At 71.6% G+C, this 440972-nt stretch carries 428 protein-coding genes, 10 tRNA genes, 5 pseudogenes and 2 riboswitches (2 of these 445 only partly in view); of the genes and pseudogenes, 222 read left to right on the plus strand and 221 right to left on the minus strand.

Annotated features, from left to right (window positions below; translation table 11 throughout):
• Both AUC44_RS02930 and AUC44_RS16400 read right to left on the minus strand, forming a co-directional pair.
• Positions 1-908: the 5' portion of a phosphotransferase family protein gene (locus AUC44_RS02930; RefSeq protein WP_062157321.1), read on the minus strand. It extends 28 nt beyond the left edge of the window; only the first 908 of its 936 coding nucleotides appear in the window; its start codon is at positions 906-908; its stop codon lies beyond the left edge, outside the window.
• Positions 892-1317: a hypothetical protein gene (locus AUC44_RS16400; RefSeq protein WP_157445146.1), complete on the minus strand. Its 426-nt coding sequence runs from the start codon at positions 1315-1317 to the stop codon at positions 892-894. The genes AUC44_RS02930 and AUC44_RS16400 overlap by 17 nt, the downstream gene beginning before the upstream one ends.
• Before the next feature lie 131 nt (positions 1318-1448).
• Here AUC44_RS16400 and xpt point away from each other — a divergent pair, with 131 nt between their 5' ends.
• On the plus strand, positions 1449-2030 hold the full coding sequence (xpt, locus tag AUC44_RS02935) for a xanthine phosphoribosyltransferase (protein ID WP_062157322.1): 582 nt from the start codon (positions 1449-1451) through the stop codon (positions 2028-2030).
• Between the two features lie 48 nt (positions 2031-2078).
• Complete coding sequence (locus AUC44_RS02940; RefSeq protein ID WP_082688925.1) at positions 2079-2645, plus strand: peptidylprolyl isomerase; 567 nt, start codon at positions 2079-2081, stop codon at positions 2643-2645.
• Between the two features lie 75 nt (positions 2646-2720).
• Here the strand turns inward: AUC44_RS02940 and AUC44_RS02945 are convergent, their stop codons facing one another.
• From AUC44_RS02945 to gnd, 3 genes are all read right to left on the minus strand, one after another.
• Entirely contained in the window at positions 2721-3974 is a 1254-nt protein-coding gene (locus AUC44_RS02945; RefSeq protein WP_062157324.1) for a cation:proton antiporter, read from the minus strand.
• Positions 3975-4046: 72 nt separating this feature from the next.
• Positions 4047-4346 (minus strand): DNA-directed RNA polymerase subunit omega, encoded by a 300-nt coding sequence (gene rpoZ, locus AUC44_RS02950; RefSeq protein ID WP_062157325.1) that lies wholly within the window; start codon positions 4344-4346, stop codon positions 4047-4049.
• 139 nt (positions 4347-4485) lie between these two features.
• Entirely contained in the window at positions 4486-5952 is a 1467-nt protein-coding gene (gene gnd, locus AUC44_RS02955; RefSeq protein ID WP_197408571.1) for a decarboxylating NADP(+)-dependent phosphogluconate dehydrogenase, read from the minus strand.
• 130 nt (positions 5953-6082) lie between these two features.
• Here gnd and AUC44_RS02960 point away from each other — a divergent pair, with 130 nt between their 5' ends.
• The 8 genes from AUC44_RS02960 (at position 6083) to AUC44_RS02995 (ending at position 13176) form a co-directional block, all read left to right on the plus strand.
• Positions 6083-7672, plus strand: coding sequence for a family 10 glycosylhydrolase (locus tag AUC44_RS02960; protein ID WP_082688926.1), 1590 nt, complete (start codon positions 6083-6085; stop codon positions 7670-7672).
• A 102-nt stretch (positions 7673-7774) separates the two neighbouring features.
• A complete protein-coding gene (locus tag AUC44_RS02965; RefSeq protein WP_062157326.1) occupies positions 7775-8251 on the plus strand; it encodes a flavin reductase family protein in 477 nt (158 codons plus the stop codon).
• 65 nt (positions 8252-8316) lie between these two features.
• The gene (locus tag AUC44_RS02970) at positions 8317-8589 is read left to right on the plus strand and encodes a hypothetical protein (protein ID WP_062157327.1); all 273 of its coding nucleotides are present in this window, start codon (positions 8317-8319) and stop codon (positions 8587-8589) included.
• A gap of 71 nt (positions 8590-8660) precedes the next feature.
• Entirely contained in the window at positions 8661-9395 is a 735-nt protein-coding gene (locus AUC44_RS02975; RefSeq protein WP_062157328.1) for a metallophosphoesterase family protein, read from the plus strand.
• 4 nt (positions 9396-9399) lie between these two features.
• Entirely contained in the window at positions 9400-10347 is a 948-nt protein-coding gene (locus AUC44_RS02980) for a DUF5984 family protein (RefSeq protein WP_062157329.1), read from the plus strand.
• Positions 10348-10414: 67 nt separating this feature from the next.
• Positions 10415-11800 carry a D-alanyl-D-alanine carboxypeptidase/D-alanyl-D-alanine-endopeptidase gene (locus AUC44_RS02985; RefSeq protein ID WP_062157330.1) on the plus strand — a complete coding sequence of 462 codons (1386 nt, stop codon included), beginning with the start codon at positions 10415-10417 and terminating at the stop codon, positions 11798-11800.
• A 101-nt stretch (positions 11801-11901) separates the two neighbouring features.
• A complete protein-coding gene (gene rdgB, locus AUC44_RS02990; RefSeq protein ID WP_062159648.1) occupies positions 11902-12501 on the plus strand; it encodes an RdgB/HAM1 family non-canonical purine NTP pyrophosphatase in 600 nt (199 codons plus the stop codon).
• Positions 12502-12636: 135 nt separating this feature from the next.
• Positions 12637-13176 (plus strand): hypothetical protein, encoded by a 540-nt coding sequence (locus tag AUC44_RS02995; RefSeq protein ID WP_062157331.1) that lies wholly within the window; start codon positions 12637-12639, stop codon positions 13174-13176.
• Positions 13177-13241: 65 nt separating this feature from the next.
• On the opposite strand, the gene AUC44_RS03000 is transcribed toward AUC44_RS02995, so the two are convergent.
• Entirely contained in the window at positions 13242-13688 is a 447-nt protein-coding gene (locus AUC44_RS03000; protein ID WP_046844160.1) for a SufE family protein, read from the minus strand.
• Between the two features lie 138 nt (positions 13689-13826).
• Here AUC44_RS03000 and AUC44_RS03005 point away from each other — a divergent pair, with 138 nt between their 5' ends.
• The 6 genes from AUC44_RS03005 to AUC44_RS03030 all read left to right on the plus strand — a co-directional run bounded on the left by AUC44_RS03005 (position 13827) and on the right by AUC44_RS03030 (position 19496).
• The gene (locus tag AUC44_RS03005; protein WP_062157332.1) at positions 13827-14690 is read left to right on the plus strand and encodes a sulfurtransferase; all 864 of its coding nucleotides are present in this window, start codon (positions 13827-13829) and stop codon (positions 14688-14690) included.
• A gap of 362 nt (positions 14691-15052) precedes the next feature.
• Positions 15053-16342: an alpha/beta hydrolase family protein gene (locus tag AUC44_RS03010; RefSeq protein WP_062157333.1), complete on the plus strand. Its 1290-nt coding sequence runs from the start codon at positions 15053-15055 to the stop codon at positions 16340-16342.
• 1 nt (position 16343) lies between these two features.
• Complete coding sequence (locus AUC44_RS03015; protein ID WP_157445147.1) at positions 16344-16601, plus strand: hypothetical protein; 258 nt, start codon at positions 16344-16346, stop codon at positions 16599-16601.
• Positions 16602-16814: 213 nt separating this feature from the next.
• Positions 16815-17102 carry a hypothetical protein gene (locus tag AUC44_RS03020; RefSeq protein ID WP_231724509.1) on the plus strand — a complete coding sequence of 96 codons (288 nt, stop codon included), beginning with the start codon at positions 16815-16817 and terminating at the stop codon, positions 17100-17102.
• 68 nt (positions 17103-17170) lie between these two features.
• Entirely contained in the window at positions 17171-18562 is a 1392-nt protein-coding gene (locus AUC44_RS03025; RefSeq protein WP_062157336.1) for an Ada metal-binding domain-containing protein, read from the plus strand.
• Positions 18563-18635: 73 nt separating this feature from the next.
• Positions 18636-19496 carry an isocitrate lyase/PEP mutase family protein gene (locus AUC44_RS03030; RefSeq protein WP_062157337.1) on the plus strand — a complete coding sequence of 287 codons (861 nt, stop codon included), beginning with the start codon at positions 18636-18638 and terminating at the stop codon, positions 19494-19496.
• On the opposite strand, the gene lepB is transcribed toward AUC44_RS03030, so the two are convergent.
• The 3 genes from lepB to AUC44_RS03045 are packed head-to-tail and all read right to left on the minus strand — an operon-like array spanning position 19450 to position 20818.
• Positions 19450-20163 (minus strand): signal peptidase I, encoded by a 714-nt coding sequence (lepB, locus tag AUC44_RS03035; protein WP_082688928.1) that lies wholly within the window; start codon positions 20161-20163, stop codon positions 19450-19452. The two genes, AUC44_RS03030 and lepB, sit on opposite strands and share 47 nt — an antisense overlap.
• Positions 20160-20504, minus strand: a complete 345-nt coding sequence (locus tag AUC44_RS03040) for a hypothetical protein (RefSeq protein ID WP_062157338.1) — start codon at positions 20502-20504, stop codon at positions 20160-20162. Before AUC44_RS03040 ends, lepB begins: the two co-directional genes overlap by 4 nt.
• Positions 20501-20818 carry a PadR family transcriptional regulator gene (locus AUC44_RS03045; protein WP_058977945.1) on the minus strand — a complete coding sequence of 106 codons (318 nt, stop codon included), beginning with the start codon at positions 20816-20818 and terminating at the stop codon, positions 20501-20503. The genes AUC44_RS03040 and AUC44_RS03045 overlap by 4 nt, the downstream gene beginning before the upstream one ends.
• A 132-nt stretch (positions 20819-20950) precedes the next feature.
• On the opposite strand from AUC44_RS03045, the gene AUC44_RS03050 reads away from it, so the two are divergent.
• From AUC44_RS03050 to AUC44_RS03080, 7 genes are all read left to right on the plus strand, one after another.
• Entirely contained in the window at positions 20951-22303 is a 1353-nt protein-coding gene (locus AUC44_RS03050; protein WP_062157339.1) for an FAD-binding domain-containing protein, read from the plus strand.
• A gap of 229 nt (positions 22304-22532) precedes the next feature.
• The gene (locus AUC44_RS03055; RefSeq protein ID WP_062157340.1) at positions 22533-23063 is read left to right on the plus strand and encodes a DinB family protein; all 531 of its coding nucleotides are present in this window, start codon (positions 22533-22535) and stop codon (positions 23061-23063) included.
• A complete protein-coding gene (locus tag AUC44_RS03060) occupies positions 23060-23908 on the plus strand; it encodes a hypothetical protein (protein ID WP_062157341.1) in 849 nt (282 codons plus the stop codon). The genes AUC44_RS03055 and AUC44_RS03060 overlap by 4 nt, the downstream gene beginning before the upstream one ends.
• 22 nt (positions 23909-23930) lie before the next feature.
• Positions 23931-24515: an NUDIX domain-containing protein gene (locus AUC44_RS03065; RefSeq protein WP_062157342.1), complete on the plus strand. Its 585-nt coding sequence runs from the start codon at positions 23931-23933 to the stop codon at positions 24513-24515.
• A 2-nt stretch (positions 24516-24517) separates the two neighbouring features.
• Positions 24518-25132, plus strand: a complete 615-nt coding sequence (locus tag AUC44_RS03070; protein WP_062157343.1) for an IMPACT family protein — start codon at positions 24518-24520, stop codon at positions 25130-25132.
• Complete coding sequence (locus AUC44_RS03075) at positions 25125-26612, plus strand: ATP-binding protein (protein WP_062157344.1); 1488 nt, start codon at positions 25125-25127, stop codon at positions 26610-26612. The genes AUC44_RS03070 and AUC44_RS03075 overlap by 8 nt, the downstream gene beginning before the upstream one ends.
• A 254-nt stretch (positions 26613-26866) precedes the next feature.
• Positions 26867-28003, plus strand: coding sequence for a hypothetical protein (locus tag AUC44_RS03080; RefSeq protein ID WP_062157345.1), 1137 nt, complete (start codon positions 26867-26869; stop codon positions 28001-28003).
• Between the two features lie 9 nt (positions 28004-28012).
• Here AUC44_RS03080 and AUC44_RS03085 read toward each other — a convergent pair whose 3' ends face one another.
• From AUC44_RS03085 to AUC44_RS03095, 3 genes are read right to left on the minus strand one after another with little or no spacing between them, the layout of a single operon-like run.
• Positions 28013-28453 carry a hypothetical protein gene (locus AUC44_RS03085; protein ID WP_062157346.1) on the minus strand — a complete coding sequence of 147 codons (441 nt, stop codon included), beginning with the start codon at positions 28451-28453 and terminating at the stop codon, positions 28013-28015.
• A gap of 34 nt (positions 28454-28487) precedes the next feature.
• Positions 28488-28958 carry a hypothetical protein gene (locus AUC44_RS03090; RefSeq protein WP_062157347.1) on the minus strand — a complete coding sequence of 157 codons (471 nt, stop codon included), beginning with the start codon at positions 28956-28958 and terminating at the stop codon, positions 28488-28490.
• An 11-nt stretch (positions 28959-28969) separates the two neighbouring features.
• Entirely contained in the window at positions 28970-29737 is a 768-nt protein-coding gene (locus AUC44_RS03095; protein WP_062157348.1) for a GGDEF domain-containing protein, read from the minus strand.
• Positions 29738-29834: 97 nt separating this feature from the next.
• On the opposite strand from AUC44_RS03095, the gene ispF reads away from it, so the two are divergent.
• The 4 genes from ispF (at position 29835) to AUC44_RS03115 (ending at position 33268) form a co-directional block, all read left to right on the plus strand.
• The gene (gene ispF, locus AUC44_RS03100) at positions 29835-30332 is read left to right on the plus strand and encodes a 2-C-methyl-D-erythritol 2,4-cyclodiphosphate synthase (protein WP_062157349.1); all 498 of its coding nucleotides are present in this window, start codon (positions 29835-29837) and stop codon (positions 30330-30332) included.
• Positions 30325-30792: a tRNA (cytidine(34)-2'-O)-methyltransferase gene (locus AUC44_RS03105; protein WP_157445148.1), complete on the plus strand. Its 468-nt coding sequence runs from the start codon at positions 30325-30327 to the stop codon at positions 30790-30792. Before ispF ends, AUC44_RS03105 begins: the two co-directional genes overlap by 8 nt.
• A 99-nt stretch (positions 30793-30891) precedes the next feature.
• A complete protein-coding gene (locus tag AUC44_RS03110) occupies positions 30892-31920 on the plus strand; it encodes a GGDEF domain-containing protein (protein WP_062157350.1) in 1029 nt (342 codons plus the stop codon).
• Between the two features lie 100 nt (positions 31921-32020).
• Positions 32021-33268 (plus strand): aminopeptidase, encoded by a 1248-nt coding sequence (locus AUC44_RS03115; protein ID WP_062157351.1) that lies wholly within the window; start codon positions 32021-32023, stop codon positions 33266-33268.
• 77 nt (positions 33269-33345) lie between these two features.
• On the opposite strand, the gene AUC44_RS03120 is transcribed toward AUC44_RS03115, so the two are convergent.
• From AUC44_RS03120 to AUC44_RS03130, 3 genes are all read right to left on the minus strand, one after another.
• Positions 33346-34263: a ferritin-like domain-containing protein gene (locus AUC44_RS03120; protein ID WP_062157352.1), complete on the minus strand. Its 918-nt coding sequence runs from the start codon at positions 34261-34263 to the stop codon at positions 33346-33348.
• Positions 34264-34495: 232 nt separating this feature from the next.
• The gene (locus AUC44_RS03125; RefSeq protein WP_062157353.1) at positions 34496-35488 is read right to left on the minus strand and encodes a malate dehydrogenase; all 993 of its coding nucleotides are present in this window, start codon (positions 35486-35488) and stop codon (positions 34496-34498) included.
• Between the two features lie 458 nt (positions 35489-35946).
• A complete protein-coding gene (locus AUC44_RS03130) occupies positions 35947-36768 on the minus strand; it encodes an enoyl-CoA hydratase/isomerase family protein (RefSeq protein WP_062157354.1) in 822 nt (273 codons plus the stop codon).
• Positions 36769-36875: 107 nt separating this feature from the next.
• Between AUC44_RS03130 and AUC44_RS03135 the strand changes: the two genes are divergently transcribed.
• Positions 36876-37508 carry a CAP domain-containing protein gene (locus AUC44_RS03135; RefSeq protein WP_157445149.1) on the plus strand — a complete coding sequence of 211 codons (633 nt, stop codon included), beginning with the start codon at positions 36876-36878 and terminating at the stop codon, positions 37506-37508.
• A gap of 78 nt (positions 37509-37586) precedes the next feature.
• On the opposite strand, the gene wrbA is transcribed toward AUC44_RS03135, so the two are convergent.
• Positions 37587-38195 carry an NAD(P)H:quinone oxidoreductase gene (gene wrbA, locus AUC44_RS03140; RefSeq protein ID WP_062157356.1) on the minus strand — a complete coding sequence of 203 codons (609 nt, stop codon included), beginning with the start codon at positions 38193-38195 and terminating at the stop codon, positions 37587-37589.
• A 130-nt stretch (positions 38196-38325) separates the two neighbouring features.
• Positions 38326-39339 (minus strand): class II fructose-bisphosphatase, encoded by a 1014-nt coding sequence (glpX, locus tag AUC44_RS03145; protein ID WP_062157357.1) that lies wholly within the window; start codon positions 39337-39339, stop codon positions 38326-38328.
• Positions 39340-39680: 341 nt separating this feature from the next.
• On the opposite strand from glpX, the gene pgm reads away from it, so the two are divergent.
• The 10 genes from pgm to AUC44_RS03195 all read left to right on the plus strand — a co-directional run bounded on the left by pgm (position 39681) and on the right by AUC44_RS03195 (position 51109).
• A complete protein-coding gene (gene pgm, locus AUC44_RS03150; RefSeq protein WP_062157358.1) occupies positions 39681-41330 on the plus strand; it encodes a phosphoglucomutase (alpha-D-glucose-1,6-bisphosphate-dependent) in 1650 nt (549 codons plus the stop codon).
• A gap of 300 nt (positions 41331-41630) precedes the next feature.
• Positions 41631-42440: an MHYT domain-containing protein gene (locus AUC44_RS03155; protein ID WP_062157359.1), complete on the plus strand. Its 810-nt coding sequence runs from the start codon at positions 41631-41633 to the stop codon at positions 42438-42440.
• A gap of 134 nt (positions 42441-42574) precedes the next feature.
• The gene (locus AUC44_RS03160) at positions 42575-42937 is read left to right on the plus strand and encodes a response regulator (RefSeq protein ID WP_062157360.1); all 363 of its coding nucleotides are present in this window, start codon (positions 42575-42577) and stop codon (positions 42935-42937) included.
• Positions 42937-43320 carry a chemotaxis protein CheW gene (locus AUC44_RS03165; RefSeq protein ID WP_062157361.1) on the plus strand — a complete coding sequence of 128 codons (384 nt, stop codon included), beginning with the start codon at positions 42937-42939 and terminating at the stop codon, positions 43318-43320. The genes AUC44_RS03160 and AUC44_RS03165 overlap by 1 nt, the downstream gene beginning before the upstream one ends.
• A gap of 120 nt (positions 43321-43440) precedes the next feature.
• Complete coding sequence (locus AUC44_RS03170; RefSeq protein ID WP_062157362.1) at positions 43441-45654, plus strand: methyl-accepting chemotaxis protein; 2214 nt, start codon at positions 43441-43443, stop codon at positions 45652-45654.
• Between the two features lie 25 nt (positions 45655-45679).
• Positions 45680-48403, plus strand: coding sequence for a hybrid sensor histidine kinase/response regulator (locus AUC44_RS03175; RefSeq protein ID WP_062157363.1), 2724 nt, complete (start codon positions 45680-45682; stop codon positions 48401-48403).
• Positions 48400-49158, plus strand: coding sequence for a DUF4388 domain-containing protein (locus AUC44_RS03180; protein ID WP_062157364.1), 759 nt, complete (start codon positions 48400-48402; stop codon positions 49156-49158). Before AUC44_RS03175 ends, AUC44_RS03180 begins: the two co-directional genes overlap by 4 nt.
• Positions 49155-49958: a response regulator gene (locus tag AUC44_RS03185; protein WP_082688930.1), complete on the plus strand. Its 804-nt coding sequence runs from the start codon at positions 49155-49157 to the stop codon at positions 49956-49958. The genes AUC44_RS03180 and AUC44_RS03185 overlap by 4 nt, the downstream gene beginning before the upstream one ends.
• A gap of 168 nt (positions 49959-50126) precedes the next feature.
• Positions 50127-50318, plus strand: a complete 192-nt coding sequence (locus tag AUC44_RS03190; RefSeq protein WP_062157366.1) for a hypothetical protein — start codon at positions 50127-50129, stop codon at positions 50316-50318.
• Positions 50315-51109, plus strand: coding sequence for a DUF421 domain-containing protein (locus AUC44_RS03195; protein WP_062157367.1), 795 nt, complete (start codon positions 50315-50317; stop codon positions 51107-51109). Before AUC44_RS03190 ends, AUC44_RS03195 begins: the two co-directional genes overlap by 4 nt.
• A 44-nt stretch (positions 51110-51153) precedes the next feature.
• On the opposite strand, the gene AUC44_RS03200 is transcribed toward AUC44_RS03195, so the two are convergent.
• The 10 genes from AUC44_RS03200 to AUC44_RS03245 all read right to left on the minus strand — a co-directional run bounded on the left by AUC44_RS03200 (position 51154) and on the right by AUC44_RS03245 (position 61369).
• On the minus strand, positions 51154-51543 hold the full coding sequence (locus AUC44_RS03200) for a 2Fe-2S iron-sulfur cluster-binding protein (RefSeq protein WP_229781259.1): 390 nt from the start codon (positions 51541-51543) through the stop codon (positions 51154-51156).
• A gap of 29 nt (positions 51544-51572) precedes the next feature.
• On the minus strand, positions 51573-53231 hold the full coding sequence (locus AUC44_RS03205; RefSeq protein ID WP_062157368.1) for a sensor domain-containing diguanylate cyclase: 1659 nt from the start codon (positions 53229-53231) through the stop codon (positions 51573-51575).
• Between the two features lie 44 nt (positions 53232-53275).
• On the minus strand, positions 53276-54958 hold the full coding sequence (locus AUC44_RS03210; RefSeq protein WP_062157369.1) for an adenine deaminase: 1683 nt from the start codon (positions 54956-54958) through the stop codon (positions 53276-53278).
• Positions 54959-55020: 62 nt separating this feature from the next.
• Positions 55021-55935 carry a DUF1266 domain-containing protein gene (locus tag AUC44_RS03215; RefSeq protein WP_062157370.1) on the minus strand — a complete coding sequence of 305 codons (915 nt, stop codon included), beginning with the start codon at positions 55933-55935 and terminating at the stop codon, positions 55021-55023.
• 72 nt (positions 55936-56007) lie between these two features.
• Positions 56008-56823 carry a hypothetical protein gene (locus tag AUC44_RS03220; protein ID WP_062157371.1) on the minus strand — a complete coding sequence of 272 codons (816 nt, stop codon included), beginning with the start codon at positions 56821-56823 and terminating at the stop codon, positions 56008-56010.
• 186 nt (positions 56824-57009) lie between these two features.
• Positions 57010-57762, minus strand: coding sequence for a PulJ/GspJ family protein (locus AUC44_RS03225; RefSeq protein ID WP_062157372.1), 753 nt, complete (start codon positions 57760-57762; stop codon positions 57010-57012).
• Entirely contained in the window at positions 57759-58169 is a 411-nt protein-coding gene (locus AUC44_RS16405; protein WP_062157373.1) for a type II secretion system protein, read from the minus strand. Before AUC44_RS16405 ends, AUC44_RS03225 begins: the two co-directional genes overlap by 4 nt.
• The gene (locus AUC44_RS16410; protein WP_197408572.1) at positions 58166-58645 is read right to left on the minus strand and encodes a pilus assembly FimT family protein; all 480 of its coding nucleotides are present in this window, start codon (positions 58643-58645) and stop codon (positions 58166-58168) included. The genes AUC44_RS16405 and AUC44_RS16410 overlap by 4 nt, the downstream gene beginning before the upstream one ends.
• Positions 58642-60252 carry a pilus assembly PilX N-terminal domain-containing protein gene (locus tag AUC44_RS03240; RefSeq protein WP_062157375.1) on the minus strand — a complete coding sequence of 537 codons (1611 nt, stop codon included), beginning with the start codon at positions 60250-60252 and terminating at the stop codon, positions 58642-58644. Before AUC44_RS03240 ends, AUC44_RS16410 begins: the two co-directional genes overlap by 4 nt.
• Positions 60253-60373: 121 nt before the next feature.
• Entirely contained in the window at positions 60374-61369 is a 996-nt protein-coding gene (locus AUC44_RS03245) for a peptidase C39 family protein (protein WP_062159652.1), read from the minus strand.
• A 154-nt stretch (positions 61370-61523) separates the two neighbouring features.
• On the opposite strand from AUC44_RS03245, the gene AUC44_RS03250 reads away from it, so the two are divergent.
• From AUC44_RS03250 to AUC44_RS03260, 3 genes are read left to right on the plus strand one after another with little or no spacing between them, the layout of a single operon-like run.
• A complete protein-coding gene (locus AUC44_RS03250) occupies positions 61524-62444 on the plus strand; it encodes a P1 family peptidase (protein ID WP_062157376.1) in 921 nt (306 codons plus the stop codon).
• Between the two features lie 9 nt (positions 62445-62453).
• Complete coding sequence (locus AUC44_RS03255; RefSeq protein WP_062157377.1) at positions 62454-62903, plus strand: NUDIX domain-containing protein; 450 nt, start codon at positions 62454-62456, stop codon at positions 62901-62903.
• Positions 62900-63355 carry an NUDIX hydrolase gene (locus AUC44_RS03260; protein WP_197408573.1) on the plus strand — a complete coding sequence of 152 codons (456 nt, stop codon included), beginning with the start codon at positions 62900-62902 and terminating at the stop codon, positions 63353-63355. Before AUC44_RS03255 ends, AUC44_RS03260 begins: the two co-directional genes overlap by 4 nt.
• Here the strand turns inward: AUC44_RS03260 and AUC44_RS03265 are convergent.
• Positions 63352-64092: a hypothetical protein gene (locus AUC44_RS03265; protein ID WP_062157379.1), complete on the minus strand. Its 741-nt coding sequence runs from the start codon at positions 64090-64092 to the stop codon at positions 63352-63354. The two genes, AUC44_RS03260 and AUC44_RS03265, sit on opposite strands and share 4 nt — an antisense overlap.
• 108 nt (positions 64093-64200) lie before the next feature.
• Here AUC44_RS03265 and AUC44_RS03270 point away from each other — a divergent pair, with 108 nt between their 5' ends.
• The 4 genes from AUC44_RS03270 to hemA all read left to right on the plus strand — a co-directional run bounded on the left by AUC44_RS03270 (position 64201) and on the right by hemA (position 67842).
• Entirely contained in the window at positions 64201-64482 is a 282-nt protein-coding gene (locus AUC44_RS03270; protein WP_062157380.1) for a hypothetical protein, read from the plus strand.
• A gap of 73 nt (positions 64483-64555) precedes the next feature.
• Entirely contained in the window at positions 64556-66106 is a 1551-nt protein-coding gene (gene cobA, locus AUC44_RS03275; protein WP_062157381.1) for a uroporphyrinogen-III C-methyltransferase, read from the plus strand.
• 90 nt (positions 66107-66196) lie between these two features.
• Positions 66197-66754, plus strand: a complete 558-nt coding sequence (locus tag AUC44_RS03280; protein ID WP_231724510.1) for a precorrin-2 dehydrogenase/sirohydrochlorin ferrochelatase family protein — start codon at positions 66197-66199, stop codon at positions 66752-66754.
• The gene (gene hemA / locus AUC44_RS03285) at positions 66751-67842 is read left to right on the plus strand and encodes a glutamyl-tRNA reductase (protein WP_062157383.1); all 1092 of its coding nucleotides are present in this window, start codon (positions 66751-66753) and stop codon (positions 67840-67842) included. Before AUC44_RS03280 ends, hemA begins: the two co-directional genes overlap by 4 nt.
• 147 nt (positions 67843-67989) lie before the next feature.
• Here hemA and AUC44_RS03290 read toward each other — a convergent pair whose 3' ends face one another.
• From AUC44_RS03290 to AUC44_RS03305, 4 genes are all read right to left on the minus strand, one after another.
• Complete coding sequence (locus tag AUC44_RS03290) at positions 67990-68901, minus strand: hypothetical protein (protein WP_062157384.1); 912 nt, start codon at positions 68899-68901, stop codon at positions 67990-67992.
• A gap of 344 nt (positions 68902-69245) precedes the next feature.
• Positions 69246-70310 (minus strand): aminopeptidase, encoded by a 1065-nt coding sequence (locus AUC44_RS03295; protein ID WP_062157385.1) that lies wholly within the window; start codon positions 70308-70310, stop codon positions 69246-69248.
• A gap of 10 nt (positions 70311-70320) precedes the next feature.
• The gene (locus AUC44_RS03300) at positions 70321-70926 is read right to left on the minus strand and encodes a TMEM175 family protein (protein WP_197408574.1); all 606 of its coding nucleotides are present in this window, start codon (positions 70924-70926) and stop codon (positions 70321-70323) included.
• Positions 70927-70987: 61 nt separating this feature from the next.
• Positions 70988-71911 carry an aldo/keto reductase gene (locus tag AUC44_RS03305; protein ID WP_062157386.1) on the minus strand — a complete coding sequence of 308 codons (924 nt, stop codon included), beginning with the start codon at positions 71909-71911 and terminating at the stop codon, positions 70988-70990.
• A gap of 62 nt (positions 71912-71973) precedes the next feature.
• On the opposite strand from AUC44_RS03305, the gene AUC44_RS03310 reads away from it, so the two are divergent.
• A complete protein-coding gene (locus AUC44_RS03310; protein WP_062159654.1) occupies positions 71974-72435 on the plus strand; it encodes a cupin domain-containing protein in 462 nt (153 codons plus the stop codon).
• Between the two features lie 79 nt (positions 72436-72514).
• Positions 72515-72931 (plus strand): pyridoxamine 5'-phosphate oxidase family protein, encoded by a 417-nt coding sequence (locus AUC44_RS03315; protein ID WP_062157387.1) that lies wholly within the window; start codon positions 72515-72517, stop codon positions 72929-72931.
• On the opposite strand, the gene AUC44_RS03320 is transcribed toward AUC44_RS03315, so the two are convergent.
• The 6 genes from AUC44_RS03320 to sufC form a co-directional block, all read right to left on the minus strand.
• On the minus strand, positions 72932-73705 hold the full coding sequence (locus AUC44_RS03320; RefSeq protein ID WP_062157388.1) for an ATP-grasp domain-containing protein: 774 nt from the start codon (positions 73703-73705) through the stop codon (positions 72932-72934).
• 66 nt (positions 73706-73771) lie between these two features.
• Complete coding sequence (gene sufD / locus AUC44_RS03325) at positions 73772-75124, minus strand: Fe-S cluster assembly protein SufD (protein ID WP_062157389.1); 1353 nt, start codon at positions 75122-75124, stop codon at positions 73772-73774.
• 30 nt (positions 75125-75154) lie between these two features.
• Complete coding sequence (locus AUC44_RS03330; protein ID WP_046843264.1) at positions 75155-75511, minus strand: VOC family protein; 357 nt, start codon at positions 75509-75511, stop codon at positions 75155-75157.
• Positions 75512-75575: 64 nt separating this feature from the next.
• On the minus strand, positions 75576-76982 hold the full coding sequence (gene sufB, locus AUC44_RS03335; RefSeq protein WP_062157390.1) for a Fe-S cluster assembly protein SufB: 1407 nt from the start codon (positions 76980-76982) through the stop codon (positions 75576-75578).
• Positions 76983-76994: 12 nt separating this feature from the next.
• The gene (locus AUC44_RS16415; RefSeq protein WP_157445151.1) at positions 76995-77597 is read right to left on the minus strand and encodes a hypothetical protein; all 603 of its coding nucleotides are present in this window, start codon (positions 77595-77597) and stop codon (positions 76995-76997) included.
• Between the two features lie 15 nt (positions 77598-77612).
• Complete coding sequence (sufC, locus tag AUC44_RS03340; protein WP_062157391.1) at positions 77613-78368, minus strand: Fe-S cluster assembly ATPase SufC; 756 nt, start codon at positions 78366-78368, stop codon at positions 77613-77615.
• 311 nt (positions 78369-78679) lie between these two features.
• On the opposite strand from sufC, the gene AUC44_RS03345 reads away from it, so the two are divergent.
• The 4 genes from AUC44_RS03345 (at position 78680) to AUC44_RS03360 (ending at position 82511) form a co-directional block, all read left to right on the plus strand.
• Positions 78680-79366 (plus strand): MotA/TolQ/ExbB proton channel family protein, encoded by a 687-nt coding sequence (locus AUC44_RS03345; RefSeq protein WP_062157392.1) that lies wholly within the window; start codon positions 78680-78682, stop codon positions 79364-79366.
• Between the two features lie 133 nt (positions 79367-79499).
• A complete protein-coding gene (locus AUC44_RS03350) occupies positions 79500-79943 on the plus strand; it encodes an ExbD/TolR family protein (RefSeq protein WP_062157393.1) in 444 nt (147 codons plus the stop codon).
• Positions 79940-81799 (plus strand): hypothetical protein, encoded by a 1860-nt coding sequence (locus AUC44_RS16420; protein WP_157445152.1) that lies wholly within the window; start codon positions 79940-79942, stop codon positions 81797-81799. Before AUC44_RS03350 ends, AUC44_RS16420 begins: the two co-directional genes overlap by 4 nt.
• Before the next feature lie 16 nt (positions 81800-81815).
• Positions 81816-82511 (plus strand): hypothetical protein, encoded by a 696-nt coding sequence (locus AUC44_RS03360; protein ID WP_062157395.1) that lies wholly within the window; start codon positions 81816-81818, stop codon positions 82509-82511.
• A 68-nt stretch (positions 82512-82579) separates the two neighbouring features.
• Here AUC44_RS03360 and AUC44_RS03365 read toward each other — a convergent pair whose 3' ends face one another.
• A complete protein-coding gene (locus tag AUC44_RS03365) occupies positions 82580-84496 on the minus strand; it encodes an acetate--CoA ligase (protein WP_062157396.1) in 1917 nt (638 codons plus the stop codon).
• Between the two features lie 207 nt (positions 84497-84703).
• Here AUC44_RS03365 and AUC44_RS03370 point away from each other — a divergent pair, with 207 nt between their 5' ends.
• Both AUC44_RS03370 and AUC44_RS03375 read left to right on the plus strand, forming a co-directional pair.
• A complete protein-coding gene (locus tag AUC44_RS03370) occupies positions 84704-85660 on the plus strand; it encodes an ABC transporter substrate-binding protein (protein WP_231724511.1) in 957 nt (318 codons plus the stop codon).
• 51 nt (positions 85661-85711) lie between these two features.
• The gene (locus AUC44_RS03375) at positions 85712-86488 is read left to right on the plus strand and encodes a type III pantothenate kinase (RefSeq protein WP_062157397.1); all 777 of its coding nucleotides are present in this window, start codon (positions 85712-85714) and stop codon (positions 86486-86488) included.
• A 59-nt stretch (positions 86489-86547) separates the two neighbouring features.
• On the opposite strand, the gene AUC44_RS03380 is transcribed toward AUC44_RS03375, so the two are convergent.
• The 3 genes from AUC44_RS03380 to AUC44_RS03390 all read right to left on the minus strand — a co-directional run bounded on the left by AUC44_RS03380 (position 86548) and on the right by AUC44_RS03390 (position 89784).
• Positions 86548-87726: a zinc-dependent alcohol dehydrogenase gene (locus AUC44_RS03380; protein ID WP_062157398.1), complete on the minus strand. Its 1179-nt coding sequence runs from the start codon at positions 87724-87726 to the stop codon at positions 86548-86550.
• Complete coding sequence (locus tag AUC44_RS03385) at positions 87723-88469, minus strand: SRPBCC family protein (RefSeq protein WP_082688933.1); 747 nt, start codon at positions 88467-88469, stop codon at positions 87723-87725. The genes AUC44_RS03380 and AUC44_RS03385 overlap by 4 nt, the downstream gene beginning before the upstream one ends.
• A gap of 292 nt (positions 88470-88761) precedes the next feature.
• Complete coding sequence (locus tag AUC44_RS03390) at positions 88762-89784, minus strand: SDR family NAD(P)-dependent oxidoreductase (protein ID WP_062157399.1); 1023 nt, start codon at positions 89782-89784, stop codon at positions 88762-88764.
• A gap of 425 nt (positions 89785-90209) precedes the next feature.
• On the opposite strand from AUC44_RS03390, the gene AUC44_RS03395 reads away from it, so the two are divergent.
• Positions 90210-91085 (plus strand): TroA family protein, encoded by an 876-nt coding sequence (locus AUC44_RS03395; RefSeq protein ID WP_062157400.1) that lies wholly within the window; start codon positions 90210-90212, stop codon positions 91083-91085.
• 21 nt (positions 91086-91106) lie between these two features.
• Here the strand turns inward: AUC44_RS03395 and AUC44_RS03400 are convergent, their stop codons facing one another.
• Both AUC44_RS03400 and AUC44_RS03405 read right to left on the minus strand, forming a co-directional pair.
• On the minus strand, positions 91107-91634 hold the full coding sequence (locus AUC44_RS03400) for a DinB family protein (RefSeq protein ID WP_062157401.1): 528 nt from the start codon (positions 91632-91634) through the stop codon (positions 91107-91109).
• Positions 91635-91835: 201 nt separating this feature from the next.
• Entirely contained in the window at positions 91836-93044 is a 1209-nt protein-coding gene (locus AUC44_RS03405) for a vWA domain-containing protein (RefSeq protein ID WP_062157402.1), read from the minus strand.
• 170 nt (positions 93045-93214) lie between these two features.
• Between AUC44_RS03405 and AUC44_RS03410 the strand changes: the two genes are divergently transcribed.
• Positions 93215-94915, plus strand: coding sequence for an HRDC domain-containing protein (locus AUC44_RS03410; protein WP_062157403.1), 1701 nt, complete (start codon positions 93215-93217; stop codon positions 94913-94915).
• Positions 94916-95163: 248 nt separating this feature from the next.
• Complete coding sequence (locus AUC44_RS03415) at positions 95164-96264, plus strand: catalase family protein (RefSeq protein ID WP_062157404.1); 1101 nt, start codon at positions 95164-95166, stop codon at positions 96262-96264.
• A 373-nt stretch (positions 96265-96637) separates the two neighbouring features.
• Here the strand turns inward: AUC44_RS03415 and AUC44_RS03420 are convergent, their stop codons facing one another.
• The 5 genes from AUC44_RS03420 to AUC44_RS03440 form a co-directional block, all read right to left on the minus strand.
• A complete protein-coding gene (locus tag AUC44_RS03420) occupies positions 96638-97000 on the minus strand; it encodes a (2Fe-2S) ferredoxin domain-containing protein (protein WP_062157405.1) in 363 nt (120 codons plus the stop codon).
• Between the two features lie 22 nt (positions 97001-97022).
• A complete protein-coding gene (locus AUC44_RS03425) occupies positions 97023-97853 on the minus strand; it encodes an ABC transporter ATP-binding protein (protein WP_062157406.1) in 831 nt (276 codons plus the stop codon).
• The gene (locus AUC44_RS03430; protein WP_062157407.1) at positions 97846-98850 is read right to left on the minus strand and encodes a FecCD family ABC transporter permease; all 1005 of its coding nucleotides are present in this window, start codon (positions 98848-98850) and stop codon (positions 97846-97848) included. The genes AUC44_RS03425 and AUC44_RS03430 overlap by 8 nt, the downstream gene beginning before the upstream one ends.
• Entirely contained in the window at positions 98851-99732 is an 882-nt protein-coding gene (locus AUC44_RS03435) for an ABC transporter substrate-binding protein (RefSeq protein WP_062159657.1), read from the minus strand.
• Between the two features lie 270 nt (positions 99733-100002).
• The gene (locus tag AUC44_RS03440) at positions 100003-100650 is read right to left on the minus strand and encodes a lysophospholipid acyltransferase family protein (RefSeq protein WP_062157408.1); all 648 of its coding nucleotides are present in this window, start codon (positions 100648-100650) and stop codon (positions 100003-100005) included.
• 110 nt (positions 100651-100760) lie between these two features.
• On the opposite strand from AUC44_RS03440, the gene AUC44_RS03445 reads away from it, so the two are divergent.
• Entirely contained in the window at positions 100761-101414 is a 654-nt protein-coding gene (locus AUC44_RS03445; RefSeq protein WP_197408576.1) for an NAD(P)H-binding protein, read from the plus strand.
• A gap of 44 nt (positions 101415-101458) precedes the next feature.
• Here the strand turns inward: AUC44_RS03445 and xseB are convergent, their stop codons facing one another.
• Entirely contained in the window at positions 101459-101701 is a 243-nt protein-coding gene (gene xseB / locus AUC44_RS03450; protein ID WP_062157410.1) for an exodeoxyribonuclease VII small subunit, read from the minus strand.
• 29 nt (positions 101702-101730) lie between these two features.
• On the opposite strand from xseB, the gene AUC44_RS03455 reads away from it, so the two are divergent.
• A complete protein-coding gene (locus AUC44_RS03455) occupies positions 101731-102399 on the plus strand; it encodes a flavin reductase family protein (RefSeq protein ID WP_062157411.1) in 669 nt (222 codons plus the stop codon).
• Positions 102400-102470: 71 nt separating this feature from the next.
• On the opposite strand, the gene AUC44_RS03460 is transcribed toward AUC44_RS03455, so the two are convergent.
• The 7 genes from AUC44_RS03460 to AUC44_RS03490 all read right to left on the minus strand — a co-directional run bounded on the left by AUC44_RS03460 (position 102471) and on the right by AUC44_RS03490 (position 109942).
• Positions 102471-103100, minus strand: coding sequence for a DNA-3-methyladenine glycosylase family protein (locus tag AUC44_RS03460; RefSeq protein WP_062157412.1), 630 nt, complete (start codon positions 103098-103100; stop codon positions 102471-102473).
• A gap of 83 nt (positions 103101-103183) precedes the next feature.
• The gene (locus AUC44_RS03465) at positions 103184-104035 is read right to left on the minus strand and encodes a serine protease (protein WP_062157413.1); all 852 of its coding nucleotides are present in this window, start codon (positions 104033-104035) and stop codon (positions 103184-103186) included.
• An 87-nt stretch (positions 104036-104122) separates the two neighbouring features.
• A complete protein-coding gene (locus tag AUC44_RS03470) occupies positions 104123-105661 on the minus strand; it encodes a S8 family peptidase (RefSeq protein WP_062157414.1) in 1539 nt (512 codons plus the stop codon).
• Positions 105662-106271: 610 nt separating this feature from the next.
• Positions 106272-107084 (minus strand): bifunctional dihydropteridine reductase/dihydrofolate reductase TmpR, encoded by an 813-nt coding sequence (tmpR, locus tag AUC44_RS03475; protein WP_335338678.1) that lies wholly within the window; start codon positions 107082-107084, stop codon positions 106272-106274.
• Positions 107081-107491 (minus strand): NUDIX domain-containing protein, encoded by a 411-nt coding sequence (locus AUC44_RS03480; protein WP_062157415.1) that lies wholly within the window; start codon positions 107489-107491, stop codon positions 107081-107083. The genes tmpR and AUC44_RS03480 overlap by 4 nt, the downstream gene beginning before the upstream one ends.
• A 46-nt stretch (positions 107492-107537) precedes the next feature.
• Positions 107538-109010, minus strand: coding sequence for an ABC transporter permease subunit (locus AUC44_RS03485; protein WP_062159659.1), 1473 nt, complete (start codon positions 109008-109010; stop codon positions 107538-107540).
• A gap of 2 nt (positions 109011-109012) precedes the next feature.
• Positions 109013-109942: a DMT family transporter gene (locus AUC44_RS03490; RefSeq protein ID WP_062157416.1), complete on the minus strand. Its 930-nt coding sequence runs from the start codon at positions 109940-109942 to the stop codon at positions 109013-109015.
• Positions 109943-110086: 144 nt separating this feature from the next.
• On the opposite strand from AUC44_RS03490, the gene AUC44_RS03495 reads away from it, so the two are divergent.
• Together AUC44_RS03495 and AUC44_RS03500 are read left to right on the plus strand one after the other, a co-directional pair.
• Positions 110087-110278 carry a hypothetical protein gene (locus AUC44_RS03495; RefSeq protein ID WP_062157417.1) on the plus strand — a complete coding sequence of 64 codons (192 nt, stop codon included), beginning with the start codon at positions 110087-110089 and terminating at the stop codon, positions 110276-110278.
• Positions 110279-110397: 119 nt separating this feature from the next.
• On the plus strand, positions 110398-111045 hold the full coding sequence (locus tag AUC44_RS03500; RefSeq protein ID WP_062157418.1) for an SRPBCC family protein: 648 nt from the start codon (positions 110398-110400) through the stop codon (positions 111043-111045).
• A 57-nt stretch (positions 111046-111102) separates the two neighbouring features.
• On the opposite strand, the gene AUC44_RS03505 is transcribed toward AUC44_RS03500, so the two are convergent.
• Genes AUC44_RS03505 through AUC44_RS03515 form a run of 3 tightly spaced genes read right to left on the minus strand, consistent with a single transcriptional unit; the run spans position 111103 to position 112528 of the window.
• Positions 111103-111570, minus strand: coding sequence for a hypothetical protein (locus tag AUC44_RS03505; protein ID WP_046844204.1), 468 nt, complete (start codon positions 111568-111570; stop codon positions 111103-111105).
• A gap of 56 nt (positions 111571-111626) precedes the next feature.
• Entirely contained in the window at positions 111627-111950 is a 324-nt protein-coding gene (locus tag AUC44_RS03510) for a hypothetical protein (RefSeq protein WP_062157419.1), read from the minus strand.
• Positions 111947-112528 carry a TetR/AcrR family transcriptional regulator gene (locus tag AUC44_RS03515; protein ID WP_062157420.1) on the minus strand — a complete coding sequence of 194 codons (582 nt, stop codon included), beginning with the start codon at positions 112526-112528 and terminating at the stop codon, positions 111947-111949. The genes AUC44_RS03510 and AUC44_RS03515 overlap by 4 nt, the downstream gene beginning before the upstream one ends.
• Positions 112529-112687: 159 nt before the next feature.
• Here AUC44_RS03515 and AUC44_RS03520 point away from each other — a divergent pair, with 159 nt between their 5' ends.
• On the plus strand, positions 112688-113764 hold the full coding sequence (locus tag AUC44_RS03520) for a pyridoxal phosphate-dependent aminotransferase (RefSeq protein ID WP_062157421.1): 1077 nt from the start codon (positions 112688-112690) through the stop codon (positions 113762-113764).
• The gene (locus tag AUC44_RS03525) at positions 113761-114105 is read left to right on the plus strand and encodes a YkgJ family cysteine cluster protein (RefSeq protein ID WP_062157422.1); all 345 of its coding nucleotides are present in this window, start codon (positions 113761-113763) and stop codon (positions 114103-114105) included. The genes AUC44_RS03520 and AUC44_RS03525 overlap by 4 nt, the downstream gene beginning before the upstream one ends.
• Positions 114106-114212: 107 nt before the next feature.
• Here the strand turns inward: AUC44_RS03525 and AUC44_RS03530 are convergent, their stop codons facing one another.
• Both AUC44_RS03530 and AUC44_RS03535 read right to left on the minus strand, forming a co-directional pair.
• Complete coding sequence (locus AUC44_RS03530) at positions 114213-115445, minus strand: aminoglycoside phosphotransferase family protein (protein ID WP_062157423.1); 1233 nt, start codon at positions 115443-115445, stop codon at positions 114213-114215.
• A complete protein-coding gene (locus AUC44_RS03535; RefSeq protein ID WP_062157424.1) occupies positions 115435-115968 on the minus strand; it encodes a flavin reductase family protein in 534 nt (177 codons plus the stop codon). The genes AUC44_RS03530 and AUC44_RS03535 overlap by 11 nt, the downstream gene beginning before the upstream one ends.
• A gap of 43 nt (positions 115969-116011) precedes the next feature.
• On the opposite strand from AUC44_RS03535, the gene AUC44_RS03540 reads away from it, so the two are divergent.
• On the plus strand, positions 116012-116701 hold the full coding sequence (locus AUC44_RS03540) for a hypothetical protein (protein WP_062157425.1): 690 nt from the start codon (positions 116012-116014) through the stop codon (positions 116699-116701).
• 170 nt (positions 116702-116871) lie between these two features.
• The gene (locus tag AUC44_RS16980; protein ID WP_082688934.1) at positions 116872-117723 is read left to right on the plus strand and encodes a CAP domain-containing protein; all 852 of its coding nucleotides are present in this window, start codon (positions 116872-116874) and stop codon (positions 117721-117723) included.
• A 57-nt stretch (positions 117724-117780) separates the two neighbouring features.
• Here the strand turns inward: AUC44_RS16980 and msrB are convergent, their stop codons facing one another.
• From msrB to AUC44_RS03565, 4 genes are all read right to left on the minus strand, one after another.
• Positions 117781-118233: a peptide-methionine (R)-S-oxide reductase MsrB gene (msrB, locus tag AUC44_RS03550; RefSeq protein ID WP_062157426.1), complete on the minus strand. Its 453-nt coding sequence runs from the start codon at positions 118231-118233 to the stop codon at positions 117781-117783.
• A 114-nt stretch (positions 118234-118347) separates the two neighbouring features.
• Complete coding sequence (locus AUC44_RS03555; RefSeq protein ID WP_062157427.1) at positions 118348-119910, minus strand: acyl-CoA carboxylase subunit beta; 1563 nt, start codon at positions 119908-119910, stop codon at positions 118348-118350.
• A gap of 91 nt (positions 119911-120001) precedes the next feature.
• Positions 120002-121009: a cell division protein ZapE gene (gene zapE / locus AUC44_RS03560; RefSeq protein ID WP_062159661.1), complete on the minus strand. Its 1008-nt coding sequence runs from the start codon at positions 121007-121009 to the stop codon at positions 120002-120004.
• A 133-nt stretch (positions 121010-121142) separates the two neighbouring features.
• Complete coding sequence (locus tag AUC44_RS03565; protein WP_062157428.1) at positions 121143-121841, minus strand: S4 domain-containing protein; 699 nt, start codon at positions 121839-121841, stop codon at positions 121143-121145.
• Positions 121842-122019: 178 nt separating this feature from the next.
• Between AUC44_RS03565 and AUC44_RS03570 the strand changes: the two genes are divergently transcribed.
• The 3 genes from AUC44_RS03570 (at position 122020) to argB (ending at position 126591) form a co-directional block, all read left to right on the plus strand.
• Complete coding sequence (locus AUC44_RS03570) at positions 122020-124644, plus strand: sensor domain-containing protein (protein ID WP_231724512.1); 2625 nt, start codon at positions 122020-122022, stop codon at positions 124642-124644.
• 158 nt (positions 124645-124802) lie between these two features.
• Positions 124803-125789 carry an MBL fold metallo-hydrolase gene (locus tag AUC44_RS03575; RefSeq protein ID WP_231724513.1) on the plus strand — a complete coding sequence of 329 codons (987 nt, stop codon included), beginning with the start codon at positions 124803-124805 and terminating at the stop codon, positions 125787-125789.
• A 52-nt stretch (positions 125790-125841) separates the two neighbouring features.
• The gene (gene argB, locus AUC44_RS03580; protein WP_062157429.1) at positions 125842-126591 is read left to right on the plus strand and encodes an acetylglutamate kinase; all 750 of its coding nucleotides are present in this window, start codon (positions 125842-125844) and stop codon (positions 126589-126591) included.
• A 30-nt stretch (positions 126592-126621) separates the two neighbouring features.
• On the opposite strand, the gene AUC44_RS03585 is transcribed toward argB, so the two are convergent.
• From AUC44_RS03585 to AUC44_RS03595, 3 genes are all read right to left on the minus strand, one after another.
• Positions 126622-127194, minus strand: a complete 573-nt coding sequence (locus AUC44_RS03585) for a GNAT family N-acetyltransferase (RefSeq protein WP_062157430.1) — start codon at positions 127192-127194, stop codon at positions 126622-126624.
• A gap of 64 nt (positions 127195-127258) precedes the next feature.
• Complete coding sequence (locus AUC44_RS03590) at positions 127259-129331, minus strand: cation:proton antiporter (RefSeq protein ID WP_062157431.1); 2073 nt, start codon at positions 129329-129331, stop codon at positions 127259-127261.
• A gap of 38 nt (positions 129332-129369) precedes the next feature.
• Positions 129370-130602 (minus strand): sensor histidine kinase, encoded by a 1233-nt coding sequence (locus tag AUC44_RS03595; RefSeq protein ID WP_197408577.1) that lies wholly within the window; start codon positions 130600-130602, stop codon positions 129370-129372.
• A 280-nt stretch (positions 130603-130882) separates the two neighbouring features.
• On the opposite strand from AUC44_RS03595, the gene AUC44_RS03600 reads away from it, so the two are divergent.
• From AUC44_RS03600 to AUC44_RS03615, 4 genes are all read left to right on the plus strand, one after another.
• Positions 130883-131842, plus strand: coding sequence for a carbohydrate kinase family protein (locus tag AUC44_RS03600; RefSeq protein ID WP_062157433.1), 960 nt, complete (start codon positions 130883-130885; stop codon positions 131840-131842).
• Positions 131839-132858, plus strand: a complete 1020-nt coding sequence (gene mltG / locus AUC44_RS03605; protein WP_417926362.1) for an endolytic transglycosylase MltG — start codon at positions 131839-131841, stop codon at positions 132856-132858. Before AUC44_RS03600 ends, mltG begins: the two co-directional genes overlap by 4 nt.
• A gap of 154 nt (positions 132859-133012) precedes the next feature.
• Positions 133013-133351 carry a hypothetical protein gene (locus tag AUC44_RS03610; protein WP_157445155.1) on the plus strand — a complete coding sequence of 113 codons (339 nt, stop codon included), beginning with the start codon at positions 133013-133015 and terminating at the stop codon, positions 133349-133351.
• Positions 133352-133510: 159 nt separating this feature from the next.
• Entirely contained in the window at positions 133511-134134 is a 624-nt protein-coding gene (locus tag AUC44_RS03615; RefSeq protein WP_231724514.1) for a hypothetical protein, read from the plus strand.
• Here AUC44_RS03615 and mutL read toward each other — a convergent pair.
• From mutL to mutS, 3 genes are all read right to left on the minus strand, one after another.
• Positions 134121-135791 carry a DNA mismatch repair endonuclease MutL gene (gene mutL / locus AUC44_RS03620; protein ID WP_062157435.1) on the minus strand — a complete coding sequence of 557 codons (1671 nt, stop codon included), beginning with the start codon at positions 135789-135791 and terminating at the stop codon, positions 134121-134123. The genes AUC44_RS03615 and mutL overlap by 14 nt on opposite strands.
• 50 nt (positions 135792-135841) lie before the next feature.
• On the minus strand, positions 135842-137230 hold the full coding sequence (locus AUC44_RS03625; protein WP_062157436.1) for an FAD-binding oxidoreductase: 1389 nt from the start codon (positions 137228-137230) through the stop codon (positions 135842-135844).
• Positions 137231-137661: 431 nt separating this feature from the next.
• Positions 137662-140205, minus strand: coding sequence for a DNA mismatch repair protein MutS (gene mutS, locus AUC44_RS03635; RefSeq protein WP_062157437.1), 2544 nt, complete (start codon positions 140203-140205; stop codon positions 137662-137664).
• Between the two features lie 91 nt (positions 140206-140296).
• Here mutS and AUC44_RS03640 point away from each other — a divergent pair, with 91 nt between their 5' ends.
• The 7 genes from AUC44_RS03640 to AUC44_RS03670 all read left to right on the plus strand — a co-directional run bounded on the left by AUC44_RS03640 (position 140297) and on the right by AUC44_RS03670 (position 147443).
• A complete protein-coding gene (locus AUC44_RS03640; RefSeq protein WP_062157438.1) occupies positions 140297-141025 on the plus strand; it encodes an SDR family oxidoreductase in 729 nt (242 codons plus the stop codon).
• A 230-nt stretch (positions 141026-141255) separates the two neighbouring features.
• Positions 141256-141486 (plus strand): twin-arginine translocase TatA/TatE family subunit, encoded by a 231-nt coding sequence (locus AUC44_RS03645; RefSeq protein ID WP_058977819.1) that lies wholly within the window; start codon positions 141256-141258, stop codon positions 141484-141486.
• Positions 141487-141506: 20 nt separating this feature from the next.
• Positions 141507-142292, plus strand: coding sequence for a twin-arginine translocase subunit TatC (gene tatC / locus AUC44_RS03650; RefSeq protein WP_062157439.1), 786 nt, complete (start codon positions 141507-141509; stop codon positions 142290-142292).
• A gap of 83 nt (positions 142293-142375) precedes the next feature.
• Positions 142376-143296, plus strand: coding sequence for a prolipoprotein diacylglyceryl transferase (gene lgt, locus AUC44_RS03655; RefSeq protein WP_062157440.1), 921 nt, complete (start codon positions 142376-142378; stop codon positions 143294-143296).
• 122 nt (positions 143297-143418) lie between these two features.
• The gene (glmU, locus tag AUC44_RS03660) at positions 143419-144864 is read left to right on the plus strand and encodes a bifunctional UDP-N-acetylglucosamine diphosphorylase/glucosamine-1-phosphate N-acetyltransferase GlmU (RefSeq protein WP_062157441.1); all 1446 of its coding nucleotides are present in this window, start codon (positions 143419-143421) and stop codon (positions 144862-144864) included.
• 102 nt (positions 144865-144966) lie between these two features.
• Positions 144967-145755 carry an ABC transporter ATP-binding protein gene (locus tag AUC44_RS03665; protein WP_062157442.1) on the plus strand — a complete coding sequence of 263 codons (789 nt, stop codon included), beginning with the start codon at positions 144967-144969 and terminating at the stop codon, positions 145753-145755.
• Positions 145752-147443, plus strand: coding sequence for a putative ABC transporter permease subunit (locus AUC44_RS03670; protein WP_062157443.1), 1692 nt, complete (start codon positions 145752-145754; stop codon positions 147441-147443). Before AUC44_RS03665 ends, AUC44_RS03670 begins: the two co-directional genes overlap by 4 nt.
• Before the next feature lie 4 nt (positions 147444-147447).
• Here the strand turns inward: AUC44_RS03670 and AUC44_RS03675 are convergent, their stop codons facing one another.
• On the minus strand, positions 147448-147744 hold the full coding sequence (locus AUC44_RS03675; RefSeq protein WP_062157444.1) for a YciI-like protein: 297 nt from the start codon (positions 147742-147744) through the stop codon (positions 147448-147450).
• 75 nt (positions 147745-147819) lie between these two features.
• Positions 147820-149037 (minus strand): saccharopine dehydrogenase family protein, encoded by a 1218-nt coding sequence (locus tag AUC44_RS03680; RefSeq protein ID WP_062157445.1) that lies wholly within the window; start codon positions 149035-149037, stop codon positions 147820-147822.
• A 164-nt stretch (positions 149038-149201) separates the two neighbouring features.
• On the opposite strand from AUC44_RS03680, the gene AUC44_RS03685 reads away from it, so the two are divergent.
• The 3 genes from AUC44_RS03685 (at position 149202) to AUC44_RS03695 (ending at position 152067) form a co-directional block, all read left to right on the plus strand.
• Complete coding sequence (locus tag AUC44_RS03685; protein WP_157445156.1) at positions 149202-149510, plus strand: hypothetical protein; 309 nt, start codon at positions 149202-149204, stop codon at positions 149508-149510.
• Between the two features lie 125 nt (positions 149511-149635).
• Positions 149636-151255: a catalase gene (locus tag AUC44_RS03690; RefSeq protein ID WP_197408578.1), complete on the plus strand. Its 1620-nt coding sequence runs from the start codon at positions 149636-149638 to the stop codon at positions 151253-151255.
• 101 nt (positions 151256-151356) lie between these two features.
• Positions 151357-152067 carry an HAD family hydrolase gene (locus tag AUC44_RS03695; RefSeq protein WP_062157447.1) on the plus strand — a complete coding sequence of 237 codons (711 nt, stop codon included), beginning with the start codon at positions 151357-151359 and terminating at the stop codon, positions 152065-152067.
• 12 nt (positions 152068-152079) lie between these two features.
• On the opposite strand, the gene AUC44_RS03700 is transcribed toward AUC44_RS03695, so the two are convergent.
• Positions 152080-152505, minus strand: a complete 426-nt coding sequence (locus AUC44_RS03700; RefSeq protein ID WP_082688935.1) for a hypothetical protein — start codon at positions 152503-152505, stop codon at positions 152080-152082.
• Between the two features lie 131 nt (positions 152506-152636).
• On the opposite strand from AUC44_RS03700, the gene AUC44_RS03705 reads away from it, so the two are divergent.
• The 10 genes from AUC44_RS03705 to AUC44_RS03745 all read left to right on the plus strand — a co-directional run bounded on the left by AUC44_RS03705 (position 152637) and on the right by AUC44_RS03745 (position 164182).
• Positions 152637-153620: an NAD-dependent epimerase/dehydratase family protein gene (locus tag AUC44_RS03705; protein ID WP_062157448.1), complete on the plus strand. Its 984-nt coding sequence runs from the start codon at positions 152637-152639 to the stop codon at positions 153618-153620.
• Positions 153617-154435 carry an MBL fold metallo-hydrolase gene (locus AUC44_RS03710; RefSeq protein WP_062157449.1) on the plus strand — a complete coding sequence of 273 codons (819 nt, stop codon included), beginning with the start codon at positions 153617-153619 and terminating at the stop codon, positions 154433-154435. The genes AUC44_RS03705 and AUC44_RS03710 overlap by 4 nt, the downstream gene beginning before the upstream one ends.
• Positions 154432-155754: a F390 synthetase-related protein gene (locus AUC44_RS03715; protein WP_082688936.1), complete on the plus strand. Its 1323-nt coding sequence runs from the start codon at positions 154432-154434 to the stop codon at positions 155752-155754. The genes AUC44_RS03710 and AUC44_RS03715 overlap by 4 nt, the downstream gene beginning before the upstream one ends.
• The gene (locus tag AUC44_RS03720; RefSeq protein ID WP_062157450.1) at positions 155751-156749 is read left to right on the plus strand and encodes a 3-oxoacyl-ACP synthase III family protein; all 999 of its coding nucleotides are present in this window, start codon (positions 155751-155753) and stop codon (positions 156747-156749) included. Before AUC44_RS03715 ends, AUC44_RS03720 begins: the two co-directional genes overlap by 4 nt.
• A gap of 387 nt (positions 156750-157136) precedes the next feature.
• Entirely contained in the window at positions 157137-158462 is a 1326-nt protein-coding gene (aroA, locus tag AUC44_RS03725; protein ID WP_062157451.1) for a 3-phosphoshikimate 1-carboxyvinyltransferase, read from the plus strand.
• A 111-nt stretch (positions 158463-158573) separates the two neighbouring features.
• Positions 158574-158852: a YiaA/YiaB family inner membrane protein gene (locus AUC44_RS03730; RefSeq protein WP_062157452.1), complete on the plus strand. Its 279-nt coding sequence runs from the start codon at positions 158574-158576 to the stop codon at positions 158850-158852.
• Positions 158853-158958: 106 nt separating this feature from the next.
• Positions 158959-160077 carry a PQQ-dependent sugar dehydrogenase gene (locus AUC44_RS03735; RefSeq protein ID WP_062157453.1) on the plus strand — a complete coding sequence of 373 codons (1119 nt, stop codon included), beginning with the start codon at positions 158959-158961 and terminating at the stop codon, positions 160075-160077.
• 182 nt (positions 160078-160259) lie between these two features.
• Positions 160260-160778, plus strand: a complete 519-nt coding sequence (locus tag AUC44_RS16990) for an SWIM zinc finger family protein (protein ID WP_231724515.1) — start codon at positions 160260-160262, stop codon at positions 160776-160778.
• Positions 160682-163621 carry an SNF2-related protein gene (locus AUC44_RS03740; protein ID WP_231724516.1) on the plus strand — a complete coding sequence of 980 codons (2940 nt, stop codon included), beginning with the start codon at positions 160682-160684 and terminating at the stop codon, positions 163619-163621. Before AUC44_RS16990 ends, AUC44_RS03740 begins: the two co-directional genes overlap by 97 nt.
• Positions 163622-163945: 324 nt before the next feature.
• Positions 163946-164182 carry a hypothetical protein gene (locus AUC44_RS03745; RefSeq protein WP_062157454.1) on the plus strand — a complete coding sequence of 79 codons (237 nt, stop codon included), beginning with the start codon at positions 163946-163948 and terminating at the stop codon, positions 164180-164182.
• A gap of 63 nt (positions 164183-164245) precedes the next feature.
• On the opposite strand, the gene AUC44_RS03750 is transcribed toward AUC44_RS03745, so the two are convergent.
• Both AUC44_RS03750 and rpoB read right to left on the minus strand, forming a co-directional pair.
• Positions 164246-168865, minus strand: coding sequence for a DNA-directed RNA polymerase subunit beta' (locus tag AUC44_RS03750; RefSeq protein WP_062157455.1), 4620 nt, complete (start codon positions 168863-168865; stop codon positions 164246-164248).
• 106 nt (positions 168866-168971) lie between these two features.
• Complete coding sequence (gene rpoB / locus AUC44_RS03755; protein ID WP_062157456.1) at positions 168972-172427, minus strand: DNA-directed RNA polymerase subunit beta; 3456 nt, start codon at positions 172425-172427, stop codon at positions 168972-168974.
• 348 nt (positions 172428-172775) lie between these two features.
• Between rpoB and AUC44_RS03760 the strand changes: the two genes are divergently transcribed.
• The 7 genes from AUC44_RS03760 to AUC44_RS03785 all read left to right on the plus strand — a co-directional run bounded on the left by AUC44_RS03760 (position 172776) and on the right by AUC44_RS03785 (position 176484).
• Positions 172776-173567, plus strand: coding sequence for a hypothetical protein (locus AUC44_RS03760; RefSeq protein ID WP_062157457.1), 792 nt, complete (start codon positions 172776-172778; stop codon positions 173565-173567).
• Entirely contained in the window at positions 173564-174073 is a 510-nt protein-coding gene (locus tag AUC44_RS03765) for a hypothetical protein (protein WP_062157458.1), read from the plus strand. The genes AUC44_RS03760 and AUC44_RS03765 overlap by 4 nt, the downstream gene beginning before the upstream one ends.
• Positions 174074-174157: 84 nt before the next feature.
• Entirely contained in the window at positions 174158-174514 is a 357-nt protein-coding gene (locus AUC44_RS16425; protein ID WP_157445157.1) for a hypothetical protein, read from the plus strand.
• Between the two features lie 60 nt (positions 174515-174574).
• Positions 174575-175126: a DUF2239 family protein gene (locus AUC44_RS03770; RefSeq protein WP_062157459.1), complete on the plus strand. Its 552-nt coding sequence runs from the start codon at positions 174575-174577 to the stop codon at positions 175124-175126.
• Positions 175123-175428, plus strand: coding sequence for a GIY-YIG nuclease family protein (locus AUC44_RS03775; RefSeq protein ID WP_062157460.1), 306 nt, complete (start codon positions 175123-175125; stop codon positions 175426-175428). The genes AUC44_RS03770 and AUC44_RS03775 overlap by 4 nt, the downstream gene beginning before the upstream one ends.
• Positions 175386-176006 (plus strand): hypothetical protein, encoded by a 621-nt coding sequence (locus tag AUC44_RS03780; protein ID WP_157445158.1) that lies wholly within the window; start codon positions 175386-175388, stop codon positions 176004-176006. The genes AUC44_RS03775 and AUC44_RS03780 overlap by 43 nt, the downstream gene beginning before the upstream one ends.
• Positions 176007-176091: 85 nt before the next feature.
• Positions 176092-176484: a rhodanese-like domain-containing protein gene (locus AUC44_RS03785; protein WP_062157462.1), complete on the plus strand. Its 393-nt coding sequence runs from the start codon at positions 176092-176094 to the stop codon at positions 176482-176484.
• Between the two features lie 61 nt (positions 176485-176545).
• Here AUC44_RS03785 and rplL read toward each other — a convergent pair whose 3' ends face one another.
• From rplL to AUC44_RS03845, 12 genes and pseudogenes are all read right to left on the minus strand, one after another.
• On the minus strand, positions 176546-176908 hold the full coding sequence (gene rplL / locus AUC44_RS03790; protein ID WP_062157463.1) for a 50S ribosomal protein L7/L12: 363 nt from the start codon (positions 176906-176908) through the stop codon (positions 176546-176548).
• 66 nt (positions 176909-176974) lie between these two features.
• Complete coding sequence (rplJ, locus tag AUC44_RS03795; protein ID WP_062157464.1) at positions 176975-177469, minus strand: 50S ribosomal protein L10; 495 nt, start codon at positions 177467-177469, stop codon at positions 176975-176977.
• A gap of 228 nt (positions 177470-177697) precedes the next feature.
• Positions 177698-178399, minus strand: a complete 702-nt coding sequence (gene rplA, locus AUC44_RS03800; RefSeq protein WP_062157465.1) for a 50S ribosomal protein L1 — start codon at positions 178397-178399, stop codon at positions 177698-177700.
• Positions 178392-178825 (minus strand): annotated as a pseudogene (rplK, locus tag AUC44_RS03805) (50S ribosomal protein L11). Before rplK ends, rplA begins: the two are co-directional and overlap by 8 nt.
• A gap of 176 nt (positions 178826-179001) precedes the next feature.
• Positions 179002-179574, minus strand: a complete 573-nt coding sequence (nusG, locus tag AUC44_RS03810) for a transcription termination/antitermination protein NusG (protein ID WP_062157467.1) — start codon at positions 179572-179574, stop codon at positions 179002-179004.
• Positions 179571-179750, minus strand: coding sequence for a preprotein translocase subunit SecE (secE, locus tag AUC44_RS03815; RefSeq protein WP_062157468.1), 180 nt, complete (start codon positions 179748-179750; stop codon positions 179571-179573). The genes nusG and secE overlap by 4 nt, the downstream gene beginning before the upstream one ends.
• Before the next feature lie 78 nt (positions 179751-179828).
• On the minus strand, positions 179829-179996 hold the full coding sequence (gene rpmG, locus AUC44_RS03820) for a 50S ribosomal protein L33 (protein WP_022800165.1): 168 nt from the start codon (positions 179994-179996) through the stop codon (positions 179829-179831).
• A gap of 348 nt (positions 179997-180344) precedes the next feature.
• On the minus strand, positions 180345-181562 hold the full coding sequence (gene tuf, locus AUC44_RS03825; protein WP_046844266.1) for an elongation factor Tu: 1218 nt from the start codon (positions 181560-181562) through the stop codon (positions 180345-180347).
• 160 nt (positions 181563-181722) lie between these two features.
• A tRNA-Thr gene (locus AUC44_RS03830) sits at positions 181723-181797 on the minus strand.
• Positions 181798-181812: 15 nt separating this feature from the next.
• Positions 181813-181885 (minus strand) — tRNA-Gly (locus tag AUC44_RS03835).
• A 7-nt stretch (positions 181886-181892) separates the two neighbouring features.
• Positions 181893-181978: transfer RNA gene (locus AUC44_RS03840), tRNA-Tyr, on the minus strand.
• Positions 181979-182048: 70 nt separating this feature from the next.
• Positions 182049-182121: transfer RNA gene (locus AUC44_RS03845), tRNA-Thr, on the minus strand.
• Between the two features lie 339 nt (positions 182122-182460).
• Here AUC44_RS03845 and AUC44_RS03850 point away from each other — a divergent pair.
• Together AUC44_RS03850 and AUC44_RS03855 are read left to right on the plus strand one after the other, a co-directional pair.
• A complete protein-coding gene (locus AUC44_RS03850; protein ID WP_062157469.1) occupies positions 182461-184371 on the plus strand; it encodes an ABC transporter ATP-binding protein in 1911 nt (636 codons plus the stop codon).
• Positions 184368-186227, plus strand: a complete 1860-nt coding sequence (locus AUC44_RS03855) for an ABC transporter ATP-binding protein (protein ID WP_062157470.1) — start codon at positions 184368-184370, stop codon at positions 186225-186227. Before AUC44_RS03850 ends, AUC44_RS03855 begins: the two co-directional genes overlap by 4 nt.
• Before the next feature lie 222 nt (positions 186228-186449).
• On the opposite strand, the gene AUC44_RS16100 is transcribed toward AUC44_RS03855, so the two are convergent.
• Both AUC44_RS16100 and tsaB read right to left on the minus strand, forming a co-directional pair.
• A complete protein-coding gene (locus AUC44_RS16100; protein ID WP_231724517.1) occupies positions 186450-188144 on the minus strand; it encodes an extracellular catalytic domain type 1 short-chain-length polyhydroxyalkanoate depolymerase in 1695 nt (564 codons plus the stop codon).
• Between the two features lie 326 nt (positions 188145-188470).
• Complete coding sequence (gene tsaB, locus AUC44_RS03865; RefSeq protein WP_062157471.1) at positions 188471-189046, minus strand: tRNA (adenosine(37)-N6)-threonylcarbamoyltransferase complex dimerization subunit type 1 TsaB; 576 nt, start codon at positions 189044-189046, stop codon at positions 188471-188473.
• A gap of 152 nt (positions 189047-189198) precedes the next feature.
• Between tsaB and AUC44_RS03870 the strand changes: the two genes are divergently transcribed.
• The gene (locus AUC44_RS03870; protein WP_062157472.1) at positions 189199-190341 is read left to right on the plus strand and encodes a citrate/2-methylcitrate synthase; all 1143 of its coding nucleotides are present in this window, start codon (positions 189199-189201) and stop codon (positions 190339-190341) included.
• 146 nt (positions 190342-190487) lie between these two features.
• Here the strand turns inward: AUC44_RS03870 and zapE (AUC44_RS03875) are convergent, their stop codons facing one another.
• Positions 190488-191489: a cell division protein ZapE gene (zapE, locus tag AUC44_RS03875; protein ID WP_062157473.1), complete on the minus strand. Its 1002-nt coding sequence runs from the start codon at positions 191487-191489 to the stop codon at positions 190488-190490.
• Between the two features lie 88 nt (positions 191490-191577).
• On the minus strand, positions 191578-192018 hold the full coding sequence (locus tag AUC44_RS03880; protein WP_157445159.1) for a hypothetical protein: 441 nt from the start codon (positions 192016-192018) through the stop codon (positions 191578-191580).
• Between the two features lie 169 nt (positions 192019-192187).
• Between AUC44_RS03880 and AUC44_RS17175 the strand changes: the two genes are divergently transcribed.
• Positions 192188-192319, plus strand: a complete 132-nt coding sequence (locus AUC44_RS17175) for a hypothetical protein (RefSeq protein WP_257721368.1) — start codon at positions 192188-192190, stop codon at positions 192317-192319.
• A gap of 39 nt (positions 192320-192358) precedes the next feature.
• Here the strand turns inward: AUC44_RS17175 and AUC44_RS03885 are convergent, their stop codons facing one another.
• The 4 genes from AUC44_RS03885 to AUC44_RS03900 all read right to left on the minus strand — a co-directional run bounded on the left by AUC44_RS03885 (position 192359) and on the right by AUC44_RS03900 (position 195516).
• On the minus strand, positions 192359-192820 hold the full coding sequence (locus tag AUC44_RS03885; RefSeq protein ID WP_062157475.1) for a hypothetical protein: 462 nt from the start codon (positions 192818-192820) through the stop codon (positions 192359-192361).
• A 135-nt stretch (positions 192821-192955) separates the two neighbouring features.
• A complete protein-coding gene (locus AUC44_RS03890; RefSeq protein WP_062157476.1) occupies positions 192956-193948 on the minus strand; it encodes an MBL fold metallo-hydrolase in 993 nt (330 codons plus the stop codon).
• 100 nt (positions 193949-194048) lie between these two features.
• Complete coding sequence (locus tag AUC44_RS03895) at positions 194049-194984, minus strand: PEGA domain-containing protein (RefSeq protein ID WP_062157477.1); 936 nt, start codon at positions 194982-194984, stop codon at positions 194049-194051.
• Between the two features lie 43 nt (positions 194985-195027).
• Complete coding sequence (locus tag AUC44_RS03900) at positions 195028-195516, minus strand: peroxiredoxin (protein ID WP_062157478.1); 489 nt, start codon at positions 195514-195516, stop codon at positions 195028-195030.
• Positions 195517-195554: 38 nt separating this feature from the next.
• Here AUC44_RS03900 and tilS point away from each other — a divergent pair, with 38 nt between their 5' ends.
• Entirely contained in the window at positions 195555-197153 is a 1599-nt protein-coding gene (gene tilS, locus AUC44_RS03905) for a tRNA lysidine(34) synthetase TilS (protein ID WP_062157479.1), read from the plus strand.
• A gap of 61 nt (positions 197154-197214) precedes the next feature.
• Here the strand turns inward: tilS and AUC44_RS03910 are convergent, their stop codons facing one another.
• Positions 197215-198042 carry a glycine-rich domain-containing protein gene (locus AUC44_RS03910; RefSeq protein WP_062157480.1) on the minus strand — a complete coding sequence of 276 codons (828 nt, stop codon included), beginning with the start codon at positions 198040-198042 and terminating at the stop codon, positions 197215-197217.
• A 90-nt stretch (positions 198043-198132) separates the two neighbouring features.
• On the minus strand, positions 198133-199242 hold the full coding sequence (locus tag AUC44_RS03915) for a GTP pyrophosphokinase (RefSeq protein ID WP_062157481.1): 1110 nt from the start codon (positions 199240-199242) through the stop codon (positions 198133-198135).
• A gap of 84 nt (positions 199243-199326) precedes the next feature.
• Here AUC44_RS03915 and AUC44_RS17225 point away from each other — a divergent pair, with 84 nt between their 5' ends.
• Positions 199327-201156, plus strand: a complete 1830-nt coding sequence (locus AUC44_RS17225; RefSeq protein ID WP_062157482.1) for an N-acetylmuramoyl-L-alanine amidase family protein — start codon at positions 199327-199329, stop codon at positions 201154-201156.
• Between the two features lie 569 nt (positions 201157-201725).
• On the opposite strand, the gene AUC44_RS03925 is transcribed toward AUC44_RS17225, so the two are convergent.
• Together AUC44_RS03925 and AUC44_RS03930 are read right to left on the minus strand one after the other, a co-directional pair.
• The gene (locus tag AUC44_RS03925; protein WP_062157483.1) at positions 201726-202922 is read right to left on the minus strand and encodes an amino acid aminotransferase; all 1197 of its coding nucleotides are present in this window, start codon (positions 202920-202922) and stop codon (positions 201726-201728) included.
• On the minus strand, positions 202912-203823 hold the full coding sequence (locus tag AUC44_RS03930) for a DMT family transporter (protein WP_197408579.1): 912 nt from the start codon (positions 203821-203823) through the stop codon (positions 202912-202914). The genes AUC44_RS03925 and AUC44_RS03930 overlap by 11 nt, the downstream gene beginning before the upstream one ends.
• A 154-nt stretch (positions 203824-203977) precedes the next feature.
• Between AUC44_RS03930 and AUC44_RS03935 the strand changes: the two genes are divergently transcribed.
• The 4 genes from AUC44_RS03935 (at position 203978) to AUC44_RS03950 (ending at position 206886) form a co-directional block, all read left to right on the plus strand.
• Positions 203978-204436, plus strand: coding sequence for an Lrp/AsnC family transcriptional regulator (locus AUC44_RS03935; RefSeq protein WP_062157484.1), 459 nt, complete (start codon positions 203978-203980; stop codon positions 204434-204436).
• A gap of 68 nt (positions 204437-204504) precedes the next feature.
• Positions 204505-205191: an SDR family oxidoreductase gene (locus AUC44_RS03940; protein ID WP_062157485.1), complete on the plus strand. Its 687-nt coding sequence runs from the start codon at positions 204505-204507 to the stop codon at positions 205189-205191.
• A 23-nt stretch (positions 205192-205214) separates the two neighbouring features.
• Complete coding sequence (locus AUC44_RS03945; protein ID WP_231724518.1) at positions 205215-206216, plus strand: NAD(P)/FAD-dependent oxidoreductase; 1002 nt, start codon at positions 205215-205217, stop codon at positions 206214-206216.
• The gene (locus AUC44_RS03950) at positions 206206-206886 is read left to right on the plus strand and encodes an HAD family hydrolase (RefSeq protein ID WP_062157486.1); all 681 of its coding nucleotides are present in this window, start codon (positions 206206-206208) and stop codon (positions 206884-206886) included. The genes AUC44_RS03945 and AUC44_RS03950 overlap by 11 nt, the downstream gene beginning before the upstream one ends.
• Here AUC44_RS03950 and AUC44_RS03955 read toward each other — a convergent pair.
• Positions 206870-207166 (minus strand): hypothetical protein, encoded by a 297-nt coding sequence (locus tag AUC44_RS03955; protein WP_231724519.1) that lies wholly within the window; start codon positions 207164-207166, stop codon positions 206870-206872. The two genes, AUC44_RS03950 and AUC44_RS03955, sit on opposite strands and share 17 nt — an antisense overlap.
• A 92-nt stretch (positions 207167-207258) precedes the next feature.
• Between AUC44_RS03955 and AUC44_RS03960 the strand changes: the two genes are divergently transcribed.
• A complete protein-coding gene (locus AUC44_RS03960) occupies positions 207259-208056 on the plus strand; it encodes a serine/threonine-protein kinase (protein ID WP_062157488.1) in 798 nt (265 codons plus the stop codon).
• Positions 208057-208060: 4 nt separating this feature from the next.
• Here the strand turns inward: AUC44_RS03960 and topA are convergent, their stop codons facing one another.
• Positions 208061-210973 carry a type I DNA topoisomerase gene (topA, locus tag AUC44_RS03965; protein WP_062157489.1) on the minus strand — a complete coding sequence of 971 codons (2913 nt, stop codon included), beginning with the start codon at positions 210971-210973 and terminating at the stop codon, positions 208061-208063.
• A gap of 187 nt (positions 210974-211160) precedes the next feature.
• Here topA and AUC44_RS03970 point away from each other — a divergent pair, with 187 nt between their 5' ends.
• The gene (locus tag AUC44_RS03970; RefSeq protein WP_062157490.1) at positions 211161-211733 is read left to right on the plus strand and encodes a YdcF family protein; all 573 of its coding nucleotides are present in this window, start codon (positions 211161-211163) and stop codon (positions 211731-211733) included.
• A 66-nt stretch (positions 211734-211799) separates the two neighbouring features.
• Here the strand turns inward: AUC44_RS03970 and murJ are convergent, their stop codons facing one another.
• The 4 genes from murJ to AUC44_RS16775 form a co-directional block, all read right to left on the minus strand.
• The gene (gene murJ, locus AUC44_RS03975) at positions 211800-213284 is read right to left on the minus strand and encodes a murein biosynthesis integral membrane protein MurJ (protein ID WP_062159670.1); all 1485 of its coding nucleotides are present in this window, start codon (positions 213282-213284) and stop codon (positions 211800-211802) included.
• A 177-nt stretch (positions 213285-213461) separates the two neighbouring features.
• Positions 213462-213866: a hypothetical protein gene (locus tag AUC44_RS03980; protein WP_231724520.1), complete on the minus strand. Its 405-nt coding sequence runs from the start codon at positions 213864-213866 to the stop codon at positions 213462-213464.
• A gap of 37 nt (positions 213867-213903) precedes the next feature.
• Positions 213904-214326: a hypothetical protein gene (locus AUC44_RS03985; protein ID WP_062157492.1), complete on the minus strand. Its 423-nt coding sequence runs from the start codon at positions 214324-214326 to the stop codon at positions 213904-213906.
• A 58-nt stretch (positions 214327-214384) separates the two neighbouring features.
• A complete protein-coding gene (locus AUC44_RS16775; protein WP_169796854.1) occupies positions 214385-214522 on the minus strand; it encodes a hypothetical protein in 138 nt (45 codons plus the stop codon).
• Positions 214523-214723: 201 nt separating this feature from the next.
• On the opposite strand from AUC44_RS16775, the gene tdh reads away from it, so the two are divergent.
• From tdh to AUC44_RS04005, 4 genes are all read left to right on the plus strand, one after another.
• The gene (gene tdh / locus AUC44_RS03990; protein ID WP_062159671.1) at positions 214724-215749 is read left to right on the plus strand and encodes an L-threonine 3-dehydrogenase; all 1026 of its coding nucleotides are present in this window, start codon (positions 214724-214726) and stop codon (positions 215747-215749) included.
• Positions 215750-216044: 295 nt separating this feature from the next.
• Positions 216045-217262 carry a tryptophan--tRNA ligase gene (gene trpS, locus AUC44_RS03995; protein ID WP_335338679.1) on the plus strand — a complete coding sequence of 406 codons (1218 nt, stop codon included), beginning with the start codon at positions 216045-216047 and terminating at the stop codon, positions 217260-217262.
• Complete coding sequence (dnaJ, locus tag AUC44_RS04000; RefSeq protein WP_062157493.1) at positions 217181-218305, plus strand: molecular chaperone DnaJ; 1125 nt, start codon at positions 217181-217183, stop codon at positions 218303-218305. The genes trpS and dnaJ overlap by 82 nt, the downstream gene beginning before the upstream one ends.
• Positions 218305-218631 (plus strand): hypothetical protein, encoded by a 327-nt coding sequence (locus AUC44_RS04005; RefSeq protein ID WP_062157494.1) that lies wholly within the window; start codon positions 218305-218307, stop codon positions 218629-218631. The genes dnaJ and AUC44_RS04005 overlap by 1 nt, the downstream gene beginning before the upstream one ends.
• Positions 218632-218686: 55 nt before the next feature.
• Here AUC44_RS04005 and AUC44_RS04010 read toward each other — a convergent pair whose 3' ends face one another.
• Positions 218687-220117, minus strand: coding sequence for a phytoene desaturase family protein (locus AUC44_RS04010; protein WP_062157495.1), 1431 nt, complete (start codon positions 220115-220117; stop codon positions 218687-218689).
• A gap of 193 nt (positions 220118-220310) precedes the next feature.
• Here AUC44_RS04010 and AUC44_RS04015 point away from each other — a divergent pair, with 193 nt between their 5' ends.
• Positions 220311-221306, plus strand: a complete 996-nt coding sequence (locus AUC44_RS04015; RefSeq protein WP_058977524.1) for a ribose-phosphate diphosphokinase — start codon at positions 220311-220313, stop codon at positions 221304-221306.
• A gap of 75 nt (positions 221307-221381) precedes the next feature.
• Here the strand turns inward: AUC44_RS04015 and AUC44_RS04020 are convergent, their stop codons facing one another.
• Positions 221382-221801, minus strand: coding sequence for a hypothetical protein (locus AUC44_RS04020; RefSeq protein ID WP_062157496.1), 420 nt, complete (start codon positions 221799-221801; stop codon positions 221382-221384).
• A gap of 58 nt (positions 221802-221859) precedes the next feature.
• Positions 221860-223335, minus strand: coding sequence for a hypothetical protein (locus AUC44_RS04025; protein WP_062157497.1), 1476 nt, complete (start codon positions 223333-223335; stop codon positions 221860-221862).
• Between the two features lie 254 nt (positions 223336-223589).
• Between AUC44_RS04025 and AUC44_RS04030 the strand changes: the two genes are divergently transcribed.
• From AUC44_RS04030 to AUC44_RS04045, 4 genes are read left to right on the plus strand one after another with little or no spacing between them, the layout of a single operon-like run.
• On the plus strand, positions 223590-224480 hold the full coding sequence (locus tag AUC44_RS04030) for a fructosamine kinase family protein (protein ID WP_062157498.1): 891 nt from the start codon (positions 223590-223592) through the stop codon (positions 224478-224480).
• Between the two features lie 53 nt (positions 224481-224533).
• Positions 224534-225394 (plus strand): VOC family protein, encoded by an 861-nt coding sequence (locus AUC44_RS04035; RefSeq protein WP_062157499.1) that lies wholly within the window; start codon positions 224534-224536, stop codon positions 225392-225394.
• A 16-nt stretch (positions 225395-225410) separates the two neighbouring features.
• On the plus strand, positions 225411-226265 hold the full coding sequence (locus AUC44_RS04040; RefSeq protein WP_062157500.1) for a hypothetical protein: 855 nt from the start codon (positions 225411-225413) through the stop codon (positions 226263-226265).
• Positions 226266-226298: 33 nt separating this feature from the next.
• Positions 226299-226619 carry a non-heme iron oxygenase ferredoxin subunit gene (locus tag AUC44_RS04045; protein WP_062157501.1) on the plus strand — a complete coding sequence of 107 codons (321 nt, stop codon included), beginning with the start codon at positions 226299-226301 and terminating at the stop codon, positions 226617-226619.
• A 140-nt stretch (positions 226620-226759) separates the two neighbouring features.
• Here AUC44_RS04045 and AUC44_RS04050 read toward each other — a convergent pair whose 3' ends face one another.
• The 3 genes from AUC44_RS04050 to AUC44_RS04060 all read right to left on the minus strand — a co-directional run bounded on the left by AUC44_RS04050 (position 226760) and on the right by AUC44_RS04060 (position 229302).
• Positions 226760-227188 (minus strand): hypothetical protein, encoded by a 429-nt coding sequence (locus AUC44_RS04050; protein ID WP_062157502.1) that lies wholly within the window; start codon positions 227186-227188, stop codon positions 226760-226762.
• Between the two features lie 64 nt (positions 227189-227252).
• Positions 227253-227945, minus strand: a complete 693-nt coding sequence (locus AUC44_RS04055; RefSeq protein ID WP_231724521.1) for an ankyrin repeat domain-containing protein — start codon at positions 227943-227945, stop codon at positions 227253-227255.
• Positions 227946-228129: 184 nt separating this feature from the next.
• Positions 228130-229302 (minus strand): acetyl-CoA C-acetyltransferase, encoded by a 1173-nt coding sequence (locus AUC44_RS04060; protein WP_062157503.1) that lies wholly within the window; start codon positions 229300-229302, stop codon positions 228130-228132.
• A gap of 142 nt (positions 229303-229444) precedes the next feature.
• On the opposite strand from AUC44_RS04060, the gene AUC44_RS04065 reads away from it, so the two are divergent.
• The 4 genes from AUC44_RS04065 to AUC44_RS04080 are packed head-to-tail and all read left to right on the plus strand — an operon-like array spanning position 229445 to position 231255.
• Complete coding sequence (locus tag AUC44_RS04065; protein WP_062157504.1) at positions 229445-230101, plus strand: hypothetical protein; 657 nt, start codon at positions 229445-229447, stop codon at positions 230099-230101.
• Positions 230098-230598 carry a hypothetical protein gene (locus tag AUC44_RS04070; RefSeq protein ID WP_062157505.1) on the plus strand — a complete coding sequence of 167 codons (501 nt, stop codon included), beginning with the start codon at positions 230098-230100 and terminating at the stop codon, positions 230596-230598. Before AUC44_RS04065 ends, AUC44_RS04070 begins: the two co-directional genes overlap by 4 nt.
• A complete protein-coding gene (locus AUC44_RS04075; protein ID WP_062157506.1) occupies positions 230595-231026 on the plus strand; it encodes a hypothetical protein in 432 nt (143 codons plus the stop codon). Before AUC44_RS04070 ends, AUC44_RS04075 begins: the two co-directional genes overlap by 4 nt.
• 1 nt (position 231027) lies before the next feature.
• Positions 231028-231255, plus strand: coding sequence for a helix-turn-helix domain-containing protein (locus AUC44_RS04080; protein ID WP_062157507.1), 228 nt, complete (start codon positions 231028-231030; stop codon positions 231253-231255).
• A 14-nt stretch (positions 231256-231269) separates the two neighbouring features.
• Here AUC44_RS04080 and AUC44_RS04085 read toward each other — a convergent pair whose 3' ends face one another.
• Complete coding sequence (locus AUC44_RS04085; protein ID WP_058977500.1) at positions 231270-231860, minus strand: RNA polymerase sigma factor; 591 nt, start codon at positions 231858-231860, stop codon at positions 231270-231272.
• A gap of 86 nt (positions 231861-231946) precedes the next feature.
• On the opposite strand from AUC44_RS04085, the gene AUC44_RS04090 reads away from it, so the two are divergent.
• Complete coding sequence (locus AUC44_RS04090; RefSeq protein ID WP_417926363.1) at positions 231947-232315, plus strand: FUN14 domain-containing protein; 369 nt, start codon at positions 231947-231949, stop codon at positions 232313-232315.
• A 59-nt stretch (positions 232316-232374) separates the two neighbouring features.
• Here the strand turns inward: AUC44_RS04090 and AUC44_RS04095 are convergent, their stop codons facing one another.
• Positions 232375-234270, minus strand: a complete 1896-nt coding sequence (locus AUC44_RS04095) for a peptidylprolyl isomerase (protein ID WP_062157509.1) — start codon at positions 234268-234270, stop codon at positions 232375-232377.
• 40 nt (positions 234271-234310) lie between these two features.
• On the opposite strand from AUC44_RS04095, the gene AUC44_RS04100 reads away from it, so the two are divergent.
• Positions 234311-234387: transfer RNA gene (locus tag AUC44_RS04100), tRNA-Arg, on the plus strand.
• Between the two features lie 228 nt (positions 234388-234615).
• A complete protein-coding gene (locus tag AUC44_RS04105; protein WP_062157510.1) occupies positions 234616-235611 on the plus strand; it encodes an SIS domain-containing protein in 996 nt (331 codons plus the stop codon).
• A gap of 111 nt (positions 235612-235722) precedes the next feature.
• On the opposite strand, the gene AUC44_RS04110 is transcribed toward AUC44_RS04105, so the two are convergent.
• A complete protein-coding gene (locus tag AUC44_RS04110) occupies positions 235723-236685 on the minus strand; it encodes a homoserine dehydrogenase (protein WP_062157511.1) in 963 nt (320 codons plus the stop codon).
• Between the two features lie 237 nt (positions 236686-236922).
• Between AUC44_RS04110 and prfA the strand changes: the two genes are divergently transcribed.
• On the plus strand, positions 236923-238062 hold the full coding sequence (gene prfA, locus AUC44_RS04115; RefSeq protein WP_231724522.1) for a peptide chain release factor 1: 1140 nt from the start codon (positions 236923-236925) through the stop codon (positions 238060-238062).
• Complete coding sequence (locus tag AUC44_RS04120; RefSeq protein WP_062157512.1) at positions 238049-238543, plus strand: NUDIX hydrolase; 495 nt, start codon at positions 238049-238051, stop codon at positions 238541-238543. The genes prfA and AUC44_RS04120 overlap by 14 nt, the downstream gene beginning before the upstream one ends.
• A gap of 59 nt (positions 238544-238602) precedes the next feature.
• Here AUC44_RS04120 and AUC44_RS04125 read toward each other — a convergent pair whose 3' ends face one another.
• The 3 genes from AUC44_RS04125 to AUC44_RS04135 form a co-directional block, all read right to left on the minus strand.
• Entirely contained in the window at positions 238603-241563 is a 2961-nt protein-coding gene (locus AUC44_RS04125) for a hypothetical protein (protein WP_062157513.1), read from the minus strand.
• Between the two features lie 75 nt (positions 241564-241638).
• Positions 241639-242955, minus strand: a complete 1317-nt coding sequence (locus AUC44_RS04130) for a sensor histidine kinase (protein WP_062157514.1) — start codon at positions 242953-242955, stop codon at positions 241639-241641.
• On the minus strand, positions 242952-243635 hold the full coding sequence (locus tag AUC44_RS04135) for a response regulator transcription factor (protein ID WP_062157515.1): 684 nt from the start codon (positions 243633-243635) through the stop codon (positions 242952-242954). The genes AUC44_RS04130 and AUC44_RS04135 overlap by 4 nt, the downstream gene beginning before the upstream one ends.
• Before the next feature lie 165 nt (positions 243636-243800).
• Between AUC44_RS04135 and AUC44_RS04140 the strand changes: the two genes are divergently transcribed.
• Genes AUC44_RS04140 through AUC44_RS04165 form a run of 6 tightly spaced genes read left to right on the plus strand, consistent with a single transcriptional unit; the run spans position 243801 to position 250269 of the window.
• Entirely contained in the window at positions 243801-245156 is a 1356-nt protein-coding gene (locus tag AUC44_RS04140) for a TolC family protein (RefSeq protein WP_062157516.1), read from the plus strand.
• Entirely contained in the window at positions 245153-246196 is a 1044-nt protein-coding gene (locus AUC44_RS04145) for a TolC family protein (protein WP_062157517.1), read from the plus strand. Before AUC44_RS04140 ends, AUC44_RS04145 begins: the two co-directional genes overlap by 4 nt.
• Complete coding sequence (locus AUC44_RS04150; protein ID WP_062157518.1) at positions 246193-247569, plus strand: efflux RND transporter periplasmic adaptor subunit; 1377 nt, start codon at positions 246193-246195, stop codon at positions 247567-247569. Before AUC44_RS04145 ends, AUC44_RS04150 begins: the two co-directional genes overlap by 4 nt.
• On the plus strand, positions 247566-248324 hold the full coding sequence (locus AUC44_RS04155) for an ABC transporter ATP-binding protein (RefSeq protein WP_062157519.1): 759 nt from the start codon (positions 247566-247568) through the stop codon (positions 248322-248324). The genes AUC44_RS04150 and AUC44_RS04155 overlap by 4 nt, the downstream gene beginning before the upstream one ends.
• Positions 248321-249649, plus strand: a complete 1329-nt coding sequence (locus AUC44_RS04160) for an ABC transporter permease (RefSeq protein WP_082688941.1) — start codon at positions 248321-248323, stop codon at positions 249647-249649. Before AUC44_RS04155 ends, AUC44_RS04160 begins: the two co-directional genes overlap by 4 nt.
• A 14-nt stretch (positions 249650-249663) precedes the next feature.
• Positions 249664-250269 carry a hypothetical protein gene (locus tag AUC44_RS04165; protein WP_062157520.1) on the plus strand — a complete coding sequence of 202 codons (606 nt, stop codon included), beginning with the start codon at positions 249664-249666 and terminating at the stop codon, positions 250267-250269.
• 26 nt (positions 250270-250295) lie between these two features.
• On the opposite strand, the gene AUC44_RS04170 is transcribed toward AUC44_RS04165, so the two are convergent.
• The 3 genes from AUC44_RS04170 to AUC44_RS04180 all read right to left on the minus strand — a co-directional run bounded on the left by AUC44_RS04170 (position 250296) and on the right by AUC44_RS04180 (position 255538).
• The gene (locus AUC44_RS04170) at positions 250296-251903 is read right to left on the minus strand and encodes an HD domain-containing phosphohydrolase (RefSeq protein ID WP_157445160.1); all 1608 of its coding nucleotides are present in this window, start codon (positions 251901-251903) and stop codon (positions 250296-250298) included.
• A gap of 178 nt (positions 251904-252081) precedes the next feature.
• Positions 252082-253599 carry a glutamine-hydrolyzing GMP synthase gene (gene guaA, locus AUC44_RS04175; RefSeq protein ID WP_062157522.1) on the minus strand — a complete coding sequence of 506 codons (1518 nt, stop codon included), beginning with the start codon at positions 253597-253599 and terminating at the stop codon, positions 252082-252084.
• A gap of 85 nt (positions 253600-253684) precedes the next feature.
• Entirely contained in the window at positions 253685-255538 is a 1854-nt protein-coding gene (locus AUC44_RS04180) for a hypothetical protein (RefSeq protein ID WP_157445161.1), read from the minus strand.
• Positions 255539-255648: 110 nt separating this feature from the next.
• Between AUC44_RS04180 and AUC44_RS04185 the strand changes: the two genes are divergently transcribed.
• The 3 genes from AUC44_RS04185 to AUC44_RS04195 are packed head-to-tail and all read left to right on the plus strand — an operon-like array spanning position 255649 to position 258002.
• The gene (locus tag AUC44_RS04185) at positions 255649-256698 is read left to right on the plus strand and encodes an Mrp/NBP35 family ATP-binding protein (protein WP_062157524.1); all 1050 of its coding nucleotides are present in this window, start codon (positions 255649-255651) and stop codon (positions 256696-256698) included.
• Positions 256699-256750: 52 nt separating this feature from the next.
• Positions 256751-257395, plus strand: coding sequence for a helix-turn-helix transcriptional regulator (locus AUC44_RS04190; RefSeq protein ID WP_062157525.1), 645 nt, complete (start codon positions 256751-256753; stop codon positions 257393-257395).
• Positions 257396-257399: 4 nt separating this feature from the next.
• Positions 257400-258002, plus strand: coding sequence for a 2'-5' RNA ligase family protein (locus AUC44_RS04195; protein ID WP_082688942.1), 603 nt, complete (start codon positions 257400-257402; stop codon positions 258000-258002).
• Between the two features lie 127 nt (positions 258003-258129).
• On the opposite strand, the gene AUC44_RS04200 is transcribed toward AUC44_RS04195, so the two are convergent.
• The 9 genes from AUC44_RS04200 to AUC44_RS04240 all read right to left on the minus strand — a co-directional run bounded on the left by AUC44_RS04200 (position 258130) and on the right by AUC44_RS04240 (position 267095).
• Positions 258130-259221, minus strand: coding sequence for a bifunctional 3-deoxy-7-phosphoheptulonate synthase/chorismate mutase (locus AUC44_RS04200; RefSeq protein ID WP_062157526.1), 1092 nt, complete (start codon positions 259219-259221; stop codon positions 258130-258132).
• A 100-nt stretch (positions 259222-259321) separates the two neighbouring features.
• Positions 259322-259732 carry a globin domain-containing protein gene (locus AUC44_RS04205; RefSeq protein ID WP_062157527.1) on the minus strand — a complete coding sequence of 137 codons (411 nt, stop codon included), beginning with the start codon at positions 259730-259732 and terminating at the stop codon, positions 259322-259324.
• 75 nt (positions 259733-259807) lie between these two features.
• Positions 259808-260365, minus strand: a complete 558-nt coding sequence (locus tag AUC44_RS04210; protein ID WP_062157528.1) for a hypothetical protein — start codon at positions 260363-260365, stop codon at positions 259808-259810.
• Positions 260366-260496: 131 nt separating this feature from the next.
• Complete coding sequence (locus AUC44_RS04215; RefSeq protein ID WP_062157529.1) at positions 260497-261288, minus strand: ABC transporter permease; 792 nt, start codon at positions 261286-261288, stop codon at positions 260497-260499.
• Positions 261289-261319: 31 nt separating this feature from the next.
• Complete coding sequence (locus AUC44_RS04220) at positions 261320-262258, minus strand: ABC transporter ATP-binding protein (protein ID WP_062157530.1); 939 nt, start codon at positions 262256-262258, stop codon at positions 261320-261322.
• A gap of 109 nt (positions 262259-262367) precedes the next feature.
• Entirely contained in the window at positions 262368-263810 is a 1443-nt protein-coding gene (locus AUC44_RS04225) for a superoxide dismutase family protein (protein WP_062157531.1), read from the minus strand.
• Between the two features lies 1 nt (position 263811).
• On the minus strand, positions 263812-265050 hold the full coding sequence (locus AUC44_RS04230) for a PQQ-dependent sugar dehydrogenase (RefSeq protein ID WP_062157532.1): 1239 nt from the start codon (positions 265048-265050) through the stop codon (positions 263812-263814).
• 73 nt (positions 265051-265123) lie between these two features.
• Positions 265124-266002 (minus strand): alpha/beta fold hydrolase, encoded by an 879-nt coding sequence (locus tag AUC44_RS04235; RefSeq protein WP_062157533.1) that lies wholly within the window; start codon positions 266000-266002, stop codon positions 265124-265126.
• A gap of 208 nt (positions 266003-266210) precedes the next feature.
• Positions 266211-267095 carry a 1,4-dihydroxy-6-naphthoate synthase gene (locus AUC44_RS04240; RefSeq protein ID WP_062159675.1) on the minus strand — a complete coding sequence of 295 codons (885 nt, stop codon included), beginning with the start codon at positions 267093-267095 and terminating at the stop codon, positions 266211-266213.
• A 238-nt stretch (positions 267096-267333) separates the two neighbouring features.
• On the opposite strand from AUC44_RS04240, the gene AUC44_RS04245 reads away from it, so the two are divergent.
• Complete coding sequence (locus AUC44_RS04245) at positions 267334-267891, plus strand: DUF6174 domain-containing protein (RefSeq protein ID WP_062157534.1); 558 nt, start codon at positions 267334-267336, stop codon at positions 267889-267891.
• Positions 267892-267933: 42 nt separating this feature from the next.
• Here AUC44_RS04245 and ribF read toward each other — a convergent pair whose 3' ends face one another.
• Positions 267934-268830: a riboflavin biosynthesis protein RibF gene (ribF, locus tag AUC44_RS04250; RefSeq protein WP_062157535.1), complete on the minus strand. Its 897-nt coding sequence runs from the start codon at positions 268828-268830 to the stop codon at positions 267934-267936.
• The gene (locus AUC44_RS04255) at positions 268827-269354 is read right to left on the minus strand and encodes an NUDIX domain-containing protein (protein ID WP_062157536.1); all 528 of its coding nucleotides are present in this window, start codon (positions 269352-269354) and stop codon (positions 268827-268829) included. The genes ribF and AUC44_RS04255 overlap by 4 nt, the downstream gene beginning before the upstream one ends.
• A 57-nt stretch (positions 269355-269411) precedes the next feature.
• Between AUC44_RS04255 and dgt the strand changes: the two genes are divergently transcribed.
• Both dgt and AUC44_RS04265 read left to right on the plus strand, forming a co-directional pair.
• Positions 269412-270542, plus strand: a complete 1131-nt coding sequence (gene dgt / locus AUC44_RS04260; RefSeq protein WP_062157537.1) for a dGTP triphosphohydrolase — start codon at positions 269412-269414, stop codon at positions 270540-270542.
• A 94-nt stretch (positions 270543-270636) separates the two neighbouring features.
• Positions 270637-270713: transfer RNA gene (locus AUC44_RS04265), tRNA-Ile, on the plus strand.
• Between the two features lie 52 nt (positions 270714-270765).
• Here the strand turns inward: AUC44_RS04265 and AUC44_RS04270 are convergent.
• From AUC44_RS04270 to lipB, 4 genes are read right to left on the minus strand one after another with little or no spacing between them, the layout of a single operon-like run.
• Complete coding sequence (locus AUC44_RS04270; protein WP_062157538.1) at positions 270766-271632, minus strand: CBS domain-containing protein; 867 nt, start codon at positions 271630-271632, stop codon at positions 270766-270768.
• Between the two features lie 47 nt (positions 271633-271679).
• The gene (locus tag AUC44_RS04275; RefSeq protein WP_062157539.1) at positions 271680-272369 is read right to left on the minus strand and encodes a hypothetical protein; all 690 of its coding nucleotides are present in this window, start codon (positions 272367-272369) and stop codon (positions 271680-271682) included.
• Between the two features lie 58 nt (positions 272370-272427).
• A complete protein-coding gene (gene lipA, locus AUC44_RS04280) occupies positions 272428-273417 on the minus strand; it encodes a lipoyl synthase (RefSeq protein WP_062157540.1) in 990 nt (329 codons plus the stop codon).
• Positions 273418-273421: 4 nt separating this feature from the next.
• Entirely contained in the window at positions 273422-274141 is a 720-nt protein-coding gene (gene lipB, locus AUC44_RS04285) for a lipoyl(octanoyl) transferase LipB (RefSeq protein WP_062157541.1), read from the minus strand.
• A gap of 190 nt (positions 274142-274331) precedes the next feature.
• Here lipB and AUC44_RS04290 point away from each other — a divergent pair, with 190 nt between their 5' ends.
• Complete coding sequence (locus AUC44_RS04290; protein ID WP_062157542.1) at positions 274332-274859, plus strand: GNAT family N-acetyltransferase; 528 nt, start codon at positions 274332-274334, stop codon at positions 274857-274859.
• A gap of 58 nt (positions 274860-274917) precedes the next feature.
• Here the strand turns inward: AUC44_RS04290 and AUC44_RS04295 are convergent, their stop codons facing one another.
• The gene (locus AUC44_RS04295) at positions 274918-275700 is read right to left on the minus strand and encodes a hypothetical protein (RefSeq protein ID WP_062157543.1); all 783 of its coding nucleotides are present in this window, start codon (positions 275698-275700) and stop codon (positions 274918-274920) included.
• 188 nt (positions 275701-275888) lie between these two features.
• On the opposite strand from AUC44_RS04295, the gene rplS reads away from it, so the two are divergent.
• The 3 genes from rplS (at position 275889) to AUC44_RS04310 (ending at position 277987) form a co-directional block, all read left to right on the plus strand.
• The gene (gene rplS / locus AUC44_RS04300) at positions 275889-276314 is read left to right on the plus strand and encodes a 50S ribosomal protein L19 (RefSeq protein ID WP_062157544.1); all 426 of its coding nucleotides are present in this window, start codon (positions 275889-275891) and stop codon (positions 276312-276314) included.
• 90 nt (positions 276315-276404) lie between these two features.
• Positions 276405-277157, plus strand: a complete 753-nt coding sequence (locus AUC44_RS04305; protein WP_062157545.1) for an HAD family hydrolase — start codon at positions 276405-276407, stop codon at positions 277155-277157.
• Positions 277154-277987, plus strand: coding sequence for an HAD family hydrolase (locus AUC44_RS04310; protein WP_335338680.1), 834 nt, complete (start codon positions 277154-277156; stop codon positions 277985-277987). The genes AUC44_RS04305 and AUC44_RS04310 overlap by 4 nt, the downstream gene beginning before the upstream one ends.
• An 11-nt stretch (positions 277988-277998) precedes the next feature.
• Here the strand turns inward: AUC44_RS04310 and AUC44_RS04315 are convergent, their stop codons facing one another.
• Positions 277999-279060, minus strand: coding sequence for a LacI family DNA-binding transcriptional regulator (locus tag AUC44_RS04315; RefSeq protein WP_231724523.1), 1062 nt, complete (start codon positions 279058-279060; stop codon positions 277999-278001).
• A gap of 199 nt (positions 279061-279259) precedes the next feature.
• Between AUC44_RS04315 and AUC44_RS04320 the strand changes: the two genes are divergently transcribed.
• The 7 genes from AUC44_RS04320 to AUC44_RS04350 all read left to right on the plus strand — a co-directional run bounded on the left by AUC44_RS04320 (position 279260) and on the right by AUC44_RS04350 (position 287372).
• A complete protein-coding gene (locus AUC44_RS04320; protein WP_062157547.1) occupies positions 279260-280585 on the plus strand; it encodes an ABC transporter substrate-binding protein in 1326 nt (441 codons plus the stop codon).
• A 141-nt stretch (positions 280586-280726) separates the two neighbouring features.
• Entirely contained in the window at positions 280727-281641 is a 915-nt protein-coding gene (locus AUC44_RS04325; protein ID WP_062159677.1) for a carbohydrate ABC transporter permease, read from the plus strand.
• Between the two features lies 1 nt (position 281642).
• Positions 281643-282461 carry a carbohydrate ABC transporter permease gene (locus AUC44_RS04330; RefSeq protein WP_062157548.1) on the plus strand — a complete coding sequence of 273 codons (819 nt, stop codon included), beginning with the start codon at positions 281643-281645 and terminating at the stop codon, positions 282459-282461.
• The gene (locus AUC44_RS04335; RefSeq protein ID WP_062157549.1) at positions 282458-283963 is read left to right on the plus strand and encodes a mannitol dehydrogenase family protein; all 1506 of its coding nucleotides are present in this window, start codon (positions 282458-282460) and stop codon (positions 283961-283963) included. Before AUC44_RS04330 ends, AUC44_RS04335 begins: the two co-directional genes overlap by 4 nt.
• Positions 283960-284706, plus strand: coding sequence for an SDR family NAD(P)-dependent oxidoreductase (locus AUC44_RS04340; RefSeq protein WP_062157550.1), 747 nt, complete (start codon positions 283960-283962; stop codon positions 284704-284706). The genes AUC44_RS04335 and AUC44_RS04340 overlap by 4 nt, the downstream gene beginning before the upstream one ends.
• 91 nt (positions 284707-284797) lie before the next feature.
• Positions 284798-285868, plus strand: a complete 1071-nt coding sequence (locus tag AUC44_RS04345) for an NAD(P)-dependent alcohol dehydrogenase (RefSeq protein WP_062157551.1) — start codon at positions 284798-284800, stop codon at positions 285866-285868.
• Positions 285858-287372: an FGGY-family carbohydrate kinase gene (locus AUC44_RS04350; RefSeq protein ID WP_062157552.1), complete on the plus strand. Its 1515-nt coding sequence runs from the start codon at positions 285858-285860 to the stop codon at positions 287370-287372. Before AUC44_RS04345 ends, AUC44_RS04350 begins: the two co-directional genes overlap by 11 nt.
• A 184-nt stretch (positions 287373-287556) precedes the next feature.
• On the opposite strand, the gene AUC44_RS04355 is transcribed toward AUC44_RS04350, so the two are convergent.
• The 3 genes from AUC44_RS04355 to AUC44_RS17005 are packed head-to-tail and all read right to left on the minus strand — an operon-like array spanning position 287557 to position 289597.
• On the minus strand, positions 287557-288144 hold the full coding sequence (locus AUC44_RS04355) for a DcrB/PsbP domain-containing protein (protein ID WP_062157553.1): 588 nt from the start codon (positions 288142-288144) through the stop codon (positions 287557-287559).
• Between the two features lie 5 nt (positions 288145-288149).
• On the minus strand, positions 288150-288782 hold the full coding sequence (locus tag AUC44_RS17000) for an ATP-binding cassette domain-containing protein (RefSeq protein ID WP_231724524.1): 633 nt from the start codon (positions 288780-288782) through the stop codon (positions 288150-288152).
• Entirely contained in the window at positions 288755-289597 is an 843-nt protein-coding gene (locus AUC44_RS17005; RefSeq protein WP_231724525.1) for an ATP-binding cassette domain-containing protein, read from the minus strand. The genes AUC44_RS17000 and AUC44_RS17005 overlap by 28 nt, the downstream gene beginning before the upstream one ends.
• A 97-nt stretch (positions 289598-289694) precedes the next feature.
• Between AUC44_RS17005 and AUC44_RS04365 the strand changes: the two genes are divergently transcribed.
• Genes AUC44_RS04365 through AUC44_RS04375 form a run of 3 tightly spaced genes read left to right on the plus strand, consistent with a single transcriptional unit; the run spans position 289695 to position 291665 of the window.
• The gene (locus AUC44_RS04365) at positions 289695-290258 is read left to right on the plus strand and encodes a histidine phosphatase family protein (RefSeq protein WP_062157554.1); all 564 of its coding nucleotides are present in this window, start codon (positions 289695-289697) and stop codon (positions 290256-290258) included.
• Between the two features lie 14 nt (positions 290259-290272).
• A complete protein-coding gene (locus AUC44_RS04370; RefSeq protein WP_062157555.1) occupies positions 290273-291190 on the plus strand; it encodes an SPFH domain-containing protein in 918 nt (305 codons plus the stop codon).
• Positions 291191-291194: 4 nt separating this feature from the next.
• Entirely contained in the window at positions 291195-291665 is a 471-nt protein-coding gene (locus tag AUC44_RS04375) for an NfeD family protein (protein ID WP_062157556.1), read from the plus strand.
• A 57-nt stretch (positions 291666-291722) separates the two neighbouring features.
• Here the strand turns inward: AUC44_RS04375 and AUC44_RS04380 are convergent, their stop codons facing one another.
• A complete protein-coding gene (locus AUC44_RS04380; protein ID WP_062157557.1) occupies positions 291723-292304 on the minus strand; it encodes an antibiotic biosynthesis monooxygenase in 582 nt (193 codons plus the stop codon).
• A 103-nt stretch (positions 292305-292407) separates the two neighbouring features.
• Here AUC44_RS04380 and AUC44_RS04385 point away from each other — a divergent pair, with 103 nt between their 5' ends.
• Complete coding sequence (locus tag AUC44_RS04385) at positions 292408-293790, plus strand: hypothetical protein (RefSeq protein ID WP_062157558.1); 1383 nt, start codon at positions 292408-292410, stop codon at positions 293788-293790.
• A gap of 4 nt (positions 293791-293794) precedes the next feature.
• Here AUC44_RS04385 and AUC44_RS04390 read toward each other — a convergent pair whose 3' ends face one another.
• The 3 genes and pseudogenes from AUC44_RS04390 to AUC44_RS04400 form a co-directional block, all read right to left on the minus strand.
• Entirely contained in the window at positions 293795-294241 is a 447-nt protein-coding gene (locus tag AUC44_RS04390) for a DinB family protein (RefSeq protein ID WP_062157559.1), read from the minus strand.
• 9 nt (positions 294242-294250) lie between these two features.
• A complete protein-coding gene (locus AUC44_RS04395; protein WP_157445164.1) occupies positions 294251-294898 on the minus strand; it encodes a hypothetical protein in 648 nt (215 codons plus the stop codon).
• 1 nt (position 294899) lies between these two features.
• Positions 294900-295355: pseudogene (locus AUC44_RS04400) on the minus strand (Lrp/AsnC family transcriptional regulator); the annotation flags it as partial.
• A gap of 175 nt (positions 295356-295530) precedes the next feature.
• On the opposite strand from AUC44_RS04400, the gene kamA reads away from it, so the two are divergent.
• The 3 genes and pseudogenes from kamA (at position 295531) to AUC44_RS04415 (ending at position 298768) form a co-directional block, all read left to right on the plus strand.
• Positions 295531-296940, plus strand: a complete 1410-nt coding sequence (gene kamA / locus AUC44_RS04405) for a lysine 2,3-aminomutase (protein WP_062157561.1) — start codon at positions 295531-295533, stop codon at positions 296938-296940.
• A gap of 92 nt (positions 296941-297032) precedes the next feature.
• A pseudogene (locus AUC44_RS16785) lies at positions 297033-297348 on the plus strand (four helix bundle protein).
• A 58-nt stretch (positions 297349-297406) separates the two neighbouring features.
• A complete protein-coding gene (locus AUC44_RS04415; RefSeq protein WP_062159678.1) occupies positions 297407-298768 on the plus strand; it encodes an acetyl ornithine aminotransferase family protein in 1362 nt (453 codons plus the stop codon).
• A gap of 156 nt (positions 298769-298924) precedes the next feature.
• Here AUC44_RS04415 and AUC44_RS04420 read toward each other — a convergent pair whose 3' ends face one another.
• Positions 298925-299446, minus strand: a complete 522-nt coding sequence (locus AUC44_RS04420) for a hypothetical protein (RefSeq protein WP_229781204.1) — start codon at positions 299444-299446, stop codon at positions 298925-298927.
• Between the two features lie 122 nt (positions 299447-299568).
• Here AUC44_RS04420 and AUC44_RS04425 point away from each other — a divergent pair, with 122 nt between their 5' ends.
• Entirely contained in the window at positions 299569-301212 is a 1644-nt protein-coding gene (locus AUC44_RS04425; RefSeq protein ID WP_082688944.1) for an outer membrane protein assembly factor BamB, read from the plus strand.
• A gap of 131 nt (positions 301213-301343) precedes the next feature.
• Here AUC44_RS04425 and AUC44_RS04430 read toward each other — a convergent pair.
• A tRNA-Ala gene (locus AUC44_RS04430) sits at positions 301344-301419 on the minus strand.
• A gap of 125 nt (positions 301420-301544) precedes the next feature.
• Here AUC44_RS04430 and guaB point away from each other — a divergent pair.
• The 3 genes from guaB to trhA are packed head-to-tail and all read left to right on the plus strand — an operon-like array spanning position 301545 to position 304322.
• Positions 301545-303044, plus strand: coding sequence for an IMP dehydrogenase (gene guaB, locus AUC44_RS04435; RefSeq protein WP_046843009.1), 1500 nt, complete (start codon positions 301545-301547; stop codon positions 303042-303044).
• 16 nt (positions 303045-303060) lie between these two features.
• A complete protein-coding gene (locus AUC44_RS16110; protein ID WP_082688945.1) occupies positions 303061-303624 on the plus strand; it encodes an SUKH-4 family immunity protein in 564 nt (187 codons plus the stop codon).
• Between the two features lie 53 nt (positions 303625-303677).
• Positions 303678-304322: a PAQR family membrane homeostasis protein TrhA gene (trhA, locus tag AUC44_RS04440; RefSeq protein ID WP_062157565.1), complete on the plus strand. Its 645-nt coding sequence runs from the start codon at positions 303678-303680 to the stop codon at positions 304320-304322.
• Between the two features lie 5 nt (positions 304323-304327).
• On the opposite strand, the gene AUC44_RS04445 is transcribed toward trhA, so the two are convergent.
• The 4 genes from AUC44_RS04445 to AUC44_RS04460 all read right to left on the minus strand — a co-directional run bounded on the left by AUC44_RS04445 (position 304328) and on the right by AUC44_RS04460 (position 307999).
• Entirely contained in the window at positions 304328-304729 is a 402-nt protein-coding gene (locus AUC44_RS04445) for a hypothetical protein (RefSeq protein ID WP_157445166.1), read from the minus strand.
• 248 nt (positions 304730-304977) lie between these two features.
• Complete coding sequence (locus AUC44_RS04450) at positions 304978-305583, minus strand: site-2 protease family protein (protein WP_062157567.1); 606 nt, start codon at positions 305581-305583, stop codon at positions 304978-304980.
• Positions 305584-305594: 11 nt separating this feature from the next.
• Entirely contained in the window at positions 305595-306719 is a 1125-nt protein-coding gene (locus AUC44_RS04455) for a tRNA nucleotidyltransferase/poly(A) polymerase family protein (RefSeq protein ID WP_062157568.1), read from the minus strand.
• Positions 306716-307999, minus strand: a complete 1284-nt coding sequence (locus AUC44_RS04460) for a S1C family serine protease (protein ID WP_062157569.1) — start codon at positions 307997-307999, stop codon at positions 306716-306718. Before AUC44_RS04460 ends, AUC44_RS04455 begins: the two co-directional genes overlap by 4 nt.
• Positions 308000-308061: 62 nt before the next feature.
• On the opposite strand from AUC44_RS04460, the gene AUC44_RS04465 reads away from it, so the two are divergent.
• Positions 308062-309072, plus strand: coding sequence for a nucleotidyltransferase domain-containing protein (locus AUC44_RS04465; protein ID WP_062157570.1), 1011 nt, complete (start codon positions 308062-308064; stop codon positions 309070-309072).
• Between the two features lie 40 nt (positions 309073-309112).
• Here the strand turns inward: AUC44_RS04465 and AUC44_RS04470 are convergent, their stop codons facing one another.
• From AUC44_RS04470 to AUC44_RS16430, 3 genes are all read right to left on the minus strand, one after another.
• Positions 309113-312547, minus strand: a complete 3435-nt coding sequence (locus AUC44_RS04470) for an ExeM/NucH family extracellular endonuclease (RefSeq protein WP_231724526.1) — start codon at positions 312545-312547, stop codon at positions 309113-309115.
• A gap of 74 nt (positions 312548-312621) precedes the next feature.
• Positions 312622-313869, minus strand: a complete 1248-nt coding sequence (locus AUC44_RS04475) for a lamin tail domain-containing protein (protein ID WP_062157571.1) — start codon at positions 313867-313869, stop codon at positions 312622-312624.
• Positions 313859-314014 carry a hypothetical protein gene (locus tag AUC44_RS16430; protein ID WP_155298105.1) on the minus strand — a complete coding sequence of 52 codons (156 nt, stop codon included), beginning with the start codon at positions 314012-314014 and terminating at the stop codon, positions 313859-313861. Before AUC44_RS16430 ends, AUC44_RS04475 begins: the two co-directional genes overlap by 11 nt.
• Positions 314015-314178: 164 nt before the next feature.
• Here AUC44_RS16430 and AUC44_RS04480 point away from each other — a divergent pair, with 164 nt between their 5' ends.
• Together AUC44_RS04480 and AUC44_RS04485 are read left to right on the plus strand one after the other, a co-directional pair.
• Positions 314179-314433, plus strand: coding sequence for a PqqD family protein (locus AUC44_RS04480; RefSeq protein ID WP_062157572.1), 255 nt, complete (start codon positions 314179-314181; stop codon positions 314431-314433).
• On the plus strand, positions 314423-315301 hold the full coding sequence (locus tag AUC44_RS04485) for a hypothetical protein (RefSeq protein WP_062157573.1): 879 nt from the start codon (positions 314423-314425) through the stop codon (positions 315299-315301). The genes AUC44_RS04480 and AUC44_RS04485 overlap by 11 nt, the downstream gene beginning before the upstream one ends.
• An 85-nt stretch (positions 315302-315386) precedes the next feature.
• Here the strand turns inward: AUC44_RS04485 and AUC44_RS04490 are convergent, their stop codons facing one another.
• Positions 315387-316748: a lasso peptide biosynthesis B2 protein gene (locus tag AUC44_RS04490; RefSeq protein WP_062157574.1), complete on the minus strand. Its 1362-nt coding sequence runs from the start codon at positions 316746-316748 to the stop codon at positions 315387-315389.
• Positions 316749-316763: 15 nt separating this feature from the next.
• Complete coding sequence (gene hslO, locus AUC44_RS04495) at positions 316764-317672, minus strand: Hsp33 family molecular chaperone HslO (RefSeq protein ID WP_062157575.1); 909 nt, start codon at positions 317670-317672, stop codon at positions 316764-316766.
• A 382-nt stretch (positions 317673-318054) separates the two neighbouring features.
• Here hslO and AUC44_RS04500 point away from each other — a divergent pair, with 382 nt between their 5' ends.
• The 3 genes and pseudogenes from AUC44_RS04500 (at position 318055) to AUC44_RS04510 (ending at position 323458) form a co-directional block, all read left to right on the plus strand.
• Positions 318055-319794, plus strand: a complete 1740-nt coding sequence (locus AUC44_RS04500) for an ABC transporter substrate-binding protein (RefSeq protein WP_062157576.1) — start codon at positions 318055-318057, stop codon at positions 319792-319794.
• Positions 319795-319869: 75 nt separating this feature from the next.
• Positions 319870-320555 (plus strand): annotated as a pseudogene (locus AUC44_RS04505) (response regulator).
• Positions 320556-320560: 5 nt separating this feature from the next.
• Positions 320561-323458 carry a GAF domain-containing sensor histidine kinase gene (locus AUC44_RS04510; protein WP_231724527.1) on the plus strand — a complete coding sequence of 966 codons (2898 nt, stop codon included), beginning with the start codon at positions 320561-320563 and terminating at the stop codon, positions 323456-323458.
• 13 nt (positions 323459-323471) lie between these two features.
• On the opposite strand, the gene AUC44_RS04515 is transcribed toward AUC44_RS04510, so the two are convergent.
• Both AUC44_RS04515 and AUC44_RS04520 read right to left on the minus strand, forming a co-directional pair.
• Positions 323472-324017, minus strand: a complete 546-nt coding sequence (locus AUC44_RS04515; protein WP_062157578.1) for a VOC family protein — start codon at positions 324015-324017, stop codon at positions 323472-323474.
• Positions 324018-324033: 16 nt separating this feature from the next.
• Positions 324034-325044, minus strand: a complete 1011-nt coding sequence (locus AUC44_RS04520) for a YkoP family protein (RefSeq protein WP_062157579.1) — start codon at positions 325042-325044, stop codon at positions 324034-324036.
• Positions 325045-325237: 193 nt separating this feature from the next.
• Between AUC44_RS04520 and AUC44_RS04525 the strand changes: the two genes are divergently transcribed.
• Positions 325238-326419, plus strand: coding sequence for a glycosyltransferase (locus AUC44_RS04525; RefSeq protein WP_062157580.1), 1182 nt, complete (start codon positions 325238-325240; stop codon positions 326417-326419).
• Here AUC44_RS04525 and AUC44_RS04530 read toward each other — a convergent pair.
• Positions 326379-327053 carry a glycosyltransferase family 2 protein gene (locus tag AUC44_RS04530; RefSeq protein WP_062157581.1) on the minus strand — a complete coding sequence of 225 codons (675 nt, stop codon included), beginning with the start codon at positions 327051-327053 and terminating at the stop codon, positions 326379-326381. The genes AUC44_RS04525 and AUC44_RS04530 overlap by 41 nt on opposite strands.
• A 53-nt stretch (positions 327054-327106) precedes the next feature.
• Between AUC44_RS04530 and AUC44_RS04535 the strand changes: the two genes are divergently transcribed.
• Together AUC44_RS04535 and AUC44_RS04540 are read left to right on the plus strand one after the other, a co-directional pair.
• Positions 327107-328309, plus strand: a complete 1203-nt coding sequence (locus AUC44_RS04535) for an MFS transporter (RefSeq protein ID WP_231724528.1) — start codon at positions 327107-327109, stop codon at positions 328307-328309.
• Complete coding sequence (locus AUC44_RS04540) at positions 328293-329009, plus strand: polysaccharide deacetylase family protein (protein ID WP_062157582.1); 717 nt, start codon at positions 328293-328295, stop codon at positions 329007-329009. Before AUC44_RS04535 ends, AUC44_RS04540 begins: the two co-directional genes overlap by 17 nt.
• Positions 329010-329013: 4 nt before the next feature.
• Here AUC44_RS04540 and recR read toward each other — a convergent pair whose 3' ends face one another.
• The 6 genes from recR to AUC44_RS04570 form a co-directional block, all read right to left on the minus strand.
• Positions 329014-329619, minus strand: a complete 606-nt coding sequence (gene recR / locus AUC44_RS04545) for a recombination mediator RecR (protein WP_062157583.1) — start codon at positions 329617-329619, stop codon at positions 329014-329016.
• 123 nt (positions 329620-329742) lie between these two features.
• On the minus strand, positions 329743-330033 hold the full coding sequence (locus AUC44_RS04550; protein ID WP_062157584.1) for a YbaB/EbfC family nucleoid-associated protein: 291 nt from the start codon (positions 330031-330033) through the stop codon (positions 329743-329745).
• A 130-nt stretch (positions 330034-330163) separates the two neighbouring features.
• A complete protein-coding gene (locus tag AUC44_RS04555) occupies positions 330164-330649 on the minus strand; it encodes a peroxiredoxin (RefSeq protein WP_062157585.1) in 486 nt (161 codons plus the stop codon).
• Between the two features lie 73 nt (positions 330650-330722).
• On the minus strand, positions 330723-330938 hold the full coding sequence (locus AUC44_RS04560) for a hypothetical protein (protein WP_062157586.1): 216 nt from the start codon (positions 330936-330938) through the stop codon (positions 330723-330725).
• A gap of 122 nt (positions 330939-331060) precedes the next feature.
• Positions 331061-331738 (minus strand): NUDIX hydrolase, encoded by a 678-nt coding sequence (locus AUC44_RS04565; RefSeq protein ID WP_062157587.1) that lies wholly within the window; start codon positions 331736-331738, stop codon positions 331061-331063.
• A gap of 125 nt (positions 331739-331863) precedes the next feature.
• Positions 331864-333867, minus strand: coding sequence for an amylo-alpha-1,6-glucosidase (locus tag AUC44_RS04570; RefSeq protein ID WP_062157588.1), 2004 nt, complete (start codon positions 333865-333867; stop codon positions 331864-331866).
• A gap of 121 nt (positions 333868-333988) precedes the next feature.
• On the opposite strand from AUC44_RS04570, the gene infC reads away from it, so the two are divergent.
• Together infC and AUC44_RS04580 are read left to right on the plus strand one after the other, a co-directional pair.
• Positions 333989-334621 (plus strand): translation initiation factor IF-3, encoded by a 633-nt coding sequence (gene infC / locus AUC44_RS04575; RefSeq protein ID WP_062159681.1) that lies wholly within the window; start codon positions 333989-333991, stop codon positions 334619-334621.
• Positions 334622-334765: 144 nt separating this feature from the next.
• Positions 334766-335011 carry a glutaredoxin domain-containing protein gene (locus tag AUC44_RS04580; RefSeq protein WP_062157589.1) on the plus strand — a complete coding sequence of 82 codons (246 nt, stop codon included), beginning with the start codon at positions 334766-334768 and terminating at the stop codon, positions 335009-335011.
• Positions 335012-335115: 104 nt separating this feature from the next.
• Here AUC44_RS04580 and AUC44_RS04585 read toward each other — a convergent pair whose 3' ends face one another.
• A complete protein-coding gene (locus AUC44_RS04585) occupies positions 335116-336117 on the minus strand; it encodes a metallophosphoesterase (protein ID WP_231724529.1) in 1002 nt (333 codons plus the stop codon).
• Between the two features lie 52 nt (positions 336118-336169).
• Here AUC44_RS04585 and AUC44_RS04590 point away from each other — a divergent pair, with 52 nt between their 5' ends.
• The 5 genes from AUC44_RS04590 to thrS all read left to right on the plus strand — a co-directional run bounded on the left by AUC44_RS04590 (position 336170) and on the right by thrS (position 340475).
• A complete protein-coding gene (locus AUC44_RS04590) occupies positions 336170-336616 on the plus strand; it encodes a DUF805 domain-containing protein (protein WP_062157590.1) in 447 nt (148 codons plus the stop codon).
• Positions 336617-336691: 75 nt separating this feature from the next.
• The gene (locus AUC44_RS04595; RefSeq protein ID WP_062157591.1) at positions 336692-337096 is read left to right on the plus strand and encodes a DUF805 domain-containing protein; all 405 of its coding nucleotides are present in this window, start codon (positions 336692-336694) and stop codon (positions 337094-337096) included.
• A 162-nt stretch (positions 337097-337258) separates the two neighbouring features.
• Positions 337259-337696, plus strand: coding sequence for a GNAT family N-acetyltransferase (locus AUC44_RS04600; RefSeq protein ID WP_231724530.1), 438 nt, complete (start codon positions 337259-337261; stop codon positions 337694-337696).
• Complete coding sequence (locus AUC44_RS04605) at positions 337693-338244, plus strand: GNAT family N-acetyltransferase (protein WP_062157592.1); 552 nt, start codon at positions 337693-337695, stop codon at positions 338242-338244. Before AUC44_RS04600 ends, AUC44_RS04605 begins: the two co-directional genes overlap by 4 nt.
• A 281-nt stretch (positions 338245-338525) precedes the next feature.
• A complete protein-coding gene (gene thrS / locus AUC44_RS04610; RefSeq protein ID WP_062157593.1) occupies positions 338526-340475 on the plus strand; it encodes a threonine--tRNA ligase in 1950 nt (649 codons plus the stop codon).
• Between the two features lie 178 nt (positions 340476-340653).
• Here the strand turns inward: thrS and AUC44_RS04615 are convergent, their stop codons facing one another.
• The 3 genes from AUC44_RS04615 to AUC44_RS04625 are packed head-to-tail and all read right to left on the minus strand — an operon-like array spanning position 340654 to position 343295.
• Positions 340654-341874 carry a permease prefix domain 1-containing protein gene (locus tag AUC44_RS04615; RefSeq protein ID WP_062157594.1) on the minus strand — a complete coding sequence of 407 codons (1221 nt, stop codon included), beginning with the start codon at positions 341872-341874 and terminating at the stop codon, positions 340654-340656.
• Entirely contained in the window at positions 341871-342212 is a 342-nt protein-coding gene (locus tag AUC44_RS04620) for a PadR family transcriptional regulator (RefSeq protein ID WP_062157595.1), read from the minus strand. Before AUC44_RS04620 ends, AUC44_RS04615 begins: the two co-directional genes overlap by 4 nt.
• A 60-nt stretch (positions 342213-342272) precedes the next feature.
• Positions 342273-343295: a DsbA family protein gene (locus AUC44_RS04625; protein WP_231724531.1), complete on the minus strand. Its 1023-nt coding sequence runs from the start codon at positions 343293-343295 to the stop codon at positions 342273-342275.
• A gap of 141 nt (positions 343296-343436) precedes the next feature.
• On the opposite strand from AUC44_RS04625, the gene AUC44_RS04630 reads away from it, so the two are divergent.
• From AUC44_RS04630 to AUC44_RS04645, 4 genes are all read left to right on the plus strand, one after another.
• Positions 343437-343510, plus strand: a tRNA-Cys gene (locus AUC44_RS04630).
• Positions 343511-343529: 19 nt separating this feature from the next.
• Positions 343530-343604: transfer RNA gene (locus tag AUC44_RS04635), tRNA-Val, on the plus strand.
• Positions 343605-343746: 142 nt separating this feature from the next.
• The gene (locus tag AUC44_RS04640; RefSeq protein ID WP_062157596.1) at positions 343747-344052 is read left to right on the plus strand and encodes a hypothetical protein; all 306 of its coding nucleotides are present in this window, start codon (positions 343747-343749) and stop codon (positions 344050-344052) included.
• A 115-nt stretch (positions 344053-344167) separates the two neighbouring features.
• The gene (locus AUC44_RS04645) at positions 344168-345196 is read left to right on the plus strand and encodes a PIN/TRAM domain-containing protein (RefSeq protein ID WP_062157597.1); all 1029 of its coding nucleotides are present in this window, start codon (positions 344168-344170) and stop codon (positions 345194-345196) included.
• A gap of 69 nt (positions 345197-345265) precedes the next feature.
• Here AUC44_RS04645 and AUC44_RS04650 read toward each other — a convergent pair whose 3' ends face one another.
• Together AUC44_RS04650 and AUC44_RS04655 are read right to left on the minus strand one after the other, a co-directional pair.
• Complete coding sequence (locus AUC44_RS04650) at positions 345266-348001, minus strand: AAA family ATPase (RefSeq protein WP_062157598.1); 2736 nt, start codon at positions 347999-348001, stop codon at positions 345266-345268.
• A gap of 64 nt (positions 348002-348065) precedes the next feature.
• Complete coding sequence (locus tag AUC44_RS04655; RefSeq protein WP_062157599.1) at positions 348066-349244, minus strand: metallophosphoesterase family protein; 1179 nt, start codon at positions 349242-349244, stop codon at positions 348066-348068.
• Positions 349245-349691: 447 nt separating this feature from the next.
• On the opposite strand from AUC44_RS04655, the gene AUC44_RS04660 reads away from it, so the two are divergent.
• The 3 genes from AUC44_RS04660 to AUC44_RS04665 all read left to right on the plus strand — a co-directional run bounded on the left by AUC44_RS04660 (position 349692) and on the right by AUC44_RS04665 (position 352611).
• The gene (locus tag AUC44_RS04660) at positions 349692-351068 is read left to right on the plus strand and encodes an esterase/lipase family protein (RefSeq protein WP_062157600.1); all 1377 of its coding nucleotides are present in this window, start codon (positions 349692-349694) and stop codon (positions 351066-351068) included.
• A 121-nt stretch (positions 351069-351189) separates the two neighbouring features.
• Positions 351190-351312: a hypothetical protein gene (locus AUC44_RS17180; RefSeq protein WP_257721369.1), complete on the plus strand. Its 123-nt coding sequence runs from the start codon at positions 351190-351192 to the stop codon at positions 351310-351312.
• A gap of 72 nt (positions 351313-351384) precedes the next feature.
• Complete coding sequence (locus AUC44_RS04665; protein WP_062157601.1) at positions 351385-352611, plus strand: MFS transporter; 1227 nt, start codon at positions 351385-351387, stop codon at positions 352609-352611.
• An 11-nt stretch (positions 352612-352622) separates the two neighbouring features.
• On the opposite strand, the gene AUC44_RS04670 is transcribed toward AUC44_RS04665, so the two are convergent.
• Positions 352623-353261, minus strand: coding sequence for a helix-turn-helix domain-containing protein (locus AUC44_RS04670; RefSeq protein ID WP_062157602.1), 639 nt, complete (start codon positions 353259-353261; stop codon positions 352623-352625).
• On the minus strand, positions 353258-353881 hold the full coding sequence (locus AUC44_RS04675; RefSeq protein WP_062157603.1) for a helix-turn-helix domain-containing protein: 624 nt from the start codon (positions 353879-353881) through the stop codon (positions 353258-353260). Before AUC44_RS04675 ends, AUC44_RS04670 begins: the two co-directional genes overlap by 4 nt.
• A gap of 98 nt (positions 353882-353979) precedes the next feature.
• On the opposite strand from AUC44_RS04675, the gene recD2 reads away from it, so the two are divergent.
• The 6 genes from recD2 (at position 353980) to AUC44_RS04705 (ending at position 361580) form a co-directional block, all read left to right on the plus strand.
• Positions 353980-356112 (plus strand): SF1B family DNA helicase RecD2, encoded by a 2133-nt coding sequence (gene recD2, locus AUC44_RS04680; RefSeq protein ID WP_062157604.1) that lies wholly within the window; start codon positions 353980-353982, stop codon positions 356110-356112.
• A 62-nt stretch (positions 356113-356174) separates the two neighbouring features.
• Complete coding sequence (locus AUC44_RS04685) at positions 356175-358175, plus strand: DUF4900 domain-containing protein (protein WP_062157605.1); 2001 nt, start codon at positions 356175-356177, stop codon at positions 358173-358175.
• Positions 358172-358615, plus strand: a complete 444-nt coding sequence (locus AUC44_RS16435) for a GspH/FimT family pseudopilin (protein ID WP_062157606.1) — start codon at positions 358172-358174, stop codon at positions 358613-358615. Before AUC44_RS04685 ends, AUC44_RS16435 begins: the two co-directional genes overlap by 4 nt.
• Positions 358605-359030, plus strand: coding sequence for a type IV pilus modification PilV family protein (locus tag AUC44_RS04695; RefSeq protein WP_062157607.1), 426 nt, complete (start codon positions 358605-358607; stop codon positions 359028-359030). The genes AUC44_RS16435 and AUC44_RS04695 overlap by 11 nt, the downstream gene beginning before the upstream one ends.
• Positions 359027-359830 carry a prepilin-type N-terminal cleavage/methylation domain-containing protein gene (locus tag AUC44_RS04700; protein WP_062157608.1) on the plus strand — a complete coding sequence of 268 codons (804 nt, stop codon included), beginning with the start codon at positions 359027-359029 and terminating at the stop codon, positions 359828-359830. Before AUC44_RS04695 ends, AUC44_RS04700 begins: the two co-directional genes overlap by 4 nt.
• A 109-nt stretch (positions 359831-359939) precedes the next feature.
• On the plus strand, positions 359940-361580 hold the full coding sequence (locus tag AUC44_RS04705) for a CTP synthase (RefSeq protein WP_062157609.1): 1641 nt from the start codon (positions 359940-359942) through the stop codon (positions 361578-361580).
• A gap of 100 nt (positions 361581-361680) precedes the next feature.
• Here the strand turns inward: AUC44_RS04705 and AUC44_RS04710 are convergent, their stop codons facing one another.
• From AUC44_RS04710 to purH, 3 genes are all read right to left on the minus strand, one after another.
• On the minus strand, positions 361681-362904 hold the full coding sequence (locus AUC44_RS04710) for a cytochrome P450 (RefSeq protein WP_062157610.1): 1224 nt from the start codon (positions 362902-362904) through the stop codon (positions 361681-361683).
• Entirely contained in the window at positions 362901-363362 is a 462-nt protein-coding gene (locus AUC44_RS04715) for a MarR family winged helix-turn-helix transcriptional regulator (RefSeq protein WP_062157611.1), read from the minus strand. Before AUC44_RS04715 ends, AUC44_RS04710 begins: the two co-directional genes overlap by 4 nt.
• A gap of 160 nt (positions 363363-363522) precedes the next feature.
• Positions 363523-365046 (minus strand): bifunctional phosphoribosylaminoimidazolecarboxamide formyltransferase/IMP cyclohydrolase, encoded by a 1524-nt coding sequence (gene purH / locus AUC44_RS04720; RefSeq protein WP_231724532.1) that lies wholly within the window; start codon positions 365044-365046, stop codon positions 363523-363525.
• Between the two features lie 91 nt (positions 365047-365137).
• Positions 365138-365228: riboswitch (ZMP/ZTP riboswitch) on the minus strand.
• 278 nt (positions 365229-365506) lie between these two features.
• Here purH and AUC44_RS04725 point away from each other — a divergent pair.
• Positions 365507-366619 (plus strand): hypothetical protein, encoded by a 1113-nt coding sequence (locus tag AUC44_RS04725; RefSeq protein ID WP_231724533.1) that lies wholly within the window; start codon positions 365507-365509, stop codon positions 366617-366619.
• Positions 366620-366702: 83 nt separating this feature from the next.
• Here AUC44_RS04725 and AUC44_RS04730 read toward each other — a convergent pair whose 3' ends face one another.
• Genes AUC44_RS04730 through AUC44_RS04745 form a run of 4 tightly spaced genes read right to left on the minus strand, consistent with a single transcriptional unit; the run spans position 366703 to position 368574 of the window.
• Complete coding sequence (locus AUC44_RS04730) at positions 366703-367266, minus strand: hypothetical protein (protein WP_062157613.1); 564 nt, start codon at positions 367264-367266, stop codon at positions 366703-366705.
• 42 nt (positions 367267-367308) lie between these two features.
• Complete coding sequence (locus tag AUC44_RS04735; protein ID WP_062157614.1) at positions 367309-367536, minus strand: hypothetical protein; 228 nt, start codon at positions 367534-367536, stop codon at positions 367309-367311.
• A 58-nt stretch (positions 367537-367594) separates the two neighbouring features.
• Positions 367595-368167, minus strand: a complete 573-nt coding sequence (locus tag AUC44_RS04740) for a GrpB family protein (RefSeq protein WP_062157615.1) — start codon at positions 368165-368167, stop codon at positions 367595-367597.
• A gap of 35 nt (positions 368168-368202) precedes the next feature.
• A complete protein-coding gene (locus AUC44_RS04745; RefSeq protein WP_062157616.1) occupies positions 368203-368574 on the minus strand; it encodes a winged helix-turn-helix transcriptional regulator in 372 nt (123 codons plus the stop codon).
• Between the two features lie 87 nt (positions 368575-368661).
• On the opposite strand from AUC44_RS04745, the gene AUC44_RS04750 reads away from it, so the two are divergent.
• Both AUC44_RS04750 and AUC44_RS04755 read left to right on the plus strand, forming a co-directional pair.
• Positions 368662-369282, plus strand: a complete 621-nt coding sequence (locus AUC44_RS04750) for a nitroreductase family protein (RefSeq protein ID WP_062157617.1) — start codon at positions 368662-368664, stop codon at positions 369280-369282.
• A gap of 177 nt (positions 369283-369459) precedes the next feature.
• The gene (locus AUC44_RS04755) at positions 369460-371148 is read left to right on the plus strand and encodes a bifunctional metallophosphatase/5'-nucleotidase (protein ID WP_062157618.1); all 1689 of its coding nucleotides are present in this window, start codon (positions 369460-369462) and stop codon (positions 371146-371148) included.
• Positions 371149-371202: 54 nt separating this feature from the next.
• Here the strand turns inward: AUC44_RS04755 and AUC44_RS04760 are convergent, their stop codons facing one another.
• The 8 genes from AUC44_RS04760 to AUC44_RS04795 all read right to left on the minus strand — a co-directional run bounded on the left by AUC44_RS04760 (position 371203) and on the right by AUC44_RS04795 (position 378409).
• Complete coding sequence (locus AUC44_RS04760) at positions 371203-372816, minus strand: ABC-F family ATP-binding cassette domain-containing protein (protein ID WP_062157619.1); 1614 nt, start codon at positions 372814-372816, stop codon at positions 371203-371205.
• Positions 372817-373045: 229 nt separating this feature from the next.
• The gene (locus AUC44_RS04765) at positions 373046-373858 is read right to left on the minus strand and encodes an SDR family NAD(P)-dependent oxidoreductase (protein ID WP_062157620.1); all 813 of its coding nucleotides are present in this window, start codon (positions 373856-373858) and stop codon (positions 373046-373048) included.
• 106 nt (positions 373859-373964) lie between these two features.
• The gene (locus AUC44_RS04770; protein ID WP_062157621.1) at positions 373965-374966 is read right to left on the minus strand and encodes an isocitrate/isopropylmalate dehydrogenase family protein; all 1002 of its coding nucleotides are present in this window, start codon (positions 374964-374966) and stop codon (positions 373965-373967) included.
• Between the two features lie 201 nt (positions 374967-375167).
• On the minus strand, positions 375168-376010 hold the full coding sequence (locus AUC44_RS04775; protein ID WP_062157622.1) for a CopD family protein: 843 nt from the start codon (positions 376008-376010) through the stop codon (positions 375168-375170).
• A gap of 10 nt (positions 376011-376020) precedes the next feature.
• Entirely contained in the window at positions 376021-376419 is a 399-nt protein-coding gene (locus AUC44_RS04780) for a copper resistance CopC family protein (RefSeq protein WP_062157623.1), read from the minus strand.
• A gap of 63 nt (positions 376420-376482) precedes the next feature.
• On the minus strand, positions 376483-376935 hold the full coding sequence (locus tag AUC44_RS04785) for a DUF1775 domain-containing protein (RefSeq protein WP_062157624.1): 453 nt from the start codon (positions 376933-376935) through the stop codon (positions 376483-376485).
• A 381-nt stretch (positions 376936-377316) separates the two neighbouring features.
• Positions 377317-377619 carry a hypothetical protein gene (locus tag AUC44_RS04790; RefSeq protein WP_157445168.1) on the minus strand — a complete coding sequence of 101 codons (303 nt, stop codon included), beginning with the start codon at positions 377617-377619 and terminating at the stop codon, positions 377317-377319.
• 148 nt (positions 377620-377767) lie between these two features.
• Positions 377768-378409, minus strand: coding sequence for a rhomboid family protein (locus AUC44_RS04795; RefSeq protein WP_062157626.1), 642 nt, complete (start codon positions 378407-378409; stop codon positions 377768-377770).
• 79 nt (positions 378410-378488) lie between these two features.
• Here AUC44_RS04795 and AUC44_RS04800 point away from each other — a divergent pair, with 79 nt between their 5' ends.
• From AUC44_RS04800 to AUC44_RS04815, 4 genes are all read left to right on the plus strand, one after another.
• Entirely contained in the window at positions 378489-379424 is a 936-nt protein-coding gene (locus AUC44_RS04800; RefSeq protein WP_062157627.1) for an aldo/keto reductase, read from the plus strand.
• 36 nt (positions 379425-379460) lie between these two features.
• Positions 379461-381953, plus strand: a complete 2493-nt coding sequence (hrpB, locus tag AUC44_RS04805) for an ATP-dependent helicase HrpB (RefSeq protein ID WP_062157628.1) — start codon at positions 379461-379463, stop codon at positions 381951-381953.
• 70 nt (positions 381954-382023) lie between these two features.
• Complete coding sequence (locus AUC44_RS04810; RefSeq protein WP_062157629.1) at positions 382024-382668, plus strand: class I SAM-dependent methyltransferase; 645 nt, start codon at positions 382024-382026, stop codon at positions 382666-382668.
• Between the two features lie 73 nt (positions 382669-382741).
• Complete coding sequence (locus AUC44_RS04815) at positions 382742-383230, plus strand: hypothetical protein (RefSeq protein ID WP_062157630.1); 489 nt, start codon at positions 382742-382744, stop codon at positions 383228-383230.
• 3 nt (positions 383231-383233) lie between these two features.
• On the opposite strand, the gene AUC44_RS04820 is transcribed toward AUC44_RS04815, so the two are convergent.
• Positions 383234-384007 carry a methyltransferase domain-containing protein gene (locus AUC44_RS04820; protein ID WP_062157631.1) on the minus strand — a complete coding sequence of 258 codons (774 nt, stop codon included), beginning with the start codon at positions 384005-384007 and terminating at the stop codon, positions 383234-383236.
• 383 nt (positions 384008-384390) lie between these two features.
• A pseudogene (locus tag AUC44_RS04825) lies at positions 384391-385022 on the minus strand (Rad52/Rad22 family DNA repair protein).
• 205 nt (positions 385023-385227) lie between these two features.
• Between AUC44_RS04825 and hisB the strand changes: the two are divergent.
• Complete coding sequence (hisB, locus tag AUC44_RS04830) at positions 385228-385815, plus strand: imidazoleglycerol-phosphate dehydratase HisB (protein ID WP_062157632.1); 588 nt, start codon at positions 385228-385230, stop codon at positions 385813-385815.
• On the plus strand, positions 385812-386456 hold the full coding sequence (gene hisH, locus AUC44_RS04835) for an imidazole glycerol phosphate synthase subunit HisH (RefSeq protein WP_062157633.1): 645 nt from the start codon (positions 385812-385814) through the stop codon (positions 386454-386456). Before hisB ends, hisH begins: the two co-directional genes overlap by 4 nt.
• 354 nt (positions 386457-386810) lie before the next feature.
• On the opposite strand, the gene AUC44_RS04840 is transcribed toward hisH, so the two are convergent.
• Both AUC44_RS04840 and mnmC2 read right to left on the minus strand, forming a co-directional pair.
• Positions 386811-387779: an NAD(P)/FAD-dependent oxidoreductase gene (locus AUC44_RS04840; RefSeq protein ID WP_062157634.1), complete on the minus strand. Its 969-nt coding sequence runs from the start codon at positions 387777-387779 to the stop codon at positions 386811-386813.
• Entirely contained in the window at positions 387779-388474 is a 696-nt protein-coding gene (gene mnmC2, locus AUC44_RS04845; protein ID WP_062157635.1) for a tRNA (5-methylaminomethyl-2-thiouridine)(34)-methyltransferase MnmC2, read from the minus strand. The genes AUC44_RS04840 and mnmC2 overlap by 1 nt, the downstream gene beginning before the upstream one ends.
• 155 nt (positions 388475-388629) lie before the next feature.
• Here mnmC2 and AUC44_RS04850 point away from each other — a divergent pair, with 155 nt between their 5' ends.
• Positions 388630-390642 (plus strand): elongation factor G, encoded by a 2013-nt coding sequence (locus AUC44_RS04850; RefSeq protein WP_062157636.1) that lies wholly within the window; start codon positions 388630-388632, stop codon positions 390640-390642.
• 1 nt (position 390643) lies between these two features.
• Here AUC44_RS04850 and AUC44_RS04855 read toward each other — a convergent pair whose 3' ends face one another.
• The gene (locus AUC44_RS04855) at positions 390644-391312 is read right to left on the minus strand and encodes a hypothetical protein (RefSeq protein WP_062157637.1); all 669 of its coding nucleotides are present in this window, start codon (positions 391310-391312) and stop codon (positions 390644-390646) included.
• 71 nt (positions 391313-391383) lie between these two features.
• Between AUC44_RS04855 and AUC44_RS04860 the strand changes: the two genes are divergently transcribed.
• The 4 genes from AUC44_RS04860 to AUC44_RS04875 all read left to right on the plus strand — a co-directional run bounded on the left by AUC44_RS04860 (position 391384) and on the right by AUC44_RS04875 (position 394589).
• On the plus strand, positions 391384-392403 hold the full coding sequence (locus AUC44_RS04860) for a threonine aldolase family protein (RefSeq protein ID WP_062157638.1): 1020 nt from the start codon (positions 391384-391386) through the stop codon (positions 392401-392403).
• Positions 392404-392481: 78 nt separating this feature from the next.
• Positions 392482-393444 carry a CPBP family intramembrane glutamic endopeptidase gene (locus AUC44_RS04865; protein WP_062157639.1) on the plus strand — a complete coding sequence of 321 codons (963 nt, stop codon included), beginning with the start codon at positions 392482-392484 and terminating at the stop codon, positions 393442-393444.
• Positions 393445-393464: 20 nt separating this feature from the next.
• Positions 393465-393845, plus strand: coding sequence for a YkvA family protein (locus AUC44_RS04870; RefSeq protein ID WP_062159685.1), 381 nt, complete (start codon positions 393465-393467; stop codon positions 393843-393845).
• Positions 393846-393866: 21 nt separating this feature from the next.
• Positions 393867-394589 carry a hypothetical protein gene (locus tag AUC44_RS04875; protein WP_062157640.1) on the plus strand — a complete coding sequence of 241 codons (723 nt, stop codon included), beginning with the start codon at positions 393867-393869 and terminating at the stop codon, positions 394587-394589.
• 55 nt (positions 394590-394644) lie between these two features.
• On the opposite strand, the gene AUC44_RS04880 is transcribed toward AUC44_RS04875, so the two are convergent.
• Complete coding sequence (locus tag AUC44_RS04880; protein WP_062157641.1) at positions 394645-395148, minus strand: DUF456 domain-containing protein; 504 nt, start codon at positions 395146-395148, stop codon at positions 394645-394647.
• Between the two features lie 86 nt (positions 395149-395234).
• A tRNA-Met gene (locus AUC44_RS04885) sits at positions 395235-395311 on the minus strand.
• 228 nt (positions 395312-395539) lie between these two features.
• Between AUC44_RS04885 and fni the strand changes: the two genes are divergently transcribed.
• Positions 395540-396550 carry a type 2 isopentenyl-diphosphate Delta-isomerase gene (gene fni / locus AUC44_RS04890; RefSeq protein WP_062157642.1) on the plus strand — a complete coding sequence of 337 codons (1011 nt, stop codon included), beginning with the start codon at positions 395540-395542 and terminating at the stop codon, positions 396548-396550.
• 154 nt (positions 396551-396704) lie between these two features.
• Here the strand turns inward: fni and ychF are convergent, their stop codons facing one another.
• The 4 genes from ychF to greA form a co-directional block, all read right to left on the minus strand.
• Positions 396705-397802: a redox-regulated ATPase YchF gene (gene ychF / locus AUC44_RS04895; RefSeq protein WP_062159686.1), complete on the minus strand. Its 1098-nt coding sequence runs from the start codon at positions 397800-397802 to the stop codon at positions 396705-396707.
• Between the two features lie 117 nt (positions 397803-397919).
• Entirely contained in the window at positions 397920-399410 is a 1491-nt protein-coding gene (locus AUC44_RS04900) for a GGDEF domain-containing protein (RefSeq protein WP_062157643.1), read from the minus strand.
• A gap of 335 nt (positions 399411-399745) precedes the next feature.
• Entirely contained in the window at positions 399746-400114 is a 369-nt protein-coding gene (locus AUC44_RS04905) for an SH3 domain-containing protein (RefSeq protein ID WP_062157644.1), read from the minus strand.
• A gap of 76 nt (positions 400115-400190) precedes the next feature.
• Complete coding sequence (gene greA, locus AUC44_RS04910) at positions 400191-400661, minus strand: transcription elongation factor GreA (RefSeq protein ID WP_062157645.1); 471 nt, start codon at positions 400659-400661, stop codon at positions 400191-400193.
• A gap of 143 nt (positions 400662-400804) precedes the next feature.
• On the opposite strand from greA, the gene AUC44_RS04915 reads away from it, so the two are divergent.
• Complete coding sequence (locus AUC44_RS04915) at positions 400805-401131, plus strand: hypothetical protein (protein ID WP_062157646.1); 327 nt, start codon at positions 400805-400807, stop codon at positions 401129-401131.
• A 70-nt stretch (positions 401132-401201) separates the two neighbouring features.
• On the opposite strand, the gene AUC44_RS04920 is transcribed toward AUC44_RS04915, so the two are convergent.
• The 3 genes from AUC44_RS04920 to AUC44_RS04930 all read right to left on the minus strand — a co-directional run bounded on the left by AUC44_RS04920 (position 401202) and on the right by AUC44_RS04930 (position 403866).
• Positions 401202-402251, minus strand: coding sequence for a hypothetical protein (locus tag AUC44_RS04920; RefSeq protein WP_062157647.1), 1050 nt, complete (start codon positions 402249-402251; stop codon positions 401202-401204).
• Positions 402252-402258: 7 nt separating this feature from the next.
• Positions 402259-403056, minus strand: a complete 798-nt coding sequence (locus AUC44_RS04925; RefSeq protein WP_062157648.1) for an enoyl-CoA hydratase-related protein — start codon at positions 403054-403056, stop codon at positions 402259-402261.
• A 90-nt stretch (positions 403057-403146) separates the two neighbouring features.
• Entirely contained in the window at positions 403147-403866 is a 720-nt protein-coding gene (locus tag AUC44_RS04930) for a phosphorylase family protein (protein ID WP_062157649.1), read from the minus strand.
• 349 nt (positions 403867-404215) lie between these two features.
• Here AUC44_RS04930 and AUC44_RS04935 point away from each other — a divergent pair, with 349 nt between their 5' ends.
• From AUC44_RS04935 to recJ, 3 genes are all read left to right on the plus strand, one after another.
• The gene (locus AUC44_RS04935; RefSeq protein ID WP_062159687.1) at positions 404216-405385 is read left to right on the plus strand and encodes an S-layer homology domain-containing protein; all 1170 of its coding nucleotides are present in this window, start codon (positions 404216-404218) and stop codon (positions 405383-405385) included.
• 123 nt (positions 405386-405508) lie between these two features.
• Complete coding sequence (locus AUC44_RS04940) at positions 405509-405841, plus strand: lipopolysaccharide assembly protein LapA domain-containing protein (RefSeq protein WP_062157650.1); 333 nt, start codon at positions 405509-405511, stop codon at positions 405839-405841.
• Between the two features lie 53 nt (positions 405842-405894).
• A complete protein-coding gene (gene recJ, locus AUC44_RS04945) occupies positions 405895-407940 on the plus strand; it encodes a single-stranded-DNA-specific exonuclease RecJ (protein WP_082689140.1) in 2046 nt (681 codons plus the stop codon).
• A gap of 70 nt (positions 407941-408010) precedes the next feature.
• Here recJ and AUC44_RS04950 read toward each other — a convergent pair whose 3' ends face one another.
• Genes AUC44_RS04950 through hemL form a run of 3 tightly spaced genes read right to left on the minus strand, consistent with a single transcriptional unit; the run spans position 408011 to position 410805 of the window.
• Positions 408011-409027, minus strand: coding sequence for an NAD(P)/FAD-dependent oxidoreductase (locus AUC44_RS04950; RefSeq protein WP_062157652.1), 1017 nt, complete (start codon positions 409025-409027; stop codon positions 408011-408013).
• Positions 409028-409030: 3 nt separating this feature from the next.
• Positions 409031-409459, minus strand: coding sequence for a CoA-binding protein (locus tag AUC44_RS04955; protein ID WP_058976045.1), 429 nt, complete (start codon positions 409457-409459; stop codon positions 409031-409033).
• Positions 409456-410805: a glutamate-1-semialdehyde 2,1-aminomutase gene (hemL, locus tag AUC44_RS04960; RefSeq protein WP_062157653.1), complete on the minus strand. Its 1350-nt coding sequence runs from the start codon at positions 410803-410805 to the stop codon at positions 409456-409458. The genes AUC44_RS04955 and hemL overlap by 4 nt, the downstream gene beginning before the upstream one ends.
• A gap of 124 nt (positions 410806-410929) precedes the next feature.
• On the opposite strand from hemL, the gene AUC44_RS04965 reads away from it, so the two are divergent.
• A complete protein-coding gene (locus AUC44_RS04965) occupies positions 410930-412219 on the plus strand; it encodes a glutamate-5-semialdehyde dehydrogenase (protein WP_062157654.1) in 1290 nt (429 codons plus the stop codon).
• 64 nt (positions 412220-412283) lie between these two features.
• On the opposite strand, the gene dxs is transcribed toward AUC44_RS04965, so the two are convergent.
• The 5 genes from dxs to AUC44_RS04990 form a co-directional block, all read right to left on the minus strand.
• A complete protein-coding gene (dxs, locus tag AUC44_RS04970) occupies positions 412284-414173 on the minus strand; it encodes a 1-deoxy-D-xylulose-5-phosphate synthase (protein WP_062157655.1) in 1890 nt (629 codons plus the stop codon).
• On the minus strand, positions 414170-414865 hold the full coding sequence (locus AUC44_RS04975) for a hypothetical protein (RefSeq protein ID WP_062157656.1): 696 nt from the start codon (positions 414863-414865) through the stop codon (positions 414170-414172). The genes dxs and AUC44_RS04975 overlap by 4 nt, the downstream gene beginning before the upstream one ends.
• Positions 414866-415004: 139 nt before the next feature.
• Positions 415005-416591, minus strand: coding sequence for a carboxylesterase/lipase family protein (locus tag AUC44_RS04980; protein WP_062157657.1), 1587 nt, complete (start codon positions 416589-416591; stop codon positions 415005-415007).
• Between the two features lie 87 nt (positions 416592-416678).
• Positions 416679-417365, minus strand: a complete 687-nt coding sequence (locus AUC44_RS04985) for a PspA/IM30 family protein (RefSeq protein WP_062157658.1) — start codon at positions 417363-417365, stop codon at positions 416679-416681.
• Between the two features lie 182 nt (positions 417366-417547).
• Entirely contained in the window at positions 417548-418312 is a 765-nt protein-coding gene (locus AUC44_RS04990) for a hypothetical protein (RefSeq protein WP_082688951.1), read from the minus strand.
• A 155-nt stretch (positions 418313-418467) separates the two neighbouring features.
• On the opposite strand from AUC44_RS04990, the gene mnmE reads away from it, so the two are divergent.
• Positions 418468-419784, plus strand: coding sequence for a tRNA uridine-5-carboxymethylaminomethyl(34) synthesis GTPase MnmE (gene mnmE, locus AUC44_RS04995; RefSeq protein WP_417926364.1), 1317 nt, complete (start codon positions 418468-418470; stop codon positions 419782-419784).
• A 58-nt stretch (positions 419785-419842) separates the two neighbouring features.
• Here mnmE and AUC44_RS05000 read toward each other — a convergent pair whose 3' ends face one another.
• Positions 419843-420265 carry a VOC family protein gene (locus tag AUC44_RS05000; RefSeq protein ID WP_197408582.1) on the minus strand — a complete coding sequence of 141 codons (423 nt, stop codon included), beginning with the start codon at positions 420263-420265 and terminating at the stop codon, positions 419843-419845.
• Between the two features lie 52 nt (positions 420266-420317).
• Between AUC44_RS05000 and AUC44_RS05005 the strand changes: the two genes are divergently transcribed.
• Positions 420318-420893 (plus strand): TetR/AcrR family transcriptional regulator, encoded by a 576-nt coding sequence (locus AUC44_RS05005; protein WP_062157662.1) that lies wholly within the window; start codon positions 420318-420320, stop codon positions 420891-420893.
• Between the two features lie 87 nt (positions 420894-420980).
• On the opposite strand, the gene ruvA is transcribed toward AUC44_RS05005, so the two are convergent.
• Positions 420981-421580, minus strand: coding sequence for a Holliday junction branch migration protein RuvA (gene ruvA, locus AUC44_RS05010; RefSeq protein ID WP_062157663.1), 600 nt, complete (start codon positions 421578-421580; stop codon positions 420981-420983).
• A 102-nt stretch (positions 421581-421682) separates the two neighbouring features.
• On the opposite strand from ruvA, the gene AUC44_RS05015 reads away from it, so the two are divergent.
• Positions 421683-422294 (plus strand): GNAT family N-acetyltransferase, encoded by a 612-nt coding sequence (locus AUC44_RS05015; protein ID WP_062157664.1) that lies wholly within the window; start codon positions 421683-421685, stop codon positions 422292-422294.
• A 60-nt stretch (positions 422295-422354) separates the two neighbouring features.
• On the opposite strand, the gene AUC44_RS05020 is transcribed toward AUC44_RS05015, so the two are convergent.
• Positions 422355-423290: a leishmanolysin-related zinc metalloendopeptidase gene (locus AUC44_RS05020; RefSeq protein WP_062157665.1), complete on the minus strand. Its 936-nt coding sequence runs from the start codon at positions 423288-423290 to the stop codon at positions 422355-422357.
• Between the two features lie 410 nt (positions 423291-423700).
• On the opposite strand from AUC44_RS05020, the gene metG reads away from it, so the two are divergent.
• The 3 genes from metG to AUC44_RS05035 all read left to right on the plus strand — a co-directional run bounded on the left by metG (position 423701) and on the right by AUC44_RS05035 (position 428037).
• The gene (gene metG / locus AUC44_RS05025; RefSeq protein ID WP_062157666.1) at positions 423701-425728 is read left to right on the plus strand and encodes a methionine--tRNA ligase; all 2028 of its coding nucleotides are present in this window, start codon (positions 423701-423703) and stop codon (positions 425726-425728) included.
• 97 nt (positions 425729-425825) lie between these two features.
• Positions 425826-426668, plus strand: coding sequence for an RNase adapter RapZ (gene rapZ, locus AUC44_RS05030; RefSeq protein WP_062157667.1), 843 nt, complete (start codon positions 425826-425828; stop codon positions 426666-426668).
• Complete coding sequence (locus AUC44_RS05035) at positions 426661-428037, plus strand: gluconeogenesis factor YvcK family protein (RefSeq protein WP_062157668.1); 1377 nt, start codon at positions 426661-426663, stop codon at positions 428035-428037. Before rapZ ends, AUC44_RS05035 begins: the two co-directional genes overlap by 8 nt.
• A 51-nt stretch (positions 428038-428088) precedes the next feature.
• Here the strand turns inward: AUC44_RS05035 and AUC44_RS05040 are convergent, their stop codons facing one another.
• Complete coding sequence (locus AUC44_RS05040) at positions 428089-428673, minus strand: hypothetical protein (RefSeq protein WP_231724534.1); 585 nt, start codon at positions 428671-428673, stop codon at positions 428089-428091.
• Between the two features lie 164 nt (positions 428674-428837).
• Between AUC44_RS05040 and AUC44_RS05045 the strand changes: the two genes are divergently transcribed.
• On the plus strand, positions 428838-430211 hold the full coding sequence (locus AUC44_RS05045; RefSeq protein ID WP_062157670.1) for an alpha/beta hydrolase: 1374 nt from the start codon (positions 428838-428840) through the stop codon (positions 430209-430211).
• Positions 430212-430259: 48 nt separating this feature from the next.
• Here the strand turns inward: AUC44_RS05045 and AUC44_RS05050 are convergent, their stop codons facing one another.
• The 5 genes from AUC44_RS05050 to AUC44_RS05070 all read right to left on the minus strand — a co-directional run bounded on the left by AUC44_RS05050 (position 430260) and on the right by AUC44_RS05070 (position 435910).
• Complete coding sequence (locus AUC44_RS05050; RefSeq protein WP_231724535.1) at positions 430260-430922, minus strand: thiamine diphosphokinase; 663 nt, start codon at positions 430920-430922, stop codon at positions 430260-430262.
• An 18-nt stretch (positions 430923-430940) separates the two neighbouring features.
• Positions 430941-431999: a hypothetical protein gene (locus AUC44_RS05055; protein ID WP_062157671.1), complete on the minus strand. Its 1059-nt coding sequence runs from the start codon at positions 431997-431999 to the stop codon at positions 430941-430943.
• Between the two features lie 35 nt (positions 432000-432034).
• Positions 432035-433024: an ABC transporter ATP-binding protein gene (locus AUC44_RS05060; RefSeq protein WP_062157672.1), complete on the minus strand. Its 990-nt coding sequence runs from the start codon at positions 433022-433024 to the stop codon at positions 432035-432037.
• A 1-nt stretch (position 433025) separates the two neighbouring features.
• Positions 433026-434573 carry an ABC transporter permease gene (locus tag AUC44_RS05065; RefSeq protein WP_062157673.1) on the minus strand — a complete coding sequence of 516 codons (1548 nt, stop codon included), beginning with the start codon at positions 434571-434573 and terminating at the stop codon, positions 433026-433028.
• A 302-nt stretch (positions 434574-434875) separates the two neighbouring features.
• Positions 434876-435910: a thiamine ABC transporter substrate-binding protein gene (locus AUC44_RS05070; RefSeq protein ID WP_062157674.1), complete on the minus strand. Its 1035-nt coding sequence runs from the start codon at positions 435908-435910 to the stop codon at positions 434876-434878.
• A 51-nt stretch (positions 435911-435961) separates the two neighbouring features.
• Positions 435962-436059: riboswitch (TPP riboswitch) on the minus strand.
• An 86-nt stretch (positions 436060-436145) separates the two neighbouring features.
• Between AUC44_RS05070 and AUC44_RS05075 the strand changes: the two genes are divergently transcribed.
• From AUC44_RS05075 to AUC44_RS05090, 4 genes are all read left to right on the plus strand, one after another.
• Positions 436146-436592, plus strand: coding sequence for an NUDIX domain-containing protein (locus AUC44_RS05075; RefSeq protein ID WP_062157675.1), 447 nt, complete (start codon positions 436146-436148; stop codon positions 436590-436592).
• A complete protein-coding gene (locus AUC44_RS05080; RefSeq protein ID WP_062157676.1) occupies positions 436589-437050 on the plus strand; it encodes an NUDIX domain-containing protein in 462 nt (153 codons plus the stop codon). Before AUC44_RS05075 ends, AUC44_RS05080 begins: the two co-directional genes overlap by 4 nt.
• 107 nt (positions 437051-437157) lie before the next feature.
• Positions 437158-437643, plus strand: coding sequence for a MarR family winged helix-turn-helix transcriptional regulator (locus tag AUC44_RS05085; protein ID WP_062157677.1), 486 nt, complete (start codon positions 437158-437160; stop codon positions 437641-437643).
• Positions 437640-439259: an MDR family MFS transporter gene (locus tag AUC44_RS05090; RefSeq protein WP_062157678.1), complete on the plus strand. Its 1620-nt coding sequence runs from the start codon at positions 437640-437642 to the stop codon at positions 439257-439259. Before AUC44_RS05085 ends, AUC44_RS05090 begins: the two co-directional genes overlap by 4 nt.
• A gap of 57 nt (positions 439260-439316) precedes the next feature.
• On the opposite strand, the gene AUC44_RS05095 is transcribed toward AUC44_RS05090, so the two are convergent.
• A protein-coding gene (locus tag AUC44_RS05095; protein WP_082688953.1) for a DNA internalization-related competence protein ComEC/Rec2 crosses the window boundary here: on the minus strand, positions 439317-440972 show its 3' portion. It continues 483 nt past the right edge of the window; the window shows 1656 of its 2139 coding nt (coding positions 484-2139); its start codon lies beyond the right edge, outside the window; the stop codon is at positions 439317-439319.

Genomic DNA, 440972 nt, shown 5'->3' on the forward strand with positions numbered 1-440972 from the left:
GGGACGCGCGGGCTGACCCGCAGCAGCTGCATGAGGGCGGTGGCGGGGCGGGTGTACCACAGGTCGCCGTTCTCGTGCGCCTCCGGCTGCCGGGTGAGGTAGCGGGCAGCGTTGTCCAGCGTGTACGCCAGGACCCGCAGGGTCAGCGCGTCGTCGGGACGCCCGGTGGCCTCGTGGTACCCGGCGAGCAGGTCCGGCACGGCGAGCGGCCCGGAGTAGCTGAGGTCCAGGGCCGGGTCGCCCCACCCGGCGTCGCCCCAGTCGATCAGGGCGGTGACCGCGCCGTCATCGGTGACCATCAGGTTCCCGGCGTGCAGGTCGTTGTGCAGGAACGCGGGGCGTGCGGGCAGCGGGTTCTCGCTCAGGAGGCGGGCGGTCAGGCCGGTCGCCCAGTCGGCCTCGGCGGTGCCCAGCCGCTCTCCGGTCAGGACGCGCGTGCGGGTGCGGGCCGGGTCGGGCGGCGTGATTGATTCCAGATATCCGTGCGGGTCGGGCGCGCCTTCCACACCCGCGTGCAGGGCGGCCAGCGCGCGGCCCGCCTCCCGCCACGCGCGGGACAGGCGCGGGTCGCCGTGCGCCCAGCCCAGGCCGTCCAGGCTGCGGCCCGGCGCGAAGGCGTACACGCTGACCGGCGCGTCCAGCACTGCGCGCGAATCGTCGAAGACCAGCAACTCCGGCGTCGGAATGCCCGCCCGCACGGCTGCGGGCACGGCGACACTCTCGGTCAGGGCGTCCGCGTCGTCGCCGGGCAGGGGCGCGCGCAGCACCACGTCCCGCCCAGCGCGGCGGGCGCGGTACACGCGGTTCACGATGCCCACGCTGGGCAGGCGCGTCAGCGACCCCTCCAGCGCAAACTGCCGCGCGAAGGCCGACAGCTCGGCGGGGGTCAGGTCAGGGAGAGGGGGCACGCCCGCAGTCTGCCGCACCAGCTGCGTCGCCCGGAGGAACCGAGCTGTGACCCAGCGTGCCCGCCTGTGGCAGACAGGCAGATGTCCGGCGTTCCAGGTCAGACAAGCTGCTGGTGAAGTAGGTCACCCGGTACCCCGTGGTGTCGGGATTTCTGGCATCCACCCAGTAACTGCATTCCGCCCAGCCCTGTCTGGTGTGGTTCGCCTGACTGAACACGGAGTACCGGAAATTCGGGAAGCGCGACAGGGCCAGCCAGTTCCTTGAACCGGAGCGTTCCAGGCGGTACTGGCCAGACGCGATGATCCTGGGATACTGCTTGCCGATGGCCTGATCACAGGCCTGAATAGCGGCGGCCATCGTCGGAGGCGGAGGTCTCAGCAGGTTGCTGATGCCCAACAGGATCGCCACGCAGCACAGACTCCAGGCGAAACGCCGTCCGAAGTGGAGTCTATCGATCATGTCGGTACCTGTGGCGGCATGATCTGCAGGCTAGCGTGCCTGGGGCGCGTTGCTGCACTCCAGTGGGTACACTCCGGGGCATGCAGGCACTCGTGGACGCCATTCGGCAGCAGGGGGAGATTCTCCCCGGCGGCATTCTCAAGGTGGATGGACTCGTCAACCACCAGCTCCTCCCGCACCTGACGCGCGAGATGGGGGAGACCTTCGCGCGGCATTTCGCGCCGCTGAACCCCAACAAGATCGTGACCATCGAGGTCAGCGGCATCGCGCCCGCCATCGCTACCGCCATGGTGCTGGGCGTGCCCATGGTGTACGCCCGCAAGAAGAAACCCGTGACCATGAAGGAACCCGCGTTCACCGCGCAGTCCGTCAGCCGCACCAAGGGCGGCGTGGTGGACCTGTACGTCAGCAGCGAGTTCCTCGGCGCAGACGACCGCGTGGTCGTGATCGACGACTTCCTCGCGTCGGGCGGCACGCTGCGCGCCCTGGCGGGCATGATCGGCGTCAGCGGCGCGCAGCTGCTCGGGATCGGCTGCGTGGTGGAAAAGCAGTTCGAATCGGGCCGCGAGAAACTCGCCGACCTGAACGTCCCCATCCACACCCTGGCGAACATCGTCCGCATGAGCGAGGCCGCCGGGATCGAGGTCGAAGCCGGACGGTGAAGGTGGCCGCAGGGGACGCCGTGGGGGGCGGGCGGTACAATGCCCCCCATGAGTGACCACTACCAGCAGGATGGCTTCACCGTCACCCCCGAACTGAGCGCCGAGCGCCAGACCCGCTTCAACGCGGCCCCCGAACTCGGGGACGGCATCGAACCCGGCAAGAACTACCGCGCCGTGCTGGAAACCAGCAAGGGCCGCATCGTCGTCGAACTGTTCGCGGACGACGCGCCCGTCACCGTGAACAGCTTCGCGTACCTGCTGCGCCACCACTACTACGACGGCATCAAGTTCCACCGCGTCATCGACGGCTTCATGGCGCAGGCCGGTGACCCCACCGGCACCGGCGCGGGCGGCCCCGGCTACGACTTCGAGGACGAGCCCAACGACCACCGCCACCGCGGCAAGGGCATCCTGAGCATGGCCAACCGCGGCCCGAACACCAACGGCAGCCAGTTCTTCATCACCTTCGTGGACACCCCCCACCTCGACGGCCGCCACACCGTGTTCGGCAAGGTCGTCGAGGGGCTGGACGTGCTCGACCGCCTCACCCGCATCGAGCCCGGCCGCCTGGGCACCGCCGACGTGATCGAAACCGCGTACCTCGTCGAGAAGTAAACAAGTAGAAGGTCAACAGTTGATGGTTGATGGATCGGGGCCATCCCCAGTCCATCAACCATCAACTGTTGACCCTCAACCCTCTTCGGGTGTGGCCTCCACCGCGCGGCGCACGATGGGCATGATCGTCAGGCCCTGCACGGCGATGGTGAACAGCACGACGGCGTACGTGACGGTCACGAGGTGCGTGCGGTACGGGCTGTCCGGCAGGCCCAGCGCGAGGCTGATGGCGATCCCGCCCCGCAGGCCGCCCCAGGTCAGCAGGCGCACCGTGTACGCCCCGTAGCCCTCGCGGGCGCGCACGAGCGCGAACGGCACGGCCACGCTGATCCAGCGGGCGGCAAGTGCCACGCCGATCAGCAGGACGCTCGCCATGATCTGCGCGCCGGTCGTCTCGGTCAGGAGCACGTCCAGGCCGATGAACGCGAACAGCACGATGTTCAGCACCTGATCGGTAGTCTCCCAGAAGCCCTCCACGAGCTCCTGGGTGTCCGGCGTGAACAGCTCGTGCTTCCAGGCCGAGATGATCAGCCCGGCCACGACCATCGCCAGCGGGCCGCTGATGCCCAGCGCTGCCGCCGCCGCGTACCCGCCCACCACCAGCGCCAGGGTCAGCAGGATCTCCACGGCGTGCTCCGTGGCGCCTTTGAGCAGCGCGTACCCCAGGCCGCCCAGCAGCGCCCCGAACGCCAGCCCGCCCAGCGCTTCCCGCGCGAACAGGCCCGCCACGCCCGCCGCGCTGACCTCCCCGCCGTGCCCGCCCAGGCCCGCCGCGCCCGCCAGCGCCAGGAAGATCACCACGCCCACCCCGTCGTTGAACAGGCTCTCCCCGGCGATCAGCGTCTCGATCTTCAGCGGCACCCGCGCGCGCTTCAGGAGGTCCAGCACCGCCACCGGGTCCGTCGGGCTGATCAGCGCGCCGAACAGCAGCGCCCACATCAGCGGCACGTCCAGCCCCACCAGCGCGAACACCCCGTACGCCGCGAAGCCGATCAGCGCGGTGCTGATCAGCGTGCTCAGGAACGCCAGCAGCAGGATGCTGCGCCGCTGCCGCAGCATCTGCCGGGCGTTCAGGCTCAGCGCGCCCGCGAACAGCAGCACGCTGAGAATCCCGTTGAGCACGAACTCGGTGAAATCCAGCGTCTCCAGCACCCCCGCCGCCCACCCCCGCAGGCCCGGCAGGCCCAGCGCGTCCAGCCCGATCAGCAGGATGCTCGCCAGCGCCCCCGCCAGCGTGACTCCCACCGTCGTGGGGAAGTGCAGGAACCGCTCGTTCAGGTACGCCAGCAGCGCGGTCACGCACAGCAGCACAGCAAAAGCACTCAGCATCCCCACACCATACCGCCCGCCCCAGGACACGAAAAAACGCCCCACGGGGGGGCGTGTGCAGGCGGACAGGACTCAGTCCCGTTCGCGTTCGCGCTCGGCGTTGAGCTGAGCCTGAATCTGGGCCTGACGCTGGCGCACGTAATCCTGATGGAAGCGCTGCTCGTCGATCATGTTCGTGCCGACCGTGAGTTTCCCGGTCGCCAGTTCCCGCATCGCCTGCGTGACCAGGTTCCGCGTGCGCACGCGCTGCTCGACCGGCAGCACGCTCGGCGCGCCGCTGCGCAGCTGCAGCGCCCGCTTGGCGGTCACGACGCTCAGTCGGTACTTGCTGTCGGTCAGTGACAGCAGCTTGTCAATATCTCGTTCTGCCATGATGCACAACCTCCCTGGAATCCACCGGGCCCTACTCCGGTATCAGCCCCCCACTCTAGCCCACGCGGCGCCCCCCGGCCAAGCCCCGGCTACACAGTGAGGCGCCCGGCGGGGTGGCGCGGGGGTGGGGCCGGGGGCGTCAGGCGTTGTAGGTCGTGCTGGCCGTGTCCCCGCCGCGCCCGGTCCAGTTCGTGTGGAAGAACTCCCCGCGTGGACGGTCCGTGCGTTCGTAGGTGTGCGCCCCGAAGTAGTCCCGCTGCGCCTGAAGGAGGTTGGCGGGCAGCACCGCCGAGCGGTACCCGTCGAAGTACGCCAGGGCGCTGCTGAAGGCCGGGACCGGTACGCCCCCGCGCACGGCGGCCGCCACGGTCTCCCGCCACGCGGCCTGCGCGCCCCGCACCGCCTCGCAGAAGTACGGGGCGACCAGCAGGTTCGCCAGACCGGGCTGCGCGTCGTACGCCTCCTTGATGCGGTCGAGGAACGCCGCGCGGATGATGCACCCGCCGCGCCACATCTGCGCGATCCGCCCGTAGTCCAGCGTCCACCCGGCGTCCTGCGCGCTCAGGTGCAGCAGCTGGAAGCCCTGCGCGTACGCGGCGATCTTGCTGGCGTACAGCGCCTGCCGGACGCCCTCCACAAAAGCGTCCCGGTCGGCGGGGACCGGGAAGGCCGGGCCGTCCAGCACGGCGCTGGCCGCCACGCGCTCGGCCTTCAGGGCGCTCATGGCGCGGGCGTACACCGCCTCGGTGATCGTCGCGGCGGGACTCCCGGCGTCCAGCGCCGCCACCGACGTCCACTTCCCGGTGCCCTTCTGCCCGGCGGCGTCCAGGATCACGTCCACGAGCGGCTGCCCGGTCACGTCGTCGGTCTTGCGCAGGATGTCGGCCGTGATCTCGATCAGGTAACTGTTCAGTTCGCCCTCGTTCCAGCGGGCGAAGACCTCCCCGGTCTCGGGGGCGCTGAGGCCCGCGGCGCGCAGGAGCTGGTAGCTCTCGGCGATCATCTGCATGTCGGCGTACTCGATGCCGTTGTGCACCATCTTCACGAAGTGCCCCGCGCCGCCTTCGCCGACCCAGTCGCAGCAGGGCGTGCCGTCCGCCACGCGCGCCGCGATCCCCTGGAAGATGGGCCTCACGGCCTCCCAGGCCTGCTCGTTCCCGCCGGGCATGATGCTCGGGCCGGTCAGGGCGCCCTCCTCGCCGCCGGAGACGCCGGTACCGATGAACAGCAGGCCTTTCTCCGCCAGTTCGCGCGTGCGGCGCGTGGAATCCGCCGGGTGGCTGTTCCCCCCGTCGATGATGATGTCGCCCTGGGACAGCAGCGGCGCGAGGTGCGCGATGAACTCGTCCACGGCGGCGCCCGCCTTGACCATCAGCATCACGCGGCGCGGCGGCTTGAGCAGCCCCACGAAGCCCTCCAGGCTGTCGGCCCCGAGGATGCGTTGCCCCTTCGCGCGGCCCTGCGTGAAGGCCGTCACCTTGCTCACCGTGCGGTTGAAGGCCGCGACCGTGAAGCCCCGGCTGGCCATGTTGAGGATCAGGTTCTCGCCCATCACGGCCAGCCCGATCACGCCGATATCTGCCGTTCCCTGCACGTCCGAGGTCATGCCGGAAGTGTACGGCGGACACCAAGGGGTTCATGAGGCCGCTGTCCGCACAGCCCCGCCCCTCCAGGCCCCCGCACCCGGCGCCCGGCTCACCCTTCGCGGAGCGGGGTGCGCTAGCCTCCCGGCACCCATGTCCCGCCCCCCGCTGCGCGCCCTGCTCCTGCCCCTCCTGCTGGGCGTTCCCGTCCCCGCTGCGGCCCAGAGTGCCGGCCAGAACCCCGCCCCTGCCGCCGCCCCAGCCCCTCTGGCCGCCCCGGCCCCCGCACCCGGCGAGGCGGCGCCCCAGCCCGGCGCGGCGCTGCGGGGCCTGTGGATCGACGCCTTCGGCCCCGGCCTGAAGACCCCGGCGCAGGTCAGGCAGACCGTGCAGGACGCCGCGCGCCTCGGCGTGAACACCCTGTTCGTGCAGGCCATCCGCCGCGCCGACTGCCTGTGCCTGAAGGCCAGCGTGCCCGCCATCAGCGACGCCGACCTGGCCCCCGGCTTCGACCCGCTGGAGGCCATCACGGCCCAGGCGCACGCGCGCGGCATGCGGGTCATCGCGTGGCTCAGCGTGACCGGCGTGGCGAACACCACCGTCCCCAACACCAGCCCGGAGCACCTCATGCGCGCCCACGGACCCGACGCGGGCCGCGCGTCCTGGCTGGCCCGCCGCCCCGACGGCAGCTGGCTGGAAGGCCGGGACGCCTGGCTGGACGCCGCCATTCCCGACGCCGCCGAGTACATGACCCAGGCCGCCGTGAGCCTCGTGCGGAACTACCCCGTGGACGGCATCCAGCTCGACCGCATCCGCTACCCGGACGGCGGCGCGTGGGGCTACGACCCCAAGGTGCTCGCCCGCTACCGCGCCGAGAGCGGCCGTCCCGGCACGCCCGCGCCCACGGACCCCGCCTGGCAGGACTGGAAACGCGAGCAGATCACCAACCTCGTGCGGCGCATCGCGCTGGAGGTCAAGGCGGTGCGCCCGGACGCCTGGATCAGCGCCGCCACCATCACCTACAACGACGCGCCCGCCGACCTGAGCGGCTTTCGCAAGACCCGCACGTACACCGACGTGATGCAGGACTGGCCCACCTGGATGCAGACCGGCCTGCTCGACCTGAACGTCCTGATGAACTACAAGCGCGACGCCGCCCCGCCTCAGGGCGCGTGGTTCGACCGCTGGAACGCGTTCGCGCAGCTCGTGCAGACCCGTACCGACGGGCAGCGCGTGGCGCTCGCCTCGGGCACCGCCATGTACCTCAACGCCCCGAAGGTCACCGCCGCGCAGGCCGCCCGCAGCGTCAGAGCGGGCCTGGGCTGGGTCGGGTACTCGTACCGCACCCCCACCGCCGACGTGTACGGCCAGCGGCAGGACACGCCCGCCGGACTGAGCGCCGTGCAGGCCGTCCTGACCGCCCCCGGCGCGGTCCTGAACACCCCGCGCCCCTGGACGGAGACGCCCGTCACCACGCGCGGCCTGCTGGGCCGCGTGACCGGCGCGGAGGTCCCGGGCGGCCGCACCGTGCAGGTCATCCGCGACGACCGCGTGATCGCGCAGGCGCAGACCGACGCGCTGGGCTACTACGGCTTCGCCACCCTGACCCCCGGCCCGGTCGAGGTGCGCGTCAGCGGGCAGCGCTGGCTCGACCGCGTGCCCGAACGCGGCGTGGTGCGCCTGCCGGACCTGCTCGTGCGCTCAGTGCAGATCATCCCCAGCCTGCCGCCCGCCAAACCCTGACGCCCACCAAACCCTGACGCCAGTGCGCCGCAGCCCACTGTCAGGTCCCGATGTCCGGGGCAGACGAACGGCCCGGCCCCCCGCGCCGGGTACACTCCCGGCATGACCGACACCGGCCTCTCCCCGCAGGAATTCCGTCAGACGCTGGGCCGCTTCGCGAGCGGCGTGACCATCATCACCGCCAGGGGTGACCAGAGGCGCGGCATGACCGCCAGCGCCTTCGTGTCCGTCAGCCTCCAGCCGCCCCTGATCCTCGTCAGCGTGGACACGCGCGCCCACATGCACGCCCTGCTGCTCCAGGACGACGTCACGCACTTCGGCGTGAACGTCCTGTCCGCCACGCAGCGCCACCTCAGCGACCACTTCGCGGGCCGCCCCGGCCCCGAGGATCAGGTGCCGTGGTTCGAGCACGAGGGCCTGCCGCTGATCGGCGGCAGCGTCGCGCAGCTCGTGTGCCGCAAGGACCGCGTCATCGAGGCCGGCGACCACACGCTGTTCCTGGGTTTCGTCGAGTACAGCCGCTACACCGACGACGACCCGCTGGTGTACTTCCGCGGCCAGTACCACGAACTGGGGTAACACGAACCGGGGTCAGCGGCCAGGGTGCACACCGACGGCCCGGGCCCGCCGCCCATAATGGCCCCGTGCCCCCCTACGCGCTGCAACTGCTGATCGCGCTCGTGCTCGTCGGCGTCACCCGCCTCGCCGCGTACCCGCTGACCGTGGGGGGCGGCATGGTGGACGCCCTGGACGCCGTGCTGATGATGCTGGCCCTCGTGAACCTGCGCCTCGCCTGGACGGGCGCGAACGCCTCGGGCGGCGGGCGCGCCCCGGCATGGTTCGTGGTCGCGGGCCTCGTCACGGCGGGCCTGATCACCCTGGCGATGGTCGCGGCCCTCACGCCCCGCCCGGCCTGACCCGGAATCCGTCTGAGACGCCTGCCGGATTTGCGCGGGGCCAGCGCCGGGGCTGGGCTAGACTCCGGGGCATGATTCGCCTCGCCATTCTCGCGGACCTGCACGCCAACCTGGCGGCCACCCTCGCGGTCCACGCAGACATTCAGCGGCGCGGCCTGACGGACATCTGGGTGCTGGGCGACCTGGTCGGCAAGGGACCACGCCCGCGTGAAGTGCTGGACTGGACGCAGGCGCACGCCACCCGCGTCATCCAGGGCAACTGGGACGCCCGCGTCGCCGGCGCCACGCACCGCCCGCAGGACCTCTGGCCGCGCAGCAAACTCAGCCCCGAAGGGCTCGCGTACCTCGGCGCCCTCCCGTACGGCATCGAGGAGCAGTTCGGCGGCGCGTGGTGGCGTTTCGTGCACGCCAGCAGCCGCGGGCTCTTTCACCGCCTGTATCCGCACAGCAGCCTGCACGATCAGCTCGAGGCCTTCGCGCCCAACCCGCAGTTCGGCCTGAAAGCCCACGCGGACGCGCTGGTCTACGCCGACATGCACGAGGCGCTGATGCTGGACGTCGAGGGCCGACCCCTGATCAACTGCGGCAGCGTCGGCAACCCGCTGGACTCCACCCTGCCGTGCTACCTGGTGCTGGAATTCGACCCGCACGGCCCGTCGCACAGCGCCACGTACGTCCGCCTGACGTACGACCGCGACGAGGAGATCAGCGCCGCCGAGGCGAGCGGCATGCCCTTTACCCGTGAGTACGTCGCGGAACTCCTGACCGGCGCGTACCAGAAACGCCGCGCCCGCACCGGCGAGTAGTGGCGTGCGGCCCCTGTTCGAGTTCCAGCTTCAGGACCTCGGGGTCGTGCGGGACGGCTGGGAGCAGTCGATCTGGTATCCGGAGTCGCGCGTCGAGACGCTGCTGCATGAGGTGGGTTGGGGAACCTACCACCTGAACACGCCGGGCGGCGTATTCCCCGAAGTGGATGCCGCGTACCGTGCCGCCTTCGTGCAGGGCCAGTGGGAAGCGCGAGGTCGGGCCGCCGCGCTGTCGGCACTTGGAGGACAGCCTCACGACGATCCAGCCGACGATCCGGCGGTGCTGGAAGTCCGCTGGAAACAGTATTTCGAACGCCTCATGTCGCAGCACAGCGTGCGGGACTTCGCCGAGGAGTTGGGCGGCGCGGCGGGCCTGATCCTGAGGCACCTGCCCGCCCCGCTGGAGGACTGGATCGCCTCGGGCTGCTGGGCGCGCTGGATGGCGAACCTGCGGCGGCAGGTCGAGGCGACTGGAGAGGTTCGCCCGGCAGAGCGGCAGGCCAGGAAGCAGCTGATCGAGGAGCTGGACTGGCGGGTCGAACCGGCCCGAGTCGAGATCGGATACGCGCGTGACAACGTGTGCACGACTTTCTACGTGCGCTTCCGGCCCGTGGGGACCGACGTGCTGGTCTCGTGGCATCCCCCGGATGAACCGGACGACGATTCGTGGCGGTACTGGCGGCCACACACCGGACAGCTGATCCTGCCTGCCGACGAGTTCCACGCGCAGGTGCGGGCCTTTCGGGACGCGGTGCGGCTGGAGATGGGGGCGCGCCTGCTGACCCTGGCCGGGCAGGGGGCCGCGACGTTCAGCGAGGCGGCCCTCGGGAAGCACCTGCTGAACCGCGACCTCGGGCCGGTCAAGGTGGCCGCGCCACTGGAACCGGCCGCCGTGCTGGCCCGCGTCCGCTGGATGGAAGCCGCCTTCGGGGTGCGCGTCGAGGACTGCTGACGGGACAGAGGGAGGGTCGCCCTGAGCGGTCGTCATGCCCTCACGTTCAGCCTTTATCCTGGGCCGCATGCGCCGCGCTTTCCTGACTGCCGCCCTGCTGGGTCTGACCGGGGCGGCGCAGGTGGCCGCGCCCGCCGCGGGGAGCGCAGGGACGCTGCACCTGTCGCGCGAGCCGGGCCTGAGCGCGGGGGTGCGCGCGGCCCTGCGGGGACTGCCGGGGGACGTGGAGACGGTGGTGCTCGTGCAGGATCTGCGGACGCGGGCGGTGCTGGAGGCGCGGCAGCCGGACCGGGCGCTCATTCCGGCGAGCACCACGAAACTGGTGACGGCCGCCAGCGTGCTGGATGAGCGGGGCGGCGCGGGCGGCTGGTGGAGTGCCGAGCTGACCGTCCCGGCCGCGCAGGCGGGCCGCGCCTCGGTGAAGGCGGTGACGCTGCGCGGTAGTGGCGATCCCACCCTGAGTGTCGTGGAGGGCGGGTATAGCCTGCGGGCGCTGGCGCGCCAGGCGTACGCGCGGGGCCTGCGTGAAGTGGGCGAGGTGCGCGTGGACGACCTGGGCTTCGACTCGGCGGCGTGGGAGGTGCCGCTGGGCGCACCCATGACGGCGCTGCGGCTCGCGGAGTGGCACGACGATCCGCCCGCGTCGGCGCAGGCGGCGCGGGAGCGGCTGGGCGCGGCGCTGACGGCGCAGCTGCGCGCGGCGGGCGTGCGGGTCACGCGGGACTCGCCAGCGCGCGCGGCCCCCTGGCAGGCGTGGGTGCCGCCCGCCCGGACGGACGAGCGGGGCCGGGCGCTGCCGCCCGAGCCGGTTACGCCCGTGGCGGCCCGCCCGGAGCAGGGGATCGCCAGTGTGCGCAGCGCCTCGCCGTTCCGGGTGCTGGCGGCCACGCTGCGGCCCAGCGACAACCTGCGCGCCGAGGAGCTGCTGGGCACCCTGGCGCACGGCGCGAACGGCACGCTGCGCGGGGCGCTGGCGCGCGAAAGGGCTTACCTGCGCCGCATCGGCGCGGACCTGAGCGAGGTGGAACTGCACGACGGCAGCGGCCTGAGCCGCGACAACCGCCTGAGTCCGCGCGTCCTCGTGGCCGTGCTGCGCGAGCAATTCGACCTGCCCGCACCCCTGCCGGGGAAGGCGGGTCTGCCGGAGGCGCTGTACCGGGCGCGCGGCAACGCGTTCGCCGAGGCCCTCCCACAGGCCGGCACGGGCGAGAACGTCCCGGAGCACGACGGGCGCGGCGGGACGATGGCGCTGCGGCTGCGCGGCGCGGGCCTGGACGTGCGCGCCAAGACCGGCACGCTGCCCGGCGTGAGTGCCCTGGCCGGGTACGTCACGGGCCGCAGCGGGCACGTGCTGGCCTTCGCGGTGATCATGAACGGCCCGGAATCCAGCCCGATCCTGACCCTGCGCGCCGTGCAGGACGACGTGGTGCGCGCGGTCGCGGCGGCGCACTGACCCCGGGCCCCCCACTGGCGGGGTGCGGCGCGGTCGGGCGAGGTTCATGCAGGGGTCGAGCGGCATCCCATACACTGCGGGGCGTGACGACTGAAGCGGGCATGAATGTGGTGGTGGCGACCAGCAACGCCGGGAAGATCCGGGAGATCGAGGAGGCCATGCAGGGCCTGGGCTGGACGCTCAGCCCGCTGGGCAGCCTGCCCCTGCCGGAGGAGACCGGCACCACCTACGAGGAGAACGCGGCCCTGAAGGCCTGCGCGGCCGCCGTCATGCTGGGCCGCCCCGCACTGGCGGACGACAGCGGCATCGAGGTCGAGGCGCTGGGTGGCGAGCCCGGCGTGTACTCCGCCCGCTACGGCAACCGCGACAGCGACGTGGAACGCAACGTGTACCTGCTGGAGAAACTGCGCGGTCAGACCAACCGCCGCGCGAAATTCGTGTCCGTCGTGATCCTGGCGTACCCGGACGGGCACCTGGAAACCTACCGGGGCGAGCTGCCCGGTACGCTGCTGGAAGGGCCACGCGGCGCGAACGGCTTCGGGTACGACCCGCTGTTCGTCCCGGACGGCGAGACCCGCACCCTGGCGGAGATGACGGTGCCGGAAAAGCGTGCGGTCAGCCACCGGGGCCGGGCCCTGGCGGCGCTGCGTGACGCGCACCGGGGCGGCCCGCCCGCGCGGGAGACCACCCCGGGCGTCTGACCGGCGCGGGGACGCGGGGCCACCTCTGACCGGGCTGGCCCCGCGTTCATGCTTCCCTGACAGCCTGTGCAGCCTTCCTTCACCCTGGGCGCTGCGTTCCAGTCGTGCCCCGGCCGCGCTCCGTACCGTGGGGGCATGAGTGCATACCGGAGTGTGGTGGCGGGACTGATCGGGGGCGCCGTGGGCACCCTGGCGATGGGGCAGTACTGGACGCGGGTGGCGCCGCTGCTGCAGGGGGACAGCGGTAGCGGTGGGGGCAGTGAGCAGCCGAAGAAGGACGAGCATTCCATCTCGGTCATCGGGCAGCAGCACCAGCCCGGCGAGAGCAGCACCGCCGCGATCGGCCGGGTCGCGTACGAGAAGGCCGAGGGGCACGCCCCGGGCAAGCAGACCCGCGCGGCGCTCAGCGAGGCGGTGCACTGGGGCATGGGCGTGGGCAGCGGCGCGCTGTACGGCGCCCTGGCGGGCCGGGGTAACCCCGTCAAGGGCGCGGCGTTCGGCGTGGGTCTATGGGCGTTGGTGGACGAGGGGATCGTGCCGCTGCTGGGTCTTCAGGACGGCCCGGCCGGCACGCCCGCCAGGGGCCACGCGAACCGTCTGGGCGCGCACCTGACGTACGGGCTGGCGCTGGGCGTGACGGCGCTGCTGCTGGGCGCGCTGCTGCCCGAGGACTGAGCCGGGAAGAACGGAAGCGGGCCGCCCCCCGGACAGGGGAGAGCGGCCCGTTTCGCTGCGGGTGCTTACGCCCTGGCGTGGTCGCGCACGTCGTTCTTCAGGCGCATCAGGATGGCGCCCATGCCGCGCAGGCGCATGGGGGTGATGAGTTCGGTCAGGCCCATGTCCATGTAGAACTGGTCGGGGATGCTCAGGATCTCCTCGGGCTGCGCGCCGTCGAGCGCCTCGTGCAGGATGCCGGCGTAGCCGCGCACGGTGGGGGCTTCCTCGGGCACCTTGAAGTACAGGTGCATGCCGCCCTGCTCGTCCTGCTCGGTGACCAGGAAGAAGGGGCTGGTGCATTCGGGCACCGGCTGGAGGAACTCGGGGTGCTCGAGGTACTTCTCGGGCAGGCCGGGGAGTTTCTTGCTGTATTCCAGCAGGGCCTGGAGGCGCAGGGGTTTGGGGGCGCTGCGGAACATCGTGACGATGGTCTGGAGTTTGTCCGGCAGGGCGGGCGCGGCGTCGGTCATGCGCGGAGTGTAGCGCCGCCCCCGGGGCGGGATTGGGTGGGCCTGTCCAGTTGACCACTTTTGTCAATAAGTCTGGGATCAGGGTACAATCCTGGGGCACTCGGCAGTTCCCCCACCACTCACAGGAGGCACCACACCATGGACTACGCGAAAGACGTACTCGTCAGCACCGACTGGGTCGAACAGAACCTGAACACGCCCGGCATCCGCCTGATCGAAGTGGACGAGGACATCCTCCTCTACGACACCGGCCACGCCCCCGGCGCCGTGAAACTCGACTGGCAGGTCGACCTGTGGCACCCCGTCGAGCGCGACTTCATCACCCCCGACAAGGTCAGCGACCTGCTGGGCCGCCTGGGGATCAATGAGGGCGACACCATCGTCCTGTACGGTGACAAGAGCAACTGGTGGGCCGCGTACGCCTACTGGTTCCTGTCCTACAGCGGCGTCAAGAACCCCCTGAAACTCATGAACGGCGGCCGCCAGAAGTGGGTCGCGGAAGGCCGCCCCACCACCACCGACGCCCCCAGCGTCGAGGCGACCAGCTACCCCGCCCTGACCCGCGACGACAGCCTGCGCGCCTACCGCGACGAGGTCAAGGCCCACCTGGAAAGCGTCAAGGGCGGCACCGGCGCGCTGGTGGACGTCCGCAGCCCTGACGAATTTTCAGGCAAGGTCACGCACATGCCCAACTACCCGCAGGAAGGCGTGCTGCGCGGCGGGCACATCCCCGGCGCGCGCAGCATCCCCTGGGCCAAGGCCACCAACGAGGACGGCACCTTCAAGTCGGCCGACGAACTCAAGGCCCTGTACGAGGGTGAGGGCGTCACCGCCGACAAGGACGTCATCGCGTACTGCCGCATCGCCGAACGCAGCAGCCACAGCTGGTTCGTGCTGCGCGAACTGCTCGGGTACCCCAAGGTGCGCAACTACGACGGCAGCTGGACCGAATGGGGCAACGCCGTGGGCCTGCCCATCGAGAAGAGCTACAGCGAGGCGTAAGCCCGCCCCACCCCGCACCCCCGGCCCCCGCAGGTCGGGGGTGTTGCCGTGCCGTCGCCGCGCAGGTCAGGAGTGGCCTGAGGCGACGTGGCAGGTCCAGGCTGGCTCTCGCCGCCGGGTATAAGGGCGCGACTTCGCTTGTGAAGAGATCGGCTGTTTTCCGGGGTCATCCTGAAGGCTGTCCCGGATCGGTGCGCACCGGCCCCCCTGTCGGGGGTATGCTGCGCTTCGTTTCACCAACTGATTCAGGTTCCACAGTAGCCGACCCGTCTGCCTGCCCCGCCCGCGCGGAGGCGTGCAGACCGCCACCCCCGGAGGAACACCCGATGCGCCGCCTTGCCCTGTGCCTTAGCTTGACCCTGATGATCGCCGCCACTGCCCCGGACGCCGCCGCCCAGACCGCCCCCACCGCGCCGAACACTGCGGCGCCCCAGACCGCCGCGCCGTTCCTGCCCGGCGACGCCCGCCCCGACGCCCCGGAACTCGCCGCGCGCGGCAGCTTCGCGGTGGGCGTGCGCACCGTCACGCTGGTCAACCCGGGCCAGCCCGACCTCGCCCGTGCGCCACAGGGTGGGCCCGTACCGCGCGCCGACCGCCGCCTGACCGTGGAGGTCTGGTACCCCACCGCGAGCGGCGCGAAGGAAGCCGTCACGTACGCCGACACCCTCACGAGCGGGAAGGCCTTCACCTTCGACGGCCGCGCCGCCCGGGACGCCAAGCCCCTGAGCGGGCAGGCGTTCCCACTGGTGATCGTGTCGCACGGGTACACCGGCAGCCGCTACCTCCTGACGTACCTCACCGAGAATCTCGCCAGCAAGGGGTACGTCGTGGCGGCCATCGACCACACCGACAGCACCCACGACAACCGCGGGCCGTTCAACAGCACCCTGGTGAACCGCGCGCCCGACATCAACTTCACCCTCGACCAGCTCGCGAAACTCGGCGCGCCCGGCAGCGGCTCCCCGCTGAGCGGCGTCGTGAATGCCAGCCGCACCGCCGTCCTCGGGTACTCTATGGGCGGCTACGGCGCGCTGAACGCCGCCGGGGCCGGGTACGCCCCGAAGGTCGCGGCGCTGCTGCCCGGCGGCACCCTGACCCCCCGCCAGACCGGCGCGTTCACGCCCGACCCTCGCATCCGCGCCGCCGTCGCCTTCGCGCCCTGGGGCGGCCTCAGCGCCGCGCGTGGCCTGGGCGTGCCCACCGGCGAGTACGGCTTCTGGGACACCAAGGGCCTGGAGGGCCTGAAGGTGCCCACCCTGTTCGTCGTGGGCGACCATGACGACGTGTCCGGCTTCGAGGAGGGCGTCAAACCGCTGTTCGAGCACGCCGTGAACGCCGACCGCTACCTGCTGGTGTACCAGAACGCCCGGCACAACATCGCCCCGAACCCCGCGCCCAGCCTGCCGGGCCTGAGCTTCGCCGACCACGAGCACTACGCCGATCCGGTGTGGGACAGCGCCCGCCTGAACAACCTCAACCAGCACTTCGTCACCGCCTTCCTGAACCTCACCCTCAAGGGCGACGCGGGCGCCGCCGCGTACCTGAACGTCCCTACGCCCATCGCCGCGAACGCCACCGGCGCCGCCGCCTGGAAGGGCTTCGCGCCCCGCACCATGCTGGGCCTGGAGCTGTACCACCTGCGCCCCCGCTGACGTGACCGACATCCGCCGTACCCTCCACCACGTGCAGGCGGACGGGCAGCACCTGCGCGTGCACCTGCTCGTCAGCGGCGCCGTCCGCCTGGACCTGGACGGCGTCACACACGACGAACCCACCCTGGAGGGCGCCCTGGACGCCGCGGCCCTGTGGCCCGCCGTGCCCGGCGCCCTCTACAGCGCGCTGGCCTGGGAACTGGACCTCTGCGCCACGCGTGGTGGACCCTGGTCACCGCCGGGCGGCCCGGCCGCCTGAACCACGCCCCGGCGTGAAGGACCCCACAGGGGCGCCCAGAGCGGGGGATATCCACCCCCACCCCGGGCGCGTTACCCTAGGTGGGATGCTGGGTTTCCTGATCGTCATTGTGCTGCTGGCCGCCGCCGCGTTCGCCTGGCGGGCCACGCGCCGCGCCGCGCCCCCCAGTCCACCCGGCCCCCCGAACCGGCCGCGCCGCTGCCCGCCGGGGACGTGCGCCCCACCGCGCCCACCCTGGTCATGCCCGGCGAGGGCGGCGAACTGCTGCACGACGCGCAGAGCGAGATGCTCGCCGACGTGAGCCCCGAGGAACTCCAGCGTCTGATGGCCGCCGTGCCCAGGGACGTCATGGGCCGCGCCATCGGGCAGGAGGAACTGACCAGCCACGCTCCCGTCACCGCCGAGCAGCGGCAGGAACTCCAGGGGCTGGGCAGCGCCCTGGACGACCTGGACTTCTGGAACGTCGAGGAGAGCGACCCGAAGAACCCGCCGAAAGCCTGACGGGCCCAGGCGATTCCCCCGGAGCTTTCCGGTAGAGCCCGCCCCGGTCGGCCCCGCACAATGCGGGCATGACCCTCCCGTACGCCCGCGACTTCATGCTGGGCCGCATGTTCGCGGCGGACGCGGCGTTCGACGGGCTGTTCTACACCGGCGTGACGAGCACCGGCATCTACTGCCTGCCGTCCTGCCGGGCCCGCAAACCCCGCGCGGAGCACGTGCGGTTCCACGCGACGCCCCATGAGGCGCGCGCGGCGGGTCTGCGCGCCTGCCGCCGCTGCCACCCGGACGCCTACCGGGGCGTGCCCGGTCCCGAGGCGGCGCTGCTGACCGCGCTGGGCGGCGTGCGCGTGCCCGACGTGCCGGGCGTGCGGGCGCTGGCCGACGCGCTGCACGTGGGGGAGAGTGCCCTGCACGCCAAGTGGCGCGAGCTGTTCCAGGTGACGCCCGGCGAGTGGCTGGCCCGCGAGCGCGTCCGGCTGGCCGCGCGGACCCTGCGCGGCACCGGGGCCAGCGTGGCGGAGGTCGCGTTCGCAGTGGGCTTCGGGAGCCTGTCGGCGTTCGGCGCGCAGTTCCGGCGCGGGATGCACCTGACCCCGCAGGCGTGGCGGCACGCCGGGCGCGGCGCCGGGCTGACCCTGACCCTCCCGGCGGCCTTCCCGCTGGAGGTCGTGTGGCGCGACCTGGGCCGCGACCCGGACTCCGTGACGCAGCGGGTGGATGCGCGCGGTGGCCGAGTGGCCTTCGCCTGGACCTTCCCCGGCGGGCCGCAGCGGGTCACGCTGCACGTCACCGCCGGGCAGGTCGAGGTGCACCCGGACGACCCCGGGGCGCTGACCCCCACCGACTGGGAAGCGCTGCACACCCTGACCGTCCGCGCGCTGGGGCTGCACACGCCCCTGTCCGGCGGCGACTGGCCGGTCCCGCTGGTCCCGCAGGCCCTCGACGGGCTGATCTGGGCGGTGGCGGGGCAGCAGGTCACGTTCACGCAGGCCTGCCGCATCCGCCGCACACTGACCGGGCGATATGGCACGCCCGTCGCGGGGGGGCTGACCGCGCCGCCCACCGCCGCGCAACTGGCCGCCCTGGGCGACGCCGACCTGCGCGCCTGCGGCCTGACCGACGCGCGCGCGGCCCTGCTGCGCCGCCTCGCGGGGCGGGTCGCGCGGGGCGAACTGAACCTGGACGCGCTGGCGCGCGGCACGGTCGGCGCGGCCCGCCGCACGCTGCTGGCCGTGCCCGGCATCGGGCCCTGGACGGCGGACTACGTGCGGCTGCGTGTCCTGGGCTTCCCCGACGTCGTGCCTGAGGGGGACGCCGCGCTGGCCGCCAGCCTGCGCCGCACACACGCCCTGCCCGCGCGGCCCACGCCCGCGCAGGTGCAGGCGCTGCTGCTGCCGCACGCGCCGCGCCGCAGTCAGGCCGTGCTGCGTGCGTGGCACGCGGCCCTCGACCCCGTGTAAGCCCTGCCCCTCACCCCCGGTCCGGCGCGTAGGGGTGCCGGACGACCTTCCCCATGCCGCCAGGAGCCCGACCATGATCCGACCCGACCACGCCCGCACCCTCCACGCCCTGCACGCCCCCGCTGGTGGCGGCCTGATCCTCCCGAACGCCTGGGACGCCGCGAGCGCCCGCACGCTGGAGCACGCGGGCGCGCCCGCCATCGGCACGACCAGCGCCGGGATCGCCTTCGCGCTGGGCTACCCCGACGGGCAGGCCGCGCCCGTGGAGGACCTGCTGGACGCCCTGGCGCGCCTCGTCCGGGCCACCTCCCGGCCCGTCACCGCTGACCTGGAAGGCGGGTACGCCCCTGACCCAGAGGGCGTCGCGGCGACTGTGACCCGCGCGCTGCGGCTGGGCGTGGCGGGCCTGAATCTGGAGGACGCTGCCGGCACGGGCGCACTGCGGTGCGTCGAGGACCAGACGCTGCGGCTGCGCGCCGCCCGGCAGGCCGCCGACGGCCTGGGCGTCCCCGCGTACCTGAATGCCCGGACCGACACGTACCTCGCCGGGGTCGGGACCACCCCCGCTGAACGCTTCGCGGAGACCGTCCGGCGCGGCCGGGCGTACCTGCACGCCGGGGCGGACAGCGTGTTCGTGCCCGGCCTGACCGACCCCACGACCATCCGCGAGCTGCGCGCCGCGCTGGGCGGCCCGGTCAGCGTGATGCTCCTGCCCGGCGGGCCCGGCGCCCCCACCCTGCTGCGCGCCGGGGCCAGCCGCGTCAGCAGCGGCCCTGGCCTGATGCTCGCCTCGCTGGGCCACACCCTGACCCTCACCCGCGACCTGCTGGGCCCCGGCACCCTGCCCGCCACGCCCGGCCCCGACTACGCGCAGGTGCAGGGGTGGTTCAGTCGCCCGGCAGCAGGCGCGGATTCCAGTGCGCCGGGCCGCTGAGCTGCACGCGCCGTTCGGGGTGCGCCTGTCCGTCGCAGGGAGGCTGCGCGTGCCCGGGGACGGTCAGGGGCCACACGCTGGCGACCGCCCGCCCGGCGATGTCGGCGGTGTCCACCGGACCGAAGACGCGGCTGTCGAGGCTGCCCCCCTCGCTGCGGTTGTCGCCCATCACGAAGTACGCCCCGGCGGGCACGGTGACGGCGGGCGTGTTCGCCAGCGGACTGGCGGTGTCGTGGCAGCTGGCGTCCCAGTACGCCTGCGTGCGCGGCTCGGGGAGCGGCTGGCCGTTCACGAGGACGGTGCCGCCGCGCACCTGAACTGTGTCGCCGGGCAGGCCCACGACGCGCTTGACGAGGTACGGGCGGTACGCCCAGGGGAGGGTCACGCCCCGGTACTCGCGCGTCCACTCGGCGGCGGCGCTGCGGGGCGGTTTGAACACGACCACGTCGCCGCGCGCGTACGTGCCCAGCCCGGCGCGGTGCGCCCAGCCCTCGACCTTCGGGACGACCAGCCCCTCGCCGTGGCGCAGGCCGGGCAGCATGCTCGCGCCGTCCACGCGCACGGCGGTCGCGCCGAACTGCGTCACGAGCAGCGCGACCAGGACGGGCGACCCCCACTCCTGCCAGAGGCTGCGCCAGCGGCCCGGGCGGCCCTGCGGCGGGGTCACCGGCTCACCTGCGCGGCGGGTGCGGGGGCGGGCGGGGTGTGGGTGCCCAGCGCGTACGCCGCGCCGCCCAGCAGGCCCGCCGCGAGCAGCCAGCGCAGCGCCAGCCCCAGCGTGTACGTCCGCGCGAAGCGCAACGCGGTCAGGGGGGCGGGGCCCGCGTCCCGCAGCGCCTGCGCCCAGGCCTGCGCCTCGTCCAGGCCGCGCAGGCGGGCGTTCAGCATATCCAGGTGCAGGTGCCCCAGCAGTTCGGCCCGCACGACCCGCGCGGCGCGCGGGGGGATCAGGCAGGTCACGCGGCGCAGGTAGGCGCGCACCTCGCGCGGGGGGTCGGGCGGGGTCACCAGAGGCCCCGCAGCGCCCGGTCGAACGCGTGGTAGCGCTCGCGGCGCCGGGCGAGCTCCTCGCGGCCCGCGTCCGTCAGGGTGTACGTCCGCACCGGGGGGCCGCCGCGCGCGGGGCTGGTCTCCTGGGCCCGCAGGAACCCGGCGCGTTCCAGGCGGTGCAGCGCGGGGTACAGACTTCCCGCGTTCAGGCGGATGTGCCCGTCCGTGCCGCTCTGGACGCGCGCGGCGATGTCCTGCCCGTAGCCGCCCTCGCGTTCGAGGACGCTCAGGAGGATCAGGTCGAGGTTGCCCTTGAAGAGGTTCGGATCCACGGTTATCAGAGTCCGATATCAGGATGTGATGACGGTGAGCCGTCGGCCCCCACGGCTGCCCCGCCCCCACAGCCCCGGCCTCTGCACGCGACCGTACGGTCTGACCGGGCGGCCCCCTGCCATCCTGACCGCATGACCGCCCCGACCGCCGACCTGTCCCTGGACCTCCCGGACGCGCAGCTGCCCGGCGTGCTCGGCGCGGCCCTGACCGGCCTGTACACCGGCGAGCCGCGCCTGCCCGCCCGGCCCGGCGGGCGTGAGGCGGGACTGGCGGCGCTGCACGCCTGGACCGGAGCCGGGTACCGCGAGCGCAACCACCTGTCAGGGAACGTGTCGCGCCTGAGCATGTACCTGCGGCACGGCATGATCGGCATCCGCGAGGTCGCCGCCCACGCCCGCCACGTCCTGCGGGGCCGCGAGCGCGACGAGTTCCTGCGGCAGCTCACCTGGGGGGAGTTCTTCCGGCTGGTGCTGCGCCAGGAGGGCGCGCGCGTGCTGGACAACCTGGAGGAGCCCAAGTACCCCGCGCGCTGGACGGACGCGCTGCCGGACGACGTCCGCGCGGCCCGCACGGGCCTGCCCTGCGTGGACGCCTGGGTCACGCACCTGATCCGGGACGGGTGGCTGCACAACCACGAGCGGCTGTGGTTCGCGGCGTACCTGATCCACTGGCGCGGCGTGCACTGGCGGGCCGGGTACGCCTTCTTCCGCGAGCACCTGCTGGATGGGGACATCGCCAGCAACGCCCTGTCGTGGCAGTGGGTGGCGAGCACCTTCAGTGGCAAGCCGTACGTCATGAATCAGGAGAACGTCGAGCGCTTCAGCGGGGGCCGCTGGTGCCAGGATTGCACCGCGCGGTGCCCGTTCCGGGGCAGCTACGAGGACCTGGAGGCGCGCCTGTTCAGTGGCCGACTGCCCGAGGAGGCCCCGACGTCCGGTACCGGAGACTCTCGCCGCGCCGCGCCAGCGGATGAGGTGGTGGCCGCGCCGATCCAGCCGACCGGGCCGACCTCCCCACGCGTGGTGTGGGTGCACGGGGACGGGCTGTCCGTGACGGACCCGGCCCTGAGCGCCTGCCCGGACGCCCCGGCGCTGTTCGTCTTCGACCGGCCGTTCCTGTCGGGGACGCCCATCGCGTTTCCCCGGCTGGCGTTCATGTACCAGGGCGTGCGGGACATCGCTGCTGGGCGCCGGGCGCCCACGCACGCGCGGGTGGGCGCGGTCGCCGGGGAACTCGCGGCGTTCGCCCGCGTGTACGGGGCGGGGGAACTGCACGTCACCCGCAACTTCACGCCGGAATTCACGCGCATCCTCGCGGGCGTGCGCGCCGCGCACCCGGACCTGCGGGTGGTCGTGCACGACCCCGAACGCCTGACGTCCTTCGACGGGCCGGTGCGGCGCTTCTTCGGCTTCTGGAAGAAGGTGGAACGCGAGGTGTTGCAGGGCGCTCCCAGCCCCGACGCCCCCCGGCGCGGTCACCGCTGATACGGACTCGGGTTGAAAGGTTTGCAAAGCCGTTCAACCCGAGCAGCCTCGGAGAGCTGCGCAGCAGAGCGAGCAGGAGCGAAACGCCCCTCCGGGCGTGGAGTTGGCAACCCGGTGCCCTTCCGGGTTGTTAACGCAACAGACGGAATCCGTGTGACCCACCCCAGACCAGGGCCGGGTGTCCATCTGGCGGATGCGCCCGCCCGCCGGGGTGGGGGAGACTGCCCGCATGACTGCACCGAATGCCGACCTGCGCGCCGCGTACGCCTGGGCCCGCGTGGGCCGCGAGCGCCTGCTGACGTGGCTGGAATCCCTGCCCGGGGGCGTGTACACCCTGGAACGCCCGGACTTCGCGTTCGGCAGCCTGCGGAACGTGCAGGTGCACGTCGCGGACTGCTACCGCATGTGGATCGCGGCGCGCGGCCTGGGCGAGACCGTCGTGCGGCTCGACCCGAGCGCGCTGCCGGACGTGGCGGCCCTGCGCGCCGCCTTCGCGGACGTGGACGCCCTGGTCGAGCGGGCGCTGGCTGCCTTCACGCAGCCGGACGAGCCGCGCCGCGTGACCTCCGGGGACCGGGAACTGGAGGTCACGGGCCGCTGGCTGGTCATGCATCCCCTGACGCACGAGTTCCACCACAAGGGCCAGCTCCTGACGATGGGCCGCGTGCTGGGCTTCCCGTACCCGGCAGGGCCTGACACAGACCTGGGGCCGCCGCTTCCTCCGGCAGCCCTGGGGCTGCTGACGGAGCCCGGCGCTTGAACGTCCTGAACATCCCGGTGGACACCGCGCTGCTGGCGGCGTGGCGCGGCTGGCTGGCCCCGGCGCGGCAGCCGTTCTACCTGACCGGGGCCGAGGCGGACGCGCTGGGTCTGGAGGCGCTGGGCCTGGAGACCGTGCCGCGCGACGGGCTGACGCTGACCCCCGAGGCGCGCGACACGATCCTGGCATGGAACATTGCCCCGGGGGCCGACCGGGTGGCGAGGCTGACCCTGGCGGACGTGGACGCCCTGGCGCCCGCGTCCCGCCGGGCGTTGCTGCGCGCGCAGGTGCGCCACGGGCGCGGGAACGTCCCGCTGGGGCGCGCCTTCCCGGACCTGGGGCTGCCGCCGGGCCGGTTCCTGTGGCGCCCCGAACAGCTGACCGCCGGGGTGCTGGCGCGGGTCGTCGCGGCGTCCGGCGCGCCCTGCCAGCGCTCGGAGGTCCCGCCGGAGGTGTGGCGCGCGGCGCAGGAGGTGCTGCCGGGCGCGCGGGCGCTGGCGGGCACGTTCCCGCAGGGCAGCGCCGGGAACTGCTTCGGGACCGTGATGGGCGCGGCGGGGGTGCCCGGTGCGGCGGGCGAATGGATGCAGCGCGAGCCGTTCGAGGCCTTCCTGCATGAGCGCACCCGGCCCGGCGGGCGGGACGATCAGGCGGGCACGGTGCTCCTGTGGCGTTCGGCCAGTGGGCTGGCGCAGCACGCCGCCGTGACGCTGGGCGGCGGCTGGGCGCTGCACAAGGCCGCGCAGACGTGGTGGACGCCGCGCGTGGTGCTGCCCACCGCCACCCTGATCCGCGCGTCCCGCTCGGCGGGCTGGCGGCTCTCGCGCCGTCACCTGCTGGCCTGAGCGGCTCTGGTAGCCTGCGGACATGACTCACCCGAACTGGGCGGCGCTGACCGAGGACGACACGCAGCCGTGGGAGACCCTGGATTCACGTCAGCTCGTGTCGGGGTTCCGCACCGTGTTCGAGGATCGCGTGCGGCTCCCGAACGGCGCGGAGACGACCTACCAGTACCGCCCGCGCGGGCCGCGCGCTGTGTTCGTGCTGCCCGTCACGGCGCAGGGTGAGGCGGTCCTGATCCGCCAGTACCGCTACCCGCTGCGCGCGACCGTCACCGAGGTCGTCGCGGGCGGCGTGGAACGCGGCGAGGATCTGCTCGCGGCGGCCCAGCGGGAACTCCTGGAGGAGGTGGGCGGCGCGGCCAGCGAGTGGGTGCCGCTGCCCGGCTTCTACCCGCAGCCGAGCATCAGCGGCGTGATCTTCTACCCGTTCCTGGCGCTGGGCGTCACGCTGGGCGACATGCATCACGAGTACACCGAGACCATCGAGCGGCTGGTGGTGCCCCTGGCCGAGGCGTACCGCCGCCTGGACGCCGGTGAGGTGCTGGACGGGTCGAGCAGCCTGACGATGTGGCACGCGCGGGCCGTGCTGGCCGGGCGGGGCCTCCTCTGAGCATGGCGCCGACCGACCTGCCCGCGCCGTTCACGACCCTGGCCGGGCCGCACCGCACGGACGCGGTGATCGAGAACAGCGAGTTCCTGACCTTCGCCGACCGCGCCGACACGCCAGGGGACGCGCTGGCGCAGCTGTCGGCCCTGCGGGCGCGCTACCCGGACGCCACGCACCACTGCTGGGCGTACCGCATCGGCGGCGCGTACCGCTTCGGCGACGACGGCGAGCCGGGCGGCACGGCGGGCGCGCCGATCCTGCGGGCCATCGAGGGTCAGGGCGTGGACCGCGTGATGGTCGTCGTGGTGCGCTTCTACGGCGGCGTGAAACTGGGCGCCGGCGGGCTGGCGCGCGCCTACGGGGGCGGCGCGGCCGAGTGCCTGCGCACCGCCGCGCGGCTGGAGGTCCGCCCGCGCCGCACCGTGCGGGTCGCGGTGCCCTTCGACGCGCTCAGCGGGCTGTACCACCTGCTGGGCACCTGGGACGTCACGCGCGGCGAGGAGACGTACACGGCCATTGGTGTGGAACTCGACGTGCACCTCTATCCCGAGGACACCGGGGCCTTCGCAGCGGCCCTGCGGGACGCGACGCGCGGCGCGGCGGTGACCGACCTTGAGTGACCTGGCCCCCACCCCGACGCTGTCCCCACCCGCGCCGACTCCATCCGCGCCGACCCCGCCGGACCTGATCACGCTGGGCGACCTGCACCTGGGCCGCTTCCGCAAGGTCAAATCCCTGCTGCTGCTCGTGTACGTGTCGCTCGAAGGCCCCACGCCACGCCGCCGGCTGGCGACCCTGCTGTGGCCCGGCGCCGCCCGCCCGGAAGGCAGCCTGCGCGTGGCCCTGCACGCCCTGCGCGAGGTGTACCCCGACGCGCTGGGCGGCGAGGAGCGCCTGAGCACCCCCCTGACCGGCGACGCCGCCCGCCTGCTGACCCGGCGCGGCGAGGCCGCCTGGGACGCTTACGCCGGGCCGTTCCTGCACGGCGTGCCGCTCAGCGGCGTCTCGACCGAGTTCGAGGAGTGGGTGGAGGCGCAGCGCGAACGCCTCGCGCGGCACGTGCAGGAGGAGGCCCTGCGCGCCGCCGAGACCGCCGAACCGGGCCGCGCCGCCGACTGGGCCGCGCGGGCCTACCGCACCCCGGGCGCCCCACCGCCCGAGGCGGACCTGCTGCGCCGCGCGCTGCCGCTGACGCTGCCCGGCTCGCCGCTGGAGGCGGAGATCCGCGCGGAACTGGGCGAACTGGACGAGGGGACGCCCACCCCGGCCTCCGCACCCCGCGTGGCCGCGCGCATGCTGGGCCGCGAGGCGGAACTCGACACGCTGCTCGCCTGGACCCTCGCCCCGCAGGGGGACCCCCCGGCAGGCGGCGCGGCCCTGATCACCGGCCCCGGCGGGATCGGCAAGAGCACCCTGACCCGCGAACTCCTGCGGGAACTGACCCGCCTGGACCGCCCCGCGACCCTCGTGGACGCCGAGGGCGCCAGCAGCGCCGCCGAACTGAGCGCCCGCCTCGGCGGCGCCCTCACGCCCGGCCAGGCCGCGCCCCCCACCCTGGCCGCCCTGAGCGACCACCTGCCCCCGCACGCCACGGTCCTGCTGGACGGCGCGGACGCCCTGAACGACCTCCCGGACCTGCTGCGCGCCCTGCGCCGCGACCTGCCCGGCGTGCGCTGGGTGATCAGCAGCCGCCGCAGCCCCCCCGGCCTGCTGGGGGAAGGGGACCTGCTGCTGCCCCTCGCGGGCCTCCCCCAGGCTCCGCCGGAAGCGGACCTCGCGCAGATCGCCGCGAGCAGCGCCACTCAACTCTTCCTGCGCGAAGCCGCCCGCACCCGCCGCGACCTCACCCTGACCCCCGCCAACGCCGCCCTGATCGCCGGAATCACCCGCCGCCTCCACGGCCACCCCCTGGCGCTGGCCCTCGCCGCGTCCTGGCTGCGCGTCGAGCACCTCGACGCCGTGTACGCCCGCGTCCTCACCGAGGCCGCCCAGCTCACCCCGGAAGGCGGCGGCAGTGACGGCCGGCGCGGCCTGACCGCCGTCGCCCGCCGCTCCTGGGACCTCCTGACCCCGAGCAGCAACGCGCGGCGCTGCGCCTGAGCGTCACCACCGACCTCGACCCCGCCGACGCGCCCCACCTGGGCGTCCCCGCACCCCTCATCGACGAGCTCCTCACGCACAACTTCCTCGAAGCGCACCAGCCCGGCACCGAACGCCTGCGCCTGTACCCCGCGCTGCGCGGCCTCCTGACCGAACAAGCCACGGCGCACCCGGACCTGATCACGCAGGCCCGCGCCGACCACGCCCGCCACTACCTCACGTGGTTTACCGCCCAGCCCCCCGAAGCGCCCCCGGTGGACGCCGAACGCGACAACATCACGGCCGCCCTGCACGCGGCGCTGCACAGCGGGGACGCCACCGCCGCCCAGATCGACCACTTCCTGGCGCACCACGACCGGCGCGGCCTGCACGCCAGCGGCACCGACACCTTCGCCGCCCTGGCCGACGCCGCCGAGGACCACCGCGCCCCGGACAGCGTGCAGGCCGCCGCGCAGATCGCCAGCATGTGGCTCGCGTACCGCGCCGGACGCCTGCTGGACGCCCAGACGCTCGCCGGACACTTCCTGGCCGGACCACTGGCCGCCGACCCCACCAGCCGCATGAAAGTCCTGAACACCCTGGCGTCCGTGAGAGCCACGCAGGGCCAGCTCCGTAGTGCCACGGACCTGTTCCAGCAGGCGCTGGCGCTGGCGCTGGAACTGGGTGATCAGGTCCGCGCGGTGTTCTACCGGGTGAACATCCTGTCCAGTCTGGGGTTCATCGGGAACCCAGCGCAGGTGCAGGAGGTCACGACTGAACTGCGCGCTGAATTAACGAATCTGCCCGAGGGACTGGCCTGGATGGTCCGCGAACGCCTCCTGCAGGCCGAGCTGTACGTGCCAGGGGCCGATACGAACCGGCTCCTGACCGAAGTGCAGCAGCTCACGGAGTACGCGGAACGAGCGGGCAACATCCACACGTTCCATCAGGCGATGCTGATGCAGGTCCGCCTGCTCCTGCGGCAGCATAAGGTGCGTCAGGCCGAACAGAAACTGAACGACTGGCGGAAGCACCTGACCGACGACGGTCAGCCCGCTGACCGCATGGAATGGCATCTGCTCAGCGCCGAAGTGGCGTATGCCCGTGGACGGGCGGACCAGGGCCGCATGCATGCGCGTCACGTTCTGCACCTCCTGAACCAGTTCCCGCAACCGTGGGAACTGGTGGAACTGTGCCTCGTGCTGGTTGACGACCTCGAAACGCGCGCTCCGCAGCAGACGGCGCGGCTGCTGCGGAGCATTCGGGATACCGCCTCATTGCACCAGTGGCAGCGCTGGCGGGCCGGCCAGTCTCTGATATCGCGCCTCCCAGTGGACAGCAGCAGTGAGGTCGCCGAATTTCACCTCTCTCAAGTCATGGCGTGGGTGCAAGAACAGCTCGGCACGTCCTGAGTGGGAGGCTCAGGGTCCGAGGAAGCTGGTCGGCCCACCCTCGTCGCCTCCACTCTCCAGTTCGGCGGAGGTCGAGTTCGTCAGCTGGGCAATGGTGGCCGGTTGGAACAGGGCGGGCTGTTCCGTCTTGGCGCCCTGTGGAACGCCATCGACGTAGTACAGCGGGTAACCGTTGCAGGTCTGCTGGCTGTAGTTGAACCACTGGTCACCCGTCCGCACCTGGTGGCTGAATGTGAGTCCCTGGATGGTGGGTGGGTCGGTGACCGTCTGTAGGGGGACGTATTGTTTCACGAATGATAGGAGGTACGCCGACCAGTCGTACCCGGCAGCGACGCTCTGGCCTCCCTTCACGAGGGGGAAGACGAACAGGGCCAGATCCTTGCCCTGTCGTCTGGCGTACAGCTGGCCGTTCTTCTCGTAGATGCTGTCTTTCTGTGGACCTTCAGTCATGGAACCTCCGTTGAAGTGTGGTGCGTGTTTCAGTTTAGGGCCCGTGGGGGCGGTGGTGCGGGCCGGGCAGCTGGGCCTGGTCCAGGCGAACCCGGCTGAACAGGTGGGGAACCTCGCCGCCGGGGACCTGGCCGGGGTGGTCGTGGGCGTACAGGTACAGGGGCCAGCCCTGGTAGGTGGTGTGGTCCCAGGTGCGTAGCCCGTGCGGGTCGCGCGCCTGGGCGTGAACGAGTCCGGGCGGGGGGTGTGGGGCGGGCGGCAGGACGGGCAGGGGCACGTACTGGTACAGGAACGCCTTGAGGTGTTCGGGCCACTGCGCGGCGGTGAGAATGGTGTCGCCGGTCAGGAGGGCCATCTGCAGCGGCGTGAAGCGGTACAGCGCCAGCGGGCCGCGTGGCGTGTGGACGCTCAGGTGGGGGCCGTCGGTGCCCAGGTGCAGCAGATCGGCGGGCGGCAGGGGCTGGCCCAGGCGGCGGGAACCGGTGGCGTGGGGTGGGCGCGTCATGGGGCGTGGCCTCACAGCGCCAGGCTCGCGTGGCGGGTGGGGGCCGGGCGCAGCAGGCGGCGCAGCAGGCCGAGCGGACCGCGCGGCTGGCTGGGTGTGCCCGCGCGGTCCTGGGCGGCGGCGAGCAGGTCGGCCAGGGTGCGGCCGTCGTGTGGGGCGTCGGCGAGGCCGGTGCAGACGTCCGGCTGGCGGCCCAGGACGCTCAGGTGCTGGGCGGCGCGGCGCAGCAGGGGGGCCAGTCCGGCGGGGGTCAGCGGGTGGGGGCTGAGCAGCACGAACTCGTGGGGTCCCACGTGGTACGCGCTGGCGCTCCAGCGCTGCGCCGCCTGTTCGAGGTCACGGGCGATGTGGCGCAGGGCCCGGTCAACGGGGGGGTCGCCGAGGTGCTGGCGGTGGTCGCGCAGGGTGGGGAGGCGCAGGGCAGCGAGGGTGGTCACGCCGTGGGTCTGGGCGGCGTCGCCGAGCAGGGCGTCGCGGGTGGGCAGCTGCGTGACGGGATCGAGGTGATAGGTGTGCACGTCCTCGATCAGGAGGAGGCGGTCGGTGTTGGGCAGGGTGCTCAGGTGCAGGCGGCACACGCGGCGGTCGCCGCTGGGGGTGAGGAGGCGGGTGTGGTGGGTGCCGTCGGCCCAGGTGGTGACGGGGGCGGGCAGGCCGGCGGGATGGAACGCCCGGGTGTAGGCGTGGTTGGGGCAGGCGTGGGTGGGGGCGTGCGCGGGCCAGCGCAGGGCGGGCACGGGCAGCAGGTGGAACAGGTCGTCTTCGAGCGGGTGGGTCATGGTCGCGGGCGTCTCCCTGGGGGTGGGGGCGGCGGGGGTGGTGCCACGCAGTGTGCGGGGCGGGGCGTTAAGGGGGCGTTACCGCTACACTCCGGGCATGAGTTCGTGGCCGTTCAGGGTTGGATTCGGGGAGGACGCGCACCGTCTGGAGGCGGGGCGGCGGCTGGTGCTGGGCGGCGTGGAGATCGGGCACGCGGAGCTGGGAGCGGTGGCGCACAGTGACGGGGACGCCGTGCTGCACGTGGTGGCCGACGCGCTGCTGTCGGGGCTGGCGCTGGGGGATATCGGGGGGTACTTCCCGGACACGGCCGAGCAGTGGCGCGGGATGGACTCGCGCGTGATCGTGGAGCGGGCGCTGGCGCTGGTGCAGGAACGCGGCTGGGTGCCGGTGAACGTGGCGGTGGTGGTGACGCTGGACCGCCCGAAGCTGGGGCCGCTGCGCGCGGAGATCGCGCGGTCGGTGGCGGCGCTGCTCGCGCTGCCGGAAGGGGACGTGGGCGTGAGTTTCAAGACCTCCGAGGGACTGGCGCCGCTGCACGTGCAGACTCGGGCGACGGTGCTGCTGGCGCGCGTGGCGGAGGCCGGGGGTGAGTGAGGGGACGCCGCTGCTGCGCGTGGTGCTGTTCGAGCCGGAGAAGGCCGGGAACGTGGGCAACGTGGCGCGTACCTGCGCCGTGCTGGGCGCGGACCTGCACCTGATCCGCCCGTTCGGCTTCCACCTGCACGACCGCGAGTTCCGCCGCGCGGTGATGGACTACCTGGAGGGAGTGACGCTGCGCGAGCACGCCAGCTGGACGGCCTTCCAGGGCACGCTGGAGCCGGGCGCGCGGGTGTGGGCGTTCAGCACGCACGCGACCGAACTGCACACCCGGGCGGGCTTCCGGCGGGGGGATTACCTGCTGTTCGGGCCGGAATCGCGCGGGCTGCCCGCGTGGCTGCGCGACGCTCTGCCGAAACTGAAGCTGCCGCAGCCGGGCGGGGGCCGCAGCCTGAACCTGAGTGTCGCGGCGGGCGTGGCGGCGTTCGAGGCCGGGCGGCAGATCGAGGGCTGGTGAGGCCGGGCGCCCCGGTCATGGGGGCGCCCCTCACAGGTCAAGATTTCCCTTGACGTTGATGTATCTGCCGGGTGACCCGGCTGCATAGATTGACGGGTAATGTCCCGTCCGCCCGCCCCCTTCACCGATTCACCCGGCAGCCCGCCGAAGCGGCTGTCCTCCGCCTACTTTCAGGTGGCCGTGATGTCCTGCGCCTCGCACGGGGCGCTGCTGCTGTTCGACTGGGTGCACGGCGGCCAGCACCTGGGCGTCCTGTTCAGCGCCCTGCTCGTCAGCGTGATCCTGGCCGCGCTGCTGGCCTGGGGGTGGCTGCCGCTCCACCTGCTCAGGGGCGCGCTGGCCTGGTCACTGCCGGTCTGGGTGCTGGCCCTGGTGGCGGTCGCGGCCATCCAGACCGGGCAGGTCCCCGCGCCGTATTTCCTGACACTGGCGATCGTGACGGCGGTGCTGCGCGCCACGCTGCCCGCCCGGCCCGCCGCGCGCGCCACGCTGGCCCTGATGACCGCTGCCGGCGGCGTGGTCCTGGGGTGGGCGCCGGATCAGACGCCGCTGCTGATCAACGCGGCGTTCCTGGCCGGATTGATCGGGTTCCTGGCCGAGCATGGCGTGACCCTGCACGCCGAGCGGCAGTACAGCGAGGCGCTGCGGGTCCTGGCCGCCACCGACGCCCTGACCGGTACCCTGAACCGGCGCGGGGGCGAGGTGGCCCTGAAGGCCCTGATGCAGGAGGCGCGGCTGGGGCAGGTGGCGGCGCTGCTCCTCGACATCGACCGCTTCAAGGGCATCAACGACCGGTTCGGGCACGCGGCCGGTGACGAGGTCCTCGCGCAGGTGGCGCGCGCGGCCGGCCGGGCGGCGGGCCCGGACGTGACCGTGATCCGCTGGGGCGGGGAGGAATTCCTGCTCGCCTGGTCCGCCGTGCAGCCCGCGCAGGCGCACGAGGTGGCGGCCCGGGTCGTGCGGGCCGTGCGCGCCGTGCGGGTGCCGGGGCAGGGCCAGGGGCCGGCGGTGACCGTCAGCGCGGGGCTGGCCTTTGCCGACGAGGTGCACGGACTCGAGGCGCTGGTGCAGCTGGCCGATCAGCGGATGTACGCCGCCAAACAGGCCGGTGGGGACCGCTGGCAGTGACCCTGCGGCGGCGGAATTGAAACGCGACCGCGGCGTGTGCTGACGGCCCGAACGGGACGCTGGGACCCCCCTCATCCGGGCGCCCGGTAGAGTGACCACCATGACCTCAACTGATTTCCAGGCGCGACTGGCGCGCTACGCTGAACTGCTCGTCCGGACCGGCGTGAACCTCCCGCAGGGTGGCAAGGTCCGCGTGAGTGCGCCGGTCGAGGCGACCGAACTGGCGCGGCTGGTCGCGCGCGCCGCGTACCGGGCCGGGGCGGCCGACGTGCGCGTCACGTACCACGATCCTCACCTGGGGCTGGCGCTGTTCGAGGACGGTTCGGACGACGCCGTGAACCACCTGCCCGCGTGGCACGCGCAGGAGGCCGAGGCGATGGTGGATGGGGGCTACGCGTCCATCGGGATCATCGGCGAGGACCCCTCGCTGCTGGCGGGCGTGGACCCCGCGCGCATCGCGGCGCGCAGCAAGCTGGTTGCGCAGGCCATGCGCCGGGTCAGCGAGGCGACCGGCAGTTTCCGCGTGAACTGGACGGTCGCCGCGATGGCCACGCCCGCCTGGGCGGCCCGCGTGTACCCGGAACTGCCGCGGGAGGAGGCCGTGGCGCGCTTGTGGGACGACATCTTCACGGTCACCCGCGCCGATCAGCCCGACCCGGTGGCCGCGTGGGACGCGCACCTGACCCGCCTGGAACGCCTGACCACCCACCTGAACGGCCGGCAGTACGCCGCCGTGCACCTGAAGAGCGACCTGGGGACCGACCTGACCGTGGGCCTCGCGGAGAACCACGTGTGGCAGGGCGGCGCGGAGACCGCGCAGAACGGCGTGCGCGGCGTGCCGAACCTTCCCACCGACGAGGTGTTCACTGCCCCGCACCGGGAGCGCGTGGACGGCGTGGCGGTCGCCAGCAAACCCCTGAGTGCGCGTGGGCAGCTCATCGAGGGCATCCGCATGCGCTTCGAGGCGGGCCGCGCCGTCGAGGTCAGCGCCACGCGCGGCGAGGAGACCCTGAAAGCCCTGATCGCCACCGACGAGGGCGCCGCCCGCCTGGGCGAGGTGGCCCTGGTGCCCGCCAGCGCGCCCGTCGCGCAGACCGGGACGCTGTTCCTGAACACCCTGTTCGACGAGAATGCCGCGTCGCACATCGCGCTGGGCCGCTGCTACCCCACGAACGTGCAGGGCGGCACCGACCCCGCCACGCTGAATGCCGCGGGCGGGAACCACGACAGCCTGATCCACGTGGACTGGATGATCGGCACGCCCGCCACCGACGTGGACGGCATCACGAAGGACGGCGCCCGCGAGCCGCTGATGCGCGCGGGCGAGTGGGTCATCGAAGGGCTGTAACCGGCAGGCACAGCGCCGGGACAGCACAGGGGGAGGGTGGCCGCAGTTGGCTCCCCTCCCCCTGAACTGCGCGGGATTTACAGCGCCAGGATCGCGCTGAAGTCGCCGCTGAGGCCGTCGGGGTAGAAGCCGCCCTTCGTGGCGCCGGGGGCCAGGAACACGATGTTCCCCACCTGACGCGGCGTGCGGCTGTACGCGATGCCGTTGCCGTCCGCCAGGACGATGTTCGCCGCGCCGCCTTCCACGATCCCCTGGTCCACGTCGCTGGCGCCGTCCACGCTGTCACGCAGGTTGCTGATCGCCTGCACGACGTCCGCGACCTTCAGGGCGGGCGTGACGTCCGTGTTGCGCTGCTGGTACAGCAGGGTGCGGATCATGCCCGCGTGGTACGCCTCGACCGCCAGGATGCCCGCCGCGTTCTCCAGGTTGCCGCCCGCGCTCGCGTCACTCAGGAAACGTGCCGCGCCCTTGTACGCACTCACGCCCACGTCCTCGAAGATGAACGCGCCGTGCAGGAAGAACAGGTCGTTGGCGAACGGGTTGAAGCCCGTGATCGCCCCGCCCGACGCGGCGCTGCCCGCCGCCGCGAAGGCCGGGCCCAGGTCCAGGGTGGGCTGCGACACGGCCGCCGCGCCCAGCACCTTGCGGATGATCTTCACGTGGTTCAGTTCGTCGGTGGCGACCTCGTTCGCGTAGGCGCGCACGTCGGCCGAGTCGAACTTCACGCCGTCGCCGTTGCGGCCGGTGAAGCCCGCAGGCAGGATGACCTTGCTGCTGTTCCCGCCCGCCGCGTCCAGTTCCTGCAGGCGGCCCACGGCGGCCAGGTAGAACGCCGCTTCCAGGTATTCCAGGTTCAGCGCGAAGTTGAAGATCGTGGCGTCCAGGTTGGCCTTGGGGGTCATGCTCATGGCAGGCGCGCACCCGGCAAGCAGACCCGTGGCAGTGGCGGCCCCGGCGGCCCCCAGGAACTTCCGGCGATTCATGGCGTTGGACATGCGTACTTCCTCCAGACAGTGATGGGCGATGCAGGCAAGAGGACACCCCGGCCCGCGCAGGCGGATTCCTGCCCGGCCCCTCGTGCTGATCGCTCTGCACAGCCCTATGCGTCCGGCCGGCCGGCGGATCACCCTCCCGGCCGATCATGAAGTTTGCGTGAACGCCTGGCCGGTCCCAAGGCGAGGGAGCGGGCGACCCGCAGGCCACCCGCCCCCTCCCGTGGAGCGGTCCTTACTTGACCAGACCCAGCTTGCGCACCTCGTCGCGCTCCTCGGTCAGTTCCTGCGCCGTGGCGTCCATCTTGCCGCGGCTGAAGTTACTCACCGGGAGACCCTGCACGATCTCGTACTGGCCGTCCTTGCAGGTCACGGGGAAGCCGTAGATCAGGCCCTCGGGAATGCCGTAGCTGCCGTCGCTGGGAATGCCCATGCTGACCCACTCGCCTTCCGGGGTACCCAGCGCCCAGTCGCGCATGTGGTCGATCGCGGCGCTCGCGGCGGAGGCGGCGCTGCTCAGGCCGCGCGCCTCGATGATCGCCGCGCCACGCTTCGCCACGGTCGAGATGTACTGCTGCTCGTACCAGTCGCGGTCCACCTGATCCAGCGCGGGCTGGCCGTCCACCGTCGCCTGGCTCAGGTCGGGGTACTGGGTCGAGGAGTGGTTGCCCCAGATCGTCAGGTTCTTGATGCTGCTCACGGGCTTCCCGGTCTTCTCCGCCAGCTGGCTGATCGCGCGGTTGTGATCCAGGCGCACCATCGCCGTGAACTGCTTCGGATCCAGATCCGGCGCGTTCTGCTGCGCGATCAGCGCGTTCGTGTTCGCGGGGTTGCCCACCACGAGCACCTTCACGTCCCGGCTCGCCACGGCGTTCAGCGCTTCACCCTGCGGCTTGAAGATCCCGCCGTTCGCGCCCAGCAGGTCCCCGCGCTCCATCCCGGCCTTGCGGGGCATGGCGCCCACCAGCAGCGCGTAATCCGCGTCCTTGAACGCCACCATCGGATCGTCGCTCGTCACGATGTCCGCCAGCAGCGGGAACGCGCAGTCACGCAGCTCCATCACGACGCCGTTGAGCGCCTTCAGCGCGGGCGTGATCTCCAGCAGCTGCAGAATGACCGGCTGATCCTTGCCGAGCATGTCGCCCGACGCGATGCGGAAAAGAAGGCTGTAGCCGATCTGGCCAGCGGCGCCGGTAACGGCAACGCGGACGGGTTGTTTGGTCGTCATGGGTATCCCTCCTGAGGATGGTTTTACGGCTCACGATAACGCGCGGCGGGACGCTTGAGGGGAAAGTTCCCCGGACGGGGACAGGCTCGGTGCGTGGTGGGCGCTTCCCGGCGGGCGGCCCCACCCCCCAGCCCCCATCCCCAGGGGGGACGGGGGAGCCGTCGTTGGCACTGGGCAAGAGATGTGACTGTCGCGGCGGATTTGCTGTGGGCGGTGACGTGTCTGGTCTCGACGCCACCTTTCGCCACCCGCAAGGCCCGCGCGCTGCGCGCACGACGGCCGGTGGTGATCTGCGGCGGCGTGTTGTGTGGGACGCTTCGCGCTGCTGTTCGACTGTTCCCGCTTCGGCCGAAGCTGCTGTCCAAGGCTCCCTCCGAGGGGAGCTGTCAGCGCAGCTGACTGAGGGGTTCCGCTGCGCAGCAGCTTCCGTTCCTACTTCCCACACCCCACTTCCCTCATTACAGTGGCGCGTCGTCGGCGAAGTTCGGTTCGCGTTTCTCGCGGAGGCTGCTGAGGCCCTCGCGGACGTCGGGGCCGGTGAAGCCGAGGAATTCGAGGGCCAGGGACGCGTCGAAGGTGGGGCCGGCCTGCCTGAGCCAGTTGTTCAGGGCGTACTTGGTCCAGCGGATGGCGGTGGGGCTGCCGCTGGCGAGTTGCCGGGCGACGGTCCAGGCGCGGTCCAGCAGTTCGTCGTCGGGGACGGTGAGGCTGACGAGGCCGATGCGTTCGGCTTCGATGCCGCTCACCGGTTCGCCGGTCATGAGGTGGTATTTGGCCTTGTTCAGGCCGCACAGTAGGGGCCAGATGATCGCGGCGTGGTCCCCGGCGGCGACGCCCAGGCGGACGTGCCCGTCGAGGAGGCGGGCGGTGTGCGCGGTGATGCTCACGTCGGCCAGCAGGGCGACGGCGAGCCCGGCGCCGACGCAGGGGCCGTGAATGGCGCTCACGATGGGTTTGGAGCAGTTGATGACGTTGTACACGAGGTCGCGGGCTTCCTTCCAGACGCGGGTGAGGGCGGTGAAGTCGCTGCTCATCTCCTCGATCAGGGTGAAGTCCCCGCCGGAGGAGAAGCCGCGCCCCTCGCCGCGCACGAGGACGCTGCGGACGCCGGGGGTGTCGTCGATGTCGCGCCACACGCGGGTCAGGGCGCGGTGCGCGTCGGCGTTCACGCTGTTCAGCGTCCGGTCGTTGCGGATGACGACCTCGAGGATGCCGCCGCTGTGCAGCTGGAGGTGCAGGCCGGGGTACGCGCCGGGGGCTGTGAGCTGGGTTGTGTTCACGGGCGCAGGGTAGCGGTTGGGCGGGCCGGGGTGTCCAGCAGGGTGCGCCGGGGGCGGGGTGGTCAGGTGAGGCAGCGGGCGGAGAGCCGTGAACCTACGCTGGGGGCATGAGGCGTGTGAAGCTGGGTGCGGCCGTGTTGCTGGGGGCTCTGGGACTGACAGGATGTGGTGGGGGCGGCGCGCCTTCGGCTGAGCCGGTGACGGTCACGGTGCAGGACCCGCAGTACGGCCTGTCGTTCGAGTACGTGACGACGGCCGCGTTCACGCCGCAGCGGTCGGCGCTCCCGGACTTCCCGCAGTCGGGCCAGGAGCGGGCGATGCTGGAGGCGATCAACGCGGAACGCGCGCGGGGCGGGGTGTGCCCGTCCGGGTCGTTTCCCCCGGCGCGCCCGCTGCAGTTCGAGGCGCACCTGCACCGCGCGGCGACGCTGTACGGGCGGGAACTGGCGGCGAGCGGCAGGATGGACCTGCCGCACCGCAGCCGGGCGGATAACCGGGTGCCGTCGCAGCGGATGGTGGACGCCGGGTACAAGCCGGTGCCGCCCAGCCGGGTGCAGTGGGTGTTCGGGGAGAGTCTCGCGGCGGGCGACCAGATGAGCCCGGCAGAGGTCGTCGCGGCGTGGAGGGGCAGCCCGGCTCACTGCGCGGCGCTGTTCGAGCACATCGCCGACGGCGCCGTGGCGCGCGTGGACGGCCCGGCCGGGACGTACTGGGTGCTGAACATCGCGGGCTGGGAGTAAGCCCCGGCCTGGTCCGGATAGACCACGGCAGCAGGCCCGCACCGGGAACATGTGCGGGCCTGCTGCCTGCGACCAGGGTCAGCCGTTGAGTTTCGCGGTGACCTCAACGAGGCGCTTGGCCTGGTGGGCGATGGTGGCGCGGTCCTCGCCCGAGAGGGGCTGGCCGTTCGCGGTGACGCTGGCGCCGTAGGGGTTGCCGCCGGAGGCGAAGATCGCCTGATCGGTGTAGCCGGGCGCGACGATGATCGAGCCCCAGTGCATGGCGGTGATGTACATGGTCTGGAGGGTGGTTTCCTGGCCGCCGTTGGGGTTCTGGGCGCTGGTCATGGCGCTGAAGGTCTTGTTGGCGAGTTTGCCCGTGCCCCACAGGCCCCCGAGGGTATCGATGAAGGCGCGCATCTGGCTGGCGGCGCCGCCGAAGCGGGTGGGGGTGCTGAACAGGTAGGCGTCGGCCCATTCGAGGTCGGCGGGGGTGGCGGTGGGCACGTCGGCGGTGCGTTCCTGCTGGGCCTTCCAGGCATCCTGGGTATCGATGACGGCCTGGGGCGCAGTTTCGGGCACCTTCAGGACGCGCACCTCGGCCCCGGCGGCGCGGGCGGCCTCGGCGGCGACCTGGGCCATGGCGTGGTTGGTGCCGTAGGTGGAGTAGTAGACGATGGCCAGTTTGACGGGGGAGGGCGTGGTCATGCTTCTCAGCATGCACCTGACCGGCCATTCACTCCATATTGAAACATTTGGAGTGTATTGGGAAGATTCTCATGCAAACAGGAAGGGCACCCGGCGCCGCGTCCCGGCCGGGTGCCCTTCCCCTGGCCGATCAGACGCGGATGGTCACGCGCGCGCCGTCGTCCTCCAGATGCACCGTGTCGATGAAACGCACCACGCGAGTCGCGTAGCCCATCACCAGCGTGTGGGTTCGGGCGCCGCCGCCGAAACGCCGCACGCCGCTGAGCAGTTCGCCGTACGTGATGCCGGTCGCGCTGAACACCATCTGCTTGCCCGGCGCGAGATCGTTCGTCCTGTAGACCTTCTGTTCGTCCACGCCCATCGCCCGGAACCGCTCGCGCATGGCGTCGTCCTCCGCGATGAAGCGGCCCTGGATCTCCGCGCCCAGGCACTTCATGGCGGCCGCCGACAGCACCCCCTCGGGCGCGCCGCCCGAACCCATCAGCGCGTGCACGCCCGTGCCCCGCACGCCCACCTGGAGGCTGGCGACCACGTCGCCGTCCCCGATCAGTTTCACGCGCGCCCCGGCGGCCCGCACCCGGCGGATCAGGTCCGCGTGCCGCTCGCGGTCCAGGATGGTGATCATCAGGTCGTCCACGTCGCGCTCCAGGCTCTGCGCCAGGACGTTCAGGTTCGCCTCGACCGGCCAGTCCAGGTTCACCTTCCCGGCGGCGGGGGGCGGCACGACCAGCTTGTCCATGTAGCAGTCCGGCGCGTGCATCAGCCCGCCGCGCTCGGACAGGGCGATCACGGCCAGCCCGTTCGGCAGGCCCTTGGCGGTCACGCTGGTACCCTCGACCGGGTCCACGGCGATGTCCACCTCGTACTGCCCCTGCCCGACCTTCTCGCCGATGTACAGCATGGGGGCCTCGTCCATCTCGCCCTCGCCGATCACGACCGTGCCGCGGATATCCAGGCTGTTGAGCAGTTCGCGCATGGCCTCGGTGCCCGCGCCGTCCACGGCGTTCTTGTCGCCCATGCCCATCCAGCGGCTGGCGGCCAGGGCGGCGCCCTCGGTCACCCGGGCGGTCTCCAGGACCAGGGCGTGCTCGAAGTGGTTGGTATCCACGCGGCTCTCCGCGCCTTGCTTCCGCTTGACCGTCATGCCGTTAACGTAACACGGAGGCATGAAAAACCATTTCCGGGAGCGGTTCCACGCGGTGATTGGTGTGTCACTCCCCGGGGGAATTCAAGGTGCCCCAGGATGCAGGGCGGCGCAGGCTGTGGGTGGGATCAGCGCAGCACGCCCGCCCACACCAGCAGCAGCCACAGCACCACCGGAATGGCCAGCGAGCCCAGGGTCAGCTTCAGCAGCCGCCACCAGTCGTTCAGGAACTCCTTCATGCCCTCCAGGGTAGCAGCCGACCGCCCAGGCGACCGGGTGCGCCTTCACGCTGTCTTGCCTCACGCGCGCCGCCGGGGGGCTCAGTCCGTACACTGGCGGGTATGACCCTCAGCCCCCTGGCCGGTAAACGCGCGCCGCAGAGCCTGCTGACGAACATCCCCCGACTGGTCGCCCACTACTACGAGACCCGCCCCGACCCGCGCGATCCCCTCCAGCGCGTGGCCTTCGGCACGAGCGGGCACCGCGGCACCAGCCTGGGCGGCACCTTCAACGAGGCGCACATCCTGGCGGTCACGCAGGCCGTCGCCGAGCACCGCGCCGCCGCCGGCATCCAGGGGCCGCTGTTCATGGGCCTGGACACCCACGCGCTGTCCGAACCCGCCTGGATGACCGCCCTGCAGGTGCTCGTCGCCAACGGCGTGCAGGTGCGCGCGCAGGCCGGATCGTTCACGCCCACGCCGCTGATCAGCCACGCGATCCTCGAACACAACCGCCCCGGCCGCGAAGGCAAACCAGACCACGACTGGGCCGACGGGATCGTCATCACGCCCAGCCACAACCCCCCGCAGGACGGCGGCTTCAAGTACAACCCCCCCTCCGGCGGCCCGGCCGACACCGACGTGACCGGCGCCGTGCAGGCCCGCGCGAACGCCATCCTGGAGAACGAACTGCGCGACGTGAAGCGCGTCTCGCTGGAGGACGCCCTGGCGGGCCTGACCGACTTCGACTTCATCACGCCCTACGTGTCGCAGTTGGGCACGGTCGTGAATCTGGACGCCATCCGCCAGAGCGGCGTGCGCATCGGCGTGGACCCGCTGGGCGGCAGCAGCCTCCCGGTGTGGCAGGCCATTCAGGCGCAGCACGGCCTGAACCTGACCATCGTGAACGAGGACCTCGACCCCCGCTTCGCGTTCATGAGCGTGGACCGCGACGGGAAGATCCGCATGGACTGCTCCAGCCCATACGCCATGGCGGGCCTGCTGGCCCTGAAGGACGATTTCGACGTGGCGATCGGCAACGACCCGGACGCCGACCGGCACGGCGTCGTGACCCGCGCGGGCCTGATGAACCCCAACCACTACCTCGCCGTGATGATCGAGTACCTGTTCAGCCACCGCCCCGGCTGGCGCGCGGACGCCGCCATCGGCAAGACGCTCGTGAGCAGCGCCCTGATCGACCGGGTGGGCGCCGGGATCGGGCGGCGCGTCGTGGAAGTCCCGGTGGGCTTCAAATACTTCGTGGAGGGCCTGCTGGACGGTTCGTTCGGCTTCGGGGGAGAGGAGAGCGCCGGGGCGAGCTTCCTGAGACTGGACGGTACGCCCTGGAGCACCGACAAGGACGGCCTGATCCCGGGCCTGCTGGCCGCCGAGATGACCGCCGTGACCGGCAAGACGCCCAGCGAGCGCTTCGCGGACCTCACCGCCCGCTACGGCGAGACCGCCTACGACCGTCAGGACGCTCCCGCCGACGCCGCGCAGAAGAAGATCCTGTCGAACCTCAGCCCCGAGCAGGTCACCGCCACCACGCTGGGCGGCGACCCCATCACCGCGAAGCTGACCCGCGCGCCCGGCAACGGTGCGGGCATCGGCGGGCTGAAGGTCACCACCGACCAGGCCTGGTTCGCCGCGCGCCCCAGCGGCACCGAGGACGTGTACAAGATCTACGCCGAGAGCTTCCGCGGCGCCGAGCACCTCCAGCAGGTCATGGCCGAAGCGCGCGACGTGGTCAGCGCGGCCCTGAACGGCCAGTAAGCCACGCCCGACCCCTGCCGCCCTGGCTCCGGAACTGGAGCCAGGGTGGTTGATTCATCTGCTCCCCACAAAACTCACCACATCCCTCATTGAGCGGAGCGTGCCCACGTTTTGGGATGCCATCGGTTCAGGCCGTCCCACTGCGGGGTGGCCCCTGCGGCCATCCGGAAGATGAGAGCGAAAGCGAAAAATTTCGCACGCCGACACGAGAATCAGTAAGTTTTATGTGAGTTCATATTCCATATGTTTGGACATCGAAGCTCCGGGCACAGCCCCTGCATCCCCACGGGAGGAACACAGATGGAACATGAGATGCTGCACCACACCTGGGTGAATTCCTACGTCATCCTGTCTTTCGCTATTGCGGCCGTCGCGTCGTACATGTCCCTCGAACTGGCCGGCCGCGCCGGCCGCGTCTTCAGCAACGCCGCCAACCGCTTCTGGCTGGTCGCGCAGGCCCTGGTGCTCGGCTACGGCATCTGGGCCATGCACTTCGTGGGCATGATGGCCTTCCAGGTCAACGCCGCCACCAGCCTGAACTACCCCGTCACGATCCTCTCGGGCCTGATCGCCGTGGCCTTCGTGTACCCCGCCCTGCTCCTGCTGCACAGCGGCCCCATGAACCTGCGCCGCCTGGGCGTGGCCGGCGTCATCGCCGGAACGGGCATCGTGGCCATGCACTACAGCGGCATGGCGGCCTACCACATGCCCGGCACCGAGATCCAGCTCAACGTCCTGGCGCTCATCGCCTCCATCCTGATCGCCGTGGGGGCCAGCATGGCCGCCCTGTACCTGTTCCACCTGCTCACCAGCGACTGGGCCCGCCGTCAGACCCGCCTGCAGCTCGTGGGCGTCAAGGCCGGCGCGGCGGCCGTCATGGGCGTCGCCATCACCGGCATGCACTACACCGGCATGGCCGCCCTGAAGTACAAGGTCGTCGATGAGATGCAGCTGGGCGTGGCCGCCGACGGCATCGATACCACCCTGCTGGCCCTGGTGATCGGCGTGGTGTCCTTCCTGCTGATGGGCCTGGCGCTCACCAGCGTGCTCATGGACGCCGGCCGCAGCGGCGACGTGGAAGAACTCGACTTCGGCAGCGCCGCCGACTGAGCCGCGCGCCCGGGCCCGCAGACCGGGCCCGCACCTCGCCCGGCGACCCGGCACCCCCCTCACGTCTTTTCTTCTACCCCCCACACCTGCGCCGCCCCACCCCGGGGCACGCCGCCCGGAAAGGAACACCCCGCATGGCACGAATCCTGATTGTTGATGACTCCCCCGCCGACCTGAAGTTCATGGAAGCCGCCCTGAAGGGCACGTCGCACAGCGTCACCGCCCTGAACGACCCCGCCCAGGTGGAGGCCGTGGCCGACCAGATGCGCCCGGACCTGCTCCTCGTGGACGTCGTGATGCCCGGCCGCAACGGCTACGAGGTCGTGCGCGGTCTGCGCCGCCAGCCCGGCATGGAGGCCCTGAAGGTCGTGTTCGTGTCCAGCAAGGGCAACGAGACCGACGTGAAGTGGGGCCTGCGTCAGGGCGCCGACGACTACATCGTCAAGCCATACACCCCCGAGCAGGTGCTCGGCGTCGTGAACCGGCTGATCGGCTGATGCCCGACGCGCTGCTCGTCCGCGTGCAGGACACCCGACTGGCGCTGCCGCTCTCGGGCGAGCAGACCATCGCGCAGGTCGGGCCCGTCGCGCCGCTGCCGCACGGTGAGCCGCTGCTGCGCGGCCTGACCACCATCCAGGGCCGCGCCGTGCCCCTGCTGCACCTGGCGCCCCTGCTGGGCCACCCCGACGCCCCCACCCCGCCCCTGATGGTGCTGACCAGCCTGGAAGGCGAACGCGTCGCGCTGCTGGTCGACGAGGTGTACGGCGTGAGCAGCGTGCCGGCCCCGCCCCCCGGCTCGGGCCTGCTGCTCGACGTGCCCGGCGGACCGCTGCTCAACCCGGCCGCCCTGATCCGCGACCTGCGCGACCACCTCGGCTAGTTCAGCCTCAGCTAGTCCAGCTTCAGACAGCCCAGTCCCAGCCAGTCCAGCCGCCCGGCTGCCTTTTCCCACCTGTCCGTTCATTCCACGCCTGCCATTTCCCGCCCCGGAGGCCCACCCATGCAACTCCAGTTCCAGACCGCCCGCCTGAACCGCGCCAACCGCAACACCAACGCCCAGCGTGTCGGCTGGCTGGGGCAGCTGCGCGTGGGACAGAAACTGTCCCTGGCAGCGTTCGCGTTCGCCATCCCGCTGACCGTGCTGGTCAGCTCCCTGCTCGTGCAGCAGCAGAGCAGCATCAGCGTCGCGCAGCGCGAACTGAACGGGGTGCAGCAGTTCACCCCGCTGCGTGACATCAACACCAACCTCGCCACGTTCGTCGCCACCGCGCTGCGCAGCGACGAGGGCGGCGCGCAGAAGGCCGCCGACGGCGTCAACAAGGCCATCAGTCAGCTCGAAGCGCAGGTGGCCCCCGAGTACCGCGAGCGCGTGCAGGCGCTGCGGCGCGACTGGGCCGTGCTGCCCGACTCGATCGGCACGCAGCCGGACCTGGCCATCCTGCAGACCTACGCGCAGCTGCTCAACACCTACCAGCGCGAACTCAGCGAGGATCTGCTGACCCAGTCGGGCCTGATGCTCGACCCGGTCGCCGGGTCCTTCCACACCATGGAATCCACGCTGCGCGTCCTGCCGCGCATCTCGACCGGCCTGAACCTCGCGGCCCTGACCACCGAGGCCGGCCGGCGCGAGCCCGGCGACGACAGCGCCTACCTCAGCGTGCTGCGCGACCTGAACGTTACCCTGCAGGAGGCGCTGTCCTCGTACAACTCCAGCGTGGACCGCGTCATGCGCGCCGATCCGGTCGCGGGGGCGGTCATGGGTGACGCCGCGCAGAAGCTCAGCGACGCCGTCACGCCCGCCCTGGCCGACCTGGGCGCCGCCATCGACGCCGGCAACCTCAACGGCGTGGACGTGCAGGGCATCCAGAACAGCGCGCTGCTGCAGGTGGGCGCCGCGTACAACACCGGGGTCAAGACCCTCACCGGGCAGCTGCAGGACCGCGTGGACCGCACCGAGCGCCAGCGGCTGCTGTCCCTGCTGGCGATCATCACGGCGCTCGTCATCGCGTTCACGCTGCTCATCCGCCTGTCTCGCGCCATCGTCAAGCCGCTGACCGAGCTCACCCGCGCCAGCCGCGCGGTGTCCAGCGGCGACCTGAACGTGCAGGTGCCGGTGCAGACCCGCGACGAGCTGGGCTACATGGCCTACACCTTCAACAACGCCACCACCCAGCTGCGCGTCAACGAGGAGAAGAACGTCGCCGAGCGCGAGGAAGCCGCCAAACTCCAGAACAACATCGGGTCGTTCCTGGACGTCACCATGGACATCGCCGGCGGCGACCTGACCCGGCGCGGCGTCGTGAGCGAGGACGTGCTGGGGAACGTCGTGGACTCGATCAACCTGATGGTCGACGAGCTGGGGCAGGTGCTGGGCGAGGTGCAGAAGGCCTCGGTGTCCGTGACGGACGCCAGCCGCGACATGCTGCGCACCACCGACCAGATCGTGCAGGGGGCCGGCACCACCACCCAGGAGACCCGCCGCGTGGCCGAGCAGGTGCGCGCCGTGACCGACGGCTTCCGCGAGATGGCCGAGGCCGCCCAGCAGAGCGCCGAGTCCGCCCGGCAGGCGCTGGAAGCCTCCCAGCAGGGCCGCGAGGCGGTGCTCGGGACGCTCGACGGCATGCAGAACATCCGCCGCGAGGTGCAGGGCGTGGCCCGGCGCATCAAGACCCTCGGGGAACGCTCGCTGGAAATTCAGGAAATCGTCGACACCATCTCGCGCCTGTCCAGCCAGACCAACCTGCTGGCGCTGAACGCCTCGATCGAGGCGGCCGGTGCCGGCGCCGCCGGCAGCCGCTTCGCGATCGTCGCGGACGAGGTGCGTAAACTCGCGGACTCCTCCGCGCAGGCCACCGCGCGCATCGCCAGCCTGATCCGCACGGTGCAGCTGGAAATCACCGAGGTGGTCGGCAGCGTGGAAGACAACACCCGCGAGGTGGAGCAGGGGTACCGCGTCGCCGCCGTCGCCGGGGAGCGCATCGAGCAGCTGGGCAAACTGGCCGCCGAATCCGCCCAGTTCGCCGAGCGCATCAACGCCGCGACCACCGAGCAGGTGCGCAGCGTCGAGCAGGTGAGTGAAGCCGTGCAGCAGATCGGTCAGGTCGCCGAGCAGTCCAACGAGAGCGTCGAGCAGGGCCGCGCCGCCGCCCGCCGCCTCCAGCACCTCGCGCAGAACCTGCTGCAGAGCCTCTCGCGCTTCAAGCTGCCCAGCTGAGCCCCCCCGCCCTCAAGGAGCCGATGTGACGTCCCTCACCCCCCCGGTCACCCAGGACCCGGAACTCACCGCCACCTACCTGCAAGACGCCCGCAGCGTCGCCGCCGGGCTGGAGGACGCCACCGTCGACCTGTGGGTTCCGGACCAGCGCCCCCACGCCCTGGACACCCTGTGGGTGCTCAGTCACCGCCTGCACGGCACGGCCGGTCTGTACGGGCACCCGCAGACCGCCGCGCTGGCCGCGCTCCTCGAGCGGCTGATGGAAGGGCGCGCCCACCTGAACACCGACGAGGCGGTGCCGGTGCTCACCGCCATCCTGGAGCGGGCCGGCACCAGCCTGAGGCGCGCCCTGGACCGCATCGAGCAGGGGCAGGCCGAGGGCGACGTGGGCCTGATGTTCGCCGAGCTGGGCGGCCCGGCGCAGGTCACGGAACTCCTGCGCACCCAGCCGTTCCAGCTGCAGGCCCGTCAGGCGCGCAGCGAGGACGAGGCCGAGCTGCCCTTCGCGGTGGTCAACGCGGCCATCTGGGAGGACTTCGGCCCCGAGGCGGCCGAGCTGACCGCCACGCTGCGCGCCGGGCTGCACGCCGACACCCCGGATCTGACCGCCCTGTTCCGCGCCGCGCACACCCTCAAGGGCAGCAGCGCCATGGTGGGCCTGGCCGAGATGGCCGAGGTCGGGCACGCCATGGAAGACCTGCTGGGCGCCGCCCGCGAGGACGCCGTGACGCTCGACCGGGCGCTGCCGCTGATCGACGACGGCCTGAACGTCGTGGAACTGGTGCTCGCGCACGCCGAGGGCCAGCTGCGCGAAGCCCCGCAGGCGCGCATCCAGGCGTACCGCGCCGCCGTGAGCGGCCTGCTCAGCGGCCAGGATCCCGCCGCGCTGCTGCCCGCGCCCGAGAGCCCGGCCGCCCCGGCCCCCGAGACGCGCCTGAGCGTGCGCGTGGACAGCGCCCGCCTGGACGGCATGCTCGACGACGTGGCCGGACTGGTCGCCACGCGCGCGCGCCTGAACGGCCTGCTGCTGCGCCAGCAGCAGATCGCCGCCAGCCTCGACGCCGCGCACGAACGGGTGCAGCGCACCGTGCGGGACTTCGAGGAACGCTACCTGAACCCCAACCTGACCCCCGGCGGGGCCAGTGCGGGCGTGCCACTGGACCGCCTGGGCGCCCAGCAGGCGGCCCGTCCCGCCGACCTGGGGTTGCAAGACCGCCTGGCCGACTTCGGGGCGCTGGAACTCGACACGTACGACGACCTGAACATCCTGGCGCGCGCCGTGACCGAGCTGAGCGCCGACCTGGTGGAGGTCCGCGCGCAGACCGCGCAGGCCATCAGCACCCTGGGTGACGAACTGACCGGCCTGGAAAAGCTCACCCGCCAGCTGCGCGTCGAGCTGAGCCGCGCCCGCCTGGTGCCGCTCGAACGCGTGACCGCCCCGCTGCGCCGCTGGGCGGGCCGCCGCACGGACCTGAAGCTCACCCTGCACGGTGAGGACAGCCTGATCGACGCGCAGTACGCCGCGCCGCTGGGTCAGGCGCTGCTGCACCTGCTCACCAACGCCGCCGTGCACGGCGCGCAGTCCCCCGAGGAACGCGCCGCGCAGGGCAAGCCGCCCCTGCTGCAGGTGGCGGTGGAAGCCCACGTCGCCGACGGTCACCTGCACCTCACGGTGCGTGACGACGGGCGCGGCCTGAACTACGACGCCCTGCGCCAGCGCGCCCTGCAGTCCGGGCACCTCAGCGCCGGGGAGCTGGGCGGCATGACCGACGCCCAGACCGCGCAATTGGTGTTCCTGCCCGGCCTGAGCACCGCCGAGCAGGTCACGCAGGAAGCCGGGCGCGGCGTGGGCATGGACGCCGTGCGTGACGCCATCACCCGCCTGGGTGGGCGCGTCAGCATCCAGAGCGTGCCCGGTCAGGGCGCCGCCACCACCCTGCACGTCCCGGTCGCGCAGCAGATTGCCGACGTGCTGGTCATGCGTGCCGGCGCGCAGCGGGTGGCCGTCCTGGCCAGCCAGGTGCAGGGCATGAGCGCCCTGGAGGGCGACGCCCCGGCCGGCAGCGTCGACCTGAGCGCCCTGTGGGGCGAGGCGCCCGCCGCGCAGCGCTACGTGGCCCGCCTGGCCCTCCCGGCCGATCAGGGCGGTACCCTGCACCTCATCGTGGATGAGTTCCAGAGTCTGGAAGAAATCGTGCTGCGCCCCGCCGGGAACCTGCTGAGCCCCCTGGAGTACCTCAGCGGCATGACCACCCTGAACGACGAGCACGGTCAGGCGTACCCGGTCGCGGTCCTCAACCCCGCCGGCCTGCGCCGCGCCCGCCCCGCCCAGCGCGCCGCGCGCCTGAACGCGGCCGGCCGCGGCGCCGGCCGCGTGCTGCTGGTCGACGACAGCCTCAGCGTGCGCCGCCACGTGGGGCGCAGTCTGGAACGCTTCGGGTATCAGGTCGCCACCGCCAGCGACGGCCAGGAGGCGCTGGAACGCCTGCTGGCCGGCGAACAGGCCGACCTGCTCCTGAGCGACCTGGAAATGCCGCGCATGAACGGCTTCGAGCTGCTGCGCGCCGTGCGCTCCAGCGCCGCGCACGCCGCGCTCCCCGTGGTCATCATGACCACCCGCGCCGGCGAGAAACACCAGCAGCTGGCGATGGAACTCGGCGCGAACGACTACTTGGCCAAGCCCGCCGAGGAGCGCCTGCTGCAGCGCCGCCTGGAGGCCCTCCTGACCGCCGCCGGGGTTCAGGCATGACCGCAGGCGACGGGGCCGCCTGCCTGGTGGTGTCGCCCCACCTGTCACGCGCCCTGTCGCACGCCGCGCTCATCGAGGCGGCCGGCTGGAGCGCCACCACCGCTGCCGGCGGCCTGCACGCCCTGACCCAGATCGAGCGGGAACGCCCCGCCCTGGTCGCCATCGATCCGGCCCTAGAGGACCTCAGCCCGGCTGACCTGCACGAGATCCTGCGCGACGACCCGGCCACCGCCGGGACCATCGTGCTCATTCCCGGGGCGCATCGGCCCGCCCGCTACGGCGGCCCCTTCGACGTTCCCGTGCCCGCCGGGCTGAGTGCCCCCGCCGGGCTGGCCCTGGCCCTGCAGGTGCTGGACGCTCAGGCCGCGCCCCGCTGGCATGACCCGGAGGAGGCCGCGCTGAGCGGCGAGTTGAGCACCCTGCCCCTGACCGATATCCTGCTGTGCGCGCAGGAACTGCAGCTCTCGGGCCTGCTGCTGATCCACCTGGGCGCCCAGCCCGCCCACCTGGTGCTGCGGCGCGGTGAGATCATCGACGCCGAGTGCGGCGACCGGCCCGCCCCGCAGGCCGTCACGCACCTGCTCGCCAGCCGCGTGCCCGGCGACTTCCGGTTCCACCTGATGTCCCCCGATCCCCTCAGCGCGTATCCGCGTGGGGTGACCGTCCCCACCGCGCGCCTGCTGATGGAGGCGGCCGTGCATGAAGATCACGCGCACGCCGCCGACCCCACCCAATCTGCCCTGGAGGCCTCATGAACCCAGCTGAAATCACTCCCCCCATCACCGTTCTGGTCGTGGACGACTCCGTGAGCGTCCGCAAGGCCCTGGAACGCATCCTGGCGCCGCAGGGCTACCAGGTCCGCATGGCCGACAGCGCCGAGAACGCCCTGGAGACCCTCGAGCCCCTGCCGGATCTGGTGCTGGCCGACATCCTGATGCCCGGCATGAGCGGGCTGGAACTCACCCGGATCATGACCGACCGGGGCGTGAACGTGCCCGTGATGCTCATGAGCGGCATCGTGGACGAGGTCACGCAGCGCGACGCGCAGGCCGCCGGCGCGCGCGGCGTGCTACGCAAGCCCTTCACGCCGGCCGAGCTGCTGCCCGCCATCGAGCCGCAGGTGCAGGCCGCGCTGGACGCCCGCGCGCAGCGTGGCGACACGCCGGCGCCGCAGGCGGCGACCACTCCCGTGACGCCGGCGGCCCCGGCGGCGCCCGCCGTCCCCCCGGCCTCCTCCAGGGATGGCCTGCTGGCGGGCCTGAGCGGCGTGAGCGGCGTCGAGGGCGCCGTGCTGTACAGCGCCGACGGGGACCGCGTGGCGCAGTTCGGGCCGGATCTGCCCGAGAGCTTCGCCATGTACGCCCGCTTCCTGGTGACCGCGGCCGCCACCGCCAGCCATCACCTGAACCGCGGCGACCTGAGCAGCCTGCTGCTCAGCTACGCCGGGCAGACCCTGCTGCTCAGCCCGCACCGCGACGGGCAGCTCGTGGCGCTGCTGCGGGGCAGCGACGTGGCGCCGGCCGTGGGGCGCTGGCAGGCCTCGCAGCTGAACTGATCGCCACCCCAGTGCTGCCCCCCCGATCAGCGGGCGTTCCCGGACCGACCCCGGGGGCGCCCGCTGGTGCCACGCGGCAGCCTCAGCGGGGAGGAGCGGCGGGCGCCGGGCGCGCCGCATGAAGGAACCCGGTGGCGGGCGGCGCCGCCTGACCCCTACACTGCCCGCATGACTCCCACGCAGACCGAACGCCTGCGGCGCCGCAACGCCCTGTGGCAGCAGCTGCGGGCCGGGACGCCGGGCACGCCGGCCTTCGAGGAGACGCTGACGGCCCTCTCGCTCCTGACCGGCTGGGATCGCCCGCGCCTGCTGGCCGGGCTGGGCCTCACGGCGGCCGAGGTGCCGCCGGGGCAGCCATGAGCGGCGACGTGGTGCCCTTCGACTGGGCGCGCCTGTTCCTGGGTGACACGCCGCCGCTGTTCCTGCTGGAGATCGTCTTCCGCACCACCGTGATCTTCGGGTGGCTGCTGCTGCTGCTGCGCCTGACCGGCAAGCGTGGACTGGCGCAGCTGAGCCCGCTGGAACTGGCGATCGTGATCGCCCTGGGTTCCGCCGCCGGGGACCCGATGTTCTACCCGGAGGTGCCGCTGCTGCACGCCATGCTGGTGCTGGCGCTGGTCGTGGGGCTGCAACACCTGCTTACGAAACTGGTCATCCGCAGCGAGCACGTCGAGACCTTCATCGAGGGCGTCCCGGTGGAACTCGTGCGCGGCGGCGTCATGAGCGGCGAGGCGCTGCAACGCGCCAACCTGAGCCGCGAGGATCTCTTCGAGCGGCTGCGCGCCCAGGGCGTGCGGCAGCTGGGTGAGGTGCAGCGCGCCTACTTCGAGCAGGACGGTACCCTCACGGTCTTCACGCACCCGCACGGCGCGCCGCCCGGCCTGCCCGTCGTGCCGCCCTGGGACCTGGAGCCCCCCCGGCCCGTGCAGCCTGGTGAGGACGTCCAGGGCCCCCTGGTGTGCCTGGGGTGCGGCCGCCTGCGGCACGACCACGGCGGTCAGCGCAGCGCGGGCCGGCTGGACCGCTGCGCCTGCGGCAGTGACCGCTTCACGCGGGCCACCGCCGATCCCCTGGCCGGCCCCGACGACGCCCAGGAGGAGCCGGCGCCCGAGGATGGGGGCAGCCGCAGCGCCCTGGCGGGCCCGGGCTGACCCGGCCTCCCGCCCGTCGGCGGGGGCCCGCCGGCGACCGCGGCTCAGCCCTCGGTGGAGGCGCCGGGGCGGGTCGTCCAGACCGGGTCGGGCTCGATCTGCTCGGCCGGCGCCTTGCCGGGTTCCAGCCCGCTGCTGCGCGCCGTCTGGAGCGGCGTGAGGCTCATGCCGCCCGCGCACTCGATCTGGCAGGACAGCCGGGCCTCGCCCAGCAGGCCCTTTTCCTGCAACTTGTCGAACTCGGCGGCCGTCATGGCGCCCGGCTCGCCCTCCTGGAAGCTCACGCGGCAGGTCGTGCAGCGCGCCACCCCGCCGCAGCGGTGCAGGATGTCCACCCCGCCGCGCTCCAGGGCCAGCACCAGCCGCTCCCCGGCGCGCGCCTGAACCTCGCCGTAGCCCTGCACCTGCACCGTCACCATGTCCTGTTGCGTCATGCGCTCCAGCATGCCACGCGCCCGGAGGCTCAGCGGAACAGGGTGGGCATGGTGACCTCGCCGTCAATCCACACCCGGCCCTTGCCGCGCCGTTTGCCGCGGATCAGGGCGCTGTCGGCGCGGCCCAGCAGCTGCCCCGGCGTGGTGGGCTCCCCGGGCTCGCAGAAGGCGAGGCCCGCCGTGGCATTCAGGTCGTGCGCCGCGCCGTCCACCGTGACCGGATGGCTGGTGATGGCGTGCAGCACCCCCTCGACCCGCAGGCGCATCTCCTCGCGCGAGGGGGCCTGCACGAGCAGCGCGAACTCGTCGCCGCCCAGGCGGCCCAGGGTGTCCCCGGCGCGCAGCGCGGCGAGCATCCGCGCGCCCACCGCGTGCAGGACCTCATCCCCGGCGTGATGGCCGAAGGTGTCGTTGACGGCCTTGAAACCGTCCAGATCGAAGATCGCCACGCCCAGCGGCGCGGCGGCGCGCTGCGAGTCCTCCAGCTGGGCCAGGAAGCTGGCGCGGTTGGGCAGGCCGGTCAGCGGGTCGGTGGTCGCCTGCCGCTGCAGCGCCTCGATGGGCCGCGTGGCCCGCAGCACGAGCAGCCACGCCAGCAGGCTGCCGGTCAGGCTGACCAGCAGCACGAACCCCAGTGGCTGGCGCTGCGGCGGACCCGCGAAATCGGCCGTGGGCGCGTACACCCCGACGGTCCAGGTGACGCCCGGCTGCACCTCGATGGGCCGCAGGACCACCCCGTAGGCCTGGGCCCCCACCTGGAACCAGTGCGTGCCGGCCGGCGGGGTCAGGCGGCTGCGCTGGTCGAGCAGGGCGCGCAGCGCCGGGTCGGCCACCTCGCGCAGCAGCGGCACGCGGCCCTCCACCTGCACCGGCCACGCCCGGCTGCTGGCGATGGCGTGCCCACTGGCGTCGGTCACGAAGGCGCGGCCCCGCGCGCTGATCTGGAGCCCGCGCAGCAGGCTGGAGAGCTGGCGCAGCTGCACGTCGGCGCCCACGACGACCAGTCCGCCCACGCCGGTGGTCCCGGCCGCGACCGTGAGGCCGGGCTGCTGCGACGACGCGAACACGTAGGGCGCCGTCCAGATGGTCGTGCCGGGCTGCTGCGCGGCCGCGCGGTACCAGGGCCGGGTGCGCGGGTCGTAGTCGCTGGGCGCGGCGCTCTGGGCGGTGGGGCGCCGCCGCTCGTCGAAGAAGGTGGTCGTGACCTGCCGCGCGGGGCTCACCTCGATCACGCGGGCGTACCGGGCGCGGTCCTCGGCGCCGTCGCGGCGCAGGAACGTGAACCGGCCGTCGGCGTGGCCGACGAGCATGCCGTTGAGCTGCGGCACACTGTCGAGCAGCGCGTGGAAATTCATGAGGAGCCCGGAGGGATCGTCGGCGCTCAGCAGCCCCGACTGCACGTTCGCGCGGTTGACCTGCACGATCTGCGCCGCCGCCCTCAGGTAGCCGCGCACGTTGTCGGCCGTGACCCGCACCAGCTGTTCGAGCGAGCCCTGCGTCTGGGCGCGCAGCGCCCGCTCGCTGAGTTCCTGCTGGCCCAGCAGCGCCACGAGCAGGGTCAGGCCCTGGGTGATCAGCAGCGCCAGCAGCAGCCACACCCGCGTCTGCAGGGGCAGGCGCGCGGCGCGCCGCAGCGAGACGGCGCGCGCGGGCCGGTGGGGGACGGCGGAGGAGAGGCGGAAACGCAAAGTAGGTCAGTCTATGGGCTGACCGGCCGTTCACCTATCCCCCGTCAGGCGGGTGCGGCGGTGGTCTCTGCGCGCGGCAGCAGCCGCCACGTGCCCACGTCCAGCAGGCCGCGCGGCGTGAGCTTCAGCGCCGGAATCACGGTCAGGCCCAGGAAGGCCAGGGTGGTGACCGGGTACGGGAGCGTGCAGCCGTGCGCGCGGCAGGCGGCCGTGACGCGGCCCAGCGCCTCGGCCGCCTGCGCGGGGGGCAGGTCGGTCATCAGGCCCGCGAAGGGCAGGGGCAGCTGCGCGCGGACCTCGCCGCCCGAGACGAGCACGATCCCGCCGCCCAGCGCCTCCAGCGCCCGGCCGGCGGCGCGCACGTCGTCGTCGCTGCCGCCCAGGAACGCCGCGTGGTGCGCGTCGTGCAGCACGCTGATGCCCAGCGTCGCGCCGCGCAGACCGGTGCCGGAGGTCATGCACGCCGACCACTCGCCGCGCCCGTAGCGGTCGACCACCACCAGCCGCGCGTCCCCGCTGCCCGGCGCGCCCACCCCGGTCGTGATCTGATCCGCGCTGACCTGCATGACCGGCCAGTGCGCCGGCACCTCGAAGGTGGCCGCTGCCCAGCCCGGCCCCAGGTCCACGCCCCCACCCGGCAGCGGCGGCGTGACCGTCCCGGCCCGGGCCTCCACGCCGCCCACGAAGGTCTCCAGCACCTCGAAGCCCTGGAGGTCGCGCAGCAGCGCGAAGTCCGCGTGGTAGCCCGGCGCGACCAGCCCCACGTCGTGCAGCCCCCAGTACTCGGCCGGGTTGCAGGTCACCAGGGCCACCGCGTCCGCCGGGTGCAGCCCGCCCGCCACGCAGGTCCGCAGCAGGCGGTCCAGGTGCCCCAGTTCGAGCAGTTCGTCCACGCTCACGTCGTCGCTGACGAGCATCGCGCGGCGCGGGCGGTCGCGCAGCACCGGCAGCAGCGCCTCCAGGTTGCGGGCCGCCGAGCCCTCGCGCACCATCAGCCACAGCCCGGCGCGCAGGCGCTCGCGGGCCTCTTCGGGCGTCGTGGCCTCGTGATCCGAGTGCAGCCCGGCTGCCGCGTACGCCATCAGGTCGCGGCCCCGCACGCCCGACGCGTGCCCGTCCAGCCGCAACCCCGACGCCCGCCCGGCCTCCAGCACGTCCCACACGCCCGCGTCGCCGCCCAGCACACCGGGGTAGTTCATCATCTCCGCCAGCCCCAGCACGCCCGGCACCCGCAGCATCCGCGCGGTCTCCTCGGCCCCGATCACCGCGCCGCCCCGCTCGAACTCACTGGCCGGCACGCACGATGGCGCCGACGCCCACACCCGCAGCCCCGAGGTGCGTCCCGCCGCGAGCATCCACTCCAGCCCGCCCGCGCCCAGCACGTTCACCAGTTCGTGCGGCTCGGCCACCACCCCGGTCGTGCCGCGCGGCAGCACCGCGCCCGCGAAGCCCGCCGGGGTCAGCAGACTCGACTCGATGTGCACGTGGCCGTCCATGAAGCCCGGCGCCAGGAAGGCCCCGCGCGCCTCCACGACCCGCGCCGCCTGAAAGCCGCTTCCCAGCGCCGCCACGCGCCCGTCGGCGACGAGCACGTCCGCCTCGAACACCTCGCGCGTGGCGGGCTGCACCACCCGCGCGCCCCGCACGAGTAGATCGCCGCGCTCCTCGCCGCGCGCCACCCGCACCAGCCGCCGCCGATCCCTACCTTCCCCTCCGGTTCCAACCATGACGCAGTGTAGAGAAGCCGCGCCCAGGCGCCTAGTCCGGCGCAGGGGGGCAGGCGCCCCGCTCAGTTCAGCAGCGACGATCCGGCGGCCGAGCGCGCCACCGGCTGATCTGGGTCGAGGGGCCCGGCGGGGGGCGGCCACGGGTCGCGCCGCCACGGGCTGTCGTCACTGCTCAGCAGCCAGTCCACCGCGCTGGCGTACCCCCGGTTGCGCACAGGGTCGGCGTTCCAGAACGCCGCGCCCGCCTGGAAACTCCGGCCGTAGTGCGTCCAGTCACGGAAGGGCGCCTCCCGCGCGACCTGCCGGCACTGGCCCAGCACCTGCCGGCCCTGGCGTTCGCTCAGGTACCCCAGCGCCACCCCCTGCGCGGCGATGTCCGCCGCCCGGGCGAGGTCGAAGGCCAGCCCGCCCACCTCGCCGACCTGCGGCTCCCACTGGCGCACGACCTTCACGTGCCGGCGGTCGAGGCCCGCGGTGTCCTGCGCGTGCAGCGCGCGGCGCACCTGCTGGTACGGCGCGTGGTGACCGCCCCCACCGAGCAGCCACGCGAGGCTGGACATGGCCGAGGCGTGATCCGTGATCCCCCACCCGGACTCCAGGGACGCCGCCAGTTCCCGCAGGGCCGCCTGCCGCGCCTCCGGGGTCTCGCCGGGCGGCGTGACCTGATAGAAGTACGTCAGGGGCCGGTGCCCGCGCGTCTCGAAGATGTCGATCCACAGGGACGTGAACGGTGCCCGCAGGTTCAGGGCAAAGCGGTCGGCGTCACTCAGGGCCAGCGCGGCCGCCTCGACCGCCTGCCGCTGGGCGTCGGCGTCCCGGGCGGCCTGGGCATCCCGATCGGCCTGCTCCTGCGCCAGCTCCGCGTTCGCCTCCTGCAGTCCCTCGCGCGCGCCCTCCAGCATGGCCTTGCCCACCCACCACAGGGCCGCCAGCACCAGCCCGGCGGCGACGGGAATCAGCACGGTCCAGAGGGTCACCTGGGCAGCATACCGCCCCGCCCCGCGCCGCCCGCGCGCAGATGACACACCGGCCGGCTCTTCAGCGGCAGCTCAGGGCGAACTCTTGAAGCCGCGCAGCAGCGAGCCGCGTTCCGCCAGGGCCTGCTCGAACAGCGCCTGCTGGAACGCGCGGGCGTCGTTCACGCCCGACGCCGACTGCGCCGCCTGAAGCTGCGCCTTGGCGGGCTTGGGAATAGGCGAGAGCGTCCCGAAGCGCCGCGCGCGGAACATGCCCGGGTGCTCCTCGAACACCACCGTCACGCCGTCCGGCAGGCCGCGCACGTGCGCCGCGAACGCCTGCTCCTGCACGAGTTCCGCGTGCGCCGCGCCCGCGCCCAGTTCGGTCAGCAGCCGGTCGATCAGCGTGAACACGCCCGCCGCGTAGGCGTCCACCTCCGCGCGGGTGGGCAGCGCGCCCCGGTGGATCACGCGGTTGCGGAAGTCGGTGCCCAGCCCCTTGGGCGTCAGGAAGTCCGGTTCGCGGCCCTCGCGCAGCAGGTACGCCAGCGCGAACATCCCCAGCTGCCGCTCGGACTGACTGGAGACGTGCCGCCACGTGCCCTCCAGTGCCGACAGGGCCTCCTCAAAGGGCCGCTCTCGCCCGGCGGCCTGCTCCAGCGCGAAGGCCCGCACGTAAAACTCGAAGAAGCGCTCCAGCGCCGCCGCGAAACTCGCCACCGCCTCCCGCGCGTAGCCGTCCATCAGCGCCCGGGTGCCCAGGTCGAACAGCACCTCGAACTTCTGCTTGCGTACCAGCACGCAGTACCGCGCCCCGCAGCGCGCGCAGCGCAGGTCGTGCACGCTGCTGTCCGCGAACTCCGCGCGGTTCACATGCGCGCACTGCGGGCAGGTCGTCGGGAAATCCATGCCCCGAGCATAGAGGCTGCGCCGGGAGGCCGCTCAGCCCGCCACCGACCCCCTGCGGCTCAGCGGGAGACCGTGACGGCGGTCAGCAGCTTGGATCAGCGCGGCGACCGGTCCCGCACCCAGCCGGTCCGGCCCGGGCAGCCCGGACTGGGGCCCGGCCCGTGGCCCACACCTGCGCGCCGCGCCTCACGGGGCGTTGCGCGCGCGGACGTTCAGGGCGTACGCCTGGGTGGGTGGCAGGGTCGTGAGGCGACCACGCGCCTGCTGCCGGAACTGCACGCTCAGGGTCACCGAGCGGGTCGCGGCGTCCCAGCCGAAGGGGTCCGCGCCGCCCGGCAGGCTGTCGGCCGGCGTCAGGTAATCCGACACGAGGTACGGCTGGAAGCCCCTGACCGCACTCAGCCCCGCGAGGTCCCGCATGGCCGCGCAGCCCGCCCCGCTGGCCGTCTCGAAGGTCTCACCGGCGGCGGGAACGCAGTTCACCGGGGTGCTGCCCGAGTCGCCGCTGCGGTACTCGCGCAGCACCTGCACGTTGCCCTCGGCCCAGGCGTCCGGGGCCTTGTCCAGCGTGACCTTCGGGCGCGGTTCCATGCGGTACACGAACAGGACGTATTTCGTGACGGTGCCGGCCGCCGTGGCGTCGGGCAGCACCACCGCCAGGCACGGCTGCGCCGCCGAGCAGACGTTCCCGCTGTCGGTGTTCACGCTCAGGCCGGAGGTCGCCACCCGGACCCGCAGCGCCGCGCGCACCCGGTCCCCCACGTAGCCGGTCAGGTCGTTCAGTTCGGTCAGCCCGCGCCCGATGACGTTGGTGCGGGTCGTGAGGTCCAGCGTGCTCGTCTGCCAGCTGGTGATCAGGGCCAGGACCACGCCCATGATCGCCAGGGCCAGCAGGATCTCGATCAGGGTCAGCCCCCCGGCGTGCGCCCCGCCCTTCATGAGCTGGGCCGCCCGACGTCCAGCGTGAAGGTGTAGGTGGGCTGCCCGGTGCCCGCGCAGGTCAGCGTGACCCGCCGCAGCATCGGCCCGCCGGCGGGCGTCACCCAGGCCGCGACCGGGTTGGCCTGCGTGGCGGCGCAGGTCAGGCCGCCCATCAGCGAGGTGTCGGGCGTGGCGGGCAGGGTGCCCGCGTCGAAGGTGGCCTGCGCGCTGTAGGCCGTGCGCACCGATTCCATGAAGGCCTTGGCGGCCACCGTGACGGCCTGGTCGTTCTGGTTGTTGCGGTTGACCTGGAACAGCGTGGGCAGCAGGCCCAGCACGGCCACGGACAGCGCCGTGAAGATCGCCAGCGCGATCAGCACCTCGATCAGCGTCAGGCCGGCCTGGGCGGGGTGGGGGCGGTTCACTGCACGATCACCTTCCCGAAGATGCCCGTGACGCGCACGAGCCGCGTGATGGAGGGGTCCGCCGACCAGGACACCCGGAACTGGGCCGGTGAGGCGTCGGTGGAGCCGTAGGGTGCCCGGAACGCCAGGCTGTTCGCGCCGCTGTCCAGACTGGCGGTCACGCCGGCCGGCAGGGACAGGACGCGCGTGGTCGGCGTGCCCGCGCAGGTGCTGTCCGGGTACGCCCGGAGTGTCAGGGACGGACTGGCGCTGCTGACCGTCAGGCGCACCTCCTGGCAGGTGTTCAGCCGTTTGGCGCCGGTGCGCGCGGCGTTGACCGCCTGCGTGAACACCTGGGTGCCCTCGGTGACGGCGCTGCTGGCCCGCCAGCGCAGGTAGCCGCCCAGGCCCAGCGCCGCCAGGAGGCCCACGATCGCCAGCACGATCAGCAGTTCCAGCAGGGTGAAGCCCGCTTCCCTCACGGCGGGCGCCCTCACCGCTGCCTCCAGGTGCCCTGCGTGCTCGTCAGCTGCGCGCCGCCCCGCGCGGTCAGCAGCTGCTGGCGCAGCTGCGCGGCGTTGAAGTTCACCGTGAGGTTGCCGGTGAGGTCGGTGGTCACGTCGTCGGTCGTGATGCCCTCGATGGGCCCGCCGCGTACGGCCACGGCGCCGTTCACGGTGAGATTGCCGTTGAACTTCCCGCCCTGGTTGCCACGGAAGTAGATGAACCCGTTGAAGGTGGTGTTGCCGTTCACGTTGGAGTTGATGTCCCCGTCCACGATCAGCACGCCGCTGGAGACGCCGTTCTTCAGCGCCGCGTCGAAATCCTGCGCCCGGATCCGGCGGATGCCGCTCACCATCGGCGGGAACGTGCCGCTGCTGTCGGGCAGGGTCAGTGGGACCAGCGCGTCGAGTTCGGCGTCACTCAGGCCCAGCAGCTGCCGCGTGAAGAAGGGGTCCCTGCTGTCCGTGCTGAGCAGCGGATCGCTGCTGCCCTCGCAGGTGACGCTCCCGCCGGACTGCGCGGCGCAGTCGTTCTGCCCGTCCATCTGAAAGTTGCCCAGGGCCTTGGCGCTGTCCTTGACCTGGATCGTGCTGCCGCTGCGCATGGCCGACACGTCCCGGACGACGGCGGTGCCCTCGGGGATGCTGGCGGGCTGCCCGGCCAGCCAGTCCAGCGTCAGCTGATCGGTCGCGCCGCCCGCGCTGCTCAGGCCCGTCACCCTGGCCGCGTACCCGGCGATCAGCACCGTTTCGCCCACCGTGAAGTCGGCCGCGTTCGACACGCGCTGCGTCATGGGATCGGTCACGCTCAGGCTGGTCTGCGCGGCCGCGTTCAGGATCAGTTCGACGCCCGTGCCGGCCGGGGCGTTCAGGGCGGCCGTGAGCGGCCCGGGCACACCCGTCAGGGTGAGCTGCGTGCCGCTGATCCCGGTCACGCGGAAGCGCGGCGCGGTGGCGCCCGGGGGAATCTGCACGTAGTCGCCGGTGATCAGGCCGCTGGCGTCCGCGACGCTCACCGTGATCTGGCTGCTGCCCGTGGTGGCGGTCACGCCGGCGCCGGTCAGCGTGGTGATCTCGCCGCGTCCCGACTGCCCGGTGATCTGCGCGCTGCCCGTGGCGTTGATGCGGGGCAGGGAGGTCAGGGCCGCGCGCAGCCGCAGGCCCCGGGGCAGGAAGACCGGCGTCAGCTGAAAGTCCTGGAGGGCGACCTTGACGGCGCCGCCGGCACTGCCGCGCGACTCGACCGTGAAGCGGTCGGCGCCCTGCGGGGTGAAGCTCAGCGTGGCGGGAAACAGCGCCGCTTCCGGCGTGGCGTTCAGGCCGGTCAGCCAGGTCTGCAGGTCGGCCTGGGTGCTGCCGGTGTACGGCGTGGTGAGCAGGCGCTGGTTGACCCGCACCATGACGGTGTTCAGGCCGCTCTCGGCGGCCAGCAGGGCCTGGTAGGCGCGCCGCTCGTCGGCGCCGCCGCTGCGGGCCCCGCTGACCAGGGTGGCGCTGGTGCTCACGATGATCATCAGGACTATCCCGGTGAACAGCAGCGTGATGACCAGCGCCACTCCCCGGTCCCGTCCGTCGAGCCGCACCTCCGGAGCAGTGTCCATGCTTCACGGTAAGAAACTGCCGGCGTGAAAAACACCACACAACGGGCAGTCTGCCCCCAATCAGGGGCGCGCCGTGCGGGCGGGCTGCACCCGGTGCAAACCGCCCGCGCGGGGGCGGCGCTCAGCGGGGCGTGATCAGGTACGCCAGGCCGCCCGAGTGGCCCAGCCACAGCCGCTCGAACGCGGCGCGCGGGTAGGTGCGGCGCACGCCCGCGTCGGTGGGCGCGGCCGGGTCGTTCAGCACCGGGTTGCCCTGCGCGTCGAAGCCGGTCAGGACCATCAGGTGCCCGGTGGAACTGGGAATCGCGGCGCCCGGCAGTTCCCCGGCCTTCCAGCCGAGGCTGACGGCCAGCGGCGTGCCCTGCGCGGTGAAGGTCTCGGCGGCGGCCAGGCTGGGCAGGCGCAGCACGACCGAGCGCATCCCCAGCGCGCCGGCGTAGGCGGCGTTGAAGGCCCAGTTGCCGGTGCCGTCGTACACCCGGTCGAAGGTGCCGCGCGCGGCGTCGGGCACCGTGACGTTCACGCCGTACTTCGCCAGGATCATGGACACGCTCGTGGGGCTGCACCAGACCTCCCCGCCGTTCGGGTAGAGCATCTGCGAGCGCTGGGGCACCTTGACCTCCTTGCCCCACGCGGCGCGCTGGCCGGGGGTGCCCAGCGCCTCGCTGCGCCGCGCGCGATCCGAGGTGTTGAACGCCACGAGGCGCACGCCGGTGCCCGCGCCGCGCAGCGTCACGCGGTACTGGAAGGCGCTGGCCTTGGCGGTCAGGCGCAGGGTGTCGGTCAGGACCTGCCCGGCGCTGTCCTTCTGGCCGTCCAGGCTGGCGCGGTCGCCGGCCTCGCTCCAGGTGCCGAAGCTGAACCAGCGCGTCCAGCCGCCGGCCCCCTGGGCGCGCACCTCCACGCTGAGGCTGCCGCGCGCGGGCGTCACGGCGTTCCACGAGGGAATCAGCTCGTCGAAGGCGGGCACGCGCAGCGGCGCGGATGTCCAGGTGCCGCTCGTCGCGCCGGGCGCGAGGTTCAGGCCCGCCGCCCCGGCCACCGCGCCGCGTCCCTCCCCGCCGGCCCAGTCGCCGGGCTGCTCGTGGATGGTGGTGGACGTCGTGGGGTAGGTCATGGTGAGGGCCTCCGCGTCCGGCGCGAGCAGGGACGCTGAAAGAACGAGGGCAGGCAGGAGGGAGCCGCGGTGCATGTGTGCCCCGGATGATGCCGCGTGGGCCGGCGCGTGTGGTGAGTGGCGCGGCAGCGGCGCGGGATGCTGGAATGCCCGCATGACCGAGCCGAACCTCACCCTGACCGGCATTCCTGGCGTGCATGTGGGCCACTGGACCGACCCGGTGGCCCGCACGGGCTGCACGGCCATCCTGCTGCCCCCGGCGGGCGCCGTGGCGTCCGCGTCGTTCCTGGGGCCCAGTCCCGGCACCCGCGAGGGCGTGCTGCTCGCCCCGGAGAAGAAGGTCGAGCGGGTGCACGCGCTGCTCCTGACCGGCGGGAGCGCCTTCGGCCTGAGTGCCGCGGCGGGCGTGGTGCGGGTGCTGGAGGAACGCGGGGTCGGGCACGAGACGCCCTGGGCGCGCGTGCCGATCGTGCCGGCCGCCGTGATCTACGACCTGGGCGTGGGCCGCGCGGACGTGCGCCCCGGTGACGCCGAGGGGGAGCTGGCGGCCCGCGCGGCCAGCGGCGCCCCGGTGCCGCGCGGGCTGGTGGGGGCGGGCACCGGGGCGACCGCCGGGAAGTACCTGGGCCGCGGCGCGGTGCCAGGGGGCCTGGGCAGCGTGCTACTGGAGCGCCACGGGGTGCGGGTGGGGGCGCTGGCGGTCGTGAATCCCATCGGGGACGTGCTGGACGAGCGGGGCGGCGTGCTGGCCGGGCCGGGTGTGGGGCCGGGCGCGGCGGCGTTCACGCCGGGCGACGCCGAGAACACCACGCTGGTCGCGGTGGTCACCGAGCACGCGCTGACCAAGGCCGACTGCCGCCGGCTGGCGGACGCGGCGCAGGCGGCGCTGGCGCGCGTGATTCATCCCAGCCACACCTTCTGGGACGGGGACAGCGCGTTCATGCTGAGTACGGAGGCCCGCCCGGTAGCCGATCCGCTGCTGCTGGGCGCCCTGGTGCAGGAGGCGGTGTGCGCGGCCGTGCGGGACGCGGTGCGCTGCTCGATGCCGACCACGAGCAGTGAGCAAGATGTGTAAGATGCTCACATGAGTCGAGAAGGCTATATCCGTGATCTCCGTGCGCTGATCGGGCCGCGCCCTGTCAACCTGATCGGCGTCGCCGCCCTCATCACCGACCCTCACGGCCAGCTCCTGCTCGCGCGGCGCGCCCGGTCCGACCGCTGGGGCCTGATCGCGGGCCTGAGCGAACTGGGCGAATCACCGGACGCCACCCTGCGCCGCGAGGTCCACGAGGAGAGCCGCCTGACCGTCACCGACGCGCATCTGCTCGATCTGCTCGGGCCCGCCCAGCTCAGCGAGGCCCCGAACGGCGACCGGTTCTCCGCGTACACCGCCGCGTACCGCGTGACCGGCTGGCACGGCGCGCCGCAGCCCGACGGCCACGAACTCGCCGAGCTGCGCTTCTGGCCGCGCGCCGACCTCCCGCGCCTGCCGCTGACCCGCCTGGGCCGCGCCGCACTGGCGTGGACGGCGTGACATACGTCCGCGACCTGCGCGCCCGCACCGGCCCGCTGCCCCTGATCCTGTCCGGCGCGTGCGCGCTGCTGCTGCGCGGGGACGAGGTCCTGCTGCAACGCCGCCGCGACACGGGCGGCTGGGGGACGCCCGGCGGCCTGTGCGAGCCCGGCGAATCCCTGGAGGACACCCTGCGCCGCGAGGTGCACGAGGAGACCGGCCTGAGCGTCCTGGACCCCCTCCTGTTCACGGTGGTCAGCGGCGCGGGCACCTTCGTGCGCCTGCCCAACGGCGACGAGTTCTATCAGGTGTCGGCCGCGTACGTCGTGCGCCGCTGGGAGGGTGTACCCCGCCCGGACGGGACCGAGGGCAGCGAGCTGGCGTTCTGGCCGCTCGACGCCCTGCCGGACGGACTGGGCCCGGTGGACCGCGCGGCGCTGGCCCGGCTGCGCGTGTGCGTGGGCATGGGCTAGCCGCCCCGCAGTGGGGAGTGGCCGCGCGTGAAGGTCAGCCGCAGGGCGCCCAGCTCGAAGCCGGCGCGGCGGATGTTGCGCTCGCTGGCGCTGCCGGGCGTGGCGAACACGCTGGCCATGTCCGCGCCCTGCGCGTGGGCGGCGTGCAGCCGCGCGGCGAGCAGCGCGGTCTGCGCCCCCAGCCCGCGCCGGTCCGGCAGGGCAGAGGTGCCGAACAGGGCCGCGACGCCTCCCGTCAGACTCAGGGCCGCCGTGCCGGCGGGCTGGCCGCCTACGTGGGCCTGATACAGCTGGGTACCGGGCAGGTGCGCCACGGCGCGCATGACGGCCTCGCTGCCGGGGCCGAACCCCTGCGCGGAGAGGGCCGCCCAGGCATCCGGGTCGTCGCTGCGGCGCACGTTCCCGCTTGGGGCCGGTGGGAGGTCGCGCAGATCGTGGGTATAGGCGTGCAGCACGGAAGTCAGGGTGTACCCGCGCGCGGTCAGCAGCGGCAGGGCCCCGTTCACGGCGGGGGACAGCAGGTGCAGCATGGCGGGCATGTCGTGCGCGGCACTGAACGCCTCGACGGCCAGCAGGTCCTGGGCTGTCATGGGCGCGCTCCCGTCGTGCCACGCACTGTTCAGGGGCAGGCCGGGGCCGTGGTGCGCGGCGACGAGCGGGCCGAAGGTGGCGCGGATGCCGCCCCGCCCGTGGGCGGCGGCCTCGGCCCGAGCGAGCTGCCGGATGGCGTCGTTCATGAGGGCCAGCCTAGCGACTCCGGGGGGCGCGCGGGGACTCCCTTAGGCCACCCTTGACCTTGTGACGTATGGCCCCGTTGCCGGGTGGGGGCGGGTGAACGATGGATCATGATCGCCTTCCACCCTCATCTGTTCGTCCGCATCGTGGAACTCGACGGCCCGCGCGCCCCGATGCCCCGGCCCCTGTCCAGCGGCTTCAGCGAGGGCCGCGCCTACCGCGTGCTGGGGGTGTACAACCCCTCCGAGTCCTCGGACGCGTACTTCATCCTCCCGAACGACCGGGACGAGATGTGGTTCATCTGCCAGCGGCACCTGCGCTTCGCGGGCCTGCACGATACGTCCGCGCACCACCTCGACCTGCCGGACATGCACGCCAGCGCCGCCGACTGACCGGGGGCGCCGCAGAGAAGTGGATTAAACGGGTCAGCGATCTGGCGTCCCGGCTGCCGTTACCCTGGGGCGCATGACTGTGCCTGCATCCTCCCGTGCGTTCGTGTCCCTGGTCGGCGCGGGTCCCGGCGACGCGGGCCTGCTGACCCTGCGGGGCCGCGAGGCGCTGGAACAGGCCGAGGTGGTGCTCTTCGACTACCTCGCCAACCCGGACCTGCTGCGCTTTGCCCCGCAGGCCGAGACGATCTACGTGGGCAAGAAGGGCTTTTCCGAGTACATCCGGCAGGAGCAGATCAATGGCCTGCTGGTGCGAAAGGCGCGCGAAGAGGGGGGGCGGCGCGTGGTGCGGCTGAAGGGCGGGGACGTGTTCGTGTTCGGCCGCGGCGGCGAGGAGGCCGAGGCGTGCGTGCAGGCCGGGATTCCCTTCGAGGTGGTGCCCGGCGTGAGCAGCGCCCTGGCCGTGCCGGCCTACGCCGGGATTCCCGTCACGCACCGTGATCTGGCGCAGTCGTTCGCGGTGCTCACCGGCAACACGCGCGAGGGCAGCTCGCATTACGGGCGGCTGTCGGGCGTGGACACGCTGGTGCTGCTGATGGGCGTGAGGAATCTGACGGGCATCGCCGCCGATCTGATCGAATCGGGCCGCGCGCCCGAGACGCCCGCCGCGACCATCCAGTGGGGCACCACCCCGCAGCAGCGCGTCGTGACCGGCACCCTGGCGACCATCGCCGGGCGGGTGCAGGCAGCGGGGCTGTCGGCCCCGGCGGTCACGGTGGTGGGCGAGGTGGTGCGCCTGCACGATCCGCTGCGCTGGTTCGAGGCGGCGCAGGGGGCGCGCGGGCCGCTGGCCGGGCAGACGGTCGCCGTGACCCGCACCCGCGTGGGCGCCAGCGACCTGTCCGAGCGGCTGCGCGCGCGCGGCGCGAGCGTGCTGGAGGTCCCGCTGATCCGCTTCGCGCCGACCTCGCAGCCGGAGGCGCTGCACGCCCGCCTGCGCGACCTGAGCGGGGTGGCGTGGCTGCTGCTGACCAGCAACCAGGCGGTCGCGGCGCTGTTCGAGCACCTGCACGCGCTGGGCCTGGACGCCCGGCACCTCGCGGGCACGCGGCTGGCGGCGGTGGGCCCCAGCACGGCGCGCTCGCTGGCCGAGCGTGGCCTGCGCGCGGACTTCGTGCCGAGCGTGGCGGGCGCGCGGCACCTGGGCGCGCAGATTCCCGCCACGCCGGACGGCGGGACGCTGCTGCACCTCACCTCGCAGCTGGCCGAGGACCACCTGGAACGCGCCCTGGCCGCGCGGGGCCTGCCCTACGGGCGGGCGGAACTGTACCGCACCGAACCCGCCCGGCCCGACGACCTGAGCATGGACCGCCTGCGCGGCGCGGCGGTGGTGACCCTGGCGTCCGGGAGCGCCGCGCGGCACCTCGCGGCGCTGGCGGGTACCGACTTCCGCGTGGCAGCGATGGGCGAGCAGACCGCCGACGCGGCGCGCGAGGCGGGCTTCACGCGCGTGACGGTGGCGGCCGTGCCGACGCTGGACGCCCTGGCCGACGCGGCCGAGGCCGCCCTGCGGGCGGGGGCGGGGGAGGAGCGGCCCACGGGCGTTCCGGCGTCCCGCAGCCAGTGACGGTTCTGCGCTGGAATGGCGTCCCAGCCGTCTTTCTTACCGATCGGTCGGGGACGGCTGCCCCGCACCCGGCGCGCTATGCTGCGCCACGTGAGTTTCCTCCCAGCCTTCCTTGATCTTCGCGGCGTGCGCGTCGTCGTGATCGGCGGAGGAACCGTGGCCCTGCGCCGTACCCGCACCCTGCTCGGCGCCGGGGCGCAGGTGCAGGTCGTCGCCCCCGAGCAGCACCCGGACTTCGCGGCGCTCCCCGTGACCACCCTGACCCGCCACTACCGGCGCGGCGACCTGAGCGGCGCGGCGCTGGTCGTCGCCGCCACCGGCTCCGCCGATGCGAACGGTGCCGTCGTGCGAGACGCGCGCGCGCAGGGGTCCCTGGTGAACGACGCCGGGGACGCCACGCGCGGCAACTGGCGCTTCCCCGCGCAGGCGCAGCGGGCCGGCGTGCAGGTCGCGGTCACCAGCGGGCGTGAACTGCCCCTGCTGGCCCAGGCGCTCGCCGAACGCGCCGCCGCGCTGCTGCCCGACGAGCCCACCCTGGACGGCTGGGCCGCCCGCCGCGAGACCGCCCTGACCCAGCCCGAAGCCCAGCGGACCGCCAGTCTCGACGCCCTGCGCCGCGACATCCGCCGCGCCGTGGGGCTCGCATGACGCTCGCCTGCCCCACCGCCCACGCCCTGCTGACCCGCACGGGCGCGCACGTCCCGCAGGCGCTGGACTTCGTGGTGGTCGGCCTGAACCACCAGACCGCCCCGGTCGAGGTGCGTGAACGCGCCGCCGTGCGCGCCGGACACGAGGGCGCCCTGCTCTCTCACCTGTGCGGGTACGCGCAGGAGGTCATGCTGCTCGCCACCTGCAACCGCACCGAGGTGTACATGGCGGCCGTCAGCGGCGACCCCCGCGCCGCCTTCGAGGGCGCCTGGGGCGAGACGCTGGGTGACCACCTGTACGTCCACACCGGCGAGGCCGCCGTCGCGCACCTGTACCGCGTGGCCGCGGGCCTCGACAGCCTCGTGATCGGCGAGACGCAGATCCAGGGGCAGGTCAAACGCGCCTGGATGGACGCCCGCGAACGCGGCCTGACCGGCACCACCCTGAACAAGGTCGCGCAGGGCGCCCTGGCCGCCGGGAAACGCGTGCGCTTCGAGACCGGCATGAGCGACAAGATCGTCAGCGTCTCCAGCGCCGCCGTGGAACTCGCGCACTCGGCGCTGGGCAGCCTCGCGGGCCGCACCGCCCTGATCATCGGCGCGGGCGAGACGGCCGAACTGACCCTCACGCACCTGCGCGCCGCCGGGGTCGAGGACGTCATCGTCGTGAACCGCACCGTAGAACGCGCCCGGCAGCTCGCCGAGAAACTCGGCGGCCGGCCCTGCGCCGCCGACTATCTTGAAGAAGTCCTGCCCGAGGCCGACGTGCTGATCGCCTCCAGCGGCGCGCCCCACTACGTCCTGGGCGCCGAGGGGGTCGACGCCGCGCTGCGCCAGCGTCCGGGCCGCCCGATGTTCCTCATCGACATCAGCGTGCCGCGCATCCTGAACCCCGACATCGCCGGGGTGCCCGGCGCGCACCTGCACAACCTCGACGACCTGACCGGCATCGTGGCCCGCAACATGCAGAGCCGCCGCGCCGCGCTGCCGCACGCGAACGCCATCGTCCGCGACGCCGCCGCCGACCTGAGCCGCTGGCACCTGACCCGTCAGGCCCGGCAGCGCGAACTGGCCCTCGCCAGCGACTGAGCGCCGGACGACCCCCGGCCCGCTCCTGAACGGCGGGCCGGGGGCCGTCGTCCAGGAGCGGGCGTCCCGGGCACAGAGGACGCGTGGGCACAGGCCAGGAAAAACCGCCCCGGTGGGGGCGGCCTCGCACCTGGAGGAGTGCTGCGTTCAGGGCTGGCTGGGCGGCGTGACAGGGGCCGGGGTCACCGGCTCGGTCGGGGCCGGGGTGCCGGGCGCCGGCTCGCTGGGCGCGGGTTCGCTGGGGGCCGGGTCGGCCGGCGCCGCGTCCGTCGGGGCGGGTGCAGGGGTGGCGTCGGCGGGTGCCGCTTCGCTGGGGGCCGCCTCTGCCGGAGCGGCGTCGGGGGCCGGGGCCGCGTCGGTGGCAGGCGCACTGTCAGGCGCGGGGGCCCCCACCGCCGGGGCGGCCGGAGCACTGTCCGGCAGGCGGGCCAGCGCCACGACGGTCAGGCCCATACTGCTCTTCTGCGTCAGCTCGAACTGCTGGTCGTCCTTGGTCAGCGTCAGCGTGGTCACGCCGGCTGCGTCGGCGGTGGGGGCGGCACCCTCAGCCGCCTGATAGCCCTCGGCGACCAGGGCCTGCGCGGTGCGGGCCAGGGCGTCCTCGGCGTCGCCCTTGTAGATCAGGGCCTCGCCCAGCACGGTCGGAACGGTCTTCAGGACCTCCTCGCCGTCCAGTTTCGGGACGGTCACGCTGCCGGCGGCCGGCAGGCTGCTGGGCAGGGCGTCACCAGCCGGGGCGGCGTCAGTTGGGGCTGTGGTGGCCGGTGCTGCAGTGGCTGGCGCGGCGTCCGTCGGGGCCGCGTCAGCCGGCGCCGCGTCCGAGGGAGCGGTCTCGGTGGGGGCCGTCTCTGCCGGAGCGGCGTCGGTCGGAGCCGTCTCGGTCGGCGCGGCCGGTGCGGGGGCCGCAGGCGCGGGCTCCGTGGTGACGGGCGCCGGGGCGGGCGGCAGGACCGGGTCGGCGGTCTGGGCCAGCGCCGCCGGGGCGGCCAGCAGGCTCAGCGTGAGCAGACCCAGCAGGGGGCGGCGCAGGGCGGGACGGGGGGCATTCTCTTGACGCATGGAGCACCTCTTTCAGGGTCGCGCGGCCACGGTGGGCCGGGCGGGGAGAAGTGAACGACCGCTCGGGGCTGTTCCTGTCTCCTACCTTGCGGGGTGAAGCTGCGGCTTTCCTGGGTGGCCGCTCAAGCTCGCGCCAGACCTCCCCTCAGCGGCGTCGCACGCGCCGTTCATGGGATTCAGCGGGATGTCACGGTGACCTCACCCCGCGGGTCGGCCCGGTCCCCCGCAGCGGGAAAGTAGTGACCCGCCGGTAGCAGACCCGCGCCCGGCCGGGCATGAGACCGCCCTCTCACGCGGCGCGGCGTGCAGGACGGCATCTGGGGACCGACCGTGAGGGCCGCCGGTCAGGAACCGCGCAGGCAGGCGGCGCGCTCGGCCTGCGGGCGGCGGCTGCACGCGCGGGCCTCCTCGATGAAGGTGGGCAGGTGCCCGCCTACCCGTGCCAGGAGTGCCTGGAAGTCCGGGACCATGGTCGCGTAGGCCGCCACGGCACCCAGCGTCGCGTTGTTCACGCCCCGCGCGAAGAAGGCGTCGTAGCCCGCGTACCCGCCCCAGCTGGCCTTCAGCGCCGCGTAGCGGGTGTTCATGTCTGCCAGGATCGCCACCTTGCGCGCGCGCCGGTCGGCTTCGGTCAGGCCGGACGCGGCGTACAGCGCCTCCAGCCGGGCGCGGGTGTTCAGCAGCAGCGCCTCGAAGCCCGACTGCCGCTCCTGCGCCAGCCGGTCCTGTTCGCGCAACTCCGGCGTGCCGCGCCGCTCCAGCCAGCGGCGCATGCCCTCTTCCTCCACCGCTGTGGCGTACGACTCGTTGAACACCGTGTCGCCCGCCACGTACAGGCTTGGGTGGGACAGTTCGTGGATGATCGTGCGGATCAGCGTCGCGTCCGGGTAGCTCAGCATGGTGGACAGCAGCGGGTCCTTCAGGTACCCCAGCGTGGAGTACGCGCTGACGCCGCCCACGTTCACGTCCCGGCCCGCCGCGCGCCGCGTCTGCGCGTCCGCCTGCGCCGCCGCCTCGCTGAAATACCCCCGGTACCCCACGCAGCCCGCCACCGGGAAGCACGACGTGTCCAGCGTCACGCTGAACTCCGGCGCGGAAAACACGTTCCACACCACGTACGGCCGCCCCACGTCCACGTACTTCAGGAACGACCCGTGATCCGGCAGCCCCAGCCCACCCGCCGCCTCCGGCGCGACCGCGAAGGCCCGCACGTCCGACGCCAGTTGCAGGCGCCGCCGCACGCCCGCCGGGGTGCCCGGATCCGAGAGGACGTCTGCCAGGGGCCGCGCGCGGCGCAGCAGATCCAGCTGCCCGCCCGCCGCCTGCGACAGGTACCGCACGTCCGCGCATCCACTCAGCAGCGCCCCGCCTGCCACGAGCGCCGCCGCCACCCACACCCTGCGTTTCATGACGGGCAGTCTACGCGCCGTGCCCGCCGCCCCCCTGAAGCACGCGCTCGATGCGGCGATCCGGGACCAGCCACATCAGCGCCACCCCGATCAGTGCCGCGCCAGACAGCCACACGCCCACGCTGCCCGCCAGCGGCGCGAGAATCGCCATGACGTACGCCACGAGGGACACGTTCCCCTTCAGGTCCGAACCGATCGCATCTGCGAGGAGGTGATTCACCTCGCCCACCCGGATGATCGTCCGCACGAGCACCGTATACGCCAGCGCCGCCATGAGCGCCACCGCCCCGCTGAGCGTCATCGCCTGCGGCGCGAAATGCGACTCCCCGGCCCAGCCGGACGCGAACGGAAAGAGAGAGAGCCAGAACAGCAGGTGGAGGTTGGCCCACAGCACCCCGCCCGTCACGCGCTGCACCGTGTGCATCAGGTGATGGTGGTTGTTCCAGTAGATGCCGACGTACACGAAACTGAGCACGTACGCGAGCAATTTGGGCCACAGCCGCGTCACGTCCGACCACTCGTGCCCGCCTGGCACCTTCAGTTCCAGCACCATGATCGTGATGATGATCGCCAGCACACCGTCACTGAAGGCCTCCAGCCGCCCCTTGGTCATCATGCCCGCAGCATAAACGGGCGGGCCGGGGCTGCCGCTCTGGCCCGCCCGCGCGGCCCCAGGCTCAGGGCAGCGTGTTCCCGGCCGCGATCAGCAGGCCGTACCATTCCTCGCGCGTCAGGGTGACGTCCGCCGCGCGCAGGCAGTCCGCCAGCCGCTCCGGGGTGGTCGTGCCGGTCACCGGCTGCATCCGCGCCGGGTGACGCAGCAGCCACGCCATGGCGACCGTCGTGCTGCTCGCGCCGTACTTCGCGGCCAGTTCGTCCAGTTTCGCGTTCAGCGCGGGGAACTTCGCATGCCCGATGAACACGCCCTCGAAGAACCCGAACTGGAAGGGCGACCACGGCTGAATCGTGATGTCGTGCAGGCGGCAGTAGTCCAGCACGCCCCCGTCGCGGTTCACGGCCTCGGCGTTTTCCATGTTCACGTTCAGGCCGCTCGTGATCATGGTGGCGTTCGTGATGCTCAGCTGGAGCTGGTTCGCCACCAGCGGCTGACGCACGTACTTCTTCAGCAGCTCGATCTGGCGCGGGTGCTGGTTCGACACGCCGAAGTGCCGCACCTTGCCCTCCTGTTCCAGCTGGTCGAACGCGGCGGCGACCTCCTCGGGTTCCACGAGCGCGTCCGGGCGGTGCAGCAGCAGCACGTCCAGGTACTCGGTCCGCAGCCGTTTCAGGATGCCGTCCACCGACGCGAGGATGTGCTCGCGCGAGAAATCGAAGGTCTGGATGTCGGGGCGGATGCCGCACTTCGACTGGAGGATCAGGCCCTCGCGGACGCTGGAGGTCATGCCCACCGCGTCCGCGAAGACCTCCTCGCTGCGCCCCGCGCCGTAGATGTCGGCGTGATCGAAGAAGTTCGCGCCGTGCTCCAGTGCCGTCCCAATCAGCCGCGACGCGGCCTGCTGCTCCATGCCGTCAATGCGCATGCAGCCCACCGCGACCACCGGCACCATCAGCTCACTTCCGCCCAGTTTCTGAGTTCGCATGCTCCATGCTATCTGAAAGGATTCAGAAGAGGGGAGAGGTGGGGCGCGGCGGACGCCGCCGCATGCCCCACGACCGCCTCCACCTCTCAGCCCGGAGCCGCGTGCCGAACAACCCGCAGCCCGCCTGGCTGTACAGTGCCGCACGGACCGTTCCACCCGCGCAGGTCGGGGTGCACCTCGCCGCGAACGGCTGGACGAACGCGTGGCAGGTCGGCATCTACCCCTTCACGCACGACCATTCCACCGCGCACGAGGTGCTGGTCATCGCGCGCGGGCAGGCGCACCTGACCCTGGGCGGCCGGGGCGGCCCGCAGGTCACCGTGACCGCCGGGGACGCCCTGACCCTCCCGGCGGGCACCGGGCACCGCAACGACGGCAGCAGTCCCGACCTGCTCGTGATCGGCGCGTACGCGCAGGGCCGCGACTGGGACACCTGCCGCCCCGAAACCACCGGCCCCCAGGCCGCCCGGACGCGCGCGGAACGCGACCCGATCAGCGGCGACCCCTGGTCCGCCGGAACGTGAAGGCCCGCCGCACGCCGCCCCAGCGTCCGGTGAACCCCGCGTCATCTCCCGCCCCCGGCGCCCCCCGTACGCTCGGGGCATGCCTGGTACCCTGAACGACCTCGCGCGGCTCATGCGCGGCCTCGACCTCTGCCTCCTGACGACCACCACCGCGCATGGCCTCCTCGGCTCGCGCCCCATGAGCAACAACGGCGAGGTCGACTACGACGGCACCAGCCACTTCTTCACGTGGTCGGAGAGCCGCGCCGCGCAGGACATCGCGAAGAACAAGAACGTCCAGCTGGGCTTCCAGTCGCAGGGGCCCTTCCTGTTCATCGCCGTGCAGGGCGACGCGACCCTCACCACCCACCGCCCCACCATGGCGCCCCACTGGCAGGAGAGCCTCACCCAGTGGTTCAAGGACGGCCTGGACACCCCCGGCCTGACCATGATCACCGTCCGGGCCCGCCGCGTGAACTGGTGGGGCGAGGAGGAAGGCGAACTGGAGCTCGGCTGATCAGCTCGCCCACACCGCCATGAACTGCGCGGGCGTCCAGCCCACCAGATCCGACACCTGCCCGTCCCCGACCTCCACCACGCGCTGCGCGCCATCGGCACGCCGGGCGATGTCCACCGAGAAGAACGGCGAGGCGATCCGCCCGGCCACCTCCCGCACCAGCTCCGGCACCTGCGAGTCGTCCGCGCTGAAGGCCCGCCCCGCGCGCACGAAGAACCGCACCTCCGACGCCGGGTCCAGCGCCTCCACGCGGCGCACGCACACCCCGCCTTCGATCTGCCCCCGGAAGTGCGCCATGCGCTCCAGCAGCTCCGCGATCTGATCAGGCCGCGTGATGCGGCTGCCCGCGCCGGTCTTCAGGGACTTCACGAAGTCCTTCACGAAAAACCCGTCCCAGCCGAGCGCCGCCAGCGCCCCCGGCAGGTCGTCCAGCTCCGTGAAGCACACCGTCTCCGGCGTCACGTCCGCCAGCAGCGGCGCCCAGCGCGGCAGGTGATGCGCCGCCAGGTACGCCTCCGGCGACGTCAGCACCCGCGCGCCCGCCGCCTCCACCGCGTCCACGAACGCCCGGTACCCCGCCCCGTCCAGCATCCAGCCCCGGTACAGCACCGTCTCACCGGGCACCAGGGCCGGGCGGAACACCCGGTCCCCCTCGAACGCGAAGGTGGACACGCCCCACCCGCGCGCTGCGAACGCGGCCGCCTGATCCGCGAACGCCTCGTCCGGCTGCCGCACCTGAAAGTAATCCGCCGGGAACACCACCCGCATCGTCATGCCCGGCAGTGTAAACCGGCCCGTCCACGCGGGACGGACCGGTTCAGGCGCGGCGCCGGGGGCGCGTCAGGCCGCGCCGACCTTCTTGGCGATGATGCCCTCGATGTACTTCACGACGCTTGAGAGGGGCACGCGGCCCAGCACGTCCTCCAGGAACGCGGTGACGAGCATCTTCTCGGCAGTCTCCTTGCTGATGCCGCGCGAGCGCAGGAAGAACAGCGCCTCCTGATCCACGGGGCTGGTGGTGCTGCCGTGGCTGCAGCGAACGTCGTTCGCGTTGATTTCCAGCTGCGGAACGCTGTAGTTGCGGGCCTCGCTGCTCAGCATCAGGGTGCGGTGCTTCTGGTACGCGTCGGTCTTCTGCGCGCCCAGGTCCACCTTGATCATGCCGCTGAACACCCCGACGGCCTGGTCATTGTTCACGCCCTTGTACAGCAGGTCGCTGTGCGCGTTCGCAGCGGCGTGGTGCTGCAGGGTGTAGTGATCGAAGTGCTGGTCGGCGTTCGCGAAGTACAGGGCCAGCATCTCGCTGTCCGCGCCCTGCCCGCGCAGGTAGGACTGCATCTCGGTGCGGCTCAGGGTGCCGCCCATCGTGACGACCAGGGAGTTCAGGGTCGCGTCGCGGCCCACGTCCCCACGCTGGCGCTGGATGTGCGTGACGCCCTCGCCCCAGTTCTGGATGCTGACGTACCGGACGCGCGCGCCGTCCTTCACCACGAGTTCCACCGCGCCGATCGCGTACGTGCCGGGCAGCGCCTCACTGTCCTGCTCGTCGATGAACGTCACCTGCGCGTTCTCCTCGGCCACGACCAGCGTGCGGGTCGCGGTGTACGTCCCGGCCTCGCTCATCACGCGGAAGGACCCCAGGGGCAGCTCGACCTCCACGCCGCGCGGCACGTACACGAACGCGCCGTTCGTCCACAGGGCCGCCGCCAGCGCACTGAACTTCCCTTCGCTGGGGTCCGGGCTCTTGCTGGGCGTCGTGCCGGGCGCGGCGATCGTCGTGTCGTCCGGCACCTCGGCCGGCACGACGCTGTACAGGTACTGCTGCACCTTGTCCGCGTGCTGCTCCACCGCCGTCTTCAGATCCGTGAAGATCACGCCCTTCGCGGCCAGTTCCGCCGGGAGTTCCGTGCGGTACACCACGTCCGGGCCGTCCAGCACGAGGAACGCGCCCACGTCCGTGCCGCTCAGGCGCTCCTGCACGCTCGCGGGCAGCGCCGAGACGTCCGAGACTACGTCACGCTTGCCGTGCGGGCGCAGCGCGTCGAAATCGACGTCCACGCGCGTGTACTTCCACGCCTCCACCGACTCCTGCGGCACCTCCAGCGTCGTGAACAGCTCCAGGCTTTCCCTGCGCTTCGCGCTCAGCCACTCGGGCCCCTGCACCTGCGCCAGTTGATCATTGAATTGAGTCATGCGACCTCCAGAAGAAAGAAGAAGAGTCCCTCAGCCGAGGAACGATTCGACTTCAATCACCACGCCGAACGGCGCGTCAAAATAAAAAGTGAGCCGACCGTGGTTCTCACGCGGTGCGGGCACCGTGAAGCCACCCTGGGTCAGCTGCGCGTGAATGGCCCTCACCTGCTCCGGCGAATCCTGAAGGAACCCGATGTGAAACACCTTCGGGTACACCACGTCCTTGGCCCGGAAGACCGAGATCAGCGAATCCGCGTCGTCCAGCAGGAACGTCATCGCGTCCGTGCGGGGCATGCCGTCCGCCTGACGCAGCCCGAAGAACCGCTCGAAGATCTCGACCGCCTGCGGCACGTCCGTGACGCCCAGATTGATGTGATTGAGTTTCATGACGCGGGGCCTCCAGGGCAGGGGAGACGCCCCCACGCCGCAGCGTGAGGGCGGCAGGGGACGGTCAGCCGACCGAGCCTTCCATTTCCAGTTCGATCAGGCGGTTCAGTTCCACGGCGTACTCCAGGGGGAGTTCCTTCGCGATGGGTTCGATGAAGCCGCGCACGATCAGCCCGGCCGCCTCGTCTTCAGACAGGCCGCGGCTCTGGAGGTACAGGATCTGGTCGTCGTTGATCTTGGAGACGGTCGCTTCGTGGCCGACGCTGGCGTCTTTTTCCTCGATCTCGATGTAGGGGTAGGTGTCGGTGCGGGCTTCCTCGTCCAGCAGCAGGGCGTCGCATTCGACGTTGGTCTTGCTGCCCTTGGCACCCTCGTAGATCTTCACGAGGCCGCGGTAGGAGCTGCGCCCGGAGTCCTTGCTGATGCTCTTGGACACGATGGTGCCGCTGGTGTGCGGCGCGAAGTGTACGATCTTCGCCCCGGCGTCCTGGTGCTGGCCACGGCCGGCCATCGCGATCGACAGGACCTCGCCGCGCGCGCCTTCCTCCAGCAGATAGCAGGCGGGGTACTTCATGGTGACCTTGCTGCCCAGGTTCCCGTCCACCCATTCCATCACGCCGTTGCCGTACACGGCGGCGCGCTGCGTCACGAGGTTGTAGACGTTGTGGCTCCAGTTCTGGATGGTGCTGTAGCGGAAGCGCGCGCCTTCCTTCACGACGATCTCGATCACGCCGGAGTGGAAGGAGTCACTGGAGTACGCGGGGGCGGTGCAGCCCTCGATGTAGTGCGCCTGCGCGCCCTCGTCGATGATGATCAGGGTCCGCTCGAACTGCCCGCTGCTCTCCGCGTTGATGCGGAAGTACGTCTGCAGGGGAATGTCCACCTTCACGCCCTTGGGCACGTACACGAAGCTCCCGCCGGACCACACGGCGCTGTTCACGGCCGCGAACTTGTTGTCCTCGGGCGGCACGATCGTCGCGAAGTGCTCACGGAACAGCTCTGGGTACTCCTTCAGGCCGTCCTCGATGCTCAGGAACACCACGCCGAGCTTCTCCCACTCCTCCTTGAGGTTGTGGTACACCATCTCGGATTCGTACTGCGCGCCCACACCGGCCAGCGCGGCACGCTCCGCCTCGGGGATGCCCAGACGCTCGAAGGTCTCCTTCACGTCAGCGGGCACGTCGTCCCAGCTGCGCGCGTTGAAGCCCTCGGGCTTGATGTAGTAGTAGATCTCGTCGAGATTCAGGCCACTCAAATCCGCGCCCCACTCGGGCATGGGCTTGCTCAGGAAGATGTCCAGGGCCTTCAGGCGGAAATCCAGCATCCACTGGGGTTCGTCCTTGGCCTTGCTGATCATTTCCACGACGTCGCGGCTCAGGCCCTTCGGAGCCTTGATCGCGTAACGTTCCGGGCTGCTCCACCCGTACTCGTACGTGGCGTTGATCTCGTTCACTTCAGGATTGATGGTCATGATGACCTCCTTTTATCTGGCCCAATAAAGGCAGTATGTGGTTTTTTCAGGGTTTCTGACGATGAAGATGTCGGAATAGTCGTTCTTTTGATATTGCTCCTCGGTGAAACCTATCTGTCCCTGGGAAACTTCGTAGGCTTTATCCCCGTTGATGGTGCATGGCGTTTCGGACTCGTTTAGCTGCCTTTGCTTGCTTCCGTACTCGAAGCACTCAACCCCATTGGAACCCCCGCCGCATTCCTGCCACTCTTTGCCTTTGATGAGTTGAGCTTCTGTCGCCTCTGGAAAATCAACTTGGAAATAGAACATTCTGATCATCAGTGCCATCCGGTAGAGGATGATGGTGGAGCGCTCCGGTTCCTTGTCGAATACCTTTTCTGAGATGAATCCAATGGTGTCGAAATGGCCTTTGACCGAAGTCTTGTATCCAGAGAATAGGAATCCAACAAGGAGGGTGGCAAGAATAATGCAGATTGCAGGCACAGTGAGCAGAGAGTGCCGTTTTCTCCAAAGTGCGATAAGCGCACTGATGACTGCAATACATAGGAGCAAACCAAGGGGGAAATAGAAGACCAGTCCGGCTTCAGTCGAGTTCAACCACTGGAGAAACGACACGCTTGCGCTTCAAATTCAGGCGGTGGCGAGTTCCTTGACCCAGTCGTAGCCTTCGGTGTCCATCTTCTTGGCGAGTTCGGGGCCGCCGGTCTGGACGACCTTGCCGTCGAGGATGATGTGGACCTTGTCGGGGACGATGTAGTCGAGCAGGCGCTGGTAGTGGGTGATGATCAGGCCGCCGAGGCCAGGGCCGCGCATGCTGTTCACGCCCTTGGAGACGATCTTCAGGGCGTCAACGTCGAGGCCGCTGTCGGTTTCGTCCATGATGATGTAGTTGGGTTCCAGCATGAGCATCTGGAGGATCTCGTTGCGCTTCTTCTCGCCGCCGCTGAAGCCGGCGTTCAGGTAGCGTTCGACGATGCTCTCGTCCCATTCGAGGGTTTTCAGGGCGCTCTGGAGCTTGCCGTAGAACTCGGTGAAGCTCACTTCTTCGCCTTCGGCTTTGCGGGCCTGCATGGCGAGGCGCAGGAAGTTGGCGATGGTGACGCCGGGGATCTCGACGGGGTACTGGAAGGCCAGGAAGACGCCGAGGCGGGCGCGTTCGTCGGGTTCCATCTCGAGGATGTTCTGGCCGTCGACGAGGATTTCGCCTTCGGTGACGGTGTATTCGGGGTCGCCGACGATGACTTTGGCCAGGGTGCTCTTGCCGTTGCCGTTGGGGCCCATGATGGCGTGCAGTTCGCCGCGGGGCACGGTCAGGTTGATGCCTTTGAGGATGGGCTGGTCGCCGACGGTGGCGTGCAGGTTGCGGATTTCGAGCTGGTGGGTCATGCGGGCTCCTTCGGGAATCAGGGTGTGTTTTGTTAGGAATGATTCCTACTTACCGGGGTATTTTACCCGCCCCGGTCCCTAAAGTCGAGTGATTCACTGCGGATTCTGGGTGGGGAACAGTGTCAGGAGGAAGTGGGGAGTGGGCCTCTGTTCAGCGGGTGAGGAGAGGAGAACCCAGGAGCTCGATACCCGCCCGCGTGACGGCCCGAAGCAACCGACCCACTTCCTCCTGACACTGTTCCCCGTCCTCATGAGTGTGCTGCACGCCTTTTTCACGCTTGCCACGCCCGCGCGTGCTACCCGTGGAAGTCATGACCATCCTTGATCTGGTTCGCGCGGCTGGCCCGCTGCTGTGGGTGCTGCTGGCCCTGTCGGTCTACGTGGTCTACCTGAGCGCGGCCCGCGCGCAGGCCCTCTCACGCCTGGGTGCCGACGCCCGCACGCTGGTGGAACGCGCCCGCGCCGTGACCGCCGAGAGCGGCCCGCAGGCGGCGCTGGTCGAGGTCGACCGCGCCGCGCATCCCAGCCCGGCCGCGCAGGTCCTGCGCGCCGGACTGGCCCGCGCCGACCGGGGCGTCCCCGCCGCCGAGAGCGCCATGCATTCCGAGCTGCTGCGCGAGGACGCCCGCCTGTACGCCGGACTGGGCGCGCTGGGTACCGCCGCGCAGATCGCCCCGCTGCTGGGCCTGCTGGGCACCGTGATCGGCATGGTGCGCTCGTTCCTGGTGTTCAGCCAGACCACCGCCCCCACGCCCGCGCAGCTGGCGACCGGGATCAGCGAGGCGCTGATCAACACCGCCGCCGGCCTGATCGTCGCGGTGATCGCGTACGTGGCGCGCGGCGCGCTGCGGGCCCGCGCCGACCGGATCATGGTGCAGGCCGAGCAGGTGCGCGAGGACCTGCCGAGCTGGCTGACCCGCCCCGCGCCCGCCACCAGTCCTGCCCGGGCCGACACGCCCATGCCGGAGGTCGCGCTGACGTTCGGCGGCGCGCAATGAAGGGGGTCCCGTCCGTTGGGTTGACAGATCGGAAGGGCCCCGCTCTGCCAACTCCACTCCCGGTACCCCTGCTGCTCCCGCTCGCATCCGCTCGGGGTGAACGGGTCAGGCCACCCGTTCACCCGGAGTCCGTATGACCCGCCCGGCCCGCCGCCGCTTCCGGGGCGATCACGACCCGGTGACCTTCGACTTCGCGCCGATGGTGGATATCGTGCTGCTGCTGCTGATCTTCTTCTTCCTCACGAGCACGCTGGGCGCGCGGCAGAACGCCCTGCCGCTGGACCTGCCGCGCGCGAGCAGCAGCGTGCAGGAAACGCCGGACCTGCCCATCGTGAGCGTCAGCCGCGCCGGGCAGGTGTTCCTGAACGGGAAGGCCACCACCCTGACCGCGCTGGGCGCGCAGCTGCGGCCCCTGGCAGCCGCGTCGGGCGGCGTGGTGGGCCTGCGCGCCGACGAGCGCGGCAGCTACGGCACGGTCGTCGGCGTGATGGACGAGATCAAGAAGGCGGGCGGCACGCGGCTGGCCCTGGGCACCCAGACGGACGCCGCCCGCGCGGCCGGAGGGTCGGCCCCGTGACCACGCTGCCGCGCTCTGCACCCCCCCGCCCCGAGGCCCGCGAGGGCCGCCGCGCCGCCGCCGCGACCGTCGCGGTGCACGTGGCGCTGCTCGCCGGCCTGCTGGCCCTGCGCCCCCAGACCCTGCCGGCCGCCGCGCCGCCTGACCTGTCCCGCGCGCCGCTGGAGGTCGTGACGCTCGCCCCGGCGCCGACGACCACGCCCGCCCGGACAACCACACCCGCCCAGACGACCACGGCGCCACGCGCGACGCCGGAGCGTCCCCGCCCGGCCACCCCGGCACGGCCGCCGACCGAGTCGCGCGCGACCCCGCAGGCCAGCCCCACCGAGTCACCGCGCTCGGCGCCGCAGCCGACCCGGCCAGCCACCGCACCGACCACCGAGGCCACGACTCCGGCGCCGACCCGCGCGCCACAGGCACCGTCCAGCTCGGCCGCCCCTGCGGCTGCTGCACCGTCGGCTTCGACATCGACGTCGGCCGATTCCGCTGCGCCAGCACCACAGGTCACGGCCCCGGCAGCGGCCGAGTCCGCCCCGGCCGCGCCCCGGGAGGCGTCCGCCACACCGACGCCGTCCGAGCTGCCCGCGCTGGACGCCGCGACCCGCGCCGCCCCCACCGGGGAGGTAGAGGCCGCGCCCGAGCCGACCCCGGCCCGGGCGGCGGCGCCGGAGCAGGCGACCCCCGAGGTGGCCCCCCGCACCGCCGGGGAGGGCGCAGCCACCCCCGAGCCGATCAGCGCCCTGCCCCGCCGCGAGGATCTGACCCGCGCGGATACGGGCGGCGAGGTCGCCCAGGCCACCCCGGCCCGTAGCGCGAGCCCGGCCGAGGCCCCGGCGGACGTGCGCGGCATTCCCGCCCGGCCCGTGAGCCGCGCCGACACGCCGGCCGACAGCAGCCCGGTGACCGCCACCAGCCGAGACCGGACCGCCGCGGCCGCTCCGGCCAGTCCGGCGGCCTCCGGCAGCCGCGCGGCGCCCGGCGAACCCGTGGCGGCGGCTCCGGCGGCGCCGGTCACCTCGGCGCCGACCACCCGCGCGCCCGACCCTGCCGTGGCGTCCGCGCCGGCTGCGGGAGCCGCCAGCGGCGCGGGCGCCGCGGGGGACACCACCCCCGCCGCCACGCCGGCGCCGCGCAGCTCGGCCGCCGGTCCGGCCAGCACGGACCCCCCTGCGGCCTCGGCCGCCCCCCGCACCGAGCCCACGACCGGGGGCAGCGCGGCCGCCGCGACCGGCACACCCAGCCGCGACCCGGCGGCCAGCCCCACGCCGGCGGCCGGGACGGCCCCCACACGCGGGGCGGGCACGTCTGCGGCCCCCGGCGAGGCGGACGCGCCCGCCGCCACCCGGCCCGGGAGCGGCGCCGGGGGCGGCGCGGGTGGCGGCACGGGCGACGCCGGTGCGCCGGCCGCCGGCCGCGGCGGGACCGGCGCGGGGAGCGGCAGCGGGGGCAGTGACCCGGCCGCGCCGCTCACCCGTGGGGGCGGCGCGGCCGGGGCGGGCAGCGAGACGCGCCCGCTGACCTGCACCGTCGTGATCGATGTGCGCGGGCTGGGCGCGTTCCAGCGGGACATGACCAGCATCGTGTACGCGGGCGGGCAGCAGCTGTGGCCCGACGCGGCGCTGATCAAGGGGGTGTCCAGCGAACTCGTCCAGGCGGGCAACCTGCACACCTACGTGACCGCCGAGTCGCAGCTGGCGGCCTTCCCGAACGTCACCCGCGTGAAGGCCGAGCGCATCCAGCCCAACCGCTTCGCCCCGAACTCGAAGGTGTACACCGACGTGACCCTCTCAGGCGCGGCCGCCGCGCAGTTCCGCTCGGCGGGCAGCGCGTGCCGCGTCGTCTATCTCAAAGACTGAGCCTCAAAGGAGCCCCATGATCCGTCACCTGACCCTGCTGACCCTCTGCTCGCTGCTGGCCGCGCCCGCGTACGCGTGGGTACCGAAACTGGAGGACACCACCGCCAAGAACGTCATCGACGGCGCGTACGGACGCCGCGACCCGGTCGCCACGTACCTGACGGTGGACCTGACCGTCAAAGGCGGCGCGTTCGCCGGTGGGAAGGACGCCGTGGCTGCCTTCGACGGCGGCGCGACCTGCGTCGCGGACTGGCTGGCCGCGCCGGACGACTTCACGAAGGGCAGCCGCCCGGCGCAGCTCACCGTGAGCGGGCAGGCGGACCAGCTGTACTTCCAGGCGCAGGACGCCCGCAACAACTTCCAGAACCTCAGCGTGAAGGCGGCGCTGGCCGAGGACTCCGCCAGCCGCCGCCTCCCGGACGGGCAGCTGCGCGTGGACATCGGCGTGCGCGGCCTGCCGGGCGAGAAGGCCCGGGGCGCGTACCTCGTGCGGCTGAAGGGCCCGGACGGGAAACTGATCGCGCCCGTGAAGAGCACGTACGTGAACGACTTCAAGCAGGACGGCGGCACCTGGAGCGGCACGCTCGTGTACTACTTCGAGCCGCTGAAGGCCGGGATCGGCGCCAGTGACACCGTGCCCCTGCTGCTGCGCACCGAGGCCGACACGGACTGCGCGTACCAGATTCCCCTGGACCTCGGCAAGTTCAGCTGAGCGCCGGACAGGCTCACGGGACAGAGGGAGCGCCGGGCAGCACGGGCGCTCCCTCTGTCCTGAGTTGTTTACTGCGCGCTGCCGCTCCGCAGCCGCTCGCGCACCGTATCGATGGCGTCCGGATTTTCCAGGCTGGTGAGGTCCCCGCGCGTGTCGCCGGTCACGAGCAGGTCGCGCAGGACGCGGCGCATGATCTTGCCGCTGCGGGTGCGGGGCACGGTGGGGGTCACGATCACGCGCGCCGGGCGGGCGATGGCGCCCACGCCGCGCACGACGGCCTCGGCGAGTTCGCGTTGCAGTTCGGGGCTGTCGTGCGCGTCCCCGCGCGGCACCACGAACGCGACCGGCACGGCGCCCTTGACGTCGTCGGGCATGGCGACCACGGCGGCCTCGCTGACGGCGGGGTGGGTGATCAGCGCGGCCTCCATCTCCATGGTGCCGATGCGGTGCCCGGCGACGTTCATCACGTCGTCCAGGCGCCCCGTGACCCACAGCTGCCCGTCGTGGTCGAGCAGGGCGGCGTCGCTGGCGGCGTACGCGCCGGGGAAGTCCGCGAGGTACGTCTGCACGTAGCGGTCGTGGTCGCCCCACACGGTGCGCGCCAGGCAGGGGAACGGCTCGGTGAGGGTCAGGGCGCCCAGTTCGCCCGGGGCGGCCTCCTGGCCGCCCTCCCGCACGACGCGCGCGCGGTAGCCGGGCAGCGGGTGCCCGCACGCGCCGGGGCGGGTGGCGGTCAGGCCCACCATGCTGCCCGCCCAGGCGGTGCCGGTCTCGGTCTGCCCGTAGGTGTTGTTCACGAAGACCCGTTCCTGCCCGAGGGTGCGGTGCGTCCAGTGCCACGTCTCCGGGTCGAGCGGTTCGCCGACCAGCCCGATCAGGTGCAGGCTCTCCAGGTTCTGGCCGCGCAGCGCGTCGTCCCCGGCGCGGCGGAGCATCCGCAGGGCGGTGGGCGCGGTGAAGACCTTCGTCACGCCGTACCGGCCGATGATCTCGTACGGGCGGGCCGGGGTGGGCGTGTCGATGCTGCCCTCGTAGATGACGTGGGTCGCGCCGTGCGCCAGTCCGCCCACGAGTGCGAAGATCGGGAAGGTCAGCCAGCCCACGTCCGCCGTGCACCAGTACTCGTCGCCGGGGTGGAGGTTCAGGGCCCACTTCACGTTCGCGTACGCGCCGGTCAGGAAGCCCAGCCCGGCGTGCACGAGGCCCTTGGGTTTGCTGGTGGTGCCGCTGGTGTAGATGATGAAGCCCGGGTCGTTCGCGTCGAGCGCGGCGGGGTCGGCGCGGCGGGTGGTGGCGTCGAGCAGCGCGTGGAAGTCCAGGTCGCCGGGCCGCAGCGGCGCGCCGGGCTCCACGCGGCGGGCCACGATGACCTGCGCGTCCAGGCCGTCCAGCGCCTCGTGCAGGGTGTCGCGCAGGGGCACGACCTTCCCGCGCCGCAGGGTGGCGTCGGTGCACACCACGACCTTCGGCTGCGCGTCCTCCAGGCGGTCACGGACGGCCGAGGCGCTGAAGCCCGCGAAGATCACCGAGTAGATCGCCCCGATGCGGTAGCAGGCGTGAATGGCGATGAACGCCTCCGGGACGTTCCCCAGGTAGATCGCCACCCGGTCGCCCTTCGTGACGCCCAGGTCTTCGAGCGCGGCGGCGAAGCGGGCGGTGGCGTCGGTCAGCGCGCCGAACGTCCAGGTCTCGCGCAGGCCGTCCTCGCGCTCGTAGCGCAGCGCCACGCGCTCGGGTGGGTGGCGGTCGAGGCAGTTCGTGCTGACGTTCCCGGTCGCGCCGGGGAAGTACTCGAAGTTCCCCAGCGTGCCGTCCAGGGCGGTGGTGGGCGGCATGACCCAGCTGAGTTCCCGGGCGATCTCCAGCCAGTAGGCCTGCGGGTCGAGGGCGCGCAGCCGCGCGGCGTCCTCGGGGGACACGGGCGCGGCGGCGGACAGGGCGGGGGTGGGGGGCACCAGCGGGTGGGACAGCAGGGCAGGATCCATGACAGCGGCCTCCGGACAGGTCAGAAGAGAGCGGTGGGTTGTGTGGCCCGGCCAGCCTAGCGCCGCCCGCATGAGAGTTCTGCCCGGATGACGTGTCCGCCGTGCAGGAACAGCCGGAGGTGCGGACCACTGCCCGGCGGCAGGGTGACCGGCGACATCGTCATAAGGGTATTGATATTTCATTATCATTCAAGCAGAGTGGGGCCCGTGATCCTGCGCCGCCCCACCCTGCTGCTCGCCACCACGCTCCTGACCGGCCTCCTGACCAGTGCCGGCGCCGCCCCCCTCACCCTGCGCCACGCGGCGGGCACCACCACCCTTCCCGCGCCCGCCATCCGCGTCGTCGCGCTCGGCCCGCACGCGCTGGACCTGCTGCTCTCGCTGGGCATCCAGCCCGTCGGCTACGGCGAGGCCGCCCAGCTCAACCTGCGCCAGTACGGGTCGCCCATCCGCCAGATCCGCTACCTGGGCAGCCGCGTGACCGGCGCGCCCACGTACGTCGGCGACCGCTTCAAACCCAACCTGGAAGTCATCGCCAGCCTGAGGCCCGACCTGATCGTCGGCGAGCACTTCGCGCAGGACACCTACCCCGCCCTGAACGCCATCGCGCCCACTCTGCTCTTTCGCGGCACCCACAGCGGCGACTGGCAGAAGACCCTGCCGGTCCTCGCCCGCGCCGTGAACCGCACCGAACGCGCCGCGCAGGTCATCCGCCAGCGGGCCGCCGCCGCCGACCGCGCCCGCCAGACCCTCCCCGCGTGGCTGCGCGGCCGCCGCGCCCTGATCGTCTGGAACGCCGGGGGCGCCACCCGCGACCTGTACACCGTCCTCGGCCCGGCCGACTGGACCGGCGGGTACTTCCAGAACCTCGGCCTGACCCTCGACCTGCCCGGCCGCCAGGACCCCAGCCTGGGCGAAGGCTACCTGAAACTGAGCAGCGAGGGCCTGAGCGCCACCCGCGCCGAGGCCATCTTCGTGATCGCCTCTGCGAAGAACACCGCCGCGCAGGCCCGGCGCGACTGGCAGGCCAACCCCTTCGCGCAGCGCCTCCCGGCCAGCCGCGCCGGACACGTGTACTTCCTGGACATGCAGCTGTTCGGGCGCCTCCGGGGCCCCACCGCCGAGGACCTCATGACCCGCGAACTGACCCGTACCCTCCGCTGAGCCCGCCGCACACCGGACAGGACCGGACAGGGCTGCCCTAGAATGCCGGGCGTGCCTGCTTTCCCCCTCCTGGCCGTGGACATCGGCAACACCAGCACCGTGATCGGCCTGGCCGACGAGCAGCTGAACCTCACGAACACCTGGCGCATCCGCACGAACCGCGAGCACCTCCCGGACGACCTCGCCATGCGCCTGCACGGGCTGCTGCAGCTCACGGGGGCGCCCATGCCGCGCGCGGCGATCCTCAGCAGTGTCGCGCCGCCCCTGGGGGAGAACTACGCGCTGGCCCTGCGCCGCCACTTCGCCGTGGAGGCCTTCGAGGTGCGCGCCACGAACCTCCCCGACGTCAGCGTGGAACTCGACGTGCCCGACGCCGTGGGCGCCGACCGCCTGTGCAACCTGTTCGGCGCCGAGAAGTACCTCGGGCACCACGAGTACGCCGTCGTCGTGGACTTCGGGACGAGTACGAACTTCGACGTGATCGGCCGGGGCCGCCGCTTCCTGGGCGGCGTGCTCGCCACCGGCGCGCAGGTCAGCGCCGACGCGCTGTTCAGCCGCGCCGCGAAACTGCCGCGCATCACGCTCCAGGCGCCGGGCACGGCCATCGGGAAGAACACCACGCACGCCCTCCAGTCGGGCCTCGTGTTCGGGTACGCCGAGATGGTGGACGGCCTGCTGCGCCGCATCCGCGCCGAACTGCCCGGCCCGGCGGTCGCCATCGCCACCGGCGGCTTCTCGCGCACCATCGAGGGCATCTGCCGCGAGATCGACCACTACGACGAGACCCTGACCCTGCGCGGCCTCGTGGAACTCTGGGCCAGCCGCTGAGTCACGGGACAGGGGCCGCCCGGACGTGCGTGCCGGGCGGCCCCTGTGTCGTTCGCGTGCTAGCCCCAGGGGTTGAGCACGACCTTGATGCAGCCGCCCTGCTTGTCCCGGAAGGTCCTGTACAGGTCCGGCGCGTCGTCCAGCGAGGCGCGGTGCGTGATCACGAAGCTCGGGTCGATCTCGCCCGCCTCGATGCGCGACAGCAGCGGCGCGATGTGCCGGTGCGTGTGCGTCTGCCCCATCTTGAAGGTCAGGCCCTTGGCGAACGCCGCGCCCATCGGGACCTTGTCGATCAGGCCGCCGTACACGCCGGGCAGGCTGACCGTGCCGCCCTTGGCGCAGCTCAGCAGCGCCCAGCGCAGCGCCGTGATCCGGTCGAAACTGAGCTTCAGGCGCTGCTTGGCGGTGTCCACCAGCGCGCCGGGGCCGTGCCCGTGGGCCTCCATGCCCACCGCGTCGATCACGTGGTCCGGGCCGCGCCCGCCGGTGGACTCGCGCAGCGCGACCAGCACGTCCTCCTGCTCGTAGTTGATGACCTGACACCCGGCCGCTTCTGCCATGGCCAGCCGCTCGGGCACCCGGTCGATCACGATCACGTGCGCGGCCCCGAGCATCTGGGCGCTGCGGGCCGCGAACTGCCCGACCGGGCCCGCCCCGAACACCGCCACCACGTCCCGGCCCGGCACGATGCCGCAGTTCTCGGCGGCCTGATACCCGGTGGGGAAGATGTCGGTCAGGAACAGCACCTGCTCGTCGCGCAGATCCGACTCGATCCTGTGCGGGCCCACGTCCGCGAACGGCACCCGCACGTACTGCGCCTGCCCGCCCGCGTACCCGCCGTACATGTGCGAGTACCCGAACAGCCCGCCGCCGCTCACGCCGCCGTAGAGCGCCTCGGCCATGCGGTGGTTCGGGTTGGAGTTGTCGCAGGCGCTGAACAGGCCCCGGCGGCACGGATCGCACACGCCGCAGGAGATGTTGAACGGCACGACCACCCGGTCGCCCACCTTCAGGCGGCGCACGTCCCGGCCGACCTCTACGACCTCGCCCATGAACTCGTGCCCCAGGATGTCGCCCTTCTCCATGCTGGGAATCACGCCGTCGAGCAGGTGCAGGTCCGAGCCGCAGATCGCCGTGGAGGTCACCCGGATGATCGCGTCGGTGGGCAGCAGCAGCGTGGGGTCCGGGACCGTCTCCACGCCCACGCGGTTCGCGCCCTGCCAGACGATGGCCTTCACGCCTGCCCCCCGGCGCGGGCGCTGCTCTGACCTTCGGTGGTGGGCGCGAAGCCCAGCTCCTGCTCACGCTTGAAGCGCATCAGGTCGTCCCGCAGCTGCTGCGCGGGTTCCTCACCGAACAGCCGCGCCGCGATCGCCCCAGCGGACCCGCCCGGCGGGCGGTACGCGAGGCGCACGACGACCTCGGTGCCCCGGTCACCTGGCGCGGGGCGGAACAGCACCTCGCCGTGGTTCTCGACCGCCGCGCCCGGCAGGGCCGCCCAGGCGATCCGGCGGCCCGGCTCGTCCGCCGTGAGGTCCGCCTCCCAGCTGACCGTCCCGGTGGGCGCCTCGACCGTCCAGCGCGAGCGGCGCCCGCCCAGCGCCTCCACGGCCTTCAGGTGCGTCATCAGCCGGGGCAGGCCCGCCAGATCGCGCCACACGCGGTACAGGTCGTCCGCCGGCTTGCCGATCGTCACGGCGTCACTGACGAGGACCTCGCCCTGCGGCGTCTGCCGGATCTTCAAGGCCGTCGCCAGGGGGTTGCGGCCCGTGGCGGCCATCGCGGCCAGCCCGGCGCCCACGCTGCCCAGCACCAGTTTCTGGATGGGCCGGGCGCTGCGCAGGCCCGCGCCCATCAGGGCCACGCCCACGCTGCCCATCACGGACCGTTCCAGCGCCGGGAGCTGCCCGGCCGCGTCGGTCTGAGGTTCGGTGGGCGTGGTGCTCCCTTCGGGTGGGGGAGTGGATCGGTCTTCGCTCATGGGGAACCTCCGGAAGTGGCGCGCGGGCGCGGCAGGACACGGTCGCGGCAGGAAAGGGAGACGAACGCAGGGCACGCGGGAGGTGAGGGGTCGTGCGGACTCCGGTTGAATGGCTTTACAGGCCATTCAATCCGAGCGGATGCGAGGAGGAGAAAAACGGGTTCCGGACGTGGAATTGACGACCCGGCGCCGCTCCGGGTGGTCAACGAAACAAACGGAATCCGTGTCAGTCCACCCCGGGGCGGCCCGGCACATTGCGCCCAGGCGCACCGTGTGACCGTCCCCTCAAGGCTCAGTTCAGGTCGCTGCTGCGGGGCTGCCCGTGCGCCCCGCGCTGGTTGAACTCCGCTTCCGCCGCGCGCTTGATGGGATTTCCCTGAGTGAGGTGGCCCTCCACGTCCCGGCCCGCCCGCGTGACGTCCGTGCCCGCCGGGGCGGGCAGCAGACGGTTCGTCAGGGCCATCAGGTCCGCCGTGAGCTGCGGCGCCAGTGCCTGCCCAACGCGCAGCAGCCATGCCGGGCCGCCCACCATCGTCTCCGCGTCCCCGCGCACCAGGGCGTTCACGATCCGCCGCGCCGCCTCCCGCGCGTCCAGCGACACCACCGGCAGGCTGTCCGCCGTGGCAAACCACGCGTACTCCTGCGCGTGGCGGCCCTTCACGCTGGCGTTCATGGGACTACCGGTACGCATCAGGCCCGGCAGCACCGTCGTCACCGTGATGCCCTCGCGCGCCAGTTCCGAACGCAGCGCCTGACCCAGCCCCGCCGACGCGAACTTGCTCACCGAGTACGGCGCCAGGTGCGGCACCGCCACCCGCCCCCCCACCGACGACACGATCAGCACCCGCCCGCCCCCGCGCAGGTGCGGGCGCGCCGCGAGCGTCAGGCGCAGCGGGGCCAGGGCGTTTACCTCCAGGATGTCGCGGAAGTCGGCCTCGGTCATGTCCGCCAGCGGCCCCACCTGGATCAGCCCCGCGTTGTTCACGAGCACGTCCAGCCGCCCGTGTGCCCGCACCGTCTCCTGCACGGCGCGCTCCAGATCGGCCGCCCGGGTCACGTCCCCCACCACCACCTGCACCCGCCCGCCCGCGTTCAGGCGCTCGCGGGCGCGCTCCAGGTCGGCGGCCGTGCGGGCCATCAGCGTGACGCTCGCGCCGCGGGTCAGCAGCTCATGGGCCAGCGCCAGGCCCAGGCCCCGCGAGCCGCCGGTCACCAGGGCCGCGCGGCCCGTCAGGTCGTAGGGCGCGCGCAGGACGCGGCGGGCCGCCACCGCCCCCACCGCCGCCGTCAGAAGCAGTCGTTTCGGAAGTCGCATGCCCGCAGTGTGCCCCGCTCCGCCCGGCCGGGGCCGCTGCGTGAAGCGGCGGCCAAGGCTGCCCGCCACCATCCACGGGAGGCGCGTCTGCCAGGACCGTCAGACAGGATCAGCGGGTGTTCCCGTGCGGGACGGAATCGGCGCTCCTCCCATCCCCGGAGCCCATGAGGGGGGCATGAAGTGCGTGCAGCGCCCTCACGCCCGAGCCGCCAGCCCGCCGCCAGGGTCCCTCGGGGCCGTGCCCCACGCACCTCGCAGCGCCGACGTGAGCACCAGCGACCGCCTCGACCTGGGGGTGGACGCTGCCGCCCGCGGCAAGCCCCTCCGCGCCCAGTGCCGGGGCGCCGGCCGAAGCCGGGCTCAGGGCGGGCCGCCCGGCACAGATCCGCCGGGCAAGCCCCCACCCGCGCGGTACCCTGGACGTCATGACTGCCCCCCAACGCATCGTGAGCCTGCTGCCCAGCGCCACCGACCTGCTGTTCGACCTGGGCCTGGCGGAGCGCGTGGTGGGCGTCAGTCACTCCTGCGATCACCCGCGCGCCCGGCACCTGCCGGTCCTGACCCGCTCCATCGTGGACAGCGGCGCCCCGCAGGCCGAGATCGACCGCGCCGTCAGCGAGGCGGTCCGCGAGGGCCGCGCCCTGTACCAGGTGGACGGCGCACTGCTGGACCGGCTGAACCCGGATCTGGTCGTCACGCAGGGCGTGTGCGAGGTCTGCGCCGTCACCCCCGGCACCCTGCAGGACGCCGTGCGCTACCTGCCCGGCTGCCTGCCCGCCGCGAACGTCCTCAGCCTGGAGGGCCGCAGCGTGCAGGGCATCCTGGACGACCTGCGCACCCTGGCCGACGCCGCCGGCGTCCCCGGGACCGGCGAGCGACTCGTCCGGCAGGCCCAGGCCGACTGGGACGCCATCCGGCCCGCCCCGCACGCCCCGCGCGTCCTGACGCTGGAGTGGACCGACCCGCCCTTCTACGGTGGGCACTGGGTGCCCGAGCAGGTGGTGCGGGCGGGCGGCGTGAACGTCCTGGGCACCCCCGGCACCGACTCGGGCCGCGCCACCTGGGAACAGATCGAGCCCCTGCGGCCCGACGTGAGCGTCGTCCTGTGCTGTGGGTACGGCCTGCGCGACAACGTCACCTTCGCCCGCGACCTGCCGGACCTGCCCCTGGGAGAGGTGTGGGCGGTGGACGCCAACGCGCTGTTCAGCCGCCCCGCGCTGGGCGTCGTGCGCGGCGCGCAGGTCCTGGCCGACCTGCTGCGCGGCCAGCCCACCCCCGGCCTCAGCGAACGCATCCGCTGACGCTGGCCTGCGTGAGCGGGCCTAGGTGGGCCGCATGATCCGCAGGTACGCCTGCCACGGCCCCACCGCCTCGCGGTACCCGCCGCCCAGCGTGCGCGTGATCTGCAGGACGTGATCCAGATCGTGCGCCGCCCAGGTCGCGAGCAGCTGCCCCAGCGTCACCGGGCCGAACTCCGGGTGCGTGCCGCGCCGCGCCAGTGCCGCCGGGGTCAGGTTCAGGGCGTCCAGTGCCCGCAGGCTCTCTGCCCGCATCGCCGCGAAGTCGTCCAGCAGCTCATCCAGGGACTGCGCCGCCTCCGCCGCCTGATGCCCGGCCCGGTCAAACGGGGGGAACACCTCCGTCTCGCCCGCCGCGAGCAGCACCCGCGCGCGCGGCAGCCAGTTCGTGCGGTCCGCGTGCGTCAGGTGCGCCACCACCCCACGCGGCGACCACGTCCCCGGCCCCTCGTCCAGCCCCGCCCACGCCTTCGGCAGGCCCCGCAGCAACGCGTCCAGCACGCCCGGCGTCCGCGCCAGCTGCTCCCGCACCGTCCCCAGATCCACGTTCATACGGGCAGCATAAAAGGGCAGGGGCAGGCCGCCTCACGCCGCCCGCCCCCTGAATGCCGCACCGCGTCTACGGATTCCGTCTGTTTCGCCCTCCACCCGGAAGAACACCGGGTTGCCCACTCCACGCCCGGAATCCGCTTTGCTCCGCCTCGCATCCGCTCGGGTTGAAAGATGTTGCACACCTTTCAACCGGAGTCCGGATCAGTTGATCATCTTCGTCTTGTTCGTCATGAAGTCCATCAGCACGTACTGCCCGATGTTGTGCGGCGTCGTGAAGTACGCCTTGCCGCGCGTCATCTCGCTGACGCGGCGCACGAAGCCCACCAGATCCGGGTCGCGGGCCAGCATGAACGTGTTCACCTGAATCCCGCTGCGGCGGCAGTTCGCGACCTCGCGCAGCGTCGCGCCCAACACGTAGGGGTCCAGACCGTACGCGTTCTTGTAGATGCGTCCGTCCGGCAGCGTCAGCGCCGAGGGTTTCCCGTCGGTGATCATCACGATCTGCTTCATATCCTTGTTCTCGCGCTTCAGCAGCTGCTGCGCCAGCCGCAGGCCGCCCGCGGTGTTCGTGTGGTACGGCCCGATCTGCGCCTGCGCGAGCTTCCCGACCGGGACCTCCTCGGCGCTGTCGTGGAACAGCACGAACTTCACGGTGTCCCCGGGGTACTGCGTGCGGATCAGGTGCGCCAGGGCCAGCGCGACCTGCTTGGCGGGCGTGAAGCGGTCCTCGCCGTACAGGATCATGGAATGCGAGCAGTCGAGCAGCACCACCGTCGCCGCCGACGAGTTGTACTCCGCCTGCCGGATGACCAGGTCCGACTCCTCGAGGTTGTCGAAGCCCTTGCTGATCACGTTCCCGAGAGTGGCGGTCGTGTCGAGGTTCATGGTGTCCCCGAACTCGTAGCCCTTGAGTTCACCGGTCATCTCGACGCCCGAGGCGTACTCACGGGTGTCGTGCGATCCGGCGCTGCTGCGCCCCAGTCCGCCCATCAGGTCGCGCAGGCTCTTGTACCCCAGGAAATCGATGCTCTTGTCCGTCAGCTGGAACTTCGCGTCGCCGGGATCCCCCGCGCCGCCCGCCCCATCCTCCTCGAACTCCTTGCGGATGAAGCCGTCCTGCTGGAGCCTGTCCATCAGGCGCTGGATCTGCTGGCCCAGCCCGGTCTCGCGGATGTCGTCGGCCTGCATGGCCTCCATCAGCTGCTCTTCCGGAATCATGTTCCGCTCGGCGAGCGCCTGCAAGATGGCGTCGAACAGGTCGTCCATGCTGGGGCGCGCGTCCGGGTCCGGGTCGTACGGGTCGTTCATGCCCTGGCCCAGCAGCGCCTCCTGAATCATCTGCATCAGCTCGCTGCTCTCGAGCTGATCGAGTTCCCCCTCGAACTTGCTGTACCGCGTGACACGCGCCATGTGAACCTCCGTTGCGGCCCAGCATGGCGCGTTTGGCGCGCGGGGTTTGTAAGGCTCTGGGCGTTTGCGTGCCCGGGAGTCGCAGGTGACCGGGCGGGCCGCGAACGTGAAGGGAGGCCCCCCGGACGTGTGGCGGCGCGCGCGGCGCGCGGTGCGTCAGAATGGAGGGCATGACTGATCCCGTGACTTCTGTGCGCCCTGACGCCCGGCTCGTGCGCCTGCACGCCGGGCGGGGCGATCCGCACGCCCGCCTCGCCGGGGCGCTCGCCGACCTGGAAGGCGCCGCGTGGGGCCTGCTGCTGCGCGACGAGACGGCCCTGGCCCGCCAGCTGGCCGAGCACCTGGGCGCGGGCACGCTGCGCGTGGACGCCCGCGTGCGCGTCAGCCGCGAGGCCCTGGCCGCCGCCGGGCTGGCCGCCGCGAGTGTGGACGCCGACTGGCGCGGCGCGCGCGCCGTGTGGCTGCTGGAACCCACCCCGGCCGAACTGGAGCGCGCGCGCCGCGCCGGGGTGCCCGTGATCGTGGACGCCACGCTGGCCCCCGGCGGCACCTGGCTCGCGCAGGGCGCGCGGCTGGTCGTGTACCGCGACAGCGTGACCCTGACCGGGCACGGCGACGCGCCCCTGAGCGCCCTGTTCGGCGCGGGGTCCGCGCCCGCCCCGGTGGCGGCCGCGCCCAGCGACCTGAGCGTGGCGCTGGCGCTGCGGGACGTGGCGACGCTGCCGCTGCGGCTGGCGCGCGTGGCCCGCACGACCACGCAACTGGCCGAGCGGCTGGGCGGCGCGGCGCAGCCCGCCGGGCCGACCGCGCTGCTCCTGGCGCCGGACGAGGCGGCCGACAGCGAGGCGCCGCTGGGCGGCGTGCTGGCCGCCGCGCGCAGCGTACCGGGCGGCGTCCTGATCACGCCCGGCCTGGAGGACGCCCGAGTGGCGCTGGCCCTGCTGCGCGGCGAGAGCGCCGCAGAGGATGAACCCGCCGCGCCGACGACCCCGGAGGCGGCCGCGCCGCAGGAGGAGGACCGCCGCGAGCAGCGCCCGGAGGGCCGCCCGGATGGTCGGGCAGAGGCCCGCCCGGATCAGCGGGGCGAGTTCCGGGAGCGCCGCGAGAGCCGCGACCGCTTCGAGCGCCGGGAACGCGGGGGCCGCCGGGATGACCGGCGCGACGACCGCCGCGAGCGGGGGGGCCGCGACCGCTTCGAGCGCCGCGACTTCCGCCCGCCCGTGACCGGTGCGCGCGGCGAGCAGCCCGACGCGCCCAGCACTCCGTCCCAGCCGGACATGCCCGAACGCTTCACCTTCGAGCCTCCCGCTGCGGCCCCCGTGAGCACACCCAACCCCGCCCCTGCGCCCCAGCCGGAGCCGGAGGAGACCTGGGAGCCCGAGATCGTGTTCAGCGACTCACCCGCGCAGACGGCCGCGCCGCTGCCCACCCCGGTCAGCAGCGGGCCCGACGCCCCGAACCTCCCGCAGGTGCCGGACGTGCGCCATCAGGCCGTCGAGAAACACGACCAGCCCGACGGGGAACAGACCGAGCCGGTCACGGCGCAGCCCGCCGACGCCCAGCCGGAACCGGAACCTACGCCCGAGCCCGCCCCGGTCATCCTGCCGCCCGACCTGCCCGGCGGGAAGGAGGACCCGGCGGCGAACCTCACCGACGAGCAGATGGCCGTGTACGCCCGCCTGCGCGAGTGGCGCAACGCCGAGGCCAAACGCCAGGAGATCAGCCGCTTCATCATCGCCAGCAACGCCACCCTGGCCGAGATCGCCCGGCGCGTCCCGTACACCCTGGACGACCTGCGCGAGGTCAAGGGCATGGGGCAGGCCCGCCTGGGCAAGTACGGCGACAAGATCCTGGACGTCGTGCGCGGCTGACCGCACACGCAGGAAGCACGCGCAGGGAGAGGGGGACTGGCCGCCGGGTCAGCCCCCCCTCTTCATGTTGGCTCAAGGCGCCCGGGCAGCCCCGGCAGGTACGCTCGCGGCATGATACGGATTCCGTCTGTTTCGCCCTCAACCCGGAAGGACACCGGGGTGCCCACTCCACGCCCGGAATCCGTTCCGCTCCAACTCGCATCCGCTCGAACTGAACGGTTTTGGCAAACCATTCAGTCGGAGTCCTTATGAGCCCCGACTTCGTGCGGTACCGCGACGACCTGGAACGCCCGCAGCCTGACGAGGCGCGCACCTTCGCGCAGCTGGCCCGCGTCATGCAGGGCTACAGCGAGGCCTTCCACACCCGCTACCACCACGCGGTGCGCCCCGTGCACAGCAAGGGTCACGGCCTGCTGATCGGGGAACTGGAGGTCCCGGACCTGCCGCCTCACCTCGCGCAGGGGCTGTTCGCCGCGCCCGGGCGCTACCCGGCGGCCGCGCGGCTCTCCACCCCGCCCGGGGACATCCTGCCGGACAGCGTGTCCACGCCGCGCGCGCTGGCCCTGAAGGTGATCGGCCCGCCCGCCCCCATGCTGGACGGGCACGCGGGCGAGGTCACGCAGGACTTCCTGCTCAACAACGGGCCCGTGTTCGCCGCGAAGGACGCGGGCGGGTTCCTGAACAACCAGCTGCCCATCCGCCTGACCCTGAACGCCCCGGAGGAACTCAAGGTCGCCGCCGCGCTGGGCGCGCAGGTCGCGGCGCGCGTGGCGCCCGAGGGCAGCCCGCTGGCCGGTGCCCTGAAACAGCTCGGCGGGCACCCCTACACGCACCCGCTGGGCGAGACGTACTACTCGCAGCTGCCCATCCGCTGGGGCGAGTACGTGGCGAAGGTGGCGCTGGTCCCCACCGCCGAGCACCTGCGCGCCCTGACCGGGCAGGCGGTGCGCGTCCTGGGGCCGGGCCGCGCCGACGCCCTGCGAGACGCCGTCGCCCAGGTCATCCGCGCGTCGGGCGGCACCTGGGACCTGCGCGCGCAGCTGTGCACCGACGAGACCCGCATGCCCATCGAGGACGGCTCGGTCCGCTGGGACGAGACCCTCAGCCCCTTCGTGACCGTCGCCCGGTTGCACGTCCCCCCGCAGGACCCCGCGCGGCCCGACAAACTGGTGTTCGCCGACGACCGCCTGAGCTTCAGCCCCTGGCATGCCCACGCCGCGCACCGCCCGCTCGGCAGCGCCATGCGCGCCCGCCGCCACGTCTACGAACAGTCGGCGGCCTTCCGGCGGGAACACAACGACGAACCCCTGCGCGAACCCCGCACCGCAGGCGACCTGCCCACCCCCTGACCTCCGATCCTGTTCACGGACGCAGAAGCTCACTCCCATACGACCCGCTCCCGACTGATGGCGTGGTGTCAGCCCATAGTGCGCTGAAGAAACTCGGTGTAGAGAGTGTGTAGTTCCCGAACGGCGGCTGCGTCATCGGGGCATCGCTGGCGCACACTTAGGAAGAAGTGTTCTATATGTTCGTCAGCACGTCGCTCCGAATCGAGAAAGTCGAACCAGCGTGTTTCGGAATGACCATGCCCGGCGTGGTAACCACGAATGAACGCCACAACTTCGTCGAACGAACCGTGGATCGTATACATCCGTGGGCGTGCCAGAACGACCTGCACGAAGTCGAGCAGGAGAAGTTCAGAATTCTGCTCACACATGATGCTTACGACCGCGTGGCCTGTTCGTCCGGTCCGTAGCGGTGCTCGGCGGGCAGGGGCGTGCGGTCGTGGATGGCCTGCGCGACCCGCGCGGCGAGCGGGAAGTCCACGGCGGCGTACCACGCTTCCTCCAGGCCTGCCCCGCCGGGATCCGGGCGGTACACGCACAGGGCCGGGCCGTAGCTGCACGCGCCCAGGCAGCCGCTCTCGGTGAGGCGCAGCGTCCCGCCGCGTTTGTAGTACGCCAGCGACTGGCGTTCCAGGTGATTCCAGAGTGCCTTGTGCAGCAGAGCCGAGCCGCGCGCCTGACAGTTGGGGCCCTGGCAGACGAGCAGGTGGCCGTGGGTGGGGAAGAACTTCGGGGGCATGCCTCTCCTTGGGTGACGCTGCTCAATCCTGCGGGATGACCAGCAGGCGGTCTGCGTGCTGCACCACGTTGACGTGCAGCCCGTACGCGGCGTGCAGGTGCTCGGGCGTCAGCACCTCGTGCGGGGTGCCGCTGGCCTGCACCCGCCCCCCGCAGAGCAGCACGAGGTGATCGGCGCGCGCGGCGAGGTTCAGGTCGTGCAGCACCGCCACGACGCCCAGGCCGCCCGCGACCTCGCAGCGCAGGTACCGCACGACGTCCAGCGCGTACGCGAGGTCGAGGTGGTTGGTGGGTTCGTCCAGGAGCAGGAAGCGCGGTTCGGCCGCCAGCGCGCGGGCCAGCGCCGCCCGCTGCCGCTCCCCGCCGCTGAGTTCCGACACGCGGCGGTCCTCGAAACGGCGGGTGTCGGTGCGGTCCAGCGCGGCGTCCACGGCAGCCTCGTCGGCGGGGGTCCAGGGGGTGCGGGGCAGCAGCCCAAAGCGCCAGTCGCCCGCGCCGCGCCCCAGCGCCACCACGTCCCGCACGCGCGCGCCGTCCGGCAGGCCCTCGCTCTGCGCGAGGTACGCCAACTGCCGCGACCGCTGCGCGCGGCTCCAGGCATTCAGGGGCCGCCCGGCCAGGGTCACCTCGCCCCCCGTGACCGGGTTCAGGCCCAGCAGCGCGCGCAGCAGCGTGCTCTTCCCGGCGCCGTTCGGGCCGATCACAGCGCTGAACACGCCGGGCCGGAACGCCGCACTCACGCCCCGCACCGCTGGGAATGACCCGGCCTGCACGTGCACGTCCCGCGCGACCAGGGCGTCCCGGGGGGTCGCCTCCGGCTGGCGTGGCGCCGTGTGGTGCAGCAGGTCAGTCATGGCGTTCCTTGCGCAGCAGCCACAGGAAGAACGGGCCGCCCAGCAGGGTCGTCACGATGCCCACCTGCGACAGCGGCGTGGTGCGGGCCAGCAGGTCCGCGCCAACCAGCAGCGCCCCGCCCAGCAGCGCCGAGAGGGGCAGCAGCGTGCGGTGCCCGGGCCCGAACGCGAGGCGGATCATGTGCGGCACGATCAGGCCCACGAAGCCGATCACACCCACGTACGCCACCGCGCCTGCCGTGGCGAGGCTCGCGGCCAGCACCGCGATCAGCCGCAGCCGCTCGACGGGGACGCCCAGGCTGCGGGCGGTCAGTTCGCCCAGTTGCAGGGTGTCCAGCGCGCGCGCCAGCAGCAGCAGCGCCCCGCAGCCCAGCGCGGCGTACGGCAGCACGGTCAGCACGTCCCGCCAGCCGCTGAAGCCCAGGTCGCCCAGCGTGTACGCCAGCACCTGCCGCGCGCGGTCCTCGCCGCGCAGGATCAGCGCGGTGGTCGCGGCGCTCAGGACGCTGCCCACCACCACGCCTGCCAGGATCAGCCGCGTGGGGGGAAAACGCCGTCCCTCACGTGCCAGGGACAGCGTGCACGCCACGGCGACCAGCGCGGTCAGCAGCGCCGACACCGGGATCAGCGCGCGGGGCCACCCGGCCACGATGGCGACCGTGGCGCCCAGTGCGCTGCCGCTGGCGACGCCCAGCAGGTACGGGTCCGCCAGAGGGTTACGGAACACGCCCTGGAAGGCGCCCCCGCACACGCTGAGGCTCGCGCCCACCAGCGCGCCCATGACCACGCGCGGCAGGCGGATCTGCCACACGATCACGTCGTTGCCCTCCAGCGCCTGCCGGGTCGCGCCGCGCCACAGCGCGCCCAGCACCTCGCCGGGCGGAATGGTGACGCTGCCCAGCCCGGTGCCCAGGACGACAGCGGCCAGCAGCAGCGCCGCGAGCAGCAGCGTGCCCAGGCCCACCCCCAGCCCCCGGCGCGGCGCGGCGGCCTGCATTTACTTGAACAGTTCCGGGTGAATCAGTTTCGCCAGGCCCATCAGCGCCTGCCCCAGACGCGGCCCCGGGCGGCCCAGCATGCTGTTCAGTTCAGCCGGGATGTCCCGGACCTTCCCGGCTTTCAGCGCGCTGATGCCGCTCCAGCCGGGGCGTGCGCCCGCCGTCTTCGCGTCCACGCCCAGGATCAGCTGCGGGTTGGCCTTCACGATGAATTCCGGGTCCACCTTCGGGAAGTCGCCCATGCTGGCGGGGATGATGTTCCGCGCGCCCGCCTTGGTGAGCAGCACGCCCATGAACGAGTTCGGCCCGATCGAGTAAGGCGTGGGGTCGATCTCGAAGTACGCGGTGGGCTGACGCACGGCGTTCTTCGTGAGGATCTCCACGCGGGCGATGTCCCCCTTGATCTTTCCGACCAGGGCCTTGGCCTGCGCCTCGCGGTTCAGGATCTTGCCGAGCAGCAGCGTCTTGCTGAACACCTCGTCGTACGTCTCGGGGTTCACGGCGATCACGGTGACGCCCGCCTGCGTCAGCGGCTCGGCCAGCTTCCCGTACTGGCTGACGAGCACCACGTCGGGTTTCAGGGCCACCATCGCCTCGATGTTCGGGTTGTACAGGCCGCCCACCTTGGGCAGTTTCGTCACCTGCTGCGGGTAGTCACTGTAGTCGTCCACCCCCACCAGCCGGTCGCACAGGCCCAGCGCGCACACGGTCTCGCTGGTGCTGGGCAGCACGCTGACGATCCGCTTCGGCTCGGCCTTCAGGGTCACCTTACGGCCCAGGTCGTCGGTGATCGTCAGCGGGTAGGAGGTCGCGGCGGCCGCGCCACTCAGGGCGCCGCTCAGGGTGATCAGGGTCAGGATGCCTTTCACGGGGAACGTCATGGGGAACTCCTTCCCTCCGGCAACGAAACGCGCCGCCCGGCTGGGGGCGGCGGCGGGAAACACAGTGTCCGTGGCAGGCCCCACGCGGGGGCGCTCACGGCGTGCCCCCAGTCCGCGAGGGGTCAAGCCACGCCCGCCCACTCCGGGCGGCGCGAACGGCGGAGGTGCTCGGCCTTCCCCAGCCGTAGCCAGGATTACCGTTGCGCGACAGGGCCGGACTCTCACCGGACTTCCCCCCGCAGCCGTCACCCGCGAGTATAGCGCCGGTCGCTACAGCCGCTGCCCGACGGGGACGGCCAGCGTGGACAGCACCTCGCCGAGTTCCCCGGTGATGGCCTTGATCCCGCCGCGTGGCGGGATGGGCGCCCCGAAGCGGATGATCCAGCGCTTGCCGTCGCGGCTGACCCCGGCGGGCAGGATGGGCGCGCGGCCCTTCGCGGCGATCAGGGCGACGCCGCCCTGCATTTCATGCCCGCCGCGCGTGCCCTGCGGGAAGATCCCCACCGTCCCGTTCGCCTTCAGGATGCGCAGCGACGTGCGCACGGCACCCAGGTCGTTCCCGCTGCGGTCCACCGGGAAGGACCCCCCGGCGCGGATGATGTCCCCGATGACCGGGATGAACAGTTCCTTCTTCGCCATGAACTGCAGGAACCGGCCCGGCGGCAGCGCGCGGGCCACCAGAAACGGGTCCAGGGCGCTCACGTGATTGGCCGCGACGACCAGCGGCGTGCCGGGCGGCGGCACGTGCTCGCGGCCGTGCACCTCCAGATGCATACCGCTGAAGATCACGGGCAGGTAGGTGGTGTCCACGACCAGCCGGTACACCCAGGGAATGACGGGCGGCGCGGGCGGCTCGGCCGCAGGGGCCTTGGCGGCTGACGGGGCAGCGGGCTTCTCGGGCAGCGCGGCGTCACTCATTGGTCGCAGGATACGCCCGCGCCCCGCCCCGGCGCCTGCGCATTCTGGCGCAGGGGCAACCGTGGGGCATGGCGCAGTGTTCCGGCCTGCGCCGGGCGAAGCTGCGCCTCATGAATCTCGCAGTGATCGGAGCGGCCGGCGGCGTGGGCCGCCGCGTGGCCGCGCAGGCCGCCGCCGCCGGACATCAGGTGCGCGCACTGGTCCGCACGCCCGAACAGGCCGACATGCTCGCGCTGCACGGTGCGCAGCCGGTGCACGGTGACCTGACCGGCGAATGGACGGCCGTGCTGGACGGCGCCGACGCGGTCGTGTGGGCCGCCGGGGCGGGCGCCAGCGGCCACTTCCAGGCCATCGACGGGGACGCCCTGATCGCCGTGACGGACGAACTCGTCCGCCGCCGCGCCTCGGGCGGGCCCGCGCGGCTGGTGGTGGTCAGTTCCATGGGCGTGGACCGCCCCGAGCAGATGCCGCCCTTCCTGGCCGCCGTGCTGCGCGTCAAGGCCGTCTCGGACGCGCACGTGCAGGCCAGTGGGCTGGACTGGACGGTCGTGCGGCCCGGCGGCCTGACCGACGCCCCGGGCACCGGCATGGTCAGCGCCGGGATGCCCGCCCCGCGCGGCATGATCGCCCGCGACGACGTGGCGGCCGTGGTGCTCGCCTGCCTGAACGACCCGAGCAGCGTGGGGCAGACCTTTGAGGTGGTCGCCGGGGACACCCCGGTCGCGCAGGCGGTCGCGGCGCTGGAAACGGGGAGTGGGAAGTAGGCAGTGGGGAGTGGATCGGGGCTGACCTCCGACCCACTCCCCACTTACTCCGCGTCGTCCGTGTTGTCCGTGTCGGTTTCGTCTGCGTCGCTGCCGTCAGCCCAGTCTCCAGCCAGCACAGCGCGCACCGCCTCGATCCGTTCGCGGCACTGGGCGTAGGCGGCGCGGGCGTCCTCCAGCAGCGGCAGGACGCGGTCGAGGTCGGCCTCGCCGGATTCGAGTTCGGCGGCGATGCGGCTCAGCCGGGCGTACGCCTCCCGGTACGAGGTGGGCTGAGGCTCAGTCATGCTGGCCATGCTACCGCTACGCTGCGCGCATGACGTCTCCCGCTTCTGCACCGGACGCCCTCCCGGTGACGCACTTCGACCTGACGGCGCTGCCCGGCGCGGCGCGGTACAAGCTGCTCACGGCGACCGTCACGCCCCGCCCGATCGCGTGGGTGAGCACGCTGGGCGAGGGCGGGCACGTGAACCTCGCGCCGTACTCCTTCTTCGGCCTGATGGGCAGCGACCCGCCCGTCGTGGCCTTCGCGCCCGGCGACCGCACCGACGGCACCCCGAAGGACACCGCCCTGAATATCGCCGCGGGCGGCGAGTTCACCGTGAACCTCGTCAGCGAGGCGCTGGCCGTCACCATGAACGCCACCGCCACCGACTTCCCGCACGGGCAGGGGGAGCCGGACGCGCTGGGCATTTCCCTCGCGCCGGGCGTGAAGGTCGCCGTGCCGCGCGTGGCCGCCGCGCCCGCCGCGCTGGAATGCCGCGAGGTGCAGACCGTGCTGATCGGCCGCACCCGCATCATCCTGGGCGAGGTGCTGGGCCTGACCCTGCGCGCGGACGCCGTGCAGGACGCCGACCGGTACCACGTGGACACCGGCGCGCTGGACCTGATCGGCCGCATGGGCGGACGCGGCACGTACGCCCGCACCCGCGACACGTTCGTCATTGACCGCATTCCGTTCGAGGAGTGGCAGAAGGGGCAGTAGGGAGTGGGTTGTGGGGAGTGGGTCGGCTTGACGGACACGCTGTTGACCATCAGCCATCAGCCATCAGCCGGTCACGCCGGTTCCCCGCCGGCCTTCACGCGGGCGTTGTCCGCCCACACGTAACGGGCGGCCAGGGTGCGGTACGGCGCCCAGCGGGGCAGCACGTCGGCGGCGGGCGCGTCCGGGTGCAGTCGCGCGAGGCCCTGGCGCAGCGCGAGGTCCCCGAGGCTGAACACGTCCGCGCGGGCCAGGGCGAAAATCAGGAACATCTCGGCGGTCCAGCGGCCGATGCCGGGCAGGGGCAGCAGTTCGGCGATCACGGTCTCGTCGTCCTGCTCGCTCAGGTGCGCGAAGTCCACCGCGCCGGTCTTCGCGGCCTGCGCGATGGCCTGCACGGTCCGCACCTTCGCCCACGACAGGCCCGCGCCGCGCAGCGTGTCGCCACTGGCGGCCAGCAGCGTGTCGGCCGTGACCTCGCCCAGGGTGGCCGTCACGCGGGCGTGGATGCTCGCGGCGGCCTTCACGCTCAGCTGCTGCCCCGTCACGTTCCGGATCAGCGTCCCGAACGGATCGGCGGTGGGCGTCAGGACCGGCAGGTCACCCACCCGGGCGATCACCCCGGCCAGGACGGGGTCGCGGGACAGGTGGGCGGCGGCTGCGGCGTGATCGGCGAGGGGAGCCTGATGGGCGGGCAGGGGCATGCCGGTATTGTGCGCCGCCCGCCGCACACAGCAGCGCACCGGCCCCGCGCGTGCGGGGGCCGGTGCCTGGACGGCAACTGGACTTACTGCGCGGTGACGCCGGTGTTCGTGGCGATCCAGTTGATGTAGCCGTTCACGCGGGTGTACACGCCGTAGCCGCGGCATTCCACCGGGCCGTAGGACACGACGCCCAGCACGTAGAAGCGGTTGTTGTAGCGCGCGGCGAGCGGGCCGCCGCTGTCGCCGTTGCAGGAGTCCTTCCCGGCGTCGTACTTACCGCAGATGGTGTTGCCGGGGCGGCTGCCGCAGTCGCTGCCGGTGGGGGTGATCGGGATTGTTACCTCGCGCAGCGCGCGGTTGCTGTACGCGCCGGTCTCGGTCTTGCCCCAGCCGCTGACGGTGGCGTACTTACCGTTCACGTCCAGCACGCTCTCGGTGGTGTTGTTCGGCAGCGCGGCGGTCGCCACGGTGCTGCCCAGCGTGAACGCGGTGCCCACCTTGATCAGGGCGATGTCGTACGCGTCGCCGTTACTGGAGTAGTTCGGGTGGACGATGATCTGCGACGGGGTGCGCAGCTGGCCGCTGGTGGTGGTCAGGTCGTTGATCCCGGCGCGGACGCGCATCTGGCTGGCGCTGTAGCCGACCACGCAGTGCGCGGCGGTCAGCACCCAGTTGGCGCTGATCAGGGTGCCGCCGCACCAGCCGCCCGACAGTTCGGTGCTGGGCGTGACGCTCACCTGATAGGGACGGTTGGTGACGCTCGTGACCGTGCCGTACACGATCTGGCTGCCGATCGTGTCGGGGAAGGCCTTCTCGGTGCCGGTGACCGTGAGGGTCTCCTCGGGCAGCGTGGCCTGCGGGGCGGTCTGGGTGGAGCAGGCGCTCAGGGCCAGGATACCCAGGGCGGTCAGGGCGGCGTGCAGGGGTTTGAACATGACGGAACCTCCGGAAGGGGAATGGGGGGAGAGGACGGACCGGCGGGTCAGGCGCGTGGGCACAGCTGGTCCACCGGGGCCGGGGGGTTACTTGGTCTCGGTGAGGGTGTAGGAGCCGGTGCCGCTGTAGGCGTAAACTTCCCAGCGGTAGGTGCCGCTGGCAGCGGCGTAGTTGACGCTCTCGCTGCTGGTGCCGCTCTCGCTGGCGGCGACGTCGGCCCAGGTGCTGCCGTTGTACTTCTGGAGGTAGAGGTCAAAGTCGGTGCCGGAGGGGCCGCTGAGGGTGGCCTTGAGGGTGCCGCCCGCGTAGCTGAAGCCGCTCGTGCCGGGCTTGTAGCTGCTCGTCCCCTGGCTGACGCTGCCCGTGTACGTGGTCGTCGTGCCGGTGCTGGGGGGCGTGGTCGTGCCGGTGCCGGTGTACAGCAGGCGGGTGGGGCTGCCCGTGCCCGCGTTCGTGACCTTGCCGTTGGTGGCGCTGTTCAGCATGGCGCTCGTCACGGCGCTGGTGGTGGTGTTCCCGGCGGCGATCAGCAGCGCGGCGGCGCCCGCGACGTGCGGGGTGGCCATGGAGGTGCCGCTGATGGTGTTCGTGGCGGTGGTGCTGCCGATCCAGGTGCTGGTGATGCCGGTGCCGGGCGCGAAGATGTCCAGGCAGCTGCCGAAGTTGCTGTAGGTGGTGTCGCGGCTGTCGGTCTTGGTGGTGGCGCCGACGGTGATGGCGCTGGCGGCGCGGGCGGGGGAGACGTTGCAGGCGTTCTGGTTCTCGTTGCCGGCGGCGACCGCCATCACGAGGTTCTGCGCGGCGGCGTTGTTCACGGCGTCGTCGACGGCCTGGCTGGCGCCGCCGCCCAGGCTCATGTTGGCGACGGCCGCGCCGCTGCCCTTGTTGCTCACGGCCCAGTTCACGCCGGCGATCACGCCGGAGTTCGTGCCGGTGCCGTCACAGCCCAGGACCTTCACGGCGATCAGGGTCACGCCCTTGGCGACGCCGTAGGTGGAGCTGCCCACCGTCCCGGCCACGTGGGTGCCGTGACCCTGGCAGTCGATGTTCTGGCCGTCGCCGGTGGTGTTCGTGCCCCAGATGGCGCGGCCCCCGAAGGCGGTGTGGGCGGTGTTGATGCCGGTGTCGATGATGTACGCCTTCACGCCGCTGGCGGTGCTGTTGTAGGTGTAGCTGCCGTCCAGGGGGAGGTTGCGCTGGTCGATGCGGTCGATGCCCCAGGTGGCGCCGGTCTGCGTGGCGGTGGCGTGCATCTTGGCGTCCTGCTCGATGTACTTGACGCGCTTGTCGGCCTGCAGCTTGGCGAGGTTCTGGGTGCTGAGTTTGGCCGCGAAGCCGTTCAGGGCCGCGCCGTACACCTGCTGGATCTGCACGCCCTGCGGGTCGAGGCCCAGGGTGCTGATCAGGCCGCTGGCGCTCTGGCTGCTCAGGCCACCGGCGGCGCCGTCGCTGAAGACCACGATGTACTGGCCGGGGATCGCTTCGGGGTTGCTGGTGCCCAGGAGGGGCGCGCTCGTCTGGCCGCGGGAGATGACGTCGGTGGTGGGGGCGGTCTGCTGGCTGCCGCAGGCGGCGAGGAGCAGGGTCAGCGCGAGGGTACCGAGGGTAGTGGTGCGTGCGTTCATTGAGACGACCTCCTGGGACAGTTCCGCAACCTGACAGATGAGAATGGCTGCCGTGCGAACACGGCGTGTATGGCGCTGTCAAGCGAAATTGGGAACTTCGCAGATGATACGCAGCTGAACGTCCCATGTTGATGAACGTGGCGCTTCGTGCCGGAATTGTGGTTCCGGGCAGTACAAAAATCACAGAAACCTGACAGCAGGGCGAGCAAAATCGCTGTCTCGTATATCGGGACACGTTTATCTGACAGATTCTCAAATCTCTTAAGGCTCATGCTTCTCATCTGACTGTTTGGGCATTTGTCTGTCAATTGAGGGCTCAGGCCCTTTCGGACCTTACATACGTAAGGACATTGCGAAGGGTGATGAAATCCTGTGGCCCGGCTCATTGCCCAGGGTAGGTGCAAGGGGCAAACGACCTCCGGGAGATGAGAAACGTCAGTCCGGCCGGGGCAGCGAGCCCTGGGGAACGCAGGGCTTCCCGCAGACTCGTCGGCAGAGCGGCAGCCCGCGAGTCCCCTGCCCCACGGCCCAGAGGTCGGGGCACGTCCGCTCGGTTCCGGCGGCGGGCGCCCCGCTCCCGAGCTGCGGGCGGGTCAGCGCGGCAGTCGGGTCAGAGGTGCCAGCCGCCCGCAACTTCCAGGTCCTGCCCGGTCACGTAATCGCTGGCCCGCACGAAGAACAGCGCCGCCCCAACCAGTTCCGCCACCGTGCCCACCCGCCCCGCCGGGATCTCCCGCACGGGCTGGCTGACACTCGTCTCGATCACGCCGGGACTGACCACGTTCACGCTCACGCCGCTGCCCGCCAGCGTCACCGCCAGCGACCGTGACAGCTGCGCCACGCCCGCCTTGGCGATCACGTACGGGACGATCCCGGGCCGCGCCACGTCCGCCGACGCGCCCGCGAACCCCAGGTTCACGATCCGGCCCCAGCCGCGCGCGCGCAGCAGCGGCGCCGCCTCCTGGCAGGTGGCGAACGTGGCCGTCAGGTTGCTGCCCAGCATGTCGGCCCACTGCTCGTCCGTCACGTCCAGCAGCGGGCGGTTCACGTAGTTCCCCACGTTGTTCACCAGCACCGCCAGCCCGGACTCCGGGAACGCCGCGTGCGCCGCGCGCACCAGCGCCCGCGCCCCCGCCGGGCTGCCCAGGTCGGCCCTCAGGGTCGCCGCCCGCACACCCAGCGCCCCGCACTGCCGGGCGGTCTCGCGGGCGTCGGCCTCGCTGGAGCGGTAGTGGACGGCCACGTCGAAGCCCTCGGCGGCCAGCGCGACCGCCAGTCCGCGCCCGATCCCGCGCGCCGCGCCCGTCACCAGCGCCGTGCCCCGTCTCCCCCCGTCCTGGCCCGCTCTGTCCTGGCCCGCCGCGCCCTGTAGCGCCGCCTGTGCCGCCTCGCCCTGCGCCGCTGTGCCCTGCCCGCCGGTCACGCCTCGCCCTGCCGCAGCGCCAGGGTCACCAGTGAGCGCGTCGCCGTGTTCAGCGGGTACTCCAGCGCCTCGTGCAGGTGCACCCAGGCCCACTCCTCGATCTCCTCGTTCGGCTTCACGTCGTGATCCGCGGTCGTCGCCAGGAAATCCACCAGCAGCATGTGCGCGGGCTTGTGGAACTCCCCGCTGAGGACCGACTCCTGCGTCTGCGCGTACTGCACGTCCTCCAGGCGCAGGCCGACCTCCTCCTGAAATTCGCGCTGCACGGCGTCGAGCAGCGTCTCGCCCCACTCGACCTTGCCGCCCGGCACGCCCCACAGCCCGCGCCACTTCGTGGTGCGCACGAGCAGCACCCGTCCGCCTTTGCCCCACACGAGCGCCCCCACACACACCAGCGGTCTCTCCATGCGCGCCAGCGTACCGCCGCGCCCGCCGGGCCGTCCGGGTGAACGCCTACCGACCCCGGCGCCGCATCACGCGGCGTTCCAGGCCCGTGATCACCGCGTACACGAGCACCCCGTACCCGATGAGCAGCGCGATGGCCGCGAACTGCCCGGCCTTGTTCTGGTATGTCCCGGCGACCTGCACCGCCAGCCCCAGACCCTTCTGGTTCGGGTCCACGAATTCCCACACGACTGCCCCGATGAGGGCCAGACTGGCCGCCAGCCGCAGGCCCCCCAGCAGCACCGGCAGCGCGCCCGGGAACTCCAGGCGGGTCAGGCGCTGCCAGCGCGAGGCGCGCAGGGTGCTGAACAGCTCGTGGAAGGTGGCCTCCAGTTCCCGCACGCCGACCAGCGTGGCGACCAGCATGGGGTACAGGGCGCTCAGCGCCGACACGATCACCGCCGGGAGGAACCCGAAGCCCAGCCACGACACGAGCAGCGGCGCGAGCACCACGATGGGCGTGCTCTGCGACGCCACGATGAACGGACTCAGGAAGCGCTCCAGCGCCCGCCAGCGCGCCAGCGGGTACCCGATCAGCACCCCGGAGAGCGCACCCAGCAGCGTGCCCACCAGCGCCGTCTTCACCGTCACGCCGAACGCCGCGAGCAGCGCCGGGGCCGTGCGGATCCCCTCCTGCCACACCGCGCCCGGGGTGGGCAGCAGGAACGGCTGGTTCAGCGCCGAGGCCCCCACCTGCCACGCCACGCCCGCCAGCAGCACCGCCAGCGCGGGCAGCAGCCACGTCACGCTGCGCCCGGCGCGGGTGTCCACCCGCAGCCGCGTGGAGTCCCCGGTGCCCAGCACCGCCCGCAGGTGGGCCTCCAGCCCGTCGGTGTAGGCGCTCACGCGGCCCTCGCCGCGCGTGTCGAGCACCTCCACGATCTGCCCGCCGCGCAGCACCGCCACCCGGTCGGCCAGCCACACCGCCTCGCGGATCGAGTGCGTCACGAGCACCGTCGTCCGGCCGGTCTTCTCGTGCAGGTGCCGCAGTTCCGCGTTGAAGCGCTCGCGGACCAGCGCGTCGAGCGCCGCGAACGGCTCGTCGAGCAGCAGCACGTCCCCGCTCTGCGCCAGCGCGCGCGCCAGCGCCACCCGCGCCCGCATCCCGCCGGACAGCTGCGCCGGGAAGTACGGCCCGTACGCCTCCATGCCCACCAGCTTCAGCGCCTCCGGTGCGCTCAGGCCGCCGCCCGCGCCCAGATCGGCCGGCAGCTGCACGTTCCGCAGCGCCGTGCGCCACGGCAGCAGCCGGTAATCCTGAAAGACCAGCGCGGGCGGCGTCCCGATCCGCACCGCGCCAGACTCGGGGCGCAGCAGGCCGGCCAGCACCCGCAGCAGCGTGCTCTTGCCGCCGCCCGACGGGCCGATCAGCGCCAGGAACTCCCCCCGGCGCACGTCCAGCGTCACGCCGCTGAGGATCACCTCGCCGCCCAGGCGCACTGTGACGTCCTGCACGGCCAGCGGGGCGTCCGCGCCCGGCATGCTCACGCCTTCACCTTATGCGCCGCGTCCGGGATGGGGGCCGGGGCGGGCCGCCCGCGCGTGTTCACAAGCACCACGCCCGCCACCGCCACCACGCCCCCCAGCAGCGTCAGCAGGGTGGGCACCTCGTTCAGCCACGCCCACGCGATGAGTACCGCGAACACCGGCGACACGTACAGGAACGAGGTCGTCATGCCCGCCCCCACCCGCGAGAGCGCGAACGTCCAGGTCAGGTACGCCAGCGCCGCCGGGAACAGCCCGATGTACACCATCGCCAGATGCGCGCCCAGCGGCGCCGCGCGCAGTTCCGCCCCGAAACCTGGCAGGAACACCAGCATGGGTACCGTCCCGGTGATCAGCGACCACACCGTGAAATGCAGCGGATTCATCCGCGCCAGCAGCGGCTTCTGGAACACGAAGTACAAGCTGGTGAACAGCGCCGCCGCCAGGATCAGCAGCGCCCCCTTCGTGAAGCTCAGGCCCTGGCCACTTCCCAGCACGATCAGCGCCACGCCACTCAGGCTGATCAGCGTGCCCAGCCAGCCCAGCGCGTTCAGCCGCTCGCCGGCGAAGCGCGTGGCGAGCAGCGCCGTGATCACCGGGCCGGCCGCGATGATCAGGCTGGCCGTGCCCGCCGGGACGCTCACCTCGCCGTAGTTCAGGCACACGTGGTACAGCGTGATCCCCGAGAAGCTCAGCAGCGCGATCCGGCCCAGGTCACGCAGGGGCGGCACCGGAATCCGTGCCAGCAGCGCGTACAGGCCCAGCGCCGCGCTCGCCACCAGGAAGCGGTACAGCGTCACGTGCCCCGGCGAGAACGCCTCCAGGCCAGCGCGGATCCCCGCGAACGCCGACGCCCAGAACACGATCGTGACCAGAATGGCCCCCAGCGACAACGGATCCAGGCGGCTGGGCGGGGCAGGAGCGCGCATACGCCCGCCAGCATAGAGCCCGCGCCGCGCCGGAGGGGCGGGCCGTCCAGATTCCCCCGCCCGGGACCGTCCCCGCCCGACCCGCATGAACACCCCCTCAGGCCCGGCACACCCGCCCCGGCGCGGCGCGGCGAAGGATGAAGCATGACCGACCCGAACCCTCCCAGCACCCCGGAGACCGCCCAGGAGCACAGCGGCAGCGACCACGCCACCCACGGGGCCAACACCAACCTCACCCCCGACGTGCAGGGCGGCCCCACCCAGCGTGACGACCGCGAGGCCACCGACGCGATCACCGACCAGCACGCGCACGAGGGCGGGAACCGGTCCGGCTGACGCCACGTAAGGTCAATTGCCCCCCCTCCGCCACGGAGCGGGCCTTAATCTTCGTTGGGCGTGGCTTCACGTCCGCCCCAGCACTCACTCCATACACTGCCCCCACGGAGGGAACCACCATGACGAACAGCACCACAGGAATGGATCAGAACCGCATGATCAGCGGCGCCGCCGGAGGCGCCCTGCTGCTGCTGGGCCTGCGCAAGCGCGGCGTGCTCGGCCTCGGGATGGCCGCTGTCGGCGGGTACCTCGCCTACCGCGCCGCCACCGGCAACGACCCGGTGATGGCCGCCGCCGGCCTGAGCGGCAACGCCGTGGCCGCCAAGCCCATCTTCGTGGAGCACAGCGTCGTGATCGACCGCCCCGCGCAGGCCGTGTACGACTACTGGCGCAAGCTGGAAAACCTCCCCCAGATCATGAGCCACCTCGAGAGCGTCACCACGCTCGACGAGAAACGCAGCCGCTGGGTCGCCAAGGCCCCGCTGGGCACCCACGTCGAGTGGGAAGCCGAGATCGTGAACGACAAGCCCGGCCAGCGCATCGGCTGGCACTCCCTGCCCGGCGCGACCGTGGACAACGCCGGGAGCGTGCAGTTCGAGTCGCTGCCCAACGGCGGCACCCGCGTGCACGTCGCGCTCTCCTACCGGCCGCCCGCCGGGCCGCTGGGCGCCGCCGTCGCCAAGCTGTTCGGCGAGGAACCCAGCCAGCAGATCGCCGAGGACCTCCAGAAGTTCAAGGCCGCCTTTGAGGGCAGCGCCAAGAACTGATGTAAACGGGGAAGGGGCCGGAGGTGTGCAGCCTCCGGCCCCTCCTGCTGGCTTCGGTTACCAGTTCAGATCGACGCCGGTGAAGGGCGTGCCGCTCTTGACGACCGTCGCTCCCTTGTACTGGGTCCATCCGGCCTTCAGGTTCAGCAGGTTCTCACCGCTCTTGCTGCCGGTGCCGTCTTTCGAGTACGCGAAGGTCTGGCTGTCACTGGTGCGCTTCTCGGTGCTGTCGAAGGTGTTGTTGCCGTTGCTGTCCACGTACGCGAACAGTTCGTAGCCGCCGTCCACCGGGGTGGCGGGCAGGCTGATCGAGTACACGCGCTTCTGCGGGTTGAAGGTGCCCAGGTTGCCCTGATCCAGCGCCGGAGCCTGCCCACCGTTGAGGGTGGTGCCGCGCAGCGCCATGCGGATGGTGCCGCTGGGCTGGGTGCCGAGGATGTTGCCGGACACGTCCCCGTCGGGAATGCCGAGATAGTTGCAGGAGGCCATCGCCAGGGGCAGCAGGAGCAGGGCAGTTTTCTTCATGCCGTCACCCTAGATGTGCAGCGTGAACCGGATATGAGGCCAGTCTGACGGGCAGATCAGGAATCGCCGTCGTCGGCCCCGGCGGCCTCGGGCACGTCCGCCGCCCCCTCCTCGATCACCGTCAGGGACCGCAAGGTCGCGCCCTGGTGCCAGCCGTACGCCGGGTTGCGCAGGCCCAGCGCCGCCGCGACCCCCTCGGCCGCGCTGCGGTCCGGTTCGCCGTCCAGGCAGAACAGCAGGAACTTGCGCCCGCCCGGCGCGATCCGCACGAACAGGTCCTCGCCGATCTCCAGCTGCTGCGTGCGCGCCAGCCGCTCGGCGCGGCCCTGCGCGTACCGCAGCGCCTCGCGGATCGGCACCGTCACCGTCGGGTTGCTCATGCGCGCAGCCCCGAGAGCAGCATCTCCGCGAACTGATCGGCCACCTCACGCGGGCTCATCGACCCGCCGGGGCGGTACCACGTGTACGCCCAGTTCACCGCCGACAGGATCAGGTACGCGGTCATCTTCACGTCCAGGTCCGCGCGGAAGGTGCCCTCCTGCACGCCCTGCGTGACCAGCTCGCGGTAGAAGCCGTCAATGGTGTCGCGCCAGCTCGTCACGCGCCCGTACGCCTCGGGGGACAGGTGTTTCCACTCGTGGAAGAACACGGTGGCACTGTCCATGTTGTCCGCCACCACCCGGATGTGCCGGAACATCGCCTCGCGCAGCTTCTCGTCGGCGCGCATCGGCTCGCCGCGCAGCGTGAACAGCGCCTCGTCGAACTGCCGGGACGCCTGATTCACGATCTCGATCAGCAGCTCCTCCTTGGAGGCGATGTGCGCGTACAGGCTGCCGCCCTGCATGCCCAGCTCGCCCGCCAGGTCACGCATGCTCGTCGCGTGGTACCCACGCTCGGAAAAGAGGCGGCTGGCCGAGTCCAGAATCTGCTCGCGGCGGGGTTTGGCAGTGTCAGTCATGGTGGGGGAGGGGCCGGCTCGGCCTATTAGGCACAGCCTAGCACGCCCGACCCAAACGACCGTTAGGCCCATCCGGGTGCGTGCTGGACAGGGTCCGGCCCCCCGGCGGGTTTCCCATCACTGGACGGCCCTTCACGCGCGGGTGGTAGAACGGACGGTATGACCACCGAGCCTCTTGCCGCCGCGCCCGCCGGGGTGCGCGCCGCCGTGCGCGGCGTCCCCGCCTACCCGTTCACGCCGCTGGACGTGCCCACCAAACTCGACCAGAACGAGAACCCCTACGACTTCCCGGAAGAACTGAAGGCAGAGGCGCTGCGCCGCATGGCCGCCCGTCCCTGGAACCGCTACCCCGACCTGCACGCCGACGAACTGCGCCGCCGCATCGCCGCCTACGAGGGCTGGGACGAGCGCGGCGTGGTCGTCACGCCCGGCAGCAACGTCCTGATCAAGCTGCTGACCGAACTCGCCGGGATCTCCCAGACCGTCCTGACGGTCAGCCCGACCTTCAGCGTGTACACCCTCGAAGCCCAGCTGCTCGGCGCGAAGCTCGTGCAGGTGCCCCTGAACGCGGACTTCAGCCTGCCCGTGGACGCCCTGAAGGCCGAGCTGAAGCGCCACCAGCCGGGCGTGCTGTACATCACCCAGCCGCACGCCCCCACCGGCCACGTGGACGCCGGCGCCGCCATCCGTGACCTCGTGGACGCCGCCGGGGACTGGGTCGTCGTCCTCGACGAGGCGTACCACCAGTACAGCCGCACCGACCACAAGGACCTCGTGCTCGCGGGCGGCAACCGCCTGAGCCTGCGCACCTTCAGCAAAGCCTGGGGCCTCGCGGGCCTGCGCCTCGGGTACGCGCTCGCCACGCCGGAACTCGCCGGGCAGCTCCAGAAACTCGTGCCCGCCTTCAACGTCAGCACCCTCGCTCAGGCGGCGCTGGAAGTCGCCCTGGAACAGCCCCAGTACGTGCAGGAGCGCGTGCAGGAAGGCATCCGCGAACGGGACCGCGTCCTCGCGGCCCTCTCGGGCCACCCCACCTGCCAGGCGCTGCCCAGCCAGGCGAACTTCTTCCTGCTGCGCATCCCCGACGCGGCCGCCACGTACACCCACCTGCTGGGGCGCGGCATCGTCGTGCGCCGCCAGGACAGCCTCCCCGGTCTGACCGGCTGCCTGCGCGTCGCCATCGGCACCCCCGCCGAGAACGACGCGCTGCTCGCCGCGCTGGCCGACCTGCCATGACCGCGCGCGGGCCGCTCCGCTTAACCCCTGAGGCGCAGGCCCGCTTCACGCATCCCCCCGGGTACGCGCCGCGCAGCCCCGTCACGACCGACTGCACGGCCTGCGGGGCCTGCTGCGCCGCGCCGGACATCCACGCGCTGCACAAACCCCTCGGGGTGCCCTGCACCCACCTGGGGCCCGACCAGGGCTGCGGGCACCTGTGCGCCATCTACGCTACCCGGCCTGGCGTGTGCCGCAGTTACCAGCCGGACTGGGTGTGCGGCGAGGTCGCCCCGCTGCCCACCCTGGACGCCCGCACCCGGCGGTTTCTGGAGATCTACGGTTTACAGCATCTGCCATAAAGAGTTGTTCTTCATGGCCGCGCGGAGCGAGTGAATGTTGCTGAGCAGCACGGAGAATGGAGGCATCAGAAGTCTGTGGTTCTAATGCCTCCATTCGGAGAACTGCCCTACAGCCGGACAGCCTCCCGTAACGCCTGCCTCAGCGAGAACGGCGTGAAGTTCGGGCGGATGCCCGGCACGGTGCCCGTCCAGTCGCGGTAGGCCGCGTCGAACAGGACAGCGCGGTGCAGGTGCGCCAGCGGCAGCGACCGCCACAGCAGCCCCGCCGCGTCTCCGGCCCCCAGGGCGCGCAGGTAGGCTCCGGCCAGCCGCTCCGGCAGGTCCGGCGTGCCCGCCCGTACGGGCAGCGCGGCGCGGGCGGGGTGCAGAGTGAAACTCAGGAACCACCCGGCGTCCATGAACGGGTGCGCCAGGGCCGCCTCGCTCCAGTCGAACCACACGCTGCCCCGCTCCGGGCCGTGCAGGGCGTTGCGGGGGTGCGCGTCCCCGTGGACGGGCCCGGCGGGCAGACCGTGCGCGTGCAGGTCACGGAACGCGGCCGCCACGGCGGGGCGGAGGCCGCGCAGCGCCCCCACCTCGTCGGGGGTCAGGCCCCAGGCGCGCAGGGGGGAGGGGTCGGCCAGCAGGGCGTCCACCCGCGCCGCCATGTCCGGCACCGTCAGGGTGGGTGCGCCCAGGTCGGCCAGGGCCGGGGCGTCCGCCGTGAGCTGGAAGGTCGCCAGCCGCTCCAGCGCGCCGGTCCACGCCGCCGGGTCGGGCACCCTGTCGAGCAGCGCGCCGCCGTCCAGGGTCAGCAGCGTCATGCTCGCCGGATCGGCGTGCAGGACCGGCGGCAGCAGATCCGGGTGCCGCGCGGCAAGGTGCGCGGTCAGGGCTGCCTCGCGCTCGTCCGCGTTGACCTTCAGCCACGCCCGGCGTCCGTCCCCCAGCGGCACGCGGTGGATACCCATCAGGTCGTGACTGAAAAAGGGTTCCACCGGCTGTGCTCGGGTGAGGCCCAGCGCACCCAGCCGAGCGTCCACCCGGTCGCGGGCCACCTCCGGCCAGTCGGGCCGCTGCCAGGGCCGCGCACCCGGCAGGGCGTCCGGGTGGTGCCGGCTCCAGCCGCCGGACCATGTGACCTCCCGCCCGCCGGTCAGACGCACGTGCAACGGGCCGCGCTGTCCGAAGCCCAGCCCGCCGTCGTGCAACAGCCACGCGCCGGGCGGGAGTGTCGCGCGCAGCGCGTCCGGCAGGGCCGCCGCGTCCGGCACGCTCAGGGTCGGCAGGTCACCTGCCGGGGTGCGCCACACCTCGCCCCGCGCGTTCCACAGCGCCAGCGGGCTGGTCTCAGCGGCCACGTTCCGCCCGTTCGGCGGCGGTGGTGGTGTACGTGCTGCGGCCCAGGTAGATGGCGGGCGGCGCGACGAGCAGGCCCGCGTCGTCGTAGGCGTCCGGGTCGAAGTGCACCCCGATGACCTCGCCCACGAACAGGTCGTGGTCGCCGGTGGGCGTGACGGCGCTGACGCGGCAGGTGTAGTGCAGGTACGCGCCGCGCAGCGCGAGCGGCTGCCCCGGCAGGGTGTCGAGGTTCAGCAGGGCGTGCTTGTCCACGCCGCCGTGCAGGCTGTGCAGGCCCGCGCCCTGCACGGCGTCCGCGTGCGTAAGCGGCAGGAAGTTCACGCCGAAGGTGCCGCCCGCGCGGATCAGGGCGTGCGTGGCGCGTTCAGGCCCGACCGCCACGCCGTACAGGGGCGGGTCGGCGCTCAGGGCGGTGTGCCACCCGGCGGCCATGACGTTGCGCTGCCCGGCGTGCGCGGCGGTGATCAGGGCGACGGTGCCGGGGTAGTAGCCGAAGAAGCGGTCGGTGGTGGCGCTGAGCATGTGCGGTCATTGTGCCGCGCCGGGCAGGCGGTACGCTGGGCGGATGTTGCCCCCCGTCCTGGCCGACCTGCTGGAGTTCCACGCGCCGCTGTCCACCGTGCAGCGCGAGCAGGGCGGCGCGGTGACGCTGCTCACGACGGGGGTGAACGTGCTGGCGCTGAACGCGACGTTCCTTCCGGCGGACCTGGGTGGGGTGGACGTGTCGGCGGTGCTCGACTGGCACGAGGGGCAGGGGGTGCCGCCGCTCGTGGCGACCGCCGGGCCGCTGACGGCGCTGCCGGGGCGGGAGGTGGCCCGCGTGCGGGTGACCCGCGCCGGGACGGCCAGGGAGGGGGCCGGGGTGGGGGAGGGCGTGGTGGTCGAGCAGGTCTCACGCCTGCACCTGGGCCCCTGGGCGGAGGCCCTGACGCGCGCGCACGGCACGCCGGGCTGGGGGGCGGGGCTGGCGCGGCAGCTCGCGGCCCGGCTGGAGGGCGAGCGCGCGTTCGTGCCGCTCAGCGCGTACCGTGACGGCGAGGTGGTGGGCGCCCTGCTGTGGCAGGCGCGTGTTGCGGGGGGCGGGGCGGCGGGGGGCGGGGCCGCGCACCTGTGGGGCGCGCCGGACGAGGAGGTCGAGGGGGCGCTGCTGGCGGCGGCCGCTGGGCTGGGCAGGCCACTTCAGGTGTCGTCCGTTCATGAGACGGTGACTGGGGGTGAACGTGAACTTGTTCATTACTCCGTGCTGGAACTGTGACCTTATTCACTTAATGGGACGCCGCGCATTTGAAAAGAGTGAGAAGGGCACGTTGTGATATTCCCGTCAAAGAGACGATTTTTCTTGATCTAGATGGCGGGTCAGCTCCGGTGAGAAATGAGCTATCTCCTCTCACGTTTATGCAGTCTTGAACCAGTTCTAATGACCGCATGCCCACCGCACTTCTGCGAGGCGGCGCCGCCGCGCTGCTCGCCCTCACCCTCGCCGCCTGCGGCAGCACCACCTCCCCCAGCGCAGGCACACCCGGCGCCGGCACGTCCGGCCCCGCCGAACCGGCCCAGGGCACCGGGCTCGCCGCGCAGGCCGTCGCCACCCCCGTCGCGCTGAGCGCCGGGCAGACCCAGCAGCTGAACGTCACCGTGAACGGCCAGCCCGCCCAGCCCGGCCAGCTGAAGTGGACGACCAGCAATGCCGCCGTGGCCACCGTCACCCAGACAGGGCTGGTCACCGCCGTCGCCGCCGGGAGCGCCACCGTGCGCGCCGCGCTCGCCACGAACCCCGGCGCCTACCTCGACTTCCCGGTGACCGTCGCCGCCGTCACCGCGCCGGCGCCCGCTCCGGCACCCAGCCCCACGGCGCCGGGCAGCTTCGCGCAGCAGGTCCTCGACCTCACGAACGCCGCGCGCGCCGTCCCGCGTAGCTGCGGGGCGACCAGCTACGCCGCCGCCGCCCCGCTGACCTGGAACGCGCAGCTCGGGCAGGCCGCGCAGGGCCACGCGGCCGACATGGCGACCCAGAACTACTTCAGCCACACCAGCCTGGACGGTCGCACCTTCGCGCAGCGCATCGTGAACGCCGGCTACACCGCGTACCGTACCCTCGGCGAGAACATCGCCGCCGGGCAGACCACCCCCCAGGCGGTCGTGGACGGCTGGCTCAAGAGCGAGGGCCACTGCAGGAACCTCATGAACCCCGCCTTCAGGGAACTCGGCGTCGGCTACGCCTACAGCGGCGCCAGCACCTACAAGCACTACTGGGTGCAGGACTTCGGCGCCCGCTGACTGCAGGACAGGGGCGGGGGAGGCTGCAACCGGCCTCCCCCGCCCCTGTATCGGGCGTTACGAGAACAGCTGCCGGTACTCGCCGTACCCCTGCGCCTCCAGCTCCGAGACAGGCACGAAGCGCATGGCGGCCGAGTTGATGCAGTAGCGCAGCCCCCCGTGCTCACGCGGGCCGTCCGGGAACACGTGCCCCAGGTGCGAATCCGCCACGGCCGACCGGACCTCGGTGCGCGCGTACCCGATCTTGTAATCGGTATTCTCCGTCAGCGTCACGCTGGGAATCGGGCGCGTGAAGCTGGGCCACCCGCACCCCGCGTCGTACTTGTCCAGGCTGGAGAACAGCGGCTCGCCGCTCACCACGTCCACGTAGATGCCCTCTTCCGTGTGATCCCAGTACTCCCCGGTGAAGGCCCGCTCGGTGCCCTCGTGCTGGGTCACGCTGTACTGCATGGGCGTCAGCCGCTCCCGCAGCTCCGCATCCGACGGTTTCACGAACGGCTTGTCAGTCATGAGGGCAGTCTAGGCGCGCGGGGCCGCTGGGACGGTAACGGAAAGTAGGAAGTAGGGAGTGGATGGGATGCAGGCCTCCGACCCACTGCCCACTTCCTGCTCTCCACTGCCCGCTTACAGCGGAATGTTGCCGTGTTTCTTGTAGGGCCGCGCTTCTTCCTTGTCGCGGAGCATCTCGAAGGTCTGGATCAGGACGCGCCTCGTGTCCTCCATGGGGATCACGTCGTCGATGTAGCCCTTGGCGGCGGCGACGTAGGGGTTGTCGAAGGCGTCCTTGTACTCGGCGATCTTCTGCGCGCGGGTCGCGTCGGGGTTGTCGCTGCTTTGAATGTCGCGGCGGTACACGATGTTCGCCGCGCCCTCGGCGCCCATGACGGCCACGGCGGCGGTCGGCCAGGCGTACACGACGTCGGCGCCCATGTCGCGGCTGTTCATGGCGAGGTACGCCCCGCCGTAGCTCTTGCGGGTGATCAGGGTGACCTTGGGGACGGTCGCCTCGGCGTAGGCGTAGAGCATCTTCGCGCCGTGCCGGATGATCCCGGCGTGTTCCTGCGCCACGCCCGGCAGGAAGCCCGTGACGTCCACCAGCGTCAGGATGGGGATGTTGTAGCAGTCGCAGGTGCGGATGAACCGCGCGGCCTTGTCCGACGCATCAATGTTCAGCGTGCCCGCCATGACGCGCGGATTGTTCGCCACGATGCCCACCGACTCGCCGTTCAGGCGCGCGAAGCCCACGACGATGTTCTTCGCCCAGTTCGGCTGGATTTCCAGGAAGGTGCCGTCGTCCACGAGTTCGTGGATCACGTCGTGCATCGCGTACGGTTTGCGCTGGTCCGGCACGACGATGTCCAGCAGCCGCTCGTTCGTGCGGGTGGCGGGGTCCTGGCTGGGGTGCGCGGGGGCCTTCTCGTGCGCGTTCTGCGGCAGGTACCCCAGCAGGTCCCGGATGCCCGCCAGGACGGCCTCGTCGCCGTCGTACGCGAGGTGGGCGACGCCACTCTTGCGGGTGTGGACGTCCGCGCCGCCCAGCTGGTCGAAGGTGACGTCCTCGCGCGTGACGGACTTGATGACCTCGGGCCCCGTGATGAACATGTAGCTGCTGCCCTCGCTCATCAGGATGAAGTCCGTCAGCGCCGGGGAGTACACCGCGCCGCCCGCGCAGGGCCCCAGGATCGCGCTGATCTGCGGCACCGCGCCCGAGTAGATCGCGTTCCGGTAGAAGATCTCGCCGTAGCCGCTCAGGGAGTCCACGCCTTCCTGGATGCGCGCCCCGGCGCTGTCGTTCAGGCCGATCACCGGGCAGCCGGTCCTGGCGGCCATGTCCATGATCTTGGTGATCTTCGCGGCGTTCATCTTGCCTAAAGAACCGCCCAGCACCGTGAAGTCCTGGCTGAACACGAACACCTGCCGCCCGTCGATGGTGCCGCGCCCGGTCACGACGCCCTCGCCGGGGGCGTCCACGCCCTGCATCAGGCGGCCGCCGCGGTGCTCGACGAAGGTGCCCATCTCCAGGAAGCTGCCGGGGTCCAGCAGCGCGTCGATCCGCTCGCGGGCCGTGAGTTTCCCACCGGCCTTCTGTTTCTTCAGGCGCTCCGCGCCGCCGCCCTGTTCGACCCGCGTGCGGCGCTGCTCCATCGCCGCGATCAGTTCCTGTAACTCCACGCCCGCTTTCGTCATGCGCGCATGCTACCCAAACGGGCGTTAGGTGCGCGCGTGACCGCGGCGGGAACAGCCGGGCGAGGTCGGCAGGCGCCCGGCTGACCGCCCCCTACAGCTCCTGCCGGGCTTCTTTCAGCAGTTCGGAGAGGCGCGACAGGCAGCGGCTGTACTTCTTCGCGTACGCCCCGTGCCGGTACGTGTCACTGAACAGCCCGCCCAGGTTGGTGCCGGTGAACGCGGCGTGCAGCCCCAGGTCGTACAGCTTGTCGATGAAATGCACGAAGCGCAGCGCCACGTTCTGGTCGGGCATGGGCGTCAGGTCGGTCACGGCGACGGCACTGACTCCCTGCAGCAGGCGCGTGAAACGGCTGGGGTGCACCTGCAGCAGGTGGCGGCTGAGGTCGCGGTGGTTCAGGCGGGCCAGCGTGGGGTGGTTCTGCCGGGCCTCCCAGGCGGTGAACTCGGCCGGGGTCAGGACGTCCTCGGGGCGCACGCCGCGCTGGCGGTAGTCCGGGCCGTCGATGCGGTGCGTCTCGAAGCGGCTGGCGATCGCCTGGATCTGCCGCTGGAAGTCGCTGGCGTTGAAGCGGCCCTGGCCCAGCGCGCCGGGCTCGGTGTTGCTCGTGGCGATCACGCTCGTCCCGCCGGGCATCAGCTGCCCCAGGAACGTGTTCGCCATGTGGGTGTTGCCCGGATCGTCCAGTTCGAACTCGTCGATCAGCAGCAGGTCGTGCCCGCGGAAGGCGTCCACGGCGCGGGTCATGCCCAGCGCCCCGATGATGTACATCAGGTCCTGGAAGCTCATCAGCGCCGCGCGGCCCGGCGCCTCGTGCCACGCGCTGGCCAGCAGGTGCGTCTTGCCCACCCCGAAGCCCCCGTCGAGGTACAGGCCGCGCCCCTCGGGCTTGGCGCGGCGGAACAGGCGGAAGCCACCGGGCCGCACCTGCGCGCCCTTCAGGAACGTCTGCGTGGCCACGCGCGCCTCCTCCTGGCTGGGGTACGCCACGTTCGGGTGGTACGTGGCGAAGCGCACGCCCTGGTAGCGGGGCGTGGGGGCCAGTTCGGCCGTCAGGGCGTCCGGGTCGAGGCTGGGGTTGCGGGACAGCAGGTCAATCATGCCCATTCCAGTTGAAGGATCGAAGTCTGCCCTTCGACCCGAGCGGACGCGAGAAGGAACAGAACCGGTGCCGGGCGTGGCGGACTCACTGCGGTTCTGTTCTGAAGTGAGGACGGAACAAACGGAATCCGTCTCATCGGTGGACGTCGAGTTCGACCTTGTAGTTGCCGCGCCGCGTCTCGTTCACCACGCGCTTGAAGTCGATGCGGCCCAGGCCGTCGGCGGCGAGACTGTCGCCCTCGCGGATCTCGCTGCTGGCCCGGGCGGGCTGGCCGTTCAGGCGGACCTTGCCGCCGTCGATGCCCTGCTGGAAGTACGCGCGGCTCACGCCGAAGCCCTTGGCGCCCACGACGTCCACGCGCATGCTGGGCACCACGACCTCACGCACCTTGCTGCCCTTCCCGGCGCTCTCGCCGACCGGTTCGACATCCACGTCGCGCCCGCCCAGGCTGGTCAGGTCGGCGATCTGCTGCGCGGCCTTGCCGGTCGCGGCGATCAGGAAACCGCCGCGCTCCTCGCGCAGGTCACCCAGGCCCGCCTCGTCCAGGCCCAGCCGCCTGAGCTGCACCGCGAAGTCCTGCGCGTCCCACGCGGGGCCGCCCTCCTGCGGGGTCACGCGGTACACGGTCACGCCGCTGTCCACCTCGGGGATGTGCGCGGGGTGCAGGGTCAGCACCACGCGCCGCGCGTCCGGGAAGCCGCCGGCGATGCGGTGGCGCACCTCCGGGTCGTTCAGGAGGCGCCGGTCGATGTCGTCGCCGTCCAGGAACGGCGTGCGGATCACGCGGCCGCCGCGGGCCTGGGCAATCAGGGTGGCAAGCTTGAAGGTCATACCGTTCAGGATAAATCCCGCGTGGTGCCGGGGGCGTCCGGGGGGGTGATCATGATGAATCCCGCAGAGTTCACGAATGGTGAATGATGGCCGTAAGAGTCCGGGTGTCAGGATTCCGGCGTATGTGCCGCCCGCCTCCCGCCGCCCCCCGCCCCCCGCTGGTTCGAGGTAACCCATTGTGACTTCCGCAGCCTTCACCGCCGTTCAGGCCGCCCTGAGTGACCTGATGCGCGTCCATACGCCCCGCGCGACCCTGCTGGCCTCGCTGGGGGACGAGGTGTTCCGCGTGCGCGCCGACACGCCGCCCGAACGGGCCGGTACGGACCTCGTGCCGCCCGACGAGTGGTTCGAACGCGGGGAGATGACCTGGCTGACCCGCGACGGGTCGCTGCTGGGCCTGCTGTGGCAGGAGGGCCCCCCGCCCCCGGACGCGGCGGTGCAGGTGCTCACGCTGCTGCTGGCCGCGGCGCGCACCGAGGGCGCACACCGCGACACCGAGGTGCTGATCACGCAGCTGCCGGTCGCCACCGCCTGGCTGACCGACGAGCTGACCGTACGCAAGGTCAGCCGGCCCTTCCTGGAACTGTTCGGGCTGACCGAGCCGGACGTGCACGGCCGCCCTGTCCACGAGGTCTTCCATGACCGCCCGGCGCTCGTGCAGGCCCTGACGCAGGCGGGCGCGGGCCGCTCGGTGCGCCTGCCCGACGAGCAGGTCACGCAGGGCGCCCAGCGCCTGTGGATCCGGGGCGAGGCCCGGCCCTACTTCGGGGCGGCCGCAGCCGGGGTCATGCTCACGCTGCAGGACGTCACGGGCGAATACGAACGCGCCGCGCGCGTCTCGGCGCTGCTGGACACCGATGCGCCCGCCGCGCTGCTCGCCGACTCGGGGGCCGTGTTGCAGGCCAGTCAGGGCTTCCTGGCGCTGCTGCCGGCCGGGGCGCCCGTCGTGACCGGCGCGCCCCTGTGGTCGTGGTCCTGCTTCGCGAACGTTCCCTCCGAGCCGGTGCGGGATCTGGTGCAGCTCGCGGCGACCGGCGGGGCGGCCCGCGCGGACGTGCAGCTGGCCGGGGGCGGCAGCCTGAATCTGCGGGTGCGGCGCACCTCCGAACCCGGCCTGCTGGTCGCCGAGGGTGAGGCCAGCGCCCGCGAGGGCCGCGCGCCCCTGGGCGTCATGAGTCAGGTGCTGGCGCTGTCCGAGGACGCCACCATCCTGGTGGACCACGCCGGGCGCGCGCAGCTCGTCAGTGAACGCGCCGCGACGCTGCTGGGCGTGGAGGCCGCGCGGCTGGTGGGGCTGGCGGTCACCCGCGTGATCAGCGAGATGGGCGTCAAGATCTTCACGCCGGAGGGCGAACCGATCAGCCTGCCGGACTGGAAGGACGTGCCGCTGCCGCTGCGGCGCGAGGTGCTGCTGGCCCTGCCGGACGGCACGGTCCGCCAGATGGAACTGCGCGCCACGGGCGTGGGCGGCGAGGCCGGGGGCGCGCGCGGCAGCGTCCTGCTGACCCTGCGCGACCTGACCGCGCTGCGCCGCGCCCAGGCCAAGATCCGCCACGACGCCCGCCACGACGCCCTGACCGGGCTCCTCAACCGCACCGGCATGCGTGAGGCCCTGACCCGGCAGGACGCGCCGGGCGCCGCCGTGTGCCTGGATATCGACGGGTTTTCCGAACTGAACGCCGCGCTGGGGCGCACCGCCTGCGACCGCGTGCTCATTCAGCTGGCCGCGCGCCTGAACGACCTGAGCAGCGAGACGCGCGGCCTGTCGGCCCGCCTGGCCGACGATTCCTTCGTGGTGTTCATGCCGGGGCTGGGCGTGGCCGAGGCCCTCAACCGGGCCGAGGCGGTGCTGGACAGTCCGCTGCGGGTCGGGCAGCGCGACGTGCAGCTCACGGCCGCCCTGGGCGTCGCCGACCGGCAGGCCGACGCGCCGGGAGACGGCGTGCTGGCCAGCGCCGAGGTCGCCATGCAGCACGCCAAGCGTCAGGGCCGCGCGCAGCGCAGTGTCTACCGCCCGGTGCTGCGCGACGAGGTGGCCCGCGCCTTCGAGCTGGAAGAGGCGCTGCGCGGCGCGCTGGACCGGGATCAGTTCACGCTGCTGTACCAGCCCGCCCTGTCCCTGAAGCGCGGCCGGGCGCAGAGTGCCGAGGCGCTGCTGCGCTGGAACCATCCCACGCTGGGTCTGCTGGCCCCGGCGCACTTCCTGGAACTGGCCAGCCGCAGTGAACTGATCACCCATGTCAGCGAGTGGGTGGTGCAGGAGGCAGTCCTGGGCCGCCAGGCGGTGCGGGCGTCGCTGCCCGAGCGCCACGCCAACTGGTCGGTCAGCGTGAACCTGGGCCTGGAGGAACTGCGCCGCTCGGCGGGCCTGCGCCGTCTGCTGCCGCTGCTGTCCGCCGAGGGGGCGCCCGACATCGAGGTGAGTGCCGGCAGCCTGCTCGACCACAGCCAGGAGACCCTGGGGCTGCTCGAACAGCTGCGCTCGCTGGGCGCGCGCCTGAGCGTGGACGATTTCGGGGACGGCGCCAGCAGCCTGGCGGCCCTGACCCGCTTCCCGCTGAGCGCCGTGAAACTGCACCCCACGCTGACCGCCCGCCTGCCGGACGACGAGAAGACCCTGACGCTGGTGCAGGGCACCATCGACCTGGCGCACAACCTGGGGCTCAAGGTGGTGGCGGTGGGGGTGGAGACGGCCGATCAGCTGGGCGTGCTGCGCGAGCTGGGCTGCGACGCCGCGCAGGGGTACGCGATCACGCCGCCCCTGTCCGGCGAGCACCTGATCGACTGGCTGCGCGACCACTGACGGGCGCGTGAGGGGACCGGGCCGCCGCTCCGGGGACGGGGGGCCATGAAGGATCCCTCAAGGAAAGGAGCGGGAATGGCAGGCTGGCTGACATCTGGCCAGCCTGCGGGTCGTTTAACGTGAACGCGTTTTCACAGTTCACCCCCGGAGGTTCACGCATGCCCCAAGACGACCGCACCCCCCGTCCCGCCCGCCGCGACACGCTGCGCTTCCTGACGGCCGCCGGCGCCGCCGTGGCCGCCGCGCCCCTGGCCCGCGCGCAGACCGCGCCTGCGACCCCCGCCACGCCCGCTGCCGCCTCCGGCGCCATGGCGATGAACGGCAGCGGCTTCTACCGCCAGAAGATCGGCGACATGACCCTGACCACCGTCAGCGACGGCACCGCCCCGCTGGCCGCGCTGCTGCCCACCTGGGGCGCCAACCCCGACCGGCAGGCCGAGTTCGCCGCGACCCTCGCCGAGTACTCCGTGCCCGCCACGAACACCGTGAACCACTTCAACCCGGTCGTGCTGGAGATCGGCGGCAAACGCATCCTGATCGACACCGGCCGCGGCGGCACCGGCGGGCAGCTCGTCGCCAACCTGCGCCGCGCCGGGATCGAACCCGACACGATCAGCGTCGTGTTCATCACGCACGGGCACGGCGACCACATCGGCGGCCTGACCACGAACGGCAAACCCACCTTCGCCAACGCCCAGCACCTGATCAACGAGGCCGAATTCAACTTCTGGGTCACGCAGGCCACCCCCAACGACGCCGTCAAGACCAACCTGATCGGCCTGAAGGACAAGTTCAAGCTCCTCAAGAGCGGCGAGGAGATCGTCCCCGGCGTCCTGACCGTCGCCACGCCCGGCCACACCGCCAACCACCACAGCGTCCTCGCGCAGAGCGGCGGCCAGAGCGCCCTGATCCTCGGGGACGCCGGCGGGCACTTCCTGCTCTCCCTGAAGCACGAGGGCGCGTACGTGGGCTTCGACACCGACGGCGCGCAGGCCGCCCGCACCCGCCAGGAGATCTTCGCGCGCATCACCGACGGCAAACTGTGGGTGACCGGCTACCACTTCCCGTTCCCGGCCATCGGGCACCTGCGCCGCCTCGCGCCCGGCTCGTACGAGTACGAACCCACCGTCTGGACCTGGAGCTGATCCGCACGCCCTGAACCCACCCCGCAGTCACCCCCGGCGCTACACTCCGGGGGTGATCGTCAAGTACGGCGGGAATGCCATGAAGAGCCTGGACCTGCGGCGCGCGGTCGCCGCCGAGATCGCCGCGCTGCGCGCCGAGCAGACCGTCGTGGTCGTGCACGGTGGCGGGCCCGTCATCGAGCGGGAACTCGCCGCGCGCGGCCTCCCCAGTGAGTTCCGTGCCGGGCTGCGCGTCACGACCCCCGAGGCGATGGACGTCGTGGAGATGGCGCTGTGTCAGCTGAACAAGCAGCTCAGCCAGGACGTGGGCCACGCGGTGGGCCTGATGGGCCGCGACTCGGAGCTGCTGCGCGCCGAGGTGTTCGACCCCGGTCTGGGCCGCGTGGGCCGCGTGACCGGCGTGAACGCCGACGTGCTGCGCGCCCTGATCGGCGCGGGCCTCACGCCCGTCGTGGGCTGCGTGGCCGTCGGCCCGGACGGGGACGCCCTGAACGTGAACGCCGATACCGCCGCCGGCGCAGTCGCGGGCGCCCTGAACGAGGGCATCGTGTTCCTGACCGACGTGGACGGCGTGTACCGCAATTACCCTGACCCGGAGAGCCGCGCCGCGCACCTCACCCGCGCCGAGGTCGAGGCGGGCATCGCGGACGGCTGGATCGCCGGCGGCATGATTCCCAAGGTGCGCGCCGCGCTCGACGCCCTGGACCGGGGCGCACCCTTCGCGGTGATCGCCAGCGGCATGCACGCCGGGGCCCTCTCCGCCGCCGCGCGCGGCGAGGCCGGCACGCGCGTGACGCCCTGAACGCGGCTGCGAACACCGCCCCGGTCCGCGTCAGCGCACGCGGCTGAAGATCAGCGTGTCCCGCACCACCGAGCCGTCCGCAGTCACGTCGTCGTTCACCAGCCGGGCGTCCAGCGCGTAGCCCAGCGCCGGGGGAATGCGGGCGCTGCGCCCGTTGGCGGGATCACAGCGGATCTCCAGGCGCCGCAGGCCCAGGCCGCCCGCCGCGCGGTCCGTCAGGGCCAGGTCGGTCAGGGCCTGCGTGACCTCGCGCGCGTAGCCCTGCCCCGCGTGCGCCGTGGCGATCCAGTACCCGATCTCGCCCTTCGGGACGCGCCAGTCCAGGGCGTGATAGCCGCTGCTGCCCACCAGCTCGGTGCCGTCAGCGTTCCACACGTGGTAGCGCAGGTTCTCCCGCGAATCGAAGCGTTCGGCGGCGCCCGTCAGGTTCTCGCGGGAGGCCTCCAGGACCATGGGCGCCTGCGCCCACGTCATCCATTCGCGCAGCTGCGGCAGCGAGGCGTTCACGGCGGCCACCAGCGCCTCCGCGTCCGCCGGGTCGGGCCGGCGCAGGCGCAGGCGGGGCGTGACGATCTCGGTCGGGACGGCGCTGGGAGCAGTCATGCGCGGCAGTCTACGGGGCCACGCGGGCAGGGGCGTCCGCCGATTGGCGCAGGGTGCTCCCGCGTCACTTCGTCCAGCGGTGCTCGTAGCAGTACGCCCAGTCCTCGCCGGGTTCCGCGCTGCGGATGACCGGGTGTCCCTGCCCCTGCGCGTGGCGGGTCGCGTGGCGGTTCTTGCTCGAATCGCAGCAGCCGACGTGCCCGCAGGTCATGCACACCCGCAGGTGCACCCAGGTGTCCCCGGCGGCCACGCACTCCAGGCACACGTCCGATTCCGGCGTGACCGGCCCGGCGTTGTGCGCGGCGTGCTCGCACTGGGCGCGCTGCGTGGCGCTCAGGGTCACGGGCGGGTGCTCCGCGAGGTGACGGGACAGTTCGGCCCGCGTGACCTCCGGCGGGGTCAGCAGGTCGAGGATGCCGGCCGCGACCTCCTTGTGGGCACTCAGGACGTGCTGCGCGCCCAGCGCCTGCAAGCCCGCGAAACCCTCGGGCGAGGTGGCGCGCGTGATCACCCGCACCTGCGGCGCGACCGTGCGCAGGACGCTCAGGCTGCGCTCGGTCATCTCGGGATCGTCATCCGCGATGACCACGGCGCGGGCCGACTCGATGTCCAGTTCACGCAGCAGCCCGGCGCGGGTGTAGTCCGCGATCAGCACCGGCGCCCCGCGGCCCTGGAGTTCACTCGCGCCGTCGGGGCTGCGCGTGACGACCGAGTACGGCTGCCCCGCGCGGCTCAGGGCGCGGGCGGACAGGCGGGCGTGCGCGCCGTACCCCAGGAACACCACCCGGTCCGCGACCGGCAGGCCGTGGGCGCCGTCCCCGCGCCGGTCCTCGCCGGTCGCGTCCGTGCCCGCCGCGCGTGCCCCGGCCGGGGTGGGGGAGGGCAGCCGGGCCAGCAGCGGCCCACCCAGCGCCGCCAGGGCGGGCGTGAAGGCCATGAGCAGCACGGTCGCCGCGATAAAGACCCCGGTGCCCCGCTCGCCCAGCCCGGCGAAACTCAGGCCGAGCGCGGCGCCCGTCGTGGCGAGCACGAACGAGAACTCCCCGACCTGCCCGGTCAGCAGCGCCACCGGCAGCGCCGTGCGCCAGCTCTCGCCCAGCAGCCGCACGCTGAGCGACGTGACGAGCACCTTCAGCAGCGCGATGAGCGCGGCGGCGCCCAGCACCAGTCCCAGGTTGCCCGCCACGAACCCCAGGTTCAGCTGCAGGCCCACCGACAGGAAGAACGCCGCGCTGAACAGGATCTGGAGGGGCAGGATCTCGCCCATCGCCTGCGCGCCGTAGCGGCTCTCGCTGACGAGCAGGCCCGCCAGGAACGCCCCCAGCGCCAGGCTCACGCCCGCCAGCGCCGTGAGGCTGGCCGTGCCGAAGCACAGCGCCACGACCGCCAGCAGGAAGATCTCCGTGCTGCACGTCCGCGCCACGACCTCCATCAGGGGCGGCACCACCCGCCGCGCCGCGACGAGCACCAGCGCGATGATCCCGCCCGCCTTCGCCAGGGCCAGCAGCACGCCCGCCGCGCCGCCGCCCTGCCCGGCCAGCATGGGAATCAGCAGCACCATCAGCACCACCGCCAGATCCTGGAAGATCAGGATGCCCAGACTGACCTGCCCCGTCCGGGCGTTCGTCTCACCCCGCTCGCCCAGCAGCTTCATCACGATCGCGGTGCTCGACAGGGCCAGCAGGCACCCCGTGAACACCGCGTCCGCCGCACCCACCCCGAAGGCCAGCAGCGCGCCGGCCGCCGCCAGAACCGTCAGGCCCACCTGCAACCCCCCGCCCAGGAAGATCAGCCGCGCGATCCGCGACAGGCGCTCCAGGCTGAACTCGATCCCGATGGTGAACAGCAGCAGCATCACCCCCACCTCGGACGCCGCCGAGATCAGCTCGGGGTCGCGGATCAGGCCCAGCGCGCCCGGCCCCACCAGCACCCCGGCCAGCAGGAAGCCGATGATCGGCAGCAGCCGCAGCCGGAACGACCCGTACGCCGCCAGCGCCGACACGATCAGCAGCAGCGTCAGCTGCACCAGAAACGCCGGCGGCCCCGCGTGCGCCGCTTCGCCCGCCGCTCCCTCGGCCCCTGCCACGCCGGCCAGTGCCAGCAGCCCCGCCCCCCACAACCGTCCTCGAACCGTCATGCCCCAGCATGACAGCCCGCCCTCCCCCGGCGTGCGCGTCAGTCGGGCAGGTGGAAGGTCACGCGGACATCCAGGCCCCCGCCCGGCGTGTCGTGCAGCGTGATCTCCGCGCGGTTCACGGTGGCCAGCCGCCGCGCCAGCGGCAGCCCCAGGCCCCGCCCCGGCACGTGCGTGTTCAGCCGCATGCCGATCTGGAACACGGCCTCGTGCAGGCTGGGATGCAGGCCGGGCCCGTGATCGGTCACGCGGATGGTGGGCCCCCACGAGTCCGTGGGCGGATCGAGCGTGATCGTGATCGGGCCGCTGCTGTACTTGATGGCGTTTTCCACCAGGTTCTCGATGATCTGCTGCACCTGCGTGGGATCGGCCATCCACAGCAGCGGCGTCGGCGGGCGGCGCACCCGCACGCGCAGGCTCTCGTGCCGGGCGACCAGCGCGGTCAGGTCCGTGGGCGTGGGCGCGCTGATCATGCGGACATACATGGCGTCCAGGCGCTCGAGTTCACTGCGGGTGGCCAGCTGCTCGGCGTGCTGCTCAATGCTGCGCAGCAGCTTCTCCCGGGCGCGGGCGTTGTCGGTGTGCCGCAGCGCCTCGGTGGCCAGCAGCAGCGCCTGCATGGGGCGGCGCAGCTCGTGCGCGGCCATGCCGAGCGCCTCGCGCTGCTGGGATTCGCTCTGCTCGCGCGTGTACCGCTCCTGACCGGCGCGGTTGAGCGCCGCGAGGATCAGGGTGCTGCCCAGCAGGCCGCTCAGCAGCCCCGCCAGGAGCATGGTGCTCTCCATGACCCGCAGGTGGCGTTGCAGGTCGCGGCGCAGGGTCTCCTGATACTGCACGTTCAGGGTATCCAGCGTGGCCGCGATCTCCAGCGCGCGTCGGGTCGCGGCCGGCGAGCGCTGCGCGAGCAGCGCGGCAATGTCGCGCAGCGCCACGCCCGCCTCCTGCTCGCGGTCCGTGAGGTGCGGGTACTGCGCCTGCAACTGGTCGGGCGCGGCGCTCACCTGCGAGAGCACCTGGTCGCGCCGCTCGACCAGGGCGGCGGGCGGCGTGCCGGGCGCGGCTTCCAGCAGCGCGTACTGCGTGAGCAGCGTCAGCAGCTGCCGGTACTGCCGGCTGTTCCACGCGGCGTCGTCGGACGCCAGGGTGCGGTGAACGGGCAGGAAGGCCGCCACGATCAGGACGCCCGACAGCAGCATGGGCAGCAGCGCCGTCAGCAGGTGCGCGCGGCTCTGCTGCGTCAGGTCCCACAGGGGCGCGCGCTCGGCGTCCGTCACGTTACCGCCGGGCGACCGGCCGCCCCGTACGGCGGTCACAGACAGGGCCCGCGCCCGGCAGGGCGGCCGTCGCGGAAGGGGGAGGCGGGGCAGCACGAACAGGGCCCGCGGGAAGCGCGGCCAGCAGCAGCGCGGCGCCACTGGGCAGCCTGCGGACGTGTGCGGAGAACACACCACGCATGCTAGCGACTGGACGAGGGAACCCTCAAGGGTCATTCGCGGGCCCCGGCCGGGGTCCGCTGCGCCGTTCGCCCGCCGGACGGTATGCTGCCGGGCGGACATGACTGAACGACCACTGGTTTCACTGGGAGACCTGACCTGGGACGTGCTGGCCAAACCGGACACGCTCCTGCTGCCCGGTGGGGACAGCACCGGGCGGATTGAACTGTCGGGCGGCGGCAGCGCCGCGAACCTCGCCGTCTGGGCCCGCCGCGCCGGACCCGCGCGCGCCGCTCACTTCGTGGGCAAGATCGGCCACGACCGCTTCGGCGAGCTCGCGGCGGCGGAACTGCGCGCCGAGGGCGTCACCGCCGACGTGATCGAGAGCGCCGAGCACCCCACCGGCGTGATCCTCGGCCTGATCGACCGGCGGGGCCAGCGGGCCATGCTGACCGGCCAGGGCGCCGACTGGGAACTCCTGCCGCACGAGCTGCCCGGCGAGGTGCTGCGCGGCGCCGGGCACCTGCACCTCACCGCCTGGAGCCTCTTCCGCGACCCGCCGCGCGCCGCCGCCCTGCACGCCGCGCAGCTGGCCCGCGCGGGCGGCGCGACCCTCAGCCTGGATCCGGGCAGTTTCCAGATGATCCAGAGCCTGGGCCGCGAGGTGTTCCTGCGCATCCTGGACCGCCTGCCCATGGACGTGCTGTTTCCCAACGACGACGAGGCCCGCGCCATGAGTGGCCGCGGCGACCGCCAGGAGGCGATGGACTGGTTCCGCACCCGTTTCCCGGACGCCCTGATCGTCATGAAGCTCGACGAGGACGGCGTCCTGATCGAGGGACCCGGGCAGGCGCGCGTGCAGGTGCCCGCCACCACCGACCGCGCCGTGGACGCCACCGGCGCCGGAGACGCCTTCGGCGGCGCGTTCCTGGCCGAGTGGCTCACGCACGGGGACGCCGCGCGCGCCGCGCAGCTGGCCGTGCAGGTGGGCGGCTGGGTCGTGTCGCGCTTCGGGGCGCGCCCACCCGCCGACGAGGAGCTGCACGCCCGGATCGCCGCGCACGGCGGGAGGCCCGCGTGAGACGCGGTGGGGCCGGCTGCCTGCGCGTCCTGGCGGTGTTCACGCTGCTGCTGTTCGGCGTGGTCGGCGGGGCGCTGTGGTACGTGCGCAGCCTGCTGGGCCCGGCGGGCGGCGCCGCCTACACCCTGACGGTCAAGCCCGGGGATACCCTGGCGGGCGTCGCGGCCACGTTGCAGGCGCGGGGCATCGTGAAGAACGGCGACGTGCTGCGCTTCCTGATGCGCCGCAGTGGCACGGCCGGCAGCCTCAAGGAGGGGCTGTACGACCTGAACGGCCAGATGACCGCCGAGCAGGTCGCCGCGAAGCTCGCCGGGCCCGCGCGCATTCCCACCGTCAGCGTGACGATCCCCGAGGGCCGGCGCGTGCGCGACCTGCCCGCCATCTTTCAGAAGGCGGGCTTCGACGGGGCGGCCATCCTGAAGGTCCTGAACGACGCGGCCCTCAGTCCGTACGCCAGCGGGAAGCAGGCCAACCTGGAAGGCTTCCTGTTTCCGGCCACGTACGACCTGCGGCCCCAGGCCACCCCGGGGCAGGTCGTGCAGACCCTGCTGGACCGCATGAACCGGGAATTCACGCCCGAACGGGTCGAGAGCGCCAGGAAGCTGGGCCTGAGCGTGCGCGACTGGGTGATTCTGGCGAGCATGGTGCAGGCCGAGGCCGCCAACGACGCCGAGATGCCCGTCATCGCCGGGGTGTTCCTGAACCGCCTGCGCGACGGCATGACCCTGGGCAGCGACCCCACCGTCGCGTACGGGCTGGGCAAGAACCTTCCGGAACTCGACCGCAGCGCCGGGGACTTCACGAAGGACACCCCGTACTCCACCTACACCCGCGCCGGGCTGCCCGCCGGGCCGATCAACAATCCCGGTCAGGCCGCGCTGCTGGCCGTGCTGCAACCCAGGCGCACCCTCCCGGACGGCCGGGACGCCGTGTACTTCCTGCACGGCTTGGACGGGAAGATCTACGTGAACCACACCTTCGCGGAACACAACCGCGACATCGCCCGGTACCGCTGACCACCCCGTAGACCACACCCAGAGGCCGTGAGGAGTGTTCTCACGGCCTCTGGGTGCTCCGCCGGGCCACAGGCTTCACGTACCTGTCTGACCTGCAGCTCACGACGTGACAAACTTCGTCATGGGACTGGCCCGCGCCCGGTACAGTGCGGACATGATCCTGACAACGCTGCTGGTCGCTGGCCTGGCGGCCGCCGCCGTCCTGCTGCGCCGCGTGCTGGGCGGCGGTGAACGCTACGAGCGGATTCCGCGTGGTCCTGGCCGCCGCGACAGCGCGCAGGACGTGTATTGGGAAGCGCGCGTCCTGGCGGTCCTGAACGGCAACCGCGCCGCGCTGGAACGCCACGTGCTCGGCAAGCAGCGGCACAAGCCCGGCCTGAAACGCTGGGAACTGCTGCGACTGGTGTACCTGGACGTGACCCGCCACCAGGCCGCGCCCCCCCGCGAGCGCCGCGCTGCGCCGCGTGGAGGCGTCTTCCGCACGCACTTCTGAGTGGGCACCCGCTCATCGGCCATCAGGAACAGTGGCGGATGGCCCGTTCCAGGCCTGAACGCTGCCCACGCCTGACCCCCGGCAGGTGGGGTGCAGCGGGCGTGATGAACTTCACGCGGGCCGACATGTCATTGACGTGCGGGCGGCAGCCTGCGGCGCGTGAAGCGCGTCCTGATGACCTTCCTGCTCGCTACTGTCACCCTGGCCCCCGCCGCCTCGTTCAGTCTGGGCGGGCAGCTGCGCAACCCCGCCCAGGCGGCTCCGCTCGGCAGCGGGCCGCTGACCGTGCTGCTCACCAACCTGGGGGGCGGCTGGCTGCTCGGCATGGGGCCCCTGAAGGGCGAGCGGTTCAACGTGGTCGTGCCGGCCGGGTTCAGGCCCCCCGTGCAGCCGCTGGATGTCTGTGACGGCGTGACCGTGCAGCCCGCCGGGGCCCGCACGTACACTGCCGAGACGCTGCTGCTGTTCAGCGCCGCGTCGAACAGTGTCGCGACCCTGGTGCAGGCCGACCACCCTGACACGCCCACGCAGCGCGGGCAGTGGGTGTACAGCGACCGCACCGTCACCCTGCGGGGACGCTGCGCGGGCCTGAACACCTACTACAACCTGACGCTGCGGCCCGGCTGGACCGGCGTGACCACCGAGAGCCGCGACGGCCGCTTCGAGATCCGCAACGCCACCGTGAACCTGCCGTACTGGGTGCAGCCGGTCCTGACCCGCGACGCCCGCGCGACCTTCCCCGCGCTGTTCAGCGGTCAGCGCAGCGCGTTCAGGAGCCGCTGACGCCCGGCCCGCCGGTCGGCGCGGCGTCCCGCCCGCGCGGCACGTCCCGCGCGCCCCGCCGCCCGAACGCGTGCGCCAGATCCCGCTCGCCCAGGCGCAGCACCGTGGGCCGTCCGTGCGGGCACGCCCACGGGTGCTCGCAGCCGGCCAGGGCGTCCAGCACCGCCTGACCCCGCCCCAGGTCCAGCATCCCGGCCTTCAGCGCGGGCGCACACGCCAGCCGCGCCAGCATGTCCCGGCGCGGGTCCGGGCCGTCACCCAGCGCGCACTCGACGATCTGCTCGTGCAGCCGGGGCACGTTCAGCGGGGCCAGCGCGGCGGGCAGGGTGCGCAGCCGCGCCAGCCCCGCGCCGAAGTCCTCCAGCGTCAGGCCCCAGCCCTGCAATTCCGGGCCGCGCTCGTGCAGGCGCGCGAGCTGCTCGGGGGTCAGGTGCAGCAGCTCCGGCTCGGGCAGCTCCGCCGGGGGTGCCCCGCCCAGCGTGCGGGTCAGGTGCTCGAACAGTGCCCGCTCGTGCGCGGCGTGCGCGTCCACCACCCACAGGTCCCCCTCGCCCTGCGCGAGCAGGTACAGCTCCTGGTACACGCCCAGCAGCGTCAGCGCCGGGAACGCCGCGTGCCCCGGTGCCGGGGCGGGCTGCGCCGCCGGGCGCAACTCCGGCAGCGCCCGCGCCAGCGGGTGTGCTGAGAGCGTCGCCGCCACCGCCGCCCGCACCCGCGCCGCCACGCCCGGCAGGTCCGCCAGCGCCACCACCTGCTTCGCCGGGTGCACGTTCGGATTGTGATCCTCCGGCGCGACCGTCACGTCCAGCACGCACAGCGGCGCCACGCCCGCCGGGAGCAGCTCCCCGTAGCCCTCGATCACCGCGCGTTCCAGTTCCGGCGGGGCCAGCACCGGCCGCCCGTTCACGCTGATATGCATGCGGTCGCGCCGCGCGCGCGTCAGCTCCGGGCGCGACACCACCCCGCGCACGCCCTCGCCCGAGACGGCCAGCACGCGGTTCGCGCTCAGCGGGCCGTACACGCTCGCCACCGCGCCCCGGTGATCGCTGGGCGCGTGCGTCAGGCGCACCTCGCCGTCCACCGTCAGGCGCCAGTGCAGACCCGGGTGGTGCAGCACGTAGCGGCCCAGCAGCGCCGTCACCTCCCGCACCTCGGAGGCCGCCGGCGCCTGCGTCCGCAGCCGCCCCGGCAGCCGCGCGAAGAGGTTGCGCACCGTCACGGTCGTTCCCGCCGGGGCGGACGCGCGGGCCACCTGCACGCCCTCACCCTGCGCGAGCACCTCGCACGCGCCCACCTGCGCCGCCGGGCGCGACACCACGTGCAGCTCACCGGCCTGCGCCGCCGCCCACAGCGCCTCGCCCCGGAAGCCGAGCGTCGTCACGCCGTCCACCGAACTCGCCTGCGGGGACAGCTTGCTCGTCGCGTGCCGCAGCGGCGCCAATCCCACCGAACCCGCCGGGATGCCCGCGCCGTTGTCCCGCACCCGCACCAGCCGCAGGCCCCCGCCGTCCACCTCCACGTCCACGCGGGTCGCCCCGGCGTCCAGCGCGTTGTCCACGAGTTCCCGCACCACGTCCAGCGGACGCGACACCACCTCACCCGCCGCGATCAGACGCGCCACATGAGCCGGAAGAACATGGATATCAGGCGAGGTCACCCGGTCAGGGTAGCGGGTCACGCGCCGGTACTTTCTGCCTCAGGTCGCGATCAGGCCGGGTCGGGCAGCACCTTCCCGGGATTCAGCAGGTTCAGCGGGTCCAGCAGGGTCTTCACCTCGCGCATCAGCTCCACGGCGCCCCCGTGCTGGGCGCGCAGGAACCGCCGCTTGTGCAGCCCCACGCCATGCTCGCCGCTGCACGTGCCGCCCAGCGCCAGCGTCCGCTCGACCAGCCGCGCGTACAGCGCGTCGATCCGCGCCCAGTCGGCCGAACCGGGCGGCGCGTGGAACAGCACGTGAAAGTTCCCGTCCCCCACGTGCCCCAGCACGCTCGCGTCCAGCCCCTCCGCCCGCAGGCCGTCTTCCGTGAAGGTCAGGATGTCCGGCAGGGCGTCCAGCGGCACGCACAGGTCCGTGCTGAGGAACGCCTCGCCCGGATACAGCGCCTTCAGTGCGTAGAACGCGTGATGCCGCGCCCGCCACAGCGCCTCCAGTTCCTCCGGCTGCCGGGCCACCCGCACGTCCAGCGCCCCCGCGTCGCGGCACAGTTCCTCGCACAGCGCCCGGACGTCCTCCAGCGCGCCCGCCGAGGCGCCCGCCAGTTCGATCCACAGGGTCGGCACCTCCGGCTCCTGCAACCCCAGGTGGCGGTTCACGGCCCGCAACCCCCGCGCGTCCATGAGTTCCAGCCGCTCCGGCTGCGCCGACGCGCCCATCACCGCCGTCGCCGCCCGCGCCGCCGAGCTCACGTCCGGGAACGCGCAGCGCAGCGCCAGCCGCGCGGCCGGCAGCGGCCACAACCGTACCGTCAGCTCCGTGATCACGCCCAGCGTGCCCTCCGCACCCAGGAACAGGTGCCGCAGGTCGTACCCGGCGCTGCTCTTGCGCGCCCGGCTGCCCAGCGACAGCACCCGCCCGTCCATCAGCGCCACCCGCAGCGCCAGCACGTTCTCCCGCGTCGTCCCGTAGCGCACGGCCGCCGTGCCGCTCGCGTTCGTGGACGCCATGCCGCCCAGCGTCGCCTCCGCCCCCGGATCCACCGGGAAGAACAGGCCGTGCGTGCGCGCGGCGCGGTTCAGCTGCGGGTACGTCACACCCGGCTCCACCGTCGCCTGAAACGCCCCCGGACGCACCTCCAGCACGCGCGTCATGCCGCTCAGGTCCAGGCTCAGCGCGCCCGGCGGCGGGATCAGCTGCCCTTCCAGGCTGCTGCCCGCCGCGAACGGCACCACCGGCACCCGGAACTCCCGCGCCAGCGCCAGCGCCTCCACCACGTCTGCCTCGGTCCGCGCGAACAGCACCGCGCCGGGCCGCGCCGCCTCCAGCCCGCTCTCGTCCCGCCCGTGCGCGTCCAGCGCGGCGTCCGCCGTGCTCAGCGCCTCCCCGAACCGCCCCCGGAACGCCCCCAGCGCCGCCCCACCCAGACCGGTTGTCGTCATGCAGTCATTGTGCGCCCGGCAGGAGGACGGTCGTCAGGTCTCAGGGGAGTGTGCGAAGAGCCTGGTGAACCGCTGAGTGCTCAGGTCGAGGTCATACACGCCCGCCTGCTCGGAATACACGTCGGCCACCAGCCGGACACGCCCACCGTCCTGCTGATAGACGGCCTCGAACCACCACGTCTCGGGCGGATCGGCCCGCAGGTGAGGGGCTGGGCCGTCCGACGGGTTCACCGAACCGGCGCAGATCCGCCACGATCATCCCACAGCCGACCACGACGGCATACGTGTTCTCCCAGGTGATGAGGGCGGCCTCGGGATTGCCGTACATCCAGCCGATCTCCCAGCGTGCCCCGTCCGGACGCTGGACGGTGACCGTCTCGAACTCGGCCAGGACACTCCAGCCCGCGGCGGTCGCCAGCGTCACCGAGCAGTCAACCGTCATGCACGGCTTCCGCGCCGGTCACCTCGCGCTGCCAGCGGTGCAGCAGGTCGAGGGCCTGCATGGGCGTCAGCCGCGCGAGGTCCAGCGTGGCGAGTTCCCGCGTGAGGCGCGTGTCGGCGCCCTGCGCGCCCAGCGCGGTCAGCAGGCGCGCGGCGCGGGTGGTGACGCCCCCGGGCAGTCCGGCGAGGCGCGCGACCTCCACGCCGTAACTCTGGCGGGCCGCACCGGGCACGACCTGATGGTAGAAGGTCAGGCCCCCGCTCCCGGCGGCGTCCTCTTCTGCGGCGACGTGGAGGTTCACGAGGCCGGGCAGGTCGCTTTCCAGGCGGGTAAGTTCGAAGTAGTGCGTGGCGAACAGCGTGTGCGCCCCGGCGGCGTGCAGGTGTTCCAGCGCGGCCTGCGCGATGGCGAGGCCGTCGAGGGTGCTCGTGCCGCGCCCGATCTCGTCGAGGATCACGAGGCTGGCGTGCGTGGCGCCGTGGAGGATCGCGGCGAGTTCGCTCATCTCGACCATGAACGTGGAGCGCCCGCCCGCGAGGTCGTCACTCGCGCCGATGCGGGTGTGCACGGCGTCGTACACCGGGAGTTCGGCGTGGTCGGCGGGCACGAACGAGCCGATCTGGTGCAGCAGGGCGCACAGGGCGGCGGTGCGCAGGTACGTGCTCTTGCCCGCCATGTTCGGCCCGGTCAGCAGCACCGCGCGCCGCGCGGCGTCGAGGTGCACGTCGTTCGGCACGAAGCGTCCGCCCAGGCTGCGTTCCACGACCGGGTGCCGCGCCTGCACCAGCCGCAGGGGGCCGCCACTGGTGACGGGGCGGATCCAGCCGTGCTCGGCGGCCACGTCGGCCAGCGCGGCCAGGACGTCCAGTTCACTCAGCGCCCCGGCAGCGTCGGCCAGCGCCTCGGCGTGCGCGGCGAGGCTGTCGCGCAGTTCCGTGAAGACCTCCTGCTCCAGGCGGCTCGCGGCGGCCTCCAGCCGGGCGATCTCGCGCTCGCGTTCGCGCAGGTCCGGGCGGGTGAAGCGCGCGCGGTCCTTCAGGGTCGCCACCTGCCGGTAATCGGCGGGCACCTTGCCCAGGTGCGCGCCCGTGACCTCCAGGTAGTACCCGAACACGCTGTTGTACCCGACCTTCAGGCTGCCAATCCCGGTGCGCTGCCGCTCGGTGACCTCCAGTTCCGCCAGCCACGCGCGGTGCCCGATCGCGGCGGCGCGCAGTTCGTCCAGCTCGGCGTGGAAACCGTCGCGGATCAGGCCGCCCTCGCCCACGCGGATGGGCGGCTCGTCCACCAGCGCGGCGCGGATGCGGGTCACGACGTCCGGCAGGGCCGACAGGCGATCACGCACGCCGCCCAGCAGCCCGCCCTGCGCGCCCAGCAGCTCGGTCGCCTCGGGCAGCAGGTCCAGCGTGCGGGCCAGGGCCGCCACCTCGCGCGGCGCGGCCCGCCGGGTCGAGACCCGCGCCGAGAGCCGCTCCAGATCGTGCGCGCGGTACAGCAGGGACCGCACCGCGCCGCGCAGGTCCGGCGCGCGCGTGAAGGCCTCCACGGCGTCCAGCCGCGCGCGGATGCTCAGTTCATCCAGCAGCGGCGCGCGCAGCCACGCCCGCAGCCGCCGACGCCCGCCCGCCGTGCGGGTCTGCCCCAGCACGTCCGTCAGCGTGCGGCCCTGCGGGGACTGCGCCTGGAACAGCTCCAGCGCCCGCACCGCCGCGTCGGGCAATCTCATGTGCGCGCCCGGCTCGAAGCGCACCACGCGCCGCACCATGTCCAGCCGCCCCTGCTGCGTCACCCGCGCGTATCCCAGCACCGCCCCGCACGCCCGCCGCAGCGCCCCCGACGACAGGCTGGCGGGCACCTCGCCCAGCGTGGCCCGCAGCGCTTCCAGCGCGTCGCCTTCCTCGAAGCTGGCGGGGGAGAGCATCACCGGGAAGCGCGCCTGGAAATCCGCCAGCAGCGCGGCGTTCCCCGACAGTTCCGGCGCGAGCAGCACCTCCCGCGCCCGGCAGCGCGCCAGCTCGTCGTACAGGGCGAGGCGGGTGTGGAACGCCGCGCAGCGGAACTCCCCGGTGCTGACGTCCAGCAGCGCCAGCGCGTACCCGTCCCCGGTCGCCACTGCCGCCAGGTAGTTCTCGTCCGCGCCCAGGTGCCGCTCCTCGGTCACGGTGCCCGGCGTGAGCAGCTGCGTCACGCGGCGGTCCATCAGGCCCGAACCCGGCTCCTCCACCTGATCCGCCACCGCCACGCACACCCCGCACCCCAGCAGCCGCTCGACGTGACTGTCCAGCGCCCGCAGGGGAATCCCCGCCATGGGCGTACTGAAATCCCGGCTGCTCTTGTGCGTCAGCGCCAGCCCCAGCAGCCGCGCGGTGCGCTCGGCGTCCTCCCCGAACGTCTCGTAGAAATCTCCCACCTGAAACAGCAGCAGCGCGTGCGGCAGCGTCTCGGCCACCTCGTCGCGCATCCGCACGTACTGCTCCAGCATCGGCGGCAGCGCCCCCGACCCGGTTCCCTTCAGGACATTCTGAGCCCGCATCCCGCGCAGGATAGCCGCCCCCGCACCGGGGATGGAGAGAGGCGCACCCTTGCCCCGGCGGACGATCACGTGAGCGGTGTACCCTCGGCGCATGAGCCTCTTTCAGCTGAACGGGAAACGCGCCCTAGTGACCGGCGGCAGCCGCGGCATCGGGCTGGCCGCCGCGCACGATCTGATCCGCCTGGGCGCGCAGGTGACGCTCACCGCCCGCAGTGAGGACGCGCTGCGCCGCGCCGCCGACGCCATCGGCGCGCGCTGGGTCGTGGCGGACGTGAGCACCCCGGACGGCGTGCGGGCTGCCGTGGAGGCCGCTGGTCAGGTGGACATCCTGGTCAGCAACGCGGGCGGGCCGCCCCCCGCGCAGCCCAGCGCCGTCACGGAGGAGGGGTGGGCGCAGGGCTTCCAGACCACGTTCATGAGCACCGCGCGGCTGGCCACCGCGGTGCTGCCCGGCATGCGCGAGCGCCGCTGGGGCCGCATCATCGCCGTGACCAGCCTGACCGTGGGCCGCCCCGCGCTGAACCTGCCGGTCAGCAACGCCATGCGCGCCGCCGTCACGAACCACCTGCGGACCCTGGCGCTGGAAGTCGCCGCGGACGGCGTGACCTGCAACACGGTCGCGCCCGGGTACACCGCCACCGAACGCCTGAACGCCCTGCACGCCGACCCGGCCGACGCCGAACGTCTGAAGGCCCGCATTCCCGCGCGCCGCTTCGGCGAACCGAACGAGGTGGGCGCCGCGGTCGCGTTCCTCGCCACGAACGAGGCGGCGTACATCACGGGTCAGGAGATCCTCGTGGACGGCGGCTGGAGCATCTGAAGCGGGTTGGTCAGAGGGGGAGAGGCCCGGGGCATCTGGACCGCGCCCGCCGGGGCACGCTGGGGGCCGCGCGGGGCCTTCACCGTCATTTGACCAAGCCCCATTAAGGTTTCATAGGTGAGCTGCCCCCCATCCGATTTGCCCCCGCTCGCATACCTTCAAGGTAAGACGGCCCCACACCCCCTCACCTCACTCGATCCTGCCCGCGCGGGCAGTGCAAGGAGCAGAACATGAGCCTCGGACCCCTGGAAATCATCCTGATCATCGCCGTGATCGCCCTCATCTTCGGTGCCAAGAAACTCCCGGAACTCGGCAAGGGCCTCGGGCAGGGCATCAAGGAATTCAAGCGTGAAACCCACAAGGAACAGGCCGTGACCGACGTGCCCTCGCGCCCGCTGGATCCCGTGACGCCTGCCACGCCCGTCACCCCGGTCAGCGAGCCCATCAGCGACCGCCGCTGAATCCCGCAAAGGAGCGCGTCATGTCCGCCACCCCACCCAAAGAGCTGAGCAGCGCCCCGCTGTTCGACCACCTGGACGAACTGCGCAAGCGGATCATCATCAGCGTGATCTTCCTGGCGGTCGGTATGGCCGTCGCCTTCCAGTACCGCGTCCAGCTGATCGAGTTCTTCAAGGAACCCCTCACCCACTCCGTGCTGTATCAGGCGGACAAGGTCAAGCTGGTCGCGCTGCAACTCACCGAGCAGCTCATGCTGAGCCTGAACATGTCCTTCTGGGCGGGGCTGGCGCTGGCGCTGCCGTTCATCCTGTGGCAGGTGTGGGCCTTCATCGCCCCGGGACTGTACGTCCACGAGCGGCGCTGGGCGCTGCCCTTCATCCTGGGTGCCGGCGTGGCCTTCCTGGGCGGCGCGCTCTTCGGGTACAAGATGGTCCTGCCCACCATGATTCCCTTCCTGGCGGACTTCATGGGCGGCACGGTCGAGGGGTACTTCAGCATCGGCTCGTACCTGGGCATGGTCACCACCTTCCTGATCTCCTTCGGGCTGGCCTTCGAGATGCCCATCCTGGCGGTGATCCTCACCCGCATCGGGATCGTGAACCACACCATGCTGCGCGGCGGGTGGCGCATCGCGCTGGTCGTCATCATGATCGCCGCCGCCGTGATCACGCCCACGCCCGACCCCATGAACATGCTCCTCGTGGCCGCGCCCCTGTACGTCCTGTACGAACTCAGCGTGATCCTCTCGCGCGTGTTCCGCGTCGTGCCCCCCGAGGAGACCGAGACGCCCGCCCCGCTGGGCTTCTGAGCGTCCCCGCCTGCGCGCGGCCCCCTGCCTCCGGGCGGGCGGGCCGCGTTCCCGCTGCGGAGGCTCTACACTGCGGGTGACCTATGGATCCCATCTTCCTTCAAATCGGCAATTTCACGATTGCCTGGTACGGCGTGCTCATCACCCTGGGCATCGTCGCCGGCGTGTGGGTCGGCACGCGCATGGCCCGCGAACGCGGCCTGAACGTCGACCTCTTCAACGACATGATCCTCTGGATGATCGTCTGGGGCCTCGTGGGCGCGCGGCTGGTGTTCGTCGCGACCTCCTGGAACCAGTTCGAGAACATCCCCTTCCCCCGCGTGCTGCTCGACATCGTGAACCTCCGCCAGGGCGGCATCAGCATCCACGGCGGATTGATCGGCGGCATCCTGGTGATGCTGTACTACGCCCGCCGCAAGGGCATGGACTTCTACCGCTACGCGGACCTGTGCGTGCCCGGCGTGGCCTTCGGGATCATCGGCGGCCGCATCGGGAACATCATGAACGGCACCGACACGGTGGGCCGCGTGACCGGCTGGCCCATCGGGTTCCAGTGGCCCGCCAGCGCCCGCGCCTTCCATGACGGCATGTGCATCAAGAACGCCAACCCGGACATGGACCTCTCGCAGTACTGCCAGCAGATCGGCGGGCAGCTCGTGATGACCGCGCCCGTGCACTTCACGCAGCTGTACGGCGTGATCATCGGGATCATCCTGTCGGTCGCGGCGTACTTCTGGCTGCGCAGCCGCATCCCCGGCTGGGCCTTCTGGCAGTTCTGGCTGTGGTACTCGGTCCTGCGCGCCGGCTGGGAGGAGACCTTCCGCTTGAACCCGCTGACCATCAAGACCTACCTCAACCAGGGCCTGGACGCCCCCGGCATCGGCCTGCTGACCGACACGCAGCTCATCAGCATTCCGCTGATCATCGTGAGCGTCTGGATGCTGATCCGTCTGCGCCGCAAGGGCGCGCCCGTCCAGACGACCCCGGCTGAAATCACCGCCTGAGTCACTGCCCCACGCTGGAGGGTGATCCCACTGCCGGGGTCACCCTCCAGTCCCGTATCGGGGCTCCTGCTGCGGCGGCTTCCCGGCGGCGCGGCGCGGCGGATTGGTACAGTGGGCACGCTATGACTGAACAGACCCGTCCGCTGGACGTCGTGATTCTCGCTGCCGGGCAGGGCACCCGCATGAAATCCAGCCTGCCCAAGGTGCTGCACCCCGTCGCGGGCCGCCCGATGGTCGCCTGGGCCGTGAAGACCGCCCGTGACCTGGGCGCCCGGAACGTGGTGGTGGTGACCGGCCACGGCGCCGAAAAAGTGGAGGCCGCCCTGGGTGAAGCGGACGTGATCTTCGCGCGGCAGGCCCAGCAGCTCGGCACGGGGCACGCGTTCATCCAGGGACTCGACGCCCTGAGTGACCATCAGGCGGACGTGCTCGTGCTGTACGGCGACACGCCCCTGCTGCGCGCCGACACCCTGACGGCCCTGCTGAGCGATCACCGCGCGCGGGGCGGGGCCTTCACGGTCCTGACCGGCGAGGTGCCGGACGCGACCGGGTACGGCCGGATCATCCGCGACGCCCAGGGCAACGTGGAACGCATCGTGGAGCAGAAGGACGCCACGCCCCAGGAACGCGACGTGCGGGAATTCAACAGCGGCGTGTACCTGATGGACGCCCGCGCGCGCGAGCTCTCGGCGCGCATCACGAACGACAACGCCAGCGGCGAGTACTACCTCACCGACCTGCTGGGGCTGTACCGCGCCGAGGGGGCCGAGGTGCACGCCTTCAAACTCACCGATCCCAGCGAGGTCATGGGCGCCAACGACCGCACCGGGCTGGCCGAGGCCGAGGGGATCATCCGCGCGCGCCTCACGCAGGAGCACATGCGCGCCGGCGTGACCATCCACCTGCCCGAGACGGTGTACATCGAGGACACCGTGCAGCTCGGCCGGGACGTGACCCTGGAACCCGGCGTGATCCTGCGCGGCCAGACCCGCGTGGCCGAGGGCGCCACCATCGGCGCGTACAGCGTCATCACCGACAGCACCCTCCACGAGGGCGTGACGGTCAAGCCCCACAGCGTCCTGGAGGGCGCCGAGGTCGGCGCGGGCAGCGACGTGGGGCCGTTCGCGCGCCTGCGCCCCGGCACCGTCCTGGCAGGGGGCGTGCACATCGGGAACTTCGTGGAGACGAAAAACGCCCGGCTGGCCCAGGGCGTGAAGGCCGGGCACCTCGCGTACCTGGGCGACGTCGAGATCGGCGAGGAGACGAACGTCGGGGCGGGCACCATCGTCGCGAACTTCGACGGCGTGAACAAGCACCGCTCCACCGTGGGCGCGGGCGTGTTCATCGGCAGCAACAGCACCCTGATCGCTCCGCGCGTTGTGGGCGACGCCGCCTTCATCGCGGCGGGCAGCGCCGTGCACGACGACGTGCCCGAGGGCGCCATGGCCGTCGCGCGCGGCAAGCAGCGCACCCTGGAGGGCTGGTCGAAACGCTACTGGGGTGGCCTGCGCGGGAAGGTGCAGGAGAAGCTGCCCTGGCTGGCCGGCTGGCTCGACCGCCAGGACTGAGCGGCGCTGCCCGGACGGTGCGCCGCAGAGGCCAGACCGCCGCCCGATTGACCGGCTCAGGTGTGAGCTCCGCGTCAGACGCGCGGCGGTACGCTGCCCCTCATGATTGAGGTGCAGGGGTACACCAAGCGCTACGGGCGGCACGAGGCCGTCAGCAACCTGTCGTTCACGGTGCAGCCCGGCGCGGTGTTCGGCCTGCTGGGCAGCAACGGGGCGGGGAAGACCACCACCATCCGCGCGCTGGTCGGCCTGACCCGCCCCACGAGCGGCGCGGTGCGCGTGGCGGGCTTCGACGTGTGGCGCGACCCGGTGAAGGCCAAGGCGGCGTTCGGGTACATCCCGGACCGCCCGTACCTGTACGGCAAGCTGACCGCCCGCGAACTGCTGCGCTTCGTGGGGCAGCTGTATCAGGTCGGGGGGGCGGACACCGAGATCGACCGCTGGCTGGAGTTCTTCCGCCTGACCGACTTCGGCAATGAACTCATCGAGACGTACTCGCACGGCATGCGGCAGAAGGTGGCGATCATCGCCGCGCTGCTGCCCGACCCGCCCGTCCTGATCGTGGACGAACCCATGGTGGGTCTCGACCCGCACGCCGCGCGGCAGGTGCGGGACCTGTTCCGCTCGCACGCCGACCGGGGCCGCACCGTGCTGCTCACCACCCACTCGCTGCCCGTCGCGGAGGCCGTCTGCGACCGGCTGGTCGTGCTCGACCGCGGCAAGGTGCTCGGCGAGGGCAGCATGGACGACCTGCGCGCCCGCACCGGCACCGAGGCTGGCGGCGTGCACGGCGACAGCCTGGAACGCATCTTCTTCCGGCTGCTGGAGGACGAACTGGAGGAGGGGCGCCGCGCCCGCGAGGCCGCCGGAGTGCCCGGGGTGGGCGCTTGACCGTCACGCCCGCCCCCCGCCCCACCGGGACGGCCCAGCCCAGCCTGAGCGGCCTGAAACTCCGCGCGCTGGCCCACACCGTCCGCCGGGCCCCGAAGTGGGGCTACGCGCTCGTGGGCACGCTGGCCCTGCTCCTCGTGGCCGGCGAGGTGGCCGGCACATGGAAGGCCCTGACCTTCCTGGGCCGCTTCGGCGACATCGGCCTGAACGTCTTTTCCCGCGTGCTGGAGATCGGCCTGATCACGCTGAGCAGCGGCGTGACCTTCAGCGCCACCACCGCCGCCATCAGCACGCTGTACCTCAGTGACGACCTGAACTTCCTCCTGACCCAGCCCATCCAGACGACCCGCGTGTTCGCCCTGAAGGTCACCGAGACGTTCCTGAACGCCGCGCTGGTCCCGGTGTTCCTGACCGTCCCGCTGCTCCTGACGGTCGCCGCGTACTTCCACGCGCCCGTCTGGGCCTACCCGGTCATGCTGCTCACCGCGCTGCTGGTGTTCGCCGCGCCCGTGGGCCTCGGCGCGCTGCTCGCCGTGCTGCTCATGCGCGTCGCCCCGGTCGGCCGCGTCCGCGAGGTCAGCACCGGCCTGGGCGTGATCATCAGCGCCGCCCTCGTGTACGCCATCCGCGCCCTGCGGCCCGAGGTGCTCGTGCAGAAACTCCAGGACCCTGGCAAGGTCGAGGCCCTGCTGCGCGACTTCGCCGGACCCAGCAGCCCCCTCCTGCCGCCCTCCTGGGCCGCCCAGGGCATCTGGCAGGCCGCGCACGGCCACCTCGCCGCGCCGCTGCTGCCGCTGCTGCTGCTCACCGCCACGCTGCTCCTGGGCGCGACTCTCCTCGCCGCGAAGGCCTACCAGGACGGCTGGGCCCGCGCGCTGGACTCCAGCACCCCCAGACTCGACCCGCGCCCCCGCCGCGCCGGGCCCACCGAACGCCTGCTGACCCGCCTGGGGCGCGGCGGCGCGCTCGCCAGCAAGGACCTGCGCGTCACGCTGCGCGACCCCACCCAGTGGAGCCAGCTGCTCGTGGTCGTGGCACTCGCCGGGGTGTACCTCGTGAGCGTCAAGGCCGTCCCCATCCCGGTGCCGCAGTTCCGGGGCATCCTCGGCTACATCCAGCTGGCCTTCCAGGGCTTCATCATCGCGGGCATCGCCGTCCGCCTCGCGTTCCCCGCCGTCAGCACCGAGGCGCGCAGCTACTGGCTGCTGCGCACCGCGCCCATCCAGCCGCGCCAGATCGTCCTCAGCAAATTCCTGGGGGTGCTGCCCGTCACCCTGACCGTGGGCCTCATCATGGGCCTCGCCAGCGCCGCCGCCATGAACCTCGGCCCCACCCTCTTCCTGCTCAGCGCCCTGGTCAGCGTCAGCAACGCCCTCGTGATCACCGCGCTCGGCGTGGGCCTCGGCGCCGCCGCCCCCAAATTCGACGCGGACAACCCCGCCGAGATCGGCGTCAGCCCCGGCGGCCTCGCCTTCATGGGCCTCAGCCTCGCCTACAGCGTGCTGTGCCTCCTCCTGCTCGCCCGCCCCGCCGCCGGCAGCGTCCTGCGGCCCGACCTGTTCCCCGGCTACAGCGCCCTGACCACCCTGGAAGGCATCCTCGGCCTGATCGGGCTGGTGGTCGCCACCGTCCTCGGTACCTGGCTCAGCCTCCGCAGCGGCTGGCAGCGACTGGACCTGCTGGAGTGAAGGCTCAGGGCTGGTGGGCGGCGCCTGCGCCGATGACGGTGTGCCAGCGCCGCACTTCCCAGGTGCCGATCAGCCCGCCCAGCACGTATGGGTCGGTGCGGGCGAACTGTTCAGCGGCGTCCGGTTCGTCGCCCTGGAACAGGAGGGCGGCGCCGTCCACCGGGTCGGCCAGCGCGCCCCCCAGCAGCAACTCGCCCCGGTCGGCGGCGGCCTGCGCGTGCGCGAGGTGCGCGGCCCGCAGCGGTTCGCGCCGCGTGACGTAGTCGGGGACGAGGTCGCGGTACAGCAGCAGGAAGTGCATGCGGGCAGTGTACCGGGGCTCCCAAAGGGGTGCGCCGCCCGGGGAGGGGGCGGCGCACGGTCCTGATGGGGTGGTTCAGTCCTTGACGAGTTCGATGTCGGCCAGTTCGCTGATGGGCAGGCCCCACTTGTTCATGGCGTCGAAGAAGGGATCGGGGTCGAGCTGCTCGACGTTCCAGACGCCGGGCTGCATCCACTCGCCCTGGAGCATCAGCATGGCGCCGATCATGGCGGGCACGCCGGTGGTGTAGCTGACGCCCTGCGCCTGCACCTCGCGGTAGCAGTCGGCGTGGTCCTTGACGTTGTACACGAAGTGCACCTTGGGCTGGCCGTCCTTGCCGATGCCCTTGGCCTGCACGCCGATGCAGGTCTGGCCGCTGTACCCGGCCGCCAGGGATTCGGGGGCGGGCAGCACGGCTTTCAGGAACTCGATCGGGGCGACCTTCATGCCGCGGAAGTCGATGGGTTCGATCGAGGTCATGCCGATGCCCTCGAGGACGTTGAGGTGCTTGATGTACGCCTCGCCGAAGGTCATCCAGAAGCGGGCGCGCTTGATGGTGGGGAAGTGCTTGACGAGGGACTCGAGTTCCTCGTGGTACAGCACGTAGCTCTTGCGGGTGGCGACCTTGGGGTAGTAGATGTCCTGGCTGATTTCCAGGGGCTGGGTCTCGACCCACTGACCGTTTTCCCAGTAGCGGCCGTTGGCGGTGATCTCGCGGATGTTGATTTCCGGGTTGAAGTTGGTGGCGAACGCCTTGCCGTGGTTGCCGTTGTTGCAGTCCACGATGTCCAGGTAGTGGATTTCAGAGAAGTGGTGCTTGGCGTGGTGCGCGGTGAACGCCTGGGTGGCGCCGGGGTCGAAGCCGCAGCCGAGCAGCGCCATCAGGCCCTTCTCGCGGAAGCGGTCCTGGTAGGCCCACTGCCAGGAGTACTCGAACTTGGCGACGTCCTTGGGTTCGTAGTTGGCGGTGTCGAGGTAGTGCACGCCGGTTTCGAGGCAGGCGTCCATGATGGTCAGGTCCTGGTAGGGAAGGGCCACGTTGATGACCATCTTCGGTCCGAAGTCGTTGATCAGCTTGACGAGTTCGGGGACGTTGTCGGCGTCGACGGTGGCGGTGGTGAACACGGCCTTGCTCTCGGGCATGTGCTCTTTGATCTCGGCGACGATCTTGTCGGCCTTGGCGACGGTGCGGGTGGCGATCAGCACTTCGGTGAAGACCTGATCGTTCTGGGCGCACTTCTTGGCGACGACGTTGGCGACGCCGCCCGCTCCGATGATGATGACCTTGCTCATGGGGGTCAGTGTACCCTGCCTGCCCGCGGCGCTAGGGTGGGGGGGTGAGTCCGCGTCCCCGCCCGCCTGCCAAGTCGTCTGCCGTCCCGAAGGCCCCGCCGGGGCCGGGTCAGGGAGGGCCGGGGCTCAGAGGCGCGGGCGAGCTGCGCGAGGTGACGCCGGAGATGCGCGCGCGCAGCCTGCGGACCTTCGTGACGGTGCTGGTGGTGTTCTTCGCGCTGGTGGGCGTGGTGGTGGCGACGCTGGCGGTGCAGGGGCGCGGCGTACGGGACTACGCGGCGCGGGTGGCTGGGGCGGCGCTGGCGGCGAAACCGTCGCCGAACGTGGGCTTTACCCGCCCGTGCGGCGAGGTGGTGCCGGGGCCGCTGCCGGCGCAGGCGCAGTCGTGCGAGGTCAGTGTGGACGGTGGGGCCGTGCGGGTGACCGTGCAGGTGCAGGGCGGCCGGGCGTACGTGATCGAGCGCGGTCCGTGAACGAGGCGTGAGACCGGCCTTCATGGAAGCCTGACGCCACCCTCACTTTATTGAGAAGCATTCCTATTAAGGTTGGGGTGTCCGATTCCGCCCCTTCCCCTCACTGCCCCCTTCAGGAGTGCGCCATGCCCGACCAGACCGACAAGGCCTACGCCCCCACCGAATCCGCCGACATGCAGACGAGCGCGCCCCAGGCCCCGGGCGCGCCGCTGACCAACCACTCCGGCAACCTCGCGCCCAGCAACACCAACAGCCTCACCGCCGGGGAGCGCGGCCCGGTCCTGCTGCAGGACTGGCACCTGCTCGAGCGCATGGCGCACTTCAACCGCGAGCGCGTCCCCGAGCGTGTCGTGCACGCCAAGGGCAGCGGCGCCTTCGGCACCTTCCGCGTCACCCGCGCCATCCCGGAACTCACGGTCGCCGGGCTCTTCCAGAAGGAAGGCACCGAGTGCCGCATGCTGGCCCGTTTCAGCACCGTCGCCGGGGAACGCGGCTTCGCCGACACCGTCCGCGACCCGCGCGGCTTCGCGCTGAAGTTCTACACCGAGGACGGCAACTGGGACCTGGTGGGCAACAACACCCCGATCTTCTTCGTGCGTGACCCCATCAAGTTCCAGGACTTCATCCACAGCCAGAAACGCCACCCGGTCACGGGCCGGCGCAGCAACACCATGCAGTTCGACTTCTGGGGCCTGCGCCCCGAGAGCCTGCATCAGGTCATGTACCTGTTCGGCGACCGCGGCATCCCCCGCTCCTTCCGCTTCATGAACGGCTACTCCAGCCACACCTACAGCCTGTGGAACGACCGGGGCGAGCGCTTCTACGTGAAGTGGCACTTCCACAGCCAGCAGGGCGTGCAGAACATCACCGAGGACGTCGCCGCGCAGGTCGCCGCGAAGAACCCCGACTACCACTTCCAGGACCTGTTCGACGCCATCGAGCGCGGCGAGTACCCCAAGTGGACGGTCAGCATCCAGGTGATGCCCGAGAAGGACGCCGAGACCTACCACATCAACCCCTTCGACCTGACCAAGGTGTGGCCCCACAAGGACTACCCCCTGATGCAGATCGGGGAGTTCGAGCTGAACGAGAACCCCCAGAACTACTTCGCGGAGATCGAGCAGGCCGCCTTCGAGCCCAGCAACCTCCCGCGCGGCCTGGGTGCCAGCCCCGACAAGATGCTCCAGGCACGCCTGATGAGCTACGCTGACGCGCACCGCTACCGCATCGGGATCAACTACGCCGCGCTGCCGGTGAACAGGGCCGCCTGCCCGGTCATGACCTACCACCGCGACGGCCAGACGCGCTTCGACGGGAACTTCGGCGGCACGCCCGTGTACGAGCCGAACTCCTTCGGCGGGCCCGCCGTCGCGGACGGCACCCCGCAGGAACCCCCCATGCCGCTGGGCGCCCTCGCCGACCGCTACGGCTGGCCCGAGGACGACACCGACTACTACGGCCAGCCGCGCGAACTGTACGCCGTCATGCAGCCGGACGAGCGCAAGCGCCTCGCCATGAACTTCGCCGGCGCGCTGGCCGACGTGCCCGCCTTCATCGCCGACCGCTTCATCGGCCACCTGGACCGGGTCTCCGCCGAACTCGCCGGGAATGTCCGGGACGGCATCCAGCAGAAGAAGGCCGAGGGGCACCCGGAACTGAGCGGCATCCTCACCGAGACGCACACGAACGCCGCCGGGGGCGACCGGAGCCCCTCGCGCGGGCCGGTCGTCAGCGCCGACGACTGACCCGCGCCCCAGTGCGCCGCGACCCACCCTGACCGGGGTGGGTTTTTCGCGGCCGACCGGAACGACAGTCGCCGGCGCGGCCGGGCCGTACAGTGGCGGGCATGATCGCCGCCTTCCTGAATCCCGAGGGGACCCTCCTGCACGCCGGTACCGACGACCTGGACCGCGTCGCCTCGGGGCTGTCGGCCCTGCTGCGCGGCGCGGAGCTCATTCCCGTGACCGCGCTGGACGAGGAGGAACTGCTGAACGTGCCCGCCGCGTTCACGTCCTGGCAGGTGCTGCTGCACGGCGCGGCGCTGCTCGACCCGGACGGCGCGGAGGATCCCGCGTGGCGCCGCCTGACCATAGAGACGCTCGACGCCGCGCAGGGCGCGCTGGAACTGGCCGCGCAGGCCGCCGGGCACGTGAGCGCCCTGGCGCAGCTGGGCCTGGACCTGACCCGCACCGAGCGGCACGGGCGGCTGCTGCGCGTGGAACTGCGCCACCCGCACGGGCTGCCCATGCCGCTTGATCAGGCCGAGCGGGAACTCAGGGACTGGCTGGCCGAGGGGCCCCTGCGGGACACCCTGCGGCTGGAACGCACCCCGGACGCGCTGCGTGTCCTGCCCCGCGACCTGCGGCCGGAACTCGCGGTGAACTACCTGCTCTCGCAGCTGGACGCCGAGTTCACGCTGGGCGTGAGCGCCCTGCCCTCCGACGCGGCGTTCCTGGCCCTGTGCGACTACGCCATGCTGCCCGGCAGCGCCACCCTGCTCGACCCTGCCCCGGCCGAGGCGCCGGGCGACAGTCCGGACGACCGCTGGGACACCTGACCACCCGGCGCCTCAGCGCCGGTTCGTCTTGCCGAACAGCTCCCCGGGCAGGGCGGGGGCGACCGCCTGCCCGATCACGTCCAGGATTTCCGCGAGGGTCAGGGTGAACACGCCCGCCTCGCCCCGGTCGGCCGCCTCGCGCCACTGACGGTAGCCGCCCTCGTCGGCGGGCAGGGGGGCGTTCACCTGGATCAGCTCCAGCACGCTGGCGCGCAGCGCGTCCGCCGTGACCGGCGCGTGGCCCAGTGCCATCTGCACGCCGCCCGGCAGGTGCGGATTTCCCAGCCGCAGCCCGTCCAGCGCCACGTGCAGCACCGTGCCGTTCGGTTCGTCGTCGCGGCGCAGGATCAGTACCGTGCTCGTGTCCTCGCCGGGGCGGGTGCGGTACGTCCAGCGCTGACCGGCCTGAAACTCGACCTGAACATGGGGGCTCGTCATGAGGGCCAGCCTACCGGCCGGCCTGGAGGGCGCACCTCGGCCGGATGGCGGAGCGCGGCGTGCGCCGAGTGGCCTGAACGCCGTCCGGATTCCGGCGCGGGTGACGCGCGGGGCCGCCATAATCACGGACGATGACCATTCTGGTGACAGGCGCGACCGGGTTCCTGGGCGGAGTGACCGCGCGGGCGTTGGCGGAAGCCGGACACGAGGTGCGCGGCCTGGGCCGGGACGCGGCGCGCGGCGCGGCGCTGCAGCGCGACGGCGTGCGGTTCGTGGCGGCCGACCTGCGCGGTGCGGACTGGGACGCCCTGCTGGCCGGTGTGGATGGGCCGCCGGTGGAGGGGGTGGTGCACGCGGCGGCCCGCTCGACCCTGTGGGGCCACGCAGCGGACTTCCACGCGGACAACGTGGCCCCCAGCGCCGCGCTGGCCCGGGCGTGCGCGCGGCGGGGCGTGCGGCTGGTGCATGTCAGCACGCCCAGCGTGTACAACGCCACCGGCCACACGCAGGGCGTGCGGGAGGACACCCGGGTCGGCCCACGTTTCGACAGTCTGTACGCCCGCAGCAAGTGGCAGGCCGAGGAGGCCGTGCGCGCCGCGCTGCCCGACGCGACGGTCCTGCGCCCACGTGGCATCTACGGCGTGGGGGACACCAGCATCGTGCCCCGGCTGGCGGCGGCGCTGCGCTCGGGCCGCCTGCCGCGCCTGACCGACCGGGAGGTGTGGACCGACCTGACCGACGTACGCAACGTCGCCCACGCGATCACGCTGGCCCTGGCCCGCCCCGCGCCCGGCGTGTTCAACGTCACCGACGGGCAGGCCATTCCGCTGTGGGCGACGCTGGACCGGCTGGCCGACACGCTGGGCGTGCCCAGACCGATCCGGCGCGTGCCCGCGCGACTGCTGGAGGGGATCGCGGCGGCGCTGGAATTCGGCGCGCGCCTGCACCCCGAGCGGCCCGAGCCGCCCCTGACCGCCAGCGGCGTGCGCCTCCTGACGCGGCCCATGACGCTGGACCTGACCCGGGCCCGCGAGCGGCTGGGGTACGCGCCGGTCGTCACGCCGGGGCAGGGGTTCGCGGACGTCTTTGCGGCCCTGCGGGGAGGGGCGGCGTGAGCGTCCGGGTGATCCCCCTGCGGGCCGGGTCGTGCCTGAACCTCGCGGCGATCACCGAGCGCGGCGCCCCGTGGCGGGTGCAGGCGTACCCGGCGGGCTTCACGCTGATCCTGCATCCCACGCGCGGCCCCGTGCTGTTCGACACCGGCTACGGCGCGGACGTGGTGGCCGCGATGCGCCGCTGGCCGGGCCTGATCTACGGCCTGATTACCCCCGTGCAGCTTGGCCCGCACGACTCGGCGCGCGAGCAGCTGCGCGTGCTGGGCTTCGCCCCGGAGGAAGTGCGGCACGTGATCGTCTCGCACCTGCATGCCGATCACGTGGGCGGCCTGCGCGACTTCCCGCACGCGACCTTCCACCTCGACCGCCGCGCCTGGGAGCCCCTGCGCAAGCTGCGGGGCGTGCGGGCGGTGCGCCGCGCGTACCTGCCGGAACTCCTCCCGGACGACTTCGAGGACCGCTGCGCGTGGCTGGACTTCACGGCCGCCGGGGACGCCCTGCACCCCTTCGCGGAGGTCGCGGACGTGTTCGGGGACGGGCTGCTGCGCGCCGTGCCGCTGCCAGGGCACGCGCCCGGCATGGTGGGCCTGCTGGCGCAGGAGGACGCGGGCCTGACCGTCCTGGCCGCCGACGCCGCCTGGAGTGTCCGCGCGGGCCGCGAGGAACGTCCGGTGCACCCGCTGGCCCGCGTGGCCTTCCACGACCCCGCGCAGGAGTCTGCGAGCGGCGCGGCCCTGCGCGCCTTCCTGCACGCCAATCCCGGTGCGAGGCTGCACGTCAGCCACGACGCGCCCGAGGGCTGGACCGCCCCATGAACTTGGACGGCCCCGTGAGCACCGTCCTGACCCTGCTGGGCGCGCTGGACGACGCCCGCCTGACCTTCCGCTCGCGCGAGGCGCTGGAGCGCCACCAGGAGCGCCTCGCGCACGGGCACCTGCGCTGGGTGGCCGCGCACAGCCCCGCCGTCGCCGCCCGCTTCCGCGCCGCCGGACTCCCCCTGAGCCGCTGGCGCGAGCTGCCCCCCACCGACAAGGCCGCCATGCTCGCCACGTTCGACACGCTGAACACCGTGGGCGTCACGCTGGACTGCGCCCTGGCGGTCGGGCGGCAGGCGGAACGCACCCGCGACTTCACCCCCACCCTCGCCACGCCCGCCGGACCAGTCACGGTCGGCCTGTCCACCGGCACGAGCGGCACCCAGGGCGTCTTCCTGGTCAGCCGCGCCGAGCAGGTCCGCTGGGCCGGAACCGTGCTGCGCCACCTGCTGCCCGGCGGGCTGTGGGGGATGCTGCGCCCGCAGCGGGTCGCGTTCTTCCTGCGGGCCGACAGTCCCCTGTACCGCAGCGTCGGACGCGGGCGGCTGGAGTTCCGCTTCTTCGACCTGCTGCGCCCCCTCCCGGACCTCGCCGCCGAGGTCGAGGGGTACGCGCCCACCCTGATCGTCGGGCCGCCCGGCGTGCTGCGCGCCCTGCACCGCACCGGCGTGCGCCTACGCGCCCGCGTGATCAGCGTCGCGGAGGTCCTCGACCCCGACGACGAGGCTGCCCTGCGCGACTGGGGTGACGTCGTGCAGGTCTATCAGGCCACCGAGGGCCTCCTGGCCCTGCCGTGCCCGCACGGGTCGCTGCACCTGAACGAGGCGCACGTCCACTTCGACCTCGAACCCCTGGGGGACGGCCTGCACCGCCCGGTCATCACCGATCTGCGCCGCCGCGCGCAGCCGTTCATCCGCCACCGCCTCGACGACGCGCTGCGCCTGCACCCCGATCCGTGCCCCTGCGGGCAGGCCGCGCGCCGCGTGCACAGCGTCGCCGGGCGGCAGGACGACGCCCTGCACCTCCCCGGCGCGGCAGGGGAGAGCGTGACCGTCTGGCCGGACTTCCTGCGCGGCGCCCTGGCGGGCGTGCCGGGCCTGCGCGAGTACCGCGCCGACCAGACCGGCCCCGCCCGGCTGACGCTGCACCTCGACCCGCACACCCCCGACACGCAAGCGCAGGCCCTGCGTGCCGTCCGGGACGCCCTGCGCCGCAGCCACGCCGACCCGGGGCGCCTCACCCTCGACACCCGGCCCCTCGACCCGCCCCCGCCCGGCACGAAACGCCGCCGCGTCACCCGCAGCTGGAGGCCCGAATGAACCCATCCGACACCGTCCTCGGCGTGCGCCTCCTCGCGATCGCACAGGCCCTGCCCACACGCCGCGTTCCCACCGCCGAGGTCGCCCGGCTGTGCGGCGTCGCTGAAACCATCGCCCTGAAACGCAGCGGCGTCCACGAGCGCCGCTGGCTGTCCGGCACGGAAACCGCCCTGACCCTCGGCACGCAGGCCGCCCGTGAGGCCCTGGACCGCGCGGGCCTGGATCTCAGCGACGTGGACGTCCTCCTGAACGCCAGCGGTAGCCAGCTGCAACCCATCCCCGACGGCGCCGCCCTCTATGCCCGCGAACTCGGCCTCACCGGCGCCGCCACGTACTCGCTGCACGGCACCTGCCTCAGCTTCCTGCTGGCCCTCCAGCACGCCGCCCTCCTCATCCACACCGGACAGGCGCGGCACGTCCTGATCATCAGCAGCGAGGGCGGCAGCGTCGGCCTGAACCCCGCCCAGCCCGAAAGCACCCTCCTGATCGGCGACGGGGCCGCCGCCGCCGTCCTCGGCCCCCCCACCCGCCCCGGGCAGGGCCTGCACGCCACGCGCATCGAGACGCACCCCGCCGGCGCCGACCACACCCGCATCAGCGGCGGCGGCACCCTGCGGCACCCCAACCACCCCGGCGCCGCCCCCACCGACTTCACCTTCGACATGCAGGGCCTCCAGGTTCTCAAACTCGCCAGCCGCGTCGTCCCGCCCTTCCTCGAACGCCTCCGCCCCGGCCTGAGCCACGGCCTACCGGGCATCACCCGCGTCATCCCACATCAGGCCAGTCAGGCGGGCCTCGACCTGCTGCGCCGCTACGGCTGGCCCGGGGAACGGGTGGAAGTCACGCTGCGCACCCTCGGGAACGTCATCGCCGCCAGCCTCCCCCTCACGCTGCACCAGGCGGTGGAGGCCGGGCGGCTGCATGAGGGGGACACGGCGTTGCTGGTCGGCACCGGGGCGGGGCTGATCGCGGGTGGGGTGATCTGGGAATTGTAGGTGTGCGCCTCGCGGCGGGCGGCCCCACCCCCCAGCCCCCTACTCCAGAGGGGCAGGGGGAGCTGACGTTGGCACTGGGCAGGAGGTTCTACTTGGGCGGCGTGTTCGTGGTGTGAGGTGACGTGTCCGGCCTCGACGCCATCCGCCGCGCCCGTCGCAGGCCCGCGCGCTTCGCGCACGACGGCCGGTGGCATTCAGCGGTCGGAAGCTGTGGGGGACGCTTCTGGCCGCTGATCGAATTTTTGCCTTAGCAGGAGAATGTGTTCAAGGCTCCCCTCTCAGGGAAGCTGTCAGCACAGCTGACTGAGGGGTTGCCCTTCCCACCGCCCACTCCCCCTCCTGTACAGCACCCCGGCCCGGTTCCTGCGTGCGGGCTACGCTGGCGGCATGAGTGCGGATGGCCTGCCGGAGAAGTTTGACGTGATCGTGCATCCCGCCGCCGAGTTGCGCGGGGAACTGCGGGCGCAGCCGAGCAAGAACTACACGACGCGGTACCTGCTGGCGGCGGCGCTGGCGGACGGGGAGTCACGGGTGGTGGGCGTGGCGACCAGCGAGGACGCCGAGGCGATGCTGCGCTGCCTGGAGGACTGGGGCGCGGGTGTGGAACTGGTGGGTGGGGACGCGGTGATCCGGGGCTTCGGCGCGAGTCCACGTGCGGGCGTGACGCTCAATCCCGGAAACGCGGGGGCGGTGGCGCGGTTCCTGATGGGCGTGGCGGCCCTGACGACCGGCACCGACTTCGTGACGGACTACCCGGATTCACTGGGCAAGCGGCCGCAGGGGGATCTGCTGGAGGCCCTGTCACGCCTGGGCGCGCGCGTGCAGAGCCGTGCGGGGATGTTCCCGCTGTCCATCTCGGGCCCGGTGCGGGGCGGCGTGGTGGAGGTCAGCGCCGAGCGCAGTAGTCAGTACGCCAGCGCGCTGATGTTCCTGGGCCCGCTGCTCCCGGACGGGCTGGACCTGCGCCTGACGGGGAACATCAAGAGTCACGCGCCGCTGCGGCAGACGCTGGACACCCTGGCGGCGTTCGGGGTGCAGGCGTCCGCGAGTGACGACCTGAGCCGCGTCACGATTCCGGGTGGGCAGGCGTACCGGGCGGGTCGCGTGCTCGTGCCTGGGGACTACCCGGGCAGCGCGGCGATCCTGGCGGCGGCCGCCACGCGGCCCGGTGAGCTGCGCCTGTCGAACCTCCGCGAGCAGGACCTCCAGGGCGAGCGTGAGGCGCTGGACGTGCTGCGCGAGATGGGCGCCGACCTGACCCGCGAGGGTGACACCGTGATCGTGCGGGGCGGGCGGCCCCTGCACGCGGTCACGCGCGACGGGGACGGCTTCACGGACGCCGTGCAGGCCCTGACGGCGGCGGCGGCGCTGGCGGACGGCACGACAACCTGGGAGAACGTGTACACGCTGCGCCTGAAGGAATGCGACCGCATCAGCGACACGCGCCGCGAGCTTCAGCGCCTGGGCCTGACTGTCACCGAGACGCAGGACAGCCTGACCGTCACGGGCACGCCCAGCCTCGCGGGGGGCGTCACGGCGGACGGGCACGGCGACCACCGCATGATCATGCTGCTGACCGTGCTGGGCCTGGGCGCGCAGTCTCCCATCCGCGTCACGGGCGCGCATCACATCCGCAAGAGCTACCCGATGTTCTTCCGCCACCTGGAAGCGCTCGGGGCGCGTTTCGAGTACCCGGAAGCCACGCGCGCCTGAGCCCCCAGCGGGCCCCCTTCTTGCACCGCGTTCAGGATGCGCGGGGGAGGGCGCGCGGCCTTCCTATGCTGTGGGTCAGTTCCTCACACGTCCCGTTTCAGGAGGCGCAGCATGATGCAAGGTTCCCCGGACATCGTCGGTGATTCCCCCGCCTGGCTGAGTTTCATCTGGATCGCGTTCACGACCGCGCTGGGCCTGATGCTGCTGGGCATCTACTTCATCCCGGTGGACTGGTGGGTGAAGGGGTACCTGTACATGGGCACGCTGTTCCTGACCGCCAGCACCCTGACCCTCTCCAAGAGCCTGCGCGACCGGCACGAGCACGAGCGGCTCGTGAACCGCGTCAAGAGCGCCCGCACCGAGCAGGTGCTCAGCAAATTCGATACCTGACCTGTGGCGTGCACTCGCCTCGCCTCGCGGCGTGACCTGCGGCCTGTGAAGCCGCGCTTGAGCGCGCCGGTATGCCGGGCTCATGAGCCGCTGGTCTGCTGGGAGCATGCCCTCAATCCGACTGGCTTTCCCGGCGGCGCTGGCCGCCACGACCCTCGCTCTGCTGGGGACCGGCTGCGCGCAGAGCAGCACGGGCGCGGCGCAGAGCTTCAAGGTGCCCGCCGGCTTCCAGGTGAACCTGTACGCGGACGGGTTCAAGAAACCGCGTTTCATGGTGGTGGCCAGCAACGGGGACGTGCTGCTCAGCGACACGGGGGCCGGGACCGTCTACGTCCTGCCGGACCGCAACCGTGACGGCAAGGCGGACGGCAAGCAGGTGTTCGCCAGCGGGCTGAACCAGCCGCACGGCCTCGCCATCCAGGGCGGGTTCCTGTACGTGGCGAACACGGACGGCGTGGTGCGCTTTCCCTACAGGGCCGGGGAGACGAAGGCCAGCGCCGCGCCCACGAAACTGGTGGACCTGCCGGGCGGCGGCGGGCACTCCACCCGCACCGTGGAGTTCGGCCCGGACGGCCGGATGTACGTGTCGGCGGGCAGCACCTGCAACGTCTGTGAGGAGAGCGACCCGAAACGCGCCGCGATCTGGGTGTACGACGCCGACGGGAAAAACGGCAAGCCCTACGCGACGGGCCTGCGCAACGCGGTGGGCCTGGAGTGGTTCGGCGGGCAGCTGTACGCCACGAACAACGGCCGCGACCAGCTGGGCGACGACCTCCCACCCGAGGGGTTCTACAAGGTCAAGCAGGGCGGGTTCTACGGCTGGCCGTACTGCTACACCACCCAGCCCGGACAGGCGCAGGTGTGGGACAAGGACTTCGGGCGCAAGTCGGCCGACACCTGCAAGGCCGCCACGCCCGCTTTCGCCCTGACAACCGCGCACTCCGCGCCGCTGGGACTGGCGTTCTACACCGGCAAGACCTTCCCCGCCGCGTACCGCGGGCAGATGTTCGCAGCGCTGCACGGCAGCTGGAACCGCAGCGAGAAGAGCGGGTACAAGGTGATTACCGTCGATCCGCAGAGCGGGAAGGTCACGGACTTCATGACCGGCTTCCTGCGCGGGCAGACCGTGGTGGGCCGCCCGGTGGACCTCGCGGTGGCCGCCGACGGCTCGCTGCTGCTGACCGACGACGGCGAGGGCCGTGTCTGGCGGATCCAGGCCCGCTGACCCGCCCCCTTCCGGTGAGTCGCAGCGGGGGGCTGTCCAGCCGGGTGGATTTTCTGTGCTGGAGTGCGGGTTCAGGATCACGCGGGGCGCGGTACACTGGAGGGCGTGTTTGTTCATGCCGTGAAGGTCATTCCGTCCCGCCCGCACGGCTGGACGCCTGAAACGGGCGTCCCGGTGCACGCATGAAACTCAGCCGCCTGCCGCCCGGCTTCGCGCTCGACACCGCAGCGCAGGGCCTCGCGCTGCGTGAGGAGGCCGTCACCGACGTGCGCCGCGAGTGGACGGACGACGGCTGGCACGCCGAGGCGACCGTCACCGACGCGGGCGTGCCCTACCACGCCACGGTGGACCTGCTCCCGCCGCCCGACCCGCAGCTGCGCGGCAGCTCCTGCACCTGCGGCCGCTACCGCTGCCGCCACGTGGCGGCGCTCGTGCTGGCGACCGACCCGCCCCCGGGCCGCGTCCCGCCCCGCGGGAGGTGGGCGAGGGCGGCGGCCCCCCGGCGCCCGCCGAGGAACCGCTGGACGCCCGCACCCAGCAGTGGCTGGCGTCCTTCACGGACACCCGCAGCCCCAGCCGCGGCCGCCAGTTCGAGTTGCGCTACGTGCTGCGCTTCCTGCCGCCCGGATCGTCGGCGGGGGGGCGGCGCGTGGCGCTGCAACTCCTGCGCGTGCCGCTGCGCGGCGAGCAGCCGGACGTGAAGGGCGCCGAGCGCTACCCGATGCCCCGTAACCTCAGCAGCGCGCCCGCGTTCGTGCGCCGCGACTCGAACCTGCTGCGCCTGCTGGAGATGGCCACCACCGCCACCCACGAGCCCGGCCGCTGGCAGGAGGAACTGCACGCCCTGACCGACCACCCGGCGGCGGACCTGCTGCTGGAGCACCTGCTGGGCAGCGGCCGCCTGTGCTGGGAGCGGCCCGAGCAGCCCCTCACGCGCGGCCCCGACCTGAGCGGGCAGCTGGCGTGGCTCAGTGACCCGCGCGGCGCGCAGACCCCCGCCGTGCACCTCCCGGACGCGCCGGACGCGCAGCTGCTTCCTGTCGCGCCCCCGTGGGCGGTGCGGCCCACGGCCCTGACCCTCTCGCGCGTGCAGACCGACGCCCCCGCCGAGGTCACCGCCCGGTTCCTGTCCGGCCCGGTGCTGCCCCCCGCGCAGGCCGTGGCGCTGGCCCACGCGATCACCGCCTCGGGCCTGAACCTGCCCATCCCGCAGACCGTGCAGGTCCGCGAGGAACGCCTGCCGTACACCCCGCAGCTGCACCTGCTGGCTCGCGAGGCCACCCACCACGCCTTCAGCGGCGCCCGGCATACGGTCACGCTGCCGCTGGCGGAACTCCGGCACGCCTACGCGGGCCTGACCGTCCCCGACGACCACGCGGGCACCGGCCCCGCCGTGTTCCGGGGCGGCGTCCTGACCCGCGTCACCCGCGACCCGGCCGCGGAACGGGAGGCGGCGCACACCGTCGCCCTGAGCGGCTTCATGCTCCTCGACGACGCCTACGGCCACGAGTACACCGTTCCCGGTGGAGACCACCTCCTCACCCTCGGGGACGACGACGCCTGGATGGAGTTCATGCGCGCGGGCCGCGCCGACCTGGAAGCGCAGGGCTTCACCATCCACGTCCACCCCGAGTTCCCGCTGAACTTCGCGGAGATCACCGACTGGTACGGCGAGACCGACGATTCGCACGGAGGCTGGTTCACCCTCGACCTGGGCATCGTCGTGGACGGCCAGCGCCTCAGCCTTATCCCCATCCTGGCCGACCTGATCGCCCGCCAGCCGCAGCTGTTCACCCCAGAAGCCCTGGCGGAACTCAAGGACGACGAGGTCCTGCACGCCTCCCTCGGCGACGGCCGCCGCGTCGCGCTGCCCGCCGGGCGCGTCCGGGCCATCCTGGGCGTCCTCGTGGAACTCAACCTCCGCGACCTGCCCCCCGGCCCCCTGCGCCTTCCACTCCTCGACGCGGCCCGCGTCGCCCAGCTGGAGGAAGCCGTGCAGGCCCGCTGGCTCGGCGCCGAGCGCCTGCTCGACCTGGGCCGCCGCCTGCGGGACTTCAGGGGCGTGCAGGACATCACCCCCCCGCAGGGCCTGCGCGCCGACCTGCGCCCCTACCAGCGCCAGGGCGTCGCGTGGCTGCAGTTCCTGCGCGAGTACGGCATGGGCGGCATCCTCGCAGACGACATGGGCCTGGGCAAGACGGTGCAGACCCTGTCGCACCTGCTGCTGGAGAAGGAATCCGGCCGCGCGGACCGGCCCAGTCTGGTGATCGCGCCGACCAGCGTGATCGGCAACTGGCAGGCCGAGGCCGCGAAGTTCACGCCGGACCTGCGGGTGCTGACCCTGCACGGCAAGGACCGCCGCGCGCAGTTCGCGCTGATCCCTGAGCATGACCTGATCCTCACGACGTACCCGCTGCTGCCGCGCGACATCACGGAACTGGGGGCCTTCGAGTACCACCTCGTGATCCTCGACGAGGCGCAGAACATCAAGAACACCCGCACGGCCGCCGCGAAGGCCGCCGGGAGCCTCAGCGCCCGCCACCGCCTCGCGCTGACCGGCACGCCGCTGGAAAACCACCTGGGCGAACTGTGGTCGCAGTTCAACTTCCTCGCGCCGGGCCTGCTGCACGACGAGAAGACCTTCCGCGAGCTGTACCGCACGCCCATCGAGAAACGCGGCGAAGCGTCCCGGCGTCAGGCGCTCGCCGCGCGCGTGCGCCCGTTCATCCTGCGGCGCGAGAAACGCGACGTGGCGCGCGAACTGCCCCCCAAGACCGAGATCCCGGTGCGCGTCACGCTGGACGGCGACCAGCGCGACCTGTACGAGACGGTGCGCGTCACGACCGAGACCCGCGTCCGCGAGGAACTGCGCGCGCGCGGACTGGCCCGCAGCACCATCGCCATCCTCGACGCCCTGCTCAAGCTGCGGCAGGCGGTCACCGACCCCCGCCTCGTGAAACTCGACGCGGCGCGCGGCGTGCAGAACAACGCCAAGTTCGACTGGCTCCAGGCGCACCTCCCCCAGATGATCGAGGAGGGCCGCCGCGTCCTGATCTTCAGCGGCTTCGCCACGCTGCTGCGCCACCTCGAGGACTGGCTGCGCGAGCAGCGCATCCCGTACTCCATGATCACCGGCAGCACCCAGGACCGTCAGGGTCAGATCGACGCCTTCCAGAACGGCAAGACCCACGTCTTCCTGATCACCCTGAAGGCCGGGGGCGTGGGCCTGAACCTCACGGCGGCCGACACCGTCATCCACTACGACCCCTGGTGGAACCCGGCCGCCGAGGAGCAGGCCACCGACCGCGCGTACCGCATCGGGCAGGACAAACCGGTGTTCGTGTACAAGCTGATCGCCGCCGGCAGCGTCGAGGAACGCATCCTCGACCTCCAGGCCCGCAAGGCGTCCCTGGCGCGCGGCATTCTCGACGGGGGCCTCAGCGACGCCACGCAGCTGACGCCCGCCGACCTCGACCGGCTGTTCGCGCCGCTGGAGGACGAGGAGGACGGCGACCTCACCGAACGGGCCGGGGTGGCCGGATAGGCCCGCCCCATTCCCGCTGTTCCATTCCAGAGGGTCGCCCTGCGCGGCCCTCTTCTCTGTGCTTTCACGGCAGAATTCAGAGGTCTTCAAGGGTATGCTCAATCCCTCTGAGTTGAGCGGAGCGGGCACCTGAGACAGCGGTTGGAAGTGGAGCCCTGGGGTGTGCCCTGGGCCCCTCGATGGAACTGGAAACCGCTGTCACAGCCGGCGCGGCGGTCACGCGCCGGGCACGCCGTGGTCACGGGCACTGGCGTGTCATGGGGCCGGGCTCCAGGGAGGCGGTGCGTTCCCGCCTCCGGGTTCACGGGGCCCGGGGGACTGACCATGAGTACCGTCCTGACTGCCGCTGCCCTCCGCTTCACGGCGGCCGCCGCGCTGCTGCTCGCACCGCCCGCCTGGGAACGCCTCTGGCCCACCGATCTATGGACCGCGCCGGGGTACCTCGTGTGGCTGCTGGAGGCCATGCCCGCCGGCGACGCGCCACCCGACAACCTGCCCCTGGCTGATTTAGGGGAGAACTGCCCCACCGACGACTCCTGCGCCGGAACGGGGGAGAGGTGACCCCGCACGGACGATGAAAAACCCCCTGCCCACAGGGGGCAGGGGGCGTTGGGGCGAGGAACCTTAGTTGGTGTAGGTGACGTTCTCGTTGACGACGCCGGGGCGGGTGTCGTCGTAGCTGCGGTTGCCGGTCACGGAGTCCGTGCTGGTGCTGCCCTCGCCGTACTTCTCGAGGGTGCGCTCGTCGGCGACCTGCATGTCCCGCACCGTCTGGAGGCCCGTCCCGGCGGGAATCAGCTTCCCGAGGATGACGTTCTCCTTCAGGCCGATCAGGTCGTCGACTTGGCCCTTCATGCTGGCCTCGGTCAGCACGTGGGTGGTGTGCTGGAAGCTCGCGGCGGACAGCCAGCTCTTGGTGGTCAGGCTGCTCTTGGTGATGCCCAGCAGGACGGGCTTCCAGGAGCTGGGGGTCTGGCCTTCCCCGAGCAGGTCATTGGCCTGATCGACTTCCCAGCGTTCCACGGTCTGCCCTTCGAGCAGTTCGGTGTCGCCGCCGTCGGTGATCTCGACCCAGCGGAGCATCTGGCGCACGATGACTTCGATGTGCTTGTCGTGCACCTTCACGCCCTGGCTGCGGTACACGCGCTGCACTTCTTCCACCAGGTAGCGCTGGGCGGCGTCGGTGTCCTTGTACAGCAGGAGGTCGTGCGGGTTGATGGCGCCGCGCGTGAGGGGCTGACCGGCTTCGACGCGGTCGCCGTCCTTGACGATCATGCGCAGGCCCTTGCTGATCTTCATGGCGGTCTTGCTGGAGTACTGGTCGTCGTCGGCCTCGATGCGCACGAGGTAGCGTTCCTCGTCTTCCTCGATGCGCACCACGCCGTCACGGTCGGCCACGGCCGCCGAGGTCTTGGGCTTGCGGGCTTCGAACAGTTCGATCACGCGGGGCAGACCCATGGTGATGTCCCCGCCGCCGCTGCCGGCGACCCCGCCGGTGTGGAAGGTGCGCATGGTGAGCTGCGTGCCGGGCTCGCCGATGGATTCGGCGGCGACGACGCCGACCGCTTCGCCCATGCTGACGGGTTTGGCCTGCGAGAGGTCGTAGCCGTAGCACTTCTGGCACACGCCGCTCTTGACGCGGCAGTTCAGGGGCGTGCGGATGAACACGCTCTGGAGGGCCTTGGCGTTCTTGGTGATCGCCTTGACGTCTTCCAGGGAGAGCATCTCGCCCGCTTCGATGGTGCGCCCGTCGACCTCGACCGCGTCGGACAGGGTGCGGCCGTAGATGCTGGTCTCGATCTCGCTGCTCTTGCGGGTGCGCCACTCGCCGGTGCGCTCGTCGGTCGCGCCCAGGGGCATGACGGTGTAGTCGGTGGTGCCGCAGTCCACGTCGCGCACGACGACTTCGTGGGCCACGTCGACCAGTTTGCGGGTCAGGTAGCCGGAGTCGGCGGTACGCAGCGCGGTGTCCGCGCCACCCTTACGGGCGCCGTGGGTGGAGATGAAGTATTCCAGCACCGACAGACCCTCGCGGAAGCTGGCGCGGATCGGCACTTCGATGGTGCTGCCGTCGGGGCGGGCCATCAGGCCGCGCATTCCGGCGAGCTGCGTGATCTGCTGCGCGTTACCACGGGCGCCGGAGAGGCTCATGATCCACAGGGGGTTGAAGGGGTAGTTCTTGCCGAAGTTGTCGAACATGGCGTTCTTGACTTCGTCCTTCGTGTCGTTCCAGAGCTGCACGACCTGCTTGTAGCGCTCTTCTTCGGTCATGAAGCCGAACTCGAAGTTCTGCTCGATCTCGGCGACCTTGGCGTCCGCTTCGGCCAGGATCTCGGTCTTGGCGGGCGGGATGACGATGTCGTCGATGCCGATGGTGATGCCGGAGGTCGTGGAGAGCTTGAAGCCCGCGTCCTTCAGGCCGTCGAGCAGCCCGGCGGTCGCCTCGATCCCGAGGTGCTTGAAGCACGCCATGACCATGTCCTTGAGGTGGTCCTTCTCGTAGGCGGTCTCGAGGTTCACGAGGGTGTCCACGAGGTGCGCCTGCATGCCCAGGGCTTCCTGCACGATCCGGCGGAACATCACGCGGCCCGCGCTGGTGTCGTAGGTGACGCCGTTCAGGCGGATGCGGACGTAGTCCTGGTGGTCGATCTCGCCGCGTTCGACGGCCATGACGGCCTCGTCGGGGTTGCTGAAGATGTACTTCAGGCGGCCGGGACTGGTCTCCTGACCGGCCACGACGATCGGGCTGTTCAGCGCGACCTTCCCGCCTTCGAGGGCGGCCAGGGCGGCCTGCTCGTCGGCAAATTCGCTGCCCGCGCCGAGGTTGTCCTTGCGCAGCAGGGTCAGGGTGAAGATCCCCAGGATGATGTCGCGGCTGGGCTTGACGTTCGGCTCGCCGTTCGCGGGGGACAGCAGGTTGTGCGCGCTGAGCATCTGGATGCGCGCCTCGGCCTGCGCCTGGGCGCTCAGGGGGACGTGGATGGCCATCTGGTCGCCGTCGAAGTCGGCGTTGAAGGCTTCACAGACCAGCGGGTGCAGCTGGATGGACTGACCTTCCACCAGCACCGGCTCGAAGGCCTGGATGCCCAGTCGGTGCAGGGTGGGCGCGCGGTTGAGCAGCACGACCTTGTCCTCGATGACCTCTTCCAGGGCGTCCCAGACGCTGTCGCGGGTGTCGCGGTAGCGTTCGAGCATCTTGCGGGCCTGCTTGATGTTCGTGACCTCGCCCTTCTCCTCGAGCACCTTGAACAGGAAGGGCTTGAAGAGTTCGAGCGCCATGCGCTTGGGCACCCCACACTGGTGGAGTTTCAGCTGCGGGCCGACCACGATCACGCTTCGGCCGGAGTAGTCCACGCGTTTACCCAGCAGGTTCTGGCGGAAGCGGCCCTGTTTCCCTCCGAGCAGGTCGGTCAGGGAGCGCAGGGACCGGTCGGAGCCGGGGTTCGTGACGGGGCTGCCGCGGCGGCCGTTGTCGATCAGGGCGTCCACCGCTTCCTGAAGCATGCGCTTCTCGTTGCGGATGATCATGTCCGGCGCGCCCTGGCTCATGAGCTTCTTCAGGCGGTTGTTGCGGTTGATCAGGCGGCGGTACAGGTCGTTCAGGTCCGAGGTCGCGAAGCGGCCGCCGTCCACCTGCACCATTGGGCGCAGGTCCGGGGGCATGACCGGCACGGTGTTCAGGATCATCCAGCTGGGGTGGTTGCCGCTGCGCTTGAACGCGCGGGTCACTTCCAGGCGCTTGCGGGCCTTGGCGCGCTTGTGGCGGCTGGAGTCCTTCATCATCTCGTTCAGCTCGACTTCCAGCTCGTCGAGGTTCAGGTCGTCGAGCAGTTCCTTGACGGCCTCGGCGCCCATCTTGGCGTCGAAGTCGTAGGACTCGATGACGCGCACCTGCTTGCGCACGAGGTCGATCTCGATGCGGCCGCTGATCTCGCTGCGCAGGTCGCCGCCGTCGGCGAGTTCGTCACCGGGCTCGACACGGTCACCGTTCACGACGAGGGGCTCGTCGTTGTACGCGTAAACCTTCGCCTTGCTGACGATGATGCTGGCGGGGTTGTGCAGGGTGATGGTCCCGTCGGCGTCCGCGACGATCTCCTCTTCCTTGTCGATCGCGCCCACGACCTTCTGGCCCTTCTTGACCTCGCTGCCGTCCCCGATCAGGACGTGCATGGTGGGGTTGATGGGGTACTCGGCGCGGCGCGTCCAGTGCGCCGTGACCTGCACGTCGCCCTTCTTCTTGGGGAAGGTGACGCCCGACAGGCGGCTGTCGCGGCTGACGCGCAGGCGGGTGCCCGAGGCGGCGTCGGCCAGGGTAGCGCCGGCCTCGATAATCTCGCCGTGCACGACCTGCACGTTCATGCCGTGCGGGATGTACACGCGGGCCAGGACTTCACCGCTGGGGGTGCCTTCCTCGTCCACGCCCTCGCGCAGCTCGACCATGACGCTGTCCTCGCCCATCTCGTGCAGCACGACGGTGCCGTCTATGGGCGCGGTGATCGTGACGTCGCTTTCCAGTTCGGCGAGGATCTCACCGGCGCGGAAGGTGTCCTGCTCGACCAGCGCCTCGGCGGGCACGGGCAGGGTCGCCTCGACTTCCTCGCTGTACGCGATGATCGCGCGGCGGGGGAAGCGGTACTGCGCCAGGCCGTCCATCTTGCTGACGACGTTGCCGCCCAGGATCTGGCCGCGCGTGACGTACTCGCCGTCGCGGATCTCGGCGTCGGTGCCGTTGGGGATGGAGTACGTTTCCTGACGGCCGAAGCGCAGTTCACGGTACTCGTCGTCGCTCAGCAGTTCGCCGCGCTTGAGGGGACGGCCGTCCTTCTGGGCGTTGCGGGGGTCGGTGACCAGGAAGGAGCTGAAGTACAGCACCTTCTCCAGCTGACCGGCCGAGAGGTCGAGCAGCGTGCCGATCTTGCTGGGCGTGTCCTTGACGTACCAGATGTGCGCGGCGGGCGTCGCGAGGTCGATGTGACCCATGCGGTAGCGGCGCACCTTGCTGCTCGTGACTTCCACGCCGCAGCGCTCGCAGACCTTGCCCTCGTAGCGCTGACGCTTGTACTTCCCGCAGGCGCACTCGTAGTCCTTCTGCGGCCCGAAGATGCGCTCGTCGAACAGACCCTCGCGCTCGGGTTTCAGGGTGCGGTAGTTGATGGTTTCGGGCTTTTCAACCTCACCGAACGACCACTCGCGGATCTTCTCCGGGCTGGCGATGGCGATACGAACTTTGTTGAAATCTTTCATTGAGACTCCTGGGTTGGGAGGCTTGGACCGGGTGTCCAAGGGTCTGAAGGTCTAGGGCTTTTTCTCTTCGACGTTCCGACCCTTGGACGGCGCGCATCAGCGCGCCTTAGCGCTTGGGCATCATGCCTTCGAAGATGTCGACGGCCTTGTCGCCGTTGTCGAGCACTTCGACGTCGAGGCCCAGCGAGTGGAGTTCCTTGACGAGCACCTTGAACGACTCGGGGATGGTGCTGCCCGAGACTTCCTCGCCCTTGACGATGCTCTGGTACGCGGCGTCGCGGCCGTCGATGTCGTCGGACTTGATGGTGAGCATTTCCTGCAGGACGTGCGCGGCGCCGTACGCTTCGAGCGCCCACACTTCCATTTCCCCGAAGCGCTGGCCGCCGAACTGGGCCTTCCCGCCGAGGGGCTGCTGGGTGATGAGGCTGTAGGGGCCGGTGGAGCGGGCGTGCAGCTTGTCTTCCACCATGTGGTACAGCTTCATGACGTACATGGTGCCGACCACGACGGGCCCGCTGATGGGTTCGCCGGTGCGGCCGTCGTACAGGACGCTCTTGCCGGTGCGGCTGAGTTCCATCTGGGACTTCTCGTAGTCGCCGCTGGTGTCGCTTATCACGCCGAGTTTCGCGGCGCGGTCGAGGACTTCCTGCTCGCGCTTGTCGAGTTCGAAGCCGTCGTCCTTGTTGCGCTGGATGCGTTCGGCGGCGGCCACTTCGAGCATTTCCTTGATGGTCGCTTCGGTGACGGAGTCGAAGACCGGAGTCTCGAACTTCTGCCCCGTGAGGCGCGCCACTTCACCCAGGTGGGTCTCGAGGATCTGCCCGAGGTTCATGCGCGAGGGCACGCCCAGGGGGTTGAACACGAGGTCAACGGGGGTGCCGTCTTCGAGGTAGGGCATGTCCTCGGGGGCCATGATCTTGGAGACCACGCCCTTGTTCCCGTGGCGGTTGGCGACCTTGTCGCCCACCTGCAGCTGGCGCTTCTGGGCCACGTACACGCGGACCATTTCACGCACGCCGGGCTTGAGGTCCACGCCTTCGTCGCCGCGGCGGAAGCGGACGGTCTTCACGACGATGCCGCCCTGACCGGACTGCACGCGCAGCGAGGTGTCCTTCACTTCGCGGGCCTTCTCACCGAAGATCGACCGCAGGAGGCGCTCTTCGGGGGTGGGTTCGGACTCGCCCTTGAAGCTGGTCTTGCCGACGAGGATGTCGCCGGGTTTGACTTCGGCGCCGACGCGGACGATGCCGTCCTCGTCGAGGTCGCGCAACGCGGCCTCACTGAGGCCGGGGATGTCGCGGGTGATCTTCTCGGGCCCGAGCTTGGTGTCGCGCGCCTCGATCTCGTCCTTCTCGATGTGCACCGAGGTGTAGAAGTCCTTGCGGACCAGACCCTCGCTGATGCAGATCGCGTCTTCGAAGTTGAAGCCGTCGAAGGGCATGATCGCGATGGTGATGTTCTGACCCAGCGCGAGGCGGCCGAGGTCGCTGGCGGGACCGTCGGCGATGACCTGACCGGCGCTCACCGTGTCACCGATGTCCACGATGGGGTGCTGGTCGAGGTTGGTGCCCTGGTTGCTGCGCGTGAAGCGCACGAGTTCGAAGGTGCGGACGTTGCCGGCGCTGTAGCCGATGGCGGGCGCGTCCTCGGTCAGGGTGACCTGGATGTTGCGCGCGTCCACGTACGTCACGCGGCCGGTCACGTCGCTCACGACGCTGGTGCCGCTGTCGGTCACCACGCGGCGCTCGACGCCGGTACCCACGGCGGGGCTGTCGGCGCGCACGAGCGGCACGGCCTGCGACTGCATGTTCGAACCCATGAGCGCGCGGTTGGCGTCGTCGTGCTCCAGGAAGGGAATCAGGGACGTGTTGATGGACACGATCTGCTTCGGGGACACGTCCATGTAGTCCACTTCTTCCGGGGTGTACCACAGGGGGTCACCCTTGCGGCGGGCCAGGACGCGCTCGTCACTGAAGGTACCGTCGTCGTTCAGGGGGCTGTTCGCCTGCGCGACGGTGTAGCGGTCCTCGATGTCGGCGGTCATGTAGATCACGTCGTCGCTGACGCGGCCGTTCTCGACCTTGCGGTACGGGGCCTCGATGAAGCCCAGGTCGTTCACCTTCGCGTAGGAGGCCAGCGAGGAGATCAGGCCGATGTTGGCGCCTTCGGGCGTCTCGATCGGGCAGATGCGGCCGTAGTGGGTACGGTGCACGTCGCGCACGTCGAAGCCGGCGCGTTCGCGGGTCAGACCGCCCGGCCCCAGCGCGGAGATACGGCGCTTGTGGCGCAGGTCCGACAGGGGGTTGGTCTGGTCCTTGAACTGGCTCAGCTGGCTGCGGCCGAAGAATTCGCGCATGGCCGCCACGATGGGGCGGTTATTCACGAGTTTCGTGGGGGTCGCGGCGTCAGGGTTGCCGAGCAGCATGCGCTCGCGCACGCCACGCGCCATGCGGCCCATGCCCACGCGCAGCTGGTCGGCGAGCAGTTCGCCCACGGTGCGCACGCGGCGGTTGCCGAGGTGGTCGATGTCGTCTTCGGCGACCACGACGTCGTGCATGGCGCCGTCCCCACCCTGCATGCTGACCGTCTCGCGGCCGTACTGCAGCGCCATCAGGTAGCGGATGGTGTCCACCAGACCGGCGTCGGTGAACTTGCCGTCCTCGAAGTTCAGCAGGGTGCGCTCTTCACGCTGCACGCCCAGCTTGGTGTTCATCTTGAAGCGGCCGGGTTCGCCCAGGTCGTAGCGGCGGGGGTCGGCCAGCAGCCCGTACAGGTACTGGATGGCCTTGTCGCGCTTGGGCGGATCGCCGGGGCGCAGCACCGTGAACAGGCGCAGCAGGGCCTCGTCGGCGCCCATGCCCGCGCTCTTGTCCTCGGGGAGTTCCATGTCCGGCTCGAACTCCGTGAACAGCGCCTTGAGGCTGGCGTCGTCGTAGCCCAGGACGCGCAGCAGCATCGCCACGGGGAACTTGCGCTTGTTGACCTTCATTTCCAGGATGCCGCCCGCGAACTCCAGTTCGATCCAGGGGCCGCGCTTGGGCATGGGGATGATCGCGCCGGTGTACATCTTCTTGATGCCCTTGTAGGACGAGGTGAAGTACACGCCGGGGCTGCGGTGGATCTGGGAGATGATCACGCGGTCGGCGCCGTTGATGACGAAGGAGCCGTCCTCGGTCATCAGGGGCAGGTCGCCCAGGAACACCTGGTCTTCCTTGATCAGGCCGCTGTCCTTGTGGATCAGCTGGAGCTTGGCGTACATGGGCGCCTGGTAGGTGACGTCCTTCTCGCGGCACTCCTCGGGGGTGTAGGGCGGCTCGCCCAGGCGGTACTCCAGGAAGTCCAGCACCAGACCGGTGCTGCGGCCCTTCTCGGTCTCGTCAATGGGGAAGACTTCCTTGAAGGCACTCTGGAGGCCCACGTTTTCACGCTGGTCGGGCGCTTTGTCGGCCTGCAGGAAGGCCCTGAAGGAGTTCACCTGAATCTCGGTCAGGTTGGGAAGCGGAATCACGTCCGCGATGTCACCGAATCGCTCGATGCGGGGTCCTTTACCGGTCAAACTCATGTCCACCTCGCACGCCCTCTTGTTGATTCCCGCGTCTTTCCGGGGTGGAGAAACGACGCGTCCGGGAAGCGCGGCCCCCTGTGTGGTGCGGGCGCGTTCCCTGAAAAGTGAATTAGTTTTGCAGACCCGTTCGCCGCAAAGAACTCCTGGCCCGACCCATCATGGTCAGCACAGAGCAGTATACGCCCGTCCGGCATGACCGGTCAACGGGCGCCGCCACACAAAGCGGGCGTGGGTGATGGCGCGAAGTATGCCGCATGGCCCGGCCCCGAATCAATCCACCCCGACCCTCAGGCGCACTTCACGAAACGGGCAGGATTCTCCCTGCGCGCCCCGTAGCATGAGGGCGTGGACGCCCTTGCCCCCTACCTGCCGCTGATCTACACCATCCTGCGCGGTCTGGCCCTGATCGGCCTGATTCACGCGATCGTCACGCGGCAGCAGGTGTACTGGATCGTCATGCTGCTGTTCGGCGCGCTGTTCGGCGGCCTGTTCGGACTGGCGTTCGCCGCGGTGTACACCTTCATGGTCCTGATCCCCGCCGCGCGCGGGGGCGGCCGCGTGGCCGGGCAGGCCGTGGCGCGCGGCGTCGAGGCCCTCAAACCCCTGGACACCCGCATCCGCGAGGCGCAGACCCGCCTGGATGAGAGCGATACCCTCCAGCACCGCGCCGACATGGCCGCCCTGCAGGCCCGCGCGGGCCGCCCGGACGACGCGCAGGCCACCCTCGCGCCCCTGCTGAGCGGCATCTACGCCGACGATCCGGTCGTGCTGCTCACCAGCGCCGAACTGGACCTTGCCCGCAGTGATTTCAGCGCCGCCGAGGACAAACTCACCCGCGTGGACCTGCGCACCAGCGCCGCCACCCGCACCCGCACCCTGACGCTCCTCGCGCAGGCGCAGGACGCCCAGGGCAAACCCGACGCCGACCAGACCTACCGTGAGGCCATTACGGGCGCCACCACCGAGGAACCCCGCGCCCGCTACGCCGCGTACCTGATCCGCCAGGGCCGCGCCGCCGACGCCCGCACCCTGCTCGACCAGATCGCCAAGACCGAGTCCCGCGCCACGAACCTCTATAGACGCCAGGAACGCGAGTGGTTCCAGATGGCCGCAGGACTCAGGAAAGAGCTGAAGTGATCGCCGCGCCGGTCTATCTGTACGACCCGCCCAGCCCGCCGCAGCCTGCCCGGATCCGGCGGGTGGACGGTGCCGAGACGCGCTGGACGCTGCCCCTTCCCGCCGATCTGACCCGGCAGTCCGCGCAGCTGGGGCTGGGGGGGCTGTGGATCAGTCTGTGCCCTGCGGGAGGCGTCATCGCGGCGCCGCTGTGCGAGACGTGGCAGATCAACCCGCAGACCGGTGAGCGGCTGAACAGCTGGCCGGGTGAACTGTGGACCGCGCAGGCCGACGCAGTGGTGCTCGTCACCGACCGCTCCCGCTCCTTCGACGCTCTGGAGGTGTTCACCTTCCAGGCGACCGTCGTGCAGGCCGCCGGGTCGCGCGCCGTGACCGGTCAGCTCAGCGCCCGGCCCGACTGCGGAGGCTTCGACGTGCTCGGCCTGCGTTGGGTGGGGGAGACCCTGCGCCTGAGCGCCCGCGACAGTTGCGGCCTCTGGAAAAAGCAGTTCGGAGGGACGCCCTGACGGCACCGGATCGGGCCGTGGTCGTGGTGACCCAACTGAGTGAGTCCCGCGTGCCCGTCGGCGTGACCGGAGCAGGGGGAGTGGGTGTACCTCGCGCGGGAAGGCGGGTGGTCGTCGCTGACGGACTCGTCCCCGATCATTCTGGTCACGGTGGTGCAGCAGGGGGCCGCATTTGATGCCAATCTGCGGCGCCGTCTGGTCGCCGTGGGTCTCACCCCATCACTGGCGGCTACCTTCCCGGTTGATTCGAGTATCCGGCTGGGTCTGACCTGGCCCACGGAGTTCTGGCAGCAGGCGGCGCTGGACTGGCTGGAGCGCGAGGGGCGTGCTGAGGCGTTTCTGCCTGAACTGGAGGCCCTCGTGCATACAGGCGGGACGCAGCGGATCCGTCATACGGCCCGGCGACTGGGACGGTCGGCCCGACAGCAGACACGCGAATAGGCCATCTTTATTACCCGGATAATATTGCCTCCTCGCAATTCACCCGGGTAATATCGGTGCATGGAAACCGAAGCGACCTTCACCACCTTCGACGGGCCCACCCGCCGTCTGACCGCGCCCCTCGCGGCCACCCTCACCCTGCTGCATGCCGGGCCACGCGCGGGCCGGCTGACGTTCGACGACCGCACCGGCCGGAGCGTGGACTTCGACCTGAGCGGCACCCTGGAGGAGGTGCTGGCCCGCCACCTGCCACCCGAGCCGCGCAGCGGGCCGGGCCGTCCGAAACTGGGGGTCGTGTCGCGTGAAGTGTCGCTGCTGCCCCGGCACTGGGAGTGGCTGGAACGCCAGCGCGGCGGGGCGTCGGCGGCGCTGCGCCGCCTGATCGACGAGGCCCGCAAGGCCGACCCGGACGGCGAGCGCCGCGCCCAGGCTCAGGCCGCCGCCGACCGCTTCCTGGGCGCGGTGGGCGGGGACCTGCCGGGCTTCGAGGCTGCCACCCGCGCCCTGTACGCCGGGCAGCGCGCCGCGTTCGAGGCCGCGCTGGCCGCGTGGCCGCCGGACGTCCGCACCCACGCTCTGTACCTCGCCGCTCCTGCGCTGGAGGAAGCGTGAAGCACACGCCCCGGCCGGGCATCTACCGCGTGCGGCACCTCGCGTCGGGCCGCAGCCTGCTGGGCGGCAGCGTGGACGCCCCCGCCTACCTGAACCGGGTCCGCTTCGAGTTACAGCTGGGGACGCACCGCACGCCCGCCCTTCAGCGAGACTGGACGCAGGACGGCCCGGACGCCTTCACGTTTGAGGTGCTGGATGACCTGAAGCCCGATCTGGCCGGCCGGGTGTCGCCGGACGACCTGAAGGAGTTGCTCGCGCTATGGCAGGAAAAACTGAACTGGTCCCCCCAGCAGGCATACTGACCGCCCGGACGCCCGCCGCCGAGCTGACGGTCCTGTCCAGCCACCCGGAAGCCGGGGTGCGGGCCGGGGTGGCGCGGCACCCGAATACGCCCGCCTCGGTCCTGGGCGCTCTGACGCCCGACTTCCCGCAGGAGGTCCTGGCGAACCCGGCCCTCCCGCTGCTGCGGCTGGCCGACCCGCACCTGCTGCGCGGCTGGCCCGACGCGGCCTTCCACGCCCTGCTGCGCCGACCGGACGTCCCCGCCTGGGTGAGGACGCACCTGATCCGGCACGGGCGAACGGAACTGCTCATCCCGCTGGCGCAGCACGCCGCGCTGACGGAGGCAGAGGTCCTGACCCTGGCGCGGCACGCGGCGTGGCTGGTCCGAGCCCGGATCGCCGCGCGGCCCGCCCTGCCCCCGGACCTGCTGGCCGCTCTGGCCGCCGACCCGGATTACGGTGTGAGGCTAGCTGTCGCGTCCCGCCCGGCCCTACCTGCGGGTGTGGCGGCGCTGCTGCGGCAGGACACCTCGCGCTTCGTGCGGCAGGTCGCCGAGCAGACCCATGGCCCCGCGACCCCCGTGGATCGGCCGGTCTAGGGCTACACTGGCAGAGGAAGGGAGCCGCCGGTTCTCGTTCCTCCGATCGGGAATCACGTTCACCGTCTCCCTTCTGGAGGCAGGTATGACGGGAAAGACTGCTGCTCAACTCGTCCAGGAAGCTCGGCAGCGTGTGGAGAACCTCACCGTGGATCAGGTCGCCCGCGAAGTGCAGGCCGGGGACGCCCTGCTCGTGGACATCCGCGAGCCCGGTGAGGCGCAGCAGGACGGTGTGATTCCCGGAGCGGTGGCCGCGCCGCGCGGCATGCTGGAATTCTGGGCGGACCCCAGCAGCCCCTACCACCGTCAGGAGTTCAGCCCGGAGCGGCGCGTCATCCTGCACTGCGCGTCCGGCGGGCGCTCGGCCCTGGCAGCCGATACCCTGCGGCAGATGGGCTACGGCCGGGTCGCGCATCTGGACGGCGGGATCCGGGCCTGGGCGCAGGCGGGTCAACCGGTCAACCGGCCCGAAGCCTGAGGCCAGGCGCATGAAAAACCCCCAGCCGCGGCTGGGGGTTGCACTCCCGGTGAGGGGGGACTTACTTGAGTTCGACCTTGGCGCCGGCAGCTTCCAGCTGGGCCTTGATCTTCTCGGCGTCGTCCTTGCTGGCGCCTTCCTTCAGCACGCCGCCCTTCTCGCTCATGTCCTTGGCTTCCTTGAGGCCCAGGCCGGTGATGGCGCGGATTTCCTTAATGACGTTGATCTTGCTCGCGCCGGCGTCCACCAGGACGACGTCGAACTCGGTCTTCTCTTCAACGGCGGCGGCGGGGCCAGCGGCGGGGCCGGCGGCGACGGCGGCGGTCACGCCCCAGGTTTCCTTCAGACCGTCGATGAGGTCCGCGAGTTCCATGATGGTGAGGGTGCCGAGCTGGTCGATCAGAGCCTGTTTGTCGTAAGCCATGTTGTATTCCTCCGGAATTGAAGTGGGTGGTGCGCGCCTGGGCTCAGCCCGGACGCAGGGCCGGGTTTAGGCCTGGCCTTCGAGTTTTTCTTTGTACGCTTCGAGGATGCCCACGAAGTTGCTGAGGTGGGCGCTGAGCACGCCGACCAGTTCGCCCTGCAGGCTCTGCTTGCTGCCGAGGCTGGCGAGACGTTCCACAACTTTCACGTCCACGCGGTTGCCTTCGACGAAGCCGGCTTTCACGGCGGGGATGCCCTTGTCGTTGCTCTTGGCGGCGTCGCTGAGGGCCTTGGCCACTCCGGCGGGGTCGTCCTGAGCCACGACGATGGCGCTAGGGCCCTTGAGGGCGTCCGCGAAGTCGCGGCCGCCGTCCTGGAGGGCCAGGTTGATCAGGGTGTTCTTGGCAACGATGAGCTGCCCGCCCTTCTCGCGGATGTCTTTGCGCAGTTTACCCAGCTGGCCGGCGGTCAGGCCCTGGTAGTCGACGACGTAGAACGTCTCGACGCCCGTGAGGCTGCCTTTCAGGCTGCTGAGGGTCTGCTGGTTCTTTTCGTTCGCCACGCAGTACCTCCTTGGTGGGAACGAGGTCCAGGTGCACGGTCGCGCCCTGGCAACTCGGCGGGCTGTTTAAACCTGGCAAGGGTCCCCGCTGTCTTTGGTGCCTGAGAAGAAACGTATTGGAAAGGTGCGAGGTGCACCGGGGTGCCGATAAGAAGTGCTGATGGGTGAAGGTTGATGATCAATGGATGGTTCTGTCAACCATCAACCTTTCCCTATCAACGGCCCTGATCAGGCGTTGCTGCCGCCGCTGAGGGTCAGCTGGATGCTGGGGCCCATGGTGGTGGTCAGGTACGCGCTGCGCAGGAACACGCCCTTGGCGCTGCCGGGCTTGGCGGCTTCGAGGGCACTGATCAGCGCGCCGTAGTTGGCGCTGAGGTTGCCGGGTTCGAAGCTGGCCTTGCCGATGGGGGCGTGCACGACGCCGGTCTTGTCGTTACGGAACTCGATGCGGCCGGCCTTGAGGCCCTTGACCATACCGGTCACGTCGGGGCCGACGGTGCCGCTCTTGGGGTTGGGGAGCAGGCCGCGGGGCCCGAGCAGACGCGCGAGCTTCTGGCCGACCTGGGCCATCATGTCGGGGGTGGCGACGACGGCGTCGAAGTCCATGAACCCACCGGCGATGCGCTCGATCAGTTCGTCGCTGCCGACCACGTCGGCGCCGGCGGCCTCGGCGGCCTGCACGTTGTCACCCTTGGTGATCACGGCGACGCGCACGGTGCGGCCGGTGCCGTGGGGCAGGGCGACGGTGCCACGCACGTTCTGGTCGCTCTTGCGGGGGTCGATGCCCAGGCGGAAGTGCACTTCGACGGTCTCGTCGAACTTCGCGTTGGCGATGTCCTTGACCAGCGCGGCGGCCTCGTCGATGGTGTACTGCTTGCTGCGGTCGACCTTGGCGGTCAGCGCCTGGTAACGCTTGCCGTGCTTAGGCATTGGGGGCCCCCTCGATGGTCACGCCCATGGAGCGGGCGGTGCCGGCGACGGTGTTCGCGGCGGCTTCGACGCTGCCAGCGTTCAGGTCGGGCATCTTCGTCTTGGCGATTTCCAGCACCTGCTCCCAGTTCAGCTTGCCGACCTTGGCCTTGTTGGGGGTCGCGCTGCCCTTGGCCAGACCTGCGGCCTTGCGGATCAGGTAGCTCATGGGAGGGGTCTTGGTGATGAAGGTGAAGGAACGGTCGGCGTAGATGGTGATCTCGACGGGGATGATCGCGTCACCCTTATCGGCCGTCTGCGCGTTGAACGCCTTCGTGAACTCCATGATGTTCGCGCCGTACTGACCGAGCGCGGGACCCACGGGGGGGCCGGGGTGGCCTTGCCCGCCGGGAGCTGCAGTTTGACAAGCCCTGCGACTTTCTTCATGTGATGCCTCCTTAGCTCCCCCGGTCTGGTGCCGTGTGACCGGCCCGGACGGGGTGCTGGCGCTAAGTTCTGCGTGTTCGTGGCATGGACGGGGTCCCGCCGTGAACGCACAGCAACTTTTTCAGTGTACTGCCTGCGCCGCTGTTTTGCCAGTGGCTACAGGCAGGGGTGGGGTGTTACTTGGCGACCTGGCTGAAGTCGAGTTCCACCGGCGTCTCGCGACCGAAGATGCTGACAAGCACCTTGACCTTCGCCTGGGGAATGTTGACCTCGCTGATGACGCCGCTGAAGTCCGCGAACGGGCCGCCCGTGACGCGCACCATGTCGCCGGCCTTGAAGTCCACCTTGACCTTGGGGGCTTCTTCCTGCACGGGCTGGGTGGCGACGCCGACGCTGGCGAGGAGGCGCTGGACTTCCTCGTGCGACAGCGGGACGGGGCGGGTGGCGGTGCCGACGAAGCCGGTCACGCCGTTGGTGCCGCGCACGACTTCCCAGGACTCGCCCAGTTCGCCGGGCGCGTCGTCATCCTCGACGTCCATCTGCACGAAGACGTAGCCGGGGAACAGCTTGCGCGTGACCTCGACCTTCTTGCCGCCCTCTTGCAGCTCAACCGCCTTCTCTTCCGGCTGGATGACCTGGAAGATCTTGGTGCCGCGCATGCCGAGTTTCGTGGCGCGTTCCATCAGGTGCTGCTGCACGCGGTCTTCCTGACCGACGTAGGTGTGCACGGCGTACCATTCGATGCTCATGCCAGCACCAGCCTGATCAGGTTGCTGAACACCAGATCCAGCGCGTACACGATCACGGTGAGGGCCACGACGAAGATCAGCACGGCCTGCGTGCCTTCCAGCACCTGCTGGCGGGTCGGCCACGACACGCGCGCGAGTTCAGCGCGGGAATCGCGGAAGTACTGAATCAAGTTCATGCATTCACCTGCGACAGAGAAGAGGAGTGAAACGGTCCGGCCGCGCGGCCCCCGGACTGCCGGAGGGCCGCCACAGGATCAGACCTTCTTCTCTTTGAAGACCACGTGCTTCTTGGCGACGGGGTCGTACTTGCGCAGTTCCATCTTCGCCTGGGTGTTGCGGCGGTTCTTGGTGGTCGTGTAGTAGAAGCCGGTGCCGGCGCTGCTTTCCATTTTCACGATGATGCGGGGGCCGTCTTTCGCCATGAGATGCTCCTTCGCAGAGGGGCCGCGCGGCCACGGTGGGCTCGCTTGGCGTGATCTGCTCCCAGCCACCCCGGGCCTTCCCGGAGAGATCCTCACCCGCACGGTGGCGGGGTCGGACACGCTGGTAAAAGCCCGCCTTCTGGCGGGCAACATTCGAATTATAGGGAGTCCGGGGGCAGGTGTCCACTGTGCCCAGCACACCTGTCGGAAAAATGCCGATGCCAAGCCGGTTTTCTGCGCCGCTGCCCAGCAGGGAGGCGGGCGTCCCCCGGGAGCTGGCTGGTGGGGGGAGGCAAGAAAAAGGGGAGGCCCGCAGGCCTCCCCCTTCTCGCGTCAGCGGGTCTTCGATTACTCGATGACCTTGGCGACGACGCCGGCGCCGACGGTACGGCCACCTTCGCGGATGGCGAAGCGCAGGCCCTCTTCCATCGCGATCGGCTTGATCAGTTCCACCACGAACGTGATGTTGTCACCAGGCATCACCATTTCCACGCCTTCGGGCAGTTCCACCACGCCCGTCACGTCCGTCGTGCGGAAGTAGAACTGGGGGCGGTACCCGCCGAAGAACGCGCTGTGACGCCCGCCTTCGTCCTTGCTCAGCACGTACACGCTGGCTTCGAACTTCGTGTGCGGCTTGATGCTCCCGGGCTTGGCCAGCACCTGGCCGCGCTCCACGTCGTCACGCGCCACGCCACGCAGCAGCACGCCCACGTTGTCGCCCGCCATGCCGCTGTCCAGCAGCTTGCGGTGCATTTCGATCCCGGTCACGGTGGTCTTCTTCGTGTCGCGCAGACCGATGATTTCCACTTCGTCCTGGACCTTCACGACGCCACGTTCCACGCGGCCGGTCGCCACGGTGCCGCGGCCGGTGATCGTGAACACGTCTTCGACGGGCATCAGGAAGGTCTTGTCGGTGGCGCGCTCGGGGGTGGGGATGTAGCTGTCCACCGCGTCGAGCAGTTCCCAGATGCGGTCAACCCAGTTGTTCTCGCCGCGGGCGGTCTTGGGGTTGGCCTGCAGGGCTTCGAGGGCCTGCAGCGCGCTGCCCTTGATGACGGGCAGGTCGTCGCCGGGGAACTCGTACTTGCTCAGCAGTTCACGGACTTCCATTTCGACGAGCTCGAGGAGCTCTTCGTCGTCGACCATGTCCACTTTGTTCATGAACACGACGATGTAGGGCACGCCGACCTGACGGGCGAGCAGGATGTGCTCGCGGGTCTGGGGCATGGGGCCGTCGGCGCTGCTGACCACGAGGATGGCGCCGTCCATCTGGGCGGCTCCGGTGATCATGTTCTTGACGTAGTCGGCGTGGCCGGGGCAGTCAACGTGGCTGTAGTGGCGGGTAGGGGTGTTGTATTCGACGTGGGCGGTGTTGATGGTGATGCCGCGGGCCTTTTCTTCGGGGGCCTTGTCGATCTGGTCGTAGGCCAGTTTTTCGATGGTGGGGTCCATCGCGGCGGCCGTGAAGGTGATCGCGGCGGTCAGGGTGGTCTTGCCGTGGTCGACGTGACCGATGGTGCCCACGTTCACGTGGGGCTTCGTGCGCTCGAACGTTCCTTTAGCCATGAGTGTGTCCTCCTGAAAGTGGACTGCCCGCTGTGCAGGCAAGCCTTGACAGTGTACAGGGCCGCCGCGTGAACGCAAAGAGGGTTCTTCGACTTTCAGCGGGCTGCCAGGGAAGGGGGCCTAGAGAAGAGGCGCGACCCACGAGGAGGCCGCGCCATGTTGGAGCTTCTGGTCGGGATTGAACCGACGACCTCTCCCTTACCAAGGGAGTGCTCTACCACTGAGCTACAGAAGCGTTGGGGGGTGAAAAAGCGGGAAACGAGACTCGAACTCGCGACATTCAGCTTGGGAAGCTGACGCTCTACCAACTGAGCTATTCCCGCGTGATCGTGGTGGGCAGGGGCGGATTCGAACCGCCGTACACTTACGTGAACAGATTTACAGTCTGTCGCCTTTAACCACTCGGCCACCTACCCGTATTGTACCCACTGTTTCGCTTTTCTCAAAGCGCACGTTCAGCCGTGTGGTGCGGATGATCGTGTGTGAAGCCACCCAGGAGAATCGAACTCCCAACCTTCCGATTACAAGTCGGGTGCTCTACCAGTTGAGCTAGGGTGGCACCGTTCCCGTTAGAAAGCGCTGGAACAATGTCCGGCCTCTGAGTGCGGTCGCTGCGGCGCTTTTCGGCGCGTTCACTTCCGGCTGTGAATAGTAGCAGTCACCCCCAAGGGTGTCAATCACCTCGCCTGCCGCCCCCTGATTCGCCTGCGCAACCGCTGCCGGACCACCCCTGCGCTGTCCCCTTGAGCGTTCGCTCAGTCAGCGATAGGTATGCGCCATGTGGCGCATTCGGGCAGGGAGCTGCGGGCGTATCCTCGCCTGCGCACAGGCTTCCCCGCAGGCCTTCTGATCCCTCACCCCCAGCCCCGCCCTCCCCCCGCCCCAGGAGGCACCACCCTTGGACAGTTTCCGCTCCCTGCTCCCGTACCTGCGCCTGCACACGCGCCAGTACGTGATCGGGCTCATCGCCGTGGCCATCGCCACCGCCGTGAACCTGATTCCCTTCTACCTCATCCGCCTGACCATCGACGGCCTGACCGGACAGGTGGACGGCAACCCCGCCACCCCGGGCCTGACCGTCGCCACCGCCGGGCTGTACGCCCTGGGCGTCGTGGCCGCGGCGCTCACCGCCGGCTTCTTCATGCTGGTCATGCGCCGCAACATCGTCGTGGCGTCCCGGCAGTCCGAGTACGAGATCCGCCGCGACCTCTTCGCGCACCTCCAGACGCTCGACAAGCACTACTACGACCGCGCCCGCACCGGCGACCTGATGAACCGCCTGACCGGCGACCTGAGCGCCGTGCGCGAGATGCTGGGCTTCGGCGCGTGGCAGATCGTGAACATCGTGGCGGGCTTCATCTCGGCCTTCACGGTGATGTTCAGCCTGAGCTGGCAGCTGGCGCTGATCGTCGTGGCGATCGTGCCGGTCATCGTGGGCGTCCTGACGTACCTCGCGCGGCTCATCAACGTCCGCCACCGCCTCGCGCAGGAGCAGAACTCCCTGATCTCCGCCAAGGCGCAGGAGAACTTCAGCGGCGCCCGCGTCGTCAAGGGCTACGCCATCGAGGACCGCGAGATCGAGGACTACCGCGCTATGAACCTCGAACTGCTGCGCCGCAACATCGCCCTGACCAAGGTGGACGGCCCGCTGCGCTCGTTCATGAGCCTGCTGCTGGGCCTGGCCTTCGGGCTGATCCTGCTCGTGGGCGGGCGGCTGATCCTGGAACCGGGCAGCACCTTCACGGTCGGGATGTTCGTGCAGTTCGTGGGCACCCTGGAACGCCTGACCTTCCCGATGCTGATGATCGGCTGGATCACCGGGGTCACGCAGCGCGGCCTGGCCTCCTGGCTGCGCCTGAAGGAGATCTTCGACGCCCAGCCCCTCGTGCGCGACGAGCCCGGGCGGGCCGACAGCCGCCTCCAGACCCTGCGCGGCGACATCAGCCTGGACCACGTCACGCTGCGCTACGGCCAGACCACCGTCCTGAACGACGTGACCCTGAACGTGCCCGCCGGGACCTTCCTGGGCATCACCGGTCCCACCGGCAGCGGCAAGACCGTCCTGGGTCAGCTGCTGACCCGCGCCATGGATCCCACGAGCGGCGCCGTGCGCATCGACGGGCACGACCTGCGCACCATCCCCCTGGGCGCGCTGCGCGACGCGATCAGCGTGGTGCCGCAGGAACCCTTCCTGTTCGGGGACAGCATCGCCAACAACATCGGCTTCGGGGTCGAGGCCCGCGACCTGCCGGGCGTGCCCACCGGGGTCAGCGTGGTCGGCGCGCCCCCGCCCGACGACATCCCCCAGAACCCGGACCCGGCCCGCGTGCGCAACGCCGCGCGGCTCGCCGGTCTGCTCAATGACGTGGAGGACTTCCCGCAGGGCTTCGACACCATGCTCGGCGAGCGCGGTGTCACCCTGAGCGGCGGGCAGCGCCAGCGCACCGCCATCGCCCGCGCCATCGTGCGCGAACCCGCCATCCTGATCCTCGACGACTCGCTGAGCGCCGTGGACACCGAAACCGAACGCCGCATCGTGGACGGCCTGCGCGAGGTCAGCCAGGGCCGCACCGTGATCCTGATCGCCCACCGCGTCAGCACCCTGCGCCACGCCGACCAGATCGTCGTGCTGGAGGAGGGCCGCGTGACCGAACAGGGCACCCACGACGACCTGCTGGCCCAGAACGGGCACTACGCCCAGCTCGAGCGCCTCCAGCGTCTCGCGAGCGACCTCGACGCCGACGACGAACCTGTGGCCGACCCTGAACGGGCCGCCGACCAGCTCGAACACCAGAAGGTGAACCGATGACCCGCCCCGACACCGACGCCTACCAGAAGGGCTTTGACGCCCACCTCGTGCGGCGCATCCTGCACTACGTCCGCCCGTACCTGCCGCTCGTGATCGGCGGGGTGCTGCTGGCGCTGCTGATCTCGCTGGCCTCGCCGCTGTTCGCGCTCATCCAGCGCCACGCCATCGACGCGTACCTCTCGCCCCTCGCGCAGCGGCAGGCGGTCAGCCGCGACGCCCTCCTGAGCGGCCTGACCACCACCGCCCTGGCCTACATGGGCCTGAAGGTCGTGGAATTCGCCCTGCAGTACGGGTTCACGCTGACCATCGGCTACCTGGGCCAGAACGTGCTGCGCGACATCCGCGCCGACGTGTTCAGCAAGCTGCAGCGCCTGCACCTGGCGTACTTCGACCAGAACCCGGTCGGCCGCCTGATCACCCGCGTCACCAGCGACGTGGACGCCATCAACCAGTTCATCACCGGCGGCCTGGTCAGCCTGATCCAGAGCACATTCATCATCGTCGTATACGTGGTGATCATGCTCAGCGTGAACTGGCGCCTCGCGCTGATCTCGTTCACGGTGCTGCCCATCCTGTTCGCCGCCACGCGCTTCTTCCAGACCCGCCTGCGTGACGCGTTCCGCGTGACCCGCACCCAGCAGGCCATCGTGAACAGCAAGCTGAACGAGAACATCACCGGGATGCTCACCGTGCAGCTGTTCGGCCGCCAGAAGCGCAGCGCGCTGGACTTCAACCTCAGCAACCGCGCCCTGCTGAGCGCCAACGAGAACAGCGTCAAGTGGTTCTCGCTGTTCATGCCCGTCGTGGCCGTGCTGGGCCAGGTGGCGGTCGCGCTGATCCTGTACTTCGCCGCCCGGCAGATCCTGGGGGTGGACGGCGTGGTCGCCGGGGCCATCACGGTCGGGACGCTGTTCGCGTTCGTGCAGCTCTCACAGCAGCTGTTCCAGCCCATCCAGGATCTCGCGGACGTGTTCAACAACCTCCAGGCGGCCATGGCGAGCAGCGAACGCATCTTCGGCGTGCTCGACACTGAGGAAGCCATCCAGGACAAGCCCGGCGCGCAGACGCTGCCGGACTTCCAGGGCCGCGTCACCTTCGACAAGGTCTGGTTCGCGTACGACCAGGACGTCACCGGGACCACCCCCGACAGCGACGACCGCTGGATCCTGCGCGGCATTGACCTCGACATCCAGCCCGGCGAGAGCGTGGCCCTGGTCGGCGCGACCGGCGCGGGCAAGACCAGCGTCACCGCCCTGGTCAGCCGCTTCTACGACGTGCAGCGCGGCGCGGTGAAGGTGGACGGCGTGAACGTCCGCGACCTCCAGCAGCACGACCTGCGCAAGCACGTGGGCGTCGTGTTGCAGGACGTCTTTCTCTTCGCGGGCACCATCGAGAGCAACCTCACGCTGAACAACCCCGAGATTCCCCACGAGCGCGTCGTGGAAGCCTGCCGCTACGTCGGCGTGCACGACTATGTCCTCAGCCTCGAACACGGCTACCAGACCGAGGTGCGTGAACGCGGCGCGACCCTCTCGACCGGGCAGAAGCAGCTGCTGGCCTTCGCCCGCGCGCTGATCCAGAACCCGGACATCCTGCTCGTGCTCGACGAGGCCACCGCCAACGTGGACACCGAGACCGAACTGCGCATCCAGGCCGCGCTGGAACGCGTCATGCGCGGCCGCACCAGCATCATCATCGCCCACCGCCTCAGCACCATCGAACACTGCGACCGCATTGTCGTGATGCGCAAGGGCCGCATCGTGGAACAGGGCAGCCACCGCCAGCTGCTCGACCGGGGCGGCTACTACGCCAAACTCCACCGCCTCCAGTACGCGCAGGGTGACGCCGCCGACTGAACCGGCACAGCAGAGGGGGCGCCGGTCGCGGACTTCACCGCACCGGCGCCCCTTTCCCGTGGAGGTCACAGCGGTTTTCAGTTGCATAGAAGGGCCAACACCACGCCCTTCAATTCCACTTCCAACCGCTGGTGTTGTCAGGTGCTCGCTCTGCGGCGCAGCTCTTTGAGTCCGCTCGTTCAGGAGTGTTGAAGGTACCTTCACTACTCCTGAATTCCGCTGTCAGCGGTACGTGACGTTCAGCGTGACCTGCGTGCCCTCGCCCAGCGTGAGGTAGTCGCTCAGGCCGTTGCTGCGCGCCGTGCCGCCCGTGAAGGCCAGGCGCAGCTGCGTGCTGCCCGCCCGGTTGATCGCCGCGAGCCCAGAGGCGTTCAGCGGCGCGCTGAGGGTGGTGCCCGCCGCCGTGCCCGAGGGCGCCGTGAAGGTGGCCGCGCCCGCCGCCGTGACGGCCGCCGCGAAGTCGTCCGTGCCCAGCGCGCAGGAGGCGCCCAGGCAGCCGCTCCGCACGTCGACCCCCAGGCCCGCGCCGCCCGCCCAGGGGTTCCCGTTCGGCGCGAGGCTGTAGCGCACCGTCAGGGTCGCGCCGGTGACGGTCGCGCCGTCCGGCAGGCTGGACGTGTCGAACGACAGCACGCCCTTCCACGGGGCGTCCGCGTTGTCCCCCACGCTGATCCCGCCCGACGCCACCACGTACCCGCCGGTCGTGGCGGACGGCGTGTTCGCCGCCACGTACCCGTCCTGCGTCCCCACCGAACTGAACGACACCGCCGTGTCCGGCGCGGCCGTCAGCGTGTAGGCGTACGCCTGGGTGGCCGACGCGTTCCCCGCCGTGTCCACCGCGTAGGCCCGCACGGTGCCGCTGCCCCCCAGCGTGACGCTCCCCCCGCCCGCCAGCGTTACCCGCGTGGCACTGCTGACCGGGTCGCTGCCGTCCGTGGTGGCGTACACCGTGCCCGACTCGTTCAGGGCCAGCGTGACCGTCAGCGGCCCCACGTACGTGCCCGGCGCGGGCGACACGCTCACGACCGGCGCGGTCGTGTCCGGCGCCGTGCCGCCCCCACCCGACGTTCCGGCGCTGAAGAAGCGCCAAAGCTCCGCGCTGGCGTCCGGCCCTTTCGGATCCGTGTACGACCCGGCGGTACTCCCGCCACTCCAGGCGTGCCCCATGCCGGCCACCGACCACTGCTCGACCACGCCGCCCGCGAAGGTCTTCACGCTGTACGCCCGGCCCCCGCTGACCGTGCCCGAACGAGTCGTCACCTGAGCGGTGCTGCGGCTGCCGTTGTCCTGCCCGTCGTCCGCGAGGTCGTTCGTCTGCACCCACTGCGCCGCCACCTGATCCCCGTTCACCGGGTACACCGTGTAGTCGCTGCTGCCGTGGAACACGATGGTCCGCACCGTCCGCTTGAACGTCCCCATCGCCGCATACGCCGCCGTGCCCTGCGCGTCCGGGTTCGGCCCGCCGCTGTTCATGGCCGTGAACGCCGCCGAGGAACTCGTGGCCGCCTTGAACTCCAGCCCCGACGCGACGCCGATGCCGCTGAACACGTCCGGGTACGTGGTCCCCATGATCACGCTCATGGCCGCGCCCGCCGACAGGCCCGCCACGTACACCCGCGCGGCGTCCACGTTCACCTTGCCTTTCACGGCGTCCACGACCGCCTTGATCGCCGCCGGTTCCCCCTGCCCGCGCGCCTGATGCGCCGGATCGAACCAGTTCCAGCATTTGTTCTGATTGGCGCTCGACGGCTGCTCCGGGTACACGACCAGGAAGCCCTGCGTGTCCGCGAGGTCGTTCATGCGCGTCCCCGCCGCGAAATCCGCCGGGGACTGCGTGCAGCCGTGCAGCATGACCACCAGGGGCCGCGCCGCGCCCGCCCCGGCTGCGGGCGTGTACAGCGTGTAATTGCGGGTCACGCCTGCCCCCGTTGCGCTGCCGGTGGTCGTAGTACCGGTCGCCTGAGCGTGCAGTGGGGACGACAGGGGAGAGGACGGAGCCTGCGCGCAGGCAGCCAGCAGGAGCGGCAGAGACAGCAGGGCGGCGCGATTCATGACGGACCTCACGGGAAGTGGACGCGGCGCGCCCCGGCAGCGGAACGCCAGAGGTTCCGGCGCGGGCCGCCGGGAGAACGGATTGAAGGTTGACCTGCCCACCCTACGCGCCGCGCGTCACACGCCGGTTACACACAGGAGGCGGGGCGCAGGCTTCACCGCTCCCTGCGCCCCACCTCGCCCGGCTGCCGTTACAGGTACGCCAGCGCCCAGTCCCGCGCGCCGTGATCCAGCCCTGCCCGCAGCAGCGCGAGGCCGTCCGGCGCGGCGTCCGCCCGGTGCGGCGCGCCGTCCAGGGCCGCCTGGAACTCCTCGAGCGGCAGGCGCGTGGGTGCCAGCAGGGTCGCGCGGACCACGCCGCCCCGCACGTCGTAGCGCGCGGCGTACACGTTCCCCTTGCGGGCGTCCAGCGACACGCCCTGCACGCCGTCCCCGCCCACAAGCGCCTCCAGCGTACTGACCCCCAGCACCGGCGCGCCCCACACCCGCCCCAGGCCCAGCGCGTAACTCGCGCCCACCCGCACGCCCGTGTACGACCCGGGCCCCGTGCCGATCACGACCGCGTCCGCCCGCAGCGGCAGCCCCGCCTCCGCGAACAGCGCCTGCACCGCGCCCGGCAGCAGCTCCGCGTGCGCCCGGCCCACCTCACGCGACACCTGCGCCGACCCGCCCGGCCACGCCAGCGCCAGCGTCAGCCACGGCGTCGCCGTGTCCAGTGCCAGGGTCACGTCCGGCTTCAGGGAGGCAGGGGCAGCGTGCTCAGTCATCGCCGGGCATTGTAGGACAGCCCGCCCGGTGCGCCCGTCCCGTGGCGTCCTGCCGCGCGGCGTTCACCTCGCCTTTGCAACCGCGTTTGTCACCCCGCCGGGAACGTGATCGGGGGGCGGCGGAAAGCGGGCCGGTGGTATGCTCGATCATCATGACGAACACCGCCAGTATCGCCAAAGGACTCGAAGGCGTTCTCTTCACCGAGAGCAAACTCACGTTCATCAACGGCACCGAAGGCATCCTGACCCACCTGGGCATTCCGATCCAGGAATGGGCGGAAAACAGCACCTTCGAGGAACTGTCCCTGGCCCTCCTGAACGGCCAGCTGCCCACCGCCGCCGAGCTCGCGCAGTTCGACGCGGACCTGAAAGCCAACCGCGCGATCCCCGAGGCGCTGACCGAGATCATCAAGGGCATGCCGCGCGGCGTGCACCCCATGCAGGCGCTGCGCACCGCCGTGTCCTACCTGGGCCTGCTGGACCCGCAGGCCGAGGACACCAGCGCCGAGGGCCGCCGCGCCATCGCCACGCGCATGATCGCGCAGTTCTCCACGATCATCGCCGCGATCAACCGCGCGCAGGAAGGGCAGGACATCATCGCGCCCCGCATGGACCTGACCCACGCCGGGAACTACCTGTACATGCTCAGCGGCAAGGAACCCACCGCCGAGCAGGCCCGCCTGTTCGACATCGCCCTCGTGCTGCACGTGGACCACGGCATGAACGCCAGCACCTTCACCGCCATCGCCACCGGCAGCACCCTCTCGGACATGTACTCCTGCATCACGAGCGCCATCGGCGCCCTGAAGGGCCCCCTGCACGGCGGCGCGAACGAGGCCGTGATGGACATGCTCGACGAGGTCGGCACGCCCGACAAGGCCGAGGCGTTCATCACGAAGAAGCTCGACAACAAAGAGAAGATCATGGGTGTCGGGCACCGCGTGTACAAGTACTTCGACCCCCGCAGCCGCGTCCTGCGCGACTACGCCGAGCACGTGGCGAACAAGGAAGGCAAGAGCAACTACTACCAGATTCTCGAAACCATCGAGAAGGTCGTCGTGGACCGCATCGGCAGCAAGGGCATCTACCCGAACGTGGACTTCTACAGCGGCACCGTGTACAGCGACCTGGGCATCAAGAAGGAATACTTCACGCCCATCTTCGCGCTGGCCCGCATCAGCGGCTGGTGCGCTAGCCTGATCGAGTACACGGGCAACAACCGCCTGCTGCGCCCCGACGCGGTGTACACCGGCGCCACCGACGCGCACTACGTGAAACTGCAAGACCGCCAGTAACCGGCAGGAAGATCAGTGGCAGGCGGCCCGCCCGGGTGCGCCTGCCACCTGTTTTGGCCGCCAGGGTCCTCGGCCACCGGCGCATGCGCCCCGCCGTGCAGCCGGGCGCCGCGGCGATCTGACCCGGGCCAGCCCCGACGGCCGGCTCAGCTGGCCTCCGTCATCAGTTCGGCCACCCTCAACAGGCAGCGCGAGTACTTCCGCCCGAACCCGGCGGTCCGGTAGGAGTCCTCGAAGATCTCCGCGATAGGCACGCCCGTGAACGCCGCGGGCACGCCCATGTCATACAGCCTGTCCACAAAGTGAACGAAGCGGATCGCGCCCTGCTCCCGCAGCAACTTGTCCGGGTGGGTGAAGGTGCGCAGGTCCGTGACGGCAACGCCGCCGACCCCGCCGAGCCAACGGCCGACATCGGCGGGGTGAACACGCAGCAGAACATCAGCCAGTTCGGTGCCGGACCAGCTCAGCACGTGAACCCCCTCGTGCCGCTGCCGCCACGCCAGGTATTCCGCCGCCGACAGCAGGGTCTGACGGGCCTGCTCCCGTCCGCGGTAATCGGGACCGTCGATACGGACGGCCTCGAACCGCGCCGCCAGGGCGTGCAGGGTCTCGCTGAACAGCGCCGCGTTGAACCGCCCCTCCCCCAGGCTGCCGGGCGGCGTGTTGGAGGTCGTGATCACGTGCACGCCGCCCGGCATGATCCTGCCCAGGAACGTGCCGATCAGGTGCGTGTTCCCGGGGTCGTCGAGTTCGAATTCATCGATGCACAGCAGCCTGAACTGGGCGAAGACCTGCGCGGCGCGCGCCGAGCCCAGGCGGCCGATCAGGGAGGTCAGCTCCTGGAAATGAACGTACCCGGCCGGGATGTCCTGCGCGGCCAGCGCCCACGCGCTGGCCAGCAGATGCGTTTTCCCCACGCCGAAGCCGCCGTCCAGATACAGGCCCCTGACGGGAGGCCGCTGACGCCAGAAGGCCGGCCGGACCGGATGCGTGAGGCCCTGGACGAACGCCTGGACCCGGTGCGCCGCTGCCTGCTGCGACGGGAATTCGGAGTTGGCACGGTAGCCTGCGAAGGTGACGCCAGTAAACCGCCGTCCGGGATGCAGGTCGCGCAGCGTCAGGTCAAGGACAGAGATCGCCGGGTGCACAAGGCAGTCTAGGCGCTTCTCTGTCCACTCTGAACCACGCCGGGTGATCCTGAGGCGCAGGCGGCCCGCACGCTCCCGTTCCCGCCGCTTACGCGCAGATCGGTTCGACCACCCACGCCCCGTAGTGATTCACGAAGTGCGCCCCGGCTCCCCGGAACGCCTGCGCCACGTCGGGCAGGCGACCCGGCTGGTCCGACACGTCCACGCTCAGGAGAATCTCGCCCCAGCCGAGCGCCTCCACGTAGCGTTCCACGTGCACGCGCTCGTCGGTCGCGCCCTGCATCAGCCGCAGCAGCTGCGCCCACAGCCCGTGTCGCCGCCCGTCGGCGTCCAGCGCCGCCACGCCGTCCTCACCCATCAGGAGCTGCACCGACTGATCCCCCAGCCCCAGCGCCAGCAGACGCGACGTACACGCCTGCACGTCCTCCAGCGACCGGAACAGTCCATACACCCGGCCCCGGCTGAGCATCGTGAAATGCATCGTGCCCGCCCGCGCCGCCCGACCTCGACCCTGCACGCCTCTGGTCATGCCCATCACCTCACGACTGCCGCTGCCCACCCGGGCAACACCACGTTCCGGCGACCACCCACCGCGCCAACCGTCAGTTCAGGCCCCCACCGTACGCCGCCCCAGGCACAGAAACTATGCCCGCGCACACCGACACGCGGCCGTCCGGGAACGGCGATAGGATGCGCGGATGCTGAACCTGCTGGCCGCCGCTGTTCTGGTGCCGTTCGGCGCGCGTGGTGAAGTGACCCTGCCCGCCCAGGGAGACCGGGAAGCGGACTGCTTCAGGCCGAGTGCGGGAAGCGGCGTTCAGGTGCCGTGATTCCCTCAATGCACCTGAACACCGCGATGAAGCCTGCTGTTACGCGCTCAGGCCCTTGCTGCCGTGCAGGGTGCGCTCCACCGTCTCGGTGACCTCACGCTCGAAGCGGCGCAGGTGCTCACGCAGCCGGTCGAGTTCCGCCACGCCCAGATCCGCCAGCCACAGCACGCTGCGCCCCAGCACCGCGAACGTCAGCGGCGCGTCCTCGTCGGCGTCCTCGTCCGGATCGACCGGATCGAGGTTCAGCGCGCCGTAGTCCAGGCCCTGATTCATCAGGTTCATGCCCATCAGGATGTCCGGCAGGCTGTCCTCCTCGACGTACAGGTCCAGGTCCAGGTGCAGGCGCACGATCACGCCGCCCTGCGGATCGGCCTCGGCGAACATCGCCACGCGCGTCTCACCGTCCTGGATCAGCGCGCCGTCCTCGACCGCCTCGACAGTCAGGCCGCTCTGTTGCAGCGCCGCCATGATGCGCTGCAGTTCCGACTGGGATGCTGTCATGCGCCGGAGTATAGAGCCCGGGCACGCCCGGGACGGTCACGGGGTCCACGGTCCGTGGGAGGCAATGGTTGATGGTTGAAGGTAGCAGGAGGGGGAGAGATCCATCACCTGTCAATCATCGACCTGAAGCCCTCCTCAGGCGTGGTACAGCCACACCTCGCGCGCCTCGTTCCAGGTGCGGTACAGCTGCCCCAGCAGGCGCAGGTGCTCGACGTGGGCCAGGGTCTCGGCCAGCGCGAAGCGCCGCCCCGAGATGTTCAGGTCACGCGGGAACATCGCCAGGGACAGCTCGTACGCGCTGCGGGGCTCACGGGCCGCCTCGGCCTTCATGAAGTCCAGCCGCTCGTGGTGATGGTCGCGCAGTTCGCGCGCGCGGGCCTGCACGCCGGTCATGACCGGCCCGTGGTGCCCCACCACCGCCCGCGCCGGGTTCAGCGCCTCCAGTTTGCCCAGCGTCTGGAGGTAGTCGCCCAGCGGGTCGGGGCGGGTGTACGCGTACAGGCCCACGTTCGGGCTGATGCGCGGCAGGATCGCGTCCCCGGCGATCAGGGTCCCCTCGGCTTCATTCCAGAGGCCCAGGTGGCCGTCCGCGTGCCCGGGCAGCCACAGCACCTCCCACGGCTGCCCCGACAGCTCCACGTGCTGCCCCTCGCGCAGCGGCTGCACGCGCGACGCCGGATGGACCCGCTCGCGGCCCCGGCGGTTGTCGGCCCCCATGCCCTCCAGCGACTCGGGCGGCAGGCCGTGATCGCGCATGTGCTTCAGGTGCCCGGGCAGCCACTCCTCCCACAGGTGCCAGTAGCGCTCGCCCCGCCCGATCTCCACGTCCAGCATCTGCACCTGCGCGCCGCTGCGTTCCTCCACCACGCCCGCCAGCCCGTAGTGATCGGGGTGGTGGTGCGTGATGATCAGGCGGTCCACGTCCGGCCAGTGCAGCCCCAGCGCCGCCAGCCCCGCCTCCAGCGCCGCGCGGGCCTCGGGCGTGTCGAGCGCGCAGTCGATCATGGTGACCGGGCCCCCCGCCGGGCGGTCCAGCAGCACCGTCACGTACTTCATCGGGTACGGAATCGGCACCTGAAGGGCGTGCAGGGAGCCCAGCACGGGCGTGAGCAGCGGCGCGTCGGTCATGCCGCGAGCGTATCACCGCGTCCCCGGGCGGCCAGACACCGTGCCGGGAACACGGCGGCGGGGGAGGCCGGTGTGGCTTCCCCCGCCGCCCCGCTGGGTGTCAGGGCAGCGTGCAGCTGTACGCCCCGCCGCGCACCGCGCAGATCACCGGCGTCACCTTGTCGGCCGTGACCCGCACGAGCAGGTTCTGCGCGGCCAGCGCCCGGTCGCGCGGCACCACGTTCAGGGCGACCACGCCGGGCCGCAGCGGCAGGTCCAGCCCCAGGCCGGGCTGCACCATCCCGGCCCGCTGCCGCTCGATGAACAGGTCGGCCAGGACGTCGCTGCGGACTGTCAGGGTGCCGGTCACCGGGCGCAGGGTGACGTCCACGCGGCTGACCGCGTCACCCACGACATTCACCTGCTGCGTCACGGCCTTGAAGCCGTCACGCGAGACCTCCACCGACAGGCGACCCTCCGGCAGGTCCGGCACGGTCAGGGGGGTCACGCCCACCCGCACGCCGTTCACGCGCACCGTCGCCCCCGCCAGATTCGACCGGACGTCCAGCGTCCCGAAGCGCACCACGCGGTACACCGTCGTGCCCACCGTGTAGGCCCCGGCCGGCAGGGCGCGCGCCGCACCCTCGACCGCCCGCGACACGTCCGGGACGCTGCGCGCACCCGCCGCCGCGTCCAGCGGCATGGGCGCGAGGCTGGCCACCGTGAACACCTGCGTGAACCCCTGCGTGACGGGCAGCGGGGTCGAGACCACCTCGCCCGGCCGGGTCTGCACGGTGGGCAGCACCAGCGCCCCACCCTGCGCCGGCAGCACGACCGACGTCACGAACGCCGCCCGGTCCGTGCTGACCCGCAGGCTCCCGGGCCCCGGCGCGCGGTACAGCGCGTCCTCGCCGGTCACGGTCTCCACGGCCCGCGTGCCCGGCGTCACCGTCAGGCGAAGCTGCGCCCCGGGCTGCGCCCGGAGCGGCGCCGGCACACACCCACTGAGCAGGCCCGCCAGCGCCAGGCCCGCTGCCCCCATCACACCACGTTTCATAAGATCAGGGTAAGGCACGCGGGTGACCCGCACCTGACGGTCCTTACACTCCGCTGTGCGGGGTGGGGGCCCCCGGCGTGCGCCGCTCCAGTTCCGCCAGCGCGCCGCTGACGTGCGTCAGGGGATTGCCGCTGCGGTGCACCCAGGCGACCGTGCCGTCCGGGTCGATCAGGACGGTCACGCGCGACGCCATGTTCAGCAGGCCGCCCAGCGTGCCGATCACGCCGTACGCGCGGCACAGGCTGCGGTCGCCGTCGGGCAGGAGCGGGTAGCTCAGGCCGCAGCGGTCACGGAAGGACGCCTGCCGGGCCTCGGTGTCGGTGCTCACGCCGATCACCTGCGCGCCCAGCCGCTCGAACTCCGGCAGGGCCGCCTCGAAGCGCTGCGCCTCGACGCTGCACCCGGCGCTGTTCGCGCGGGGGTAGAAGTACAGCACCACCCAGCGGCCCCGCAGCCCGGCGAGGCTGACCGTGCGGCCGTCGTCGCTGCGGCGCGTGAAGTCGGGGGCGGCCTGTCCGGGCGTGACGCTCATGGGCCCGATTCTACGGGCCGGACCCCTAGAATGCGCCCGTGCCCGATCCCACCGAGTCCCTGTGGCGACCCCTGCGCGAGTACGCGGGCGAGGTCGTGGTGGTCGGGGTGTCCGGCGGGGCCGACAGCGTGGCGCTGCTGCTGGCGCTGGCGCAGGTGGGCGCGCGGCCCGTGGCGGCGCACCTGGATCACGCGCTGCGGCCCGACTCCGGGGAGGACGCCGCGTGGGTGCAGGCGCTGGCCGCGCGGCTGGACGTGCCCTTCGCCGCCGCGCGGGTGGACGTGGGCGCGGTGGCCGCCCGGCGCGGCTGGAATACCGAGGACGCCGCCCGCCGCCTGCGGTACGACTTCCTGGCCCGCACCGCCAAGGCGCGCGGCGCGCGGGCCATCCTGACCGCCCACACCCGCCGCGATCAGGCCGAGACCGTCCTGACGGCCCTGCTGCGCGGCGAGGCGACGCTGCGCGGCATACCCGCCGCGCGCGGGCGGGTGCGGCGGCCCTGGCTGGACGTGCCCCGCGCGGAGCTGGAGGCGTTCCTGCGCTCGCAGGGGCAGGACTGGCGCGAGGATCCCAGCAACCTGGACACCACCTACACCCGCGCGTGGCTGCGGCGCGAGGTCATGCCGGTCCTGACCGCCCGCTACCCCGCGCTGGAGGCCACCCTGGCCCGCGTGGCCCGCCACCAGGCGCAGGACGAGGGCGCCCTGAGCGCCCAGGCGGGGCGGATCACCGCGCACGTCCCGCTGCGCGCCGTGCCGAGCGCCGTGCTGCGCCGCTGGCTGCGCGCCCGCCTGATGGACGCCGGGCTGGACGTGCACGCCACGCACCTCGACACCCTGGCCGACGCCCTTCAGGTGGGCGGCACCACCCACCTCGACCTGCCCGGCACGCACCCCGTCACCGTCACCGGGGGGCAGCTGCACCTGACCCCACAGGCGTACCCGGCACCCGCCTTCCCGGTCCCCGACGGCTGGACGCCCCGCACCCGGCAGCCCGGTGACCGCATCCGGCTGCCCGGCGGCACCCGCAAACTCAGTGACGTCCTCACCGACCGGCACGTGCCCCGCGCCGACCGCGACCGCGTGCCGCTGCTGGTCAGTGACGCGGGCGTGCAGTGGATCGGCCTCCAGCCGCCCATCTGGGCGACCGGCGCGCGCGAGCACGCCGCCCAGCCCCCCGAGCCCCTGCACGCCGCGATGGGCGAGGCGCTGGCGCAGGCCCGGCTGGCTGCCGACGCGCAGGAAGTCCCGGTCGGCGCCGTTGTCCTCGGCCCGGACGGTCAGGTGGTCGGGCGGGGCCGCAATACCAGCCGCGAGCACGGCGACATGACCCGCCACGCCGAACTGACCGCCCTGCGCGAGGCCGCCCGCACCCTGGGCACGCCCTACCTGACGGGCTGCACGCTGGTCGTCACGCTCGAACCCTGCCCCATGTGCCTCGGCGCGGCCCTCGAAGCGCGCATCGGGCACGTCGCGTACGGGGCGGCCAATCCCAAGGCGGGCGCGCTGGGCGGCGTCACCGACCTCCTCGCCGCGCACTGGGGCCACGCGCCCACCGTCACGCCCGGCGTCCGCGCCCGCGAGGCCGCCCGCCTCCTGACCGACGTGTTCGGCCAGCTGCGCGCCGCCCGACCCTGACGCCTGCCGCCTCAGCGCGGCCAGGGCCGCCCGCCGCGTCCGCAACGGCCCCGACTGACGATCAGCTGCTACACCCACCGCCGCAGCTGGATCCGCAACTCGACCCGCCGCCACTGTCCCCGCAGCTGCCGTCACTGCTGCCGGATGAGCCGCCGTCCGGCGTGCAGGTGAAAGATGAGGACGTGTCGGAGGTCAGGTACATTGGCGACGAGAACCAGGTGTCTGAACCTCCACCCTCGCGCCGCGCAGTGGTCCTGGGCAATCCGGACACCCAGCTCAGGAACAGCGCCATCAGCCCGGTCCCCAGGGCCACGAGCACCGCGTAGTGACTCCAGGCGAAGGTCAGCCCCGCGATCACGGCCACGACCAGCGCCAGCCACAGGCCCGAGCGGCGCGCGCTGCCCTGCACGTGCCCGCGCGGCCCCCGCTGCGGGCGCGGCGAGCGGCGCGGGTCCGGCCAGATGTCCGCCGGGGGCCGTTCCCCGAAGGTGCGGGCGTAGGCGTCCAGCGTCGCCTCGTACTGCGCGCGGAAGCGGGCCGGGTCGCCCGGCTGGCCACCCCCGGGTTCGTGATGCAGCGGCGCAGGGAGCAGCGGCGTCAGGCGCTCCCAATAGTCGCGTGTGAACAGCAGGTGCAGGTGCCAGACCTCGTCCACCACCGCAGGCGGCGTGACCGGGGCGCCCAGGGTGGACAGCAGCAGGAACCGGCGGTACTCCTGCGCGGCGCGCTGCGTGAAGGCGGGCGTCCAGCGCTGCTCGCGGCCTAGGCGGGCCAGCAGGCCGCCTGGCAGGGCGTACGCGCGCAGCTCATCCCACAGCGGGGGCAGCGTCGGCAGGACCGGGAGGTGCGGGGTGACACTCGGCTGACCGCTCGTTCGTTCGTGGCTCATGGCCCACTCCCTGACGGGACACGGCTTGCCGGTCGGCCTGGACGGCCTCCACGCTGGTGATCCCGTCAAGGTCAGGGTGCGCGGGCCGTGTCAGGCGACGGTCAGCCCACCGGCCGGCCCGGCCCCCGAGGTCGCCTGCGTGTACGCCTCGCGCACCGCCGCCACGAGCTGATCGCCGCTCAGGACGCCGCGCATGTCCAGCATGCTGACAATCTCATGCGGGTCCAGCAGCGGATTGGCGCAGGCCCGCAGCAGCGCGTAATGCACCACGCTCGTCCCCGGCCGCGCGCCGCCCGCCGGGGTCCACGCCTCGCGCAGGCGCGGCAGCAGCAGCGACGCGAAACGCACCACCTCCGCCTCATGCCGCCGCAGCTCCTTCTGCAGGGCCCCCACCGAGTGCACCCCCACGTAATGCAGCAGGCTCGCCAGCCGCTGCGCCCGCTCCGGGTCGGGCCAGTCGGTGAGCAGCAGCACGTTCAGCGCCCCCGCCACCTGCTGATCCAGATCCCGCACCGGCGGCACGTCCAGCAGGTGACGCATGCTGGGCGCGTCGATGAACACCGCGTCCGGCGCGTCCTGCACCCGCTCAGGCAGCGTCGCCGTGTACTGCTGCGACAGGCGGTGCAGGGTCATGAATTCCTCGTCCGCCATCTCCAGCAGGCCCGCCAGCCGGTAGAAGCGGCGCTGCACCTCCCGCGGGATCGCCTCGCGGTTCTTGTACCCCAGGTCATGCTCGATCTCCGCCCAGGCATGCTGGAGGATCGAGCGGATCTGCACCTCGAACTTCAGGCCCGCGAACGCCGCCAGATCCGGCGAGTCCGGCGTGACCTGCACCACGTAGTGCACGCCCATGTACCCGAAGCGGTCCGGGTCGTGCATCTTGCTCTTGTCGATCGAGTTCTCCCAGTCGATCGCGTGATGCTCCTCCAGCAGGCGCGACACCACGCTCACGTCCGACTCGAAGTACGTGATCACGCGCACCGCCACCAGATCCGTCACGTCCGACAGGGCCCCGTAGCGGCCCGGCTTGCGGCGCAGCTTGTCTTCCAGACTCGCGCGTTTCTTCACGCGGCCCGTCACGTGATGGATGTTCAGGCCCGCCCCGCCGATGAGCTGCAGCGTGTGCGCCACCGCCGCGTCCCTCAAGCCCTCGAAGGTCTCGCACCCGTCCTCGTACGCCTGGAGTAGCTGACCTGTCATGTGCCCACAGCTTAAGCCCGCCCGCCGCCGCACCCCCACGCACCTCCACACCCGGAGGGTAGGAGGACCGTGCTATCCCCAGACATGCGTCCATTTCCGGCCCGCGCCGCCCCGCTGCTCGCCGCGCTGCTGCTCCCCGGCGCCGCCCCCGCCGCCACGCCCGCGGCCCCCGCCCCGGCCGCCGGCACCCCGGCCATCCTGGTCGCCTACCCGCCCGCCGATCACCGCGTGACGTTCGACCACGTCATCCTGGAAGGCATGGTCACGCCCGGCGCGACCCTCACCGTGAGCGGCACGCCCGTCCCCACCGGCCCGGACGGCCTGTACATGACCTGGTGGCCGCTGAAACCCGGCGTGAACGACCTGCGCCTGATCGCCCGCACCCCCGCCCGCCCCGGCCAGAGTGCCCGCAGCGCCACCCGCATCCTGCGGGTCACCCGCACCGTGCCCCGCACGCTGCCCGCCACGCCCACCCTGCTGACCCGCGAGAGCGTCACGCCCGCCCAGCCCACCGAACTGTGGGACGCGGCCGGCGACACCCCCCAGGAGCGGCAGATTCCCGTGCGCTTCCAGGGCAGCCCCGGTGGCCGCGCCACCGCCCGCCTCGCCGGCCTGCCCGCCCAGCCCCTGCGCGAAGGGCCTAGCGGCACGTACAGCGGCGCGCTTGACGTGCCCGCCACCGCCCGCCTCAGCAGCGCCACCGTCACCGTCACCCTCACCGGACGCGACAGCCGCAGCGTCAGCGCCCCCGCACCGGGCCGCGTCACGAGCACCCCCGGCGCGGCCCGCACCGTCACCACCCCACCCGGCACGGTGCCCGGCCCCGACCTGAACGCCAGCAGCACCCGCCTCACCACCCCCCAGGGCGCGCCGCTGCTCTACCCCCGCGACGGCACCACCTACCGCGCCGTCGGCCGCGTGGGCACCGACCTGCGCGTCCGCCTCGCCCCCGGCGTCAGCGCCCTGGTCACCGCTGCCCAGACCGCCCCCGTCGGCTTCGCGCCGCCCCCCGCCCCCGACGGCGGCCCCATCAGCATCGACCCTGACCCCGGTCAGCTGACCCTGCGCCTCCCCCTCGGCCCCGCCCGGCCCTCCTTCACCCTCACCCAGACCGGCGACCGCACCCTGCGCCTCACCCTCTACGCCACCCCCACCCGGCCCCTCACCCCACCCGACCCCGGCGACCCCCGCCTGACCCGCCTCACCCTCAGCACCCCCAGCCCCGGCGTCACCCAGCTCGACCTCACCCTCACCGACCCCCTCTGGGGCTTTACCGCCACCGCCGACGGGGACAGCCTCCGCCTCACCACCCGCCAGCCCCCCACCCCCGACCCCGCCCGACCCCTCCAGGGCCGCGTCATCACCCTCGACCCCGGCCACGGCGGCACCCAGAACGGCGGCGCCGGCAGCCTCGGCACCCCCGAAAAGAACCTCACCCTCCCCATCGCCCTCCTCGCCGCCCAACTTCTCCAGGCCCAGGGCGCCACCGTCACCCTCACCCGCGACACCGACCTCACCCTCGGCCTCTACGAACGCGGCCTGATCGCCGAAGCAGCCAGCAGCGACCTCCTCATCAGCATCCACGCCAACGCCCTCCCCGACGGCCGCGACCCCCGCGGCACCCGCGGCCCCGAGATCTACTACACCCACCAGCAGGCCAGAGGCCCCGCGCAGGCCATCCTCACCGCCCTCCGCGCCGGCCTCCCCGACCTCGGCCCCGGCGCCGGCCTCAAACCCGACGCCGACCTCGCCCTCACCCGCCCCACCACCCAACCCAGCCTCCTCGTGGAAACCGGGTACCTCACCGACCCCGGCAACCTCCGCCTCCTGAACAGCCCAGACGGACAGCGGCGCGTCGCGCAGGCCATCGCCGACGGCATCAGTGCGTACTACGCGGGACTGGCGGGGCGGTAGGGATTCGGGGCTGGATTGGAATGGTTGCGCCTGGCGGCGGGCTTCCCCACCCCCCAGCCCCCTACCCCAGAGGGGCAGGGGGGGCTTACGTTGGCACTGGGCAAGAGTTGTTCCTGATGCGGCGGTCCTGTATTGGGCGGTGACGTGTCCGGCCTTGACGCCATCCTCCGCCCCCCGCAAGGCCCGCGCGCTGCGCGCACGACGGCCGGTGGCGATCTGCGGTCAGGTGATCAGTGGGACGCTTCGCGCCGCTGATCGACTTTCAAAACCACAGCCTTTGCAGCAGCTGAAGAAAGTAGAACCTTCTGGCGCGCACCAAGACTTGGAGCCAATGCAACGTCGTGGCAGCCGAGCTCGTCGTGTGGGCAGCGCGCGGGGCGAACGCGGCGACACCGGAGGTCTGCAACCCCATCCGTGGCCGTTCCCGCCCCATGCCCGCCGACCACCTCAGAGAAATACCTGCCGAGCGCAGCGAAAACGCCCCCTGCCCCTCTGGGGGACTCGGATGAGTCGCTTGCGGAGGGGGCTGGGGGGTGGGGAGGCCCGCCACCAGCCCCAGTGAAGGGCCGTTACCGCCCGACCACCTCCCGCCCGTACACCGCGACCAGCGCCTGTGCAAGCGGCGTGACGGCGTCGTCAGGGATGCCGGCGATGTTGATGCGGCCTTCGCGGGTGCCGTAGATGGCGTGCTGTTCGCGGAGGGTGTCCATCTGGTGGGGGGTGAGGGGGAGGAGGCTGAACATGCCCTGGTGGTGTTCGGTGCTCAGGAGGGCGTGTGGGGCGCCTGCGTCGCGCAGGGCGTGTCCGAGGGCTTCGCGGATGGTGCGGATGCGGTCGCGCATGGTGTCGAGCTCCTGGTGCCAGGGTTCGGGGTCGTGCAGGAGCGCGGCGGCGATGGCGGCGCCGTGTTCGGGGGGCATGGAGTAGGTGCGGCGGGCGATGCCCTCAAGGACGCTGAGGACGACGGCTTTCTCGCTGGGCTGGGGGACGAGGACGGTGGCGGTGCCGGTGCGTTCGCAGTAGAGGCCCATGTTCTTGGAGCAGCTGGCGGCGATGAGGACGGTGCCGAGGTGCCGGGTCATGATCCGCAGGCCCTGGGCGTCCTCAGCCAGGCCCTGGCCGAGGCCCTGGTAGGCCATGTCGACCAGGGGGATGAGGCCGCGCCCCTGGCAGTGCTGGGCGAGGGCGTGCCAGCTCTCTTCGCTCAGGTCGATGCCGGTGGGGTTGTGGCAGCAGCCCTGCACGAGGAGGATGTCGCCGGGCTGGGCGTGCCCGAGGGCTTCGAGGATGGGACGCAGGTCGGTGTGGCCGGTGCCGTCGTCCTGCCAGGGGTATTCGGCGGTGAGGAGGCCGGCGGCACGCATGAGGGGGTGGTGGTTGGCGTAGCCGGGGTTGGAGGTCCAGACGGTCGCGTCTGGGTGGGCGCTGGCGATCAGGTCGGCGAGGGTGCGCAGGGCGCCGGTGCCGCCGACGGTCTGCACGGTCACGGCGCGGTCCAGGGTAGGGGGGTGGTCGCCGAGGAGCAGGCGGGTCATGGCGGCGGTGAAGTCGGCGTTGCCGCTCAGGGGCCGGTAGACCTTGCTGGGGGCCGCGTCAGCGAGGTGGCGTTCGGCGTGCTGGACGGCGCTGAGGACGGGGGTGTGGCCGTGCGCGTCGCGGTAGATGCCGATGCCGAGGTTGAGTTTGTGCGGGCGGGGGTCGTCCCGGTGGGCGTTCTGGATGGCCCAGAGGGGATCGAGCGGGAGGGGGCGCAGGTCACTGAACATGGACGACTCCTGTGGGGGCAGTGGGGGTGCGGGTGGGCATGAGGTTGAAGACGAGGACGCCGGTGGTGACGATGGCGACGCCGATGGCCGAGGCGAGGCTGGGCCGCTCCCCGAGCAGCGGGAGGGCGAGCAGGGTGGCGAGGACGGGCGCGAGCGCGCCGACGGTGGCGCAGCGCAGCGTGCCGAGGTGTCGCAGCGCGTAGGGGTAGGTCAGCGAGGCGACGATGCCCACGCCGACGCCCTGCACGGCGATGAACGGCAGCAGGCCCTGCCAGGGCACCTGCGTGAGGTGGCTGGGCAGCGTCCCGGTCAGCAGCAGCGGCGCGAGGAGCAGCAGCGAGGGGTACGTGACGAGCATGGCGACCGCCAGCGGATCGAGTCCGGCGCGGCGGATGCCGAGCGTGTACCCGCCCCACAGCAGGCTGGCGCTCAGCAGCAGCGCGATCCCGGTGATGGGGGAGGCGCCGACCGTGCCCAGCCCGAGTACGAGCAGGACGATGCCGAGCAGGATCAGGCCCAGTCCGGGCCACTGGGCGGCCTGCACGCGGTCGCGGAACAGCATGGCCCCGACGAGCAAGACGGACAGAGGGGTGGTACCCGCCACGAGGGCGCTGACGTGCGCGGCGGATGTGCTGGCCCCCCCGGCGGCGGCGATCAGGAAGAACGGCAGGCCCGCCCCGGCGGTGATCATCAGCGCCGCGTGCCGTGGAACACGCCGCAGGGCGGGCAGGCGCGAGGGCAGCAGCGGCAGCAGCAGCGCGGCGGGGATCAGGAAGCGGATCAGCGCCACGTCCCCCGGCGTCAGCGGCGAGTGCCCGATGGCGCGGATGGTCAGTGCGAACGCCGCCCAGATGAACACCGTGACGGCCAGCGCCGCCCAGCCGAGCAGGGTGCCGGTCAAACGGGCCCGGGCGGTCCCGCGCGGAAGCGAGGAGCTGAGTTGACTCACCCCCGCATCCTCCGGCAGGGGGCGCAGAGCACCCCGGAATGGTCAGGAACTGCCAAACTCTGCCCTGAAGGCCCGGATCAGGGGCAGAATCTGCCACAATCCACCCATGGACGACCGTGACCGCCGCATCCTCGCGGCCCTCCAGGCGAACGGGCGCATCAGCAACCAGGACCTCGCGGAGCAGGTGCATCTCTCGCCGTCGCCGTGCCTGCGGCGCGTGCGGCAGCTGGAGGACTCGGGCGTCATCCAGGGCTACACCGCCCTGGTGGACGAGGAAGCGTACGGCCTGACCGTCACCGCGTTCGTGCGCGTGCGGCTGCAACTGCACACGACGGCCAGCATCCGCGCGTTCGAGGACGCCATCGCCCGCATGGACGCCGTGCTGGACTGTTACGTCATGACCGGCGAGGCCGATTACCTCCTGCGCGTCCTCGTGCCCGACCTAAAGGCGTACGAGGCGTTCGTGCGCCGGGAACTGCACGCCGTGCCCGGCATCGCCTCCATCGACACCAGTTTCGCGTACGGCCGCGTGAAGCGCGCGACGGTGTACCCGCAGCTGGGGTAGAGGCGGCGCCTCTTCACCGTTTCCTGCGACCCGCCCCCCAGGCCCCACACCCCTGCTACCGTCGGGCCATGAGTGTTCGTCCGGTGACGGTGGTGACGGGTGCGGCGGGTGGGATCGGGGCGGCGCTGGCGCGTGAGCTGGCGCCGGGGCATGACCTGATCCTGTCGGGCCGGAACGTGGGGGCGCTGGAGGCCCTGTGCGCGGAGGTGGGGGGGACGCCGCTGGTGCTGGACCTGACCCGCCCGGCATCGTTCGAGGCGGCGCTGGCGGGGCTGGGGCGCGTGTCGAACGTGGTGCACAACGCGGGGGTGGTGGAGCTGGGCGCGGTGGCGGAGCAGGACCACGCGGTGTGGTCGCACACGCTGGCGGTGAACGTGGTCGCCCCGGCGGAACTGACGCGCCTGCTGCTGCCGCGCGTGCGGGCCGAGCGGGGCACGGTGGTGTTCGTGAACAGCGGCGCGGGCCTGCGCGCGAACGCGGGCTGGGGCAGTTACGCGGCGAGCAAGTTCGCCCTGAAGGCCCTGGCGGACGCGCTGCGTGAGGAGGAGGCCGCGCATGGCGTGCGGGTCACGAGCGTGTACCCGGGCCGCACGGCGACGCCCATGCAGGAGAAGGTGCGCTCGCAGGAGGGCGCGCCGTACACCCCGGAGGCGTTCGTGCGGCCGGAGTCGGTGGCGGCGCTGATCGCGTTCGCGCTGAACGCCCCGCGCGACGCGCTGCTGCCGGACCTGAGCGTCCGGCCCGGTCCGCAGTGAGCGGCCCCGTGAGAGGAGCGGCGGTGCCCGCGCCGCACGCGGGGGAGGTCGTGCCGGGCCTGTGGGACGTGCTGATCGTGGGCGCGGGGCCGGCGGGCCTGAGTGCGGCGCTGACGCTGGGCCGCTCGCGGCGCCGGGTGTTGCTGCTGGACGGCGGGCCGCCCCGCAACGCGAGCGTGTCGGCGGGGCACGGCCTCCTGACCCGCGACGGGATCAGCCCCGAGGACCTGAAGGCGGCGGCCCTGGCGGATCTGGAACCGTACGACGTGACGGTCCGGGCGGACGGCGCACGCGAGGTCCGGCGGGTGGGCGAGTGCTTCGATGTGCGCGTCGGGGACGCGTGGCAGCGCACGCGGGTGCTGGTGTTCGCGACGGGCGTGCGCGACATCCTGCCGCCGGTACCGGGTCTGCGGGAACGCTGGGGTCAGGGCGTGTTCCACTGCCCGTACTGCGACGGCTGGGAGCACGAGGGCCGCGCCCTGGCCGTGTACGGGTCGGGGCAGTCGGCGCATCACCTCGCGCTGACGGTGCGGGCCTGGTCGGACCGCGTGACCCTGCTGTGCGACGGGGAGCCCTGCCTGACGCCCGAGCAGGCGCTCGATCTGGAACGGGTGGGTGTCACCGTCCGTACGCAGCCGGTGCGCCGCGTGAGTGGCGGCCCGATAGAGGACGCCCCGGTGTGCGTGTCGTTCGTGGGCGCCCCGCCCCTGAGTGTGGACGCGGTGTTCCTCGCGCCGGAGCAGGAGGGCGGCAGTCACCTGCCCGCTGCGCTGGGCTGCGAGCTGGACGGGAAGGGCCGCGTGACCGTGAATGCCGATCAGGAGACGGGCGTGCCGGGTGTCTTCGCTATCGGGGATATGACGGGCGCGCCGCAGTACGTGGTGCAGGCGGCGGCGGCGGGCATGCACGCGGCGCAGGTGATCAACACCCGCCTGATCCACGCGGCGGTGCACGCTCTGGGCGCGGCGTTCCACAAGAGCCCGCAGAACGAGGGCGCGCGCGATCCCGACAGCCGTGACGAGTGACCATCCCAGCACCCGGGCGGTCCTGTTCGATCTGGACGGCACCCTGCACGACCGCGCGGTCACGCTGCGCGCGTGGCTGGCGGGGCACGTCCAGCAGTTCTGCCTTCCGGACGGGTACGCCGCGCGCTTCCTGGCCCTGGAGGATCACGGCTACCGCCCGAAGGCGGAGGTGATCCCGCGGCTCGTGCAGGAATTCAACCTGCCGCACGACCCGCGCACCCTGCTGGACACCTACGCGGGGCACGTGCAGCATGCCGTCCCGATGGCCCACGCCCACGCCGTCCTGCGCGACCTGCGGGCGCGTGGCGTGCGGGTGGGCGTCGTCACGAACGGCTGGGCGGACCTCCAGCGCACCTGCGTGGAGACCTGCGGCCTGAGCGGCCTGATCGACGACCTCGTGATCAGCAAGGCCGTGGGGCTCAGCAAGCCAGACCCCGCGATCTATCGGCTGGCGCTGGACCGCCTGGGCGTCCGCGCGGATCAGGCGTGGTTCGTGGGCGACTCGCCCCGCAACGACATCGCCGGACCGCAGGCCGCCGGCCTGCGTGCCGCGTGGCTGCCCAGCACCCACCCCCTGCGCGGCGAGGTCCCGGACGCCACGCTGGGTGACCTGCGGGACGTCCTCACGCTGCCGGGGTTGCCCCACACCGCCGTCACTCGTCTGGCGTGAGGATCAGCACCGTGCCGTCCTTCGTCCCGAACGCCGTCCAGGGTTCCTCCACGCGGACGCGGTAGCCCTCGGCGGGGCGCAGGCGCACGAAGTTACTCAGTGGCAGGTCCACGACCGCCTCGCCACTCAGGCACACCAGCCAGCCGGTCTCGGCCGGCCCCGTCAGGGTGCCGGACAGGTTCACGACGCGCACGCGCCCGCCGGGCAGCCGCACCCACTCGCCGGGGCTGCCCTGCGCCAGCCGCGCCAGATGCAGGGATTGAGGAACGTCAGGTTTCACGGGCGTCACAGTGCCGCACGTCATATCACGCCCCGGCCCGCGCGGGGGCAGAAGGCCAGGAAACGACCAATGCCTGCGACTACACTCGTCGGATGTCGGATCACCTCACCACCGCGGAGTTGCTGTCATCGCTGTGTACGGTCTTTCAGGTGTTCGGTGAGCGCACGCAGGATTCCGGGCACGTCTCGTACGGGGTGCAGACGCCGGGAGGCGAGCGGCTGTTCGTGAAGACCGCCGGAGCGGCGCACCCCAGTCCGGGCGGTACGACCTTCGCGGCGCGCGTGGCGGCCCTGCGCCGCGCTGTCACGGCGCAGCTGGAGATCTCGCACCCCGCCCTGATTCCCGTGCAGCGCGTATACGAGGGCGCAGGCGGCATCGCAGTCATCCAGCCGTGGTTTCCCGGTGACCTGCTGCGCGCCCCGGCCGGGCGGCGGGATCACCCGCAGGAGGCCCACGCCCGCTTCCGCGCGCTGCCCCTGTCGGAGATCCTGGTCGCCCTGGGGCAGATCATCGACCTGCACGTCCTGCTGGCGCGGCACGGCTGGGTGGCGGGGGACTTCTATGACGGGTGCCTGATGTACGACTTCGCCGCGCGGGAGATCCGCTTCATGGACCTGGAATGCTACCGGCGCGGTCCGTACCGCAACGAGGTGGGTCGCCTGCCCGGCTCGACCCGCTTCATGGCCCCCGAGGAGTTCACGCGTGGCGCGCTCATCGACGGGCGGACGACCGTGTTCAACCTGGGCCGCATGCTGGCGATCTGCACCGACCGGCATGCGCTTCCCGGTGGCCTCGCGGCACTCATCACTCAGGCCACTGCTCCTGATCCAGCCGTCCGAATACAGAGTCCCGCCGACCTCCAGGCGAGGTGGCGAGACGCGGTGGCCTGAATCCTTACTCGCCGCGCGCAGCCTGATTGAGTTTCTTGCTGGCCTGGAGGGCCATGCCCTTGGCTTTCTTGACGTCCAGCCCGAGTTCCGGGGCGACGTCCTCGACCTTGCGGCCCTCGCCGCGCGTGGCGGTCACGAGGCGGCGCTCCGGGTCGCTCAGGACGCCCAGGTGGGGTTGCAGGTCCGCCCAGGTGAAGGTGGCCCTGTCGGGCGCGGCCTTCGCGGTTGGCTTCTTCGCGGCGGGTTTTTTGGCGGTCGACTTGCTGGCGGCGGGTTTCTTCGCCCCGGCCTTCGCGGTCGCCTTGGTCGCGCCTGCCTTGGGCGCCGCTTTCTTGGTGGCGCCTGCCTTGCCGGGCTTCTTCTTGGGTTCCTTGCCGCGTTCCTCCAGGATTTCCAGGGCGCGTTCGGCGGTCAGGTTCTCCGGCGTCTCGCCCTTGCGCAGGGTGGCGTTGCGCTCGCCGTCGGTCAGGTACGGCCCGAAGCGGCCGTCCTTGAGCTGGATGGCGGCGCGGCCCTCGATCTCGAAGGTGCGCAGCGGCCCGGCGGCAGCCGAGCGCGCCCGGAAGCGCGGTTGCAGGAACAGCGCCTCCGCCTCGGGGAGCGTCACCGTGAACAGCTGCTCATGCGTGGCGAGGCTGCGGCTGTCGTTGCCACGCTTCAGGTACGGGCCGTACTTGCCGTTGAACGCCCAGACTTCCTCGCCCTCGCTGCTGCCCACCAGCCGGGGCAGGGTCAGGAGTTGCAGGGCGCGCTCCAGGCTCAGGGTGCCCAGGTCGTCGCCGGGGAAGAGGCTGGCGCTGCGCGCGGGCGGGTTCGTGTCACCCAGGGTCACGTACGGTCCGTAGCGTCCGGCGCGCGCCACGACGGGCATCCCGGTGTCCGGGTCGGTGCCCAGGGATCGGTCGCCGCTGGGCCGCGCGAGGAGCTCCTCGGCCTTCTCGGCCGTCAGTTCGTCCGGCGCGAGGTCTTCTGGCAGGTTCGCCTTCTGCTCTCCGCGTTCCATGTACGGCCCGTAGCGGCCCACGCGGACTTCCACGCCGCTGCCCTCCAGCTTCGGCACGCGGATGGTGGCGATGCCGCGCGCGTCGATCTCGCCCATCTGCTGCTCGATGGTGGGTTTGAGCGCCATGCCCTGCCCGTGGTCCCCCAGGTAGAAGCGCCTCAGGTACGGCACGCGGCTCTCGCGGCCCCCGGCGATCTCGTCGAGGTCCTCTTCCATCTTCGCGGTGAAGTCGTAGTCCACCAGCGTCCCGAAGTGGTGTTCCAGCAGCGCGCTCGTGGCGAACGCCGTCCACGAGGGCACCAGGGCCTGGCCCTTCTTCGTGGCGTACCCACGGTCCTGGATGGTGCCCAGGATGCTGGCGTACGTGCTGGGGCGCCCGATCCCGGCGGCCTCCAGCGACTGCACCAGACTCGCTTCCGTGAAGCGGGCGGGCGGCTGGGTCTCGTGCCCCTCGGGTTTCGCACCCTCTGCCGTCACGCGCTGCCCCTCACTCAGGGGGGGCAGGGGCGTCTCGCGGTCCTCCAGCGCGGCGCTGGGGTCGTCGCTGCCTTCCACGTACGCGCGCAGGAAGCCGGGGAAGTCGATGGTGCGGCCCGACGCGCTCAGGGCCACGTCCTCGCCCCCCCTGGCCTTGCCGCCCAGGCGGACACGCAGCCCGCGGCCACGCGCGTCGGCCATCTGGCAGGCGACCGTGCGTTTCCAGATCAGGTCGTACAGGCGCCACTCGTCGCCGGACAGTTCGGTCTTCAGGCTATCGGGCGTGCGGAAGCTGCTCCCGGCCGGGCGGATCGCCTCGTGGGCCTCCTGCGCGTTCTTGGCCTTCTTCGTGTACACGCGCGGCTGCGGGGACAGGTAGTTCGCGCCGTACATCTGCGCCACCTGCGAGCGCGCCGCCTTCACGGCCTCCTCGGAGAGGTTCGTGGAGTCCGTGCGCATATAGGTGATGTAGCCCTGCTCGTACAGGCGCTGCGCGGCGCGCATCGTGCGGGTCGCGGCGAAGCCCAGCTTGCGGCTGCCCTCCTGCTGGAGGGTGGACGTGATGAACGGCGGGTAGGGCCGCTGCGTGAAGGGTTTTTCCTCCGCGCTCGTCACGGTCAGCGGCTGCCCGGCCAGCCCGTCGGCCAGGGCGCGCGCCTCGGCCTCGGTGAGCAGGCGGGCCACCACGCCGTCCTTCAGGCGGCCGGTCAGCGGGTCGAAGTCACGGCCCAGCGCCAGCTTCTGCCCCGCCAGATCGGTCAGGCGGGCCGGGAAGCTCTGCCCCTGCGCCGTCTTCGCCGTGACGAGCAGGTCCCACCACGTCGCGCTCACGAAGCGCATCCGCTCGCGTTCACGCTGCACCAGCATGCGCGTCGCCACCGACTGCACCCGCCCCGCCGACAGTTTCGGCGCGACCTTCTTCCACAGCACCGGGCTGACCTCGTACCCGTACAGGCGGTCCAGGGCCCGGCGGGCCTCCTGCGCTTCCACGAGGTTCGTGTCGATCTGACGCGGCGCGGCGATCGCGGCCTGGATCGCCTCCTTCGTGATCTCGTGGAACACCATGCGCCGCACCGGCACCTTCGGCTTCAGTTCCTGGAACAGGTGCCACGCGATGCTCTCGCCCTCGCGGTCATCGTCGGTCGCCAGGATGATCTCGTCGGCGTCCTGGGCCAGCCTGCGCAGCTTCGCCACGTGCGCCTTCTTCTCCGGCGACACCACGTACAGCGGCTGGAAGTCGTTCTCGATGTCCAGCCCCAGGCGCGCCCAGGCCTTGCCCTTGTACTTCTCGGGGATGTCCGCCGCACTTTTCGGCAGGTCGCGGATGTGCCCGATGGACGACTCCACCGTGTACCCCTTTCCGAGGTACTTCTCGATGGTGCGGGCCTTGGCAGGCGACTCGACGATAACCAGCGTGTGGGCAGAGGATCTGGGCATAGGCAGTGGTGCTCCCCGAAAGAAGTCAGGGGTGAGCGTAGCACGCCCCCCTTCACGCTTCCGGAAGAAGAGGACCAATACACCCTCATGGGCGGCCCCGACCGTCCATGCGCCGCCGGCCCGCGCGCCGCCCGCCCACGCCAGAAAGCCCTCAGGATTCAGATTTTCTTCATGCTAGGCTGCTCACATGCGACCCCGGGGCGCCACCCTCTCCATCATTCCCCTCGCGGTCACCGCCCTCTTCCTCGCCGGGTTCCTGACCGCGCCGCCCCTGCGCGTCCCTAGCGCCCCCACCCCCAACGCCACCCTGATCGTCCTGGGCGCGGCGCAGTACGACGGCCGGCCCAGCCCCGCCTTCCAGCGGCGCCTCGACCACGCCCTCACCCTCTACCAGCAGGGGCACGTGCAGCGGGTCGTGGTCACCGGAGGCCGCCAGCCCGGCGACCGCTACACCGAGGGCCGCGTCGGCGCCACCTACCTGAACGCGCACGGCGTTCCGGGCCGCGCCCTCATCGCCGAGGAACGCAGCCGCACCACCGTCCAGAACCTCGAGAACGCCCGCGCTGTGCTCCCGGGCGGCACGCCCGTCACCCTCGTCACCGACGAGGCGCACGCCCCCCGCGCCCTGGCGCTGGCCCGCGCGCTGAACATGAACGCCAACGTCAGCGCCAGTCCCCTCAGCCCCCACACCAGCCGCCAGTACGTCCTGCGCGAGAAACTCGCCCTGCTCGGCTACGCGCTGCTCGGCATCCGGCTGTAGCCCGTGAGGCCATGAGGTGCGGGGCGCAGGGGATGACCTCCTGCGCCCCGCACCGCTGTCTCCGGGTTACCGCTTCAGCCGACGCGTGACCGCCGCGACCTCCGGCATGCGCAGGGCCAGCGCGCCGCCCAGGTACACCGCGAGACCCGCGCCGCCCGCCAGCGCCAGCACGGGGACGCTGGTCAGGATGAAGCCCGGCTGGATCGGCAGCGCGCGGGCGATCAGCCACGCCGCGCCGCCCGAGACGGCTGCCAGCGGCACCACGCGCAGCAGATGCCCCGTGACCTCGCGCGTGGGGAAGCCCACCGCGCGGCGGTACAGGACGATCAGGGCCGCCGTCATCAGCAGCCCGCTGATGGTGGTGCTCAGCCCGAAGCCGATCAATCCCAGCGGTGGGACCAGCAGGCGGTACAGTGCGACCTCTAGCACGAACCCGATGGCGCTGATCGTCACGGCCTCCCGCGTGCGTTCCCGCGCGTAGAAGGTGCGCAGCAGCACCGTCACCAGCGCCCACGGCACCAGGGCCAGCGCCCAGCCGAACAGGATTCCGCTGCCCGCCGCGAACTTATCCAGTTCCTGGACGCCCCTCGGCGGGGTCAGGTTGATCAGGCTGACCGCGAACGGGGCCAGTGCGATCAGGAGCGCACTCATGGGGGCCGCCAGGAACGTAGTCGTACGGATGGTGCTGGCCGTCAGTGCGCGGAACTGCGTCCAGTCCTTTTCCGCCGCGGCCTGCGAGAAGCGTGGGAAGACAGCCAGGACGGGGGAGACGACGAACAGACCGTTGACCATCGTGAACAGCGCCTCGGCGTTGGTGTACCCGGTCTGCGTGCCTTTCGGGAACTGCTGAGCGTTGGACAGCAGGCTGGTCACGTACACGTTCAGGATCTGCCGGGCCCCGGCGGTCAGGGTGAACGGCGCCATCTGCTTCAGCACGCGGCCCACCGCCGGGTGCCCCTTCAGGCCGGGCGTGGGCAGCAGCCCAAAGCGGTTCAGGGCGGGGAGCTGCACCAGCAGCTGCGCCACACCACCGATCAGCCAGCCGAAGGCGAGCCACGTCGCGCTGTGCGGCAGCAGGATCAGCGCGACGATGCTGGCAATGTTGAACGCCACGGGCGCGAAACTGCTCTCACGGAAATGCTCGTCGGCGTTCAGCAGGCCCATCGCGATGGCCGACAAGCTGATCAGCATCAGGAACGGCATGAGCATGCGCGTCATGAACAGCGTCAGTTCCCGGTCCACGTTGGAATTGCTGGCCAGCAGCAGATCCACGATCCACGGCGCGGCGAAGATCCCGGCCGCCATGAGCAGGAGGTTCACGGCGATGAGCACGCCGCTGAACGCCTGCGCCAGTTCCCGGCGGCCCCGGGTGTCCAGGGTCTTGTACACCGGGATGAACGAGTTCACCAGGGCGCCCTCGGCCAGCAGTTCCCGCAGCAGGTTCGGGACCTTCACGGCGACCGAGAAGGCGTCGGTCAGGGCTGGCGCGAAAGTGTTGATGATCTGTTGCCGGATGATGCCGCTCAGGCGGGAGCCGAGCGTGCCGAGCATCACGATGATCGTGTTCGCCCGCAGCGACTTGGCGGGGCTGGCCGGCGCCGGCGCGTCGGGCGGGCCGGCGTCCTCGAAGGTCAGGTTCAGTTCGGGTGGGGCGGGCGGCTGGCCCAGCGGGGACTTGCTCACCGGGCCACTGTAGCGCCGCCCACGGGCGGAGGTGAGACGGGTGGGTCAGTCCGTCAGGGCCTGAGCGTCCCCGTCTGGCCCGACGAACAGCCGCGCGGCCCCGAACGCCACCGGAAGCCGCAGCGTACCCAGGTACGCCTGAAGGGTCGCTGGCAGGGCGTCCAGCGTCAGGGGCGTGCGCGGCGCGGCCACCAGCCGGTACGTCCCGGCCTCGCTGGGCACGTGGTCGTACACGAACGCCCCCCGGCGCTGCGGGGCGCACAGGTGCTCGTCGAAGCCCCCGGCGGGCGTATTCGTCTCCTCGGTCTCCGGGCGCGTGTCGAGCCACACGTGCGTGGCCTCCAGCAGTTCCTCGGAGGCCAGGGCCTGGGCGGGGACGGTGTCGTCCCCGGCGGCCAGGAACTGCGCCAGATGCCCGTCCGGGTCGGTGGCGAACCAGTCGAACTCCACCCCGGCGATCTCCTCGCGGGTCAGGGGGTATGGGCCGTCACCGGTTCAGCAGGTTCTGAATGGCGGGCGTGGCGGCCGGGAACGAGACGGCGACGTTCACGGTCGTCCCGGCGGGGGTGGCGGGATCCACGTTGATCCAGTGGCTGGCGAGCACCGGCGGGTTCGGCTGCGGGTCGATAGCGCGAACGAGCACGCGGCCCTGCGGCGGCACGAACGCGCACCAGCCCTCGCTGGCCGCGCTGAAGGCGCGCACCGGCAGCACGCTCTGGAGCGTCAGGTCGTCCGGCGTCGCCCAGTACTCGATCAGGAGACTGGCCTGCGCGCGGTTCAGGTCGGCTGCGGCGACGTCCAGCTGGATCTCGACCCCGTCAGCCTTGCCGGGCACGAGATTCATCCAGCCCGGGACGACCAGGCGACCACTCTGGGCACTCTTGAACTGCTGCGGGGCGGGCTGTGTCATGGCGCACAGCGTAGCGCACCCCCGCCCGTCCCTGAGGACCGTCAGCCCCGGGGGCCGTTCAGCTGCGCTTGACGGTGCGGATCAGCGCGCGCACCGCGACGAAACCCACCGCGAAGAACAGCAGTGGCGTGAGGTTCACGGTCACCTCGGCGTCCTTTTCGGGTTCCAGGGGGTTCTGCTTGCGGTACTTGATCATGCGTCCCAGCCTACGCCGGGGCGCGCGCGGAGACGCACACGTTTCATTAAGCCTGCCCGGACCCCGGGGTGGGGACCCGTCCAGCCCAGACGACGCCACTGGTGACCGTCCCGTTGCGCCCCCGGGCCGCGCGGGGGTAGAACTGCCCCCGTGACCCACGACCTCGCCACTACGCCCCCCGACGCGACCCTGCCGGACACCATGCGCGCCCTGAGCAAACAGCACGCCCAGGAGGGCATCTGGATGACCGAGGCGCCGGTGCCCACACCCGGCCCGAACGACATTCTGATCAAGGTCCGCAAGGGCAGCATCTGCGGCACGGACGTGCACATCTACAAGTGGGACAGCTGGGCGCAGCAGACCATCCCCGTCCCGATGATCGTCGGGCACGAGTACGTGGGCACGGTCGCCGCGATCGGCAGCGAGGTCCGCGGCTTCCAGATCGGCGACCGCGTCAGCGGCGAGGGCCACGTCACCTGCGGGCACTGCCGCAACTGCCGCGCCGGGCGCCGCCACCTCTGCCGCAACACCCTGGGCGTCGGCGTGAACCGCCCCGGCTCCTTCGCCGAGTACCTCGTGCTGCCCGCCTTCAACGCCTTCAAGCTCCCCGACGACATCCCGGACGACATCGCCGCGATCTTCGACCCCTTCGGGAACGCCGTCCACACCGCCCTGAGCTTCGATCTGGTCGGCGAGGACGTCCTGATCACGGGCGCCGGACCCATCGGCGTGATGGCCGCCGCCGTCGCCAAGCACGTCGGGGCGCGCAACGTCGTCATCACCGACATCAACGACTACCGCCTCGACCTCGCCCGCAAGATGGGCGTCACCCGCGCCGTGAACGTCGCCCAGGAGGACCTGCGCGCCGTCATGCAGGAACTCGGCATGACCGAGGGCTTCGACGTGGGCCTGGAAATGAGCGGGTCGGGTCCCGCCTTCGCGCAGATGGTGGACGTCATGAACAACGGCGGCAAGATCGCCCTGCTCGGCATCCCCGCCGGACGCGTGGATATCGACTGGAACGGCGTGATCTTCAAGATGCTCACCATCAAGGGCATCTACGGCCGCGAGATGTTCGAAACCTGGTACAAGATGGCCGCCCTGATCCAGTCCGGCCTCGACCTGAGTCCCATCATCACCCACCACTACCCCATTCAGGACTACCAGCAGGGCTTCGACGCCATGCTCGGCGGCCAGAGCGGCAAGGTCATCCTGAACTGGGAGTAACGGGGAGTAAGGCAGGAAGCGGTGCGCGGTGACTCACTTTCATCCGCGCACCGCTTCCCCTTCGCCATCTGGCGGATGTTTCCCGTTCCCCTCGTGCGGCATGCTGCGGCGCATGAGCGTGTTCGTGCAGGTGTGGTGGCCCGGTGATCCGGGTGCCTTCGCCTGCTGACGTTCATCGTCGCGCCGCGCCCGGATTCAGTGTCCGGGCGCGGCTTTTTTCGTGTCTCTCGTGGAGGGGTGGAGCATGTCGAACATAGGAAATGGAGCAGGGCAGGCAACAGGGGAGAGGCCGCGCGTGCTGACCGGGGACCGCCCGACGGGCCGGCTGCACCTGGGGCACCTGGCGGGGTCGCTGCGGTCGCGGGTGGCCCTGCAGGACTCGCATGAGGTGTTCGTGCTCGTGGCGGACGTGCAGGGCCTCACCGATCACTACGAGCGGCCGGACGTGCTGCGCCGCAACATTCCGGAGGTGCTGCTGGACTATCTGGGCGCGGGCCTGGACCCGGCGCGGGTGACGTTCGTGCAGCAGTCGGGCGTGCCGGAACTGACCGAGCTGACGGTGTACCTGCTGAATCTGGTGACGGTGTCGAAGCTGCGGCAGAACCCCACCGTGAAGACCGAGATCGCGCAGAAGGGCTTCGGGGACGCGGTGCCGGCGGGGTTCTTCATCTACCCGGCGGCGCAGGTGGCGGACATCACGGCGTTCGGCGCGCAGGTCGTCCCGGTGGGGGAGGATCAGCTGCCCATGCTGGAGCTGACGCGCGAGGTGGTGCGGCGCTTCAACGGGTTGTACGGGCCGGCCGCCGACGGCAGGGACGTGCTGGTGGAACCGCAGCCGCTCCTGTCCTCTTCGCCGCGCCTGCCGGGGCTGGACGGGCAGGCGAAGATGGGTAAGAGCCTCGGCAACGCCGCGTACCTGTCCGACCCGCCCGACGAACTGCGCCGCAAGGTGATGGGCATGTTCACCGACCCCGCCCACCTGCGCGCGGCGGACCCCGGGCAGGTCGAGGGGAACCCGGTGTTCACGTACCTGGGCGCCTTCGACCCGGACGCGGCGCGCGTGCAGACCCTGAAGGACCACTACCGCGCCGGGGGGCTGGGCGACGTGACGGTCAAACGGCACCTGCTGGACGTGCTGGACGCCGAACTGACCCCCATCCGCGAACGCCGCGCCGCGTACGCGCAGGATCTACCGGCGGTCATGACCCTCCTGCGCGAGGGCACGCAGCGGGGCCGCGACGTGGCCGCGCAGACGCTGGCGCAGGTGCGGGCCGCGCTGTTCTGGCGGGAGGGGTGGGGTGCGGGGGGTGCGCCGCCTGCCGGGCCCCCTACCGCCTGCCGGCAACCCACTCCCCTTCTGCCCACTTTTCCTGAGTGTGGTCGTGTTAACCTGTGGCCGGAGGTCGGGCCTCGCCCGGCGAGACACGACATATGGATTACTACGAACTGCTGGGCGTCGCGAAGACCGCGAGTGCCGATGAGATCAAGTCCGCTTACCGCAAACTGGCCCTGAAGTACCACCCCGACCGCAACAAGGAAGAGGGGGCAGCGGAGAAGTTCACGCAGATCAACGAGGCGTACGCCGTCCTCAGCGACACGGAGAAACGCGCGCACTACGACCGCTTCGGCAGCGCGCCGGGCGCGGGCATGCCCGGCGGCGACCCGTTCGGCGGGATGGGCGGCGCGGGCTTCGATCCGATGGACATCTTCGAGCAGCTGTTCGGCGGCGCGATGGGTGGCCGGGGCGGGCGGCGCGGCCCGGCGCGCGGGGACGACCTGGAGACCGAGGCGTTCGTGAGCCTCGCGCAGGCCCGCGCGGGCGAGGAGATCGAGGTCACGGTGGACCGCCTGACCACCTGCGAGCACTGCGACGGCACGAAGACCGAACCCGGCGGCAAGCCGCCCAAGACCTGCACGACCTGCGGCGGGGCGGGCGCGGTGCGCGCGCAGGCCCGCACGATCTTCGGCGTGGTGGAGACCCAGCAGGCCTGCCCCACCTGCCGCGGCGAGGGCCAGATCGTGCAGGACCCCTGCACGGTGTGCAAGGGCCGGGGCCGCACCCTGAAGGCCGAGACCGTGAAGGTCAAGCTGCCCAAGGGGATCGACGAGGGCTACCGCATCCGCGTGAGCGGCGCGGGCAACGAGGGCCCCGGCGGGAACGGCGACCTGTACGTGCACATCGAGATGGAGAAGCACCCCGAGCTGCGCCGCGAGCAGGAGCACCTGATCCACACGGCGAAGATCGGCTTCGCGAAGGCCGCGCTGGGCGGGCAGATCACGGTGCCCACCCTGGACGGCCCGCACACGGTCGAGGTGAAGGCCGGCACGCAGCACGGCGAACTGCACCGCCTGCGCGGTCAGGGCATGCCGCGCCTCCAGGGGTCCGGGAACGGTGACCTGATCGTCGAGTACGACGTGATCGTGCCCAAGCCGGGCCAGCTGAACCCCGAGGCGCGCGAGGCGCTGCTCGCCTACGCCCGCGCGGTGGGTGACGAGGTGAACGAGAAGCACGAGGGCTTCTTCGACCGGGTCGGCAAGATCTTCCGGGGCGAGTGATGCGCCGCCTGAGAGTGTGGACGGGGGCGGTCCTGCTGGGCGTCACGCTGAGCGCGTGCGGCGCCGATCAGATCGTCACCCCGGACGAGTACACGCGCCTGACGCCCGGCATGACACTGGTGCAGGCGCAGCAGGTCGTGGGGGACCAGGGCCAGCCGGTGCAGGCGCTGGCGGGTCAGGCGCACCGCTGGGAGAACGCGGACGGCAGTTTCGCGCAGGGTACGTTCCTGGCGGGCCGCGCCGTGGACTTCGATCAGGAGGGCCTGCTGGCCGAGGCGGGCAGCAAGAGCAAGCTGAAGAAGCTGCGCAAATCCAACCGCCGCTGACCGCCGCGCCGGGTGGGCCGCGCCGCCTCTGAAGGGAGGACGGGCGGCCCGTCTCCTATGGGGCGCGCAGCCTGAACTCGTCGTGCAGGGCGGCCTGCGCGGCGTGGTAGCCGCTCATGCCGTGAATGCCGCCGCCGGGCGGGGTGGCGCTGGAGCAGAGGTACACCCCTTTCACCGGGGTGCGGTACGGGGTGGGGGTGGGCAGCGGGCGGGCCAGCAGGCCCCACAGGTCGCCGCGCCCGCCGTTCACGTCCCCGCCCTGGAAGACCGGGCTGAACGCCTGCAACTCCGGCGCGGTGGTGCGCCGCCGGGCCAGGATCAGCCCCTGCCAGCCGGGTGCGAAGTGGTCGATCTGCGCCTCCATCGGCCCGCTGGCGTCGCCCGCGAAGCCGCCTGGCACGTGCGAGTACGCCCAGAAGGTGTGCCCACCGGCAGGTGCGCGGCTGGGGTCGAAGAGAGTGTGCTGCGCGGCGAGCACGTAGGGCCGCGCGGGCACCTGCCGCCCGGCCACCCGTTCGGACTCGGCGAGGTCGGGCGCGAGGCCGCCCAGGTGGACGGTCGCGGCGCGCGCCACGCGCGGGTCCGCCCAGGGCATGGGGCCGGACAGGGCGTAATCGAGTTTCTGGAGGCCCGGCCCGTAGCGGTAGCCCTCCAGCGCAGCGCGGTACCAGCCCGGGGCGCGGTCACCCAGCAAGTCCAGCAGCACGCGGGGACTGCTGTCCACCAGGGTCACGCGGGCGGGCGGCAGGTCCCGCGCGGACCGCACCGTCACGCCGGTCAGGACCTCGCCGCCCAGGAATTCCAGGTACGCGCGCAGGGCGTCCGCCAGGGCCTGCGCCCCGCCACGCGGGAATGGCCAGCCCACCGCGTGCGCCAGCAGCGCCAGCACCAGCGTCATGGCGGCCGTGCCGGGCGTGGTCAGCGGCAGGTTGCTGTGCGCCGCCAGCCCCGCCCACAGCGCCCGGCCCTCCGGCGTGCGGAACAGCGTTTCCCCGACGAACGCCGCACTCGGCAGGCCCCGCAGTCCGAAGCGCGCCAGGGACAGCGGGTGGCGCGGCGGGCGCGGCAGGGGCCGCAGGATGTCGTCCAGCAGACCCTCCCAGTCGGCCAGGAGCGGGGCCATCAGGCGCACCCAGGCGGGCCCATCCCGGCCCAGCGCGGCGGCGGTGGCGTGCAGGTCCCGCTCCAGCGTCACGCTCCGCCCGCCCGGCAGCGGGTGAGCGACCGGTGCCTCCGGCTGCACCCAGTCCAGCCCGAACGCATGCAGCGGCCACGCCCGGAAGGCCGGACTGGCCACCGCCAGCGGATGAATCGCCGAGCCCACGTCATGCGTGAACCCCGGCAGCGTCAGCTCCGCGCTGCTCAGGCCACCCCCCACCCGGCCGTGCGCCTCGAGCACCTGCACGCGCAGCCCGGCCCGGGCCAGCGTCACCGCCGCCGACAGCCCGTTCGGCCCGGCCCCCACCACCACGGCGTCCAGCGTCATGCCTCCCACCCTAACGCCCCCACCCCCGCGTCCCCCTTGAGCGGACGTTCACCGCGCGTGTTCCCCGCCCGGGCACGCCTCACGGGTATGACAGTCCCATCACAGGGCAGGTATGCTGCTGAGCGGTCAACAGTCGCGCTCCACGCGGGCGCGTATCAACCCCCGCCCCACCCCCCCTTCTGGAGGATTCCCCGTGTCCGTCCCCCACCGCGCCCCCGCCGAACTGCTCAACAGCCGCCGCTCACCCCTGCTGGTGTTCGCCGGCCAGAGCAACCGCCCCCTCGCCCAGGCCATCTGCGACCACCTGGGGGTGCCGCTGGGCCGCAGCAAGACCGAGAAGTTCACGAACGACAACATCATCGTGCACTACGAGGAAAGCCTGCGCGAAGGGGACGTGTTCATCGTCCAGACCTTCAGCAACCCCGTCAGCGACTCGATCATGGAACTCATGCTCATGATCGACGCCGCCAAGAGCGCCAGCGCCGGACGCGTCACCGCCGTCATCCCCTACTACTCCTATGCCCGCAGCGACAAGAAGGACAGCCCCCGCATCTCCATCGCCGGGCGCCTCATCGCCGACCTGCTGCAGGAGGCCGGGGCGGACCGCATCCTGACCATGACCCTGCACGCCCCGCAGGTGCACGGCTTCTTCAAGGTGCCCGTCGATCACCTCTCGGCGGACCTCGTGCTCAGCGAGCACTTCCGGCAGTGCGTGCCCGACGCGCACAACGGCGTCGTCCTGGCCCCCGACGCGGGCAGCATCAAACGCGCCTCGCAGATCGCCCGCCGCCTCGACAGCGGCCTCGCCATGATCGACAAGGAACGCCTCTCCGACACCGAAGTGCGCCCCCGCGCCCTGATCGGCGACGTGGACGGCAAGACCGTGTTCATCGTTGACGACGAGATCAGCACCGCCGGCAGCCTCGTCGAGACCGTCAACATCGCCCGCAGCATGGGCGCCAAGGACGTGTACGTCGCCGTCACGCACGGCGTGTACTCCGGCCCCGCCATCCAGCGCATCGCGGGCCTGGACGTCACGCAGGTCGCCAGCACGAACACCGTGCTCGTGCCCGACTCGAAGGTCGAGGCGTCCAACGGCAAGCTGGCCGTGCTGGACGTCGCGCCGCTGTTCGCGAACGCCATCACGAACATCCACACCGGCGCCAGCGTCAGCACCCTGTTCACCTGAGCAGCGCGTCAGGACGGTGGGGAGGGGTCGCGAGATCCCTCCCCGCTCTGTCTTCCTGTGTGGGCTGAGCCGGTCTTACTGGGGCTTCCGGGACACCCGGTACTTCCACGAAATCTGCTCCACCGGGGCCGGGCGCGTCTCGATCAGGTGTGCCGTTCCGAAGGGCCGGGCAATGCCGAGGCGTCCAGACCCGGTGTCTCCAACGAACAGATCGTAGGTGTGCAGCGCGTCCTGAGCCGGATCCAGGGTCAGCCGGAAATAGAAGGGGGTCAGGCCAGGGTCGATCAGGAGAATGGCCCAGCCATAGAGTTCTGCCGCGTTCGTCGCCAGCTTGCGGCCGCTGGTGAGAAGGACGACGTCCAGGTATTCCCCTACCCACTCCGGGTACGGCTCGCGCAGCAGCTGCGGAATACAGTAGGCCAGGTCGTCCTGGAGACTGATGGACAGCTCCGGGGGACACTTCTGAACCGGTCTGGGTCTGGACGAGCAGTTCACGCAGGTGGGCTGCGAGCCGGGATTCGAGTGTCTGAGACATTGGACGATCCGGGCGCCATTATGCCGTAGCCGGGGCGAGCCAGCGGGCGCGGGGCAGGAGCAGGAGCAGCAGCGTGGCGGCCAGGACGGTGAGGATCAGGCCCGCGTGACCGCCGGTCAGGAAGGCCAGGGGCAGCGCGGCGCAGGCGAGCAGGGGCAGCAGGGTCGTGCGGGCCTGTCGGGGACCGCCGAGGATCACCCAGGCGAGGCCCGCGCCGAGCAGGCTGCCGAGGACCTCGGCGGGGAGGAGGGGCAGGTACGCGGTCAGCACCCCGCCGAGGGTGAAGCCCAGCGCGAGGCCCAGCAGCGCGCCCCCGAGCGTGAGGGGCGCGAGGGGCGTGCGGCGCGTGACGGCCCACAGCGGGATCAGCAGCGCGGCCAGCACCACGGCGAGGCCCTGCGCGAGGTGCACCTTGGTGAGGGTCTCGCGGACGCTGCCCTGCGTGAAGACCACGGCGACGTCCTGCGCGGTCACGGCGTTCTTCAGCTGCCAGCGCAGCGTGGCGGGGCCGCCCAGCGCGGGGCGGGTCTGGCTGGTGGGGAACAGCGAGTACCGCTGGAACTTGGCGGGGCGGTCGGCGGTGACGGTCACGTCGAGGTCCCGGATGGCCTCGCGGCGGCTGAGCTGGTAACTCCAGGCGCGGGAGCCCTGGTGCGCATACGCGACCTGCACGTCCACGCTGCCTCCGGCGGGCACCTGCCCTTCCCAGACGCTGCCGCTGAGCAGGTCGCTGGCGCTGAGGGCCTGGCCGTTCACGGTCAGGGTGAAGCCGCTGAGGGTGCCGCTCCCGCCGGGCAGCGGGAACGCGAAGCGCAGTGTGGCGGGGGTGCTCAGCGGGTTGCGGAAGCGGTAGCTGGCCTGGAAGGCGGCGGTGTAGTACGTGCCGCGCCCCCCGGCGGGCTCCACGAAGCGCAGGTCGGCGTGGACGACGCTGCGGTCGAAGTCCAGTGGCCGTTCGGACTGCATGACGACTTCGCGGGTGTAGCGCAGGCCCGCCGGGGTGCGGGTGAAGTTCTCGCGCAGGTCCTGCACGGTGTCGCCGGGGTTCCCCAGGTACGGCAGCAGGCTGTCCAGGCTGTTCGTGACGCGGATGCGGGTGGCGACGTCGTTCGGGAGGAGAAGACTGCGGGTGTACGTGTGGCTCTCAAGGAGGGCGGCGCTGGGTGCGATCTGCACGGTCTGCCCGCCGTCGGGGTCGGCGGCGTTGGCGTAACGGGCGCTCTGCTGCGCGGCGATCCGGGCGTCCACGGCGCGGCGCGACACGTTCAGCACGAGCAGGGAGGTCGCCAGCAGCAGCGCGGCCAGCGCCCACCCGCCGAGGTCCGGCGCGCGGGTGCTCAGCCCGTGCAGCGCGCGGCGGGCGCGGTCCCGGTCGATCAGGGCGAGGCTCCCGAGGGCCAGCGCGAGCACGGCCAGGACGAGGGCGGCGGGCAGGGCGAGGTCGAGTAGGGCGCGCAGCGCGCCGAGCAGGACGGTCAGGGCGGTCTGAACCATACGGCCTCCGGGCCTCCGGTGGGCTGGTCCTGACGGGACCGGCTCACCCGGGCAGAGCGAGAAGGAGCGGCGAGGGTTCCGGACGTGGAGCTGGATGACCGGTGGGGGTGCGGGGTGGGCCAGCGCAACAGACGGACGCCGACTGGGGATGGGGGAGAGGTTGTGGTGGATGTTGCTCCCCGGAGTACACCACTCATACTCTTCGTGAAGCGTCCCTCTTTGGTTGCAGGGATCTGGGCGGGGCACGATGGAGCATGACGCTCCTCGACCTGCCCGTCCGGCCCCTGACCCCGCTGCTGGAGATGCACCTGGGCGCGGGCATCCGCGCGGCGCAGCGGCTGCACGGCGGGGACATCAGCGACACGTTCCGGCTGGACACCACGCGCGGCCCCTTCGTCCTGAAGACCTCGCCGCAGAAGGCAGGTGGCCGCCTGCCGGACGGGTTCTACGCCGCCGAGGCGCACGGCCTGGGCCTGCTGCGCCCGGGGCCGCTGATCACCCCGGACGTCATCGCGCACGGCAGCGGCCCCGCCGGGCAGCCGTACCTGCTGCTGTCCTGGCTGCCGCCCGGCGAGGACACGCCCGCCGCGCAGGACGCCCTGGGGCGCGGCCTCGCGGCGCTGCACGCCCGCCCTGCCCCGGGCTTCGGGGGCCTGCCCGACAACTATTTCGCGTCCCTGCCGCAGCGCAACCCGCCCGCTGCAAGCGCGGCCGAGTTCTTCTGGACGGCGCGGCTGGAGCCGCTGCTGACCCGTGAGCGGCTGTACCTGACGCCCCGCGACCGCTCGGGCTTCGACACGCTGCGGCAGCGGCTGCCGGACCTGATCCCGCCCGAGCCGCCCGCGCTGGTGCACGGCGACCTGTGGCACGGGAACGTGCACTACACGCCGCGTGGTCCGGCCCTGATCGACCCGGCGGTCGGCTACAGCCACCGTGAGGTGGACGTGGCGGCCCTGCGGCTGTTCGGCGGCGTGCCGCGCCGGGTGTTCCAGGCGTACCACGAGGCCTACCCGCTGGCGGACGGCTGGGAGGCGCGAGTGCCCCTGTGGAACCTGTACCCGCTGCTGGCGCACCTGCTGCTGTTCGGCGAGGGATACCTGGGCCGCACGCGCGAGGCGCTGCACGCGGCCCTCGACCCCCAATAGGTTGGTTTTGCAAACCGGTTGATTTATCAAAGCATAAGGGGCACACTACGGGTATGACCACTGACTCCGTCCTGCCCGCCAGTACCCACGTCGGCGCCGTGCACCTGAACGTCCGCGACCTGAACGGCACCGCCGCGTTCTACGCCACGCTCCTCGGCCTGAGTGCCACCACCCTCACTGAGACAGACGTCACCCTGGCCGCCCACGGCACGCCGCTGCTGCACCTGCACGCCGCCCCGGACCTGCCCCGCGCGCCCGTCAGCCGGCCCGGCCTGTACCACACCGCCTTCCTGCTTCCCACCCGCGCCGCCCTGGGCCGCTGGCTGGCGCACGCCGCGCGGCTGGGCCACCGCATCGGCAGCGGCGACCACCTCGTCAGCGAGGCCTTCTACCTGAATGACCCCGAAGGGAACGGCATCGAGGTGTACGCCGACCGCCCGCGCGACACCTGGACGTGGCGGGACGGCCAGGTGCAGATGGACACGAAAGCCGTGGACGCCGCCGCCGTCCTCGCGTCCGCCGGGATCGACCCCGCCACGCTGGACGGCACGGCGCCCTTCACCGCGCCGCAGGGCACGACCGTCGGGCACGTGCACCTGAAGGTCGGCAGCGCCGCGCAGGCCGCCCGCTGGTACGCCGACACCCTGGGGCTGGACGTCGTCGCGGACCTCGGCAGCGCCGCGTTCCTCTCGTGGGGCGGGTACCACCACCACGTCGGCCTGAACGAATGGCACAGCGCCGGGCAGCCCGCGCCGAGCACCCCCGCCGCCGGACTGGCCGGCGTGACCTTCCACGCCCCCGACCTGGGCGCCCTGCGTGCCCACCTCGCGGGCCGCGCGGACGTGCAGAACGAGGGTGGCCACCTGACCCTGCGCGACCCCTGGGGCAACCGCGTGACCGTCGCCCAGCGCTGATTCTGTACGCTGGGGCATGCGCGCCTCCCTCCGAACGCTGCTTCTGGCCGGCCTGCTGACCCTAATCCCCAGCACGGCGCAGGCCGCCGCGCCCGCCGGACTGCACCCCGTCCTGGCCACGCTGCCCGGCAGCGGCGGCACGTACCTGCTGGGCGGCTGGCAGGACGGCCGCTGGCTGACCGACGCCCAGACCCGCTCCCGGATGACCGCCGGGGCGGCGTATACCCGCCTGCCCCTCGGCGGCTCCTCCGCCCGCGTGCAGGGGAGCCGCCCCGCCTCGCTGGGCGAACCGTGCGAGGCCACCTTCGAGGTGAAGGTCACGCCCGCCCGCGAGGGGATGGCGGTCCTGACCTCGGCCCGGCTGAACGCCCAGCCGCGCCCCGTCACGGTGCTCCCCACCCGAAACGCCACGTACGAGGCCGCCGTCCGGGACGAACTCAAGCGGCGGGGCCTGCCGAACCCACAGGTGAACCTCACCCGCCTGATCCGCGCCGACCTGGACGGCAACGGCACGCAGGAAGTCATCATCGAGGCCCGCCGCTTCCAGAACGGCCGGGACGACTCCCCGCCGCCCGTCGGGCAGCCCGGCGACTACAGCCTCCTGCTGCTGCGCGCCGTGGTGAACGGCAAGGTCGTGACCACCGTCCTGGGCGAACACATCGCCCCGCAGACCCCCTGGGATTCCGGCAGCAGCGAACCGATGCCCATGGCAACCCTGCACCGCCTGGCGGGCGTGGCCGACCTGAACGGCGACGGCCGCATGGAACTCGTCCTGTACGGCGCGTACTACGAGGGTTCGGGCTTCAGCGTGCAGCAGTGGACGCCCGCCGGACTGAAGGGCACGCCGCTGGAAAGTGGCTGCGGCGTGTAAAGCCCGCGCGGGCAGGCGCTACACTCGCGCCTGATGAGCGACACGCCCGCCCGCACCCTCGTCGGCCCCGCCGAAGCCCTGCCCGACGGTCAGCAGACCGCCGTGGACGTCGGTGGGATCAGCGTGGTCGTCGTGAACTTCGAGGGGCAGTTCTACGCCCTGCGCAACAACTGCACCCACAAGGACTTCCCGCTGCTGGGCGGGGACGTCAGCATGGGCCGCATCACCTGCGAGAAACACGGCGCGAAATTCGAACTCGCGACCGGCAAGGCCAGGACGCTGCCCGCCGTGAAACCCGTCAAGCTCTACCGCACGCAGGTCGAGGATGGCCAGCTGTACATCTCCGAGCTGTAACCACACAGCAGGAGGGGGACGCCGTGACCGTCACGGCGTCCCCCTTCGCGGCTGAGTCTAGAAGCCGCGTTCCGTGTCGCCGTGCACCTGACTCTGCAGTTCCGGCGTCTCACCTTCGGGCAGGTCGCCGGGGCGCTGGCTCACGCGGGGGGGCCCTGCTCGCTGGGCGGCGTGTACCCGGGGTTCGGGTCGACGGCCCGCTGCTGGGATTCCAGCGCCATCGTCGTGGACGCGTTGATGCCCACGCCCGCCGTCGGCACGATGGTGTCGAGGTTCTCGCCGCCCAGCCCGGCCACCGTCTCCGCCCCGGCGAAATCGGCGTCCTGCGGCGTGTGCTCCATGGCGGCCACGTCACGCGTGGCGAGGTGATCGAACTGCCCGGTCACCTCCTTGGCGCTGGTGGGCTCGACCGGCTCGTACTTGCCCTGGTCGGCGCTGCCCACACGGTCCTCGGCGGGCGTCGTCGTGTACGCCTCCTGGTGGTCGTCCTTCGGATCGGGCGTGTCGAACCCGGTCTGCGCGCCGTGCTCGCCCGTCCGCTGCGGGTTGCGGTCATCGTGATTGGTCATGCGCCCAGTCTGACCCGCACGTTCCGCGCCTGCCTTCGGGCTTTCTTCAGCCACCCGAACGGAACTATTCAGGAAGAAGCGGCCCCTCCAGAGAGTCGGCCAGCGCCGCGTGCCCCTCCTCACGCGCGAAGTCCGCCGCGCGGCGACCGTCCGCCGTCTGGACGTCGGCGTCCGCGCCCCGCCTGCGCAGGAATAGCACGACGCCCGCGTCGCCGTTCTGCGCGGCGGCCATCAGCGGCGTGAACTCGCCCTGCTGCGTGGCGTTCACGTCCGCGCCCGCCATGACCAGCGCCCGCGCCAGCGCCCCATGCCCGCCCGCCACCGCCGAGTGCAGCGGCTGCACCCGCATCGCGTTGCGGCTGACCGCGTTCACGTCCGCCCCGCGCGCCAGCAGCGCCTCCGCGACCCCCGCGTGCCCGAAGAACGCCGCGAGGCCCAGCGGACTGAACCCGTCCCCGCTCAGGCCGCCCACCAGCGCCGGGTCGGCGTCCAGTTCGCGCGCCAGGGCCGCCTCGTCCCCCAGCGCCGCCGCCTCGAACACGTTCAGCGGCGCGCCCAGGTCCACGAGCACGCGCGCCATGTCCGCCCGGCCGTAGTACACCGCGAACAGCACCGGACTCACGCCCATCGGGCTGGGCAGACCCAGCAACTCGCTGTCCGATGCCACCAGGGCGCGAAGCAGCGCCTCGTCCCGCGTCTTGATCGCCAGGAAGAACGCCGCCTCGCGGTCCCCCACCACGTCCATACTGTCCGTCATGTGCCCAGGGTAACGGGCGCAGGGGCGGGCATTGCCGTCCTCGTGCCAGGTGGGTCGGACAGGGGCGCAATCAGCTGGTTGACACGAGTCTGGCGATGCTGGCGCCGCCGACCTGAATGGGAGTCGGGCACGCCTGCACAACAGGGGGCGTGCCCTGAAGACTATGTTGCGGTCTGGCGCAGCGTTACGCCCGCGCGCGGACGACGACGGCGATGCCCATGCCGCCGCCGATACATAGGCTGGCGACGCCGGTTTCCTTACCGAGGCGGCGCAGCTGGTGGATCAGCGTGACGAGCACGCGCGCCCCGGAAGCGCCGATGGGGTGTCCGAGGGCGACGGCGCCGCCCGTGACGTTCACGCGGGCGGGATCGGCGTTCAGGTCCCGCATGACGGCCAGGGACTGCGCGGCGAACGCCTCGTTCAGCTCGAACAGGTCCACGTCGGCGACGGTCATTCCGGCGCGGGTCAGGGCGACCGGGACGGCCTTGGCGGGGCCGATGCCCATGATGGCGGGGTCCACGCCGATGGCGGCGTAGCTGGCGATCTCGGCCAGGACGGGGAGGCCGTGCGCCTGGGCGTACTCCTCGCTGGCGACCAGCAGCATGGCGGCGCCGTCGTTGATGCCGCTGGCGTTCCCGGCGGTGACGGTGCCGTCCTTCCTGAAGGCGGGTTTCAGTTTGGCGAGGGCCTCGGCGGTGGTGGCGCGCGGGTACTCGTCGGCGCTGAAGGTCGTGGGGCCCTTGCGGCCGGGCACCTCCACGCTGACGAGTTCATCCGCGAAGAAGTTCCCGTCCAGCGCGGCGGCGGCGCGGGTCTGGCTTTCGAGCGCGAAGGCGTCCTGTTCCTCGCGGGTCAGGTTCCACTGCGCCGCGATGTTCTCGGCGGTGATGCCCATGTGGTAGTTGCCGAACACGTCCGTCAGGCCGTCCGACAGGATGGAGTCCAGCGCCTGCGCGTGCCCCAGCCGGTACCCTTCACGGGCGCGGGGGAGGAGGTACGGGGCGCGGCTCATGCTCTCGGTGCCGCCCGCGAGGTACAGCTGCCCGTCCCCGGCGCGGATGCCCTGCGCGGCGCTGATGACCGCCTGGAGGCCGCTGCCGCACACGCGGTTCACGGTCAGGCCCGGCACGTCCTGCGGGAGGCCCGCGCCGATCCCGACCTGACGGCCCACGTTCATGCCGCTCCCGGCCTGCAGGACGTTCCCCACGATCACGTCCGCCACGTCCGCGCCGCTGACGCCCTCCAGCACAGCCTTCGCGGCCGTGACGCCCAGGTCGGCCGCCGAGACGTCCTTCAGGCTGCCCATGAAGCTTCCGATCGGCGTGCGTTTCGCCGCCACGATCACCAGTTTGCTCATGCCCGGAGAATAACGGGCGTTCGTTACAGCGGCGGGTCACCGGGGTGGGAACGGGGGCGTGCAGCTGTGCTTGACGCTCCACGGCTCAACGGTCATATTGAAAAACGATAATATCGAAGATCGATAAATCCCTGGAGGCTTCATGCTGACTCCCGCCCGCGCCCACGCCATCCTGTCCTTCACGCTGAGCACGCTTGGCGTCCTCACAGCCCTGATGCTGCTGGTCTTCCTGTTGGGTGTGTTCACGTCCGGTAACAGAACCCAGACCGTGTTCAGCATGAACATTCCCCTCGATCTCACGCTCAGCCTGCCGGGCGGCCAGTACAACGTCTCGACCTTCCACCTGCCGCTCGGCGACCTGCCGGGATGGGTCGGACTTGGCTGGCTGGCCGCATTCACCCTGCTCATGGCCGGCGTGATCGGCCTGCTGTGGCGCGCCCGGCAGTTCACACGCCGCCTGCTGAGCGATCCGTTCCACCCCGCCAACGCTGCTGATCTGACCCTCGCCGCGCGACTGGCCCTGATCGGGCAGGTGGTGGCCGCGCTGCAACCCCTGCTGAACGGCTGGATGTTCGCCCGCATCCAACCCCTGGAGGCTCTGCGCCGCCAGCTCCCGGAGGACGCCATCGTGCGCGGCCTCAACACCGACAGCAGCCTTCCCTTCAGCCTGTTCGGCGTGAACCTCACCCCCTTGCTGATTGCTGCGGTCTGTGTGCTGTTCTCCGCCGCCCTCGCCCAGGCGGCACACATCCGCGAGCAGGAACGCCAGCTGCGCGCCGAACAGGAGCTCACCGTATGACCCCACACCGGCACACCCTGAACGCCCTGCTGCTGCTCCTGACGGTTCCCACGGTCCTTAGTCTGGTGGGGCTGGGCCTGCTGCTCCTCGCGGCCCTGACGTTCATTCCGCATGACCTGCGCCTCAGCGCGGCGCTGGGCCTGTGGGCGGGGGTCAGTTTCGCCGGGTGCTGGCACCTGAACCGCGCCATCGGGCTGACGCGCCGGGACGGTCCCCTGCACGGTGAGGTCAGCGAGCACCTGTTCCGCGCCGGGCAGAGACTCTTCTGGAGCGCCCTGCTGGGCACTCCCCTCTCGCTGGCCGCCGTGTGGCGCATGGCGCCCGACCTCGGGCTGACGGAGGAACGCTCGACCGGCGCGCTGCTGGACGTCGTGCTCAGCCCTGAGCTGCTGCTCGGTACCCTGGTGTCCGTGACGCTGCCGCTGCTGCTCATGGCCCTCTCCGGCTGGCTGGATGAGGGGCGCGCCAGCCTGGACCGCCAGAGGACGACCATATGACCCTGACCACATTGCTGCGCACCCGCGCCCTGACGCGCCTCGAACGGCTGTGCCAGTTGGGCCTGATCCTCGGCACGGGCGCGCTGATCTACGGCCTGACCCAGCGGGGCTGGTCCGCGTTGCCCCAGATGCTCCTGGGAAGTCTCCCGGGCGCGCTGGCCCTGCTGTTCCTGTGGCGGGCCGCCCGCGCCAGCCGCCAGGGCACCCTGAGCGTCATCCCGCGCGAGGTCGCGCTGGCGGGCGTGGCCCTGCTGGGCGGTCAGGTCATCCCGGCCCTGCTGCCGCTGGTCACCGCCGATCCGCTGATGCTCGCCAGCAGCGCTGGACTGCTCGTGTTTTCAAGCCTGCCCGGCGTGGGTCTACTGGCGTTCGCGGCGGTGCTGAACGTCACCTTCCAGGTGCTGCGCGACGAGGAACTCACGGTCTGACATGCCTATCCGCGTGCACCTCGACGACCTGCTGGAACAGCGGGGCATGACCCTCTCGGAACTCTCGGCGCGGGTGGGGATCACGCTGGCGAACCTCAGCATCCTGAAGACCGGGAAGGCCCGCGCGGTGCGCTTCAGCACCCTGGACGCCCTGTGCCGCGCGCTGAACTGCCAGCCCGGCGACCTGCTGCGCTGGGAGGACGGCCCCTCCGACCACGACGGGATGTAGTCGCCTGCGTGGGGTCAGTGGACGTCCGCGACGCTTTCCAGCAGGTCGGCGAGCTGCTCCTTGGCGCGGAACACGCGGCTCTTGGCCGTGCCGACCGCCACGCCCTGAATCTGCGCGATCTCGTCGTAACTGAGGTCCTCCACGAAGCGCAGCACGACCGCCTCGCGGTACTCGTGTGGCAGCTGCGACAGGGCGCGCTGCACGCGGTCCTGCGCGTCGGCACTCTCGGCGGCCTGCACGGGCGAGCGGCGCTCGCTGGTCACCTCGAAGCCCACGTCCTCACGCGCCTGTTCCAGCGAGAAGCGTTGCAGCTGCTTGCGGCGGTGCGATTCGATCTGGGTGTTGCGCGCCACCTGATACAGCCACGGCAGCACGCGCTCCCCGGCGCGGAAGGTGCGGATGCTGCGCCACGCGCGGTAAAAGACCTCCTGCGTGAGGTCCAGGGCGTCCTCGCTGTTGCCTTCCAGGCGGTACAGGTAGCCGTACATGCGGCCCTCATATTCCTGCACGAACTCGAACCAGGCCTGCTCCTCGCCCGCGCACAGGCGCCCATACAGCTCTGGGGAGATCACGTCGGGAAGGGAGGGCTCGGTCGGGAGGGTCACGGTGCCTACACCATACCGCGCCTCACCCCGGGCCGCCCTCCGCCTTTCGGCGCAGCCGTCCCGGCGCACGCTAGGATGCGCGCACCTTGAGCGTCACCGGCCCCATGTCCTCCCTCCTGCCCGCCGCGCCGACCGGGGTCGCAGACACGCTGAAGTCCCTGCTGCCTGACCTGAGCGTGGGCGCGCTGCTGGGCTTCGCCACCGGCGTGGCGCTCCGGCATGTCGGGCGCTGGGCCCTGGTGGGGCTGGGCCTGCTGTTCATCACGCTGCAGGTGCTGGCGTACTTCGATCTGGTCAGCGTGAACTGGCTGCGCGTGCAGGCGCTGGCCGGGCCGTGGCTGGCGCAGGGCCGCGAGAACGGCGGCGCGTGGCTGACCCGCCTGCTCACCGCGAACCTGCCGTTCGCGGGGGCGTTCACGGCGGGCCTGCTGCTGGGCCTGCGCGCCCGCGTGTAGCCACGAAAAACCGCCCCGGCACCTGGGTGACCGGGGCGGGGCGGGGCGGGGGAGGGACTTTACTTGTCGGCGGGGGGCGCCGTGGTGGCGCTGCCGCCCGGCGTGGCGTCGGTCGCCGCGCCGTCCGTCTTGCCGCCGGCGCCGCTGTCCTTGGCGGGCGTGGCGGGCGTCTTGGGCGCCGCCGCGGCCACACGCTTCTCCTGCGCGGCCAGCACGGTCTTCAGGTTGTCGGTGGGCTTGAGGGTCTTCACCTGGGCGTCCAGGAAGGTCTGGCCCTCGCTGCTCTTCTTCTGGCCCAGCACGACCGGTTCGATCTGGTCGCGGACCTGAGCGAAGGTCTTCGCCTCGGCGGGCTTCAGATCGGTCACGTACAGCACCGAGTAGCGGTCGCCGACCTTCACCACGTCGCTCAGGCTGCCGTCGGCGGCGTCCTTGAGGGACTTGGCGGCGAAGACGGCGGCGTTCAGTTCCTCGCTCAGCTTGCCGTCACCGGCGGTCACGGCGCCGCGCTCGCTGACGGTGCCGCCGACCTTGCTGGCGGCCGAGACGAAGTCCCCGCGCGTGAAGCTGCCCCGGAAGGCCACGGCCTTGGCCTGATCCTTGAAGCTGGCCTCGCTGACCGTGGCGCTGGCGGGCGACTCGAACTGGGCCTTGTTCTCGGTGTAGTACGCCTGCAGGTCCGCGTCGGTGACCTTCGCGTTCCGCGCGCCGTAGGCGGCGACGCCCTGCGCGATCTCCTGGCGGGTGCCGACGAGGTTCAGTTTCAGGCGCTCAGCGATGGTGGGCGCCGCGTACCCCTGGATGATCTGCTGCACGACCTGGGGCTTGAGGATGCCGTTCACGAGCTGCGAGGCCTGTTCGGCGGGCACCTGCTGGAGCAGGCTGGCGAACTGCTGGTTGTTCACGACCTGCTCGATCACCTGCGAGTAGCGGACGTTCTGCCCGGCGACGGTGGCGACCGTCGGGTCTTCCACCTTCCAGTTCAGGTCCTTGAACTCGATCTTGGCGTCCTTACGCAGGCCCTCGACCCAGGCTTCCACGGCGGCGTTCTGCTTGCTGGCGTTCACGGCGGTGGCCACGTCGCTCTTGGCCTCGGCGAAGGGCTTGGCGCTGGGGGCGAGGTACTTCTCGACCTTCACGATGTAGAACTTCCCGCCGCTTTCCACGACGTCGGTCAGGCCGCCGTCCTTCAGCGCGAAGGCGGCCGCGCCGACCTCGCTGGGCAGCGCCACCTGCGCCACCGGGCGGGGCGCGCCGTTCTCGATGGGGCCCAGGGCGCCGCCCCGGTCCTTGAACTCGGTGCTGTTGGCGCCCGCGAGCTGCGCGAAGTCCGCGCCGCCCCTGAGCTGCTTGAGCAGGTCGGCCGCCTTGGCCTTGTCGCTGACCACGATCTCGCGGCCCTGGATGCGCGCGTCCGTCTGGTACTTCTCCTGGTTCAGGTCGTAGTACGCCTGAAGTTCCGCGTCGGTCGCGGTGGGCACGGCCTTCTTGATCTCGTCGACCCGGCGCTCGATGGCGAGGCTCTGGCGCACCTGCTTGCGGTACTCGCTGTCGGTCAGGCCCACGCCCTGCAGCGCGTCCGTCCAGGCCTTGTTGTCGGTCAGGTTGTTCTGCGCGCGGACTTCCTTGACCTTGGCGTCCACGTCGCCGCGGCTGACCTTGATGTCCTTCACGGCGTTCGACACGAGCGTCTGGTCGATCTGCTGCGCGACCACGTAGGTCTTGAAGTCGTCGCCGAGCACGCCGGTGTCGGTGCTGCTCAGCACCTGGTTGCCGCGCTTGGCGGCTTCGAGCTGCTCGACGGTGACGGTCGTGCCGTTCACGGTCAGGGCGGGCGTGCCGGTCTGCTTGTTGAACAGGCTGCCGAGGTTCGGGGTGAACTGGTAGGCCATGCCGACCACGAGCAGCAGGGCCAGGACGCCCATCAGGACGTTCACGAGTTTCTTCTTGTTCACTTGATCTCCTTCATGCGAAGTGCTAGGGTACCGGAGCTCTGCACTCGTAGCTCAGGTGGATAGAGCGTTGGCCTCCGGAGCCAAAGGCCACTGGTTCGAGTCCAGTCGAGTGCGCCACACACTGAACGCCACCCCTCGGGGTGGTGTTTTTCGTTCAGGACGCGGACGTCCCCGGCAGTTGTCTGGAAGCGCACGCGCCGGATTCTAGCACGCAGAATTAAGCGGGCGTGAAGAAAGAAAGGGCGTGCTGGACAGTGTTTTGGTGTAGACGGCCGGCCGCGCATGAAGGCGTGAGCTGCCCCCCGACCGGTGCCCGGCCGCGCCGCAGCCTGTACCCTGGAGGGCATGAGCACCCACCTCCTGACCCTGCTTGAAACGCTGCCCGGCAGCTACAGCGGCCCCACCCGCCCCGAGGAGGCCCCCTACGGCCTCGTCGGCAGCGGCGAGGGCACCCTGGCGGCGCACCTCGCGCAGACGCTCGTGGCGAGCAGCCTCACCCGCAGCGGCACCCAGTTCGTCCTGAGCAGCCCCGACGCCGCCGCCCTCGCCACCGACTACGCCGACCTCGCCAGCGTCGCGGGCGCGCAGGTGCGCCGCGTCGCCACCGGCGGCACCCCCGAGGAGATCGACACCCTGGTCCCCGGCGGGCCGCTCGCCACGTACCACTTCGCGCAGTTCGTCGCCCACGCCACGGGCCACAGCGAGGACGCCCAGGCCGCCGACGCCCTGCTGGGCGACCTCGCCGCCCGCTGCGCCCCGCACGTCACGGACAACAACCCTGCTCGCGACCTCGCCTGGAGCCTGTGGGGCCGCACGCCGCTGCTGCTCGCCGCGCCTGACGCGGACGCCCTGCCGCACGCGTGGCAGCAGCTGCTGGCCCGCACCGGCAAGACCCTCAGCGTGCCCCTGATCGGCGATCCCCTGCCCCTGGTGACCGGCGCGTTCGAGGCGCAGCACGAGAAGGGCGACGCCAAGGTCGCCGTGATCCTCGGCGACGCCGACGACACCCTGCTGCTCGCGCGCGAGGTGCTCGAATCCCGCATCGATGAGATCATCCACGTGCCCTACCCGGACGGCGCCGTCGGCTACCCCGCGCAGCTGGCCCTGTGGTACTTCGGCGCGTGGGTGGCCGCGTACCTCGCCGAACGCTACGGCGCGTCCGCCGCCGACCAGCCCGTCCTGGCCCGCGCGCAGGGCGTCATGAGCGGCGAGGACCGTGAACAGGCGCGCCTGGCCGCGCCCCGCGACGACCTGCGCCGCACGAACGTCGTCAAGGACTGGGCCGACGACCAGGACCTGGACGACGTGGAACTCGACGAGGAAGACCGCGACGAGGAGTGAGTGGGCTGTGGGGCGTGGATCGGTCGCCTGACCCGCCCCACCTAGGCCACCAGATAGTGAAGCAGGGGGCGTCGGCGTCCGCCTTCGCTCCCTGCTCTCGCGGCTGCCCAGTCAGTGCAGCGGCACGTGTCCAGGGAAGCCGATCACCCAGTCGAGCAGGTCGCCGACCATGGCGCTCGCGGTGACCATGCCGCCCGCGCCGCCCCCGGCGAAGATCAGGGTGCCGCATTCCTCGCCCTCGTACACCATGGCGTTGCGGCTGGCCCCGGCGGTGCACAGCGGGTGGTCCTCCGGCAGCGACTGCGGGGAGACGCGGGCCTGCCACTCTCCATTCACGCTCTCCAGTTCCGCCACGAGCTTGATGCGTTCGCCGCGTGCGCGGGCCGCCTGCACGTCCGCGAGGGTCAGGTCCTCGATGCCCTGCACCTGCACGCGGTCGTACGGGAAGTTGCCGTCCGCGCAGAAGCGCGCCAGCACCGTCAGTTTGTGCGCCGTGTCGAAGCCCCCGACGTCCAGGGTGGGCGGGTCCTCCGCGTACCCCAGCGCCTGCGCTTCCGCCAGGGCCTGCGCGTACTCCTTGCCCTGCTCCATCTGCGTGATGATGTACAGGCACGTGCCGTTCAGCACCGCCTGCAGGCGCTCGAAGGTGCTGGCGCGCAGCACGGTGCTCATCGGGCCGATCACGGGCGTCCCGGCCATCACGGACGCCTCGTAGTACAGCTTGCCGTCCAGGGCGTAGGCGCGCAGCTCGTCCCATTTCTCGGCCAGCAGCGCCTTGTTCGCCGTGATCACCGGGCGGCCCGAGCGCAGGTGCGGGCGCAGCAGGCTCATGGGGTGCTCCACGCCGCCCATCGCCTCGATGACCACGCCGCACTCCTGCAAGAAGGCGGGGTCGGTCGTCAGGGGCGTGCCGGGCGGGCAGGCGCGCGGGCGGGTGGTGTCGCGCACGAGGACGCCCGCCACCTCGATCCGCACACCCAGATCGGCGAAGATCGCCTCGCGCCTCCGGATCAGGTTCAGGACGTCCTGCCCCACGGTGCCACAGCCCAGCACGCCCACGGTCACGGTTCTCATGCGCCCGACTGTAGCGCCCGCGCCCCCCGCGTCCGGACGCCTGGATTAGACGCGTCCTCCCGCGGGACCCGCTGCCACCTGCCAGCCGTGACCGACGCCGGACCTGACAGGCGGCAACTCCACGGGGGCCCACTGTGAGGGCCGCGTCAGGAGAACGTGTCCGCAGCCGCTCACGGGGGGGCGCTAGACTGCACTCATGATTCCCGTGTCCACCCTGTCTGCCCACAGCCGTCCGCCGTGCCGAGCACGCGGGCGCTCCCCCGCCCCGTGAGTCGCCTCGACGAGCTCGCGGCGGAATTCGGCAAGGTCGAGCGGGCGCTGGGCGACCCGGCCGCGCTGGCCGACCCGCGCGAGTACGCCCGCCTGACCCGCCGCCACCGCGAGCTGCTGCCGCTCGTGACCCTGCTGCGTGAACGCGACGGGCTGGCAGGGGACCTGCGCGGCGCGCGCGAACTCCTCACCGACCCCGACATGCGCGACCCTGAGCTGCGCGAACTGGCCGCCGGTGAGGTGCAGGCCCTGGAGGCGCGGCTGGCCGAGATCGAATCGGACCTCGTCGTGCTGCTGCTCCCCACCGATCCGGACGACGCCAAGGACGTGATCCTGGAACTGCGCGCCGGGGCGGGCGGCGCCGAGGCCGGGCTGTTCGTGATGGACCTGCTGCGCATGTACACCCGCTACGCCGAGGGGCTGGGCCTGAAACTCAGCGTTCTGGACGCCAGCGAGAGCGACCTGGGCGGCGCGAGCAAGGTCGTGGCCGAGGTCACGGGCGACGGCGCGTTCCGGGCCTTCCGGTGGGAGCGCGGCGTGCACCGCGTGCAGCGCGTTCCCGCCACCGAGAGCCAGGGCCGCATCCACACGAGCACCGTCACGGTGGCCGTGCTGCCCGAGGCCGACACGGCAGAGGTCCAGCTCGACCTGTCCGAGGTGCGCATCGACGTGTTCCGCTCGCAGGGCGCGGGCGGGCAGGGCGTGAACACCACCGACTCGGCCGTGCGCGCCGTGTACCGCGCGGGCACGCCCGACGAGATCATGGTCGTGTGCCAGGACGGCCGCTCGCAGATCAAGAACCGCGAGAAGGCCCTCCAGGTGCTCGCCGCGCGCCTCGCCGAGCGGGAACGTGTCGCGCGCGAGGAACGCGAACGCAGCGACCGCGCCGCGCAGGTCGGCAGCGGCGACCGCAGCGAGAAGATCCGCACGTACAACTACCCCCAGAACCGCGTGACCGACCACCGCCTGGAAGGGGAGGGCAAGAACCACCCCCTCGACAGCGTGATCGCGGGCGCGCTGGGGCCGGTCGTGGCGAACCTCGCCCGCGCGCAGCGCGAACTGCAACTCCTCCAGATGGGCGAGGAGGGCCAGCATGGCGCGGCGTGACCTGCTCGTCGCCGCCGGGATCCTCCGCGACCGCTTCGGCCGCGTGCTGCTCGTCGGCAACGACTGGCAGGGCCACGGGCGCGTGCGCCACACCCTGCCGGGCGGCGTGGTCGAACCCGGCGAGACCCTCCCCGAGGCGCTGTACCGCGAGATCTACGAGGAGACCGGCCTGAAGCTGACGGGCATCAGGCACATGGCCTACACCGTGCACATCGAGGACGAACGCCGCGGCGAACGCGCCATCGCCGTGGCGTTCGAGGCCACCTGGGACGGCCTCCTGAATCCCGCTGACCCCGACGGGTTCATCGTGGAGGCCCGCTTCTGCACCGTCGAGGAGGCGCTGGAAAAGATCGAGGCGCCCCCCATGCGCGAGCCCCTGAGCGACTACCTGCTCACCGGGGAACCGGGCCGCTTCTACGCCTTCAAGGGCTGGGACGGCCGCGGCGGCCTGCGCATCCCGGCCCTGAAACCCCGGCCCTGACCCCTGACGCTGACCGGCGCGCGGGACACCGGCCTTCCGCGCCGGGTCCCCCGGCCCGGTCAGGCGGCGGGCCCGGGCTGAGGGACCCGGCCCGCGCCGCTGTCCTCCTCCTGGCCCTCCTGACCCTCGCCCGCATCCGGGCGCGGCGCCCGCACCGCCAGCAGCAGCAGCGCCAGTCCGGTCACCAGGACCGCCAGTCCGGTCGCCACGCGCGGCAACTCGTACAGGCGCGCGTCGAGCAGCGCGGCCTTCACGCCGGCCGCCGCCCCGACGCCCACCCCCATGTCCCACAGGGGCCGCGCGCCGCCCCGGCCCACCCCGCCCCAGCGCCAGGCGCCCAGCGCCACCAGCACCCCGGTGATCAGCGCCCCCAGGCTGCCCAGCGTGCCCAGCGGGCCGTCCAGCCTCAGCCCGGCTGACGCGGGGAACAGCAGCCACAGCGCACTGACGCCCAGGGCCACTCCACCCCCGAGCAGCGGCGCCCGCCACACGCGCGCGGGCAGGGGAGGCAGGGAGGCCGCTGGGGGCGTCCAGCGCGTCCAGAGTCGGCGTCCGGTGGGCGTGTGCAGCAGCGCCCACCCGGCCAGGAGCGCCAGGGCGGCCAGCGGCAGCGCGAACCAGCTGGCCGCCACGTCGGTCCCCCTCCCGGGGTCGGCCGCGCGGCTCAGCAGGCCGCTCAGGACCGCGGCGCCGACCACCCCGGCCCCGACCGCCAGGGCCGAGCGGGACAGCGTGGCCGCGCGGCGCAGGTTCAGGCGATGCCCCGCTACCGCCAGGGCCGCCAGCGCCAGCCCCACGCTGGAGACGCCGTCCAGGCCGAGCCACAGCCCCAGGGTGAAGAGCAGCAGCCCCGTCCCGGCCCACGCGGCCTGCTGGGACGCGGGCGCCAGCGGCAGGGCTGGCCGAGGCTGGGCCGGGGGCGCCGCCTCGCGGCCCGGCGTGCCGTCGCGCGGGGCCCGCCCCGTCGGGGACGGGTCCGCGCGGGAGGCGAGCAGGGCCAGCAGGCTGCCGGTCAGGGCCGCCAGCCCCAGCGTCCCCCCGGTCACGCCGGGCGGCAGGCCCGCCCCCCAGGTCCAGGTGCCCAGTGCCAGCAGCACGGTGCTGCCCAGGACTGCCAGCTGCGCCCCGGCCCGCAGCGGCGTCAGCGGCGCGCCGCCCGCACCGGAGGTGAGGCGGCCACGCGTGGCGGCTTCGGCCCACAGGGCCGCGCCGAGCAGCAGGATCGTCCCGGCCGCTTCCAGCGCGCCGCCCAGCGCGAACACCGTCGCCGCGAGGCCCAGTCCCAGCGACTGCGCCTGCGCCTCGGGCGCCCAGCCCCGGTGCCCCAGGCGCCCTGCGAGCCCCCACCCACCCAGGAGGGCCGCCACGGTCGCCCAGACCAGCGCCGGGCCCGGCACGAGGCCGCTGGCCGTCAGCGCCGCCGCGACCAGCGCGCTCAGGGCCGTCAGGGCCACCCCCACGCGCGCCCAGGTGCGGCTGCGGGCCGCGAGACCCACCGCGCCCAGCGCGAGGCCCAGCCCGGTGAACGCCAGCGGCCGGCTGCGGGCCCCCAGCGCGCCCAGCAGCGCGGCAGCGGCCAGGGAGGTGGTGCCGGCCGTCGCGCCGCCCGCCACCGCACCCGCCACGTCGGCCGCCGTGGGGTGGCCCGAGGCCAGCTGCGCGCGCTGCGTGCGCCACGCCCAGCCGCTCAGGGCCACGCCGGCCGCGCACAGCACCAGCAGGCCGGGCAGCGCGTTCAGATTCAGCTGCGCGCCGCCGCCTAGCGCCGCCGCCGCGACGAGCAGGGGTGTGGAGGCGGCCAGCGCCGCGCCCAGCAGCAGGGCCGGCGGCGCCGCAGCGCCGTCCTGGCTCGTGGCCCCGGTGTCCCGGGGAAGGGGGAACCGCGCGCCCCAGCGCAGCAGCGCGGCGGCGCTCCCGCACGCCAGCAGGGTGCCCGCCACCCACGCCCACGGCCCCGGACCGGTCAGGTGCAGCGCCCCGGGCAGGGTCAGGGGCCCGGGCACGTGCGCCAGGGCCGCCACGAACTGCCCGGCGGGCAGGCCGGCCGCTATCAGGAGGGTCAGGACCAGACTGGACGCCCGGGGCAGGCCGGGCGCCACCTGTCCGGGGTCCGGGGCGTCGGCTGCCAGACCGCGCAGCAGCGCCGGGACGGCCAGCGCGGGAATCAGGCCGCTGAGCCCCATCACCAGCGGCGCCCACGCGCCGAGGTCGTCGCCCAGCATCCAGCTCGACACCGCCGCGCCGGCCCCCGCCATGGCGGCCAGCAGCGGCTCGCCCGCCTGCACGCTGCGCCGCGCCATGAGCGCCGACAGCAGCAGGAGCCCGGCCATCACGGCGCCCGGGCCCGCCGCGCCCAGGTGCTGCGCCAGCCCGCCCAGGCCCAGCGCCGCCGCCGCGTACCCCAGGCCGCGCAGCGCGCCCGCCACCGGCTGCGGCACGCCGCGCGCCGTCCACCACAGCAGCGCCGCGAAGGCGTACACCGCCGCCAGGGTCGTCCAGCCGGGCAGCGCCAGCGACCGCAGCGTCCACGCCAGCCCGGCGATCACCAGGCCGCCCCCGATCACGCTCATGCGGGCGCGGCTGAAGGCCGGCGCGCCCAGATCCACCCCTGCCAGCCAGCGCCGCCGGGGCGGACGCGGCGGCGGGTCGTCCGGCCAGACGGGGGGCGCGGCCAGTTCCGCCGGCGCCGCCCGTACCGCCCGTGCCGCGTCCACCGGGTCAGGCCACTGGCCCCCCGGATGCAGGGGCGTGACCGGTCCGGGGGCTGCCGGCGAGGCGGGCGCGGCCCACTGGGGGGCCGGCGGGGAGAGGTCCGGCCGGGGGACCGCTGCCACCGGCGGTGCCGGGGCCACTCCAGCCGCAGCCGGCTCCAGGGCAGCCGCCTCCGGGGCAGGAGGCGCGGCCCGCCGCAGGGCGTCCAGCCGCCGGAGCGCCTCGTCCAGCTTGCGCTCTGTCCGGACGCTGCGCGCGACCAGCACGATCAGCAGCGTCCCGAAAAGCAGTTCGGTCAGGAGGGCCATGCCGGCAGCATAGGCGAGGGGAGCGCCCGGTCCTGCGGCACATGCCGCCCTGGCAGCGCCCCGCTCCGGCGGGGTTCAGGTCAGCGGGCCGGGCAGGGTGACCGTGAAGTGCGCGCCGCCCAGGCCCCGGGACGCCGCCAGGGCCGCCTGCCCGCCGTGCGCGGCGGCCAGGGCGCGCACGATGGCGAGGCCCAGGCCGCTGCCGCCGGTGTCGCGAGAGCGGCTGGCGTCCAGGCGGGTGAAGCGCGTGAAGACCGCCTCGCGGCTGCCCTCGGGGATGCCGGGGCCGTCGTCCTCGACGTGCAGCAGCACCTGCGCGCCGCGGGCCTCCACCCGCACCTGCACGCGGCTGCGGGCGTGCCGCAGGGCGTTGTCCACGAGGTTCGTGGTGATCTGCCGCACGCGGTCCGGGTCGGCGTGGGTGGGCGCGGCCTGGGCCTGCACGCTGAGGGTCAGGCCGCGCGCCGCGGCGCGGTCCTGCAGGGCCTGCACGACCTCGCGCCCCAGCGCGCCCAGGTCGAGGGGTTGCGGGTCGAGGGCCAGCCGCCCGGCGTCCGCGAGGGTCAGGGTGCGCAGGTCCCCCACCAGCCGCGTGAGCAGCTGCGTCTGCGTGCTCAGCAGCGCGATCTGCTCGGTGGTCAGCGGGTACACGCCGTCTTCCAGCGCGTCCAGCCGGGCCTGGATGACGGCGATCGGTGTGCGCAGTTCGTGCGCGATGTCCGCCACCGCCTGCTGCCGCTCGCGCTCGAGCGCCTGGAGGTTCTCGGCCATGTCGTTGAAGGCGTGCGCCAGCGCCGCGATCTCCCGCTCGCCGCCCAGCACGGGGGCGCGGGCACTCAGGTCGCCGCTGGCGAGCCGCGCCGCCGCGCCGGACACCGCCGAGACCGGGCGCGCCACCCGCCGCGAGATCAGGAACGCCAGCAGCGCCGACACGGCGGCCGCCACCACGCCCACCTGCAGCAGGCTGCGCTGCACGTCGTCGAGGAAGTCCTGCGCGCGGTTGCGCGGCGGCAGCTTGCCGCCGTCGACCCACAGGTTGCGGGGGCGCTTGCCGTTCGTGACGACGGCGTCGTCCCCGCTGGCCTGCTTCACCACGCCGCTCACGTCGGGACTGCTCTCGAAGGGCTCCAGGTACGTGTCGGCCGCCGTGCCGGTGCGGATCACGGGCAGCGGGGGGGTCGGGGCGACCAGTTCGCCGCGCAGCGCCGCCGCCTGCTGCTCGCGCAGGAGCTGCCGCACGCCGCTCGGCAGCCGCTCGAACTCGCGTTTGACGACCAGATTCGAGAAATAGAAGGTGCTGCCCACCGCCACGCCCACCACGAGCAGCATCGCCAGCAGCAGCGTCACGGCCAGCGGCTGGCCGCGCCGCAGTCCCGGTGGGCGGGGCGTCATCCGGCGGCCTCCAGCCGGTAGCCGACGCCGCGCACCGTGTGCAGCAGCCCGCCGGCGCGCGCGGCGTCCAGCTTGCGGCGCACGCTGGCGAGGTGGGCGTCCACCACGCGTTCCAGCGCGTCGCTGTCCGGCAGGGCCGCCGCGAGCAGTTCCTCGCGGGTGTACGCGCGGCCCGGCGCCTCGGCCAGCTGCGACAGCAGGCGGAACTCGGCGGGCGTGAGACTCAGGGGCTCGCCGTGCACGCGCGCCACGACCGCGCGCCGGTCCACCTCCAGCGGCCCGACCCGCAGGGGCCGCTCGGTGTCCTCGAGCAGGGCGGTGGCGCGGCGCAGCACGGCCTTCACGCGCGCCATCACCTCGCGCGGGCGGAACGGTTTGACCACGTAGTCGTCCGCGCCGAGTTCCAAGCCCACGATCTGGTCGGTCTCCTCGGCGCGGGCGGTCACGAGGATCACGGGCGTGCCGCCCTCGGCCCGGACGGTCTTCAGGACGTCCAGGCCGCTGCGGCCCGGCAGCATCACGTCGAGCAGGATCAGGTCCGGGCTGGCGGCGCGGTAGGCGCTCAGGGCGGCGAGGCCGTCGGCGGCGCGCTCGGTGCGGTAGCCCTCCTGGCGGGCGTACGCTTCCAGCACCTCCGCCAGCTGCGGTTCGTCCTCGACGATCAGGATCAGGGCACTCATGGCATGAGCGTACGCGACCGGCGTGAAGGTCGCGCGAACGTCCCCGCCGGCGCCCGGGCCCCTGCGGCCTGGAGAAACCGCCTCCTGGCGGGAAACGGGGCGTCTTCGACAAATCTTCACGGAGGCTGCGCGGAGTCTTGACCCCACCCGCGCAGGCTGACCGGTATGAGACGCCCCCCACCGCCCCGCCTGCTCACGCTGGCCCTGCTGCTCGGTGCCGCCCAGGCGCAGACCACGCCACCCGACCTCACCCTGGAGCAGGCGTACGCGCAGCTGGCCCAGGCGCCCGGCGTCACCCGCGCCGCGCTGAGCGTGCAGGTGGCGCAGCAGAACCTCCAGGCGGCGCGCGCCGCGCTGGGCCTGACCGTCAGTGTCAACGGGAGCGCCAGCTACGCCGGGCCGACGACCACCACCGCCAGCGACGGCACGAGCGCCGCTGTGAATGGCAGCCTGTCCGGCACGGCGGGCGCGAACGTCAGCCTGGGCCTGCTGCCCTGGTCGGGGGCGCAGAGCAGCCTGCGGGCGTCCGAACGCAGCCTCGCGCTGGCCCAGGCGACCCTGCGCGACGCGAACCTGAGCACCCGGCTGAACGTCGCGCAGGCGTACTTCTCGGCGGTACTCGCCACGCATGACATCACGCTGGCGGGCCGCACGCTGGAGCTGCGCCAGCGGCAGCTGACGGTCGCGCAGACGCAGCAGGCTGCTGGCAACGCCACCGCCGAGACCGTCCTCGGGGCCCAGAGCGCCGTGCAGATCGCGCAGAACAGCCTGACGCAGGCGCAGGCCAGCCTGGACAGCGCCCGCCGCACCCTGGACGCCACGCTGGGCACCGCCCTGGGCGGCGTGACCTTCAGCACCCGGCCGGACGACACCCTGACCCTGCCCGACCTGAGCGCCCTGGTCACCCGCGCCCGTGCGGGCAGCAGCGACGTGATCAGCGCGCAGAACGCCCTGGCGAGCGCGCAGGAGAGCCTGGAGGCCGACCAGCGCGACGCCCGCCTGCCCGACCTGACCGCCAGCGTCGGCTACGGCGGCGGTTCGGCCGGGACGGTCAGCGCCACGCTGAACGTCAAGCAGGGCACCCTGGGCGGCAGCTACAGCCTCCCGCTGGGCGACCGCGCGAGCAGCAGCGGCAACCGCCTGACCGCCAGCGTCAGCGGGTCGTACGTCGTGTACTCACCCGCCCAGCAGGCCGCGCTGAGCGCCGCGCAGGCGGGCGTCACGCAGGCGGGGCTGTCCCTGACCGTCGCGCAGCAGAACGCCGAACTGGACGTCCGCAGCCGTTACGTGACCGTGCAGACCAACCTGAACGCCGTGCAGACCCGCGCCGCGCAGGTGCAGGCCGCGCAATTGGCCGTGCAGACCGCCCAGGCCCGCCTGGACGCCGGGACCGGCACCGCCGACGACCTCGCCGCCGCCACGCTCAGCCTCGCGCAGGCGGAGCGGGACCTGCTGTCGGCCCGCATCACCGCCCAGCTCAGCCTGACCCAGCTTCTCAACGCCGCCGGAGGCCCCCAATGACCCACGCCCGCCGTTTCCTCACCCTCAGCCTGGGGCTGGCGCTCGCCGCGCCCGCCGCACACGCCCAGACCGCCCTGAGTGCGGGCAGCGCCGTCACCGCCGCGCTGAACACCAGCAGCGACGTCAAGACCTCCCAGGCGAACCTCGACAAGGCCCAGGCCGCCAGCCGCGCCGCGCAGGCCGACCCCAGCACCCTGGTCGCCGCGAAACTGAATGCCGCGAACGCCGAGACCCTCGCCCAGGCCGGCCTGCGCGGCGCGAAACTCAGCGCCCTCCAGAGCGCCATCGGCGCGTACACCGCCCTGCTCGAAGCGCAGGAGAACGTCGAACTCCAGACCCTCCAGGTGCAGGTGGACACCAAGGGCGTGCAGGTCGCGCAGGTGAAGCTCGGCATCGGGAACGCCACCACCCTGGACGTCACGAACGCGCAGAACACCCTGGCCGCCAGCACCCAGACCCTCGCCGACGCCCGCGCGCAGATGAACCTCGCCGCCGCGAAACTCGGCACCCTGACCGGCCTGGGGGGCGGCGTCCGTGCGGGCAGCGCCATCACCGCCCCCAAACTGAGCGCCACACTGGGGGCCCTCCAGGGCGGCCTGGGGACTCTCAGCAGCCTGATCAGCGCCGCGAACGACGTCGCCAGCGCCACACTGAACGTGAAACTCGCCGACAACGACTTCACGCCCACCCGGACCCTCCAGGACGCCAAAACCGCCCTGGCGAACGCGCAGCGCAGCCAGGACAGCGCCCAGAAGGCCGCGGGGCAGACCCTCGCCAGCGCGTACCAGGCCGCGCAGAACGCCTCCGAACTCCTGCAGGTCGCCCTGAACCGCGAGGCCGCCGCGCAGAAGACCTACACGCAGGACAGCGCCCGCCTGAAAAGTGGCACGATCAGCGCCGTCGAACTCCAGGCCACCCAGCTGACCCTCAAGAAAGCCCAGTACAGCCGCCTGCAGGCGCAGAACAACGTCACCGAGGCCCTCGCGGCCCTGTCGGTCGCCGCCGGGCAGAACCTCACCGGCATCGGAGGCGCGCTGTGACCACTGCTGCCGCCCGGCCCGCCGCGCCGCGCCGCCGCTGGCCGTGGGTGGTGAGCGGCCTGCTGCTCGTCGCCGCCGTGACCGGCGGGATCGTGTACACCCGCAGTCACAGCGCCCAGACCCCTGCCGTCACCGCCACGACCACCACCAGCCGCGCGCAGCCGGGCGTCGTCCGGGTGTCGGTCAGCGGCCCCGGCACGCTGGAAGCCGCGCAGACCCGCACGGTCGGGGCCGACCTGACCGCCACGGTGGGTGCCGTGCCCGCCGTGGGCGAACGAGTCACGAAAGGCCAGCTGATCACCACGCTGAGCAGCGACAGCGTCGAGCAGAACGTCCAGACGGCCCAGCTGAACCTCGACAAGGCGCGCGCCAGCCTGGACGCTGCGCGGGCCAGTCAGGCCAGCAGCGCCGCGCAGCGCGCCAGCAGCGTCGTCAGCGCCCGGGGCAGCGTCACGCAGGCCGAGCAGAGCCTCGCCGACGCGCAGCGCACCCTCAGCGGCCAGCAGCAGCTCGCGGCCATCGGCGCGCTCAGCGCTTCCGCACTGGCCGACGCGCAGTCCGCCGTCACCAAGGCGCAGCAGAGCGTGGACAGTGCCCGCGCCAGCCTGAGCAGCGCCCTGACCCAGCAGCAGACCGGCGCGAGCACCGACGCGCAGAACCTCCGCAGTCAGGCGCTCGCCGTGCAGCAGGCGCAGGACGCCCTGGACGCCGCCGCGCAGGACCGCACCGACCTGAAGGTGTACGCCCCGATGGGCGGCGTGGTCAGCACCGTCACCGCCACCGAGGGCGCCGTCGTCACCAGCGGCGCCAGCATCCTGACCCTGATCGACGACACCACCCTGAACCTCCCCGTGCAGATCGACGAGACCGAGATCGCCGGCGTGAAGGCCGGGCAGCGTGCCGACGTGACCCTCGACGCCTTCGACGGGCAGACCTTCAGCGGCAAGGTCGTGCGCGTCTCGCCCGGCGCCACCCAGAGCAGCGGCATCAGCGTCTTCACCGCCACCGTGCAGCTCGCCAACCCCGACGGGCAGCTGCGCGCCGGGATGACCGCCGAGGCCGAGATCGTCCAGAGCGAGGCCCAGGGCCTCCTCGTGCCCAGCAAGGCCGTGCAGACCGTGCGGGGCCGCAGCTACGTGCAGACCCCCGCCGCGGCCGGCGCCGAACCCGAACGGGTGCGCGTGCAGACCGGCGCGACCGACGGCACGAACACCATCGTCACGGATGGCCTGAGTGCCGGGCAGGAGGTCGTCGTGCCCGGCGCAGCCCGCCGCGCGGGCACCTCCGGCACCGGCAGCCAGGGCGGCGGCCAGACCAATCGCCAGGGCGGCTTCGGAGGCCCCCCCGGCGGCTTCCCCGGGGGCGCTCCATGACCACGCCGCAGGTCACCCCGGTCGTCCCCGCGCCCAGCCTCGCCCCGGCGGTCGTGGACCTGCGCGCCGTGCGCAAGGTGTACGCGCAGGGCGACGTGATCTTCGAGGCCCTCCGGGGCGTGGACGTGCAGATCATGCCCGGCGAGATGGTCGCCCTGATGGGCCCGTCGGGCAGCGGCAAGACCACCCTGATGCAGATCATCGGCCTGCTCGACCGGCCCAGCGACGGGGCATACCGGCTGGGCGGGCGCGACGTCACCACCCTGAGCGAGAACGAACGTGCCGGCGCCCGCAACCTGGAGATCGGCTTCGTGTTCCAGGCCTTCCACCTGCTGCCCCGCCTGAACCTCGTGGAGAACGTCGAGGTGCCCCTCACGTACGCCGGGGTGCCGCCGCGCGAGCGGCGCGAGCGGGCCATGCAGGTCCTGGCGCGCGTGGGGCTGGCCGACAAGGCCCGCAACCTCCCCAGCCAGATCAGCGGCGGGCAGAAACAACGCGTCGCGGTCGCCCGCGCCCTGGCCGGACAGCCCCGTCTGTTGCTGGCGGACGAACCCACCGGGAACCTCGACACCCGCACCAGCGAGGAGGTCATGGGGCTGTTCAGCGACCTGCACGCCGAGGGCACCACCGTCGTCCTGGTCACGCACGAGGACGACATCGGGGCGTACGCCGGGCGGGTCATCCGCGTGCGCGACGGCCTGATCGAGAGTGACCGCCGCCAGACGCCCCGGCGTGGCCTGGGGGGCCACCCGTGACCGCAGGTCCCCTCCCGCAGACCGGCGCGGCCGCCCCGACCCCCGCCGCCGTCCCCCGGCGCGGCGGGATCGGCCTGGGCGGCGCGTTCACCATCGCGTGGCGCGCCATCATCGGCACGCCGCTGCGCTCGGTCCTGACCGCGCTGGGCGTCATCATCGGCGTGGCCGCCGTGGTCGCCCTGACCGCCATCGGGCAGGGCAGCACCGCCGGGGTCACGAAGAACCTCGAGAGTCTCGGCACCAACCTCCTGACCGTGCAGAGCGCCCGGGGCGGAGGCGGCGGGAGCCTCGTGCGCGCCGGGCCCCGCCAGACCATCACGGTCGCGGACGCCGAGGCGCTGACCACCGCCTTCCCGGACCGGGTGGCGGGCGTCGCGCCCAGCGTGAACAGCAACCTGCAGGCCAAGGTCGGCACGAACAACGCCCAGGTCAGTGTCGTCGGCACCTGGCCCGCCTACGAGACGGTGCGCAACATCCCCGTCGAGACCGGCGCGTACTTCACCGATGCGGACGTCAGCGGGCGCAAGCGCGTCGCCGTGATCGGCCACCAGACCCTGCTCGACCTGTTCGGCGACGGCACCGAGGGCAGCGCCCAGCCCGATCAGGCCCTCGGGCAGAAGGTCCGGCTGGGCAGCGTCACCTTCACCGTCAGCGGCGTCCTGCCCGACAAGGGCAACAGCGGCTTCGGGAACGCCAACAGCCAAGTCCTCATTCCCCTCAGCACCTACCTGCAACGCTTCTCCCGCACGAACAGCGCGGGGGGGCAACCCACCGTCAGCACCGTCTACCTCCAGGCCACCGACGCGAAGGACCTGACAGGGCTCCAGACCGACGTCACCGACCTGCTCATGACCCGCCATGACCTGAGCGACCCGGACAGCCTGGACTTCCAGGTGCAGAACCAGGCGGACAGCCTCGCCAGCCTGAACTCCATCACGAACACCCTCACGCTGTTCGTCGGCGCCATTGCGGGCATCAGCCTGCTCGTCGGCGGCATCGGGATCATGAACATCATGCTCGTCTCGGTCACCGAACGCACCCGCGAGATCGGCGTGCGCAAGGCCCTCGGCGCCCGGCCCCGCGACATCCTCACGCAGTTCCTCGTGGAGGCCAGCCTGCTCTCCATCGGCGGCGGCGTGATCGGCATGCTCCTCGGCGTGGCCCTGGCCTTCGGCGGGAAGGCCCTGAACATCACGCCCGTCTTCAGTTTGCCCCCCATGCTGATCGCCTTCGCGTTCAGTGCCCTCGTGGGCGTGTTCTTCGGGTACTACCCCGCCGCCCGCGCCGCCCGCCTCGACCCCGTCGACTCCCTCCGGTACGAGTAACAGGAGCCCCCACCATGACCAAGCTCACCCGCGCCGCCCAGCTGCTCCCCGCCCTCACCCTCGCCCTGCTCGGCGCCGTCAATGCGCAGACCGGCACCCAGCGGCAGATGACGCCCGAGATGCAGGCCCGCATGAAAGCCATGCAGCCCGTTCTGGACCTCGCGCAGACCGTGCGCCTTCTGCCCGACCTGGAGAAGAACAAGGCCACCGCCCTGACCAAGGCGCAGGCCGGGCAGCTCCTGCCGATCCTGACCGCCATCCAGAAGGCCAGCAGCGTGCAGCCGAACGACGCGAAGAAGTACCTCACGCAGATCGAGGACAGGATCCTGACCGACAGGCAACTCACGGCGCTCGACAGCCTGATGCTGAAAGCCGAGCAGGAGCGCGAGGCGCGCCGCACCCAGGGGTCTCAGGGCGGCGGACAGGCGCAGCGCGTGCCCGGGCTGCCCGGCGGTCTGGGCGGTGTCCTCGGCGGACAGGGCCAGCGCCCCGGCGGCGCCGGGCAGGCCCCGGCAGGGCAGAGTGGTCAGGGCGGCCAGCCGGGCACCTTCAACCCCTTCAAGCAGGGCCGCGCCGCCGGGCAGCTCGGCGCGTACATCAAGGTCCTCCAGAAGAAGTAAGGCCGCCGGGCAGCGGCCCACCCGGGTCAGCCGCCCAGCAGGCCGTCGTCCTGCAACACGGTCAGGAAGGCCTGCACCACCACCGGATCGAGTTTCTTCCCGGCCTGTTCCCGCAGCTCATCCGCCGCCGCCTGCACCGACCAGGCCAGCTTGTAGGGCCGCGCGCTGATCAGGGCGTCGAACACGTCCGCGACACTGAAAATGCGGGCCAGCAGCGGAATGTCCGTGCCCGACAGGCCGTCGGGGTAGCCGCTGCCGTCCCAGCGTTCATGGTGATGCCGCACCACCTCGCGCACCTCGCGCGGAATGAACACCTCCTCGCGCAGCAGCTGATCGCCCACCTCCACGTGCTCTTGGATGGACAGGCGTTCCCCCCGGGTCAGCGGGCCGGATTTGCGCAGGATCCGGTCCTCCACCCCGATCTTCCCGATGTCGTGCAGGTAGGCGCCCCAGCGCAGGTGCTGCACCTGCGCTTCGCTCAGGCCCAGCTGCCGGCCCAGGCGAACCGCCAGGGTCGTGACCCGGTCCGTGTGCCCGAAGGTGTCCCCGTCCCGGCTTTCCAGCAGCCGGCCCAGGGTGTGCAGCGCCGCCTCCCGCGTGGCGTGCAGGTGCTCGACGGTGGCCGCACGGTCGAGCGCCTGACTGATCCGGTGCGCCACCGTGTCCAGCAGCGAGACCAGGGACGCCGAGACCGGCACCTGCTGCGTCAGGTGCAGCAGCGTCACCACCCCCACCACCTGACCGTCCAGGCGCAGCGGCGCGGCCAGCCCGGTCAGGACGTGAGGTGCGTCCGCCCGGCGCGCCGACCACGCCTGATAGTCACTGGCAACCTGCGTGCGGCCGGTCCGGAGCACCTCGCCGATCAGGCCGCTGGGGGCCGGCGCGGCGTCCAGCACCCGGCGGGTCGCGGCCTGCCCCTCGGGGTGCCCCGCCAGCACCGACAGCTGAACCTGCCCCTGGCCGTCGAGCATGACCACCGTGCCGACCGTGAAGCCCGAGAGCTCCAGCAGGGTCTGCAGCGCCCGCTGACCGATCTCCTGCGGGGTGGTCAGGTCGGCCAGTTCCGCCGAGAGCTGCGCCAGCTGCTCGAACTGCCGCGCGGCCCGCTGCGCGTCCTCCAGGGCGCGCGCGCGCGCGTAGGCCACGCTGGCCGCCTGCCCCAGCAGGGTCAGGGCCTGCGCCTCGCCGCTGCCGAACTGCGCGTCCTGCGCCAGGCGGTTGACCGAGAGCACACCCAGCAGCTGCCCGTCCGGGTCGAGCAGCGGCACGCCCAGGTACGTGTGCGGCAGCGGTCGGCCCGAGACGTACACCGTCTGCGGGTCGTGATCCGTGCGGGAAATCAGGGTGGCCTGACCGGACTGCACGACCCGCCACGCCAGCCCCTGCCCGCGCGGCAGGTGCACGCCCAGCGCGGCGTCCTGATGCTCGCCGGCAGCCGCGACGATCTCCAGTTCGTCGGTGTCCGGCCGGTACAGCAGCGTCAGGGCGGTGCTGGCCCCGGTGATCTCCAGCGCCAGCTGCGCGCAGCGCGTGAACATGTCGCCGCTGGACTGCGCGAGCAGCACCAGCGCCTGCGCTTCCAGGGCCGGACGCAGCGTTTCCGGCAGGGCAGGACGCAGCGGATCGCGGGTCATGCGGTCCGCCGGTCGGGAGGTGCGCGCCGGGCGCTGCCCCGGCGACACGGGGGTGACATGCCCCTACGCTAGCGCGGCGCGCCCGGCCCGCACCACTCCCCCCCGGCTGGACACCTGAATGCAGGCGCCCCCCGCAGCAGGGGTGCGGGGGGCGGCGGGCCTCAGGACGCGGCCAGGGTCATTCCCACTCGATGGTGGCGGGCGGCTTGCCCGTGATGTCGTACACCACGCGGTTGATCTCGTGCACCTGGTTCACGATGCGGTTACTCATGGTCGCCAGGAACTCGTACGGCAGGCGCGCCCACTCGGCGGTCATGAAGTCGTCGGTGGTCACGGCCCGCAGCGCCGCCGTGTACGAGTAGGTGCGCTCGTCGCCCATCACGCCGACCGACTGGATGGGCGTGAGGATCGCCAGCGCCTGCGAGCAGCCGTCATACAGCCCGAACTCGCGCAGGCCGCTGATGAAGATGTCGTCCACGCGGCGCAGGATGTCCAGTTTCTCCTCGCTGATCGCGCCCAGGCAGCGGATCGCCAGCCCCGGTCCCGGGAAGGGGTGACGCATGCGGATGTGGTCGGGCAGGCCCAGCAGGCGCGCGATCTCACGGACCTCGTCCTTGAACAGCGTCCGGAACGGCTCGACCAGCTTGAACGCTAGGTCGTCGGGCAGGCCGCCCACGTTGTGGTGGCTCTTGATGTTCGCGGCGCCCTCGCCCCCGGCGGACTCGATCACGTCCGGGTAGAGGGTGCCCTGCGCCAGGAAGTCGAAGGGACCGTACGCGCGGGCCTCGCGTTCGAAGGCGCGGATGAACTCCCGGCCGATGATCTTGCGCTTCTGCTCGGGGTCGGACACGCCGTCCAGCGCGGCCATGAACTCCGCGCGGGCGTCCACCGTCACGAGGTTCACGCCCAGCGGTTTCAGGGCCGCCTCGACCTGCTCGCGCTCGCCCAGGCGCAGCAGGCCGTGGTCGATGAACACCGCCGTCAGCTTCTCCCCGACCGCCCTGGCGAGCAGCAGGCCCAGCGTGCTGGAATCCACGCCGCCGCTGATCGCCAGCAGCACCCGTCCGTCCCCGACCTGGGTGCGCACGTCCGCGATCAGCTCATCGATGATGTGCTCGGCGGTCCAGTCGCGCGTCACGCCGCAGATCTCCAGGAAATTCGCCAGCAGCTGCCCGCCCTTGGGCGTGTGCACGACTTCCGGGTGGAACTGCACGCCGTAGCGGCGCGTCTGGCGGTTCTCGATCGCGGTGACCGGGGTGTCCGCGGTCTGCGCGACGACCTCATACCCGGCCGGGAGCTGCGTGACCGAGTCGCTGTGGCTCATCCAGGCCACGAACTCACCCTGGATGCCCTCGAACAGCTGCCCGCCGTAACTGGTCAGGTCGGCCTTGCCGTACTCGCGCTTCCCGGCGCGCTTCACGTCCCCGCCCGCCTGCTGCGCGAGGTACTGCATGCCGTAACACACGCCCAGCACCGGTACGTCCAGATCCAGCACGCCCGGCGCGGGCTTCGGGGCCGCCTCGTCGTAGACGCTGCTGGGCCCGCCCGACAGCACGATCCCCTGCGGCTTCTCCTGCAGGATGCGCTCCAGGGGCGCGCTGCCGGGCAGGATCACGCTGTACGCCCCGAGTTCACGGAAGCGGCGCGCGATCAGACGCGTGAATTGACTGCCAAAATCCAGAATAACGACGCTCATCGCCCCCGATTCTGTCACGCGGCCGGGCGGCGGGCGTCCCGGCGGGGCAGACGTACCCGGCCCGGCCACCCGCGGCCGGGGCGCGTCAGTTGTCGAGGTCGATGGTGACGGGCTGCGCGCGCGGCACGGTCACGGTCATGCTGCCCGGCGCGTACCCGTCCACCACCACCCGCACGCGGTAGGTGCCGGCCACCGGGAAGCGCACCTGCCCCGGCGCGGTGCCCAGCGCGGCCCCCGGCGCGAGGTTCGCGGCCTTCGGCGCCTGCTCCACCGACAGGCGCGCGGTCAGGCCCGCCGCCCCCCGCAGCGTGAAGCGTACCGTCTGCACCTGGGACCGGGCTGGCGCCTCAGGCGTGGCGGAAGCCCCTGCTCCGCCGGACGCCGCACCCGGAGCGGAAGCCTGCGACACACTGGCGGGCGTCACCGGACCGGCCCCACGGGCGGGCACGAGCCGCGTGAGGAGCAGCGCCGTCCCCACGAACGCGGCGGCCAGCACCACCCAGAACAGCACGCGCCAGCGCAGCGGCCGGCGGGTGCCGGCCGGGCGGCCCGGGGCCTCACGCACCACACGCCAGGAATCGTCCTCGTCCCAGCCGATGCGGATGGGCTCGCCCACCCGACGCCGCGCCGGTAGCGTGCCGCTGAGCGGGGGGGACGCGGCGTCCGCGCCAGGGTCCACCCCGGTATCTGGGGGCTGCGGCGCGCGGCGCAGCGAGGCGGGCAGGCGCTCGACCTCGCGCAGGTGCAGGCCCGGGTGCGGGGCGGGCGCTGAAGGCTCCGCCTGCCATTCCGGCAGGTCGTCCAGCCCGTCAAAGCCGATCTGGAGCGGTGCGGGCACGGCGGCCGGCTGGGTGCGGGCCGGCTGGGTGCGGGCTGGCGGCGCGTCGGCCAGGCGTTTCAGGCGGCGCTCGGCGGCGGCCTGGGCGTCCCGCTCGGTCTGCTCGCGCCGGGCCTCGTGCTCACGGCGGCGGCGCTCCTGCGGCGAGAGCTTCCCGCCTGCCGGGGCCGGAGGTGCGGGAGCCAGGGTCACGGGCACTGGTGGCGTGGTGCCGCCGGGTGCGGCCTCGGGCTCGCCCAGCACGATGGGGGTGCCGTCGTGCGCGGGGAGCGGCTCCGGCTGAGGCGGCAGTGCCCCGGGGCGGTCGTCCCCGCTGAGGGCAGCTGGGCTCACCCCGGGCGCCGGGGAAGCCGGGACGGCTGGTGCAGAGGCCCCGGGCGTCAGGGCCACGTCTGGCGTGGGGCCCGGCTGCGGCCCCCGGCGGCGGCCAGCGCGCGTGCCGGCTGGGGCCGCCGGAGCGGGGGGAGCGACTGGCGCCGTGAGCGCAGCCGGGCCCGGTTCGGGCGTGGGCCCGTCGCCCCGGGTATCCACCGGCGAGACGGCCGGAGCGGGTCGCGCGGCCGGGGCGGGAACGCTCAGCAGCCGCAGCGCCGCGCGCGCGTCGAGTTGTCCGGGCGCCTCCAGCAGGGGCCGCAGGGCGTCCGGCACGCCCCCCATCTCGTGCAGGATCACCGCCAGGGCGTACAGGTCGTCCTGCGGGCGGGCCTCGCCGCCCCAGGGCAGGCCCGCCCCGGCCAGCCGGACCTCGCCGTCCACGCTCCACAGCTGCGAGGCGCTCAGGCCGCCGTGCACCACGCCCCGGTCGTGCAGCGCCGCCAGCGCCGCCAGCGCCCCGCGCGCCGTCAGCTCCGGGTCCTGCGCGGGGCGCGCCTGCAGGGGCAGCTCGGTTACCATGAGCGCCTCGGTGCCCACCTGGAAGCAGTCGGCGGGACGCAGCACATGGGGATGCTCCGGCAGGTCCGGCACGGGCAGCGGGTCCGGCAGGGCGTGCAGGAGCACGGGCATGCCGGTCAGGCGATCCGTGGCCCGCAACGTCCGCACCGGACTGTTCGTCCGGCCCGGCAGGTCACGCGCGGCCACATAGGGGCCAAGGGGCTTCACGGCCCGCAGTATAGGCCGCGCGGTACGGGCCGCACGCAGACGTGACCGGGGGGGGCAGTGTGAGCGCGTGGCTTGCCGCGCCCTGCGCTTTGCGCTACTAATTGCGGGATATGCGTGACGCCCTGATGGCCGCCCTGAGCACCGTGAACGACCCGGAACTCCACCGGGATCTCGTGTCACTGGGCATGATCGAGCACGCCAGCGTGGACGCGGGTGTGGCGCACGTGAAGGTGAACCTCACGACCCCGGCCTGCCCCCTGAAGGGCCAGATCGAGCATGACGTGCGCGCCGCCGCGCTGACCGTGCCCGGCGTGCAGGAGGCCGTGATCACCTTCGGCGCGATGGTCCGCGCCGCCGCGCAGCCCGCCCTGCCCGGCGTGAAACACGTCCTGCTGGTCGGCAGCGGCAAGGGCGGCGTGGGCAAGAGCAGCGTCGCCGTGAACCTCGCCGCGAGCCTCGCCATGGACGGCGCGCGGGTCGGGCTGCTCGACGCGGACGTGTACGGTCCCAGCGTGGCGCACATGCTCGGCCAGAGCGGCGCGAAGGTCACAGCGAACGAGGAGCGCAAGATGCGCCCCCTGGACGCCCACGGCGTGCGCTTCATCTCCATGGCGAACCTCTCCCCGGCCGGGCAGGCGCTGGTGTGGCGTGGGCCGATGCTGCACTCCGCCATCCAGCAGTTCCTGAAAGACGCCGCGTGGGGCGACTTGGACTACCTGATCGTGGACCTGCCCCCGGGCACCGGCGACGTGCAGCTGTCCCTGACGCAGACCATCCAGGTGACGGGCGCCGTGATCGTCACCACCCCGCAGGACGTGGCCCTGATCGACGCCACGCGCGCGCTGGACATGTTCCGCAAGGCCAGCGTGCCCGTGCTCGGCGTCATCGAGAACATGAGCTACTTCGTGGCGCCCGACACCGGCGTCACGTACGACATCTTCGGCCGGGGCGGCAGCCGCAAGCTGGGCGACCACACCCCCCTGGGCGAGATCCCGCTGGAGGTCAGCGTGCGCCAGGACGCCGACGCCGGCACGCCCGCCGTGCTGGCCCACCCGGACAGCCCGGCCGCCTTGGCGCTGCGGCAGGCCGCCCGCGCGCTGGCCGGGCAGGTCAGCGTCCGCACCCTCGCGCACCTGCCCGATCAGCTGACCGTCGTATGACCGTGCCGGTCGCCCCACCGCCAGACCCGCGCGCCCGCCGCTGGGGCCGCCCGTGAGCGCCGCGACCCTCGCCCCGGCCGGTGCCGAGCGCACGAAGACCCGCCTGCTGGAACTCGTCAAGCGGCACGGTCCGCAGACCGCGCAGGACCTCGCGCAGCGGCTGGACGTCAGCGTGCCCGCCGCCCGGCGGCACCTGAGCGACCTGCAGGAACAGGGGTTGCTGGAGTCCCGCACCGAGCGGCCGGGCGGTCGCGGGCGGCCCCAGCACGTCTTCGCGCTGACCGACCGGGGCGAGGCGGCCTTCCCGAAAACCTACTCCAGCCTGTGCGTGGACGTCCTGCGCCACATCGAGGGCCTGTTCGGCGGCGACGCGCTGCTGAAGGTGCTCGACGCGCGCAACGCCGAGATCGCCGAGCGGCTGCGCGCTGACCTGCCCGCCGAGCTGCCGCTGGGTGAGCGGGTGCAGGCCCTGGTGGGCCGCCTGAACGAGTACGGCTTCGACGCCACCGCCGAGCAGGACGAGCAGGGCGGGTGGGTGTTCACGCAGCGCAACTGCCCGAACCTGACCGTCGCGCGGCAGTACGCGCAGCTGTGCAGCGCCGAGATCACGCTGTACACGGACCTGCTGGGCGTGCCGGTCGCCCGCGACACCCGCATCGCCTGCGGGCAGGCCTGCTGCCGCTACCGGGTCGGGTAGGCGCATGGGTCTGTTCCTGCCCACGCTGGACGACGCGCCCAGCCCGCTGTACTCCATCGTGGCGTGGCCGCCCGAGGCGCTCGACAGCTGGCTGCGCCGCCTCCAGGATCGCCTGAACGTGCGCGGCTTCGGGCTGCCGCACCTGAATGTCCGGGCGCCCTTCCAGACCCCGCTGCGCAGCGCCGAACTCGTGGCGGTCTGCCGCGACGTGCTGCGCGGCCAGCCCGCCTTCGACGTCCAGGTGCGCGGCTGGAAGCAGCTGCCCGGCGTGATCTTCCTGGAATGCGAGCTGAGCCCGGACCTGCGCGCCCTGCATGACCGCACCCTGAGCATCGAACCCAGCAGCCGCGCCCGCTACGACGGCCCGGAGTACCGCCCGCACCTGACGCTGGCGCTGGGCGTCCTGAAGTGGGCCGAGCCGATCCTGTGGGAGGAGATCCAGCACCTCACGCCGCCGGTCACGCACTTCCGGGTGGAGGCGCTGAGCCTGACCAGGGAGCACCGGGGCGAGGTGCAGGAACTGCACACCTTCCCGCTGCTGGAAACAGGGGCCGACCCGGAACCGGTCGGGTCCACACCGCCCAGCGCGGCGCCCGCGCCCAGCTGAGCGGCGCCCGGCCCGACCTGCACGACGTGCACGGAGACCCGCCGCACTCCTGGGAGGGTCCGGCACGGGGCGCAACAGGTGGCCGCCTCCAGGGTATGGAGGCGGCCACCTGTGCGAGGGGGGAGGCTTACACGCGGGCGGGCTGGCGCAGCAGGCTGCTCAGGGACTCGCTGAACTTGTCGTACCCGGCGAAGTCCAGCTGCTGCTCGTTGTCGCTCAGGGCGGTGGCGGGGCTGGGGTGCACCTCCACGTGGATGCCGTCCGCACCGACCGCGAGGGCCGCCTTGGCGAGCGGGATCAGCAGGTCGCGGCGCCCGGCGGCGTGCGTGACGTCCACGATGACCGGCAGGTGCGTCTCCTGCTTGGCGAGCGCCACGGCCGACAGGTCGAGGGTGTTGCGGGTCCACTTCTCGTACGTGCGGATGCCGCGCTCGCAGAGGATCACCTCGTTGTTGCCCTCGGAGAGGATGTACTCGGCGGCGTACAGCCACTCCTCGATGGTGGCGCTCAGGCCGCGCTTGAGGAGCACCGGGCGGCGCGAGCGGCCCACCTCGCGCAGCAGCGCGAAGTTGTGCATGTTGCGCGCGCCCACCTGCAGGATGTCGGCGTGCTCCGCGACGATCTCCACGTCACGGGTGTCCATGACCTCGGTCACGAACAGCATGCCGTGCTCCTTGGCGACGCGGCTGCCCAGAATCAGGCCGTCCACGCCCATGCCCTGGAAGCCGTAGGGGCTGGTGCGGGGCTTGTACGCGCCGCCGCGCAGGATCTTCACGCCCTTGGCCGCCAGGAACGCGGCCGTCTGCTCCATCTGCTCCTCGCTCTCGATCGAGCAGGGCCCGGCCACGATGATGGGCGGGGCGTCCCCACCGATGCGCACGCCGTCGATGTCGAGCACGGTGTCCTCGCTCTTGACCTTGCGGGAGACGAGCAGCTGCTTCTTGTCGTTGCTCTCTTCCAGGTCCAGGCTGGCCTTGAAGATCTCCTTGAAGATCGCCTTCACGGCCGCGCTCGTGAACGGGCCCTGGTTCAGGGATTCGATCTCCTTGAGCTGCTTGTCCTCGCGGGCCGGGTCGTAGTGGTTCGGGCGGCCTTCCTGGGTCTTGGCGTGCCCGATCTGCGCGACGACCTCGCCGCGTTTGGAGAGCAGGGTGAGCAGGTCACGGTTGATCTGGTCGACCTCGGCGCGGAGGTCCTCGATGCTGCGCTGGTGGGTCATGCTGCGCAGTGTAGGAAAGCCCTGCAACCCCCGCCCCCACCCTGCTAGTCAATTGCCAGGAGTTGTCCAACCCGAAGTCAGTTCACAGATTCCCTCCGGGTCAGGAGGCGGGGTGGTCCTGCGCGTTCACCATGTGCACCGCCACGCGCGACAGCGCCGCGTACAGTTCCCGCGCGTCGTCCGCGCCGATCTGCGGCGTGTCGCGCAGGGCCGCGTTCATGCAGGCCAGCCACGCCCGCGCGCGCGCCGGGGTGATCTCGAACGGCAGGTGCCGCGCCCGCAGCCGCGGGTGGCCGTAGCGTTCGTGGTACAGCGGCGGGCCGCCCAGGAAGCCGGTCGGGAACGCCAGCTGCTTCTCGGCGGTGACCGCCAGGTCGTCCGGGAAGATCGGCGTGAGCTGCGGGTCCTGCGCCACGTGCGCGTAGAACCGCGTGACGAGGACCGCCAGCGCGTCCGGACCGATCCGGTCGTACAGGCTGCCGCCCGCGTTCAGGGAGATGGGAGCCGTCATGCGCGCAGGCTAGAGCATGGGCGCCCGACGGAATGTCCGCCGCCCGGCGACCGGGTGGCGGACGGGGCGGGGGCGTTACTTCTTCAGCGTGGCGCCCGCAGGCAGGATATAGATCGTCTCCAGGCCCCACGGCTGGGGCTTGGCCGGGAACTGCGCCGCGCGCCACACGACGTAGTTCCCGATCTCCGGGGCTTTCAGGACCGTCGTCTTGTACGGCGCGTCGGGCCACTGCACCCCGGCGGGGGCGTCGGCGTCCGCCACGGCGAGCAGCCCGCCGTGTCCCAGGACGTCGGCCAGTTTCGCCGTCGGGGCGTACCCGTCACGGCACCAGAACATCACCTGCGCGCCCTGCGCGGCCAGTTCGGCCACATTCGGGATGCGCGCCTTCAGGAACGCGTCGAGATCGTAGGCCTGCACGCGCAGGTCGCGTTTGTACAGGTAATCGGCGGGAATCGTGACCGTCTCGGCCGGGACGCCCGAGGCGCGCAGGCTGACCGGGGTGACGTTCGCGCGGGCGAGCGCGGCGACCTTGAACACCGCGAGCTGCTGCGCTTTCGGCTGCACGGTCGCGGCGTGCGCGGCGGGGATGACGGCGGACAGGGCCAGGGTGAGGAACAGAGCAGGATGACGCATATCGGAAGACCTCCTTGGGTGGCCCGCTGGAACAGGCGCAGGCACTGTAGCGCGGCGCGCCGTCCGCTGCTGCCACAGCTGAGGGGCACCCGATCCGGCCGGGCGCCCCTCGTCTGCCGCGTGGCGACGCGTTACACGTCGCGCCGGTCGAAGGCCAGGATGCTCAGCAGGCCGAAGCCCGCCGTGTAGATCAGCAGCAGGATCAGGTCCTTGCCGATGCTGCCCTGCTGGCTGCGCATGAACAGGTCGAAGTAGGAGGTGAGCAGGATGGGCTGCACCGCCTGCGGCAGCACCACGAACAGCCGCATGACGATCAGCGTGGCGAAGGTCGCCAGCGCGGCGGCGGCCGTGTTCAGGTACAGGATGCCGAACAGCAGGGCCAGCGCGGCAATCGGCATCAGCGACACCCCGGCCAGCAGCGTGCCGCGCAGCACCTCCAGGAACGCGGCCTGACTGCTGAGCACCCCCACCCCGACCAGGTTCGCGGCGTCGAAACCGGTGCCGCCGTTGAAGGTCCCGAAGCCCAGCGGCAGGCCCGCGATCAGGGAACCCAGCAGGGTCGTGAACAGCAGCACGAAGGGGTAGGTGACGGCCACGATCAGCTTGCTGAGAATCACCCGGGTGCGGTCGACCGGGCGCAGCAGCAGCGGCGCCAGGGTGCCGTGCGCCACCTCGGCCCCGATCATCTCGGCGGCCATCACGGCGATGAACAGCGGCAGCAGGAACTGGATGCTCATGAAGATGCTGATGAAGGGCAGTTGCCAGCCGCTGACCAGATCGGCGGCCTGGCCGGGCGTGAACAGCTGATCCAGGCGCGGCGCGAACGTCCACAACAGCGGCAGCAGCAGCGTGACCAGCAGGGCCAGCCGGACGCTGCGCGCCCCGAACAGCTTGCGGAATTCCAGGTTGAGCAGGGTCAGCATGCGTGACCCCCGGTCGGCAGGGTGCTGGTCATCAGGCTTGCTCCACGCGTTCGCGGTAGTACTCGTACAGGTCGAAGTGATCCGGGCTGGCCTCGAAGACCCGGATGCCCTCGCTGTGCAGGTGGGCGAGCGCGTCGGGCACCCGGGACTCGCCGCCCAGGTGCGCGATCGCGTAGGGGGTGCGGGTGCTCACGCGCCGCACGAAGGGCAGGCGTTCGAGGACGGCGGCCGCGCCGACCGGGTCGTCCACCCGGAAGCGGTAGGCCGCCTGCCGCGAGCGCAGATCCACGGTGTCCACCAGCCGCCCGCCGGTCAGGATGCCGACCGTGTGGGCGTAGGTGGCGATCTCGCGCAGGTGGTGGGTGCTGAGCACGACCGCGCAGCCGCTGGTCGCGAGACTGGTCACGATCCGGTGGATCAGCCCGATGCCCAGGGGGTCGAGGCCGCTGGTCGGTTCATCCAGGATGAGCACCTTCGGTTCGGCCAGGATGGCGCTCGCCACCCCCAGGCGCTGCCGCTGGCCCAGCGAGTACTCCCCGACGCGGCGATCGGCCATGCGGGTCAGTTCGAGCAGCGCCAGCACCTCGCGGATCCGGTCGCGGCCGATCTTGCGGCCGCCCGGCGCCATGGCGGACAGGTTCGCGTGAATCTGGAGGTTCTGGGTGCCCGTGAACTGCGGGTAGAACTTGGCCGGGGCCTCCACCACCGCCCCCAGGTACGCGCGGGCGCGCTGCCCGTCGGCGTGGACGTCGCGGCCCAGCAGGCGGACGTCCCCGGCGGACGGAAAGGCGAGGCCGGTCACGGTGCGGATCAGGCTGGTCTTGCCGGCGCCGTTCGGGCCGGTCAGGGCGTAGACCTCTCCGGACGTGACGGTCAGGTTCACGTCCTCCAGGACGGTGGTGGCACCGTAGGACTTGTGCAGCCCCCGGACCTCGATGGCCGGAACGGCTGGCGCTGCTTGCTTGGTCACCCGCACAGCGTACCGTACGGGCCGTCAGCACTTCCTTACAATCCTCACCCGGCAGCGGCGGGGGTCGGCGGCCATACGTGCCAGCCGACCTCCAGCCGGGGTGCCGGGTTTAGAATTTCTTGAATCGGGTCAGCTTGAACGGCGTTTCGGGCGTGCCGCCCTGCAGTTTGTCGAGCTGGCCCTGCGCGACGATCAGATCGCCGCCGATCGCCGCGAGGGTGGTGGGGAAGCGCAGGCCCATCAGGGGTTCCTCGGCCACGACCTGCCCGGCAGTGTAGTCGGCGTTCAGGGCGACCTTCGTGATCACCTGTTCGGCGTTGCGCACCACGTACAGCGTCCGCCCGTCGAGCAGCAGCCCGTCACCGCGGGTCAGGCCGCCCATGACGCGCCGCACGGCCTTCGTGCGCAGGTCGATGCGCCACAGGTCGCCGGTGTTCAGCTGCACGGTCAGCAGCGCCCGCCCGTCCGGGGTGGCCACGATCCCGTTCAGGTTGATGCCCGGCGCGTAACGGATGGGTGTGCCGTCAAGGTCCAGCCAGGCGCTGAGTTTCAGGTCGGGCGTGACCCGGAAAATCACGGGGCGGCTGGAATCCGTCACGTACACGTTCCCGTCCGGCGCGGGCGTCAGGTCGTTCACGTACGCGTTCGGGGACTTCGGGGTGTTCAGGATCGCGACCGGGAAGCCGTCGGGGCGCAGGACGCTGACGGTACCGCTCGCGCCGCCCGCCGCCCACACGCGGCCCTGCGCGTCCACCTTCAGGCCCAGCGCCGTGGCGCGGCCCTGGCCGCCGCCCTCGGCGAACTTCGATACGGCGCCGCTGGCGAGGTTCACGGCGTAGATCGTGCCGCTGGCCGCGCTGCCCGTGTAGGCCACGCCGCGCGCCGCATCGACGGCGACCCCTTCGGGGAAGTCCTGCGGGCCGGGCAGCGGGTAGTCGCGCACGCTGAAGCTCTCACGTGTGATCACGCCGCAGCGTTCCCGCGCGCCCGTCATGCCGGCCGGGTCACTCCGGTAGTCGTCCGGCTGGGCGTGGATGACCAGCGAGCGGTTCAGGACGCCGGCCATACCGCTCAGGCTGAGTTTCATGGTGGTGAAGCTCGCCTGGCCGGTGCCGTCCGCGCCGACGGTCAGCATCGGGAGGTCCCCGCCGTGCCCGGCGCGGTTGTCGGTCTGGGGGCTGTCATGGTTGCGGCTCATGCCGGGATCGAAGTGCCCGCCCGCCCCGCCGAACGGCACGACCGTGTTCGTCGCGGCGTCCACGCCTGGGGTGCAGCGCCCGAACTCATGCACGTGCATGCCGTGCTGACCGGGTGTCAGGCCGCTCACGCGCACGCGGACAGTCACGCCCGCGCCCTGCTGCTCGAAGGTGGCGGTGCCCAGCACCTGCCCGGCAGCGTCGCGCAGGGCGGCCGTGGCCCGCAGCGGCGTGGAAGCCGGAGCAGCGGCCGGCGCCATGGGCATGCCAGCCCCCCCCGCGAGGCCCACGCTGCCCAGCAGTGCGCCGCCCAGTGCCGCGCCACCCAGAAGCCCTGCCGTGATCAGATGCCGCATGTCAGTTTCCTCCCGTGTACATCACGCGGTAGATGACGCCGCTCTGGTCGTCGGTGAACAGCAGGCTGCCGTCGGTGTACGTGGCGACCCCCGCCACCCGCCCGAACTGCTTCCAGACGTCGCCGTCCTGGAAGACGAAGCCGGTCACGAAGGGCTCGATGGACTGCGGGCGGTTCTGCGCGTCGAACACCACGCGGGCGATCTCGTAGCCGCTGGGTTCGGTGCGGTTCCACGAGCCGCGGTAGGCGATGAACGCGTCGTTGCGGTAGTCGGCGGGGAACTGCGTGCCGGTGTAGTAGTTCATGGCGATGGCCGCCGCGTGCGCCGTGTAGTTCAGGACGCTGCCCTGCGTCCCCGCGCAGTACTCGGCCTTGGTGATCTTCCCGGGGATGTTCCCCACGTTCACGTACGGGTCGGGCTGCCGGTCGCCGTAGCAGAAGGGCCAGCCGTAGTTCTTCCCGCGCTGAATGACGTTGATCTCCTCGGGGGGGATGTTGTCGCCGTGCCAGTCGCTGCCCTGGTCCGCGCCGTACAGCACGCCGCTCAGGGGGTGCCAGCCGAAGCCGATGGTGTGACGCAGGCCGCGTGCGTACACCTCGCGGGTCTTGCCGTCGGGGCTGATGCGCAGCAGGGTGGCCTCCTCGGGGTTGGGGGTAGGCGCGTCGTTGTTCGTCGAGCCGAAGCTGGCGTACAGGAATCCGTCGGGGCCCCATTTCAGGCTGCGGGCCGGGTGCTGTCCGGCGTCCGGGAAGCCGTCGGCGAACACGCGCGGCACGCTGAGCGACCCGTCGCGCGCCATGTCCATGACCCAGATGGTCTTCTCGCCCACCACGTACAGCCGGCCGTCCTTCACGTCCATGCCGTGCGCCAGCTTCATGTTCTGCGCCACCTGCCGCCGCTCGGCCGCGCTGATCAGGCCGTCACGGTCGGTGTCCTTGAGGTACCACACGTCCCCCTGGGCGCGGCGCGACAGGTAGATGCCGCCGTCGGGCATGACGTGCAGCATGCGGGCGTTGCCCAGCCCGGTCGCCATGACCTTCAGGGTGAACCCGGCGGGGACGGTCAGGCGCGCGAGCTTGTCGGCCGTGAATTCCAGCGGCGTGGGTTCGTTGCGGGTCGCGGTGACGGTGACGGGCGGCTCGCCCGGCGAGATGGGCCGGGGGGTGGGGGGGGCGGTCTGCGCCGTGGCGGCCGCGCTCAGCAGCGCGGCGAGGCCCAGCAGGTGGGTCAGGGTCTTCATGGGTGACCTCCGGAAAGTGAGAGGGCGGCGCGCACCGGCACTGATCCGGGCGCGCCACAGGCAGGGTGGGGTCTCAGCGCAGGCTGAGGGCGAAGTCGTTCATGGCGCGCGCCGCCGCGTCGGCCTTCTCGAAGGTGGCGGCGTGCCCGGCGCCGGGGATCAGCACGAGTCGGCTGCCCGGGGTGTTCATCTGCATCTTCATGGCGACCTCGGGCGGGGTGAGGTTGTCCTCCGCGCCGAACAGGTACAGGGTGGGTACCCGGATGGTCGGCAGGATCGGGTTCGCGTCCGGGCGGTTGGCCAGGGCCGCCGCGCCGCCCACGGCGCCGTTCAGGCTGGCCTGCTTCACGAGGCTGCCCAGGTGCATGACCTGATTGGGCATCTTCATGCGGCTCTCGCCGGTCAGCATGCGCGGCATCAGGATGTCCACGAGGCTGGCGACGCCCTTCTCCTGGGCCTGCTGCCCGGTGCCCAGCCAGTTGGCCTTCTCGGCCACGCCGCTGGGATCGGCGGTCGTGTCGATGAAGATCAGGCCCTTGAAGCGCTCGGGGGCCATCTTGTACATCTGGAACAGCGTCATGCCGCCCATGCTCATGCCGCCCGCCACGACCTGATTCAGTTTCAGGGCGTCCATGACCCCCAGCACGGTGCTGGCGTAGTTCTCGATGCTGGCGTCCGCGCTCGGGGCGCGGCTCATGCCGAAGCCGGGCAGGTCCACGGTGATCACGCGGAAGTTCCGGGCGAGCAGCGCGCGGTTGTTCTTGAACAGCTCGCCGCTCAGCGGGTACCCGTGGATGAGCAGCAGCGGCTGCCCGCTGCCGGTCGCCTTGTAGAACACGGTCGAGCCGTTCACGGTCACGGTGCCGCGGTCGGGCACGGTCTGCCCCTGGGCACCCCCGGCGAGAGCGGCGGTGGCCAGTAAGGCAGTCAGGGTGGTCAGGGTACGTTTCATGGGGGAACCTCGTGGGACTGCGCGGCAGGGGAAAGTACCCCGGCGGCGCCAGGGGCGCGCCTGTCAGGAACCGGCCGGCTTCGGTCGAACGAGCCCACCATCCCAGACCCTGACCGCCCCCAAACGGGGGAAGCCCCACCTTGTGAAGCTCCCTTCAGGTTCGTCCCAAGGTCAGATCAGGAAGCCCCTCATGAGCCCGCGCCCCCCGTCACTCCACAAACAGCGGCCATGCCGAGGGACGGGTCGCCCCGACCTCCACCGCGCGGCGGTGCAGTTCCCGCACGGCCCGCTCGCCCTCCTCGCCCACGTCCAGGCTGAAGGGGTTCACGTACAGGTCGATATGCGCCTGCATCACCTCGTCCGACATCTCCAGCGCGTGCTCGCGGATGTACGCGCGGGCCGCGTCCGGGTGCGCGTACGCATACTCCAGGCTGGCCCGCACCGCCGCGTTCAGGCCGCGCTGCACGTCGTGCGGCAGGTCGCGGCGCACCAGGATCGCACCCAGCGGGAGCGGCAGCCCCGTTTCTCCCTCCCACCACGCGCCCAGGTCGAGCAGGCGGGTCAGGCCGTACTCGTGGAAGGTGAAGCGCGACTCGTGAATGATCAGGCCCGCGTCGATGGGCTGTCCCCCGAACTCGCCGCGCTGCACGGCGGGCATCACCTCGTCGTAGCGCATCCGCACCACGTTCACCCCCGGGAACACCAGCCGCAGCAGCAACTCCGCCGTGGTCAGCGCGCCCGGCGACGCCACCGTGCGCCCGTTCAGGTCCTGCACGTCCCCGCGCGTCACGACCAGCGGCCCCACGCCCCGCCCCAGCGCCCCGCCCGCGCGCAGCGCCACGTACCGGTCCATCACCTCGAAGTACGCGCGGTAACTGATCTTCGTCATCGGCAGCCGCCCCGCCACGGCCCACTCGTTCAGGGTCTGCACGTCCTCCAGTACCTCGCGCACCGGCAGCGGCCCCTGCACCAGCCCCGCATGCAGCGCGTGAAAGATGAACGTGTCGTTCGGGCAGAACGAGTACCCCAGGTCCAGCACCGCCGGCAACTCGGCGGAGGACTCGGGGGACGAAACAGGGGAGAGGGCGTCCATGCTCATGCCGCCCAGGGTACGCCCCACCCGCCCCGGCGCACCGCAACCCTCACCACCCCCGCCTCTCGGGCAGGTTCCCTCTGCTTCATGTACAGCCCGGAAGGACACCGGACTGTCTATTCCGCGTCCGGAACCTGCCCTGCTCCAACTCGCATCCGCTCGGAGTGAACGGTTGAGCGAACCGTTCAACCGGAGCCCTTCTCAGCCGGCCGTCAGGTTCGGCCCGTACGCTGCCCACATGACCCCCACCCGCGTCCGTCTTCCCCTGCGTCCTCTCGTCACGGGCCTGCTGGCCGCCGCCCTGGGCAGCGCCGCGCTGGCCGGGGGCGGCACCGCGCCGCTGAACCCGGCTTCCCAGACCACCGCCCCCTTCGGCTGCCGCGCCGGGTATGTCCGCCCGGACTTCCGGGCCCTGACCGCCCAGCTGACCCAGGCCCGCGCCCTGTGGGCCAGCCGGCGCCCCGCGAACTACACCTACGACGTGAACCAGATCGCCGCGCCCGTCCTGTTCCCCGGCACCCGCGTCACGGTCAGCGGCGGCCGCGTGACCCGCACCGCCCTGGCCCCCGGGCAGGAAGGCACCGTGAACCCCGCCCTGTCCGCGCGCACCATGGACGCCCGCTTCGACGAGATGGCCGCCACCCTGAAGGCCCAGGCGAAAGCCCCCTGCCCCATCGTCCGGCAGACCTTCGACTCCGCCTACGGCTACCCCACCCGCTTCGCGTCCGGCCTTGGCGACGAGGGCATCATGGACGGCTTCGGCGAGTGGACCATCAGCAACTTCACGGTGAACTGAGGGGCCCCTCGGTCGGCTAACCCCTCAGTCGGCGCAGCACGTTTACCGGACGTCTTTCAGGGCGTCGCGGGCGGCCTGCGCGTCGCGGGCAATCTGGGCTTTGAGTTCGTCCAGGCCCGAGAATTTCTGCTCGCCGCGCAGGTGCGTGAAGAACTTGACCTGCAACTCCTGGCCGTACAGGTCGCCGCTGAAGTCGAACAGGTGCACCTCGAAGCGGCGGTCCTGACCGTTCACGGTGGGGCGGAAGCCCACGTTCGCCATGCCGTGCCATCGCCCGTGATCCCCGACCGCCACGACCGCGAACACGCCCAGCGGCAGGGCCTTGCCGTCCGGCACGCGGATGTTCGCGGTGGGCCAGCCGATCGTGCGCCCCAGCTGGTCGCCCTGCACGACGACGCCCTGCGCGTCGTAGTGGCGGCCCAGCAGGCGGCGCGCGCCGTCCACGTCGCCGCTCTTGAGGTACTCGCGCACGCGGGTGCTCTTGATGTCCTCGCCGCTCAGGCCGTGAATGGGCACCACGACCACCTCCGGCGCGACCTCGCGCAGGTCCGCGGCTCTCCCGGCGCGCCCCCGCCCGAAGTGGAAGTCCTCCCCGACGACGATCGCGCGCGGGCGCAGCAGGCGCAGGTCATCCAGGAACGCCTCCTTCGGGCGGGACGCGAACTCCGGCGTGAAGGCCGCCGCGATGGTCTCGTCCACGCCGTAGCGGGCCAGCAGGTCCAGCTTCTCCGGGAGGGTGGACAGGAACTCCACGCCCTGCGTCAGGACCCGCGTGGGCGGATCGAAGGTGTACACCACGCTGGGCACCCGGTGCTCGCGCGCCTTGGCCTTCAGCTGCGCGATGAGCGCCTGATGCCCCAGGTGCACCCCGTCAAACGACCCGACCGCGACCACCGTGGCGGTGTCCGGGCGCTGGCCGGGCGACACGTACGTCTTCACGCGCTCCCCGGGCGGCCCGCGAGCAGGATCACGGCGTGCATGGCGGCCGCCACCGTGGACGCGCTGCCCACCAGCGACCCGTCCCGCAGCCCCGCCAGGACCTGTGCGGGCGGCAGCCACAGCACCTCGATCCCCTCCTCGTCCTCGTCATGCGGCAGCTTGCTCTCGCGCAGGTTCGTCGCCTCGAACACATGCAGGAACTCGTCGCAGAAACCCGGACTGGAATAGAAGCGCGTGATCAGCGTCACGTCGCCGTCCAGGCCCGCCTCCTCCTGCAACTCGCGCCGCGCGGCCTGCTCGGGCGTCTCGCCAGCGTCAATCAGCCCGGCCGGGGCCTCTACGGTGAACGCACCCACCGCGCGCCGCTCCTGGCGGACCAGCAGCATCTCCCCGGCTCCGTTCAGGGCCAGCACCGCCACCGCGTCCGCGTGCCGCACCACCTCCCACTTGCCGTCCAGGAGTTCCAGGCGCACGATCCGCCCGTCATACACCACCCTCGTCTCACCCGTCGTCTCGCCGCTCATCTTCCGGCAACTGTAATGCACCCGCCCCCACACCCGGGGCGGTCATAGACTGCGCCCATGTTCACCCGCCCGGACCTGGAAGCGCGCGAGGCCGCCACGCTGGCCCCCTACGCCACCCTCAGCCGCGACCACGGCGGACGCGAACACGCAGAAGACGAAAGCGAGACCCGCACTGCCTTCCAGAAGGACCGCGACCGGGTGCTGCACACCACCGCCTTCCGCCGCCTGGAAGCCAAGACGCAGGTGTTCCTCTCGGCCGCCGGGGACCACTACCGCACCCGCCTGACCCACACCCTGGAGGTCCAGCAGGTCGCCCGCAGCGTCGCCCTGAGCCTCGGCCTGAACGAGACGCTCTCCGAGACCATCGCCCTGGCCCACGACCTCGGCCACCCCCCGTTCGGGCACGCCGGGGAACGCGTCCTGAACCAGCTGCTGGCCGATGAGGGCGGCTTCAACCACAACCTCCAGGCGCGGCGCATCGTCACGCTGCTCGAACACCCCAAGAGCGAGTACCCGGGCCTGAACCTCACGCACGACACCCTGGACGGCCTGAACAAACACCACCGCGCGGGCCTGGGCCAACCCAGCCTGGAAGCGCAGCTCGTGGACGCCGCCGACGCCCTGGCGTACACCGCGCACGACCTCGACGACGGCCTGCGCAGCGGCCTGATCACCCCCGCACAGCTGACCGGGCTGCCCCTGTGGGCCGAACTCACCCGCCGCGCCGGCGTGCACGGCCACGACCTGAGCGAACAGGGCCGCCGCACCCTGCACCGCCAGCTGCTCGGGTGGCTGATCAAGGACCTCACGCACGCCAGCCACGCCAGCATCAAGGAGAGCGGCGTCACCACCCCCGCCGAGGTCCGCGCGCAGCCCACCCGCCTCATCACGTACAGCCCCGACATGCGCGCCCTGCTGCGCGATGCGGGCACCTTCCTGCGCGAGCACCTCTACCGCCACTGGCGGGTCGAGATGCAGGTGGAACAGGCCACCCAGGTCCTCCAGAGCCTGTACCACGCCCTGATGAACCGCCCCAGCATGCTCCCGCCCACCTACCGCGCCCTGGCCGCCAGCGAAGGCCAGCCGCGCGCCACCTGCGACTACCTCAGCGGCATGACCGACCGCTACGCACTGGACACGCACGCCACCATCACCCCCGGCGGCCCCGCCACCCTCTGGCCCCGCTGAGGCACCCGGCGGCAACAGGTGTTGACAGGGTGAAGACCCCCTGATACATTTATGCCCGCCTGCCCGAGAGGACAGCGCAAACAACAACAGGTGCGCGGGTGTAGCTCAGCTGGTTAGAGCGCACGCCTGATAAGCGTGAGGTCCCCAGTTCAAGTCTGGGCATCCGCACCAAGAACAGAAACCCCGTCACTGACGGGGTTCTTTCGTTCAGTCCATCGCAGGTCTAGGTGGTCGCCCCGCCTGTGCCCACGCTCTCGCCCAGCACGGTGCGGATCACGTCGCTGATCGTCACGACGCCCAGCAGGTCCCCATCCTCCGTGATGACCGGCAGGCCGTGCACGTCCAGGTTCAGCATGCGGGTCAGCGCGTCACGCATGGGGACGCTCTCGGTGACGTACCCGGTGGGGGGGCGCATCAGGTCCGCGGCGGTCAGGCCGTTCAGAAAGAACTGGTCGGCCAGGACGGTGGGTCCGTGGGTCGCCCCAGCGCGGTCCACGGCGGCCGTGAGGTCCTTCTCGTGCAGCACGCCGCGCAGCTGGGTGCCCTGCACGACAGGCAGGACGTGCAGGCGCGTGATCTTCAGCGTGGCGGCGGCCTCGCTGGCGGGCGTGCCGGGCGTGACGGTCACGACGCCCCTGGTCATGTGCTGATCCACCGCGCCCCAGTGCAGCCGCGCGGCGCGGCCCTCGGCCCGCAGGACGTCCGTCAGGGTCAGCATGCCGCGCAGCTCGCCGTCCTCGTCCACGACGGGCAGGCCCCCCACGCGCCGGTCCAGCATCAGCCGCAGCGCCGCCGTCAGGGGCGCGTCGGGCGTGACCGTCAGCACCGGGTGACGCATGATGTCCCGCGCCCGCACGCGCCCCACGCGGTCCGTGAACGCCCACGGGGTGAGGCCCTCGCTCAGGGTGGGCAGCGCGCGGCGCACCTCGCCGTCCGTCACGATCCCGACCACGCGGCCGTCCTGCACCACCGGCAGGCGCTTGACGCGCAGTTCCTGCATGGTGACCACGGCGTCCGTCAGGGTGCTGTGGGGGAAGAGGGTGACGGCGCGGGCGTGCATGGCGTCCTTCACGAGCAGGGGGGTGGTCATGGTGAAACCTCCTGCCCACAGGGTCGGCGCTGCCTGTTACGGGGGCATTACGGACTAGGAGGGTCGGGGAAGATGCGGTCCAGCCACGCGAACCGCTGTTCGAGAAGGGGAAGTTCGAGGTGCAGCACGTCTTCCTCTAAGCTCATTAGGTACCGGGTCAGCGAGAAGACGTGCACCTGCTTGAATGGCGATCCCTGCGGCAGTGGCACGGTGGTCCAACTGGTGTCCGTATCGTCGGGGTGAACGAGCCACCACAGGCACAGCAGCGGCTCGACCCGGTACCTTTTGCCGTCATAACCGGCGGGCCGCTGCATGGGCGTCAGGACTTTCTGCACGAGTGCTTCCTGAAACCTCGTGTTCTCCTGATCCCAGATCCACCGGTGCCACTGTCGCTGGCCGATCTCGCGGAGCTGCTCGTGAGACGTGTCCGGCGCGAGATAGACGCCGCCGATGGCGTTACCACCCCACATCTTGATCTCGGTCTGGTACAGGGTGCCGTTGCCGTCGTCAATCCAGGCGTCGAGTCTGGGGCCTCTCTTCGCCCCGGTCGTGACCTTTGTGCTGATCAGAGCCGCATTCGAGTTTTTTTGGCGTAGGTAGTGAAGGATCAGTCCGACAGCCAGCGGTTCACCGATCAGCCCCGTCATTCCAGTGTGGTGCCCGTTGGCTGCCAGATCGCCGGAATTCATGAATTTCAGCAGTTCTAGCCGGTTCACGCTCATGGGGGTGGAGGACATATCCAAAGCATAGGGACCGGGAGTGGATGCCCGGTCCCCATATGACGTGCGCCCTAACTCAGATCAGGCTGAGTTCGCTGCCCTCGCCGAGGTGCGCGAGGTGCTCGGGCAGGGTGCCGGGGCGGTCCATGACGATCTGCTCGGCCTTGTAGGAGCTGCGGACCAGGGGGCCGCTGACGACTTCCAGGAAGCCGAGGCTCATGGCTTCCTCGCGGATCTCGTCGAATTCGGCGGGGGAGACGTAGCGTTCGACGGGCAGGTGGTGCATGGTGGGGCGCAGGTACTGCCCGAAGGTCAGGACGTCCACGCCGGCGGCGCGGCAGTCGCGCATGGTCTCGCGGAGTTCCTCGCGGGTTTCGCCCAGGCCGAGCATGATGCTGGTCTTGGTGATGACGTCGGGGCGGGCCTGCTTGGCGTGCGCGAGGACCTTCAGGGTCTGGTCGTAGTCGGCGCGGATGTCGCGGACGGGGTGGGTGAGGCGGCGGACCGTTTCGAGGTTCTGCGCGTAGGTGTCCACGCCGCTGTCGAGCACCAGATCGACGCAGTGGGTGTTCCCGCCGAAGTCGGGCGTGAGGGCCTCGACGCGCGTCTCGGGGTTGAGTTTCTTGATGGCCTGGACGGTCTTGGCGAAGTGGTACGCGCCGCCGTCCGGCAGGTCGTCGCGGTCCACGCTGGTCAGCACGACGTACTTGAGGCCCATGAGCTGGACGCTCTCGGCGACGCCCCGGGGTTCGTCGAGGTCGAGTTTGCCCATGGGGTTGCCGGTGTCCACGGCGCAGAAGCGGCAGGCGCGGGTGCAGATGTGGCCCATGAGCATGAACGTAGCGGTGCCGCGGCTCCAGCATTCGCCGATGTTGGGGCACATGGCTTCCTCGCACACGGTGTGCAGGCGGTGTTCCTTGACGATCTTGCGGACTTCGGTGAAGACCTGACCCGTCGGGATGGTGACTTTCAGCCACTCGGGTTTCTTGTCGCGGACCGGGACGCTGTCTTTGCGGTAGATGCCGTTCTTGATGAACTTGGGTTCCTTGGCGTTCTCTTGGGTCATGGGTTCAGCTCCCGGCTGCCGCGGGGGTGGGCAGCGTCCAGTCGTACTGGGCGAAGGTGGTGTGGAAGGCGCGCGTCAGGGCGTCTTTGGCTGTCTGCATGCTGGCCGCTCTGTTCAGGCCGCGCAGGTCGTACTCGCGCTGCACGCTGGTCATGTGCGTCTGCGTCAGGCCGCACGGGACGATCAGGTCGAAGTGCTGTAGGTTCGCGTTCACGTTCAGGGCGAGGCCGTGCAGGGCCACGTGCCGCTGTACCGCGACGCCGAACGACGCGATCTTCTGATCGTACGTCAGGCCGTTCACGTCCCGCTCGGTGACGTACACGCCCGCGTAGCCGGGGTTGGGCCGGGCGTCCTCCAGGCCCAGGTCGTGCAGGGCCGTGATGGTCGCCTGTTCGAGCAGGCGCAGGAAGTCCGCGACCCGGCGGCCGACGGGGAAGATGGCGTACGCGACAAGCTGGCCGGGGCCGTGGTAGGTGACGTCCCCGCCGCGTTCGACCTCCAGCACCTCGATGCCCTGCGCCTTCAGGTAGTCGCGGGTGACGATGATGTTGGTGCCCTCGCGGGCCTTGCGGCCCAGCGTGAGGACGGGCGGGTGTTCCACGAGCAGGAGGGTGGGCGGGGCGTCCCCGGCGGCCACCTGTGCGTGCAGGGTTTTCTGGAGGTCCCAGGCGTCCCGGTACGGCGTCACGCCGAGATCCCGGACGGCGAAGGGGGAGGCGGTCATGCGGCGATTGTACGTCCGCACGGCGGCCTTTTAACGTGCCCTGGGCGGGAGTCTGCCCGGTATTGACCACGCGGCGTGGTGAATCCTGCGCCCCGCGCTGGTCGAGCCCGTCCGTACGGCCCGGACGCCAGGAGTGGGCGCTGCGCCATCTGGCTCAGGGCAGACGCGGTGGGGCGCCCTAGGGTGAGGTATGGACCTGGTGCCCCCCTCCGAGCAGTTCAAAGCGAGCTTCCTGGACGCCGTGCGCGAGGCGCAGGCCACCGGCAGCGGTCTGGGCGACACCCTCAGCTTCGACGTGGCCGACATGGAGCGTGACTTCCCGGCCTTCCTGGCTCACCTGCGCCGCTTCGAACCCGGTCACGCCCTCCCCGAGGGCTTCGTGCACTCCGAGCCCCTGTGGCTCGTGGACGGGGACACATACCTGGGCCGCGCCAGCATCCGCCACACCCTGAACGCCCGCCTGCGCGAATTCGGCGGTCACATCGGCTACGAGGTCCGCCCGGGCGCCCGCCGCCAGGGGCACGCCACCCGCATCCTCGCCGGATCGCTGCGCCGCGCCCGGCAGCTGGGCATCGAGTCGGCCCTCGTGACCTGCGACGCGGACAACACCGGCTCGCGCCGCACCATCGAGAAGAACGGCGGCGTGCTGGAAGGCCAGTTCGTGGTCCCGGACCACCCCAAGCCCATCCTGCGGTTCTGGGTGCCCACGCCCGCCTGACCCGGAACCCGTACGGCACAGGGGAGGGCCGCGCGGCCCTCCCCTGCGCGTGACCTGCTCAGGCCTTGCGCAGCTGCCCGGCCTTCTCCTCCATGAGCTGCGCCAGGTCCTCCAGCGCCTGCGCCTGCTGCGCGGGGGCCGCGCCGGTCTCGGTCAGTTTCTCCGCGACGGCCTCACCGATGCGGGTCAGGGCGTCCACCTGCTGCGGCGCGGCCTCGTCCAGTTCCGCCAGCCGCTCGACCAAATGCTCGCCCGCCTGCCCCAGCACCTGCGCCTCCTGCTCGGCGTTCAGGCGGCCCAGGGTGGCGACCCGGTCGTGGTACTCGGCGCTCACGCGCTCGAGCTGCGCGACCTGTTCCAGCGTGTCGGCCTGCACCTGCGCGGCCTGCATCAGGGTCGTCAGGGCCTGCATCTGCTCGCGCACGCGCGCGTGGATGCCCTCCAGGCGGCGCACGTTCACCTCGCCGACGGGCGTGCGGGCCACCTCGTCCAGCGCCGTGCAGACCAGTTCGTCCAGCGCGTGGGCCGCCGTGATCTGCGCCTCGCCGCTTTCCAGGATGTGGCGCAGCGCCTCCTCCTGCGCCGAGCGGGCCTCACCGCCCGCCCCGAACGGCAGGGCGCGCAGCTGCTCGGTCGTGACCTGCACCACCTCGCGCAGCGCGTCGGTCGCGGCCAGCCCCTCCCGGCCGGCGCGGATGATGGCGTCCAGCGCGCTCGTCTGCGCCCACCCGGCGGCCCCCACGTGCTCGCGGGCGCGCACCTCCGCCACGCGGCGGCGCTGTTTCAGGGACGCTTCGCGCACCTGCGCGACCTGTTGGGCTGCATCTTCGACGGCTGTCATGTTGCCCAGACTGCCGTGTCTGGCCCGCCGCTGAACGTGACTCCTGCCGCACTTGCCCCCGGCAGAGGCGGCCCGTATACTTCTACAGTTCGGTCGTCTGCCCAGGCGACCAGTTCATCAGGAGCACGAACGTCTCTGCCCGCAGACAGCGGGACGGTGGGACGGTCCGCTGCCCGAAGGAGCAAACCATGCAGCACGCAATCAAAGTGAACCGTGGCGCCATCCTGCGCGCCGTCGAGCAGCCCCACCTGAAGGCCGACCTGCCCGAGTTCCGCCCCGGCGACACCGTCCGCGTGGAAACGAAGGTCGTCGAAGGCAACCGCACCCGCAACCAGGCCTTCGAGGGCGTCGTGATCGCCATCAACGGCACCGGCAGCCGCAAGAGCTTCACCGTCCGCAAGATCAGCTTCGGTGAAGGCGTGGAGCGCGTGTTCCCCTTCAACAGCCCCCTGGTCGCCAAGATCAGCGTGCTGGAGCGCGGTAAGGTCCGCCGCGCCAAGCTGTACTACCTGCGCGAACTGCGCGGCAAGGCTGCCCGCATCAAGAGCGACCGCAGCCGCGTGATGAAGGACGCCGCCGCCAAGACGGCCGCGAACGCCAAGAGCGAGGAGTAAGGCCCTGGCCGCCGCGCCGCCCCCGGATGTCCGGGGGCGGCGCGCTCCTTTGCCTACCCGCGCCGCGCGGTCAGCCGGTAACGTGCGGACGTGCCCCCCACCGCGCTGCTGGCCCTGGACCTTGACGGCACCCTGCTCGGCCCTCAGGGTGAGGTGCCCCCCGGCCTGAGTGATGAACTGCGCGCCTGGGCCGGGGCGGGCGCGCATCTGGCGCTGCTGACGGCGCGGGGCCGCGTGCCGCCCGAGGTGCAGGGCTGGCCGCTGCACACGGTGACCCGCTGTTACGGGGCGTGGGTGGAGCAGGCGGGACAGGCGCTGTGGTCGTGGTTCCTGCCGGAAGCAACGGTCCGCGTCGCCACCGAGGCCATTCCACTGGCCGACCGGCGGGTAGGGAAGACCCTACTGGGCACGGCCGACCCGGGCGGGATCGTGCGCGGCCCCCAGCCGGGATTCGAGACGTCCTGGCCGCAGGCGCGCGCGGTGCTGAAGATCGTGCGGGGCGATGAGCCCGCGCGGCTGGACGTCCTGGCGGCCCGCTGGGCGGCGCTGCCCGGCACGGGGCTGATCCGCGAGCGGTCCACCCGGCTGGTGCTGGTGCGGGCCGGCGCCGACAAGGGCGCGGCGCTGCGTCACCTGACGGCCCACCTGGGTGTGCTCCGCGCGCGGGTCGTGGCGGCCGGGGACGGCCCGGCGGACGCCGCGATGCTCCCTCACGCCGGGCTGTTCATCCGGGTGGGCGCGCACCCGGCGCTGGCGGGCGCGGCGCTGCGCGCCGGGTGTCCAGCGGATGTGCCCGGTGTCCTGGCGGGGGTGCGGGTGCGGTTGCTACGCTGCCCGGCGTGAACCTGCCCGAGAACGCCCCGACCACGCTCCCTCTGCTGATGGCCTTCGACCTGGACGGCACGCTGATTCCCGACGCGGGCCGCGCCGCCGCGCCCGACGTGGTGGCCGCCCTGGGTCGCCTGCGGGCCCTGGGGGTGCAGCTGGCGATCATCACGGGGCGCGACACGCCGCCCGGCGCGGTGCGGGACGCCATGCAGCCGCACGCGGTCGCCACGAACAACGGCGGGCGGGTGCTCGTCGGGGACGACCTGCACCAGGAGGCCAGTTTCACCGACGCGGATCTGGAGGCGGTGCTGGCGCACGAGCTGCCGGGCGCGCGGGTGGTGCTGTTCACCGCCGAGACGCTGTACGTGGACCTGCCGCCCGGCGCAGAGCCCGAACCCTGGATGTTGGCGCGGTCGTTCCGGCCGCTGGCGGACGCGCCGCGCGCGGGCATCCTGAAGGCCGGGTACTACCACCCGGACGTGGCGGGACTGGCCGGGCGCCTGCGTGAGGGGCACCCGCATCTGGTCCTGACCGGCGCGCAGGCGCCCTACCCGCACTTCCTGACGGTCACGCCGCAGGGAGCGCACAAGGGCGCGGCGCTCACGCTGATCGCGGACGCGCTGGGCGTCCCGCATGACCGCACCGTGGCGTTCGGGGACAGTGACAACGATCAGGCGATGCTGGAGGTCGCGGCGTTCGGCGTGCAGGTGGGGGACCTGCCGCTGCTGGCCCCCCACGCCGACGCGCGCGTGGACACGCAGGCGGAACTGGGCGCGTTCCTGCACGCCTGGGCCGACCGGATGGCGGCCGGCCAGGCTGGGGCGGCCCGGGCCGGGGAGCGGTAAACGGTTTCCGGTCAGGACCGCGCGGGCGGGGCGGTGCTGCCCCGCTCGATCAGCCGTGCGCCCAGCACCACGTGCCGCTGCGTGACCGTCCCGTGTCCGAGCTGCGCGAGCATCAGCGCGGCGGCCTGTTCGGCCATGGTCTTCACCGGCTGCTCGAGCACCGTGATGGGCGGGTCCACGAGGCTGGTCCAGGGGTAGTTGTCGAAGGCGACGAGGCTGATGTCGTCCGGCAGGCGCACCCCGCGTTCGCGCAGCGCGCGGTACGCTCCGGACGCCTGCGTGCCGGTCAGGGCGATCAGCGCGGTGGGCGGCTCGGGCAGGTCGAGCAGGTCGTTCGTGAGGGCGTAGGCGGTGTCCTCGGTGAGCAGGGTCACGCGCTGGTACTCGGCGGGGACGGTCAGGCCCAGTGCGTTCATGATCTCCGGGAAGGCGCGGCTGCGTTCCTCCGGGTGGATGACCGGGTGGTAGGTGCCCAGCGCGGCGATGCGGCGGTGGCCCAGCGCGTGCAGGTGCGTGACCGCCTGCCGCACGGCGCCCGGGTTGTCGAGCATCACGCTGGGTTCGTCGTGGTGGGGGGGGCGGTAGTCGTACTCGGTGATGGCCACGCCGCGTGAGCGCAGCCGCGCGAGGTACTCCTGGCTGTCCTGGCCGTAGCCGGGGCGCAGCATGACGCCGGCCACGCGCAGGCCGTACAGCCGCCTCAGTTCCTGGAGTTCGCGCTGGGCGCTGTACTCGTTCTCGCTGATGATCAGGGTGTAGCCCGCGTCCGCCAGGACGTGCGAGGCGGTGCGGGCGAACTGCGCGAAGAAGGGTTCGAGGATCGAGCCGACGACCAGCCCGACGGTGGTGCTCTGGCCGCCGCGCAGGCTCCCGGCGCGCTGGTCGGGCTCGTAGTGCAGCTGCGCGATGGCCTGCTGGACACGCGCGAGCGTGTCGGGCGTGAGTTTGTCGGGTTCCTTCAGGGCGCGTTTGGCAGTGGTGGGGGAGACGCCGGCCAGCCGGGCGACGTCCTGGATGGTGGACACGGCTGCATTGTAGGTCAGGGTCGAGGCGACACTCAAGCGGTTGGTCACGAGACCATTTTCACATGCCACCTTCCGGAGTGGCACCAGTAGACAATTGAAAACGATTGTGATTCACTGATGGACACGAGACCATTCAATCCGAGATCAGGTGAGCCCGTCACCTGAAGTGGCGCCGCTGTCACCGACGCCGCTCCGCTGCTGTCCGCCCCGCCCCTGACCGGGCCCTGTCCCACCGGAGGAACCACCCGTGAACCGACTCGCCCTGCTCGCCCTGACCGCCCTGCTCAGCCAGGCCAGCGCCGTGACCATCACTGTCGCCACCGTGAACAACCCGGACATGGTCACCATGCAGAAACTCACCCCCGAGTTCAACAAGAAGTACCCCGACATCCAGGTCAAGTGGGTGACCCTCCCCGAGAACGAACTGCGCCAGAAGATCACCCTGGACGTCGCCTCCGGCGCCGGCTCCTTCGACATCGCCACCGTCGGCGCCTACGAGGTGCCCATCTGGGCCAAGAACGGCTGGCTCAAACCGCTGACCCCGCTGTTCGGGAAGAACCCGGACATCGTCAAGAGCTACAACCTCGCCGACGTCCTGCCCGGCGTGCGCAGCGCCCTGACCGTCGGCGGCAGCCTGTACGCCGTGCCCTTCTACGCCGAGAGCAGCATGACGTACTACAACAAGGATCTCTTCAAGGCCGCCGGGCTGACCATGCCCGCCCAGCCCACCTGGACCCAGATCCAGACCTTCGCCAGCAAGATCCACAACCCCGCCAAGGGTGTGTACGGCGTGTGCCTGCGCGGACTGCCCGGCTGGGGCGAGAACATGGCCCTGTTCACCACCATGGTCAACACCTTCGGCGGCCGCTGGTTCGACCAGGGCTGGCAGGCGCAGCTGAACACTCCCGCCTGGAAAAACGCCATGACCTTCTACGTGAACCTCGTCAAGAAGTACGGCCCTCCCGGCGCGACCGGCAACGGCTTCACCGAGAACCTCACCCTGATGAGCCAGGGCAAGTGCGGCATGTGGGTCGACGCGACCGTCGCCGCCGGGTTCCTGAGCGATCCCAGCAGCTCCAAGATCACCAAGTCGGTCGGCTTCGCCAAGGCCCCGGTCGGCACCACCGCGCGCGGCAACAACTGGTACTGGAGCTGGAACCTCGCCATTCCCAAGAGCACCAAGCAGGAAGACGCCGCCTTCAAGTTCCTGACCTGGGCCACCAGCCAGGAGTACATCGCCCTGGTCGCGAAGACCAAGGGCACCTGGGCCAGCGTGCCCCCCGGCACCCGCACAAGCACCTACCAGAACGCCAACTACAAGAAAGCCGCCGGCGCCTTCAGCGGCCTGGTGCTGAGCAGCATCAACACCGCCGACGTGAACAAGGCCACCAAGGACCCCGTGCCCTACACCGGCGTGCAGTACGTCGCCATCCCCGAATTCCAGGCGCTCGGCACCCAGGTCGGGCAGTACCTCGCCGGGGCGCTCAGCGGGCAGTACACCGTTGATCAGGCGCTGAAACTCAGCCAGGACGCCGCGAACAAGACCGCCCGTGAAGGCGGCTACCAGAAGTAAGCCCCCACGCGGGGCGCGGCGACCTCCAGCGCCGCGCCTCACCCCCACCCGCAGTCCCAGCGCACCCCAGGGGAGGCCCGAGGCGACGACCTCGCCTCCCCACGTCGCTTGTCCACGCCGCCCTCACAGGAGGTGAAGTTCATGACCGCCGCCGCCACCACGCCCGCCACCAGCGCCCCCGCCCCGAAACGCGGCCTGAGGCTCAGCCCGGCCGCGCTGATCTGGCCCGCCATGCTGTACCTGATCCTGACCACCCAGGTGCCGTTCTTCATGACGGTGTACTACTCGTTCTTCCGCTACAACCTCGCCATTCCCGGCAGCCGCCCCTTCGTGGGCTTCGCCAACTACCAGAACCTCCTGACCGACCCGCAGAACCTGCACATCCTGTGGAACACCGTCGTGCTGGCGGGCGGCACCCTGATCCTGACCCTGATCATCGGCGCGGCCCTGGCGCTGCTGCTGAACCGCGACTTCCCGGGCCGGGCGCTGCTGCGCACCCTGCTGATCAGCTCGTTCCTGATCATGCCGGTCGTGACGGCCGTCGTCTGGAAGAACATGCTCATGAACCCCGTCTTCGGGTTCTTCTCCTGGGTCGTCACCGGCCTGGGCGGGCACCCGGTCGACTGGCTGGCGCAGTACCCGATGGCCAGCGTGATCGCCATGATCACCTGGGAATGGACGCCCTTTGCCATGCTGATCCTCCTGACCGGCCTGCAGAGCCTGCCCGACGATCAGCTGGAGGCCGCCCGCCTGGACGGCGCCAGTCCCTGGCAGGAATTCCGCTTCGTGGTGCTGCCCCACTGGACGCAGGCGATCCAGGTGGTCGTCCTGATGGAGACCATCGCGCTGCTGCAGGTGTACGGCGAGATCTACGGCTCCACGTCCGGCGGTCCCGGCATCGCCACCACGAACCTGCCGTACTTCATCTACCAGAAGGCCTTCGCGGAGTACAACATCGGCCTGGCCAGCGCCGCCGGGGTCCTGACCGTGATCCTCACGAACGTCCTGGCCGCCTACATGCTGCGGCTGCTGACCCGCGCGGGCAGGGGAGAGTGACATGCAGGCCCAGATCCGACTGAGAAACGCGCTGCTGACCCTCGTCACGTACCTGATCGCCGCCGCGTTCCTGTTCCCGCTCGTGTGGATGTTCATGGCCGCCTTCAAGACCGAGGCGCAGGCCTTCGCCACCCCGCCCGTGTTCGTGTTCACGCCCGTCCTGGAGAACTTCGGGCATGCGCTGGGCAGCTACTTCCCGGCGCTGCGCAACTCGCTGGTCGCCGCGGTGGGCAGCACGGTCCTGGCGTTCATCCTGGGCCTCCCGGCCGCGTTCGCGCTGGCCGTGTACCCTACCCGCCGCGCGCAGGGCGTGCTGACCTGGATGCTGTCCACCAAGTTCATGCCTGCTGTCGGCGTGATCGTGCCGCTGTTCCTGATCTTCCGCAACCTGCACCTGCTCGACACGCTGCCCGGCCTGATCCTGATGTACACCACCATGAACCTCCCGCTGGTCGTGTGGATGATGCACTCCTACATGACCGAGATCCCCTACGCCATCTACGAGGCCGCCAAGGTGGACGGCGCCTCGGTCGGGCAGGAATTCTTCGGGATCGCGCTGCCGCTGAGCACGCCCGGCATGGCCGCCACCGCCCTGCTGTGCCTGATCTTCGCGTGGAACGAGGTGTTCTTCGCCCTGAACCTCACGAACAGCGACGCTGCGCCCCTGAGCGTGTTCATCAGCCAGTTCAAGACCAGCGAGGGCCTGTTCTGGGCGCAGATGAGCGCCGCCGCCACCCTGACCGTCCTGCCGGTCCTGATCTTCGGCTGGATCGCGCAGCGCCAGCTGGTCCGCGGCCTGAGCTTCGGCGCGGTGAAATGACCGTGGCCGCCGCCAGCCTCCCCCTGCGCGCCGCGAGCCTCCCCGCCCTGGCCGGGCGCGTGCAGGTGCCCACCTACGACCCGCGCGGCCTGCGCACCGGCATCGTGCACTTCGGCGTGGGTGCCTTCCACCGCTCGCATCAGGCCATGTACCTCGACCGGCTGCTCAACCTGGGGCAGGCGCACGACTGGGCCGTCTGCGGGGTGGGCGTCCTGCCCGGCGACGCCCGGGTGCGTGACGCGCTGCGCGCCCAGGACCACCTGTACACCCTGCTGACCCGCGCCCCGGACGGCCACCATGAGGCCCGCGTGATCGGCGCCGTGCACGACTACCTGTTCGCCCCGGACGACCCCGAGGCGGTCTGCGAGCGGCTGGCGCACCCCGCCACGCGCATCGTGTCCCTAACCGTCACCGAGGGCGGCTACAGCCTGAACAACGCCACCGGCGAGTTCGACCCCAGCGGGGACGTCCTGCACGACCTCCAGCCCGGCGCCGCGCCCCGCAGCACCCTGGGCTTCCTGACCGAGGGCCTGCGCCGCCGCCGCGAGCGCGGCCTGCGCCCCTTCACGGTCATGTCCTGCGACAACATCCAGGGCAACGGGCACGTCACCCGCCGGGTCCTGACGGCCTTCGCCCGCCGCCGGGACCCGGAACTGGCCGACTGGATCGACCGCGAGGTCGCCTTCCCGAACAGCATGGTCGACCGCATCACCCCGGTCACCACGGACGCCGTGCGCGCCGATCTGGAGCGCGAGTACGGCGTGCAGGACGCCTGCCCGGTGGTCGCCGAGGCGTTCACGCAGTGGGTGCTCGAGGACCACTTCACCTGCGGCCGCCCCCCACTGGAGGACGTGGGCGTGCAACTCGTCCCGGACGTCGAACCGTACGAACTCATGAAACTGCGCCTCCTGAACGCCGCGCATCAGGCCATGAGCTACCCCGCGCTTCTGGACGGCTACACGTTCGTGCACGAGGTCTGCCAGCAGCCCGACTACGCGCAGTTCCTGCTCGACTACATGACCTTCGAGGCCCGCCCCACCCTGCGCCCCGTCCCCGGCATCGACCTGGGCGCCTACAGCCACGACCTCATCGCGCGCTTCTCGAACCCCGCCATTCAGGACACCCTGGCCCGCCTGATCGTGGACGGCAGCGAACGCATCCCCAAATTCCTGCTGCCCGTCGCTCGCGAACAGGCCGCGCGGGGCGGGGACCTGCGCCGCTGCGCCCTCGTGGTCGCCGCCTGGAGCGCCCACGTCGCGCAGGCCGCCACGCGCGGCGACGCGCTCGACGACGTCCGCGCTGCCGACCTCACCCGCGCCGCCCTGGCCGATCAGGTCACGCCCGGCGCGTTCCTGCACCAGCCCGACGTGTTCGGCGACCTGAGCGCCGCGCCCGCCTTCGCGCAGGCCTACCTGGACGCCCGCGCCGCCCTGGCCGCCCACGGCCCCCTCGGCGCGCTGCGCGCCCTGCACGCTGCCCCCACCCAAGGAGAACACGCATGACCATCCTCGACCTTTTCCGCCTGGACGGCCGCCACGCCCTGATCACCGGGGGCGCGCAGGGCATCGGCTTCGAGATCGCCCGGGGCCTCGCGCAGGCCGGGGCGCGCGTCACCATCGCCGACCTGAACCCCAACGTGGGCCAGACCGCCGCCGCGACCCTGGCCGGGCAGTTCGAGGTGCTGAACGTCACCGACGCCGCCGCCGTCGCCGCCCTGGCCCGCAGGCTTCCGGACGTGGACATCCTCGTGAACAACGCCGGGATCGTCCGCAACACCCCCGCCGAGGCCACCCCGGACGACGACTGGCGCAGCGTGATCGACGTGAATCTGAACGGCGTGTACTGGTGCTGCCGGGAATTCGGCCGGGCCATGCTGGAGCGCGGCCAGGGCAGCATCGTGTCCACCGCCAGCATGAGCGGCCTGATCAGCAACCACCCGCAGCCGCAGGCGGCGTACAACGCCAGCAAGGCCGCCGTGATCCACCTCACCCGCTCCCTGGCGGGCGAGTGGGCGCCGCGCGGCGTGCGCGTGAACTGCGTCGCGCCCGGCTACACCGCCACGCCCCTCACCAGACGCGGCCTGGAGACCCCCGAATGGCGCGAGACGTGGCTGAAGGAAACCCCGATGGGCCGCCTCGCGGAACCCGCCGAGATCGCCCCGGCCGTACTGTACCTCGCCTCCGAAGCTGCGAGTTTCGTCACCGGGCACGCGCTGGTCGTCGACGGCGGCTACACCTGCTGGTAAAGCCCACGGGTACCGAGATGAGGGTCGAAGCGTCCGAGTACCGCCCCTGGACCCTTCGACCCTCGACCCTTCGACCCTTTCAAGGAGTGACATGACCCTGAGTTCGAGAACCTCCGTCCTGACCGGCCTGCGCCAGCTGGACTGGACGTCGCGCGAGGTGCCGGCGCCCGGTGAGCGGGAGGTGCGGGTGCGGGTCACGCGGATCGGCGTGTGCGGTAGCGACGTGCACTACTACTCGCACGGGCGGATCGGGCCCTTCGTGGTGAACGGCCCGCTGGTCCTGGGGCACGAGGTGAGCGGCGTGGTGGACGCCGTGGGCGCGGGCGTGACCCGCGTGAGCCCCGGTGACCGCGTGGCGCTGGAACCCGGCGTGCCGTGCCGCCGCTGCGCGTACTGCCGCGGCGGGGCGTACAACCTCTGCCCGGACATGACGTTCATGGCGACGCCCCCGGTGGATGGCGCGCTGACCGAGTACGTGCTGTGGCCCGATGACTTCGTTTACCCGGTGCCGGACAGTGTCAGTGACGACGCGGCGGCGCTGCTCGAACCGCTGGCGGTGGGCCTGTGGGGTGCCCGCAAGGGCGACGTGCGCCCCGGGCACGCGGTGGCGGTGCTGGGCGCCGGGCCGGTGGGCTGCACGACCGTCATGGCGGCCCGCGCGGCGGGCGCGACGACAATCATCGCGGTGGATCTGGAGGACTTCCGGCTCGATCTGGCCCGCGAGGTGGGTGCCACCCATACCCTCAACGCGCGGAGTGTGGACGCGCTGGCCGCCATCCGCGAGCTGTGCGCCGCGCGCGACGGCCTGCCGCTCTCGCACGCGGGGGTGGACGTCGCCTTCGAGACGGCCGGGAGCCTCCCCACCACGCGCCTGACCCTGGCCGCGCCGAAACCGGGCGGCGTGGCCGTGCTGGTGGGCCTCCCGCCCGATCCGGAGGTGAGCCTGGACATCGTGAGCGCCGCGAGCCGTGAGGTGACGCTGCGCGGCGTGTTCCGCTACGCGAACTGCTACCCGGCCGCCGTCGAGCTTGCGGCGAGTGGCCGCGTGAACCTGGACGCGCTCGTCACGCACCGCTTCCCGTTCGCGCAGACGCCCGACGCGTTCGCCTTCGCCGACCGCGAGAAGCGCGCGTCCATGAAGGTCATGATCGATGTCCGCTGAACCGGCGCGGGACCTCCTGATCGGGGTGGATGTCGGTACGTACTCCAGCAAGGGCGTCCTCACGACGCTGGACGGGCAGATCGTGGCGCAGCACGTCGCGGCGCACGGCATCTCGGTGCCCCGGCACGGGCACGTGGAACAGGACGCCGACGCGGTGTGGTGGGCGGACGTGGTCACGATCCTGCGGGCGCTGCTGCGTGAACCCGGTACGGCCGGACGCGTGGCGGGCGTGGCGTGCAGCGCGATCGGGCCCACGCTGCTGCCGCTGGACGCGGAGGGGCGGCCGCTGCGCCCCGGCATCCTGTACGGCGTGGACACCCGCGCGCAGGCGCAGATCGACGCGCTGAACGCCGAACTGGGCGAGGCAGCAATCCTCGCGCACAGTGGCATGGCCCTGACGAGTCAGGCGACCGGCCCGAAGATCCGCTGGCTGCGCGAACAGGAACCCGAGGTGTGGGCGCGGGCGCGCACCCTGACCAGTGCCGGCAGTTACCTCGTGTTCCGCCTCACCGGCGAGCACGTCATCGACCACCACACCGGCGCGCACGTCATGCCGCTGTACGACCCGCGCACCCGCACCTGGACAGACAAATTCGCTGCGGAGGTGCTGGGCGACCGCGGCCTGGAGGTGCTGCCCCGCCTCGCCTGGAGTGACGAGCGGGCCGGGCAGGTCACGGCAGCGGCCGCCGCTGAAACCGGCCTGCGGCCCGGCACGCCCGTCGCGGTGGGCACCGTGGACGCCCTGGCCGAGGGCCTCAGCGTGGGCGCGGCGCGGCCCGGCGACCTGATGGTCATGTACGGGTCGTCCACCTTCTTCATCCTCACGCAGGAGAGCCCCACCCCGGACCCGCGCGTGTGGTCGGTGGGCGGCGCGTTCGCGGGGCAGGTGAACCTCGCGGCGGGCATGAGCACCACCGGCAGCCTCACCCGCTGGATCGTGGACGAGTTCGCCCGCGAGCAGGGCACCGCCGCCGCCTACGACGAGCTGTTCACGCAGGCAGCGGCCCTGCCGCCCGGCGCGGACGGCCTGCTCATGCTCCCGTACTTCAGCGGCGAGCGCACGCCGGTCAACGACCCCCGGGCGCGCGGCGTGGTGGCGGGCCTGACCCTCTCGCACACCCGCGCGCACCTGTTCCGCGCGGCGCTGGAGGGCGTGGGCTTCGGCATCCGCCACAACCTCGACGCGCTGCGCGACCTGGGCGCGGACGTGCGGCGCGTCGTCGCCGTGGGCGGCGGCACGAAGGGCGGCACGTGGCTCCAGATCGTTTCCGACATCACCGGGCAGGTGCAGGAGGTGCCGCGGGTGACCGTCGGCGCCAGCTACGGGGACGCGTTCCTGGCCGGGCTGGCCGCCGGGGTGCTCACCCGCGCCGATCTGGACCGCTGGGTGCAGCCCGGCCCGCCCGTCACGCCCGATGCCGCCACCCGCGCCGAGTACGACCGCCTGTACGGCCTGTACCGCGAGCTGTACCCGGCCACCCGCGACATCGTCCACGCGCTGTAATACGGACTCCGGTTAAAAGGTTTGCAAAAACTTTCAACCCGAGCGGAGCAAGCAGGAGAGAAACGGGTTCCGGGCGTGGAGTTGGCAACCCGGTGTCCTTCCGGGTTGTTAACGAAACAGACGGAATCCGTATGACAGAAGACCGCGACCGCCACGTTCAGGGCGGTCGCGGTCTCGTCGGGCCTTACTTCAGGGTCAGGCTGGTGAGGATCGCGCGGCCTTCCTCGATCTGCTCGGCGGTGGTGCCGCTGGGCTGCACGAGGGTCGCGGTGAACAGGCGGTTGTTCTTCACGGTGAACACCTGCGTCCAGCGGACCATGCCGCCCTCGCCGTCCCCCAGGTACGACCAGAGGATCGCGGGCGTGCTGCCCAGCTTGACGGTCTTCTCGCCCAGCATCCTGAACTTGGGCACGTCCTTACCGAGCTGCGAGGCGAACAGGTCGCGGAAGTCCGCCAGGGTGGCCTTCAGCTTGGGGTCCACGTCCTGCACCTGCACGGTCACGGTGGGGCGCACGGTCCCCGCGTCGCGGTTGATGAAGGCCACGTCCGCGCCGGGGACGTTCTTCAGCGGAATCCAGCCGGCGGGCACGCGGATCGAGTAGCCCTTGGCGCTGGTGGCGGTCACGGCCTCGACCGTGCGCGTCCCCGTCGTCGCCGCGGGCGTGGCCTGGGCAGGCGTGGCGGCAGGCGGGGTGGCGGTGCCCTGGGCGTGGGCGGGGGTGAGGCTCAGGGCCGCGAGGAGCAGCGGGGCGAGCAGGCAGGCGCGCTTCATGAGCGTCAGGGTAGAGCCTGAAGGTGAGCCGAGTCTGACCGCAGGGCGCGTGAGAAGGCCACCTGACCGCCACCGAGATGCAGGTGGTGGGTGAGGCCCGCCGGGGCGTCCGAGGCGCGGTGCGCGATCATCAGCACGTGCGTGCCCTCGCGGGCCAGACCGGGCAGCAGCGTCAGGAACGCGGCGCGCGAGGCGGCGTCCAGGAAATCCAGGCCCTCGTCGAGGATCAGCAGGCGGGGCCGGTGCGCCACCGCGCGGGCCAGCAGCAGGCGCCGCAGCTGCCCCTGCGACAGCGACTCGGCGCCCCGGTCCAGCAGGTCGGTCAGGGCGAGATGCGCCGCCAGCTCCTCCACGGTGCGCGCCTGGTCCGGTGTCAGGTCCGGGCTGAAGCCCTCCGCGCCGCTCCAGGCGCTGCCGATCACCTCGCGGCCCGTCCAGTCGCGCCGCTGCCGGATGCCCAGCTCCGCGCTGACCAGCCCGATCTGCGCGCGGCGTTCGGTCAGCAGGTCGCGCCCCAGGAAGGGCCGCTGGACGCGCCCGCCCAGCGCGGAGTGCAGCTCCCCGGCGATCAGGCGCGCCAGGGTGCTCTTGCCGCTGCCGTTCTTCCCGGTCACCAGCCAGTGCTCCCCGAGTGCCACGTCCAGCTCAGCGGCCCCAGCGCCCGGTGCCCGTCCCGGAACACCACGGCGTCCTGCACGTCCACCAGCACCTCACCGCCACCCACCCCGCCCGGCAGCACCAGGGCAGGGGAGGGGACGTCGCCGTCCGGCGCGGCCTCGGTCACCACGCCGCCCTCCACCCGTAGCGTCCGCCAGGGCAGGTCCGGGGCCTCCTCGGGGCGGTGCGTGGCGAGCACCACGCCCACCCCCGACGCGTGCACCCGCGCGATCAGCGCGCCCAGCTCCGCGCGCGCCTGCGGGCTCAGGCCGTCCGTGAACTCGTCCAGCAGCAGCAGCTCCGGCGCGGGCATCAGCGCCGCGCCCAGCATCACCCGCCGCCGCTGCCCGTGACTCAGCGTCCGCACGTCCCGGCCCAGCAGCGCCCCCAGTCCGGTCAGCGCCGCCACCTCCGCCACGCGCGCCTGCGCCCCCGGTGTGGCCTCCCACAGGTTCAACCGCTCCCCGCTGTGCGCCGCGAGGAGCACGTCCCGCACGGTCTGCACCCACTCGCGCGTCAGGTAGAACGCCTCGGCGTCCGGGCCCACCAGCCGCAGCGACCGCCGCACCCGCACCGCCGACCGCTGCACCCCGCCCCCCAGCCCGTACACCCGCTCGCCACGCACCGGGGCCACCTCACCCGCCAGGAGGCGCAGCAGCGTCGTCTTGCCGCCCCCGTTCGGCCCCCACAGCCGCAGCGCCGCGCCGCGCGGCACGTCCAGCGTCACGCCGCGCAGGCGCGTGTCCCCACCCGCGATCACGTCCACGTCCCTCAGGGCCACCAGCGGCGCACTCATCCCCGCGAGTCTAGCGGCGCGTCCGGGAGTGGGCGGCCGCCCCATCTACGCGATCCGGCAGACGCCCGCCGGGCAGGGCGCGTGCTCTGCTGCGACCATGACGCGCACCCTGCACCTGATCAAGCATGGCAAGCCGCAGTTCCTGGCGGGCGTCCCGGCGCACGAGTGGCCGCTGGCCCCGGACGCCCTGACCGAGCTGCCCGCCCTGGCCGACCGGCTGGACCCGCGCCCGGACGTGATCGTGTGCTCGCTGGAACCCAAGGCGCACGCGACGGCGCAGGCGCTGGCCGGGCAGCTGGTGGTGCCGCTGCGGCCCATGCACGGCCTGCACGAGCAGCTGCGCTACACGGCCCGCTTTCACGCCGACCCGGCCGACTTCCAGGCGGAGTACCACGCGTTCTTCGCGCAGTCGGACCGGCTGGTGGTCGGCGAGGAGACCGCGCGGGATGCCTGCACCCGCTTCACGAACGTCGTGAACGCCGTCATGGCCGCCAACCCGCAGCCCACCGTGGCGGCCGTGGCGCACGGGACGGTCATCAGCCTGCTCGTCGCGGCGCGGCGCGGCGTGGACCCCTACCCGCTGTGGCGGGAGCTGCCCCTGCTGGGGGTGCTCAGCGTGCCGTGGGAACCCGGTCCGGCGGGGGCGCGTACTGCCCTGTAAAGGGAGGCACTTTCATGGGTTTCACCATTTTCGTCATGGTCCTGCTGCTGCTGGTGATCATCACGCTGTTCGCCGGGGTCAAGAGCGTCCCGCAGGGCAGCGAGTGGACGCAAGAGCGCTTCGGGAAGTTCCAGCGCACACTCAAGCCGGGGCTGAACATCATCATTCCGTACATCGACCGCATCGGCCGCCGCGTGAACATGATGGAACAGGTGCTCGACGTGCCCAGCCAGGAGGTCATCACCAAGGACAACGCCCTCGTGACCGTGGACGGCGTGGTGTTCTACCAGGTGCTCGACGCCGCCAAGGCCAGCTACGAGGTCAGCAACCTCCAGCAGGCGATCCTGAACCTCACCATGACGAACATCCGCACCGTGATGGGCAGCATGGACCTCGACGAACTGCTCTCAAACCGCGACCAGATCAACGCGCGCCTCCTGACGGTCGTGGACGAGGCCACCGAGCCGTGGGGCGTCAAAGCAACGCGAATCGAGGTGAAGGACATCAAGCCGCCCGCCGATCTGGTCGCCAGCATGGCCCGCCAGATGAAGGCCGAACGCGAGAAACGCGCCAACATCCTCGACGCCGAGGGCTTCCGGCAGGCCGCCATCCTGAAGGCCGAGGGCGAGAAGCAGGCCGAGATCCTCTCCGCCGAGGGGCGCCGGCAGGCGGCGTTCCTGGAGGCCGAGGCCCGCGAACGCGCCGCGCAGGCCGAGGCCGAGGCGACCCGGCTGGTCAGCGACGCGATTGCCGCCGGGAACGTGCAGGCCATCAACTACTTCGTCGCGCAGCGCTACGTGGACGCCCTGAAGGACATCGCCAGCGCCCCCAACCAGAAGACCCTGATCCTGCCGCTGGAAGCCACGAGCATCCTGGGCAGCCTGCAGGGCGTCGCGGAGATTGCGCGCGACGCCTTCGGACGCAAGGGCTAGCGCCGTGGACTGGCTGCCCACCCTGGAACGCGTGCAGTCCTGGCACTGGTGGGTGCTGGGCGCGCTGCTGCTGATCCTGGAAGTCGCCGCGCCCGGCATCTTCTTCGTGTGGCTGGCCCTGGCCGCCTTCGCGCTGGGCCTGCTGGTGTTCGTGCTCCCGATCCTGCCGGTCGCCGTGCAGCTGCTGCTGTTCGCCGCGCTGAGCGTCGCGGCCGTCACGCTGGGCCGCCGCTACGTCACGCGCCTGCTGCCGGACTCGCCCGAGGCGGGCCGCGTGAACCAGGGCTCACACCGGCTGGTGGGGCAGACGGTCACAGTCGTCACGCCCATCGTGAACGGCATCGGCCGCGTGCGGGTGGGGGACAGTGAGTGGCGCGCCACCGGCCCGGACACCCCGCAGGGCGCGCGGGTCGTGATCGTCGCGGCGGACGGCCCCACCCTGCACGTCCGTGAGGTCAACGGCACCTGGACCTGACGGACACCACGAAGAGGCGGCCCCAGGGTGTATCCGGGGCCGCCTCCTCTGCCGCGGTCATCCGCGCTGGGTGGGATACAGCCAGGGGCGCAGCAGGCGCGACAGCCACGGCAGCACCGGCCAGTTCAGGAACAGCGTGGACAGCGACGCGGTCGCCAGCGTCGCCGCCCACGCGGGCCACTCGCCGGTCACGGGCCGCAGCAGCGTGGCGAACAGCATGATCAGCGGGTACACGCCCACGATCCCCACGATGACGTTCTTCCACAGCGGCGGGGCAGGCAGGCGCGCGGGCCGGTCGAACCACGCCTCCAGACCCTGCGCCTCGCGGTACTCGACCTGGTCGGCGGTGAAGTCGTCCAGCTCCGCCAGCGCCTCGCGGTACGCCGGGGTGGCCCGCCACGCCTCCAGCGCCTGCGCGGACGCGAAGCGCACCAGCGTCACGTACTCCGCCACCGGGCCGTTCGTGTCCCGCAGGACGTGCAGGCCCACGAAGCCCGGCTGGGTGGCCTGCACCGCGTGCAGGCGGCGGGCCCACGCCTCGTACGCCTCCAGTTTCGAGCGGCGCACGCGCTCGGTGACGACCAGGGTGATCCCGGTGGAATGGGGCGGCAGAGCGGTGGGGGCAGCGGCATCGGACATCAGCCCCGCAGTCTACCCGATGGGCCGCCTGGAGCCCCGGGGCCGCGTGGGCGATACTGAGGGTCCCCCCGGTCCGCGCCCCCCACTGACGGAGGTTCACCGCATGCGTATCCGCCCCGCCCACCTGCCCCTGCTGGCCCTGAGCGTCCTGTCCGCCGCGCACGCCGCCACGTTCGACGTGTACACCTTCACGCCCCCGAGCGGCTGGACGCAGACGACCGTGAAGGGGATCACGCGCGTGAGCCGCACCGCAGGCGGGCAGTACTGCCTCTTCGACCTGTACCCCGCCACCAAAGGCAGCGGAAACGTGACACAGGACTTCCGCAACGAGTGGAACACCCTGGTCGTGACACCCTACGCGCCCGACGACGCCCCCGAGGAGGAGAGCGGCGAGCCGGTCAATGGCTGGCAGACCCACCTGGGCGGCGCATACTTCGCATACGAGGGCGGCACCAGTCTGGCGGTCCTGGCGACCTTCAGCGCGGCCGGGCAGGCGGCGAGTGTCCTGATGCTCGGCAACGACGAACAGTGCCTGGAGCAGTTCGACACGTTCCTGACCACCCTGCGCCTGAAGGCCTCCACCGCCCAGACCACAGCCGCGCCCACCCCACCGAAACCCGCCCCAGCCCCCACAGCGGGCAGCCTAAACACCGCGCCGCTGAAGAGCAGTTTCAAGTTCGACACCACCACCTTCGACGACGGCTGGGTGTCCGTCGTGCAGAAAGACTGGGTGCTCGCCCGGCGCGGCACCACCACCGTCCGCCTCCACTACCCCAGCGGCCCCAGCTACAACCCGGACTCCGACGCCGAACTGCGCGCCGCCTGGAACACCCTCGTCGCGCCCCGCTACCGCGACCTCCAGGGCTACGCGCAGAACTTCGACACCCTGAACTTCGAACGGCCCTACCTCGCCGCCGGGACCGCCACCAGCCTGGAGACCGGGGCGCGGGTATACGTCGCGCTGTTCCGGCAGGCCGAGAGCGGCTGGATCGAGATCGTCACCCCCGACCGCGACACCTTCCTGAAGGACTTCAGACTGGACCCCGCCCAGTTCTATGGCGTGGACGACGCCCTCCTGCGCCCCCTGCGGAACCTGCGCGGCCTGAACCGCTTCGCCGTCGCCGCCAGCGACCTCACCGGCACCTGGAGCAGCAACGCGGGCGGGTACACGCAGTGGGTGAACGCCTTCACCGGCCTCAGCGCCGGCGCCACCGGCTTCTCCAGCAACGAGACCTTCGAGTTCACCGGAACCGGCACGTACCGCTGGAGCCTCGCCATGGCCAGCGGTGTCGTCGGCGCGCAGACCTTCAGCGGCGCCAGATCCAGCGGCAAGCACGCCATGAAGAGCAACTGGCAGATCAGCTTCAGCGATATCGAAGGCAAACCCCGCGTGTACAACGCCTACTTCGAGGCCGGACGCGGCGGGCAGCGCATCCTCTGGATGCAGTCCGTCGGCAGCTACAGCGCCTACGTCAAGGTGAAATAGCCGTTCAGTCCAGCATCCGGCGGTGGTAATCCACCTGCCCCAGGTGCCAGTTCAGGTGCCCGTACAGGTGAAGCAGGAAGTACCGGGTGGTCATGCCCTCCGGGAAGCCCGGCAACTGCCGCGCACTCACCTCGTCCAGCCGCGCCGCGTCCAGACCGTCCAGGGCCGACACCACCCGCGCCGACACCTCCCGCAACCCCGCGATCAGGTCCGCGCGGGGCACGTCCCGCCGCGCGAACTCCGCCTCCCGGTCCCGCACGAACGTCACGCCGCCCAGGTCCGCGCCGACGAACTGCGACAGGTTCCCGATCAGGTGCAGCGCCAGCGTCCCCGCCGGATTCACGATGTCCCCCCGCACCCGCCACACCGACGCGTCATCCGGGTACGCCTCCAACTCCGCGATCAGCTTCCGGAGGTCCCGCACGAACAGCTCCCGCAGCTCAGGCCACATGACGGCAGCTTACCGGGACGAGGGTGCGCCGCAGGTCACCAGTAGGCCGCCGGGCCGGTAGAACTGCGGCTGGAAGGGATGAAGTTCCAGCGCTGCCGCATAGGTCGTGAGCAGCGGCAGATCAAACCGGCGCTTCCGGGATCGAAACCGGTAGCGACCCACGTCTTCGAATGCCAGCGGACAGCCCAACTGCCAGAACCGCCAGAAGCCGCCGTGATTGCGCAGGCCGACGGACCGCTGGCCCGTGGGCAGTTCCGGGGCGAGGATGGTCCATCCCAGCGCTTCCGCCGCCTCTCCATTCGTGCCGTGGGGCACCGCTTCTATGAGGACAGTATGGCACCCCAGCGTGCGAGCCAATCCGGGCATCACGCTGTGGGCATTCGTGCCCAACTGGTAGTTGTTGACGTACGCCGTCCACCCTGGTGAGGCAGTCGGGAAGAAGAGATGTCGCTGCCCCAGGAACGAGAGTGGGCGCAAACGGGCCAGGCTGCTCGTAACGTCCTCGGATGGCCCATCGAGCAGGTGGCACGCGTGTCCCTGTCCGGTCTGCGCGGTGACGAAGGCCCGCGCCGCCACATCAGGTGGGCAGGCCAGAAAATTCAGCCGCGTGCCAGTCGGCGCGGCGAAGGGCAGATCCTCCGCGCTGATCAGGCTCACTGGGGGGGAGGAGCAGTTTGCCTTCCAGGGGGGTGCTGAGGACGATGCTGGTGTCGCAGGTGAAGCCCATGTTGATCAGTTCGGTCAGCATGTTTTCCAGCGCGCCGACGTCCGGCACGGCGACTTTCAGGATGCAGGAGTTGTCCCCGGTGACGCTGTGGCATTCCAGCACGCCGTCGTGTCTGGTGGCCCAGCGGACCAGGGTGGGGTCGTTGCGGCCCGAATCCTGCACGCCGATGAACGCGGTAATGGTGCGGCCCAGCGGCTTGCTGGCGACGCGGATGCCGTAGCCGAGGATCACGCCGGCGTCTTCGAGGCGGCGGACGCGTTCGGTGACGGCGGGGGCGCTCAGGCCGACGCGGCGGCCGAGTTCGCGCATGCTCAGGCGGGAGTCCGTCTGGAGTTCCTGCAGGATGCGGTGGTCGAGGGGGTCGAGGTGGCCGCCGGACTGTCTCATCCGCACCACCTTAGCATTTGGAAGGTGGTGGGTGGCGTTTGCGAGCTTCGTGTGCGGCGAGCCCCGCGCACCTGACAGGCGACGCGCATTCCAATCCGGCCTGCACAGCGCGGACAATAAAGGAGCACTCAATTTGTGTCTCACCCGTTCACGCCGCACCACCGGAGGTTCTCCCATGCCGATTCACCCGCAGGCCACCCTTCGCAGCCAGATGATGCTGCCCCGCAACCACCGCGCCGACAAGTGGGCCGACGTGCCCGACGAGCAGTGGTACGACTGGAAATGGCAGCTGAAAAACCGCATCAACAGCGTCGCCGAACTCGAGGAAGTCCTCACCCTGACCGACAGCGAACGCAAGGGCGCCAGCGCGGAGGGCATCTTCCGCCTGGACATCACGCCGTACTTCGCCAGCCTCATGGACCGCGACGACCCCACCTGCCCCGTCAGGCGCCAGGTGATTCCCACCGAGGAAGAACTCCAGCCGTTCACGAGCATGATGGAAGACTCGCTGGCGGAGGACAAGCACAGCCCCGTCCCCGGCCTCGTGCACCGCTACCCGGACCGCGTGCTGATGCTCGTCACCACGCAGTGCGCCAGCTACTGCCGCTACTGCACCCGCAGCCGCATCGTGGGCGACCCCACCGAGACCTTCAACCCCGCCGAGTACGAGCAGCAGCTGAACTACCTGCGCAACACCCCCCAGGTGCGCGACGTGCTGCTGTCCGGCGGTGACCCCCTGACCCTCGCCCCGAAAGTCCTGGGTCGCCTGCTGGCCGAACTGCGCAAGATCGAGCACATCGAGATCATCCGCATCGGCACCCGCGTCCCCGTGTTCATGCCCATGCGCGTCACGCAGGAACTCTGCGACGTCCTCGCCGAGAACCACCCCGTGTGGATGAACATCCACGTCAACCACCCCAAGGAAATCACCCCGGAAGTCGCCGACGCCTGCGACCGCCTCACCCGCGCCGGCGTGCCCCTGGGCAACCAGAGCGTGCTGCTGCGCGGCGTGAACGACCACCCCGTCATCATGCAGAAACTCGTGCGTGAACTCGTCAAGATCCGCGTGCGCCCCTACTACATCTACCAGTGCGACCTCGTCCACGGCGCCGGGCACCTGCGCACCACCGTCAGCAAGGGCCTGGAAATCATGGAAAGCCTCCGCGGCCACACCAGCGGCTACTCGGTCCCTACCTACGTCGTGGACGCCCCCGGCGGCGGCGGCAAGATCCCCGTCGCGCCCAACTACGTCCTGTCGCACAGCCCAGAAAAGCTCATCCTGCGCAACTTCGAAGGCTACATCGCCGCGTACAGCGAACCCACCGACTACACCGGCCCCGACATGCTCGTTCCCCAGGACTGGCAGCGCAAGGAACCCGGTCAGAGCGGCATCTTCGGCCTGATGGAAGGCGAACGCATCAGCATCGAACCCAAGGAATTCGCCGAATCCCGCCACCGCCCCGGCGCCACCCAGCACCGCCTCAACAGCCGCGAGGACAAATGGGCCGCCCACGGCATCGGCGCCGCGACCGACACCGCGCCAGACGGCATGACGCAGACCGCACAACCCGTCAGCGGCGACTGACCAGCGTCCAAGGGTCTGAGGGTCGAAGTGTCTAAGGTGAAGATGTGGACTCCTACTTTCCGTTCGAGCAGCTGGACGTCTATCAGCTCTCAGTGGCCTACGCCACGCAGGTCTACCGGGCAACCACCACGTTCCCAGATACGGAGAAGTTCGGTCTGACCAATCAGATGCGCCGCCGTGTCCATCTCACTGAACATCGCAGAGGGTCGGGGGCGCGGCGGCGACCGGGAGCTGGTGCGGTACCTGATGATCGCGCGTGGATCTCTGTTTGAAGTGGTGGCAGGTGCGCAGATTGCAGAGCAGTTGGGTTTCCTCAATGTAGAGGCGGCCCGGACTCTCAGGCAGGACGCACACACACTCTCGGCCAAACTCATGACCCTGATCAAGCGCCTGACTCCTACCTCTTAGACTCTTGGACTCTGCGACTTTTCGACCTCTTGATTTTTCAACCATGACAGGAGTGAACATGACCACCCTTCCTAAACCCCGTCAGCCTGAACTGAAGACCGCTCTGCCCGGCCCGAAGACCGCTTCGATCATGGAGCGCGACAGCCAGCACCTCTCGACGTCCTACATGCGTCCGTATCCGTTCGTGCCGGATCACGGTGAGGGCGTGTGGCTGACAGACGTGGACGGGAACACCATGCTGGATTTCTTCGCGGGGATCGCGGTGAGCACGACCGGGCACGCGCATCCGCATGTGGTGCAGGCGGTGCAGGAGCAGATCACGAAGTTCACACACGTGTGCCTCACCGATTACCCGCAGGAGATCACGACCAGCCTCGCCGAGCGGCTGGTGAAGCATGTCGAACGGCCCGGCGAGAAGTGGCGCGTGTTCTTCAGCAACAGCGGCGCCGAGGCGGTCGAGGCGGCCGTGAAGCTGGCACGCAACCACACGGGGCGGCAGCACATCATCTCCACGATGGGCAGCTTCCACGGGCGCACGTACGGCGCGATCACGCTGACGGGCAGCAAGACGAAGTACAAGCGTGGCTTCGGGCCGCTGCTGCCCGCCGTGAGCCACGTGCCGTACCCGAACCCGTTCCGTCCGCCGCTGGGCAGTACGCCCGAGACGTGCGGTCAGGCGGTGCTGGAGCACATCGAGAGCCTGTTCGTGGGCATCCTGCCCGCCGATGAGGTCGCGGCGATCATCGTGGAACCCATGCAGGGCGAGGGCGGTTACATCGTGCCCCCGGCGGACTTCCTGCCGGGCCTGCGGGCGCTGTGCGACAAGTACGGCATCATGCTGATCTTTGATGAGGTGCAGGCCGGGATGGGCCGCACCGGGAAGATGTTCAGCTTCCAGCATTTCGACGTGCAGCCAGACATCATCACGTCCGCGAAGGGCATCGCGTCGGGCATGCCGCTGGGCGCGCTGCTGGCCAAGGAGAGCGTCATGACGTGGCCGGTCGGGTCGCACGGCAGCACGTACGGCGGGAACCCGGTGGCGGCGGCGGCCTCGCACGCCACGCTGGACCTGCTGGAAGGCAGGGTGCAGCATCCGGGCTGCGGCGCGAACCTGATGGACAACGCCGCGCAGGTGGGAGAGTTCATCATGGGCGAGCTGAAGAAGATGCAGGCGGAATTCCCGTTCCTGGGCGACGTGCGCGGGCGTGGCCTGTTCATCGGTCTTGAGTTCGTGAAGCCGGACGGCAGCCCGGACGGCGCGCTGCGTGACCGGGCGAGCATGGCGATGTTCGAGCGCGGCCTGCTGAACCTCGACTGCGGCGAGGCCGTGATCCGCATCAGCCCGCCGCTGATCCTGACCCGCGAGGAGGCCGCCACGGGCCTGGAGATCATGCGCGAGACGCTGCGCACCCTGAAGTAAGGGACAGTTGCGCGGGGAGCGGGACGCGGGGCGAGCCCCCTGCCGGCCCGCTCTTCTCACTCCATGACCGGCGCGTCTACGCCTGAGAGGAGAGACAGCACACAAGAGAAAGGGGAGGCCGGACCGGGCCTCCCTCTCTCATGCTGTGCGGTTGGTTTACAGGCGCTTCATGATGGCCTGGAGGCTGGCGCTGTCGGCCCAGGCCATGCCTTTCTCGACGTACATGCGGGCGGTGGTCTTGTCACCGCGCTGCAGCGCGAGGTAGGCGAGTTTGGCGGCGCTCAGGGAGGCCCACTGCTTTTCCTGGTCGGTCAGGTCGCCCAGGCGGGTCCAGGCGTTGTAGGCGTTGATCCACCACTGGGTCTTGGTGTACAGCTGCGCCAGGTAGGCGTTGTAGTCGCGGTTGCCGGCTTCCATGCTGGCGGCGTAGTAGGCGTGGTCCACGGCGGCCTTCCACAGCGTGCGGTCGTAGAAGGGCACGGGGTAGGCCACGTCGGCCTGCACGGCGTACTCCTGCGCCTTGGCGAAGTTGTCGCCTGCGCTCATCATCGCCGGGGCGTTCACGGGTTCCGCGACGGTGGTCGTGGTCGTGGTGGTCTCGGTGGTGGTCGTGGTGGTGTCCTGCGCGGCGGCGAGGCCGGTCAGCGCGAACGCGGTCAGCATGAGAATCTTCTTCATAACAGTTCGCATCTTAGGCTCTACCCTGGGGCTCGTCCACGCCGCGAACAGCACCGTAAAGGGTGTGTAAAGGAGTCCATTCTAAAATGAGTAAAACCCACTTTTTCCCTGCGCTCGTCCTGATGACTCTGGCTGGAATTTCCGCTGCCAGCGCCCAATCGGCCCCCTCACCCGTCCCTCAGTTCACCGCGCCGAAGGTGGACATCTTCAAGGAACTGCGCGTGATCTCCGGCGTGACCGTCTCCGGGAACGGCGAGCTCACGTTCGTGGGGTCCGACGCCAAAATTCACCGCACCGACTCCAAGGGCAGCGAGAAGTGGGCCTTCCCGGTGGGCGACATCGGCCGCGCCTACCCGGTCGTGACGCCGCAGGGCGTGACCATCGCAGCCTCCTACGACGACACCGTCTACGCCCTCGACCCCGGCGGGAAGCTGCTGTGGAAGCAGAAGCTCGACGGGGACATCTTCGCCACGCCCGCGCTGCGGATCGACGGCAGCGTGATCGTCGCCACGGCAGGCGGCACCATCCACGCCCTGAGTGCCGCCGGGAAGCCGCTGTGGACGTACAAGGTCGGTGCGCCCGTGTTCAGCAGCCCCGCGATCGGCCCGGACGGCACGATCTACTTCGGCGCGCAGAACAACCGCATGCACGCCCTGACGCCGGGCGGCCAGCTGAAGTGGACGTACGCGGCCGGATCGCTGGTGTTCAGCTCCCCGGCGGTCGGCCCGGACGGCAGCGTGTACTTCGGCAGCAGCGACCGCCGCATTCACGCCGTCGCGCCCGACGGCAAGCCCAGATGGACGCTGCTGACCGGCCTGTTCGTGAATGCCAGCCCGATCATCACGAGCGGCGGACTGGTCGTGGTGGGCAGCTACGACGGCAGCGTGTACGCTGTGAACACCAGCGGCGAGACCGAGTGGACCTACCGCGCCGGGGCCGGCATCGCGGGCAGCGCCGTGGAACTCAGTGACGGCAGCGTGCTCGTCCCGGACCTGAGCGGCACGGTGCACGCCATCGGCAAGGCCGGTCAGGCCCTGTGGCAGATCAAGACCGGCAAGAAGATCGACACCGGCCTGAGCGTCAGCGATCAGGGCAGCCTGTATTTCGTGACGGACGGCGGCGGCCTGAACATCGTGCAGAAGCAGCGGCCGCTGGCCGTGGGGCCCTGGACGACCTTCCACGGCGCGCCGAACCCGGTGGGGCGCGTGCCCACGCCGGTCGAGTTGCAGGCGCAGACCCAGGCCCGGCGGGAGGCGGCCAGCGCGGTCCTGGCCGCCCTGAAGCCCAGCACGGCAGCCACGACCGCTCCGGCGCACCCCGCTCAACCGGCCCAGCCCAGCCAGCCGGCCCCGACCACCCAGCCGACGCAGCCAGCTCAACCGGCGCCTGTACCGGCACTCACACCGGCGCAGTACGCGGCGGCGGCCGGGCAGAAGGCGCGCGTGGCCGACGGTCAGCTGTTCCTCCCGCTGACCGAGGTGGCCGGCGCCCTGCGGCTCGACGTGGGCAACGTGACCGTGCGGACCGCCACCGTGCGCGTGCAGGGGCAGGCGCTGCCCATCACCGTCCGTACCTTCGACCGGGCCGCGTTCGTGCCGCTGGCGGCCCTGAGTGACCTGCCGGGCGCCTCGGCGCGGCTGACCCGGACTCCGGCCGCAGGCGTGACCCTCAGCCTCGGCGGTCAGACGGCGCTGTTCCCGGTGAACCTGACGCGCCTGCTGAGCCTGCAGAGCGGTCCCGAGTTCGCCAGTGGGACGGTCCGCTGACCTGACCGGCTAACCGGACGGAGCCACCGGCACAGGGGGCGCGGCGGGCTGACGGGCCGGCCGCGCCCCCTCTGCGGCCCTGACTGCGCTCCCGGTGCACAAAAAACCCGCCGTTTCCGGCGGGCTATCTCTGGTGGAGTCGAGGGGGATCGAACCCCTGACCTCGTCATTGCGAACGACGCGCTCTCCCAGCTGAGCTACGACCCCATGAGGCGAGAGGGAATGTAGCATGCGCCAGACAGGCATGCAAGGGGGCGGGGTGGTGCATGGGCGGTCCGGTGGCATGGACACGGTCACCTTACGCCCGGGCAGGAAGGTTTACACTCGCCAACATGAGTGCGCCCGCCACGCCCGCCCCTGCCGACACGCAGCAGGACCGCTTCAGTTACAAGTTCGGCCAGGAAGGCATCACCTTCGACGACGTCCTGCTCCAGCCCCGCCACTCGCAGGTGCTGCCGCACGAGGTGGACCTGGGCGCGCAGCTCACCCGCCGCGTCCGCCTGAACATTCCCTTCGTGTCCGCCGCGATGGACACCGTCACCGAGACGAACATGGCCGTCGCCATGGCCCGCGAGGGCGGCATCGGCGTGATTCACAAGAACATGCCCATCGACGCGCAGGCCGAAATGGTCCGCAAGGTCAAGCGCAGCGAGAGCGGCATGATCGTCGACCCGATCACCCTCCCGCCGCACGCCACCGTCGGCGAGGCCGACCGCATGATGGGCGAGTACCGCATCAGCGGCGTGCCCATCACCGACCCGCAGGGCAAACTGCTGGGCATCATCACCAACCGCGACATGCGCTTCGTGGACGACCTGAGCACCCCCGTGCGCGACGTCATGACCAGCCGCGACCTCGTGACCGTCCCCGTGGGCACCACGCTGGAGGAAGCGCAGGAGATCTTCAAACGCCACCGCATCGAGAAGCTGCTGGTCGTCGAGGGTGAGCTGCTGCGCGGCCTGATCACCATCAAGGACCTCACCAAGCGCGTGAAGTACCCCCGCGCCGCGAAGGACAGCATGGGTCGCCTGCGGGTCGCCGCCGCGATCGGCGTGGGCGCCGACCTGATGGACCGCGCGGGCGCGCTGGTGCAGGCGGGCGCGGACGTGCTCGTGCTCGACAGCGCGCACGGCCACAGCCAGGGCATCCTGACCGCCCTGAGCCGCGTCAAGGAAACCTTCGACGTGGACGTCATCGCCGGGAACGTCGCCACCCGCGCCGGGGCGCGCGACCTGATCCTCGCCGGGGCGGACGCCGTGAAGGTCGGCATCGGGCCGGGCAGCATCTGCACCACCCGCGTCGTGACCGGCGTGGGCGTCCCGCAGATCACCGCGATCTTCGAGGCGAGCAGCGCCGCGCTGGAAGCCGGGATTCCCATCATCGCGGACGGCGGCATCAAGCAGACCGGTGACGTGCCCAAGGCCATCGCGGCGGGCGCGAGCGTCGTCATGATGGGCAGCATGCTCGCCGGGACCGACGAGGCCCCCGGCGAGAGCATCCTGCGCGACGGCCGCCGCTACAAGAGCTACCGCGGCATGGGGTCCCTGGGCGCCATGGACCAGGGCAGCGCCGACCGCTACTTCCAGAGCGGCAGCCGCAAGTTCGTGCCCGAAGGCATCGAGGGCATCGTCGCGTACAAGGGCACCGCCGGGGAGGTCATCTACCAGTTCGTGGGCGGCCTGCGCTCCTCCATGGGCTACTGCGGCGCGCCCGACCTGGGCACCCTGCGCGACACGGCGCAGTTCGTGCGGATCACCGGAGCCAGCCTAGTGGAAAGCCACCCGCACGGCGTGACGATCACCAAGGAAGCGCCCAACTACGGCGGGCGCTGATCGGCAGCAGTAACCCGTGAGTACCTCTGTCAACGAGTTGGAGCAATTGATCTGCCAGGAATGGCACGGTCAATTGCTCCAGCAAACGGGCAATCCGGCAGTGCTGAACAGAGTGACATTGGATTTTCTGGAGCGGGTGGGGCTCCCTGAAAAGGCTTCCGATGGAGCGACGTTCCTGCCTGCTGACGAGTTTCAGAGTGTGGTGGACGGTGCAGATCGTGGCACGGTGATCGGCACTGTTGATCACGAGCACCCGCTGGTGATTCGTGAAAGCGACGGCTTCGTCTTCATAGCTGAGAAGTCGCCATGGTTTTTCCTCAACTCCTCACTCACGGCGCTTCTGGGTTGTGTGGCGATGTATCACCGCGAATTCATCCTCAATCCTGAAGACGCTGGTGAACCGGACGGTGGGGATGACGCTGATGGATTTGGAACTTCAGTGACCCGAGCCAGAACACAACGGCTGCGCGAGAGACTGGAGCACTTGGATGCCGACGCTCTGAACCCCGCTCTGGGCGATGCGGATGGAGTGACCTACTGGGGCTTCGTCGTGGAGGAGATAGAAGCGGGAATTATCTGAACCTCGTCCCAGCTGACAGACTGTCATCACGTCGGGGGCGTAAGGTGGATGGTATGAAGCGCCTGCTCACCGCCCCCCGCGAACCCGTGAACGCCCTGACCCACTGGGGCGGCGCGCTCGCCGCGCTGATCGTGCTGGGACCGCTGCTGAGCTGGGCGCACTCGCGCGGGCTGGTGCTGTGGCCGTTCGTGGTGTTCAGCGTCAGCATGGTCGCCCTGTACGCCGCCAGCGCCAGCTACCACTCCTTCCGCCCTACAGAACGCGGCCTGCTGTGGCTGCGCAAACTCGACCACGCGGGCATCTTTCTGCTCATTGCGGGCAGCTACACCCCTATCGCGTACTACGGCCTGGACGGCGTGTGGCGGGACGCCGTGCTGTGGCTGGTGTGGGGCGTCGCCCTGAGCGGCATCACGTTGAAGCTCGTCACCATGCGCCTGCCCCGCTGGATCAGCACCGCGCTGTACCTGGGGATGGGCTGGCTGGCCCTGCTGTTCATGCCGAAATTCATCCACACCCTCAGCCCCGGCGCGCTGTTCTGGCTCGCGGCGGGCGGCGTGCTGTACTCCATCGGGGCCGTCATCTACGGCACGAAACGCTGGAATCCGCGCCCCGGCGTGTTCGGCTTCCACGAGATCTGGCACCTGTTCGTGCTGGGCGGCACCGGCGCGCACGTCGCCATGATGTTCCACCTGCGCTGATCCGCTCAGCGCAGAGTGATCGTGCAGCTCCCCGCTCCGACCCGCCGCAGCCCGGCCATGAGGGCCTGAAAACTGTAGTTTGACCCCCGCTGAGCCCGGGTCATCTGGTCGTTCGTCTGGGTCACCGATCCGCTCAGCAGGACCCCCCTGACCTGCCGCGCCCCCAGCGGCCACAGGCCGAAGCACCGGTACGTGCGGGTCTCGCTGTACACCACGCTCAGCACGAGGCCCCGTTCGGAGGGACTGAAGTACAGGTCGCCGCCCGCACCCGGCAGGGTCAGCGCGAAGGTGTGCGCGTCCGGCATGACCGGGAGAAGCTCCCGCTCGACCCGCAGCGCTGCCGTCACCGTCTCACCCGGCGTAGGCTGGGCCGTCAGCTGCCAGACCTGTCCGATCTGAACGGGCATGGCTGCCGGCGCCCCGGCGCTGCCCGCCTGGGCCGCTCCGCTGATCATCGCCGCGCACACCGGAATCAGAAGCCATCGGGGTTGAGAAGTCACGCGTTCACGGTATCCGGTGCCTGCCCCGGGCGTCTGCTCATCTGCTGCCAGGAAGCCGCCGTGGTGCGCTGCGTGACCTCGGGTCACCCGGCTTCGTGGAGGAGGCCGGAGGGGCGTGTGTCGCCTCCGGCCTCCTCAGCGTCGCCAGATGGCGTTCACACGAAGTTCAGGACCCAGTTGCGCACGCTGCTGATCAGACCGTTGATCTGCCCGCCGAACAGGTAGATGAACACCATGACGATCACGAAGCTGAACGGCTGCGCCTCGAACTGTGCGAGGCTGCGGCCCAGCGAGGGGAACAGGGCGCCCAGGATGCGGCTGCCGTCGAGCAGTGGGATGGGGATCAGGTTGAACACGGCCAGCACCACGTTGATGCTCAGGACGGTCATCAGGATCGTGGCGGCCAGCGCGGACGCTCCGGCGAACTTGAGCAGCAGCACGCAGACCAGCGCGATCAGCAGGTTGCTGATCGGCCCGGCCGCGGCCGTCCACATGGTGCCCCAGCGGCCCAGGTTGTTCGGGTTGATGGGCACAGGGCGCGCGAAGCCGAACCCCACCAGCAGCAGCAGCAGCGTCCCGAACGGATCGAGGTGCTTGATGGGGTTCAGCGTGACCCGCCCGTAGCGGCGCGGCGTGGGGTCACCCAGCCGGTCCGCGGTCCAGGCGTGCGCGAACTCATGGAAGGCGAGCGACAGCACCAGCGCCGCCGCGATGATCACGAACGCCAGCGGATCGCTGGTCAGCAGAGAGATGAGACCCATACCCCGGCATTCTAGAGGCTGGCGTGCGGGCCTTTCGTCGCCAGGAATGCCTTCAGCGCCGCGCGCTCGTCCTCGGGGCTGCGGACCTGCCCGGCGCGGCGCAGCGCCGCGAGGTGACCCAGCGCCTCGCCCACCCCCCGGCCCGGCGGGATGCCCAGCGCCAGCACGTCCCGCCCGGTCAGCGGCGGGTATGCGTCGGGGCGCAGCAGGGCGCGCAGTTCGCGCTCGGGGGTGCCCTCAGGGAAGGGCGTGTCGGACAGGGCGCGGTCCAGCAGCGCGGCCGGGCGGTCCCCCAGGCTCAGGCGCCCCGCGAGCGCGCCGGGGTCGGGGGCGGCGTGCAGCAGCGCCGCCGCGTAGGCCGTGAAGGGCACCTCCGCGCCCGCGTCGCGCCGGGCGTCCAGGGCCGCCAGCAGCGCCGTGTCGGTCAGCAGCGCCCCGGCGCCCCAGGCGCGCAGCAGCGCCGCCGCGCGGCCCGGCCGGGGCTCGTGCAGCAGCAGGCGCAGTTCCGCCCACAGGCGCGGCGTCCGGTCCGCCACGGCCAGCGCGTCCGGGACCTGGGCCAGCAGGTCCGGGTGGGCCCGCAGGTCCAGCCGCGCCGCCAGCCGCGCGCCGCGCACCAGTCGGCTGGCGTCCTCGTGGAACGACCCGGCGTGCAGGGGCCGCAGCACCCGCGCGCCCAGGTCGTCCAGGCCACCCGTCTCGTCCAGCAGCGTCCGCGTCCCGGTGGGGGAGAGGTGCAGCGCCAGCGCGTTCAGCGCGAAATCCCGCCGCCGCAGGTCATCCGCAAGGGTGCCCGGTATCGGCACGGGGTTCCCACCCGGCACCGGGTACGACTCCCGCCGTGCCCGCACCAGATCTGCGGCCCGCCCGTCCGGAAGGGTGACCGTGGCGTTCCCGAACGCCGGGTGGAACACGAACGGCAGGCCCGTCGCGGCGGCCAGGGCCTCCACGTCGGCCTCCGGGATCACCACGTCCAGGTCCAGGGGGGTCTCGCCCAGCAGCGCGTCCCGCACCGCGCCGCCCACCAGCGCCGCCCCACCCGCGCCCGCCCGCGCGGCCAGGGCCAGCAGCCACGCGCGGTCGTCGGCGCGCAGGTGGGCCCACGCAGCCTGCGCCACCCCGGCGGGCTGGATCACTGCCCGGTGCGGACCGTGAACGACGACGCGTCCAGCGTCAGCTGCACCTCACGCGTCGCCTCGCCACGCACCACGGTCAGCGTCACGGTGTCCCCCTCCTTCTTGTCGATCAGCGCCGCCTGCAGGTCCTCCAGCGCGTCCACCGGCTGCCCGTCCGCGCGGGTGATGACGTCCCCGCCCAGCAGGATCAGGCCGCCTCTGAACTGCTGCCGCTCGGTGCCCGCCCGCAGGCCCGCGCGCGCCGCCGGGGTGCCCGGCACGACCTGCCCCACCACCAGCCCCTGATCCGGCAGACCCAGCTGCCGCTTTCCGGCGCTGGACAGCACGCTCAGGCCCACCGGGAGCGGGCCCTGCCGGGTCTGCACCGCCAGACCCCCCCGGATGCCGATGTCCGGCGCGTTCACCGTGCCGCCCTGCGCCGCCTGCAGGCGCGGCAGGAGGTTCTTGGCCGTGTCGATCGGAATGGCGAAGCCCACCCCGGCACTCTGGCCCACGCCGCTGCTCTGCCCGGCCGGGGAGTAGATCTGCGTGTTGATGCCGATCACGCGCCCACCACTGTCCAGCAGCGGCCCGCCGCTGTTGCCCGGGTTGATCGCCGCGTCCGTCTGGATGGCCTTCTGCGTGATGCCCTGCCCGCCCGTCCCGCCGAAGCCGATCGGGATCTGCCGGGCCGTGCTGCTCACGATGCCCTCGGTGACGCTGAAATCCAGTCCGAACGGCGCGCCCATCGCGATCGCCTTCTGCCCCACCTTCAGGGAGGCGCTGTCCCCCAGCGGAATCGGGCGGATCAGCTCCTGCTTCAGGCCCGGCGCGCGGATCAGCGCCAGATCGTACTGCGGGGCGAGGCCCACCACCTGGGCGGGCACGCTGGCCTCCTGCCCCATCAGGCGCACCGTGATCTTCGGCTGCGGGCCGCTCCCGCCCTCGCCCGCCACCACATGGTAGTTCGTCAGGATGTCCCCCGCGTCGTTCACGAAAAAGCCGCTGCCCACGCCGCGCTGCACCTCCTCCTGCCCCCCGCCGAACATCATCGCGAACGGGTCCTGCGGCACGACCTCCTCGGTACTGATGAACACCAGCCCCGGCTCGAAGCGGCTCACGACGTCAATCGTGTTCTGCTCGTTCTGGAGCCGCGCGCCCGGCTCGTTCAGCGCCGCGGTCGGCTGCGCCGCCGGCTGCCCCTGCTGCGCCGCGCCGAGCGGCACCCCGTCCCGCAGCACCGTCGCGCCCAGCCCCAGACCGACCAGCACCAGCAGCACCCCCACACCCTTGCCCTTCATGAGAGGCATTATCCGCCAGAGCGCGCATGCCGGATGGGCCGCGCCTGTGCTCTGCTTCATGCATGGACCTTCACGAGGCAGCCCGCGACCTCCGAGCGCACCTGGGCGACTTCCTGGACCGTGACCGCCCCGACGGTGTCTTCCACGTGCAGGCCGGCGGGCCCGGCAGCGTCCCCGCCCTGGCCGATCTCGAACCGCCCGAACTGCACCTGGACCTGCTCCCCGAGACCCCCACCGACGACCAGCAGGCCACCCTGCGCCGTCTGGGGTACAGCGGGAACGGGCGCCACTGGACGCACCCCGGCGGCTGGCGCCTGATCCTCACCGACCACGGCAGCGGCTGGCGCGCCGAACAGGCGGCCCTGCGTGACCTGCTCATGCACGACCCCGGTGCTGCCCACGCTTACCGCGCCGCCTATCAGGCCGGGGGCCGCCCGCACGCCGACGCGGCCCTGCGCCCCGCCGCGCTGACCCACCACGCCCGCACCGTCGGCCTGACCCCCGCCCGGCAGGTGGCCCAGCTCCTCGCCCCACTCGGCGCCCCGTGGATGTTCGCCGCCGGATTCGCCCTCGACCTCCACCTGGGCGCCACCGCCCGGCCGCACGACGACCTTGATTTGATCGTGCCCCGCGAAGCCCAACCCCAGCTGGCCCACCTCCTGAGCGGCTGGCGACTCGACACCCCCGTGGACGGGACGTACCAGCCCTACGCCGCGCCCCTCCAGCCCCCCCACCACCAGATTCACGCCCGGCACCCCGACCTGCCCGGCGTCCTGATGCTCGACCTTCTCCTCAGTGACCTCAGCGGCGGCGTCTGGCATTACCGCCGCGACCCCCGCATCACCCTCCCGCTGGACCGCGCCCGGCAGGTCAGCCCCGAAGGCCTGCCGTACCTCACGCCCGAAGCGGTCCTCCTCTTCAAAGCAGGCGCCGCCGGACGCGACCCACGCGGCAAGGACGAACAGGACTTCCGGCGCGTGCAGCCCACCCTGACCGCCGCAGCCCGCACGTGGCTGCTCGACGCCCTGACCCTCACCAGCCCAGGCCACCGCTGGCTGGAGGCCCTGAACTGAAAAACCGCCCCCGAAGGGGCGGTGACAGGGCGCAGAGGGATCAGGGCGTCGAGCAGGTGTTGGCCGCCGCCGCCGTGTTCCTAGGCGTGGGAGTCCCGGCGGCGAAGTCCGTGCTGTTCTGATCGGTGTCGGTACAGCCGTTCCCGGCTCGCAGCAGGCTGGTGGTGTTGCTGGGTGCTGGCGCGGCCGCCGTGCCCTCGTACTGATTGGCCGCTGCGCCCACGAAATCCACGAGGTTGCCGCCGCTCACGCTGCCGGCCGTCGCCGTGGGCGCCGCGGTGGAGCTGGTCAGCGCAATCTTGAAGGAAGAGGCGCCCATGGCGAACGTGCAGTTGGACTGATCCGGAGTGGGCAGCGCGGGGGCAGCCGTGTTGGTGCCCGCTGCGCACTGCACGAGGTAATACTGGCCGGGAGCCAGCGTCACGTTGTTCAGGGCCAGAGGCGTCCCGGTGAACGTACCGCCCGCACTGGCGTACTGCAGGTACAGGCCACCGAGGCTCAGGGAGCTGGCCGTGGGGTTGAACAGTTCGATGAAGTCATTGCGGTAAGGTGCGCCGTTGTTCCCGCCGCCGCCATAGCCCTGGCTGATCACGACGTGCCCCGTCCCGCCACTGGTACCGCTGCTCACGGTCACGGTGAAGGTGGTGGTGGCGTCGCTGACGCCCGCGCCGCTGCCGCGCACGGTCACGGTGTACGTGCCCGCCGTGGCGCCCGTCGCGTTGACCGTTAGGGTGCCGCCGGTGCCGGTGCCGGGCTGGGTGGTCACGGTCACGGCGGGGGCGGTGCCCGCGCCGGTCACGCTGTCCACGGCCAGGGTCACGGCGCCGCTGTAGTTGGTGCGGTTCACGGTGACGCTGTTCGTGCCGGACTGCCCGGTGGTGACGGTGGTGTTCTGCGCGGCCAGGCTGATGCTGGTGGTCTGCGCTGGGGGCGTCATGGGGGCCTGCGCGGTCAGGTTCAGGCCGATCAGGATCGGGTCGTGGTCGCTGCTGCGGAAGGCGTCAGGCGCGTAGAAGCTGCTGATCTGGCCGGCCGTCTTGAACTCCTTGTTGTAGTCCAGCACGGTGGGTTCGTCCGAGTTGATGTGCCACTTGGTGTGCCCGGCGACCTGGCTGATCATGCTGCTCGTGGCGGTCGCCTGGTCCAGGCTGCCCCACTGCCCGTCGAACTGGTAGGAGTACACGTTCTTGTCGAACACGTTCGCGTACCCGCCGCCGGCCAGGATGGTCAGGGGTTCCTCGCTGGCGTAGGCGTTGTAGTCGCCCATCAGGACGCGGTCGTCTTCGTCTACGCCGGTGGGGTTGTTGCCCAGCCAGCTGACGATGGCGGTGGCGGCGTTGCGGCGGGCGATGTACCCGCTGCCCTGGCCGTCACCGGTGTCGGTGTCGCCCGTGGCCGAGCAGGCGCTGCCCTTGCTCTTGAGGTGCATCATGACGGCCGTGAAGCGCCCGCCGTTCGCCTTGCTCTGGAAGGTCTGCGCCCAGGTGGGGCGGTTGCAGGTGTCCGTGTACGTGGAGTTCACGGTGTTGTCCAGAATGGCGAGGTTACCGACCGGGTCCACGCTGCCGGGCTTGTAGATCATGGCGACGCTGATGACGTCCGTGCCGATCTTCTTGCCGGGGTTGATGTACGCGAACGTGCCCGCGCCCGCCTCGGCGTTCAGGGCAGTCACGAGGTTCGCGATGGAGCTGTTGGCGCCCTTGTCGAAGTCGTTCTGCATTTCCAGGATGCCCAGGACGTCGGGGTTGAGGCCGGTGATGGCCTTGACGATCTTCGTCTGCTGGCGCGTGAACTCGTCGCAGTTGTTCGCCCCGCGGGAGTTCACGCTGTCCGTGCCGTTGGGGGTGCAGCCCTCGTTGGTCGTCACGAGCGTCGTGAAGTAGTTCAGGACGTTCATGGCCGCCACGCGGGTCGTGCCGCCCACCGCTTCGGGTGCGCTCAGGCGGGGGTTGCCGTCCGTGATCTGCACGTCTGCCGGGGTCGTCTGGATGCGGTACGTGTCGGCCGCGCCGCCCGAGGTGGACCCGGCGGTGGTGCTGTCGTTCCCGAAGGTCAGGATGCCCGTGGCGTTCACCAGATCCCCGCCGCGCAGGGTGTTGGCGGCGCTCAGGGGCTGTCCGCCGCGCGCGAAGACTTCCGGATCCGGGTTCTGCGCCCTGCTGCCGTCGTCGATGCGGATGTAGCGGTCCCGGGCGGCTACCTGATACGCCGCGTTGGCGGTGGCGTTCGGGGCGTTGAGCTGCGTGAAGTTCAGGATGCGGTCGTCGGCGATGTCGAAGCTGCCGTAGCGGCCCAGCGGGAAGTTGTTCGTGACCTTCCCGGACACCGTGACGCGCATGCCCTCGAAGCGTTCACGCTGCGCGACGGGCAGGGGCAGGGTGAGGGTCTGCGCGGCGGGCAGCGGCACGCCCGAGGCGACGACCTGCACGGCCGAGGCCGCCAGTTGCGTGGCCTTCACGACCTCCGAGACCGTCCCGGTCACGCGCACGCGCTGACCCAGGGTCACGGCGGGGCAGTTCACGTTGGACAGGCCGCAGTACACGAAGATCCCGTCGCTGGTGGTGGCGTCGGCGTCACGGTCGATGCCCTCTTCCTGCAGCCAGAAGCCGTTCAGGTTGGTGCCGGTGTTGACGGACGTGACCACGCCCTCGATGGTCCTGGCGGTGCCCGAGGCGGGGGAGGCCGCGTCGCCGCTGGGCGTGCTGCCCTGCACCGCGCCGATGTTGTCCAGCGCGACGCTGTTCGGGCCTTCGGCCACGGCGAACACCAGGCTGAAGCGGAACGGGTCGTTGTCGCCCACGTCGCTGCCCTGCAGCTTCACGCTCATGGCGAAGTTCACGTCCACGCTGCCGCCGGCGGGCAGGCTCGCGGTCTGCCAGCCCTGGTGGCTGATGCCGGGCGCGGTCGTGCCGGCGGGCAGGGTCAGGCCCAGGCCGCCGGTATCCAGGTTCGACACGAACGCCGAGGAGGACGGATCTTCCACCACGGCGCCGTTGCTGAGGGTCCGCGCGCGCTCCAGGCTGATCCGGTCAGGGCTGATGGGGGTGCCCTGGCGCGTCACCACGTTCCGGAACGGCGTCTCGCCGTCCGTGGCGAACGAGCCGCTGGTGTCGACCGGGACGAAGGTCGGCACGGCCAGCGAGGTACCGGTGGTGTTCGTGACGGTGTAGGTCGCCACGAGGTGCAGCACGCCCGCCTGCATGTCCGCCACGCTGGACATGGTCTTGGCGGTGAAGGTCAGGCCGCTCAGTTCGGTGTCCTGGGCGCTCAGGCCCGGCCGGGTGACGGTGCTCGACAGGCCCTGGGCGCTGCGGCCCACGCCGTTCATCTTCAGTTCGAACAGGGCGGCGCTGCGTGCGGGCGAGGTTGGGGTGGACGGGCCCGGCTGGGCCACCGGGCCGGGCGTGGTGCCGGAACCGCAGGCCGTGAGGGCCAGCGCCGCGGTCAGCAGGGCAGCAGGAAGGCGTTTCGTCATCAGAACAGTCTCCGGGTGAGGGGGGCAGTGGCGCCGATCCTGACCGTGCAGGCGCGGCGCCACAGGGGACGGATTCAGGGGCAGGCGACCGGGGTGGACGTGCTGTTGCGCGCGGAGCCGGCGGTCACGGTAAAGCTGACCAGATCTGCACTGTTGTTGTTGGTGTCGGTGCAGGGGCTGGGCGAGCGCTGATCGGCCAGCGTCAAGCTCATGGCGGGGGCGGCTGCCGTGCCTTCAAAGGTGATGTTGTTGCCGGTGCCGTAGCCGATGAAGTCAATGACGTTCGTGGCCGTGGGGCCAGCGACGGCTGTGCCGTTGCTGGCGAGCGCTACCTTGCCGTTCGCCGCGCCGAGCGTCAGCGTGCCCTGCTGATCCGGAGTGGCGGTCACGGTGCCGCCGTTGGTGCCGATAGGCATCCGGATCAGGAGGAAGCGCCCGGGAGCGATACTGGCCGTCGTGAGCGGGTAGAACTGGCCGGTGTTGTTGGTGACGAACGCGCCAGCTGGGGACGCGTACTGGAGGCTCATGCCCGCAGTGCTGATCACGTTGTTCGTGGGGTTGAACAGTTCCACGTAATCCGTATTCAGCGCGGCGCTCCCATTGCCGCCCGCGCCGTACAGCTGGCTGATGACCAGATGGTTCACGGCGGGCGTCTTGTCGAACGCGCCGAAGACCAGGGAGAAGCGGTAGGCGTCGTTCGAGGCGGGGATCGTGAAGCCCAGGGACATGGCCTGGGTGGCTCCGGCTGCCAGGGTGGGGGTGCGCCAGCCCTGCGCGCTGACGGCCGTGACGCTGCTGCCGCCGGGGACAGCAAAGTCCGCGCCGCTCACGCCAGTCACGGGGAACAGCATGGAGTAGGTGCTGTCGGTCACCTGGGTCAGCGTGATGCCGCTGGCGCTGGTGGGTGCGCCGGACTGGTTGGTGGTGGCGCCCGCGCGGAAGTAGGTGCCGCTTTCGGTGTACCCGGCGATGTCGGCGGGGATGATGGCGGGCGCGCCGATGGCCGCGCCGCTGGTATTCGTGACGTTCAGGGCGGCCGTGTAGTTGCGGCTGCCGTCGCCGTTGGTGACGACCTGCACGCCGGTGACCGTGAAGGTCAGCCCCGCGATCTCCTGACTGCGCAGGGCGGCCGTGGTCACGCGGCCGCTGGCCTGCGCGCCGCTGCCCTGAATGCTCAGCTCGTACAGGCCCAGGGCGCGGGTGGCCGCCGCAGGGGCCGGGGCGGTGGTGGAGGTCGGGGTGGGCGCCGTCGCCTGCTGACCCGTCGAGCACGCGGCGAGCAGCAGGGCCGGGAGGATCAGGACCCAGCGTTTACCAGTCATTTTTCTTCTGGTTCCAGGGGGTGGGGATGCGGGGGTTGATCGGCACGGACTGGATCAGGGTGACGTTCTCCCAGCGGCCGACGGGCTGCAGGCGCGGGGCGGTGTAGGGCTGGCGTGGGGTGGTAACTGCAGGACGTGTGTTCATGTGACTCCTTGGTACGGGTCGCCGGTCGCAGGGGTGCGGCGGCAGAGATGAAGAAGTTGTAAAAGCCCAATTAATATAGAACGATTTTCCACAAAATGTAGGGCCGCCGGGTCAGCCGACGGTCTGCTGCGGTGGGGGGGGTGACACCCGCTAGTCTGATCGCCATGTGGACGAAAGTGGCGGACGTACTCGAAACCGATCTGGGCGATGAGCTCGTGCTGATGCACGCGGGCCTGAGCGAGATGTTCACGCTCAACAGCGCGGGACGCGTGATCTGGCAGGCGCTGCCCGCACGGGAAGCCCAGCTGGCGCAGACCCTCACGCAGGTCTTCGAGGTCGATGACGAGACGGCGGCCCAGGATGTCCGGGCCCTGCTGGGGGAGCTGGCGGCCCGCAGCCTGATCACGCATGCGCCCTGAGCTGCCCCTGACAGTCGCCGGACAGACCCTGGACGCGACGCTCGAACTGGCGCCTGACCTGCCCGGCGGCCTCCGTGACCTCCTCGTCTGGGACTGGGGCATGGCCACGGGGCGTCCGGCGCGGCGCATCGAGGTGCGCGCCGCGCCGCTGCCCGCCCCGCCGCCCGGCCGTGTCCAGCAGACGGTGACGGTCATGGACACGCCCGTCCAGGTGACGGCCCTGGCCGATGAGCTCTGGCTGGACGATACGCTGCATGTCTCGGTGGGCGCCGACCACTCGGTGCTCACCGTGGGCGAGGAGACGTCCCAGCTGCTGCTGGCGGTCGCCATGACCGAGGCGCACCGCGCGGCCGGCTGGCTGCCCCTGCACGCCGCCCTGATCGGCGGCGCCGGGGGGGCCGTGGCCCTGCTGGGCGACAGTGGCGCGGGCAAGAGCACCGCCTGCCTGCGCCTGCACGCCGCGGGCCACCCGGTCCTGGCCGAGGACCGGGCCTGGCTGAGCCCGCAGGGGCTGGTCACCGGACTGGACCGGGGCCTGCGCGCCTTCGATGACAGCGTGGCCCGCTTCGCGCCGCAGTGGGCTGCGGATGAGGACGCGCCGCGGGACGCGAAAGGCAAGCGGATCCTGCCGCTGATTCAGCCGGGGGCGTTGCCGCTGCGCGCGGCGCTGCTCCTGTCAGACACGCCACTGCCGCAGGGGGCGGCGCGGGTATCCCTGGCGTGGAGCGCCGCGGGGCTGCCCCTGACCCGGAGTGCCCGGCAGGCCGCGGCGCCGATGGTGCAGCGGCTCGTGCGCGACGTGCCCTGGCAGGGGGTGACGCGGGCCACCGTCCTGCCGGAGGTCGCGGCGCGGCTGGCAGAGCACTGACCGCCAGCCGCTCACCTGCTCAGGGCGTCCCGGGTGCCCTCACGCGTCGGGACGCCACCTGCCCTGGAGCGCGGGGTGAGGCAGGTCAGTCCGGCTGCTCCGGCCCCACCGGCGGCTGGGCAGCCGGGCCGGACGGGGGATAGGCGAGCAGCACCTGGAAGACCTGCCGGTTCTGGGCCTCGTGATAGGCATCCATGGCGCCCAGGTGATCTTCCACCCAGGCGTGGCTGAGCAGGGCGCCCCCGGCCCGCGTGACGCCACTGAGGAACTGGACGGGATGCCCGGCCCGGCGCAGCGCCCGGTAGCTGGCGTAGGCGCGCGGGACACAGATCCCCTCGCGCTGCTGACGTGGATGGGTCAGGCGCGTAACGTGTTTCGTGACCGTCAGCGTGCGGTCGAGGACGTCCGGCGTCACCGGGCTTGGCGTGGGCGGCCCGGGGCAGCGCGCCAGGTGGCGTCGGGGATCGCCGCCCCGCCGGACGGCGCGGGCGGCCCACGCGACGTCCAGCAGAGCAGAGGGCATGCCGGGCAACAGGAACGCGACGCGCCGCAGCCGCTCGCCCGCAGAGCGCCGGACCTGCACGCCGTCGGCCTTCATGCCCGCGACCAGGGCCGCGCTCGTCTCATCGGGCTGCAGGGTCAGGTGACCGCGCTGGGGATCACACACCTGCCGGAAGGCGTCCCAGGTGTGCGTCAGGCCCAGCTGCCGGGCATGCTCCCGCAGGGCGGCAGGGGTGACCTTGCCGAGCAGATGGGTCAGATCCAGGTAGTCCGCGCCCTTCAGGCCGCCGTGGTCGCCGCCCCAGACGCGGTTGGCGACCAGGGTCAGCAGGACCTCGTCGCGCGGGTCGGGTCGCAGGATGCCCAGGCCGTCCCAGTCGGTATGCCGGGCACGCTGCCACAGGCCGGTGGTCAGGTGCGCGGCGCGCGCCTGGGCAACATAGAGGGCCGGAATGATCCAGCGGTGGACGTCCAGGCGCAGGCTGTGGTGCGGCGCGAACAGGTGCGTGCTTTCGTGCAGCCAGTCGGGAAGTCGGCGGGCGTCCTCCAGCCGGTCACTCTGCCATCCGAGCGTCCGGGCAATCTGCACGGCGCGGCGCACGGTCGCCGGGTCGGTGGGCAGCAGGACGTCCACGTCGCCGTAGAAGCGCTCGCTGGTCGTGCCGTACTCGAATTCGCTCAGGGCGAAGCCCTTGAACAGCAGGGTGGGGATCCCTGCCTGCGCCCAGGCGTGCAGCAGGGGCCGCAGGGCCTGACGGGTGCGGGCGTGCCGCACGGCCAGGGCTCCGGCGTCTGCCGTCAGCGCGGCCCGGGCGGGATGTCCCTGGGGCAGCCGGGGCCGCAGGGCGCCGCCCAGGCGGGCCAGCCGCGCGGCCTGCACGTGACGGGGCTCGAGCTGCGCGGCGGGGAGGGTCAGCGCTTCCTGAAGGTCATGCAGGTGGGTCATCGGCGCCGTCTGTCGTCACGCCTGGGCGCGTTCATGCTGCTCGTCCAGCGCGGCGATCTCGTCCGGGGAGAGCTGGTAGCGTTCGCCGCACCAGTGGCAGACGATCTCCTGGCCGCCTGCCTCGATCATCTCCTGGCGCTCCTCGGGGTTGAAGAACTTCAGGCTGTCGGCAGCGCGTTCACGGGAGCAGCGGCACTCGAAGCGGGCGGGCTGGGCCTCGGTCGCCAGTTGCAGGTCGAGGCCCTCGGTGGCGCGGCTGATGGCCTCCAGCAGGCCGCCGCGGCGCAGGTTGTCGGTGATCTGCCCCATGGCGCGGATGTTCGCCTCCAGTTTCGCCAGGGTCTCGTCGGTGACGCCGGGCATGGCCTGCACCAGCAGCCCGCCGGCGTGCGCCACCCGGCCACCTTCCTCGTACACGCCCAGCAGCACGGCGTTGGGAATCTGCTCGGAGACCCCCAGGTAGGTGCTGACGTCCTCGGCGATCTCGCCGCTGACCAGCGTGGCGCTGCCGGTGTAGGGTTCGCCGTTGTCGAGCAGGCGCGTGACGCTGATCTCGCCGTCGTGGCCGACGATACCGCTGACGTCCAGCTTGCCGTCGCGTTCGCGGATCGGGAGGTCGGCGTCGGGGTGGCGCACGTAGCCGCGCACGCGCCCGTCGGTGCTGCCCTCGGCGACCACCCAGCCGACCGGGCCGCCGCCCTCCACGCGGATATTCACGCGGCTGTCCGCCTTCTTGCCCAGCACGATCGCCAGCAGCACGCTGGCGGTCAGGGTGCGGCCCAGCGCGGCGGTCGCGGTTTTCGACAGGTTGTGACGCACGCGGGCGTCCTCGACGACGCGGGTGGCCTCCATGCCGACGAGCCGCAGGGTGCCCTGCGCCGCCGTGCCGCGCAGGATGAAGGAATCCGGGAGAGGAGCAGTCATCCCGACACCTTAACGGTTGGGCTGCTGTCGGGCTGTGCAGGGCCTCGCAATCGGACGGTGGCCCTGGGCCGCGTTGCGGCGCGGGCCTCCAGGGGGCGGACGCCTGACGCAGCGGCAATACGCGCGTCTCTTACAAGGGGACAACCGTGATTTCCATTCCTGTTCCTCGTGCGGTACCTTCAGGGTTCTGGCGGGAACTTCTCACCTGCCATTTCTAGCATGAGAGGCCATAACGGCCCTGGTGGGACGCCCCGCACCTCACATGCGCGGCGAGCCCTGACGACTTCTTGCGTGCGTTGTTCCTGTCAGGTTTCCATCTGTGTCCCGGCCCGCCAGCGCCCGGGAGTGACCCCGTGTCCGCTTCCCGCCCCAAGGAGTACGCATGAAGAACAAGACCCTCAGCGCCGTGGCCCTCGCCACGCTGTCCCTTACGCTCGCGGCCTGCAACAACAAGCAGGCCGGCGGGGCCGACAGTGCCCTCGTGATCCAGCAGTCCGCCGACGTGCCCACCCTGGATCCGGGCACCACCTACGACACGTCCAGCGGTCAGATCGTCGAGAACATGTACGAGACCCTGGTCGGGTACGAGGGCAACGACATCACCGAGGTCAAGCCGGTCCTCGCCACCGAGTGGCAGGCCAGCAACGGCGACAAGGAATACCGCTTCACCCTGCGTGACGGCGTGAAGTTCCACACCGGCAACGACTTCACCTGCGCCGACGCCGAGTACACCCTGCGCCGCAACCTCGTGACGAACACCGCCGACAGCGGCAACTGGTTCCTGTCCGAGAGCCTGCTGGGCACTCCCAGCAACGCCAGTGACGACACCAGCATCACCTGGGCCAAGATCAGCAGCGCCGTCAAGTGCGACGGCAACACCCTGGTGTTCACGCTGCCCGCCGTGGATCCGGCCTTCCTGACGAAGCTGGCCTACATCGGCCAGGGCATCGTGGACAGCAAGCACGCCAAGGAAATCGGCGAGTGGGACGGCACCGAGGCCACCTGGAAGGACTGGGTCGGCAAGGACCTGATGGGCAGCGAGCTGAACAAGCAGCCCAGCGGCACCGGCGCGTACAAGCTCGTCAACCGCGACGCCAACGCCATCACCCTGACTGCCTTCGACGGCTACTGGGGCGAGACCAAGCCCCAGATAAAGAACGTGATCCTCCAGAAGGTGCCTGAAGAGGCCGCCCGCGTGCAGGCGTTCCTGAAGGGTGACGCGGACTTCATCGAGGTGCCCCGCGCCATCATCAGCACCCAGCTGCAGGGCAAGGACGGCGTGGCCGTGCTCGACGACCTGCCCAACACCACCGCCTCGGGCTTCAGCATGAACGAGAAGATCGCCGCCGGCGGCGCGCTCGGCAGCGGCAAGCTCGACGGTCAGGGCATTCCCAGCGACTTCTTCAAGGATCCCGACGTGCGCCGCGGCTTCGTGGCGGCCTTCGACGTGCCCACCTACATCGAGCAGGTGCAAGAAGGCAAGGGCGCGCCCCGCAACTTCCTGCTGCCCGACTCCTTCCCCGGCTACGACAGCAACCTCGAGGCCGCCAAGTTCGACCTCGACCTCGCCAAGGCCGCGTTCCAGCGCGCCTGGGGCGGACAGGTCTGGGAGAACGGCTTCCGGATCAACGTGTCCTACCGCGCCGGCGCCCAGGCGCAGCAGACCGCCATGGAGCTGCTGAAGAAGAACATCGAGGCCCTGAACCCCAAGTTCAAGGTGAACATCGTGGGCAAGGAATGGAGCGAACTGATCAACTCCAAGAACGTGCCCAAGGAAGCGATGGTCCTGAGCGCCTGGGCACCTGACTACGCCGACCCGGACAACTTCGTCTCCACCTTCTATGCCAGCAACGGCTACTACGGCCCGCGCCTGAACGCCAACGACGCGCAGCTCGACACCTGGATCAAGGAGGCGCGCGGCACGACCGACACGGCCCGCCGCGACGAGCTGTACAGCCAGATCGCCAAGCGCGCCCAGGAGCAGGCGTACTACGTGATCATGCCCGCCAGCCCCACGGTGTTCCCCTACCGCGAGAACATCAAGGGCGTGAGCGCCGACACCTTCAACCCCATGATCGCCTTCACCAGCGGCACCTACTGGAAGAACCTCAGCAAGGAGTAAGCCTCCCCGCTGACCACGACCGCCTCGGCCACACGGCTGAGGCGGTTTTCCCTGCACGCGGGCTATGCTGCGCGCATGCTCGACGCCGAGACCCTCGAAGCCGGTTCCACGCGCCCCATCACGCTGCTCCTTGTCGATGACCACCCGGTCGTGCGCAAGGGCACCCGTGAACTGCTTGAGAGCGAGGCGGACCTGCGCGTGGTCGGTGAGGCCGGCAGCGGCGAGGAGGCCATCCTGCGCGCCCGCGAACTCACGCCGGACGTGATCCTGATGGACGTCAGCATGCCCGGCATGAACGGCATCGACGCCACGCGCGCCATCAAGGCCGAGCGGCCCGGCGTGGGTGTGCTCGTCCTCACCAGCTACGACGACGACGCGTACGTGTTCGCGCTGCTGGAAGCCGGCGCCGCCGGGTACCTGCTGAAGAACGCCTCCGAGGACGACCTGCTCGGCGCGGTGCGCGCCGTGGCCGCCGGGGAGAGCGCGCTGCACCCCAGCGTGGCGAAGAAGGTCCTCGAGCGCTTCAGCACCCACACGACCCCCACGCCCCCGAGGACGACCTGAGCCCCCGCGAGCTGGAGGTGCTGCGCGTGGCCGCCACCGGCCGCACCAACAAGGAGATCGCGCGGGACCTGGATATCAGCCCCCGCACCGTGCAGGTGCACCTCGCGAACATCTTCTCCAAGCTGGGTGTGGGCAGCCGCACCGAGGCGGTCCTGTACGGCATCAAGCGCGGCTGGATCGACCCGAAGAACCTCTGAGCGCGGTGTCCGAGGTCGTCCCGCCGTTCCCGCAGACCCTCTCGCAGGCGTCGAGTGTCGCCGCGTTCGCGCGGGACCTCGCCGCGTACGCCTGCCCGGTGCTGCACGCGCACGGCGTCCGCGTGTGGGTCGTGCAGGACGCCGCCCTGACCCCGGTGGCCGAGGAGGGGCGCGGGCTGGCCCTCAGTGACGGCACGCTGGCGCACGAGGCCCTGACGGTCGGCACGCTGCTGGAGGACGGCATGCTCGCGGCCCTGCCCTTCGGCTGCGGCGTGCTGGAAGCGGTCGGGGCCAGTCCCGACGGAATGCGCGCGCTGCTGGGCGCGGCCCCGCTGCTGGCCCTGGCGGTCGAGGGCGTGCAGGCCCGCGAGGCCCGGCGCGGCCACGGCCGCATCGCGGAGACCGTCGAGGGGCTCGTGCGCCGCCTGGGCGGTAGCCTGGACCTCGCGGAGGTCCTGACCGTCACCGCGCAGAGCGCCGCGCTGGCCCTGGGCTTCCGGCGGGCGTTCGTGGCGCTGTTCAGCGAATTCCACGAGGGCGGCCGCGCCCGCACCGGCGAGGTCTTCACGCACGGCTTCGACGAGGAATTCCGCGGCGGGATCGGCGTGGGCCCCGTGACCTTCGAGACGCTGGTGCAGCGCGGCGAGGCGATCCGCTTCGAGCGGTCCCGCGACGCGGAGAGCCCCCTGGCACAGGGGCTGGCGGAACTCGCGCCGCACGCCGCCGTCATCGCGCCCCTCTCCGCGCGCGGGCAGGCGCTGGGCCTGCTGTACGTGGACACCCAGCAGCCCGGCTCCAGCGCCAGCGAGGACGACGCCCGGCTGGTCCTGGCCCTGGCCGAGCAGGCCTCGCTCGCCATCGACAACGCCCGCCTGTACGGCATCGAGACCCGCAAGCGCGAGGCCGCCGAGGCGCTGCGCGAGGCGGGCGCGGCCCTGGCGGGCAGCCTGCACCTGAGTGACACCCTGACCCGCGTGCTGGAGCGGGCCGTGACCCTCTTCCGCGCGGACGCCGCTGCCGTGTACGAACGCCAGCCGGACGGGCGCACCGTGAACATCCGCTCCGCGCTGGGCCTCCCGAACGAGTACATGCTGCGCGTGCGCGCCAAGGTCGGCCTGGGCGTCACCGGGCGCGCCATCGCCGAGTGCCAGCCCGTCGCCGCGCGCGACCTCACGCAGGCGCACTACGGGGGCAGCAGCCGCTACACCCGGCAGCTGCTGGCCGCCGGCCGCTACCCGTACCGGGGCGTGATCAGCCTGCCCCTGACCACCCGCGCGGGCGTGTTCGGCGCGCTGACCCTGTACTGGCAGGACGCCCTGCCGCTGGACGCCGACGATCAGGCGCTGGCCGCCGTGTTCGCGTCGCAGGCGGGCCTGGCCATCGAGAACGCCCGCCTGTACGAGGAGGAACTGCGCCGCGAGAACGAGGCCGCCCTGCTGCTGAACCTGGGCCGCAGCCTGGGCGAGGACCAGAGCGACGCCGCGCTGGCCGACGCCGCGCGACTGGTCACGCACGCCATGAACGCCTCGCGCGGCCTGATCGCCCTGACCGACGACCAGGGCGGCTTCACCCGCTGCGCCACCTACAACCTGCACGTGCCCCCGCAGAGCGACCTGCACGCCCTGGCCGCCCAGCTGGGCCGCGGGGCGCGCGCCCTGACCCGCCGCTACACCCTGGCGGTCGCGGGCAGCGGCCTGATCGTCCCGCTGCGCGCCGAGGGCCACCCCGACCAGAGCGGCGAGGACACCCTGCTGGGCTTCCTGTACCTCGACGATCCCGGCACCGACCCCCCCGGCGAGCACCTGCTGGCCCTGGCCCGCAGCGTCGCCGACCAGATCACGCAGACCCTGACCCGCCAGCGCCTGCTGACCGAACTCGAACGGCAGGAAGCCCGCTACCGCCAGCTCGCCGAGGGCGCGCACGACCTGATCATCAGCACCGACCCCGCCGGGACCATCACGTACGCCAACCCGGCCGCCGGGACGCTGCTCGAACCGCTGACCGGCCCGCTGCCGGGCGCGAACCTCCTCGACCTGCCCACCCCCGACACCCGACCCGCCCTGCGCGCCGCGTGGGCCAGCGCCCGCCGGGCCTCGCGCGGGAGCCGCACCGAGATCCAGATCGGCCCGCACCGCCTGGAACTGCGTGTGGGCGTCATGGACGGCGGGCGCGGCGTCCTCACCGTCGGGCGCGACCTCTCGGAACTCCAGACCCTCGCCGACGAGATCGCCCGGCGCGGCCAGGCGTTGGAGGCCGCTACCAGCCGCACCGTCGAGATGCGCACCTTCCTGACGCTGTTCACGCAGGCGCAGGAGGAGGAACGCCGCCGCATCAGCCGCGAACTGCACGACGACACCGCCCAGGTCCTGACCGCCACCACCCGCCGCGTCGCCCGCCTCGCCCGCGAACTCCAGGGGCCGCAGAAGGACCGCGCCGACGACATCCTGACCGACCTGAACGCCGCCATCGACGGCGTGCGCCGCTTCGCCCGCAACCTCCGCCCCAGCGTGCTCGACGACCTGGGCCTGCTTCCGGCCCTGGAGTGGCTGGCCACGCAGGCCGCCACACCCACCCGCCTGGAGGTCAGCGGTGCCGAGCGCCGCCTGGACTCCGCCACCGAACTCACGCTGTTCCGCCTGTCGCAGGAGGCGCTGAACAACGTGGACAAGCACGCCGGGGCCGCCAGCGCCGCCATCCGCGTGGCGTTCCAGGCGGGGCACGTGCAGGTCGCCATCCGCGACGACGGGCAGGGCTTCACGCCCGATCAGGCGCAGGAACGCGCGCAGGCCGGACACCTGGGCCTGATCGGCCTGCGTGAGCGCGTCGCCCTGACCGGCGGGACCCTGGACGTGGACAGCAGCCCCGGCGCGGGCACCACCCTGACCTTCACCCTGCCCGGCTGACGGCGCATGCGGCTCAGCGGCGCAGCAGGTCCTCGATGGCGTCCGCGAGGTGCTCGGCGGTGATGTTGGCGTCGCCGCGCGCCACGCGCAGCTCGAAGGCGCGGCGCAGCACGTCCGCGTCGCGCCAGCCCTCGGGCGTCTGGAACTTGTAGCAGGCCAGCTCGACCTTCATGCCGTTCGGATCGCGGAAGTAGATGGAGTCCATGAAGCCCCGGTCGCGTTCCAGCACCTCGATGCCGCGGGCCCGCAGCCGCGCCGGGGCGAGCTGGAAGGTCGCGCGGGACACGGTGAACGCCAGATGCTCGACGGTGCCCGGTTCGCGCGGCGCGTCCCGCCCGGCGTCTGTTCGGCCCTCGTCGGTGAAGACGGTCAGCAGGCGGCCGTCGCCGGGGTCGAAGTACAGGTGGTTCTCGGCCGGGTTGCCCAGGTTCGGCTGCTCGAACACGAACGGCATGCCCAGCGCGCCCTCCCAGAAGTCGATGGCACTCTGGCGGGTGGAACCGACGATGGTGACGTGATGCAGGCCCTGCACCTGCACCCTGGACTCGCTGCGGGTCATGCGTCAGGCTACCGCGTCAGCCGTAGCGCTTCAGGAATTCCTCGCGGGGCAGCCACGCCATCTTCGGGGTGTCCTCGCTGGGCGCGCGGGTGGTGCCGTACGCGACGCGCAGCAGCCGGAAGCCCAGGCCGTACCAGCGGGCCGTGGCGGGCGGCAGGTCCAGCAGCGTGAAGCCCGCCTGCGCCAGCGGCGCGTGGAAGAGGGTCACCGCGAACACCGCCTGCGCCTCCTGCAACTCGGGGCGGTCCCGCAATGCCGCGCCCACGTCGCGCAGGCTGCGCAGGTACGCGCGGTACGCGGTCAGGGCGCTGCGCGAGGCGAGCCCCACGATGCGAGGCGAGTGCAGGTGCAGTTCCGCCGTGTGTGCCGAGCGGGGCAGGGGTAGCGGCGCGGGCGCGTGATCCAGCGGCGCCACGCGCATGACCGCGTCGGCCCGCTGCGCGAGGTCGATCACGCCGTGCTGCCGCGCGAACCGGTCCTCGACCAGCCGGGTGTAGGCGTGCAGGAACAGGTCGCGGCCCGTCCCGGCGCGCAGGTCCGGCACGTCCCGCACCGGCACGGCGCGGTACCCCAGGCGCTTCAGGTCGGCCAGCACCCCCGGCAGCTGCGCGGGGTCCACCGTCAGCAGCGCGCCCGGGGCGGGCCGGCCGGCCCCCGGGGGCAGGGCGTGCAGGCCGCGCGTACCCAGGGCGCTCAGGGCGCCCAGGCGGTCCGGGGTGGCCCAGGTCGTGACCGGCCCGCCCGCGAGCACGTCCAGCCCCGGCGCGCCCGCCGGGTCACCCAGACCGCCCACCTCGTGGCCTTCCAGCCGGGCGCGGTCCAGCCCCCCGGCCAGGCTGGGGGAGAGGAGCAGCGTCGCGCTCACCCCGGCCTCGCGCAGCGTGGCCAGCGCGTCCGTCAGGTCGGCGTCCGAACGGACCGGGACGCTCAGGCCCACGCGGGGGTCGCCCGGGTGGCCGCCGTGCCACGCACCGGCCTGCCCGGCCAGGAGCGCCGCGCGCAGCGCCGCAGAGGAAAGGGGTCCCATTGGGCGTGACTCTAGCGCGCCGCCGCCCCGCCCAGCGCAGATGAGCGCTGCCCCGCAGCTGCCCCCCGGCGGGCAGACAGATTTCTGAGCCTACTCTCATGTCCGGCGTCGTATGCTCCTGTCTAGTGATGCTTCAGGAATCCTTAAACTTTCCCCGGGGCGGCGTCACCCACCCCCTGAACGGCGGCGACGCATGAGGCCACTGCGGATCGGGCTGTTCACCGACACCTTCCTGCCCGACCAGAACGGCATCGTGACCAGTGTCGGTCTGCTCAGCGACGAATTGCGCGCCCAGGGCCATCACGTGGACGTGGTCGCCCCTGATTTCCCCGAGCACGTCGATACCCGCGCGGACGTCATGCGGGTCGAGAGCGTGCGGTACATGTTCCTGCCCACCTACCGGCTGGCGTGGCCCACCCGCCGGGACTTCACGCACCGCTACGACGTGATCCACACCCACACGCCGCTGACCCTGGGCCTGTCGGGCGCGCGGCTGGCCCGCAAGTGGGACGTGCCGCACGTCGCCACGTACCACACGCACATCGAGGCGTACACCCACTACGTGCCGGGCGTGACGGCCCTGCAGCGGCACACCGGGCTCGTGACCCGCGTCATGGGGCTGCACTACGGCCGCGCCGACGCCGTCATCACGCCCACGGCCGGCATGATGGACGTCCTGAACGCCATGAAGGTGCGTAACCCCGTCGTGATTCCCACCAGCATCGACCCGCGCGTCCTGCACGCCGCGCCCGCCGTCGAGAACCCCTGGCCGGCCGGGAAACGCCGCCTGCTCAGCGTGGGCCGCCTCGCCCGTGAGAAGCGCTTCGATCACGTGCTCGACACCCTGGCCGGACTGCCCGACGCGCATCTGGTCATCCTGGGCGAGGGCCCCGAACGCGACCATCTGGAAGCGCACGCCGCCCGGATCGGCGTGGCGGACCGCGTGACGTTCCTGGGCGTGCGCCCCTGGACCGAGATCGGCGCGTACTACCGCCTCGCGGAACTGTTCGTGTTCGCCAGCGACACCGAGACGCAGGGCCTCGTGCTGCAGGAGGCGCAGCTCATGGGCGTGCCCGTCGTGGCCGTCGGCGCGCGCGGCACCCTCAGCGGCGTGGCGCACGAACGCAGCGGCTACCTCGTGACGCCCGGCGACGTGAACGCCCTGATCCGCCACAGCCATGACCTCCTGACCGACCCGGCCCTCTGGGCGCGGCTGTCAGCAGGGGCGCGCAGCTTCGGGGCGGGCACCACGCCGCAGGGCGTCGCGCAGCAGGTGCTGGACGTCTACCGGCACGTGCTGGGTATGCCGCGCACGGTCACGTTTCCCGACGACGTCAGCGGTCATCCCCGAAGTACCCTCGCGTATGACCAGTGATATTCCGCACGTGCTGCCACAGGAACGGCAGCACGCCCTTGTCCAGACGCCGGGCGCTCGTCTCTACCAGCGCGCGGCGCACGTACGCGATCTCCCCGGTACGGGCCAGTTCCTCGCCCAGGATCACGTCCTCGTAGGCCTCGACCTGCGGGTAGCCGCCCACCAGCAGCGCCGCCTCTCGCGAGAAGGCCATGTTCGCCCCGGCCAGGTTCGGGCGGCCGATCAGGCGCGCCACGTGCAGGAACGCGCTGTAACTCGCGCCCGACGCCAGCGCCCAGTGACGCGGCACGCCCGAGAAGCGCATCGGGCCGTACAGGGCCGTGCGACCCGGCGCGGCCTCGTTCAGTACCTCCAGCCAGTGGGGTGCAGGCAGCGAATCCGCGTCGGTGCTGGCCACCCAGTCGGTCTGCACGGCTTCCAGGCCCATCTGGCGGGCGCGGGCCACGCCGCGCGCCTCGCAGCGCAGCACGCGGGCTCCTGCGGCGCGGGCGATCTCCATGGTCGCGTCGCGGCTGCCGTTGTCCACCACGATCACCTCGCTGGGCGGGCGGGTCTGCCGTTCCAGCGCGCGCAGCGTCAGGGGCAGGTACTTCGCCTCGTTGCGGGCGGGAATGACAACCGTGAACTCGGGCACCTTCACACCCTAGCAGGCCGGCACCGGGCCGCGCACCGGCCAGGGAGCGGCGCGTGATCACCCGCCGCTCCCTGACCGACCGCCTGCCGCTGCGTCCCGAGACCATCGGGCCACTGCTGGCGGCCATGGTGACCCTGGCCACCGCCGAGGTGGTGCGCAGCGGCGTGTACGGCGGGTACCTGACCCAGGCCGTCGACACCCACTTCGGGCTGCCGCTGGCGCTGGGCGGACTGGCCTACACCGTGCATTTCGCGACCGACACGGTCATGCGCGGCCCGGCTGGCGTGGCCATCAGCCGTTACGGGCTGCGCACGACGATGCTCGGTGGGGCGCTGCTCAGCGTGCTGGCCATCACGCTGTTCATGGTGGCGCACACAAGCTGGCTGTTCCTGCTGGCCGCCGCGCTGCACGGCGTGGGATTCGCCGTGATGTGGCCCGGCACCATGAACTTCGCGGCGGATGCCGCCCGGGACGGATACCACGGCCGCGCCCTGACGCTCGTCGGCACGGCCATCACGCCCTTTTCCGGCCTGGGTTTCCTGCTGTTCGGGGCGCTGGCCAAACGGGACGACAACGTGCCCCTGCTGGTCGCCCTGGCGCTGCTGACCCTGGGCACCCTGCTGGCGCTGCTGGTGCCTGCCCGCCGCGTCCTGCAGCGCCGCGAGGAGACCGAGGAGCCGCCGCGCGCCCGTTCCGTCACGCGCGCGCTCGTCCCGCTCCTGCCGGCGGCCTTCATGCAGACCATGACCATGTCGCTGCTGGGGCCCCTGCTGTTCCGCATCGCGCCGGATCTGGGCCTGAACTACTGGGGGCTCGTGGCGCTGCTGGTGGTCGGGGGCGGGGTCGCGTACGGCAGCATGCCGCTGACGGGCCGCTTCGCCGACCGGGGGCGCGCGCGCCTGGGCGTGATGATCGGCTACGGCCTGCTCAGCCTGGGCTTCCTGGGCTTCGCGACCACGCCCGCCCCGTGGGCGCTGTACCTGCTGGCGGCGCTGGCCGGCCTGGGCTACGCGTTCCTGACCCCGGCGTGGGCGGCGCTCGTGACCCACGTCCTGCCGGCCGAGCAGCGGCCCGCCGCCTGGGGCGTGCTGATGACCGTGGAGAACGGCGGCATGGCGCTGGGCCCGCTGATCGGCACGTTCGCGCTGGGGCAGATGGGCGTCCCCGGACCCTTCGTGGTCGGGGCCGTGCTGGCGGCGGTGACCGCGGGCGGGTACGCCGCATTCGGCCGGGCCTTCCGTGGCGCGGCGACGTAACCCGCTCGGCGGGATCGCCCTGCTCCTCGCCCCGGCGCTGCTGGCCGAGGTGCTGGGCCGCGCCGCCGGGTGGGGCGCCCTGGGGCATGGGCCCCGTGACCGCTGGCGGGTCGCGGTGACCTTCGACGACGGTCCCAGCGAGCGTACCCCGGAGCTGCTCAGGGTGCTGGCGCGGTACCGGGCGCGCGGGACGTTCTTCGTGACCCGGCCCGCCGCGCAGGCCCACCCGGACCTGCTGGACGCCATCGAGGCCGCCGGGCACACCCTGGACGCGCACGGCATCTGGCACCGCACGGCCCTGACCCTGGCCCCCTGGCAGGAGTGGGCGCAGGTGGCGTGGCACCCCCGTCCCGCCCGTCCGGGCCCTCACCTGTACCGCCCGCCGTACGGGGGGCACAGCCCCCTGACCCGCGCCTTCGCGCGCCTGTCGGGCCGGCAGGTGGCGCTGTGGGACACCGAGGGCCGCGACTGGACGGGCGAGGACGCCGCCACGCTGGCCGCGCAGACCCTGGCGCGCGTGCGGCCCGGCAGCGTGATCCTCCTGCATGACGGTCCCGCCGTGACCCCCGCGCTGCTCGGCGCCCTGCTGGCCGGCCTGGGTGAACGCGGCCTGGAGGTCGTGCCCATGCATGAACTGCCCGCGCGGCGCATCACGCTGCGCGAGGGGTGGACGCGACTGCGTGCCAGCTACGGCGCCTGACCGCTCAGCCCTGCGGTTTGCTGACGCGCTGGCGGCCGGCCAGCGCGCGCCCCAGCGTCACCTCGTCCGCGTATTCCAGCGCCCCGCCCACCGGCAGGCCGTACGCGATGCGGCTCACGACCGCGCCCAGGGGTTCGAGCAGCCGCTGGAGGTACAGCGCGGTCGCGTCGCCCTCCACGGTCGTGCCGGTCGCCAGGATGATCTCCTGGCCCTCCTGCACGCGCGGCAGCAGCGGGCGGATGTGCAGCTTGTCGGGCCCCACCCCGTTCATGGGACTCAGCACGCCGTGCAGCACGTGGTACAGGCCGCGGTACTCGCCGCTGCGCTCGATGGCGATCACGTCCCCGGGTTCCTCCACGACGCAGATCACGCCCTGGTCGCGGCTGGGGTCGCTGCACACGTCGCAGCGCTCGGCGTCCGTGATGTTGAAGCACACCGGGCAGGTATGCAGGTCACGCTTGGCTTCCAGCAGCGCGCGCGACAGGCGCTCGATGTCCTCCCGCGGCTGCTCGAACAGGTGGAACGCCAGCCGCTGCGCGCTTTTGGGCCCAATCCCGGGCAGGCGCGACAGCTCACGGATGAGCGCCACCAACGATGGAGGGTACTTCACTCGGACTCCTTCACCACCACCGGCCCACGCGGCGCGGACCGGACAGAACGGGACAGACGGGGCGTGTCACACGGGCGCGGCCACCCACTGCCCACCGGCAGGGGTGGCCGCCGCCGCGGGAACTCAGCAGCCGGGGATGCCCAGGCCGCGCGTCGCGTCCTGCTGCAGGGCGTCGGCCTTGGCGCCCGCGTCCTGAAGGGCGACCAGGATCAGGTCCTCCAGCGCCTCGACGTCGTCGGCGTCCACCGCTTCGGGCTTGATCTTCAGGGCCGTGACCTTCCCGTGCCCGTTCATCGTGACCGTCACCAGACCGCTGGCGCTGCCCTCGACCGACTTGGCCGCCAGATCCTCCTGAATTTTGGTGGCCGCCATCTGGGCCTGCTGCATCTGCTTCATCAGCTTCTTCATGTCCATGCGCCTGTCTCCTTTCACGGTGCGGGGAGGCTTCACGCGGCCTGCGCGGCCGGGCCTCCCACCTGAAGCGTCAGTGTAGCGCGGCGACCGACGCGGGGACTGCGCCGCCCGTCACGAGCCCGGCGCGCGTTCAGACCAGCAGCTGCCGGGACTCGCCGCCCATGAGGTCCCGCACGCTCTCCAGAACGTTCAGGGCGTCCTGACCGGCGTCCACCTGTGTCCAGTGACGCCGCACCACGCCGGACGGATCGATCAGGAACGTCTCGCGGCGCGGCCGGCGCACCTGCTCGCCCGGCCACGGCTCGTCCAGCAGGCCGAACTGCCGGCTGATCCGCTGCTGCCCGTCGTCGAGCAGAGGGTAGTCCAGCTGGCAGATCCCCCGGAAGGCCAGCTGCTCCTGCCGGGGATCGCCGTTGATGCCGACCACATCCACGTTCAGGGCCTGGAAGTCTGCCAGGCGCGCCTGGTACTGCCGGGCCTGCAACTGACAGTGCGAGGTGGCGGTCTTGGGGAAGAAGAACAGGACTCGCCAGCGCCCGGGGGTCGGGACGTAGGCGCGGCCGTTGTCCTGCGTGGCTTCCAGGAAGGGGATGTGATCGCCGGTGGACAGGGTCATGGTGGCAGTCTAGGCAGTGGCGGCGCTGAGGATGTTGGGCCGCCTCTCAAGGCCCGTTCAGGCTCACCGGTGGTTACAACCACCCAAACACGAGGGCGGCCGTCACCCCGGCGAGGATCAGAGCGGCGGCGCCCACCGCGCGGCCCGCGCCCAGCAGGCCCAGCGTGGCGGACACCAGGAACGCCAGGACGCTCAGGACGCTGGGCGCCCGGCTGAAACCGTCGCCACCCAGCGCGGCGCTCAGGAGGAACAGGAGAAGGCCAGCCAGCAGCAGGACACCGGGCGTCATGCCCCGCAGTTCAGCATGTCCCGTCGTGTCGTGGTGCCGCAGGTGCCGCACAGAGGGGCCGGTGCGGGGTGGGGGGAGTCAGGTCACCGGGCCGCGCGCGTCCGCCCCGGCGCCGCCGCGGCCTACAGGGCGGGGGTGCGGGTGCCCTTGGCGCGGCGGTACAGCTGCGCGGGGCGGCCCACGCCGCTGCGCCGCTCGCCGCTGGGGGTCAGGCTGCCCTGCGCGAGCAGCCGCTTGCGGAAGTTCCGTTTATCCAGTTTGCGGTTCAGGATCGCCTCGTACACGCCCTGCAACTCGGGCAGGGTGAAGGTGTCGGGCAGGAATTCCAGCGCGAGGTTCGCGTACTCCAGCCGCAGTTGCAGCCGGCCCAGCGCGCGGTCCAGGATCGCCTGATGGTCGAAGGCCAGCCTCGGCGTGCGGTGCGCGGGCATCCACTCGGCGCCCAGGGTGTGCCCGCCGCCGCTGACGCTGACCGTGCCGTGCGGCAGCACCGCCAGGTGCGCCACGCTGACGATCCGGCCGCGCGGGTCGCGGTTGATCTCCCCGAAGGTGAAGAACTGCTCGAGGTGGCGGGGTTCGAGTTCCACGCTGGTCTCGGTGCGCAGTTCGCGCAGGGCCGCCTCGTGCAGTTCCTCGCCGGGGTGGACGAAGCCGCCGGGCAGCGCCCAGTCGCGCGCGTGGGGCAGTTCGCCGCGCTGCACGAGCAGGACGTGCAGTTCAGTAGCGTGCATGGCGAACGCGGCGACGTCCACGGCCAGGCCGACCTGCGTGGCGCCGCGGGGCAGCGCGAGGTCGGTCACGCGCGCTCCGGGTGGGCGCAGGTCGGGCGGGTCGCGGTCATGCGGTGATGCTAGGGTTTGTGTCCCTGGTACGTCAAGGGGAATTGTGTCCTGCCCGCGCGGAATTTCGCACGCGCAGGCGGCGCTTACGCGGGGCTTTGCGTTCCCGCCGCCTGCGCCTCGGCGCGGCTGACGAGCACGTGCGCGCGCAGCAGTTCCGCCACGCTCCACGCCTGGAAGGGGCACCCGCCCGGGCGCAGGCTGTCGCCGGCGAACACCTCCGAGACGTGCCCCAGCCCCGCCTCCAGGACGTGCCCGCTCAGGCCACGCAGCGCCGCCCGCGCCCGTCCGACCTCGCCCTGCGCCAGCAGCAGTTCCACGAACGCCGTCAGCGGCCACGGCCACACGGTGCCCTGGTGGTACGCCGCGTCGCGCTGCACCTGCGCGCCCCCGTAATTGCCCCGGTAGCGCCCGTCCAGCGGCGACAGCGTGTGCAGCCCGACGGGAGAGAGGAGTTCCGATTCCAGCTGCGCGGTCGTCGCCGCGACCAGCGCGGGGCTGGTGGGCGTGTCCGGCAGGGCCAGCGCGATCGCCACGTTCGGGCGGACGCTGCGGTCCGGCGTGCCGTCCGCCGCCAGGGTGTCCACGTAGGCGCCCTGCCAGAACGCCGCGAAGCTGGCCTGCGCGCGCGCCAGGGTGGCCGCGAACCGCGTCTCCTCGCCCAGCGCCGCCGAGAGCCGCGACTCGGCCCCCAGCGCCGCCAGCCACAGGCCCTGCACCTCGACCGGCTTGCCGTGGCGGGGCGTGACGACCCAGCCCTCGATCTTCACGTCCATCCAGGTGAGTTGCACGCCCGCCTCGCCGGCCAGCAGCAGCCCGTCCGCCGGGTCCATGCGGATGCCGTGATCGGTGCCGCGCACGTGCCAGTCCAGCAGGTCGCGCAGCTGTGGCAGGGCCTCGCGCGCGAACGCGGCGTCCCCGGTGACGGTCACGTACCGTTCCAGCGCCACCGCCAGCCATAGCGCGCCGTCCACGGTGTTGTACCCGGCGCCCTGCCCGTCATCGTGGAAATTGTTGGGCGTCAGGCCCCGGCGCAGGCTGCGCAGGAACGTGCCCAGGAGGTCGCGCGCCTCGGCGTGCCGGCCGGTCAGCAGGGTCAGGCCGGTCAGGGCGATCATCGAGTCGCGGCCCCAGTCCGCGAACCACGGGTACCCGGCGATGACCGTCACGCCCTGCGGCTGCGTCCGCCGCACCAGGTAGGCGTCCGCCGCGACGGCCAGCGTGGCGACCAGCTCGTCCGGCACGCCCGTCGTGTCCTGCGCCCGCACCGCCAGTTCGCGGCGGCGCGCGGCCTCGTCGGCGTACGCTGCCCAGGGGTCGAGGATCAGGGCCTGCGCCACGTCCGGCGTGACCGCCTGCACCACCAGCGCCGCGCGGCCCCCGCCCGCCGGGAAGCTCAGCTCCCACAGCGGCGTGCCCAGGGTGTATTCGGTGTCCGGCTCGCCGCGCGCCAGATCGTGCCGGTAGTGCACCCGCTGCGCCAGCGGCCGGGGGTCCAGGGGGTCGATCACGGCGCCCGGTGCGTGCACCTGCACCCGCGTCTGCGCCTCGCCCTGCACGGTCACCTCGCGGCCCGCCGCGTGGAAGGTCAGTCCGGGCACCCGCTCGTGCACGGCGTGCATGTCGCGGTCCGCGAAGAAGCCCCCCAGCCGCAGCGCCACCGGGTCACGGCTCAGGACGTCGTACAGGAACACCACCGCGCCCGACCCGCGCGGCATGAACGCCCGGCGGCGCACCCGCACGCCCGCGAACAGCTGCTCCCGTTCGGGCAGCAGGTCCAGGAGCGACGCCCCCGTCAGGTGCCGCAGTCCCTCCCCCTCGAACGTGTCCGGGGCGATTTCCAGGGCGTGCAGGGTGGTCTCGCGCACGCCGTCCGGGCCGGGGACGCGCAGCACCTCCTGCGGCGAGACCAGATGCGTGCGCCGCTGCACCGGCGGCTGCTGGCTGGCCACCAGCCCCGAGTAGCAGCGGGTCGGCACGCCCGACAGGCTGCTCAGGGCAAAGCCGCCCAGACCGTCGGTAAGGAGCACCTCCAGGTCCGCGTTGCGGGCGGTCAGGGAACCGAAGGGAAAGGTGACAGGCGCACTCATGCGCGCCAGCATGGCACGAAGGCGCCGCATGGAACGCGCGTGGTAGACTGAGGGGTACCGTCCGCCCCGTGGGGTGGGCGCAGCCGCCCGGGAAGCCAGCGTGCCCCGGAGCGCGGCGGAGGTGATGAACATAGCGAAAGAACACAAGGTCAACGAGCAGATCCGCGTGCGCCAGATCCGACTGATCGGCGCCGAAGGCGAGCAGGTGGGCATCATTGACACTCGCGACGCCATGAACATGGCCCGTGAGGCCGGGATGGACCTCGTCATGGTCAGCCCGCAGGCTGTGCCCCCCGTCTGCCGCCTGCTCGACTATGGCCGGTTCCGCTACGAGCAGCAGCAGAACGAGAAGGAAAACCGCAAGCGCGCCCGCGCCCAGGAAGTCAAGGCGATCAAGTTCCGCGTGAAGATCGACGACCACGACTTCAACACCAAGACCGGGCACGTGCGCCGTTTCCTGGAAGAAGGCCACAAGGTCAAGGTCACCATCATGTTCCGTGGCCGCGAACGCACCCACCCGGAACTCGGCGAGCGCATCCTGGTGCGCGTCGCGGAGTCCCTGGCGGACATCGGTGCGCCCGAAGGCACCCCGAGCATGATGGGCATGGACATGAACATGATCATGACCCCCCGCGCCGAGAAGCCTGCCAAGAAGGACCGCGCCGCCGAGGACGCCCCCAGCGCCCCGGACACCAGCGCGCCCGTGGCCGCCGAGCCCGCGCCCAGCGAGGCCGTGGCGAACGCCAACGCGTAATCCCGGTCCTGTGACAGCCCGTCCCACCTGGGGCGGGCTGTCCTGTTGCCGCCGGGAGGCCCGCGTTTGTGGACACGCCCACCCTCCTGGATGCTTTAAATAGTAAACTGACCTGCGTGGGCGACGCCCACCCGGAGGAACCCCATGATCAAGATGTACACCACCAGCTGGTGCCCCGACTGCCACGCCGCCAAACGCGCCCTGACCAGCAAGGGCCTCGCCTTTGAGGAAATCAACATCGAGCAGGACGACAGCGCCGCCGAATACGTCATGAGCGTCAACGGCGGCAAACGCAGCGTCCCCACCCTCGTGCACGGCGACACCGCCGCCAGCCTCAGCGGCTTCCGCCCCCAGAAACTCGACGCTTTCCTCGCGCAGGCCGGACTGTAAGAGACGTCGAAAGTCAGAAGTTGATGGTTGAGGGAGGACACCCCTCTATCAACCATCAACTTTCTCCTATCAACCCTTCTTTATCCGTGCGGCTTCGCGCCCCGTCACGGTCCCGTCGGCGGCCACCGTGTACGCCGTGATGACCAGTTCGGCGGGCGTGACGTCCAGGCGCAGGAAGCCCGGCTGACCGAACGCCGCGAAGGCCGCCGCGCGCGAGCCGGCCGGGCCGCCCCCACCTCACCCGCCGCGCCGGATACCGCCGTCCACGTGCCGGGGCATTCCGGCTGCGGCGCAAAGACCTCCAGCGCGTGCACGTGCCCGCTCAGGAGCAGGTCCGCCGCGCCACACACCGACCCGTACAGGTCCCGCACCGCGCCGCCCTGCTGGAACCCGAACGGGAAGCGGTCGTACGCGCCCGCGTTGCCGTGCGCGCCGTTGCTGAACAGCGGGTGATGCCCCAGCACCAGCCGCCAGCGCGCCCCGCTGGCCCGCACCGCGCCCGAGAGCCACGCCCGCTGCGCGCGGTCCCACGCGCCACCGGGACGCTCCGCTGGGCGCAGGCCCGGCAGGTACGCCGCCAGGGGCGCGGTGTCCACCCCGAAGAACTCCACCAGGGCCCCCACCGGCGCGCGGTAACTGCGCGCGGGCATCACCCACTGCCCGTTCAGGCGCGAATACGCCACCTGCACGTCCGCCCCCCGCGCATCGGCCCCGTCGCCGCCCACCAGCCACGACTCGTCGTGATTGCCCGGCACCACCAGGAACGGAATCCCGAGTGGCCCGTACACGTCCGCGAACCGCTCCCGGAACAGCGGCGAATTCACGGCCTTCGGCCCAGCCGGATAGACATTGTCACCCAGCGCCACGCCCAGGTCACAGCCCTCGCGCGCGCACACCTCCCGCATGGCGGCCGCCACGCGCCGCTGCACCTCGGTCCCGGTGCCCTGATCCCCCATGACCAGCACCCGCAGCCGCGCCTGCGGCAGGCCCGGCATCTCCGCCCGGACATCCGGCACCACCACCGGCCCGGTCACGGACGGCGCGCACGCCCCGAGCAGCGCCGCCACCGCCGCGCCCAGCACACCCCGCCTCACACCTGACAGCATGCCCACACTCTGCCCCTTAGACTGCTCTCACGCAACAGCTCAAGGGGGACCCATGAACGAATACCTGAACGTTATCCGCAACAACTACGCCAACTTCACCGGCCGCGCCCGCCGCCGCGAATACTGGATGTTCACCCTGATCAACTCGGTGATCCTGATCCTGCTGCAGATTCCTGTGCAGGGCGCCGTGATCGCGATGGCCGCCCAGAATGAAGCCGACACCGCCCCCAGCGCCGGGCTGACCGGCGTGACGCTGATCTTCCTGATCCTGCTCGTCGTGTACTCCCTGGCCGTGATGGTGCCCAGCATTGCCGTGACCGTCCGCCGCCTGCACGACACCGGTAAGAGCGGCTGGTGGTACCTGCTGAACCTCATCCCCCTGGGGAGCCTCGTGATTCTGGTGTTCATGGTGCTCGACAGCGAACCCGGCAGCAACAAGTGGGGGCCCAACCCCAAAGGCGTGAATGGCGGCACGCCCAGTTCCGCGCAGAACTGGTAAGCCCCGCGCGGATGAACGCCCCGGCCCGCCTCACCTGAGGCAACGGGGCGTTCATCTGTTGCTTAATCTAGACTCATGAAAGAAGTCATCGAAGCAGTGACCAAGAAATATGCTCAGTTCAGTGGCCGCGCCCGCCGCCGCGAGTTCTGGATGTTCATCTTGGTCTACAGCCTTGTCTCTCTGGCACTGACCTTCATTGAGGAAGTCGCCGGCTGGTCAACCGACGGTGGATTCACCAGCTGGGGTCCACTCTCTGGCCTGTTCACCCTGGCTATGCTGATCCCGACCCTGGCGATCTCCGTGCGCCGACTGCATGACACCGGCCGAAGTGGGTGGACTCAGCTTCTCGGATGCATTCCTTTCGTCAATCTCGTCCTGATCTATTTCCATATCCAGGAGAGCCAGTCTGGCAGCAACAGGTGGGGTCCCAACCCCAAGGGCCGCACCCAGCCCAGTCCCGCTCCCGCGCAGAACTGGTAAAGCCCGGACTGCTGACCGCCCTGCCGTCCGGTGGGGCGGTCTTCTCATGCCCGTGCATCCGCCAGTTGGCGCAGGTGCGGCCGGGGCCGGGCGGGCAGACTGGGGGGCGTGACCCTCACTGTGCGACCGCTCACCCCGTCCGACTTTCCCCAGGTTCGGCCGATGCTGCTCGATATGGGCTTCGTGGAGGACGAAGCCGAGCTGGCAGCGCGCTTTCCGGCGTTTTGCGTGCATCCGGAGTGGGTGGTACTGGGCGCCTTCCGGGACGGGGTGCTGCTGGGGTACGCGGCGGCGCAGGACTACGGGCCGCACCTTCGATCCGGGAACAGTCACCGCACGGCGAAACTTCACGACCTGTACACGGCGCCTGACGCTCGGGGTCAGGGCGTGGGCCGGACGTTGATGCGTGGTATAGAGGCGTGGGCGCAGGCGCGGGGCGCGCGGTACCTGTTCTGGTACGCCAACCTGCGGGAGGCGACGCCCGCCTATGAACGCATGGGGTACATGCCGGGCGCGGAGGTGCAGGAGGGCTACCGATTCTTCGAGGTGGACTTCAGTGAGCGAACGGCCCGCCAGCCGCACCCGGAGCGCGGCTCGTGATCCTGACCACTCACGTCACGCCCCGCGCGGACCTGACCCCGGACCTGGAGGCGCAGCTGCGGACGCTGCTGATCGCTGCCTACCCGCCCTTCGCGGACTTCTGGGCGCGCAGTTCGTACTGGGGCAGCGAACCCGAATGGCACCTGTGGCTGGCCGACCCGGCAGGCGTGCCCGCAGCGCAGCTGGGGTGCGGGCGGCGCGTGGCGGAGGTCGGCGGGCGCGAGGTGACGCTGGTGGGCGTCGGTGGGGTCGCCACGCACCCCGTGGTTCAGCGCCAGGGCGTGGGCCGCCGCCTGCTGCGTGAGCTGCATGCTTTCCTGCTCACCCAGCCGGACGTGGAGTTCGCGTTCCTCCAGTGCCGCGAGGAGGTCGTCCCGTTCTACGAGTGTGGCGGTTTCGTCCGCGTGCCCAGTCCCGCGCAGTACCTTGACCCGGACGAGGGAGAGTGGGTCATGGACACCGGGCCTACCCTGATCCTCCCGGTGCACGCGGCCCTGGCCGAGTGGCCGGCGGGGGAGACCGTGAACCTGCGTGGAACGCCCTGGTAGTGCCGGGGAGGTGGGAGGGGAGGGCCGGGTAGGCCAGGGTGCGGGTTGCCCGCCCCTGCGCGGGGCGGTATCCTGCCCACATGAAGCCTCTCGCCCGTCACTCCGGTCTGGTGATGCGTGGCGCAGGGCTGCACCGAATGCCTGCACCCGGTCTGATCACGCGAACTCTGAGCGCCTGAGAACCCCTTCAAGGTTTTCAGGCGTTCTGCTGGAACGGTGGCCAGACCGGGTTTCTCATGGTTGAACGCCTAGGCGCGCTCAGCCCACACACAGAGGTTGACATGCACGTAATCCTTCCCGACGGTAAACAACTTGAACTTCAACCCGGCGCGACCGCGCTGGACGCCGCCGCCGCCATCGGCCCGCGCCTCGCGCAGGACGCCCTGGCCGCCACCGCGAACGGAGAACTGGTCGACCTGATGACGCCCCTGCCCGACGGAGCGAACATCACCCTGATCACGAAGAAGAACCCGGCCGACGCCGCGCCGCTGTTCCGGCACTCGCTGGGCCACGTCATGAGCCAGGCGGTCGGCGAGTACTACAAAGGAAAAGGCTACGGCGCGGACGCCATCAAGCGCGGCGTGGGCCCCAGCATCGAGAACGGCTGGTACCAGGACTTCGACCTGCCCGAACCCCTCAAGGAAGAGGACCTGCCCGAGATCGAGAAGATCATGCGCGACATCATCGCGCGCGGCCTGGACTTCCAGCGGCGCGAGATCAGCCGGGCCGAGGGCCTCGCGCAGTTCCCCCACGACCCGTACAAACAGGAACTCATCGCGGGCCTGCCCGAGGACGAGCCCATCACGTTCTACACGCAGGGCGACTACACCGACCTGTGCCGCGGGCCGCACTTCCCGAACACCGGGAAGCTGCCCGGCGCGTTCAAGCTCATGAGCACGTCGGGCGCGTACTGGCGCGGCAACGAGAAGAACCCGATCCTCCAGCGCGTGTACGGCGTGGCGTTCGCCACCCAGAAGGAACTCGACGCGTACCTGCACCAGCTGGAGGAAGCCAAGCGCCGCGACCACCGCAAACTCGGCCGCGAATTGGAACTCTTCACCATCGACCCACTGGTCGGCAAGGGCCTGCCGCTGTGGCTGCCGAACGGCACGGTGCTGCGCGAGGAACTGACCAGCTTCATGAAGGAACAGCAGTTCCAGCGCGGCTACCAGGGCGTCATCACGCCCAACATCGGCAACCTCGACCTGTACCGCACGAGCGGGCACTACGAGAAGTACTCCGACGGTCAGTTCCGCCCCATCGAGGTGGACGACGAGGAGTACATGCTCAAGCCCATGAACTGCCCGCACCACGTGCGCATCTACGCCAGCAAACCCCGCTCCTACCGCGACCTGCCGGTGCGCCTCGCCGAGTTCGGCACGGTGTACCGCTACGAGCAGAGCGGCGAACTGAACGGCCTGACCCGCGTGCGCGGCTTCACGCAGGACGACGCGCACCTGTTCGTCCGCCCCGACCAGCTGAAGAAGGAATTCCTGGACGTCCTCGACCTCACGGTCCTCGTGCTGAAGACCTTCGGCATGAACGAGGTGCGCTTCCGCGTCGGCACCCGCGACCCCGAGAGCGACAAGTACGTCGGCGACGAGGCCAACTGGACCCTCGCCGAGCGGCAGATCATCGAGGCGGTCGAGGAAGTCGGCCTGCCCTACACCATCGAACCCGGCGACGCGGCCTTCTACGGTCCCAAACTCGACTTTGTCGTCAAGGACGTCCTGGGTCGCGAATGGCAGCTCGGCACCATCCAGGTGGACTACAACCTCCCCGAACGCTTCGACATCAGCTACGTCGGCGAGGACGGCCAGGACCACCGCCCCATCATGATCCACCGCGCCCCCTTCGGCAGCATCGAACGCTTCACCGGCATCCTCATTGAGCACTACGCCGGAGACTTCCCCCTGTGGCTCGCGCCCAGGCAGGTCATGATCATCCCCATCGCCGACCGCCACAACGACTACGCTTGGCAGCTGCGTGACGAACTGCATCAGGCAGGCCTGCGCGCCGAGGTCGACGATTCGTCAAACCGCATGAACGCCAAGGTCCGCACCGCCGAACTGAGCAAGATCCCCGTCATGCTCATCGTCGGCGACAAGGAACAGGAAGGCCGCGAGGTCAGCGTCCGCGAACGCACCCCCGACGGCCACAAGGAACGCAAAGGCGTCGCCTTCGACGACCTCAAAAACGAATTGCTCACGCGGTACAGGACCCGCAGCTGATCTACATTCAGAATCGGGGTGACCGTGATTAAAGGCGGTCACCCCGTTGTCAGGTATGGCTGTGGACTGGCAGATGGCTTTCTATATAGAGGTAGTGTCGGTGCCCGCGATTAGTCGCAGCGTTCCGAGCACCTCCCCGCTCCTGGCAGGGTGAGGTGCTTACGACGAATTGCTCTGCTCAGGGTGCATCAGGGGACGTTCCTGTTTTCAGGATCAGGGTGCGTTCCAGCTCTTTCACGATGCCTATGTCCGCTGCTGCATGCAGATCTCGGGGGACCTCGATCAGCATGGCGGTAGCATGTCCTGCCCTGACCTGCGTCAGGAAGTGCTCGCGGGAGTTGACGAGGTTCAGTGCTGGGGGTGCATCTCTCAGATCGAACATGGGAACGTTCAGGTGGTCTGCCTCTACCGGAACGTGCAGGGCGCGCAGGGCAGGCAGAGAAGTCCACTGCTGGTTGGAATGTTCAGGGACGAAGCTAACCACGGCGTAGAGTCCTTGAGGATCCGGCACCTTCAGTGACAGCACCGGCGTCGACTTGGGAGCGCGGGAGAAGGGAAATGCCCAGCCGTTCACCTGCACGAAGGTTGAGGGGCGCACAGGGACAGTACCGACCACTCCTGTTTTCAGGTGCTGATCTAGGAACTGCTGAAGGTAAGTCTCTATCACCTGCATGCCGAGCTGGTCGGTCAAGCGCAGGGGCTGACCTGCGACGTTCACAGTCATGTTCAGGCCGTCCCCACTGAGTTGCACCGGCCAACCCTGCTGGGCCGCGCTATTCAGGGAGCTGGGCAGGTTCAGGTAGCCCTTCTGGGTACCCGGGTGCCCATCGCGGCCGACTTCAACGGGGTGGATGGGCTGGCTGGCGTAGCCCTTCAAGGTCAAGGATTTGCGCAACAGACCGCGTACCTGAATGCCGCTGCCTTCCAGGTACCTGTTGGCGCCGTTGAGTCGAATGAGGTTGGCCTGCCGGGCGTCTTCCAGAGTCAGGGGCGCGTCAGTGTAGAGACTGATGCAGTTGGCGCGATTCAGGCAAGGGTCGACCCAGCCGCTTCCTTCCGTGAACAGTACCCGGTTGATGGTGGTGGACACGAACTCGTTGCCCTGGGCATACAGGCGGGCGGTCAGACTGATCAGCAGCGTCAGGCCTATCAGGGTGCCCAGTGTCAGCTGCCCGGCGGTCGTGAATCCCTGTTCACGGCGCAGGCTGCGGGCGACGGTGGCAGGCGCACCGAGTTCCTGCATGGCCTGCGCGCGGGCTTGCTCGGGACTGAGGCCGGTCAGGGTGAGTTGCCGGGTGCGTTCGGTGAGGTGATCGAGGAGTTCGGCCTGCGTGGCCTGGCGGGCCTGGCCGTTCAGGCCGCGGGTGGCCCTGCGGACGTAGTCCTGTTCGGGGGTCATGCGAACTCCAGGTAGGGGCGCATGGCGCTGGCGTGGGCACGCTGGGCGTCACGCTGGCGTTGCAGTTCGCTCAGGCCGGTGGGGGTGAGGTGGTAGTACTTGCGTGGTGGGCCGCCCGCGTCGCTGGGGCGCTTCTCGGCGTGGATCAGGCCGCGTTTCTCCAGGCGGTGCAGGGCGGGGTAGAGGGTGCCTTCCTTGAAGTTGAAGTGTCCGCCGGTCTTCTGCTGGACGTCCTGGATGATCCGTAGGCCGTAGAGGGGCCCGTGTTCGAGACTGGCGAGCAGCAGGAAGTCCAGTGTGCCGCGCAGCAGGTTGCCATCCGCTCCACTACTTTGCATGGCTACATAGTGGCGTATAGTAATGGCGGGTGTCCAGTGCACCCGCCGGGGAGGCTCGGCTCAGCGGAAGAGCTTCAGGCGCTCCTCGATCAGGCTGGCCGCCGAGGGTTGCGCGGTGGTCACCGCGCGGGCGCGCGCCACCTCCTGCGCGTCCGCGTAGTTCGACAGCTTCAGGCCGTTCAGGTAGACGGTGGGCGTACCCTGCACGTTGACCTTCAGGCCGGCCTGGACCTGCGCCTCCACGCTGCTCCTGAACGTCCGCTGGCCCACGCATGCCTTGAACGCCGCCGTGTCCAGCCCGGCCGCCTTGGCGTAGCCCGCGTACTTGGCGGGCGCGTCCTTCGGATCGAGTGGTGTCCAGCTCTGGTAGTTGGCGAACAGCTGATCCGCGAACGGCCAGAATTTCCCCTGCGCCAGGGCGCACTCACTCGCCTCGGCCGCCCCCTGCGCGTTCCGGTGGAACGAGAGCGGGAACTCGTAGTGCATGACGCGGTACGTGGCGCTGTCCTTGCGCCACGCCGGCATCGCCGTGTCCCACATCTGCTTGCAGTACGGGCACTGGAAGTCGCTGAACACCCGCAAGGTGACCGGCGCCGTCGCTGTCCCGGTCACGGCCTTCGTCGCCGGGAAGGCGCTGTCCGGCCAGATGTTCACGGCCACGTACGCCTGGTAGCGCGTGGCGCTGCCCTCGCCGGTGACCTTCAGGGCGATCAGGTCGGTCCCGGCGTCGTCCGTCAGATCGACGAAGCCAGCGCGGGCCGCCGTGAGCAGCTGCGGATTGCTGAGATTGCCCTTAAGTTTCGGCAGGTTCGCGGCGTCCAGCCCCCAGCCCGCGCCCACGCCGCGCGCCAGGTCGTCCAGGGACGCCGCGTCGGTCAGTACTCCCACCACGTACCCGCCGGCCGTGTCCAGGGTGATGGTGGTCGTTCCCTGCCGAGCCACGTTGCCACTGACCGCCATGCCCTTCAGGACCGGTTGCGCGAGCGTCTGGGCGGGTGTGCCGAGGAGCTGCGCGCCGGCGCTGGACACCAGCACAGAGGCGACAAGGACGGGCAGCAGACGGACGGGGCGCGGAATGCTCACGGGAGGCAGTCTAGAGGCTGACGGCCGACCGGCGGGCCGCAGGTGGCCCCCTGTTTACAGGTCAGGAAAGCCGTGCTAACATTCCTTCCGCTGGAGAGGAAGGCAGAGCCAGCCGCCCGCAAGGGACAGCAAGAGCCTCACGGCGCTGTAGCCAAGTGGTAAGGCAGAGGTCTGCAAAACCTCCACCACCGGTTCGAGTCCGGTCAGCGCCTCCAAGTACCCCATTTCAGGTCTAGAACCGTAGCTCAGGGGTAGAGCACTACCTTGACACGGTAGGGGTCAGGGGTTCAAATCCCCTCGGTTCTACCAGCAGACCTCCGCGCAAGCGGAGGTTTTTTATTGATTGTCGAGGAGTGGTCAGGACCTCTCTCTGTTACTTATGGGGTACTAACGCGCGTCACATGCTTTGAGCATCCTGACGCAAAACCGCGCGCCTAGAATGACCGACCGCATGTCAGACCTGGACTTCATTCTGATCGGCCTGATGATAGGGCCGCTGATCTACGCCGGCGTGACGCTCCGGAACTCTGGCCGGCGGCTGCATTACCGCGACCGACCGATCTTCTGGCGCCGCCTGATCCCGCTCGTGCTGCCCGCCGCCCTGGGGCTCTGGATACCGGTGCAGATGCTGCAGACTGCTGTGGCGCTGCACTGGCAGCTCATGGCCGTGATCATCGCCTGCGCCGTGGCCGGACTGGTGTGGTGGATCGACCTGGATCCCAACCGCGTGCTGTCGCGGCTCTCCCCACGCCGCTGAGCCAGCTGAATGAACAGCGGTGGTGCGGTCCGGTCCGGTCTGAGCGCAGAGGCGACAGTGGCCCCGCCGCGCCGGCAGGACACCTGAGACACCCGGACTCGATAGACTGGGGAACGTGCTCTTGATTCGTGTCGTCACCATGCTGCTGGGGCTGCTGCTGGGATTCCTGGCCGGGCGGGGGCTGGCGACCACCCAGACCGAGGAACTCGGCATGGTCAATACCCTCAGCCTCATGCTGGCTGGGATGCTCACCGCCCTGCTGCTGGCGCCCCGGGTGGAAAATGTGGGGCAGCGGGCCGCGGCGCGGTTCACCCGCTGGTACGCCCAGCTGTCGCCCCGCTCGGTGGCCGCCGCGACCTTCGGCCTGATCGTGGCGCTGCTCGTCAGCGTGCTGCTCAGCAGCCTGCTGCGGACGGTACCGTTCTACACCTGGATCTGGAATCTGGTCGTGACGGCGGTGCTGGGCGTGTTCTTCGTGTCCTTCGCGCTGCGCAACGCCGAGAGTTTCGGCCTGCTGGCCTTCCCGCAGGTGCGCCGCAAGCCGGGCAGCAAGCTGCTCGACAGCAACGTGATCATCGATGGACGCATCGTGGAGCTGCTGCGCAGCGGATTCCTGGAAGGCGAACTGGTCGTGCCGGCCTTCATCCTGCGTGAACTCCAGACCCTCTCCGATCACCACGACGCGCAGAAACGCACGCGCGGCAAACGCGGCCTCGCGGTGCTGGAGGACCTGCGCGCCCTACGGCCCCTGCGCATCGAGGACTGGGACGACCCGGCCCTGCCCACCACGGACGACAAACTCATCCGGCTGGCCCGTGAGAGCGGCGCGCGGATCGTCACGAACGACAGCAACCTCGGCAAGATCGCCCGGCTGCACGGCGTGGAGATCCTCAGCATCCACGAGGCGGCGGTGGCCCTCAAGCCCCAGGTGCAGGCCGGCGATCACCTGACTGTCACCATCAGCAAGGGCGGCCAGCAGAAGAACCAGGGCGTCGGGTACCTCGACGACGGCACCATGGTGGTGGTCGAGGACGCCATCAAGTTCCGGGGCAAGCCCACCCGCGTGGTGGTCGTGAACAACGTACAGACCAACGTGGGCCGCATGATCTTCGCCAAACTCGAGAGCGAGGAAGGCGCCGCCTGATCACCCGCGATCCGTCAGGGCGGCGAGCTGGAGGTGATCGGCTCGCCGCCCTGCGTTCATCTGCGGTGATTACAGGTCGAAGCGGTGCACGCTGCTCCCTGCCACGCTCTTGGTGACGAGAAGGCGGCTGGGGAGGCGCTCGGAGAGGCTCTCGACGTGGGTCACGACGCCCACCATGCGGCCCTGCGTGCGCAGGTTCTCCAGGGCGTTCGCGACCGCTTCCAGCGCCTGCGGGTCAAGGGTGCCGAAGCCCTCGTCGAGGAAGAGCGCGCCCAGGACGCGGTTCCCCGCGAGGTAGTCGCTCAGGGCGATCGCCAGCGACAGCGAGGCGAGGAACGTCTCGCCGCCCGAGAGGGTCTTCACGCCACGCACCTCGCCCGCGTTCCACAGGTCCTGCACGACGTACTCGCCGTCCTGGAGGGCCAGGCGGTAGCGGCCGTCGCTGATTTCAAACAGCAGGATGCCCGCGCGGGTCAGGAGCTGCGCCTCGATCTCCGCGAGGAGGAACTGCTGGAACTCGTTCGCCTTGAGGCTGTTCGTGAGGGTCTGCCAGGTGTCCAGTGCGCGCGACGCGGCCTGCGCGCGGGCGTGGATGTCCGCCTTGCGCTCCAGGCGTTCACGCAGCTGCCGTTCCTGCTCCGCGAGTCGCCCGGCCTGCTCGCGCGCGGCGGTCAGGGCGGCGTCGGTGGCGGTCAGGTCGCGGGTGACCTGCGCGAGGTGCGCCGGGTCGAAGGGGGCGGCGCCCAGCTGCCGGTCCAGATCGGCCAGCGCCGAGCGCAGCTGCGCCACGTCCGCCTCGTGGGTGCGGGCGGCGGTTTCCAGCGCGGCGATGTCGTTCTCGGGCAGGGCGGCGGCGCGGGCCTGCGCGGCGTCCAGGTTCAGGTCACGCAGGGCGGCGTCCAGGCTGGCCTGCGCCTCCTGCGCCTCCTGCGCGCGGCGCGCGGCGTTCGCCTGCACGCCCCGCAGGGTTGCCCCGGCGGCGGCGAGGTCGCCCTGCGCGCGGGCCAGGGTCGCCTGGGCGTCCTGCACGCGCGAGCGCAGGGCCGTGATCTCGGCCAGGGCCGCCTGCCGCGCGCGGGCCGGATCGGGTCCGGCGGCGCGGACGCGGGCCGCCAGTCCGGCCAGCAGCCGGGCCATGTCCGACTGCGGGTCGCCCGTCACCAGGCCTTCGGCGGCGCGCAGGTCGGTCTCGCGGGCGGTGAGCTGCTCGTCCCAGTTGCGGTACTCGGCGCGTTTCTCATCCAGCCACGCCTGCCGGGCCTTCAGCGCGGCGCGCAGGTCCGTGAAGCGCGTGCGCCGCTCGTCGAGCGTGCGGGTCAGGGCCTCCACCTGCGCCTGCTGCGCGCCCAGCTCGGCGCGTGGGGCGTCCGGAAGCGCCGTCACGGTCTGCCCGCACAGGGGGCAGTCGTCCCCGACGTGCAGGTGAGCGCGGTACGACGCCAGACCCGCCTCCAGCCGCGCGGCCTCCAGCGCGGCCTGTGCGGCCTCCAGCGCCGCCTTCGCGTCGGTGCCCTCGCGCTTCACGCGCTCCTGCTCGGCCGTTTCCTGCGTCTGAAGGCGTTCCTCGCTGGCGAAACGGTCCAGGGCGGCCTTCAGGCTGACCCGCTCGGTCTGCACGAGCACCCGCTCCTGCCGGGCCTTCTCGGCGCGTTGCGCGCCCTCACGGGCGGCGAGGAAGGCGTCCTCGTCCCAGGGGAGCGGCTGGGCGTGCGTGGCGTCCGGCTTCCCGCCCGCGCGGCGCAGCCTCGCCACGTCATTCTCGGCGTCGCGCAGGGCCTCGGCGCGGGCCTCCAGCTCCGGAATGCGGGCCTCGGCGGCCTGGGCGGCCTCCAGGGTCGCGGCGGCCCCCTGCGCGGCCTGTTCCGCCGAGTCGGCGGCAGCCTGCGCGCCCCGCAACTCGCCCGCCTCGCGCGCCGCGGCGATCCGTGCCCGCTCGGCGGCGTCCAGCAGCGGCAGCACGCCCGCCACGCGCCGCGCCCGCGCCGCCCGCGCCGCGCCCTCCTGCACGCCCTGCGCGCGGGCCTCCAGCGACGTCAGGCGCCGGGCGGTGTCCTCGCGCGCCTTCCACACCCGCTCCTGCTCGCGCAGACGCAGCTGCTGGCCGGTCAGGCGTTCGCGCTCGTCGGTCAGCCGCTCGGCGTCCGCGTCCGTCCGCTCGCGCTCGACCCGCAGTCCGGCCAGCGCCTCGGGCGTCACGCCCGCGTACTCGCCCTCCAGCACGGCGTTCAGGCTCCCGGCCTCGTGCTTGAGTTCCTTCGCCCGGTCGGACGCGACGCGCTGCATGGCCGCCACGTGATCCAGCCCCGTCAGCTCGCCCAGCAGCGCCTGCCGTTCCTTCCCGGTGCCGTGCAGCACGCGCGAGAACTCCCCCTGCGGCAGCATCACGCTGCGCGCGAAATTCCGGAAGTCCAGGCCCAGCACCCGCCGGATGCGCTCGTTGATGACCTTCATCCCACCGTCGGACAGGTTCGTCCAGCGGCCATCGTCATCCAGCCGCTCGAAGCGCACCTCGTTCTCCGCCTGCCGCCGCCCCTTCGTGCGCGACGCGCGGTACGTCACGCCGCCCACCTCGAAGGTCAGCGCCGCCGACAGGCCCCGCTCGCCCTGCGAGATCAGCGCGTCCAGCCCCGACGCGCCCAGCCGCGCCGTCTGCCCGTACAGCGCGAACGTCATCGCGTCCAGCAGACTGCTCTTCCCGCTCCCCGTCGGCCCCACCAGCGCGAACAGTTCCAGATCCCCGAAATCCAGACTCGTGAACTGCCGGAACGCCGTGAAGCCCTGAATATCGAGCTTGAGGGGCCTCATTGTTTCGCCTCCGGCTTGGTGATGGCGGATGGCAGATGGCGGATGGCACTCAGCTCAGGCCGCCTCATGCGTGTTCCTCGGTGCGGGCGAGTTCGTCGGCTTCCTGGAAGGCGGCGCGCAGGTCGTCGGGGAGGTCGCCGCGTTTCTCGCGGTGGTAGCGTTCGTAGAGTTCCATGAGGCTGAGGCCCTCCCGTTTCAGTTCGGGCAGGGCGAGGTCCTCCTGCACGGCGTCGAGGTCCACCGCGAGGGTGTTCGGCGCGAGGTTCAGCACGCGGTCTTTCAGGCCCGGCAGGGCGGTCCCGGCGGGGGCGCGCACGACGACCTTCAGCAGCCCGTCGAAGCCCTGGAGCTGCGTGAGGCGGTTCTCGACGTGGTCCAGATCCACGCGCAGGGTGCGGAGTTCGCGGCCACTGGCGAGCGGCAGGGCGTGGACGCGGGCGGGGCGTCCGGCCTCCACCTCGATCAGGTTCACCTGTTTCTTCTCGCCGGCCTCGCCGAAGTCGAGCTGGATGACGCTGCCCGGGTAGTACGCGGGGGGCGCGTCGGAGACCTGCTGCGGCTTGTGCACGTGCCCGAGCGCCACGTACTGCGCGCCGGGCGGCAGTTGCAGGCCGGAGAGGGTGTAGCTGTTCGTCAGGTCGAACTGCATGGTGCGCTCGGACCCGCTGGGGACCGCGCCGTCCATGGTCGCGTGGGCCATGAGCATGTTCACGCTGCTGCCCGTGAAGCCCTCGCCGAGGCGGCGCAGGAAGAACCCCATGCCCTCGCGGTACTTCTGCCGCCACGCGCCGGTGTCCCCGCCAAGCAGGTCGGCGGCCTTCACGAGTCGGCGTTCGGACAGGTACGGCAGCGCGCCCACGACCAGCCGCTCGCCGCCGCGCGTCTCGACGGTGCGGATCATGTCGGCCGGGTTCGCGCTGGGCTGCGCGACGACCTGCACGCCCACCCAGCCCAGCAGCCCAGTGACCGACGCGAGGCGGGCGGCGCTGTCGTGGTTGCCGGCGATCACGACGCTGGGGATACCCTGGTCGCGCAGGCGCAGGAAGAAGTCGAACACGGCGTGCTCGGCCTCCGCGCTGGGGTTGGCGGTGTCGAAGAGGTCGCCGCTGACGAGCACGGCGTCGGCCCGTTCGGTGCGGGCGAGGGCGGCGATTTCCGTCAGGGCGTCGTGTACCTCGGGCGTGCGGTCGAAACCGCGCAGGGAACGTCCCGCGTGAAAATCAGCGGTGTGAAGTACGCGCATAACGGAAAAAATAGCATGGTGGCCTGCCGCGTCCCGGCGGCGCGGCGGGCCAGGGCCGCGTGACGCCCTGTGGGGGGTGCCGGGGGAACCCGGGGGGTGGTGCGGCCCGCGGTGGGCAGCGCCGCCGCGTGGACGGGCGGGCGTCGCCACGGCGTCTGGGAGGGAGGCGCAGGCTCAGTTCGACCTCCGCGTCAGGCGCGGAAGGCCGGATCTGGCAGGAGGGAGAGCACCGGCCGCGGTCCGGACCGGTGGGGGCTATTTGGACTGGAGTTCAGCATAAAATTTCACATTTGGCGATAATTGAACGGACTCCAAAATTAGGCCGCGACCAAAACGTGAGTCTGGTCGAGTGGTGGCTTCCGGCCATTCACGCCGTTCAGCACGGACGTCGTGTCTTTCGGATGGAGTGTCGGCTGACGGAATTCCCTTCTCATCAAGGAGTACGCTATGGACTACCGCCGCCTGCTGCTGACCCTTCCCCTTCTGCTCGCCGCCTGTGGCCAGACCAGTCCCCAGGCTGGAGACGCCCCAGGCGCCAGCGTCACCGCCGAGCAGCGCGCCGCCTTCCTGCGGGCCACCCCCACGCCCCCGGAAGCGGTGGCGCAGGGTCAGATCACCGACCTCGCCGATACGCTGCCGGGCGGCAAGAAGATCGCCTCGCAGGCCATCGACAAGAGCGTGCCGATCATCCTGGTGCACGGCATGACGGGCTTCGGCCGCGACGAACTGCTCGGTCTGGTCCACTACTGGGGCGGCGTCACCTACGACGTGCAGGAGGACCTGCGGGCGCTGGGCTACAAGGTGTACACCGCCAGCGTCGGGCCGTTCAGCAGCAACTGGGACCGGGCGGCCGAACTGTACGCCCAGATCAAGGGCGGCTGCGTGGATTACGGCCCGGCGCGCGCCGCCGAGTTCGGCCACACCCGCTCCGACCCCGCCAAGTGCTACCCCGGGTTCTACCCGGAATGGGACGCCCAGCATCCGGTCAACCTGATCGGCCACAGCCAGGGCGGGCCGACCATCCGACTGCTCGTGAAACTGCTCGACGACGGAAGTCCCGCCAACGCCGACGGCAACAACCTGTACGCGGGGGGCCGCGCGGGCTGGGTCAGGAACCTCATGACCATCTCCAGCCCCAGTGACGGCAGCCCCGCCGCCGACAACCTGCAGGTGCTCATCCCGCAACTCCAGAAGATCATCGTGGCGGTAGCCGCCGTCGCCGGCAACCTCGACACCGTCAGCCGGATCTACGATTTCGACCTGGGCCAGTACGGCCTGCGGCAGGAACCGGGCGAAACGTTCGGCCACTACCTCGACCGCGTGTCCAACTCCAGGGTCATGACGAGCAAGGACTCGGCCGGCTGGGACCTGCGTCCGGACGGCGCGAAGGAACAGAACGCCTTCATCGGCCGCAGTAAGGTCACGAAATACTTCTCGTGGGCCACCAACGACACCTCACCGGGCCTGCTGACCGGCTGGCACTACCCGAACGTCACCATGGGGCCGGAACTGGTCGTCACCTCGTACCCCTACCCCCGCCCCCTGCCGCCCGGGATGGGCAACGTGTACGGCACCAGCCAGTTCGGCGGCGTCACCTACGACCGGAGCTGGTGGCCGAACGACGGCATCGTGCCCACCAACTACTCGCACGCGCCCATCGGCCAGCAGCGTGAAGCCTACACCGGGCAGGCCACGCAGCCGGGCCGCTGGTACGTGCTGGGCACGGTCCAGGGCTACGATCACGTCGATATCGTGGGCAACCTGACCCTGCGCGACGTGCGCCAGTTCTACCGCAACCAGGCCGCCTTCCTGAACAGCCAGTGACGTGAGCGGCCCGGCCGGGGAGATCTGAAGGGGGCGCGCATCACCCTGTCAGGGGGCCGAATAATTATTCAATGGGTCGTTTGTCATATGAAAAACACCCGGATAATGCAAAGATCGGGCCATGTACAGCAGTGACCTCGACCTCATCACGAAAAGCCGCCTGACGGCCACTGGGGACGTGGCCCTCGCTCAGCGCGCGGCCCGCCACCTGCCCCGCTGGCTGCGCCGCCTCGCCCGCCGCTGAAGCCAGTCCGGACCCCAGCTACTCCGCGCGCCCCCTGGTGCGCGGAGTAGCTTCCGGTTCACGCTGGGCGGCATGACCACCTCCGTCCCGGACCGACTGTGGACCCGCTCCTTCCTGCTGTGGTGGCTGGGCAGCGCCCAGAGCGCCCTGGGCACCGCGCTGGCCGGGATCGCCACCAGTTTCCTGGTGCTGCATCAGACCGGCAGCGCCGGGAAGATGGGCGTGAACCTCGCGCTGGCGCTGCTGCCGGGGCTGCTGTCCCCGCTGTTCGGAACGCTGGTGGACCGCCTGCCCCTGAAGGTCCCGCTGATCCTGGGGAACGTCCTGCGCGGTGCGCTGCAACTCACGGTGGGCCTGCTGGCGCTGCGCGGCCCTGTTGCACTCGAACTGGTCTACGCGGCGTCGTTCCTGACCGGCCTGATCGGCGCGTTCTACTCGCCCGCCGCGATGGGCGTCACGCCCCGCCTCGTGCCACGCGCGCAGCTCCAGCGCGCCACCGGCCTGATGCAGGGGAGCACGCAGGTCATGCAACTCGTCGGCACGGTGGGTGGCGGCGCGCTGGTGGGCGCGCTCGGCAGCGCCCCGGCCCTGATCTTCGACGGCCTGAGCTTCCTGATGTTCGCGGCGCTGCTGCCCCTCGTGACCCTGCCCGCCCACGGCGCCGCGCCGGCAGGCGAGGGGTTCTGGACGTCCTTCCACGCGGGCCTGGACTACGCCCGCCGCAGTCCCCTCACGCTGGGCCTGCCGGTCCTGGCCTTCTTCCTGAATGCCGCGTTCGCCCCCATGGAGATGCTGATGCCCGCCCGCATGACCGCCCTGGGCGCGGGGGCGCAGGGCTTCGGGCTGTTCTTCGGGCTGCTGCTGGCCGGACTGGCCGCCGGGAGTTTCGCCATGGCCGCGCTGGGAGAGCGGGTGGACGCCCGCCGCCTCAGTGCGCCCGCCTTCGCTGCGCTCGGCACGACTGTTCTGCTGCTGAGCCTCACGCAGACCCCCGCGCAGATGTACGCCCTGGCGTTCGTGATGGGCCTCGTAACCGCCGCGCTGAACCTCTCGGTCAGCATGATCTTCCAGAAGCGCGTTGATCCCACCTACTACGGCCGGGTGGGCAGCCTGCTCGGCATGGTCGGCACGGCGGGCATGCCGCTGGCGATGCTGCTGCTCGCGCCGGTGGCCGACCGCGTGCCCGTGAGCACCGTGTTCGCGGTGGCCGGCAGCCTCACCCTGCTGGCGGCGGTGGGCTGGGCCGCGCTGCTGCGCCGGGACGCGGCGGGCGGCACCGGGCAGGCATCACCCGCCTGACCGGTCCGCCGTCAGCGTTCCGGGCTGTCCCCCGGCGCGAGCAGCAGCCCCAGCAGGGCCTGGCGCGCGCCGGGATCGTCCTGTTCCGCACTGGTCCGCTGCGAGACCCACTGTTGAAGCTCACGCAGGCGCGCGTGCAACTCGGTCAGGGTTTCCGGGCGCAGCCTCATCTCGCCCATGGTGCCGAAACTGTCTGCCGAAATCCTGCCGCCCCCGTACTGCACCGTCAGTTTCCCGTGCGCGTCCCGGCTCAGCCGCACGTCCTCGTCGCCTCCGGTGCGCCCCATCGCCCGGGCCACCCCGGTCACGTACGTCCTGAAGAACGGCGCGGCGGCCTCGTTCAGGAGTTCCTCCAGGTCGCTCGCGTCAGTCAGGGCCAGCGGCACGCGGTACTCGGCGGCCACCGCCCGGTATTCCTTCACCCCCCGCCCGGCGCGGGCGCGGACCTGCGCGATCTCAATCAGCCCGGCGGCCAGCAGCCGCGTCAGCCGGTGGTGCGTGCGGGTCAGGGACACGCCGGTCTCGGCGGCCACGGCGGCGGCGCTGCCCCGCCCGTCCATGACTGCGCCCAGCACCCACTGGTACGGCCGCTGCAGCAGCAGGCGCGCCTGCTCTGGCGTGCTGGCCGTGAAGCGGGACGGGACGCTCACCTGTCCCCCGGCGTGAGGAACACGCCCAGCAGGCGCGGCACCAGGCCCTCCGCGCGTGACTGGGCGTGCTCGTCGAGCCAGTCGAACAGGGACTGCACCCTGGTGTCGAGTTCCTGCGCGTCCGCCGGGCTGAGGTATGCGAGGCGGTGCGCGCTGATCACGCTGTCCAGCACGTCCTCGAAGCCGTCGAAATCCAGTGTCACCTGCCCCCGCGCGTTCAGGTGGACGTTGAGGTGACGCCCCGGCTGCGCGGCCAGCATCCGCCCCACCCGCTCGTGCTGCTGCGCCAGCGGGTCGCGGTGCAGGCCCGCCACCAGATCCGAGAGGGTCGCGTGGTCCGTCAGGGCGAACGGCACGCGGAACGCCCGCGCCGCCGCCCGGTAGCGTTTCACGGGCCGCCCGGCGCGCGCCTGCTCCTGCGTGACGACCACCAGTCCCGCCGCGCGCAGCCGGGTCAGGCGGTGGTGCGCCTGCTGCACGCTCAGGCCGCACGCGCGGGCCAGTTCGGCGGCACTCACCTCGCCGCGCAGCAGGTGCCCCAGCGGCGTCAGCAGCGCCGGGTCAAGGAGCAGCCGCGCCTGCCCGGGCGTGCTCACCGTCAGCGAAGGAAGGTCACCCATGCGCCGCAGTCTGCCACCCCGGGCGGCGCAGGGGGGGCGCAGCGGTGGGCGGATTCCGTCACGGACGGAGCGCCCGCCCCGCGCTATGCTGGGCAGCGATGTCTGCTGCCCCAACCGAGGCGTTCCGCGTGACCGGCGGCGTGAATAAAGTGCGGTTCCGTTCCGATTCCGGCTTCACGGTCATGACCGCCCGCATCCGCAACGCGGAGGGGGAGGACCCCGACGCGACCGTCATCGGCGTGATGCCGCCCCTGGAGGCCGGGGACACCTTCAGCGCCGACGTGCTCATGGAGGAGCACCGCGAGTACGGCTACCAGTACCGCGTGCTGAACCTCGTGCTGGAGGCGCAGCCCGCCGACCTGTCCGAGGCGGGGATCGCCGCGTACCTGGAGGCGCGGGTGGGCGGCGTGGGCAAGGTCCTGGCCGGGCGGATCGCGGGAACGTTCGGTGCGGCGACCTTCGACATCCTGGAGAGCGACCCCGACCGGCTGCTGCAGGTGCCGGGCGTGACGGCCAGCACGCTGCACAAGATGACCCAGAGCTGGTCGCAGCAGGGCCTGGAACGCCGCCTGCTGGCGGGCCTCCAGGGCCTGGGCCTGAGCATCGCGCAGGCACAGCGGGCCGTGAAACACTTCGGTGAGGCCGCGCTGGAACGCCTGAGCGCCGACCTGTTCACCCTGACGGAGGTCGAGGGGATCGGCTTCCTGACCGCGGACAAGCTGTGGCAGGCGCAGGGCGGCGCCCTGGACGACCCGCGCCGCCTGACCGCCGCCGCCGTGTATGCCCTGCAGCAGGCGGCGCAGCAGGGCGGGCACTCGTACCTGCCGCGCGCCCGCGCGGAGAAGGGCGTGGTGCACTACACCCGCGTGACGCCCGCCCAGGCCCGGCTGGGGGTCGAGACGGCGGTGGAACTGGGCCGCCTCGCGGACGACACGCCCCCGCTGCTGGACACCGAGGACGCGCTGCACGACCCCAGCCGCATCTACCTGCCGCCCACCCTGCGCGCCGAGAAGAAACTCGCCAGCCTGATCCGCACGCTGATCGCCACGCCCCCCGCCGGGGACGAGTGGACCGTCCCCAGGGGCGCGGCGAAGGGCCTGTCGGCCGAGCAGGCGGGTGTGCTGGACCTGCTTGGGGAGCACCGGCTGGTGGTCCTGACCGGCGGGCCCGGCACCGGCAAGAGCACCACCACCCGCGCCGTCGCGGACCTTGCCGAGCAGCTGGGCCTGGAGGTCGGCCTGTGCGCCCCGACCGGCAAGGCCGCGCGCCGCCTGGGCGAGGTGACGGGCCGCGCGGCGAGCACCATTCACCGCCTGCTGGGGTACGGCCCGGCGGGCTTCCGGCACAACCACCTCGAACCCGCCCCGTACGACCTGCTGATCGTGGACGAGGTCAGCATGTGCGGCGACGGCCTGATGCTCTCGCTGCTCGCGGCGGTCGCGCCCGGCGCGCGCGTGCTGCTGGTCGGCGACACCGATCAGCTTCCCCCGGTGGACGCCGGGCTGCCCCTGCACGCCCTGACCCAGACGGCGCCCACCGTCCGCCTGACCCAGGTGTACCGGCAGGCGGCCGAGAACCCCATCATCCGCGCCGCGCACGGCCTGCTGCACGGGCAGGCGCCGCAGTGGGGCGACCCCCGATTGAACCTCGTGGAGACCGAACCGGACGTGGGCGCGCGGCGCGTGGCGCTGCTCGTGCGCGACATGGGCGGCCCCACGCAGGTGCAGGTGCTGACCCCCATGCGCAAGGGACCGCTGGGCGTGGAGATGCTCAACCACCACCTCCAGAGCCTCTTCAACCCCGGCGAGGGCGGCGTCCGCATCGGCGACTCGCACGCGCGGCCCGGCGATATCGTCGTGCAGACGAAGAACGACTACACCAACGAGGTCTTCAACGGCACGGTCGGCACCGTCCTGAAGGCCGACGGCTCACGCCTGACCGTGGATTTCGACGGGAACGTCGTGGAACTGGCCGGGGCGGAACTGTTTAACCTGCAACTCGGCTACGCCCTGACCGTGCACCGCGCGCAGGGCAGCGAGTGGGGCACCGTGCTCGGCGTGCTGCACGAGGCGCACATGCCGATGCTCAGCCGCAACCTCGTGTACACCGCCCTGACCCGCGCCCGCGACCGCTTCTACGCCGTGGGGTCCGCGACCGCGTGGCAGCGCGCCGCCGGGCGACAGCGCGAGGAACGCTGCACGGCCCTGCTCGAACGCATCCGGGGCCGCTGAGTCCGCCCGGCACCCCGACACGGGGGTGAGATTTTTCGCATTGAGGCGTTCATACTGACCTCATGCGCACCACCGAACGCACGCAGGGTGCCACCCTGATCGTCTCTCTGCTGCTGGTCATGCTGCTGCTGGCCGTGATCATGAGCGTCACCGCCCAGGTCACGCTGTCCGCGCGGCGCTCCAGCACCGATCAGGAAAGTATCCTGCGCGCCCAGCTGGCCGCCGAATCCGGCACGGCCCTCGTGCAGGCCCGGCTGCGGGTCATGAGTACCCTGCTGCGCAGCGCGCAGTTCAAACCCGCCGACACCCCCGTGATCATGGACGACCTCGCGGCCCTGTGCGGGCTGAGCAGCCTGCCCAGCGTCCCGGTCGGGTCGGACGTCTGCGACCTCAGCAGCCGCCCCCAGGGCCTGCGCGACGCCGGCGACGCCCGCGTGCGCCTGCTGGTGCGCGCCGTGAGCGCCAGTGCCTTCGCGGCGGCCGGCCTGGACGGGGCGACCGACGCCAAACGCGCCGCGTACTGGAGTGACCTGTTCAGCGGCCCGGACGGCACCACCCTGACGGGCGCGCCCACCAGCGCCACGTACGCGGTCACCTACGGGCTGCGCCCCACCCGGCTGACCCGCAGCGGCGTCAGCGAGTACCGCCTGTTCTTCACGATGCCCGACGCCCAGGTCACCGGCGCCGCCGCCAGCGCCACGCGGCAGGTGCGCCTGCGGGCCGAGCAGACGGGACTGAACCTCGTGATCCAGCGGCCCTCGCTGGCCCCCAACGCCCTGTTCACCAACCACCACTTCGCCTCGCCGGAGGCGGAGGCCGCCGGCGACCGCATCACCTTCACCAGCCGCACCATGTTCAGCGGCCCCGTCCACACCAACGGGCAGTTCCGCTTCATGGGTCGGCCCTGGTTCGGCGGGGCCGTCACCAGTGCCGGGTGCCGCGCCGGGCAGATCCAGACGGCGCCTCTCCCCACGGGCGACTCCTGCGCCAGCGAACCCGAACCCGGCGCGTACTTCGATTCGACCTTCCAGACCCAGGCGAACATGACGCCGAGTCCCGACGCCCCGACCTTCTGCTACGCGGGCAATCCCGCCTGCGCCGCGAACCCGGACGTCGCCCCCAGTTTCCCGCAGGGCGTCACCTGGAACGCGCCCTTCGTGCAGCTGCCCGTCAACGGGAACGACCAGGCGGCCGCCGCCCAGAGCGGGGGCCTGCTGATCAGCGGCACCGTCAGCAACCTGCAGCTGTACCGCGCGGCGGTCGGGGGGCAGGACAGCCAGCGCATCACGTACACGGTGGGCGGCGTGACCGTGAACCTCGCGGTGGGCGCCAACGGCAAGCTGCGCATCCTGGACGGCAGCGGCAACTGGGTGTCGGCCACGCGCGCCGCAGACGGCAGCGTCGCGCCGGGCAGCCCCCAGGCCGATTTCAACGGCGTGGTGTACGTGAACGGCGAGGTGGCCGACCTGAACGCCGGTCCGGATCCCATCAGCGCGGCGGTCGCGCCCTTCAGTGGCCTGACCGTGGCCGCCAGCGGCACCATCAACATCACCAGTGACCTCACGTACGCCGATCCGCCCTGCAGCGGGCAGCACACCCGCAACCCCGACGGCAGCGTCACGCCGGCCACCTGCGCCAACCTGGGCGCGCGGAACATTCTGGGGATCTACTCCAGCGGCGGCAACGTGAACCTCGTCAGTCCCCAGAGCGGCCAGCCCACCCGCCTGGGCAACGACCCCAGGATTCACGCGGTCCTGATGGCCGGACAGGGCGCCGTGCAGGTGCAGGGCTACAACACCGGCAGCCCCCTGGGCAACGTGAACCTGATCGGCGGGGTCATCGAGAACTACTACGGCGCGTTCGGCACCACCAGCGGCAACGTCCAGCAGACCGGGTACGGCCGCAACTTCGTGTTCGACCCGCGCACCCTCTCCGGGGTGGAACCCCCCTTCTTCCCGACCTCGCGCACCTGGACGATGGCGCTGGTCACCACGCCCACCGGCACCACCCAGCCGCTCGACCCGGTGCAGCTGCGCGGCGACACCGTCTCGGAGGCCCCGTGAGGGCCGGGCGCACGCAGGGGTTCACGCTGCTGGAACTGCTGCTGGTGATCGCCATTCTGGGCGTCATCGCCGGGGTGCTGGGCTGGTCGCTGCTGGGCAGCCTGCGCGCCAGCCAGCTGCGCGACGCCGCCGCGCAACTGAGCGCCGACCTGCGCGCCGCGCGGAGCACTGCCCTGAAAAGCGGGCAGAACGTGACGGTGACCACCACGCTGAACGCCGGCAGCTACACCGTGCAGCGCGGCGCGGACACCCGCACCCTGACCCTGCCCAACAGCGTTCAGGTGAGCGCGCAGACCGCCGCCGCCGTGCAGTACCGCGCGCCGAGTGGCACTACCGACGGCGCGGGTGTCATCTGGACGCTGCGGCACCCGGCCAGCGGCCAGCTCACGCAGGTGAAGATCGTGGGATTGACCGGGAAGGTGATCGTCCGTGCGAACTGACCTGCCCCGGGGCAGCGCCGGCCTGACCATCGTGGAAGTGCTGGTGGGCATCCTGCTGCTGAGCATCATCGCGCTCGTCGTCCTGGCGCCCCTGACCAGCTTTTTCAGGCTGACCACCCGCAGCGCCCAGCAGGTCAGCGCCACCCAGCAGGCCCAGCAGGTGCTCGAAGGCATCCGCAGCGACTGGCTGACGCCCGGCCTGTACGACCAGCGCTGCGCGACCATCCCGCTGCCGCCCGGCACCAGCGTCACGCTCTCCAGTCTGACCCTGGACGGCGCCGTGACCGGCAGCGCCGGCCTGAACGCCAGCTGCACCGGAAACGCGCCGGATCTCAGTCCCGTGCGGCGCGTGAGCGTGCAGGTCACGGTCAACGGCACCCAGAGCGTCCTGAACGCCGACGTGGCCCGCCCATGACCGGCGCGCAGCGGGGCCTGACCCTGATCGAACTGCTCGTCGCCCTGGCCCTGGCCCTGATCGCGCTGTTCGCGGCGAGCACCCTGCTGATCAGCAGCACGCGGAGCGCCGGCGACCTGCAGGTGCGCAGCGACCTGCTGCTCGAACAGCAGGTGGCGCAGAACTACCTGCTGGCGAACGTCCGCGAGGCCGCGTTCGTGTATCCCAGCGGCACGCCCATCACGCTGCCCGTGAACTACTCCACCACCCGGCCCGGCGGCGGGACATGGACGGCTGGCGGCAGCGTGCCGCTGCTGGCGTTCATCCAGGCCCCCGAACGGCCGGTGAGCGGCTGCGCGCTGACGAACGCCGACACCCGCCGCGCCTGCTACACCTTCCGCGCGTACTACCCGGTGCGCCGCGCCGACTGGGTGGCCGGGGCGCCCGACCCGGCCAACCCGGGGCCAGATGCCGGCAACGACGACCGCTGGGTGCTCGCCGAGTTCGCGCAGCCCCTGAACGCCACCACGCCGCCCACCGTCTCGGGCGCGCTGAACCTCGCCGCCGCCGGCCTGAGCGGTACGGCCAGCCTGCTGCTCGACTACGTGCAGCAGGCCGCGCCCGGGCTGCCGCCGCTGCTGAGCGCCGTGACGCCCAGCCCGCAGACGCCCGGCGGGGTGCGCGTCACGCTGAACGTCAGCCTGAACCGCAACGTGCGCGGCCGGGACACCACCCAGCCCGCGCGGCCCGGGGCCAGCCCGGCCAGCTGGGTGCAGAGCGTGACCATCGCGCCCCGCAACGTGGGCACCCTGCCCCCCTAGCCCGGCGCGCACGGACGCCGCGCGGCGTGCTACCATGAAATCCCGGAGGCCGAGCGCCCCGGTTTTTCTTTGTGGTCTCCCGGTGGGGATCAGGCGCTCGCGGTCAGACATGAAATACATCTTTGTGACAGGTGGCGTTGTCAGCAGCCTCGGTAAAGGCGTGGCCAGCGCGTCCCTCGGGGCGCTGCTGCGCGCGCGCGGGTACAGGGTCACGGCGGTCAAGATCGACCCCTACATCAACATCGACGCGGGCACCATGCGCCCCTACGAGCACGGCGAGGTGTTTGTCACCGCGTCCGGCGCCGAGACCGACCTGGACATCGGCAACTACGAGCGCTTCCTCGATCTGGACATCCCGGCGGGCAGCAACATCACCACCGGGCAGGTGTACCAGGAAGTCATCCGCAAGGAACGCGCCGGGGATTACCTGTCGCAGACCGTGCAGGTCATCCCGCACGTCACCGACGAGATCAAGCACCGCGTCCGCGCCGCCGGTGAGCGCGCCGGGGCCGAGATCGTCCTGATCGAGGTGGGCGGCACCGTGGGCGACATCGAGTCGCTGCCGTTCCTGGAAGCCATCCGGCAGTTCAAGTTCGACGAGGGCGACGAGAACGTCCTGTACCTGCACCTCACGCTCGTGCCGTACCTGGGCACCAGCAACGAGTTCAAGACCAAACCCACCCAGCACTCGGTGGCGGAACTGCGCTCCGTGGGCATCAGCCCTGACATCGTCATGGTGCGCAGCAAGGAAAAACTCCCGCCCGAGATCACCCGCAAGATCGCCGCGTTCACCAGCGTGCGCGAGAACCGCGTGTTCTCCAGCTTCGACGTCTCCCACGTGTACGAGGTGCCCCTCGCGCTGGAGGAACAGGGCCTGGGCAAGACCGTCGAGGACATCCTGGGCCTGGAGCGCATCCACCCGAACCTCGGCGTGTGGCAGAACGCCGTCAAGACCATCAAGCAGCCGGCGCGCGAGGTCACCATCGCCATCGCCGGGAAGTACACCGCGATGCCCGACGCGTACCTGAGCCTGATGGAGTCCCTCACGCACGCCGGGATTGCCAACGACGCCAAGGTGAACATCCAGTGGGTGAACGCCGAGGATCTGGCCGACCCCAGCGTCACCGACGCCGACGTCCGGGCCCGCCTGGAAGGCGCCGACGGCATCCTCGTGCCCGGCGGCTTCGGCATCCGCGGCATCGAGGGCAAGATCCGCGCGGCGCAGTACGCGCGTGAAAGCGGCACCCCGTACCTGGGCATCTGCCTGGGCATGCAGATCGCCGTGATCGAGTACGCCCGCCACAAGGCCGGCCTGGAGGGTGCGAACAGCGCCGAGTTCGACGAGTACGCCCCGCACAAGGTCATCGACCTGATGCCCGAACAGCTCGAGGTCGCCGGGATGGGCGGCACCATGCGCCTGGGCGACTGGCCCATGGATCTCCAGGGCGGCACCAAGATCGCCGAGCTGTACGGCGTCCCGCAGGGCGGCACCGTCCGTGAACGCCACCGTCACCGCTTCGAGGTGAACCCCGCCTACACCCAGCAGCTCAAGGACGCCGGACTGGTCATCAGCGGCGTCACCCCCGGCGTCGAGGGCCGCGGCGCGGGTCTCGTGGAGACCATCGAGATTCCCGGCCACCCGTACTTCGTGGCCCTCCAGGCCCACCCGGAATTCAAGAGCCGCCCCATGCGCCCCAGCCCTCCCTTCGCCGGGCTGATCAAGGCCGCACTCGACGCCCAGCAGGCCTGAACGCAGCGTTCAGGCCCAGGCCTTCAGGCTGAGAGAACGGGCCGCTCCACCCGCGTGGTGGGCGGCCCGCTCGCCGGCGTCCGGGTGTCGTCCGCCCGGCTCAGGCCCGACGTAACCCCAGCGCGACGCGCAGGCCGCGCAGCTCGTAGCCCTTCACGACCTCGTTGAAGGTCACGCGCGGCTCGGCCACCAAGCGCAGGTCCTGCCAGATGAGCAGGCGGCGCAGGAACGTGTCGGTCTCCTTGATCGCCAGGAACGCGCCGGGGCAGCGGTGGTGGCCGTCCCCGAACGCCATCACGGGCGCCTGCACGCCGCGCGGCAGGGGCCGGGCGGGGCACACGGACCCGGCCTGCTTGCCCGCCACGGCGGGGTCGGTGTTCGCGTCCGCGAGGTTCAGGGCCAGCAGGGTGCCCTGCGGGACCGTGTGGCCGTCCACGGTCAGGTCGGCCTGCGCGCGGCGGTACAGCGTGCTCACGACGGGTTCCACGCGCAGGATCTCGTGCAGGATGTCCAGGCGTTCCTTTTCCGTGCCGTGCACGTACGCGGCGCGCAGCTCGGGGGCGCGCAGCAGGTGCCACGTGGCGACCGTGATGAACTCGCGCGTGGTGACCATGCCCGCGGTGCCGTAGGTCAGGCACTCGGTGAGGATCTCCAGGTCGCTGTACTCGCGGTCCAGCAGGTGGCTGATCAGGTCGTCCTGACGCTGTGTGCGGCGGGCCTGGATGGCGGGCTTGACGTCCAGCAGGTAGAAGGCCAGCAGGTGCCGCTGGTCGAGCAGGCTCCGCAGGCGGCCCTTCTCGGGGCTCATGCCGGGCTCGCTGTTGCCGTCGTGCTCCACGAAGGTCATGACCCGGCGTTCCAGGCCCGGCAGGCGGCTGCTCGTGAGCCCCACCACCTGCGAGGCGACCTGCACGGCCAGCGTGAGGCTCAGGTCGTCGATGTTCGCCTCGCCGCGCGCCGCGAGCTGCCCGATCAGGCGGTCGGCGAGGGCCGCGATCATGGGCTGGTACGTGGCGACGGCCGCCGGCGTGAAGTACCGGGCGGTGTCGCGGCGCATCTCGTGGTGTTCCTCGCCCTCGGCGAACAGCACGGGGCGGCGCTTAAGGATGCCGGCCTCGTTCACGGTCTCGGCATTGAAGCCCGCCTGGGTCACGGCCTCGCTGCGCAGCACGTCCCGCGCCGCCTGGAAGGACCGGACCTGCACGACGCCACGCGCATCGGCCCGGGGGGCCGCGCCGGGCCGCGCGGTGTCGCGGCGCGTGAGGCTGTCCCCACCGAAGGGGCAGCGGGCGGGTTCGGGCGGACTGGATTCGTTGATGGTCATGGGGTGGCCTCCGGGAGGGGGGTGGCACTCAGGGTTTCCAGGCCCGCCGTGACGGCGTCCAGCTGTGAACCCAGGCGGGTCAGGGCGGGCTGCGTGGCGTGCTGGAGGGTCTGCATGGCGGCCCCCCACAGCTGCGCCCCGGCGGGCGTGACGTGCAGGGCGCGGCGCCGGGCGTCCGTGGGGTGCGGGGCGTGCGCGACGGCCCCGGCGCCCTGCAGGTGCCGCAGGGCGCGGGCGACCTCGTAGCGGGGCAGGTCGAGCGTGCGGGCGAGGTCGCTGGGGGTGTGCGGCCCGGCCTGCACGTGGCTGAGGATGAGAAAGGCGCGCAGGTCGAGGTCGTGTTCGCGCGCCAGGGCGGCCTGCACCTGACCGCTGAGGCCCTGCCACGCCGTCCAGTACGCGGCCAGGAACCGCAGCGGCTGCCGCGTGAGATCCGGGCTGTGTGGGTCGGGTGACATGATTGCATTCTGCAACAATCTGGATGAGAGTGGGTTGTAGGGAGTGGGAAGTGGGGGGGGCTTGACGTGGGCAGACGGGTCGCTCACACGCTGTCGACCATCAACCAAAAAGAAGGGGGTGGACGCCGCCACGTCCACCCGGGGGTTCAGGGTTGAAAGGTCAGTGTTTGAAGTGGCGGGAGCCGGTGAACACCATGCTGATGCCCAGTTCGTTGCACGCGGCGATCACCTCGGGGTCGCGTTTGGCGCCGCCGGGTTGCAGGATCGCCGTGACGCCCACGCTGGCCGCGAGGCGCACCACGTCGTCGAAGGGGAAGAACGCCTCGGACGCCAGGACGGACCCCTGCGCCTTCTCACCGGCGTTCGCCACGGCGCGCTCGGCGGCCCAGATGCGGCTCACGGCGCCCGCGCCCAGGCCCACCGTCACGCCATCCCTGGCGAGGACGACGGCGTTGCTGCGGGCGTGCTTCACGGTCGCCCACGCGAAGCGCAGGTCCAGCCACTCCTGCTCGGTCGGTTCGCGCCTGGTGACGACCTCGGGGCACAGGTCGTCCCAGGGGCGCGCGTCGCGTTCCTGCACGGCGAAGCCGCCGGTCAGGGGCCGCACGTCGAGCACGCTCACACCCTGGGCAGGCGCAGCCACCAGGACCCGCAGGTCCGGTTTCTTCTCCGCGAACCACGCGGCGGCCTCGGGCGTGACCTCGGGCGCGATGAGCACCTCCAGGAAGGTGCCGCGCGTCGCCTGCGCCGCCTCCAGCGTCACTGGAGCGCTCACGGCGACCACGCCGCCGAACACGCTCAGGGTGTCGGCGTCGCGGGCGCGTTCCCAGGCCGCCTTCACGTCCGCCGCGACCGCCACGCCGCAGGGGTTGGCGTGCTTGACCGCCACGCACACGGCGGCGTGCCCGGGCAGCGCGGCCTCCTGCGCGGCGAGTTCCTGGCACAGCGCCCAGGCGGCGTCCGCATCGGCGTAGTTGTTGAAGCTCATGGGTTTGCCCGCCACGACCTGCGCGTCGATGACGGGCCCGGTGGCGTCGCCCAGGCGGTAGATCGCGCCCGGCTGGTGGGGGTTCTCGCCGTAGCGGACCTGCGCGGCGCGCGTCAGGTTCAGCGTCAGCGTCCCGGGCAGGGCGGTGGGCAGGTCGTCGCTGGCGCCGGTCAGGTACGCGGTGATCGCGGCGTCGTACTCGCTGGTATGCCGGTACGCCTTCGCGGCCAGGCGGCGCCGCTCGGCGTCACTCACCTCGTCCTGCAGGGCCACGCTGTAGTCCGCGGGGTCCACCAGTACGAGCACGCCCGCGTGGTTCTTCGCCGCCGAGCGGATCATGGCGGGCCCGCCGATGTCGATGTTCTCGATCACGTCCGCGTCCGGCGCGCCGCGCGCCACCGTCTCCCGGAACGGGTAGAGGTTCACGCACACCAGATCAATGGTGACGATCCCGTGCGCCTCCAGCTGTCCCAGGTGTCCGGGCTCGCGCCGCGCGAGGATGCCGCCGTGCACGGCCGGGTGCAGCGTCTTCACGCGGCCGTCCAGCATCTCGGGGAAGCCCGTCACGTCGCTCACCTGCCGCGCCGCAATTCCGGCCTGCACTAGACCTTGGTACGTCCCGCCGGTGCTGAGGATCTCCCAGCCGCGCGCCTCGAGCTGCCGCGCGAACTCCACGACACCCGTCTTGTCACTCACCGAGATGAGTGCCCGTCTGCTCCTGCCCTGTGTGCCGGTCTGCGTCCCATGCTGCGTCACTGTGACCTCCGAGGACCCCGCCACGGGGGCGGGGATCGACCCAGGCGCGCGATCAGGAAAAAGTCCGTGTCGGGGGCTTCCCCGTGGTGTCCCCACGTTCAGCGCCAGTCGCCCCCCGGCCCGAGCGGCAGTGTACCGCCCAAGTCGCCGGCGCGCGCCTGAGCTGTCCGGCACTGTGGGCGGCCTTCACCCTTCGGGGGAGAGGGGGGTGGGTGCTCCGGAAAGTGCGCAGCGGCTCACCGAGCTGCCTCCCTACAGTGGGGCACCTGGAGGTGAAGTCCCCCTGCCGCATCCCGCTCCCCTACGCCCCGCCCTGCTGGACGCCGCTGCGCCCCTGCGCCGCACGGGGTTCCTGCCGCCGCGCGCGCCCCTGCTGAACCTCCCCGGTCCCTTCCAGGCCGTGCCTGACCTGATTCCTGCCCTGGCCGGCGCCTACGGGGCGGGCGGCGTGCGCCCCCTGATCCGCGAGGCCGCGGCCTCCTGGCCCGCCGACCTGACGCGGCAGACCGAGGACCTGACGCCGGACGAGCGGGACGCGCTGCTGTCGGCCGCCGCGACCTTGATGCACCTGTACCGCTGGGACGCCGTGCCCGTCCACCCGGACCGGTTCCACGAGGTGCCGGACTTTCCCCGCGCGCTGGACGGCCTGTTCCGGCACCTGAGCGCCGCGCGGGGCCTGCCGCCCTGCGGGGGGCTGTACACCCTGAAGTACCTCAACTGGCGCAGCCCGGACGTGGCGCCCGGCGCGGCGTACGACGCGGCGACCCTGCACGCCGGGAACGTCCGGATCGCCCACTCCTGGCAGGAGGGCGAGGCGGGGGAGCAGCTGGACCTGTGGATCCAGACCTTCGTGCTGGCCGAGGCGCGCGGGCAGGCGGTCCTGGTGGCCGGGCTGGACGCCGTGCAGGCCGCGCACGAGCACGACCGGGAGGCGCTGGCGGGCGCGCTGGAGGCCCTGCACCACGCGGTCCGAGCCCTGGCGCGCGAGATCAACGTGTTCACGCGTTTCCACGTGATCCGCACCGACCTGTGGCGCGTGCTGACCCAGCCCACCTTCGGGTGGGGCCTGACCGAACGCGGCACGCTGCTCGAGGGCGCCAGCGGCCTGCAACTGGGCGCCACGCAGTTCGCGGACCTGACGCTGGGCGTGCCGTTCAGCGGCCCGCTGGGCGCGGCGCTCCTCGCGTCCCGCGCGTACCTGCCGCCCGAGCAGCGCGCCCTGCTGAGCGCCTGGGACGCCCACCACGGCGACGTGCGCGCCGCCGTGCAGACCTGGGGCGACAGCCGCGCGCGCGACCTGTATGGCGCCTGCGTGCAGGACATGGAACGCTGGCGCGTCAGCCACCGCGAGCGCGGCGCGGCGTACCTGCGCGGCGACGGGCGCTCACACGTGATGGCCTCCACCGGCACGCAGTTCGAGGCGGGCGTGCCGCACGATCAGGCCTTCCGGGACCTGATGACCACCCGCGTGAACGACACCCGCTCCCGGCGCCTCGGCCCGGACGGCGACTGACCCGGACGACGTGGGCCGGGTCAGGTCACGACGGAGAGGTCGGCCTGTAGGGAATCCCCACGGGCCGACCTTTCCCGGCAGAGTCAGTTGCTGGTGCCGCTGCCGTCCGTGGGGGGGACGCTCAGGGGGGCGGGGCTGGCGTCGGCCGCAGGCGCGGCGCCCTGGCCCAGCAGGGCGCGCAGTTCCTCGATCACGGCGCGTTCCTTGTCGTTCACCTGCTCGCCGCCGATGCCCAGGAAGCCGCCTTCCTTCGCGGCGCCCGCGGTGCGTTCGGCCACGTTGATCAGCATGGCGCGGTACGCGGCGGCGTCCTCGGGGCTGGCCTTCGCGGCGACCAGCCACGCGGCCTGACGCACGCCCTGGAGGCTCTGCTCGCGGGCTTCTTCCATGTTGCGGGCGCGCTCCTGGTGCGGCATGGCCTGCGGGTCGGGCGCGGTGCCCAGCAGGTCGGCGGCCATGGCCTCCAGCAGCGGCGTGCGGGTGTGCGCACTGACGCTCTCGCGCACGGCCTGCCCGATGGCCTGCGCCTCGGCGACCAGCCCGGTCAGGCCGCTGGGACTGGCGGCGACGACCGCCGCGCCGGCCCGGCCGGGACCGGTCATGACCTTGAACCACTCGTCTGCCGTGAAGTTGTCCTTGATACCCATGCCTTCAGGGTACGGGCCGGGCGGCGGGGCCGTGTTCGGCGTTCATTCACGCTTGGGCAGGCCGGTCAGGTCGAAGCGGACCTGCTCGGTGTCCTCCCGGACGCTCACCGGGTCGGCCTCCAGTCCGTGCGCGCCGAACATGCCCCCGGCGGCGCCGCTGGCCCCCAGCGGATCATGGGTGCGCTCGTCCCGGGGCACGAGGGGTTTCATGCGCAGGGCCAGCACGATCAGGGCGGTGGGCAGCACGATAAAGAGCAGGAACGCGATCATGGGTGGGCCTCCGGCGCGCGTCGGGATGGGGGAGGGGCGCCCGAGCATCCTGGCACGTTCAGGCGTCGCTGGGGGGCAGCGTCCAGCCGGTCCGGGCAGCCCACTCCTGAGCCCCGGCGATGATCAGGTCCATCACGGGGTCCTTCACGGCGTAGTAGGCGTCCACGTCGCGTGGGTGCAGCCGGGCGAGCTGCACCTTGATCTCGCCGTACGCGGCGGCGGCGGCCGGGGCAGCGCGCAGGAAGTCGCGCATCAGCAGCGGGTAGCGGTGGTTGAAGCGGCCAACCTCGCGCACGTGCACGTGCACCTGTCCGGCGCGGCTGGCGTACGCCTTGCGCAGCTCGGCGGGGTCCAGGGTCAGCCCGGGCGGGAGGTGATCCGTGGTGACGGCGGGGCGCGGTTCGTAGCCCAGGGCCGCCAGGGTGTCCAGCACGGCGGGCGCCGCGTTCAGGTCACCCAGGCCGATCTGAAGGTCGGTCACGTCTTTGGCGTGCAGGCCGGGGACGGCGGTCGAGCCGATGTGGTGCAGCGCCGCGCCGGGCGGCAGGTGGGGGCGGATGGTGGCCGCCAGGGTACGGAAACGTGCCGCCCAGTCTGGATCGGGCGGCACGATGGTGATGACCGTTGACATGCTTCAGAGGGTACCTGCCCGGGGCAGGGCCGGGGTCAGCAGGGCGAGGTCGGGGCGGTGGGGAGGTCCGGTGTGGTGGGGGCGGGGGCGCTGAGGTGGGTCTTGGCCCAGCCGTCGATGGCGTCGATGACGCTCTGGAGTTCCAGGCCGGCCGGGGTGAGGCTGTAGACGCTGCGCGCGAGTTTGCCGTGGCTGTCCTCGGTGCGTTTGGTGATCAGCGTCAGGGTCTCGAGGTGCTCCAGCCGCTGCGTGAGGGTGGCGCTGTTGCAGCCGCCGACGGCGCGGGCGAGTTCGTTAAACCCTTTCTCACCGTTCAGCAGGGCGCGGACGATGTGCAGCACCCATTTCTCCTGCAACACCCCGATGGCCCGGTAGACCGGGCAGAAACCAGTGTGTTCAGTGCTCATGACCAGAGTCTACACGGCATGACTGACCAGATCATGACGAAAGACACACCGCTTGACTTTTCAAAGCACTGGGGATAACCTCTTGCCATGACCGCGACGACCCCCAAAGTGCTCGACATCAAGGAAGCCATCGAAACCCGCCGCAGCATCCGCAAGTACGTCCAGGAACCCATGAACCAGGACGACCTGCACGAGATCCTGCGCCTCGCCAGCCTGGCCCCCAGCGCCTGGAACGCCCAGACCTGGCGCTTCGCCGTCGTGCAGGACGCCGCCATCAAGCAGCAGCTCCAGGACGCCGCCTACGGCCAGGGCCAGGTCACGAACGCCCCCGCCGTCATCGTCGTCTACAGCGACATGGAAGACACCCTGGCCACCGTCGAAGAAACCGCGCACCCCGGCATGGGCGAAGCGGGCCGCACCGGCCAGCGCAACACCTTCGACGGCGTGTTCGGCGCCCAGCCCGTCGCCCAGCGCGGCCAGTGGGGCCTGAGCCAGGCGAACATCGCCTTCGGCTTCCTGATGCTCGCCGCCCGCGGCCTCGGCTACGACACCGTGCCCATGCTCGGCTTCGACCCCGCCAAGGTCAAGGAGATCCTCGGCCTGCCCGAGCACGTCCAGTTCGCCGGCCTGCTGCCCGTCGGCAAGCGCGCCGAGGACGGCTTCCCCCACCACCGCCACAGCGTCGAGCGCATCACCAAGTTCTACTGACCCGGCACCCCTGACCCGCGCCGGTGTCGGGCCCGCGCCCGCGGGCACACCACGCGCAGGTCAGCCCAGCAGACCGCCCCCTGATCAGGGGGCGGTCTGTTCGCGTATCCCGGGTGGTTGCAACCAGCCGGGCGGCTGATGCTGGGCAGACACGTCAGGCCCTACACTGTGGAGCGCATGAAAAACAACCTCCTCCTGATCGGCGCGGCGCTGACCCTGAGCAGCTGCTCCATGATCCTGGGCCCCTCCACCACCGACGTCACCGTGATCGGCGTGAACGACTTCCACGGCAACCTGCTGCCCACCAGCTTCCGCGTGCCCGACCCCGCCGACCGCACCAAGACCCTGACCGTCCAGGCCGGCGGCGTCGAGGCCATCGGCGGCGTCCTCGCCGACGCCCGCAAGGCCAACCCCAACACCGTCTTCGTGGGCGTGGGCGACATGACCGGCGCCAGCCCCCTGATCAGCGCCCTGCTGCGCGACGAGCCCACCATCGCCGCCCTGAACGGCCTGGGTATGGCCGTGAACGTCGTCGGGAACCACGAGTTCGACAACGGCGTCGCCGAACTCACGCGCTTCCAGAAGGGCGGCTGCGCCAGCAACGAACCCACCAAGGCCTGCAAATTCAACAACACCTTCGAAGGCGCCAAGTTCCAGTACCTGGCCGCGAACGTCCTGGACGCTGCGACCGGCAAGCCCGTCTTCCCCGCGTACAAGATCGTGCAGGTCGGCAAGGCCAGGATCGCCTTCGTCGGCGCGGTCCTCAAGGACACCCCCACCGTCGTCACGCCCAGCGGCGTCGCCGGCCTGACCTTCGCGGACGAGGTCGCCAGCGTCAACGCCGTCATGCCCGAAATCAAGCGCCAGCGCCCCGACGCGGTCATCGCCCTGATCCACCAGGGCGGCGCGAGCAAGGACAGCTTCGACGTCGTGGACTGCAAGACCCTCAGCGGCGACATCGTCAAGATCGCCCAGGGCCTCGACGCGGGCATCGGCGCGATCATGACCGGCCACACCCACCGCGGCTACAACTGCGTCGTGCCCGACCCGGCCGGCAAACCCCGCACCGTCATCCAGGGCGACTCCTACGGCCACCTGCTGCAGCGCCTCGACCTGCAGGTCGACACCCGTCTGCACAAACTCCTGAGCGTCAAGGCCAGCAACGTCGTCGTGGACGCCGCCAAGCAGGCCAAAGACCCCGCCATGACCACCATCGTCGCCCAGGCCAAGGGCCTCACCGACACCCTCAGCAAGCAGGTCGTCGCGACCCTGGGCGCCGAGCAGATCACCCGCACCGTGAACGCCGCCGGTGAAAGCCAGCTGGGCGACGTCATCGCCGACAGCCAGCTCGCCGCCGCCGCGCCCGCCGACAAGGGCGGCGCCGTGATCGCCTTCATGAACCCCGGCGGCATCCGCGCCGACCTGCCCGTGAACGTCCCCAACGCCAGCAAGCAGGTCACCTACGGCGACGTGTTCACCGTGCAGCCCTTCGGGAACGTCATGATGGTCGTCACCCTGACCGGCGCGCAGATCAAGGCCGCCCTGGAGCAGCAGTTCGACAACCCCGCCGCCGGGCAGAACCGCATCCTGCAGGTCAGCCGGGGCTTCACGTACACCTGGGACAACGCCAAACCCAAGGGCGAGAAGGTCAGCGACGTCAAACTGAACGGCCAGCCCCTCGACCCGGGTGCCCAGTACCGCGTGACCATGAACAACTTCCTCGCGGACGGCGGCGACGGCTTCACCGTGTTCGCGCAGGGCACCGACCGCCTGGGCGGCGCCGTGGACCTGGACGCCTTCCAGAACTACCTCAAGTCCACCACCGTCACCCCTGAACCCGCCACCCGCATCACCCGCCTGAACTGATTTCAAACAGGGGAGGGGCCGCGTCCGCGCGGCCTCTTTCTCGTGCCCGCAGGCTCACGCCTCCTGCACCCCGCCGCCTGTGACGCGCCACGCGCGAGTGGCGACCCGGTCCACCAACCGCCGGTCGTGACTGGCGAGCAGCACGGTCCCCGTGAAGTCCAGCAGCAGCGCCTCCAGCGCCTCGATGGCCCGCACGTCCAGGTGGTTGGTGGGTTCGTCCAGCAGCAGCACCTGTGAGCGCGTGACCCGCAGTCGCGCGAGGCTCAGGCGCGTCCGCTGCCCGCCCGACAGGCCCGAGAGGGGGAAGGCCGGTCCGCCCGGCACCTCCAGCGCCGCCGCCACCTCGTGCAACTGGTGCGGCGTCAGCAGTGGGTTGGCGTCCAGCAGCGCGTCCCCCACCGTGCCCAGCCCGAGCAGTTCCTCGCCGTGCTGCCCGATCAGGCTGACGGTCAGGCCCGCGCCCCACGTCACTGCCCCCGCGCGCGGCAGCCCCCCCAGCAGGGCGCGCAGCAGCGTGCTCTTGCCGCCACCGTTCGGGCCGGTCAGTGCCACCCGGTCGCCCCGGCGCACGTGCAGGTTCACGCCTGAGAGCACCACCTCTGCTCCGCGCGTCACGCTCAGGTCACGGACGGTCAGCACCTCCAGCGGCCCCGGCGGCACGGGCGGCAGCGTCAGCCGCAGCGTCCGCGCGTCCCGGAACGGCTTGTCCGGCGCCCCGGTGTCCATCCGCTCGATCTGCCGCTCCATGGCCCGCGCGCGGTTGGAGAACAGCACCTGCGCCCGCCCCGCCTTGTGCGTGGACAGGAACTTGTCGTTGTCCCGCGCCCGCGAGCGGTTCTCCTCGACGCTGCCCTTGCTGTTCAGGCGGCGGCGCTCCTCGTCCAGCGCGGCGCGCTTGCGGCGGTACGCCTCGAAATCCCGCGCCTGGGCCTCGCGCAGCGTGGCCTTGAGGGCCATCGCCGCAGAGTAATTCCCGGGGTATACGGTCAGCGTGCCGCGTTCCAGTTCCGCCACGCCGGTCGCCACCTCGTCTAGGAACGCCCGGTCGTGACTGGCCAGCACGAACGCCGCGTCCGACGCCCGGATCCAGTCGCGCAGCCACGCCGCGCCATCTACGTCCAGGTGGTTCGTGGGCTCGTCCAGCAGGTACACGTCCGCCGGGGCCAGCAGCAGCGCCGCCAGCAGCACCCGCCGCGCCTGCCCACCCGACAGCCGGTCCGCGCGCGCCCCGGCGTCCAGGCCCAGCCCGGCCAGCACCGCCGCCGCGCGCCCCGCGAAGTCGTAGCCACCCGAGAGCCGGAACGCTTCCTCGGCGTCCGCGAAGGCCAGCAGCGCCGCCTCCGACCCGCCTGACAGCGCCGCCGAGGCCGCGTCGAACGCCGCCTGCGCCCCGGCCAGCGCCGGGGGTGTCACGGCCTCCAGCACCGACCCGCCCAGCGCCGATCCACCTACTGACTGGGCCTGCGCCAGCAGCGCCACGCGGCCCGAGCGGGTCACCACGCCCGCATCCGGCGCGTCCAGGCCCGCCAGCACACGCAGCAGCGTGCTCTTGCCACTGCCATTCTCTCCGACCAGCGCCAGCCGTTCCCCGGCCCCCACGGTCAGCTCCACATCCGAAAACACCACACGGTCCGCGAACGAGCGCGCGACCCCACTCAACATCAACATCAGTTCATCCCCCTGACGGGACAGGCCAGCCCACACGCGGCGGGCGGCAACTCGGAACACGGCAGTCAGGGGTTACAGACGCAAGGCAGGGAGGTCCTTTGAGTGAGCGGAGGGGCAGACGACCGGGCAATCCCGGTGGTCAGGGCTGACCGTACCACGCGCCGCAGGGCGCAAGCATGGGCCGAGTGGCGTAGCAACCCTTCACGCGGGGAGGGATTTGCGGATCAGCTCACTCCCCGGCGGGCACCTCTGGGAAGCGCGAGAGGGGGAAGGTATCCACGTTCGCGCTGCGCTGCTGCACGAGCACCCCACCGTCCACCACCACGAACTGGCCCGTCACGTACGCCGCGTCGTCCGAGGCGAGGAACGCCGCCGCGCCCGTCAGGTCCTCGGCGGTGCCGTAGCGGCCCAGCGGCACGGTCTTCTCCCGCTGCGCGAGATCCTCGCCCGAGAGGCCGTAGGTATTGATGAAGCCCGGCGTGATCCCGTTCACGCGCACCCCGTACGGCGCCATGTCCAGCGCCAGCGCCCGCGTGAACGCCTCCACGCCGCCCTTGGCCGCGTCGTACGACGTGAAGCCCCGGTGCGAGCGGGTCGCGCCGCCACTGGACACGTTCAGGATCACGCCGCGCCGCCGCGCCGCCATGCCCCGCGCCGCGCGGTGACTGCACAGGAACACGCTCTTGAGGTTCACGCGCAGGAACAGGTCCCACCACGCCTCGTCCGCGTCCAGGAAGTGCCGCTGGTCACTCGTGAGCGCCGCGTTGTTCACGAGCACGTCCACCGGTCCCAGCTCTGCCTCGGTCACGGCGAAGATCGCCTCCACGCCGCCCAGCACGCTCACGTCGCCCGGCACGCTCAGCGCCCGCGCGCCCGCTGCGGTCAGGGCGTCTGCGACCGCCTGCGCCGCCGCCGCGTTCACGTCGTTCACCGCGACCCTGGCGCCCTCTGCGGCATACCGGTGCGCCAGCGCCGCGCCGATCCCGCCCCCTGCCCCCGTGATGAGCACCGTCCGGTCCGTGAATCGCTGCAAGTTCGTCATGACGCCCAGGGTAAAGCAGGAAGGGCGGGGGCCCGGTTCGCGGCGGGCCCGACCCACGGCAGAGGGCCGGACACGCTGAGCGTCCGGCCCCCTTGCTGGTGTTCGCTTACGCCAGGGCGGCGATGACGGCGTTCGTGAACTCCTCGGTGCCGGCGGTGCCGCCGAGGTCACGGGTGCGGGGCCCCTCGACGAGCACCTTGTTCACGGCCGCGTCGATGCGGCGGGCCGTTTCGTGGTCGCCGATGTGGTCGAGCATCAGGACGGCGGCCAGGATGGTCGCGGTGGGGTTGCTGATGCCCTGACCGGCGATGTCGGGTGCCGAGCCGTGCACCGATTCGAAGATGCCGAACTTGTCGCCCACGTTGCCGCTCGCGGCGATACCCAGGCCGCCGACCAGACCGGCGGCGAGGTCGGAGAGGATGTCACCGAACATGTTCGTCATGACCATCACGTCGAACTGCTGGGGGTTGCGCACGAGCTGCATGGCGGCGTTGTCCACGATCATGGTGTTCGTGTTCAGGCCGTCCACGGTCTTGGCGTGGTCCAGGATGGTGTTCAGGAACAGGCCCTGCGTGACGGGCAGCACGTTGGCCTTGTGCACGACCGTCAGGCGCTTGCCCCGCTTCATGGCGAGGTCGGCGGCGAACTTGCCGATGCGGTCGCTGGCGTCCTTGGTGATGACCGTGTCGGCGATGGCGGTGTCGCCGTAGCGGCGCTCCTGCTCGACGTACAGGCCCTGGGTGTTCTCGCGGACGATCACCAGATCGACGTTCTCGTACGCGCCGGGCACGGGACGGGTCTTGGTGGGGCGCACGTTGGCGTACAGGCCGTACTTCTGGCGCAGGTGACGGATCGCGCCGAAGAACCCGGCGGGCTTCTCGCCGCTGGGGCTGGTGGCCGCGCCGAAGAGGGTCGCGTGGGTGTTCTCCACGGCGTCGTAGGTGGCCTGCGGCACGCTGGTACCGTGGTCGAGGTAGTACTCGTACCCGGCCTCGGCGTGGACGTACTCGGCGTCGAAGCCGGCGGCGTCGAGCACGCGGCGGGTCGCGGGGATCACTTCGTGGCCGATCCCGTCGCCTTCAATCAAGCAGATGCGATATTTCGCCATAACCTGTCCAGTGTAAGGCCAGTCACGTCTGCGCGGGACTGGCCCCGGCCCCTGGAGGCGTCACCCGCAGCGTGACGGACTGCGCGCCCGCCCACTGAACTGGAAGCGATTCCGTATGGGACGTCACGCAGGTCCGCGCGGGCAGACCGGCTCCGCGGATGCGCCGGGCGGCGGGCTGAGCCGCGCTGGCCGCCCGCGTGCTTAGGGGGGCGCCGGGTGACCGGGGTGCGCCGACAGGTGGGGCGGCGCCTGGGTGGTCAGGACGGCCGTCACGCCCAGCGCCGCCACGAGCAGCAGGGCCTCCCGCGCCAGGATCAGGCGCACCTGCGGGCGGCGCGCCGCGAAGGCCCGGCGCACGAGCGCGGCCGCCCCGAGGGCCAGCCCCACAAGTGCGAGCTTTACGAGCAGCACCTGCCCGTACAGGCTGCCCAGCCACTGCGCCGGGCCGGTCAGGTGCTCGCCTGCCATCAGCAGTCCCGTGGCGGCCAGCACGAGCACGCTGCCCAGGGCGGCCGGGGTGAAGCGCCGCGCCAGCGCCGTGCTCAGCGGCCGGGCGCGCAGCAGGGCCAGCACGCCCCCCAGCCACACCGACATCGCCAGCGCGTGCGCGGCGTGCAGGCCCCGCACCCAGGCCCCGTGCCCGGCCCCGTGGCCCACGCCCGCCACGCCCCAGGCGAGCAGCAGCGCGCCCCCCAGACCCGCGAGCGCCGGCCACCCGGGCCGAGCGGGATGGGCTCCGTCCCCGGACGGCGCGGTGGCCGTCAGCTCGGCCGCGAGCAGCAGCAGCGCCCCGATCAGCCCGGTCAGCATGGCGCGGCCGGGCGTGGTGGCCGTCAGGTACGCGAGCACGTCGCCGGGCGCGGTCATACCCAGCGCCGACAGCGTGACGGCCACCTGCCCGCCCCAGCCCAGCAGCAGCCCGCCCAGCCCGGCCCCCAGCACCGCCGCCGGGGGTGAGCCGGGGGTCAGCCCGCGCCGGGCGAACGCGCCGCCCAGCAGCAGCGCGAGCCCCAGGAACACCAGTCCGTTCAGCAGTGCCGGCACGGGCAGGGGCTCACTTGACCCGGAAGGTGCTCTGGCCGGTCACCGGATGCCCGTCCTCCGAGAGGATCTTCCACGCGATCACGTACTGGCCGGACTTCAGGTTCGGTTTCAGGGTCAGGGCCAGCCGGGCCGCCGCGCCGCTCAGGCTGGCCGGGCGGTTCGCCAGGGCCGCCGAGTCGGCCTTCTCGGCCAGGGCGCGGCGCGCGGCCTCGGCCACCGTCACGCCCGCCGGGACCGCCATCACGCGGAACGTCGAGAAGCGCAGTTCGACGGGTTCGCTGAACGCCAGGGTCACGGTCTTCGGGGCGGTCACGGTCGCGTTCAGGGCCGGGGTGACGCCCGACACGGCGGTGTGGGCAGAAGCGGCGGACAGGGTCAGGGCAGCCAGCAGGGGCAGGATGTTCTTCATGGGACGACCTCCAGGGTCGAGAAGGGGCAGAGGGAGGAATCTGACCTCCCCCCGTGCAGGCGCTTACTTGACGGTGGTCCGGCTGGCGGGCCCCTCGGCGGGGTTCGTGTCGTCCCACGCGACGACGCTGCCGTCGCTGTACGTCTGGTAGATCTTCCAGACGACCTCACCGGCCGCCGCCGGGTTCCTCGCCTGGAAGAAGAAACGGGCGTACTCCATGGGGGCCACGCGGCCCGTCCAGACCACCTCGGTCACGAGGCCAGCCGCGTCCTTCTTCACGGTGCGCGTGAACCCGGGCGTGACCTGGAAGCGGCTGATCACGACCCCGGCCGGCACCACGAGGCGGATCCGGGTGGTGGCGATCTCCTTCTCGGTGGGAACGTTCAGGCGGTACGTCTCGCTCTTGCCGGCGGCGGATTCGGTCAGGCCGGCCTCGGTGCGGACGGTGGCGTGCGCTCCCGCGACGGAGAGCAGCAGGGCGGCGGCCAGGGGCAGGACAGTTTTCAGGTTGAACATGGGGAAACTCCAGGGTGGATCAGGGGACGCCGCAGGCCACGCAGGCGCGGTCGTCGGAAGGTGAAAGGGACAGGGGGAGTACGGGGCACAGGCCACAGGGCGCGGGCCGCGAGGAGCGCCGGGCCGGGGTCCCATGGCCCGGTCGGGGAGGAAACTCCGGTGGCGGCTGAGGTCAGGCCAGCGGTGGCGCGCGGGCGTCCGCATGCCGCAGCGCAAACGTGACCGGCCCGGCGGTGCGGGTGGTCACGTGGGAAGCGCGCTGGGCCCGTGGGCCGACGCGGGGCCCGTCGGCGGCGGCCAGCGCGAAGCCGGCCGTCAGGCACAGCGGGCAGTGGGAGTCGCCGTGCGCGTGGTGCGGCGGGGCGTTCGGCGCGGCGTCCGTCAGGGCGTGCCTGCCCGCGTGCGCGTCCCCCCCTCCGCCGTCCGGGAGGCAGGTGGGTCGCAGGGGACGCCCGCCACATGCACGTGGGCAGTAGCCTCCACTGGAGCGTCGTGGACGTGCCCCGCTCCGGTGGCGGCACGGGTCAGGGTGCCCAGGGGCAGCGTCCCCAGGGTCAGGCCCAGCCCGCCCGCCTCGGGGCTGCGGGTCAGGTGCGCCAGCGACGCCAGCACCGCGAGCAGCGCCAGCAGCCAGCGGCCCACCCGGGTCGGGGCAGGTCGCCGGTGGGTGGGCCAGGCTCGCATCGCGCCGAGCATAGCCCGCCCCCCAGGTGAGAATGTCCTGAAGGTCAACACGCCTGAACCGAGCGGAATGAGAAACCGGCGACACCAGCGGCTGGAAGTGCAGCTGACGGGCGCGCCGGTGGCGCTTCAGTGCAACTGAGTCCCGCTGTCAGCGCGGGAAGCCGGGGGCGGGCCGCGCCGGGGGACGCTTCCGGTGCAGGATCGCCGCGGCGATCAGGCCGCCCACGAAGCCGAACAGGTGCGCCTCCCACGACACCGCCGGGTTCGCCGGGAGCACGCCCCACAGGATCCCGCCGTACAGCAGGAAGGCCGCGACCGCCACGCCGACCGCCAGCGGGGTGCGTTCCCACCAGCCCACCCCCAGCAGGTACGCGAGCAGCCCGAACACCAGTTCACTGGCGCCCAGGTGAACGCTGCCGCCCCGTCCCAGCAGCCAGACCAGTCCGCCGCCGATCAGCACGATCAGCAGCAGCGCTGTCAGGAACCGCGCCACGCCGCGCAGGGCGCTCATGAACGTCAGGACGGCCAGGGGCACGGTGTTCGCGATCAGGTGCCCGAAGCCCGCGTGCAGGAACGGCGCGGTCAGGACGTGCCAGAACGTGCCGGGCGCGCGCGGCTCGATGCCGAACTGATCGAGCTGCCCCTGGAACACCAGTTGATCGGCGCCCTCCTGCACCCACAGGCCCGCGATGAGGGCGGCGGTGACGGCGGCTGCGCGGCCCAGGCTGGTCGCCGGACGCGGGGCCGCAGCAGGGCGGGCCAGTGGAGGGCGGTTCGGGGGGGCGCGCATGCCCCAGCATGCCTCACGCGGGCTGGGGCGCGCGTCCACCCTTGGGTGCAGCTCATGTCGGCAGGCGTAGGCTGCACGCATGCAAACGCGAACGCTGGGACACAGCGGCCTGACCGTGTCGGTCGTCGGGCTGGGCTGCAACAACTTCGGGGGACGGCTGGATCAGGCGGGCACGACCGCCGTGGTGCGCCGCGCGCTGGACGCCGGCATCACGCTGTTCGACACCGCCGACATCTACGGCAACCGCGGCGGCAGCGAGGAGCTGCTGGGCCGCGCGCTGGGCGCCGAGCGGGCGAACATCGTCCTGGCCAGCAAGTTCGGCATGGACATGGGAGACGGCCGGCAGGGCGCGCGGCCCGCGTACATCCGCGAGGCGCTGCACGCCAGCCTGCGCCGCCTCGGGACCGATCACCTGGACCTGTACCAGCTGCACACCCCGGACCCTCAGACGCCCATCGAGGACACGCTGGGCACCCTGAACGAACTGGTGGAGGAGGGCCTGGTGCGGGCCATCGGCGTGAGCAACATGCCCGCCGCCGACGTGCGCGCCGCCGACGCCCTGGCCGCGCGGCACGGCTGGGCGCGCTTCACGTCCTGCCAGGACGAACACAGCCTGCTCGTGCGGGACGTGGAGGCTGACCTGATCCCCGCCACGCGCGACCTGCACCTGGGCCTGCTGCCGTACTTTCCCCTGGCCAGCGGCCTCCTGACCGGCAAGTACCGCGCCGGGGCCGACCTGCCCGAGGGCGCACGCATCACCGGCAGCAGGGGCGCCCAGGACCGCTACCTGACCGAACGCAACTGGGCGGTCGTGGAGGACCTGCGCGCCTTCGCGCAAGGGCGGGGCCACACCCTGCTGGACCTCGCCTTCAGCTGGCTGCTGTCCTTCGACGTGACGAGCAGCGTGATCGCCGGGGCCACGAAACCCGAGCAGATCGACGCGAACGTGGGCGCGGCCAGCTGGACCCTCACGCCCGAGGAGCTGGCCGAGGTGGACCGCATCACGACCCGCTGAGGCGCGCCGCGCCTGTCCTTGCGCCCCGCGCGTACCATGCGGGGCGTGAAGTTGCCGATCGAGGAGGTCACGGGGGAGGTGCGCGCGGCGCTCGCGGCGCATCCCCTGGTGGTCGTGCAGGCCCCGCCGGGCGCGGGCAAGAGTACGGGGTTGCCGCTGGCGCTGCTGGACGAGCCGTGGCTGGCCGGGCAGGGCGTCGTGATGCTCCAGCCCCGGCGGGTCGCGGCCCGCGCGGTCGCGTCCAGGCTGGCGGAAGGTCTGGGAGAGGAGGTTGGCGGCACGGTCGGGTACCGCGTGCGCTTCGACTCGCGCGTGTCGGCCGCCACACGGCTGGAGGTCGTCACCGAGGGCATCCTGACCCGCCGCCTGCAACGCGACCCGGAACTGTCCGGCGTGGGGCTGGTGATCCTGGACGAGTTCCACGAGCGCAGTCTGAACGCCGATCTGGCGCTGGCGCTGCTGCGCGAGGTGCAGGGGGCGCTGCGGGACGACCTGCGGGTGCTGGTCATGAGCGCCACGCTGGACCCGGCGCTGCCCGGGCGGCTGGGCGCGCCCCTGGTCGAGAGCGCGGGCCGCGCGTACCCGGTGGACGTCCGGTACCTGCCGACCGACCCGGTGGGCCGCGTGGAGGAGCTGGTGGCGCGGCAGGTGCGCGCCGCGCTGGACGCCGAACCGGGGGACGTGCTGGCGTTCCTGCCCGGCGTGCGCGAGATCCGCGCCGCCGCCGCGCTGCTCTCCGGCGTGGACGCCGTGGTGCTGCCCCTGTACGGCGACCTGCCGGTGCGCGAGCAGGCCCGCGCGCTGCGCCCCGACCCGGACGGGCGGCGCAAGGTGGTCCTGGCGACCAGCATCGCGGAGACGTCCCTGACCATCGACGGCGTGCGCGTCGTGGTGGACGGCGGCCTGAGCCGCACGCAGGCGTTCGACCCGGCGACCGGCCTGACCCGCATGGTCACCGGCCGCGTCACGCGCGACGCCGCCACGCAGCGCGCGGGCCGCGCGGGCCGCACCGCGCCGGGCGTCGCGTACCGCCTCTGGAGCGAACGGACCCAGCCGCTGCTACCCGCCGCCCGCGCGCCGGAGGTGCTGGACTCGGACCTCGCGCCGCTGACGCTGGAACTCGCGCAGTGGGGCGTGACCGACCCCGCGACCCTCCACTGGCTGGACGTCCCGCCGGAACGCCGCGTGCAGACCGCGCGGGACGTGCTGCAAGGGCTGGGCGCCCTGGACGACGCGGGCCGGGTGACGCCGGAGGGCGCGCGCCTGCTGGACTTCCCCACGCACCCGCGCGTGTCGCACCTGCTGACCACGCCGGGCGACCCCGCGCTGGCGGCGGACGTGGCGGCGCTGCTGGAGGAACGCGACCCGCTCCCCAACGGCTCCGGCGCGGACCTCACCGACCGGGCGCGTGCCCTGCGCGCCTGGAGGCGAAAAGATCACAGCGGGGGAGACGTCGCCGTGCTGGAGCGGGTGGAGCGGCTCTCGCGCCAGTGGCGCACCCTCCTGAAGGTCCGCCCCGACGACCGCGACCCAGACCCGTTCGCGGTGGGGGCGCTGGTGGCCCGCGCGTACCCGGAACGCGCCGCGCTGGCCCGCGAGGAGACCAGCGGCCTGCGCCGGGGGCGCTTCCTGCTCGCGGGCGGTCAGGGCGCCGCGCTGCCCGAGGGGGACGCCCTGGCCGGAGCGCGCGCGCTGGCCGTCGCGCACCTCGACGCCGCGCAGGCCGAGGGCCGCATCTTCCTGGCCGCCCCGCTCGACCCGGCCGCGCTGGACGCCGGGGCCGCGTGGGTGGATGCCGTGCGCTGGGACGCCCGCACCGGCACCCTCGTCGCGCAGCGGGAACGGCGCTTCGGCGCGCTGGTGCTCGAAACGCGGCCCCTGCGGGACCTGCCGGCCGCCGCCCGCGTGGACGCCCTGGCCGCCGCGATCCGCGACGAGGGCCTGCACCTTCTGACCTTCAGCCCGGACGCGCAGGCGCTGCGCGACCGCGTGGAGTCCGTGCGCGCGTGGCGATCACCGTCAGCGGGCAGCACGGAAGACTGGCCGGACCTGAGCGACGCCGCGCTGCTCGGCACGCTGGAGCACTGGCTCGGCCCGCACCTGGACGGCGTGCGCAGCCGTGACGACCTCGCGCGCGTGAACCTCCTCCCGGCCCTCCAGGCCCGGCTGCCCTGGCCGCTCCCTGCCCGGCTGGACGAGCTGGCCCCCACGCACCTGACCGTGCCCACCGGCAGCCGCGTCCGCCTGACCTACCGCCCCGGCGAGGCACCCATCCTGGCCGTGAAGCTCCAGGAACTGTTCGGACTGGCCGACACGCCCAGCGTGAACGAGGGCCGCACGCCCGTCCTGCTGCACCTGCTCTCGCCCGCCGGGCGACCCGTGCAGGTCACGCAGGACCTGAGGTCGTTCTGGAACTCCTCGTACTTCGAGGTGCGCAAGGACCTGCGCGGCCGCTACCCCAAACACCCCTGGCCCGACGATCCCTGGACCCACGCCCCCATGAAGGGCACGAAGAAACGCGGCGTGTGATCCGGAGTCCGTCTGGGTCATGGGCAACCCGGGCGCGCGCCAGGGCGTCCACTCCGCCGGAGGTCGCGTGATGGGCGCGCGCCGGGACGCCCTGATCGCCGCGCTGTACGGCCCGGTCGGCTGGCCCCGCGCCCGGCGGGTCGTGGAGCGGCTGCGGGTGCACCTGCCGCCCGGCGGGTCGCTGCTGGACCTGGGAGCGGGCACCGGGCACACCGGGGTCCTCCTGGCCCGTCAGGGCTGGGCGGTGACGCTGGCGGACGCGCCGCCCCACCCGGGCGCGTGGGGGCAGCGGCTGATCGCGCAGCCGGCGGCCCGGCACCTCGCGCGGCAGGCCGGGCTGAGGCGGGTGCTCACGCCGGGGCCGCTGCCGTTCCCGGACGCCCACTTCGACACGGTGCTGCTGGCGTTCGTGCTGCACCACTGCCCCGACCCGCCCGGCGTCCTGCGCGAGGCGGCCCGCGTGGCCCGGCGGCGCGTCCTCGTGCTCGAGGACGTGACCGGGGACGGCCAGCGGCCCGGCCGTCTGGCGCGCGTCCTGGACGCCCTGGTGAACCTGGAAGCCGGGCATCCCCACGCGCAGCGCAGCGACGCGGACTGGCTGCGGCTCTTCGGGGCGCTGCACCTGACCGTCCACGCCCGGGAACGCTGGACCTCGCGGGAAATCGGTGTGCCCACCGGCCACGTCCTGTACGATCTGCGGCCAGCCGGCCCGTGATGGGGGTGCCCTGCCCCCGACGCCTGCTCACCTGAGGCGACTCCCGGGGCGGCGCGCTGCCATGCTGCCTGTCATGCGCCGCGCCGTTCCCGCCTGTGCCCTGAGCCTGCTCGCCCTGACCGGAGCGTCCCAGGCCGCCGACTACTCGAAGGCGGTCTGGAGCGTCGCCTCGGGGCAGTCGGGGCAGACCCCCCTGATGGACACGAACGTGATGGGCGAGATGGTCATGCGCGCCTGGGTCACGCCGCGCGGCGTGCCGGTGCAGGGGCTGATGTTCATCTACATGCCGAAGCTCAGCACCAACCACTGGGCGGTCATGCTGGTCGAACCGCAGGGGCAGCCCGGTGAGTTCTTCGGCGCGCGCAGCCTGAAATTCGTGCGGGCCGCGAAAAAGGACGGTCAGACGGCCAACCTGTACACGCTCGGGGACGGCATGTTCAAAGGCCTGTACCTGATGGACGGCAAGGTGAAGGACAAGCGCGGCCAGATGATGCACTTCCTGATGCTGCTCACGCCGCAGATGGCGCAGCAGGAACCCGATCCCGCCGACTTCCTCAAGTGACGCTCAGGCGGGCCGGCGTGCGGTGAACAGCGTGCGGGTGAAGGCGTAGTACACGCGCCCACCGGGGTAGGCGGCGTGGAGGCGTTCGCGGTAGGCGGCCAGGAACCGCCTCTGCCCGTCGTCGGTCAGGCGGCTGAGGTACGGCACGAGGGCGGTGCCTTTCGTCCAGTCGATCAGGCCGTCCGCGCCGCTCAGTACGACCGGGTAGACCTTGCTCAGGGCGGTGATGTCCGTGCCGCCCAGTTCGTCGAGCAGTTCGGCGTAGCGGGCGGGCGGCAGGACGGGGGACGCGCCGTGCGCGGTGCCGAAACGGGCGTACCCGCCCAGTTCGTCCTGGAAGTCCAGGGCGGTGTCGGTCAGGAGGCGGTGGCTGGGGTGGTCGTGGTTGGCGGGGACCTGCGCGGCCAGGACCCCACCGGGATTCAGGTGCGCCCACAGGTGCGCGAGCAGCGCGGGGTGATCCGGCACCCACTGCAGTGAGGCGTTCGCGTGGATCATGTCGTGCGTGCCGTCCAGGCGGCCCAGGTCGCCCTGCTGAAAGCGGAGGTTGGGGGCCTGCTGCGCCTGCGCCCGCTCCAGCATCTCGGCGCTCTGGTCGAGGCCGGTGACCTGCGCCTGCGGGAAGCGCCGCGCGAGTGTGAGGGTGTGTTCGCCCGTGCCGCAGCCCAGGTCGATGACGCTGGCGTAGGCCTGATCGGGAATCAGGGCGTGCAGGTCGCGGACGGGGGCGCTGCGGGCCTCGCGGAAGAGGTGGTACTGGTCGGGGTTCCACGTCATGGGCTCAGCGTAGACAGAGCAGACGGCCCGCTGTGCGTACCAGAGTGGTAACACTGTGTGCCGGAGCAGTGACGCAGCGAAACCCCGCCCGGCGGCAGGTGCGCGGGCAGGGAGCGATGTTCGGCGGGTGTCGTTACAGCAGGCGGGCGAGCGTGCCGCCCAGCAGCATCAGCAGCAGTACGCTGAGGATCGCGGTGAGCAGACGACCGGGTTGCGCGTGGGTGGGCTCGTCCCGATCGCGGCGGATCATAAAACCTCCGGTGGGACGGTGTGCACACGCCGTTCCACCCGAGCGGACGCGAGTGGGAGCAGGGCGGATGCCGGACGTGCAGTGGGCAGATCGGTGTGGTCCCGATCTGTCCACGAAGCAGACGGCATTCGTGTCACGCGGCCCGTCCAGGGTGCTGCGGGGTGGGGTGCTGGGGCGTGGGCTGCGGCGGGGCGGGGTGCAGGCTGCCCAGCGCGGCCTTCAGGTGCTTGTACACCTCGCGCTGAAGGTCCAGATCCTCGGGCAGTTCGTAGCGCAGCTGCTCCATGGCCTGCATCAGGTGCGCGCCGCCGGGCGTGCGTTCGTGGTCGGGGCGGGCCCAGTCGGGCAGTTCGGGCGTCTGGATGGGCTTGCGGCCCGCGTCGTCCCAGTCGGCCCAGGTCCTGGGCAGGTCGTACAGGTACCGGCCGATGCCGAAATGCACCGCACAGCGTTTCAGGGCGTCCGAGGAGGCGGCCTTCAGGGTGCCCAGGTCGCCCTCGGGGCCTCGCCGATGTCCTCGCGGGTGACGCCCAGGACGGTCAGGCGGCCCTTCACGGTGGGCTGGCGGGTGCCGGGGACAACCTCGATCTCGAAGCTCCACCCATCCGGGCAGATGGCGTCCAGGCGGTCCTGCACCGCGCGGGCGTCGATGTGCGCGAGCATCAGCGCGCGGCTGCGGTCCCGGCTGAAGGCGGCTGGTTTCCACGCCACCATGTGAGCGGGAAACGGGGCCTGAAGTCGTTTCTGAACATCGCTCAGTTTCATGCGTTTAGTTTATAACAGAATGGAATTACGGTCAAGACAGAATGACTCGCTGGTCGGAGAGAGGGGCGAACCAGCAGAAAGGCTAACCCAGCGCGACCTGGAACCCTGATGCTGGCGCTCACCTCCTCCCGCCGCCAGCGCGCCGCAGCCCTCTCATCGACAAGGGCACACACGCACCCCCCCCTCGTCCCCTAGCATGCTGGGCATGAGCCGCACGGCCACCGTCACCCGAACCACCAGCGAAACGGACATCACCGTCCAGCTCGACCTCGATACCACCAGCTACGAGCACCCACAGACCGGTCACGGCTTCCTGGACCACATGCTCGACGCCCTGGCCCGCCACGCCCGCATCGGCCTGACCGTCCGCGCGACCGGCGACCTGCACATCGAACCGCACCACCTCATCGAGGACACCGGCATCACCCTCGGACAGGCCCTCACGCAGGCCCTCGGGGACCGCAAGGGCATCGAACGGTACGGCAGCGCCTTCGTCCCCATGGACGAGACCCTCGCGCACGTCGTGCTGGACCTGTCGGGCCGCGCGCACCTCGCCTTCGAACCCGAGACGCTGAACGTCTGGGGCGACGCGGGCGGCATGACCCACTACCACCTGCGCGAATTCCTGCGCGGCCTGTGCAACCACGCGGGCATCACCCTGCACGTCCGCCTCCTCGCGGGCCGCGAGGCGCACCACGTCATCGAGGCCATCGTGAAAGCCGTCGCGCGCGCCCTGCGGGACGCCGTGCAGGTCACCTCCCAGACCATGCCCAGCACCAAGGGCAGCCTGTGACCGCCCCCGCCACCGACCGCCCCGAGGTCCTGCTGCTCGACTACGGCGCCGGCAACGTCCGCAGCGCCGCCAAGGCCCTCGAACGCGCGGGCATGACCGTGCGCGTCAGCAGCGACCCCGCCGACGTGCCCGGCGCCCGCGCCCTCGTGGTGCCCGGCCAGGGGCACTTCCGGCAGGTCATGGACGCCTTCGACCACAGCGGCTTCCGCCAGCCCGTCCTCGACGCTGCGCGGGGTGGCACGCCCATCCTGGGCATCTGCGTCGGCATGCAGATGCTTCTCGACGGCAGCGAGGAAGCGCCCGGCGTGCAGGGCCTCGGCCTGATCCCCGGCACCGTCCTGCGCTTTCCGCAGGACACCCAGCGCAAGGTGCCGCAGATGGGCTGGAACAGCCTCGACAAGGTCGGCGACAGCCCCCTCCTCAACGACCTCGCGTGCCCCGCGTACGCCTACTTCGTGCACTCCTACTACGTGCCCCTGACCGTCGATGTGGACGCGGGCGCCATCACCGAGTACGGCGTACCCTTCTGGGCCGCGTTCAGCCACGGCACCCTCCACGCCACGCAGTTCCACCCGGAAAAGAGCGGCGCGGTGGGTCTCGCCATCCTCGAACGCTTCCGCCGCAACGTCCTGGAGAACTGACGGCAGCATTCAGAGGTCTTGAAGGGGTTTCCCAAGACCTCTGAATCGAGCGGAGCGAGTATCTGAGAAGGACAGCGGTTGAAAGTGGAGCCCTGGGGCGTGCTCCTGGCCCCAGGGTGGAACTGGAACCCGCTGTGAGCGGGAACTGCAAGCCCACTGAGGGAAACTGCTCAACCCATCCGCCGGCTTCCCTCGGGCCCTGAGCGTCATATGGGATCAAATGGATTCCCAACCAGACAGCGCCACCCGGTGGTCCCCTCACCCTTCCGTCGCTTCGCTTCTCCCTCCCTCTCCCACAGGGAGAGGGCAAAACGGAACGCGATCACGTGGGAGGCGAGTCATTTGAATCTCGTATCAGCCGGACTGAGCCGCGCTCATCAGGTCGCTGGCCAGCTCAGCCGCGAGCAGGGGCCCGAGCAGGAAGCCCTTGCTGCTCAGGCCGGTCAGCCGCCACGGGCCGCCCTCCTGCGGTCCGGCGTTCAGGCCGGAGAGGCGCGTGCCGGTCCAGTGTCCGGTGACGCGCGCGCCGCGCAGGTCGGTCAGGGCGGCGCCCTTGCCGAGCAGCCAGCCCAGGGACGCCAGGGGCAACCCGTCCGGCGTCCAGGTGGCGGAGGGGGTCTCGAAGGTCGCGCCGAGCACCCCGCCGCGCGCGTCCGGGGCGAGGTACGCGCCGAAGCTGAGGGGGACGCGCGTCACGGCCCGGTCCAGGGTCAGGAGGGTGCCGCGCCGGTGCGTGGCGACCTCGCCGCGCCAGGTGACGCCGACCGAGCCGCCGCAAAACACCACGGCGTCCCCGCTCAGGGTGTCCCCGCCTGCCAGGGTGACGGTGCGGGCCGTCCAGTCCTGCGCGCGTCCGGTGACGACCGGCGCGCCGGACGCCTGCACGAGCGCGCGGGTGAAGGCGGGGCCGTCCACCCACCCGCCGTCCGGGAGGTGCAGGACGTGCCCCCAGCCGGGCGCCGGGGGTTCCGGCGCGTCTGCCGGGCTCAGCCACGCGTGGGGCAGCGCGGCGGGCAGGTTCCGTTCGAAGCGGGCGCGGGCGCGGTCGTCCGGGATGGGCCGCAGCACGCCCGACTGCGCGTGTGGGACCGCGTGCCCCGCCGCCTCGAGGTCGCTCAGGAGCGTCCACGTGAAGCGCATGCCGTCCAGCGCGCGGGCGTCCACGCCGCCCGACTGGCCGCGCACCGGGTTGATCAGGGCGCTGGGCACGTCGCTCGCGCGGTGCGCGCCTGCGTCCACGACCGTCACCTGCGCGCCCGCGCGGGCCAGGAAGTACGCGACCGACGCCCCCGCGATGCCCGCCCCGATCACGATGACGTGCATCAGCCCTCCCGCACGGCGCGCAGGCACTCGCGTTTACCGGGCGCGCCGGGGCGGCGGTCCACGCGCAGCCCGGCGGCCTCCAGCGAGCGGCGCACGTGCCCGGCAGCGCTGTACGTGCCCAGCACGCCGCCCGGCGCGAGGGTGTGGGCTAGTCGCGCCGTGAATGCCGGCGTCCACACGTCCGGATTGCGGCCCGGCGAGAAACCGTCCAGGTACAGCGCCGTCGCCCAGCCCGCGGGCAGATCGGCGGTCAGGACGTCCGCGAACGTGACGCGCAGGGTCGCGCCGCCCGCCGTGACCTCGATCTCACCGCTGCCGCCGCCCGATTCGGGCCACGCGTCCAGCAGTGCCCGCCACGCGGGGTGAGCCTCAGCCTCCCCGCCGCGCGCTACGTCCCGCAGCAGTTCACGGGGCGCCGGGTCGAACTCGAACGCGTGGTACGCCAGCGGGACGCCGCGCGCCGCGCAGCGGGCCAGGGTCGCGCGGGCGTTCACGCCCACCCCGAAGCCCACCTCCAGCACGCGCGGGGCGGGGTGCTCGTGCGTGCCGGTGCCCTCCACGAACACATGCCGCGCCTGCGACGCCGCGCCGTGCCGCGACCCGTACGCCTCGCCGAACCGGGCGTTCAGGGCGGTGCGCGACCCGTCCGGCGTGACCAGCACGTCACCCTGCGCCTCAGCGGAACCCTCACTCATGGGGCGCAGGATACCCGGCGGCGCGGTAGGGGAGGCCGGGGGTGGCCCGCTGACCGGGTGTACACTGGCCGCACCACAATCCCTGTTGCCCGCGTGCGTTCGCCGGTCGCTGCTGCCCGTCCCGGGGGTCTCCGGGAAAGGAATGGTGATCTTTCGTGCCTCACCGCATCGTGAGTCTGGCCGCGCACAGCGGCACCGGAAAGACGACGCTGGCCGAGGCCCTGCTGCACCGCAGCGGGGTCATTTCGCGTATGGGTCGCGTGGAGGACGGCACGACCCGCAGCGACCACACGGACGCGGAGAAGGCGCACGGCTTCTCGATCCAGACCGGGGTGCTGCGCCTGACCCACGAGGGCACGGACGTGACGGTGCTGGACACGCCGGGCTTCGCGGATTTCGTGCGGGAGATCCGCGGCGGCATCCGCGCGGCGGACAGTGTGCTCGTGCTCGTCAGCGCGGTGGGCGGCGTGGAGGTCGGCACCGAGCGCGCCTGGGCGACCGCCGACCGTTTCGGCATGCCGCGCGTGGTGGTCGTCAACCGCATGGACCGGGACCGGGCGGACTTCTTCACGGTCCTTGCGGACGTGCGGGCCAGCCTGAAGGGGCCGGTCGCGGCGGCGTTGCTGCCGGTGGGGGAGGGGCCGGACTTCCGGGGCGTGGTGAACGTCCTGACCGGCGAGGTGAGCCCCCCGCAGGAGCTGCCCCCCACCCTGACCGGCGCGCTGCGCGAGGCGCGGGACGCACTGCTCGACGCCATCGTGGAGACGGACGACGACCTGATGGGCCGCTACCTGGAGGGCGAACCCATCGGGGACGACGAGCTGGAGGCGGCGTACCTGCGGGCGGTGCACGCGGGCACCCTCTACCCGGTGCTGCCCGTCAGTGCCATGACCGGGGTGGGGCTGGACGCGCTGCTGCACCTGATGGTCACGGGGCTACGCAGCGCCCGCGAGCGCGGCCCGCTGACCGGCGTGGACGGCCAGACCCGCGAGCCTGCGCCGGACGCCCCCCTGAGCGCGCGGGTATGGCGGGTGTCCATCGACCCGTTCGTGGGCAAGGTCGCGTACATCCGCGTCTGGAGCGGCACGCTACGCCCCGGCGACACCCTGCGTAACACCTCGCAGGACCTGGACGTGCGCCCCATGCACCTGTACGTCCCGAACGGCAAGGACCTCACCGAGGTGCCCGAACTGCCCGCCGGGAGCATCGGCGTGCTGACCAAACTGCCGGACCTGCACGCCGGGGACACCCTGGCCGACCCCGATCAGCCCATCACGTACGACCCGCTGTGGCTGCCCGAACCGGTCCACACCGTCGCCATTCACCCCGCCACCCGCCAGGACGAGGACAAACTCGGCGCGGCCCTCGCGAAACTGCGCGAGGAGGACCCCACCCTCCACTACGCGCGCGAACCGCAGACCGGCGAGCAACTCCTGTCCGGCATGGGCGACATGCACCTGGGCATCGCCGTCGAGAAGCTGGCCGCGCAGGGCGTCACCGTGACCACCACCCCACCCCGCATCCCCTACCGCGAAACCATCCACGCGCCCGCCGAGGCGCAGGGTAAACACCGGAAACAGAGCGGCGGACACGGACAATATGGCGACTGCAAGATCCGCATCGAACCCGGCGAAGGCTTCGCCTTCCGCTCCGCCGTGGTGGGCGGCGCGATTCCCGGCAAATACATCCCCAGCATCGAGAAGGGCGTGCAGGACGCCATGCAGCGCGGCGCACTCGCCGGGTACCCCATGCAGGACGTCCAGGTCACCGTCCTGGACGGCAGTTACCACGACGTGGACAGCAGCGACATCGCCTTCCGCACCGCCGGGAGCCTCGCCCTGAAAAACGCCGTGGCGAACGCCCGCCCGGGCCTCCTCGAACCCGTCGTGCAACTGCGCGTCCGCGCCCCCGCCTCCTTCACCGGGGACCTCATCAGCGACCTGCAGACCCGCCGCGCCCGCGTGCAGGGCATGGACCCCGAAGGGACCGTCATCGTCGTCACCGCCCTCGTCCCGCAGGCTGAGCTCCAGACCTACAGCGCCGACCTGCGCTCCCTGACCGGCGACCGCGGCGCGTTCAGCCTCAAACCCCACGGGTACCAGCCCGTCCCGGAACCCCTCGCGAAGAAGATCATCGAGGCGCGGCAGGGCGAACTGGCTGGAGCGTAGGTCAGGGTCCCGGGTGAGGGAAGGTCTCCCGGATCACGCGGCCGTGCCGGAAGGTGGTGATCTGATCGCCGTACGGGACTCCGCCGATGACCGTCCAGGTGGTCGCGCGCAGCAGGGTTTCCACGTCGGTCAGGGGTTCGTCGGGCGGGCCGCGCAGCCACAGGAGGTCCGTGGCGCTCAGGCCGACGCTGGAGGCGCGGATGCGTTTGCTGAGGCTCAGGACGCTGTCGGGTGGAGGCGTGAAGCTCAGCGTGCGGTTCAGGTGCGTCTCGTCCAGGAAAGCGATCCGGAAGACCGTGCAGGACGGCACCTCCAGGCCCTGCCACCAGCGGGGGAGGGGACCGTTCCCGCTGCTGCTCGACACGGGTTCCGCCGGGTCCTGCGGTTCGAGGGTGAGAATGATGGCCTGCGGCGTCGCCTGCTCGCGGACGTGTCCGTTCACGCCGATCTCGACCATGCGTGGGCCGGTCTGCTCGACCTGCGTGACCCGGACCGGGGTGATCAGTGGAATGAGGTACTCGGTGGTGCTGCCCCCCCGGACGCAGCGCAGCGGGCCGCCGCCGTACACCCAGGCGTCCCGTCCGGCCAGCCGCGCCAGTGCCGACGGGAGGGTATCAGCCGGGGCGCGGCAGGCGACCAGCAGCGGCAGGAGGAGCAGCCAGGGGCGCATCGTCCAGGCATACCACCTCCTGTCCTGGGGCGCGTCCCACTTTGGGTGCGGCGGGGCGTAGCATCCGGGGCATGACTGAACCCGCCCGCCTGATTGCCGATCTGCGTTCCGATACCGTCACGACGCCCACGCCCGCCATGCGCGAGGCGATGGCGCAGGCGCCGGTGGGGGACGACGTGTACGGCGAGGACCCGACCGTGAACGAGTTGCAGGCGGAGGTAGCGCGCCTGACCGGGCACGAGGCGGGGCTGTTCATGCCGTCGGGGACGATGACGAATCAGGTGGCGATCGCGCTGCACACCCGGCGGGGCGAGGAGGTCATCTGTGCGGAGGGGTCGCACATCTACGAGTGGGAGCTGGGCATGATGGCGACCTTCAGTGGCGTGGTGCCGCGTTTCGTGCCCGCGCCGCTGGGCGTGCCCGCCCCGGAGGACGTGCGCGCCGCGATCCGCCGCAGCATTCATCAGTCGCCGAGCGGGCTGATCAGCCTGGAGAACACGCACAACAAGGCGGGTGGCACCGTGATCCCGCTGGACGTCCTGGCGGGCATCCGCGCGGTGGCGACCGAGGAGGGGCTGCCGCTGCATCTCGACGGCGCGCGGGTGGTGAACGCAGCGGTGGCGTTGGGGGTGCCGCTGCGGGACGTGACGGGCCTATTCGACACGGTCAGCGTGTGCCTCAGCAAGGGCCTGGGGGCGCCGGTGGGCAGCGTGCTCGTCGGGAGTGCCGCCCAGATGCGGCAGGCGCACCGCTACCGCAAGATGATGGGCGGCGGCATGCGGCAGGCGGGCGTGCTGGCCGCCGCCGCGCTCGTGGCCCTGCGCGAGGGCCCCGCGCGGCTGGCCGAGGATCACCGCCGCACCCGTGAACTGGCCGGGGCGCTGGTGAACGCGGGCTTCGACGTGAACCTGAACGCCGTGCAGACGAACATCATCTACGCCGCCGTGCCGGACGCCGCCGCGCACGCCGCCCGCTGGAGCGAGCAGGGGGTCCTGTGCAACGCGCTGGGCCCGGACAGCGTCCGCTTCGTGCTGCACCATCAGGTGGACGACGAGGCCCTGGCGGGCGCGATCCGCGTCCTGACCGCCTGACGCGCCGCGCCGGGGGCAGCTCGCGCCTCAACTTTCCGTTGACGCGCCGGTTGCCCCGCGCGCGGTAGGCTCGGGGGCATGACTGTGCCCGAGCCCCCGCCGATCAGTGTGCCGCCCGCTCCCCCTGCTGCGCCCGACGGGGTGCGGGCGGTCAGCGGGAACCGGGCGGCGCTGGCGCTGCTGGTGGTGCAGAACGTGGCCTCGGCGCTGCTGGTCGCGGCGGGGCTGCCGCTGGGCACCGCGCTGCTGGGTACCTTCGCCGTGGTGGTGCTCGTCGGGCTGACCCTCTTCCGGGGTACGGTGGGCGCCCTGTTCCGCGATTCGCGCTGGCGCACGCCGCCGTCCTGGGGGGTGGCGCTCGCGGCGTTCGCGCTGGCGTTCCTGGCGTCGCGGGCGTTCGTGCTGGCATTCGTGACGCTCGTGCCGTCGTCCGCGAACGCGGTGCCGCAGTTCCTGAGCCAGGGGTCGGACGTGTGGGTGCTGCTGCTGGCGGCGGGCATCCTGATCCCCGTGGCCGAGGAGGTGGCCTTCCGGGGCCTGCTCATGCGCGGGCACGAGCGGGCGGCAGGCTTCACGGTCGCGGCGCTGACGAGCACGCTGGTGTTCTCGCTGGCGCACGGCGTGCCCGCCAGCATCGTGGGCATCCTGCCGCTGGCGTACGTGCTGGCGCGGGTGGTGCAGCATACCGGCAGCCTGTGGAACAGCGTGATCGTGCACGCGCTGAACAACACCATCGCGGTGGCGCTGGGCAGCCTGCTGGCGGGCCGTCTGCCCCAGGACACCGGGCAGGCGACGGAACTCCTGAAGAACGAGGCGCTGCGCCTGCCGCTGGCCGGGGGCGCGGCGCTGTTCGGGACGGTGGTGTTCGTCGTGCTGCACCTGTGGCTCACGCCGAAGGCCGATCCGCAGGTGCGCAGTGCGCCCGGTCCCTGGCTGAGCGGCGCGTTCGTGGTGATGCTGCTGTTCGGGCTGGGTGCCGCGGCCCTGACCGTGCCGGGCGTGACGCAGTGGATCACGGACCTGCGCGGGGCGCTGCGGTGACCGATCCGGCCCGGCAGGGCCTGTGGGCGCGGCTGCGGGCCTTCGCCCGCTACCTGAAGGCGGAACTGCTCGCCCTGAGCCTCGCGGCGCGCGACCCGCGCACGCCCTGGTACGCGCGGGTGTGGGCGCTGCTGGTCCTCGCGTACGCCCTGAGTCCCATCGACCTGATCCCGGACTTCATCCCGGTTCTGGGACAGCTGGACGACCTGCTGCTCGTCCCGGCGGGGTTGTGGGTGGCGCTGCGCCTGATTCCGCCCGGGGTGCTCGCGGACGCCCGGCGGGAGGCGGCGGCGCATCCCGAGAAACTGGCCCGGAGTGCGGTGGGCGCGGCGCTGATCGTGCTCGTCTACGCCGCGCTGATCGTGCTGGCGTGGGCGTGGTGGCGCGCCCGCAGCGGCTGAGCGCGTAGGATGCGGGCACTGATGGCCCGTTCCCGCAAGCCCCGCCCCGACGCTCCCGCTGCCGCCCCGCTGCCCGCCCAGGCCGACGCCCCGCTGCCGGCCTCGATCCTGGCCGGCCCACGCCTCTTCGCGCGCGCGCTGGCGCCGACCGAGCCGCTCGCGTGGCGGTACCTGGGTGTGGTGGCGGTCGCGGCGGTGCTGTCCGGCGGGGCGTACGCGGCGCTGGTGCGCCCGGCGGTCAATCTGGCAGCCGAGGTGGCGGGCGGCGCGGCGCCGCTGGCCACGCACGCGCTGAACGTGATCGGCGGGGCGTTCCTGTCGATGTTCACGTTCGGGCTGATGTGGGGCCTGGGCCTGCTCGGCGCGGGCCGCGCGGGCCGCCCGGCCGAGGTGTTCGGCGCGACCTTCGCGCTGCTGCCGCCGCTGTACGTGCTGGTCATCGTCCTGAGTGTCCTGATCCCCGACGGGGCGTGGCGCCCGGCGGCCGACGCGCTGGCGGCAGTGGGGAAGGACCCGAACGCGGCGCAGCGGCTGGGGCTGGCGGGCCTGAAGACGACCTCGGCGGCGTTCCTGCTGCTCGTGGTCACGCTGGCGGCGCCGCTGGTGCAGTCCGGGCTGGCCTTCGTCGCGTTCCGCGAGCTGACGGGCCGGGCTGGCCGCGCGGCACTGGGGGCGCTGCTGCCGCTGCTGCCGGCGCTGGCGGTGGGCTTCATCGCGCTGGCGCCCGTGCTGCTGGCCCGCTGAACGGGCGAAGCCGCCCCGCTGGTGGGCGGGGCGGCTCAGGCGCGCGGGGTGACGGTCAGAACACGCCCTTGGCCGGCTCCCACAGCCGCCACAGCTCGTACAGACCGATCAGGAGGTGCAGAACGACCTTCGCGGCGATCCCGGCGAGCAGACCGACCAGGGTGCCCCAGGCGCTGCGCAGCGCGTCCATGGGCGCCTTGCGCACGATCAGCAGCTCGGCGATGAGCGCTCCGGCCAGCGGCCCCACGATCAGGCCGAACGGAATGACCGGCAGGATCCCCACGAGTCCGCCGATGACGGCGCCCCACACGGCCTGCTTGCTGCCGCCGTACTTGCGGGCCCCCCAGGCCGAGGCGACGTTGTCCACCATGCTGATCAGGATCGTGATGACCAGGAAGGTCAGCAGGAACGGCAGGTCCGGCCACGGCTGAAAGCCGTCCACCAGGGTCGCGGCGACACTGCCGATGAAGATGATGACGGTGGCGGGCAGGGCGGGCACGAAGGTGCCGATCATGCCGATCACCCAGGCGACGAGGAAGATCAGGAACGCGAGACTCACACGCCACAGTACGGACCGGGCCGGGCGAACGTTCCCCGGCGTGCCGGCAGGACAACAGAAGAAACCCCCACCGAAGTGGGGGCGTTTGGTTGCAGGGACAGGATTTGAACCTGCGACCTCCGGGTTATGAGCCCGACGAGCTACCAGACTGCTCTACCCTGCGTTACTCTGGTTCTTCTTTTCGCGCTTTCTTCGCGTTGCCGCGTTCAGCGCTCAGAAATAGTATCTCCACCTTCCCGATCTGTCAACACCCTGGCGCGGCGAGGCCGAAACCGGGCGCCCGGGCGGCCGTCACCGGAGCGCGCGTGGCGGTCCGCCCGGCCTGCCGGACCGTGGGGACGGCGTGCCTCACGACAGTCCACCGCCGCGCCGGACAGGTACGCTGGGCGGCGTGAGCGCGCCCGAACCGACCGCCATCCAGACCCGCAAGCTGCGGCACATCGAGGCGTGCCTGCGGCCCGACAGTCAGTACGCGCGGCAGACCACCGGGCTGGAGGGCGTGGCGTGGCCGTACCGGGCGCTGCCCGAACGCAACCTGGAGGACGTGAACCTGCGCGCCTCCTTCCTGGGCCGCCCGCTGGCCGCGCCCGTGCTGATCGGCGCGATGACGGGCGGGGCCGAGGCGGCGGGGCGCATCAACCGGAACCTCGCCGTGGCCGCGCAGCGCCTGGGGATCGGCATGATGCTGGGTTCGCAGCGCGTCATGCTGGAACGCCCGGAGGCCGCCGCGTCCTTCCAGGTGCGGGACGTCGCGCCGGACATCCTGCTCGTGGGAAACCTGGGCGGCGCGCAGTTCCTGCTCGGCTACGGTCCCGAACAGGCCCGGCGCGCGGTGCAGGAGGTCGGGGCGGACGCGCTGGCCATCCATGTCAACCCGCTTCAGGAGGCGCTGCAACCGGGCGGCGATACGCGCTGGGCGGGGCTGCGTGACCGCCTGGCAGAGGTGATCCCGGACCTGGACTTCCCGGTGATCCTCAAGGAGGTCGGGCACGGGCTGGACGCCGCGTCGGCGGCGCTGGCCGCCCCGCTGGGGTTCGCGGCGCTGGACGTGGCGGGCGCGGGCGGCACGAGCTGGGCGCGGGTGGAGCAGCTCGTGCATCACGGCGAGGTCCGCACGCCGGACCTGTGCGACCTGGGCGTGCCGACCGCGCAGGCGCTGCGGGACGCCCGGCTCGTGGCGCCGGGTGTTCCGCTGATCGCGTCGGGTGGGATCCGCACCGGCCTGGACGCCGCGCGCGCCCTGTGCCTGGGGGCCGAGGCGGTCGCGGTGGCCCGCCCGCTGCTGGAACCGGCCCTGCACAGCGCCGAGGCGGCCGAGGACTGGCTGGCGAACTTCATTCACGAGCTGCGCGTGGCGCTCTTCGTGGGGGGCTACGCGGCCGTGCGCGACCTTCGCTGCTGAGCCGGCCACGCGAGGCGCCGGGCAGAGGAGAGGCGCGGTCACGGGCTGGGGTCAGCCGGCACGCGCCACACGGGCCGGGCCCCGGCCCCTCTGCCCAGGTTTACAAGGCAGCGGCGGACATGATCACGTCCGCCGCTGCCCCCGTCTGCGGTGGTTACATGTTGTGCAGGACGTTCATGATGTCGCCGTCCTTCATCACGTACTCCTTGCCTTCGGTGCGCACCCAGCCCTTGCTCTTGGCTCCGGCCCAGCCGCCGGCCTCGACCATCTTGTCCCACTCGATGACCTCGGCGCGGATGAAGCCCCGCTCCAGGTCGCTGTGGATCTCACCGGCCGCCTCGGGGGCCTTCTCGCCGCGGCGGATCGTCCAGGCGCGCACTTCCTTCTCGCCGCTCGTGATGAACGTGATCAGGCCCAGCGTGTCGTAGCCGACCTTGACGAGCTGATCCAGGCCGCTTTCCTGCACGCCCAGTTCCTCCAGGAACATGCGCGCCTCGTCTTCGGGCATCTCGGCCAGTTCGCCCTCGATCTGCGCGCTGATCTTCACGACCTGCGCGCCCTCGGCGGCGGCGTACTCGCGCACCTGCTGCACGTACGCGTTGTCCTCGGTCAGGTTGTCCTCACCGACGTTCGCGACGTAGATCACGGGTTTGGTGGTGATCAGCCCGAACTCCTTCGGGATGGGCGCGTCGTACGTGCCCGCGCGGGCGGGTTTGCCCTCGGAGAGCACCGCGATGATCTGCTCGGCCAGTTCCGCCTGCTCTTTCGCGTCCTTATCGTTCCCCTTGGCCTTCTTCTGCAGGTTCTGCAGGCGTTTTTCCAGGCCGCCCAGGTCCGCGAGGATCAGTTCCGTGTTGATCGTCTCGATGTCGTCGATGGGGTCCACGCGGCCCGCGACGTGAATGACGTTCCCGTCCTCGAAGCAGCGCACGACGTGCGCGATGGCGTCCACCTCGCGGATGTTCGCCAGGAACTGGTTGCCCAGGCCCTCGCCCTTGCTGGCGCCCTTCACGAGGCCCGCGATGTCCACGAACTCCACGAACGTCGGGATGATCGGCGGCACGCGCTCGCCCTTCGTGAACACGCGGCTGAGCGCGGCGAGGCGCTCGTCCGGGACGGTCACGCGCCCCACGTTCGGCTCGATGGTCGCGAACGGGTAGTTCGCCGCGAGCGCCCCGGCGCGCGTGATGGCGTTGAACAGCGTGCTTTTCCCGACGTTCGGCAGACCGACAATTCCAATAGCAAGACCCATACAGACTCCTTCCACACGCCGCTTCAGGCGGCGCGGCAACCCTGACAGTGTACAGGCAAGCGCGAGACCGTGGCGCGCTCCGGTCCGGCCGCCGGCGTTCCGGGCCCGTCCTGCGCCTCAGACCTTCAGGCTGTTGCGGCCACCCTGTTTGACCTCGTAGAGGTTCCGGTCGGCCCGTTCGATCAGGCGGATGAAGTCCTGACCGTCCAGCGCCACGCCGATACTCACCGTCACCGAGAAGGTGTCGCGGCCCTCGTGGAAGACCAGCCCATTGACCCCGTCCAGGATCTGACGGCACGCCGGGACGACCGAGCCGCCACCGAAGCGCACGAACAGGAATTCCTCACCGCCGTAGCGGACGATCAGGTCTGCCGGCGTGGCGACCCCCTGAAGGAGCCGCGCGATGGCCTGGATGACCCGGTCGCCGGCCGGATGCCCCCAGCGGTCGTTGACCTGCTTGAACAGGTCAATGTCGATCAGGGCCAGGGACAGCGCACCGTCCTGCCCGGCCCACGCCTCCAGCCGCTCGCGCAGCAGGTGCCGGTTGGCGAGCCCGGTCAGCGGATCGGTGCGGCTGAGCATCGTCAGCTCGGCGTGCTCCACCTCCAGCTGCCGGGCGTAGTTCAGCAGGTGCGTGTGGTTGCGCTCGGCTTCCTCCCACGCCAGGAAACTCTCGAAGAGCTTGCGGGCGTGCCGCCACTGGGCCTCGCTGGCGACCTTCTCGTACTGCGCGCTGCGGCGCAGCGTCCGCAGGCCGTCGGCGTGGTTCCCCAGCGCCTCGTAAGCCTCGCTCAGACGGGCGTACAGCAGGGCCAGGTACTCGTGATTGTCCATCGCCTCGAGTTTGGGCAGCAGCGCCGAGACGTGCTCGATGATCTCGGCCGGAGCGGCGTGCCGCGACAGCGCGATCCAGGCCTGGGCCTGAACGTTGATGTCCTGCGTGGACCTGAGCAGCGCGTAGAGGCGCGCCCGGTAGATCCGGAGTTCCCGGTCGTACCCCAGGGTTTCGAGGAGCGGGAAGAGCGAACTGAGGATCAGGGTCTCGATCACGGGTTTGAGCACGTCTCCCGGCGCTTCCAGGGCGGCGAAGTAGAACTGGACTGCCGTTTCCAGCGCGCCCGCCTCCTGATAGATGTTGCCGAGGTTGAACTGGGCCACCGGCAGTCCGATGGGTTCCGGCTCACGCTCGAAGATCCTGATCACGTCCAGCAGGAGCTGCTCGGCCCGGACCGGATGCGCGGCGCGGATGATGGCCGCGAAGTCGTGCAGGCCGATGGCCTCCAGACGGGTGTCCCTGATGAGGCGGCTGACCCGGATCTGCTCTTCCAGGTGGGACAGCGCCTGATCGATGTGGTTCATGCCGTGCGCGACGCACGCCGCGACATTCAGGGCCCGGGCGTACCAGACGCTGGGCTCCCCGACCTTCAGGTCGTGCAGGACCGGCGTGATGAGGTCATGGGCGTCCCGCGTGCGGCCGTGTCGCCAGCTCAGGTAGGCCAGGACCACCCGTGACCCTCTCTCCTGGATGAAGCGCAGGGCCAGGGTCTCGGCATGTTCTGAGCGGGTATCCCGTTCACTCCACGCGGTTTCCATCGGATCAGTGATCATCACTCCCCCCCGGCGGCCGGTCTCAAGTCTCTGACTGAAGAGTGGATCATGTCCTTCGGGTTGGTCGAAGATCCTGTGCGTGTCTACAGTAGCTCAACGTTGACTGAGGTGGTGGCGTGAAGCGTCAACGATTTGACAATATTGTAAATGACGTCAACTCAGGCTTTATGACCGATGGGCTCAGTTCAATCCTGTGGCCTTCAGATTCGATCCTTCCAGAGTCCTCTGTCAGGGTCGGCTAGGCAGTCACCAGTGCCTGTGGATTTCCTGAACGGCACCCCTGAACAGCCTGAGCAGGTCAGGGGTGACTGACCCGGCGGCCGAGCCACGCCAGTTCAGCGGGCCAGCAGGGGGCGTTCCAGGTCATCGCACGCGAGGCCGTTCCGGTTGGGATCGCGGCTGGCGAGGTACGCGGCCTCGCTGCGGCGCAGGTTCTTCAGGCCCAGGGGCACCAGCTGGCGGCACTCGCCCGGCAGATTCACGGCCTCGCGCAGGATCCAGCCTCGCTGCGCGCCGAGCTGCACGTCGCACCACAGGGCGTAGCAGCGGTTCAGGTTCAGGCGGGTGAGGGCCGGCAGGGTCCGCAGCGGCGCGCTGGCCTGGTTGGGCACCGGGTACAGGGTCGTGGCGGGCGCGACCCAGGCCGGCGCGGCCAGTGCGCCACCCAGCAGCAGCGGCAGCAGGGGGCGGGTCAGGCGGCGCATGGTCGCCCGTCAGTGTAGCCGGTACGTGAAACGCCTCCCTGCACCCGGTGGGGGGGAGGCGGCGGGTGGGGGGCGCTTACAGGTAGTCGACGCTGAGGATCTCGAACTCGGCGCTGCCCTTGGGCAGCTGCACGGTGACCTTCTCCCCGGCGCGGCGTCCGGCGAGGGCCTTGCCGATCGGGCTGGCGTCGCTGATCTTGCCCTTCAGGACGTCCACCTCGTAGGTGCCGACCAGTTCGAACTGGTGTTCCTTGCCCTTGGCGTCGCGCACGCGGACCTTGGCGCCCAGGCCGGCGCCGCCGGTGGCGTCCTCCTCAATGATCATGGCGCGCTCGAGCTGCCGCTCGAGTTCGGAGATGCGGGCCTCGTTCTCGCTCTGCTGCATCCGCGCCTCGTCGTACGCGGCGCTTTCGCGCAGGTCGCCGTCCTCGATGGCGCGGCCCATGTTCTCGGAGATCTCCTCGCGCTTGGTGGTCTTCAGGAAGTGCAGGGTTTCGACCAGTTTGTCGTACCCGCGCTGGGTCATGGTGATGCGATCCTTCGTCATAGACAGTCAAGTATAGGCGGTTTCGGATGGTGGCGGGGTGGGCGTTGACCAGTGGGTCCCGCAGCCGCCCGCCCGCGCGATCATGAAGGCGCCCCCCCTGATTTCCCCACCTGGCGGGGCGGCGCAGCCCGTACCCTCCGGGCATGACACGAGACGACACGCGCGAGTACGCCCCCGAGGGCGAGGTCCGGGACGACGGCACGACCGGCGAACTGCTCAACGACAAGATGGCGGCCGAGGATCTGCTGCGCGGCGCGGCCAGTGCCGAGAGCAGCAACCCGAACGATCAGCCGGGCTTCCAGGACGGCGTGCTGGGCGGCAGCGACTTCGAGGACCGCCAGGGCACCCCCAACAACGACGGGGACAGTGACCTGGAAGGCCGCGCGGCGGGCGGCGAGGGCGTGCACCGCAGCGGCGGTGTGGACGGCGGCCCGGCCCGCACGACGCCGCTGCCCGGCGCGAAGAAGTAAGCGGACACAGGCAGGCTGCGCGGAGGGAAACCTGACCAGCATGTCGGGGTTCCCTCCGCGCAGCCTGACGTCAGCGGCTGTCGGTGCCGATGCCCAGGTTCTCCACGACCGCCTGCTGCGTCTGCTTCTGCGAGTCCATGACCTCCACGGCCACCTGCTCGCCGCCCTCCAGATCCATCACGAAGTGGTCGCCGTCGAGCCGCACGCGCGAGAGGATCTGCTCCTCGCCCTCGGGGCGGGTGGTGGCGCGCAGCTCCACGAACCGGCGCATGGGCGTGCGGATCACCTTCGGGGCCAGGATCTCCTCGACCTGGAAGATCCCGCCGGAATTGTTCATGGTCACGCTGATCAGCACCGGCTTGTCGCGACCCCGTTCGATCACGACCTGATCCACCGCCAGCGCACTGATCGAGTGGATGTCCACGCTACCCAGGCTGAACGCCTTGCGCCCCCGGCCCTTGGTGATGTCGGTGCCGTCCGCGACCGCCACGATCCCGCCCTCCAGGGTCAGCGGCGCCGGGCTCAGGTCGTGGCAGTTGATGGCGCCCAGGATGAACGAGCGCACCTTCACGCGCTTGAACGGGTCTGGGTACAGCGGCGTCATGATCCGGTCGAGGATCGGCAGGGCCAGCGCCACGCCGTGCGCCTCGTGGCCCACGCGGTGAATCTGGTTGCCGATGTCGTGCAGCATGGTGCCCAGGATGACGGTCAGGAACACGTCGTCGGCGTCGCCCACGCCGCTTTCCATCAGGTCGGTCTTCACGCCGCCCTCGAGGAGCAGTTCCGTGATCGCCATGCCCGCCGCGCCCGTGATGAAGGCGTGCACCCGCCCGTGGTCGTTGTACCCCAGCTTGCGCATGGTGATGTAGTTCGCCATGTCCCAGTGGGCCAGGGCCTCCGGGTCGCCCCGCAGCGCGTCGTACGCAGCCAGCGCGCGCGGGTAGTCGCGCAGGTCGCTGCGGATCGCCTGATTGGCCTCCTCGATCAGTTTCGAGCGGGGGGTGGTGAACTCGACCACGCGGCTCTTGGCGGCCGGCGCGGCGCTGTCCTCGCGGCCCGCGACGTCGCTGACCTTGCCGCCCTCGACCTGCAGGCGGAACTTCTGCTCGCCCGCGCCCATGCCGTCCTCATTCACCCTGGAACTCCGCGCGGCGCTTGTTCAGGAAGGCGTCCACCCCCTCGCGGAAATCCTTCGTGGCGACCGTCATGCCGAACAGGTCCGCCTCGACCTCCAGGCCCGCCTCCAGCGCGGTGTCCATGCCGCGGCGCACCGCCTCCTTGACCAGGGACAGCGCAATGGGGGCGTTCTTGAGCATCAGCTCGGCCACCTCGCGCGCCTTGGTCAGGGCGTCGTCCGCGACGTAGTTCACGAGGCCCATGCCCAGCGCCTCGTCGGCCTTCACCTGACGGGCCGTGAGCATCAGGTCCAGTGCGCGGCCCGCACCGACCAGCCGCGCGAGGCGCTGCGTGCCGCCGAAACCCGGGATCAAGCCCAGCGAGACTTCCGGCAGGCCCAGGCGGGCGGTGGTGGCCGCCACGCGTACGTCGCAGGCCAGCGCCAGTTCCAGCCCGCCGCCCAGCGCGAAGCCGTTCACGGCGGCGATCACGGGAATGGGCAGCGAGGAGATCTGGTGCATGACGTCCTGCCCGGCCAGCGACAGCTCGCGCCCGTCGTACACGCCCTCGAGGTTCTCGAACTCGCTGATGTCCGCACCCGCCACGAACGCCTTGTCGCCGGCGCCCGTGATGATCAGCGCGCCCACCTCGGCGTCCTCCACGATCAGGTTCACGGCCTGCGCGATCTCCGAGAGGGTATCGGCACTCAGGGCGTTCAGGGCGCGGGGGCGGTTGATGGTCAGCACCGCGATCGGGCCATGCTGGTCAATCTGCACGTTGTTGAACTCGAATTCATCCAGTTGGGTCATGCGCCCATCCTGCCACAGCGCGCCGCACGCACAAAGGCGATCAAAACAGAAAGGGAGCCGCCCGGGTGGACGGCACCTGCGCGGCGGCGGTCAGTCGCGGGCGGCCAGCGTCACGATGGCGTCCAGCGCCACGCGCACCATACGGTCCACCCCGGCGGCCAGCACGTCGTCCGGCACGAGCTGTGGGTCGCCGATGTCGTTGCTGCACGCCGTCAGACACGCTGCGCGCAGACCGCGTTGCGCCGCCACGAGGAAGATCGCGCTGGCCTCCATCTCGAAGCCCAGCACGCCCCGCCCCGCCCACAGCCGCGCGTGCTCCGGCGTGCTGGCGTAGAAGGCGTCCTCGGTCATGACCAGACCCACGTGGTGCGGGGCGCCGCTCGCGCGGGCCGCCTGCACGCTGGCCTCCACGACCTCGAAGCTCGCGGCGGGCGCGTACGGAGCGCCGCCCAGCATCTGCCGGGTGGTGCCGTCGTTCGGCACGGCCGCCGTGGCGATCACCAGATCACCGGGCGCCACGCTGGGGGTCGCGCCGCCCAGCGTCCCCACGCGGATCAGCGTGCGCGCCCCCAGCCGGGCGAGCTCCTCCGCGACGATGGCCGCGCTGGGGCAGCCCATCCCGGTCGTCTGCACGCTGACCGGCAGGCCCTGGTAGGTTCCGGTGAAGCCCAGCAGCTGCCGGTGGCTGGTGTACTCGCGCGCACCGTCCAGGTAGGTCTCGGCGATGTGGCGGGCGCGGTTGGGATCCCCGGGCAGCAGGACGTACGGGGCGACGTCCCCCGGCTGAGCACGAACGTGAATCTGACTCATGTGCCGGAGTATACGGGCGCCCTCTCCGGCTGCCCACACCCGGGATGAGGGCCGGCACGGTGAGCGATGCCTCATGAACGCCCGACATGACCTTACAGACAGATTTCTCATCTGAATTGCTGGGAACCCGGTTCTGGGCGACAAAGTTCAGCTCATGGAGAACGGCCGATTTGCCACGGCGTCCTCATGTTCAATACAAACGTCAGCTGCGGCTCATAAAACGCCGCTCTGCCGTGCAGGACGCCGCGCGCGATTCACAAAGACCTCACGGCACCTGCCTACCGTGAAGCGCAGAGGAACGCGTCACATTGTGCTGTCGTTTCCGATTCAGACCGAAGGAGAACTCCACATGCGCAAATCACTGATCATCGCGTCCACCCTGGCCCTCAGCCTCGGCGCAGCCAGCGCCCAGACCACCACCACGACCGCCGCCCCCGCCCAGGTCACCCTGAGCGATGTGCCCGCCGGTCACTGGGCCAAAGACGCCGTGGACAAGATCGTCCAGTGCGGTCTGATCCAGGGCTTCCCCGACGGCACCTTCCGCGGCAACGAGAACCTGACCCGCTACCAGGCCGCCCTCATCTTCTACCGCGCCCTGCAGACCGGCGCGCTGAGCGGCTGCGGCTTCGGCGCCACCGACATGACCACCATCGCCAACGGCATGCAGGAAGTCAGCACCGAACTGGCCGCCATCGCCAGCCGCGTCACTGACCTCGAGAAGCTCACCGCCGACCAGCAGGCCCGCATCGACGCCCTCGAAGCGAAGATCAACGGCATGGACAGCGGCGCCGCCAGCACCGACGTCACCGCGCTGAACGCCCGCATCAACGCCCTCGAAGCGGCCATCCGCAACATTCCCGCCGGTCCCCAGGGTCCCGCCGGTCCTCAGGGCCCCGCCGGCCCCCAGGGCCCCGCCGGCCCCGCCGGTGCCAGCACCAGCACCACCGGGACGGTCACCACCCCCGCGCCCAGCACCGACACCACCGTCGTGATCGGCGAGCCCACCCCCACCGCCGTGGTCCCCACCCGCGACATCTACGCCGGCGTCACCGGCGGCGTGAAGATGGCCGGCAGCGGCTCCGAGTGCAAGGACCTGGGCAACAAGACCAGCAACGTGAACTACTGCCTGAACGCGGGCGCCGTGGTCGGGAAGAACAACGTGATCGGCCCGGTCGGCGCGCGCATCAGCGCGGACTACCAGCCCGGCTGGAACGCCGTGAGCGTGGACGCCAACGCGACCTACGCCCTGAACACCGGCAGCCGCGTCACCCCCTACGTGGGCGCCGGCCTGGGCCTGACCAGTGGCCAGCAGCGTGGCAACACCGGCCAGAACGCCAGCGACGTGTACGTGAACGCCATCGCCGGCGTGGACTTCAACGTCACCGACAGCATCGCGGTGTTCGCCGAGTACAACGGCCGTTACTACACCAGCAACAAGGGCTACGCCACCGGCCTGGACAGCAGCGCGAACAACGGCCTGAGCAACGGCATCAAAGCCGGCGTGAAGTTCTTCTTCTAACCGCCGTTCCCTCCAGGGACACAGCCCCCGGCCACGCGCCGGGGGTTCTGCATGGGGGCAGGCAAGGGCCACGCGCGCGGGGGACACGGTCCTCCTCACCCGCGCGGGCTAGACTGCGGGGCGATGCGCCTCGTCTCCTTCCTTCAGGTGCTGCTGCTGCTGGGCATCGCCGCCTATCTGGCGCTGGTCACGCTGGAAAATCCCGGCGTGATCCGCCTGCCCCTGCCGACCGGCAGCGGTGAACTGACCGTGCCCGTCGGCATGGCCGTCACGCTTTTCCTGGGCCTGGGCGTGCTGTTCACCAGCCTGCTGCTGCTGCCGGGCCTGTGGCGGGAACGGCTGCGCCGGGCGCGTGAGGCCCGGCAGCGCCGTCAGGCCGAGGAACGCCTGACCGCCACGCTACAGGCCCGCCTGGGCGCCCTGCCGGAGACCACTGACCCGGAGGTGACAGCGTGAGTGCGCGCTGGGTGCTCGCGCCGCCCGCCAGTCGCGAGGATCTGCTGCGCGTCATGCGGGAGTGGCGGGTGTCGCCCCCGCTGGCGCAGGTTCTCACGGGTCGGCACCTCACCCCCGCACTTCTGGATCCGCCGCTGGTCCTCACGCCCAACCCGGCGCTGCGCGAGGCGGCCCGGCGCATCGTGACCGCCATCCGCGCGAAGCAGCGCATCCGCATCCACGGCGACTACGACGCGGACGGTGTGAGCGCGACCGCCACCCTGGTCCTGGGCCTGCGCGAACTGGGCGCCATCGTGCACGGCTTCATCCCGCACCGCCTGAACGAGGGCTACGGCGTCCACCCGGACAAGGTCGAGGAGCACGCCGCCGCCTGCGACCTGCTCGTGACCGTGGACTGCGGCGTGACCAACCTGGATGAGGTCGCTGCGCTGATCGCGCGGGGCGTGCAGGTCATCGTGACCGACCACCACGCCCCGGGCGACGGCTTCCCGGACGCACTGGTCGTCCACCCGCACCTGACCGACGGCTACGACCACGACCTGCACAACCTGACCGGGGCCGGGGTGGCGTACCATCTGCTGTGGGCCGTTCATGAGGAACTTGGGCTGCCCGAGCCGCGCGCCCTCACGGCCCTGGCGACCCTGGGCACCGTCGCCGACGTCGCGCCGCTCATCGGGGAGAACCGCGCGCTGGTGCGCGCCGGGCTGGACGCCCTGAAGGACACGGCCCGGCCGGGCCTGCGCGCCCTGCTCGACTCGGGCCGCGTGAAACGCCCCACCGCGCGGGACGTGGCGTTCATCCTCGCCCCGCGCATCAACGCCGCCGGACGCCTCGGCGAGGCCGACGTGGCGCTGGACCTGCTCACGACCTCCAGCGCGCACGACGCCAGCCGACTCGCGGAGTACCTGGAGATCCGCAACCAGGAACGCCGCAAACTCCAGGACGACATGTTCCAGCACGCCCTGACCCTCGCCGATCCGGGCGAGCCCGCGCTGGTCGTCACGCACCCCGACTGGCACGCGGGCGTCATGGGGATCGTCGCCAGCAAACTCGTGGATACGTACCACAAACCCGTGTTCATCGTCGCGCAGGGCAAGGGCTCCGTGCGCTCCACGCCCGGCATCAGCGCCGTGGCGGGCCTGCGCTACAGCCACGACCTGCTGAAACGCTACGGCGGGCACCCCGGCGCGGCCGGCTTCGCCATCGACCCCGCCAACATGGACGCCTTCCGGGACCGCATCCACGCCTACGCCCGGCAGTTCCCCACCCCCGCCCCGCGGGTGCGGCTGGACGCACCGCTGCCCGCGCTGGCCGCCAGCCTCGACCTGCTCCAGGAGACACACACCTTCGAGCCCTTCGGCGAGGGACACGCCCTGCCGCTGTGGCACCTGCGTGAACCCCTCACCGAGACCCGGCTGGTCGGCAAGAAGGGCAACAGCCTCCAGTTCAAGGTCGCTGGCCTGCGCGGCATCAAATTCGACGAGACCGACGACCAGGGCGGCGAACGCGACCTGGGCGCGCACCTCGTCAGCAGCGAGTGGCGCGGCCAGACCCGCCTGGAATTCCACGGGCAGGCCCTGCGCGTCCCCGCGCCCATCGACCTCGACGCGCCCACCCCCACGCAGCCCACGCCGCGCCTGAACCCCAGAGCCGCCATGGAACACCTGCGTGCCGGAGCGAGCGCCTACGCCGAGGGCCCCGTCGCCGCGTACCTGCGCGACAACGTCCCCGGCCTCACCCTGGTCACCGGCACGGACGCGCACCCCGGCGGGGAACTCATCCTGTATGCCCTGCCGCCCGAGGACACCCTGCGCGGCTGGCTGCACGCCACCCGAACGCGTCCTGCGGCCAGCCTCGCCTTCGCGTTCGGCCCCAAGACCCTGGCGGAACTCGAAGGCAGCCTCAGCCGCCACCACCTCAGCGCGCCGCCCGCCAATCCGCTGCTGAACCCCGGCACGCTGGAGGCCGCCGCCGACGCCTACCGCCGCTGGCAGTGGGCCCACCACTGGCGCACCCTCAGCGACGACGGCTGGACCGCCAGCGTCCACGCCATGCTCGGCGAACCCGTACGGGAACCGGAAGCGATCAGCGCGGACTGAGCAGGGTCAAAAGGTCTGAGGGTCCAAGGCTTCGACGCTTGGACCCTCAGACCTTTTGACTCTCAGCCCTTCACGTTCCCGTGACGCGGCGGGCGAGGGTCCAGCCGCTGAGCAGCGCGGTTTCCACGCGGGGGCCGTGCTCGTCGGGGGTGAACCAGTCGCCGCACCAGCCGAGGCGTAGTTCGGGGTCCCAGTGGCAGGGGCCGGGCGCGGGGCGGGTGGGGATGGCGTAGCGCCAGCGGTGCGCGAAGGTGTGCAGGGAAGGCGGGAGGTCGCCCGTAATCTCGGCAGTGGCGCTCAGCAGCTCGGGCAGGACCTCGTCCGGGGTGCGCTCCAGGTTCGCGCGGCTCCACTCGGGCGTGGCGTGCAGCGTCAGCGCGGGCGGGTGCCCGGCGGGGCGTTTGGTGTGCTCGCGGGCCAGCCACTCCAGCACGGGATGATCGGCGCGCAGGGCAGGCCAGCTGGCCTCCAGATCGCACTCCAGTACGATGCCTGCCGCCCAGCACGGCGCGTACTCGACGGCGGCGACCCGTTCGGCGGTGCCCTCGGAGTTGCTGCCGCGCAGGTCGAGGTCCGCCAGGAGGGGGGCCAGCTGCGGCGCGGGCAGGTTCAGGAGAAGCGTCCCGGCGTCCCAGGTGGCACCGTCGCGGGTGTGGACCCGCCAGCCGTCCGGGCGGCGTTCCAGGCTGCTGACCGTCACGCCCGTGGTGACCTCCAGTCCGCGGGCGAGGGTGCGGCCCAGCGTGCTGAGGCCCTGTGGGGGCGCGTAGCGGGGGTGCCCGTCGCCACCTCCATGAACGTTCCCTTCTTCCCAGCGGGGAATGCCGCGCGTCCACTCGGCGTTCCAGCCCTCCCGCACCCCCGCCTCGGCCAGCGCGCGGGTGCGGTCGTGGCGAGCGGTGAAGAACCGCGCCCCGTGATCCAGCCGCGCTTCCCGCCCGTCGGGGAGGGTCACGCGGCGGGTGGCGGCGCGGCCCGACACGCCCCGCGCCTTGTCCAGCAGCGTGACGTGCTGATCCGCCGCGCCCAGGTCACGCGCCGCTGCCAGCCCACCCAGGCCCGCACCCACCATCAGCACGCCTTGCATGCGTTACAGCAGCGCCCGGTGATCGGCGAGGAGGCAGCGGTCCTGCACGACGTCGATGCCATGGGCCGCGAGTTCGCGGGCGGTCGCGTCGTCACGGATGCCGAGCTGCAACCACACCACCTTCGGCGGGGTCGGCATGGCCAGGATGTCCGGCAGGTGCCCGCGCACCTTGTCGCTGCGGCGGAACACGTCCACGATGTCCACCGGGGTCGTGATCTCCGCCAGGGTCGCCACCGCCCTGTGCCCGAAGAAGCTCTCGCCACGCGCCGCCAGCGCCGGGTTCACCGGGATGATCGTGTAGCCCTGGCGGTGCATGTACTCCGGCACGTAGTACGCGGGTTTCATCGCGTCGTGGTGAAAGCCCACCACGGCGATCACCCGGTGCTCGGTGAGGATCTGCCGCACCTGCGCCGTCTGCGTCACCAGCGTCATGCGCCCAGGTCCTGGTAAGCGGCGCGCGCGGCGTCCAGCGTGGCGTTCAGTTCCGCGTCGCCGTGCGCGCCACTGACGAAGATGCTCTCGAACTGGCTGGGCGCCCAGTACACGCCCCGGCCCAGCATGCCCTGGAACCAGCGGGCGAAGGCCTTCGTGTCGCTCGCGGCGGCGTCCGTGTACGTGCGCACGCTGCCGTCCGGCGCGTCCAGATGGAAGGCGGTCAGCATGCTGCCGATGTGGTTGATGCTGACCGGCACGCCCGCCGCTGACGCCGCGTCCCGCAGGCCGTCCGCCAGAGCGGTGGTGTATGCCCCCAGCCGCGCGTAGAGGTCCGGGTCGGCCTCCAGCGCGCTCAGGGTCGCGAGGCCCGCCGCCATCGCCAGCGGGTTCCCGCTGAGCGTCCCGGCCTGATACACCGGGCCCTGCGGGGACACGAAATCCATCACCTCGGCGTGGCCCCCGTACGCCCCCACCGGCAGGCCGCCGCCGATGATCTTGCCCCAGCAGATCAGGTCCGGGCGCAGGCCCAGCAGGCCGGTCGCGCCGCCCAGCGACAGGCGGAAGCCGGTCATGACCTCGTCCGCGATGAGCAGCGCCCCGTGGGTCTTCACGCGGTGCAGCGCCGCCAGGAACTCCGGTGTGGGAATGAGCACCCCGGCGTTCCCCACCACCGGCTCGAAGATCACGGCCGCCACCTCCGAGCCGCGCGCGGTCATCAGGGCGTCCAGCGCCGCCGGATCGTTGTACTCGCTCACCAGCGTCAGGCCCGCGTACTCCTCGGGCACGCCCGCGCTGCTCGGGGCGGCCGCGCCCAGCGCCCCGTCCGCGTTCGTGAGCAGGCCACTCCCGGCCTCCACGAGCAGGCCGTCCGCGTGCCCGTGGTAGTTCCCGCGGAACTTCACGATGAACTTCCGGCCGGTCACGCCACGCGCCAGCCGCAGCGCGCTCATGGTGGCCTCGGTGCCGCTGCTCACGAAGCGCACGCGGTCCACGCCCGTCAGGCGCGTCACGAGTTCCGCCAGCAGCACCTCCCGCTCGCCGGGCGCGCCGAAACTCGTGCCGTACTGCAGCGCGTCCGCGATCGCCCCCCGCACTGCCGGGTGGTTGTGGCCCAGGATCATCGGCCCCCACGATCCGATGTAATCCAGCAGGCGCGTGCCGTCCGCGTCGGTCAGGTACGCGCCGTCCGCGCGGGCGATGAAGCGCGGCGTGCCGCCCACGCTGCGGAAGGCCCGCACCGGACTGTTCACCCCGCCCGGCGTGACGGCCCGCGCGCGCGCGAATAGCGCCTCCGACTGCGCCGTGGGCGCGGGTAGAACAGCAGCTTGCAACTCGGTGGTCATGCCCCCCACCTTACCGGAGGCCCGTGAGGCCCATGGGCAACCCAGCGCACACTGAATGCAGCAGGGCGCAGGAGGTCTGTACCGCGCGCCGGGCCGGGCGGGAGGGGCGCGCTACGCTGGCGGGATGAGCGAGTCGTCCCCCCACAACCTGAGCGTCCGGGAGATGGGCGTGCGGGCCCGCGCCGCCGCCCGCGTGCTGCGGTCGCTGCCCACCGCGCGCAAGGTGGCCGCGCTGCACGCCATTGCCGCCGGACTGCGCGCCAACGCGCCCACCATCCTGGCCGCGAACGCGCAGGACGTGCAGGCCGCCGTGGAGGCCGGGCTGCCCGAAGCCATGGTGGCCCGCCTGCGCCTGGACGCCCGCCTGCTGGACGGTATCGCGGCGGACGTGGAGGCCGTGTCGCGCCTGCCCGATCCGGTGGGGGAGACCACCCCCGCGCAGGTGCAGCCGAGCGGCATCCGCGTGAGCACCCGGCGCGTGCCGCTGGGCGTGCTGGGCGTCATCTACGAGAGCCGCCCGAACGTGACCGTGGACGTCGCCGCGCTGGCCCTCATGAGCGGGAACGCCGTGATCCTGCGCGGCGGGAAGGAGACCGTGCGCAGCAACGCCGCGCTGGAAGCCGTGATCCACGCCGCGCTGCGCGGTCAGGGCCTCCCGGCAGACGGAGTACAGGTCATCCGCGACCCGGCCCGCGAGCGCATGCTGGACCTCCTGAAACTGGATGATCTGGTCGACGCGATCATTCCGCGTGGCGGGGCTGGCCTGCACCGCTACTGCGTGGAGAGCGCCACCGTGCCCGTTATCGTGGGCGGCATCGGCGTGGTGCACGTGTACCTCGACCCCAGCTTCACCCGCGACCCCGAGGACCGCGCGCGCGCCCTGGAGATCGTCCGGAACGCCAAGGTGCAGAAACCGAGCGCCTGCAACGCCCTGGACACCCTCCTGATCCACGAGCGCGCGCTGGACGCCCTGCCGGACATCGCCCGCGACCTCCAGGCGCACGGCGTGACCCTGCGCACCGACCCGGCCGCCCACGCCGCCCTGAGCGACGCCGGGATCAGCAGCGACCCCGCCACGGCCGCCGATTACGGCACGGAATTCCTGGCCCTGACCGCCAGCGTGAAGACCGTGTCCTCTTTCGAGGAGGCGCTGGACTTCATCGCCGCGCGTGGCAACCACACCGACGTGATCCTCACCCGCGACGAAGCCCAGGCGGGGCGGTTCATCGAGGATGTCGATTCGGCGGCAGTCGTCGTGAACGCCAGCCCCCGCTTCAACGACGGCGGCCAGCTCGGTCTGGGCGCGGAGGTCGCCATCAGCACCCAGAAACTCCACGCCCGCGGCCCCATGGGCCTGCGCGAACTGACCACCACCAAGTGGGTCGTGGAAGGCAACGGCGAGGTGCGCGGGTAGATGGGTAAAAGGTGATGGTTGATAGAAGTGAGCGGCCCTCCATCAACCATCAACTTTCAACCTGTTACACCCCGATGGGAACGTCCACGCCGAGTTCGGCGAGCACGGTGCGGATGGCCTGCGCGTCGATGCCGCTGCGGGCGTGGACGCTCTCGACGGTCGCGTGCTCCTGGAACTCGTCGGGGATGCCCAGGACGCGCACGGGGGTCTTGATCCCCTCGGCGTTCAGGAATTCCAGCACGGCGCTGCCGAAGCCGCCGACCACGGTGTTGTCCTCGACGGTGATGATCGCGCGGGCCGTGCGGGCCACGTCGCGCAGCATCGCCTCATCCAGCGGCTTGACGAAGCGGGCGTTCACGACGCCCACGCCGTCGAGGTCGGCGGCGGCCTTCTGGGCATATTCCAGCGCCTTGCCGCCGGCGAGGATCACCACGTCATCCCCGTCCTGCACGCGTTCCCAGGTGCCCCACTCCAGCTCGGGCCAGGTGCCCTCGGGAACGGGTGTGGTGTTGCCGCGCGGGTAACGGACCGCGAAGGGACCGTCGTGCGTCTGCGCGTACTTCAGCATGCCGCGCAGTTCCGCCGCGTCCTTCGGCAGGCCGATCCGCACGCCGGGAATGGAGCGCAGGAAGCTCAGGTCGAACACGCCGTTGTGGGTCGCGCCGTCCGCGCCCACGATCCCGGCGCGGTCGATGGCGAACGTGACGTTCAGGTGCTCAATGGCGACGTCGTGCAGCACCTGATCGTAGGCGCGTTGCAGGAACGACGAGTAGATCGCCACGACCGGGCGCAGGCCCTGTAACGCCATTCCGGCGGCGGCCGTCACGGCGACCTCCTCGGCGATCCCGACGTCCAGGTAGCGGTTCGGGTGCGCCTTCGAGTACCCGACCAGACCGCTGCCCTCGCGCATGGCGGGCGTGATCACGAAGGTGCGCGGGTCCTGCGCGGCCAGTTCGGTCATGGCGTCCCCGAAGGCGTTGCTCCACGAGTATGCCTTGCTGGCGCTGAACTCGCCGGTGCTGGGGTCGAACTTGCCCGGGCCGTGCCAGTAGATCGGGTCGGCCTCGGCGTAACTGAGGCCCTTGCCCTTCTTCGTGACGACGTGCAGGATGGTCGGCCCGTCCAGATCGACCAGCCGCTCCATGAGCCAGACGAGTTCCTGCACGTTGTGTCCGTCTACGGGGCCGACGTAGCGCACGCCCATCGCCGCGAAGGGGTTCACGCTGGCCGGGTCGAAGAAGTGCCGCGTGGAGCTCTTGGCGCGGCTCATGAAGCTCGCCAGGGGCTTGCTGACGGCCTCCATGGCCTTCTTGCCGGCGCCCTCGCCCTCCTGGAACCACTTCTGCACCTGCAGGCCGCGCATGAACTTGTTCATCGCGCCGACGTTCTCGCTGATGCTCATCTCGTTGTCGTTCAGGACGATCAGCATCCGGCGGTTCATGTCCCCGATGGTGTTCAGCGCCGCCAGCGCCATGCCGCCCGTCAGGCTGCCGTCCCCGATCACGGCGGCGACCTTGTAGTCCTGGCCCAGCGCGTCGCGGGCCATCGCCATGCCCAGCGCGTTGGCGAGGCTGGTGCTGGCGTGCCCGACCGTGATCGCGTCGTGCGGGGACTCGCTGACCTTCGTGAAGCCCGACAGTCCCCCCTCCTTCTTCACGGTCGCCATCTGGTCGCGGCGGCCGGTGAGCATCTTGTGCGCGTACGCCTGATGCCCCACGTCGAACAGAATTCGGTCGCGCGGGGAGTTCAGGACGTAGTGCAGCGCCACGATCAGGTCGGTGGCGCCCAGCGACGACGCGAGGTGCAGCCCGCCCACCGAACACACCCGCGTGATCTCGTCCCGGAGTTCCTGCGCCAGTGCGGGCAGCTGCTCACGGGAGAGCGTCTTGAGGTCGTCTGGGCTGCTCACACGGTCCAGCAGCGGCGTGCCGGACGGTTTCACGGAATCGGTCATGGTTGTCCTCCTGAACGCGCGGCGAAGTTCCGCTCCGTCAGGAGCAGCCCCTCGGGCGTGCGCACCTCGCCCACGAAAGGCGTGAACCACAGCTGTTGGGTGGCCGGGAACAGCCCGCCCACCGTGTCGCTGATCTGGCGCGTCACCACCCACACGTCGAAACGCCCGCCCGGCGTGGTCACCGCGCGGCGTTCCTGCACCAGGTAAGAGTACGACAGCGTGCCGCTGCCCTTCACGCTGCCGTCGTCCGCGACGAGCGTCACCTGACTCTGCCCCTGCCAGGTCAGGCCCGCACGCCACGCGTCCGGCGCGGGGTATTCCAGCCACGCCGGTTGCAGCCGCACGGTCACGCCCGGCTTGCGGATGCCCAGCAGTTTCACGCCCTGCGCGTCGGTCACGCGGTACCACGTCTGGTCCGCGCCGCGCCCGGTCATGCGAGACGCGTTCACCGCCTCGCCCCCGAACAGCGTGGGACCCAGGTTCTGCACCACATAGGGCGTGCTGCCCGCCGCCTCGCCCTCCGGGAGGTAGGCCCACTGCAACCCGGTCTCCTGCGGGTAGAAGGACGCGCGGGTCAGCGGCGTGCTGCTCTGCACCGTGCCGGGGGCGGTCGCCTGCGGGGCGCATGACCCCAGCGCGGCGCACAGGGCGCCGGCCAGCACGGCAGCGAGCGGGAAACGGGGGGCGGGCATGGCACCAAGCTTAGAACGCCTCATCGCCCTCATTCTGTCAGCAAACATGAAGTTCCCCTGACGAACGTCCTCCCAAAGGGGGAGGGAGCCGCGCGGGTACGCTGCGGCTCCCTCTTCCCGTGACGGCGTTACGGCAGCTTCAGGCCGTTCCAGAAGTCACACCTGTGGTCCTGTACGAACGTCGTGCTGGGCGCATTGCCCGACGGCGTGAAGACCTGCACGTTCCCGCGCGCCGCGTCGTACGCCGTCCAGCCCGGCTGCCCGGCGCGCGCGAACGCCCCCACACCCCCGCGAACGCGTCCGCAAGGCCCGCCTGCGCGGACGTGAACGCCGCCGGATCGCCCAGCCCCGGCAGGCGCGTGCGGAACAGGTACACCAGTTCGCTCGAATGTGCCGACCCCAGGCCCGGCAGGTCCGGCGGGCTGGGAATCTCGGTCGCGGCCTGCGGATCGGCGAACTCGTAGGCGTACACCGGCACGAAGCGCGACAGGGCGCCCGCCACGTTCACGGCGGGGCAGGCGAACACCACGTCCGTGAACATGTTCGAGAACGCCAGCGCGGGCGTCCCCTCGCCCCGGCCCGGGTACTCGCGCAGCGCGCGGGTCACGTTCGGCACGCCGGTCAGCAGCCCCGCCGCGCCCCAGTACAGCGGCAGCGACATGGTGCGGCCCTCGGGCACGCCCACCTTCACGAACAGGCGCCCCTCGTCCCGGGTGGTGCCCGCCACGACCGGCACCTTGTTGAACACCCCGTTCTGGAAGGTCTCCAGCAGCGGCCGGGGCAGCACCTCACCCCCGTGGACCGGCGCCCACACCAGATTCGACAGCGGGCGCACCCCCGGCACCTTCGCCTTGGCGAGCCGCGCCGGATCCAGCGAGCGCAGGCACGCCAGCGTGTCCTTCTGGCAGCCCAGGCGAGAGGCGTACGCCACGTTCCGCTGCGCCGCCTCGGACGCGGAGACCGTGTTCCCGGGACTGCCGCACAGCCCGCTCATGATCACGGCCTTCTGGAACAGCCCCGCCGAGCCGGGCGAGGCCATGTGCGCGCAGATGCTGTACCCGCCGGCCGACTCGCCGAACAGCGTGACGTTCTTCCGGTCGCCCCCGAACGCCGCGATGTTGGCCTGCACCCAGCGCAGCGCCGCCTGCTGGTCCATGAAGCCGTAGTTGCCGCTCGTGCCGTCCGTGGATTCCTGATCCAGTTCCGGCAGGGCCAGGAAGCCCAGCGGTCCCAGGCGGTAGTTCAGAGTGACCACGATCACGCCCTCGCGCCGCGCCAGTTCGGAGGCGTCGTACAGCCCGGCCGAGCCGTTCACGAACGCCCCGCCGTGAATCCAGACCATCACCGGCAGCGGTCCCGGGCGGCCCTGCGGCACGTACACGTTCAGGTACAGGCAGTCCTCCTGGCCCTTCACGTCCCCCACGGTCTCGCTGGGCAGCGCGAACAGCGCCGAGATCACCTGCGTGCACACCGGACTCAGCTGGTCGGCCGCGCGGGTGGAGGTCCAGGTGGGGGCCGGCTGCGGCGGTCGCCAGCGGTTGGGCCCAGTGGGCGGCGCGGCGTACGGCAGGCCCAGGTACTGCGTGACGGCGCCCTTCGTGACGCCCTGCACCGGCCCCTGCGCGGTGGTCACCCCCGGCGCGCCGGTCTGTCCGGCAGCCCAGCTTCCCGTGCCCAGCAGCGTGGCCAGCAGCGCCGCGCGTCCCTTGCCGATCCGTGTCTGCATCTTGTCCTCCGCTCCGTGGAATGACCTGCCCCGTGAACAGGAAGTGGGGCGCACCAGCTCTCGCCCGCGCGCCCCACCCTGGCCTGTTCAGCTGCCGCTGTTGCTGCCGCCCCCGCCCTGCACCTTGGCCTTGAGGGCCGCCATGGCGTCGTCGAGGGCCTGCCCGCGCCCCAGGTCCTTGAGCTGCGCGTCGAAGTCGTTCTCCTTGCGCAGGTCCTGCATGGCGCGGTTGCGGTCCTCCATGCCGGAAACCTTCTGCTCCATCTCCTCGAAGGCGTCCATCGCCCCGCCGGCCTTGCTGAAGCCCGACACGCGGTCCAGGGTGGCCCCGGCCTGCGCGGTCTTCTGCCGGGCGGCCAGCAGGGACTTCTTGCTTTCCATCTCGTCGATCTTGGCTTCCAGGGCGCGCAGCTGGGTCTTGAGCTGCTCGACCGTCTGCGACTGCACGCCGAGCTGCTCCTCGAAGCCCGCCGCGAGATCCTTGGCGTTCTGCGAGCGGCGCAGCGCCTCGCGCGCCAGTTCCTCGCTGCCGCCGCGCAGGGCCTCCTCGGCCTTCTTCTCGTACTCGCTGGCCATGCGGCGGTTGGTGTTCGCCTCGCGTTCCAGCTTGGCGTTCTGGCTCATGGCGGCGGCCACTTCGCTGCGCGCCTCGGCGTAGGCGGCGCGCATGTCACGCAGCGCCTGGTCGATGATCTTGGCGGGGTCCTCGGCCTTGCTGATCAGGTCGTTCACGTTCGCGCGCAGCAGGCGCGACAGGCGGTCAAGGATACTCATGCTGGTTCCTCCTGTGAGATGGGGCTCGGGCTCGGCCCGCAGCTTACCGCCCACCAGTACGCCCCCGCATGCGCCTGCGTTCCCCCGGGGCCGTCCCCTAAGAACAGGTAAAGACCCCCAGGGACGCCAAACCGAGAGGGGCCCGCAGGCCCCCCGGTGTTGTCGTGCTGTCCCTTGCCGCTTCAGAACACGATGGGTTTGAGGCCCACGCTGTCGGACCCGCACGCCACCGTCAGGACGCCGCCGTTCGGGGTGGCGGTGCAGCCCAGCGCCCGCAGGCCGGCGAGCGGGAAGATCAGGTTCTTGCCGTCCGTGGCCGGCGCCAGCGGCAGTTCAACCGCCCCCGCGTCGGTCTGCGCGGCGCGCGCGCCCACCGTGACGGTCAGGGTGCCCTGATCGGCGTTCGACAGCCGGTACTTCCCGCCCCCCAGCGCGCTGACCTTCACCACGCCCACCAGGTCACTGCCCAGCACATAGGGCTGCCCCTTGACGACCCCGGCGGGCGCGGCCACCCTGGCCGGTGCGGCGGCGGCCTTGACAGTGGGCGCCGCGTCCACCACGACCAGCGTCTCCTTGTCGCCCAGCGCGCTGAGCAGCACGAAGTTCGCCGGGGTGTCCTTGACGGGCAGCACGCTCGCCTTGCCGGTGGTTTTCCAGTCCCCGGCGCGGGCGGCCAGCTTGCCCTTGACCAGCGGGCGCAGGGTCGCGGCGGGCGTCTGCACGTACAGGCACACGGCGTTCACGCTGAGCTTCAGGCTGGCGGGGCAGTCCATCAGGCGGCCCTTGACGACCGAGCCGACCTCGACGGCCAGGGCGCTGACCGTCTTGTTCGTTGCCGTGGAGGCCGCGCCCTTGACCGGCGGGGCGGTCGTGGCCGGGGCGGTCTGGGCAAGGCTGGCCGGGGCCAGCAGGGCCAGCGACAGGGTGGCACTCAGGGGAAGACGCATGGTGAGCATGCTAGAGCGCCCGCATGAGAAAGCTCGCCGTCCCATGAACGCCGTCCCTCATCCGCCCGGCCAGCGGTCAGGCCGGCCGCGCCCAGTCGCCCGTGACACTGGCCCGGTCCGGGCGGCGGCGCCCCCCCATGCGCTACCCTGCCCGCGTGACCCGCTCCGGCCTGCAAGACACCATCACCGCCATCGCCACCGCTCCCGGCAGCGCGGGCGTGGGTATCGTGCGCGTCAGCGGCCCTGCGGCGCTGACCGTCGCCGACCGGGTCTTCCGCGGGAAGCGGCGGCCCTCGCGCACGCCTGGCGGCCGGTTCCTGTTCGGGCACCTGCTAGACGCCTCGGGCGAGGTGCTCGACGAGGGCCTGTGCCTGATCTTCAAGGGGCCGCGCAGCTACACCGGCGAGGACGTCGCCGAACTCCAGACGCACGGCAGTCCAGCCGTCCTGGCCCGCGTCCTCCAGGCCACCCTGGACTGCGGCGCGCGCCCCGCCCGGCCCGGCGAGTTCACGCTGCGCGCGTACCTGAGTGGCCGCCTGGATCTCGCGCAGGCCGAGGCTGTGCTGAACCTCATCGAGGCGCAGACCGACACCGCCCGCCGGCAGGCCACGCTGGGCCTCAGCGGCGCACTGGGCGAGCGGGTGGACGGCGTGGCGCGGGGCGTGACCCGTACCCTGGCGGCCATTCAGGCACTTCTCGACTACCCCGAGGAAGGCGTGCCCGACGAGGACCGTATCCTTCCCCTGGCTCAGGCCGAGGCGGACCTGCGGGACCTGCTGGCGTCCGCGCGGGCCGGGCAGGTCGCCACGCGCGGCGCGCGCCTCGCGCTGATCGGGCGGCCCAACGCGGGCAAGAGCAGCCTCCTGAACGCCCTGCTCGGCTTTGAACGCAGCATCGTCACGCCCATCGCCGGAACCACCCGCGACTACCTGGAGGCCGCCGTGGAACTCGCCGGGGTGCCGGTCACGCTGGTGGACACGGCGGGCATCCGCGAGACCGGGGACGCCATCGAGGCCGCCGGGGTGCGGCAGGCGCTGAGCCTGGCGGGCGCCGCCGATCTGGTCCTGGCCCTGGAGGACGGCAGCGCCCCCCGCGAGGCGCTGCCCGCCGACCTGAGCGGCGCCCGCGTCATCCGCGTGCGGACGAAGGCCGACCTGCCGGGCGCCTGGACCGCCCCGGACGCGCTGGAGGTCAGCGCCGTGACCGGCGAGGGCCTGCCCGCCCTGCGCGACGCGGTCCAGCTGGCCCTGCTGGGCGACACGGCGCGCGGCGAGGCGTGGCTGACCACCGAGCGGCAGGCCGACGCCGCCCGCCGCGCCCTGACCCACATCCAGGCGGCCCGGAGCCTCCCGGACGACCTGGCCGGGTACGAGCTGGAAGAAGCCCTGCGCGCCCTGGCCGAACTGACCGGCCGGGACGTGCAGGAGGACGTGGTGGACGCCGTGTTCCGGAACTTCTGCGTCGGGAAGTAAGGCGGCGGGGCCAGGGTGGCTCACCTGACCGGAGGCCCACGCCCTGACCCGGCTGAGGTCAGGTGGGGGAGGCGGCCTGTTGCGACAGCCACTCGGGGTCCGGCGCCACGAATTCCAGCAGTTCGACCGTCACGCCGTCGGGCGCCTGCACCTGCGCGCGTTTCTGGCCCCACGGTTCGGTGGTGACGGGCAGAACGAAGTTCAGTCCGGCCTCTTCCAGACGGCGGACGTCCGATTCGACGTCCGGGACGATCAGGGCCAGCATGACCCCGGTGGTCTGCTGCCGACTGAGGACCGGTCCGGCCGCCGGGTGGCCCTGGCGCAGCAGGTCGAGATGCAGGCCGGGCAGGGCCGGGTGCTGCAGGCTGACGAACCAGTCCAGTTCGGCGGTGGGGGAGAAGCCGAAGTGACGGCAGTAGAACTGGGCGCTGCCGACGGGGTCGGCGCTGAGGACAGTGATGCTCAGGGCGGTCAATGACATGCGCACCTCCTGTGAATGACAGTTATACCGGTACGAGTGTACCATACCAGCGATGCGACAGAATCCTGCCCGCCGCGCGGCCCTGCTGGACGCCGCCGTCACCCTCCTGGCCGAACGGGGCTCCGCTGCGCTGAGCTACCGCAATCTGGACGAGGCGGCCGCCCTGCCCGTCGGTACCGCCGCGAACTACTTCCGCACGCGGGCCGACCTGCTGCTTGAGGTCACCCGCCACGTCCTGAGCCGTCTGGGTCCGGACCCGCAGACCCTGGCCGCCGCGCTGGAGCATCCGCAGCCGACGCGGCACGCCGCCGTCCTCCAGCACCTGCTGGACCGCATGCAGCGGGAACGTGACGCGACCCTGGCGCTGCTGGAACTGCGCCTGCTGGCCCGGCGACACCCGGACCTTCAGGACGCCTTCCGCACCACCGTGCAGGACAACCTGACCCTCAGCCGCCAGTTCAGTGAAACGCACGGCTTCACGCAGGGCGACGACGAGTTCCTGATGGGCTACCTGCTCCTCAGTGGTTTCGTGTTCGAGGAGCTGACCCTGCCGGGCCTGCTGCCCCCGCACCTCGGGACGCGGCTCCTCCGGACGCTGACGGCCCCGCCCGCGAATCAGCCCGGCTGACCCGGCCGGGGCAACGGGCGTCACGAGCGCAGCCCGCAGGCGAGCGGCCCCTGAGCCGACTCTGAAGAGACGACCCTGAGGCGCGGCCTAGCGCAGCCTGCCCAGGCTCTTGCGGATCAGGCTGTCGGCACTCAGGTCGGGGTCGGCCGCGAGGAGTTCGGCGACCACGCCGCGCACCTGCGCCTCGCGGAAGCCCAGGGCCAGCAGGGCGTCCACGGCGTCGCGCCCGGCGGTGCTCGTGACCCGCGCGGCCTTCGCGCTGCCCCCCGCAGCGGGCGCGGCGAGGTGCTCGGGGACCTTGCCCTGGAGTTCGAGCACGAGCCGCTCGGCGGTCTTCTTCCCGACGCCGCTGACGCTGGAGAGCAGCTTCACGTCCCCGCCAAGCAGGCCGGCGGCCAGGGCGCTGACGGGCATGGCGGAGAGCAGCGCCAGGGCCAACTTGGGCCCCACGCCGCTGACGCTGGTGAGCAGGTCGAACACGCGGACGCTGTCGGCGTCGTGGAAGCCGAACAGCAGCTGGGCGTCCTCACGCACGATGAAGCGGGTGTTCAGTTCGGCGATTTCGCCGACGGTCAGCTTGCCCAGGGTGCTGACGGGGCACTGCACCTCGTAGCCGACGCCGCCCGCGACGACGACGGCGCTGTTCTCTCGGACTTCCCGGACGGTGCCGGACAGGTAGGCGATCATTGCCTCTATTCTACATTCCGCTGTGAACAGAATGCTGGTGCGGGGCAGGTTCACACCACCCCGGCACCCCCCTGCCCCCTGCGGTGTGCTGCACTGTGGAGCATGTTCACCCTGCGCCCCGCCCGCGAGACCGACCGCGCCGCGCTGTACCGCATCTGCCTGGAAACCGGCGCGAGTGGCGAGGACGCCACCCACCTGTACGCCGATCCCCTGATCCTGGGCCACGTGTATGCCGGGCCGTACCTGACGTACGCCCCGGAGTTCGCCTTCGTGCTGGAGGACCAGCGGAGCGGCGAGGTGATGGGCTACGTGCTCGGCACGCCCGACACCGCCGCCTTCGAGGCGACGCTGGAGCGCGGGTGGTGGCCGCCCCTGCGTGACCTGTACCCCGACCCGGCCGCTGTACCCAGGGCGGCGCGCACGCCGGATGAGCGGATCGCGCACCTGATCCACCATCCACCCCGCGCGCCCCGCGACGTACTGGCCGAGTATCCCGCCCACCTGCACATCGACCTGCTGCCCGGAGCGCAGGGGGGCGGACGGGGCCGGGCGCTCATGACCACCCTGCTTGGGGCGCTGCGGGTGGCCGGTGTGCGCGGCCTGCACCTTGGGGTCGGTGAATCCAACGTCCGCGCGCAGGGCTTCTACCGGCACCTGGGCTTTCAGGAGCTGCGCCGCGCGCCGGGCGCCGTCACCTTCGGCCTGCGGCTGTAAGCCGGCGAACGCGCCCCGGAAGAGGTCCGGGGCGCGCTGCTCTTGGCTGCCGCTGAGGCTTTACTCGGTGCGGTACTTGGGCGTGATGATCTGCTCGCGGCCACCCAGGTCCAGATCGTGCAGGGTCTGCGCGGTGGCGGTGGGCACGGTGTACGCGTCGGCCGCCGCGTAGTTCACGGTGTAGCCCATGTCCTGCAGGCTGCCGACACTGATGCGGCTCAGGGGGTTCTTCACGCCGCTGTTCAGGTAGCCGGTCATCAGCTCGGTCTTGAAGGTCGTCTCGCGCCAGTGGGCGCCCGCCGTGCCGCTGCCGCCCTGGTTCTCGACGGGCACGGTGGTCAGGGTGCCGCCGGCCGCGCGGTACTCACGCACGCCGTTGGTGCCCTTGTAGATGGGGTTGGTGGTGTTCACGCCGCTGACCAGCCCGAAGCGCGACCACAGCGACCCGATCCCGAGCGAGTGCCCCAGCTCGTGCACGGCGATGTCGGAGAGCTGGCTGCTGAAGTTCGCCAGGTCGGCGGTGTCGAACACCAGGGTCGAGTAGGTGGTCAGGCCGGTGCTCGTGCGCACGCTGCACGGGCCGCTCTGCGCCAGGATGCCGCCAGGGCCGTCGATGCTCTTGTTCCCGGTGAAGACCAGGATGTCGTCGATGGTGCCGCTGTACGCGGCGTTGCTGCCGCAGCTCCCGGCGGGAATGCTGACGGTCAGGTCCGGCTGGCCCTGGGTGATCACGCCCTGCCAGCGGCTGGCGGCGGCCTGCATGGCGTTCACGACGCTGGCGTCGCTGCCGGCGGCGAAGTTCAGGGTGATGTTGTACGCCTCGGTCGCCTGGGGCTGGACGGCCGCCGTCTTCGCGTACGGATCGACGGGCAGGTCCGCGACGTTCACCACGCCGGGCGTGGGCTCGCTGGCCTGCACGCTGGCGGGGGAGCTGCCGCAGGAGGCGAGCAGGGCGGTCAGGGACAGCAGGGCAAGGGTGGGCAGGGTGCGGCGCATGGAAACCTCCGGGGGAAGTGGAACGGTAAGACGAGGATGACGGAATGCGGAACGTGGCCCCCTGGGGCCGGATCACGAGATGGATGGGATTCCGCCCGGAAATTACCGGCCCCCCAGCGCCCCTGGGGCCTCCTTGCCTAGACAGTCATTTTCATGAGAGCGGGCGGTCGGCTGCCCGGCCAGACAGCGCGTCCGCGCGGCCCCGGCCGGACAGTACACTGGGCGGCATGACGGCCCGCCCGATGATGCGAATGCCCCCCGGGCGCTGACCATGAGCAGCGACCGTGCGGGGCGTCCTGATCAGGCCAGGCGCCCCGCACCCCGTTCACGCCCCACCCCGCAGCCCGTATCCTGAACCGGCTGCCCGGCGCCGCTCCCACCTGGGCGCGCGTCAGGAAGGAAGGACGCCCATGAGCCAAGACCCGAACCGCCCCTTTTTCATCACGACCGCCATCGACTACGCCAACGGCGCGCCCCACATCGGGCACGTCTACGAGAAGATCCTCACCGACGCCATCGCCCGCTACCACCGCCTCGCCGGGCGGGACGTGTTCTTCCTGACCGGCACCGACGAGCACGGCGAGAAGATCGCCAAGGCCGCCGCCAAGGCCGGGCAGACCCCGCAGGTGTTCGTGGACGACCTCGCCACGCGCGCCTTCAAGGGCCTGTGGGACCGCCTGGAAATCAGCTACGACGACTTCGTGCGCACCACCGAAGGCCGCCACAAGCGCTTCGTACAGGACGTCCTGCAACGCGTGTACGACGCCGGGGACATCTACTTCGACGAGTACGAGGGCCTGTACTCGGTGGGCGCCGAACGCTACGTCACCGAGAAGGAACTCGTGGAGGGTCCCGACGGGGTGCGCCGCTACCCCGGCGACAAGGACCCACCCGAACTGCGCCGCGAGGCGAACTACTTCTTCCGCATGGAGAAGTACCAGGCGTGGCTGCTGGAGCACATCCAGCAGAACCCCGACTTCATCCAGCCTGCCGGGTACCGCAACGAGGTCATCGAGATGCTGCGCGAGCCCATCGGGCCGCTGAGCATCTCCCGGCCCAAGAGCCGCGTCCCGTGGGGCATCGAACTGCCCTGGGACCCGGACCACGTCACGTACGTGTGGTTCGACGCGCTGCTGAACTACGTCTCGGCTCCCGTCAGCAAGGGCGCGAAGCCCGACGTGATCGGCACGGCGTGGCACGTGATCGGCAAGGACATCCTCAAGCCGCACGCGGTGTTCTGGCCGACCATGCTGAAAGCCGCCGGGCTGCCCCCCTACCGCCGCCTCGTCGTGCACAGCCACATCCTCGCCGAGGACGGCCGCAAGATGGGCAAGAGCCTCGGGAACGCCATCGACCCCGAGGCGCTCGTGGCCGAGTTCCCGGTCGACGCGATCCGCTACACGCTGCTGCGCGAGGCGACCCTCAGCGCCGACAGCCCCTACGGCGAGGGCATCCTGGTCAACCGCCTGAACAGCGACCTCGCCAACGACCTGGGCAACCTGCTGTCGCGCACCGTCAGCATGATCCAGAAGTACCGCGCCGGCGTGATTCCCGCCGCGGCGGACCTCAGCGACCGGGACCGCGAGATCGAATCGGCGGCGCTGGCGCTGCCCGGACAGATCCTGGGACTCGTGGACGACCTGAAGATCAACATGGCGATCGAGGCCGCCATGAACTTCGTGCGTGACCTGAACCGCTACATCGCCGAGAGTGCACCCTGGACCCTCGCCAAGAGCGAGGAGACCCAGCGCCGCCTGGACACCGTGCTGTACACCGCCGCCGAGGGCCTGCGCGTCGCCAGCGTCGCCCTGGAGGCCGTGATTCCCGTCAAGGCCCGCGAACTGCGCGCCCAGCTGGGCCTCGGCGGCCACACCTACGCCCTCCAGGCCGCCTGGGGTCTCACGCCCGCCGGGACGCGCGTGCAGGGCGGCGCGATCCTCTTCCCGAAACCCGAACCGAAAGACGCCCCCACCCCCGCCGCGAGCGCCCCGAAGCCCGGCAAGAAAGAGAAACCCATGACCCAGACTGCCCCAGAAGCCGCCCCCACGCCCGCTGCCGCCCCGGCCCCCGCTGCTGCTGCCGCCGCTCCCCAGGCCACCGAAACCGGGGGAACGCTGATCAGCATCGACGAGTTCGCCCGCATCGACCTGCGCGTCGCGGAAGTCCTCGCCGCCGAGGCCGTCGCCAAGGCCGACAAGCTCCTGAAACTCACCGTGAAACTCGGTGAGGAGGAACGGACCGTCGTCAGCGGCATCCGCAAGTGGTTCGAGCCCGAGGCGCTCGTGGGCCGCAAGGTCATCCTGGTCGCCAACCTGAAGCCCGCCAAGCTGCGCGGCATCGAGTCCCAGGGCATGATCCTGGCCGCCGAGGACGACCAGGGCAACCTCGACCTCGTGGGCCTGGGCCTCGACCTGCCCAGCGGCACCAGGGTTCGCTGAGCCGCTCCCGCTGAAGGCCGCCCCGGTCGGGGCGGCCTTCACGCCGTATGACGCTCCCGTCACGGGCGCCTGCCCGGGGGCGGGCTACACTGGCCGCATGCCGTTTGTCGTCGTGTCCGGTCTGTCCGGCAGTGGAAAAAGCACCGCGCTGCGAACCCTGGAAGACGCCGGGTTCTTCATCACGGACAACCTCCCACCTGAACTGTGGGGCGCCATGCATGACCTCGTGCAGGCGCGCGGCCTGACCCGCGTGGCGATCAGCGCCGACGCCCGCACCCGCGACTTCCTGAGCGCCCTGGACGACAGTTACCTGCGGCTCTCGCGGCGGCGCGAGGATCTGCGCGTGCTGTTTCTCGAAGCGAACGACGACGTGCTGCTGCAACGCTACAACTTCACGCGGCGCGAGCACCCGCTGGGCGAGAACCTGATGTTCGACTTCGCGCGCGAACGCGAACTGCTCTCCCCACTGCGGGCCATTGCCGACACCGTGATCGACACCACCGCCCTGAGCGCCAAGGAACTCGCCGCGCAGATCCTGCGGGTCTTCCGGCTGGAACACGACTTCCACCTGCGCCTGATGTCCTTCGGCTTCAAGTACGCGCCCCCGCGCGACGCGGACCTGGTGCTGGACGTGCGCAGCCTGCCCAACCCCTACTACGACCCGGCCCTGCGCCCCAAGACCGGCCTGCAACCCGACGTGGCCGCCTACGCCTTGCAGGGCGAGAGCAGCGAACAGTTCTACGCCGACCTGCGCAACTTCGTGCGCGTGGCCGCCGAACGGGCGCGCAGCAGCGGCCGCCACGGGTACACCGTCGCCATCGGCTGCACCGGCGGGCAGCACCGCAGCGTGGCCGTCGCGGCCCGGCTGGCCCACGATCTGGCCGACCTGAACGTCGACATCATGGATCACCGTGACATGAAAGACCACGCCCATGAGTGACCCGCCCCTGCCGCCCCACCCGCACCCTGACGCCGCGCCGGACGGGCGGGGCACAGCGCTGCGGGCCCGTGGGCGGCGCGCCACCCGCCGCGCCCGCATGTGGATGTCGCCCGGCATCGGCGTCAAGCGCTGGCTGGCGCTGTTCGTGGCCTGCACCCTGCTCGGCGCCATCGGCGTGCTGCACTTCACCTGGACCGGCCCGCTGCACTTCACGGCCACCCGCTGGATCCTGTGGGTGAACGCCCTGATCCGCCCCGAGGTCATGCCGCTGTACGTGGGCGGCATCGTGCTGATGCTGCTGGCGCTGTTCGGCGCGCTGTGGAGCATCATGATGCTCAACCGCTCGGTGCTCAGCGGGACCGGCACCGCGCCGGACCAGGCGGTGGACCTGATGTACCAGAACCGCCACCTCGCGCGTGGGCCGCGCATCGTGACGCTCGGCGGCGGCACCGGCATGTCCAATCTGCTGTCGGGCCTGCGCGTGCACACCGGGAACACCACCGCCATCGTGACCGTCGCGGACGACGGCGGCAGCAGCGGCCGCCTGCGCCAGTCGCTGGACATGATCGCCCCCGGCGACCTCACCGACTGCTACGCCGCCCTGAGCGACAGCCCCGTCATGGCGCGGCTGCTGCTGCACCGCTTCCAGCGCGGCGACGGCATCGCCGGGCACACCTTCGGCAACCTGATGCTCGCCACCCTCAGCGAGGAGGAGGGGAGCCTGAGCGACGCCATGATCGACATCCACGAGGTGCTGCGCATCCGTGGGCGCGTGTACCCGGCCGCCACGCAGCCCCCCACCCTGGTCGCGCACCTGAGTGACGGGCGCACCATCCGCGGCGAGAGCCAGTTCGCGCGGCAGGTGGGCGCGGCGCGCATCGGGCACGTGACCCTCGACCCGCCGGACCTCCCGGCCCTGCCCGAGGTCCTGCAGGCCATCCGCGACGCCGACCAGATCGTGCTGGGCCCCGGCAGCCTGTACACCAGCATCATTCCCGCGCTGCTGGTGCCGGCTGTAGCCCACGAACTGCGCCAGACCCCCGCGCCCCTGATCTACGTGGCGAGCCTGATGACCGAACCCGGCGAGACCGACGACCTCACCCTCGAGGGGCACGTGCAGGCCATCACCCGTCACCTGGGGCGCGCGCCCGACTGCGTGCTGGTGAACAACGCCATGCCCCCCCGCGACGTGATCGAGCGCTACGCCGCCGAGGGCGCGCACCTGCTGGGCCTGGGCGGCGCCAGCCGCGACCTGCGCGGCCGCAGCGTGATCCTGCCGCTGCTGCACCCCGGCCAAGCCCGACACGACCCGGCCGCCCTGGCCCAGGCGCTGCTGTACGCCGCGCCCCGCCGCGACCAGACCGTCTGACGGCACGGGATACGGGCGCCCCCACGCGGAGGGCGCCCGTGTCCCGTGCCGTTACAGCCCCAGCAGGCCCAGCGCGACCGTCTCGGTCAGTTCCTGCTGGAAGGGCTGCACCAGCGCCCGCTCCTGCGCGGTGCCGGTCTGCACGTCGCGGTTCAGGTCCGGCAGCTGCCCACTCTGGAGGGCCTGCGCCGCCTGCGAGAAGTCGATGCTGGGCAGACCCAGCGCGCGGTTCACGCCCGAACGCACCACCGCGTAGCGCTCCGCGCTCATGTTCTCGCTGCTCAGGGCGGCCGCCTGCGCCTGCCGGGCCGCGCCCACGCTGCCGCCCACCTCGCGCAGCACGGTCATCATCTGGAACAGGTTCGGGTTCTGCCCGTTCTGGATGTCCGTCCAGACCTGCTGCACGCCCGTGAAGGACGAGCCCATCGCCTGCCGCACCTCCCGGCGCACCCGCACGAACTTCTGCACGTCCGCGCGCGTCAGGGCCGCGTTGACGTTGCCCGCCGGGGCAGGCGGCGTGGCGGCGCCTCCACTCTGCGACTGCGTCTGCGCGGGCGGCGTCTGCCAGTTCGCCAGGAACGCCCGCGCGGGCTGAATCACGAAGAACCACGCCGCGCCCACCAGGAGCGCCAGCACCAGCAGCGTGCCCCCGCCGCAGCCCAGACACCCGCACCCCCACCCTCTGCCACTTGATCTCATGCCAGTCCTGTACGCGGCTGCCCCCTCCGGGGTTCCCGGGTCTATAGTCAGGGCAGATCATCACAGCCGAACCCGGCGCGGCCACGCGCCCAAGGAGTCCCATGAAGCGTTCCGTGACTGCCAGTCTGCTTGCTGCCCTCGCCCTGTCGGCCTGCGCCCCGGCCTCCGTGCCGGTCCCCACCACCCCCCGCGCCCACGACGCCCGCACCTTCAAGGCCGTGACGCCCACCTTCACCGCCCTGAGCGGCGCGAGCATCTATCAGGGCGTCATGCCCGGCATCCACGGCGACGCCGCGTACGCCATCGAGGTGCCCGCCAACTGGAACGGCCAGCTGATCATGTACGCCCACGGGTACGCCGGCGACGGCCCGAACCTGATCGTGCAGGCCCCCGCGCTGCGCGCCTACTGGCTGAGCCTCGGGTACGCCTGGGCGGCCAGCTCCTACAGCGCCAACTACTACGACGTGCAGGCCGGCGTGGAGGACACCAACGCCCTGGCCAACGCCTTCCCGACCCTGACGGGCAGGGCCAGACCCACCAAGACCCTGATCATGGGCGTCAGCATGGGCGGGCACGTGGCGGGCGCCGCCGTGGAGAAGGAAACGGCCCAGACCGCGAAGAACAAGGTGGCCTACGCCGCCGCCATGCCCGTCTGCGGCGTCATGGACGAGGAATATGAATTCCAGTGGCTCGGGGACTACACGCTGGCCGCCGCGCAGCTTGCCGGGCTGGGCCCGAAGACGTTCCCGCAAGGCACCGACACCTACGCCAAACTCCTGCCGGACATCCTGGCCGCGCTCTTCACCAGCACCACCGACCCCCTGTGGCAGGAGAACGCCACCCAGGGCGCGAAACTGCGCGAGATCGCCCGCAACCTCACCGGCGGCCCGCGTCCCGTGTTCGACCTGGGCTTCCGCGCCGGGTACTGGCAGAAGGCCGTGCTGGGCACCGGCGGCGCGGACGGCACCATCACGGGCATCCTGCCGCGCAACATCTACGGCAACGTGAACACCAGCTACCGCTGGACGAGCGGCGCGACCCCCACCCCTGCCGAGGCCGCCTTCAACGCGGGCATCCTGCGCGTCACGCCGGACCAGAACCCCAACCCCGCCCGCACTGACCGCGTGCGCGACCTGCCGCGCGTGAACGGCGAGATCGGCGTGCCCGTCCTGACGATGCACACCACCGGAGACTTCTACGTGCCCTTCAAACATCAGCAGCTGTACCGCGCAGCCGTGAACGCAGCCGGGAACGGCGACCGTCTCGTGCAGCGCGCCATCCGCGCCGCCGGGCACTGCGAGTTCACGGGCCCGGAACTCGCCGAGGGCTTCGGCGACCTCGTGAAGTGGGAGGCGGGCGGCGCCAAACCCGCCGGGGACGACGTGACCACCCCGGCCGTACTCGCCGATCCGGCCTACGGCTGCCGCTTCACGCGCGCTACCCGCCCCGGCGTGGACGCCTGCCCCGCCAACTGACCTGAACGCAGAGGGAAGGGGGAGCGCCGCGCGGGCCTCCCCCTTTTGTCAGTCCGGCAGTCCCGGCAGAACCGTGAGGATGGCGTGCCCGCCGCGCAGCGAGGCCGTGACCGGCCCGCCCGGCGCCTCGTTGCTGACCGTCCAGCCGCTCCCCAGCGGAATATCTGCCTCGGTCAGCGGCCAGCGCACCCCGCCCAGGCTCAGGCCGCGCAGATCCGAGACGGCCAGCACGCTCAGGGTCGCGCCGGGCGGCACGTCCAGCGACAGGGGAGAGGCAGGCGTGAGCGGCCAGCCCCACTCGTTCCCGCTCGTCAGCGTCACGCGCAGGCCCTCGCGTTCGGTCAGGCGCAGGGCCAGCAGCGCCAGCGCCAGCGTGTGATCGAAGCGTCCCCCGAACGCCCCCAGCAGCACCAGTTCGGTCGCCCCCCGCTCGCGCGCCACGCGGATCGCCAGTTCCGCGTCCGTCTCGTCCTTCGCTGCCGGGTGCACCTCACGCGGGGCGTCCACCTGCACGCCCGCCGACGAGTCGAAATCGCCCACCCACACGTCCACCTGCACGCTCAGCAGCGCCGCGTGCCGCGCCCCACCGTCCGCCGCGACCACCACGGCGGGGCGGGGCAGCGCCGCCAGCAGCGGTGACGGGTCCAGGCGACCCCCCACCAGCACCCACGCGATCCTCGCCTGCTCCTCTGCGCCGCCCAGTCGTCTCAAAACCTCCCCAGTGTAGACCTACAGCCCCGGCAGGTTCAGGCTGCCCAGCACGTCACCCAGCAGCGTCTCCACGCTGCGGCTCACCCCGTCGAGGGGCGCGCTGGACCGCAGCGGATTGAGCGGCGACAGGTACAGCAGCCGCGTTCCACCACGCGGGTTCAGCGCCGGGTCCGACGTGACCGCCAGCTGCGTGAAGCGCTCCCGCCCGTCCGGCAGGGTGTACGTGACGCCCACGAGCTGGTACGGCCCGGCGGTCTCGGGGGCCCCCACCTCGAACTTCAGGGATGCCGCGGCCTTCAGGGTCGCCGCTGTGGCCGCCGCGTTCAGTTCCTTTACCTTCACGGGGTTGAGGACGTCGCCGCTGAACAGCGCGTTCAGGTCCGCGAACGCCAGCCCGCGCAGCGCGCCCTCCAGCTGCCGGACGAGCAGGGTTGCGGCGGGGGCCGGGCCGAGGGCCGTGGCCGGCGCGGCAGGAGCCGCAGGGGAATTGAGGGCTGCGCCCGGCGCGAGCGTCAGGTACGGCCTGAGCACCGCGCTCCCGGTCAGCTTCTGGACCATCTTCGCCGCGCAGTCCGCCGCCGCCTTGCCCTCGTCGGAATCCAGATACACGCTGCCGGTCCACCACGTCCAGGTGCTGAAGCCCGAACTGCTGCCCTCGCAGGCGTCCTGCCAGCGGACCTCACCGGTCTGCCGGTCGAGCAGCTCCAGGCTGGCGCGCACCGTGGTGCCCCGCACGCAGCCCACGAACGGCAGGCACAGCCCCCCACCGGTACTGACGTCCGTGATGCCGCCCCGCAGGTCCAGGCTCGCGCCCTCCGGCTGGCGCAGGGGACGCACGTAGCCGCTGCCACTCAGGGCCCGGGACAGGGCCTCGTCGAACGCGGCGTACACGCTGCCCGAGCAGTAGCCGCCGCTGCACCAGCGGTCCCCGATGTACACCGCCGCCTGCGGTCCCGCGTACGTCGCCGCGCTGCCTGTGCCCACGCACAGCGTGCCCAGCAGCGTCAGCCCCAGCCGCGGCAGACTCAGCCGCGCCCCACGCCTCCCCTCACCCTTTGCCCTGTTCGAGTTGACCATGCTGTCAGCATACGAAAAATGTGAGGAACGTCACTCTAGGAGCTACGGTCCTCCGGCAGGCGCCGCACGCCCGACTCGTCCACGCTCAGGCTTAGCCGGTCGCCGTCCAGGGCCGCCGCCTCCCGCGCACTCAGCGTCAGGGACAGCGGCCCCCACGCGTGCGCGACCGTCACGCGCACACCCCCCTCCACGGGTTGCCGCGCTGTCACCGGCCAACGGTCACCCACACCGGGCCGCAGCGCCTCCTCCGGCACGAAGCGTACCCAACCCGGCCCGTCCGGCAGCAGGTTCGACTCGCCCAGGAACGCCGCCACCCACGCCGTCGCGGGCCGCGCGAACACCTCCTCCGCCCCCCCCACCTGCACCAGTTCGCCCGCCCGCATGACCGCCACGCGCCCCGCCAGCGCCCGCGCCTCGCGCTGATCGTGCGTGACCAGCAGCACCCCGGCTCCCACCCGCGCGAACAGCGACCGCAGCCCTGCACGCAACTCCGCGCGCAGCCGCTCGTCCAGGTTCGACATCGGCTCGTCCAGCAGCAGCAGCCCCGCCCCCGTCGCCAGCGCCCGCGCCAGCGCCACCCGCTGCGCCTGCCCCCCCGACAGCTGCGCGACCCGCCGCGCCTCCAGCCCCGGCAGGTCCACCAGCGCCAGTGCCTCGCGGGCCCACGCCTCCGCTGCCGCGCGCCCCGCCCCCCGCACACGCGGCCCGTACGCCACGTTCCCCAGCACGCTCAGGTGCGGGAACAGCGCGTAATCCTGAAACACCAATCCCACCCCGCGCGCCTCCGGCGGCAGGGCCGTCACGTCCCGCCCCGCCACGGCCACCGACCCCGCGTCCGGCCGCTCCAGACCCGCCACCACCCGCAGCACCGTGCTCTTCCCGCACCCGCTCGGGCCCAGCAGCGCCACCGTCTCACCCGCCGCCACGTCCAGCGACACACCCCGCACCGCCGCCACCCCACCGAACGACTTGTGGATCCCCGAGAGGGACAGGGCCAGGGCAGACTCGCTCACGCGGGACAGCATCTCACGTCACCTCGCCCTCGCCGCCGTCGAGGAGCGTGAAGGCCAGTGTGGCGAGGATGAGCAGCGCGGTCGCCAGCGCACACGCCTCGCCGAGGTTGCGTTCGCCGGGGCGGCCCAGCCGTTCGTACAGGCCGGTGCTGAGGGTCGCCCACTCGGGCCGAGTGAGGACCAGCGTGGCGCCGAACTCGCCCAGCACGGTCGCCAGGGCCAGCGCCCCGCCGCCCCGCAGCGCCGGGAAGGCCAGCGGCACCGTCACCGACCGGAACGCCGCGCCGCGACTGGCGCCCAGGGAGCGGGCGGCCCCCAGCAGCCGGGGTGGAATGGCCCGCAGCGCGGGCAGCAGCGAGCGCACCACCAGCGGCCACGCCAGCAGCGTGTACGCCGCGATCAGCATGGGCAGCGTGGCGGCCAGCACCGGGTACGCCAGCAGGTACCCGACCGCGAGGCTGACAGGGGAGACCATCAGCGGCAGCAGCGAGACCAGATCCAGCGCCCGCGACCCGGCCCGCCACGCGCCCAGCGCGTACAGGCCGCCCAGCAGGGTGGCGCCGGCCAGGGCCATCAGCCCGAAGCGCAGCGTGTTCCACACGAGCAGCGGCGTCGATTCGTCCGCCAGGACGCCCTGCCAGTACCCCAGCGTGAATCCCGACGCGCCCAGCACGCCCCGCAGCGCCACCGCCACCAGCGGCGCGAAACACACGAGCGCCACCACGCCACCCAAGAGCAGCAGCGCCGCCCGCGCCCCGCCCCGCGCGCGCGGCAGGCCCCCCAACGGCACGCCCACCCCACCGCGCGACAGTGCCACGTACGCCCAGGTCGCCAGCAGCGTGAACCCAAGCTGCCCCACGATCAGGGCACTCGCCTCCGACAGGCGCAGTTGCAGGGCCGTCAGGGTGTAGATCTCCACCTCCAGCGTCGCGAACCGCTCCCCACCCAGCGCCAGCGGCAGGCCGAAACTCAACGCCGAGTACAGGAACACCAGCACCACTCCCGCCAGCACCCCCGGCAGCGCCAGCGGGAGCGCCACGCCCAGCGCCGCCCGCCACCAGGGCGCGCCCAGCGACCGCGCCGCGCCCACCACGTTCCCCGGCACCCGCGCGAACCCCGCGTAACTCAGGCGCACCAGCACCGGCACGTTGAAGAACAGGTTCCCCAGCACCAGCAGCGTCGGCGTGTCACTCAGGTCTACCCCCGTCAGGCGCGTCACCCACCCCTGCGGACCCAGCAGCGCACTCAGGCCCAGCACCGCCACCAGCGTCGGCGTCACGAACGGCAACAGCAGCAGCCGCAGGAACAGCGATTTTCCGCGTACCTCGAAGCGCGACAGCAGGAACGCCAGCGGCACGCCGATCAGCGCCGCCACGCCCGCCGTCACGCCCGCCTGCGTCAAGGTCCAGGCAAGGCGACCCTGGAAGTACGGGTCACGCCACACGTCCAGGGTCACGCCCCCCTCCCGCAGCGTTCTGGCCAGCGGCAGGACGAGGCACAGCGCCACGAAGATCAGGCCGGGCAGGGCGAGGAGCCAACCCTGGAGTTTCGGGGACGTCATAGGGGGGCGCCTGCGGCGGGCTGCCCTACCCCCCAGCCCCCATCGCCAGGGGGCACGAGTGGGCTTCCGTTGCACTGGGCAAGAGATTTGACTGACGCAGCGTGTCGGAGTTGGGCGGTGACGTGTCCGGCCTCGACGCCATCCTCTGCTCCGCAGCTCTGCGAGTCCGGTACCGCCGAAGGCCCGCGCGCTGCGCGCACGACGGCTCGTGGGCCAGGACGGTAGAGGGGCAGGGTGTCTCGGTGCATGTCGGCAGGTTCTACTTGTTCAGCTTGGGCAGAGTGGTTGATTTTGCCGCGCCCTCACCGGGCTCTGAGGACCTGCGTGACCCAGGCGTCCACAAGGCGCTGGGGGTTGGCGGCGACCTCGGCTTTCACGGTGGTGGGCTGGGGTTCCTGCGCGAAGGTGAACACGGGGTTCATGGTGGTGCCTTTCACGGCGGGGTAGATCCACATGCGGGTGGGAATATCGGCCTGGACGGGCGCGCCCAGCATGAAGTCCACGAATTTCCGGGCGAGGGCAGCCTGCTTGGTGCCTTTCAGGATGCCCACGCCTTCGAGCTGGGTGTAGGTGCTGCCGGGCAGGAAGAGGTTGGCGGTGGGGGCCTGCGCGGGAAGTTTAGCGGGGTTGAAGCCGTCGGCGTAGAAGACCTCGGCGGCGGGGCTGCTGGCGTAGGACAGGACGATGGGGTACTTGCCGCCGTTGCGGGTGAAGTCCTTGTAGTACGCGTCGCTCCAGCCGCGCGTGACTTTCATGCCCCCCTGCCGGGCGGCGCGCCACCACTGCCACGCGCCGGTCTCGCCGTAGTGGTTGACGGTGGCGAGCAGGAACGCGAGGCCGGGGCTGCTCGTGGCGGGGCTCTGCACGACCGTGAGCTTGGCGTAGGCGGGGGTCTTCAGGTCGTCGAGACTCCTGGGGAGCGCCACGCCGTTCTTCTCGAACCACGCGCGGTCGTAGTTCAGGGCCACGAAGCCGTAGTCCACGGTGTTCAGCAGGCCGTCGTCGCCCAGGCGGTACGCGGCGGGCACGCGGGAGAGAAGGGGGCTCTTGTACGGCTGGAGGATGCCGGCCTGCCGGGCGCGGGGCAGCAGGCTGTTGTCCAGGCCGTACACCACGTCGGCGATGGGGGCGCGGCGGGTGAGGATCAGGCGGTTCAGGAGTTCCCCGGCGTCGCCGCCCTTGATGAAGCGCACCTTCGCTTTGTTCTGCGTCTCGAACGCGGCGATGAGTTTCTTGTCCACGTCGAACGAATCGTGCGTGATGACGGTCAGGGTGGTCTGGGCACTGGCGGCGCCAGCGGCGGCGAGTGCGGTCAGCAGGATCAGTGTGTTGCGCATAAGAAAGTCCCCTCGCGTCACGAGGGGAAGCGGTGGGCCGTCACCACGGGTGTGGGCGGCCGGTCACGCTCCCTCCGCCGGAATGACCCGGATCAGGTTCCTGGGGTAAGTCTCAGCCCGCCCTTTGGCAGGCACCCCCGGTGACGCACCCGGCAGGATAGCGCAGGCCGCCGCGCGGGGAGTGTCCTGCGTCACCGGTTGCGGTTGCCGCACGCGGCGCGTGCCACCCTGGGCCATGCGGAATCTGCTCGTGTGGGTGGTCGTGCAGGATGAGGGGGGCCGGGTGCTGCTGGGGCGCCGGGACGGCTCGGCGTACGGGCATGGCCTGTGGGGCCTGCCGGGCGGTGGCGTGGAGCGTGGCGAGGGCCTGCCCGAGGCGGCCGCGCGCGAGGTGTGGGAGGAGACGGGGCTGAGCCTCGACCCGGCCGGGCTGTCCCTGCTGGGCGTGCGCCGCTACGAGGTGGACGGCGCGCAGGGCACGGACTTCCTGTTCCGCACGCTTGCCTGGGAGGGCGAGCCGCAGCCGCTCCACAAGACCTCCGAGGTCGCGTGGTTTGCCCCCGACGCGCTGCCGCCGGACGCCCTGCCGTGGATCGCGCCGCTGCTGGACGCCCACCTGCGGCGCGGGGCGCGCCTGACCGAGCAGCTGCGCGACGTGCGCGAGGCGCGGGTGATCGCGTGACGTTCCATCTGGTGGCGTGGCTGATCGTGCAGGACGACGCGGGGCGGGTGCTGCTGGGCCGCCGCTCCGGGTCGTCGTACGCCGATGGCCTGTGGGGCCTGCCGGGCGGGCACGTGGAGGCGGGGGAGACGCTGGCGCAGGCGGCGGCCCGCGAGGCGCTGGAGGAGGTGGGCCTGCGCGTGAACCCGGCGGCCCTGACCTGCCTGGGTGCCTGCCGCTACGACCTGGACGGCGTGGGGGGCCTGGACGTGTTCTTCCTGATCCGCGACTGGGCGGGCGAGCCCACACCGCTGGAGAAGACCTCGGAGGTCGGGTGGTTCGACCCGCACGCCCTGCCGGGGGACGCCCTGCCGTGGCTGCCGGGCGTGCTGGACGCGCACCTGCGCGGCGGGGTGCGCCTCTCGGAGATGCTGGACGGCTGGGCGGCCCTGAGGGGTGTGCCGCTGGCTGGCCGCTGAGGCCCGTCAGCGCGGTCGCCCCCTGAAGTGTGACCTGTGGTGTTCCTGCTGGATGAACACTTCTCCACTGGCGGCAACTCCTTCCATTTGAAATACTTCCATCTGAAATGAACGGAAGTCCTACCCTCACCCCCACCGCAGTCATGGACGACCTGTACGGCCTCGTCCGGCTGATCCTGCGGCTGTCCCGGCGCGTGCACCACGTCCTCGACGAGCCGCTGGAAACCGCGCTGGGCCTGAACACCAAGGAGCTGCTCGTGCTGGCGACCGTCATGGACGGCGCCGACACGCCCGGCGCCGTGGCGCAGGCACAGAACCTTCCCGCGCCCACCGTGACCCGCATGGTCACCAAGCTCGTCCAGGCGGGCCTGGTGCGCCGCGTCACCGACCCCAGCGACCTCAGGGTGCAGCGCCTAGAACTCACCCAGGACGGCCAGGCCACCCGCGCCCTCACCCGCGCCGTCGCGCAGGACATCGTCCACGCGCACTTCGGCCACCTGCCCCCCGAGCGCGTGCAGGCCGCCCTGGCCGCGCTGGCCGCCCTGGACACCGCCCTGCACGCCCCCTGCCCCACCCCCGGAGACCCCGCATGACCACCCCCGCACCCACCCCGGCCAGTCCGGCCCCGTCGCGCGAGAAGCTCCTCGCGTTCGTCGGTATCCTGACCGTGCTGTTCCTGTCCAGCCTCAACCTCACCGTCGTCGGCAGCGCCATGCCCCGCGTCATCAGCGACCTGGGCGGCTTCCACCTGTACGCCTGGGCGTTCACCGCGTACTCGCTGGCGACCACCATCACCCTGCCCATCGTGGGTACCGTCAGCGACCGCTACGGCCGCCGCCCCCTGATGCTGCTCGGCATCGCCGTGTTCACGCTGGGCAGCGTCCTGCTGGGCTTCGTGCAGAACATGGAGCAGCTGATCTTCCTGCGGGCCCTCCAGGGCATCGGCGGCGGCACCCTGATGGCCATGAGCTTCACCGCCATCGCCGACCTGTTCACGCCCATCGAGCGCGGCCGCTACCAGGGCTACACCGGCGCCGTGTGGGGCGTCAGCTCGGTCGTCGGGCCGCTCGTGGGCGGGTTCCTGACCGATCATCTGGGCTGGCGCAGCGTGTTCTTCGTGAACCTGCCCTTCGCGCTGCTCGCCGCGTACTTCATCTGGCGCTACTTCCGCCTGCCCGCCCCCGGCGCTCGCGGCCACTTCGACGCGCCCGGCGCGCTGCTGCTGAGCGTGTCCGTCACCACCCTGACCCTGGCCCTCTCGTGGGGCGGCGGCACGTACGCCTGGGGCAGCGCCACCATCCTGGGCCTGCTGGCCGCCACTGTCCTCACCTTCGGTGCGTACGCGTGGCACAGCGCCCGGCAGGAACGCCCCATCCTCGACCTGCGCCTCCTGAAGGACCGCGGCATCGCCATCGCGTCCGTCGCGGGCTTCCTGACGAGCGCGGGCATGTACGCCGCGATCCTGTACCTCCCGCTGTACATGCAGGGCGTGCGCGGCTCAAGCGCCAGCGGCAGCGGTCTGGCCCTGGCCCCGCTGATGTTCGGCATGATCCTGACCAGCACCCTCAGCGGGCAGGTCGTCAGCCGCACCGGCCGCTACAAGAACCTCATCCTGATCGGCGGTCTGGTCGCCACCGGCGCGCTGCTGCTGGCCACCACGCTGGGTACGGGCACGCCCATCCTGATCGCCGTGGGCATCATGGTCCTGCTGGGCCTGGGCCTGGGCCCCGTGAACAGCCAGCTGACCCTGGCCGTGCAGAACGCCGCGCCGCGCGAGCAACTGGGCAGCGCCACCAGCGGCAACCAGTTCTTCCGGCAGATCGGCGGGACCCTGGCCGTCAGCCTGTTCGGCGCGCTCGTGAACGCGCACCTGAACGCCAACCTCGCCTCGCAGCTGCCCGAACAGGCCCGCACGCTGCCCGCCCCCGTGCAGGACGCCATCGCCAACCCGAACCTGCTGACCAGCCCGCAGGCCACCGCGCAACTCGGCGCGGGCCTGGGCAAACTGGGCGACGCGAACCTCCTCCAGCCCATCCTCGACGCCCTGCGCGGCGTCATGGCCGGTGCGATCGATCAGGTGTTCCTGGTGTCCGCCGTGCTCGTGGGCCTCGCGTTCCTGGCGACCATCGCCCTGCCCGAACGCCCCCTGAAGGGCCGCGCCGGACTCGCCCCGCGTGCCGAGAAGATCGAGGTCAGCGCCACCGACTGATCCGGCCGGTCAGGCGTAGGGCGCGGAGGGGAAGGCCTCTTCGCGCCCTGCGCCTGTTCAGGGCACCGGCCAGCGGATCGTGCCCAGCTGATCGGTGCGCCACGCCCGTGAGTGGGCCTGCGCCAGCCGGGCCAGCACGTCCGGGTGAGGGTGCCCGTAGGTGTTGCGCCCCACGCTGATCACCGTGTCGGGCGGCGTGACCTGCGCGAGGAACGCCGCCGAGCTGCTGTGGCGACTGCCGTGGTGGGCGGCCTTCAGGAGATTCAGCGGTCCCACGGCCAGCGTGCCCTCGGCCGGATCGGGCAGGTCGCCCAGGAACGCGGCCCGCCACCCGCGCGACTCCAGGCGCAGGGCGACGCTGTTGTCGTTGTCCTCGGTGGACCACGCGGTCCCGGCGGGCCACAGGACGGTCAGGGAGGCGCCGTCGGAGGTGACCTGATCGCCCCGGCGGACCTCGCGCACCGGCACATGGCGTTCCTGCGCGGCCAGCAGCACGGCCGTCAGGACCGGATCGTCCGTCTTGCGCTGCCCGATCCAGACCTCCCCGACCGGCAGCTGGCGCAGGACGCTCGCGGCGCCCTCGATGTGATCGGTGTCGGCGTGGGTGGCGACGAGCACGTCCAGTGTCCGCACGCCCAGGGCCCGCAGGGTGGGCACGACCGTGTGCGCGCCCACGTCGTAGTCACTGCCCACCGAGCCGCCCGCGTCCACGAGGACCGTCAGGTGGGGCAGGCGGATCAGGGTGCTGTCCCCCTGCCCGACATCCAGAAAGACGACCTCGCGCGCGGGGTGCAGTCGTCCCGGCAGGGTCGTCAGCAGGAGGCAGGCCAGCCACGTGCCCAGCGCGGCGGGCGCGCGGACGCGGCCCAGCAGCCACAGCCACCCCGCCAGCACGGCCGCCCCGTAGGCCAGGAAGCCCCCCACGCCCACCTGCCCCCAGTTCAGCACCGGGGCGTGCCCGAAGGTCCGGGCGACCAGCAGCAGTGCGTCGGCCAGGACGCCGTTCACCACGTTCAGCGGCAGGGCCAGCGGTCCCAGCAGTCCCGCCAGGAAGCCCAGCGGGACCAGCGCGGCCATGAGCCCCTCCGCGAGCAGGTTGGCGGGCAGACCCACGAGCGGCACCTGCCCGAACGTCCCGGCGATGACCGGCAGCGTGCCCGCCTCGGCCAGCAGGGTCGCCGCCAAGCCCAGCCGCAGCCAGCGCGGCCAGCGCCCCGGCAGCAGCCCCGCTACCCGTTCGGACTGCGTCAGGGCCAGCACCGCCAGGAACGACAGCTGAAAACCCACGTCTGTCAGCCACAGCGGGAACAGCAGCAGGCATGCCAGCGCCGCCAGCGCGATCACGCCCAGCGGGTCGGGCCGCCCGCGCCCCAGCGCCAGGGCCAGCAGCACCGCGCCGCCCATCAGGACCGCCCGCGTGATGCTGGCCGAAGACTGCACGAGCAGTAGGTACGGCCCGAGCAGCCCCACCGGCAGCCCGAAGCGCCACGCGGGGGCCGCGCCCAGCCGCGTCAGGAGCAGGATCAGCGCGCCGGTCAGGATCGCCACGTTCTGCCCGGACAGCGCCATCAGGTGCGCCAGCCCCGCCCGCGCGAAGGCGTCCCGCACGGCTTCGCCCTCGCTGAACTGCTCACGGCTGATGTCGCCCCGGTCGCCGAGTTCGATGGCCTGCATCAGCGCGCCCTGCCGCTCCGTGAGGCCAGTGGTCAGGCC

The sequence above is a fragment of the Deinococcus actinosclerus genome, from assembly GCF_001507665.1.
Lineage (GTDB): Bacteria > Deinococcota > Deinococci > Deinococcales > Deinococcaceae > Deinococcus > Deinococcus actinosclerus.

What these genes read in the sequence shown, in the direction of transcription:
- AUC44_RS03185 (WP_082688930.1), top strand. Translation starts at nt 49,155, where the DNA reads ATGAACCCAGCTGAAATCACTCCCCCCATCACCGTTCTGGTCGTGGAC.
- AUC44_RS03010 (WP_062157333.1), top strand. Translation starts at nt 15,053, where the DNA reads ATGATCGCCGCCACTGCCCCGGACGCCGCCGCCCAGACCGCCCCCACC.
- AUC44_RS04420 (WP_229781204.1), bottom strand. Translation starts at nt 299,446, where the DNA reads ATGAAGAAGATTCTCATGCTGACCGCGTTCGCGCTGACCGGCCTCGCC.
- AUC44_RS04865 (WP_062157639.1), top strand. Translation starts at nt 392,482, where the DNA reads ATGACTGTGCCCGAGCCCCCGCCGATCAGTGTGCCGCCCGCTCCCCCT.
- tatC (WP_062157439.1), top strand. Translation starts at nt 141,507, where the DNA reads ATGTCCGCCACCCCACCCAAAGAGCTGAGCAGCGCCCCGCTGTTCGAC.
- AUC44_RS04585 (WP_231724529.1), bottom strand. Translation starts at nt 336,117, where the DNA reads ATGCTGTCAGGTGTGAGGCGGGGTGTGCTGGGCGCGGCGGTGGCGGCG.
- AUC44_RS03195 (WP_062157367.1), top strand. Translation starts at nt 50,315, where the DNA reads ATGAGCGGCGACGTGGTGCCCTTCGACTGGGCGCGCCTGTTCCTGGGT.
- AUC44_RS04590 (WP_062157590.1), top strand. Translation starts at nt 336,170, where the DNA reads ATGAACGAATACCTGAACGTTATCCGCAACAACTACGCCAACTTCACC.
- AUC44_RS05015 (WP_062157664.1), top strand. Translation starts at nt 421,683, where the DNA reads ATGTTCACCCTGCGCCCCGCCCGCGAGACCGACCGCGCCGCGCTGTAC.
- AUC44_RS04675 (WP_062157603.1), bottom strand. Translation starts at nt 353,881, where the DNA reads ATGGGTGACCTTCCTTCGCTGACGGTGAGCACGCCCGGGCAGGCGCGG.
- AUC44_RS03000 (WP_046844160.1), bottom strand. Translation starts at nt 13,688, where the DNA reads ATGACCGACGCCGCGCCCGCCCTGCCGGACAAACTCCAGACCATCGTC.
- AUC44_RS03420 (WP_062157405.1), bottom strand. Translation starts at nt 97,000, where the DNA reads ATGCCCCCGAAGTTCTTCCCCACCCACGGCCACCTGCTCGTCTGCCAG.
- AUC44_RS04235 (WP_062157533.1), bottom strand. Translation starts at nt 266,002, where the DNA reads ATGAAACGTACCCTGACCACCCTGACTGCCTTACTGGCCACCGCCGCT.
- AUC44_RS04840 (WP_062157634.1), bottom strand. Translation starts at nt 387,779, where the DNA reads ATGCACGTCATCGTGATCGGGGCGGGCATCGCGGGGGCGTCGGTCGCG.
- AUC44_RS03585 (WP_062157430.1), bottom strand. Translation starts at nt 127,194, where the DNA reads ATGACTGCTCCCAGCGCCGTCCCGACCGAGATCGTCACGCCCCGCCTG.
- AUC44_RS03135 (WP_157445149.1), top strand. Translation starts at nt 36,876, where the DNA reads ATGAGGCGTGTGAAGCTGGGTGCGGCCGTGTTGCTGGGGGCTCTGGGA.
- AUC44_RS04500 (WP_062157576.1), top strand. Translation starts at nt 318,055, where the DNA reads ATGAAGAACAAGACCCTCAGCGCCGTGGCCCTCGCCACGCTGTCCCTT.
- rpoB (WP_062157456.1), bottom strand. Translation starts at nt 172,427, where the DNA reads ATGAGTTTGACCGGTAAAGGACCCCGCATCGAGCGATTCGGTGACATC.
- AUC44_RS04355 (WP_062157553.1), bottom strand. Translation starts at nt 288,144, where the DNA reads ATGAAGCGCGCCTGCCTGCTCGCCCCGCTGCTCCTCGCGGCCCTGAGC.
- AUC44_RS03390 (WP_062157399.1), bottom strand. Translation starts at nt 89,784, where the DNA reads ATGCGACTTCCGAAACGACTGCTTCTGACGGCGGCGGTGGGGGCGGTG.
- AUC44_RS04735 (WP_062157614.1), bottom strand. Translation starts at nt 367,536, where the DNA reads ATGATCGCGTTCCTGCTCTTTATCGTGCTGCCCACCGCCCTGATCGTG.
- AUC44_RS04425 (WP_082688944.1), top strand. Translation starts at nt 299,569, where the DNA reads ATGACTCTGGCTGGAATTTCCGCTGCCAGCGCCCAATCGGCCCCCTCA.
- AUC44_RS03700 (WP_082688935.1), bottom strand. Translation starts at nt 152,505, where the DNA reads ATGACGAGCCCCCATGTTCAGGTCGAGTTTCAGGCCGGTCAGCGCTGG.
- dxs (WP_062157655.1), bottom strand. Translation starts at nt 414,173, where the DNA reads ATGACCGATTCCGTGAAACCGTCCGGCACGCCGCTGCTGGACCGTGTG.
- AUC44_RS03855 (WP_062157470.1), top strand. Translation starts at nt 184,368, where the DNA reads ATGACCCGCCCCGACACCGACGCCTACCAGAAGGGCTTTGACGCCCAC.
- AUC44_RS03350 (WP_062157393.1), top strand. Translation starts at nt 79,500, where the DNA reads ATGACCCGCCCGGCCCGCCGCCGCTTCCGGGGCGATCACGACCCGGTG.
- tuf (WP_046844266.1), bottom strand. Translation starts at nt 181,562, where the DNA reads ATGGCTAAAGGAACGTTCGAGCGCACGAAGCCCCACGTGAACGTGGGC.
- AUC44_RS03270 (WP_062157380.1), top strand. Translation starts at nt 64,201, where the DNA reads ATGATCGCCTTCCACCCTCATCTGTTCGTCCGCATCGTGGAACTCGAC.
- AUC44_RS04600 (WP_231724530.1), top strand. Translation starts at nt 337,259, where the DNA reads ATGCTGCTCGATATGGGCTTCGTGGAGGACGAAGCCGAGCTGGCAGCG.
- gnd (WP_197408571.1), bottom strand. Translation starts at nt 5,952, where the DNA reads ATGACCTCGGACGTGCAGGGAACGGCAGATATCGGCGTGATCGGGCTG.
- AUC44_RS03110 (WP_062157350.1), top strand. Translation starts at nt 30,892, where the DNA reads ATGTCCCGTCCGCCCGCCCCCTTCACCGATTCACCCGGCAGCCCGCCG.
- AUC44_RS04065 (WP_062157504.1), top strand. Translation starts at nt 229,445, where the DNA reads ATGCTGACTCCCGCCCGCGCCCACGCCATCCTGTCCTTCACGCTGAGC.
- wrbA (WP_062157356.1), bottom strand. Translation starts at nt 38,195, where the DNA reads ATGACCACGCCCTCCCCCGTCAAACTGGCCATCGTCTACTACTCCACC.
- AUC44_RS03360 (WP_062157395.1), top strand. Translation starts at nt 81,816, where the DNA reads ATGATCCGTCACCTGACCCTGCTGACCCTCTGCTCGCTGCTGGCCGCG.
- AUC44_RS03895 (WP_062157477.1), bottom strand. Translation starts at nt 194,984, where the DNA reads ATGAAACGTGGTGTGATGGGGGCAGCGGGCCTGGCGCTGGCGGGCCTG.
- AUC44_RS04570 (WP_062157588.1), bottom strand. Translation starts at nt 333,867, where the DNA reads ATGAGTGCGCCTGTCACCTTTCCCTTCGGTTCCCTGACCGCCCGCAAC.
- AUC44_RS04655 (WP_062157599.1), bottom strand. Translation starts at nt 349,244, where the DNA reads ATGCGCGTACTTCACACCGCTGATTTTCACGCGGGACGTTCCCTGCGC.
- AUC44_RS04875 (WP_062157640.1), top strand. Translation starts at nt 393,867, where the DNA reads ATGGCCCGTTCCCGCAAGCCCCGCCCCGACGCTCCCGCTGCCGCCCCG.
- rapZ (WP_062157667.1), top strand. Translation starts at nt 425,826, where the DNA reads ATGCCGTTTGTCGTCGTGTCCGGTCTGTCCGGCAGTGGAAAAAGCACC.
- AUC44_RS04135 (WP_062157515.1), bottom strand. Translation starts at nt 243,635, where the DNA reads ATGAGTGCCCTGATCCTGATCGTCGAGGACGAACCGCAGCTGGCGGAG.
- AUC44_RS03220 (WP_062157371.1), bottom strand. Translation starts at nt 56,823, where the DNA reads ATGGATTTCCCGACGACCTGCCCGCAGTGCGCGCATGTGAACCGCGCG.
- AUC44_RS04125 (WP_062157513.1), bottom strand. Translation starts at nt 241,563, where the DNA reads ATGGCCCTCCTGACCGAACTGCTTTTCGGGACGCTGCTGATCGTGCTG.
- AUC44_RS04935 (WP_062159687.1), top strand. Translation starts at nt 404,216, where the DNA reads ATGCGCAAATCACTGATCATCGCGTCCACCCTGGCCCTCAGCCTCGGC.
- AUC44_RS04345 (WP_062157551.1), top strand. Translation starts at nt 284,798, where the DNA reads ATGACCCTGAGTTCGAGAACCTCCGTCCTGACCGGCCTGCGCCAGCTG.
- AUC44_RS03030 (WP_062157337.1), top strand. Translation starts at nt 18,636, where the DNA reads ATGATCCGACCCGACCACGCCCGCACCCTCCACGCCCTGCACGCCCCC.
- AUC44_RS03680 (WP_062157445.1), bottom strand. Translation starts at nt 149,037, where the DNA reads ATGAGCAAGGTCATCATCATCGGAGCGGGCGGCGTCGCCAACGTCGTC.
- kamA (WP_062157561.1), top strand. Translation starts at nt 295,531, where the DNA reads ATGCCGATTCACCCGCAGGCCACCCTTCGCAGCCAGATGATGCTGCCC.
- AUC44_RS04380 (WP_062157557.1), bottom strand. Translation starts at nt 292,304, where the DNA reads ATGTCCGATGCCGCTGCCCCCACCGCTCTGCCGCCCCATTCCACCGGG.
- AUC44_RS04370 (WP_062157555.1), top strand. Translation starts at nt 290,273, where the DNA reads ATGGGTTTCACCATTTTCGTCATGGTCCTGCTGCTGCTGGTGATCATC.
- recJ (WP_082689140.1), top strand. Translation starts at nt 405,895, where the DNA reads ATGCGGGAGTGGCGGGTGTCGCCCCCGCTGGCGCAGGTTCTCACGGGT.
- AUC44_RS03925 (WP_062157483.1), bottom strand. Translation starts at nt 202,922, where the DNA reads ATGTTCAGTGACCTGCGCCCCCTCCCGCTCGATCCCCTCTGGGCCATC.
- rpmG (WP_022800165.1), bottom strand. Translation starts at nt 179,996, where the DNA reads ATGGCGAAAGACGGCCCCCGCATCATCGTGAAAATGGAAAGCAGCGCC.
- AUC44_RS04230 (WP_062157532.1), bottom strand. Translation starts at nt 265,050, where the DNA reads ATGAAGACCCTGACCCACCTGCTGGGCCTCGCCGCGCTGCTGAGCGCG.
- AUC44_RS03665 (WP_062157442.1), top strand. Translation starts at nt 144,967, where the DNA reads ATGATTGAGGTGCAGGGGTACACCAAGCGCTACGGGCGGCACGAGGCC.
- AUC44_RS03780 (WP_157445158.1), top strand. Translation starts at nt 175,386, where the DNA reads ATGGCAGGAAAAACTGAACTGGTCCCCCCAGCAGGCATACTGACCGCC.
- AUC44_RS04810 (WP_062157629.1), top strand. Translation starts at nt 382,024, where the DNA reads ATGGGCGCGCGCCGGGACGCCCTGATCGCCGCGCTGTACGGCCCGGTC.
- AUC44_RS04205 (WP_062157527.1), bottom strand. Translation starts at nt 259,732, where the DNA reads ATGACGGCTCCCATCTCCCTGAACGCGGGCGGCAGCCTGTACGACCGG.
- guaB (WP_046843009.1), top strand. Translation starts at nt 301,545, where the DNA reads ATGAGTGCGCCCGCCACGCCCGCCCCTGCCGACACGCAGCAGGACCGC.
- AUC44_RS03690 (WP_197408578.1), top strand. Translation starts at nt 149,636, where the DNA reads ATGCCCGACCAGACCGACAAGGCCTACGCCCCCACCGAATCCGCCGAC.
- AUC44_RS03435 (WP_062159657.1), bottom strand. Translation starts at nt 99,732, where the DNA reads ATGACGTTCCCCGTGAAAGGCATCCTGACCCTGATCACCCTGAGCGGC.
- AUC44_RS04295 (WP_062157543.1), bottom strand. Translation starts at nt 275,700, where the DNA reads ATGACAGCCGTCGAAGATGCAGCCCAACAGGTCGCGCAGGTGCGCGAA.
- AUC44_RS03085 (WP_062157346.1), bottom strand. Translation starts at nt 28,453, where the DNA reads ATGACTGAAGGTCCACAGAAAGACAGCATCTACGAGAAGAACGGCCAG.
- ruvA (WP_062157663.1), bottom strand. Translation starts at nt 421,580, where the DNA reads ATGATCGCCTACCTGTCCGGCACCGTCCGGGAAGTCCGAGAGAACAGC.
- AUC44_RS03440 (WP_062157408.1), bottom strand. Translation starts at nt 100,650, where the DNA reads ATGAGTGACGCCGCGCTGCCCGAGAAGCCCGCTGCCCCGTCAGCCGCC.
- tsaB (WP_062157471.1), bottom strand. Translation starts at nt 189,046, where the DNA reads ATGACTGAGCACGCTGCCCCTGCCTCCCTGAAGCCGGACGTGACCCTG.
- AUC44_RS04105 (WP_062157510.1), top strand. Translation starts at nt 234,616, where the DNA reads ATGAGCACCCACCTCCTGACCCTGCTTGAAACGCTGCCCGGCAGCTAC.
- nusG (WP_062157467.1), bottom strand. Translation starts at nt 179,574, where the DNA reads ATGAGCATCGAATGGTACGCCGTGCACACCTACGTCGGTCAGGAAGAC.
- rdgB (WP_062159648.1), top strand. Translation starts at nt 11,902, where the DNA reads ATGAATGTGGTGGTGGCGACCAGCAACGCCGGGAAGATCCGGGAGATC.
- AUC44_RS03320 (WP_062157388.1), bottom strand. Translation starts at nt 73,705, where the DNA reads ATGACGATGCGGGTGGTGTTCCCGGCGGATTACTTTCAGGTGCGGCAG.
- AUC44_RS16775 (WP_169796854.1), bottom strand. Translation starts at nt 214,522, where the DNA reads ATGATCAAGTACCGCAAGCAGAACCCCCTGGAACCCGAAAAGGACGCC.
- AUC44_RS03240 (WP_062157375.1), bottom strand. Translation starts at nt 60,252, where the DNA reads ATGGACACTGCTCCGGAGGTGCGGCTCGACGGACGGGACCGGGGAGTG.
- AUC44_RS04480 (WP_062157572.1), top strand. Translation starts at nt 314,179, where the DNA reads ATGTGGACGAAAGTGGCGGACGTACTCGAAACCGATCTGGGCGATGAG.
- AUC44_RS04700 (WP_062157608.1), top strand. Translation starts at nt 359,027, where the DNA reads ATGACCGGCGCGCAGCGGGGCCTGACCCTGATCGAACTGCTCGTCGCC.
- AUC44_RS17175 (WP_257721368.1), top strand. Translation starts at nt 192,188, where the DNA reads ATGCTGAACCTGCTGGCCGCCGCTGTTCTGGTGCCGTTCGGCGCGCGT.
- AUC44_RS04470 (WP_231724526.1), bottom strand. Translation starts at nt 312,547, where the DNA reads ATGACGAAACGCCTTCCTGCTGCCCTGCTGACCGCGGCGCTGGCCCTC.
- AUC44_RS04800 (WP_062157627.1), top strand. Translation starts at nt 378,489, where the DNA reads ATGCAAACGCGAACGCTGGGACACAGCGGCCTGACCGTGTCGGTCGTC.
- xseB (WP_062157410.1), bottom strand. Translation starts at nt 101,701, where the DNA reads ATGACTGAGCCTCAGCCCACCTCGTACCGGGAGGCGTACGCCCGGCTG.
- AUC44_RS04820 (WP_062157631.1), bottom strand. Translation starts at nt 384,007, where the DNA reads ATGACGTGGAACCCCGACCAGTACCACCTCTTCCGCGAGGCCCGCAGC.
- AUC44_RS04760 (WP_062157619.1), bottom strand. Translation starts at nt 372,816, where the DNA reads ATGTTGATGTTGAGTGGGGTCGCGCGCTCGTTCGCGGACCGTGTGGTG.
- AUC44_RS04415 (WP_062159678.1), top strand. Translation starts at nt 297,407, where the DNA reads ATGACCACCCTTCCTAAACCCCGTCAGCCTGAACTGAAGACCGCTCTG.
- thrS (WP_062157593.1), top strand. Translation starts at nt 338,526, where the DNA reads ATGCACGTAATCCTTCCCGACGGTAAACAACTTGAACTTCAACCCGGC.
- AUC44_RS03160 (WP_062157360.1), top strand. Translation starts at nt 42,575, where the DNA reads ATGGCACGAATCCTGATTGTTGATGACTCCCCCGCCGACCTGAAGTTC.
- AUC44_RS03640 (WP_062157438.1), top strand. Translation starts at nt 140,297, where the DNA reads ATGAGCCTCTTTCAGCTGAACGGGAAACGCGCCCTAGTGACCGGCGGC.
- AUC44_RS04965 (WP_062157654.1), top strand. Translation starts at nt 410,930, where the DNA reads ATGAGCGAGTCGTCCCCCCACAACCTGAGCGTCCGGGAGATGGGCGTG.
- AUC44_RS02985 (WP_062157330.1), top strand. Translation starts at nt 10,415, where the DNA reads ATGCGCCGCGCTTTCCTGACTGCCGCCCTGCTGGGTCTGACCGGGGCG.
- AUC44_RS04855 (WP_062157637.1), bottom strand. Translation starts at nt 391,312, where the DNA reads ATGCGCCCCTGGCTGCTCCTCCTGCCGCTGCTGGTCGCCTGCCGCGCC.
- AUC44_RS03125 (WP_062157353.1), bottom strand. Translation starts at nt 35,488, where the DNA reads ATGACGACCAAACAACCCGTCCGCGTTGCCGTTACCGGCGCCGCTGGC.
- AUC44_RS04490 (WP_062157574.1), bottom strand. Translation starts at nt 316,748, where the DNA reads ATGACCCACCTGCATGACCTTCAGGAAGCGCTGACCCTCCCCGCCGCG.
- dnaJ (WP_062157493.1), top strand. Translation starts at nt 217,181, where the DNA reads ATGGATTACTACGAACTGCTGGGCGTCGCGAAGACCGCGAGTGCCGAT.
- AUC44_RS04920 (WP_062157647.1), bottom strand. Translation starts at nt 402,251, where the DNA reads ATGGGCGCGGGCGAGCAGAAGTTCCGCCTGCAGGTCGAGGGCGGCAAG.
- secE (WP_062157468.1), bottom strand. Translation starts at nt 179,750, where the DNA reads ATGAACTTGATTCAGTACTTCCGCGATTCCCGCGCTGAACTCGCGCGC.
- AUC44_RS04765 (WP_062157620.1), bottom strand. Translation starts at nt 373,858, where the DNA reads ATGACGAACTTGCAGCGATTCACGGACCGGACGGTGCTCATCACGGGG.
- AUC44_RS03385 (WP_082688933.1), bottom strand. Translation starts at nt 88,469, where the DNA reads ATGAGCGAAGACCGATCCACTCCCCCACCCGAAGGGAGCACCACGCCC.
- AUC44_RS03095 (WP_062157348.1), bottom strand. Translation starts at nt 29,737, where the DNA reads ATGACCCACCCGCTCGAAGACGACCTGTTCCACCTGCTGCCCGTGCCC.
- AUC44_RS05000 (WP_197408582.1), bottom strand. Translation starts at nt 420,265, where the DNA reads ATGTCATTGACCGCCCTGAGCATCACTGTCCTCAGCGCCGACCCCGTC.
- AUC44_RS03425 (WP_062157406.1), bottom strand. Translation starts at nt 97,853, where the DNA reads ATGACTGACCTGCTGCACCACACGGCGCCACGCCAGCCGGAGGCGACC.
- AUC44_RS04620 (WP_062157595.1), bottom strand. Translation starts at nt 342,212, where the DNA reads ATGCAAAGTAGTGGAGCGGATGGCAACCTGCTGCGCGGCACACTGGAC.
- AUC44_RS03025 (WP_062157336.1), top strand. Translation starts at nt 17,171, where the DNA reads ATGACCCTCCCGTACGCCCGCGACTTCATGCTGGGCCGCATGTTCGCG.
- rplL (WP_062157463.1), bottom strand. Translation starts at nt 176,908, where the DNA reads ATGGCTTACGACAAACAGGCTCTGATCGACCAGCTCGGCACCCTCACC.
- AUC44_RS04940 (WP_062157650.1), top strand. Translation starts at nt 405,509, where the DNA reads ATGCGCCTCGTCTCCTTCCTTCAGGTGCTGCTGCTGCTGGGCATCGCC.
- AUC44_RS04040 (WP_062157500.1), top strand. Translation starts at nt 225,411, where the DNA reads ATGCGCGCCTCCCTCCGAACGCTGCTTCTGGCCGGCCTGCTGACCCTA.
- AUC44_RS03770 (WP_062157459.1), top strand. Translation starts at nt 174,575, where the DNA reads ATGGAAACCGAAGCGACCTTCACCACCTTCGACGGGCCCACCCGCCGT.
- AUC44_RS04780 (WP_062157623.1), bottom strand. Translation starts at nt 376,419, where the DNA reads ATGAAGAACATCCTGCCCCTGCTGGCTGCCCTGACCCTGTCCGCCGCT.
- AUC44_RS03675 (WP_062157444.1), bottom strand. Translation starts at nt 147,744, where the DNA reads ATGCACTTCCTGCTGCTGTACCGCGACCTCGTCCCCGACTACGTCACG.
- AUC44_RS02945 (WP_062157324.1), bottom strand. Translation starts at nt 3,974, where the DNA reads ATGCTGAGTGCTTTTGCTGTGCTGCTGTGCGTGACCGCGCTGCTGGCG.
- AUC44_RS04595 (WP_062157591.1), top strand. Translation starts at nt 336,692, where the DNA reads ATGAAAGAAGTCATCGAAGCAGTGACCAAGAAATATGCTCAGTTCAGT.
- AUC44_RS04170 (WP_157445160.1), bottom strand. Translation starts at nt 251,903, where the DNA reads ATGACCCGCGATCCGCTGCGTCCTGCCCTGCCGGAAACGCTGCGTCCG.
- AUC44_RS03290 (WP_062157384.1), bottom strand. Translation starts at nt 68,901, where the DNA reads ATGCGTCAAGAGAATGCCCCCCGTCCCGCCCTGCGCCGCCCCCTGCTG.
- AUC44_RS04365 (WP_062157554.1), top strand. Translation starts at nt 289,695, where the DNA reads ATGACGCGCACCCTGCACCTGATCAAGCATGGCAAGCCGCAGTTCCTG.
- AUC44_RS04385 (WP_062157558.1), top strand. Translation starts at nt 292,408, where the DNA reads ATGCGTATCCGCCCCGCCCACCTGCCCCTGCTGGCCCTGAGCGTCCTG.
- AUC44_RS03910 (WP_062157480.1), bottom strand. Translation starts at nt 198,042, where the DNA reads ATGAGCCACGAACGAACGAGCGGTCAGCCGAGTGTCACCCCGCACCTC.
- hisB (WP_062157632.1), top strand. Translation starts at nt 385,228, where the DNA reads ATGAGCCGCACGGCCACCGTCACCCGAACCACCAGCGAAACGGACATC.
- AUC44_RS03165 (WP_062157361.1), top strand. Translation starts at nt 42,937, where the DNA reads ATGCCCGACGCGCTGCTCGTCCGCGTGCAGGACACCCGACTGGCGCTG.
- AUC44_RS04075 (WP_062157506.1), top strand. Translation starts at nt 230,595, where the DNA reads ATGACCCTGACCACATTGCTGCGCACCCGCGCCCTGACGCGCCTCGAA.
- AUC44_RS03870 (WP_062157472.1), top strand. Translation starts at nt 189,199, where the DNA reads ATGACGAACACCGCCAGTATCGCCAAAGGACTCGAAGGCGTTCTCTTC.
- AUC44_RS04275 (WP_062157539.1), bottom strand. Translation starts at nt 272,369, where the DNA reads ATGTCCTCCACCCCCATGAGCGTGAACCGGCTAGAACTGCTGAAATTC.
- AUC44_RS04770 (WP_062157621.1), bottom strand. Translation starts at nt 374,966, where the DNA reads ATGGCGAAATATCGCATCTGCTTGATTGAAGGCGACGGGATCGGCCAC.
- AUC44_RS04705 (WP_062157609.1), top strand. Translation starts at nt 359,940, where the DNA reads ATGAAATACATCTTTGTGACAGGTGGCGTTGTCAGCAGCCTCGGTAAA.
- AUC44_RS03245 (WP_062159652.1), bottom strand. Translation starts at nt 61,369, where the DNA reads ATGACCTACCCCACGACGTCCACCACCATCCACGAGCAGCCCGGCGAC.
- AUC44_RS03785 (WP_062157462.1), top strand. Translation starts at nt 176,092, where the DNA reads ATGACGGGAAAGACTGCTGCTCAACTCGTCCAGGAAGCTCGGCAGCGT.
- AUC44_RS03120 (WP_062157352.1), bottom strand. Translation starts at nt 34,263, where the DNA reads ATGTCCAACGCCATGAATCGCCGGAAGTTCCTGGGGGCCGCCGGGGCC.
- AUC44_RS04515 (WP_062157578.1), bottom strand. Translation starts at nt 324,017, where the DNA reads ATGACCCGCAGCGAGTCCAGGGTGCAGGTGCAGGGCCTGCATCACGTC.
- AUC44_RS16990 (WP_231724515.1), top strand. Translation starts at nt 160,260, where the DNA reads ATGAAACTCAGCCGCCTGCCGCCCGGCTTCGCGCTCGACACCGCAGCG.
- AUC44_RS04485 (WP_062157573.1), top strand. Translation starts at nt 314,423, where the DNA reads ATGCGCCCTGAGCTGCCCCTGACAGTCGCCGGACAGACCCTGGACGCG.
- mutS (WP_062157437.1), bottom strand. Translation starts at nt 140,205, where the DNA reads ATGCGGGCTCAGAATGTCCTGAAGGGAACCGGGTCGGGGGCGCTGCCG.
- AUC44_RS04290 (WP_062157542.1), top strand. Translation starts at nt 274,332, where the DNA reads ATGGACCTGGTGCCCCCCTCCGAGCAGTTCAAAGCGAGCTTCCTGGAC.
- AUC44_RS04055 (WP_231724521.1), bottom strand. Translation starts at nt 227,945, where the DNA reads ATGACGGACAGTATGGACGTGGTGGGGGACCGCGAGGCGGCGTTCTTC.
- AUC44_RS03255 (WP_062157377.1), top strand. Translation starts at nt 62,454, where the DNA reads ATGAGTCGAGAAGGCTATATCCGTGATCTCCGTGCGCTGATCGGGCCG.
- sufD (WP_062157389.1), bottom strand. Translation starts at nt 75,124, where the DNA reads ATGACTCAATTCAATGATCAACTGGCGCAGGTGCAGGGGCCCGAGTGG.
- AUC44_RS03985 (WP_062157492.1), bottom strand. Translation starts at nt 214,326, where the DNA reads ATGACACAGCCCGCCCCGCAGCAGTTCAAGAGTGCCCAGAGTGGTCGC.
- AUC44_RS03890 (WP_062157476.1), bottom strand. Translation starts at nt 193,948, where the DNA reads ATGACCGACGCGCCGCTGCTCACGCCCGTGCTGGGCTCCCTGCACGCC.
- AUC44_RS04685 (WP_062157605.1), top strand. Translation starts at nt 356,175, where the DNA reads ATGCGCACCACCGAACGCACGCAGGGTGCCACCCTGATCGTCTCTCTG.
- AUC44_RS03400 (WP_062157401.1), bottom strand. Translation starts at nt 91,634, where the DNA reads ATGAACGTGGATCTGGGGACGGTGCGGGAGCAGCTGGCGCGGACGCCG.
- AUC44_RS04990 (WP_082688951.1), bottom strand. Translation starts at nt 418,312, where the DNA reads ATGCGTCTTCCCCTGAGTGCCACCCTGTCGCTGGCCCTGCTGGCCCCG.
- AUC44_RS03305 (WP_062157386.1), bottom strand. Translation starts at nt 71,911, where the DNA reads ATGCGAACTCAGAAACTGGGCGGAAGTGAGCTGATGGTGCCGGTGGTC.
- AUC44_RS03900 (WP_062157478.1), bottom strand. Translation starts at nt 195,516, where the DNA reads ATGAGCGTCACGCCCGGACAGGCCGCCCCCGACTTCACGCGCCGCAGC.
- AUC44_RS04665 (WP_062157601.1), top strand. Translation starts at nt 351,385, where the DNA reads ATGACCACCTCCGTCCCGGACCGACTGTGGACCCGCTCCTTCCTGCTG.
- AUC44_RS03590 (WP_062157431.1), bottom strand. Translation starts at nt 129,331, where the DNA reads ATGACGGTTCGAGGACGGTTGTGGGGGGCGGGGCTGCTGGCACTGGCC.
- AUC44_RS04550 (WP_062157584.1), bottom strand. Translation starts at nt 330,033, where the DNA reads ATGGACATGAAGAAGCTGATGAAGCAGATGCAGCAGGCCCAGATGGCG.
- AUC44_RS04580 (WP_062157589.1), top strand. Translation starts at nt 334,766, where the DNA reads ATGATCAAGATGTACACCACCAGCTGGTGCCCCGACTGCCACGCCGCC.
- glpX (WP_062157357.1), bottom strand. Translation starts at nt 39,339, where the DNA reads ATGACGGTCAAGCGGAAGCAAGGCGCGGAGAGCCGCGTGGATACCAAC.
- AUC44_RS04525 (WP_062157580.1), top strand. Translation starts at nt 325,238, where the DNA reads ATGAGGCCACTGCGGATCGGGCTGTTCACCGACACCTTCCTGCCCGAC.
- AUC44_RS04350 (WP_062157552.1), top strand. Translation starts at nt 285,858, where the DNA reads ATGTCCGCTGAACCGGCGCGGGACCTCCTGATCGGGGTGGATGTCGGT.
- AUC44_RS03430 (WP_062157407.1), bottom strand. Translation starts at nt 98,850, where the DNA reads ATGCAGGCCGCCGCGCCGCGCCGGGGGCTGGGGGTGGGCCTGGGCACG.
- AUC44_RS03565 (WP_062157428.1), bottom strand. Translation starts at nt 121,841, where the DNA reads ATGACCTTCAAGCTTGCCACCCTGATTGCCCAGGCCCGCGGCGGCCGC.
- AUC44_RS03415 (WP_062157404.1), top strand. Translation starts at nt 95,164, where the DNA reads ATGAGCCCCGACTTCGTGCGGTACCGCGACGACCTGGAACGCCCGCAG.
- AUC44_RS03555 (WP_062157427.1), bottom strand. Translation starts at nt 119,910, where the DNA reads ATGACGAAAGCGGGCGTGGAGTTACAGGAACTGATCGCGGCGATGGAG.
- AUC44_RS04520 (WP_062157579.1), bottom strand. Translation starts at nt 325,044, where the DNA reads ATGGGACCCCTTTCCTCTGCGGCGCTGCGCGCGGCGCTCCTGGCCGGG.
- AUC44_RS04450 (WP_062157567.1), bottom strand. Translation starts at nt 305,583, where the DNA reads ATGGGTCTCATCTCTCTGCTGACCAGCGATCCGCTGGCGTTCGTGATC.
- AUC44_RS03490 (WP_062157416.1), bottom strand. Translation starts at nt 109,942, where the DNA reads ATGCGCGCTCCTGCCCCGCCCAGCCGCCTGGATCCGTTGTCGCTGGGG.
- AUC44_RS04795 (WP_062157626.1), bottom strand. Translation starts at nt 378,409, where the DNA reads ATGCGCGCCCCCCCGAACCGCCCTCCACTGGCCCGCCCTGCTGCGGCC.
- AUC44_RS04905 (WP_062157644.1), bottom strand. Translation starts at nt 400,114, where the DNA reads ATGCGCCGCCTGACCCGCCCCCTGCTGCCGCTGCTGCTGGGTGGCGCA.
- AUC44_RS03935 (WP_062157484.1), top strand. Translation starts at nt 203,978, where the DNA reads ATGGACGACCGTGACCGCCGCATCCTCGCGGCCCTCCAGGCGAACGGG.
- guaA (WP_062157522.1), bottom strand. Translation starts at nt 253,599, where the DNA reads ATGAGCGTCGTTATTCTGGATTTTGGCAGTCAATTCACGCGTCTGATC.
- AUC44_RS03610 (WP_157445155.1), top strand. Translation starts at nt 133,013, where the DNA reads ATGATCCTGACAACGCTGCTGGTCGCTGGCCTGGCGGCCGCCGCCGTC.
- AUC44_RS03485 (WP_062159659.1), bottom strand. Translation starts at nt 109,010, where the DNA reads ATGCCGGGCGCGGACGCCCCGCTGGCCGTGCAGGACGTCACAGTGCGC.
- AUC44_RS03155 (WP_062157359.1), top strand. Translation starts at nt 41,631, where the DNA reads ATGGAACATGAGATGCTGCACCACACCTGGGTGAATTCCTACGTCATC.
- AUC44_RS05090 (WP_062157678.1), top strand. Translation starts at nt 437,640, where the DNA reads ATGACCACCCCCGCACCCACCCCGGCCAGTCCGGCCCCGTCGCGCGAG.
- AUC44_RS03520 (WP_062157421.1), top strand. Translation starts at nt 112,688, where the DNA reads ATGACCACCGAGCCTCTTGCCGCCGCGCCCGCCGGGGTGCGCGCCGCC.
- AUC44_RS03225 (WP_062157372.1), bottom strand. Translation starts at nt 57,762, where the DNA reads ATGAAGGGCGGGGCGCACGCCGGGGGGCTGACCCTGATCGAGATCCTG.
- AUC44_RS04140 (WP_062157516.1), top strand. Translation starts at nt 243,801, where the DNA reads ATGAGACGCCCCCCACCGCCCCGCCTGCTCACGCTGGCCCTGCTGCTC.
- AUC44_RS04745 (WP_062157616.1), bottom strand. Translation starts at nt 368,574, where the DNA reads ATGAGCACTGAACACACTGGTTTCTGCCCGGTCTACCGGGCCATCGGG.
- AUC44_RS04755 (WP_062157618.1), top strand. Translation starts at nt 369,460, where the DNA reads ATGAAAAACAACCTCCTCCTGATCGGCGCGGCGCTGACCCTGAGCAGC.
- AUC44_RS02965 (WP_062157326.1), top strand. Translation starts at nt 7,775, where the DNA reads ATGACCGACACCGGCCTCTCCCCGCAGGAATTCCGTCAGACGCTGGGC.
- AUC44_RS05075 (WP_062157675.1), top strand. Translation starts at nt 436,146, where the DNA reads ATGCGGAATCTGCTCGTGTGGGTGGTCGTGCAGGATGAGGGGGGCCGG.
- AUC44_RS04030 (WP_062157498.1), top strand. Translation starts at nt 223,590, where the DNA reads ATGACGCTCCTCGACCTGCCCGTCCGGCCCCTGACCCCGCTGCTGGAG.
- AUC44_RS04215 (WP_062157529.1), bottom strand. Translation starts at nt 261,288, where the DNA reads ATGCTGACCCTGCTCAACCTGGAATTCCGCAAGCTGTTCGGGGCGCGC.
- AUC44_RS03065 (WP_062157342.1), top strand. Translation starts at nt 23,931, where the DNA reads ATGACTCACCCGAACTGGGCGGCGCTGACCGAGGACGACACGCAGCCG.
- AUC44_RS04270 (WP_062157538.1), bottom strand. Translation starts at nt 271,632, where the DNA reads ATGACCACCCCCCTGCTCGTGAAGGACGCCATGCACGCCCGCGCCGTC.
- AUC44_RS04045 (WP_062157501.1), top strand. Translation starts at nt 226,299, where the DNA reads ATGAGCGACACGCCCGCCCGCACCCTCGTCGGCCCCGCCGAAGCCCTG.
- dgt (WP_062157537.1), top strand. Translation starts at nt 269,412, where the DNA reads ATGTTCACCCGCCCGGACCTGGAAGCGCGCGAGGCCGCCACGCTGGCC.
- glmU (WP_062157441.1), top strand. Translation starts at nt 143,419, where the DNA reads ATGACTGAACAGACCCGTCCGCTGGACGTCGTGATTCTCGCTGCCGGG.
- AUC44_RS04330 (WP_062157548.1), top strand. Translation starts at nt 281,643, where the DNA reads ATGCAGGCCCAGATCCGACTGAGAAACGCGCTGCTGACCCTCGTCACG.
- AUC44_RS03915 (WP_062157481.1), bottom strand. Translation starts at nt 199,242, where the DNA reads ATGACAGGTCAGCTACTCCAGGCGTACGAGGACGGGTGCGAGACCTTC.
- AUC44_RS02995 (WP_062157331.1), top strand. Translation starts at nt 12,637, where the DNA reads ATGAGTGCATACCGGAGTGTGGTGGCGGGACTGATCGGGGGCGCCGTG.
- AUC44_RS03445 (WP_197408576.1), top strand. Translation starts at nt 100,761, where the DNA reads ATGAATCTCGCAGTGATCGGAGCGGCCGGCGGCGTGGGCCGCCGCGTG.
- AUC44_RS04390 (WP_062157559.1), bottom strand. Translation starts at nt 294,241, where the DNA reads ATGTGGCCTGAGCTGCGGGAGCTGTTCGTGCGGGACCTCCGGAAGCTG.
- AUC44_RS05035 (WP_062157668.1), top strand. Translation starts at nt 426,661, where the DNA reads ATGAGTGACCCGCCCCTGCCGCCCCACCCGCACCCTGACGCCGCGCCG.
- AUC44_RS03695 (WP_062157447.1), top strand. Translation starts at nt 151,357, where the DNA reads ATGATCGCCGCCTTCCTGAATCCCGAGGGGACCCTCCTGCACGCCGGT.
- AUC44_RS04975 (WP_062157656.1), bottom strand. Translation starts at nt 414,865, where the DNA reads ATGCCCGCCCCCCGTTTCCCGCTCGCTGCCGTGCTGGCCGGCGCCCTG.
- AUC44_RS03345 (WP_062157392.1), top strand. Translation starts at nt 78,680, where the DNA reads ATGACCATCCTTGATCTGGTTCGCGCGGCTGGCCCGCTGCTGTGGGTG.
- AUC44_RS02960 (WP_082688926.1), top strand. Translation starts at nt 6,083, where the DNA reads ATGTCCCGCCCCCCGCTGCGCGCCCTGCTCCTGCCCCTCCTGCTGGGC.
- AUC44_RS05060 (WP_062157672.1), bottom strand. Translation starts at nt 433,024, where the DNA reads ATGCTGTCCCGCGTGAGCGAGTCTGCCCTGGCCCTGTCCCTCTCGGGG.
- cobA (WP_062157381.1), top strand. Translation starts at nt 64,556, where the DNA reads ATGACTGTGCCTGCATCCTCCCGTGCGTTCGTGTCCCTGGTCGGCGCG.
- AUC44_RS03050 (WP_062157339.1), top strand. Translation starts at nt 20,951, where the DNA reads ATGACCGCCCCGACCGCCGACCTGTCCCTGGACCTCCCGGACGCGCAG.
- AUC44_RS03505 (WP_046844204.1), bottom strand. Translation starts at nt 111,570, where the DNA reads ATGAAGAAAACTGCCCTGCTCCTGCTGCCCCTGGCGATGGCCTCCTGC.
- AUC44_RS03515 (WP_062157420.1), bottom strand. Translation starts at nt 112,528, where the DNA reads ATGACTGACACTGCCAAACCCCGCCGCGAGCAGATTCTGGACTCGGCC.
- AUC44_RS03170 (WP_062157362.1), top strand. Translation starts at nt 43,441, where the DNA reads ATGCAACTCCAGTTCCAGACCGCCCGCCTGAACCGCGCCAACCGCAAC.
- AUC44_RS03645 (WP_058977819.1), top strand. Translation starts at nt 141,256, where the DNA reads ATGAGCCTCGGACCCCTGGAAATCATCCTGATCATCGCCGTGATCGCC.
- AUC44_RS03735 (WP_062157453.1), top strand. Translation starts at nt 158,959, where the DNA reads ATGCCCTCAATCCGACTGGCTTTCCCGGCGGCGCTGGCCGCCACGACC.
- AUC44_RS04985 (WP_062157658.1), bottom strand. Translation starts at nt 417,365, where the DNA reads ATGAGTATCCTTGACCGCCTGTCGCGCCTGCTGCGCGCGAACGTGAAC.
- AUC44_RS03250 (WP_062157376.1), top strand. Translation starts at nt 61,524, where the DNA reads ATGACCGAGCCGAACCTCACCCTGACCGGCATTCCTGGCGTGCATGTG.
- AUC44_RS03750 (WP_062157455.1), bottom strand. Translation starts at nt 168,865, where the DNA reads ATGAAAGATTTCAACAAAGTTCGTATCGCCATCGCCAGCCCGGAGAAG.
- AUC44_RS04980 (WP_062157657.1), bottom strand. Translation starts at nt 416,591, where the DNA reads ATGCAGACACGGATCGGCAAGGGACGCGCGGCGCTGCTGGCCACGCTG.
- AUC44_RS04130 (WP_062157514.1), bottom strand. Translation starts at nt 242,955, where the DNA reads ATGACGCCCCGCCCACCGGGACTGCGGCGCGGCCAGCCGCTGGCCGTG.
- AUC44_RS04715 (WP_062157611.1), bottom strand. Translation starts at nt 363,362, where the DNA reads ATGTCACCCGACCCACACAGCCCGGATCTCACGCGGCAGCCGCTGCGG.
- trhA (WP_062157565.1), top strand. Translation starts at nt 303,678, where the DNA reads ATGAAGCGCCTGCTCACCGCCCCCCGCGAACCCGTGAACGCCCTGACC.
- xpt (WP_062157322.1), top strand. Translation starts at nt 1,449, where the DNA reads ATGCAGGCACTCGTGGACGCCATTCGGCAGCAGGGGGAGATTCTCCCC.
- AUC44_RS03115 (WP_062157351.1), top strand. Translation starts at nt 32,021, where the DNA reads ATGACCTCAACTGATTTCCAGGCGCGACTGGCGCGCTACGCTGAACTG.
- AUC44_RS04050 (WP_062157502.1), bottom strand. Translation starts at nt 227,188, where the DNA reads ATGACCAATCACGATGACCGCAACCCGCAGCGGACGGGCGAGCACGGC.
- AUC44_RS03470 (WP_062157414.1), bottom strand. Translation starts at nt 105,661, where the DNA reads ATGAACGCACGCACCACTACCCTCGGTACCCTCGCGCTGACCCTGCTC.
- AUC44_RS03055 (WP_062157340.1), top strand. Translation starts at nt 22,533, where the DNA reads ATGACTGCACCGAATGCCGACCTGCGCGCCGCGTACGCCTGGGCCCGC.
- AUC44_RS04145 (WP_062157517.1), top strand. Translation starts at nt 245,153, where the DNA reads ATGACCCACGCCCGCCGTTTCCTCACCCTCAGCCTGGGGCTGGCGCTC.
- AUC44_RS05055 (WP_062157671.1), bottom strand. Translation starts at nt 431,999, where the DNA reads ATGGTCAACTCGAACAGGGCAAAGGGTGAGGGGAGGCGTGGGGCGCGG.
- rplS (WP_062157544.1), top strand. Translation starts at nt 275,889, where the DNA reads ATGCAGCACGCAATCAAAGTGAACCGTGGCGCCATCCTGCGCGCCGTC.
- AUC44_RS03455 (WP_062157411.1), top strand. Translation starts at nt 101,731, where the DNA reads ATGACGTCTCCCGCTTCTGCACCGGACGCCCTCCCGGTGACGCACTTC.
- aroA (WP_062157451.1), top strand. Translation starts at nt 157,137, where the DNA reads ATGAGTGCGGATGGCCTGCCGGAGAAGTTTGACGTGATCGTGCATCCC.
- AUC44_RS03315 (WP_062157387.1), top strand. Translation starts at nt 72,515, where the DNA reads ATGCCTGGTACCCTGAACGACCTCGCGCGGCTCATGCGCGGCCTCGAC.
- AUC44_RS04465 (WP_062157570.1), top strand. Translation starts at nt 308,062, where the DNA reads ATGGACCTTCACGAGGCAGCCCGCGACCTCCGAGCGCACCTGGGCGAC.
- AUC44_RS04110 (WP_062157511.1), bottom strand. Translation starts at nt 236,685, where the DNA reads ATGAGAACCGTGACCGTGGGCGTGCTGGGCTGTGGCACCGTGGGGCAG.
- msrB (WP_062157426.1), bottom strand. Translation starts at nt 118,233, where the DNA reads ATGACTGACAAGCCGTTCGTGAAACCGTCGGATGCGGAGCTGCGGGAG.
- AUC44_RS04240 (WP_062159675.1), bottom strand. Translation starts at nt 267,095, where the DNA reads ATGGACGCCCTCTCCCCTGTTTCGTCCCCCGAGTCCTCCGCCGAGTTG.
- AUC44_RS04335 (WP_062157549.1), top strand. Translation starts at nt 282,458, where the DNA reads ATGACCGTGGCCGCCGCCAGCCTCCCCCTGCGCGCCGCGAGCCTCCCC.
- AUC44_RS03715 (WP_082688936.1), top strand. Translation starts at nt 154,432, where the DNA reads ATGAACTTGGACGGCCCCGTGAGCACCGTCCTGACCCTGCTGGGCGCG.
- AUC44_RS03405 (WP_062157402.1), bottom strand. Translation starts at nt 93,044, where the DNA reads ATGGCGCGTGTCACGCGGTACAGCAAGTTCGAGGGGGAACTCGATCAG.
- AUC44_RS04650 (WP_062157598.1), bottom strand. Translation starts at nt 348,001, where the DNA reads ATGAGGCCCCTCAAGCTCGATATTCAGGGCTTCACGGCGTTCCGGCAG.
- AUC44_RS04025 (WP_062157497.1), bottom strand. Translation starts at nt 223,335, where the DNA reads ATGGTTCAGACCGCCCTGACCGTCCTGCTCGGCGCGCTGCGCGCCCTA.
- AUC44_RS03535 (WP_062157424.1), bottom strand. Translation starts at nt 115,968, where the DNA reads ATGCTCAGCGCCACCACCGACCGCTTCTTCGGCTACTACCCCGGCACC.
- AUC44_RS17005 (WP_231724525.1), bottom strand. Translation starts at nt 289,597, where the DNA reads ATGAGTGCGCCGCTGGTGGCCCTGAGGGACGTGGACGTGATCGCGGGT.
- AUC44_RS03395 (WP_062157400.1), top strand. Translation starts at nt 90,210, where the DNA reads ATGACTGCCCCCCAACGCATCGTGAGCCTGCTGCCCAGCGCCACCGAC.
- AUC44_RS03705 (WP_062157448.1), top strand. Translation starts at nt 152,637, where the DNA reads ATGACCATTCTGGTGACAGGCGCGACCGGGTTCCTGGGCGGAGTGACC.
- AUC44_RS04660 (WP_062157600.1), top strand. Translation starts at nt 349,692, where the DNA reads ATGGACTACCGCCGCCTGCTGCTGACCCTTCCCCTTCTGCTCGCCGCC.
- AUC44_RS03090 (WP_062157347.1), bottom strand. Translation starts at nt 28,958, where the DNA reads ATGACGCGCCCACCCCACGCCACCGGTTCCCGCCGCCTGGGCCAGCCC.
- AUC44_RS04815 (WP_062157630.1), top strand. Translation starts at nt 382,742, where the DNA reads ATGCGCCGCGCCGTTCCCGCCTGTGCCCTGAGCCTGCTCGCCCTGACC.
- AUC44_RS04005 (WP_062157494.1), top strand. Translation starts at nt 218,305, where the DNA reads ATGCGCCGCCTGAGAGTGTGGACGGGGGCGGTCCTGCTGGGCGTCACG.
- AUC44_RS04210 (WP_062157528.1), bottom strand. Translation starts at nt 260,365, where the DNA reads ATGCGTCATCCTGCTCTGTTCCTCACCCTGGCCCTGTCCGCCGTCATC.
- mnmC2 (WP_062157635.1), bottom strand. Translation starts at nt 388,474, where the DNA reads ATGAGTGAGGGTTCCGCTGAGGCGCAGGGTGACGTGCTGGTCACGCCG.
- AUC44_RS03365 (WP_062157396.1), bottom strand. Translation starts at nt 84,496, where the DNA reads ATGGATCCTGCCCTGCTGTCCCACCCGCTGGTGCCCCCCACCCCCGCC.
- AUC44_RS17180 (WP_257721369.1), top strand. Translation starts at nt 351,190, where the DNA reads ATGTACAGCAGTGACCTCGACCTCATCACGAAAAGCCGCCTGACGGCC.
- AUC44_RS03745 (WP_062157454.1), top strand. Translation starts at nt 163,946, where the DNA reads ATGAGTACCGTCCTGACTGCCGCTGCCCTCCGCTTCACGGCGGCCGCC.
- AUC44_RS04010 (WP_062157495.1), bottom strand. Translation starts at nt 220,117, where the DNA reads ATGACGCTGGACGCCGTGGTGGTGGGGGCCGGGCCGAACGGGCTGTCG.
- AUC44_RS03600 (WP_062157433.1), top strand. Translation starts at nt 130,883, where the DNA reads ATGACTGAACGACCACTGGTTTCACTGGGAGACCTGACCTGGGACGTG.
- AUC44_RS04900 (WP_062157643.1), bottom strand. Translation starts at nt 399,410, where the DNA reads ATGATCACTGATCCGATGGAAACCGCGTGGAGTGAACGGGATACCCGC.
- pgm (WP_062157358.1), top strand. Translation starts at nt 39,681, where the DNA reads ATGACCCTCAGCCCCCTGGCCGGTAAACGCGCGCCGCAGAGCCTGCTG.
- AUC44_RS05070 (WP_062157674.1), bottom strand. Translation starts at nt 435,910, where the DNA reads ATGCGCAACACACTGATCCTGCTGACCGCACTCGCCGCCGCTGGCGCC.
- AUC44_RS04185 (WP_062157524.1), top strand. Translation starts at nt 255,649, where the DNA reads ATGCGTGACGCCCTGATGGCCGCCCTGAGCACCGTGAACGACCCGGAA.
- AUC44_RS04200 (WP_062157526.1), bottom strand. Translation starts at nt 259,221, where the DNA reads ATGACCCACCAGCGCAGCATCGAGGACCTCCGCGCCGAGGTCGACCAG.
- AUC44_RS05005 (WP_062157662.1), top strand. Translation starts at nt 420,318, where the DNA reads ATGCGACAGAATCCTGCCCGCCGCGCGGCCCTGCTGGACGCCGCCGTC.
- AUC44_RS04325 (WP_062159677.1), top strand. Translation starts at nt 280,727, where the DNA reads ATGACCGCCGCCGCCACCACGCCCGCCACCAGCGCCCCCGCCCCGAAA.
- hemA (WP_062157383.1), top strand. Translation starts at nt 66,751, where the DNA reads ATGACGCTCGCCTGCCCCACCGCCCACGCCCTGCTGACCCGCACGGGC.
- AUC44_RS04860 (WP_062157638.1), top strand. Translation starts at nt 391,384, where the DNA reads ATGACTGAACCCGCCCGCCTGATTGCCGATCTGCGTTCCGATACCGTC.
- AUC44_RS03005 (WP_062157332.1), top strand. Translation starts at nt 13,827, where the DNA reads ATGGACTACGCGAAAGACGTACTCGTCAGCACCGACTGGGTCGAACAG.
- AUC44_RS03625 (WP_062157436.1), bottom strand. Translation starts at nt 137,230, where the DNA reads ATGACGACAACCGGTCTGGGTGGGGCGGCGCTGGGGGCGTTCCGGGGG.
- tdh (WP_062159671.1), top strand. Translation starts at nt 214,724, where the DNA reads ATGCGCGCCCTGAGCAAACAGCACGCCCAGGAGGGCATCTGGATGACC.
- AUC44_RS04615 (WP_062157594.1), bottom strand. Translation starts at nt 341,874, where the DNA reads ATGACCCCCGAACAGGACTACGTCCGCAGGGCCACCCGCGGCCTGAAC.
- AUC44_RS04560 (WP_062157586.1), bottom strand. Translation starts at nt 330,938, where the DNA reads ATGACGCCCGGTGTCCTGCTGCTGGCTGGCCTTCTCCTGTTCCTCCTG.
- AUC44_RS03880 (WP_157445159.1), bottom strand. Translation starts at nt 192,018, where the DNA reads ATGACCAGAGGCGTGCAGGGTCGAGGTCGGGCGGCGCGGGCGGGCACG.
- AUC44_RS03480 (WP_062157415.1), bottom strand. Translation starts at nt 107,491, where the DNA reads ATGGAGAGACCGCTGGTGTGTGTGGGGGCGCTCGTGTGGGGCAAAGGC.
- AUC44_RS03300 (WP_197408574.1), bottom strand. Translation starts at nt 70,926, where the DNA reads ATGATGACCAAGGGGCGGCTGGAGGCCTTCAGTGACGGTGTGCTGGCG.
- AUC44_RS04245 (WP_062157534.1), top strand. Translation starts at nt 267,334, where the DNA reads ATGACCCCCACCCGCGTCCGTCTTCCCCTGCGTCCTCTCGTCACGGGC.
- AUC44_RS04750 (WP_062157617.1), top strand. Translation starts at nt 368,662, where the DNA reads ATGACCGCGACGACCCCCAAAGTGCTCGACATCAAGGAAGCCATCGAA.
- ispF (WP_062157349.1), top strand. Translation starts at nt 29,835, where the DNA reads ATGAGTTCGTGGCCGTTCAGGGTTGGATTCGGGGAGGACGCGCACCGT.
- AUC44_RS03465 (WP_062157413.1), bottom strand. Translation starts at nt 104,035, where the DNA reads ATGTTCAAACCCCTGCACGCCGCCCTGACCGCCCTGGGTATCCTGGCC.
- AUC44_RS02975 (WP_062157328.1), top strand. Translation starts at nt 8,661, where the DNA reads ATGATTCGCCTCGCCATTCTCGCGGACCTGCACGCCAACCTGGCGGCC.
- lipA (WP_062157540.1), bottom strand. Translation starts at nt 273,417, where the DNA reads ATGACCCAAGAGAACGCCAAGGAACCCAAGTTCATCAAGAACGGCATC.
- sufB (WP_062157390.1), bottom strand. Translation starts at nt 76,982, where the DNA reads ATGACCATCAATCCTGAAGTGAACGAGATCAACGCCACGTACGAGTAC.
- AUC44_RS04640 (WP_062157596.1), top strand. Translation starts at nt 343,747, where the DNA reads ATGTCAGACCTGGACTTCATTCTGATCGGCCTGATGATAGGGCCGCTG.
- AUC44_RS03070 (WP_062157343.1), top strand. Translation starts at nt 24,518, where the DNA reads ATGGCGCCGACCGACCTGCCCGCGCCGTTCACGACCCTGGCCGGGCCG.
- AUC44_RS04785 (WP_062157624.1), bottom strand. Translation starts at nt 376,935, where the DNA reads ATGTTCAACCTGAAAACTGTCCTGCCCCTGGCCGCCGCCCTGCTGCTC.
- AUC44_RS16980 (WP_082688934.1), top strand. Translation starts at nt 116,872, where the DNA reads ATGCCCACCGCACTTCTGCGAGGCGGCGCCGCCGCGCTGCTCGCCCTC.
- hrpB (WP_062157628.1), top strand. Translation starts at nt 379,461, where the DNA reads ATGCGGGGCGTGAAGTTGCCGATCGAGGAGGTCACGGGGGAGGTGCGC.
- AUC44_RS04915 (WP_062157646.1), top strand. Translation starts at nt 400,805, where the DNA reads ATGACACGAGACGACACGCGCGAGTACGCCCCCGAGGGCGAGGTCCGG.
- AUC44_RS03540 (WP_062157425.1), top strand. Translation starts at nt 116,012, where the DNA reads ATGTTGCCCCCCGTCCTGGCCGACCTGCTGGAGTTCCACGCGCCGCTG.
- AUC44_RS17225 (WP_062157482.1), top strand. Translation starts at nt 199,327, where the DNA reads ATGCGTCCATTTCCGGCCCGCGCCGCCCCGCTGCTCGCCGCGCTGCTG.
- AUC44_RS03295 (WP_062157385.1), bottom strand. Translation starts at nt 70,310, where the DNA reads ATGAAACGCAGGGTGTGGGTGGCGGCGGCGCTCGTGGCAGGCGGGGCG.
- AUC44_RS05085 (WP_062157677.1), top strand. Translation starts at nt 437,158, where the DNA reads ATGAACGGAAGTCCTACCCTCACCCCCACCGCAGTCATGGACGACCTG.
- AUC44_RS03970 (WP_062157490.1), top strand. Translation starts at nt 211,161, where the DNA reads ATGCGACCCCGGGGCGCCACCCTCTCCATCATTCCCCTCGCGGTCACC.
- AUC44_RS02940 (WP_082688925.1), top strand. Translation starts at nt 2,079, where the DNA reads ATGAGTGACCACTACCAGCAGGATGGCTTCACCGTCACCCCCGAACTG.
- AUC44_RS03500 (WP_062157418.1), top strand. Translation starts at nt 110,398, where the DNA reads ATGACGAACAGCACCACAGGAATGGATCAGAACCGCATGATCAGCGGC.
- AUC44_RS03720 (WP_062157450.1), top strand. Translation starts at nt 155,751, where the DNA reads ATGAACCCATCCGACACCGTCCTCGGCGTGCGCCTCCTCGCGATCGCA.
- AUC44_RS04730 (WP_062157613.1), bottom strand. Translation starts at nt 367,266, where the DNA reads ATGGGTATCAAGGACAACTTCACGGCAGACGAGTGGTTCAAGGTCATG.
- AUC44_RS03685 (WP_157445156.1), top strand. Translation starts at nt 149,202, where the DNA reads ATGCGCGCGCGCAGCCTGCGGACCTTCGTGACGGTGCTGGTGGTGTTC.
- metG (WP_062157666.1), top strand. Translation starts at nt 423,701, where the DNA reads ATGAGCCAAGACCCGAACCGCCCCTTTTTCATCACGACCGCCATCGAC.
- AUC44_RS04955 (WP_058976045.1), bottom strand. Translation starts at nt 409,459, where the DNA reads ATGACGCTGGTGACGCAGACGGCGCAGGTGCGGCAGATCCTCACCGAG.
- rpoZ (WP_062157325.1), bottom strand. Translation starts at nt 4,346, where the DNA reads ATGGCAGAACGAGATATTGACAAGCTGCTGTCACTGACCGACAGCAAG.
- AUC44_RS04035 (WP_062157499.1), top strand. Translation starts at nt 224,534, where the DNA reads ATGACCACTGACTCCGTCCTGCCCGCCAGTACCCACGTCGGCGCCGTG.
- AUC44_RS03410 (WP_062157403.1), top strand. Translation starts at nt 93,215, where the DNA reads ATGACTGATCCCGTGACTTCTGTGCGCCCTGACGCCCGGCTCGTGCGC.
- AUC44_RS04925 (WP_062157648.1), bottom strand. Translation starts at nt 403,056, where the DNA reads ATGACCCAACTGGATGAATTCGAGTTCAACAACGTGCAGATTGACCAG.
- AUC44_RS04225 (WP_062157531.1), bottom strand. Translation starts at nt 263,810, where the DNA reads ATGCGGCATCTGATCACGGCAGGGCTTCTGGGTGGCGCGGCACTGGGC.
- AUC44_RS04555 (WP_062157585.1), bottom strand. Translation starts at nt 330,649, where the DNA reads ATGACCCTGTCCACCGGCGATCACATCCCCTTCCTGGAAGCCACGCAG.
- AUC44_RS05065 (WP_062157673.1), bottom strand. Translation starts at nt 434,573, where the DNA reads ATGACGTCCCCGAAACTCCAGGGTTGGCTCCTCGCCCTGCCCGGCCTG.
- AUC44_RS03575 (WP_231724513.1), top strand. Translation starts at nt 124,803, where the DNA reads ATGCCCCAAGACGACCGCACCCCCCGTCCCGCCCGCCGCGACACGCTG.
- AUC44_RS03960 (WP_062157488.1), top strand. Translation starts at nt 207,259, where the DNA reads ATGTCGGATCACCTCACCACCGCGGAGTTGCTGTCATCGCTGTGTACG.
- AUC44_RS04165 (WP_062157520.1), top strand. Translation starts at nt 249,664, where the DNA reads ATGACCAAGCTCACCCGCGCCGCCCAGCTGCTCCCCGCCCTCACCCTC.
- AUC44_RS04070 (WP_062157505.1), top strand. Translation starts at nt 230,098, where the DNA reads ATGACCCCACACCGGCACACCCTGAACGCCCTGCTGCTGCTCCTGACG.
- AUC44_RS03180 (WP_062157364.1), top strand. Translation starts at nt 48,400, where the DNA reads ATGACCGCAGGCGACGGGGCCGCCTGCCTGGTGGTGTCGCCCCACCTG.
- lipB (WP_062157541.1), bottom strand. Translation starts at nt 274,141, where the DNA reads ATGACCGCCTCCCCCTTCGCCGTCCGGGATCTCGGCGTGACGCCGTAC.
- AUC44_RS05020 (WP_062157665.1), bottom strand. Translation starts at nt 423,290, where the DNA reads ATGCGCCGCACCCTGCCCACCCTTGCCCTGCTGTCCCTGACCGCCCTG.
- AUC44_RS03885 (WP_062157475.1), bottom strand. Translation starts at nt 192,820, where the DNA reads ATGACAGCATCCCAGTCGGAACTGCAGCGCATCATGGCGGCGCTGCAA.
- AUC44_RS03510 (WP_062157419.1), bottom strand. Translation starts at nt 111,950, where the DNA reads ATGAGCAACCCGACGGTGACGGTGCCGATCCGCGAGGCGCTGCGGTAC.
- AUC44_RS03310 (WP_062159654.1), top strand. Translation starts at nt 71,974, where the DNA reads ATGCCCCACGACCGCCTCCACCTCTCAGCCCGGAGCCGCGTGCCGAAC.
- AUC44_RS03265 (WP_062157379.1), bottom strand. Translation starts at nt 64,092, where the DNA reads ATGAACGACGCCATCCGGCAGCTCGCTCGGGCCGAGGCCGCCGCCCAC.
- AUC44_RS05045 (WP_062157670.1), top strand. Translation starts at nt 428,838, where the DNA reads ATGAAGCGTTCCGTGACTGCCAGTCTGCTTGCTGCCCTCGCCCTGTCG.
- ychF (WP_062159686.1), bottom strand. Translation starts at nt 397,802, where the DNA reads ATGGGTCTTGCTATTGGAATTGTCGGTCTGCCGAACGTCGGGAAAAGC.
- AUC44_RS04460 (WP_062157569.1), bottom strand. Translation starts at nt 307,999, where the DNA reads ATGAAGGGCAAGGGTGTGGGGGTGCTGCTGGTGCTGGTCGGTCTGGGG.
- AUC44_RS03730 (WP_062157452.1), top strand. Translation starts at nt 158,574, where the DNA reads ATGATGCAAGGTTCCCCGGACATCGTCGGTGATTCCCCCGCCTGGCTG.
- AUC44_RS04080 (WP_062157507.1), top strand. Translation starts at nt 231,028, where the DNA reads ATGCCTATCCGCGTGCACCTCGACGACCTGCTGGAACAGCGGGGCATG.
- zapE (WP_062159661.1), bottom strand. Translation starts at nt 121,009, where the DNA reads ATGATTGACCTGCTGTCCCGCAACCCCAGCCTCGACCCGGACGCCCTG.
- AUC44_RS03210 (WP_062157369.1), bottom strand. Translation starts at nt 54,958, where the DNA reads ATGGTTGGAACCGGAGGGGAAGGTAGGGATCGGCGGCGGCTGGTGCGG.
- AUC44_RS03330 (WP_046843264.1), bottom strand. Translation starts at nt 75,511, where the DNA reads ATGAAACTCAATCACATCAATCTGGGCGTCACGGACGTGCCGCAGGCG.
- AUC44_RS03940 (WP_062157485.1), top strand. Translation starts at nt 204,505, where the DNA reads ATGAGTGTTCGTCCGGTGACGGTGGTGACGGGTGCGGCGGGTGGGATC.
- AUC44_RS04475 (WP_062157571.1), bottom strand. Translation starts at nt 313,869, where the DNA reads ATGACTGGTAAACGCTGGGTCCTGATCCTCCCGGCCCTGCTGCTCGCC.
- AUC44_RS03200 (WP_229781259.1), bottom strand. Translation starts at nt 51,543, where the DNA reads ATGACGCAACAGGACATGGTGACGGTGCAGGTGCAGGGCTACGGCGAG.
- AUC44_RS04155 (WP_062157519.1), top strand. Translation starts at nt 247,566, where the DNA reads ATGACCACGCCGCAGGTCACCCCGGTCGTCCCCGCGCCCAGCCTCGCC.
- murJ (WP_062159670.1), bottom strand. Translation starts at nt 213,284, where the DNA reads ATGCTCGGCACGCTCGGCTCCCGCCTGAGCGGCATCATCCGGCAACAG.
- AUC44_RS04120 (WP_062157512.1), top strand. Translation starts at nt 238,049, where the DNA reads ATGGCGCGGCGTGACCTGCTCGTCGCCGCCGGGATCCTCCGCGACCGC.
- recD2 (WP_062157604.1), top strand. Translation starts at nt 353,980, where the DNA reads ATGTCTGCTGCCCCAACCGAGGCGTTCCGCGTGACCGGCGGCGTGAAT.
- lgt (WP_062157440.1), top strand. Translation starts at nt 142,376, where the DNA reads ATGGATCCCATCTTCCTTCAAATCGGCAATTTCACGATTGCCTGGTAC.
- AUC44_RS04445 (WP_157445166.1), bottom strand. Translation starts at nt 304,729, where the DNA reads ATGCCCGTTCAGATCGGACAGGTCTGGCAGCTGACGGCCCAGCCTACG.
- hemL (WP_062157653.1), bottom strand. Translation starts at nt 410,805, where the DNA reads ATGACCACCGAGTTGCAAGCTGCTGTTCTACCCGCGCCCACGGCGCAG.
- AUC44_RS04930 (WP_062157649.1), bottom strand. Translation starts at nt 403,866, where the DNA reads ATGAGTCAGATTCACGTTCGTGCTCAGCCGGGGGACGTCGCCCCGTAC.
- AUC44_RS03460 (WP_062157412.1), bottom strand. Translation starts at nt 103,100, where the DNA reads ATGCCCCTGCCCGCCCATCAGGCTCCCCTCGCCGATCACGCCGCAGCC.
- AUC44_RS04710 (WP_062157610.1), bottom strand. Translation starts at nt 362,904, where the DNA reads ATGACCATCAACGAATCCAGTCCGCCCGAACCCGCCCGCTGCCCCTTC.
- AUC44_RS04060 (WP_062157503.1), bottom strand. Translation starts at nt 229,302, where the DNA reads ATGAGCAAACTGGTGATCGTGGCGGCGAAACGCACGCCGATCGGAAGC.
- AUC44_RS04340 (WP_062157550.1), top strand. Translation starts at nt 283,960, where the DNA reads ATGACCATCCTCGACCTTTTCCGCCTGGACGGCCGCCACGCCCTGATC.
- rplA (WP_062157465.1), bottom strand. Translation starts at nt 178,399, where the DNA reads ATGCCTAAGCACGGCAAGCGTTACCAGGCGCTGACCGCCAAGGTCGAC.
- AUC44_RS04950 (WP_062157652.1), bottom strand. Translation starts at nt 409,027, where the DNA reads ATGCAAGGCGTGCTGATGGTGGGTGCGGGCCTGGGTGGGCTGGCAGCG.
- sufC (WP_062157391.1), bottom strand. Translation starts at nt 78,368, where the DNA reads ATGACCCACCAGCTCGAAATCCGCAACCTGCACGCCACCGTCGGCGAC.
- topA (WP_062157489.1), bottom strand. Translation starts at nt 210,973, where the DNA reads ATGCCCAGATCCTCTGCCCACACGCTGGTTATCGTCGAGTCGCCTGCC.
- AUC44_RS16430 (WP_155298105.1), bottom strand. Translation starts at nt 314,014, where the DNA reads ATGAACACACGTCCTGCAGTTACCACCCCACGCCAGCCCTACACCGCC.
- AUC44_RS04790 (WP_157445168.1), bottom strand. Translation starts at nt 377,619, where the DNA reads ATGCGAGCCTGGCCCACCCACCGGCGACCTGCCCCGACCCGGGTGGGC.
- AUC44_RS04740 (WP_062157615.1), bottom strand. Translation starts at nt 368,167, where the DNA reads ATGTCAACGGTCATCACCATCGTGCCGCCCGATCCAGACTGGGCGGCA.
- AUC44_RS03190 (WP_062157366.1), top strand. Translation starts at nt 50,127, where the DNA reads ATGACTCCCACGCAGACCGAACGCCTGCGGCGCCGCAACGCCCTGTGG.
- AUC44_RS03495 (WP_062157417.1), top strand. Translation starts at nt 110,087, where the DNA reads ATGACCGACCCGAACCCTCCCAGCACCCCGGAGACCGCCCAGGAGCAC.
- AUC44_RS03525 (WP_062157422.1), top strand. Translation starts at nt 113,761, where the DNA reads ATGACCGCGCGCGGGCCGCTCCGCTTAACCCCTGAGGCGCAGGCCCGC.
- AUC44_RS04195 (WP_082688942.1), top strand. Translation starts at nt 257,400, where the DNA reads ATGGGTCTGTTCCTGCCCACGCTGGACGACGCGCCCAGCCCGCTGTAC.
- greA (WP_062157645.1), bottom strand. Translation starts at nt 400,661, where the DNA reads ATGACGAAGGATCGCATCACCATGACCCAGCGCGGGTACGACAAACTG.
- AUC44_RS04255 (WP_062157536.1), bottom strand. Translation starts at nt 269,354, where the DNA reads ATGAGCGGCGAGACGACGGGTGAGACGAGGGTGGTGTATGACGGGCGG.
- hslO (WP_062157575.1), bottom strand. Translation starts at nt 317,672, where the DNA reads ATGACTGCTCCTCTCCCGGATTCCTTCATCCTGCGCGGCACGGCGGCG.